This window comes from Micrococcus cohnii (assembly GCF_014205175.1).
Lineage (GTDB): Bacteria > Actinomycetota > Actinomycetes > Actinomycetales > Micrococcaceae > Micrococcus > Micrococcus cohnii.
Window position 1 is genome coordinate 513,011 of sequence record NZ_JACHNA010000001.1, and the last position, 461,373, is coordinate 974,383.

Here is a 461,373-nt window from a genome sequence, read left to right on the forward strand (position 1 = left end):
ATCGCGGCGGCGATCTCGGCGCCGTCGTCGGTGGCGAGGGAGCCGCCGGCGCAGAAGTCGTTCTGCACGTCGACGATCACGAGGGCGCGCTTCGGCTCGGTCATGGTCATCTCAGGCCTCCTGGAAGATGGTCGGGATAGCGGGTTCGCCGGCCTGCAGCCGGCCCACGGTCTGCGGCAGCTCGGCGAGGGAGTCACGGTGGCGTCGGGCGGCGCGGGTCACGGCCTCGGGGCCGGTCCAGCCGTCCAGCAGCTGCCCGTCGACGACGAAGTCGTGCAGCAGCGGTCGGTCGTCGGCGTCGGCGTCGGGCACCCGGTTCACGCCGATGATCTCGGCGACCGCGCGGCCTCGGGCGTCCTTGCGGCGGGCGACGTCCTTGAGCCCGCCGTGCGAGATCTTGCCCGTGGCGGCTTTGGCGACGTCCACCCACTGGCCGTCGTCGTCCTGGCGGGCGACGAGTTTGTAGACCATCGACGCGGTCGGAGCGCCGGAGCCGGTGACGAGGCGGGTGCCCACGCCGTACGCGTCGACGGGGGCGGAGCGCAGATGCGCGATCGCGTACTCGTCGAGGTCGGAGGTGACCATGATCCCCGTCTCGGTGTTGCCGAGCGTGTCCAGCAGCTCGCGCACCGCATGGGCCTGGCCGATCAGGTCGCCGGAGTCCAGGCGGACGTTCTTCAGGGCGGGGCCGGCCACGTCGACGGCGGTGCGCACGCCCTGTTCGACGTCGTAGGTGTCCACGAGCAGGGTGGTGTCCGCGCCGAGTGCGGCGACCTGCGCCTCGAACGCGGCGCGTTCGGAGTCGTGCAGCAGCGTGAACGAGTGCGCGGCGGTGCCTCCCGTGGCCAGACCGTAGCGGCGGGTCGCCTCGAGGTTCGAGGTGGAGGCGAAACCGGCGACGACCGCGGCCCGTGCGGCGGCCACGGCGGACTCCTCGTGGGTGCGGCGCGAGCCCATCTCGATGCACGGGCGGTCGCCGGCGACGGCCGTCATGCGCGAGGCGGCCGAGGCCACGGCGGAGTCGTAGTTGAGCACGGAGAGCAGGTAGGTCTCCAGGACGCACGCCTCGGCGAAGCTGGATTCGACCTGCAGGACCGGCGAGTGCGGGAAGAACACCTCGCCCTCGGCGTAGCCGGTGATCGTGCCGGAGAACCGGAAGTCGGCGAGCCAGTCCAGGGTCGCGTCGTCGACGACGCGCGTGTCTGCCAGGTGATCGAGCTCGGCCGTGTCGAAGCGGAAGCGGGACAGGCCCTCGAGCACGCGGCCGGTGCCGGCGAGCACGCCGTAGCGGCGGCCGTCGCCGAGCCGGCGCGTGAACAGCTCGAAGCGGCTGCGCCGGTGTGCGGTGCCGGCCTGCAGGGCGGCCTGGAGCATCGTCAGCTCGTAGTGGTCGGTCATCAGCGCGGTCGGCGTGCGCCAGTCGTAGCTCGTGTGCGCCGCGCCGCGGGGCTCGGTGGTGTCAGTCACGCGCCCCACCCTATCTGCCCGCCCGCGCGTAGACTGGCCGCCATGGCTATGACGGACTCGCGGAGCGACGGCACGGGGACCGCCCTGCTCGAGCGTCCCGCGGATGCGGCCCAGGGGCTGGGCCGGCACCGCGTCGTGGTGTGGGACGACCCCGTGAACCTCATGAGCTACGTCGCTTACGTGTTCCGCAGCCACTTCGGCTACTCGGCGGCGAAGGCGCATTCGCTGATGCTCCAGGTGCACGAGAACGGCCGGGCCGTGGTGGCCGAGGCCGGCCGGGAGGAGGCCGAGCGGCATGTGAGCGCCCTGCACGGCTACGGGCTGTGGGCGACCCTGGAACAGGACGGTGACTGAGCACTCATGGCCCAGGCCTTCACCCTGACCCGACGCGGTTACGTCGCCGAGCTCGAGAAGCCGGAGGCGCGACTGCTGCGCGGGCTGTTCCGCGACGTCATCACCCTGCTGCAGGGGCGCGCCGATGACGTCGCCCCGCAGCACGACGACGCCGGTGACACCGACCGGTCCGTGGACACCGACCCGTTCTGGGACCTGGTGGACGGGCTGAGCCTGGCCGAGTCCGACGCGGGCCGTGCCGCTCCGAGCGACGCGGCGCTGGCCCGGCTGCTTCCGGCGGCGCACACCGACGAGGCTGAGGCGGCGCAGCACCGCGTGCTTGCCGAGGACGCCGTGATCCGGGCGAAGACCGAGGACGCCCAGCGCGCCCTGGCCGCCCTGCAGTCCACGACCGTCACCCTCGACGAGGACCAGGCGGTGCACTTCAGCCGGGCCCTGAACGACGTGCGGCTCGTGTTGGCGGCACGCCTGGGCGTCGACGACCCGCAGAGCGCGGCGCAGGTGCACGCGGTCGACGACTGGCGGATGGCCACGGACCCCGAGTCCACGATGGCGCTGCTGTACAACTTCACGACGTGGTTCCTGGAGACCCTGACCTCGCAGATGCTGCTGGGTCTGCCCGAAGACGGCCGGGACGAGACCGTCGGGAGCGAGGCCGCCGACGACGGCGGGGACGAGGACGCATGAGCACGACGGACCAGCAGAGAACGACCGGCGCGTCGGGCCAGAGCCCCACGATGGACCCGGCCGCGCCGATCGGCATCTTCGACTCGGGTGTGGGCGGGCTGACGGTGGCGCGGGCGATCATGGACCAGCTGCCCGATGAATCCCTGCACTACGTCGGGGACACCGCGCACTCGCCCTACGGGCCGCGCCCGATCGCACAGGTGCGCGCCCTGGCCCTGCAGATCATGGACGAGCTCGTCGCAGCCGGGGTGAAGGCGCTGGTCATCGCCTGCAACTCGGCGTCGGCCGCCGTGCTGCGCGACGCCCGAGAGCGCTACACCGGTCGGCTCGGCATCCCGGTGGTCGAGGTGATCCAGCCGGCCGTGCGCCGGGCGGTCTCGGCCACGCGGAACGGCCGGATCGGTGTGATCGGCACCGAGGCGACCGTGGGCTCGCGCGCCTATGAGGACTCGTTCTCGGCCGCACCCCACCTGCAGATCACCTCGGCGGCGTGCCCGGCGTTCGTGCCGTTCGTCGAGTCGGGAGTGACCACGGGCGAGGAGCTGCTCACCGCCGCCGAGCGGTACGTCGCTCCGCTCAAGGACGCCGGTGTCGACACGCTCGTGCTCGGCTGCACGCACTACCCGTTGCTGACCGGCGCGCTCTCGCTCGTGATGGGCGAGGACGTCACGCTGGTCTCCTCGGCCGAGGAGACGGCGAAGGACCTCTACCGGGCCCTCGTGCGGCACCGGCTGCAGCACCCCCGGGCCACCGCGTCGACCGCGTCGACGGCGCCGGTCGAGCACCGGTTCATGGCGACGGGCGACCCGGAGCAGTTCCAGGCGCTGGCCCGCCGGTTCCTCGGCCCCGAGGTCGGTGCGGTCGCCCACCTGCCCGCCCGGTCGGTCGACCACGACGACCCAGACGGGGGCGCCGCATGAAGCTGACGATCATCGGGTCCAGCGGTTCCTTCCCGGGGCCGGGATCGCCGGCCTCCTGCTACCTGCTGACGGCCGAGTCGGTCGCCGCGGATGGCGTGACGCCCAAGACGTGGCGCATCCTGCTGGACATGGGCAACGGCTCGCTGGGCACCCTGCAGCGGTACATCCTGCTCGAGGACCTCGACGCCATCGCCCTGTCGCACCTGCACCCGGACCACTTCATGGACCTGTGCGGCATGCACGTGGCGATCCGCTGGAACCCTGCGGGCTGGCACGCCGGCCGTGTGCCGGTGCTCGGCCCGTCGGGCACCGCCGAGCGGATCGCGGTCGCCTACGGCATGGACCCCGAGCCGGGCATGCGCGAGGACTTCGAGTTCCAGACGTGGTCCCCGCACGAGCCGATGACGGTCGGCCCGTTCCGGATCACCCCGGTGCCGGTGCGCCACCCGATCGACGAGGCCTACGCTCTGCGCATCGAGGTCGAGGAGACCGACGAGGACGGCCACGAGAGGACCCGCGTGCTCACGTACTCCGGGGACACGGATTCTTGCGACGGGCTCGTCGAGGCCGCCCGCGACGCCGACCTGTTCCTGTGCGAGGCCGCGTTCCATGAGGGCCGCGACGATCACATCGAGGGTGTGCACCTGACCGGGTTCCGCGCCGGACAGATGGCCGCGCAGGCCGGCGCGAAGAAGCTGCTGCTGACCCACCTGCCGGTGTGGAACGACGCGCAGACGGCTGTCGCCGAGGCCCGCCGCGCCTACGAGGGGCCGCTGACCGTCGCGGTCTCCGGCATGAGCTATCGCGTCTGAGCCCGGCCTAGACTGGGCGGCATGACTGAGCAGACCCCCGCCACCGCACAGACCCCCGCCGCCCGCCCGGACGGCCGCGCCGCCGACGAGCTGCGGCCGGTGCACATCACCCCGGGCTTCTCGAAGCAGGCGGAGGGCTCGGCCCTGATCGAGTTCGGCAACACGCGCGTGCTGTGCACCGCGTCGTTCACCGAGGGCGTGCCGCGCTGGCTCAAGGGCCAGGGCACCGGCTGGGTGACCGCCGAGTACGCGATGCTGCCGCGCGCCACGAACGAGCGCAGCCAGCGCGAGTCCGTCAAGGGCAAGATCGGCGGCCGCACCCATGAGATCTCCCGGCTGATCGGCCGCAGCCTGCGCGCCGTGATCGACATGGACGCGCTCGGCGAGAACACGATCGTGCTGGACTGCGATGTGCTCGACGCCGACGGCGGCACCCGCACCGCCGCGATCACGGGCGCCTACATCGCGCTGGCCCGCGCCCTGGACTGGGCCGTCGAGCAGGGGCACGTGCGCCGCGACGCCGCCGTGCTCAAGGACTCGGTGTCGGCGATCTCGGTCGGCATCGTCGACGGCGCCCCGGTGCTGGACCTGCCCTACGTCGAGGACGTGAAGGCCGAGACGGACATGAACGTGGTGGTCACCGGCTCGGGCGACTTCGTGGAGGTGCAGGGCACCGCCGAGGGTGCCCCGTTCCGCCGTGCTGAGCTGGACGCGCTGCTGGATCTGGCCGTCGGTGGCACCGCGCGGCTGGCACAGCGGCAGGCCGAGGCGCTGCGGCAGGCTCGCGCATGAGCGGCGTGCAGAGCGCCCCGCAGATGGCCCCGGCCGGCGCCCGAATCGTCCTGGCCACGCACAACCGGGGCAAGGTCGCCGAGCTGCGCGCCATGCTCGCCGAGGCCCTGCCGGAACTGGACGTGGAGACGGCCGTGGTCGACGCGGGCGCGGTCGGCGCCCCGGACGTCGTCGAGGACGGTGTGAGCTTCGAGGCGAACGCCGCGAAGAAGGCCCGCGCCGTGGCCGAGCACACCGGCCTGATCGCCGTCGCAGACGATTCGGGCCTGGCCGTCGACGTGCTCGGTGGCGCGCCCGGGATCTTCTCGGCCCGCTGGTCGGGCCGGCACGGTGACGACGCGGCGAACCTGCGCCTGCTGCTGGACCAGCTGGCCGACGTGCCCGACAAGCACCGCGGCGCCGCGTTCGTGTGCGTTGCCGCGCTCGCGGTGCCGGGTCAGGCCGACGCGGACGGCCGCCGGACGATTGCGCAGGAGCACGCCGAGCGGGGTGAGCTGCGCGGCACCCTGTTGCGCGAGCCGGTGGGCGACGGCGGCTTCGGCTATGACCCGATCCTGCGGCCGGCGGGCATGGACGTCTCCACCGCGCAGCTGAGCGCCGAGCAGAAGAACGCGATCAGCCACCGCGGCCAGGCGTTCCGGGCGCTGCTGCCCCACCTGGTGGCCGCGCTCCGGGACGCGTGAGCGCCGACGCCCGGCCGGTGCCGGGCCTGGACTTCACGGCGATCGACTTCGAGACGGCCAACGGCTTCCGCGGCTCACCGTGTGCCGTCGGGGCGGTGCGGGTGCGAGACGGCCGGATGGTCCAGGGTCGGCTGTGGCTGATGCGCCCGCCGGCCGGCTTCGACCGGTTCGACCCACGGAACCAGCGCATCCACGGCATCGCCGCCGAGGACGTGGCCGAGGCACCGCGTTTCGGGCCGGTGTTCGACGAACTGGCCGCGTTCCTGGGCGACGACGTGCTGGCCGCGCACAACGCGGGCTTCGACGTCGGGGTGATCGAGTCGGCGCTCGAGGTCTCCGACCGGGACGTGCCCGCGCTGGACTATGCGTGCACCCTGACCCTGGCCCGCCGCGCCTACAACCTGGCCAGCTACGCGCTGCCCTCGGCCGCGGCCGAGGCCGGGCACACGCTGGTGGACCACCACGATGCGCTCGCCGACGCGCGGGCGTGCGCCGCGATCCTGATCGACGTCGCGCGCCGGGCGCTGCACGAGGGCGCCGGTGAATCAGCTGGCGGCGCCGCGCCGGGTGCGGTGGGCCTCGACGTGGCCGCGGTGCTGGCTCGGCACGGCATCGGGCTCGGGCACCTGAGCGCCCGGGAGCGGGCGGGCGGCGAGGAGTCCCGGCCCACGCGCCAGGCCCGCGGCATGGCCGGGCTGTTCGATTCGCGCGTGCCGCTGCGCACGACGGACGCGATGCGGGACTTCATGCGCTGGCCCCACGAGGGCACGAACCCGCCGGCCAATCGGGCCGCGGACGTGCATCATCCGCTGTTCGGGCACACGGTGGTGTTCACCGGCGGCATCGGCATGTCCCGCCAGGACGCGAAGAACCGGGCGGCGGAGTTCGGTGCGCAGCCGGCCAGCCGGGTGACGGGGCAGACCAGCATGGTCGTCGTCGGCGACGGCTTCCGCGCCGAGGACCTCGAAGCGGCGGCCGGGCCGACGGGTGCCGCGGCCGGGTCGACGGCGGCGGAGGCGTCGCCCGCGCTGGGGCACCGGAAGGTGCGCGAGGCGATCGCCCGGCGGGATCGGGGCCAGCGCATCGCGTTCGTCGCTGAGCCGGAGTTCCTGCAGATGCTCGGGGCCAACTGGCCGGCGCAGGGCCTGTAAGGGGGCGGCCGCGTCGGTGGGCTCAGCTGGTGGCGGCGACCCAGCGCCGGGCGGCCTCGATCACGACGTCCCGCTCGGCCAGCCATCCCGGTACGTGGCCGGACAGCTCGTCGACGCCGCCGCTCGTGCCGGGCTCCGCGCCGAGCACGGCCATGCCGTGCACCGCGCCGAGCAGCTGCGCGGCGAGGGCGGCGGTGGGGGCCGTGGAGCCGGGGGCCGGGGAGTCGGCGGATGCGGAGTCCTCGGCGTTCTCCGACAGGGTGCGCACTGCCCGTGTCAGCGCGGCCGCCGGGTCCGAGGGGTGGGCGCGTTCGGCGGCGAGGGCGGCGTCGACGGCGGCCGCGAGAGACGCCGTCGCGGGGGCCTCGACGGCGTCGGCCGGGGCCTCGGCCTGGTCCCGGAGCCATGACTGTCCGTGTGCGACGGCGTCGGCGAGGGATGCGCCGGTCATGGCCGAGGCGATCATGAGCGCGAATGCGGCCGAGGCGGTCCACGGGGCGGGGTGCCCGTGGGTGAGGACGGCGCCCTGGCGGGCGAACGAGGCGACGTGGGTGTCCGGCAGCGACGGGATCAGCCCGTAGGGGGCCGACCGCACGAGCGCGCCGCAACCGGCGGCGTCGGGGTTCTTGGGGTCGGTGGGCACGCCCATGCCGGGGTCCGCGAGGCCGGTCAGGCATGCGGGGTCGGGGGAGCGGCGGTGGTGCAGCTCGGGGCGTTCGTCGATCCAGCGTGAGGGCGCGGGCGGGGCGGACTCGGGCAGGTGCCCGGTCTGGGTGCGGTGCCAGCGCAGGCAGGCGAGCCACACGCACGCGGCGGCGTCGGCCATTTGCCCCTCGTTCTGCCATTCGATCCACTCGAGCAGGCCGTCGGCCACGTACAGGGCGAGCTGGGTGTTGGCGGCGACGCCCAGAGCGTCCTGCCCGGCGGCGGCGCGCCCGCTGGCCGCGTCGCCGACGGCGCCGGCGGCGAGCACGGCGAGGACGCGCGAGGCGTAGTCGGGCAGGACGGCGGCGGGCTGAGGCTGGGTGGTCATGCGGACATAGTAGAAGGAGCGTCGGGCCCGCGTGGCACGTGAGAGGAGCCATGCAGGGCCGCCGGTGAGTTGGATCACCGGCCACGTCATCGGTGCCGTGAGCGGAGGCGATGCCCCGTGATCGAACGCCGTGCTGACTCTGCAGCGCGGGTTCGTGAACAGCGGCATGCTGACGTGTTGTGGAGGAGGGCAGCGGATGCTTGAGGGCGGCTGCGCATGGTCCGTGGTGCTGACTGGCGAGCAACTCAACTCTGCTTCGGGCGCTGGCGAGACGCCGTGGGCGACCCCGGTCGTCGGCCTGATCGCCGGCGAGGAGCGGCGCCGGGAGTCTCGCGAGCGCTTGGTGGAGGTCGGAAAGGCCGCCCTGAACGTCGAGATGTGGCAGGAGAACCCGGCGAAGTTCAAGGCCCAAGATTTCGGCCGCGGACTGAGCGACCGAAAATTCGAGTTCACCTCCACTCTTCGGGCCAAGACCGAGGCCTTCACATACCACCGGATGGGTGTGGGTCGACCAGGGTCGACGTGGGAGAACGTTACTCAGTTCAACTATAGGGCGGCCGGAGCACAGTTCCTGCGCGACTTCTCCGACTGGACGCCCGGTGCCCCTGCGTTTGCTGTCGCCACCCCCGGGGGAGGCATGTACGGCGCTGTCCGTGGCCCTTCGATGGGAGAGATCATGTTCAACGCTGTCCACGAGGGGCGCGCGTCATCCCGGGGTGGGGGAGCGCAGCGCCATGGGCTGCCTCCAGAAGGGCGGGGTCACATGGTGTTCCGGCCGAGCAAGAGATGGCGAAATACCAACCGTGCTTGGAAGAACAAGGACGCTAAGCGGAAGCAGGAGACTCTGGACCATTTCGCCCTCAAGGTCGACCAGCTGCGGACCATGGCCCTCGGGGGCGACAAGGTGACCAGCACGGGCGGCGCGGAGATCAAGCAGTCCAAGAAGGGCCTCGGGTTCACGGAGACCGCGGCTCGGCGGCAGAAGCGTTCCAAATTCATGAATCCACACAGCATCCTCTCCAAGGATGCCTCCGAAGGTCCTGTGCTAAGCGATGCGATGCGCGAAAAGGTCCACAAGGAGCTCGAAGCGGAAGTCCGGAAGGACAAGGGAAGTACGCACCGCGCGCGCCACAACCTGGGGGGGGATTGCCACCGTATAAGCAGGAGAATGCCGTGCGTGCGGCTATGCGTGGGTACGACCTGGACCATGTTCGAGATTTGCAGTTCGGAGGCGAGGACGCCTCGGACAACCTCCAATGGGTCGAGCGTTCGGAAAATAGGCCTGTCGGTGCGCAGGCTAAAGTGCATCGCATGAAGTTCGACTACGACCGGGCGCAGAACCTAGAATTTATGGATGAACAATCCCGAGTCGACATGGTTTCGCGAATCAATTGTTGAAGGTAAAAGTGTATCCCATCTATAAGCATAGTTCGCCTGTATGTGATGAGCTGCTGCTCGCGGCGAAGCGTGAGTGGGCGGGTTTCCCGCGGCGGATGTCCAAGGATCTGCCGAAGGGGGCGAAGAAGTTCCTGGGGCGTCGGCCGGGCCCGGAGCTGGGCGACAACAAGTTCTCGAATACGCATTTTCAGTTCGTTCTGTTGATGGCATTGATGGGGGAGCGGGAGGCGTTGGTGCCGTTGTTCCGTGGCGATCTGCTGGTGGAGGAGGCTGTGAAGCCGGCGCGGTCGACGAAGATGGAGTCTCGTCGTGCGGTGAATCGGTGGTGTGCTGAGCGGGTCGGGCTCACGGGGTGGGCCGAGGTGTTCGACGTGCCGGCGGGGTCGGAGCCGGCGGAGGAGTACGACATTCCTCGCGTGGACTTCTATATCTCCTCGCCGGTTTCATGGCGGGAGCCGGAGGAGATCGAGTGGTGGGGTTCCCCAGAAGAGCTGGGGGGCACTTTTGGCTCAAATCTTCGGAGTTCGTGTCGTCGTTGCGCATGGTGTTGGACCGTCTGGGGTGGTTGATTGTGGCGGCGCGGACTTCGTGGATGAATGCGCATGGCTGGTCGGATCAGTTCCTGGCGGCGGAGATCGAGTGGGCGGCGCGGATGGTGCGGGCCCGGCTGGGGTTGCCCGTGGAGCAGCCGGTGCCCGTGCCGGATGAGCGGGTGGACCTGCCAGTGGAGTTCACGGGCTTCGTCACCGGCTGATCCCCAGCACCCCTACCCGACCGGAAGGACGCACATGACCTCGACCGACTCCACCAGCACCCCCGGCAACAGCCTCGCCTCCGCCCACGCCGCCTGGTTCGATGCCGTCGTCCGGGCCGACTGGGAGGACGTCCAGGACCGCTGAGGGGCCCTCGCCCACGGTTTCGCCGCCGACGCGTCGTCGGCCGACGCCTGGGCCCGTCTGCCCGCTGCCCAGTAGGCCGCTGAGCAGGCCGGGCTCACCGGGTACGCGAGCCTGTACAACGCCGCACTCCCGGCAGAGCTCGCGAGCGTCGTCACCGACGCCCGCCCCGACGGCATGCCGGATGCGGTGCCCGGCGCCTGGGCGGCACGTCTGGACCCGGACGTCACCGCCGAGCAGCGCGCCGCCATCGACCGGTCGCTCGACCAAGCCCTCGTCGACCGCCGGGCAGATCTCGGCCTGACGGCGCCGCAGGCCGATCCCGCGCCGCAGAACGCCACCGTCTTCCCGCCCGGCTTCATGGCCGCGCTCACCCGGCTTCGCAGGGCCGCCCTGTCCGTGCCGCCCCGCACACCCGGTACCGCCCACGCTGACGCGGAGCCGGGGACCGAGCCGGACGGCGACGCGGCGCCTCGCTCGGCCCGCGCGCTGGAGGACCTGCTCGACGCCCTCGTCGAGCACGAGGACCTCGAGTGGCGCCGCCCCGTCACGCAGAAGCAGGCCGACCGGCTCGAAGCGTTCCTGGGCGCCGCCCTGCCCGCCGACTACCGAGCCTTCCTCGACCGCGCCAACGGCAGCACGGACCGGGAGTTCGCCGGCGCGCACGAAGCGGCGGCCGACGCCCGCGAGCTGCTCGGCTACTTCGAGGAGCAGATCGAGGACGCCGACGACCCCGAGTCCGAGCGGGCCCGCTTCGTCAACGACGACGGGTCCGGCCGCGTCGCCCCCGGTGGGTTCGTTCGCGGCTGGCTGCCGATCTACGACCACGGCACCGGCGCGTTCGTGATCCTCGACTGCGCCCCAGGGCCCGCAGGCCGCGTCGGGCAGATCCTCGAGTACGACGACGGGCAGGCGCGCCTGACCCACCCCGACTTCCGGGCCTGGCTGCAGGACCACGTCGACGACCTCGAGCCCTGACCGGTGCCGTCCCCAGGCCGGCTCTATCGTCTCGGCGCGGGCCGCTAGCGTGAGCGGCATGATCCTGCTCCACACTTCGGACTGGCACCTCGGACGCTCCTTCCACGGCACCGGCCTGCTCGAATCGCAGCGCGCCGTGCTGGACCAACTGGTGTCCACCGTGCGCGAGCGCGGTGTGGACGCCGTGCTGCTGGCCGGCGACGTCTACGACCGGGCCCTGCCCCCGGCCGATGCCGTCCGCCTGCTGGACCAGACTCTCGCGGCGATCCACGCGGCCGGCGCCCAGGTGGTCATGACCAGCGGCAACCACGACTCGGCCGTCCGGCTCGGCTTCGGCGGACCCCTCATGGCCGCCTCCGGCGTGCACGTGCGCACCGACCCCGAGCGTCTCGCCGAACCGATCCTGCTCGAAGGGCGGGACGGGGAACGCGCCGCCGTCTACGGCATCCCCTACCTCGAACCGCGTCACCTGGGGCAGGCCTGGGGCGTGGAGCCGCACCACACGCCGGTGATGCGCGAGGCCGTGCGCCGCATCCGCGAGGATCTCACCGCCCGAGGCGACGACTCCGACGGGCGGCCGCTCGCCGCCGTCGTCCTCGCCCACCTCTTCGCCGCCGGCGGGCACGGGAGCGAGGGGGAGCGGGACATCGGCGAAGGCCGGCACCTCGACTGCGAGGCCGAGGACCCCGAGGCCCTGGTCGGCACGCTCGGGCAGGTGCCCGTGAGCGTATTCGACGGGCTCGACTACGTCGCGCTCGGCCACCTGCACGGCCGCCAGCGGATGGCCGAACACGTCCGCTACTCCGGCTCCCCGCTGCCGTACTCCTTCGGCGAATGGCGTCAGGACAAGGGCGGCTGGCTCGTCCACGTCGACGGCGGCGCCGTCACGCGGGTCGAGGAGGTCGACTGGCCCGGGGGACGTCAGCTGGCCGTGCTCGCCGGCCCGATCGCCGAACTGCTCGAGTCCGCCGAGCACGCCTGGGCGGAGGACCGCTGGGTCCAGGTGACCGTCACGGACGACGAGCGCCCTGAGAAGGCCCTCGAACGCCTGCGCACCCGTTTCCCGCACGTGCTCGTGTTCCGCCACGAGCCGGCCGGGGGCCGGCAAGAACGGCAGAAGACCTACGCCCAGGCCCTCCGCGACGCCCCGTCGGACCTGGACCTGACCACCGGCTTCGTGCACCACGTGCGCGAGCGCGCCGCCACCGAGCAGGAGACCGCCCTGCTGGAGACCGCCCTCACCGCCGCCCGAGACAAGGAGGCCCAGGCATGAGGATCCACCGCATCCGCCTGACCGGCATCGGCCCCTACGCCGACACCCAGGACGTGGACTTCGACGCGCTCAACGCCGCCGGCCTGTTCCTGCTCGACGGCCCCACCGGCGCCGGCAAGTCCACCATCCTCACCGCGCTCTGCTACGCCCTGTACGGCACCGTTCCCGGCGGACGCTCACCCGAGTCGCTCGTGACCACGCTGCGCGATCCCGGCGCGGTGGTCCCCGAGGTGCTCGTGGAGTTCACGGTGCAGGGCCGCCGCTTCGAGGCCGTGCGCTCGCCCAAGCACCAGCGGCGCAAGAAGCGTGGGGACGGGCTGACGACCACGCAGTCGGCGGTCTCGCTGCGCGAGCACGTGCACGGGCAGTGGGGCGCCCCGCTCACCCGGGCGGACGAGGTCGGCCAGCAGATCGCCTCCGTCATGCACCTGGACGCCGAACAGTTCATGCAGGTCGTCATGCTGCCCCAGGGCCAGTTCGCCCGGTTCCTGACGGCCAAGTCCGATGAGCGGCGCGACCTGCTGCGTCGCCTCTTCGGCACCCAGCGGTTCGACGGCGTCGAGGCGCATGTGAAGGCCGAACACGACCGCCTCGGCAAGCAGGTCGCCGCGGACTCCACGATCGCGGCCAACGCCCGCGACCAGCTGCGCGACGTGACCCGCGAGCACTTGGGTGAGGACTGGCACGAACCCGACCCCCACCCCGAGACGGAGCAGGAGCTGCTCACGCTCACCGCCGCCCGCGCCGACGCGGCCCTCGCCGCCGCCAAGGTTGCCCGCGACGAGGCGACCGCCGCCTCGACGGTGGCCCGAACCGAGCTCGATCAGCTGCGCCGCACCGGGCAGGCCCTGCAGGCCGCCGCGGACTGGGCCGCGCGGCACAGCGACCACGCCCAGCGCGCCGAATCGGCCGCCGCCGACCGTGCCGCCGTGGAGGCCCACCGCCGGGCCGAGGCCGTCGTCGCCGCCGCCGACCGCGCCGCATCAGCGCAGAGCGTCGCGCAGACAGCGGCCGAGCAGGCGACCGCCGCCGACGAGCAGGCCGAGGCGGACGCCACCGCCTCCGACTGGCTCACCGAGGCCCGCACCGCCCAACAGGACGAGCGGAAGGCGGTGCGCAGCGCCCTCGACGCTGCGGCCTCGGCCGCCGAGGCCGTCGCCGCCGCCCTGCAGGACCGTGCCCGCATCCACCGACTGCAGGAGCAGCAGGACGCTGCCGCCCGGCGCGGCGAGCAGATCGCGACCGATCGGAAGGCCGCCGAAGCCGAGCTGGCCGCCCATGCCGAGACCCTCACCGCCCTGCAGGAGCAGATCGAGGCCGACACCGCCCGGCTCGGCGCCCGGGACGCCGTGGACGCCCGGCTCGCCGAGGCCACCGCCCGGCGTGGGTCCGCCGACCTCGCCGCGGCCCGCGCCGACGAGGTGCAGACGGCCGAGCAGGCGCACCGGAAGGCCGCCACCGCCCGGGACACCGCCGAGCAAAAGCGCCTGGACCTGCTGCGCTCGCGCTACGAACAGGCCGCCTCCGAACTTGCCGCACGGCTCGAGGAAGGCCAGCCCTGCCCCGTCTGCGGCGCAGCCGAGCACCCCCGCCCCGCCGACCCCGTTGACCAGCAGGTCACCGAGGCCGCCGTCCAGCGTGCCGAGAAGGCGCTGAACAAGGCATCGGCGGACCTCGAGGCGGCCTCCGCCGAGCTCACCGCCGCGCAGTCCCGGTTGCAGGAGGCCAGAACAGCGGCCGGGGGTCTGGGCCCCGAGGAGGCCGCCGCGGCCGTCGTCTCCGCCGAGCAGGCCGTGCAGGAGCTGACGGCCCTCGAACAGGAGCTGTCCGCCGCCCGGCGCCGACTCACCGAGACGCGCACCGCTCACGAGCAGGCCGGTGCGCGGCTGGCCGAACTGGCGACCGAGGACGGCCGACTGGATGAGCAGGCCGCCCAGCGCGCCGAGCGGATCGCCGAGCTCGAGCAGGCCGTCGCGGACGCCGCCGGCCCGACCGGCGACCTGCAGGCCCGCCGTGACGGCATCGCCGCCGCCCGGGCCCTGCTGGAAGCGCTCGACGAGGCACTCGAACGGCGGGAGGCGACCGCCGCCGCGGCCGTCCAGGCCGAGCAGGCGCTGCCGGCCGCTCTGACGGAGAAGAGCTTCACGAGCCTCGACGCGGCCCGCGCCGCCCGCCTCGACCCCGAGGACGCCGCCGCGAAGGAGAAGGCCGCCGCCGACTGGGCCCGAGAAGAGGCCGCCCTGACCGAACTGGCCGCCACCGCGCTCATCGCCGACGGCCGCCGGCTCCGCGAGGACGGCGCCGCCGCCCCGGACGACGACCAGCTGGCCGAGGCCGCCCGCCGGGTCGAGGCCACCGAGGCCGACGTCCGCGAACGCAGCGCCACCGTCGGCGCCCGAGCCGAACTCGTCGCCGAGGTGGCCCGGCACTCGGCCCGGCTGCGTGAGGTCCTCGACCGCTCCGCTGACCTCATCGCCGAGCACAACCGGGTCGGCGGCCTGCTGGAGCTCGTCCGCGGGGCGGGGGAGAACCGGCTGAAAATGCCGCTGACCAGCTATGTGCTCGCCGGCCGGCTCGAGGAGGTCACCGCCGCGGCCACCGAGCGCCTGCAACGCATGACCGACCAGCGCTACTCGCTTGAATACTCAGACCAGGTCCCCGGACGCGGCAACAAGGGCCTCGACATCGTCGTGCGCGACCACTACGTCGACGAGGTGCGCCACCCCTCCACGCTCTCCGGCGGGGAGACCTTCATGGCGTCCCTGGCCCTGGCCCTCGGCCTCGCGGACACCGTGCAGGCCGAGTCCGGGGGCATCGAGCTGGACACCCTGTTCGTCGACGAGGGCTTCGGCTCCCTCGACTCCGAGACCCTCGACGTCGTCATGGGCGTCGTCGACTCCCTGCGCACCGGAGGCCGCACCGTCGGGCTCGTCAGCCACGTCGAGCGCATGAAGAACGACATCCCCACCCGCCTGGCCGTCACCAAGGACCGCCGCGGCTCCACGATGGCCGTCCACGACGGCGACTGACCCGCAACGATCGCGGGCCCCGACCACAGACGTGGTCGGGGCCCGCGATCATCGTCGGGGACTGCAACGCGACCGGCGCCCCAGGCCCGTCGTCGCCGGCTCAGCGCAGCTGCAGCGCCGAGTCCGTGGAGGCGCGCACCTGCTCGAGCAGGGCAGGGTCCTCGTTGAGCTTGCGGCCATATGAGGGGACAAGCTCCTCGAGACGGCCCCGCCACGAGTCCATCTTCGCGGGGAAGCACTGCGCCAGCAGGGTGAACATGATCGGCGCGGCCGTGGAGGCGCCCGGGGAAGCACCCAGCAGGGCGCCGAGCGAACCGTCGCCGTGCGTGACCAGCTCGGTGCCGAACTGCAGCACGCCGCCCTTCTTCTTGTCCTTCTTCATCACCTGGACGCGCTGGCCGGCGGTGATCAGCTCCCAGTCGCCGCCCTCGGCCTCCGGGTAGAAGTCGGTGAGCGAGGCGACCTTCTTCTCCTGGGACTTCAGCACCTCGGTGATCAGGTACTTCGTCAGGTCCATGTTGTCCTTCGCCACCGCGAGCATCGGCACGATGTTGTGCGGACGGATCGACAGCGGCAGATCCAGGTAGGAGCCGGTCTTCAGGAAGTTCGTGGAGAACCCGGCATACGGGCCGAACAGCAGCGAGCGCTTGCCGTCGACGAAGCGGGTGTCCAGGTGCGGCACGGACATCGGCGGCGCGCCCACCGCCGCCTGACCGTACACCTTGGCCATGTGCCGGTTCACGACCGACTCATCGGTGCACCGCAGGAACTGGCCCGAGACGGGGAATCCGCCGAAGCCCTTGGCCTCGGGGATGCCCGCGCCCTGCAGCAGGTGCAGCGCACCGCCGCCGGCGCCGATGAACACGAAGCGGGCGCGGTCGGTGAAGGACTCGCCGGCGGCACGGTTCTTCACCGAGACCTCCCAGCGGCCGTCCGCGCCACGTTCGAGGCCGGTCACCTTGTGGCCGAAGCGCACGTCCACGCCCGCGCCGGCCATGTGGGTCACCAGCTGGCGGGTCAGCGAGCCGAAGTCCACGTCGGTGCCCGAGGTGAACCGGGACGCGGCGAGGCGCTGGCCGTCGTGGCGTCCGTCGATCAGCAGCGGGGCCCACTCACGGATCGTCTCCGGGTCCTCGGTGTGCTCCATGTCCGCGAACAGGGGATGCGGCTTCATCGCCTCGTGGCGGGCGGCCAAGTAGTCCGCATGGTCGTCGCCCCACACGAACGACATGTGCGGCAACGGGTTGATGAACGACTTCGGGTCCTTGAGCGTGCCGTCCTTGACCAGCGAGGACCAGAACTGCCGCGAGACCCAGAACTGCTCGTTGATGCCCAGCGCCTTCGTCGGGTCGACCGTGCCGTCCGCGCCCCGCGGCGCATAGTTCAGCTCGCACAAGGCCGCGTGGCCGGTGCCGGCGTTGTTCCACGGGTCCGAGGACTCCAGGCCGGCCTGGTCCAGGTTCTCGTAGAGTGCGATCGACCAGCTCGGCTCCAGCTTCTGCAGCAGGGTGCCGAGGGTGGCGGACATGATGCCGCCGCCGATCAGGACGACGTCGTGCGTGGCGGTGGACTGCGTGGTCACGTTGAACCCTCCGTGCAAGAAGTGTGTGTGCCCGGCGGGTCCCCGACGGGCGGCAGTGGCGGTCGAGTCCGCCCGGTCCCACACTGTACTACCGCACCGGATCAGCTCAGGCGGATGTCCGCCCAGTGCTCGTCCAGCTGGGGCGAGGACGGGTAGCGGCCGACCCGCTCTCCGATGGCGACCGCCGAGATCGGGTAGACCAGGGGCAGCACCGGCAGGTCCAGCGAGAGGGAGCGGACGATCCGGGCGTACGCGGCGCGTCGGTCCTCGTCATCGGCGCCGGCGGCCTCGCGCAGCAGACGCCGCGTCTGCGGGTTGTCGTAGTGGGTCTCCGCCGTCGACGAGCGACACAGCGGTTCGAGGAAGGCGTGCGCGTCGCGGTAGAGGCCGTCGCGGCTCATCAGGTGCATGGCCCGGCTGCCGCGCTCCAGCACGGCCCGCAGGTAGTCCTGCGACGGCGGGACCGGGACCGGGACGACGTGCAGACCGATCTTCCCGAGGTCCTCGGCCACCTGCGCGTAGATCTGCTCCGGCTGCGGCATCGAGGGCCGCCCGGTGCCCGTCGGATACATCAGTTCGAGCGGCTCCTGCTCATAGCCGGCGCGGGAGAGCAGGCGCTTGGCCTCGCCGGGGTGCACGTCATAGCGCTCGGCGGCCTCCGGGTCCACGCCGAGCGTGGGCGGCACGACGTCATGGGCCAACGCGGTGCCGTCCAGGAAGATCGGGTTGCGGGCGAGCGCGGGACGATCCACCCCGCGAGCGACGGCCTGACGCACATACAGCGAGCGCATGACCGGATGCGAGAGGTTCATGCCCAGGTACAGCACGGACAGCGGGTCCCGCTGCAGCACCTGCGCGCCGGTCTCCACGAGCGGACGCAGCTGATCCGGCGTCACGACGTCGATCACGTCCACCTTCCCGCGGCGCAGCTGCCGCAGTCGTGTGGGGGCGCGACCGAGCGCGTCCACCAGCACGGTCCGCGCGGCCGGCGACTGACCGGTCTGGTCGTTGTGGTGCTCATTGAGCAGGAAGACGTCGGTGTCGTCAGCCTCGGTCGGCTCACGACCGGCCTGCTTGAGCGTCTTCTCCGCCTCGGAACGGGTGGCCCACCGGTGGGGGCCGGTGCCGATCGGCGTGCTCGCCGCGCCGTCGTCCTCCCAGCAGCCGGGGGCCAGAATCGCGAACTGCGGAGAGGTCAGCGCCGCCGGCAGGTGCCGCAGCCGGTGGGTGAGGTGCAACCGCACGGTGTGCCGACCGTGCGCCTCGACCGAGTCGAAGCGGCACTGTCGGTGGTCCGCGGGGGCGCCGAAGACCGTGACGAACGGAGAGCCGATCTGCTCCGGGCCGCCACTGGAGGTCGAGGCTTCCGCCCAGCGCCGCACGTTCGCGACGACGGCGTCAGCGTCGCAGGCCGTGCCGTCCGAGAAGCGCAGCCCGTCGTGCAGGACGAACGTATGCTGCCGACCGTCAGCGGAGACCTCGTGGGTGCGCGCCAGCCACGGCCGCGCCGCGCCGGTCTGCGGGTCGATGCCCAGCAGCGTCTGGCACACCTGGCGCGAGCGCCGGAACACCTCCGTGTCCCAGCTGCGGTACGGGTCGCGTACGGCGGGAGAGTCGGCGGCGCCGATGACCAGCGCGTTCGACGTACTCGGCGCAGCGGGGCTCGTCGAGGGGGCGGCCGTCTCAGCGGCCGGTCGGCGCAGCTCGTCGGTGCAGCCGGTGAGCGCCGCGGTCAGCCCGCCGAGGCCGACGCCGAGCGCAGTGCGTCGGTTCAACTCCACGTGGTGTGCCCTCCTCCGGGACGCCGCCCCCGGACGTCGGGCGGCACAGATGTGCGGGCGGAGGGACTCGAACCCTCACGTCTTCCGACACTGGAACCTAAATCCAGCGCGTCTGCCAATTCCGCCACGCCCGCGTGGCGTGCGCACGCGTCCCAGCCGCGGCCGGTGAGTCGCACGGCGCCACAGTCTATCCGCCCGCGCAGCCTCCGGGCGCAGGGCGCGGCATCACCCCGGCTGGCTCAGACGCCCAACGCGCGGCGCAGTCGCTCGACGTGGCCGGTCGCCTTCACGTTGTACTGGGCCAGCTCGACCGTGCCGTCGGGGGCCACGACGATCGTCGAGCGGATCAGGCCCTCGTAGACCCTGCCGTAGTTCTTCTTCTCGCCCCAGGCGCCGTAGGCGGCCGCGACTGCGTGGTCTTCGTCCGAGAGCAGCGGGAACGTGAGCGACTCCTTCTCCGCGAACCGGATGATCTTGCCGATCGGGTCGGGGGAGATGCCGAGCACGACGTAGCCGGCGGCCGAGAGCGACGCCAGAGAGTCGCGGAAGTCGCAGGCCTGCGTGGTGCAGCCCGGCGTCGAGGCGGCGGGATAGAAATACACGATCACGTGCTTGCCGGCGTAGTCGCGCAGCGAGACCGGACGGCCGTCCTGGTCCTGCAGGGTGAAGGCGGGGGCGGTATCGCCGACGGCGAGGCGAGTGGCGGGGTTCTCAGTCATGGGCACCACTGTAGAGGCGGGAGGAGCGAGCGCCCCGACCCCGGTGTGATGTTCCCCTCAGGGCGAAGGGTGCACGCCCGACGGTGCGCATACAGGAAGCCCCGTCGCCGAGCGGCGACGGGGCTTCCGAATCGTGCACCCCCCGGGACTCGAACCCGGAACCTGCTGATTAAGAGTCAGATGCTCTGCCAGTTGAGCTAGAGGTGCAGGCGTTGACCAGAGCGGATCGCCAAGGAGCGAATCGCTCTGTGCAACGAGTGAAAACCTTAGCAGGACTTCTCGGCCATGTCCAAATCGGGGTAGAGGTCGTCGAGCTCGTCCATGAACTCGGACATGAACCGATGGAAGTCCTCGGCGTCCTCGCCCTGGTCCAGTTGGGCCATCCCGGAGTCGCTGAGGGGGCCGACATGCACGGTCGTGGCGGGGGAGACCTCGAACCACGTGCGGAATCCGGTCACGGACTCCACCTGGTACCCGCTGCCGGTGTCCGTCACGGTCGCCACGTTGTGGAAGTCCACCACGACGATGTCGTCGGCGCCGGTCGCCTGCGCGAGATCGCGCCGCTGCACGTCGACGGGGCACAGGACCAGCTCGCGCGGGGCGCGTCGATATCCGATCACGTACGGGGTGGCGCTGCCGGAGGGCTGGGCGAAGACCAGGTTGTAGTCGCCGTGGTTCATCACCTTGCGATCGAAGGCGCCGCGCAGCCGCCGCTGCAGAGAGTCGGAGTCCATACCGTCAATCTACGTGTCGAAGGTCTCATGGGGCGACTCGGTCGGTCTCGAGCGGATCACGATTTGCGGAGCTGATCCGACGGGGTGGACCGAGCAGCGGCTCGCGTTCCGACCAGGGTGTCCGCGATGTGAAACGGTTCGCCCGTGGCTGTGACCGGCGCCCTACCATGCGGACATGGACGCAGAGGCACAGCAGACCCCCGACACCACGCGCGAGAGCCGGCATGCGGCGGCCGACATGAAGCCCCGCTCCCGCGAGGTCACCGACGGGATCGCCCGGGCCCCGGCACGCGGCATGCTGCGCGCCGTCGGCATGGGCGACGAGGACTTCAACAAGGCCCAGATCGGCATCGCCTCGTCTTGGAACGAGGTCACCCCCTGCAACCTCTCCCTCGACCGCCTCGCGCAGGCCTCGAAGGAGGGCGTTCACGCCGCCGGGGCCTTCCCCCTGCAGTTCGGCACGGTCTCGGTGTCCGACGGCATCTCGATGGGACACGAGGGCATGCACTTCTCGCTCGTGTCCCGTGAGGTGATCGCCGACTCGGTCGAGACCGTCATGATGGCCGAGCGCCTCGACGGCTCGGTGCTGCTGGCCGGGTGCGACAAGTCCCTGCCCGGCATGCTCATGGCCGCCGCCCGCCTCGATCTGGCGAGTGTGTTCGTCTACGCCGGATCGATCATGCCCGGGGTCGCCCGCCTCGGCGACGGCACCGAGAGGCAGGTGACGATCATCGACGCCTTCGAAGCCGTCGGCGCGTGCGCCCGGGGTCTGATGAGCGAGGACGACCTCACCCGGATCGAGAAGTCCATCGCTCCGGGAGAGGGCGCGTGCGGCGGCATGTACACCGCCAACACGATGGCCTCGATCGGCGAGGCCCTGGGCATGTCCCTGCCCGGCTCGGCGGCGGCGCCGTCGGCCGACCGCCGCCGCGACGCGATCGCGCGCCGCTCGGGTGAGGCCGTCGTCGAGCTGATCCGGCAGGGCATCACCAGCCGCGACATCCTGACCCCACCGGCCTTCGAGAACGCGATCGCCGTGACCATGGCCTTCGGCGGCTCGACCAACGCCGTGCTGCACCTGCTCGCGATCGCCCGCGAGGCCGGCGTCGACCTGCGCCTGGCCGACTTCAACCGGATCGCCGACCGCGTGCCGCACATCGCGGACCTGAAGCCGTACGGCCAGCACGTCATGACCGACGTCGACCGCGTCGGCGGCGTGCCCGTGCTCATGAAGGCCCTGCTCGAGGAGGGGTTGCTGCACGGTGACGCGCTGACGGTCACCGGGCACACCCTCGCCGAGAACCTGGCCGAGCTGGACCCGGACCCGGTGGACGGGACGGTCATCCGGCGCATGGACGAGCCGATGCACCCCAACGGCGGCATCGCCGTGCTGCACGGTTCCCTGGCGCCCGAGGGTGCCGTGGTGAAGTCCGCCGGCTTCGACGCCGACGTGTTCGAGGGAACCGCCCGCGTGTTCGACCGCGAACAGGCCGCCATGGACGCGTTGCAGGCCGGCGCCATCACCGCCGGTGACGTCGTCGTGATCCGCTACGAAGGCCCGCGCGGCGGGCCCGGCATGCGCGAGATGCTGGCGATCACCGGCGCCATCAAGGGCGCGGGACTGGGCCGCGACGTGCTGCTGCTCACCGACGGACGCTTCTCCGGCGGCACGACGGGCCTGTGCATCGGCCACGTCGCGCCCGAGGCGGTCGACGGCGGACCGATCGGGCTCGTCGAGAACGGCGACCGCGTCCGCGTGGACATCGGCCGCCGTTCGATCGACCTGCTCGTGGAGGAGGCCGAACTGACCCGCCGCCGCGAGCGGTTCGAGCCGCTGCCGCCGCTGTTCACCACCGGCGTGCTCGGCAAATACGCCAAGCTCGTGCACTCCGCGGCCGAGGGGGCCCACCTCGGCTGAACCGCCGGGGCCCGCGGGCCCACCGGCACCCACCGCACGGAACCACCGACGTACCCGTCCTCGCCGGCGCGTCCTGCCGGCCCGCGGACACCGACCGAAGAGGTGCACCATGACCACGCCCATGACCGAGACCGCAGAGGCGGCTGAGCCGCGCACGAGCATCACCGGTTCCGAGGCCATCGTCCGCTCGCTCGAGAGCCTGGGCGTCACGGAGGTCTTCGGGCTGCCCGGCGGTGCGATCCTGCCGACCTACGACCCGCTCATGGACTCGCAGACCATCCGGCACGTGCTGGTGCGCCATGAGCAGGCCGCCGGCCACGCGGCGCAGGGCTATCACCTGGCCACGGGGCGCCCCGGTGTCGCACTGGCCACCTCCGGCCCCGGGGCGACGAACCTCGTCACCGCGATCGCCGACGCGCACATGGACTCGCAGGCCGTCGTGTTCGTCACGGGCCAGGTCGCCTCGAGCGCGATCGGCAGCGACGCCTTCCAGGAGGCGGACATCGTCGGCATCACCATGCCGATCACGAAGCACTCCCGCCTGGTCACCGACGCCACGCAGATCCCCGGGGCGCTCGCCGAGGCGTTCCACATCGCCTCCACCGGCCGTCCCGGACCGGTGCTCGTGGACGTCACCAAGGACGCGCAGAACGGTTCCCTCGACTTCGCGTGGCCGCCCGTCGTGGAGCTGCCCGGCTACCGCCCGGTGACGCAGGGGCACCCCAAGCAGATCGCGGCCGCCGTGGATCTGATGCGCGCGAGCCGACGCCCGGTGCTGTACGTCGGCGGCGGCGTCGCGCGGGCCGACGCGTCCGAGCAGCTGCGCGCGCTCGCCGAGCGCACCGGCTTCCCCGTCGTGACCACCCTGACCGCCCGCGGGGTGTTCCCGGACTCGCACCCGCAGCACCTGGGCATGCCCGGCATGCACGGCTCGGTGGCGGCGGTGTCGGCGCTGCAGCAGGCGGACCTGCTGGTGGCGCTCGGGGCGCGCTTCGACGACCGGGTCACCGGCCAGATCGACTCCTTCGCCCCCGGGGCGCAGGTGATCCACGTGGACATCGACCCGGCGGAGATCTCGAAGAACCGCCTGGCGGATGTGCCGATCGTCGGTGACGTCGGGCGGGTCATGCAGGCACTCGTGGCTCGGCTGGACTCCGAGGGCGACGGGGCGGAGCTCACCGACTGGTGGGCCGTGCTGGATCGAATGCGCTCGACCTATCCGCTGGGTTACACGCCCACCGAGGACGGGCTGCTCGCGCCGCAGCACGTCATCGAGCGCCTCAGTGCGCTGACCGGCCCCGAGGCCGTGTACGCGGCCGGTGTCGGACAGCACCAGATGTGGTCGGCGCAGTTCGTCCGGTACGAGCGGCCTCGCCAGTGGCTGAACTCGGCCGGCTTGGGGACGATGGGCTATGCCGTGCCCGCCGCGATGGGCGCCAAGGTCGGCCAGCCCGAACGCGTCGTCTGGGCGATCGACGGGGACGGCTGCTTCCAGATGACCAACCAGGAGCTGGCCACATGCGTCATCAACGACATCCCCATCAAGGTCGCCGTGATCAACAACTCCTCGCTCGGCATGGTGCGCCAGTGGCAGACCCTGTTCTACGACGGCCGCTACTCGAACACGGATCTGGACACCGGCCACGGCACCCGGCGCGTCCCGGACTTCGTCACGCTCGCGGACGCCTACGGGGCCCTCGGGCTGCGCTGCGAGCGGGAGGAGGACCTTGACGCGACGATCCGACGGGCGCTCGAGGTGAACGATCGTCCCGTCGTGGTCGACTTCGTGGTCTCGCGCGATGCCATGGTGTGGCCCATGGTGCCCGCCGGCGTGAGCAACGACGCGATCCAGGTGGCCCGCGGCCTGACCCCGGACTTCACCGATGAACAGGAGTGAGCCGATGAGCCAGCACCAGAGTCAGAACCGGCCGTCCGCCCCGGGCCACCGTTCGACGCAGGGCCCGCGTCCGACGCAGGGTCCTGGGCACGGCCGCATCGTCGAGCAGCGCGCGGCCGCCGGGCCCGTGCGACGTCACACCCTGTCCGTGCTGGTGCAGGACGTCCCCGGCGTGCTGACCCGCGTGGCCGGCCTGTTCGCCCGCCGCGCGTTCAACATCCACTCGCTCGCGGTGGGCGTCACCGAGGTGCCGGGCCTGTCCCGCATCACGGTCGTCGTCGAGGCCGACGAGCGCCTGCTCGAACAGGTCACGAAGCAGCTGCACAAGCTGATCAACGTGCTTAAGGTCGTCGAGCTGCCCGACGCCTCCTCCGTCCAGCGCGACCACCTGCTGGTCAAGGTCCGCACCGACTCGACCACACGCCCGCTCGTGGTTCAGGCCGCCGAGCTGTTCCGCGCCGGCGTCGTCGACGTGGCGCCCGGCTCGCTGACCCTCGAGGCCACCGGTTCGGCCGACAAGCTCAACGCCCTGCTGGCCATGCTCGAGCCCTACGGCGTGACGGAACTCGTGCGCTCCGGCACGCTGGGCCTGGCACGAGGCTCGAAGTCGCTGACCGACCGGGCCGGGCAACGTGGGTCCGCATGAGGCGGACCTGGCCGGCACCCGAACAGATCCCAGCCCAGAATCGACCAGTCCAGAACTGACCAGTCCAGACCGTCACTACCGAAGGAGCATCACCATGACCGCCACGACGTTCTACGATTCCGACGCGGACCTGTCCCTGATCCAGGGCCGCACCGTCGCCGTCATCGGCTACGGCTCGCAGGGCCACGCGCACGCGCTGTCCCTGCGCGACTGCGGCGTCGACGTCCGCGTGGGCCTGGCCGAGGGCTCGTCCTCGCGGACCAAGGCCGAGGCCGAGGGGCTGCGCGTGGTGGACGTCGCGACCGCCGCCGCCGAGGCCGACCTCATCATGATCCTGGTGCCCGACCAGGTGCAGGCCGAGGTCTACGACCGCGCCATCGCCGCCAACCTGCAGGACGGCGACGCGCTGTTCTTCGCCCACGGATTCAACGTGCGCTACGGCTACATCACCGCCCCCGACGGCGTGGACGTGGCGCTGGTCGCGCCGAAGGGCCCGGGCCACGTGGTGCGCCGCGAGTTCGAGGCCGGTCGCGGTGTCCCGGCGCTCGTCGCCGTCGAACAGGACGCCTCGGGTCAGGCCCGTGACCTCGCCCTCGCCTACGCCAAGGGTATCGGCGGCACCCGTGCCGGCGTCATCGAGACGACCTTCACGGAGGAGACCGAGTCGGATCTGTTCGGTGAGCAGGCCGTGCTCTGCGGCGGCGCCTCGCAGCTGGTCCAGTACGGCTTCGAGACTCTCGTCGAGGCCGGTTACCAGCCGGAGATCGCCTATTTCGAGGTGCTGCACGAGCTCAAGCTGATCGTGGACCTGATGGTGGAAGGCGGCCTGGCCAAGCAGCGCTGGTCGATCTCGGACACGGCCGAGTTCGGCGACTACGTCTCCGGTCCCCGCGTGATCGACCCGCGCGTGAAGGAGAACATGAAGGCCGTGCTGGGCGACATCCAGAGCGGCGCCTTCGCGCGGCGCTTCATGGACGACCAGAAGGCCGGGGCACCGGAGTTCGCGCGGCTGCGCCGGCAGGCCGAACAGCACCCGATCGAACAGACCGGCCGCCACCTGCGTCAGATGTTCGCGTGGCTCAAGGACTCCGACGACGACTACACCGAAGGCACCGCCGCGCGCTGAGACCGCCACCGGTAGCGTCCTCGAACGGCGCCGCCCCGCCGCCGCGTCGGCACGGGGCGGTGCCGAGCGGGGGTCGCTCACGCCCGTTCGGGCGCGCCCCACGCACGGCCGGGGCGCGGGCGCGACGGTAGACTCGCGCGGGTGATGCAGACGCGCGAACCCTTCTACGTGACCACGGCCATCCACTACCCGAACGGCGAGCCGCATATCGGCCACGCCTACGAGATGGTGGGCGCCGATGCGCTCGCGCGCTTCATGCGTCTGGACGACCGCGACGTGTTCTTCCTGACCGGGACCGATGAGCACGGCCAGAAGATGGCGCAGACCGCCGAGCGGGAGGGCGTCACCGCCCTGGAGCTGGCGACGCGCAACTCCGCGGCCTTCCGGCACATGGACGAGCAGGTCCTGCAGGTCAGCCATGACCGGTTCATCCGCACCACTGACGCGGACCACGCCGAGGCGGCCCGCGAAATCTGGCGGCGCATGGAGGCGAACGGCGACATCTACCTCGACCGCTACGCTGGGTGGTACTCTGTGCGCGACGAGCGCTTCTTCGCCGACGAGGAGACCGAGGTCGGCGAGGACGGGGTCCGTCGGGCCGTCGAAACCGGCACCGAGGTGTCCTGGACGGAGGAGGAGTCCTACTTCTTCCGCCTGTCGAAGTACCAGGGGCCGCTGCTGCGTTTCTATGAGCAGCACCCGGAGTTCGCGGCGCCGCGCACCCGCTTCAACGAGGTCATCCGTTTCGTGGAGTCCGGTCTGCAGGACCTGTCGATCTCCCGCACCAGCTTCGACTGGGGCATCGACGTGCCCGCGCCGCAGCACGCCGAGACGGGGCGCAGCGCCGCCGAGCACGTGATGTACGTGTGGGTGGACGCGCTGACGAACTACCTGACCGGCGTCGGCTTCCCGGACGAGGCCTCAGCGTCGTTCCGCCGCTACTGGCCGGCCGATGTGCACGTGATCGGCAAGGACATCTCCCGCTTCCACTGCGTGTTCTGGCCCGCGTTCCTCATGTCGGCTGGCATCGCCGCGCCGAAGCGCGTCATGATCCACGGCTTCCTGAACAACAACGGCGAGAAGATGTCCAAGTCGCTGGGCAATGTCGTCGCGCCGGCCGAGTGGGTCGAGCGCTACGGGCTCGATGCCGTGCGGTTCTTCCTCTTGCGCGAGTTCCCGTTCGGCCAGGACGGCTCCTACAGCCACGACGCGGTCGTCGGGCGCAAGAACGCGGACCTGGCGAACAACCTGGGCAACCTCGCCCAGCGCTCGCTGTCGATGGCGTTCAAGAACTGCGACGCCGCCGTGCCCGAGCCCGGTCAGCTGCAGGAGGCGGACCGGCAGATCCTCGCGCAGGTCGACGCGCTGCTCGGGCACGCCCGCGCCCACTACGCCGTGCAGGACTTCCACGGCAGTCTCGAGGAGACCTGGCGCGTGCTCGGTGAGGTCAACGCGTACTTCGCCGACCAGGCGCCGTGGGTGCTGCGCAAGACCGACGAGCCGCGCATGCGCACCGTGCTGTACGTGACTCTGCAGGCCGTGCGTCGAGTGGCGTTGCTGGTCCAGCCCGTGATGCCCGGCTCCGCCTCGCGTCTGCTCGATCTGCTGGGCGTGCCCGCCGCGGGCGACGCGGGCCGCACCGCCGCCTCGGGGCAGGGGCCCCGGTCCTTCGCCGCGTTCCATGACGACCTGCAGCCCGGCGCGGCGCTGCCCAAGCCCACGGGCGTGTTCCCGCGCCATGAGGAGCCGGCCGAGGGCTGATCTGCCGGCGGTGGCGCCGCCGCGCCGTCGTCCACCATGTGGATGGCGTTGTCCAGATGATGGCCGGCCCTCGCGAGTTCCGCCTAGCCTGCGAGGCATGAGCGAGAACATCGACACCCCTGCGTCGACCGTCACAGACCCGGCGGCCTCTCGTCACGAGGGCGCCGCGGCGGCCCGCACCGCCGCCGGCGGCCTCGATCTGGCCGTCATCGGCGGTGACGGCATCGGGCCCGAGGTCACCGCTCAGGCGCTGCGCATCCTGCAGGCCGCGCTCGTTGCCGAGGGCCGACCCGTCGCCGAGGTCACCGACTACGCTCTGGGCGCCGACCACTACACGGCGACGGGGCAGACGCTGACCGACGAGCAGCTCGCCGCTCTGCGCCGCCACGACGCGATCCTGTTCGGCGCGGTCGGGGCGGCCCCGCACGACCGTGCAGTGCCATCGGGGCTGATCGAGCGGGAGATCCTGTTGCGGTTGCGCTTCGCCCTCGACCACGCCGTCAACCTGCGGCCCACGCGGCTGTACCCGGGCGCCGTCAGCCCGCTGGCCGAGCCGGGAGAGATCGACTTCACCGTCGTGCGCGAAGGCACGGAGGGACCATACGTCGGCAACGGCGGATCGCTGCGCAGCGGCGGCGAGCACGAGATCGCGACCGAGGTCTCGGTGAACACCGCCCACGGCGTGCGCCGCGTGGTGGCCGACGCCTTCGCCCGAGCGGCCGCCTCACCACGCCGGCGCCTGACGCTGGTGCACAAGCACAACGTCCTCGTGCACGCCGGCCGGCTCTGGCGGCGCGTCGTCGACGAGGTCGCCGCCGAGCATCCCGAGGTCGACGTGGACTATCTGCATGTCGACGCCGCCACGATCCTCATGACGACCGACCCGGCGCGCTTCGACGTGATCGTCACCGACAACCTGTTCGGTGACATTCTCACGGACCTCGCCGCTGCGGTGGGCGGCGGCATCGGACTGGCCGCCTCCGGCAACATCAACGTGGCGGGCACGGCGCCGTCGATGTTCGAACCGGTGCACGGCTCCGCGCCGGACATCGCGGGCACGGGCACGGCCGATCCGATCGCGGCCATCCTCTCCGCCGCGATGCTGCTCGAGCATGTGGGGGAGTCGGCCGCGGCTCGGCGGGTCCGCGCAGCCGTGTGGTCTCACCTGGAGCATCGCGCGGCGACGGGGGCGGAGGTGCGCACCGAGGTCGTCGCCGACGACGTGCTCGCGCGGCTGGCCGGAGAAGCCACACCGACCCGGCGGGCGTGACGATCGACACGTCGAGAAGGCGGGCGGGCCTATGATCGAGACCGACAGCGCCGCCGGCGTCACCCGATCCACGTCAGGAGAGCATCATGACCGAGACCGTCTTCGCCCGTCACGAGCATCCCAACCCGACAAGCGCCGCCGAGCGCGCGGCGATCCTCGCGGAGCCCGGCTTCGGCAAGGACTTCACGGACCACATGGTCTCCATCGACTTCACTGCCGACCCCGACCACCCGGACGGCGGCTTGTGGCATGACGCGCGTGTCGAACCCTACGGCCCGATCAGTCTCTCGCCCGCGGCGTCCGTGCTCCACTACGGCCAGGAGATCTTCGAGGGCCTGAAGGCCTACCGGCACGCCGACGGGTCGATCTGGGCCTTCCGCCCGGAGGCGAACGCGGCCCGCCTGAACCGCTCCGCCGACCGGCTGGCCCTGCCCGTGCTGCCCGAGCGCCTGTTCCTCGACGCGATCGGTCAGCTCGTCCGGGCCGACCGGGACTGGGTGCCCGGCGGCGAGGGAGAAGCGCTGTACCTGCGTCCGTTCATGTACGCCTCGGAGGCCTTCCTGGGCGTGCGCGCGGCCAACGAGGTCGCGTTCAAGGTGATCGCCTCGCCCGCCGGGAACTACTTCGGCGGTGAGCTCAAGCCGGTGACGATCTGGGTCTCGCGCGACTACGCCCGCGCCGGCGTCGGCGGCACGGGCGCGGCCAAGTGCGGCGGCAACTACGCCGCTTCGCTCAAGGCGCAGCAGCAGGCCGCGGCGCACGGGGCCAACCAGGTGCTCTTCCTCGACCCCGCCCACGAGAACGCGGTCGAGGAGCTCGGTGGGATGAACGTGTTCTTCGTCTTCGCCGACGGCCGACTCGTCACCCCGCAGCTGACCGGCACGATCCTCGAGGGCGTCACCCGCTCATCGATCCTGCAGCTGGGCCGCGACATGGGGCTGACCGTCGAGCAGCGGCGCATCACCCTCGACGAGTGGGCCTCCGGCGTGCGCTCGGGCGAGATCACAGAGGTCTTCGCCTGCGGCACCGCAGCCGTGGTCACCCCCATCGGCCGGCTGCTGGACGGCGACGAGGTGATCGAGTCTGCCGGCGGCACCGAGACGACACTCGCCCTGCGGGAGCGCCTGCTCGGCATCCAGACCGGCGCCGTGGAGGACGAGCACGGCTGGATGCACCGACTCGTCTGATCCGGGCGAACGTCCGTCCGGCCGCTCGTCTCCCTGACCGACCGCCCGGCGCTGCGCGTGTTAGACAGATGACATCTGTGTTGCATGCGACAGTCTCGTCGTGTGAGATGGTCCATACTCTCACGTGTTGGAAATCTCAGGAAGGCGGTGCCCCATGGCCTCGCACACCTCTGCCTCCGCGGTCGGCGCGCACGAGGAGTCCTCGTCGCGCGCGTCGGGCGCGGACGCGCAGCTGCCGCCGGTCTCCGTCGAAGACCGGAAGCGCTTCACGCCCGTGTCGATCCTCGTCTGGGCGGTGGTCGCCCTGCTCGGCGGCGTCGCGTGGACGATGCTCGCGCTGCATCGAGGCGAAACGGTCAATGCGATCTGGTTCGTCTTCGCCGCGGTCTCGACCTTCGCGATCGGTTATCGGTTCTACTCGCGGTACGTGGAGCGGGCGATCGTCCGGCCCGATGACACCCGCGCGACTCCGGCCGAGTACAAGGCCGACGGCCGCGACTACGTCGCCACCGACCGCCGGGTGCTCTACGGTCACCACTTCGCCGCGATCGCCGGCGCCGGCCCGCTCGTCGGCCCGGTGCTCGCGGCGCAGATGGGCTACCTGCCCGGCACCATCTGGATCATCGTCGGCGTGATCCTCGCCGGCGCCGTCCAGGACTACCTCGTGCTGTTCTTCTCGATGCGTCGCGGCGGTCGCTCGCTGGGCCAGATGGCACGCGAGGAGCTCGGCGTCGTCGGCGGAACGGCCGCGATCATCGCGACCCTGCTGATCATGGTGATCATCACCGCGATCCTCGCGCTCGTGGTCGTCAACGCGCTGGGGGAGTCGCCGTGGGGCGTGTTCTCGGTGGGCATGACGATTCCGATCGCGTTGTTCATGGGCGTCTACCTTCGCTGGATCCGTCCGGGTCGCATCACCGAGATCTCCGTCATCGGCTTCGCGCTGCTGCTGGCCGCGATCGTCGCCGGCGGCTGGATCGCCGAGACGGAGTGGGGCGTCCAGCTGTTCACCCTCGAGCGCACCACGATCGCGTGGGCCGTCATCATCTACGGGTTCGTGGCCGCGGTGCTGCCGGTGTGGCTGCTGCTGGCGCCACGGGACTATCTCTCCACGTTCATGAAGATCGGCGTGATCGCCGGCCTGGCGGTCGCCATCGTGATCACCCAGCCGCAGATCGCCGCGCCCGCCATCAGCGAGTTCGCCGGCCGTGCCGACGGCCCGGTGTGGCCCGGGTCGCTGTTCCCGTTCCTGTTCGTCACCATCGCGTGCGGTGCCCTCTCCGGCTTCCACGCCCTGATCGCCTCGGGCACCACGCCGAAGATGGTCGAGAAGGAGCGGCAGACCCGTTTCATCGGTTACGGCGGCATGCTCATGGAGGCGTTCGTGGCGATCATGGCGCTCGTCGCCGCTGTCTCGATCGACCGTGGCATCTACTTCGCCATGAACTCTCCGACGGCGATGACCGGCGGCACCCCCGAGGGCGCGGTCGACTTCGTGATGTCCCTCGGCCTGGCCGGCGTCGATGTGACGCCCGAGCAGCTGACCGCCCTGGCCGGGCTGGTCGGCGAGGACACCGTGGTCTCCCGGACCGGCGGCGCCCCGACGCTCGCCGTCGGGCTCTCCATGATCATGGGGCAGCTCGTCGGTGGCGAAGCCATGATGGGCTTCTGGTACCACTTCGCCATCATGTTCGAGGCGCTGTTCATCCTTACCGCCGTCGATGCCGGCACCCGTGTCGCCCGCTTCATGCTGCAGGACACCCTCGGCAACGTGGCGCCGCGGTTCCGGGACGTGAACTGGCGGCCCGGGGCATGGCTGTGCACCGCGATCATGGTGGCCGCGTGGGGCGCCGTGCTCATCATGGGCGTCACCGATCCGCTCGGGGGCATCAACACCCTGTTCCCGCTGTTCGGCATCGCCAATCAGCTGCTCGCCTCGATCGCACTGGCCGTCGTGCTGACGATCGTCGCCCGGCGCGGCCACGCCCGAGGCTTGTGGATCGTGGCGCTGCCGCTGGCGTTCATCACGGTCGTCACGACTGTGGCGAGCATGCAGAAGATCTTCTCGCCCGTCCCCGCGGTGGGCTATTGGGCTCAGCACGCCGCCTTCAAGGACGCGCTGGCCCGGGGCGAGACCAGCTTCGGTGCGGCCTCCTCGACTGAGGCCATGGAAGCGGTCGTCCGCAACACCTTCGTCCAGGGAACGCTCTCGATCCTGTTCCTGGTCCTTGCCCTGACCGTCATCATCACCTCGGTGCTCGCGGCCGTGAAGGCCCTGCGCTCCGGTGAGGTCGTGGACCGTCAGGACCCCTACGCGCCCTCGCAGCGCTTCGCGCCGGCCGGGCTATTCGCCACGGCCGAAGAGAAGGAGCTCCAGCGGCAGTGGGACGCGCTGCCGGCCGAGCGGCAGCCGGTCCGGGGTCACTGACGTGCACCACCCACACACGAGGCCGGTCGGGCCCCGCGCCGCGCGGGGCCCGACCGGCCCGTCCGGGCCCGGCCTCTGGCCCCGGATCCGCTGGTGGCTGCGCCAGCTCTCGGGGGAGGGGAAGTACGACGCGTACCTCGCCCATCATCGGGCGCAGCACCCGGATGAGGCCCCGATGACCGAGCGCGAATTCTGGCGTTCCGAGTACGCCCGGCAGGACGCGAACCCCGGCAGCCGCTGTTGCTGAGGCAGCGACCGGCGCCATGCCGGCCACGCCGACCGATGCGTAGAGTTGGGCCCATGCGCATCGCACGTTTCGTAGACCAGGACGACCCCCAGTACGGCATCGTCGAGGGCGAGCCCGGCGCCGAGCGGATCACCGCGCTCGTCGGCGACCCGTTCTTCCACGGCGTCCAACCCGCCGGCGCCTCGCACGCCCTGGAGGAGGTGCGCCTGGTCGCCCCGATCATCCCGCGCTCCAAGGTGATCGGCGTCGGGCGCAACTGGGCCGATCACGCCGCCGAACTGGGCAACGAGACTCCGACGAGCCCCCAGTTCTTCTTCAAGCCCAACACCGCCGTGGTGGGGCCGGGGGAGCCGGTGACCCTGCCGAGCTTCTCCGAGGAGGTCTCCTACGAGGCGGAGCTGGCTGTGGTGATCGGCACCATTTGCAAGGAGGTGCCGCTCGAACGCGTCAAGGACGTCGTGTTCGGATACACCGTGGCCAACGACCTCACCGCGCGTGATGCGCAGCGCACCGACCTGCAGTGGGCGCGCGCCAAGGGCTTCGACGGCGCCTGTCCGCTGGGCCCGTGGATCGAGACGGACCTGGATGTCGAGGCCGGCGTGCGGATCACCACCACCGTCAACGGTCAGACGGTGCAGGACGGCACCACGGACGACATGATCTTCTCGGTCGCCGAGATCGTCGCCGCCGCGTCCGAGGCATTCACGCTGCTGCCCGGGGACGTGATCCTCACCGGGACCCCAGCTGGGGTGGGCCTGGTCGGTGAGGGCCAGTCCGTGAGCGTCGCCGTCGAGGGGATCGGAGAGTTCTCGACGCCGTTCCGGCGCTGAGGCCCTGGCGGCTCTCGGGCTAACGGCGCCGCGAGCGGGCATAGACTTGAGGGCATCATGACTGATTCCTCCGCCACCCCCGTGTCCGCCGCCGATCTTCCCGCCGGGCCGCCGCAGGCCGCCAGCGCCGACGTCCCTCAGGTGGACGAGAGCACCCCGGTGCGTGTGCGCTTCTGCCCGTCACCGACCGGTACCCCGCACGTCGGTCTGATCCGCACGGCCCTGTTCAACTGGGGCTGGGCGCGCCACACGGGCGGGAAGCTGGTCTTCCGCATCGAGGACACCGACGCCAAACGCGACTCGGAAGAGTCGTATCAGCAGCTGCTCGAGGCCATGCGCTGGCTCGGCATCGACTGGGACGAGGGCGTCGAGACCGGTGGCCCCCACGAGCCCTACCGTCAGTCTCAGCGCGGTGAGATCTACCGCGAGGTCATCGAGAAGCTCAAGGCCGGCGGCCACATCTACCCGTCGTACACCACCGCCCAGGAGACGGAAGAGCGTCACAAGGCCGCGGGGCGGGACCCGAAGCTCGGCTATGACGGTTTCGACCGCGAGCTGACCGCCGAGCAGATCGCCGCCTACGAGGCTCAGGGGCGCACGCCGGTCTGGCGTCTGCGCATGCCGGACGAGGACATCACCTTCACGGACCTGGTCCGCGGTGAGATCACCTTCGCCGCCGGCTCGGTGCCGGACTATGTGGTCGTGCGTGCCGACGGCTCCCCGCTGTACCCGCTGGTGAACCCCGTCGACGATGCGCTCATGGGCGTCACCCACGTGTTGCGCGGCGAGGACCTGCTCTCGTCCACGCCCCGGCAGATCGCTCTGTACCGCGCCCTCTACGCGATCGGCGTCGCCGAGTACATGCCGGTGTTCGGCCACCTGCCGTACGTCATGGGCCAGGGGAACAAGAAGCTCTCCAAGCGAGACCCGCAGGCCAATCTGTTCCATCACCGGGACAACGGCTTCATCCGGGAGGGCCTGCTCAACTACCTCGCGCTGCTGGGCTGGTCGCTCTCGGCGGACGAGGACATCTTCACCCCCGAGCAGTTCGTCGAGCACTTCGACGTCCACACGGTCCTGGCGAACCCGGCCCGCTTCGACGAGAAGAAGGCTGTGGCCATCAACGGCACGCACATCCGCATGCTCGACGGCGAGGACTTCCGCTCCCGGCTGGTGCCTCATCTGCGGGCGGCCGGCCTCGTGGACCAAGAGCTCACGACGAGGCAGGAACGGGTGCTCGAGGCCGCCGCACCGCTCGTGCAGGAGCGGGTCCAGCTGCTCGGCGAGGCCGTGGACATGCTGGCCTTCCTCTTCCACGACGATGAACAGATCACGACCGCGGAGGGAGCGCTGAAGGGGATGCCGCAGGAGTTGGCCGGTGCCGTGCGCGCCGCGCGCTCTGCCCTGGCCGATCTGCCCGCCGACGGCTTCACCACGGAGGCGGTCGAGGCAGCCCTGCGCACGGCGTTGGTCGAGGGGCTCGGGCTCAAGCCGCGCCAGGCCTTCGGTCCCGTGCGCGTCGCGGTGACCGGTAAGAAGGTGTCACCGCCGCTGTTCGAGTCCCTCGAGATCCTGGGTCGCGCTTCCGCACTCGCGCGGCTGGACCGTTTCGCGACGGAGCAGGGCCTGACGGTCTGAGCCGGGCGGAGGGGGCGCGGACCGGCCGCGATGAGGCTGATTTTGCATCGTCGCGGTCGGTCGTGTAGAGTTCTTACTCGTTGCCGGGAGCGATCCGCCGGTGACCGATTGTTGAATAATGAGCTGACGGAAAAGCATAGTGCTTGTCAGCAATGGGGTATGGTGTAATTGGCAACACGACGGTTTCTGGTACCGTTATTCTAGGTTCGAGTCCTGGTACCCCAGCGAGAATGGTGCGGTGACACATCGCCCAGCCTCATGCGGCCCCATCGTATAGCGGCCTAGTACGCCGCCCTCTCACGGCGGTAACGCGGGTTCGAATCCCGCTGGGGTCACGCTCGTGATACAGCCCCGTTCCTTCTGGAACGGGGCTGCTCTCGTGTCTGACGCAATGTCTGTCTGACGCCGAGTCCTTGATGCCCCGTCCGCGAGGGGAGGGCGTACACGGTCTGGTGACACTGCTGGGCTGCTGATTTTGCTTTCCGGTCTGGTCCGTGCTAGAGTTCTCAAGTCCGGTTCGAGGCGGCGCGGAAAGTCCCGCGTCATCGACGCGACCGGCAGTGACATGGCCCCATCGTATAGCGGCCTAGTACGCCGCCCTCTCACGGCGGTAACGCGGGTTCGAATCCCGCTGGGGTCACCACAGGTGACGACACGCCCCGGTTCTGCACAGGATCGGGGCGTGTCTCGTTTTCACCATGAGCTCGCTGTCTCGACGGGTCGCTCGGACCGCGACCGCTCGCGAGCCCGGAACCGGCCCGCAACCGCCCCCTCGTCCTGGCGGGCCCTTCTGCCATGATGGGGCCGTGCATACCGACACCTCCGCCTCCACCGGCCGCCCGGACCAGGTCCTCACGCGAGTCGAGGACGTCAAGGACCACCTCAACTCCGTCGACCTGCGACTGCAGACGCCGACCGCCGATGAGGACCGCGCCCTGCTCGAGCGCACTCGGCACCAGATCGACGACTACGTCCTACCGCGGCTGGCCTCCCTCGACGCTCCGTTGCTCGCCGTCGTCGGAGGCTCAACCGGAGCGGGCAAGTCCACGCTCGTCAACGCCCTGGTCGGCCATGAGGTCTCGCGTTCTTCGGCGCTGCGCCCCACGACTCGCCAGCCGCTGCTGCTGCACCACCCGGACGACGCCGCGTGGTTCGAAGGGCCCCGGATCCTGCCCGACCTCGCCCGGGTGCACGTGCACCGCGACGCCTCCGCCGGCCCCGTCGACCCCGATGGCGGGTCGATGGACTCGGTCGCTCTGGTCTCCGAGCCAGCGCTGCGTCCGGGGGTGGCGATCGTCGACGCCCCGGACATCGACTCGGTCGCCGACGCCAACCGTGCTCTCTCTCGTCAGCTGCTCGAGGCCGCGGATCTGTGGATCTTCACCACCACCGCGCACCGTTATGCCGACGCCGTGCCGTGGGAGCTGCTGGGCGAGGCGGCCCGGCGAGACATCACGGTCGCCGTCGTGCTGGGGCGGGTGCCCGAGGGCACGGGCGAGCAGATCACCGGTCACCTGCATCAGATGCTCGCCCAGCGCGGGCTCGCCGGCTCCGACGTTTACGTCATCCCGGAGACACGCTTCGACGAGCGTGGGCTGCTCCCGGACCGGCATGTGGCTGCGCTGCGCGACTGGCTCGCCGGGCTGGCCGATGACGCCCAGGCCCGCTCTGAGGTGGCTCGGCGGACCGTGGACGGCGTCCTGGCTCAGCTCGCCGACCGGCTCGGTGCCGTGGCACGGGCAGAACACGGGCAGATCGAGACCGTCGAGGCGCTGCGGGCCGTCGTCCGCGAGCGGGCCGATCACGCTGCCGAGGTCGTCGCGGCGGCGACCTCCGACGGGACTCTGCTGCGCGGGGAGGTGCTCGCGCGCTGGCAGGACTTCGTCGGCACCGGTGAGTTCTTCCGGGGCCTCGAGTCGGCCATCGGCCGGGTCCGTGACCGGCTGACCTCGATCGTGAAGGGACGTCCGGCGCCGCCCGAACAGGTGGAGACTGCGCTCGAGACCGGACTGCAGGCCGTCATCGTGGAGGCCGTCGCGGACGCGGCCGAACAGATCGAGCGCCGGTGGCGCAGCGACCCGGCCGGACGCGCCCTGCTCGAGGGTCGCGACTACGGAGCGCTGCCCGAGGGCTTTAGCGAGTCGGCGGCGCAGACGATCCGAGCGTGGCAGTCCGATGTGCTCGCGCTGATCGAGCAGGAGGGCGCCGGCCGTCGCACCCGAGCACGCCTGGCCGCGTTCGGCGTCAACGGTGCAGCCGTGGCCCTGATGATCCTGTCGTTCGCCTCCACCGGCGGTCTCGCGGGCCTGGAGGTCGGCATCGCCGGCGGCGCGGGCGTGGTCGGGCAGAAGCTGCTCGAATCGATCTTCGGGGAGGACGCCGTGCGACGCATGGCTCGCATCGCCAATGAGCGCCTGCAGGAGCGCGTGACGACGCTCGTCGAGGGCGCCCTCGACGATCGGTTCCTCCCGCTGCTGGCCCGTGAGCGGGGCGCCGAGGACGTGGCTGCGCTGGCCGCGCACGAGTCCGCTCTGCGCGCGGGGTTGGGCGGGGAGCCCCTCGCCGCCGGGGGCGCGATCGATGCGGCAGACATCACCGAAGGCGGTGAGCGCGCATGATCCGCGGCGGCGTCACATCCCGGCCCGAGCCCACGCTGACCGCCCGGCTCGAGGCGCTCACGGAGGCGGCCGAGCTAGCGGAGGACCGGCTGCCGGAGGCGAGCCTGCGCGCCGCCCGCGACGCGGCCGTCGCGGCGGGAGAGCGCACGTCCCTGTCGGCCGAGCACACGGTCGTGGGCTTCTTCGGCGCCACCGGTTCCGGCAAGTCGTCGCTGTTCAACGCACTGACCGGCCGGGAGCTGGCGCGGGTCGCCGCGACGAGGCCCACCACCTCCGAGCCGCTGGCCGCCGTCTGGGGCGTGGGACGCAGGAAGGACGACTCGGCCGCGGCCACCGACGGCACGGGCGAGGGCGGCGGCGTCGCCGCGCTGCTCGACTGGCTCGGCGTGCAGGACCGTCATCTGCTCGACGACGCCCCGGTGCTCGACCAGGGCCGGCGCGGGTTCCTCGGGCTCGGTCGTCGCGAGGGTGCCGATCCCAGCGGCCTCGTCCTGCTTGACCTGCCGGACATCGACTCGATCGCCCGGGCTCACCGTGAGGTCACGCAGCGCCTCGCCGGCCACGTCGACGTGCTCGTGTGGGTCGTCGATCCGGAGAAGTACGCCGACGCGGTCCTCCACCAGCAGTTCCTCGCCGGGATGGGCACCCACGAGGCGGTCACGCTCGTCGTGCTCAACCAGGTCGACCGTCTCTCCGTGCGTGATCGCGACGACGTCATGGCGTCGCTGCGTCAGATGCTCACGGGCCACGGCCTCGGCCAGGTCCGCGTGCTCGGCGCCTCGGCCCGCACCGGGGAGGGCCTCGACGAGCTCGGGGCCGCTCTGGCCGCGGCCGCGGCCGAGCGCACTGCCGCGGCGCAGCGCCTGGGCGCCGATGTCGCCGCCCACGCCGCCGCGCTTGAGGCCGCCTCAGGCGAGGGCGAACCGGCCGGTGTGGCCGAGACGGCCGCGGCCCGGCTGGGGGAGGACCTAGGTCACGCCGGCGGCGTCCCGGCCGTCGTGCGAGCCGTCGAGGCGTCGTACACCTTGCGCTCCACCCGGCAGACCGGCTGGCCGCCGCTGCGCTGGCTGCATCGCTTCCGCGCCGATCCGCTGCGACGCCTGCACCTGATGCCGGAGCGTCCCGCCGCGGGGCGCCGCCGCGGGGACGGGGACGAGCACGACCCGCGGGTTCACCGCACGTCCTTGCCCGAGCGCACCGGCACCCAGACGGCCGTGGTCGACGCCGGCGTGCGTCGCCTCGTGGACGAGGCGAGCGCGGGAGCGCCGGAGCCCTGGGTCGCCGCCGTGCGGCGCGCCGGGCGTTCACGACGCGATGAGCTGCCCGATGCCGTTGACCAGGCCATCGCCGGCGCGGATCTGAAGGCCGGGCGCGGCTCGTGGTGGTGGCCGGTGTGGAACCTGATGCAGTGGCTCGTGCTGCTCACGGCCGTCGTCGGAGCCGGATGGCTGGGCCTGTTGGCTCTGGCGGCATACTTGCAGTTCCGCCTGCCACCCGCTCCTGCCGTCGAAGGGTTCCCGATCCCGACGCTGCTGCTGTTCGGCGGGCTCGCGCTCGGACTGCTGCTGTGGCTTCTGGCCGTGCCCCTGACCCGGCTCGCGGCCCGCTCGCGCGGCCGGCGCGCACGTCGGCAGCTGCTGACCCGCACCGAAGACGTCGGGCGCCGCCTCGTGATCGAACCGGTCGAGGACGAGCTGTCCCGCTTGGCGGCCTTCCGCGCCGCGATCGCCCGAGCCCAGGGGAGGACGGACCGCGTCGCCGGCAGCGCCCGAGCTCCACGCCGTGGCGGCCGACGCAGCTGAGCCGATGAGTGCGCGTTCCGAGGCCACGGCGGAGCCCTGGGTCACCGTCGGTGAGGTCGACGAGGCTGCCGTGGTCGCTGCCATCGACCGGCGTTTCCGCGTGCTTGTGCGCGAGCGGCCGTGGCCGTCGCACGCCGTCGGTCCGGGGGACGACGCCGCCCTCGTGCCCGCGGGCCAGGCCGGGGTGCTCGTCTCGACCGACGCCATGGGCGAGGGCACGGACTTCCTGCACCGTTGGCCCGCCGGGGTGCGCACCCGGGGCCACGACGTCGGGTTCAAGGCGGCCGCACAGAACCTCTCTGACATCAACGCCATGGGCGGCCGGGCCACCGCGCTGGTCAGCGCCGTGAGCGTCCCGGCAGACACCACGGTGCGCTGGCTCGCCGACGTGGCCGGGGGGATGACCGCTGCCGTGCGCGCCCTTGGCGCTGAGCGCTGCCGGCTCGCCGGCGGAGATCTGGGCACGGCGCAGCGTGCGCAGATCGTCGTCACCGCGCTGGGCGATCCCGCCGCCGCGGGGGTGCTGCGTCGGGCGGCCCGCCCTGCCCCCCACGGGCAGGACGGCGCCGCCCCGGATGAGCTGCTGCTCGTGCACGCCGGCACGAATGTGGGGTGGGCGGCGGCCGGACTGGCCCTGTTGCTGACTCCGCGCGCCGACCTGCAGCGACGCCATGCCCGGCTGCCGGCCGACGCCCGTCCCGGGGCGCGCGAGATCGCCCGTGCGGTGCGCGGACAGCTGCGTCCGCATCCGCCGCTGTGGGCGGGACCGGCCGCGGCGGGCCGACTGGTCTGCGCCCTCGACGTCTCCGACGGGCTGGGCCGCGACGCCACGCGCTTGGCCGAGGCCAACGGCATGACGGCCTGGCTGGATCGTCGGTGGGTGGCGGCCCGGGCCGAAGAGCTGGCCCGGCTGGGCCGGCTGTGCGACGCCGACCCGCGTTCGTGGGTGGTCAGCGGCGGCGAGGACTACGGGCTGCTGGGTGCCGCGGCATCACTGCAGGAGGTACCGGAGGGCTTCAGTGTGATTGGTCGGCTCCGCCGTGGCGGGGACTCCGGTCCGGACGGACACGAGCGCGTGCGGGCCGAGGGGTGGGACCACTTCGGCTGAGTCCGCGGCCTGCTCTGCGCTCAGTCCTCTCCCGAGCGCAGCAGCTCGGTGAGGCGGGCCCCGGCCGAGACCACCGCGTCCGCGTGCCGCCGGCCGGGCTGACGCGTCAGCCGCTCGAGGGGGCCGGAGATGGACACCGCCGCGATCACGCGACCGCTGGGCCCGCGCACCGGCGCGGACACCGACGCCACGCCCCGCTCCCGCTCGGCGAGCGACTGCGCCCAGCCGCGGCGCCGCACGGCCGCGAGGACCGTGGGTGTGAACACCGCTTCGTCGAGACCCTCCACCAGTCGGTCGTGGTCCTCCCAAGCGACCAGCACCTGGGCGGCCGAGCCGGCCTTCATCGACATCCGCGTTCCCACCGGGATCGTGTCGCGCAGTCCGACGGGCCGCTCGGCGCTGGCCACGCACACGCGCGAGTCCGCCTGGCGACGGAACACCTGGGCGCTCTCACCCGTCGCGTCGCGCAGCCAGAGCAGCACGGGTCCGGCGACGGAGGTCAGTCGATCCTCGCCCGCGGCCGAGGCGAGCTCGGTCAGCCGGGAGCCGAGAACGTACCGGCCGTGCAGGTCCTTGCCCACGAGGCGGTGGTGCGCCAGGGCGCCCGCGAGCCGATGCAGCGTCGGCCGTGCGATGCCCGTGGCCTCGACGAGGCCGGCGAGGGTCGCCGGCCCTGACTCGAGGGCGTCGAGGATCGCGGCGGACTTGTCGACCACGCCGACGCCGCTGGGCGTGCGGCGCACGGCGGACGGGTCCGCAGGCTGCGGAGCGTGTGGCGAGGGACTCATGGGATGAGAATAGCCACGTGGTCTCGATGCCCCGGCACTCATGACGCCGTGACCGTCATTCGAGACGGGTATCCATGATGTGAGACATTCCGCCGCCGGTCTCGACCCGTGCACGCCGACCGCCAAGCATGGCCGTCAGGTCAGCACGCGTCGCCGCCCCCGCGATGCCACCACCGGAGCGGTGACGCCCGTCCGAGAGAAGGAGCACCGACATGGACGCCCGAGACACCAGGCAGCCGCATGCCGCGGCCGCCCCGAGGGCCGAGGCCCGACCGGCGGGTCGCGAGCGCGCGGCGGTCGAGGACCGGCCCATGACCCTGGCGGAGAAGGTGTGGGCACGCCACGTCGTGGTGCCCGGCGACGGGGGCGCCGCCGGGCGGGGCACGGACCTGCTCTACATCGACCTGCACCTGCTGCACGAGGTCACCAGCCCGCAGGCGTTCGAGGGGCTGCGGCAGGCGGGCCGATCCGTCCGTCGGCCCGAGCTGACGATCGCCACCGAGGACCACAACACCCCGACCCAGCGCATCGATCGGCCGATCGAGGACCCGACCTCCCGAGCACAGATCGAGGCGCTGCGGCGCAACGCCGATGAGTTCGGCGTCCGGCTGCATCCGTTGGGCGACGCCGAGCAGGGCATCGTGCACGTCGTCGGTCCCCAGCTCGGTCTCACGCAGCCGGGCATGACGATCGTCTGCGGCGACTCGCACACCGCCACCCACGGCGCTTTCGGGGCGTTGGCGTTCGGCATCGGCACCTCCGAGGTCGAACACGTCCTGGCGACTCAGACGCTGGCGATCACGCCGTTCAAGACCATGTCCGTCACCATCGACGGGACCCTCGCCCCGGGCGTGAGCGCGAAGGACCTGATCCTGGCCGTCATCGCGAAGATCGGCACGGGCGGCGGCCAGGGACACGTGATCGAGTACCGCGGCGAGGCGATCGAGGCGCTCTCCATGGAGGGGCGCATGACCGTGTGCAACATGTCGATCGAGGCCGGAGCCCGCGCCGGGATGATCGCACCGGATGCGACCACGATCGAGTATCTGCGCGGGCGTGATCACACGCCGAGTGATCACGCGTGGGACGAGGCCGTCGCCGACTGGTCGACACTCGCCACGGACGAGGGCGCGCAGTTCGACACCGAGGTCGTCCTGCACGCCGACGAGATCCACCCGTTCGTCACCTGGGGCACCAACCCGGGCCAGGGAGTGCCGCTGAGCGGACGGGTCCCCGATCCGGAGCGCATGGGCGACGACGCTGAGCGGGCAGCGGCCAGCGCGGCCCTGGACTACATGGGCCTGGCCCCCGGCACGCGGATGAAGGACGTCGAGGTGGACACCGTCTTCATGGGTTCCTGCACGAACGCCCGGATCGAGGACCTGCGTGTGTTCGCCGACGTCGTGCGGGGCCAACGCAAGGCCGATGGCGTGGAGGTGCTCGTCGTCCCCGGATCCGCCCGCGTCCGGCTGCAGGCCGAGGACGAGGGGCTGGCGGAGGTGATCCGGGACTTCGGTGCGCAGTGGCGGTTCGCCGGCTGCTCGATGTGCCTGGGGATGAACCCCGATCAACTGCGACCCGGCCAACGCTGCGCCTCCACCTCCAACCGCAACTTCGAGGGGCGGCAGGGTGCGGGAGGCCGCACCCATCTGGTGTCGCCGGCCGTCGCCGCGGCGACCGCGGTGCTCGGTCGGCTGGCCGAGCCGAGGGACCTCGACGCCGCCGGGAGGCCGGCGCACCACGACCGCACCGCCGTGCAGACGGGAGCCTGAACCATGGAGAAGTTCACGACGCATACCGGGATCGGCGTGCCCCTGCCCGCATCGAACGTCGACACCGACCAGATCATCCCCGCCCAGTTCCTGAAGCGGATCACCCGCACGGGCTTCGACGACGCGCTGTTCGCCCGCTGGCGTGAGGACGAGGACTTCGTGCTCAACATCGAGCCCTACTCCTGCGGTTCGGTGCTGGTCGCCGGCCCTGACTTCGGCACCGGCTCCTCCCGCGAGCACGCCGTCTGGGCGCTCAGGGACTACGGGTTCCGCGCCGTGCTGTCCGCCCGGTTCGCGGACATCTTCCGCTCCAACGCCGGCAAGCAGGGGCTGGTCGCCGCGCAGCTGAGCCCGGAGGACATCACTCGGATCATGACCATGCTCACCGAGTCTCCCGGCACCGAGGTGACCGTTGACCTCGAGGCTCAGACCGTGGCGTGCGAGGGCGTTGAGGCGCCCTTCCAGATCGACCCCGACACCCGAGCGAGGATCCTGCAGGGCCAGGACGAGATCGCCGTGACCCTCGCGCAGCAGGAGGCGATCGTTCGGTTCGAACGCGGACGTCCGGCGTGGCTGCCGCACACTCTGCCGCGTTGACCCGGTGGCCTCGGCCCCGTCTCGGCACCTCGCCGGACGGGCCGAGGAGGCCTCGGCCATCGCTCTGACGTGGGCGAGTGCACATCACGGGGAGATTGCGATCCATGCGACGCGGCTGGGGGCACGGCTGAGGACGTCCTATGCTTGTTCGCGATGTTCGGCCCGTGCCCCACGCACGGCCGATCCCCACTTCAGCCCCGTCGTGACGACGGGCGACACCGAGGCCGCAGAACAACGCGGTGAGGGAGGACCCAATCACCATGGCCAAACTGCTGACGATCCAGGGCGGCAAGCCGCTGACCGGTGAGGTCACCGTCCGCGGTGCGAAGAACCTCGTGCCGAAGGCGATGGTCGCCGCTCTGCTGGGTGATTCGCCCTCGACGCTGCGGAACATCCCGGAGATCAAGGACGTGGATGTGGTGAGCTCGCTGCTCGAGATCCACGGCGTGACCGTGTCCTGGGACAAGCAGAACGGCTCGATCACCATGGACCCCGCCGGCGTGAAGCAGGCCAAGTCCGCCGAGATCGACGCGCACGCCGGCGACTCGCGCATTCCGATCCTGTTCTGCGGACCCCTGATGCACGCGATCGGCGAGGCGTTCATCCCGGACCTGGGCGGTTGCAAGATCGGAGATCGTCCGATCGACTATCACCTGTCCGTGCTGCGCAATTTCGGCGCTGTTGTGGACAAGCGCCCCGGCGGCATCTCGATCTCCGCGCCGAAGGGTCTGCGCGGCGCCAAGCTCGAGTTGCCTTATCCGTCGGTCGGAGCGACTGAGCAGGTGCTGCTCACGGCGGTGAAGGCCGAGGGCATCACCGAGCTCAAGGGCGCGGCCGTCGAACCGGAGATTCATGACCTGATCCATGTGCTGCAGAAGATGGGCGCCATCATCACGGTGCAGACCGACCGCACCATCCGGATCGAAGGCGTGTCGACACTGCGCGGGTACAACCACGTGGCCCTGACCGACCGCAATGAGTCGGCCTCCTGGGCCTCGGCGGCGCTGGCCACCGGCGGCGACATCATGGTCCGGGGCGCCGCGCAGCGGGACCTCACCGCCTTCCTGAACACGTACCGCAAAATCGGCGGCGAGTTCGAAGTCACCGACGACGGCATCCGCTTCTGGCACGCCGGCGGTGAACTGAAGCCGCTGGTGCTGGAGACCGATGTGCACCCGGGCTTCATGACCGACTGGCAGCAGCCGCTCGTCGTCGCGCTGACCCGGGCCGCCGGCGTCTCGATCGTCCACGAGACCGTGTACGAAAACCGTTTCGGGTTCACGGACGCCCTGGTGCGCATGGGCGCTTCGATCCAGTTGCATCGCGAGTGCCTGGGGTCCGTGCCGTGCCGCTTCGGGCAGCGCAACTTCCTGCACTCGGCCGTCATCTCCGGTCCGACGACGCTGTCCGGGGCCGACTTCGATATCCCGGATCTGCGCGGCGGCTTCTCCCACCTCATCGCGGCGCTCGCCGCGCGGGGCACGTCGCACGCGACCGGGCTGGAGATCATCAACCGTGGTTACGAGCACTTCATGGACAAGCTCCAGGGTCTCGGCGCCGATGTCGAACTGACCGACGACGCCTGATGCGAGCCGCGCCCGCCACCGCCGAGGACGGCGTCCTCCCCGCCGCCGGGGCGGACACCCCGACGACGCCGTCGGCACCCGCCAGCGCGCGCCCCGCCCTGTCGACCCGGCTGGGCTTCATGGCGGCGGCCGTGATCGTGCGTCCGGCCATGCGCCTGCTGGTGCGCCAGCGCTGGGAGCACGTCGAACGCATCCCACGTTCCGGCGCCATCCTTGCGGTGAACCACATCTCGGAGATCGACCCGGTCTCGATCGCCCACATGGTCTACAACCGGGGCATGCTGCCGACGTTCCTCGCGAAATCCGAGCTGTGGGACGTGCCCGTGCTGGGCACGGTCCTCGATGTGCTGGGCATGGTGCCGGTGCAGCGAGTGGGCGACGGCGGCCGTTCGCTCGAGGCTGCCCGAGGCGTCCTCGACCGCGGCGGCGCCGTCATCGTCTACCCCGAGGGCACCGTGACCCGCGATCCCGACGGGTGGCCGATGGCGGGCCGCTCGGGGGCGGTGCGACTGGCCTTGCAGACCGGCGCTCCGCTCGTGCCGGTGGGGCAGTGGGGCATTCACCAGCTGCTTCCCTACCGGGCCCGTCGGCTCGCGGTGTGGCCGCGTAAGACCGCGCGCGTGCTCGTCGGGCATCCGGTCGATTTGTCGGACCTGCGGCAGTCTGCCGGCACGGCCTCAGCGCTGCGCGAGGGCACCGACCGCATGATGGAGGCCATCACCGACCTGGTCGGCCACCTGCGCGGCCAGAGGCCTCCCGAGCGGCGGTTCGACCCCCGCGGTCGCGGCGCGGCGGAGGTGCGCGCATGAGCCGGGCGGAGCGCGTCGCGGTGCTCGGCGCTGGCAGCTGGGGCACCGCGTTCGCCACTGTGCTGGGGCAGAGCACGGCGCCTGTCGGCGCGCGCGCCGAGCAGATTGTGCTGTGGTCCCGTCGTCCCGAGGTGGCCGAGTCCGTCACCACGCGGCACGAGAACCCCGAGTATCTGCCTGACGTCGAGCTGCCGTCTCACGTTAGCGCCACGACCTCTCTCGAGGAGGCGGTACGCGAGAGCGGTGTGGTCGTGGTCGCGGTCCCCGCGCAGACGGTGCGCGCCACGCTCGCACGGGTGCGTGATCACCTGGCCCCCGACGCGGTCGTGGTCTCGCTCGTCAAGGGCCTCGAGAGAGAGACGGACGCACGCATGTCCGAGGTCTGCGCCGGCGAGCTGGACCTGGCCGAGGACCGGTTCGCCGTCGTCTCCGGACCCAATCTCGCCCTCGAGATCGCGCGGGGCGAACCCACCGCCACGGTTGTCGCCTCCCGATCGAACGCGACGGCCGAGCGGGTCGCCGCGCTCATGGCCGGACGCACGTTCCGCCCGTACACGAACCACGACGTCGTCGGCGTGGAGGTCGGCGGCGTGGTCAAGAACGTCATCGCCCTGGCGGTGGGGATCTGTGACGGCCAGGGGCTCGGGGACAACTCGAAGGCCTCCGTGATCACCCGCGGACTGGCCGAGACCACCCGTCTGGCCATCGCCCTGGGCGGCGAAGCCGAGACGATGGCGGGCCTGGCGGGACTGGGGGACCTGGTGGCGACGTGCGCGTCACCGCTGTCCCGCAACCGCAGCGCCGGCCGTCTGATCGGCACCGGGCTCACCGTCGACGAGGCCGTGGCCGCCATGAAACAGACGGCGGAGGGCATCAAGTCCGTCTCCGCCGTCGTCCACCTCGCACGGCAGCACGGAGTCGAGATGCCCATCTGCGAGGCCATCAACGCCGTGGTCAACGGCGAGCTCGAGGTGTCGACGCTCGCCGAGCTGCTGCTCTCACGCAATCTGAAATCGGAAGGACGCCGCGCATGAGCGAGACCGGCCCCCACCCCACCGCCGCGACCGGCGCCGCCGAGCGTCCGCGCGTCCTGCTGCTCTTCGGCGGCCGCTCGAGCGAGCACTCCGTCAGCTGCGTGACCGCCGCCGGCGTGCTCAACGCCGTCGACGACTCCCGCTGGGACGTCGTTCCGGTCGGAGTCGCTCCGTCGGGGCTCTGGTCCGCCGAGCCGATGGACATCGCCTCATGGGACCTGCGTTCGTCGCCGGCGCCGGAGGTCCCCGAGCCGGAGCGGCCCGTGAACCTGCGGGCCACGGCGGAGGGGCGGACCGAGCTGGTCGACGTCGATGGCTGCTCCCTCGGGCACATCGACGTCGTCTTCCCCCTGTTGCACGGGCCCTTCGGTGAGGACGGCACGATGCAGGGGCACTTCGAGACCCTGGACCTGCCCGCGGTCGGCTGCGGCGTGCTGGCCTCGGCCGTCGGCATGGACAAGCACTTCATGAAGGTGGCGTTTCAGGCAGCCGGGCTCGAGGTGGGCCCGTGGGAGCTGATCACGGACCGGCAGTGGCGGCGCGACCCCGACCACGCCCTGCGCCGGGCGGCGCGGCTCGAGTTCCCCGTGTTCGTCAAGCCCGCGCGGGCCGGTTCGTCCTTCGGGATCAGCCGCGTCCAGGACCCGGCCGATCTGCGCGCCGCCATCGAGCATGCCCGTCGTTTCGACCCGCGGGTCGTGGTCGAGGCGGGGATCCTGGGACGAGAGATCGAGTGCGCCGTGCTCGACGGTCACGGCACGGATGAGCCTCGGGCGTCGTTGCCCGGCGAGATCGTCGTCGTGGAGCAGGCCGGTGGACACCAGTTCTACGACTTCGAGGCGAAGTACCAGCAGCAGGGGGCCGCGGAGCTCTCCTGCCCGGCCGAGCTCGAGGAACCGGCCCAGCAGCAGCTGCGCGAACTCGCCGTGCGGGCCTTCGAGGCCGTCGACGGCGCCGGACTGGGGCGCTGCGACTTCTTCTACACGCCTGACGGGCGCTGGATCGTCAACGAGATCAACACGATGCCCGGTTTCACCCCGATCAGCATGTATCCGGCGCTCTGGGAGCGCAGCGGCATCGGCTACGCCCAGCTGGTCGACGAGCTGATCACCCTGGCGATCGAACGGGGACCGGGCCTGCACTGACCGACCCGGCCGGGGCCGCGGGCCAGCGGTCCGGGCGCCCGAAGGCACGGGCTAGCGGCCCGGGCATCCGAAGGCACGAGCCGCCAAGGTCGTGCCGGCGCGCAGCTCAGCGGACCGGCTCGGCGTCCTCGAGGTTCACGCAGCCGCGTTCGGCCGGGATCTGGGAGACGGCCCCGCCGAGGCCGACCATGACCGCGTCCGAGGTGGCCCGTGACTTGTCGAAGAGCACCTCGACGGCCGGGTCCCGCCCGTAGGTGGTGATCCGCCAGTTCGCGTCCTCGTCCTTGACCACCCAATCCACGCCCTCCGCGGTGACGCACCGATCGGTCGTCGGCGCGGGCGGCTCGACGCCGCAGCGCAGCACGACGGCGGCCGGATCGCCCCAGACCGCGGTGGCTTGGCTGTCGGTCGGCCGCAACGGCTCGCCGCCGAGCTCCTCGGGCATCGCCACCATGGCGGAGGCGCAGACCGGGTCGTTCGCGTGCGGCGCGGCCTCGACGGTCGCGACGCGCCCCGAGCAGCCGGACGCGGCCAGCGCGGTCGCGGACAAGATCAGGGTGAGGGCGGTGCGGCGGCGGTCAGGAGGAAACACCGCGCCAGCCTATCGAGGCCTGCCTGTCCGCGCAGTCCAGACCGGATGGGCGCCCAGTCGTGACCTACCATGGAGCCGATCAGCCCGGGGCGTCCTGCCGTGCTCCCCGGCCCGAGCCGACCTGGAGGCCTCCGTGAGCCGTTCCTCGAATTCTGCCCGCCCGCGACGCCGGCGCCCGGTGCTCCTGACGGTCGTCGGTCTGCTGTGTGCGGCCCTCATCGCGGCCGGCATCGGCATCGTCTGGTATTTCGGCGGCATCGCGCAGACCCTCGACGGCATCAAGCGCTTCGAGGGCACCGTGTTCCCCGAGGAGTCGTTGCGGCCGGGGCAGGGGCGCGAACCCTATGCACCGACGACGACGGGCCCCGGCGAGGTGCAGGGTCCCAAGGCCGCGGGCTCCGAGGAGGACGCCGACGACAAGGCCGTCGACATCGTGCTGATCGGTGCGGATTCGGGGGACCCGAACGGTGAGAAGAAAGACGTGGAGAGCCTGAATGAGGTGGGCCGCTCCGACACCATCATGTGGGTCCACATCGACGGTGGCCGCGAGAATGTGCAGGTCATGTCGATCATGCGTGACACCTGGCTGCCCGTGCCCGGTCACGGCGATCGCAAGATCAACGCGGCCTTCGCGCTCGGCGGCGTGCCCACCGCCGTGGCCACCCTCGAGAACATGTTCCAGGCCAGGGTCGATCACGTCGTGGCCATCGACATGGCGGGGTTCAAAGATCTCGTCGACGCCCTGGGCGGGGTCACCGTGAACAACCCGCGCGAGTTCACCTCGGCGTTCACCACCGGGGAGAAGATCACCTTCGAGAAGGGGCCGATCGAACTCAACGGCGAGGAGGCCCTCGCGTTCGCGCGCGAACGCAAGACCTTCGGCGACGGCGACTTCACCCGCGTCGAGAACCAGCAGCTGCTCGTCAAGGCGATCGTCGCGAAATCGCTGTCGCGCACGAATCTGTCGAACCCGGAGTCGGTCCGCGGCTCGATCGAGGCCTTCGCCCCATACCTGACTTTCGACCAGTCACTCGACAACGGCCGACTGTTCGACCTGGCCTGGTCGATGCGTCACCTGCGGGGTGAGGACATCCAGATGTCGACCGTGCCGACGAACGGCACCGGCATGGCCGGGGACCAGGCCGTGGTGTGGCCGGACTGGAAGAGCATCCGGCAGATCGGCAAGGGCATCCGGACGGGCACCCTGGACGAGGTGCTGGCCCCATGACCCGGAGCTCGCAGCCCGGCTGGCCGCTGCTGCGCACGTGGCTGACGGTCGCGGAACGGAGCGCACACGCCACGGCCGCGCGACTGGACACGCTCAACGTCTTTCCGGTCCCGGACGCGGACACCGGGACGAACCTGCACGCCACGCTCTCCGCCGCCGCGGACCGTGCGCGGGCCCTCCCGGATGACTCGGCCCCCGACGCGGCGATGCGGGAGTGCGGCGTGGCCGCGCTGCGGGCAGCCCGCGGCAACTCCGGCACGCTGCTGGCGGTGACCCTGGCCGGGATGGCCGAGCCGCTCGGCCCGAACAGTACCGTCGACGCGGCGACGCTGACCGCGTGTCTGGCCTCGGCCGAACGCGACGCGCGCGAGGCCTTGGCCGCCCCGTGCGAGGGAACCCTGCTCTCGGTGCTCTCCGCCGTGGCCTCCCACGCCGGGCAGGCCGTCGTGGAGGACGCGGAGACCGGCCTCGTACCGCTGGTTGAATCCTGCGTTGACGTGGCCCATGAGGCGGTCCGTCGCACCGAGCAGCAGCTGGAGCCGTTGCGCGTCGCCGGGGTGGTCGACGCGGGTGCCGTCGGTCTGCTGTGGGTGCTGGAGTCGCTGCGCGCCGCTGTCGTCGCCGATGCGGTCCGGACCGACCTTGCCGACGACCTGCACGGCTTCGGGCCGCGAGAACGGGGAGCGGACGAGGCGACCGTCGTGTCCGAGGACGCTGACCCCGGCGGTGCGGGCGTCGAGGTGATGTGTCTGCTCGAGCTGTCTCCGCTCGGCGCCGCGTCGCTGCGTCAACGTCTCACCGAAGGCGCCGAGGCCGTGATCCTGGCACCCGTCACGCGCTCGGCGGGGCCCGAGTCCTCCGGGACATGGCGGGTGCACTTCCACGTGCCCGACGCCCAGACCGGGCACGCCCTGCTCTCGGACGCCGGTCCGCCGCAGCAGCTGACCGTCACGGACCTGAGCCGGAGCGGCCCCGGAACGGCTGACGCGCATGTCGGCTGCCGCTGAACCGCATCCCTTCGACGTCCCGCTGCGCGGGCTGCTGGGTGCACGCACCGCCGGGCGGCTCGAGAAGGAACTCGGGCTGCGCACGTGCGGAGAGCTGCTCGACCACGTGCCCCGGCGCTGGATCGAACGCGGGGAACTGACGTCGATCGCGAGCCTGCCCATCGACGAGCAGGTCACCATCGTCGCCGAGGTCACCGATGTCTCCACGCGCCGCATGCACAGCAGACCCGGATTCATCGTCGACGTCACCGTCGCGGACCCCGACCTCGATGGGTCATCCGGCGCGAGCCTGTCCATGGCCTACTTCAACGGACACGAGGCACGCCGCCGCCTGAGCCCCGGCGTCCGTGCCATGTTCCAGGGGAAGACGACCCTGTATCGCGGCAGGGTCACGCTCAACAACCCCGACTTCACGGTGCTCGACGCCGAGGCGGAGGGGGACCCGGATGTCCGGCCGCTGCCCGTCTATCCGGCGACCGCGAAGCTGCCCAGCTGGGTCCTGCGCGAGGCCGTGGAGACCGTGCTCGACGGCGTGGACTGGGGCAGGGTCGAGGACGTCCCCGCACCGGCCGTCCGCGCGGCCATCGGCACGCAGACAGGCACGGTTGCGCTGCCCGACGTCGAGGGCGCCTACCGAGGCATGCACGCACCGGATGAGGTGTCCTGTGTGGAGCCGGCGCGCCAGAGCCTGGCCCTGCGGGAGGCGCTCGTGACCCAGGCGGGCCTGGCACGACGCCGGGCCGCGACTCGACGGCAGCAGGGCCGCGCCTGGCCGAGGGTCGAGGCGGGCCTGGTGGACGCGCTGCTGCAACGGCTGCCCTTCGAACGCACGCAGGGGCAGATCACGGTGGGGGAGCGGATCGGCGCGGACCTGGCCGACTCGGCTCCGATGAGCCGGCTGCTGCAGGGCGATGTCGGTGCGGGCAAGACGCTCGTGGCCCTGCTGGCGATGCTGCAGGTCGTCGACGCCGGCGGGCAGGCCGCGCTGGTGGCGCCCACCGAAGTGCTGGCCCAGCAGCACCACCGCAGCCTGCTGGAGCTGCTCGGACCGCTGGCCCGCAGGGGTGACAGCGCCGCGGGGCACGGCCCCTTCTTGTTCGACGAGGCCGCGCAGTCGGGACCGACGACGCGGGTCGAACTGCTCACCGGGTCGATGCGCACGGCCGCGCGGCGCGAGGCGATGCTCGCGATGGCCTCGGGCCAGGCGGGCATCACCGTCGGCACCCACGCCCTGCTCTCGGAGAAGGTCGGCTTTGCGCAGCTGGGCCTCGTCGTCGTGGACGAACAGCACCGTTTCGGCGTCGACCAGCGCGAGGCCCTGCGGCGCGCCAACCCGGGAACGCATCTGCTGGTCATGTCCGCGACGCCGATCCCGCGCTCGGTCGCGATGACCGTCTTCGGCGACCTCGACCTCACGGTGCTCGAGGGGCTGCCGTCCGGGCGGCGCCCCGTGCGCACGCACGTGGCGCGCGTGGCGCACGGCCCGCGCATCGTCGACCGCGTGTGGGAGGTCATCTCCGAGCATGTGCGCGACGGGCGTCAGGCATTCGTGGTGTGCCCGCGGATCGACCCGGACCCGGAGGATCCCGCGCACGCCAACGTCGAGGACATGCTCGAGCGGATGCGGCGGCTGCCCGCGCTGGCCGGGGTGCGTGTGGCGGCCGTCCACGGTCGCATGGAGCAGGCCGAGCAGGACGAGGTCATGCGTGCCGTCGCCGCCGGCGAGGTGGACGTGCTCGTGGCCACCACGGTGATCGAGGTCGGGGTGGACGTGCCCAACGCCAGCGTCATGGCCGTGCTCGACGCCGAGGACTTCGGCCTGTCGACCCTGCACCAGCTGCGCGGTCGGGTCGGACGCGGCGGGCACCCGGCGCTGTGTCTGTTGGTCACGCGGCTGCCGGACGGGCACCGCAGCCTCGAGCGGCTCGAGGTGCTCGAGGCCACCGATGACGGGATGCGCATCGCTCGCGAGGACCTGCGTCAGCGCGGCGTGGGCGACGTGCTCGGCGCGGCACAGTCCGGGCTGCGGACCGGGCTGCGCCATCTGGACGTCGTGGGCGACGCCGCGCTCGTGGCGTTCGCGGCGGACGTCGTGATCGAGCCGGCATCCGCTTCCGGTGCGGCGTCGAACGAGGAGACATCGGCCGACGGGCCTCGCCGCGATGCGCTGCTGACGGACCGGGACCGGGCGCAGCTGGCGGCCGCCGTCGACCGGTTCGAGCGGCTGCGTACCGACGCGGTCGACTATGCCCGGAAGGGCTGAGCAGCAGGACCGAGGCCATGGAAAGGAGCAGCTGATGAGCCGAATCATCGCCGGGGCCGCCGCGGGCGCGCGCCTGGGTTCCGTGCCGGGCACGGGCACACGGCCGACGACCGACAGGACCAAGGAGGCCCTGTTCTCGTGGCTGGAGGCACGCGGGTGGTGCGAGGGCACAGACGTGCTCGACCTGTTCGCCGGTTCGGGGGCCCTCGGCCTCGAGGCGCTCAGCCGCGGTGCCGCCTCGGTGGTGCTGGTGGAGCGGGACCGACGCGCCGCCCAGGTGTGTCGGGCCAATGCGGCGCTGGTGGCCCGGGCCGCCGGCGGCCGCCCCGCGCGCGTGCTGGTCCAGGCTGTGGAGCGTTTCCTCGCCTCTGCGGAGGCCGAGTCGGCGGACCTCGTGCTTGCGGATCCGCCGTACCCGCTCGACGGGGACGAGCTGACCGCGGTTCTCGAGGCGGCCGCAGCGGCGCTCGCGCCCGGAGGTCTGCTGGTGTTGGAGCGCTCTGTCCGCAGCGCCCCGCCGGCTGCACCCGGGCGCCTCGAACCGGTCGAGAGTCGCACCTACGGCGAGAGCGCGCTGTACTTCTGGCAGGACCCGCGCTAAGGGAGGTGGCTCAGCGTCGCAGCGTGTCGGCATGCCGAGCCAGGCGCTGCATGCCCTCGGCGAGCACGTCCGGCTCCTTGCAGAAGGCCAGGCGCAGCCACGAGGACAACGTCTCGGAGCTGGAGGCGCACAGCGCGCTGACCGGCACCGGCGTCACGCCCGCGCTCCTGGTCCACTCGAGGGCGGCGGCCATCGCATCCGTCGTGCCCCACGGTGTGAGGTCGACGGTCACGAAGTAGCCAGCCTGCGGCACGGTCGGCTCCAGCCCGACGGCCCGCAGTCCGTCGACGAGTAGGTCGCGCTGCCGGCGCAGGCGTGCGCGCTGCTCGGCGAGAAAAGGGCCGGACTGCGGCAGGTACGCGGCCACGGCCTGCTGATACGCCGGACCGGAAGAGAACGTCAGGTACTGCTTCACGGCCCGCACCGCCGCGACGTGCCGGGCCGCGCCGGTCAGCCAGCCCACCTTCCAGCCGGTCACCGCGAACGACTTGCCCGCGGAGGAGGCCGTGAGCACCGTCTCGCCGGTGGGATCCAGGGCGCGCAGCGTGACGTGTTCGCCGTCGTAGACGAGGTGATCGTAGACCTCGTCCGAGAGCACGAGCACCCCGCGTTCGGCGCAACCCTCGATCAGGCGTCGCAGCAGCGCCGGCGGGTACACCGCTCCCGTCGGGTTGTGCGGGGTGTTGAGCACGAGCAGGCGGGTGCGATCCGTGACCGCGGCGAGCAGGCGCTCCGGGTCCGGCTGGAAGTCGGGGGCGGACACCGGCACCCGCACGTGTTGAGCGCCGGCCAGCGCGATCGCCGCGGCGTGGGCGTCGTAGAACGGCTCGACGGTGATCACCTCCTCGCCCGGCTCGACGAACGCCAGGACCGTGGCCGTGATCGCCTCGGTCGTCCCCGTCGTCACGAGCACCTCGGACTCGGGATCCTCGGTGACGCCCCAGTGCTCCGTCCGGTGCATCGCAACGGCCTGGCGCAGCGCTGGCAGTCCGGCGCCGGGGGCGTACTGGTTGGGCCCGCGCAGCACGGCATCGGCGGCCAGGCGCAACAGCTGTTCGGGGCCGTCACGGTCCGGAAAGCCCTGGCCGAGGTTCACCGCCTCGTGCTCGGCCGCCGCGGCGGACATCCGCTCGAAGATCGTCGGGGTGGGCGCGCCGTCGTGCCACAGGCCGGCGGCTTCGGCCGTCCGGCGCCAGCGCTGGTCGGGTGAACGGACCGGGCGGGGGTCGTGGTGCGGTGCGGTCGCAGACGTCTCGGGCATGGCCCGAGCGTAGCCCAGGCCACATCCGATCGTGCGGGCAGGGGGCACGGGCACGGCTGGGCTAGCGTGGAGACCATGCGCAGAGCGGTGTGTCCCGGATCCTTCGACCCTCTTCATCTCGGCCACGTGGAGGTCATCGCCCGAGCCGCCAGGCTCGCGGACGAGGTGCTCGTGGCCGTCTCGGTGAACCCGGCGAAGAACTATCGCTTCTCGATGCATGAGCGCATCGAGATGATCGAGACGACCTTCGCGTCCGAGCCCGGGGTGCGTGTGCTGCCTCTCGGCGCGGGGCTGATCGCCGAGTTCTGCCGAGAGGTGGAGGCCGATGCGCTCATCAAGGGACTGCGCAGCGGCGCCGATCTGGAGTACGAGGCCCCCATGGCCACCATGAACAGGCACCTCACCGGGGTGGAGACGCTGTTCGTCCCGGCGGATCCGCGCTACGGCCATCTCTCCTCCTCGCTCGTCAAGGAGGTGCACTCCCACGGCGGGGACGTCACCGCCTTCGTGCCGCTGGCGGTGGCCGAACGGCTCGCTGAGCCCGGGCGCTGACCACACCGCGCCGGGTCTGAATAGACTGACCGGGCATCCGCTGCCCGCAGGGGAGCCGAGGACCGGCACGCCGCGTCGGGAACCCGCCCCGGCCCGCGAGCGTTCGGCCCACGGATCGATAGGAGAGGACAGGACCACAGATGACTCGAACACCACGCGCGCGCAAGGCCGTCATCCCGGCCGCAGGACTGGGGACGCGTTTCCTCCCGGCGACGAAGGCCATGCCGAAGGAGATGCTCCCGGTCGTCGACCGGCCCGCCATCGAGTACGTCGTGCAGGAGGCCTTGGATTCGCAGCTGCCGGACGTGCTGGTCATCACCGGGCGGAACAAGCGGGCCCTCGAGGATCATTTCGATCGGCATCCGGCTCTTGAGTCGGTCCTCGAGCGCAAGGGTGACGACGCCCGCCTGGCCGCGATCCGCCAGTCCGACCTGGTGGGCGACATGCACTATGTGCGCCAGGGCGAGGCCCTCGGACTCGGACACGCCGTGGGCTGCGCACGTCGGCACGTCGGCGACGAGCCCTTCGCGGTGCTGCTCGGCGACGACATCATCCACCATGAGGACGATCTGCTCCAGCGCATGATCGACGTCCAGGCCGAGAAGGGCGGTTCCGTCATCGCGCTGATGGAGGTGCCCGAGGAGTCGGTGTCCTCGTACGGTGTGGCCGCCGTCGACGCCGTGCCGGGGGCCGACGACGTCGTCCGCGTGACGGATCTGGTCGAGAAGCCGGCGCGGCAGGACGCGCCGTCGAACCTGGCGATCATCGGACGGTACGTGCTGCACCCCGGTGTCTTCGACGTGCTCGATCACACGCCGCCCGGGCGCGGCGGTGAGATCCAGCTGACCGACGCGTTGCAGAGCCTGGCCCACGACGACTCCGAGCGCGGGGGCGTGCACGCCGTCGTCTTCCGCGGGCGCCGTTTCGACACCGGCGACAAGCTCGGCTACCTGCAGGCCGTCGTCGAGTTCGCCGCCGAGCACCCGCAGCTGGGGGAGGACATGCGCGCCTGGCTCAAGGAGTACGCGAACCGCGGCTGAGCGGCATCCTTGGTCGCCGATCGCCCCATCGGCTATCATGGACAGTCGGCTCCGTGGCATTCGCGTGCCATGAGGTCGAAGCAGATCCCTGAGACGACGGTTCCCGAAGGAGGCCGCACCGATGAGCGTTGACCGCAACGCGCGCCGTCCTGCCTCCGAGTCGCCGTGGCGTGTTCCCGTGAAGGACCTGGTGCACAGCGCCGGGATCCAGCGGACCCTCCGGCATACGTGGCCTGCGCCCGAGCAGGTGGGCACCCCCGTGCTCGGCGTCGTCGCGGGTGAACCCGTCGACGTGGACATTCGTCTGGAGGCCGTCCACGAGGGCGTTCTCGTGACGGGGACGGCCGACCTCACCCTCACGGGCGAGTGCAGCCGCTGCCTCGATCCGATCGAGGCCGGCCACACGGCCGATCTGCAGGAGCTGTTCCTGGCCGAGCCGTCCCCCGAGGACGACGAGGACCAGCACCTGATCGTCTACGAGACGATCGACCTGGAGCCCGTGCTCCGAGACGCCGTGGTCACGGCGCTGCCGTTCCAGCCGGTCTGCCGACCGGACTGCGAGGGGCTGTGCGCCGACTGCGGCGTGCGACTCGAGGATGTGCCCGCCGGGCACGCCCATGAGCGCCTGGATCCGCGGTGGGCGGCTCTCGCCGACCTCGTGGACCGTGAGAAGACCTCCACCCCCGAGACAGAAGAGAGATAGTCGTGGCAGTCCCCAAGCGGAAGATGTCCCGCGCCAACACCCGCGCCCGCCGTTCCCAGTGGAAGGCCCAGGCCCCCACCCTGATCAAGACCGTCGAGAACGGTCGCGTCTCCTACCGTCTGCCGCACCAGGCCGAGGTGAAGACCGACGCCGCCGGCACGCCCCTGCACCTCGAGTACAAGGGCCGCAAGGTCGCCGACGCCTGATATGGGCGTGGCCACCACGCGCCGCGGGGCAGCACCCGCACCGGAACCTGCTGAGCTGTTCGAGCGTCTCGGCGTGCACATCACGTCCGAGACGCTCGAACGTGCTTTGACGCACCGTTCCTACGCATATGAGCACGGTGGGCTGCCCACCAACGAGCGCCTCGAGTTCCTCGGTGACGCCGTGCTCGGTTTCGTCGTGACCGACCATCTGTTCAAGGTCTTCCCGCACCTGGCCGAGGGAGACCTCGCGCGTCGACGCGCCTCGATCGTGTCCACGCACGCTCTGGCGAAGGTCTCGCGCGGCCTCGGCGTCGGCGCGCATCTGCGACTCGGCGAGGGGGAGACGCGCACCGGCGGTGCGGACAAGGACTCGATCCTCGCCGACGCCTTCGAAGCGCTGCTCGGCGCCGTGTACGTGGACCACGGCGCGGTCGCCGCCTCGGCCCTGGTGCATCGCCACATCGTGCCGTTGCTCGAGGACCCCGAGATCGCACGCCAGGGCACCGACTGGAAGACCGTCGTGTCCGAGGCCGCGTCGAAGCACGCGCTCGGCGAGGTCCGTTACGAGATCACGGGCCAGGGGCCGGCCCACGCGCCGCGCTTCGAAGCGGTGTGCCACGTCGGAGCTCGCCGGTATGCCAGTGCCGTCGCGAGCTCGAAGAAGCAGGCCGAGCGGGACGCCGCCGCCGAGTCCTGGCCCCTGATCGAAGCCGAGCTTCCGAACGCCTCGGCCTGAACCCGTCACGATGCCCGAGCTGCCCGAGGCCGAGGTCGTACGACGAGGCATGGAGCCCTACGTCGCCGGAGCCGTGGCCGGACGCCTTCACGTGTGCGACGTCCGCGCGCTGCGTCGGTGCTCGGACGGTCCGGCGGCCCTCGCGGAGCTGCTGGACGGGGCCGTGCTCGCTCGGCCGCAGCGCCGCGGCAAGTTTCTCTGGGTGCCGTTGCAGTCGCCGCGGGGGCGTGCCGTGGTGGTGCACCTGGGCATGTCCGGACAGATTCGGGTGGATGACCCCGGTCGCGAGCACCAGCGGCACCTGCGGCTGCGTCTGCCGGTGCGGGGCGCCGACGGGGTGCTCCGGGAGCTGCGGTTTGTGGACCAGCGGCTCTTCGGGGGCTGGTGGGACGACGAGCTGACCCCGTGCCCCGTCACGGGAGAGCCAATCCCTGCCACCGCCGCGCACATCGCCCTGGACCCGCTGCACCCGGGGTTCGACTCGCGCGCCGTGGCCGCCGGCTGGCGATCCCGTCGCACGGCGGTGAAGCGAGCGCTGCTGGACCAGAGCGTGGTCTCCGGGATCGGCAACATCTACGCCGACGAAGCGCTCTGGGCCGCCCGTGTCCATCCGGAGCAGTCGCTTCAGCGGCTCTCTGTGGCCCGAGGCACCGCGGTCCTGGACGCCGCGGCGGACGTGATGCGCCGTGCCCTGGCCGTTGGCGGAACCAGCTTCGACGCCTTGTACGTCAATGTCGAGGGCCGCTCAGGGTATTTCGCCCGTTCCCTGAACGCGTACGGACGCACTGGCGAACCATGCCCGCGCTGCCTTCGCTCCGGCAGGGACGGCAGAATTCTCCGCGTCGCGTTCATGAACCGGGCCTCACATCTGTGCCCGGTCTGCCAGCGTCGACGGTGACCGGGTCGGCGCCCTGCGCTGGGCGAGGCGGTCCGTCGGGCGCGTCCGGGGTGCTCTAGGCTTCGGTGGAGCAGTGTCGTCTGGGAGGAGTGGATCGGTGGACGATCGTGCGGGATCGGGCCGTCTCGGTGCCGACCGAGGCGCGGACCAGCCCGAGGTCGCGGGAGCGTCGCATGAGCAGGACCGTGGCTCGGTGTCCTCAGGCACACCGCCCCGTCGCTCCCGGCGGCGACGCTGGCCGTGGGTGGTCGGGGCGATCGCCGTCGTGCTCGTTCTCGCTCTGGTCGCGGGCGTGCTCTACCTCAGCTCCGTGGCCCGCAGCTTCGACGACAACCGGACCACCGTCGACGCGCAGACTCAGCAGCGTGAGGCGGGCGACCCCGTGAACATCCTGCTGTTGGGCTCCGACTCCCGCGCCGACGACGACCGCGAGGAGGGAAGCGAGCGCAAGGACACCATGATGCTCGTCCACATCCCGGCCGACGGCAGCGGCGTCTACGTCATCTCCCTGCTGCGCGATCTGTACGTGGACATTCCCGGTCACGGCCGGGACAAGCTCAACGCGGCCAGTGCCGAGGGCGGGTATCCGCTGCTGATCGACACCGTCGAGCAGATGTTCGACATCCCCGTGCATCACCTCGTCGAGATGGATTTCCAGGGCTTCCGCTCGGTGACCAGCGCGCTGGGCGGCGTGAGCGTGTGCAACCCGACGGCGTTCTCATCCGGGCAGAAGAACCCCAGCTACTTCCCGCGCGGCCAGATCCTGCTGCAGGACACCGCCGCCCTGCGCTACGTCCGCGAACGCCATGCCTTCGGCGACGGTGATCTCAGTCGCGTCGAGAACCAGCAGCGCGTCGTCGAGAGCGCTCTGGGACGGTTCCTCAGCGTGGACGTGCTCGCGAACCCGGGGCGCACCAACGACGTCGTCTCGACCTTCTCTCGGCACCTGACGGTCGACGAAGGCCTGGACTCCCAGATCGTCGGACAGGTGGGCTGGCGCCTGCGGGATCTGGACAAAGGCGACTTGGAGATGCTCACCGTCCCCTCGGGCGACGCGTTCAAGGACGCCCGCGGCCAGTCGGTCGTGGGCCAGGACGAGCAGCTCATGCGGCAGCTGCGCGCGGCACTGGCCGACGATGACCTCGGCCGCTATGTCGAGGCCCGGGAGAAGGAAGAAGCCCAGGCCAAGAAGGAACGGCAGCAACGGCGGGCAGCTCAGGCCGAATCCGAGCCGACGAGCCAGGCCGAGGCGTCCGGCGCTGCGAAGCCCGAGCCGGCGGTGGACGAGCCGTGCGGCTGACCGGCTCGGGTCCGCGCACGCTGAACGCCGGCGGCACCGCGGGTCGTAGCGCAGCCGAACGCGCTGCGGGCCGCGCACCCCGGCTGTGCCTGCTCATCCACTCCTATGCCCCGGAGACCACGCCGCCGCAGCGGCGCTGGGACGCGTTCGTGCGCGCCTTCGTCGAGGCCGGGTGGAACGTCGACGTCATCGCGCCGACCGTGCCCGGCCGCGAGGACGGCCGCACCGGCACGGGCGCCCACGGCGAACGCATCGTGCGGACCCCGGCGCCGCGGTCCGGCGCCGGCGGCCGCAACTCCCGCTTCCTCGCCTCGGCCGTGCACGCCGTGCTGTGTCTGCCGGCGGCGCTGACGGTGCCGCGTCCGGACGTCGTGGTGGCGACGTTGCCGGCGTTGCCGATGGTCGTGCCCGCTCGAGTGCTGCGTCTGCTGTGGCGGCGTCCGCTGGTGCTGGAGATGCGAGACGCCTGGCCCGATCTCGCGCGCGAGGCCGAGGTCGGCGCCGGACCGCTCGGCGCGGTGATGGACCGGCTCGTCACCGGCGCGCAGCGCAGCGCCGAGACGGTCGTGACTGTCACCGCCGGATTCGGAAAGCGCCTGGCGGCCCGAGGTGTCGACGTGCCGGTGCACGTGCCGAACGGCATCGCCGTCACGGCGGCGGCCCCGGTGACGCGACGGCAGCGCGAGGCCGGCGACGGCCTGCACGTGCTGTACCTGGGCAACCACGGCGAGAGCCAAGGACTCGAGGTGCTCGTGGAGGCCGCCGCGCTGCTTCGAGACCAGGCGCAGCCCTCGGATCCGCCGGTGACCGTCCGGCTCGTGGGAGACGGGACCCGCCGTGAGGCGCTCGTCGCGCTCAACCGTCGATTGGGTGAGCCCGCGCAGCTGCTGCCCGCGGTCACGGGAGCCCAGGTGCGCGGCCAGTACGCGTGGGCCGACACCTGCCTGGTCATCCTGCGCGACGACTGGCCCAGCTTCGACTGGACGGTGCCCTCAAAGACCTACGAGCTGCTGGCGATGGACCAGCACATCACACCCGTGGTGCGCGGCGAGGCGGCCGAGGTCGTGCAGCAGGCGACCGGCGCGCAGCCGATCCCGGCGCGGGCCCAGGCCCTCGCCGACCATCTGCGCGCACTCGCGGCGGACCCGGAGTCCACCCGAACCTGCGGCCGTGGCCGGAAGTGGGTGAACCGGCACGCCGACCTGCACGTGCTCGGCACGCGCATGGTGGAGACGGTCAGCGCCGCCGTCGAGCGCGGACGCCGCCCACGACGGAGGCGAGTCGGTCGGCGACGGTGACCGGCTCGGGGCGCGCGAAACCGGCCGCGGCGATGGCCCGGGCCGGACGCAGCGACAGGTCCGCGAGCGCGCTGAGGATCTCCCGGACGGTGTCAGAGGGGATCGCGACGTGTCCCGGACCGTTGTCGTCCGTGCGGACATACAGGCGGCGTTCACCACGCGCCAGCTGCAGGAACGGCGTGAACTGGTGGTTGAAGAAGCGCTGATCCGCGCGGTTCTGGTAGATCAGCACGTCGTTGGTGAACGCTCCGGTTCCCGGCTCCACCGGTCGGCGCCGCACGAATCGCTCGATCACCGCGGTCCGCTGCGCCTCGGTCTGCGCCGACGGGTGCGCCACGTCCAGATACCGGTCCAGGCCGGCGGCGGGGGAGGCCTGCATGTCCAGGCGCGGGTTCACGGCGAGCACCAGCGCGTCCGGCAGGTGAGGGGCGTAGCGGATCGCGGAGTATCCACCGCCGGAGCTGCCGAACAGCACGGTGCGCACACCGCCCAGGCAGCGGGCCGCGTGGTGCAGCACGGGGCCGAGCTGCTCGGGCAGCGGGCCGGTGAGGTCATCGCCCAGGTACCAGCCGAGGTCGAGGTCACCCCGAGCGGTCGCGGGGTCGCTGACGGCGATCAGGTTGACGCCGCAGTCTTCCGCGAGTCGGTTCCCCTGGAAGGCGGGCAGCAGCCGCACCCGCGAGGACAGTGAGGCGTTGAACACGATCAGGGTGACCGGGGCGCCCCGGTCCTCGATCAGCAGGTCGACGACGGACTCGCCGACCGGGACACTGTGCAGTCCGCGCTGCGGGCGGACCGAGACGAATTCCTGCGCGGAGGCGTAGCGCGTCTCGGCGGACCAGCGGGAGAGTCGGCGGGGGCGTTGCATGCGACAAGGTTACCGAGTGGGCGCTGCGGTGCGGAGCAGGACTCCACGAGGCGGCACCGGCCTGCCGCAGCGGATGCGCAGACGCGCGCTGTTAGTCTGGGCCGCAGCCCGCGCCGGGGTGTGTCTCGGTGGCGACCTCCGCGTCGTCGGGCGCAGAGTCATCACGCACAGACTGAGGGGCAGGAATTCCGGCATGGCGCGCACGTCGATTCAGAAGGTGCTCAGGCGCTCCGCACAAACGATCCCGCCGGACACGCGCCGGGTGCTGCGTCGCAAGGGCGGAGCGGTCCTGCGCCGCATGCCCACGCCCGTCGCACAGGAGATCCGGGACCTGTTCGGAGTGAAGTGGGGCCAGCAGAAGAACACGCGGGCCGCCGGGCGGGCGACCGACGCCCTCGGCCTGGCGACCGCCGAGAAGCAACGCCCCCGTCCCGCCGCCTCCCCGACCGTGACCGGACGCGGCGCGGCGGCCGTCGGCCCTGACCCCAAGGCGAGCGAGCGCCTGGAACGCGCCCTGGGTCTGGCCGATGTCTCCCGCGGCGCCACAGGGCAGCGGTCGATCGGCGGGATCCTCGCGCCGGACGTGCGCGGGCGTCTCGAGGAGGCCGGGCATCGGGTCGTCCCGTTCGTGCCGGGGACCTCGACGGCCCTCGCCCAGCGCGTCGAGTCGGTCGTGGTCGACCTGGAGGGATTCCGCGGAGTCTGGGCCGGTGCCCTCGACGCCACCGGCGTCTCCCTGTACCGCGAACTCGACGCCGCTCTGAAGGCGGCCTCCGAGCGCGGCGTCACCTGCTGGCTGCTCGTCCGAGGCCCGCGAGCCCACCGCATCGGCGCGCTCGCGCTCATGCAGGCCCCGCACGTGCTCCCGCTGCGCGCGGGCGAAGACCGCGAACCCATGCACTTCACCGAGGACCCCGGGGACGCCCCGTACGGCCTCGCCGACGTCCTTTCCGCCAGCGAGGAGGCCTACCGTGGCTGAGCACCCGACCCCTGAGACCGCCGAGATCCCGGCAGCCGCCCGCGTGCGCGTGCTGTTGTACGGCGACGTCGACCTGAACGTCATGGACGGTTCGGCGATCTGGCTGCCCTCGATGGCCGAGACCCTCACGCGCGCCGGTGCCGAGGTGCACGTGCAGCTCAAGGCGGAGGAGCGCCGTGATCTGCTGACCGCGCCGCTGCGCGCGCTTGACGGCGTCACCGTGCTCGAGGCCCGCCCTCGCGCCGGACAGAACTCGATGGAACCGGCGCGGGCCGCCACCGTCCTGGCCGAGGCGGATGAGCGGGAGCGCTACGACGTCGTGCTCGTGCGCGGCATCCACATGTGCAGTGAGCTGGCCGAGCGTCATGCCTTTCCGGGGCGCCTGTGGTCCTACGTCACCGAGTTCGGCTATGTCGCCGGTGAGTTCAGCTCCTCACGGCAGGAGACGATCGGCGCGATCGCCGCGGCCAGCCGTCTGATGCTGGCGCAGACCCCGCAGGCCCGCGCCGTGCTCGAGGCCATGGTCCCGGCCGCGGCGGGCCGTACTGAGATCCTCTCGCCGATGGTCCCGGACGAGGTCCGACCCGTCGAGCGGTCGGCCGAACACGCCGCCGGACCGCTGCGGATGATCTACACGGGCAAGTTCGCCCACGACTGGCACACCGACAAGATGCCCGCGATCCTCGAGCATCTCACCGAGGCCGGTGTCGAGGCGAGGCTGACGATGGTCGGCGACAAGGTCCACCGCGAGCCGAAGCGCAGCGGCTGGGCCTCGCGCATGCGTACGCTGCTCAACGCGGACATGCCCGGGTTCGAGTGGACGGGTGCGCTCAGCCGCGTCGAGTCCATGGACCGGATGGCTCACTCGGACGTGTCCCTGGGCTGGCGCGCGCCACGCCTGGATCTGTCCCTGGAGATCTCGACGAAGGTGCTCGAGAGCTGCGCGCTGGGTGTGCCGCCGCTGGTGAATCGCACCACGATCCACGAAGAGCTGCTGGGCACGGACTACCCGCTGTTCATCGACGCGCTCCGGGACGACGCCGAGGCCATCGCCCGGCGGCTGCAGGGCGTGCAAGAACGTCTTCCCGAGCTCTCGGCCCACGTGCTCGCGGCCGCCGAACCGTATCGCATGACCGCACGCGCTGAAGCCCTGCGCGGGTACTTCGCCCGACTCGGGCTGCTCGATCAGGCTCCCGCCGCCGGAACGCTCAGCGCGGACGCGGGGCAGCATGCCTCGCCGCAGGCGGGCGAGAGCGGCGCCGCGCAGAGCGCCGACGCGCAGAACGCGGAGGCCGTGAGCGTGTCGCCGCGTCGGACCCGCGTCGTCGTGGCCGGACACGACCTGAAGTTCGCCGGCGAGCTCGTCGACATGCTGCGAGACGACCCGTCCGTCGAGCTGCGCCTGGACCACTGGTCGACCCTGCACAAGCACGACGAGTCCGCCTCGACGAAGCTGATCGACTGGGCCGACGTCGTGGTGTGCGAGTGGGCCGGTCCCAACGCGGTCTGGTACTCGAAGCACAAGCGTCCCGGCCAGCGGCTGGTGGTGCGCCTGCACATGTTCGAGCTGCGAGGCGGCTGGCTCGAGAACATCGACACCGACGCCGTGGACGCCCTCGTCACCGTCTCAGGTCTCTACCGAGACCTGACGCGTGAGCACATGGCGATCGACCCGGCGAAGGTCACGGTGATCCCCAACGCCGTCTCGGTGGCCGACCTCGATCGTCCCGGCCTGCCGGACCGCCGGTACCGGCTCGGCCTGGTCGGCATCGTTCCGCTGCGTAAGCGGCTGGACCGGGCCGTCGATCTGCTCGAGGCCCTGCGTCGGCACGATGACCGCTTCACCCTGCACATCCGCGGCCGCATGCCGTGGGAGTACGCACATGAGTGGCGCAAACCGCTGCAGCGCGAGGGATACCTCGATCTGTTCGCTCGCATCGGCGGATCCGATCTGCGCGAGGTCGTGGCCTTCGAGCCCTTCGGGGCGGACATGGGCACGTGGCTGACGAAGATCGGCTGGGTGCTCTCCCCGTCCACCACCGAGAGCTTCCACCTGGCCCCCGCCGAGGGCATGGTCTCCGGTGCCGTGCCGCTGGTCTGGCAGCGGCCGGGCGCGGTCGGCGTGTTCGGCGAGGACTTCGTCGTGCCGGACACGGAGGCCGCAGCCGAGCGCGTGCTGGCGGCCGTGGCCGATGACGAGCAGTATGGCCGTCTCAGCGATCTGAGCCGTCAGCGCGTGCAGGGCTACGACGAACGCGCGGTCGCCGCGCTGTGGCACGCCGCACTGTTCCCTGCCGCCGCGTCCTGAAGCCGTCGCGGCCGCAGACCTATACTGGGCCAGACGCCCGGCGTCGAGGCGGGACGAGTCGCTCCCGCACCGACGCGCACTCCCGAACACCCCGAAAGGGTCCCCCGTGACTGAGATCTCCACCGTGGCCGTCATCGGCCTCGGCTACATCGGCCTCCCGACCGCCGCGATCCTCGCGGAGAACGGCGTGCGCGTGCACGGCGTCGACGTCTCCGACCGCACCGTCGAGGCCGTGAACGCCGGGCGCGTGCCGTTCGTCGAGCCGGACCTGGCCGACTTCGTCTCCCGCGCCGTGGACAAGGGCCTGCTCAGCGCCTCCACGCAGACGCCGCCGGCGGACGCGTACATCGTGGCGGTGCCGACCCCGTTTAAGGACGGGCATCAGCCCGATCTGAGCTACATCGAGGCCGCCGCACGCGGACTCGCCCCGCAGCTGCGCGGAGACGAGCTCGTCATCCTTGAGTCCACCTCGCCGCCGGGGGCGACCGAGCACATGGCCGAGGTCATCTACGCCGAGCGTCCCGAGCTGCGGGAGCCCGGCGTCGACGTCGCGCACTGTCCTGAGCGCGTGCTGCCCGGCCGGGTCATGGTGGAGCTGGTCACCAACGACCGCATCGTTGGCGGCTCCACCCCGGAGGCTGCTCAGCGCGCCGAGAGCCTGTACCGCACCTTCTGCAAGGGCGAGATTCTGCTGACCGACTGCCGCACCGCGGAGATGGCCAAGCTCGTGGAGAACTCGTTCCGTGACGTGAACATCGCCTTCGCCAACGAGCTGTCGGTCATCTGCTCTGAGCTCGGCATCGATGTGTGGGAGCTCATCGAGCTGGCGAACCACCATCCGCGTGTGAACATCCTCCAGCCCGGCCCCGGCGTGGGCGGCCACTGCATCGCGGTGGACCCGTGGTTCATCGTGGACGCGGCTCCGAGCACGGCGCGACTGATCCGTTCGGCGCGCGAGATCAACGACGCGAAGCCGCAGTGGGTCATCGACCAGGTCAAGGCCGCCGCCTTCGACGTGCAGCAGCAGACCGGCCGCGCACCGCGCGTCGCCGCCCTGGGCCTGGCGTTCAAGCCGAACATCGACGATCTGCGCGAGTCCCCGGCCCTGAACATCGTGGACAGCATGGCCGAGCAGTTCACCGGCTCGCAGATCCTGGTGGCCGAGCCGCATGTGGACGAGCTCCCGCCGCGCCTGCAGGGTCGCGAGAACATCACGTTCCTCGACGCGTCCGAGGCCGTGGAGCAGGCCGATATCGTCCTGCTGCTCGTGGACCACGATGCCTTCGGCCAGCTCGGCGCTGCCGCCGCGGGCAAGCGCGTGATCGACACGCGCGGCCAGTGGCGCGCCCAGCAGGGCTGAGCCCCGCCTGATCCGACGTCGGCGCGTCCTTCTGGTCCACGGGAGGGCGCGCCGTCGGCGTCCGGGACGAGGCGTGCCCGGGCGGTCGCGTCAGCGACGCCGCCAGGACGGGTCGAGCACGTGCGCCGGCCCGGAGCACAGGACGGCCAGGGCCGCGTCGAGGGCCGCTCGCGCCCCGGTCCGGGCGTGCTCGATCGCTCGGCGTGTCGGCGCGGGCAGGCCCGGCCCGCCGTGGACCGGGCTCTCGCGCAGCGCGGCACGCAGGGTCTCGCCCACGTCCGAAGCGGCCCGGTCCAGGGGCAGACAAAACTCAGCGCGTCCGAGCTGGGCGTAGTGCGCGCTCACCTTGGGGTCGTAGGACAGGCCCACGGCGGGCCCGCCGAGGCAGTGTCGCAGCAGACTCGCGTGCAGGCGCATCGCCACGAGCGCCGCGGCCCCGCCGAGCACGTGCAGCAGATGGCCGTGCGGTGCATCGGCCGGCAGCAGGGCCACCGGCACTCGTCCGGCGGCGGTTTCGACGAGGGCCTCGTACTCGTCCTCATCGGTGGGTTGCATCGCGACGAACCACAGGCCCAGACCGCACTGCCGGGCCACGTCGACCACCGGGCCGAGGCAGGCACGCGGCCCGCGCGGGTCCAGACCCGCCGACGGCGCGTCCCAGGGACGCAGGTTCACCGCGATCCACCCCGGGGCGTCCGGGCCGGTCGGCACCGCGCCGTCCTGCCCGTCGGGCGCGCCGGGGTGGGAACCGGATGCGTGGAGATCGGGCAGCTGCAGCGCGTGGACGACGTCGGGGGCGACCGTCACCGTGGCCGGCCACGCCTGGCTCATCGGCTCCAGCAGGCGGCGGGATGCGTCATCGCGCACGCTCACGAGGTCGGCCTGCATCCCGGTCAGGTGCACCGCTGCCCGGGCGGCGGGGTCGGTCAGCGGTCCCACGCCCATGCCGTGCACCACGACCCGGCCTCCATGGGCGCGGACCATCAGCGGCAGCTGGGCCAGATGGGCGGGGGAGTAGCGGGTGCCGGTGAAGGTCCCGGCCAGGCCTCCGGCCCGAGCGATCGAGTAGTCGTGCCAGTGCCCGCCCGGGCCCAGCAGCACTCCACTGGACCGGGCGGCCCAGGCCTCGGCCTCGCGCAGGTCCGCGCGGGCGAACGCCTGGACGCCGTGTTCGCGCTCGACCGCGGCCGGATCCACGGCGGCGACGACGGGCACCACGTCTTCGCGAGTGCGCTCCAGCCGCTCGAGGAGCGTGCGCAGCAGCAGCTCGTCGCCGATGTTGCCGGCGCCGTAGTACCCGGAGATCAGCACGGTGCGTCCAGGACTGTCCGCCTCGGGGGACTGCGCCCCGGGCCCGGCCTGCTCCGGTGCGCCGGGCCGGGTCTCGGCAGGCTCGGCGACGCTGAGGTTGGGGACCGGTCGGGCAGCCGTGGACAGCGCCGTGGCCAGGAATGCGGTCAGCCGGTCCCGCAGGTCGGCGGGGCCGGCTGCGTCCGTCAGGCACACCGCCGCGTCGACGCCGAGCGAGGCATTGGGCACGGCGGCCGAGGGGTCGCGGACCAGAGCCGCTCGCACGAGGCCGTCGCGTTCCAGTCCTCGGGCGCACTCGGGTGTGGGACGCAGCCGCCGCCCCGCGAACAGCACCACCTGCGGCCGGGCACGCTGGACAAGGCGTTCCAGCGGTGCCAGATCCACCTTCAGAGCGATGCCCCGGGCACCGGGCACCTCGTGCACGACGTCGTCGTGGCGCGCGACGTTCACCTCGAGCACTCGGTGGCCGAGCGCGTGCAGCGCGTCCACGACGGCTCGGTCCTCGTCCGCGTGCGGGTGCCTGCCGCCGTGCACCACCGCGATGCGCACCGGAGCCTGACCGAGCGGGGCTCGATCGTGCCGGGCCCGGGCCCGGCACCGCGCGGTCTCGAACCAGGCCGGCAGCAAGGCTCCGGCGTCGCTGGCCGAGCAGAAGAGTTCGCGATCGGACCGCGCCCGACCCGGACCCGCGTCGGTGTCCTGGCCGCCGCCGTTGAGGCGTGCGCGTGCCTCGGCGGCCGTGCCCGCGCGCAGCAAGCGCGGGGCGAACACGTCGGGCCGGTCGACGTCCTGCCAGCGGGGGGTCAGCACACGATCGGCCGCGCACAGCGCGTGACCGGTCAGGGCCGAGTGCACGCGGTGCCCGCGGATCGTGACCGGCTCGAGCAGCACTCGCCGCCGGCGCAGAGCGGCGCACAGCTGGGCAAGGTCCGCCTCGCGCAGCGTGGCCGGGTCGAGGCGCTCGGCCGGTGCTTCGGACTCGGCGCCGCCCTCGCCGTCCACGCGGGGGCTCGGAGCCCAGGCTCGCAGATCCGGTGCCTGGTCGTCGGTGGGGGCCACGCCCACGACGGCCGGCCGAGAGAGGGGAGACGTTCGCCGCACCAGGTCGAGGAACTCGCGTTCGACCAGGGCCGGCACGTGCACGGCGTCGCCCAGGCTGTGCAGCAGACCGGACCGTCGGACGATGCCCGGGCCGACGCACACGACCAGGTCGACTGCCTGCGCCTGCGCGCGGGTGAGCGGCTCGTCGCGCAGCAGCAGGAGCGTGGCGATGCCGGCCTGTCGCAGTGCGCGCGCCGCGGCGACGTCCACGCCGACGCCTTCAGCGAGGACCAGCACGTCGGCCCCGGCCTGCCTGAGGGCGGGCACGGCCCGCCGCGGATCGATCAGCCACGACCAGGCGCCGGTGGCCGGATCTGCGATCTCGTCGACCGCCTCAGGACCCCAGAGCGCCGGCTCGGCTCCGTCGGCGTGCAGCTGCCGCAGCATCACGTCGAGGCCCGAGAACCGGGAGGGCTGACGCGCGTGCACGACCGCCACCCCGTGCATCGTGCCCGGCTCCGCCGTGACTGGCCTGTCGGCGGGCTCGGCCGCGCAGACCGTCGCGGTGAGCGCCGCGGACGCGGCAACCGCACCGCAGGTGGGCGCGTCGCCGTGGTCGGGGCCCGTCGTCGGCGTCGCGTCGAACCGCGTGAACCACAGGGCGCGTTCGCTGGCGTCCATTCGCCGCCAGTCCTCCTCGCCGGCGGCGAGCGCCTCGAATGCCATCACCCGGGCGGCCGCGCTGAAATGCGCATCGAACCGGCGTGACACGCCGGCGCTGAGCTCGTCGAGCGTCCCCTCGGCCAGGGCACGGGCGATCCAATCGTCCGCGTCGGCCACGGAATCGCAGACCGGCAGCTCGGGGAACGAGGCGATCGGCTCGGCGCCGGGACTGATGGAGACGATCGGCAGTCCCATCGCCGCGTACTGGACGACGCGACTGGGCAGCTCGAAACGCCCGAGCGCGTCCAGGCCGTCGAACCAGGTCGGTGAGCCACGGTGGTCGGCGAAGAACTGCGGGATGTTCAGCGCGAGTCGAGCGCGGGCGCCGGCGGCCACGACCTCGGCGTCCGTGTCGAGGAACCCCGCGCTGAGTCCGGCCGGGTCCTCCTCCACGCTCCCGTACACCCGCACGTCGTGTCGCATTGCCGCCAGCTGCGCATAGCGCCGCCGGCGCACCGGCCCGGCGAGGTTGCCCAGGAACATCACCGTGGCCTCCGCGGGCTGGCGGCCATAGACGTGGGGGAAGGCGATGTGATCGGTCCAGAACGGCAGGTTGACGCCCGTCGGCCGGCCGACCTGCTCTTCGTAGAACGCGAGCACGCGGGCGTCGCCGCAGTGCAGCACCAGGTCGTAGTCCTCGGGGGCCGACCGGTAGGACAGCCCGTAGAGCACCGGGTCGTCCGAGAGCCACGTCGCCAGCTGTCCGCCCGTGGCCCGCAGCGCCGCGAGCACCGGAGGGGGAGCGGAGGCAGGACGGAACACCAGGATCCAGTCCGGGCGGAACGCGCGGATGCGTTCCAGATGCGGTCCCGCGACGCGGAAGACTCGTTGCGGGTCGGCGACGTCGACGCCGCGGCCGAAGCGCCCGGTCGCGTAGACCTCGTGCCCGGCCGCGATGAACGCGCGCTCGAGGGAGGCGGTGACGTGAGCCTCCTGGATGGCGTCGAAGAACACGATTCTCATGGCACGGCTCACTCTATCCGGGCGCCCTAGAGTGGAGTGGTCGAGGAGCCCGGATCGGCCCCCGATCCACCGGGGTCCCCGTCGCATGAGGGGCGCCCGCGACCGCACAGCACCGCCGAGCCGCAGGAGACGACTGATGCCCCGCCGTCCGCTGACCTCCGTCCCGTGGGGGCGTCACGCGAGCCTGACCGCCCAGACCGTGGCCGAGCACGCGGTGGACGACCCCCTGCTGCTGGTGCTCCAGGGATCCCGTCGACTCCCCGCCGCCGTGCGCACGCCGGCCGCGCGCCTGATCGGTGCGCTGGGCCGCGGGATGGCCACGCTTGCCCCGGCCCGAGGAGTGGGGTCGGTCGTCAGCGCGGTGAGCGAGCACATGCTCGGCCGCACCCCGCGGGCGCTCGAGCGGCTCGACGGCCCGGCCGCGGGCGGTCTGGTGGGTCGCGCCGACGCCTCCGTGCTGCTCGGCGATGACGCGCAGGCGCAGCGGCTGCTCGAGCGGGTCCCCGAGGATCGACGCGGGGCGCCGTGGCACGCCGTGGCCGCGCGCCTGGCGCTGCACCGCGGTGACCTCGACGGCGCCGTCGCGTACGCGGGCCGGCATCGGGTCAACCGGGCCTTGCGCCGGCGCATGGCCGGCGAACGGGAGGCCTTCACGGGGCACCGTCCGAGCCTGCCGGCCACGCCCGACTATGCGCCGCTGCCGGGACGTGTGTTGCACGTGCTGACCAACTCCCTGCCGCACACCTCCAGCGGCTACGCCCAACGCAGCCATTCGACCCTCACCGCCCTCGACGCGGTGGGCGTCCAGGTGCGGGCCGTGACGCGGCCGGGCTACCCGACGGTGGTCGGGGTGCCGTGGGCCAGCGCCGAGGACCGGATCGGCCAAATCGTCTACCGGCGTCTGCTCCCGCACCGACTGGGCCAGGGCACAGCCGCGAGGATCGACCAGCACGCTCGCCTGCTGGCCGCCGAGGTCGAGCGTTTCCGGCCCGAGGCGCTGCACACCACCACCCACTTCGTGAACGCCGTCGCGGTGCGCGCCGTGGCCAAGGCCTACGGCATCCCCTGGGTGTACGAGGTGCGCGGCCAGCTCGCGGACACCTGGGCGTCCAAGCGCACGGCCTCCGCCCTGTCCTCCCAACGGTACGCCGCGTTCGTGGCCGCCGAGGCCGAGGCCGCCTGCAGCGCCGACGCCGTCGTGACCCTCGGGGCGACCATGGCGCGCCGCCTGGTCGAGGCGGGAGTGTCCGAGGACCGGATCACCGTGTGCCCCAACGCGGTGGGCGAAGCCTTCCTCGACGAGCCCCCGGCCCGGGTTCACGCGCGAGCCCGTCTCGGTCTGGACCCCGAGCACGTCTACGTGGGCACCGTGTCCTCGATCGTCGGATACGAGGGGCTTGATGACCTGCTGCGCGCCGTCGCGCTGATCGCCCCCCGGTTCCCCCGGCTGCGCGTGTCGATCGCCGGTGACGGCGTCAGCCTGCCCGGGCTGCGCGCGCTCGCCGAGGAGCTGGGCATCGCGCACCTGTGCCGTTTCCCCGGCCGGATCGCCCGGCCCGAGGCCGTGTGGGAGCAGGCCAGCCTCGACGTGTTCGTCGTGCCGCGCAAGGACCTGCCCGTCACCCGGGCCGTGACCCCGATGAAGTCGATCGAGGCCTCGGCCTTCGCACGCCCCGTCGTCGCCTCCGATCTGCCGGCCCTGGCGGAGCTGGTCGAGGACGGCGTGACGGGCCGGCTCGCGCCCGCGCAGGACCCCCGGGCGCTGGCCGAGGTGCTCGCCGAGCTGGTGGCCGACCCGGAGCTGCGGGCCCGTCTGGGCGAGGGGGGGCGGGCCTGGGCCCTGTCCACCCGGACGTGGGCCGCCAACGCGCGGCGGTATGCGCAGGTCTACCGAGAGCTGGGGGTCCGCCTGCCCCGGACCTGAGCCGGGCGCCGTTCAGCGTGTGCCGAGCACCGCGTCGGCCAGGCGTGGCAGCACGACGCGGTCGGCCAGGTGCTCGCGCACGAATGCGGCGGCGTCGGCGGCTCGCTCGCGGCGGACGTCCTCGGTGGCGGTGGCCTCCCGGATGAGCGCGGTCAGCTGATCGACGTCGGCGGCGAGCCAGTGCCGCGGATAGATGAGGTCCGCCCCGGGCCAGGCCAGCGCGAGGGGCACGGCGCCGGCGAGGGCCGCGTCCGGCAGGGTGAAGTGGAACGACTCGAAGTCCGAGACGGACAGAGCCACGCCCACCCGCTCGTACCACGCGGTCATGTCGGGGCCGTGCGGGTCGAAGGCGACCGCCTCGGAGAGCGGAGCGTGCTCGCAGCGGGAGAACTGCCGCGCGTAGTAGGCGCGTTCTGCTTCCCGCCCGGACATCCAGCCGGACTCGTCCGGGCGGTGCCCGCGCACCCGCAGCCGCCAGGGCGTCTCGGGATCGGCCTGGCTCAGGGCTGCCGCGACGTCCAGGGCTCGGTGCAGGCCCTTGCGCGCCGGCAGCATGCCGACCAGGCCGAGCGTGTGTCGCCGGGTCGTCGAGAGCTCCTGACGGCGCGGGGAAGGCCCGGGGAGCTGGACGGCGTTGGGAACCACCAGGGTCCGCGCCGCGGGCACACCATGGTCGCGCACGAGCGCGGCTCGCACGTGCCCGGCCACCGCGACGACCGCGTCGAGGCGTGCATGCCGCACCCGCGCGGGGAAATCCGTGGTGACCTCTTGCAGATGGGCGCGTGCGGTGACCCGGACGCGGCGCGGGGCGTGGCGGGAGTACCAGACGGCGTTGCCGAGCATCCACTCGCAGAGCACGACGTCGGCCCAACCGGCCAGAGCTCGGGAGGCGTCCACGTCGTGGCGGGCATGGCCGTGCCACCGGTCGATCCGCACCTCGTGGCCGGCCCCGCGCAGGTGGTCGACGAGTCCTGCAGCGAACTTCAGGTCGTGCCCGGCGACCACGACGCGGCGCGGTTCCGCGATCACGCGGGCCGAGGGCCGTTCGGGGGTCGGGAGCGGCGCCGTGGCCGAGCCGCTGGTCAGGGCGTCGTCGAGCTGCGCCAGTCGCCCGGATCGGCCGGCATCGCGCAGCGAGTCAGCCGTCGGCCAATGCTGGTCGCCGCGGTGCAGCGGCCAGGCAGAAGGATCGAGTTCGCCGAGCGCAGCCACGTCGAGGACGGGCCGGTGCGCCGCCTGCGCCACACGGTGCCAGGCACCGTGCTGCCCGGTCTCGCGCGGGCCCACAAGCACGACTCGCTCGGCGAGCCCGGCCAGGGCGGCACGATGTCCCGGCGCGGGCTCGTGGACCCATCGCACACCGCGGCGGCGCAGGTCTGCCGGCGGCGTCGGGACGGCGCCCTGCGTGACCACGACCGTGCGCGACGCCGACCTGGAGCGCCGGCCGGAGGAGTCCGTCCCGGAGGCGTTCGGCCCCCAGGAGGCGGCACCGTGGCGCGCGTCGAGCAGCTCGCTGAGCCGCACGGACCCTGCCTGGCCCGGGCCGCCGGGCGGCAGCACGAGCAGCAGCACGTCCTGGGCGCCGATCGACGCATCGGCGCTCAGCCGGTCCGGCAGACCGAGCCAGCGCAGCAGGGACGGAGCCGGAGGCAGCGGCGTCGGCAGAAGGCCGCGGTCGATCGGCGCGTCGGGCTCGGCGGGCCAGAGCCGGGCCGGCGGATCAGGCAGGCCGCGTGCGTGGCGGGTGAGGGACTCGCCGAGGTCGAGACGGCGGCGCAGGGCGCGGCGCGCATCACCGGTGATGCGTGTGCCACGGGTCCTTGCCGCGCGGGCCAGGCGTCGGACCGAGGAGCTCGGCTCACTCACGGCGCCGTGTGGCCGGTCGGCTCGTGGCCGTCGGCCCAGTCGATTCGCGTCAGGGCGGTGGCCTCGAGGCATTTCTGCCGGTGGATGCGCGCCTGCTTGAGCCGGTCGCGGCCCAGCATGATCGTGTACTTGCGGTACGCGTCCACGACCTCGTCCGGATCCCCGTCCATCGTCAGCTCGCCACGCTCGATCCACACCACGCGTGTGCACATTTCCCGGATCGTGCCGAGGGAGTGACTGACCAGGAACACGCAGCCGGCCTGCTCGCGCAGGTGGTCGATGCGGCGGCGGGTGCGTTCGCGGAACTGGGCGTCGCCGGTGTTCAGCGCCTCGTCGATCACGAGGATGTCCGGGTCCACCGAGGTGGCGATCGCGAACTGCAGGCGGGCGGCCATGCCGGAGGAGTACGCCTTCAGCGGCAAGGAGAGCGCGGTGTCGTCGAGGCCGGAGAGCTCCACGATCTGGTCGCGTTTCTTCGCGGCCGTCGCGGCGGACATGCCCATCGCCAGGCAGCCGAGCAGGATGTTGTCCTCGCCGGAGACCTGCCGGACCAGGGCGGCGTTGACCCCGAGCATGATGGGCGTGCTCGTGGCGTACACCGACCCCGCCGTCGGCTGCATCTGCCCGGTGATCAGCTTCATGAGCGTCGACTTGCCCGAGCCGTTCGTGCCGATCACGCCGACGGACTCGCCGCGCCGGACGAGCAGGGACAGCGGCCTGAGTGCCTCGACCGTGCTGGTCGTCATGCCCGAGGCCCGGCGCCGGCGCGCCCCGGCGCCCTGGCCGCGCACGAGGGACTCCGCGGCGCGCACGGTGTAGGTCATCCCGACCTCGTCCAGCACCACCGCGCTCTGCCCGTCGGGCACGCTGATGTGCTCGGTCGGGCGGGCGGGAGCCGTCCGCCGTCGTGTGCCGCGGGCCGCGGTCGCAGGCGCGTCCTTCTGCTGGGGCATGTCAGTCACCGCTCCTCTCCGTAGCTCTGCTCGGCCCGCCAGAACACGACGGTGCCCACCACGAGCAGCACGGTCGTCCAGGCGAGAATCACGAGCCAACGCTCGAGCGGCGCGACGGTGCCGTAGAGCATCGACTGGCGCGCGATGTCCAGCACGCAGTACATCGGGTTCAGGTGCATCATCGTCACCAGAGCCGGGTGGTTCTCGAAGCGTTCGATGCTGAAGAACACCGCCGAGAGGTACAGCCAGATGCGCGTGCCGAAGTTCACGAGGTTCGACACATCCGCCCAGCGGGCCACGAGCCGGGCCAGCAGCAGCGAGAGCCCGACGTTGAAGAGCGTCTGGAGCAGCAGCAGTGGGATCAGCAGCAGCCACAGGAACGTGATGTGCTCCAGCGGCGGGATCACCAGCACGAGGACGACCATCGTCGCCAGCGTGGGCAGGAAGACCAGCAGCTCGCGCATGTTCGTCGCGAGCACCAGCGTCGCTCGAGGGAAGCGGAAGGCCCGCACGATCGCCATGTTCGAGGAGATCGCCCGGGAGCCGGCGCCGATCGCCTGCGAGGTGTAACGGAACATGAACACGCCGACGATCAGATACGCGACGAAGTTCTCGATGCCACGGCCGGTGCCCAGCAGCAGGCCGAACACGAAGTAGTAGGTGGCCCCGTTCAGGATCGGGTTCAGCACCATCCACAGTCGGCCCAGCGAGTTGACGGAGTTGCCGCTGGCGATGCGGGAGCGGGAGTCGAAGAGGATGAACGAGCGGTAGTCCCACAGCGACCTCAGATACGCGCCGAGCGGAGGACGGCCTCCGACGCGGGCGAGGCCGTCGGCCGACACCCGGTGGTGGCGGACGGGCGCTCGCGTGGCGGTGCGGGCTTCGGAGCCAGTCATCGAACTCTCACCTTCCGGCCGGACGTGCGGGTCTGGCCCCGCGGGAGCTGTAGTGGCCGATTCTACCCGCGCGGGGCCCTGTCGTAGACTCGCACACGTCGACGTCCCGCCCGCCGGCGGGGCCGACAGCCGGGCGAGCGCGGACCGTCTCTGCACCATGTGGGCCCGGGAGCACGCCGACCCTCAGGAGAGCATCGTGAAGAAGATCATGCCGATCTACGGCACCCGCCCCGAGGCGATCAAGGTCGCACCGATCGTCAAGGCGCTGCAGGCCGATGAACGCTTCGACTGCGTCGTCGCCGTGACCGGGCAGCACCGCGAGATGCTCGACCAGGTCAACCAGCTGTTCGGCATTGAGCCGGACCACGACCTGGACATCATCCAGCCCCGCCAGACCCTGAACTCGATCTTCGCGAAGATCCTCGACGGCATGGACCGCATCCTGTCCGAGGAGAAGCCGGACGCCGTCGTCGTCCAGGGCGACACGACCACGTCGACGGCGGGCGCGATCGCCGCGTTCAACCTTCAGATCCCCGTCGTCCACGCCGAGGCTGGACTGCGCAGCTTCGACATCATGTCGCCGTTCCCCGAGGAGGCCAACCGCAAGATCACCTCCCAGATCGCGGCCCTGCATTTGGCGCCGACGCGCGTGTCCAAGGCGAACCTGCTGCGCGAGGCCGTCGTGGAGTCCGACGTGTACGTCACCGGCAACACCGTGATCGACGCCTTGCTCGAGGTCGTCGACAAGAAGATCCCGTTCACGGACCCGCAGCTGGCCGAGGTGGCCGCCACGGTCGAGGACGGCACGAAGGTCGTGCTGGTCACCACCCACCGCCGGGAGAACCAGGGTGAGGCCATGCGCGGGGTCGGCCGCGCCCTCGCCCGGCTGGCCGCGGGCAACGAGGACGTGCTCTTCGTGCTGCCGGCGCACAAGAACCCGGTCGTCCGAGAAGCCGTTCTGCCGTACCTGGAGGGCCTGCAGAACGTGGTGGTCACCGAGCCGCTGGCCTACGGCGAGTTCACGCACATGCTCTCGCTGGCGAACGTCGTGCTGACCGACTCCGGGGGCGTTCAGGAGGAGGCGCCGGGCCTGGGCAAGCCGGTGCTCGTGATGCGCGAGAACACCGAGCGCCCCGAGGCCGTTGAGGCCGGCACCGTGCGCCTGATCGGCACGGCCGAGGATGTCGTGGTCGAGCAGGTCCAGACCCTGCTGCACGACGAGGCGGCTTACACGGCGATGGCCAATGCTGTGAACCCCTACGGCGACGGCAAGGCGGCCGAGCGCACCGTCTCGGGCATCGCGCAGCTGCTCGGGGTCGGCGAGCGCATGCCGGCCTTCGACGACGGTCTCGGTCGGGACTGAGGGCCCGCCGGCTTCAGGAGCGCTCCGGACCGGTCAAGAGCGCTCCTGGCTGGTCAAGAGCGTTCCGGGCCGGTCGATGTCGGCGGGGGCGGCACCACGGTCGGCAGCGCGCCGGTGCGCGGCCCGCCGGGCGTGACCGGACGGTTCGTCTCCGGCGCCCGCAGCCACGCCAGGGCGCCGATCGCCAGCACCGCGCCGGTGGCCAGGAACGCCCACTGCCAGCCGAAGGCGTCGGCCAGGGCTCCGGCGATCAGAGGCCCGGTGATCGCCCCGAGATCGGCTGACATCTGCGCGGTGGACATGACCGGTCCGGCCTTGCGGTCCTGGCCCACCATGTCCGAGATGGCCGCCTGCTGGGGCGAGTTCAGGGTGCCCGTGCCCGCGCCCGCGAGCAGACACGCCAGTAGGAACAGCAGCGGCGAGCCGACCAGGCCGATCACCGAGGTGAACACCGCCGTGGTGGTCAGGCCCAGCAGGATCAGCGGCTTGCGCCCGTGGACGTCGGACAGCCGGGAACTGAACGTCACGGCGGTGACGTTGCCGGCGGCGAAGAGGGAGAGCGACAGCCCGGCCATCATCGCGCCGTCGACGTGCCAGCCGCCGATCGCCGCCGTCGTGAACGCCCCGGCGGCGTACAGGGGAGTGATCGCATTGCGCACGCCGAACGTCGCCCAGCCGTTCGAGAAGAAGGACGTGAGCACGGCTCGATACGCAGGCAGGCGCACGGCCTCGCCCAGGGGCATCGACGGGCGGGCGTCGCCGTCCGCGCGGTCGGCCAGGCGCACGTCTTTCAGCTGGACGAAGACCAGCCCGGCGGCGGCCACCAGCGCGGTGCCGTAGATCAGGAACGGGATGCGGAAGCCGAACACCGACAGGACCGAACCGACGATCGGACCGACGATGTTGCCGATCAGGAACGCGGAGGCGTACGCACCGGAGACGCGGCCACGCATGGCCGGAGGGGACTTGCGTGCCAGGAAGGCCATGGCCGAGACGGTGAACAGCGTCGAACCGATCCCGCCGAGGGCGCGGAAGGCGATCAGCTGCTCGAAGGTCTGCGCGAACGCGGTCAGGAACATCGATGCGGCGACGATGAGCACGCCCGCCATGTAGACCGAGGTCTCGCCGAGCCGATTCGTGAGGCGCCCGGAGACGGGTGCGAACAGCAGTCGAGTCAGGCCGAACGCAGAGACGACGGCGGCGGCCGCGGTCGCGGAGGCGTCGAAGGAGTGGGCGTATTGCGGCAGCAAAGGAGCGATCAGCCCGAACCCGATGGCGATGATGAACGCCGCCCCCACGAGGACACGGATCTCACGGGGCAGGGGTGGCCGGTGTGTCCGGGAGGTGCGGGCAGGCATGGCCGGATTGTCGCACATGTCACGTCTGGCGGGCGCCAGGCTGGACGTCCCGGCTCTGCGTCAGTCGGGACCGCGGTCGGGGACTGTGAAACACTGGCCCGGTGGAAATCGTGCTCATCATCGCAGTAGTCATCGCCCTCGCCGTCGGGCTCGCCCTCGTGGGCCTGCTCGACCGCCGTCCGGCGCCGCCGAAGCACGCCTATCCGGAGGTCCGCGACGCGGACGACCCGGAGCCCGGCGGCTCCCACGCGGCCGTCCTCGAGCAGGACCCCGACACCGCGGCGGCAGTCGATCAGGACGTCGACGGGACCCCGGTCGAGGAGGAAGCCGCCGAACCGCAGGTCCAGCTCGAGCGGCCGGAGGCGGCCGGCACCCGCCTGCAGCGTCTGCGCGCGCGCCTGCTGAAGTCGAACAACGTCTTCGGCAAGGGCCTGCTGGCTCTGCTCAGCCGGGACACGATCGACGAGGAGGTGTGGGACGAGGTCGAGGAGACCCTGCTCATGGCGGACCTCGGCACCGAGCCGACGCTCGAGCTCGTCGAGCGGCTGCGTGACCGTGTGCGCGTGGAGGGCACCCAGGACGCCGATCAGGTGCGTGCCATGCTCCGTGAGGAGCTGCTGACCATGGTCGACCCGTCGATGGACCGCCGCCTCGAGGCCTCGCGCAAGGGCGACCGCCCGGCCATCACGATGGTCGTGGGGGTCAATGGCGTCGGCAAGACCACGACCGTCGGCAAGCTGGCCCGCGTGCTCGTTGCCGAGGACCGCAGGGTCGTGCTCGGCGCGGCGGACACCTTCCGCGCCGCCGCGGCCGAGCAGCTGGCCACGTGGGGCGCTCGCGTCGGCGTGGACACCGTCCGTTCGGAGAAGGAGGGCGCCGACCCGGCGTCGGTCGCCTTCGAGGCCGTCGACGAGGGCATCCGCCAGGAGGCCGATGTCGTGCTGGTCGACACCGCCGGCCGACTGCAGAACAAGGCCAACCTCATGGACGAGCTGGGCAAGATCAAGCGCGTCATCGAGAAGCGCGGCGAGGTCGACGAGGTGCTGCTCGTCCTCGACGCGACGACCGGCCAGAACGGCCTGAACCAGGCCAAGGTGTTCGCCGAGGTCGTGGACGTGACCGGCATCGTGCTGACCAAGCTGGACGGCACCGCCAAGGGTGGCATCGTCGTCGCGATTCAGCGCGAGCTGGGCGTGCCGGTGAAGCTTGTCGGCCTCGGCGAGGGCCCGGACGACCTCGCCCCGTTCACCGCCGAGGGCTTCGTGGACGCGCTGCTGGCTGAGTGAACCGCGCCCGGGTCTCAGGCCCGGTCGACGCCGACGGCGTCCCTCCAGGTTGCTACCCTGGTGGGGCGCCGTCGGCGTCTGCGCCCTCGTCACGTATGTGCGGGCGAGGCCGTGCGTGGCGCTGTACGAGCCCAGCACGGGCGTCTCGCCGCAGGGCGGGGCGGCCCTGTCCGTATCCGCTTCCTAAGGACCTCATCCGCCGTGTTCAACTCCCTGTCTGATCGTCTGTCCAGCACCTTCAAGAACCTGAAGGGCAAGGGTCGGCTGACCGAGGCGGACATCGACGCCACCGCGCGCGAGATCCGCCGGGCCCTGCTCGATGCGGACGTGGCGGTCCCGGTCGTGCGCTCGTTCATCGCGGGCGTCAAGGAGCGGGCGCTGGGCGAGGAGGTCTCCCAGGCGCTGAACCCCGGCCAGCAGGTCGTGAAGATCGTCAACGACGAGCTCGTGACGATCCTCGGCGGCGAGACCCGGCACATCCAACACGCCAAGACAGGCACGACGATCATCATGCTCGTGGGCCTGCAGGGCGCCGGCAAGACGACCCTGGCGGGCAAGCTCGCCCACCAGCTCAAGTCCCAGGGCCACACTCCGCTGCTCGTGGCCTGCGACCTGCAGCGGCCCAACGCCGTCAAGCAGCTGCAGGTCGGCGGCGAACGGGCCGGGGTGCCCGTCTTCGCTCCGCACCCCGGCGTGTCGAGCGAGTTCGAGGCCGCCACCGGCGACCCCGTTCAGGTGGCCCGGGACGGTGTGGCGGAGGCCAACAGTCGCTATCACGACGTCGTCATCATCGACACCGCCGGTCGACTCGGCGTGGACCAGGAGCTCATGCAGCAGGCCTCGGACATCCGCGCCGCGGTGAACCCCAACGAGGTGCTGTTCGTCATCGACTCGATGATCGGCCAGGACGCGGTGGCGACGGCCCAGGCCTTCAACGAGGGCGTCGGATTCACCGGCGTGGTGCTGACGAAGCTCGACGGCGACGCGCGCGGCGGCGCCGCCCTGTCCGTGCGGCATGTCACCGGCAAGCCGATCATGTTCGCCTCGACCGGCGAATCCCTCAAGGACTTCGAGGTCTTCCACCCGGACCGCATGGCCTCGCGCATCCTCGACATGGGCGATGTGCTTTCGCTGATCGAGCAGGCCGAGCAGAACTGGGACCGCGGCGAGGCCGAGAAGATGGCCAAGAAGTTCGCCGATCAGGAGGACTTCACCCTCGATGACTTCCTGAGCCAGATGCAGCAGCTCAAGAAGATGGGCTCGATGAAGAAGATGCTCATGATGATGCCGGGGGCCCAGGGCATGCGGCAGCAGCTTGAGCAGTTCGACGAGAGGTCCATCGATCGCGTCGAGGCGGTCATCCGTTCCATGACCCCTCATGAGCGCGTCGCCCCGAAGATCATCAACGGCTCCCGCCGTGCTCGCATCGCGAAGGGCTCGGGTGTGCAGGTCTCCGAGGTGAACGCGCTGCTCGAGCGATTCGGTCAGGCCCAGAAGATGATGAAGAAGATGGCCTCCGGCGGTGGCATGCCCGGCATGCCCGGCATGCCGGGCATGGGTCCGGGCCCCGGCAAGGGCGGCGGCAACCGCAAGAAGGGCAAGGGCGGGAACAAGAACAAGGTGAAGTCCGGCAATCCGGCCAAGGCCGAGGCCGAGCGCAAGGCCCTGGCGGAGCGGCAGGCGAAGCAGGCCCAGAGCCCCGGCTCGATGTTCGGGCAGAACGGGTTCGACCCGGAGAGCTTCAGCCCGCAGGATCTGAACCTGCCCTCCGGCTTCGAGAAGTACCTGCGCGATCGCTGACCTGCTGGGCGGCGCCGGCGCGCGGTGCGGGTCGACGTGTGCGCGGAACCGATCTCTGGCATAATGGCAGGGCACTGGACCGCGTCGGACGACCCTCTATCCTCCCCGCGGTCCCGTCCCGCAGCCAGGTTGTGCCGGATGCCCCCACGTCCCGAGCCTGATCGTTGCACCCCAGACCAGAAACAGGAGTAACCACCAACGTGGCTGTCAAGATTCGACTGAAGCGCATGGGCAAGATCCGTGCACCGCACTACCGCGTCGTCGTCATGGACTCGCGCACTCGCCGCGATGGCCGTGCCATCGAGGAGATCGGCAAGTACCACCCGACCGAGGAGCCCTCGTTCATCGAGATCAACTCGGAGCGCGCCCAGTACTGGCTCTCCGTCGGCGCCCAGCCGACCGAGCAGGTCGCCGCACTGCTGAAGGTCACCGGCGACTGGCAGAAGTTCAAGGGCGAGGCCGGCACCGAGGGCACGCTCAAGACGAAGGCCGAGAAGGAGGCCTTCGTGGCCCCCGAGAAGGGCTCGGTGCTGCTCCCGGAGAAGCCGAAGGAGGAGCCCGCTGAGGCCGAGTCGTCCGAGGCTGAGTCGGCGGAGACCGCTGAGGCCCCCGCCGAGGAGTCCGAGGCCGAGAAGGCCGAGTGAGCATGCTCGCCGAGGCCCTCGAGCACCTGGTGCGCGGCATCGTCGACACGCCGGAGGCGGTGCGCGTGGACACGCGGCGTCAGCCCCGGGGCGAGAAGCTCGAGGTGCGTGTCGATCCGGCCGACCTCGGCCGCGTGATCGGCCGCCAGGGACGCACCGCGTCCGCTCTGCGGGCGGTGCTCGACGGCCTGGCCGGCCACCCCGTCCGCATGGATGTGGTGGACACCGACCGCCGTTGAGCCTCGGCATGCGAGCACGCCGCGTGAGCGTCTCGACATCGGCCCGCCGCCGTTCCTCTCGACCCGGTCGAGGACGGGACGACGGCGGGCCTTCGTCATCTCGGGACGACCGAGCACCGTTCCGACCAGCCCGCACCGTCCCTCTGTCCCGTCATCTCGAGAGGTCTGCCATGCACTCCACCGACAATCCTGAGGATCAGGTCCGCCTCGCCCGTATCGGCAAGCCGCACGGGATACGCGGGGAGGTGACGGTGCAGGTCTTCACCGACGAGCCGGACGCCCGTTTCGCCCCCGGCAATGTGGTCGCGGTGCGATCGCAGTCCCCGGGCGCACCGGCGCATCTGACCGTCAGCCGCGCCCGCTGGAACAAGCAGATCCTCGTGCTCGGATTCCAGGAGATCTCCGATCGCAACGGGGCCGAGGCCCTGCGTGGAAGCCAGCTCTTCGGTTCGGTGCAGGACCGTGACGACGATGACTCCTGGTACGAGGAGGACCTGCTCGACCTCGAAGTGCACGTGGACGGGCGTCGGGTGGGTGTGGTCACCGGGCTGCTTACGGGAACGGTCCAGGACCTGCTGCAGGTCGCCGTCGACGGACAGGATGAGCCGGCGCTCGTGCCGTTCGTCGAGCAGATCGTGCCCGAGGTCGACGTTGAGGCCGGGGTCGTCGTGGTCACCCCGCCGCCGGGACTGTTGGCCGTCAACGCGCCGGATCCGGGCGAGGAGCCCGGGCGTCCCGACGGCGAACGGGAGGGCTGAGCGGTGCGCATCGACGTCGTCTCGATCTTCCCGGAGTACCTGGCGGCACTGGAGCTGTCCCTGATCGGGCGGGCCCGCCAGGACGGCCTGCTGGACGTGCGGGTGCATGATCTGCGCGAGTTCACCTTCGACCGGCACCGCACCGTCGACGACACCCCGTACGGCGGGGGCGCCGGCATGGTGATGAAGCCCGAGCCGTGGGCGCTGGCGCTCGAGTCCATCGCCGATGACGCGGCCGCGAGCGGTGTGGCCGACCGGCCGACGCTGCTGGTGCCCACGCCCTCCGGTGAGGTGTTCCGACAGGCGACGGCGGCGCAGCTGGCCGAGCAGCAGCACCTGGTGATCGCGTGCGGACGGTACGAGGGCATCGACGAGCGGGTGTTCGACTGGGCCTCGGAGCGGTTCGACGTGCGTCTGGTGAGCCTCGGCGACTATGTGCTCAACGGCGGGGAGGTCGCCGCCCTCGCCATGGTCGAAGCGGTCGGGCGCCTGCTGCCGGGAGTGGTCGGCAATCCCCACTCGCTCGTCGAGGAGTCCCACTCCGACGGGCTGCTCGAGTACCCGGTGTACACCAAACCCGCCCAGTGGCGCGGCCACGAAGTGCCGCCGATCCTGCTCTCGGGCGACCACGGGCGTATCGCGTCCTGGCGGCGCGAGCAGCAACTCGAGCGGACGCGGGCACGTCGTCCTGATCTGCTCTCGGACTGACCTGTCTGAGCTGTGGGTGAGGGTCGAGCCGATCGTCGCCGCTGATCCTCGCCTCGCGGGCCGGCATGGTGTGGCACAATGGGTCCCTGCGTCTGCTGGGCGTCGGTCCTGCCACAGGGGGACGGCGTCGACAGTGAGACCGCCGGGGACGACACTCCGTCGACCCGGTCACACCGCGTGACGGGCACCGCGCCGCACCTGCCTCGGGACTGCGTGCGCTCCGCCCGCCTCTGACAACGTGGGGGACCTGTGGCGCCCGCGTAGGAGAATGCGATCATGCACATTCTTGATTCCTTCGACTCTGCCTCGCTGCGCTCTGACGTCCCGGAGTTCGCTCCGGGCGACACCGTGAAGGTCCACGTGAACATCGTCGAGGGCAAGACCTCGCGTATCCAGGTGTTCCAGGGCTTCGTCATGGGCCGCCAGGGCCATGGCGTGCGCGAGACCTTCCGCGTGCGCAAGGTGTCCTTCGGCGTGGGCGTGGAGCGCGTGTTCCCGGTCCACTCCCCGGTCATCGACAAGATCGAGGTCGTGACCAAGGGCGACGTGCGCCGCGCGAAGCTCTACTACATGCGCGACCGCCACGGCAAGGCCGCCCGCATCCGCGAGAAGCGCGCCGACGCGAAGTGATCCCGTGCGGGACGGGCCGTCAGGTTCGTTCCGTGTGTCGGGACGCGATGTCGTGATGACGAGAACAGAGCCCCGTGACCCGCAGCGGTCACGGGGCTCTGTCGCGTTGGGGGCGGCGGGCACGCACACGCCGACGATCGACACCACGGACGGTCGGGAGCCTCGGGACCCGGCATGGTGGCTGTGGGCGCTCGGGCTGACGGTCGTGATCGCCGTCGTGGCCGCTGCGGTGCTCCGGGCCCTGCTCGGGCCGGTGTTCCTGGTGCCCTCGGCCTCGATGGAGCCGACTCTGCGGCCCGGCGACCGGGTGCGTGTGGACAGCTCGGTCGAGGGTGGGCAGGGCCTGCGCCGCGGCGACGTCGTGGTCTTCGACGGGGCCGGCAGCCTGGCGCCGTACACCGGCCGCACGTCCCTCGAACGAGGCCTGGAGGACGTCGCCGCGTTCTGGGGCTTCCGCGCGCGGCAGGACGTGTACGTCAAACGCGTCGTGGGGCTGGCGGGGGACCGGGTCGAGTGCTGCGACGATCAGGGTCGGATCACGGTCGACGGGCAGCCGCTCGAGGAGCCGTACCTGGGGCGCACGATCACCGCTGACGATCCCGCCAGCCGCACGCCGTTCTCCTTCGAGGTCCCCGCGGGCCGCATGGTGGTGCTGGGGGACAACCGGGAGGCCTCAGTGGACTCGCGCTCGTTGCTCGGCGCGCCCGGCGGCGGTCTCATCCCCGTCGAGAAAGTCACCGGTCGCGTGGAGTCGATCGCGTGGCCGTGGACCCGGCGGCAGTCGGTCCCGGCCAGCGAGGACATGCCGTGAGCGCCGCAGCGGCACGACCGCGGCTGCGTGCGGTCGGACTCGTCATGCTGGCCGTGCTCGTGGCCGCGCTGGTGCTCAAGGCCTGCGTGGTGCGCACCTTCGTGATCCCGTCGGCGTCCATGGAGCCGACCCTGCGCGCCGGCGATCGCGTGGCCGTCAGTCTGATCACCGATGAGGTGCGCCGCGGCGACGTCATCGTCTTCGAGGACACGAAGGGGTGGCTTCCCGCGCCGCCGCCGCGTTCGGCCATGATGAACGCCGTGCGGTTCCTGGGACTGGCGCCCGCCACGGGCGACGAGCATCTCGCCAAACGGGTCGTCGGCCTGCCGGGAGACACTGTGAGCCACCGGCCGGGCGAGCCGTGGCTGCGCGTCAACGGCGTTCCGCTGTCCGAGCCCTATCTGCATGCGGACGCTCCTGCAGCGGACCGCGCGTTCGAGGTGCAGGTGCCGCCGGGGCGGCTGTGGGTGCTCGGCGACCACCGCACCCGTTCGGTGGACTCCCGTCATCATCGCGGCGGGCCCGGCGACGGTTTCATCAGTCTCGACGACGTCGTGGGACCGGTCGAGGCGCGGGTGTGGCCCATTGACCGGTGGGCGCTCGTGGACGGCGACGGGACGGGCACCGAGACGGAGCGGGCGCAATGAGCGCGGACCTGCACCTGGAGAACGACCTGGCCGTCCGCCTGGACGGGCCCGGGCCGCACCTGGTGGCGGGCATGGACGAGGTCGGCCGTGGTGCGCTGGCCGGGCCGGTCGTCGTGGGCGCGGCCGCCGTGTGGATCGGCGACGACACCGATGCCGGGGCGGGCGCCGTCAGGCAGCCGGTGCTGCGGGACTCCAAGGCGCTGACGGACCGGCGCCGCCGTGCGCTCGTGCCTGAGATCCGGGCGTGGGCCGCCGGCGTCGGGATCGGTGAGGCACGGGCGGGAGAAGTCGATGAGCTCGGCATCACCGGGGCCCTGGCGCTGGCAGGGAAGCGGGCGTGGGAGCAGCTGAGGCAGGCGGCCGGCACGGTGCCCCACGCGCTGATCCTCGACGGCCGGGACGACTGGCTGACCCGTCACGGGGCGGGGGTGCCGCGCCCGAGCATGCAGGTCAAGGCCGAGGACCTCTCAGCGACCGTCGCCGCCGCTGCGATCTGCGCGAAGGTGCACCGCGACGACCTGATGATCGCCCTCGACGCCGAGCACCCGCAGTACGGCTGGGCCCAGAACAAGGGGTATGGCGCGGCGGTGCACCGGGCCGCGCTGCTGGAGCACGGGACGAGCCCGTACCATCGGCTGAGCTGGAACCTGGGCGTGCCCGGCACGGGACCGGCCGCCCTGTTCGCCATGGACGTGACACGCGGAGCAGGAGAAGCATGAGCCAGGACGACATCGAGGACTACGAGGCCGAGTCCGAGCTGCAGCTCTACCGCGAGTACCGGGACGTCGTCTCACTGTTCCGCTACGTCGTGGAGACCGAGCGGCGGTTCTATCTGGCCAACGACGTGACGCTCACGCCGCGGCAGTCCGGCGCGGACGTGTACTTCGAGCTGACCCTCGAGGACGCGTGGGTGTGGGACGTCTATCGGCACGCCCGCTTCATCAAGCGCGTGCGCGTGCTGACGTTCAAGGACGTCAACATCGAAGAGCTGCCAGTCGCCCCCGAGCTGTCCGTGCCGACCGAGGAGCCCGGGACCACGGAGCAGGGCCCCGGCCGCACCTGAGCGATTCGGCCACCTGGGCCAGGACGGCAGGGGACCTGCCACAGGCGGACGACCGTCGCCACGACGGCGCCCGCTCCTGCACAGGCATCCCCGTCACCGCGCAGGTCCACCGGCTCGCCCCGGACGCTGTGCCCGTGCCGGTCGTCGTCGCCGCCGCTGATCCACCGTGGGGGCAGGAGGTGCAGCGATGACGAGGACGAGCACACAGGACACGATGGAGCCGGCCACGCTCGGTGCGAGTGCGCGTACGACGGCGGGAAGGACGCAAGCCGGTGCCAGGCGCACGGCGCTGGGCAGATTCGGCGAAGAGACCGCCGCCCGGTGGCTCGCGGGGCAGGGGTACCGCGTCGTGGCCCGCAACTGGCGCGGTGTCGACGGCGAGCTGGACCTGGTCGCCGAGCACGGTGGCTGGTGGGTGGGCGTCGAGGTGAAGACCCGCTCTGGACTCGGCTATGGGGACCCCTTGGAGGCGATCACACCGCGCAAGCTGCGTCGGCTGCATCGGCTCACCCGGCAGTGGTGGAACGAGAGCCCGCTGACCGAGCGTACCGATCGGTGGCGGGTGGATGCGGTGGCGGTGTTGGTCCCGCCCGGCGGTGGCGTGCGTGTCGATCTCGTGCAGGACGTGCGCCCATGAGCGGGATCGGACGCACCCGCTCCATCACCCTGGCCGGGCTGCGGGGGAGCGTTGTCGAAGTGGAGGCGGACATCGCCCAGTCACTGCCCGGATTCACTCTGCTGGGACTGCCCGATCAGTCCCTGCAGGAGAGCCGCGATCGAATCAGGTCGGCCGCACGGAACGCGGGCCTGCCGCTGACGCGCAGACACCTGACGGTGAACCTGCTTCCCGCCGGCGTGCACAAGCGGGGCTCCTGCCATGACCTTGCCATCGTCATGGCCGCCTATGCCGCCGACGGCGCGGTGCGCGGGGCGCACGGTCCGGTGTTCCTGGCGGAGCTGGGCCTGGACGGTTCGCTGCACGGTGCTGCGGACACCGTCGCGCTGGCCATGGCCGCCGTCGAGGCCGGACACCGCGACCTGGTCGTTGCCGCCGATGCGGTGGGCCAGGCGGCGCTGGTCCCGGGCGCACGAGTGCGCGGCTACGGGCACCTTCACCACGTGGTGCGCGCTTTTGGAGGTCGGCCCGATCCGGTGCCGGGAGTGGCCTCGCACGGCCAGGCCGTCGAGCCGGCGACACGGGACGGGCGTGAGGAGGGTGCGTCGAACGTCGGAGACCTGGCCGAGGTGTGCGGACAGCTCGAGGCCCGCTATGCCCTCGAAGTGGCCGCGGCGGGTGGTCACCACGTGCTGCTGCGTGGACGCCCCGGGGCGGGCAAGACCATGCTGGCCGAACGGATGCCCGGCATCCTGCCGCCGCTCGATGATCGGACGGCGCTGCAAGTCACCGCGCTGCGCTCGCTGCGCGGCGACGCACCCAGTCCGAGCGGCCTGGACACGCGGCCACCGTTCGAGGCGCCCCACCACTCGGCCTCGACCGCCGCACTGGTCGGCGGCGGAGCGGGCCTGGCCCGTCCGGGGGCGGCCTCCCTCGCCCACGGCGGGGTCCTGTTCTTGGACGAGGCGCCGGAGTTCTCCCGCTCCGCGCTGGAAGCGCTGCGCCAGCCCCTCGAGTCCGGACGTGTGCAGCTGCACCGCGCCCTGGCCACCGTCGAGTACCCGGCGCGCTTCCAGCTCGTGCTGGCGGCCAACCCCTGCCCGTGCGGACACGGAGACGGGGCCGCCACCTCGTGCGAGTGCTCGGTGGCCCAGCGCCGGCGGTACCGGGAACGGCTGTCCGGGCCGCTGCTCGACCGGGTGGACATGCAGGTCAGCGTCCAGCCTCTGACCGGTGCCGAGCTCTCGGCGGGGCGTACCGGCGAGCCGAGCGCGCGGATCGCCCGGCGCGTGGCGAACGCGGCGCGAGCACAGCGGCACCGCTGGAGGCAGGCCGGTGACACAGCGGGTGCGGCGCTGAGCAATGCCCGTGTTCCCGCCTCCGTGCTGCGTCATGGCCGGTTCGCCCTCGCACCGAGCACCCGGGCGCCCCTGGATGCGGCCGTGGACACCGGCCTGCTCAGCGGACGCGGCCACACGCGGGTGCTGCGCGTGGCCTGGAGCGTCGCCGATCTTCGCGGCGCGGACTGTCCCTCGCGTGACGACGTCGACGTCGCCCTGCATCTGCGGCAGAACGCGGAGGAGAACGCATGAGCGGGGCATCGCCTGCGAACCTCGGGCGCCCCGGTGGCCCGGCTCAGCGACCCCGGGACGAGGTCCGCCTGGCGCGTGCGGCGCTGTCGCGGCTCGTCGAGCCCGGGGACCACACAGCGGCTGTGCTCGTCGGTGCTGTGGGTCCATGCCGGGCCCTCGCGGTGATGACGGGGCAAGACTGCCTCACCGGCGACGAGCACCAGCGCGCGGCCGCCGAGGCGGGATCGGATGAGACCTGGACGCGTCGCTTCGCCGCCGGACGCCGACGGTGGCAGACCCGGGCGGCCCAGCTTGACCCGGCCGCAGACCTGATCGCGATGCATCGGATGGGCGGGGGCCTGCTGATCCCCGAGGACGACGCATGGCCCCGCCAGCTCGACGACCTAGGCATCGAAAGACCGTTCGGACTCTGGTACCGGGGCGAGGTCCCGCCGCCCGAGGTCGGCGACACGCTCGCCGCGGTGGGCAGCCGCGAGGCGACCTCTTACGGACGCCTGGTTACGGAGCGCCTCATCGGGCAAGCCGCCCAGGCGGGCCTGAGCATCGTCTCCGGCGGGGCATACGGGATTGACGGGATCGCACACCGCACCGCCCTCGAACGCGGCGTCGGGCGTCCCACGACGCTCGCGGTGTTGGCCGGCGGCCTGGACCGGTTCTACCCGTCCGGTCATCGGCAGATGCTCGGCCAGATCGCCGCCACGGGCCTGCTGCTCTCGGAGATGCCCCCGGGGGCCAGCCCCACCCGTCACCGGTTCCTGCACCGCAATCGCCTCATCGCGGCCCTAGCGGGGGCGGTGGTGGTCCTGGAAGCTCGGTGGCGCTCGGGAGCCCAGAACACCGCGCATCATGCCCTGCGGATCGGCCGCGAGGTCGGGGTCGTGCCGGGGCCGATCACCTCGCCCTCCTCGGCCGGTTGCCACCGCCTTCTGCTGGAGACACCGGCACGCCTGGTCATGGACACCGAATCGGTCCTCGACCTCGTGCCGGGAGGCCGACCAGTGCAGGGCGAGCCCGGGCTCGCTCTGATGGTCCCGGACGGCCGGCGGGCTCGGGACCGGGCCGCGGTGGATGTGCTCGATGAGCTCGACGAACTCGAGTCACGCGTCTACGAAGCCCTGGCCCCGCGCACCCACCGGTGCGTGGACGAGCTCTCGACGGCTGCGGGCCTGCCCGTGCCGCAGCTGCTGACGGGACTGCAGCGCCTGGCCCGCCGCGGCCTGGCCGAGCAGAGCGACCAGCGGTGGCGCGCAGTGCGGCCCTCATGAGGGTGCGGACTCGATTCAGTGCGTCCCGGTGCCCGTCGTGTGCTCGGAGCGTCGAGCGAGCGTGGCACAGTGGGAGCATGCCCGAGCCGTCCCACCCCGCCGATGCCGCCCGGATCGAGGCATTCGTCGAGCACCTGCGCCACGAACGACACAGCAGCGAGCACACGTGGCGCAGCTACGCGGCGGACCTGCGGCATCTGGCGGACCACTTGGCCGGCCCAGCCTCCGGGACGAACTGCGACGCCGCCGCCCTGGACATGGCCGACCTCGAGGACCTGCGCGGCTGGCTGGCCGCCATGGCCGCATCCGGCCTGGCCCGCGGCACACTGACCCGGCGTTTGAGCGCGGCCCGCGGGTACTTCGGCTGGGCCCGGCGGCAGGGCCTGCGCGAGGACGACCCGTCCCTGCGCCTGTCCGCGCCCGCGCCGAAGCCCGCACTGCCCGCCGTGCTTCAACCAGGGCAGATGGAGCGTCTGTTCCAGACCGCCCGGCACCGGGTCGAGGACACCGTCGACGACCCGCGCCAGCACGCGCTCGCGCTCCGTGACGCCGCGCTGTTCGAGCTGCTCTACGCGACCGGCATCCGCGTCTCCGAGGCCAGCGGGCTCGACGTGGACGACCTCGACGCCGAGCGCCGCGTGGTCCGTGTGCTGGGCAAAGGCGACCGGGAACGCACCGTCCCGCTCGGCGTCCCCGCCGCGCACGCCCTGCAGGTATGGCTGCGCCTGGGCCGCCCCGTCCTCGCCCGCGCCCATGAGGGCAGCGCCCACACAGACGGTGCCCGCGGCCCGACTCAGGCCGCGATGTTCCTGGGGGCCCGCGGCGGCCGCATGGGAGTCCGGCAGATGCGTGAGCGCGTCGACCGGGCGCTCGCCGGGCTTGGCGACACCTCCGCCCGCGGACCGCACGCCCTGCGCCACACCGCCGCCACCCACCTGCTTGACGGCGGCGCCGACCTGCGCAGCGTGCAGGAGGTCCTGGGCCACTCCTCGTTGCGCACCACGCAGGTGTACACCCACGTCTCGATCGATCGGCTGCGCGAGGGCTACCGTCAGGCGCATCCGCGCGCGTGAGCCCGACTGCACGCCGTCCGCGTTGCCGGGCCGACGGCCCTCGGGCACAATGAGGGGGGCGTCTGCGCGGCCTCGCGCGCCGTCCCGGCATCTGATCTGGAGGAACCGTGTCCCACGTCGTCACCGGCGGTACGGTGCAGATCCACTCGGCCCCCGCCGCCCTGTGCCCCCACGTGGAATGGGCCCTGGCCCCACTGCTGGGTGAGGGCGCGACGGCCGACCTCGACTGGACGCCCCAGCCTGCCGCACGCGGCAGCTATCGCGCCGAACTGCCCTGGCACGGCCGCCCCGGCACGGGTGCCATGCTGGCCTCCGCCCTGCGCGACTGCGGACCCCTGCGCTTCGAGGTCACCGAACGTCCGGCCCCCGGCATTGACGGCTCCCGCTGGTCCGGCACTCCCGAGCTGGGCATCTTCCACGCCATGACCGACGTCGCCGGCAACATCGTCGTGGGGGAAGAGCGCATCCGCTATGCCTATGAGCAGGGCCGCGGCGACCTCAGCGCCGTGCTCCACGAGCTCTCCCTCGCCCTCGGCGAGGCCTGGGACGACGAGCTCGAGCCCTTCCGTCAGGCAGCCGACGGGGCTGCCGTCCGCTGGCTCGGCACGGCCGGCTGAAAGAGCAGCGCCGATGTCCCGCGCCACCGAGAACACCGACTTCGACTGCGCCGCCTGCGGTCGCCACGTCCCGGCCCTGACCAACGGCTCGTACCGCAACCACTGCCCCCACTGCCTCAGCTCCGTCCATGTCGACGTGCGCCCCGGCGACAGGGCCTCGCACTGCCACGGGATCATGCGCGCGGTGGCCGTGGACTACCACCCCAAGAAGGGATTCCAGCTGGTGCACGAGTGCCAGGGGTGCGGGCACCGCCAGAAGAACAAGGTCGCCGAGCACTGCCGCGTGCCCGACGACCGGGACCTGATCCTCGCCCTGCAGGCGCGCAACACCCCCTGGGGCTGACCCGTCAGGGGCCGCTGCCAGGGGGGTGTCCTCGCCCGCCGGAGCGGGGCCGCCTCAGCGCCCGGTGAACACGGCCACGGCGTTGTGGCCGCCGAAGCCGAACGAGTTCTTCATGACGACCCGCTGGCCTTCGGGCAGGACCCCGGGCTCGCCGGTGACGACGTTCAGGTCGATCTCCGGGTCCTGCTCGTCCAGGTTGATCGTGACCGGCGCCGTGCCGTGGTGAGCGGCGAGCACCGAGAGCACGGACTCGATCGCGCCCGAGGCGCCCAGCAGGTGGCCGGTCTGCGACTTCGTCGCCGAGACCTGCACGTCCGCCAGGTGGTCGCCGAACACGCTGCGCATCGCGTGGTACTCCGGCTTGTCGCCCACCGGGGTCGACGTGGCGTGCGCGTTCACATGGCACACCGCCGAGGGCTCGAGGCCAGCGTCGTCGAGGGCGGCGCGCATTGCACGGGAGGCACCCAGGCCCTCCGGCTCGGGGGCGGTGATGTGGTGCGAGTCGGAGGTGACCCCGGTGCCCGAGAGCTCGGCGTAGACGCGGGCTCCCCGGGCAGCGGCGTGCTCCTCGGACTCGACGATGAGCACGCCGGCCCCCTCGCCGAGGACGAAGCCGTCGCGGTCCACGTCGTACGGGCGCGAGGCGGCCTGCGGGTCGTCGTTGCGGCGAGACATCGCCTGCATCGCGGAGAACGCGGCGATCGGCAGCGGGTGGATCGCGGCCTCGGTCGAGCCGCACATGACGACGTCAGCCGTGCCCGAGCGGATCAGCGCCAGGGCGGTGCTGAGGGACTCCGTGCCGGAAGCGCACGCGGAGACGACCGTGTGCGCGCCGGCGCGGGCGCCGAACTCCAGGCTCAGGGCGCCGGCCGCGCCATTGGGCATCAGCATCGGGACGGTCATGGGCATCACCCGGCGGGGCCCACGCTCGCGCAGAGTGTCCCAGCCGTCCAACAGCGTCCACACACCGCCGATGCCGGTGCCGAAGGCGATCGCGAAACGGTCGTGGTCGATGTCCGCGTCCTCGCCGAAGCCCGCGTCCGCCCACGCCTCGCGCGCGGCGACGGTCGCCATCTGCATCGCCGGGTCCTGGCGCTTGAGCTCGACCTTCTTCAGGACCTCAGAGGTCGGCACGCTCAGCTGCGCGGCGAAGGTGACGGGCAGGTCGTTCTCCTGGACCCAGTCCTGCTCGAGGGGCGCGGCGCCCGAGACGCCGGCCAGGGCGTTGGTCCAGAACGTGGGGACGTCGCCACCGATCGGCGTCGTGGCACCGAGGCCGGTGATCACTGCGGTACGGGTCATGTCAGGGGAATCCTTGTCAGCTTGTCGCGGTCAGCGGAAGGCGGGGAACGCGGCCACGTCGCGGGGGAGGGGCAGCACGCGGCCGTCTCGGGCGAGCGCACCGGGACGAATCCGGCCCGGTGCAGAACCGGGCCGGGGCGACCGCTGCTCAGCGGCGCCCCGGCCCGGTCATGCGCCTGGAGGAGACGATCAGGCCTGGGCCTTCTCGATGTAGTCCACGGCATCCTGGACGGTCTTGAGGTTCTTGACCTCCTCGTCCGGGATCTTCACGTCGAACTTCTCCTCGGCGTTGACCACGATGGTCATCATCGAGATCGAGTCGATGTCCAGGTCGTCGGTGAACGACTTGTCGAGCTGGACCTCGTCGGTCTCCAGACCGGTCTCCTCGTTCACGATCTCGGCGAGGCCGGCGAGGATCTCTTCCTTGGAAGCCATGGGGCGTCTCCTTCTGGTTGGTGGGTACTACGGAAAACTTGGTGGGTACTGCGGAAAACAGTGAATCAGATGGCGGCCCGTCAGGGCAGGCGCACGACCTGCGCGCCGTAGACGAGGCCGGCACCGAAGCCGATCTGTAGGGCCAGGCCGCCGCTGAGCTCAGGGCGCTCCTCGAGCAGACGGTGCATCGCCAGCGGGATCGAGGCCGCGGACGTGTTGCCGGCCTCAGCGATGTCCCGGGCGATGGCGACCGACTCGGGAAGGCCCAGCTGCTTGGCGAACTCGTCCACGATGCGCATGTTCGCCTGGTGGGGGATGAACGCGGCCAGGTCCTCCGGGCGCACGCCGGCCTCCTCGAGCGTCTGGCGGGCGACCTTCGCCATGGACCACACGGCCCAGCGGAACACCGACGGTCCGTCCTGGCGCAGGGTCGGCCACAGCGGGTCCTCGGTGGCCGTCAGGCACGAGACATCACCGGTCTCGATCGCCTTCTCGACGGCCTCGCGCATCGTGAGCTGCGAGTGGGTCATGGCGATCGCGTCCCAACGCTCTCCCTCCGAGCCCCACTGGCTCTTGGAGATCCCGGGCTCCTCGCTTGCGGACACGATCACCGCACCCGCGCCGTCGCCGAGCAGGAAGGAGATGGAGCGGTCCGTCGGGTCGATCACGTCGGAGAGCTTCTCGACGCCGACGACGAGCACGTTGTCCACGGCGCCGGAACGCACGAGCGCGTCGGCCTGGGCGACGCCGTAGCAGTAGCCCGCGCAGGCCGCGGAGATGTCGAAGGCCGGCGCCGGGGTCGCGCCCAGCGCGGCCGTCAGGGCGGCGGCGGCCGAGGGCGTCGCGTGCGGGAAGGTGACCGTGGCGACGATCACGGCGCCCAGCTCCGAACCCTGAAGCCCGGCCCGTTCCAGCGCCTGTCGGGAGGCTGCCTCCGCCATGGACAGCACGGTCTCGTCTTTCGTCGCGCGCTGTCGGGTGACGATGCCGGTGCGTTGGCGGATCCACTCGTCGGAGGAGTTGATCGGTTCGACGATGTCCTCGTTCGGCACGAGGGTGGCGGGGCGGTAGGCGCCGATCGCCGTGATGCGGCTGGCGGCGACCGGGGCCGACTGGTTCAGGGAGACGGTCATGCTGGCACTTCTTCCTTGGCGAACGGACGGGGGTCCGAGGCGGAGCGGCGGCGAGCTCGGCTCAGCGACGCTCCGTCTCGGTCAGGCGGTGTGCTCCGCGATGAACGCGGCCGCGGCGTCGAGGTCCTCAGGGGTCTTGACTGCCAGGGTAGCGGTCCCCCTCATGCCGCGCTTGGCCAGGCCGGTGAGCGTGCCACCGGGCAGCAGCTCGAGGACGCCGGTCACCCCACGTTCGACGAGGGTTCTCATGCAGGCGTCCCAGCGCACGGGCCGGGTCACCTGCTCGACGATCCGGTTCAGCGCGTCCGCGCCCGAGTCGACCACGGCACCCTCACGGTTGGACAGCAGCGGGAGGCGCGGGTCGGCGGGGGAGAGGCCGGCCACGTGCTCGGCGACGGCGGGCACGGCGGGAGCCATGTGCTCGGTGTGGAACGCGCCGGCGACCTTGAGCGGGACGACGCGGGCCTTGGCTGGCGGGTCTGACGTGAGCGCCTGCAGCGCGGACGCCGTGCCGGCGGCGACGATCTGGCCGGCCCCATTGACGTTGGCCGGGGTCAGTCCATACGTGGTGAGGGCATCCACTACCTCGTCCTGGTCGCCGCCGAGCACGGCGGCCATCCCGGTCGGCTCGGCCGCCGCGGCGGTCGCCATCTCGGTGGCGCGCACCCGCACGAGGGACCCGGCGTCCTCGGCCGAGAGCACGCCCGCGATGTGCGCGGCGGTGATCTCGCCGACCGAGTGTCCCGCCACGATGACGCGGTCCGGGTTCACATCCGGCAGGGACAGGGCGCTGGCGCTGAGCACACCGGCCGCCACGATCAGCGGCTGGGCATGGGCTGTGTCCTTGATCGTCTCCTCATCGGCCTCGGTGCCGAGGGTGGCGAGGTCGAGCCCGGTGGTCTCGGAGAGCGAGGCGAGCAGCTCGGCCGCGCCGGGGCTCTCCGTCCACGGAGTGAGGAAGCCGGGAGTCTGGGATCCCTGTCCGGGGCACACGATGGCAAGCATGGGCTCCATGGTGTCAGCAACCAGGGGTCGCGGGGGCGTAGGGGGTTCGAGAACCCTGGGGGCGTTGTTTGGAGGGTTCCTACAAGTCCGTGTGGGCTGGGTCCGACCACGGATGCCGGTCCGGGATCAGATCCGGGCCCACGTCATGGGAGCCGGAATCGGCCAGGCGGCCCACGGTGATCGCGGTGCGCAGCACGTAGGCATCGCGCGGGACGAGCGGGTCCCAGCCGGTCAGCTCACTGACCCGGCGCAGCCGATAACGCACGGTATTGGTGTGAATGAACAAAGCGCGGGCGGTGGCCTCGAGGGAATGGCCGAGCGCACCGTAGGTGTCGACGGTCTCCAACAGCGCCGGGCCGGCGTCGACGAGGGGCTCGTACACGCCGTGCACCAGGCTCTGGCGGGCGGTCGGATCGCCCATCAGGGCGCGCTCGGGTAACACCTCGTGCGTCGGCGTGGGGCGCGGGGCCCGCGGGTGGGCCGGAGCCGCGGCCAGGGCCGCGAACGCATGTCGCGCGGACACGTGTGCCTCGTGCAGGGAATCGACCACCGGACCGACGGTCACCGGCCCGTCGCCGAACCACGGCGTCAGGGCCGCAGCGGTCGTCCCCGCCTCCTCGACCGAGCCGATCACCAGCACGAGGCGTTCGGCCTGCACGCCCACCAGGACGTCGCAGCGCTGTCGGGCGGCGGCTCGACGCAGACCGGGGACGAAGGCCGGCTTGTCCGTTCCGGGGGCCGCGCCGGCCATCACCATGACGCCGGTGCCGCTGTTCCAGCCGATCGCGGTGGCGCGGTGCCGGATTTCGTCCGGGTCCTGCCCGCGCAGGACGGCACCGAGCAAGACCGCCTCCAGGCGAGAGTCCCAGGCACCGCGGGTCTCGGCTGCCCGTGCGTAGACGTCGGCGAGGGCGAAGGCGATCTCACGCGAGTAGCGCAGCACGGACTCGCGCACGGCCGCCTGGTCGCGTTCCTGGACGATCTCCGGCACCGAGGACTCCACGACATCGACGACGGTCCGGATCAACTGGAGGGCCCGCTGCAGGTTGATCGAGCGGGTGAGCTCGGTGGGCGCCTGCCCGAACACCTCCGTGAGGAAGTGACCGGTGCTGAGGCTGTGCTGTTCGAACCAGTCGACGAATCCGGCCAGGCCGCGCTGCGCGACCAGGCCCAGCGCGCTGCGTTCGTCCGGGGTGAGCTGTCGGTACCAGGGCAGGGTCGCGTCCAGCCGCTGCAGTGTGGCGGTGTTGAGTTGGCCCAGGTGGGCGCGCAGCCGCGCGAGAGACTCGGCCGAGATCGATCGCGGCGCGGTGACCGTGCGTGAATCGGGCATGTGGTGGATCTTAACGACGGGGCCTCGGATCGTGAGCCGGGCTGGGCCCACAACGAGGCCGGGCCGACCACGCGTCCGCGACTGCGGAAGCGTGGCCGGCCCGGGGACGTCGAGGCGGCGTCAGGCGTCGCCGCCGGCGGTGCCGGTCGTGCCGGCGTTGACGTCGTCCAGCGTGTACTTCTGGTGAGCCGTGGCGGCGGTGCCCTTCTCGACCGCTGCCTGCTTCTCGAGCAGCTGCAGGGTGCGCACCACCATCGAGTGCGCGTCGATCAGGAAGTAGCGGCGCGCGGCCTGACGGGTGTCCGCGAAGCCGAACTCGTCGGCGCCCAGCGCCGAGAAGTCGTTCGGGATGTACGGACGAATCTGGTTGGCCAGCGACGTCGTGTAGTCCGTGCTCGCCACGATCGGGCCCTCGGCGTCGGCGAGCTTCTGCGTCACGTAGGGCACGCGCGCCTCGGCCGACGGATCGCGCAGCGCGTCCTTCTCCGCGGCAGCCGCGTCCCGGTAGAGCTCGTTCCAGCTGGTCACGGACCACACGTCGGCGTTCACGTCCCAGTCCTCGGCGAGGATCCGCTGCGCCTCGATGGCCCACGGCAAGGACACGCCCGAGCCCATCAGCTGCGCCTTCGGGCCGGAGCCGGTGCCCTCGGAGTAGCGGTACAGCCCCTTGAGCAGACCCTCCACGTCGAGGTTCTCGGGCTCGTCCGGGTGGACGATCGGCTCGTTGTACACCGTCAGGTAGTACATGACGTTGCGGGCGTCCTCGCCCAGATCGTGTTCGCCGTACATCTCGTGCAGGCCCTGGCGGACGATGTGCGCGATCTCGTAGGAGAACGCCGGGTCGTAGTGCTTGACCGCCGGGTTGGTGCCCGCCAGGACGGGGGAGTGGCCGTCCATGTGCTGGGTGCCCTCGCCGGCCAGCGTCGTGCGGCCGGCGGTGGCTCCGATGATGAAACCGCGTGCCAGCTGGTCGCCGGCGGCCCAGAGGTTGTCGCCGGTGCGCTGGAAGCCGAACATCGAGTAGAAGATGTAGACGGGCACCATCGGCTCGCCGTGCGTCGAGTAGGACGTGCCGATCGCGTTGAACGCGGCGGTCGCGCCGTCCTCGTTGATGCCGACGTGGTACAGCTTGCCCTTGGTCGACTCGTTGTAGGACAGGAACAGCTCGCGGTCCACGGCGAGGTAGTTCTGGCCGGACGGGTTGTAGATCTTCGCCGTCGGGAAGAACGCGTCCATGCCGAACGTGCGTGCCTCGTCCGGGATGATCGGCACGATGCGCGAACCGAGGTTCTTATCGCGCATCAGGTCCTTGAGCAGGCGCACGAACGCCATGGTGGTGGCGGCCTGCTGCTTGCCCGAGCCCTTGCGGGCCTGCTTGTACGCGGACTCCGGGGGCACCGGGATCTGGTGGTGCTTCGAGCGACGCGCCGGCACAGGGCCGCCGAGCTCGGAGCGGCGCTGCATCATGTACCTGATTTCGGGCGCGTCCATGCCCGGGTGGTAGTACGGGATGTCGTACGGGTCCTTGTCGATGACCTCGTCGGAGACCGGGATCCGGTGACGGTCGCGGAACATCTTGAGGTCGTCCGCGGTCAGCTTCTTCATCTGGTGGGTCGCGTTGCGGCCCTCGAACGCCTTGCCGAGTCCGTAGCCCTTGATGGTGTGGGCCAGGATGACGGTGGGCTGGCCCTTGTGTTCCATCGCGGCCTTGTAGGCGGCGTAGACCTTGCGGTAGTCGTGGCCGCCGCGCTTGAGGCCCCAGATCTCGTCGTCGGACATGTCCGCCACCATCTCCTTGGTGGTCGAGGACTGACCGAAGAAGTGCTCGCGCACGAACCCGCCGGACTCCGCCTTGTAGGTCTGGAAGTCGCCGTCGGGGGTCTCGTTCATGATGCGCACGAGCTCGCCGGACTCGTCCTGCTCGAGCAGCGGGTCCCACTCGCGGCCCCACAGGACCTTGATGACGTTCCAGCCGGCGCCGCGGAAGTAGGACTCCAGCTCCTGCACGATCTTGCCGTTGCCGCGCACCGGGCCGTCGAGGCGCTGCAGGTTGCAGTTGACCACGAAGGTCAGGTTGTCGAGCTTGTCGTTGGCCGCGATGTGCAGCTGCCCGCGCGACTCGGGCTCGTCCATCTCGCCGTCGCCGAGGAAGGCCCACACGTGCTGGTCCGAGGTGTCCGCGATGCCGTGGTTGTGCAGGTAGCGGTTGAACTGCGCCTGGAAGATCGCGTTCATCGGGCCCAGGCCCATGGAGACGGTGGGGAACTGCCAGAAGTCCGGCAGCATGCGCGGGTGGGGGTACGACGGGAGGGCGTGCCCCTCCTTGGACTTCTCCTGGCGGAAGCCGTCGAGATCTTCCTCGGTCAGGCGGCCCTCGAGGTAGGCGCGCGCGTAGTTTCCGGGGGAGGAATGGCCCTGGAAGAAGACCTGGTCGCCGCCGCCGGGGTGGTCCTGTCCGCGGAAGAAGTGGTTGTAGCCCACCTCGTAGAGCGTTGCCTGGCCCGCGTAGGAGGAGATGTGGCCGCCGACGCCGATGCCGTCGCGCTGCGCGCGCTGCACCATGACGGCCGCGTTCCAGCGCAGGTAGTTGCGGTAGCGGCGCTCGAGCTCCTCGTCGCCCGGGAACTCGGGCTCCTGATCCGCGGGGATGGTGTTGACGTAGTCGGTCGTGGTCACCATCGGCACGCCGACGGACTTCATGCCGGCCCGCTGCAGCAGCGAGCGCATGATGTACTGCGCGCGCTCGGTGCCGCGCTCGTCGACGAGTCCGTCGAAGGACTCGATCCATTCGGCGGTCTCCTCCGGGTCCTTATCCGGCAGGTTCGCCGTCAGGCCGGTCAGAATTCGGGAGCTCTCTTCGGCTGCGCTCATGCTGCCTCCTCGTCTCAGGCGGAGGCGGTGGCCCCCGCGTCGTTCTCAGCCGGGGGACGCGCACGCGCACGCCAAACGTGGCGGCATGACGCGACGCCCCCTGATGCAAAGAGGTGGTCGTGCGATCACACTACCCGCGGCGGGCCCCGCCTGGCTCGTCGACGGGGTCTCGGGTGTGCGTACAGTGGTAACTGTCACCCGAAAGGGCGGGCCGACGGGGACCGCGCCCCGACCCGCCAACTGACCGAGGAGGTCTCTTCTACATGGACGCTGAGTCCACCGCGACTGGCGCACAGGGCGCCGTGCTCTCTGAGCTCGGCCTCACCGAGGGCGAATACGTCCAGGAGTTCGGCTTCGACGAGGACGTCGACCATGCGATGCGGGAACGCCTCGAGGCGGGGCTCGGCACGCAGTTGCAGGCGGAGGAGGAGCACGAGCCCGTCGAGGCCGTGATCCTGTGGTGGCGTCATGACGACGGAGACGTGACCGACCTGACGGACGCCCTCGTGGACGCGCAGCGCAGCCTGGACGAGGGGCCGGTGTGGGTACTGACCCCGCGCAAGGGGCGCGAGGGTCACGTGTCCCCGGCGGATCTGCAGGAGGCCGCCCCCGTGGCGGGCCTGCACGTGACCACCGGTGCCGGGGTGAGCGAACACTGGGCCGCCACGCGGCTCGTGCAGAAGCGTGGCGGCTGAGCGGAGATGACGGACGCGCCGTCACCGGACGTCGAGGGCGTCGCACCCCCGGCCCTGCGCGACACCTTCGGGCAGCCGTGGCCGTGTCCGCCGATCGTCGGTCCGGACGCGTCGGCCGGACGCGGTGAGGTCGAGGCCGCGTGGCTGGTGTTCCTCCCCGGGGCCTTCACGCCGGTGTGCACCTCCGAGCTGACGTGGCTGGCAGAGATGGCCGTGGGCTTCGCACATACCGCCGACGAGGGCGGGCCGCGGGTGGGTGTGCGTGTGATCTCGTGCGATGCCGCACCTGTGCTGCGGCGTGTGGCGGAGGAGACCGGGGCTCCCGATGAGCTCGTGCTGCTCTCCGACTTCTGGCCCCACGGCGCCGCTGCCGATCACTACGGGCTGCTCGACCGTCAAACGGGACGGCCGCGACGGGTCTCCGTCCTCGTCGACGCCGATGGCGTCGAGCACGGCCGCGTGACCGCCGAGCCGGGCCGGGCTCGCACGCGCACCGAGCACGAGACCGTGACCGAGCAGTGGTCGGCGAACCGGTAGGCTGTCCGTCGTTCACGGACCTATAGCTCAGTTGGCTAGAGCATCTCGTTTACACCGAGAGGGTCGGGGGTTCGAGTCCCTCTGGGTCCACTGTTGTCTCTGGGCCTCGTCTCAGGGGCGCTCGCGACCGTCGTGCACGAACCGCGCGGGACCGGCTTCCAAGCCCCAGCGCAGCCCGCGGGCGTGCAGTTCCGGCATCTGCGGAACCTCGTCCACGGCGAACCAGGCGACCTCGAGGTTCTCCTCGTCACCCACGGCGGCCTCACCCGCCACGGCGTCCATGACCATCACCACGTCGAGATACTGCACGCGGTCTCCGTTGGGGTAGGCGACCTCATGCGTGGTCCCCACCCCGGCCAGGCGTCGCGGCACGCACTGCACACAGGTCTCCTCTGCCACTTCGCGCACCGCCGTCTCCGCCGGCTCCTCACCGGGGTCGATGATGCCCGCCGGCAGCGTCCAGGCGCCGTTGTCGGCTCGGCGCACCAGCAGCACCTCACCGTCGTCGTCGCGCAGCACAACCGCCTTGCAGCCGGAGAGCCACAGCGGGGCATGGCCGACTTTCTCGCGCAGGTCCAGAATGAACTCGGGAGTCGCCATGGCGGCAGGCTACGGCAGTGAGGGCGGCAGCCCCAGACGCTGCGCTCGTCGGAGTCCATGCGGGCACTAGCCTGGGAGGTCGTCACCGACGTCCGTGTCGTCCCCGTCATGTGGAAGGAGCCGCCCGTGCCCGCCGACCCGCCCTCCGCCCAGCCCCACGGGTTCTGGCGCCTGCCCTCCGATGACGGGCGGCGCCGTCACCTCGCGGTCATCACCGGCGGCGAGGCCGGGCAGACCATGCTCTTCCTCGACGACGGCGGCTGGCGCGTGCTCGCCCTGTTCGAGGATGCCCTCGCCGGTCGCGCGGCAGCGCGGACGCTGGATGCCCTGCTGCAGAGCGTGGGCTACCTCCGCATGGGCGGCGAGGACGTGCTCGACGGCGCCGATACGGCGCGGCCCGGCGTGGAGTGGGTCGGCTACGACCAGGTGCCGGAGGAACAGGACGTCGTCGATCAGCACCAGCCCGAGCCGCGGGCCCGCCTGTGGGTGCTGCCGTCCACCGACGGGCGCACCGTCGGCCTCAAGCTGCCGGGGCACCCACGCTGGGACGACGCCGTCGCCCAGTTCGTCGACGTGGCGGCGGCTCGCGCCGCCGTGCGGGCCGTGGACGAGCTCGTGGGCGCCGCCGGCCGTCGCTGACGCAATCCGCGCACGCCGCGGCCGCAGGGTTCATCCGTTGTTCATCGGAGGCAGCCGTGCGGGCGAGCAAACATCACCGCGCGCTATCCATAATGGGGTCAAGACCGACTGCGAACGCACGTGGCCTCGCATCAGCGGGCCTCGTGGCCGGGAAATGAGGACGAGAACATGGTGGAACTGCTCACCCCCGACACGCCGCGCGAGAACCTGCGCGAGTTCATCGACAAGCTCCGCGACGGTGGCTACACCGTCTCCGACGGCCACACGAACGACCCGGACCTGATCGACCCGCACGGTCGCGCGGTCGAGACCTGGCGGGAGGACTACCCGTACGAGACGCGCATGTCCCGCGAGGAGTACGAGCTGGAGAAGTACCGGCTGCAGATCGAGCTGCTCAAGCTCCAGTACTGGGGTGAGGACACCGGCCAGCGTCACATCATCGTGTTCGAGGGCCGCGACGCCGCCGGCAAGGGCGGCACCATCAAACGCTTCACCGAGCACCTGAACCCCCGCACGGCGCGCGTCGTGGCGCTGAACAAACCCTCGGACCGTGAGCAGGGCCAGTGGTACTTCCAGCGGTACATCAACCATTTTCCGACCGCCGGTGAGATCGTGCTGTTCGACCGTTCCTGGTACAACCGGGCCGGAGTCGAGCGCGTCATGGGGTTCTCGACCGAGGACCAGTACACCCGGTTCATGAACCAGGTCCCCCTGTTCGAGAAGATGCTGGTGGACGACGGCATCCACCTGACCAAGTTCTGGTTCTCGGTGACGCAGACCGAGCAGCGCACCCGCTTTGCGATCCGTCAGATCGACCCGGTGCGGCAATGGAAGCTCTCGCCGATGGATCTGGAGTCTCTGGACCGCTGGGAGGCCTACACCGAGGCCAAGGAGGCGATGTTCCGGCACACGGACACCGACCACGCCCCCTGGATTTCGATTCGCTCCAACGACAAGAAGCGTGCCCGTCTGAACGCCATGCGCTACTTCCTCTCCCAGTTCGAGTACGAGGGCAAGGACCACGAGGTGGTCGGCGAGCCGGACCCGAACATCATCCGACGCGGCCGCGACGCCGTCGGCGACTGACCCCGCCGCCGCGTCCGGCGTGCCAGTCGGGCGCCCTCGCGTCAGAACCCCGGTGGGGCGGCCGGCCGCTCAGCAGGCGGGTCGCTGCGTGGTGTCCGGCGTAGTCTGGGGCACCGACACCCCGACAGTCAGTGGCGCCGTGGGCGGCGCCGGGAAGGCGACACCGACAATGACGACGAATCAGCAACGAGGCACCGCCGACATCGGCGTCACCGGTCTGGCCGTGATGGGCGCCAACCTGGCCCGCAACTTCGCCCGCAACGGCTACACGGTGGCCCTGCACAACCGCAGCCGCGCCCGGACCGACCAGCTGGTGGCCGAGCACGGGCATGAGGGCACCTTCGTGGCAACTGAGTCCCTCGAGGAGCTCGTGGCCTCGCTCGCCGTCCCGCGGCGCGTGCTGATCATGGTCAAAGCCGGTCAGCCGGTCGACGACGTCATCGACCAGCTCATCCCGCTGCTCGAGGCCGGGGACATCGTGATCGACGCGGGCAACTCGCACTACGAGGACACTCGCCGCCGCGAGGCCGCTCTCGCGCAGCAGGGTCTGCACTTCGTCGGCGTCGGCGTCTCGGGCGGGGAGGAAGGCGCGCTCAACGGTCCGGCGATCATGCCCGGCGGCCCCGAGAAGTCCTACGAGGCGCTCGGCCCGATGCTCGAGAAGATCTCCGCCCACCACGACGGCGAGCCGTGCTGCGCGTGGGTCGGCACCGACGGCGCCGGCCACTACGTGAAGATGGTCCACAACGGCATCGAGTACGCCGACATGCAGGTGATCGGTGAGGCATACGACCTGCTGCGCCGTGTCGGCGGGATCGAACCGGCTGAACAGGCCGAGATCTTCACCGCATGGAACCAGACTGACCTGGCGTCCTATCTGATCGAGATCACCGCCGAGGTGCTCGCCCAGAAGGACGAGGCCACCGGCGGTCCGCTCGTCGACGTGATCGTGGACGAGGCCGGCCAGAAGGGCACCGGCCGGTGGACGGCCATCTCGGGCCTCGACGTCGGAGCTCCCGTCGCGGCGATCGCCGAGTCCGTGTTCGCCAGGTCGCTGTCCTCGCAGCCGCACGTGCGCGAGGTCGCCCGCCGCACGCTCGCCGCGGGCATCGAGTCCGTCGAGGCCCCGCAGCCGGCCGACCGGGAGGAATTCGTCGAGGACGTGCGCCAGGCGCTCTTCGCCTCCAAGCTCGTGGCTTATGCCCAGGGCATGGACATGCTGGCCGCCGCCGCGCAGGAGTACGGCTGGAGCCTGGACCTGGGCACCATCGCCTCGCTGTGGCGCGACGGGTGCATCATCCGCGCGGACCTGTTGGACGTGATCATGAAGGCCTTCGGTGGCCGCGACACCGACCGCCATCCCGAGCCCGGCACCCGCGCCGAGGGTCAGCCGGTGAATCTGCTGTTCGCCCCGGAGTTCTCTCAGGCGATCGCCGAAGCTCTGCCGGCATGGCGTCGGGTGGTGGCGACCGCGGTGACCGCGGGCGTGCCGGTGCCGGTGTTCTCCTCGGCGCTGGCCTACTACGACGGTCTGCGCGCCGATCGCCTGCCCGCCGCGCTCGTCCAGGGCCAACGCGACTACTTCGGCGCCCACACCTACCGCCGCACCGACCGCGACGGATCGTTCCACACGCTGTGGTCCGCAGACCGCAGCGAGGTCGAGGCGTGATGCGCCCCGCGTGAGACGACGAACTCCCGCGACGGAGGGCCCCGCATGAGCACTCATGCGGGGCCCGCCGTCTGTCCGGGGCGCGAGCTCAGGCCGGGATGACCCCGCCCCAGTCCGTGACGTAGGCCTCGACCGGTGCGTGCGGGATCTCATCCCATACGGCAGGATCGACCTCGGTGACTGTGCTGTCGGCCCAGCCGGTGAGCAGCGCCATGGTCGCGACCACGTTCTGCTTCAGCAACTTTCCCCGTGCCTTCTGTCCGAGGCCTCCCTCCCGCGTGTTGCCCGAGGTCTCGAAGAAGACCGCCGGGTTCGCGTGACCGTCAGCGTTCAGGCCGTTCCAGTTCAGGCCGAGCATCATCGCCGAGACGACGCCGCCGCGGATGTCGATCACCTGCCCGTCGCCAACGTCGTAGCGGTCGGCCGAGATGTGGCCGCGGTGGCGCACCGACTGCCACACGTGGCCGATCATCTGGCGGGTGAGCACGTCGTACTCCCCGCCGCGGACCTCGGGCAGGGTGGGGCCACCGGGGGCGAGCGAGACGCCGAGGGAGAACGAGATGTCCTCACCGGTCTGTGCAGACTGTTTGACGGACTGGTGGTGCAGGTCGAGCACGAACGAGGGACGCACACGCGTCCAGTACTCGTACCAGGCGCGGGACTCACGGGCACGGAACCCGTCCAGCCGCCAGTCCCGGTTCAGGTCCACGGTGACCGGCGCGCCCTCGGCGTCGCGCACCGGAGCGTCCTGGGCGCGGTCCCACAGCGTGGTGGTGCGCGTGTTCATCTCCGAGCCGTCGGGGTTGTACATCGGGATCACGTGGACGGTGAACTCGTCCCGGACCCGGGCGACATCGGCCGAACCGCCCGCGGCGAGCCGGTCGAGCACCGTCACACAGGCGTCCAGCCCATAGGGCTCGTCCCCGTGGACACGGCCCTGGATCCACACTGGCTCGGGGCCGTGGCCCACGGTGGCGACGTACAGCTCGCGGCCCTGCTCGGAGAACTGCTCGGCGGTGCCCTGCTCGCTCAGCGTCGTCACACGCACCGCACCGCCGCTGGCGCGGGCGATCCGCTCCAGTTCACGCTGCATGTCCGCGTACGAGCGGATCGCGCCGGTGGGGGTGCGGTTCTCGGGCGGCAGGGAGCCGGTGGCGGCCGCGCCCGGAGCGAGGGAGGGAGCGGCCAGCGCGGCGGTGAGCGTCGCCAGGGCGCTGCGACGGGTCAGGGAGCGGGAGGCAGAACGGGTGAGCTCGGTCATGCCGACAGCGTATCCCTGAATGTGCTGACCGTCACATTCGCTGTGGCTGTGGCTCAGATGTACATCGCCGGGTCGACGTACTCGGCCGGGTCCACCAGCGGGGCCTTCTCCTTCTCGCATGAGCGCAGCCGGTAGGTCGCCGGGATGCCGGTGGCGATCGCATCCGCCGGCGTGTCCTTGACGACGACCGCATTGGCCCCGACGGCGCTGCCGGCGCCCACCTCGACGGGGCCCAGGATCTTGGCGCCGGCCCCGACCACGACGCCGTCGTGCAGGGTCGGGTGACGTTTCACCTTCGCCAGGGAACGGCCCCCCAGGGTGACCCCGTGGTAGAGCATGACGTCGTTGCCTACCTCCGCTGTCTCGCCGATCACGACGCCCATGCCGTGGTCGATGAAGAACCGCCGACCGATGCGCGCCCCCGGGTGGATCTCGATGCCCGTGAGCGAGCGTGAGACCTGGGAGAGCAGGCGCGCCGGTGTCCTGAGACGATCGTGCTGCCACATCCGGTGGGCGATGCGGTGGGCCCACACCGCGTGCAGACCGGAGTAGACAAGGGCGACTTCAAGGTCACCGCGGGCAGCGGGATCGTGACTGCGTACGGCGGCGATGTCCTCGCGAACCCGGGCCAGCAGGGCCGGGGGATCGAAGGAGCCGGTGCCGAGACGGGAGCGTGCGGCCGAGCCGACGCGGGAGAGAAGACCCATCAGGTCGCCTTTCTGGTGCCGAGCAGTGCAGTGCGATGCGGTGGTGCGGGAGGGGTGCGGAAGAGCTGCGGCGACCCGGCCGCCGTCGGCGGACATCCGGGCCGCGCTCAGCCGCGGATGTCCTCGAACAGGGCGGTGGAGATGTAGCGCTCGCCGTAGTCGCAGACGATCGCCACGATGAGCTTGCCCTCGTTCTCCGGCTTCGCGGCCTGTGTGAGCGCGGCGGAGACGATCGCGCCGGACGAGATGCCTCCGAGGATGCCCTCCTTGGTGCCCAGGTCGCGAGCCGTGGCGATCGATTCCTCGAGGGTGGCGCCGTGGACCTCGTCGTAGAGGTCCTGATCGAGGATTTCGGGAATGAAGTTCGCGCCCAGCCCCTGGATCTTGTGCGGGCCGGGCTGGCCGCCGGAGAGGATGGGGGAGTTCGCCGGTTCCACCGCGACGAGACGCACCTGCGGGTTCTGCTCACGCAGGTAGCGGCCCGCGCCGGTGATCGTGCCGCCGGTGCCCACACCGGAGACGAGCATGTCGATCTTCCCGTCGGTGGCCTCCCACAGCTCGGGACCGGTGGTCTCATAGTGGGCCGCGACATTGGCCCGATTGGCGAACTGCTGCGCCCAGATCGAGTTCTCGGTCTCGGCGACGATCTGCTGGGCGCGTTCGACGGCGCCGCGCATGCCCTCGGCGCCCGGCGTCAGCACGATCTCGGCCCCGTAGGCGCGCAGCATGACGCGGCGCTCGGTGGACATCGTCTCGGGCATGGTGAGGATGACCCTGTAGCCGCGGGCCGCACCGACCATCGCCAGGGCGATCCCGGTGTTGCCCGAGGTCCCCTCGACGATGGTGCCGCCGGGGGTCAGCTCGCCCTCGGCCTCGGCGGCATCGACGATGGCCCGGCCGATCCGGTCCTTCACGGAGTTGGCGGGGCTGTAGAACTCGAGCTTGACGGCGACCTGCCCCGGCAGGCCCTCGGTGAGTCGGTTCAGGCGCACCAGCGGCGTGCCGCCGATGGCCTCGGTGATGTTGTTCATGATGGTGCTCATGTGCTTCTCCCTCGGAAGTCGGGGCGGACGATGCGGGCGGGCGTGCCGGGTGCGGCCACGGTCGGTTCTCAGGCTACCCAGACCGAGGCCGGCCTCGGCTCAGCGAAGCCATGCGGCGTAGTGCTGACGAAGCGCCGTGATCTTCGGGTCGATGACCACGCGGCAGTAGCCGGACTCGGGACGAGCGTCGTAGAACCCCTGGTGCACCTGCTCGGCGTCGTGCCAGCGGCCCATCGGCTCGAGCGTCGTGACGATCTCACGGTCGAAGTGAGGACGGACGCGGTCGATCTGCGCGGCGAGGACGGCGCGCTCGGCCTCGTCACGGTAGAACAGGGCGGAACGGTATTGGGTGCCCACGTCGTGGCCCTGTCGGTTCAGCGACGTCGGGTCGTGCGAGGTGAAGAAGACATCCAGGATCACCTCGGCCGGGATCACCTGCTCGTCGAAGCGCACGCGCACCGCTTCGGCGTGCCCGGTGGTCCCGGAACACACGGACTCGTAGTCCGGCTGCGGGTCATGGCCGCCCGTGTAACCGGAGACGACCTCGTGCACGCCGCGCAGACGCCGGTAGACGGCGTCCAGGCACCAGAAGCAGCCGCCGGCGAGAGTCAGCTCACGCAGGCGGGATCCGTCGGTGGTGTCTGTTTCGATGCTCACGTGAGGCAACAGCACCGTGACGGGTGAATTCATTCCACGTGCGTGTCCGGCCGCGAGGCAGATCACGTGCGACGCGGCCTCGGCCAGCGGCTGAATCGTCCCGATCGAGGGGCGGAGACGGGCACAATGGCGGGCATGAGCGTCACCGTCGACCCGTCACCGTCCGGGCCCTTCTCCGAGTCCTCCGAGCCACGCCGCCCCCTGCTGCGTGACGTGCTGGAGTGCATGGAGCAGCTGTGGCCGGGTTCGCTGGCCGAGTCCTGGGACGCCAGTGGACTGGTGGCGGGACGACCCGATCAGCCCGTCTCTCGGATCCACTGGGCCGTCGATCCGGTGTCCGCGGTCGTGGCCGAGGCGGTCGACCAGGGCGCGGACCTGCTCATCACCCACCACCCTTTGCTGCTGCGCGCCGTGCACTCCGTGGCGGGCACGCACGCCAAGGGAGAGGTCGTGCACACCCTGATCGAGCACGGGTGCGCGCTCGTGACCGCACACACCAACGCGGACTCGGCCGTCGGCGGGGTCTCGGACGTCATCGCGGAGATTCTGGGGCTGCAGGGGCTGCGGCCTCTCTCCCCGTCCCGATCCTCGACGGACGCCACCCACGAGGAGGGAATCGGACGGGTCGGGGAGTTGGAAACGCCCCTACGCCTGGCGGAGTTCGCCGAACGCGTGCATGTGAACCTGCCGGCGGTGGCCTCCGGAGTGCGCGTGGCCGGCGACCCGGACGCGCTGGTGCGCACCGTGGCCGTCTGCGGCGGTGCCGGCGACAGCCTGTTCGACCAGGTCCGGGCGGCCGATGCCGACGTGTACGTCACGGCGGACCTGCGCCACCATCCGGCCTCCGAGGCACGCGAAACCGCGCTGCACGCAGACGGGCGGCCGTACCTTGTGGACGTCTCGCACTTCGCCAGCGAGTGGCTGTGGCTGCCCGCGGGAGCGCACGCCCTGGAACGACTGCTCGAAGACAACGGATTCAGCGTCGAGATGGCCGTCTCCGGGGTCGTGACCGATCCGTGGGACTTCATCCTCGTGGGAAGGAATGACGGATGAGCACCCTGATCGCCACGCCCCAGGAACAGAGAGCACTGCTCGAGGTGCAGGAGCTCGACGCGCAGATCGCGCGCGCGAAGACTCGCCTGGCGTCGCTGCGCGCCGACGAGGAGTACGCCGCGGCTCGGGCCGAGGCCAAGCACCTCGCGGCCCAGCTGGCCGAGGCGGAACAGGCCCGCGAGGACGCAGACCGCGACGCGCTGGCCGCAGCGGACACCGCCTCGGCCACACGCGCGCGCCGGGACCGGACCCGGTCCCGGCTGCAGGAGGGGCAGGTCTCGCCCAAGGACCTCGAAGGGCTCGTGCACGAGGAAGCGACGCTCGAGGCGCTGCTCGAGCAGCACGATGCGGCCGCGCTCGCCGCCATGCAGGAGGCCGACGCCGCGACCGCCGCCGTCGCCGAGACGACCCAGCGGCTCGAGACCGCGCGCCGCACCGTCTCCGACCGGGCCGAGCACCTGCGCGCCGAGGGCGCAGAGGTCACGAAGGTGGGGCGTCGCCTGGCCGCTGAGCGTGCGCAGACCGCCACCGGCGTGCCGCAGCCCGTCCTTGCCCGCTATGAGAAGATCCGTGACCGCAACGCCGGCCTGGGTGTGGGCACCCTGATGGGGAGCCACTCGGGGCCGGCCGGAACCGACCTGAGCCCCGTCGAGCTCGAACGCCTGCGGGCCTTGCCCGAGAATGTGCTGGCGGAGTGCCCCGTCACAGGCGTTCTGCTCGTCCGGCTGTGAAGGAGGAGGACCTGTCCGTGACTGACCGTGTGCTGCAGGTGGAGGCCGACGGGGGCTCCCGGGGGAACCCGGGCGTCGCCGGTTACGGGGCGCTCGTGCGTGACCCGGCCACCGGAGACGTGCTGATGACCGACGCCGCCCCGCTGGGCAAGGCGAGTAACAACGTCGCCGAGTACTCCGGCCTGATCGCGGGCCTGCGCCTGGCGCTCACGGTGGATCCCTCGGCCCGCGTGCACGTGAAGATGGATTCCAAGCTCGTCGTCGAGCAGATGTCCGGGCGCTGGAAAATCAAGCACGAGGACATGCGCCGCCTGGCCCACGAGGCACGCGGCCTCTACCCGGCCGGGCGCGTCACCTACGAGTGGATTCCCCGCGCCCAGAACACGGACGCCGATCAGCTCTCGAATGAGGCGATGGATGCCGGGGCCGCAGGCCGCGCCTGGGATGCCGGGGCCTCGAGCATCGCGGTGACAGCACCTGCCGAACACACCGGTGAGGACGCCGACGGCGCCGAACGCGACGCACGTGCCGATCCGGTGGCCGCGACGCCGGGAGCCGACGACGTCGAGGGCGGTCGCGGCCTTCCCGGACGGCTCCACCACGTCGAGATCTGGGTGGCCGACCTCGTCCGCGCCGAGCAGAGCCTGGGCTGGCTTCTCGAGCAGGTCGGCTACGAGATGAACGGCCGCTGGGAGCACGGCCGCTCATACCAGGGCGCCGGTGACTACATCGTGCTCGAGTCCGGTGCCGACGTTACCGAGTGTGCACACGAGCGCCGACGGCCCGGCCTCAACCACCTGGCCTTCGCGGCCGGACGACGCGCCCAGGTGGACGAGCTCGTCGAGCTGGCACAGGAGCATGGGTTCACGCTCATGTTCGACGACATGCACCCCTTCGCCGGGGGGCGGAACCACTATGCCGCCTACCTCGAGAACGAGGACGGGTTCGAGGTGGAGCTCGTCGCGACAGAGGACTGAGCCGCAGCTCACGTCTCGGGCAGCGTGATCCGCAGCGATCCGGGCTTCGCTCCGGTCGGCTCGACCAGCTCGACGTGCCAGCGCGCCGCCCCGTCAGCCGGAGCGGTGCCGTCCTCGGCGACGGGCGCGGCCGGGTGCGCCCGTACCACCTCCGCCACCGCCTCCAGCGATCGTGTCGACCGGGCCGGCGCCTGCAGCAGGGCACGTGCGACGAGGCCGCGGGTGTGTTTGGCGAAGTGCGAGACGACCTTTGGGGTTCCGTTGCGCAGCTGGAAGACGTCCACCGTGACGGTCCGATGCGCCGGGGCCTTCCACTGCGCCGCGTATCCGCCGGAGCGGCAGTCCACGACGGGGCCGCCGTCCTGCTCGGCCGCGGCGTCCAGGGCGGGGGTCAGGCGCGGACGCCACCAGGCGGCCAGGCCGGGTGTCTCGGGCAGCCGGGCACCGATCGGCAGACGGTAGGCGGGGATGCGGTCGCCCAGACCGGTGACCCCGAATAGGGCCGAGAAGACCAGCGTCTGCCGCCGAGCCCGGTGGCGCGCCCGCTCCGGCAGCGACGCGTAGTCGAGCGCGTCGAAGAGCACGCCCGAGTACACGCGGTGCCCCGCTGCAGCGGGGGCGCTGGCTAGGTGCCGGTTTGCGGCCACCTCGTGGGTCAGGGACGCACCCACGCCGAGCAGCTCGAGCGCGTCCTTCCGGGCGGAGACCTCGGCCAGGCGCGCGAGCATCTCGTCGCGTCCGGCCCGCACTGCGGCGTCGTCGGCGAAGCGCAGCGCCGACGGGTCGAAGCCGGAGCCGGAAGCGGGGGAGGTCTTGCCCTCGGAGGGCGGCAGCAGGATCAGCACGCGTGCCAGGGTACCGACCCGCCTGAGGCGTCCTCGTCGCGCGGGTCGGTCCTGGCCAGCGGGACCGACGGCGAACGGGCGCTCGGACGGGGGCTACGGTGGAGTCGACACGCCGCCGTCGGAGAGGAACCGGACCATGGACGCCAAGCAGGTCTTCGGGATCGTGTTCCCGTTCGTGCTGGCCATCATCATCGCCGCGCTCATCGTGGGAGCCCGTTCTTCGGGGCGGGAGCGCACCCGGGCCTCGGTGTTCGAGCTGCGGCTGCGCGAGACCGTCTTCACGGGGGCCGAGCACACCGAGCTGGTCTGGCCGCGCGAACGCCGTCGCCCGTCGATGGCCTCGGCGCTGCGGATCGGGGACATGTACGGCTACGAGCTGACGGACCGCATTGATCGCGACCACGATGTGCTGCTGCGCTTCACCCGCCGAGATGAGGACTGATCCCGTCCGCCGTCGTCGTCTCGTCGGCGTGCTCGCCTCCGGGGCACTGGTCACCGGGTGCTCGCAGGTGAGTTCGGGCTGAGCCCTAGGACCGGCTGCGCGGCGAGGACGGTCGCTGGGACCGGGAGCTGACCTTCGACGGGCTCCACCCGAACGAGGCGGGAGCGCGCCGTGTAGCCCAGGGGATCGCCGAGGCGGTCCCCACGCTGGACTGATCCGATGGGGCACGGCCACGAGGCATGTCGTCCGCGGACGGCGGCGCCCCGCCGCGGGAGAGCGAGGGGACGGACCGGCTGTGAGCCGGGTTCTGTTCTCCGACGCCGTCGCCGGCCTCGGAGTGACGACCATCTATCTAGGCCCGTCGTTGCCGACGGGCTCGAGCGGCCAACCCGGATGCTCAGGCGAGCAGCCCTCGAGCACATCCTGTTCGGCCTTGCACCGGATGGGGTTTACCGAGCCGGCCCCGTCACCGGGGCCGCTGGTGGTCTCTTACTCCACCGTTTCACCCTTACCGCCCGCGTCGCGCGGGAGGCGGTCTGTTTTCTGTGGCACTGGCCTGCGGGTCTCCCCGAGTGGGCGTTACCCACCATCTCGCTCTGCGGTGCCCGGACTTTCCTCGTCCCCGGCCTGCGCCGGGGCCGCGGCCGTCCGCCGATCCGTCCCGATCGTCCAGTCTACGCGCGCCGGCGTCGAGGCGGCGCCGTGAGGACTGTCCTGCGTAGAATGGTCGCCGTCCGCCGTCAGCGTCGACGCGGCCGGGTCATCGCGCGCCGATGCGCCCGCAGTGGAATCAAGGAAGGACTCCCGTGGCAGACAACGCCCCGATCCAGACCCCCGAATGGACCGCTCAGGAGCAGCTGGCCGAGAAGATGGTGCCCCTGCTGGGCACGCTGTACCGCGAGAACAACGTGGTGACCAGCATCTACGGCCGTTCGCTCGTCCACCAGGGCGTCATCGACATCATCAAGGCCCACCGCTATGCCCGCCGCGTCGAGAACCAGCCGCTGTCGGTCGAGACGACCTACCCGCTGGTCGAGGCCATGGTCGGCATGGACCTCGGCGCGGCCACCGTCGACCTGGCCAAGCTGGCCCGCAAGCACAAGGACTCGGGCCAGGACGTCCAGGCGTTCCTCGACGCCGAGTTCGCCGATGTGAAGGGCAAGTCCGGCGAGGGCCTGGGCGAGACCCAGGACGTCGTGCTCTACGGCTTCGGCCGCATCGGCCGCCTGCTGGCCCGCATTCTGCTCTCCCACGCCGGCGGCGGCTCGAAGCTGCGTCTGCGTGCCGTCGTCGTGCGCAAGAACACCGAGGACGACCTGATCAAGCGCGCCTCGCTGCTGCGCCGCGACTCGATCCACGGGCCGTTCGACGGCACGATCGTGGTCGACGAGGAGCGCAACGTCATCACCGCCAACGGCACCGAGATCCAGGTGATCTACTCCTCGGACCCGACGACCGTCGACTACACCCGGTACGGCATCCAGGACGCGCTGGTGATCGACAACACTGGTCGCTGGCGCGACGTGGAGGGCCTGAACCAGCATCTGCAGGCCACGGGCACCAAGAAGGTCCTGCTCACCGCCCCGGGCAAGGGCGAGATGAAGAACATCGTGTTCGGCGTGAACTCGGACGAGATCACCGACCAGGACACCATCGTCTCCGCCGCCTCCTGCACCACCAACGGCATCACCCCGGTGCTGAAGGTCGTCAACGACGAGTACGGCGTGCAGTACGGCCACGTGGAGACCGTGCACGCCTTCACCAACGACCAGAACCTCACGGACAACTTCCACAAGGGTGCCCGCCGAGGCCGTGCCGCCGGCCTGAACATGGTGCTCACCGAGACCGGTGCGGCGAAGGCCGTGGCCAAGGCCCTGCCGGAGCTCAAGGGCAAGCTCTCGGGCAACGCCATCCGCGTCCCCACCCCGGACGTGTCCATGGCCATCATCAACCTGTCCCTGGAGAAGGCCACCTCGGTCGAGGAGCTCAACGCCCGTCTGCAGCGTGAGTCCCTCACCGGCGAGCTGCGCGGCCAGATCGGATACGTGGATTCCCCGGAGGTCGTCTCGACCGACTTCGTCGGCTCGGACCGCGCCGGCGTCGTCGACGGTCTGGCCACCCTCGTGAACAACGAGGGCAAGAACGCCATCCTCTATGTCTGGTACGACAACGAGTACGGCTACTCACACCAGGTCGTCCGCGTCGTCGAGAAGATGGCCGGCCAGGACGTCCCGGCCTTCCCGACGGCCTGACGCCTGCGGGTTGCATGACGACGGCCCCGCTCCTGCTCGGCAGGAGCGGGGCCGTCGTGCGTCGAGAGCTCAGGCGTCGGCGCCGTGCTCGTGGTCCTCGTCGTGGCCGAACGGGTCGACGTCCTCCCCGGGCATCCAGGTGACGCCGGGGACGTTCAGCTTCTCGGCCCGCTGCGCCCGCTTCCACTTGCGCTGCCATTTGCCCTCGAGGCGGTTCACGTAGAGCGTGCCGTTGAGGTGGTCGTACTCGTGCTGCAGGATCCGAGCGAACCAGCTGCGCGCCTCGACGTCGATCCGCTCGCCGGTGACGTCCTGTCCGGTCAGTCGGACGTGGCTGGAGCGCACCAGGGGAAAGCCCAGGCCCGGCACCGAGAGGCAGCCCTCGACGTCGTCGTCCTTGTGCGGGTCGGTCTGCGGGGCCTTGTCCAGGTAGGTGAGCACCGGATTGATCACGTGCCCGATGTTCGGTGCCGCACCGGTGTCCGGGAAGGTCCACGTGAACACGCGCAGCCCGACGCCGACCTGTGGCGCGGCCAGCCCGACGCCGTGCGCGGCCTCCTGCGTCTCGTACATGTCCTCGACCAGGGTGCGGATCGAGTCGTCGATCACCTCCACCTCCGCGGCGCGGGTGTGCAGCACGGGCTCGCCGTACACGGTGATGGGGCGGATCGACATGGGGCTTTCCTCCTGAGAGCCCGACGGGCGGGCGGGACATGGGTGTCAACGGTCGGCGCCCAAGCCTACCGCCGGGTCTGGAGCGCAGACCTCGCGGCCGGGCCGCGGGCGGGCGGTGCGTCAGTCGAGCTCGACGACCTCGAACTCGAGCAGATCCGCACCGGTGGCCACAGGGGCGGGCCGGCCCTCCTTCTCGGCGGCGTGGGCCGCGGGCATGCGCTTCGACTTCCAGTTCTGGAAGTCCTTTTCGGTGGCCCACGTCGTCACGACGAAGTAGCGGGACTCGCCGGCCGTCGGGCGCAGCAGCTGGAAACCCTCGAACCCCGGCTCGGAGTCCACGGCGTGCTTGCGTGCCGCGAAGCGCTTCTCGAGCTCCTCGCCGGCGCCGTCGGGGACGGTGATGGCGTTGATCTTCACGACGGACATGGCGGTCTCCTTCGACGGGGGCGGATTCGCTGCCGGCTCGTCGTGCACGCGGGCCGACAAGGCCACGCTACTCCTGCCGGTCGTGGGGTGCCGGTCAGGGAGGGACGGCGGTTCGCGGTGGCGGCCGGGGGACCGCGCGCCGAGGCCGTTCGACGCGACGAGGCCCGGAACCACTCGCGTGATTCCGGGCCTCTTCGTGGGGTGAATGACGGGGATTGAACCCGCGACCTTCTGGACCACAACCAGACGCTCTGCCGACTGAGCTACATCCACCATGTGCGTCGCCGGTCGTGCCGACGGGCAACAGAGAACACCATACACGACCCGGCCCGTCGAACGCACATCAGCCGGAGGATTCGGGTTCTCATGGTCGGCCTCAGGCGTCGGGGGAGGTGACCTCCCGGGCGATCTGACGTGCCTGCTCCGTCGTGGGTCCCTCGGCGGACATCACGGCGCGCCGGTAGTAGCGCAGCTCGGTGATCGAGTCGCGGATGTCCCCCAGGGCGCGATGCCCGCCGGTCTTCGCCGGGGCCTGGAAGTACGCGCGCGGGTACCAGCGCCGGGAGAGCTCCTTGACGGTGGAGACGTCGACGATGCGGTAGTGCAGATGGTCGATCACCTCGGGCATGTACCGGCTGAGGAACGCCTTGTCCTGGCCGACCGAGTTGCCGGCCAGCAGCGCCTTGCCGGGCTCAGGCACGCGCGAACGCAGGTACTCCATGACGCGACGCTGGGCCTGCTCGAGTTCGAGGCCGTCATCGAGTTCGTCAAGCAGGCCGGAGGTGGTGTGCATGGTCCGGACGACGTCGTCCATCTGCGCGAGGGCTTCGCGGGAGGGGCGGATCACCAGGTCGATGCCCTCGTCCAGGATGGTCAGATCGGAGTCCGTGATGAGAACGGCGACCTCCACGAGGTCGTCCGCGACGGAGTCGAGCCCCGTCATCTCGCAGTCGATCCACACCAGGGGCGCGTGGTCGTCCGCCGTGGTCTTGTCGGTGTTCGTCGTCTCACTCACGCCGCTCAGCCTACCGGCGTCCTCCGGTCGCTCGGACCTGCCCGATGGTAGATTCAGCGCTCAGTGCGACGCCGCGCGCCAGGCCGCCGCGTCTCGACATCCGCCGTGGAACCGGCGTCCGGCCGACGCCCACAGCCGTTCTGAGAGGGGAGAGCCCTGTGACCGCAGCTGAGAGCTCCGGCACCCGCGTGCCCCCCGAATACGTCGGCGTGGGCGGTCTGCGGGTCGACCCCAAAGTCGCCGGGTCGGTCCTCTGGCCGCTGGTCGTCGGCGCCCTCGGATCCGTGCTGCTGGTCATGGGCTCGCTCTCGGTCGGATGGCTCGCCTCGGCCTCACCGGTGAACCGCTGGCAATGGCTGATCCCGTTCCGCACCCAGGAGTGGGGCGTGATCCTCGGGACCGTGCTGCTCACCGCCGGGTGCTGGGTGATGTTCTGGGCATGGTTGCGACTGGGGCAGGTGATTCGCCCGTTCGGCGCCGGGGCCCTGCGCACCGTCAACCTGGCCACCGTCCTGTGGTGTGTGCCGCAGCTGTTCGCCCTGCCCATCTTCAGCCGCGACATCTTCGCTTACGTGGGTCAGGGGCGTCTGATGCTCGCCGGACGGGACCCCTACGAGGACGGCATCTCGACGCTGTCCAACTGGTTCCAGCTTGGCACGGACGCGACGTGGGCCGAGTCCGAGACCCCCTACGGGCCCATTTTCCTGTGGATCGAGCAGGCCGTCGTCGCCTTCTCCGGCGCGGACAATCCAGACCTGGCGATCCTGCTGTTCCGTCTCGTGGCGGTGCTCGGCGTCGTGCTCATCATGTGGTTCGTGCCGCTGATGGCACGAGAGCTGGGAGTGAACCCCGCCTGGGCGCAGTGGATCACCGCCGCGAACCCGTTGTTCACGATCAGCTTCGTCGCCTCCGGGCACAACGATGCGCTCATGACCGGGCTTGCGCTGGCCGGCGCCTACTGTGCCTGGCGCGCGGGTCGACCCCGTCCCGGCGAGAACCCGGCGGCCTCGACGCGGTGGGGTCTGGCCGGCGTCCTGCTCGTGACACTGTCGCTGGGAATCAAGCCGATCACTCTCGTGCTGCTGCCGTTCATTGGACTGCTGTGGGCCGGCCCGCGAGCGCGCTGGCCCCGGCGTTTCCTGATATGGGCCGTCACCGCAACGATGTCCTTCGCGATCATGGTGCTCGTCGGCTGGCTCAACGGGTTCTGGTTCGGCTGGCTCGAAGTCATGCTCGGCACCGGCACCGGCAGCGTGAAGTGGTCGCCCGTGGGGATCCTGACGAACATCACGCAGGATGTGCTCGAGCTGCGTGGGGAATCCACCGATCATGTCGAGGACATGTACAAGCGCATCGGACGCCTGATCTCCGTCATCGTGGTGCTCATACTGATGTTCGTTGGTCGTCAGGACCGGGTGATGCGGCGGATGACGTGGGCTTTCACGGCGCTCGTGGTGCTCTCGCCGATCATTCAGCCCTGGTACCTGCTGTGGCTGCTGCCGTTCTTCGCCGTCATCGGGCTGCGGGACAACTGGCAGATCAAATGGGTCGTGTTTACCGTCGCCTACTTCCTCGTGTTCGGGGCTTCCGACCAGATCTTCACCTGGCAGTACCTGGACCTGGCCGATGACGTCGTGCAGCTCTCGGTCCTGGTTTCGATGATCTGCCTGGTGTGGATTTTGGTGATCGACCGCAAGACCTCACGCTTCGTGAAGGATGACTGGCATGTGCGCCCGGCCCTGATGGAGCTGTTCACACGGGGCAGGCGTGTGACCCGGCGGATCCAGGCGGTCCCCGGTCGCTCTCGTCGCGTCGAGCGGCGGTGACCATGGGCCTTGCCGCGCCCCGCCGCCTCGCCGCACGTTTGTTTCCGAACGATCCAGGCCCGTACGACACCGTTCGGCAGGGCACGCTGGGGTCGGTGCTCATCATGGTCGGCTCCTGGGGGGTCGGCTGGTTGCCGCACGTTCCCGAATCCGTGCTCGCGCGCAGCCGTCTCCTGCTGGCCGTGCGCGTGGACCTGGTCGGTGTGGTGGTCTGCACCGTGTTCCTGGCCCTCGGCTCGATGCTGCTGGTCCGCTCGTGGTTGCGGCTGGGCCAGCAGCTCGACGGCCGGTGGACCACCCACGGCGTCGCCGCTCGACGCGCCGCGCTGCGCTGGGCCGTGCCACTGCTGGCCGCCTTGCCGATCTTTTCGCGTGACGTCTTCTCTTATGTGCAGCAGGGCAGGATGGTCGCCGTCGGCCTGGATCCGTACACGACCGGCGTCTCGGCCGTGCCGGGTTGGTTCATGCACGGGGCGGACTCCCTGTGGGCGGAGTCGCCGAGCCCCTACGGGCCGCTGTTCCTCTGGGCGGCAGAAGGTATCTGGCTGGTCAGTGACGGACGCCCGGAGGTGTCGACCCTGCTGTTCCGAGGCATCGCGGTCGTGGGCATGGCCCTGTGCCTGTGGGCGGTGCCGCGCCTGGCGCGCGCAGCGGGACGAGACCCCGACCGCGCGGTGTGGCTGAGCATCACCAATCCGCTGTTCCTGCTCTACATGATCGGCGCGGCCCACAACGACGCGCTCATGATGGGCCTGATGCTCGCCGGCTTCGTGCTGCTCGTGCGCCCCGGACGCCGCCGACCTCAGGCACTGGCCGGGCTCGTCCTCATCTGCCTGTCCGTGGCTATCAAACCGCTGACCATCCTGATGCTGCCGTTCGCGGCCCTGCTGCTGCCGGCAGGCTGGGCCCCGTGGACGACTGGCCGCGGCATGCCCGTGCGCGCGCGGTTCGGCCCGTGGATCACCACGGCCGTGCTCGCGGTGGCCGTGCTGGCCGTCCTCGGTCAGTTGTCTGGGCTCGGATTCGGCTGGATCGCCGCGATGCTGACCAGTGGCGACGCAGCCTTCCCCTATGCGCCCTTCGGCCTGATCGGTCTGGGTGTGGGCGCGCTGGTCGACCTCGCGACTGCCCTGGACGCTCGGACGGTGGCGGGCTGGTGCTACACCGCCGGCACCGTCTGCGCGCTGGCCTACACGGCCTACAGCGGTCTGCGTCGTCACGTATCGGACCCGGTCTGGACGAGCGCGGCGGTGCTGTTCGTCGCCGTCGTCGTCGCCCCGATCATCCAGCCCTGGTACTTGGTGTGGCTGCTGCCGCTGGTCGCGGCCTGCCTGCCCGGCCGGCTCGAGCATCCACGGTGGTTCGGGCCCGTGCTCGCCGGCTCCGTCCTGCTGCTGACGGGCGTGGGCGTCGTCGACCAGATCGCCGTGTTCCAGTGGATCCCGCACGTGCCGGTGCGCCTGCTCGCGGCCGCGATCGTCCTGGCCTGTCTGGCCTATATCGTCTGGTGGGACCCGCACACCTCGCGCGTGTTCCGTTCATCCGCCCGTCCCGCCCCACAGGAGGTTCTGTGACCCCGACCCGCTCCCGTCCCGCCGGCGCCGGACCGACGCCGAAGTGGATCGGCCTGCTGCTGGGCCTGACCGTGCTCGCGGCCGTCGTGGCCTTCCTGACCAAGCAGTGGTGCCGCGTGCACGGCTGGGCCGCCCCGGACGTGCACGTGCACATGTGCTACTCGGATTTCGGGCAGCTGTTCGGCACGCGTGGACTCGCGGAGGGGTACTTCCCCTTCTACACCCCGCTGCCCGAGGAACAGTGGATGGAGTATCCCGCTCTCTTGGCGGTGGTCGCGGGCGTGACGGCGTGGCTCGTGCCCGAGAGCGGCACCCTGCACGAGCGCACCGTCGCCTACTTCGACGTGAACGCGCTGGGCGTGGTGCTGTGCTGGCTCGTGGTCGTCGTGGCGACCGCCTACACGGCCCGCGGACGCAGCCGCGACGCCCTCATGGTGGCCGTGGCGCCGGGCATCATCCTGACCTCGATGCTCAACTGGGACCTGTGGGCCGTCATGCTCGCCGCGCTCGCCCTCTGGGCCTGGTCCGGGGGGCGTAGCGGACTGGCCGGGGTGCTCATCGGTCTGGGTGCGGCCATGAAGCTCTACCCGCTGTTCTTCCTCGGGGCGATTCTCGTGCTCGCGCTGCGCACCGGCCGGCTGGCCGTGTTCCTGAAGACCCTCGTCGCCGCCGTGCTGACCTGGCTGGCCGTGAACGTCCCGTTCATGCTGACGGCTTTCGACCAGTGGTCACGGTTCTACGCGTTCTCGGGGGATCGGCCCGTCTCCTTCTCCTCGACGTGGCTCGCCCTGTCCTGGACCGGCTGGTCCGGGGAGACGTTCTCGACGCTGCAGAACGGGGTGTTCGCCCTGTGCTGCGCCGGGGTCGCGTATCTGGGCCTGGCCGCGCGCCACCGGCCGCGGATCGCGCAGCTGTGCCTGCTGATCGTCGCCTCGTTCATCCTCGTCGGGAAGGTGTACTCGCCGCAGTTCGTGATGTGGCTGATCCCGCTGGTGGTCTTGGCCCGGCCCGCTGCCCCGCAGTTCTGGATCTGGCAGGCGATCGAGGTCTACCACTGGGCCGGTGTGTGGATGGAGTCGGCGCGGATCACCTCGGGCGATGAGTTCGCCGGGGGCGCGTGGTGGATCACTGCGTGGTACGTCTCGGGCATCGTCCTGCACGTGCTCGCTCTGCTGTGGATCATGGTCTGCGTGGTGCGCGATGTGCTGGACCCGAGTCGGGACCCCGTCCGTCGCGGCGGCAGCGACGACCCCGGTGACGGCGTGTTCGCCTCCTCACCGGATCGTTTCCTGCTGCCGCCAGCAGGGCATGGCCCGGTGCGTGCCGATGCGACGGCGGTGCGGTCCTCGTCCCGGGTCAGCGGCTGAGATAGTCGCCGCAGCGGGGGGCGACCGGCCGGTCCGGGTGGTGCAGCACGACCACGTCCCGCGCTCGCCATACGGTCTCGAACCCGAGCCGGTCGGCCCGGCGCAGGGCCTGCTCAGGGGTGAGCGGATCCCAGCCGCCCAGCTCCGAGACCTTCGTGTCGATGATCATCCACGTGGACAGCTCGTCGCCGATGTCCCCGTGCAGCCCGACGTAGGTGCGCTCGGTCAGGTGCGGCACCGCGTTGTCGGCGGCCTCGACGCACACGCCGTCGGGGATGAGCGACACCGCGTGGTTCAGATCGTCGCCGTGCTGCGTGCGAACCAGGTCGCCGGTCGCGCTGCGATGGAACGGGAACACCTGCGGGAACAGGGCCGTGCCGATCAGCCCGGTCGCCAGCAAGGCTCCGCTGACCGCGGTGAGGAGTGCGGGGCGGTGGCGTGTCCCGAGCCAGCCGCCGAGCCTGACGGCGCCCTCGAGGGCAGCCATTAGCAGGATCGGCGCGAGGATCGCGTCGTACTGGTAGACCGGAGCCCAAACGTTCAGTCGGTCGTTGAACAGGCGGGAGACCAGGATCGGCATCGCCATCAGCGTCAGGGGGCTCAACAGCGGCAGCAGCAGCAGCGGCACGAAGTGCAGCAGCCACAGCCCGATCTTGAGCGGGTGGTCGACGAGCACCGCCACGGCGGCCCAGGGCTGCGTCAGGATGAACACCAGCGAGCTGGGCAGATCAGGGCCCAGCGCGGTGAACTGCCAGTAGCCGAAGTCGCCCGTGGGTGAGAAGTGAGGGATCGCGACGGAGGTGGCGAACCAGTAGCCGAGCAGGCCCGCGGCGAACGTCACGAGGGCCGGCCACAGGTGCCGACGGATCGCCAGGACGAGGGCGACGGCCACGAGCGTGACGCCCATGTCCTCGCGCACGGACAGCAGGCTGACGGCCAGTGCCGTCGCGGTCCAGGGACGGCAGCCGTCGATCGCCCACACCAGCCATGCCATGATCGGCACGCCCAGGGTGATCTCATGGAAGTCCCAGTTGACCATGGCCTGATATGGCCAGGACAGCAGCAGTCCCGCCACCGCGAGCAGCGAGACGAGGTGGCCGCAGCGGCGTCGGGCGAAGAGGTAGACGGGCACGGCGGAGCAGCCGAGGGCGAGGGCCATGATGATCCCGAGCATGCGCGGGTCGTCCCAGAGCCAATAGAACGGGGCCAACAGCGCCAGGATCGGATGGAAGTGGTCGCCCAGCAGATGGAAGTCGACGCCCTTGACCGGGACCATCGGCGGCTTGAGCATCGCGTACTGACGCACGGCCTGGTCGAAGATGCCCAGGTCGTACCCCTTCGCCTCGTAGGCGTGGAAGCGCAGGAACGAGTGCGTGATGTATGCGGCGACGAACGCACCGATCAGTCCGGCGAGCACGGCCCACTGACCGCGCTCGACGCGCACCGCGGCGGGCGCCGAACGCCGTTCTGGCAGGACGGAGCGAAGACGGGTGAGCATGCTTCTTCCTCCAGCGGTGGGGCTCGGTGTGGCCGTCGTCGTTCCGAGGGCCGGGCCACGGACGCCGCGCCGCCGCCCGGGCCGGGCGGGGATCGGTTGTGCCCCAGGAGGGATTCGAACCCCCGACCGGCGGATTAGAAGGCCGCTGCTCTGTCCAGCTGAGCTACTGGGGCTGGGCGCCGGTCAGTCTATCGTCCGCGCGCGGCCGCGCCGCACGGCTCCCCGGCCGCGCGTCGGGGGTGGCAGCCGCGCCGTGACCCCAGTCGGAGGCGGTGTCCGCGGTGCTCCTGCACAGGGGACCGGCTGCCGGTGGGAGTCCACTGCGCTCATGTGCGCGCGGTAGGACGTCAGGTGAAAGCGATGCACTGGTCTCGGTGGCCGCGTCCGAGGCCTCGGCGTCGGGCGTGGCGGCCGCGACAGACACAGCGACCCGCGGGGCGCGACCCGCGGCGAACCGGAAGGACGAGGAGCAACCATGCAGGACACGATCACGCTGCGGGGCCGCGTGGCCACCGATCTGAGCAGCCGCAAGACGGCCAACGGCACCACGGTGGTGGGCTTTCGCCTGGCCTGCACCGAGCGGCGCTATGACAGGGCGACGGGCCAGTGGTCTGACGCGCACACCAACTGGTACTCGGTGTCGGCGTTCGGTCGGCTGGGTTCGCATGCGTCGCAGTCGTTGGCGAAGGGCAACCCGGTGCTGGTGACCGGTCGCCTGCGGATTCGGGACTGGGCGACCGACGAACGTTCCGGCACGAGCGTCGACGTCGTGGCGGACTCCCTGGGCCACGACCTGAACCACGGCGTCGCCTCGTACATCAAGGCCCCGCGCGGCGGGCATCAGGAGTGGGGTGAGCGTGTGGAGACGGGGCAGCTGCGGCGCCTGGTGGACGGTGAGGAACCGTGCTCCGAGGCTGAGGCTGAGGCTGAGGCCGAGGCCGGGGCGGACGCCGACGTGCACCACGAGGTGACGGAGACGGCGGAGGCGGACGCCGAATCCGAGGTCCGCGTCGAGGACCGGGAGGCCGAGCCGGTGCCCGCGTGAGCGTGTGAGAAGCCGGACACGTCCACCGTGGCCGTCGGAGGCATCGAATCCGGCGGCCACGGGTTAGCCTGGCTCACATGGCGGAATTCATCTACACGATGGTCAAGGCCCGCAAGAAGGTGGGCGACAAACTGATCCTGGACGATGTCACGATGTCGTTCTTCCCCGGGGCCAAGATCGGCATGGTCGGCCCCAACGGCGCGGGAAAGTCCACGATCCTCAAGATCATGGCCGGTCTGGACGAGCCCTCCAACGGTGACGCGCGGCTCTCGCCGGGCTATTCGGTGGGCATCCTGATGCAGGAACCCAAGCTGGACGAGGACAAGACCGTGCTCGAGAACGTCCAGGAGGGAGTCGGCGAGATCTACGGCAAGATCCAGCGTTATAACCAGATCTCGGAGGAGATGGCCAGTCCCGACGCGGACTTCGACTCCCTGATGGAGGAGATGGGATCGCTTCAGACGGACATCGACGCCGCCGACGCATGGGACTTGGACTCCCAGCTCGAGCAGGCGATGGACGCGCTGCGCTGCCCGCCGGCCGACTCGCCGGTCGTGAACCTCTCCGGCGGTGAGAAGCGTCGTGTCGCGCTGTGCAAACTGCTGTTGGAGAAGCCCGACCTGCTGCTGCTCGACGAGCCCACCAACCACCTGGACGCCGAATCGGTGCTGTGGCTCGAGCAGCACCTGGCTTCCTACCCGGGCGCAGTTGTGGCGGTGACTCACGATCGTTACTTCCTCGACCACGTCGCCGGCTGGATCTGCGAGGTCGACCGTGGCCGCCTGTACCCCTACGAGGGCAACTACTCCACGTACTTGGAGACCAAGAAGGCCCGTATGGAGATCCAGGGCAAGAAGGACGCCAAGCTGGCCAAGCGCCTGGCCGAGGAGCTTGAGTGGGTGCGTTCGAACGCGAAGGGCCGTCAGGCCAAGTCGAAGTCGCGTCTGGCCCGCTACGAGGAGATGGCCGCCGAGGCGGAGAAGACCCGGAAGCTGGATTTCGAGGAGATCCAGATCCCGCCGGGTCCGCGCCTGGGCAACATCGTCCTGGAGGCCACGGATCTGAAGAAGGGCTTCGGGGACCGCACGCTCATCGACGGGCTGAGCTTCTCGCTGCCCCGCAACGGCATCGTCGGCGTCATCGGCCCGAACGGCGTCGGAAAGACCACCCTGTTCAAGACGATGGTCGGTCTCGAGCCTCTGGACGGTGGAGACCTGAAGATCGGCGAGTCGGTGAAGATCTCCTATGTGGACCAGTCCCGCTCGAATATCGACCCGGAGAAGTCCCTGTGGGAGGTCGTCTCCGACGGGCTCGACTACATCAAGGTCGGCAACGTTGAGATGCCCTCGCGGGCGTACGTTTCCGCGTTCGGATTCAAGGGCCCGGACCAGCAGAAGAAGGCCGGCGTGCTCTCCGGCGGTGAGCGCAACCGTCTGAACCTGGCCTTGACGCTCAAGGAGGGCGGCAACCTACTGCTGCTTGACGAGCCCACCAACGACCTCGACGTGGAGACCCTCACCTCGCTCGAGAACGCACTGCTCGAGTTCCCGGGCTGTGCCGTGGTCGTCTCCCACGACCGCTGGTTCCTCGACCGCGTGGCCACGCACATGCTGGCCTACGAGGGCACCGAGGAGAACCCGGCCAACTGGTACTGGTTCGAGGGCAACTTCGAGTCCTATGAGGCCAACAAGGTCGAGCGGCTCGGCCCTGAGGCCGCTCGACCGCACCGCGTGACGCACCGCAAGCTCACGCGCGACTGAGTCGGCTCCGTCTCAGGGATCCCGCGGCGCAGCGGCGTCGCGGGATCCCAGCCAGGCCCGGCCTCTGACCGGGGGCCGAGTCATCGCCGACGCGACCGCCGCCACGTGCGGCGCCGCATGATCTTCAGAGCCGTGTTGAGCGCGGCTCCCTGCACGCGAGAGGTGGCCCCCTGCATGCCGGTGGGCAGGCGCAGCATGCCCTCCTGGGCGACGGTCGCCACGAGGCGGCCATCGCGTGTGAACACGTGTCCCTGGCCCAGCCCGCGCGCGTTCTGGGCCGACGGTGAGGTCTGCATGTACAGCAGCCAGTCGTCGACGCGGGTGTCCCGGTGGAACCACATGGCGTGGTCGAGCGAGGCCACGGACATGCCCGGCTGCGACCACGCGACGCCGTGCTGGCGCAGCACTGGCTCAAGCAGCGTGTAGTCGGACGCATAGGTCAAGGCCGCTCGGTGCATGTGCACGTCGTCGCTCAACCGGGAGAAGGTCTTCATCCACACCATGTTCGTCGGCCGCTGGTCGGCGGCGGCGTCGACGTAGAGGGCCGGGTCCACGTGCCGCACGTCGAAGGGACGCGACCACGCCACTTCCTGGAGGACCGGATGCCGGTATCCGCCGACGAGGTCCGCCGTCGTGGGGAGGGACTCGGGGTCCGGCAGGCCCTCGGGCATCGTGATCTGGTGGTCCAGGCCCTCCGCGGGCTGCTGGAATGAGCAGGTCAACGCCATGATGGCCTTCTCGTTCTGCGAGGCCAGCACGCGCCGTGCTGAGAACGAGCGGCCGTCGCGCAGTGTCTCCACGGTGAACGTGATCGGCACCAGGGCGTCGCCTGGCCGAATGAAGTATCCGTGCAACGAGTGGACGGGGCGACCCTCGGGGGTGGTGCGTCCGGCGGCCGCAAGGCACTGGGCGAGCACCTGTCCGCCGAACACGCGGCCCCCGGTCTGCGGGGGCGTCGTGCCCACGAATCGCGGTTCGCCGGTCTGCGGATGTGGGGCGTCGGCCTCAAGGGAGAGGATTCCGCGCAGCAGGTCCGTCGGGTCCTCGGGCGCTGAGGCAGGACGCCCGCCGGTCGCTGCGGGGGAGTGACGTTCGATCAGGGGGTCCTCGCTGGAGCCGACGGGATCGATGCGAGAAGAGGGGGAAGACATGGGACCTCGGGTGTCATCGACGATGGGAGCGGCCGCCGGGCGACGGCCGGCGTGCTGTCGGTCCGGCCCTGCGACAATGGTGTTATGACTACCTTGCCGCACAACGCCACCCGGGACCAGCCTGCCGCGAAGCTGCGGTTGACGACGCCGCAGGCGGTGGGGGACCTGGAGCAGTTCGCGACGCGCGCGCGCCGCGCCAATGACGCGGGCATGCGCCTGCAGGTGACGCCGTCCATGGGCTCGGACCGTTCGCCGGTGCTGGCCCAGTGGGTGTGTGTGCTGCGCCCACGAGGACTGGGTGACGATGTGCCGACGGTGCTGGGACTGCGGACGGTGCCGTTGCGTTCGGCCGACGGTGTGTCCGGTCTCGACGCGGTCGTGCCCCTGGGGTCGGTCCTCGAGCGTACGGCTCGGATGCGGACCATGACGGGAGAGGACGCCCTGGATCTGGCCGTGCCGCCGAGCCGGCTGAACGAGCCGTGGACGGCCCTGACACCGCCGCGTGCGCAGTGGACTCCCGTCGCGGAGGTCTCGCACGAAGAGCTCATCACCGTCGCCAAGGATGGCCTCCAGGCGATGCGCGACACGCTTCCCTCAGACCCCGGTGAAGCGGTCGTGCAGCGCGTCCGTGCCGCGGTGTGGGGTCAGATGCTGGGCGAGCCGGCGGTGCTGCCCGCGGGTGCGGCCTTCGCGGCCTTTGCGCTGGGGTTCCTGCCTCCCTCCGGCCGGGCGCGCGTGCTGCAGAACGGGCCGTGGACGCGCCTGGACACGACCGGCGGGTTCGTCCTGCACCGGCCTGCCGTGAGCCTGTGAACCGTTCCGCTCAGGCGGAGTTCACAAGCGAATGCGCGGCCCGCTCGAGGTAGTCCCAGAGTTCGGCCTCGTGCATCGGGGAGAGTTCCACCGCGTCCAGCGCGGCGCGCATGTGCCGCAGCCAGGCGTCGCGGGCGGCGGCGTCGATCGTGAAGGGCATGTGGCGCATGCGCAGGCGGGGGTGGCCGCGTTCGGCCGAATAGGTTTTCGGCCCACCCCAGTACTGTTCGAGGAACATGCGCAGACGTCGTTCTGCTCCGGCGAAGTCCTCTTGGGGGTACATCGGAGCCAGCAGCGGGTCCTCGCGCACGCCGCGGTAGAACTCATGCACGAGCTTCTCGAACGTCTCCCGGCCTCCGACAGCCTCGTAGAAGCTGCCGGGGACGCCCTCGGTCTGTTCATCAGGCGCTGTCGAGGCGGTGGTCGGCTGGGGGGAGTGCGCCGTGGTGACCGGCTCGACCTCGCTCGGGCGCTCGGTCAGACCTGTCACCTGTGTGGGGCGATTCGCCACGCGTGGCGGCAACAGGGTGAGCGGTGCACCCAGGCGCGATGTGACGGTCGGCGGTGTGGCGGGTGCGGTGGGCTGCGGCTCGATCTCGACGTCGAAGGCGAGCGAGTTCGCGATGAAACAGCGGGAGTGCGCGAGAGCGTGCAGTTCGTCCGCCTCTGCGCGTCGGTCATCGTCGTCGAGGGCGACAGTGGGACGCAGCGTCGCGCCGGTGAGGCGGCCCGCGCCCTCGGCGTCGACGGTGAGGTGTCCCTCGACGCCGCACGTCATGGCGGTGACGATGAGCCCTGCCTGGGTCGCCGCGTGCAGATAGGCCAGGACGTGGCACTGGGCGAGCGAGGCCAGCAGTAGCTGCTCGGGGTTCCACTTGGAGTCGTCGCCGTGGAAGGCACGAGCGGCGGAGCCGCGGAGCTGTCCGGCGTCTTCGCTCTGGACGACCACGTCCCGGGAGTAGTCCCGGTATCCGCTGGTGCCGGAACCGGTGTTGCCGGTCCATTCCGTCTGGAGCGTGAACGTGTGATGCATGGATGTCAGCCTATCGGGGCAGGTCGGTCGTCGGCCCGGAGCATGTCCCAGAAGACGAGCCGAGTCGGCCGGCACCGGCCATGCGATGTGGATGTGCTCCACAAGTGGCACCCATCACGTTTATAGTGGTCGCGGCTCACTCGGGCTGCGGATGACGCGGCGGAGGCGGCATCGGGGTCGCCACGAAACGAGTGCGCCGTACACAACCGTGTCATCAGGCAGATGGAGGAGGGGGCGTGATGCCTCAGTCAGGTGTGCAGGTTCGGATGGTCGCGCGGTGTGACCGCGGTGTCGTTGGCAGAGTGAAGGGCGGTGTCGCCGCCGCCGGACTGCTGGGAATGACAGTCGTGCTCGCCGGATGTGGGGCTGGGGGCGATGAGCAGCCGGCTCGTGCCGACTCGTCGGGGGCGTCGGCGACACAGACTGCCGAGGCGAAGTCAGTCGGGGGCAGCTCGGAAGATGAATCGTCCACGCCGCCCTCGAGCGAGACGTCGAGTGACGATGGCGGCGACTATCAGCCCGCGACGAAGGATGGGCCGGCAAAGAATGTCCCCAAGCCCACGATGCCGGACGAGATGAAGAAGAACACGCCAGAAGGCGCTGAGGCCGCCGTCCAGTATTGGTGGGACACAGTGTATTACCTGGATGAAACGGGAAATTCGGACTTGATGCTAGATGCATCGCACGAAGATTGCTCCTACTGTAATAGATACGCAACGGTGATGGAGGAATGGTACTCCTCCGAAAAAGGGTGGCGAGAAGGATCGCGTGTAACTGTCGGTGATTCGTTTACATCGGAGTTTGAAGGTGGAACTCAGGTGGGTTCGAAGATTTACATTTCGGAAGCAAATGCGTGGGATGCTGAAGGTAAGCCACGTAATGATATGAGTGACGTAGCCTATAGCGATGAAAGCTGGTCATTCGGACTCGTTTTTGACTCCGAGGATCACCACTGGAAGATGTGGGTTGTCAATCGGGAGCAGCCCTGATGGCACGGAGCCGATGGCGGCGCTTCGTCGGTTTTATGGCCCTCGTATCCACATTCGCTTGTGCGTATCCAGTGGGAGCGGCTGCTGTTTCGCGGGCCATGAATGAATGCGTGGATTCTGGTGAGTCTAAAGATAAGGGATTTAAGGTAATTTATGAGTGTGATGATTCTCCAGGCATGATGCCGACGCCACGCGTTCCCGAGGGCGGTGGGCGAGATGAGCGGGAGGCACATCGAGCACCAAGCCCCCTGCCTGATACGGAGACCATACTTGTTCATGCGTGTGACGAGCGTGGACTGAAGGAGGGGGTCACGGTCGCGCAATGCATGGAGCAAGCTGAGGGATTTTGCTCGACAGGTTTGACTTGGATGAAGTACCTGACGATTAACCGGCGGGGGTCGAAGGTTACATATCGATCGTCTATGGCTGAATGCGTTGACGCAGACCGTGAAAGAGTCGGATCTGACGACAGCGACCGCGAGCCGAACGTCACGATCGACGAGATCCGGAGTCTCCTTGTCGATGCGCCGGAGATCAAGCACAACGAGGACGGCCTTAGTCTGCGCAACGCACACATCAATTTCTACACTGACGCTGAGACGGTCACGATCGATCATGAGATCGACGGCGTCGATTTGACCATTCGGGCCGAACCGCAGTCCTACACCTGGGACTACGGTGACGGTTCTGCCCCGCGGACCACGACGATGCCCGGGGAACAGGCCACCGAATTCGACGTCGAGACCGCGACCTCACACGTGTACGAGCAGACCGGCACCTACGACGTTCAGCTGACCACCACGTATGCGGGGTCGTACTCGCTCGACGGCGGACGTACCTGGACATCCGTGCCCGGCGATATCGACCTCGAATCCGACCCGGTCGAGGCCGACATCTGGCGCGTCGAGACTCGTAACGTCTCCGACGACTGCGCGACGAATCCCCGTAGTTGGGGCTGTGGAAGCGTCTACCAGAACGAGGAGAGCGCGTCGGGGCGATGACCGAGGCCCGGCCACGCGCCGACGTCGGCGCCGCCTGGGGCGCTGACACAAGCCGCCGGCATCACCATCGCCCCATGGCGCTGGGACCTCGCGCGTAGCGAGAGCCCCGGCGCCGTGCGGCTCCGTCAGCTCGCCTGCCGTGCGTTCAGCGCCCGCACCATGTCGTCGCGGCACTCGGCCACCGTGCGCGCGAGGCCGGCGTTCGTCTCGCGCACTCGCTCCACCAAAGCTGTCGCCCGGTTCACTGTCTCCTCAGACACCTGCGACGACGGGAAGCCCAGGATCGCGGCCGGCTCCGCCATCTCGTGCGACCGTGAGTTCCAGATCCGCTCGATCCGCGCAAAGTATTCGTCCGCGTACGGGGCGAGCAACGAGGCGTCGTGCGTGCGCTGGAAACCCGTCAGCACCTGGCGCTGCATCGCGTTCGACACAGTGCCGGCCACCGTCTGCTCCCACGCCTGCCGCTTCGCCTCCGCTGTGGGCACCGCCGCGCGCGCCTGCGCGGCCGCCAGGGCACCCGTCGCGGTCGCGTCCTCGGCCTCCGCCTGCGCGATCTCGGCCTCGCCGGCCTTGCCCGCGGCCACCAGCCCGGTCAGCAGCTCCCACCGCAGGTCTGCACTCAGCTCAAGGCCCGGCAGTTCCACCGAGCCGTCCCACAGGCTCTCCAGCACATGCGTCTGCGCATCGGTGCGCGCGTGCACGGCAAGGGCCTTGACGAACTGCAGCTGGCTGTCGAATCCAGCCTCCGCCTCCCGCGCGAGCTCCCACAGTCGGTCAGCGACATCGATGCGCAGCGCATCGCTCTGTGCGTCCGGAAGGTACTGGTTGAGTGCCGTCGAGACCTGCCGCAGCAGCGTCTGCACCACGGTGGAATCCGACTCCTCACCGATGTTCGCCAGCACCAGTCGAACGAACCACTCCGCAGACGCCTCGCCGTCACGCGTCGTGTCCCATGCCGCGTTCCACAGCAGCGTGCGCGGCAGCGACTCCGCGACATCCTTGAGGCGCTCACCGGCCACCGCCCACGACGACTCGTCGAGACGGATCTTCGCGTACGCGAGGTCATCGTCGTTCGGCAGGATCAATGCCGGGCGCGCCGTGCCGGCCGCCTCCGACACCACCGTCGTCTCCCCGTCGACGTCCAGCTCGAACCGCCGCGTGCGCACCAAGGCGCCGGAGGCCGCATCCACGTCGTAGAACCCGACGGCCATCCGATGCGGACGCAGCACCGCTTCGCCGGGACGCGTCGCGGAGCCGTCCGGGTGGGACTGCACCAGGCGTAGCTCACTCACCGTGCCGTCGGAGGCCTCATCCACCTCGACACGCAGTGTGTTCACCCCCGAAGTCTCCAGCCACAGCCGCGTCCACTCAGACAAGTCGCGGCCGGAGGCCTTCTCCAACTCGACCATCAGGTCCGGCAGCTGCGTATTCGTCCACGCATGCTTCGCGATGTACTCCCGCACGCCGGCCATGAAGTTCTCCTGGCCCACCCACGCGACCAGCTGGCGCAGCACCGAGGCGCCCTTGGCATAGGTGATGCCGTCGAAATTCACCAGCACGTCGTCCAGGTCGCGGATCTCTGCCTTGATGGGGTGGGTGGAGGAGAGCTGGTCCTGGCGGTACGCCCACGACTTCTCCATCGACGAGAACGTCGTCCACGCGCCCGTGTACCTCGTGTTCTCGGCTGCCGCGAGGGTGGACATGAACTCGGCGAACGACTCGTTCAGCCACAGGTCGTTCCACCAGCGCATCGTCACCAGATCGCCGAACCACATGTGCGCCAGCTCGTGCAGGATCGTGATCGCCCGACGCTCCACAACCGCGTCCGGCACCCGCGAGCGGAACACGTAGTTCTCCACGAACGTCACACAGCCGGCATTCTCCATCGCGCCCGCATTGAACTCCGGCACGAACAGCTGGTCGTACTTCTCGAAGGGGTAGGGGTGCCCGTACTGGGACTCGAAGAACTCGAAGCCCTGCCGGGTCAGCTCGAAGATGTTCTCCGCGTCGAGATGCTCGAACAGCGACGCCCGGCAGAACACGCCCAGTGGAATCGTGCGGCCGTCCGAGCTCGTCAGCTCCGAGTGCGTCGACCGGTACGGGCCGGCCACCAGCGCCGTGATGTACGACGAGATCCGCGGCGTCGCAGAGAACGACCACGTCGCGGTCGCCCTGCCCTGCTCGTCAACGCCGGCGGGCACCGGCTCCGGGGTCGGCTGGTTCGAGACGACGGCCCAGTCGGCGCGAGCGGTCACCGTGAACCGGAACGCGGCCTTCAGGTCCGGCTGTTCGAAGACGGCGAACATGCGGCGAGAGTCCGGCACCTCGAACTGGGTGTACAGGTAGACCTCGTCATCCACCGGGTCGACGAACCGGTGCAGGCCCTCGCCCGTCGTCGTGTAGTCCGCCTCGCCCTCCACGACGAGCGTGTTCTCCGCGGCTAGAGGCCCGACCGCGATGCGCGCTCCGTCGTAGTTCGAGGTGTCCAGGCGCTGACCGTTGAGCGAGACCGTCGGCGCCTGCGACGCCACGAAGTCGATCCACGTGGTCGTGCCGACGGCCGCGTCGGCGGCACGGAAGCTGACCGTGGTCGCGCTGCCGAACTGCCCTCCGGGGCGCGTCAGATCCAAGACGACGTCGTAGACGTCCACGTCGAGGGCCGCAGCCCGGTCGGCGGCGTCCTCACGGGTGATGTTCAGTCGTGCGGCGGTGCTCACGGATGGCCTCCAGAGTCGATCGATGACGTGTGGCGTGTGGGCCCCGTCACGGTGGCAAGGTCCCGGCGGTCCAGGATAGGCCACATAGGTCGCATGCACCTGACGCGGTGCGCGCCGCTGCCAACAGAGCACGACGGTCCCGAACGACACGCCGGCGGGGAAGTGGGCTGCACGTCGGCAGATCTGTCCGATCGTCTCTTGTGTGCAGATACTTGCGGTCCGTAGCGTCTCGAATGTCCCGGTCGCCCGCGCGACGCCCCGGAGCGTGTATCGGCAAGGCCGGAACCGCAACTCAGATCCGTCAGACGAAGGGAAAGACATCTCATGTGCCCCACTCACCATGACTCCGCCTTGCCCGCTCACGGCTCCCGCCTCTCCGGCGGTCACGTCCACCTCGGTCGTCGGACGCTGACGCTCGGTGGTCTCGCCGTGTTGGCCGGCCTCGGCGCCGCCCCCGCGGCCGCGGCGGAGCCGACCACGGTGCCGGTCGACACCGTCGGACCGCATCCGGTGCAGGACCGTCCGCTGGCGGCCGCCGATGTGCGCGGCTTCGCCGGCGGTCACCTGTTCTGGCCCGCGGACGCCACGGCCGGCGCCGACCTGGGGATCGTCGTGACCTTCCCGGGCTTCGCCGAGCCCGGGGCGGTCATGCATGGCATCGCCCGGCGCTTCGCCTCGCACGGGTTCGCGGTGCTCTGCGCCAATTCGTTCGCGGGCGTGGAGAACCCGACGGTCCGGGCCACGATGATCCGCGCGGCCGTCGACGCGGCCCCGGGCCTGTCGGCCTGGTCGGACGTGGTCGACGGCGATCGGGTGGCCCTGGTCGGCCATTCGATGGGAGGCGGCGGCGCGCTGATCGCCGCCGAATCCCTGGATGTGCGGGCCGTGATCGGCGTGCACCCCTGGACGCAGACGCCGATCACCGGTGTGACGGCGCCGACGCTGATCGTCGCAGGAGGAATCGACCAGATCGCGCCGGCCACCGAGCATGCCGTGCCGATCTACCGCGGCTTGACCTCGGCGGACGACCGCGGGCTGTTCACCCATCACCTGGGCACGCACTGGGCGGGCGTCACCCCGGACCGCGCGATCCTGCCCCGCATGACGGCGTTCCTTCGGCTGTTCCTGGACGGCGATGAGGCATACCGATCGGCGTACCTCGCCCCGGCGCCGGCCCTGACGTCGTTTGAGACGACGACGCGAGGCTGAGTCGACGCATCCGAGCGTCCTCAGTGCGCGATCGGGGTGGGGGAGGGCCGCCGGTCACTACGATGTCAGTGACCCACGACCGTCCCTCGCCCCGTGCGGCCCGCTGAACAGGAGCACCCCATGCGCGTCCACATCGCCACCGACCACGCCGGGATGGAGCTCTCCGCCCACCTCGTGCGCCACCTCACCGCCGCCGGCTACGAGATGGTCGATCACGGCCCCGCCGAGTACGACGCCCTCGACGACTATCCGGGCTTGTGCATCAACGCCGCCCGCGCAGTGGCCGCCGAGCGCGCCGAGGGCAAGGACTCGCTGGGCATCGTCCTGGGCGGCTCCGGCAACGGAGAGCAGATCGCCGCGAACAAGGTCGAGGGCATTCGCGCTGCGCTGGCCTGGAACCTGGACACCGCGAAGCTCGCCCGCCAGCACAACGACGCGAACGTCGTCGCCGTGGGTGGCCGGCAGCACTCGCTCGAGGAGGCCACCGCGATCATCGAGGCGTTCCTCGCCGAGCCGTTCTCCGAGGACGAGCGCCATGTGCGCCGCATCGGCAAGATCTCCACGTACGAGCAGACCAGCGAGGTGGTGATGTGAGTGCCTGAGGGGCACTCCATCCACCGCCTGGCACGCCAGTTCCAGGACGTCTTCGTCGGCGCACCGGTGCGTGCCTCGAGCCCGCAGGGCCGCTTCGCCGACGGTGCGGCGCTGCTCGACGGGCACATGCCCACCCGTGCATGGGCCCACGGCAAGCACTTCTTCCTGGACTTCGACCACGGTCTCACCCTCAATGTGCACCTGGGCATGTACGGTGCCTGGACCTTTGGCGGGGACGAGACCTTCTCCGCTGCCTCGTCGATCGGGGCGCCCCGTCGGATCGGTGAGACCGAGGACCACACCGGCCCTGCCTCCCCGGAGGCGCCCGCCCCGCGGCCCACCGTGCGTCTGCGCCTTGAGGCCGAGCATGGCTGGGCGGATCTGATCGGCGCCACCACGTGCCGGGTGCTCACCCCGGACGAGGTCGGACAGGTCACCGCGAAGCTCGGCCCGGACCCGCTCAACGACGACGACCCCGCCCCGTTCCTGGCGCGCGCCGTCCGCACCCGGCGGCCGATCGGCGTCGTGCTGATGGACCAGTCGATGGTGGGCGGCATCGGCAACATTTACCGAGCCGAGGCCCTGTTCCGCGCCGGACTGGACCCGTGGGCGCCCGCGAACTCCGTTCCGCAGGACCGCCTGCAACAGCTCTGGGAGGACAACGCCGCTTTGATGCGCGCGGGGGTGAGGCTGGGGCGCATCGTGACCACCGAGCCCCGTCACCGCGTCGGAGTGGCGGCCGAGGACGCCTGGCCCGAGCACGCGAACTACGTGTACCAGCGGCAGGGGCGAACGTGCCTGGTCTGCGGGCAGGAGGTGATCGTCATGGAGGAGATGGCCGCGCGGAAGCTCTACCGCTGCACCGGGTGCCAGACCATGCCCTGAATCGGTGTGATGGACGGCAGTCACGCCGACGGCGCCGCGCTGCTTACTGTGAAGCGGACCGCGGCGCCGTCGTGTCTGTTTATACCGCCATGGAGGCGGCTCTCATGCCTGTCGGAGAGGGGTGGGCCTCAATGACGGCCGTGCTTCTGCTCGACGGTGGTGCGGGCGCCCGGGGTGGTCGGGGCGTCGGCGCCCACACCCGGGCGGATCACGGAGGTCTGCGCGTCCGAGGGGTGCGGCTGCGCGCGGCCGGCGGGAGCGTCGTGCTGAGCGGGCTTGGCCCCCCGCGAGCGCAGGGCGAACGCCGCGGCCCCGGCGGACACGGCGCCGAGGGCGACCCCGCCGAGACCCACGCCCCAGGGGAAGCCGCGGCGGCTCGGAGCGGAGACGAGGGACGCGAGCTGGCGTGAGCGATGCTTGGTGCTCGCCTTGGCGTGGCCGTTCATGGCGCGCCAGTCGCCGTAGGCCTTCAGGGCCGGCGGGCCCACGGTCAGAGCCAGCCGCGCGGGCAGGGGAAGGGCGGAGGACAGGAGTCCCTTGAGCATGTTGTTCTTCTTCATGGAATGAACGCTATGGGGCCGTGTGCGGTGCTGGTCAACGTCCCGCCCGCTGAACGTTGGCTGAGCGCTGGCACTGCGGTTCGTCGGCGCGTGTGCTGTGCTGCGCCGTCACGCCGGATCTGTGCGGTACGCCGAGGACCACCGGCGCGCACCTGCATGAACCCACAAAAAATCATGAGTCGGGCCATCGTGTGTCAACGATGACCCGACTCATGACATCGGAGGGGATGACGGGAATCGAACCCGCGTAGCCAGTTTGGAAGACTGGGGCTCTACCATTGAGCTACATCCCCGCACCGCGACGAACCTGCGCCGCGGAACGGCGTCAACAGTAGCACGGCGACGGCCCGAGGTGCGTGCGCCGTATTTCCCCCGGACTCGCGCCGCGCTGTAGGCTGAGTCGAGTCTGCCCGCAGGGTGGACGTGTCGTGGACCATGACGCCGTCGGCCCCAGGGAGCCGCGGTCGACCCGGCGGACCGGGGTGTAGCTCAGCTTGGCAGAGCGCGCGCTTTGGGAGCGTGAGGCCGCAGGTTCAAATCCTGTCACCCCGACTCTTCCCTGATCCACCAGAACCGATCCCAACCCATACAGGAGCGATCCGTGGTCAAGACCACCGCAGAGAACCTCAGCCCCACTCGCGTGAAGCTGGCCGTCGAGGTCCCGTTCGAGGAGGTCAAGCCCTCCCTCGAGAAGGCCTATAAGGACATCTCCTCGCAGGTGACCATCCCCGGCTTCCGCCAGGGCAAGGTTCCCGCGCGCCTGATCGACCAGCGCTTCGGTCGCGAGGTCGTCATGGACACCGCCGTCAACGAGGGCCTGAACGGCTGGTTCACCCAGGCGATCTCCGAGGCCGAGGTCACGCTGATCTCGCAGCCCGAGGTCGACGTCACTGAGACCCCGGAGGGCACCGCCGAGACCCCGGTGAAGTTCACCGCGGAGTTCGACGTGCGTCCTGAGATCGAGCTGCCTGACTACAAGGGCCTCAAGGTCACCGTCGAGCCGTCCCAGGCCACCGATGAGGACGAGAAGACCGCGCTCGACGAGCTGCGGGGCCGCTTCGGCACCCTGAAGGACGTGGACCGTCCGGCCGCGAAGGACGACTTCGTGACCATGAACCTGACCGCCACCGTGGACGGGCAGCAGGTCGACGCCGCCCAGGATCTGTCCTACCAGGTCGGCGCCGGCACCATGCTCGACGGGATCGACGAGGCCCTCGACGGCCTGTCCGCCGGTGAGGACGCCACCTTCGAGTCGACGCTGAACGGCGGCGAGCACGACGGCGAGAAGGCCACCGTGAAGCTCGAGCTGACCGCCGTGAAGGAGCGCGAGCTGCCGGAGGCCGACGACGAGTTCGCTCAGCTGGCCTCCGAGTTCGACACGATGGACGAGCTGCGCGAGGACCTGAAGAAGAAGGCCGCCGAGCAGGCGCAGAACCGTCAGGGAGTCGAGGCCCGGGACAAGGTCCTCGAGGAGTTGGGCAAGCTCGTCGAGGTGCCGGTCCCCGAGGGTGTCGTCGCCGAACAGGTCGAGCAGCACTTCATGTCCCAGGGCCACACCTCCGGCGACGAGCACGACACCGCCGAGCATCGTGCGGAGCTTGAGCAGAGCACTCGTGAGGCGTTCAAGAACGAGGTCATCCTGGACAAGGTGGCCGACGTCGAGGATGTCTCCGTCGACCAGGGCGAGCTGATCGAGTACATCATCGCCACCTCGTCCGAGTACGGCATGGACCCGAACCAGTTCGCCATGATGCTCGACCAGGCCGGTCAGGTCCCGATGATCATGGGCGAGGTCCGCCGCCGCAAGGCCCTGGCGAAGGTCCTTGAGCACGCCGTGGTCACCGACACCGAGGGCAACGACGTCGACCTCACCGCCTTTGTCACCCCGGGCGGCCAGGAGGCGGTTGACGCCGAGGCCACGGAGGAGTCCGAGGATACGGCCGAGAAGAAGGCCCCCGCCAAGAAGAAGGCGACCGCCAAGAAGAAGTCCGAGAAGAAGGACGACGCCGACCAGGCGTGAGTCCCCTCGGCTGAGCGCCGACGGCGCCCCGCTCCTGCGTCGTGCAGGGTGGGGCGCCGTCGTCGTTCCGGGGTCGGGGGAGGAACGATCACCGACCATGCGCCCACAGCGAAACGCGGGGCGCGACGCGGACATCGGCAGAGGCGACCAGTAGTGTCGTCACCGATGCAGAGGGGCCCGTCCGCCTCGGTCCGCCGTGCGCTCCGTGACGGCGAACGGCGCCCCACAGGAGTACAGCAACCAGGAAGGCGGCAGTGATGAGCGACATCACCCCCCGGATGCAGTCGGTGGACCCGGCTCAGCGCGAGGACTACATCTACAACCGGCTGCTCAAGGAGCGCATCATCTGGCTCGGCTCGGATGTGCGCGATGACAACGCCAACGCGATCTGCTCGCAGATGCTCCTGCTCTCCGCGGAGGACCCGGAGAAGGACATCTACCTGTACATCAATTCGCCCGGCGGATCCGTCACCGCCGGCATGGCCATCTACGACACGATGCAGTTCATCCCGAACGACGTCGTCACTGTCGCAACTGGCCTGGCCGCCTCGATGGGTCAGTTCCTGCTGTCCTCGGGCGCGAAGGGCAAGCGCTACGCCACCCCGCATGCCCGCGTGCTGATGCACCAGCCCTCGGGCGGAATCGGCGGCACGGAGTCGGATATCCGCATCCAGGCCCAGCTGATCCTGCACATGAAGAAGGTCATGTCCGAACTCACCGCCGAGCAGACCGGCCAGAGTGTGGAGACCATCCTCGAGGACAACGCCCGCGACAAGTGGTTCACGGCGCAGGAGGCCCTCGAGTACGGCTTCATCGATCACATCGCCGAGCGCGCTTCCGCCGTCTCCGGCGGCGGAGGCATGGGCGCCTGAACGGCCCGCGCGGACACCCACTGACGTTCTTCGAGGAGAAGAGAGACAAGCATGACTGACTTCACCGCCGGGCTGCCCAGCGCCAAGCCCACCCAGCCCGCCGTCGATGCGCGCTACATCCTGCCTCAGTTCGAGGAGCGGACCCCCTACGGCTTCAAGCGCCAGGATCCGTACGCGAAGCTGTTCGAGGATCGCATCGTCTTCCTCGGTTCCCAGGTCGACGACGCGTCCGCCGATGACGTGATGGCGCAGCTGCTCGTGCTCGAGGCGATGGACTCCGAGCGCGACATCACTCTGTACATCAACTCGCCGGGCGGCTCGTTCACCGCGATGACCGCGATCTACGACACGATGCAGTTCATCCGTCCCGAGGTGCAGACCGTCTGCCTGGGGCAGGCGGCCTCCGCCGCGGCGGTCCTGCTGGCCGCGGGTGCGCCCGGCAAGCGCCTGGCCCTGCCGAACGCGCGCGTGCTGATCCACCAGCCCGCGATGCAGGGGGACCGCGGCACCGCGACGGACCTTGAGATCCACGCGCAGGAGATCAACCGCATGCGCGTCTGGATGGAGGAGACCCTCGGCTCCCTGACCGACAAGACCCCCGAGGAGGTCTCGCAGGACATCGACCGCGACAAGTTCCTCTCCGCACAGGCCTCGCTCGAGTACGGACTCGTGGACGAGGTGCTCGCCTCGCGCAAGATCACGCGCCCGGCGTCCTGAGTCCCGGCCCACGCCGGGTACGGCTCCCGTCCGGACAGGGCGGGAGCCGTCGCATGCCCGTACCGGCGCGGTCCGGGGACGTATCCTTGAGGATGCGTCGACCGGGCCCGTCCCGACCTCCGTGCCCACGACGACAGGACGGCGTGTGCCGTTCTGACCTGCACAGACACGACGACCTCGAGGAGTTCTGCCATGGCCCGCATCGGTGAGAGCGCCGACCTGCTCAAGTGCTCGTTCTGCGGCAAGAGCCAGAAGCAGGTCCGCAAGCTCATCGCCGGCCCCGGTGTGTACATCTGCGACGAGTGCATCGAGCTGTGCAACGAGATCATCGAAGAAGAGCTCGGGGAGGCCGTCGAGTCCGAGGAGATGGTCCTGCCGACGCCGCAGGAGATCTTCGAGCACCTCGGCCGCTTCGTGATCGGACAGGACGCCGCCAAGCGCGCGCTCGCGGTCGCCGTGTACAACCACTACAAGCGGGTCCGCTCGCCCCAGCCGAAGCCGGCCGAATCCGCCGACCGATTCGCGGAGCGGGACGACCTCGCGGAGGTCGAGGTCGGCAAGTCGAACATCTTGATGGTCGGCCCGACCGGCTCCGGCAAGACCTACCTGGCGCAGACGCTCGCCCGTCAGCTCAACGTCCCCTTCGCCGTCGCGGACGCCACGTCCCTGACGGAGGCCGGCTATGTGGGCGAGGACGTCGAGAACATCCTGCTCAAGCTCATCCAGGCCGCAGACTTCGACGTGAAGAAGGCCGAGCAGGGGATCATCTACATCGACGAGATCGACAAGATCTCTCGGAAGTCCGAGAACCCGTCGATCACGCGCGATGTCTCGGGCGAGGGCGTGCAGCAGGCCCTGCTGAAGATCCTCGAGGGCACGGTGGCCTCCGTGCCGCCGCAGGGCGGACGCAAGCATCCGCGGCAGGAGTTCTTGCAGATCGACACCTCGAACGTGCTGTTCATCGTCGCGGGGGCGTTCGCGGGCCTGGAGGAGATCATCGGTTCACGTGCCGGACGCACGGGCATCGGTTTCGGCGCCGCGCTGAACCACCGGCGCGAGGGTGACGTCTCCTACGCCGACGTCCAGCCCGAGGACCTGCTCAAGTTCGGGCTCATCCCGGAGTTCATCGGCCGCCTGCCCGTCATCACGGCGGTCGAGGACCTCACGAACGAACAGCTCGTCCAGGTCCTCACCGAGCCCAAGAACGCGCTGGTGAAGCAGTACCAGAAGATGTTCCTCTACGACGGCGTCGAGCTCGAGTTCGAGCCGGAGGCGCTCGATGAGATCGTCGCGAAGGCCGTCGCCCGCGGCACCGGTGCTCGCGGACTGCGCTCCATCCTCGAAGACGTGCTCAAGCCGGTCATGTTCGAGCTGCCCTCGCGCGAGGACGTCACCGGCGTCGTGATCACCGGCGAGTGCGTGCGTGAGGGGAGCGAGCCACACCTCGTGCACGCCTCCGACGAGCAGCAGCGCCGCAGCGCCTAAGCACTGCGCCGGAGCAACCCTGCCTCCCGGATGGATCGCGCCGATCCCGCGGGTGCGTCCGTGTGTGTCGCCACCGATGACGGCCGCCCTCGGCTGAGGCAGGATGGGCCCGACACCGTCACCGAGTGAAAGGGGCCGCCATGACCGAGCAGTCCGCCTCCGCTACCCAGCAGACCCCCGTCGTCGAGTTCGGCTTCGACGCGACCTGCCCGTTCGCCTGGGTGAGCTCCCGCTGGATCCTCGAGGTCGAGAAAGTCCGCGACATCGACCTTCGCTTCACCGTCATGAGCCTGTCCGTGCTCAATGAGGGCCGTGACCTCGACCCGGACTACATGGAGCATCTGAAGACCGCGTGGATCCCGGCACGGGCCGCGATCATGGTGCGCGATGCGCACGGCGTCGACGCGCTGCGTGACTGGTACACCGTCATCGGCACAAAGCTCCACAACGAGGGCGTGAGCGACCGCGAGGAGGCGGTGCGCCTCGCCCTGGCGGAACTGGACTACGACCCGACGATCCTGGACCGTGCGCGCACTGACGAGGTCGACGACGCCCTGCGTACCTCCCACAAGCGCGTGGAGCAGTGGGTCGGCAACGACGTGGGCACCCCGGCCATCTCCGTCGACGGCACCGCGTTCTTCGGGCCGGTGATCACGCGCATTCCTCGCGGTGAACAGGCCGGTGAGCTCTTCGACGCGACTGTCGCGCTGGCCCGGTACCCGTACTTCTACGAGCTCAAGCGCTCCCGCACGACGGACCCGCAGTTCGACTGAGAACCCGTCCGCGCCGCTCGTCGTCCGCCCCGAACGCCGCCGGACCCGACCTCTCACCGCAGGGCCCGCGATCACGATGACGGCCCGCCCGCCCCGACGACGGGGCAGGCGGGCCGTCGCACCGCGATGCCGGAGAGCTCAGTCCTCCGCGGGGGCCAGCTGCACGTCGGACACGGCGAGCTGCTGATCGTCGCTCGGCACACCCTCGACGAGGTCGAGTTCGGCGATGTTGCCGGCGGCCTTGAGGTCGGCCAGACCGCCGCGCAGACGTTCCAGCGCCTCGGCCGGGGCGGTCACGGTTGCCGAGCGCACCTCGGTGCGCTGCTTGACCTTGGCCTCCGACTTGGCCTTGCGCACTCCCGAGAGCGCCTCCGCGACGACGGCCAGCACCTCGGCGTCGGCGGTCCCGGCCATGCCCGCCAGCGTGTCGGCGCTCGGCCATGCCGCCAGGTGCACCGAACCGGCGCGCCACCAGCTCCAGACCTCCTCGGTCGCGAACGGCTGGAACGGGGCCAGCAGGCGCAGCAGGGCATCGAGCGTCGTGGCCAGGGTCGTCACCACCGACGCCTGCTCCGCCTCGCCGTGACCGCCGTAGGCCCGGTCCTTGACCAGCTCGACGTAGTCGTCGGTGAACTGCCAGAAGAACTGCTCGGTCACGTTCAGGGCTCGCGCGTAGTCGTAGGCCTCGAACGCGGCGGTCGCCTGCTCGATCGTCGTGGCCAGGCGGGCCAGCAGCGCGGCGTCCAGGGAGTTCGTCACCGCGGCGGCCTCCTGGCCGGCGCCGATCACCGAGTCCGCCGTCGCGCCGAGGTTCAGCACGAACTTCGAGGCGTTGAGCAGCTTGATGGCCAGGCGACGGCCGATCTTCATCTGCGCCACCTCGTAGGCGGTGTCCGCGCCGAGGCGCGCCGACGCCGCCCAGTAGCGCACGGCGTCCGAGCCGAACTGGTCCAGGATGTCCGTGGGGACCACAACATTGCCCTTGGACTTCGACATCTTCTTGCGGTCCGGGTCCAGGATCCAGCCGGACAGGGCGGTGTTCTTCCACGGTGCCGCATCGTTGAGCGAGTGCGCGCGCACGGCCGTCGAGAACAGCCACGTACGGATGATGTCGTGGCCCTGCGGGCGCAGGTCGAACGGGAACACCGACTCGAAGAACGCGTCGTCGCGGCTCCAGCGGCCCACGATCTGCGGGGTCAGCGACGAGGTCGCCCACGTGTCCAGCACGTCCGGGTCGCCCGTGAAACCGCCGGGCACGTCACGCTGCGCCTCGTCGTAGCCGGGGGCCGGCTCGGCCGCCGGGTCGACCGGCAGCGCGTCGTCGGCGGGCAGGATCGGGTTCTCGTAGTCCGGCTCGCCCTCACCGTCGAGCGGGTACCACACCGGGATCGGCACGCCGAAGAAGCGCTGCCGGGAGACCAGCCAGTCGCCGTTGAGACCGTCCACCCAGTTCTCGTAGCGGTGGCGCATGTGCTCGGGGTGCCAGTTCAGCTCGCGGCCGCGCCCGATCAGCTCGGCTCGGCGGTCGGCGTCCCGGCCGCCGTTGCGGATGTACCACTGGCGGGAGGTGACCACCTCGAGGGGCTTGTCACCCTTCTCGAAGAAGTTCACGGCGTGCGTGATCTTCTTCGGCTCGCCGTCGAGCAGATCGGCGTCGGTGAGCGCCGCGACGACGTTCTCCTTGGCCGAGAACACCGTCTTGCCAGCGATCTTCTCGAGGTAGAGCTCGCGAGCGGCCGTGGCGGTGATCCACTCGGGGGCCTGCGCTGCGAAGCGGCCGTCGCGGCCGATCAGGGTGCGGGTGGGCAGCTGCAGTTCGCGCCACCAGGTGACGTCGGTCAGGTCGCCGAAGGTGCAGACCATGGCGATGCCCGAGCCCTTGTCCGGCTTGGCCAGTTCGTGGGCCTTCACCTCGACCTCGATGTCGAACAGCGGGGAGCGGACCGTCGTGCCGAACAGCATCTGGTAGCGCTCGTCGTCCGGGTGGGCCACAAGGGCCGCGCACGAGGGCAGCAGCTCGGGGCGCGTGGTCTCGATGAAGACCTTCTCGCCGTCGGCGGTGAAGAACGGGAACCGGTGGTAGGCGCCCGGGACCTCGCGGTCCTCGAGTTCGGCCTGGGCCACGGCGGTGCGGAAGGTGACGTCCCACATGGTCGGCGCCTCGGCCATGTAGGCGTCTTCCGAGGCGATGTCCCGTAGGAACGCGCGCTGGGAGACGGCGCGGGAGACGTCGTCGATGGTCCGGTAGGTCATGTCCCAGTCGACGGACAGGCCCAGGCGGGTGAACAGGTCCTCGAAGACCTTCTCGTCCTGCACCGCGAGCTGTTCGCAGAGCTCGATGAAGTTGCGCCGCGAGATCACGTCCCAGTCGCGCTGGTTCTTCGCGGGCTTCTCCGGCGGACGGTATCCCTCCACATAGGGCTTCGTCGGATCGCACCGCACACCGTAGTAGTTCTGGACGCGGCGCTCGGTGGGCAGCCCGTTGTCGTCCCAGCCCATCGGGTAGAACACGTTCTTGCCGCGCATGCGCTGGTAGCGGGCCAGCACGTCGGTCTGGGTGTAGGAGAAGACGTGGCCGACGTGCAGCGAACCGGAGGCGGTGGGCGGGGGAGTGTCGATCGAGTAGACCTGCTCGCGCGTGGTCTCGGCGTCGAACGCGTAGGTGCGCTCGGCGGACCAGCGGGCCGTGAGCTTCTCCTCCAGGCCCTCGAGAGCCGGCTTGTCGGGGACGACGACGGCGTGGACGCCGGTCGAAGCGGGTGCGGACTCGGGTGCGGGCGTGTCTGTGCCCGGGTTCTTCTCAGCCATGCCGCCGATTCTCCCATGCCAGCCACGCGGCGGCGGCCCTACCCTGTACGGCATGAGTGAGACGAGTGCACGGTCCACCCGAACGCAGGAGGCCGCCCACACCGGCCGGATCCGCGTGCGTCGCGCCTACGAGTCCCCGGACGGCGGGTACCGCGTGCTGGTGGACCGGATGTGGCCGCGCGGCGTGGCGAAGGCTGACGCTGAGCTCGACGAGCGGTGCCAGGACGTCGCGCCCTCGGCCGACCTGCGCCGCTGGTTCGACCACGACCCCGCAAAATGGGCCGAGTTCCGCCGCCGATACCGACACGAGCTCTCCCTGGACGCGGCCGACGCCGAGGACGGGGCGCCCAGCCGGGACGCGGCCGAGGACCTGCTCGAACGGTGGCGTCGCAGTGGCGAGCAGGAGCTGGTGCTGGTCTACGGGACCAAAGACGAAGACCACAACCACGCGCTCGTGCTCGCAGAGGCACTCGAGGCGCTGCGCTGAGCGCCTTCGGGTGAACGCAGCGCGAGGGTGGGTTAACGTCTGGGGTGTGACCGAGACCATGAACTCTGCTCCGCATCCGTCCGCTGCCCCACGCCGTGCCGTCGTCACGGGTGCCAGCGCCGGCATCGGGCGGGCGACCGCGCTCGAGCTGGCTCGGCGCGGTTGGCACGTCTACGCCGTGGGGCGGCGGAGCGAGCGCCTCGACGAGCTCGCCGCCCAGACCGCCGACGAACAGGCGCCCGGCGCCGTCGTGCCCGCACCGCTCGACGTCACGGACGCCGCGGCGGTCGAAGCGCTCGCCGGCCGCGTGGCCGCCGAAGGCGGCGTCGACGCGCTCGTGAACATCGCCGGCGGAGCCCGAGGCACCGAGCACGTCGCGGCCGGGGACACCGAGAACTGGGAGTGGATGTACCGCGCGAACGTCCTGGGCACCCTGACGATGTGCCGGGCGTTCCTGCCCATGCTGCGCGCGCACGGCCGGGGCAGCGTACTCAACCTGACCTCGACCGCGGCCATCGTCGCCTACGAGGGAGGCGCCGGGTACAACGCGGCCAAGATGGGCCAGCACGGACTCACCGCCGCGCTGTGCCTGGAGGAGGCCGAGCACGATGTCCGGGTGATCGAGGTGCTGCCCGGCATGGTCCACACCGAGGAGTTCTCGCTGCGCCGGCTCGGCGGGGACGCGGCCGCCGCCGACAAGGTCTACGCGGGCGTTGAGAAGCCGCTCACGGCCGAGGACGTCGCCGAGGTGTGCGTCCATGCGCTCGAGCTGCCGCACCACGTGAACCTGGACCAGATCGTGATGCGGCCGCTCGCCCAGGCAGCCCAGCACAAGGTGATCCGGCGCTGAGCCGACGATCGACGAGACGACACAGAGGAGCGCTTTGACGACCACCCCGGACAGGACGGCGCACACACGCGAGGCTGCGGACACCGCCGACGTCCCCGCGCAGCTGCGACGGGCCACCGCACGGACGCGTCAGCAGAGGCGGCGACGCGAGCACGAACGGCGCATCACCGACCCGCGTGGCCGGCTGGGCGTCGCCGTGCTCACCGGCCTCGGATACGGCGCCCTCTCCGTGCTCCCGATCGGCCGGCTTTCCCATGGCCGCACCGCGATGAGCGTGGGCGGGTCTGTGGCGGGGCTCTTCGGTGTGGGCGTGGTCAGGTCCCTCAGTCGGGCCCCCGAGCTCTCCTGCAGCGAGCGGTGGCGGCGCGGCGGCACGGGCCTGAGCGTCGGCGGCGCGCTGGGCGCCTTTGTCGGTGCGTCGACCTGGTGCTCGCTGAGGACCGACGCCTGGCTCGAGCGCACCGCGCTTCGTCTCGGCGCCCGACGCCCCCGGCTCTGGGTCGGTGCCCTCGGCGGGGTGCTGGCCGCCGCGACGGACTTCGTCGAGCGCACACCCCGTCCCGTCGATGACGATCAGGACGCGGCCTCGGCAGATGAACCCGCTCGGAGCCGAGCGAGGGCATCCACTACACTGTGGGACACAGGCGTGGACCCGGCCATCACCGGTGAGCCTCCGGAAGAACAGGCAGCGCCTCAGTAGACCCGGACGGGGGAGCCCGTCACAGCTCTCATGAAGCGGTCGTCCGGCGCTTCCCCGACGTGCACGGCGGCAAGCAAGGTGGTACCGCGCCGCGGCAGGCCCCCGGGTCTGTCCAGCAGCGTCCTTGCAGGAATCGATGGAGCCCTCGACCGCTAGGAACCGCCGTGTACCCCCTCGCCTCGTCCGACCCCGCCGGCCGCACGCCCGCCTCCCCGCGCTTCCCCGAGATCGAGGAGCGCATCCTGAAGTACTGGGACGAGGACGGCACCTTCCAAGCGTCGGTCGACGCCCGCCCCACCCACCACGAGGATGGCACCCCCAACGAGTTCGTCTTCTACGACGGACCGCCCTTCGCCAACGGTCTGCCGCACTACGGCCACTTGCTGACCGGCTACGTCAAGGACCTCGTCGCCCGGTACCAGACCCAGCAGGGTCGTCGCGTGGAGCGCCGCTTCGGCTGGGACACCCACGGTCTGCCGGCCGAGCTCGAGGCGATGAAACAGCTGGGCATGACCGACAAGGCCCAGATCGAGCAGATGGGCATCGACCGGTTCAACGAGGCGTGCCGCACCTCCGTGCTCAAGTACACGCACGAGTGGCAGGACTACGTCACCCGCCAGGCCCGCTGGGTGGACTTCGACAACGACTACAAGACCCTCACCTCGGACTACATGGAGTCCGTCCTGTGGGCCTTCTCGGCCCTGCACGAGAAGGGCCTGACCTACCGGGGCTTCCGTGTCCTTCCGTACTGCTGGAAGGACGAGACCCCGCTGTCCAATCACGAACTGCGCATGGACGACGACGTCTACCAGCAGCGCCAGGACCCCTCGGTCACCGTCGCCTTCCCGTTCACCGGGCGGGTGCACGAATCCGGCGGCGCGACCGCCGAGACCGCCCAGGCCCTCGCCGGCGTGCACGCGCTGGCCTGGACGACCACCCCGTGGACCCTGCCGACGAACCTCGCGCTCGCCGTCGGCCCCGAGATCCGTTATGTCGTGGTGCCCGCCGGCCCCGACGGGGCGTCCATGGGCGAGGACGGCGCGCGCTTCCTGCTCGCCGAGGACCTGCTCGCCGCGCACGTGAAGGATCTGGGGCACCCCGATGTGGAGTCCGCGCGTGCCGCCGTCGTCGCCACCTACACCGGGGCCGAACTGGCCGGACTGCGCTACGAGCCGCTGTTCACCTACTTCGCCGACGCCGAAGAGTACGGCACCCAGCACGCCTGGCAGATCCTCGTCGACGATTACGTCTCCACCGAGGACGGCACCGGCGTCGTCCACCAGGCTCCCGCCTACGGCGAGGACGACCAGCGCGTCTGCGAGGCCGCCGGCATCCCCGTCGTGCTCTCCGTGGACGACGGTGCGAGGTTCCTGCCCCTGTTCGGTCGGCCCGAGAACGGCGAGGGCAAGCTCGTCGAGATCGCCGGGGTGCAGGCGTTCGAGGCGAACATGACGATCGTGCGGGCCCTGCGGGCCGATGACCGCGTCTTCCGGGAGGCCTCCTACGAGCACTCCTACCCGCACTGCTGGCGGTGCCGCACGCCGCTGATCTACCGGGCCATCACGTCCTGGTACGTCTCGGTCACCGAGTTCAAGAACCGGATGCTCGAGTTGAACGAGGACATCACCTGGATCCCGGGCAACGTGAAGCACGGCCAGTTCGGCAAGTGGCTCGAGAACGCGCGCGACTGGTCGATCTCCCGCAACCGTTACTGGGGCACGCCGATTCCGGTCTGGGAGTCCGACCACCCGGACTTCCCCCGTCGGGAGGTCTATGGCTCGCTCGCCGAACTCGAGGAGGCCTTCGGGCGCCTGCCGGTCAACGCCGAGGGTGAGGTGGATCTGCACCGCCCGTGGATCGACGAGCTCACCCGTGCGCATCCGGATCCGGAGGCCGCCGCGGCCGGGGCCGTCATGCGCCGCGTCGAGGACGTGCTCGACGTGTGGTTCGACTCCGGCTCGATGCCGTACTCCCAGGTGCACTATCCGTTCGCGAATAAGGAGTGGTTCGACACCCACGCCCCGGCGGACTTCATCGTCGAGTACATCGGCCAGACGCGCGGCTGGTTCTACACGCTGCACATCCTCTCCACCGCCCTGTTCGACCGACCGGCCTTCTCGAACGTCATCAGCCACGGGATCGTCCTGGGCTCGGACGGACAGAAGATGTCCAAGTCGCTGCGCAACTACCCGGACGTCTCCGAGGTGCTCGACCGCGACGGCTCGGACGCGATGCGCTGGTTCCTGATGTCCAGCCCCATCCTGCGCGGCGGCAACCTGATCGTCACCGAGGAGGGCATCCGTGAGGGCGTCCGCCAGGTGCTGCTGCCGGCCTGGAACGCGTACCACTTCTTCACCCTGTACGCGAACACCGCGACGGCCGGCGGCGCCCGCCCCGAGGGGTACACGGCACGGACCCGGCACAGCGCCGAGGACCCGCTCGATCAGTACCTGCTGGCCACCACCGGCCGCATGCTGCGCGAGGTCAAGAGCTCCCTGGACGCCTACGAGGTCTCCGACGCCGCCGAGGCGTTGCGCCGCTACATGGACACGCTGACGAACTGGTACATCCGGCGCTCCCGCCAGCGGTTCTATGCCGAAGACGAAGCGGCCATGGACGTGCTGTACACGGCTCTCGAGGCGTTTGCCCGGGCCGGGGCACCGCTGATGCCGCTGATCGCCGAGGAGATCTGGCGCGGGCTCACCGGCGGCCGCTCGGTGCACCTGACTGACTACCCCGACGCGGACCTGTTCCCGCACGGGCCGCAGGCCGATGCGCTGCTCGAGCGCATGGACACGGTGCGCACGATCGCCTCCGTCGGCTCCTCGCTGCGCAAGGCCGCTCACCGCCGCGTGCGGCTGCCTCTGGCCGGCATGTCGGTCGTGGTGCCCGACGCGCAGGCGCTCGCCGGCACCTATGAGCGGATCATCGCCGACGAGCTGAACCTGAAGTCGGTGCAGCTGACCGAGCTGACGCCGGAGGCGGTGGCCGAGTACGGCATCGGCACGCAGGTGAAGCTGAACTTCCGGGCCCTGGGCAAGGCGTTCGGCAAACAGGTGCCGCTGATCAAGAAGGCTATCGACGCCGGCGAGCACAGCGAGACCGAGGCCGGCCTGCAGGTGCGCCTGGCCGACGGCGACACCGTCGTGCTCGACCCGGAGCTGTACGACGTGCACACCATTTCCAGCGGTGCGCCCGAGGGGACCGCCGTGGGCGTGCTGCCCGGCTCCGGGTTCCTCGTGCTGGACACCGAGGTGTCCGAGGAGCTCGCGGCCGAGGGCGTTGCCCGCGACGTGATCCGGGCGGTGCAGTCCGCACGCAAGGACGCCGGCCTGGATGTGTCCGACCGCATCCGAGCACACATCGCGACCTCGGGCCCCGTCGCTGAGGCCCTCGCCGCGCACACCGGGCTCATCGCTGCGGAGACCCTCGCCGACGCCGTCGAGGTCGTCGACGACGGCCGACCGGACGCCCGAGGCGACCTCGCCGACGACGCGAGCCGCGCGGTCACCGTGCGCGTCGAGGCCTCCGGCGCGGTCCAGGCCGAGGACGCGGAGGTGGACGCATGAGCGGGCCGGAGATGATCGACCCGTCGCAGGGCCACGTGGGCGCGCCGACCGACGTCGCGGGCGTCTACCGCGACCTGCTCGCCCGTGCCCCGGAGAACCGCATGGAGCCGCGCATGGAGCCGATGTGCCGGGTCCTGTCGCTGCTGGGGGAGCCGCAGCACGCGGCCCCGGTGATCCACCTGACCGGCACGAACGGCAAGACGTCGACGGCTCGCATGATCGAGGCGGTGCTGCGCAGTTACGGCCTGCGGACGGGCCGCTACACCTCGCCGCACCTGGAGCAGGTGACCGAGCGCATCAGCATCGACGGCGAACCGGTCTCGGAGGAGACGTTCGTGCGCATCTGGGCGGAGATCCTGCCGATGATCGAGGTCGTCGACGCCCAGCTCGAGGCCGACGGGCAGCCGCGTCTGACCTACTTCGAGGCCCTGACGACCCTCGCGTTCGCGGTCTTCGCGGACGAGCCGGTCGAAGTGCTCGTGCTCGAGGTCGGCCTCGGCGGCGTCACCGACGCGACGAACGTCGCCGACGCTGCGGTCAGCGTCGTCACCCCGATCTCCCTGGACCACACGGAGCTGCTGGGCGACACCGAGGCGCAGATCGCCGAGGAGAAAGCCGGGATCATCAAGCCCGGTGGCTTCCTCGTCTCGGCGGCACAGCAGACGGACGCCGCGCAGGTGCTGCTCGACGCGGCCCGCGCGGCGGACGTGCCGTTCCGGTTCCAGGGCGTCGAGTTCGGCGTCACCGGCCGCTCGCTGGCGGTCGGCGGACAGCAGATCTCGGTGCAGGGCTTGGCCGCGCACTACGACGAGCTAACGCTGCCGCTCTACGGTGAGCACCAGGCCCAGAACGCGGCGGTGGCGATCGCCGCGCTCGAGGCGTTCCTGGGCGGAGGCGAGCGTGAGCTCGAGATTGAGCTGCTGCGGGAGGGGCTGGCCCAGGTCGCCTCGCCGGGCCGGCTCGAGGTGCTGCGCACCGCGCCGACGGTGATCGTCGACGCCGCGCACAACCCCGACGGCGTGCGCGTGGCGGCGGAAGCCGTGAAGGAGTCGTTCGGGTTCACGCGACTGAGCCTTGTGGTCGGCGTTCTGGCCGAGAAGGACGCCCGGGGCATGCTCGCCGCGCTCTACCGCGAGTTCGGCGACCTTGTCGACGACGTCGCGCTCACCCAGTCCACGTCGCCGCGGGCGATCCCGGCGGGGGAGTTGGCCGCGCTCACCATCGACGCGGGCTGGCCGGAGGACGACGTCCACGCCACCGAGTCCGTCCCCGATGCGATCGAATGGGCGGTCAGCCGTGCCGAGTCCGTCGAGAACTCGGCTGATGCGCTGGCCTCCGGCACCGGCGGTGGCGTGCTCGTCATCGGCTCGATCACCCTGGCCGCCGACGTGCGTCAGCTGCTCGGTGCGCCGGCCGCGCCCGGCCCCGTGACGGTTGCCGCGCGCGGCGTCGACCCGGCGGATCTGCTCGGGGCGATCGGCGACGACGAGGACGATGACATCGACCAGGACGTGCTGGACACCCTGGATGACGATCCGGAGGTCGGACGATGAGCGAGCAGCAGAGCCGCCGGGACGCGCCGACGGGACCGACGAGCTTCGGAGCGGAGCCGTGGCGTCCGGCCCGCGAGACGAAGGCGCAGCGGCAGTGGCGGCCCGGCAGGCGCAGACTGCGCCGCTCGATCCAGGCCACCTTCTGCTCCTCGGTGCTGTGCCTGCAGGCGATCGTGCTGTTCTTCGTCGGCATGACGCTGTTCGGTCTGCACCGCGGCGAGCCCTCGGCCCCGTGGTTCCTGGCCGGATACACGGCCCTGGCCGTGATCGCCGTTCTGGCGTGCGCCGTGATTCGTCGTCCGCTCGGCATGGCGATCGGCTGGGGTGTGCAGGTGGTGATGATCTGCTCCGCGTGGTTCGAGTACTCGCTGTTCGTGATCGGCCCGCTGTTCGCTCTCACCTGGTGGTACGCCGTGGCGAAGGGTCGCGCGATGGATCAGGAGAACAAGCGCCGCGAGCGGCTCGAAGCCGAGTGGGATGCGGCTCACGGTTACACGGGCCCGGACGGCTACACCGGGCCGCAGGACGGCCAGTAGTCTGGCCGAGACAGGCGAGGCCCGGCCGCCGACCGTGGTGCCCTGGGCCCGACACACATCCGGCGGACGCGCGCCCGACAGCGGGCCGTTCCGGCCGAGAAGGAGGAACCGGACCATGACCCAGAACCGTGAGCAGACCCTCGTCCTCGTGAAGCCCGACGGCGTGCAGCGTGGCCTGACCGGACAGATCCTGGCGCGCATCGAGGCCAAGGGCTATGTCGTCGAGGACCTGAAGATGATCGTGCCCACCCGGGAAATGCTCACGCAGCATTACGCGGAGCACGAGGGCAAGCCGTTCTTCGAGCCGCTCGTCGAGTTCATGTCCTCCGGCCCGGTCGTCGCGGCCCGCGTCAGCGGCGACCGAGTTATCGAGGGCTTCCGCTCGCTGGCCGGGTCGACCGAGCCGACGACCGCCGCCCCGGGCACCATTCGCGGCGACCTCGGCCGCGACTGGGGCGAGAAGGTGCAGAAGAACCTCGTGCATGGTTCGGACTCGACGGAGTCGGCCGAGCGCGAGCTCGGCATCTGGTTCGGCTGATCGGGGCACGCCCCAGAGCCTGAGAGGGCCCGTCACCTCAGATGGTGACGGGCCCTCTCACTGTCGGTCTGAGCCGAGTGAATGCTGCGGGGTCACAGGCCCAGCATGCCGGGGCCGAACCGCAGCAGCAGCGAGACGAACACGATCGCCCAGGCCAGCACGATCGCTGGCCACGTCAGGTCTCGAACGAGCGTCCGCACCCGCGGCGACGCGGGCAGAACACCGTGTTGGAGATTGCGCGAGGTGGTGAGGAACAGCTGCAGGATCACCATCGCCCAGACGATCATGCAGTACAGGCAGAGCGTGGTGATCTGGTACACGGCCGCGTAGTAGAGCCAGGCGCAGAAGGCCAGCCCGAGCACCATCACGGCGTTCATCGTCAGCCAGTACCACCGGGCGAACCGGGCGCCGGCGAACAGGGACATGGCCACGCAGATCAGGATCGAGAACGCCACGACCCCGATGTACGTGTTCGGGAAGCCGAAGGTCTGCGCCTGCCACGACTGCATGACCCGGCCGCAGGACATCCACGGATTGAAGTCGCAGCTGGTGCGGTGGCTCGGATCCTCCGAGAGGATCGCGCGCTCGACGATGATCGCGAACGTCGCGGCGATCGAGATGAGTGAGCTGACCAGCAGCAGGGCCGCGTAGGGGACGCGTCGGACGCTCGCGCCGGGCGAGGCGGCGGGGGCAGAAGATGTCATGGGCCGCAGTCTAAGCGGGTGTGAGAGGATGAACGCGGTCTCGGCCCAGCCACACTGGGTGCGCGACCCGCCGATGCGCCCGCCTGGCCGACACTCCCGGCCGCGCGCACGGCGGTTCCGGGCCTCGCCGTCGCAACGTCGGCGGCCCCAACGCCCGGTTCAGCACAGGACTTGATTTGTGTCCGCCGCGTGGGCGGCGCACCCCGCCCGGTCTCCGGCAGGAGCCCGGGCGGGGGCAACGCGCGTCCCACGTTCGGACGGACCCGGACGTCGGCCGGCGACGAGTGTGGCGTCGCCCGTCGGCAGGAGGTGCTGCAATGGCAGCGGAGAACAGCAACGACCCGGCCGTGGCGGTCGATCCGACGGATCCGTTCGCGGTCCCCGAGAGCATCATGGAGACGCTGGCGGTCCCCGCTGAGCGGTCCTCTGCATCGGGGCAGGAGGCCGACGAGCACACCGACACTGCCGACGGCGACGGCGACGAGGACAACGGCGACTCTGCCGGGCGCGGACGCCGCCGTCGGCGCGGACGTGGGCGGGGCCGCTCCTCCCGAGGGGCTCGGCGCGGCGAGGACCAGGGCGAGGACGACGGCGACGAGGACGTCGCCCCGTCGGAACGGGACGACGCCGAGGAGGACACCGCTGAGCAGGGCGAGGACGCATCGGGTGACACCGTGCGGCGCCGTCGCCGCCGTCGCCGTCGCGGCTCGGAGGACATGGACCTGGTCGGCGGTGACGAGGGCGACCCGGAGGACACCGTCACCCGCGTGCGCTCACGTCGTCAGAAGCAGTCCGGGCCGGCGACCGTGCAGGGCGTCAAGGGCTCGACCCGGCTCGAGGCCAAACGCCAGCGCCGTCGCGAGTCGCGGGCGGGCGGTCGTCGTCGGCACGTGATCACGGAGGCCGAGTTCCTGGCCCGCCGCGAGTCCGTCGATCGCAAGATGCTCGTGCGTCAGCGCGACAAGCGCATCCAGATCGCCGTGCTCGAAGACGGCGTACTCGCCGAGCACTTCGTCTCGCACACCACGCAGGACTCGCTGATCGGCAACGTCTACCTGGGCAAGGTGCAGAACGTGCTGCCGTCGATGGAGGCCGCGTTCGTGGACATCGGGCGTGGCCGCAATGCCGTGCTGTACGCCGGTGAGGTCGACTGGGACGCCGCGAAGCTCGAGGGCAAGCCGAAGAAGATCGAGAACGCCCTGAAGTCCGGGGACAGCGTCCTCGTGCAGGTCACCAAGGACCCCGTCGGTCACAAGGGGGCCCGCCTGACCAGCCAGATCTCGCTGCCCGGCCGGTACCTCGTGTACGTGCCCGGCGGCTCCATGACGGGCATCTCCCGCAAGCTGCCCGACGTCGAGCGTTCACGTCTGAAGAAGGTCCTCAAGGACCACCTGCCGCAGGACGCCGGGGTCATCGTGCGCACGGCCGCGGAGGGCACCTCCGAGCAGGAGCTGATGAACGACATCAACCGTCTGCGCGTGCAGTGGGAGGGAATCCAGGAGAAGGCCCACTCCACCACGGTGCTCGCGCCGGAGCTGCTGTACGCCGAGCCGGACCTGACGATCAAAACGGTCCGTGACGTGTTCAACGAGGACTTCTCCGCGATGCTCGTGCAGGGCGATCAGACCTGGGACAACATCGAGGCGTACGTGATGTACGTGGCGCCGCATCTGCTCGAGCGTCTGCACCACTGGCAGCCGGAGGACCACGACGGCGAAGACCTGTACGCGACCCACCGGATCGACGAACAGCTGCACAAGGCCCTCGACCGCAAGGTGTACCTGCCCTCGGGCGGTTCGCTCGTGATCGATCGCACGGAGGCCATGACGGTCGTCGATGTGAACACGGGCAAGTTCACCGGCTCGGGCGGCAACCTCGAGGAGACCGTCACCAAGAACAACCTCGAAGCCGCGGAGGAGATCGTCCGTCAGCTGCGGCTGCGGGACATCGGCGGCATCATCGTCATCGACTTCATCGACATGGTGCTCGAGTCCAACCGCGACCTCGTGCTGCGCCGCATGCTGGAGTGCCTCGGTCGTGACCGGACCAAGCACCAGGTCGCCGAAGTGACCAGCTTGGGCCTGGTGCAGATGACCCGAAAGCGCATGGGCACCGGTCTCGTCGAGGTGTTCTCGGAGCCGTGCGAGCACTGCGGCGGACGCGGGCTGCTGATCCATGATGAGCCGATCGACCGGCATCGCGGCCATGGCCACCACGACGGAAAGCACGAGTCCGACGGGCGTCGCCGTCGTCGTCGCAAGGGTGCGGCAGGCGAGAGTTCCGATGCGGAGAAGACGGTGGACCGGCCGGACAGCGAGGAGGAGAAGCTGCGCCGTCAGCGGGCCGAGGCCGCGCGCGCCGCGTTGAAGTCCATCGCGAAGGCCTCCGGCAAGGTCGCCGACGACGCCGAGGCGTCCACGACGAATGACAGCCGTGCCGATCGCGGGGACGGTTCGCAGGGCGACGCTCAGCACGCCGAGGCATCGGGGGAGCCGGGCGCGGAAGAGCGCGGCGGCCCAGACGCGAGGCAGGAGGGCACGGACGACGAGAGCCCGCGGGCTGGTCGTCGCAAGCGCCGCGGACGCCGGCGCGGTCGTCGGCGCGAGCGCGTCGACGGCGCCGTCGAGGCTCGGGGTGCTGCGGACGCCGTGCATGCGGCGACTCAGGACCACGAGGATCACGAGGATCCGGCCCCCGCGGTCATCACCTTCGACGGCGAGCCGGTCGCCGTGCCGCGTCGCCGATCGCGGCGACGCGCCGAGTCCTCGGGTGCCGTCGCCGCGGCGCAGGACGCCGCGGTGCAGGAGGGCACGGTTCAGGGCGTTGCGTCGGTGCGTGCCGATCTGCAGGGGCAGGACGAGCGGGGACGCTCCGGCAGCGGCGAGGATGGGTCGTCCGGTGAACGGACCTCTCGCGGCGATCGTTCGCCCGCGACGCAGGAGCCGGTCGAGGCTGAGGCGCAGGCCCAGATGCGGGCACGCTTGAACGAGCTCGAGCAGGCCATCGAGAAGCAGAGCTCGCGTCGTCGCGGCCGCCGCGCCGCCTCGTCTGCGGGCGCCGGGGGTGAGATCCGTCGGGAGGAGGCGGCCGCGGCCTCCGGCACCAGCTTCACCGCCACGGCGTCTGCGGGGGCAGACCGACGTCCCGAGCCGGACGCCTCGGCGGCGCCGGTGATGCTGGGCGTCGGTGTTAAGGCCGAGGACATCGTCCGTCACGACTGAGGGGCGCCCGCGTCCTCGAGTCCGGGCCGGTTGGTCGTCGCCACGCCGTGGTGAAGACCATTTGGCCCGGTACACGCGATGGGCGTATGATGGTTACTCGGTGTTCACCGCCAGCAGGCTCCCGCATGTCCGCTCGCAGTCGCCCGTCCGGCGCAGTCGTGGGGCGGACCGTCGGATCCCGACGCGTCACGCGGTCGAGGTGCAGGCGAGAACACATTCCAATCCATGAAACGTCGAGAGAAGTGAGTCCCAAGTGGTGTACGCGATTGTCCGCGCTGGCGGCCGCCAGGAGAAGGTTTCCGTCGGGGACCTCGTTACCCTTGACCGCGTTCCCGCTGAGACCGGTGGCTCTGTCGAGCTGCCCGCTCTGATGCTGGTGGACGGGGACAAGGTCAAGGCTGGCGCCGATGCCGCCGGTGTGAAGGTGACCGCCGAGGTCGTCTCGCACTCGCGTGGCAAGAAGATCGTCATCCAGAAGTACAAGAACAAGACCGGCTACATCCGGCGCCAGGGCCACCGCTCTGAGCTGTCCACGGTCAAGATCACGGAGATCGCCTGATCGCTGTCCTCGGGACAGCCCGGCATCCACGCATCCGAGAGGTATAGGTAACAGCTAATGGCACATAAGAAGGCCGGCAGTTCCTCCAAGAACGGCCGCGACTCGAACCCGCAGTACCTGGGCGTCAAGCGTTACGGCGGCCAGACCGTCTCGGCCGGCGAGATTCTCGTCCGCCAGCGCGGCACCAAGTTCCACCCGGGTCACCACGTGGGCCGCGGCAAGGACGACACCCTGTTCGCCCTCTCCGCAGGCTCCGTGGCTTTCGGCGAGCGCCGTGGCCGCAAGGTCGTGGACATCGTCCCGGCCGCTGAGTGACCGTATTCTTCCTTCGGTGACAGCTCGCTCGTGGCCGACGCCGCATTGGAGCTGAACCGGCGCCCCGGCGGGGGCGGACGACGGGCAGCCTGCCTAGCAGGGGTCCGAGGCGTCCGCCCCCGCCGTCGGCGTATCCGGGGCCATGGCGCTCCCTCCGCCACCTCACCGCTGCGCACGACATCCACCTGACCCGATTCCTGGAGGTCTCTGACCATGGCCGCATTCGTGGACCGCGTTGTCCTGCACCTCACCGCCGGCAACGGCGGGCACGGCTGTGTCTCCGTCCGGCGTGAGAAGTTCAAGCCCCTCGGGGGCCCCGACGGCGGCAACGGCGGCAACGGCGGAGACATCACGCTGCGCGTCGACGCTCAGACGACGACGCTGCTCAGCTACCACCACGCGCCCCACCGCTCCGGCGGCAACGGCGAGCCCGGCAAGGGCGACAACCGCGATGGCAAACACGGGGAGGGGCTCGTCCTGCCCGTTCCGGACGGGACCGTCGTCAAGGACGCCGACGGCAACATCCTGGCCGACCTCGTGGGCGAGGGCGCCGAGTTCGTCGCAGCCGCCGGCGGCGACGGCGGCCTGGGCAATGCCGCTCTGGCCTCCGTCAAGCGCAAGGCCCCCGGCTTCGCGCTGCTCGGCCTGCCGGGCGAGGAGCGGGATCTTGTGCTCGAGATCAAGACGGTGGCCGACATCGCGTTGGTGGGGTATCCCTCGGCGGGCAAGTCGTCGCTGATCGCCGCGATCTCGGCGGCTAGGCCCAAGATCGCCGACTACCCCTTCACCACGCTCGTGCCGAACCTCGGGGTCGTGCAGGCAGGGCAGACCCGCTACACCGTGGCCGATGTGCCGGGGCTGATCCCCGGCGCGTCCCAGGGCAAGGGTCTGGGACTCGAGTTCTTGCGCCACGTCGAACGGTGCGCCGCTCTCGTCCACGTGCTCGACTGCGGCACGCTCGAGTCAGACCGGGACCCGATCGCCGACTTCGAGGCCATCGAGGCCGAACTCGAGTCCTACGCAGTTGAACCGGATTTCTCGCGTCCCGGTGACGGCGCCGTCCCGCTGAACGACCGTCCGCGCCTGGTCGCGCTGAACAAGACGGACCTGCCCGACGGCGAGGCCATGGCCGAGATGGTGCGCACCGAACTGGAGTCCCGTGGACTGCGGGTCTTCGAGATCTCCGCGCTGGCGCATCAGCACCTCGACCCGCTCAAGTACGCGATGGCGGAGCTGGTCCTGCAGGCCCGGGAACGTGCTCCTGAACCGGAGCCGGCCGTCTCCGTGGAGGTGCCGCGTCGGCGTCGCCGCAAGGGCGAGTCGGACGAGTTCGAGATCCGCCGCGAGGAGCGGAATCTGGAGCCGCTGTTCCGGGTGCGCGGGTTCAAGCCGGAGCGGTGGGTGGCGCAGACGGACTTCCAGAACGACGAGGCCGTCGGGTACCTTGCGGACCGACTGCAGCGCGTCGGCGTCGAGGATGGCCTCTTCAAGGCCGGGGCCACCCCCGGGGACGCGGTCGTTATCGGCGACGACGCGACCGGCGTGCTCTTCGACTGGGAGCCGACCGTCTCCACGGGCGCGGAGCTGCTGGCCGGCCCGCGCGGCACGGACCTGCGTCTGCAGGAGCGCACCCGCGCCACTCGTGCCGAGAAGCGTGCGGAGCAGGAGCAGCGCAAGGCCGCCCGTGCGGCCACGCGTGCCGAGATGGAAGCCGAGCGCCGCGCTGGCATCTGGACCGAAGACTATGATCGGGAGGATCATGACTGACCGCCGTACCGTCGTCTACCGCTACGCCACCCCCGCGACGGGGGAGGCGGGGAGCAACCCGCGGGCGAACCCGGTGACCAGCCGCGACACGATGGACGATGCCCGGCGTGTCGTCATCAAGATCGGCTCGTCGTCGCTGACCACGTCCGAAGGTCTGAACACCGAGGCCATCGACGCCCTCGTCGATGTCATCGCCTCGCTGCGGCAGAAGGGCACGCAGGTCGTGCTCGTGTCCTCGGGCGCTGTCGCCGCGGGCTTCCCCCAGCTCGGCCTCACGCGCCGCCCCAAGGACACCGCCACGCAGCAGGCGGCCGCGTCCGTGGGGCAGGGCAGCCTCATGGCCTACTACTCGCAGTCCTTCCAGCGCTACGACACCACGGTGGCTCAGGTGCTGCTGACGGCGGAGGAGCTCATGCGCCGGCGTCAGTACATCAACGCGCACCGTTCGCTGGCTCGCCTGCTGACGATGGATGTGATGCCGATTGTCAACGAGAACGACGCCGTCGCCACGCGTGAGATCCGCTTCGGCGACAATGACCGGCTCGCGGCGCTGACGGCGAACCTGGTGAAGGCGGACCTGCTCGTGCTCCTGTCGGACGTGGACTCGCTCTACACAGGTCACCCGGCGCTGCCGGACTCTAAGCGCATCGCCACGGTCGCCTCCGACGACGACCTCGAGGGGGTGGACGTGCGGCGTCCGGGCGCGGCGGGCGTCGGCACCGGCGGCATGGTGACGAAGGTGGACGCGGCCGGCATCGCGGCGACCACCGGCATCCCGACGCTGCTCACCTCGGCGCCGAACGCCGCGGCGGCCTTCAGCGGGCAGGACGTGGGCACGTGGTTCGAGGTCGCCGGGCGTCGCCGGTCGGCCCGCGCCGCCTGGCTGGGCCTGACGGCCGAGGTCCGCGGTCGGCTGACCATTGACGACGGCGCTGTGGCCGCCGTCATCGGACGCGGACGCTCGCTGCTGGCGGCGGGCATCACCGACTGCTCGGGATCGTTCACCTCCGGCGACGTCGTGGAGATCGCCGATGAGCGAGGCACCGTGCACGCGCGTGGCCTCGTGCAGTACTCCGCATCTCAGGTGCCCCGCATGATGGGCCGCTCGACGAGCCAGCTGCGCGAGGACCTTGGCGAGGGTTACGACGGCGTCGTCGTGCATGCGGACGACTGGGTGCGCCTGGCGCCCAATCACGCCGCCTACAGCTGATCAGTCGAGGCCGGGCCGTGCCCGGGGCCAGGCAGCTCGTTACAGTGGGGATCATGACTGAGAACGAGACCATCGACCAGAACGTCGTCGACGCGGTGCAGGAGGTCTCCCGCCGCGCGCGGACCGCGACCGTCGAGCTTGCCACCGCTGGCCGAGCCCGCAAGGACGAGACGCTGCACGCGATCGCCGCCGCCCTGCGCGGCTCGTCGGCGGCGATTCTGGAGGCCAACGCCCAGGATCTGCAGCGCGGCCGGGAGAACGGGACTTCGGAGTCGCTGCTGGACCGTCTCGCCCTGGACGCGGACCGCCTCGAGGGGCTCGCCGCCGCCGCCGAGGAGCTCGCGGCGCTGCCCGACCCCATCGGCGACATCGTGCGCGGCCGCTCCCTGCCCAACGGCATCCGCATGCAGCAGACCCGGGTGCCGCTGGGCGTGGTCGGCGCCGTGTACGAGGCCCGCCCGAACGTGACCGTGGACATCGCCGGGATCGCCCTGAAGTCCGGCAACGCGGTGATCCTGCGCGGCGGGTCCGCGGCGAAGGACACCAACACCGCCCTGATCGCGGTGCTGCGTCAGGCGGTCGAACAGCAGGGCTTCGACCCGAACCTGATCCAGGGCATCGACGACCTCGGTCGTCCAGGCGTCGCCGCGCTGATGGCCAGCCACGGGGCCGTCGACGTGCTCGTGCCCCGCGGCGGCCGCGAGCTGATCCAGCGCGTCGTGCGTGAAGCGCGCGTGCCGGTGATCGAGACCGGCGAGGGCAATGTGCACGTCTTCGTCGACGCCTCGGCCGACCCGCAGATGGCCGTCGACATCGTCGTGAACGCCAAGACCCACCGCACCTCCGTGTGCAACTCGGCCGAGACGCTGCTGCTCAGCCGGGCGGGGGAGAAGGTCAACCGGGAGGTCCTGCGGGCGCTGACCCGCGCCGGGGTGAGGCTGCACATCGACGACGAGGCCCGCGCCTGGCTGCCGGAGGGGTCCGAGCGCAGCGAGCACGCCGTGGACCCGGCGGCCGCGACCGACGAGGACTGGTCGACCGAGTACCTGGACATGGACATGGCCGTGAAGACGGTCGCCTCGATCGACGAGGCCATCGAGCACGTGCGCCAGTACTCGACCGGTCACACGGAGGCGATCGTCACCAACGACCTGTCCCAGGCCGATCGCTGGACGCGCGAGGTGGACGCGGCCGCCGTGATCGTGAACGCCTCGACGCGCTTCACCGACGGCGGGCAGCTGGGCCTGGGTGCTGAGGTGGGCATCTCCACCCAGCGCATGCACGCACGCGGCCCGATGGGCCTGGAAGAGCTGACCACGACCAAGTGGATCCTGCGCGGCGACGGTCAGGTCCGACCCTGAGCCGCAGCGGGGCGGTGCGGTACTAGGATGGTGCCCACGTCCTGCCGCGCCACGTCGCGGCCGCACCGACCCCCGCCTCGGGCCGACCGCCGGGCCGACGCGCACCGACACCGACACCGCACTGAGGAGCGAGAATGCTGAACTCCCTCGTCCTGGCCTCCGCCGAAGGACACCACATCGTCAACGAGCTCCCGGTTCCGACCTGGGTGTTCGGTGCCGTCACCTTCGTGATCCTGATGGCGCTGCTGTTCGTGACCATGAGCTTCCGCTCCGTCGGTCTGCGTCACTCCGAGCCGACCGGCGAGGTCGCCCACCACGGCCAGGGCCGGCGCGATGACGCCGGTCACGGCCCCTCCACCCGCGCTCACTGACCCGTATGCAGACCCCGAGGCACCCGGCGGACGGCACCCGACGCCATCGCCTGGGGATCATGGGCGGCACGTTCGACCCGATCCACCACGGCCACCTCGTCGCCGCGAGTGAGGTGGCCTCGCGTCTGGACCTGGACGAGGTCGTCTTCGTGCCGACCGGCCAGCCCTGGCAGAAGGCCGGCACGAAGGTCTCGCCCGCCGAGCACCGCTATCTGATGACGGTGGTCGCGACCGCCTCGAACCCGCGCTTCACGGTCTCGCGCGTCGACATCGATCGGCCGGGACCGACCTACACGGTCGACACCCTGCGGGACATTCGCGCCGCACGCCCGGACTCGGAGCTGTTCTTCATCACGGGCGCCGACGCGCTGAGTCACATCCTGACGTGGAAGGACGTCGAGCAGGTGTGGGACATGGCGCACTTCGTCGGCGTGACCCGACCTGGCCACAGCCTGTCCGATCTCGGGCTGGGCGATGAGATCTCCCTGATGGAGATCCCCGCGATGGCCATCTCCTCCACCGACTGCCGCAGGCGCGTGTCTGAGGCCCAGCCGGTCTGGTACCTGGTGCCCGACGGCGTCGTCCAGTACATCAACAAGCACGGCCTGTACCTGGCCGAAGAAGAGGTGTCATGACCGTCCCCGAGACGACCCTGTCCTCCCTGAAGGTCGCGGCGGCCGCGGCCGTCGACAAGCTCGGCGAGAACGTCGTGGCCGTCGACGTCGCCGAGCGGCTCGGCCTGACGGACGCCTTCCTGATCGTCTCGGGGGCCTCCGAGCGTCAGGTGAACGCGATCGTCGACGGCGTCGAGGAGGAGCTGCTCCGGCAGGAGCAGCTCAAGCCGGTGCGCCGCGAGGGACGCTCCGACGGGCGCTGGGTGCTGCTGGACTACGGCCACTTCGTGGTCCACGTGCAGCATCAGGAGGACCGCGAGTTCTACGCGCTGGATCGCCTGTGGAAGGAGAGCTCGCTCATCGACCTCGGCCTGATCGGCGGGCAGGCGCCCGCGGAGTCGACAGCGCAGAACCGGTCGGGTTCGGACGACGCAGTGGCTGACGCCGACGGGGCCGCGGTCGAGGCGGACGGCGCCGCGACCCAGACAGACTCCACGACGGGGGAGCGCCCCGCCGACGCGCAGGGCTGACGTATGGTCGCCCGGCTCGTGCTGCTGCGGCACGGCGAGACCGACTGGAACCGGCAGGACCGGTACCAGGGCCGCACCGACGTGCATCTGAACGACGAGGGGCGGCGCCAGGCCCGGTCCGCCGCCGCCGGGCCCGTGGGACAGCTGCTCGAGGACGCTGAGGCTGTGGTCGCGGTGAGCTCGCCGCTGGCCCGGGCGCGGGAGACCGCGCAGATCGTCCTCGAGGCGAGCGTCGGCGCCGTCGAGGTGGACCTGGACCCGCACCTGGCCGAGCTGCACGGCGGCGACTGGGAGGGGCTCGAGCTCGCGGAGATCGCGACGCGCTGGCCCGACGCCCACGCCGCCTGGCGCGCGAGCCCGAGCCTGGACGCCGGCCCCACCGGCGGCGAGACGATGCGCGCGGGCGGTGAGCGCCTGCTGCACGCCCTCGAGCTGCGCGTCGCCGGGCTACGCGAGGAGGATCACGGCTTCGGGGCGACGATGCTGGCCGTAGCCCACGGCGGTGTGCTGCGGGCGGCAGTCGGGCTCATGCTGGGCCTGGATGAGGCGGGTTTCGCACGGTTGGAGAGGATCGGCAACGCGAAGGCCGTCGTGTTCGAGGCGGACCCGGCGGGAGAGGCCGCACTGCCCGGCCGGACTGACGAGACCTCCCGGTGGCGTCTGGCCGGGTACAACGTCTGAGCCTCGGGCGAGGTGAAGCCGGACGGTGGGGCTCTGGGGGGCCGCTCTGCGGTGGTGCGAGTCATGACGGGCGGCCCCGCGACCGGACTGCGGCTCGGCCCAGCGCCCAATTTGCATCGGGCCCCTGGACTGTCCTAGTATTGACGAGTTGCCAGCGAGCAGGCCACCGGCCAACACGTGATGGTGACACCTCTTCTGGGGGTATGGCGCAGTTGGTAGCGCGTCTGCATGGCATGCAGAAGGTCAGGGGTTCGAATCCCCTTACCTCCACCAGAACGAAGGCCCCGGCTTGTCAGTCGGGGCCTTTCTCGTGTGTCCAGAATCTGCGGCACGAATGCGAGTGGGCAGCCGGTGCAAGCTCGGCCAAGGGCACGACACCGCACGCCTCTGCCCCCAGCCCAGCCCCGCCCCGCCCCGAGAGACCGAGCCATCCCGTTTCCGTCGGTATGAGCAGTCATACCGACGGAAACGGGATGGTTTGACGAAGCTGGCCAGGAGGCGGGCCATGTTGCCTTCGAGCGGTGGTCTCCGCCAGGCTGTGCCCTGCCGAGCCTCACGTTGGCCGTGATCGCGGCCGTGCGGTCTCGGCGCAGGCCCTACCGGCAGGGCTGACCTCGTCGTGATGCCCGTCGGCTCGGCGCGGCAGTCCGGGGCCGCGCCGGTGCACCGAATCTGTCGCCATGAGCCGTCATGCCGACGGAATCGGGACGGTTTGACGACGCCGGGGCCAGAGAACCCGGAGACGCCGAAGGCCCCGGTTCAGATGAATGAACCGGGGCCTTTGTTCTGGTGGAGGTAAGGGGATTCGAACCCCTGACCTTCTGCATGCCATGCAGACGCGCTACCAACTGCGCCATACCCCCAGAAGAGGTGTCGAGCGTCGCGAACCGAACCGGTCCTCGTCGCTGACGACCCGGACAACTATACCGGCATCGTCGGGCCGGTGCAAAATCAGGCCTCTCTCCCCGGCGGCACGCCCAAGCGTCTCGTCCGATTCGACGGCCTGACGAGAACGCGGCCCCCACTCTCACATGAGTCGGGGCCGCGTTCTCTCAGGCCGTCGGTGATGCGGGCCGCCTCGGGGTCAGGCGCCTCGGCGAACCGTGTCCGCCGGCGAGGGGGCGGCGTTCTCACCGATCTCCTCAAGGACGTGGTCGGAGACGTCGGGGAAGAGCGCCTTGTACGTCAGGCCGGCGATCGCGGCGCCCACGAGGGGAGCGACGAGGAAGGCCCACACCTGCGCGAGCGCCTCAGGGCCGGCGAACCACGCGACGCCCAGGGAACGCGCCGGGTTCACTGACGTGTTCGAGACCGGAATGGAGACGAGGTGGATCAGGGTCAGGGCGAGGCCGATGGCGATCGGTGCGAAGCCCTGTGGTGCGCGGGCGTCGGTGGCACCGAGGATCACGAACAGGAAGATCGCGGTCAGGACGACCTCGGTCACCAGCACCGCTGCCAGCGAGTAGCCGTCCGGGGACAGGGCCCCGTAGCCGTTTGAGGCGAAGCCCGAGCCTACGGCGTCGAAGCCCTCCTTGCCGGAGGCGATGACGAACAGCACCAGGCCGGCGAGCGAGGCGCCGGCGATCTGCGCGACCATGTAGGGAAGCACGGCCTTGGCCTCGACGCGGCGGGCGAGGAAGGCGCCGAGGGTGACGGCGGGGTTGAAGTGGCCGCCGGAGATGTGCCCGACGGCATAGGCCATCGTCAGCACGGTCAGGCCGAAGGCGAGGGCGACGCCAACGAAGCCGACGCCCATGTTGACGTTCTCATTGTCGGGTGAGAGGACGGAGGCGGCGAAGATCGCCGTGCCGCAGCCGCCGAAGACGAGGACGAAGGTGCCGAGAAGCTCGGCGGCGAGTCGGGATGACATGCGCGGGTGCATGGGGAATTCCCTTCCATTGAAGAGGTGTCGCGCCGCCGTGGACTCCGCGGCGGCTCCTCGGGACGGAGGCGGGGCTCTCCCTGGTTCGACAGGGGGCACCGCGTCCCGGGGATCGACAAGTCTACGCCACGGCTGTGCGCCAGTCCGGCGTGCTCCCGTGCGTCGGTGCCTCCGGAGTCAGGCCGACAGCGGCGGACGCACGGCCCCGGCGTACTCGTCGTTCACGTCGTATCCCGCCAGCGACGTGATCTCGATGGTCTTCCCGGTGGCGGGCGAGTGCATGATCTTCCCGTCGCCGATGTAGACGGCGACGTGACGGATGCGTGCGGCACCGCGGCCCAGGGAGAAGAACACCAGGTCGCCGGACTGCAGGTCCGCGCGGTCCACCTTCGGCAAGCCGGAGCTGTGCAACTGCGGGCCCGAGTCGCGCGGCAACAGGATGCCGTGGTGGCGGTAGATCGAGTATGTGAATCCCGAGCAGTCGAAGCCGTAGGAGCTCATGCCGGCCCACAGGTACTTCAGGCCGAGGAAGCGCTGGCCCGTGGCGATCACGTCGGCGGCAGTGCGGTCCGAGGGGAGCTCGTCGGGCCCGAGCACGCGCACGGCGTCGGCGGGCAGCCACGCGGGATCGGCACCCGGCACCGCCACCATGACGGCGGCGTCGGTCTTCTTGAGCACGGGCAGCCGGGTCTCGAAGGAGACGGGCGTGCGCGGGCGGGTGCCGTCGCGGTCCTCGGCGAGGTGGGTCTTCGTGGCGGTGACGACGGCGGTATCGCCCTGGCCGGCGTTCCTGTCGAACCCGGGGTCGGTGACCAGTTGGCGGGCCGGCACCCAACCGCTGATGCCATCGGCCTGACCCGGGGCGGCCTGGTCGTTGAAACCGACCTTCGCCCAGGAGCCGGAGACGGTCTGCACCGTGACCGGCGCGCCGAGCAGCCCCTGAGTCTGGGTTCGGCCCAGCAGCCACTTGCGCGAGCTGAACGTGCTCAGGGCCGAGGTCCACGCCTCCATGTCCACGGGGACAGAAGCCGAGGGCTCGTCAAGGCCCGTGCGCAGCTGCCCTGGCTCGAGCCAGGCGTTGGCGACGGCCACCTTGACGAAGGCCTGATCGCCCTCGCGCACGGCGCGCGCCGGCCCCGCATCGCCCTGCGAGCCGGGTGTGCCGTGCTGTCGGCGGGGGCCATCGGCGGCGTCGGCGGCCGAGGCCGACAGGCGTTCGAGCGCGTCGTGGACCTGCCGCACGGCCGGCAGGGTGGACGAGGCGGCGAGCGCGGCGACGGCACCACGGCGGGACAGGGAAGCACGGGTGGTGATCCGGGGCGACATTGGGGGAGCGACTCCTGCAGGGGTGAGGACGGCGTCGAGAGCGTGCACAGCGGACGCCCGAGCGTTCAATTGTTTCATAGCCGCCGGGGCTGCGACAGGTGCCGCCCTGCTCACGGTGCGGCGAGCAGGGCGGGCTGTCCGTGTTCAACGGGGGCGACGGACGGCGCCTGGCGACCGCCCGTCGATGACTCAGTCGATCGTCAGCAGCGACTTGATCGCGGTGCGCTCGTCCATGGCGCGGTAGCCCTCTGCTGCCTGCTCGAGCGGCACGACGTGGTCGAACACGAGGCCCGGATCGATCGCCCCGGACTGGATGCGCTCGATCAGGTCCGGGAGCATCCGCCGCACCGGGGCCGGTCCGCCGTGCAGGTGCACCGCAGAACCGAAGAGCTGTTTTCCGTCGAGCGCGACACCGTGGTTCAGCCCGACGAACCCGACGTGCCCGCCGGGGCGGCACGCGGCGATCGCCTGCTCCATCGAGACCTGGTTGCCGACCGCCTCGATGACGCTGTGCGCGCCGAGGCCGCCCAGCAGGTCGGTCAGCTCGGCCACGCCTTCGTCACCGCGCGTGGCGATCACGTCGGTCGCGCCGAACACGCGGGCGAGCTCCTGGCGCCGCTCGTGTCGGGAGAACACGACGATCCGCTCGGCGCCCAGCTCGGATGTGGCGAGCACGCCCAGCAGCCCGACGGCTCCGTCGCCCACCACGGCGACGGTCTTGCCGGGGCCGACCTGAGCGGCCTCCGCGGCGAACCAGCCGGTGCCCAGCACGTCGGAGGCCGTCAGCAGGGAGGGGACAAGGTCGGCTTCGGGGGCGCCATCGGTGATCGGCACGAGAGTGCCGGCCGCCAGAGGGATGCGCGCATACTCGGCCTGCGTGCCGATGCCGCCCATCCCGACGGCTCGGACACACCGCGACTGGTAGCCGGCCAGGCAGATCTCGCAGTGATTGCAGGAGGCGATGAACGAGCCGACGACGTGGTCGCCGACGTTCAGCGTGGTCACCTCGGAGCCGAGCTCGACGACTTCGCCGATGTACTCGTGGCCCATGGGAGCGTGGTCGACCTCCCAGCCGCCGCGGTAGGGCCATAGGTCCGAGCCGCACACACAAGCGGCGGTGACGCGGATGATCGCGTCGGTCGGCTCTTCGATCACCGGGTCCGGACGGTCGGTCACGACGACGCGACCGGGGGCTTCCATGACGACTCCGCGCATGCGGGTGCTCCTTCGGCTGTGGGGTGTGGGGGACGTGGCCGACACTACGCGCCGACCCGTGGCGGTGTGATCGGTCCGTGATCGCGTGTTCACCGGCGGGTCACGCAACCGTGCCCGAATCGTGCTCGCGGGCCTCTGCCCTTCTGCCCAGGGTCTGCCTAGCGTGGGAGACGGACCACGGACCCCTGTGGATCCGGAACAGCCGCCCGTCGGACAAGCACCCGCCGAGCCCCGGGCGTCGCACCGCACGAGGAGTCGAGGAGGACTCTCATCATGACTGCCACCCCGCACCGATCGACCACCCGCACCACCGCCGCCCGCGTCGCACTCGGCCTGGGCTGCGCCGGCCTGATCGCTGGCGGCCTGGCCGCCCCCGCTCACGCGACGCCCGGCGTCGGAGCCGAGAACGTCTACGGCTGCCTGATCGGCTCCACGGCCAAGACGGGGGTCGAGAACCCGGACGGCTCGTTCGTCTCGGGCCACAAGGTCCTCTTCGTGCTGCACGACTCCGCCTCGACGCCCGACGCGCACACGTCTGACGACGTGACGGTCGAGGTCCGCGCCGACGGGGGTGACTGGACGCCCGTCGAGCACACCGGCGGCGATCCCGTCGGTTCGGTGACCACCTGGGACATCGAGAAGGCCCTCAGCGGGTCTCACGCCACCGTCGAGATCCGCGTGAGCGCCGCCGGCCAGGAGGAGCTCTCCGGCTCGCTGGACATGAAGAACGCCGCCATGCCGCTCGGCGGCGCCGACTGCGCCTCCGACGTCGTGGACGGCGAGGAGATGGCCCCGGTCGTCACGTGGGCGCCGATCGTCATGGCCCAGCCCCGTGATCCGGGCCGACCGATGGACGGCAGCGTCGACTTCCTCACCAGCCCGCGCGAGGACGCCGTGCCGGTGCCGGACAAGGCCGACGGCAAGCCCCGCTGGATGGCTGCCGACGACGTGCAGGTGGAGTCCAACGATCCGATGAAGGACGGCCAGGGGGTCGAGCTGACGTCGGACGACCAGGGCGGCTTCCGTGACGCGGCATGGTACGGCGCACACACGCTCCCCGAAGAGACGTTCGCCTGGGTCTCGTACACGGGCGCCGACGAGGAGGGCACGCAGCGGACGCGGATCGTGATCGCGGAACCGACGACTGAGGAGACCCTCGCGGAGACGAAGGACGGCACCCTCGCGGCGCCGGGCATCCCGACCGAGTACGGCCGGAAGACCGACGCGCTGTTGTGGGGCCCGGACGGTCTGGACTCGGGCGCGCCGTCCGAGGACGAGGCGCCGGCCGATGGCGAGCAGCCGTCTGAGGAGGCCCCGTCACAGGACGCTCCCGCCGATGACGCTCCGGAGGCCCCCGCCGAGGGCGGCGGCCACGAGGTTCCCGAGAAGGTCGAGACCGGCACCGGCGTCGAGGACCGCGGTCTCTGGGCCGGCGGCGCCCTGGCCATGGCCGCCCTGGGTGGGGCGGCCCTGATGGTGCGTCGCCGGTTCACCGCCTGAGGTCTGCGGCGCACCCGCCGTCGAGGGGTCGTGGGCCCTTGCCGCGTCCTCGGCCCCTCGACACCATGAGGGGAAGCCCCGCAGACGGTCTCGGCGAGCGCCGCCCGCCGCCGAGTCGATCACAGTCGACTACAGGAAGGGCCAGCCCATGCTGCCTCCGGAGATGACCGCCGACCTCACTCGCGCCGGACGCGCCCTCGCGCAGGTCAGCCCGACCGCCCTCGCCGAGGCGGCCGGACTGAGCAAGGTACGCCTGCGTCGGTTCGAGAAGGGTCTGGCCGACCTCGAGCCGGACGAGCTGACGAACATCGAGAAGGCGCTCGCCGAATTCGGGGTGGTCATCGTGTGGCCCGATGAGTTCGGAGGCATCGGGGTGCGTCGCTCCTTCGGCGGTGTGCGGCCCGGGCAGCTAGAGGTCGGAGCCGACAGCGACGACGATCGGGGCGGCGCGAGCGCCTGAGCCTGGTATGCCACGACGAATGCGGCCCCGGTGGCGCCTGGACTTCCAGACGACACCGGGGCCGTCGCCGTGCCTGGGCTCAGCGGCCGCATCGGCTCACCGGGCGTCAGTTCGCGCTCAACGCCGTCGTCACCTCGGCCAGGCCCTCGCGCAGCAGCTGCTCTGAGATCGTGAGCGGGGGCAGGAAGCGGATGACGTTGCCGTCGGTGCCGCAGGTCAGCAGCACCACCCCGGCCGCGTGCACGGCCTTCGCCACGGCGGCGGTGAGGGCGGCGTCCGGCTCGCCGGTCGCCGGGTCCACCAGCTCGAGCGCCATCATGGCGCCGCGGCCGCGCACCTCGCCGATCCGCTCGTCGGCGTTCTGGGCGAAGTGCTCGCGGATGACCGCCTCGATCGTCTGGGCCGCCTCGATCAGGCCGTCCTGCTCGATCGTCTCGATCGCCGCGAGCGACGCCGCGCACGCCACCGGGTTGCCGCCGTAGGTGCCGCCCAGCCCGCCCGGGTGCACAGCGTCCATGACCTCGGCCCGGCCCGTCACAGCCGAGAGCGGCATGCCGCCGGCAATGCCCTTCGCGGTCGTCATGATGTCCGGCTCGATGCCCTCCAGCTCGGAGGCGAACCAGGCGCCCGTCCGGGCGAAGCCGGTCTGCACCTCGTCGGCGATGAACAGCACGCCGTTGTCCTGGCACCACTGCACAATGGACGGCAGGAACCCCTCGGCCGGGACGATGAACCCGCCCTCGCCCTGCACCGGTTCCATGATGACGGCGGCCAGACGGTCCGCACCGATCTGCTTCTCCAGGGTCGAGATCGCCTTCTTCGCCGCCGTGACGCCGTCCAGGCCGTCGCGCAGCGGGTACGAGCCGCAGGTGCGGTACACCTCGGGGGCGAACGGACCGAAGCCGTGCTTGTACGGCATGGCCTTCGCGGTGAGCGACATCGTCATGGTCGTGCGCCCGTGGTAGGCGTGGTCGAATGCGGCGACCGCCTGGCGGCCGGTATACGCGCGGGCCACCTTTACCGCGTTCTCCACGGCCTCGGCGCCCGAGTTGAACAGCGCCGTGCGGGTCTCGCCGGAGATCGGGGCCAGCCGGCCCAGCTGCTCGGCGACCTCCACGTAGCCCTCATAGGGGGTGACCATGAAGCACGTGTGGGTGAACTGCGCGGCCTGCCGCTGCACCGCCTCCACGACGCGCGGGGCCGACGCGCCCACCGAGGTCACCGCGATGCCCGCGCCCAGGTCGATCAGCCGGTTGCCGTCGACGTCCTCGATGATCCCGCCCTCGGCACGCACCGCGTAGCTGGGCATCATGGCGTTCACCCCGGTGGGGACGACGGCACAGGTGCGGGCGGCCAGCTCTCGCGAGCGCGGCCCGGGCAGCTCGGTGGCCAGGTAGCGGGACTGTTCGAGCGGAGCGAGGGCCCCGGACGGCGGCAGCGAGGTGGTCATGGGTGGCTCCTTCAGATGCAGGACAGAGGCAGAGACCGGACAGATGCGGCCGGGGAATGCGGCCTGCTGCGGTCGCACCCGGCACGGACGCCCGGTGGTCTGAGCTGATTCTCAAACCGCCCTCGTCATGCTGTCCAATGATGATCCGGCATAGTCACTATGCTTGGCCGGCATGAGCGGCGCGATAACCTCCGACGGACTCCTCGACCCCGGCCTGCTGCGCTCCTTCGCTGCCGTGGCCGAGGTCGGCTCGGTCTCCGAGGCCGCCCGCGTGCTGGGCGTCGTGCAGCCGGCGCTGAGCCGGCAGCTGCAGCGGCTGGAACGCCAGAGCGGTCTCGAACTGTTCGACCGTTCCGCGGGCCGTCTGGTCCTGACCCCCACCGGCGCGGCCTTTCGAGAGATCGCCGAGCAGCTGCTGCAGCAGCACCGGGCCGCCGCCTCGGCGGTGCGGATCCTCGCCGCCGGCCGGCTCACCGAGTTCAGCCTGGCCTCGCCCGGCACCACCCTCATCGACGTGGTCATCCCGTTCGTCGCGACCCTCGGCCGCGACGATCCGAGGGCGCGCGTGGCCGAAACCCAGCTCGACGACTCGCTCATCGACGCGGTGCGTCACCACGACCTCGTCGTGATGCCCTCCGCCCCGCACGACGACGTCGCCTCACTGCCGCTGGCCATGCTGCCTGTGTGGGCCTACGTGGCCCCGGGGCACCGGTGGGCGCCGCGGGCCGACGCCGATGGGGCGGTCGCGCTCACCGAGCTGGCCGAAGAGCCCCTCACCCTGCCGGCACGCAGTTTCAAAGCCCGCCGTGTGCTCGACGGCGCCTTCGAGGTTGCCGGTTTGGGCCCGTGCGCCGTCACCGAGGCGAACTCCGGCCGCGTCGCCCAAGCTCTTGTGGCGACCGGCGCCGGCGCGGCGGTCGTCACGGAGGACCCGGCCTTCGACCTGGTGCCGCTGCGCATCACCACTGGCGACGGCCCGCTCTCCGTCACCCTGCACGCGGCCTGGCGGCCCGACCACTACGCCGCCGAGCAGATCGCCGCGATGGCCGCCCGGCTGCAGGGGTTCGTGCGTCGCCGCTATCTCGACTGAGGCGCGCGCACGGCGCTCGCGGCGATGAGCACCACCAGACCCGCTGCGGGCAGCACCCACAGGCCCGCGGCCAGGCCGGCCGCATCAGCGAGGGCGCCCACGAGCGGGGGAGCGGCCAGGAACCCGAACCGCATCAGCCAGGCCACCGCCGTCAGCCCGACGCCCGGTGCCAGGCCGGGCAGCTCGTCCGCCTGGTGCATGGCCACCGGGACGAGGGTGGCCACGCCGTAGCCGACGGCCGTGAAGCCCAGCAGCGTCGTCGGGATCGAGGGCACCAGCAGCGCGAGGCTCATGCCCAGCGTCAGCACCGCGCCGCCGCAGCGCAGCACCGCCCGCGGCCCGAGCCGGTCGATCTGTCGGTCGCCCAGCAGGCGCCCGAGGAACTGCGCCGCCACGACGAGCGTGAACCCGAGGGCCGCCAGAGAGGCGTCCGCGCCCAGGTCCCGGTGCAGGTAGAGGGCGGACCACGAGTTCGCCAGGTCCTCTCCCACGGCGCCGCACACCGTCAGCAGGCCGAAGGCGGCCAGCAGCAGGAGGGTTCTCGCCGAAGGTCTGGTGCGTGTGGACGTCGCTGTCTCGTCGGCGGAGTCCGATTCGGCGTCGCGCTCGCCAGAGTTCGGCAGCGCGCCGGCGCAGGCCCACGCGGCCAGGGCCGTCAACAGCGTTCCGCTCAGCGTCAGCTGCCAGCCCAGCGGAAGTCCGACGGCGATCGACGCGGCCGCCACCAGGCCGCCCGCCACGGCTCCGAGGGACCACACGGCGTGCATCGTCGAGATGATCGACCGGCCGAATGCCCGCTGCACGCGCAATGCGTGCGCGTTCTGCGCGACGTCCACGAGAGAGTCGGCCACACCCACGACGAACAGGGCCGCAGCGAAGCTGACCACGCCCGTCGGACGTGGCCACGGGGCCGCGACGAGGGGACAGAGGCCAGCGGCCAGCACCGCAAGGGCCATGACGGCGGTCCCAACGGCCGCCAGTCGCGCCTCGCCCATGCGGCGGATCAGCGCGGGGGCCGCTGATCCGGCGGTCAGCGCGCCGACGGGCACGGCGGCCAGGGCGAGGCCGAAGGCGCCGTCGCTGACGCCGAGTGCGGCCTTCACTTCGGGCAGGCGCGGCAACAGGCACGCCATCAGGGCGCCGTTGGTCAGGAAGAATACGGAGCCGGCGATGCGGGCACGGCGCAGTCGGGCCTCCGGGCCGACCGTGTGGTCGCAGCGGTGTCTCACGTGTTTACCGTAGGGCACCGGGCCGGCACCGGCGGACGCCCGGACTCGCCCGGGGCGGGCGATGGTTTGGCGCCTGGCGCGCCGGAGCGCGTACCGTTTCCCTGTACCGGGGCGTTTCGTCGCGCCCCGTTCGCCGGTCCCGTGCGTGCGCGCGGGCCGTCCCACCCTGAGAGGAACGAACCGCCATGTCGTGCACCCGCCCGTTGTCTGCGTCGCGTCGTCGCTGGGGCACCGTGACGGGATCGGCCGCGCTGATCCTCTCGCTCGGACTCACCGGGTGCACCGCGAACAAGGGCGGCACCATCGACGAGGCCGATCCGAGCACCTACGCCGACGGCGTGATTCTCAAGCCCTCCGAGTCCTCGTCCGCTGACCGCGGCAAGGACATCGCGTTCGCCAGCGGGATGATCCGCAATCACCAGCAGGCCGTCGAGTACTCGCGGATTCTGCTGGACAAGGAGGACGTGGACGAGGACGCTCGCCGCGTCGCCCAGGACATCGTGGACCATCACCCGGGCGTCGTTGATGAGCTCACGGGCATGCTCGAGGACTGGGGTGTGGAGTCGACTGAGGAGGCCGAGCAGTCGGCTGAGGCGACCCCCAGTGCGAGCGCCGGCCCGGGGGCTGCGGCCGCGGGGCCGTCCGCGGATGAGGAGGCCATGGCCGCGGCGCAGGACGCCGCTGAGGACCGCCGCAGCGGCCTGCTGACCTCGGAGGAGCGTCAGGCGCTCGAGACCGCCGAGGGGGAGGACGCCGGGCGCATCTACCTGCTGCAGATGCAGCGCCTGCACTACGGCGCCGTGATGATCGCCGGCACCGAGGTCGACGAAGGCGAAGACGACGAAGCGAAGACCCGGGCCAAGCAGTTGCGGGACAAGTACAAGCAGGACATCGAGGACATGCAGTCCCAGCTCGGCGATGACAAGGTCGTCAGCGGAGGCAGCTTCGACAAGGACGTGCCGGAGAACGCGCCGAAGTCCATCGACAACACCGACGAGAACTGGCAGAGGAAGCTCAACCAGCGCCTCGACGGGAACGACCAGGTCGGGCAGACCGACGGCGATGACAGCCCCGACGACGGTGACAAGCCCGAGGACGCGGACTCGGCCGAGACCCGGGGAGAGAACGGCGACGACGGCGGTCAGTCCGACAGCTCGTCCTCGCCCGACTCGGAGCAGTCGCCCGCCACCCCGTCGCCCTCGGGAGACTCGGCCGCGCCGTCCCCGTCGCGCTGACCGAGAGCGGTCACAGCAGGACGTCCACGGTCGACGTCGCGGCCTGTGCGCTGGGCGCCGCGGTGTCCTCGGGTCGAACGCACACGGGCGGCCCCTCTCCGCAGAGGGGCCGCCCGTGTGCGTGTGCGAGGGGATCTGGCGGCCGTGTGTTCGTGTGGTGTTCACCCGAGCGTGGCGGTTCTGAGACCGGATCGTGAGCGCACCGATATCGAATTCTTCTTCTGTCGAATGATGGCTGAACGTAGCCTGGGGCACAGATGGTGAAAGAGGGGATCTTCGGATCTGAAACATCTTCGCGGAGCGTCGTGACACGCGGCGCGCGCACCTTCGAATGATTTCGACACGAGATTGAGGAAGCCGCATCATGACCATGAAGACCTCGACCTTCTCCCGTTTCTCCCTCGCCCTGACGGGCTCCGCTCTGCTGGCCGTCGGCACCGCCGCCGGCGCCTCGGCCGTCGAACCTGCGCCGCAGTACACTGGCAGCTCGGACGTGTGGGGCTGCTTCGCGGGCACTAACGCCACGACGGACGGGCCCTTCTCGGATGGGGCGGAGAACTTCTTCGTTCTCAGTGCCCTTCAGAAGGACGGCGGCATCGCCGAGGATCGCATCGAGGTGCGCGGCAGCTATGACGACGGCACGATCGTCGACGTCCCGATCGACTTCACCGTGAGCGGTGGCGCTGTGTCGCTCAAGGGCGCGGACGTCTACGACGCCGTCATCGGTGCCGGGGCACAGGATCAGCCGGCGAAGCTGACCGTCGAGGTGCTCGTGGACGGCAAGATCGAGGCCTCCCATGTGCTGGTCGCGCAGTCGGCGGAGCAGGGCGAGGACCAGGGGCCGGATTCCTTCCGCGGCTGCGGTGACGATGCCGCTCGTGGCATGGTGCCCTCGGGCTGGCGTGTCAGCGAGGACGGCGCGCCGGTGGGGGTCGCTGTGGCTGATGAGGGCGTCGAGGTCGTCGCGGGCCCTGCCCACGGCAGCGTCGAGAAGGAGGAAGGCACGAACGCGCAGTACGTCTATACCCCGGAGCCGGGTTTCACGGGTGTCGATACGCTCACCTTCGAGTACGTCAACGAGGACGGTGACCTGGTGCGCAAGGTCGTGCTCGTCGACGCGATCTCCTCCGCTGAGGGCCTGGAGCTGGGCGGCCTTTCCGACAACTACGTGATCACGGGCAAGGATCTGGACGGCAACCCCCTGCCGGCGGACTGGCAGTGGATCACCGTGCCCGCCGAGGAGCTGGGTGCGGATGAGGTGCCCGTGGAGGACGAGGTCCCGGCGGAGGACGAGAAGCCGTCCGAGGACACCCCGGCCGAGGACGGCGACGAGCACGAGGTGCCGGAGAAGGTCGAGACCGGCGCCGCGCCGACCTCGCCGTGGCTGCTGGGCGTCGGCGCCTTGGGTGCGGCCGGTGTCGCCGGCGTGGCCGCGCGTCGCGCAGCGCGGACCCGCTGATCACCGCGATCATCGACGATGCGTCGCTGCGCCGACGCATCGCGCGGGCGGCTCGTCCTGCGGGGCGGGCCGCCCGTTCTCTGTCTTCTGTCCTGCGGCCGGGGTCTGACGTGGTGGGACGGGCCGCGCAGCGTGGCACACTCCAGAGAACGTGAGTATCGCGCATCGGCGCGACGGACACGAAGGAACCGAACCGAGATGAGCATCGAGGCAGTCAGGGCCAGCGCACGACGAACGACGACGACGGCAGCCCTGTGCCTCGCACTGGGTCTGGGCGGGCTCACGGCCTGTGCCGAGGAGGAACCGGCTCCCATTCAGGCCCCGCCCTCGGCCGGCCCGTCCTCGCCGGAGCCGAGGTCCGCGGGCTCGAGTGCGAGCGAGTCGACCTCCGGCGCATCGGACTCGGCCGAGCAGAACCCCACCGAGGCGGGCAAAAGCGCGGACGGGGCGGGCGCTGCCGGGGATTCCGGCGGCGCTGCGGCGTCGACGTCGGAGGACGCATCGGCCACGGCAGCTGCCTCCTCGTCCTCCACTCCCGCGTCCTCTTCGTCCGCTGCCGCGTCGGAGATGCCCGAGCAGATCGAGGCGGCCCCGACCTTCATCGCCGCCTATCGCGGTCAGGAGCAGGTGATCGGCGGGAAGATCGTGCCCACGCAGACCAACGAGGACGGCGTGATCTTCCCCGAGGAGATGACCGTCGGCTGGTACGGGCCGCCGCAGTGGGGCACCACGCCCGGCGAGCTGTCGTCCCACCCTGGTGTGCTCGCCGCGCACGTCACCAACCGTGACGGCGGCAAGGACCTCTTCTACAACCTCGAGCGCCTCAAGGCGGGTGACCGAGTCGAGATCTCCTACGACGACGGCACGACGGCCGTGTTCGAGGTGGACAAGGACGCCGTCTCGGTCGACAAGGGCGCCCTGACGGGCGAGCCCGAGCACCGCTGGGCGTGGGAGCTCGACGAGCCGGGGCGGAAGGTCACGCTCATTACGTGCGATCTGGGCTCGCAGACCGGCTTCGGCCCCGATGTGGCCAACAACTGGGTGGTGCAGGCCACCCGGGTGAGCTGAAGTCCGACGTCCCGCCCACATGTAGTGGTCGGCCGCGCCGGACACGCCGAGACGCGCCGGGCTCCAGATGACCCCGAGGCCCTGTGCACATGTGCGCGGGGCCTCTGCCGCGCCTGTGGACAGAGCGCGTTGGCGGGGCGGTGATCGGCATGGTCGCGCCAGAGCTGCGGTGCGGGGCGTGTGGACGGGGTGTGGAGACAGTGTGAACACCGAATGACATGTGTGTAAGCACTACATCTAGGGATGCTCGCCCCAATCGGTCACCAGATGTAGTATCGACGCCGAACGAAGAGAACACCCCTTGCGACGCTGCCGCGAGGGGCGGTCTGCGCCCGAGAGGGCGGGCCGAACGAGTGTTTAGGGGAACTCCAGATGACCGTCACCGTGTACACCAAGCCGGCCTGCGTCCAGTGCAACGCCACCTACCGCGCCCTGGACAAGCGGGGCATCGCCTACAAGTCCGTGGACATGTCCCAGGACCCGGAGGCCCTTGAGCGCGTGCGTGCCCTCGGCTACATGCAGGCTCCCGTCGTGATGACCGAGTCCGACTCCTGGTCGGGATTCCGCCCGGACAAGATCGCCCAGCTCGCTGACGCCGCCGCGAGCTCCGTCGCCTGAGCGTCCGGGGGAGTCGTTGACGGCGGTCACCGCTGACCCGCAGCACATCCGCTCGGCCGAGGCCCAGGGCCTGAGACCGACGGCCGCGCGGCTGATCTACTTCTCCTCCGCCTCCGGGTACACCGACCGCTTCGTCGGCAAGCTCGGCCTCCCCGACGGCGAGGCCGCGCGTCTTCCCCTGCTGACGAAGGATCGGACCCTGCAGGCCACCGAGCCCTACGTGCTGCTCACCCCCACCTACGGCGGGGGAGACGGGAACGGGGCCGTGCCGAAGCAGGTCATCAAGTTCCTCAACGTCGCGGGCAACCGCGAGTTGATCCGAGGCGTGATCGCCTCCGGCAACACCAACTTCAACGAGGGCTATTGCCTGGCCGGGTACATCATCGCCCGCAAATGCCAGGTGCCCCTGATGTACAAGTTCGAACTGATGGGCACGCCCGACGACGTGCTCCGGGTCCGTGAAGGACTGGAAGGATTGTGGAGATGACCGTCACCGAACACGAGCTGAACCAGCAGGCCAAGCACCTGCCGCCCGAATGGCAGGGCCTGGGCTACCACGAGCTCAACGCCATGCTGAACCTGTACTCGGCGGACGGGAAGATCCAGTTCGAGGCCGATCGCGCCGCCGCCCGGCAGTATTTCCTGCAGCACGTCAACAACAACACCGTCTTCTTCCACGACCTCGAAGAGAAGCTGACGTACCTGTGGGAGAACGACTACTACGAGCGCGAGACGTTCGACCAGTACCCGTTCGAGTTCATCCGCTCGCTCTTCGACCGCGCGTACAAGGCCAAGTTCCGCTTCCCGACCTTCCTGGGCGCGTTCAAGTTCTACACCTCCTACGCGCTGAAGACGTTCGACGGCAAGCGCTACCTCGAGCGCTACGAGGACCGCGTCGCCGTCGTGGCCCTGCACCTGGCCGAGGGCGACACCACGCTGGCCGAACACCTGGTCGACGAGATCGTCGGCGGCCGTTTTCAGCCGGCCACCCCGACGTTCCTGAACGCCGGCAAGAAACAGCGCGGCGAGCTGGTCTCCTGCTTCCTGCTGCGCATCGAGGACAACATGGAGTCGATCGCCCGCGGCATCAACTCCGCCCTGCAGCTGTCCAAGCGTGGCGGCGGCGTCGCCCTGTCGCTGACGAACATCCGCGAGCACGGCGCCCCGATCAAGCAGATCGAGAACCAGTCCTCCGGCGTCATCCCCGTGATGAAGCTGCTCGAGGACTCCTTCTCCTACGCGAACCAGCTGGGCGCGCGCCAGGGGGCCGGCGCCGTGTACCTGCACGCGCACCACCCGGACATCCACCGTTTCCTCGACACCAAGCGCGAGAACGCGGACGAGAAGATCCGCATCAAGACCCTCTCGCTGGGCGTCGTCATCCCGGACATCACCTTCCAGCTGGCCAAGCGCAACGAGGACATGTACCTGTTCTCGCCCTACGACGTGGAACGGGTCTACGGCAAGGCCTTCACCGAGATCTCGGTGACGGAGAAGTACTACGAGATGGTCGACGACGCGCGGATCAAGAAGACCAAGATCAACGCGCGCGAGTTCTTCCAGACCCTCGCCGAGATCCAGTTCGAGTCCGGCTACCCGTACGTGGTGTTCGAGGACACCGTGAACGCCGCCAACCCGATCGACGGCCGGATCACGATGTCCAACCTGTGCTCCGAGATCCTCCAGGTCTCCGAAGCCTCGGAGTTCCACGAGGACCTCACCTACGAGCACGTGGGTGAGGACATCTCCTGCAACCTCGGCTCGATGAACATCGCCAAGACGATGGACTCGCCGGACTTCGGCCTGTCGATCGAGACCGCGATCCGCGGCCTGACCGCCGTGTCGACCATGTCGAACATCGAGTCCGTGCCGTCCATCGCGAAGGGCAACGATGCGTCCCACGCGATCGGCCTGGGCCAGATGAACCTGCACGGCTACCTCGCCCGCGAGCACATCCACTACGGGTCCGAGGAAGGCATCGACTTCACGAACATGTACTTCTACGCGGTGCTGTACCACGCGCTGCGGGCCTCGAACCGCCTGGCGATCGAGCGGAACCAGCGCTTCGGCGGGTTCGAGCGTTCGGACTACGCCTCCGGCGTGTTCTTCGACAAGTACACCGAACAGGAGTGGAAGCCGGCCACCGAGCGCGTCGCCGCGCTCTTCGCGGACGCCGGGATCACCCTGCCCACCCAGGACGACTGGCGTGAGCTCAAGGCCTCGGTGATGGAGCACGGCATCTTCAACCGGAACCTGCAGGCGGTGCCGCCGACGGGCTCGATCTCCTACATCAACAACTCGACCTCCTCGATCCACCCGGTGGCCTCGAAGATCGAGATCCGCAAGGAGGGCAAGCTCGGTCGCGTCTACTACCCGGCGCCGTACCTGACGAACGAGAACCTCGAGTACTACGAGGACGCGTACGAGATCGGCTACGAGAAGATCATCGACACCTACGCGGCCGCGACCCAGCACGTGGACCAGGGCCTGTCCCTGACGCTGTTCTTCAAGGACACCGCCACCACGCGTGACCTGAACAAGGCGCAGATCTACGCGTGGAAGAAGGGGATCAAGACGATCTACTACATCCGCCTGCGTCAGCTCGCCCTCGAGGGCACCGAGGTCGAGGGCTGCGTGAGCTGCATGCTCTGAGCCGGGCCCGCCCCTTTCGCGTCGAGTCGGAGGCCCCTCGCTCAGCCCACACGGGCTGAGCGAGGGGCCTCCGGTTCTGTGCCGGCGCGACCGCGCTGAGGGCGACGGCCGAGCGCCGGGGCAAGATCCTCGAATAGGACATGGGCGCGAGGCGGTTCGCGCGCATGTCGACGAGTGGAGCTGGCCCCGCTGACGCAACCGCCTGTCCGGGGCCAGACTGCACGGCGTATGTTCACCGCTCGCCCCCGGGGCGGGTCCATCAGCGGAAACGGACGGCATCGGGCTGAGCCGGGCCGATCCGGCCAGCCCCGTCGCTTGAGTCCACTGCGGTGCACATGCTGATCACGGGGTCGAGGTCGCGGGGGAGTCTTGTCCAGATGTTCTCGGCGCCGACGCGCAGCGCCACCGCCATCACCGTGGACGCGGAGCGCCCGCTCTTATTCCCGGTGGCGGGGGAGACAAGCCCCACTGGCCGGCCGCCCGCAGGGGTTCTCGATTCCGTCGATGCCCCGATCTAGACTGGCCGTCATCCGCGCGGAGGCCGCCCCTCGCCTCAGCCAGGGGACCCGGCACGCTCCCGGCCGGCACCGCGCATCCGCAATGCCCCGCTTCTCGTGATTGGACTGCCGTGTCTGAGACTTCCCAGAACCACCTCGTCGAGGCCATCAACTGGAACCGCATCCAGGACGAGAAGGACGTCGAGGTGTGGAACCGCCTCACGAACAACTTCTGGCTGCCGGAAAAGGTGCCGCTGTCCAACGACATTCAGTCGTGGAACAACCTCACCGACGAGGAACGCCTGCTCTCGATGCGCGTGTTCACCGGCCTGACCCTGCTGGACACCATCCAGGGCACCGTCGGCGCCGTCTCGCTGATCCCGGACTCCATGACCCCGCACGAGGAGGCCGTCTACACGAACATCGCGTTCATGGAGTCGGTGCACGCGAAGTCCTACTCCTCGATCTTCTCCACCCTGGCCTCCACCAAGGAGATCGACGAGGCGTTCCGCTGGTCGCGCGAAAACGTGAACCTGCAGCGCAAGGCCCAGCTCATCGTCGAGCGGTACGACGGCGAGGACCCGCTGAAGAAGAAGATCGCCTCGACGCTGCTCGAGTCCTTCCTGTTCTACTCCGGCTTCTACTGGCCGATGTACCTGTCCAGCCACGCCCGCCTGACGAACACGGCCGACCTGATCCGCCTGATCATCCGCGACGAGGCCGTGCACGGCTACTACATCGGTTACAAGTACCAGCGGAACCTCGAGAACCTGCCGGAGGAGCGCCGTGAGGAGCTGAAGGCCTTCACCTTCGAGTTGCTCTTCGAGCTCTACGAGAACGAAGCCGAGTACACCCACGCCCTCTACGACCCGGTGGGTCTGGCCGAGGACGTCAAGAAGTTCCTGCACTACAACGCCAACAAGGCCCTGATGAACCTGGGCTATGAGGCGATGTTCCCGTCGGAGACGGCCAACGTGAACCCCGCCATCCTCTCGGCGCTGTCCCCGAACTCGGACGAGAACCACGACTTCTTCTCCGGTTCCGGCTCCTCGTACGTCATCGGCACGGCCGAGAACACCGAGGACGAGGACTGGGACTTCTGATCCCGCTCACATGAGCGTCGGATCACCGGCCGGCTCACTCCCGCGGGGGAGGGGCCGGCCGTGTGCGTGCGTGTGTCCTTCGCCTCCTCGCGCTCCTAACGCCTCCGACGACGTCCGGGCGCCAGCCCGGGCCCGCCGTCGACCGGGCGGCGCTGAATGTCGCAGTGTGACACGCCGCTGCCACTGCCCGGCTATGCTGGGCACCAGCTTCCAGAGAAGCGGCTTCGGTCCCGGAACCCGGGACCACGTGGTCCGACAACGAGCCGCTCGCCAACCCCATGCTTCACGGGTGGTAGAGGACCGAGAAGCGGCCTGACTCCGTCGGCCCCGTCTGCAGGGCGCAGCCGACGATTGGAGCTCGGGCAAGAGCAACGGCGAAAGGACTCTCGGGCCTGTTCCCAGGCCCACCTGCTCCGGCACCGGCACGCCCTGCCTCGCCGCCGTGCCCGGACCCCGCCCCGCACATGCCCCCGACGCCCCGCCCACCCGTGGCGTGCCCGGCGTCGCCCGCAGCCGAAGGAGACCGTCGTGTCCCACATTCCCTCTTCCGCCTCCGCCCTGACCCGTCGCTCGTTCGGCGGCCTGTCCCTGGCCGCCGTCGGCGCGTTCGCCCTGACCGCCTGCAACTCGCAGGCGGACGACGGTAAGGGTGGCGGCAACACCGTGCGCGTTGGCGTCGTCAACGAGAACGAAGTGCACCGCAAGCTCGTCGAGGTCGCCAAGCAGAAGCACGGCATCGAGGTGAAGCTCGTCGCCTTCACCGACTACACGCAGCCGAACCCGGCGTTGACCAACAACGACGTGGACCTGAACTGGTTCCAGCACATCGCTTACCTTGCCGACTACAACGAGGCCTCCGGTGAGGACCTGACGATGATCGGCACCACCGAGATCATCCCGCTTCCGCTCTACTCCAAGAAGCGTCAGTCCGTCGAGGAGTTCGAGAAGGGCGACACGGTCGCCGTGCCGAACGACACCGTGAACCAGGGCCGTGCCCTGAACGTGCTCGCGAACGCCGGCCTGATCACGCTGAAGTCCGAGTCGCTGCGCCCGGAGATCCGCGACGTCGACGAAGCCGCCTCGACGGTGAAGGTCCAGGCCGTCTCCGCGGAGCAGACCGTCAACGCCCTGGAGTCGGTGGCCGGCGCCGTCATCAACAACACGTACTCGGCCGACGCGGGCCTGGACCCGAAGACCGCCCTCACCGAGGACGACCCGAAGGACGAGGCCGCTCGCCCCTTCGTCAACGGTTTCGCCGTGCGCACGAAGGACAAGGACAACGAGACCTACAAGAAGGTCGCGGCGCTGTACCACGACGAGGCCGTGCTGGCCGAGTCGGCAAAGCTCAGCAAGGACACGTCGGTGGCTGTCGAGCTCTCCGAGAAGGAGATCAAGGACGTGCTGACGAAGTACCAGGACGCGATCGCCGCGGAAGGGAACTGATCCATGGCAGCAGCCCACACAGCCGCCGGCGAGCCCGTCATCGTCTTCGACTCCGTCAGCCGTGAGTTCGGCGGCAAGGGTCGGGTCGTCAGGGCCGTCGACGACGTCAGCCTCACCGTGCATCGCGGCGAGGTGTTCGGCGTCATCGGGTTCTCCGGGGCCGGCAAGTCCACGCTGATCCGCATGATCAACGGCCTGGAGAAGCCCACCTCCGGCACCGTGACGGTGCTGGGCCAGCAGGTCTCCCACCTGTCCGAGGCGAAGCTGCGACCGTTGCGCACTCGCATCGGCATGGTGTTCCAGCAGTTCAATCTGATGACCAGCCGCACTGTGGCCGGGAACGTGAACTACGCCCTCGCCACGGCGGGGTGGCCGCGGGCCACACGCAAGGCTCGGGTGGCTGAGCTGCTGGACTTCGTCGGGCTCGCCGACAAGGCCCGCCACTACCCGGAGCAGCTCTCCGGCGGGCAGAAGCAGCGTGTGGGCATCGCCCGCGCACTGGCGGCGGAACCGGAGGTGCTGCTCGCCGACGAGGCGACCTCCGCCCTCGACCCCTCCACCACCGGCGAGGTTCTCTCCGTGCTGCGCCGCGTGAACGAGGAGCTGGGGGTCACGATCGTGGCCATCACGCATGAGATGGAGGTCATCCGGTCGATCGCCGACCGCGTCGCTGTGATGGATTCCGGCCGCATCGTCGAGTCCGGGCCCGTCTATGACCTGTTCTCCAACCCCGAGCACGCCGAGGGGGCCGCCTCGTTCGTCGCGACGGCCCTGAAAGACCGGCCGAACCGGGAGGAGGCGGCCCGCATCCGAGCCCGGACCGGGGGGCGGCTGGTCACGGTCTCGCTCAAGGACTCCGCGGCCGTCGGCCGGGTCCTGGGCCACGCCGCCGGCTACGGCGTCGAGTTCGAGATCGTTCACGGCGGGATGTCCGCGACGAAGGACTCGTCGTACGGAGTGCTCACCGTTGCGCTGAACGGCGATGAGCAGTCCGTGCAGCGATTCATCGAGAACCTGGGCGCGGCGGGCGCTCTCAAGGAGGTGGCCGCATGATCGAGGGCCTGAAGAACCTGGACTGGGGCTACTACGGCCCCGAGCTCATCACGGCCATGGGCGACACCCTCTACATGGTGTTCTGGTCGTTCCTCATCGGTGGGGCCATCGGCCTGCTCATCGCGTTGGTGCTCTACACGACGCGAGCCGGCGGCATCTTCGAGAACAAGCTGATCTACCACGCCATGAACTTCGTGGTGAACCTGATCCGCCCGATCCCGTTCGTCATCCTCATCGCGGCGCTGCAGCCGCTGACCATCAAGGTCGTGGGCTCTGGCATCGGCAACACCGCCGTCGTGTTCTGCATGATCTGGGCCTCGACGTTCGCGATCGCCCGCATCGTCGAGCAGAACCTCGTCTCGGTGGACCGGGGCGTCATCGAGGCCGCCCGGGCCATGGGCGCCTCCCGCATGCGGATCATCGGGACGGTCGTGCTGCCCGAGGCCCTGGGCCCGTTGATCCTCGGGTACACGTTCGTCATCATCGCGCTGGTGGACATGTCGGCTCTGGCCGGCATCATCGGCGGCGGCGGCATCGGCAACTTCGCGATCACCGAGGGGTACAACCGTTTCCGCCCCGAGGTGACGTGGCTCGCCGTGATCGTCGTGATCGTGTTCGTCCAGGCCCTGCAGATCCTGGGCAACTTCACCGCGCGCAAGGTCATGCGGCGCTGAGCGCACACGTGCCGCGCGCGGCCTGAGGCGAGCAGGCGAGAAAGGGGATCGGGGCAGACCCGGTCCCCTTTCGTCGTTCGCCGTCGTGACCGGTCGCTCGATGGCGACGCCGTCCCGACCGCGGCGCCGGTGTGATGTGTGCCATAGTCCGCGCGGGTGGCACACTGGTGTGCCATGACGACACCCCAGATCAGCCCCCGAGAGGAGGCCGTCGCAGCCGAGCCGTCGGCGTACTTCGTGCGTCTCGGCGAGCCGGTGGTCGACGACGGCGTCCGCCACACCCGGGTGCGCTCCACGGTGCACGCCCAGGGCGCGTGGCGGGCCGAGGAGATGCACATGGCCGCGGTCTCCGGCCTGCTGGTGCACGAGATCGTCCAGCATGAGCCGACGCCGCAGCTGCGCATCGCGCGGCTCTCGTACGACATCCTCGGCACCCTCTGGGCCGGGGAGCTCGAGGTGCGCACCCGGACCGTGCGCCCGGGCCGCACGATCGAGCTGGTCGAGTCTGAACTGACGGCCCGGGGACGCGCCGTGGTGGTCGCTCGTGCCTGGCGGTTGGCCACCACCGACACCGCCGGCCACGCACAGCACACGGACGCGCCCCTTACCCCGCGCGCGGACTGTGCCGGCCAGAACCCCCTGGACTCCTGGGACGGCGGGTTCCTGCGCAGCCTGCGCGGCGTCGCGGCCGACGACCATGCCCCCGGTCGGGGACGGGTGTGGCTGAGCACCGACGTGGAGATGGTGGAGGGCGAGCCCACTGAGGATCTGACCCGCCTGATCGGACTGGCCGACACGGCGAACGGCATCGCTCCGGTGCTCGACCCTGCACCCGGCGGCTGGTTCTTCCCGAACGTGGACCTGCAGATCCACCTCTTCCGAGCCCCGTCCGGCTCCTGGCTCGGCGTGTCCAGCCAGGTGAGCGTCGGCGCCGACGGGGTGGGGCTGACCTCGAGCGTGCTCCATGACGAGGCCGGGCCCTTCGCACATGCCGAGCAGACCCTCACGGTGCGGCCATGGCCCCGGGGCTGATCCTGCCCGAGGACGGGGCCGTCGGCTTTGAGGCCAGCCCCGCTGAGATGCTGCGCTGGTGCCGCCAGCGGACGAGCCGGGGCGCCGCACAGGACCTGGACTGGGCCATGGACCGTCTGCACGAATTCCGTGTGCACGCCGCCGCAGGGGAGCACCACGCCGATGTACTGCGTGTCTACGTCCCCGAGCCGACCGTCGCTTTCGGCCAGCGTGACACCCGTCTGCCCGGGTACGAACGGGCCGTGGACGCCGTCCGCGCGCAGGGATTCACCCCCGTCACCCGTCGGGCCGGGGGACGCGCCGCGGCCTATCACCACGGCTGCGTCGTCGTGGACCACCTGGCTCTTGAACCGGACGCGGCCATCGCCCAGCAGCAGCGGTTCGCACAGTTCGCGGATCTGTTCGTCGACGCCTTCGCCCGGATGGACGTGCCCGCATCCGTCGGGCAAATTCCTGGCGAGTACTGCCCCGGTGAGTTCTCCGTTCAGGGCGCCGCCCCCCAGTTCCCGGTGAAGCTGGCCGGCTCCGCGCAGCGCGTCGTCAAGGGCGCGTGGCTGTTCTCCACCCATGTCGTCGTGCAGGACGCCCTGCCGCTGCAGGCCGTGCTGACCGACGTATACCAGGCCCTGGAGATGCCGATGGATCCGCGCACCGTCGGCGCCGCGGATCAGGTGCAGGCCGGGGCGGAGGTCGAGACGTTCATCGAGGCGCTGCACGGCGCCTACACGGCGTGGGCGATGGAACGCGGGCGGGTGCTCGTCGAGGAACACGTCTGACGATCCCACGCAGACGCGAGCCCGCCCCGAGGTCATCCCCCGGGGCGGGCTCATCGCCGGTGGTGCTCAGTGGCCGCGGGCGATCCACTCCTGCAGGTGGGGTGACTCGTCCCCGATCCGAGTCGACGGACCGTGGCCGGTGTGCACGACCGTGTCTTCAGGCAGGCCGAGCAGACGCTCGCGGATGGACTCGATGATCGTGTCGAAGCTCGAGTAGGAACGCCCGGTCGCGCCCGGCCCACCCTGGAACAGGGTGTCGCCGGAGAACACGACGCCCGTGGGCCGGCCGTCCTCATCCTGCTCGCCCAGGGCCGGCGCGTAGAAGCACACCGAGCCGGGCGAGTGACCGGGAGTGTGGCGGATCTCCAGCTGGATGCCGGCGACCCGGAACGTGTCCCCGTCCTGGACGGCCCCGTCCGGCGCCGTGTCGGGGAACACCGCGTCCCACAGCATGCGGTCCTCGGGGTGCAGGAGCACGGGGGCGTCCACCAGCTGCCGGAACTGCTGCGCCTGGCGGATGTGGTCGTCGTGGCCGTGGGTCAGCAGGATCGCCAGCACCTGACGACCGCCCACCGCCTTCCAGACGGCCTGCGCGTCGTGCGCCGGATCGATCACGACGCACTCCTCGGCGTCGCCGACGATCCAGACGTTGTTCTCGACCTGGTGGGTCTCACCGTCGAGGGAGAAGGTCCCGGAGGTCTCGAGGTGATCGATGCGCGCCGCCATCACAGGGTCACCACTGAACGCAGCACGGTGCCGGCCTTCATGGTCTCGAAGGCCTCGTTCAGCTGGTCCAGCGAGACCGTCTCGGTCACGAACTCATCCAACGGCAGTCGACCCAGCCGGTACTGGTCGACGAGCATCGGGAAGTCTCGCTCCGGCAGGCAGTCGCCGTACCAGGAGGACTTCAGCGCTCCGCCGCGGCCGAAGACGTCCAGCAGCGGCAGCTCGAGCTTCATCTCCGGGGTGGGCACACCCACCAGCACGACGCGGCCGGCCAGGTCGCGGGCGTAGAACGCCTGCTCGTAGGTCTCCGGGCGGCCGACGGCGTCGATCACCACGTCCGCGCCGAAACCGTCGGTGGCCTCACGGATGGCCTCCACCGCGTCCTGCTCCTTCGAGTTCACGGTGACGGTGGCGCCGAGCTGTTCGGCCTTGGCGAGCTTCTGACCATCGATGTCCACCGCGATGATGGTCGTCGCCCCGGCTAGCTTGGCGCCGGCGACAGCGGCCACGCCGACGCCGCCGCAGCCGATCACGGCCACGGACTCGCCGCGCTTGACCTCACCGGTATTGATGGCGGCACCGATGCCGGCCATGATCCCGCAGCCCAGCAGGCCGACGGCGGCCTTCTTCTCGGTCGACTCGGCGCCCTCGACCTTGGTGCACTGCCCGGCGTGCACGAGCGTCTTCTCCGCGAACGCGCCGATGCCCAGGGCCGGCTCCAGCTCCGTGCCGTCCTCCAGGGTCATCTTCTGGGCGGCGTTGTGGGTGTCGAAGCAGTACTTCGGCTCGCCCTTCTTGCATGCACGGCACTCGCCGCACACGGCCCGCCAGTTCAGGATCACCGTGTCGCCGACGGCGACGTGCTCGACGCCCTCGCCGACGGCCGTGACGGTGCCCGTGGCCTCATGGCCCAGCAGGTACGGGTAGTCGTCGCCGATCCCGCCCTGCACATAGTGCAGGTCCGTGTGGCATACACCGCACGTGTCGACGTCCACGACGGCCTCGCCCGGACCGGGGTCGGGCACGACGATCGTCACCAGCTCCACCGGGGCGTTCTTCTCGCGGGCGATAACGCCCGTCACCTTCTGGGACACGGGGTCTCCTTTCGCTGTGGTGGGGACCGACCCGGCGCCGAGGCCGCGTGAACGCGGCCGTGGGGAGGCGTGGGACGGCCTGCTCACAACCCATCCCATCACAGGCTCCCGGAAAGGTGCGAGAGACTGGGTGCATGTGCGGACGGTATGTGATGGCGCGTGCGAGCGCCGACTTGGTGGCCGGCGGCGGCGCCGAGCCCACCCGACTCGAGCTGACCCCGAACTGGAACATCGCGCCGACTGCCCGCGTGCCGATCCTCGTCGAGCTGTTCGACGGCCAGGACGCCGGCGGCGGCACGCACCGTGAGCTGCATCTGGCCCGGTGGGGGCTGGTGCCGCCGTGGGCGACGGATCTGTCGGTCGGCTCCCGCGCGTTCAACGCCCGCTCGGAGACGGTCGTCTCCAAACCGACCTTCCGCTCGGCCGTGCGTTCGCGTCGCTGCGCCGTCCCTGCCGACGGCTACTACGAATGGCGCTCGCCCGAGCCCGGTGCGATAGGTCCGGACGGCCGTGCGGCCCGCAAGCAGCCCTGGTACGTGCACCCCGCGGCCGAGGAGGCCGGGCCGATCTGGTTCGCCGGACTGTACGAGTGGTGGAAGGACGCCGAGGCCGACGCCAGCGGCCATGACGCCTGGGTGCTCTCCACGACCATCCTGACGACCGCCGCGCCGGACCCGGCGGCAGATGAGCCTGACGGGCACGATGAGGGCGACACTGCGCTCGCCGAGCTCGGTCGATTGCACGACCGGCTGCCGATCGGCCTGGACACGGCGACGATGGAAGCGTGGCTGGCGCCGGGCAGGCTCAGCGGTGCCGACGAGGCCGCGGCGCTGGTCGAGCGGGTTCGGGCCCAGGCCCACGAGACCGCCCGGGGTTGGCGGATGCGCCCGGCCGACCCGGCCGTCGGCAACGTCCGGAACAACGGCCCGCAGCTGATCCGCGGCCCCCGGGAACGCCAGGAACCCCTGCTGTGAGCGCGACCCCCGGCCCGGCTGCGAGCGCACCGCGGACGCCCGAGGCGGAGGATGACGCGCCGTCCACGCTGGAGCGCCGTCAGGTGCTGCTCTACGCGGCGGCCTCGGCGCTGGGCGTGTGCCTGGGCCTGGCCGCCCCCGCCGTCCGCCCCGCGGCCGAGGTGCTGCTGTGGCCCGCTCTGGTCGGGCTGATGTTCGCCACGTTCGCCCAGACGCCGCTGGCCCGCGTGCGACGGGCCGGGCGCGATCGCGGCTGGCTCATCAGCGCGCTGGTGGCGAACTTCGTGCTCGTCCCGGTGCTCGTCGCCTGCCTGGTCTGCCTCGTGGGCCTGGCCGGCACCCTGCTCCACGGCTCAGAGCAGGACGCCCGGGCGCTCTCGCTCGGGCTGCTGCTGGTCTTGCTCGTGCCCTGCACCGACTGGTTCCTCACATTCGTGCACCTGGCCCGCGGGGACCGGGCCGCCGCAGCCGTCATCACGCCGGTGAACCTCGTCGTCCAGGTGATTGCCCTGCCGGCGTGGCTCGCGCTGCTGGGCGCGCCGTGGCTGCTGGGCGTCGAGACGCCGCTGGTGGATCCCGCCGTCGTGCTCGCCGGGGCGGGCGTCGTGCTGCTGCCGCTGGTCGCGGTCACGATGCTCGGGTCGCGGCTGGACACTCCGATGCGAGGCGGTGTGCCGCTCGTCAGCGCGGGGGAGAGCGGCCGCGCCTGGCTGGCCCGCTGGCCCATCCCGGCGCTCGCCGTCGTCGTGCTGCTGGTCGGCGCGGCGCGGGGACCGGACGTGCTCAAGGCCTCGGGAGTGTTGTGGCTGGGAGCACTCGCGTGCGTGCTCTACCTGGCTGCGGCCGTGCTGATCGGGACGGTCGTCGCGGACATCGCCGATCTGTCCGAAGAACAGCGCCGGAGCCTGGTCTGCACGGTGGGCACCCGCAACTCCTTCGTCGTGTTGCCGATGGCCGTCGCGCTGCCGGCCGGCTGGGAGGTCGCGGCGGCGGTCATCGTCGTGCAGTCCCTCGTCGAGCTGGTGGGCATGGGCGTCGTGGTGCGGTGGCTGCGCGGCGGCGGTCAACCCGCGTGAAATTGATGTTCACATCGCGGTTCGCTGCCGGGCACGGGGCGGACACCGTCGGTGCCTAGCATCGGGCGCGTTCCGGGCGGCGTCGGCCGAGATGAGGCCGGGGGATGAGCCGCCCGGTGTGGAACCGCCGGCGTGAGCAGAGGCGTCGGCCCGTCACGAGGGAGCTGACACATGCACCAGGATGAGACCGCCGCGCACCGGAGCCCCGAGACCCCGGTGCGCGCACCCGCTGAGCCGACGCAGCCGGGCGCTCTGGGCCGCCGCGGTGTGCTGACCACCGGGGCCGTGGGCGCCGCCGCCGGAGTGCTCGGGGCGTTCCCCGCCCCGGCCACGGCGGGCACTAAGGAGGGACGCGGCGCCCCGGGCCGCGGTGGGCGTGGTGGGCGCATGCCGCTGCGTTTCGGCCGGGACGGTCGCTTCCGCATCGTCCAGTTCAACGACACGCAGGGCGGTCACGCCGCCGACCGTCGCACCCTCGAGTTCATGGGGAAGGTCCTGGACCAGGAGCGGCCGGACTTCGTGCTGGTGAACGGCGACCTTCTCGACGGGTCCCCGGCGACGGACCTGCAGGTCAAGCAGGGCGTGAACAACTTCGTCTCCCCGATGGAGAACCGCGGCGTCCCGTGGGCCGTGACCTTCGGCAACCATGACGAGGACTCCGTCGAGGAGCACGGCACGTCGATGACCGAGGAGCTCATCGTCGAGTTCCTGCGCCAGTACCGTCACAACCTGAATCCCGTCGTGGATCCCGCCGTCCCGGGTGAGTCCAACATGCAGCTGCTCGTGCGCGGCTCCCGGGGCCCGGCCCCCGCGTTCGCGATCTGGCTGCTGGACTCGGGACGCTACGCCTCCGACGCGGACAAGGCGGGCCAGTCCACCGAGGGGCTCAAGGACTACGACTGGATTCGGCCGCAGCAGATCCGCTGGTACGAACAGACCTCCGACGCCACGGCGCAGCGCTATGGCCGTCCCGTGCCCGGGCTGATGTTCTTCCACATCCCCACCTTCGAGCACGCTCACATGTGGTACGGCTCCCAGGGGGCGACGGACGAGGCCGGCCACGCCGAGGCCGTGCGCCGTCACCGCATCGAGGGCGTCAAGCACGAGGACGTCTACCACGGGCTGTTCAACTCGGGGATCTACGCCTCCGTGAAGGAGCGCGGCGAGGTCAAGGGCATCTACTGCGGTCACGACCACATCAACACCTACAAGGGTGACTACTACGGCGTGGAGCTCGGCTATGCCCCGGGTACCGGGTTCGACACCTACGGCCTCAACGACGGCACACCGGACATGCACACTCTGCGCGGCGCCCGCGTGTTCGATCTCGACGAGAACGCCGAGGGTGTTTACACCGGACAGACCCGCCTCGTCTGGGCGAAGGACCTCGGGATCGACATGGACCCGCAGCCCCAGCCGATCGACGAGCCCGTCGCCTTCCCGCCCTACGTGAAGGCCTGACCGGGCCGCCCTCGCAGACCCGTTCTCGACACACGCCACCCATCATCCCCGTCACACTCACCACGAGGAGGAGCACCATGACCCAGCACCGCTCGCCCCGCACCCGTCTGGCCCGCGCCGTCGTCGCGCTGGCCGCCACCGGCATCGCGCTCACCGGCGCGGCGCCCGCCCAGGCCGGCGTGCCCGGCCACACCCCGCCGCAGGCCGGCCGACCCGGTCCGGCCCCGGAGTTCTCCGTTGAGGACTGGGACCGCGACGCCTACCGCGGCCAGGTCGAGGTCGTGAAGGAGGCGAAGAACCGCAAGCCCCGCGATCCGGACACCCTGAGCGGCCAGGTCTTCGACGACCGCAACCGGGACTCCGTGCGCCAGCCCCACGAGAAGGGCGTCGCCGGGGCCCGTGTGTCGAACGGCGAGGAGGTCGTCGTCACCGACAAGCACGGCCGCTACGAGCTGCCCGTGCGCGAGAACATGACCGTGTTCGTCACCCAGCCCACCGGCTACCGGGTGCCCGTCGACGCGGACAACGTCCCGCAGTTCCACTACCACCATCTGCCCGAGGGCTCGCCCGAGCTCGAGGGCGGCGGCATCGCCCCGACCGGCGAGCTGCCGGCCGCCGTGAACTTCCCCGTCGTCGAGGACGACGCGATGGCCGAGGACGAGCAGCGCTGCCTGATCGGCGGCGACATCCAGACCTACGAGCAGGAGGAGGTCGAGTACGCCCGCGCCGGCGCGTTCGCCGACCTGGCCGAGCGCGAGGACTACACCGACTGCGGCATCCTGTTCATCGGCGACATCGTCGGAGACAACCACGCGCTGTACCCGCAGACCCGCGAGCTGACCGGCATGCTCAACGGCCCGGCCTGGTTCCTGCCCGGCAACCACGACCTGGACTTCGACGCCCCGGACTCCGAGCACGCGTTCGACACCTACCGCGCCGAGTTCGGGCCGGAGTACTACTCCTACGACGTCGGCGACACCCACGTGATCGCGCTGTCCTCGGTCGAGTACCCGCTCGAGGGCGAGAAGGGCTACAACGGCTCGCTCGACGCCCGCCAGCTCGAGTGGCTGCGCAACGACATCGAGGCGACCGACCCGGACAAGAAGATCGTGCTTGGCACCCACGTGCCGCTGCTGTCCTTCGCGGACGAGAGCTCCGAGAAGCACCAGATCGACCAGCTCACCGAGATCTACGAGATGCTCGAGGGCCGCGAGGTCGTCACCGTCGGCGGCCACACCCACTCGACCGAGATCATGCGCGAGGGCGACCTCGTCGCCGGGTGGAAGGAGATCTACGGCATCGACGGTCTGCCGTTTGATCACATCGTGGCCGGCGCGATCTCGGGCGACTGGTACAGCGGCCGGATGCTGGAGGAGGGCTACCCGACCGCGATCCAGCGCGACGGCGCCCTGCCCGGCGTGCTCACCCTCGACATGCTGGACGAGGGCATCGTCGACTCGTTCGCCGTCCGCGGCGACGACGGCTCCGACCTGATGACCCTGGGGCTGAACACCCCGCAGTACCGGCAGTGGTTCGAGGAGAACGAGGACCTGAAGAAGAAGGGCGGCGCACAGCCGCTGGCCGAGCCGCTCGTCGTCTCCGCCGAGGACGCGGAGCAGAGCTGGCTGACCGCGAACTTCTACACGGGCGACACCGGCTCCGAGGTCGAGGTCTCGATCGACGGCTCCGCCCCGGTGGCCGCCGAGCGCACGCAGCCGATGCAGGGCGAGGAGCAGCGCTCCGGCGCCGAGTACTCGGACCCGACCGCGGCGCAGGAGCAGCTCGTGCACGGCGGCTCGCTCGCCGACCGTTCGATGCACCTGTGGCGTCTGCCGCTGCCGGAGGGACTGGCCGCCGGCGAGCACACCGCGACGGTGACCGCGACCGACTCTCACGGCCGCCAGTTCACTGAGGAGATCGTCTTCACGGTGCGCTGACCCTGAGCCGCCGCTCCTGTGCCCCGCGCGCTGGGGCACGAACACACGGCGCCGCCGAGACCGTCCTCCGCGAGGGGTCCGGCGGCGCCGCCGTCGTCTGCCGCCCCTTAACGTCTCGGCGCCCGTCGCTACCGTCTCGACCGTGATTCGAACACATGTTCGAATCCTTCTGACGGTGGCGGTCCCGCGGCGGGCCGCGATGACGAGGAGGACGGCATGGGAGTGCTCACGCAGTCGCTCGCGGTGGACTGTGCCCCGGACGGCACGCCGGCCCGGCTGGAGTGGAACGGACGGCAGTACACGATCGTCGCCAGGCCCCTGCGCTGGTTCCAGCGCCGACGCTGGTGGGCGGAGGAGATGCGCGCGGCCAAGGGGGCCGGCGTCGGGCTCGTGGACCACGAGGTGTGGCGGCTGCAGGTGCGCCTGGCCCGGGCCGGCCACGGCGCGCCCGTCCAGACGATCGATCTGGTCCACCACCGGGACTCCGGCCGGTGGCGTCTCGACCAGGTGCACGGCCACGTCCGGGAAGCTGCGCCGACGCGGCAGAGTGTGGGAGCCGCCGCATGAGCGCGCCGGGCTTCGTCCACCTGCAGGTCGCCAGCGCTTTCAGCGCCCACTACGGGGTCTCCTGGCCGGCGGAGCTCGCGGCCGCGGCCGCCGCGGACGGTCAGCCGATGCTCGCCTGCACCGACCGGGACGGCCTCTACGGCATGGCCAAGCACGTCTCCGCGTGCCTCGAGCACGGCATCGCCCCGATCGTGGGCGTAGACCTGGCCGTGCGAGAAGCCGACGGCGTCGGCGCGGGCCGGGTGGTCGTCCTCGCCCGGGGACACAGCCACGGCTCCGGGTACGCCGCCTTGTGCCGCCTGGTCTCCGATGCGCACACGGCGGGCGCTGGCGGGGCAGCGCCCGCGGTCACCCTCGCCGGGCTGGCACGGGCCGCCGCACCGCCCGTCCCGCACGCCGCGGATCCGTCCTGCCCGCCCAGTCCCGAGCTGTTCGTGCTGCTCGGCCCGGACTCCGACGTCGGAGAGCTGCTGGCTCGGCGTCGCTACGGGCCCGCCCTGGCACAGCTGCGCCGCTGGAAAGCCGCCCTGCCCGCCGGGAGCCTGCGCGTCAACATCGTCAGCCACCTCTCCGCTCCCGGTGAGCGGTTGAACACCGGTCACGCAGTGAAAGCACTGCGCGCGTCCCGCGACGCCCGTGTGCCCGCCGTGCTCACCAACGCCGTGCGCTACGCCAGCGAGGACGGTGCCGCGACCGCCGACGTCCTCGACGCGGCCCGCGCCCTGAGCCGCCTCGACGACCTCGTCCATCCCCAGCCCACCGGGCAGGGCTGGCTCAAGACCGGCGCCCAGATGCACCACCTCGCCCGGGAGATCGCCGACGCCGCCGACGACGTGGCCGCCGGGCTGCTGGAGAGCACACACGCGCTCGCCGAGGCCTGCGCCCTCGACCCGGCCGCCGATCTCGGCTGGGGCAGGCCCACGGTGCCCGAGGCCTGCGTCCTCGGGATCTCAGCGCACCCGGGCCGCGAGCTGCGCGAACGCGTCCTGGCCGGTCTCGCCGAGCGCTATCCGCGCCTGTGCACGAGCACCGGCTTCGTCACCGCCCGGCCCGGCCGCGAGCTCGAGGAGCGCATGGAACACGAGCTGCGGATCATCGAGCGGCTCGGCTTTGCCGGCTATTTCCTCACCGTGGCCGAGGCCGTGTCCCTCATCGAGTCACTCGGGGTCCGGGTCGCCGCCCGCGGCTCCGGCGCCTCGTCTCTGGTCAACCACGCCCTGCGCATCTCCGCCGTCGACCCGATGGCCCACGGCCTGATCATGGAGCGCTTCCTCTCCGAACGACGCTCCACACTCCCGGACATCGACATCGACGTGGAGTCAGCCCGTCGTCACGAGGTCTACCGCGCCTTGTTCGACCGATTCGGTGGCGAACGCACCGCCCTGATGAGCATGCAGAACGCCTATCGGGCCCGCGGCGCCGTCCGAGACGCCGGTCTCGCCCTCGGCCTGCCCGAGGCCGAGATCGACGACATCGCCACGCAGCTGTGGCGCTTCTCCGCCTCCCGCTTCCGCGACGCTCTGGACACCATGCCCGAGCTGCGGGGCCTCGCCCGCCGCCTCGAGGAGGACCGTCGGGCCGGCTCTCACCGACTCGACCTGCTCGTCGACCTCACCGAACGTCTCGACCGTCTGCCCCGGCATATCTCCATGCACCCGTGCGGTGTCATCCTCTCCGACGCCGCCCTGCTGCGTCGCACCCCCGTCCAACCCTCCGGCATGGGCCTGCCCATGAGCCAGTTCGACAAGCACGACATGGACCCCATGGGCTTGCTCAAACTCGATGTGCTCGGCGTGCGCATGCAGTCTGCCATCGCCTACACGCTGCAGGAGGTGGAACGCACCACGGGGGAGCACATCGACCTCGAACAGGTTCCCCTCGACGACCCGGACACCTACGCGATGATCCGCACCACCCACACCCTCGGCTGCTTCCAGATCGAGTCCCCGGGCCAGCGCGAGCTCATCGGCAAGCTCGCCCCCGAACGCTTCGAGGACCTCATCGTCGACATCTCCCTGTTCCGCCCCGGGCCCATGCAGTCCGACATGGTCCGCCCCTTCCTCGAACAGCGGCACGGCTGGGCCGCCGCCCACTACCCGCACCCGCGTCTGCGTCCCGTGCTCGCAGAGACCCACGGCGTCACCGTCTTCCACGAACAGGTGCTGCGCACTCTCGACACCATGACCGGCTGCGGCCTGGCCCGGGCCGACGAGATGCGCCGTCGCATCGGTTCCGACGCCGAGCCCGAGGTGGAGGCATTCTTCCGCTCCGCCGCACAGGAGAACGGGTACGCCCCCGAGACCGTCGACGAGGTGTGGACGACCCTCCACGCCTTCGGCTCCTTCGGCTTCTGCAAGGCCCACGGTGCCGCCTTCGCCGTGCCCACCTACCACTCCGCCTGGCTCAAAACCCATCATCCCGCCGCCTTCATGGCCGCGATCCTCGAACACGACCCCGGCATGTACCCCGCCCGTCTCATGGTCGCCGAAGCCCGGCGCATGGGCATCCCCGTCCTGCCCGTCGACGTCAATCGCTCGGGGCTGGCCACCCGCATCGAATGGGTCCCCGAACACCCCGAGGCCGGCCCAGGTCGCTGGGGCATCCGCCTGCCCCTGCGCATTGTCACCGGACTCAGCGAGGCCGAGGCAGAGCGCCTCGCCGCCGGGGCGCCCTACGCCGCGCTCGCCGACGTGCGAGACCGGGCCCGTCTCACTGCGCGGAACCTGGAACGGCTCGCCCGGCTCGGCGCCCTCGACTGCCTCCTGCCCGCCGGCGGGGCTTCCCGCACCGACCTCGTCCATCATCTCGAGCTGCAGCACTCCGCCACCCGCGCCGACGGCGCCGGGGGAGTGCGCCGACACCGTGGGGGCCGGCCCCGGCAGGTCGACGGACAGCTGGCCCTCGCGCTCCCCGACGTCGAGCTCACCCGGATCGCCCCGCTGTTCCCGAGCCCGAGTCCGCGCGAATCGGTGCGGACCGAACTCGAGCTCACCGCCCTCGACGTCACCGCGCACCTCATGGACTCCCGTGCCCCGTATCTCGACGCGCTCGGCGTGACCCGTGCGAAAGACCTGCTGAGCCGCCGCAGCCGCTCCCGCGTTCTGGTCGCCGGGGTCCGTGTGGCCACGCAGACCCCGCCCATGCGCAGCGGACGGCGCGTCGTGTTCCTCTCCGTGGACGACGGGACCGGATGCGTCGATGTGGCCTTCTTCACCGAGGCTCAGCACGACAGCGGGGAGCTGCTCTTCTCGAGTCGGCTGCTGCTGATCGAGGGCACGGTGCGCCGCACCGGCGACCGTGCGGTGTCGGTGCAGGCGGTGCGGGCGTGGGATCTGCAACGTCCCGAGACCCTGCCGGACCCCGACTATCTGGAGGGCACCCGTGAGGCCTGGCGCACGTGGCTCGAGGCCGACCGGGCAGCAGCAGGCGCCCGGCGCAGGGGAGAAACACGCCCGTCCCAGCCCGAGATCCCGCACCATTCCACGCAGTCATGGCCCGTCAAGGTCGGCCCCGGCCCCGGTCCTGGCGAACGCCTGTCCTAGACTTGACCCCGGCTGGCCGTGGCCTCCGTACGTCCTCGGCCCTGCAGCCTCACCCGAACCCCAAGGAGCCCGAATTGTCCGAGCCGAAGCAGATCCTGGTCACCGTCGACGGCGAGATGCGGGAGGTGACCGAGGGCACCACCGGGCTGGACCTGTACCGGGATCAGAAGACCACGGTGGTGATGCGAGTCGACGGGCACGTGTGGGATCTGTCCCGCCCGATCCCCGTGGGCGCCTCGGTTGAGGCCATCGACATCACCGAGCCCGAGGGCCTCGACGTGCTTCGCCACTCGACCGCCCACGTCATGGCCCAGGCGGTCCAGCAGCTGCGTCCAGGCGCCAAGCTCGGCATCGGCCCCTACATCACCGACGGCTTCTACTTCGACTTCGACGTCGACGAGCCCTTCACCCCGGAAGACCTGAAGCAGCTCGAGAAGATGATGCTCAAGATCGTCAACTCCTCGCAGCTCTTCCGCCGTCGCGTTGTGACCGATGACGAGGCACGCGCGGCCATGGCCCAGGAGCCTTACAAGCTCGAGCTGCTCGGCAAGAAGGACTCCGCGGACACCGCCGGGGAGGGCGCGACGGTCGAGGTCGGCGCCGGCGAGATCACGATCTACGAGAACGTGGACCGCAAATCCGGCGAGGCCGTCTGGGCCGACCTGTGCCGCGGCCCGCACCTGCCGAACACCAAACTCATCTCCAATGCGTTCGCGCTGACCCGCTCCGCCGCCGCCTACTGGCTCGGCGACGAGAACAACCAGCAGCTGCAGCGCATCTACGGCACCGCATGGCCCACCAAGGCAGACCTGAAGGCCTACCAGGAGCGGCTCGCCGAGGCCGAGCGCCGCGACCACCGCCGGCTCGGCGCCGAGCTCGACCTGTTCTCCTTCCCCGATGAGCTCGGCTCGGGCCTGCCCGTCTTCCACCCGCGCGGCGGCGTCATCCGCAAGGCCATGGAGGACTACTCGCGTCAGCGCCACACCGAGGCCGGCTACGAGTTCGTCTACACCCCGCACATCACCAAACAGCACCTCTACGAGGTCTCCGGGCACCTCGACTGGTACGCCGAAGGCATGTTCCCGCCGATGACCATCGACGAGCAGCGCGACCCCGAGACCGGGCAGCTCACCAAGCAGGGGCAGAACTACTACCTCAAGCCCATGAACTGCCCGATGCACAACCTCATCTTCCGCTCACGCGGGCGCTCCTACCGCGAACTGCCGTTGCGGCTGTTCGAGTTCGGTCAGGTGTACCGGTACGAGAAGTCCGGCGTCGTGCACGGACTGACCCGTGTGCGGGGCATGACCCAGGACGACGCCCACATCTACTGCACCCGCGAGCAGATGAAGGACGAGCTCACCACGACGCTCACCTTCGTCCTGGACCTGCTCCGGGACTACGGCCTCGACGACTTCTACCTCGAGCTCTCCACGAAGGACCCGGAGAAATTCGTCGGATCCGACGAGATCTGGGACGAGGCCACCGCGACCCTCGCCGAGGTCGCCGCCGAGTCCGGCCTGCAGCTCGTCCCGGACCCGGGCGGCGCGGCGTTCTACGGGCCGAAGATCTCGGTGCAGGCCCGCGACGCCATCGGACGCACGTGGCAGATGTCCACCATTCAGCTGGACTTCAACCTGCCCGAGCGCTTCGACCTCGAGTACCAGGCCGCCGACGGCACGCGACAGCGGCCCGTCATGATCCACCGCGCGCTGTTCGGCTCGATCGAGCGGTTCCTCGGCGTGCTCACCGAGCATTACGCCGGCGCGTTCCCGGCATGGCTGGCCCCCGAACAGGTGGTCGCGATCCCGGTCGCCGAGGCGTTCAACGACTACCTGGGCGACGTCGTCGCCCGACTGCGTGTCGAGGGCATCCGCGCCCGCCTCGACGACTCCTCGGACCGGTTCCCGAAGAAAATCCGCACCGCGTCGAAGGAGAAGGCGCCGTTCGTGCTGATCGCCGGCGGGGAAGACGCCGAGGCCGGCGCCGTGTCCTTCCGCTTCCGCGACGGCTCCCAGGACAACGGGGTGCCCGTGGACGAGGCGATCGAACGGATCGTGCGCGCCGTGCGCGAGCGTGAGGTGACCGTGTGACCACCCCCGAGGAGCACCCTCAAGCGGCCGCACCGGCCGACGACGCGCAGGCCACGGACGGGCACGTCCTGGCCGGCGCGCCCGACGCCTTCGGCCGGCTGTGGAATCCGCACCGCATGGCCTACGTCTCTCGGGGCCAGGAACAGGTCACGGACGAGCACACGTGCCCGTTCTGCGCCGCGCCCGAGCGTGAGGACGAATCGAGCCTGCTGCTGCATCGCGGACGCACGTGCTTCGTCATCCTCAACCTGTATCCCTACAACGCGGGGCATCTGCTGATCTGCCCTTACCGTCACGTGCCGATGTACACGGACATCACCGCCGAGGAGACCGCCGAGATGGCGACGCTCACGCAGACCGCCATGATCGCTTTGGAGCGCACCGCCGCACCCGCCGGATTCAATCTCGGCATGAACCAGGGCATGGTCGGCGGTGCCGGCATCGCCGCTCACCTGCACCAGCACGTCGTGCCGCGCTGGGGCGGGGACGGCAACTTCCTGCCGATCATCGCCCAGACCAAGAACATGACCCAGACCCTCGGCCAGACCTGGCGTCAGCTTCATGATGTCTGGGACGAGGCGGCTACCGAGTTCGCCGACCGTCAGACCCGCAACGCCACCGGCGTCGCGACCACCGCCGAGGACGGGCCGAGGCACGACGACCGACGCCGGCAGGCCCCGGGGGACCGTCGCTGATGCTGGACCGCCACGCCCGGGGGCTGTTCACCCGACTGTTCACGCCTGCGGCCCGGGCCCTGCTACGCCGGGGCGTCTCCCCGGACGCCGTCACCGTCGTCGGAACCCTCGGGGTCAGCCTGGGCGCCCTCGGGCTCTTCCCCGGCGGTCACCTGTTCTGGGGCGTCATGGTCATCACCGCGTTCGTGTTCTCCGACGTGCTCGACGGCGTCATGGCCCGCTTCGCCGGCACCAGTGGCCGGTGGGGTGCATTCCTCGACTCGACCCTCGACCGGGTCCAGGACGCCGCGATCTTCCTGGGCCTGGCCTGGTGGGCGTTCGGAGCCGGCGGCCACCCCGAGATCGGCGTGCTGGCCACCGTGTGCCTGTCCCTGGGCATGCTCGTCTCCTATGCCCGAGCCAAGGCCGAGGCCCTCGGCTTCACCGCGAACACCGGCATCGCCGAACGTGCCGAGCGGCTCGTGGCGACGCTCGTCGCCGCCGGCCTCGTCGGGCTGGGGCTTCCGGTCCTCGTGCTCACCGCCGTGCTCGCCCTGTTGGCCGTCGCCTCGCTCGTCACCGTCGTGCAGCGCGTGGTCACGGTCCTGCGGCAGAGCCGTCGCCTCGGCTGAGTGCCCACGACCGGGCCGGGCCGCGGCGCATCACGCGGCGCCGGCCAGGCTCAGGCCAGTCCGGCCTGCTCGCGCACGTTCCGCTTGATGCGGCCGAGCATGGCGGTCATGCCGCGCAGCCGCAGGGGAGTGAGAGCCTTCGCCAGGCCCAGTCGGTTCGGCACATCATCCGGCACGGCCAGCACGTCGGCCACGCTCACCCCGTTCAGGCCCTGGGCGAGCACCGACGCGAAGCCGCGCGTGGTGGGCGCCTCGGGCGGAGCGGAGACGAACAGGTGCACTGCGGCGTCGGGGCCGGGCTCACCCTCGAGCTCGACGGCGAGGAACAACGGCGACTGGCACTCGACGACCTGTTCCATCTCGTCTTCGTGCCCGTCATAGCGCTCCGGCAGGGCGGGCAGCTCGTCGGAGAACTCCAGCAGCAGCTCGAGGCGCTCCGGGTCGGGCACCTGGGCGAAGTCGTCGACGATCTCTGCCAAAGCGGGGGGAACGGCGGTGTTCTCGGTCATGCGGTCCAGTCTAGTGATGTCCCTGCGGCTGCCGCTCCACGCCGTGCACCCCTGACGGTGTGTCCGTCACGACACGGAGCGCCCCGACACGTCGTGAGTTGTCCAACAATGTGTGACTCGCCCTAGACTGTCCGTCATGCAGATCACAGACGCGCATAGTTCCGGTCATACTCCGGTGAGCGGCCCGCACGAGCGCCGGGACACCGCGCCGACCGCCGACGGTCCCGCTCGGCCCGACCGCGGGTTCGAACGCAGCTGGGTCATCTCCCTGTTCGGCACGGCCGTGGGCGCGGGTGTGTTGTTCCTGCCGATCAACGCGGGACTGGGCGGCGTCTGGCCGTTGCTGATCGCCACGGTGCTGATCGGTCCCATGACGTACTTCTCCCACCGCGCCCTCTCGCGCTTCGTCTGCGCCGATCCGAAGCCCGGTGAAGACATCACCGCGGTGGCCCGGCGCGCGTTCGGGCCCGGTGCCGGCGCGGCGATCACCATCCTGTACTTCTTCGCGGTCTACCCGATCGTCCTCATCTACGGCGTCTCCATCACGAACACCGTCGAGTCGCTGCTCGTGAACCAGCTAGAGATCCCCGCGCCGCCGCGCGCCCTGCTTTCCTTCGTGCTGATCGGCCTGATGATGGCCGTCATGCTCACGGGGCAGAAACTGATGCTTCGCATCACGAGCCTGCTGGTCTATCCGCTCATCGCGATCCTGTTCGCCATGAGCGTCTACCTGATCCCGTCGTGGGACGTCGGCGCGCTCTTCGGCTCGCAGACGCCCGAGCTCGGCCAGATCCTGATGTCGGTGTGGCTCGTCATCCCCGTGCTCGTCTTCGCGTTCAACCACTCGCCGGCCATCTCGCAGTTCTCGCTGGCCATGAAGCGCCACTACGCCGGACAGGCCGCGACCCGCGCCTCGCACGTGCTGGTGCGCACCACCGCTCTGCTCGTCGTGTTCACGATGTTCTTCGTGTGGTCCTGCGTGCTGGCGCTCGGCGCCGACGGGATGGCCGAGGCCAAGGCGGCCAATCTGCCGGTGCTGTCCTATCTGGCCAACGTCCACGACGCTCCGGTGATCGCTCTGCTGGGTCCGATCGTCGCGATCCTGGCGATCATCTCCTCGTTCTTCGGCCACTACCTCGGCGCGGCCGAGGGTGCGGCCGGCATCGTGCGCTCCCTGGTCGACCGGGACGGCTCGAAGATCAGCGACAAGGCCCTGAACGCGGCGATCGCCGCCTTCATCTTCCTCACGACGTGGGTCGTGGCGATCGTGAACCCCCAGGTGCTCACGCTCATCGAGACCATCGCCGGGCCGATCATCGCGGTGATCCTGTACCTGATGCCGATGTACGCCATGCACCGCCTCGAAGCGCTCGCGCCGTATCGTCGGCAGGCCTCGAACGTCTTCGTCGTGATCGCGGGCCTGGTGGCCGTCAGCGGCATCGTCTACGGCGTGGTGCAGACCCTGACGGGAGCCTGAGCGGCCACGCCCCGGTCGCAGGACGGGGCGCACGCCCGGCCGCCGCAGAGGAACGGTCGGGAACACACGCAGGGCCGGCACCCTCCACGGGGTGCCGGCCCTGCGGGTCCAGCTGCTGCGGCAGCGGGCGGGTGCTGCGCGCGTCAGCGCTGCGGCGCCTGGCCCGGCTGCTCGCCGACCGCGATGGGCAGTCGCACGCCGTTGCCCCACTCGGTCCACGAGCCGTCGTAGTTGCGGACGTTCTCGTAACCGAGCAGGTACTTGAGCACGAACCACGTGTGCGAGGACCGCTCGCCGATGCGGCAGTACGCGATCACCTGGTCGGTCGAGCCCAGGCCGGCCTGGTCGCGGTAGATGGCCTCAAGCTCGGCGCGGGACTTGAAGGTGTTGTCCTCGTTAGCCGCCTTCGCCCACGGCACGGAGGCGGCGGTCGGGATGTGCCCGCCGCGCAGGGTGCCCTCCTGCGGGTAGCCGTCCATGTGGGTGGTCTCGCCGGTGTACTCCTTGGGGGAGCGCACGTCGACCAGGGGAGTGGTGCCGATCGCCGCCAGCACGTCCTCGCGCGCGGCGCGGTCGGTCGAATCGTCGCGCTGCACCACGGGGTACTCGGCGGCGGAGACCTCGGGCACATCGCGGGTGGTCTCTCGGCCCTCAGCGATCCACTTGTCCCGGCCACCGTCCATCAGGCGCACATCCTGGTGGCCGTACAGCGTGAACACCCACAGCGCGTAGGCGGCCCACCAGTTCGACTTGTCGCCGTAGATGACCACGGTGGTGTCGCGGCCGATGCCCTTGGAGCCGGCCAGCGCGGCGAAGTCCTCCGCGTCAACGAAGTCACGGGTGACCGGGTCGTTCAGCTCGGTGTGCCAGTCGATCTTCACGGCCCCGGGGATGTGGCCGGTCGAGTAGAGCAGGGTGTCCTCGTTCGACTCCAGGACGACGACGCCGTCATCGCCGATGTGGTCGGCGACCCACTGCGTCGACACGAGCTTCTCGGGATGGGCGTACTGCGAGAAGTCGGGCTGGGTGAACTCGGCGTTGGTCTCGGTCATGATGTTCCACCTCTCGGTCGGGGCGCGGGGCGCCGGCGATGCGGACGACCGTCCGGCCGTACTCCGTTGCTCAGATTACGCCACACGTATGCGACGTAATGGGGTAGGGGGGCCTAAGACCGGGGCCACTGTGTCCTTGTATGACGGGCGGTACAGTGAACCGGTATCCACACCCCGCACAAGGACGGAGTCAGTACGTGACCCAGACTGTTCGCCTCTCGGAGCGTTCCCCGCAGGTGTCGGCAGACGAGCTGCTGGCCGGGTTCCATCCCTCCTACCGTTTCGGTGAGGTGTCCTTCGACACCTATATCCCGGATCCGGCGCATCCCTCGCAGCGCGAGGCCGTCGAGCGGTTGCGGGCGTTCAGCGGGGCGCTGGCCGGTCGCGGCGGCTCCGGGGGCCTGTTCGGCGGTCTGTTCGGTGGGAAGAAGCGGTCGACGCAGCCGGCCGGGATCTATCTGGACGGCGGCTTCGGCGTCGGCAAGACCCACCTGCTGGCCTCCACCTGGCATGCCGCGCCGGGGCCCAAGGCGTTCGGCACGTTCGTCGAGTACACGAACCTCGTCGGTGCGCTCTCGTTCCGCAAGACCGTCGACGTGCTCAAGGAGTACACGCTGGTGTGCATCGACGAGTTCGAGCTCGACGATCCGGGCGACACCGTGCTCATGTCGCGCCTGATGCGCGAGCTGGCGGACGCCGGCGTGCGCCTGGTGGCCACCTCGAACACCCTGCCCGGGTCGCTGGGCGAGGGGCGATTCGCCGCGCAGGACTTCAAACGCGAGATCCAGGTCCTCTCCGACCAGTTCGAGGTCATCCGGGTGGACGGTGAGGACTACCGGCACCGCGATCTCGATGCCCCGCCGGCCCCGTTGCCCGACGAGGAGGTCGTGGCCACCGCCCGGCGCAGCGTCCCGGACGCGGGTGTGCTGGCGGTCGACGACTTCGCGGATCTGACCGCCATGCTCTCCCGTGTACACCCCTCGCGCTACCGCGAGCTGGTCAAGGACGTGGACGTCATCGCCCTGCACGATGTGCATACGATCACCGAACAGGCCACTGCGCTGCGTTTCGTCGTGTTCGCCGACCGCCTCTACGACAAGGACGTCCCCGTGGTGGCCTCCGGCGTTCCCTTCGACCAGCTGTTCACGAGCGAGATGATGCACGGCGGGTACATGAAGAAGTACTTCCGCACCGTGTCCCGAATGACCGCGCTGGTGCGTGAGGGACAGCTCGGCGTCGCCGAGGAGAAGTGAACGACGAAGGGGCCGGGCCTCGTCATGGCGACGAGACCCGGCCCCTTGCTCGGAGCGGATGACGAGATTCGAACTCGCGACCTCCACCATGGCAAGGTGGCGCTCTAGCCAGCTGAGCTACATCCGCGTATTCACTTGTGGGCGTCTCCACCGAGGGGAGACGGTCCGTGCGCGATACTGGGTTCGAACCAGTGACCTCTTCCGTGTCAGGGAAGCGCGCTACCGCTGCGCCAATCGCGCTCATCAACACCGAGGTGCCGACAAACTGTGCAACACCGCTCATCTCTGGCGGGCCGTGCGAGGTCGGGACGGGATTCGAACCCGCGTATACGGCTTTGCAGGCCGCTGCCTCGCCTCTCGGCCACCCGACCAGGGGTGAAAAGGTATTGCGAGCGGATGACGAGATTCGAACTCGCGACCTCCACCATGGCAAGGTGGCGCTCTAGCCAGCTGAGCTACATCCGCGTGTCAGATGCGTTCTGCGTATCTCGCCTCTCGGCGTGATCTCGACCTCCCGGCCGAACCGCTTCCCGCGATTTCCAACGAGAAAGAACTCTAGACCATGTCCAGAGCGAGTGCCAAATCGAGCGTCGCCAGTCCGCGTCTTTGCCAGAATGACGTGCCATGACCCAGCCACGACTCGCCCACGCCACGGACCGCGGCCGCATGTACGCCCGACGGGTCGGAGGCGAACCGCAGGTCCCCTCGATCACCACGGTGATCGGCGTCGAGCGCCCCGACCTCGACGGCTGGGTGGGGTGGATGGCGGCCAGTGCCGCTGTCAATGACCCGCGCCTGCCCGAGGCCGTGGGCTCCTCCGGTCGGCTGCGGCAGATCGCACGCTCCGCGGCGGACGCGGCCGCGGCCTACCGCGATCAGGCCGCCGAGCGAGGTGACCGCGTACACGACTACGCCGAGCAGGTCTCGCTGCGCCATCTCGGGCGACCGCACCGCATGGCCGAGGCGCGTCAGGCGCTGCTGCACCACGGGGAGGGGGCTTATGCGGACCGTTTCGACGAGTGGTGGGACCTCTATGGCGTCGAACCCCTCGCGGCCGAAGTGACGGTGTGGAACCACTCCGTGGGCTACGCCGGCACCTTGGACCTGGTGGCGCGCATCGGCGGACGACTGTGCCTGATCGACTTCAAGACCAAGACGACCGGCCGCGACGGACGCGTGAAGCCGCTCGATGCGAAGGTCGTCATGCAGCTGGTGGCCGGCCTCAAAGCGGAGGAGTCACTCGTCGACGCGGAGGCCGGCACGTGGGAGCCGTGGGCGCACGGCGGCGCGCAGATGCTGCTCGGCGTCGCCCTGGGCGAGACCGAGGTCGCGGTCCACCAGGCCAATCCCGCCGTCCTGAAGCAGCACTGGCACAAGTTCTGGGCGCTGCGGCAGGTGTGGAAGCATCAGGAGCAGACCGTTCAGGCGGGCCCGGCGCTCGGCATCATCGGTCCGCCGCCGACGACCGTCGCCGCGTCGGAGAGCTCGACGTCTGCGTCCGGTTCACCGGCGCCGACGAGTCCGGCCGATCCGGGCGCCGCGACCGTCGCCTCCGGCTCACCCGAGTCCGCACCGCAGGAAGGATGACCACACCCATGCCCGAGACTGATTCGGCACCGCTGCGCGTGCTCGTGGCCGGCACCCCCGAGGTGGCCGTGCCGGTGCTCGAGGCCGTCGCCGACTCCCGGCACGAGCTCGTCGGCGTTCTCACCCGCCCCGACGCCCCGCGGGGCAGACGCCGGGTGCTCACCCCCTCACCCGTCGCGGCACGCGCCGAGCAGCTCGGTGTGGAGACGGTCAAAGCCGCCCGCCTTCGCGGCGACGGCTCGGCCTCGGCCGTCGAACGGCTCCGAGAGATCACCCCCGACGTCGTGCTGGTCGTGGCCTATGGCGCCCTGGTGCCCGCTGACCTGCTGAGGCTGCCGCGTCTGGGCTGGCTGAACCTGCACTTCTCGGCGTTGCCGGCCTATCGCGGCGCTTCCCCCGTGCAGCACGCCGTGATGTCCGGGGAGGAGAGCATCGACGCGGTCGTGTTCCAGATCGAGCAGGGTCTGGACACCGGCCCGGTCTTTGGCCGGGTCAGCCGGCCGATCGCGCCCGGGGAGACCGCCGGAGAGATTCTCACGGACCTGGCCGTCGCGGGGGCCCCGCTGTGCACGCGTGTGCTCGACGAGCTGGCCGACGGCACAGCCCAGGCCGCGCCGCAGGTCGGAGAGCCGAGCCATGCACCGAAGTTGACCCACCTCGACGGTCTGATCGACCCGTCGGGGGAGGCGCACCGCGTGGCCGCGCACGCCAACGGGGTGACACCCGAGCCCGGCGCCTGGGGCTGGCTCGCCACCGACGCGCCGGACGCGGAGCCGACCCGCTTCACGCTCGTCGGCGCCCACCCCGTGAGCGAGGACGAGCTGCCGGACTCGGTGCGCAGCGCCGCGACGGGTGCGCTCGAGGTGGCGGCCGCACGGACCTGGCTGCGGACGGGGACCGGGGCCCTGCGCTTGGACCGGGTCAAGCCCGCCGGCAAGAAGCTGATGCCGGCCCGCGATTGGGCCAACGGCCGTCCTGCGGGAGCCCGGCTGCTCTGCGGCGACGAGCTCGCCGATCGCCGGGGAGCCACCGACGGCGCCGCCACCGACGGACCCAGCGAGGAGACCAGACGCGCATGAGCAAGCACACGAACAGACGAGCCGGTCGCTCCGGCGACGCGAACCGAGACCGCCCCGCCGGCGGCAGTGGCTCGACGGGTCGGCCGAGCGGCCCGCGGCGCCAGGACAACCGCGATGCCTCTGGCCGCACCCGCAACCGTGGCCGCTCGGGTCAGGGCCGGAGGTACTCGGCCTCCGCGCCCTCCCAGCGCAGTCGTCGAGCCGACCCGGCACGACTCGTGGCCTACGAGGTGGTTCGCGCCGTCCACGCCGAGGACGCCTATGCGAACCTCGTGCTGCCCCCGCGCCTGCAGCGTCGTCGGCTGGACCGTCGCGACGCCGGGTTCGCGACCGAGCTCACCTACGGGACCCTGCGCGGGATCGGGCTGTACGACGCGGTGCTCGCCGAGTGCGTCGACCGCCCGCTGGCCGAGCTCGATCCGCCCGTGCTGGACGCGTTGCGCCTGGGAGCCCACCAGCTGCTCGGCATGCGCGTGCCGGCACACGCCGCCCTGGACGCCACCGTGGCCCTCGTGCGTGAGCAGATCGGCGCCGGTCCCTCCGGGTTCGTCAACGCCGTGCTGCGCCGGGTGAGCGAGCGGGACCGCGAGGAGTGGACCGAGACGGTCGCCCCCGCGTCCGGAACAGACGACGCGCTCGCGGTGCGCTACTCGCATCCGGCCTGGATCGTTCGGGCCCTGCGTCAGGCCCTGGTCGCGCACGGTGCGGACGCCGCGAGCCTGCCCGCGCTGCTCGAGGCCGACAACGCGGCGCCGGTCCTCAATCTGGTGGCCCTGCCCGGGCTGGGGGAGCTGTCCCCGGTGCTCGAGGCCGGGGCCGAGCCGAGCCCGATCGGCCCGGACGCGGCGCTGTACTCCGGCGGCGACGCGGCCCGCCTGCCCGGCGTCGAGGCCGGGACCGTCCGGGTGCAGGACGTCGGCTCGCAGCTGACGGCCCGCGCGCTCGCGGCCGTCCCCCTCAGCGCGCCGGGGGACACCGCTGCGGGGCAGGACGCCGCACCGGCCGGGCACGCAGGCCGGCCCGGCCCGGATGGTCCGAGCGAGCACTGGCTGGACCTGTGCGCCGGCCCCGGCGGCAAGGCCGCGCTGCTCGGCGCGTTGGCGGCCCAGCGGGGAGCGCGGTTGACGGCGAACGAGGTCTCTGAGCACCGCGCTCGTCTGGTCGAGCACGCCCTGACGCCGGTGCCGTCCGGCGTCTGGAGCGTCCGGCACGGCGACGGGCGGCAGGTCGGCGCGGATCAGCCCGGTGCCTTCGACCGGATCCTCGTCGACGCGCCCTGTACGGGTCTGGGTGCGCTGCGGCGGCGGCCCGAGTCGCGCTGGCGGCGCACCGCCGCAGACCTGGTCGAGCTCACGGACCTGCAGGCCCAGCTGCTCGACTCGGCCGTCGCAGCGCTCGCCCCCGGGGGCGTGCTGGCCTATGTGACGTGCTCGCCGCACCCGGCCGAGACGATCATCCAGGTGCAGGACCTGCTGCACCGGCACGACGGGCTCGAGCAGCTCGACGCGAAGGCGGCGTTGCAGGCGGTCGCGGCCGGTCCGCTGTACCTGCCCGCCATAACCTCGGACGCGGCGCCGGGGCGCGGCGGCCCTGAGCGCGTGGCGGACGCCGGTCGGCTCACCGCGCAGCTCTGGCCCCACGAGCACGCCACCGACGCCATGTTCCTGGCCCTGTTCCGCGCGAGGCGGACATGAGCGTCCGCGCACAGCGTGCCGCGCGGGCCCGCATCCACCCCTCGATTCTGTCGGCGGACTTCGCGCGGCTGGGCGCCGAGCTCGACCGTGTGCGGTCAGCCGACGCCGTCCACGTCGACGTGATGGACGGGCACTTTGTGCCGAACCTGACTCTCGGCAGGCCGGTGGTCGAAGCGCTGGCACGCGCCACGACCGCACCCCTGGACGTGCACCTGATGATCGAGGACCCCGACCGGTGGGCCCCCGGGTACGCCGACGCCGGCGCCGCTTCCGTCACGTTCCACGCGGAGGCGGCGGCTGCACCGGTGCGACTGGCCCGCGAGCTGCGCGCTCGCGGGGCCCAGGCGGGTCTGGCCGTGAACCCCGCCACCGCGATCGACCCCTGGCTGCCACTGCTGGAGGAGATCGACACGCTTGTGGTGATGAGCGTCGAGCCGGGCTTCGGTGGCCAGGCGTTCCTGGACCTGGTGCTGCCGAAGATCCGCGCCGCCCGCCGGGCCATCGACGACACCGGTGCCCGGGTTGCCGTGCAGGTCGACGGAGGAGTCAACGCCGAGACGATCCGCCGCGCGGCCGAGGCCGGAGCCGACGTGTTCGTGGCCGGCTCCGCCGTCTACGGGGCCGCCGACCCCGAGGCCGCCGTGCTCGCCCTGCGCGAACTCGCCGACGGGCGTGCCGCACCGTGCAGCTGAGGTGGCATACTGACGCCCAAGCAATTTCGTGCTCCGGGGTCGGTGGAAGTCCGAACCGGCGGTGACAGCCCGCGAACCTCGCGCGGCGTCTCGGCACGCACGGCGCGGTCTCGGCGACGGGACGGGTCGGCGAACCGAGAGGCGGCGAGGCCGAATCGGTGGAATTCCGATGCCGACAGTCAGAGTCTGGATGGGAGAAGCACGAGGCGGACGATGCCGCGTACCCGTGCGAGGTCTCGTCCGCGGCAGGCGAGGGTCCTGTGGCTCGGTCCGGTGGATCGAGCGCATGCCGGGACCGTCGGGTCCACGCCAGAGGGCAGGGCGTCGGCACCGCCGACCGTCACTGCGGCGGCGACCTGCCTGCCCGGCTTCTCCCCTCCGCATCGCTCCCCGCAGCCGGACGACGCATTCGCTGCGAGGAGGAGAGACCATGGACCCGGTCCAGGCGTTCGTCGACGTCTTCCACTGGACGATTCCGGTGGCCGGAGGCGGTCTGCTGGTGCGTGAGGTCGTCGGCAACCTGTTCGGTCTGGCCTCCGCCCTCGGCGGGATGGCCCGCCGCGTCTGGGCCTGGCCCGTCGGCATCGCCGGCAATCTGATCCTGCTGACCGTCTTCCTGTCGTCGCTGTTCGGCGCTGAGGACACCGCGACGCTGCTCGGACAGGCCGGCCGGCAGGTGATGTTCATCGCGGTCTCGGTGTACGGGTGGCTCCGCTGGCGGCAGGCCCGCCGCGGCAGGGCTGCCGATGCGAAGGCCATCACCCCCGCATGGGCCGGGTGGGGCGGTCGCGCGTTCCTGGTGCTCGGCATGCTCGTCGGGACCGTGGCGCTGACCCCCGTGTTCCGTGCCCTGGGCTCGTGGGAGCCGGTGTGGGCGGACGCGTGGACCTTCGTCGGATCGCTGCTGGCGACCTGGGGCATGGCCCGCGGCTGGGTCGAGTTCTGGCTGGTGTGGGTCGCCGTCGACGTCGTGGGCGTGCCGCTGCTGTGGAGCAGCGGCTACTACGCCAGCGCGGTGATGTACCTGGTCTACGGGCTGTTCACCTTCACCGGCTTCTTCGTGTGGCTGCGGGCGAAGGACCGTGAGAAGCCCGCCGCCGAGACGTTGCTGCCGGACGGTCCGCGATGACCGGCGCGCACACGGACCCTCGCGCCGCGGCACTCGCCGCGACGGCGGCCGAACCGGACGCACGGGCCATGGACCTGGCCGTGCGTGCGGCCCTGCGCGGCGTGCGCGGGGCCACCCCGCTCGTCGGCGCGGTCGTCACCGCCCCGGACGGCACCGTCCTGGCCGTCGGCCATCATGCCGGCGCGGGCACCCCGCACGCCGAGATCGCGGCGCTGCAGGCCCTGCGTCGCGCACGTGCCGAGGACGCTGCCCTGGCATCGATCGCCCTGGCCGGCTGCACCCTCCACGTCACCCTCGAGCCGTGCGATCATCACGGCCGCACCGGCCCCTGCTCCCAGGCCGTCATCGACGCGGGCATCGGCCGCTGCGTCTATGCCGTGCCGGACGCCACCGGCGACCAGGGCGGGGGAGCGGCCCGCCTGCGCGCGGCCGGTGTGCGGGTCGAGGGGCCGACGGGGCATGCCGGCGCCGAGGAGCTCACCCGCCGCTGGCGCGAGGTGCGGGACCAGGCCCGCCCCTGGGTCACGGCGCATCTGGCCCAGTCCCTCGACGGATGTGCGGCGGCGGCCGACGGCACCAGCCGGTGGATCACCTCGGCTCCGGCGCGCGAGCACTCCCACCGGGTGCGTGCTCGGGCCGATGCGATCGTCGTCGGCACCGGCACCCTGCTGGCCGACGATCCGCGCCTGACAGCTCGACGCCCGGACGGAACCACGGCCGAGCACCAGCCGCTGCCGGTCATCGTCGGTCGGCGCGCGATCCCCGCGGCGGCGGCCGTGCGCACCCATCCGCGGGGGCACCTGCACGTGCCTGTGCACGAGCCCGAGGCGGTGCTCGCCGCCCTGTCCGCGCACGAGGGACCCTGGCGGACCGGGCGCTGCGAACACGTGATGCTCGAAGGCGGGCCCCGTGTGCTGGCCGCGTGGATCGAAGCGGGTCTCATCGACGAGATGCACGTGTACACCGCGCCGCTGCTGCTCGGCGCCGGTCTGCGGGCCCTCGAGGGGCTGGACGTGCCCACCCTGACCGCCGGGCACCGGTTCCTCCCCGACGAATCCGAGTCCGGCCCGGTGCGCGCGCTCGGCCCGGACGTCTGGACGCACCTGCGTCCCGCCGACACCACACCGGGCGATGAGCCCGCCACATCCGCCGCGTCCGACACCGACGCCTCCGCCCCCGACCCCACGCCGTCCGCACGCTGAAGGAGCACCATGTTCACCGGGATCATCACCCACATCGGCACCGTCGTCGCGCTCCAGCAGGACGAGCAGTCCGACACCGCCGTCCTCGTGCTGGACACGGCGGGGGCGGCCGCGGGACTGCCCGAGGGCGGCTCGCTGGCCGTGAACGGGGTGTGCTTGACCTCCGTGCCACAGGACGCCGACCCGTCGGCGCCCGACAGCGCGCCCGACGACGGCCTGTTCCGCGCCGATCTGATGGGCCAGACTCTGCGGATGACGGCCCTGGGCGAGCTGAGCCCCGGTGACCGGGTGAACCTCGAACGGTGTCTGCGCCCGACCGACCACATCGACGGGCACATCGTCCAGGGCCACGTCGACGGGGTGGGCACGGTGGCACAGGTCGCCGACGAGGGTGCCTGGCGGCGCGTGCGCGTCGCCGTTCCGGACGAGCTGGCCCGCGTGATCCCCGCTCAGGGTGCGATCACGGTGCAGGGCGTCTCCCTGACCGTCACGGCGGTCTCCGCGCCGTCGCAGCGGCGGCACTGGTTCGAGGTGGGATTGATCCCCGCGACCCTCGAGGCCACGGTCCTCGGCGCCCTGGCCCCCGGCGATCGCGTCAATCTCGAGACCGACGTCATGGCCCGCTACGCCGAGCGCATGACGCAGATCCCGTCCTCCGAGCCGGTGCGGCTCGACGGCGTGGACCGGGCCGTCGAACAGCTCGCCGCGGGCCGGCCCGTGATCGTGGTGGACGATGAGGACCGGGAGAATGAGGGCGACATCGTCTTCGCCGCGGCCCTGGCCACCGACGAGGTCACCGCGTTCACGATCCGGCACACCTCCGGCGTGCTGTGCGCGCCGATGCCCGGTGCGGTCGCCGACCGTCTTGAGCTGCCGCCCATGACCGCGACGAACCAGGACCCCAAGGGCACCGCGTACACCGTCTCTGTCGACGCGGCGGCGGGGGTCACCACCGGCATCAGCGCCGCCGACCGCGCCCGCACCCTGCGAGTGCTGGCCGGAGCGCAGAGCGCACCGGCCGATCTCACCCGTCCAGGACACGTGTTCCCGCTGCGGGCGGTCGACGGCGGAGTCGCGCAGCGGTCAGGACACACGGAGGCCGGTGTCGAGCTCTGCCGTCTGGCGGGGCTGCCGCCGGTGGCGGCCATCGCCGAGCTCACCCACGACGACGGGACCATGATGCGCCTGCCGGCGCTGCGTCGCTTCGCCGACGACCACGCTCTGGCCCTGATCTCGATCGAGGATCTGCAGGCCCATCTGAGCGGTGTCGACTCGACCGAGGACGCTCTGCTGCCCACGAAGCACGGCCAGCTGCGCGTCAGCGCGCACCGCGACGCGGCCACCGGCGTCGAGCATGTGCTGCTGCGCCCGGTCGAACCCGTCGGCGACTCCGGCGCGCCCGACGTGGTTCGTGTGCACTCCGAGTGCCTGACCGGCGACGCGTTCGGCTCGCTGCGCTGCGACTGCGGCCCCCAGCTGCAGCACGCGCTCGAGCAGACCGCGCGCACCGGCGGAGCCGTGCTCTACGTGCGTGGACACGAGGGCCGCGGCATCGGTCTGGCCGCCAAGCTGCGGGCCTACGCGCTGCAGGACGCCGGGCGCGACACGGTCGATGCGAACCTCGACCTCGGCCTGCCCGCGGACGCCCGGGACTGGGCCGGGGCCGCCGCCGTGCTGCGCGCCGCGGGGCTCGAGCGGATCCGACTGGTCACCAACAATCCCGCCAAGGCCGACGGGCTGCGTGAGCATGGCATCGACATCGTCGAGCTGCTGCCCGCCCCCGCCCCTGTCACCGAGCACAACCTCGCCTATCTGCGGACCAAACGCGACCGCATGGGCCACACCGTGCCCGGGCTCGACTGAGCCGCACACCAGGCAGCCACACAACCCACCAGAAGGAGCACGCATGAGCACCGCAGGTCAGCCCGCCCCCACCCTGCAGAAGGACGCCGCCGCCGGGCTGCGCGTGGCCGTCGTGGCCGCGCAGTGGCACGAACGGATCATGTCCGGCCTGATCGACGGCGCCCTGAACGCCGCTGCACACGCCGGCGCCGACACCGAGCTGGTGCGCGTGCCCGGCACCGTCGAGCTCAGCGTCGCCGCGGCTCGGCTCGCCCCGGCCTTCGACGCCGTCGTCGTGCTGGGCGTCGTGGTCCGTGGCGACACCCCGCACTTCGACTACGTCTGCCAGTCCGTCACCCAGGGCGTCACGCAGGTGGCGGTGCGCACGGGGGTGCCCGTCGGATTCGGTGTGCTCACGGTGGATGACGAACAGCAGGCGATCGACCGCGCCGGCCTCCCCGGCTCGAGCGAGGACAAGGGCCGCGAAGCTCTCGATGCGGCCCTGCTCACGGAACTGACCCTGCGACGTCACACGAAGCCCGAGCTGTCCTGACCGCGACGCGGCTGGGTAGTCTCGGCCCGGTGAAGACCTTTGACGAGCTGTTCGCCGAGTTGACCCGCACCGCCGTCGAGCGCCCCGAGGGATCGGGCACCGTGGCGCGGCTGGACGCCGGTGTGCACGCGATCGGCAAGAAGATCGTCGAGGAGGCCGCCGAGGTGTGGATGGCCGCTGAACACGAGTCCGACGACGCCCTCGCCGAGGAAGCCTCGCAGCTGCTGTATCACCTGCAGGTGATGCTGCTGGCTCGCGGGCTCGATCTCGACGATGTGTACCGCCACCTCTGAGACCGCCCGCAAAGGAGCCGAAGACATGCTGCGCATCGCCGTCCCCAACAAGGGGGCCCTGTCCGAGCTCGCCATCCAGATGCTGCGCGAGGCCGGCTACCGTCAGCGCCGGGACGCGAGAGAACTGGTGCTCGTCGACCCGGAGAACCACGTCGAGTTCTTCTACCTGCGTCCTCGCGACATCGCGGTCTACGTCGGCCAGGGCTCGCTGGATGTGGGACTGACCGGCCGCGACCTGTTCGCTGATGCCCGGGTCGACGACTCCGCCGAGGAGATCATGGCCCTGGGGTTCGCGAAGTCGACCTTCCGCCTGGCCGCACCGGTCGGGGCGTTCACCGATGCCGAACAGCTGCGGGGCCGGCGCATCGCGACCACGTACGACGGACTGCTCGCCGACTACCTCGCGCGCACGGGCCTGGACGCGAAGATCGTCCACCTGGACGGCGCCGTCGAGTCCGCTGTCAGCCTCGGGGTCGCCGACGCGATCGCCGACGTCGTCGAGACCGGCAACACCCTGCGCGCGGCCGGCATGGAGACCTTCGGCGCGCCGATCATGGAGTCCGAGGCCGTCATGATCGGCCGCCGCCGTCCCGACCGGGACCGTCCTGCCGGGCTCGATGTGCTGCTGCGTCGGCTGCAGGGCGTCCTGGTGGCCCGGCGCTGGGCGATGATCGACTACGACGTGCGTCGTGATCTGCTCGAACGCGCCACGGCCGCCACACCGGGCCTCGAGTCGCCGACCGTCTCGCCGCTGCGGGACGAGTCCATGGTGGCCGTGCGCTCGATGGTGCCGATCGAGGATGTGCACCGCGTCATGGACGAGCTGTATGAGATCGGCGCGCGGGCCATCCTCGTCTCCGAGATCCACGCGATCCGCCTCTGACCCCGCCCGGTCCTCGACCGGTCAGCCCCCGTTGCCTCCCCGAAGGAGCTCGAAGCGCATGAGCGTGTCCGTCCGCGTGATCCCGTGCCTCGACGTCGATGCCGGTCGCGTCGTCAAGGGTGTGAACTTCGCGAATCTGAAGGATGCGGGGGACCCTGTCGAACTGGCCCACCGCTACGACGCCGCCGGCGCCGACGAACTGGTGTTCCTCGACGTCACCGCTTCGACCGGAGGGCGGGGCACGATGCTCGAGACGGTGACATCCGCCGCCGAGCAGGTCTTCATCCCGCTGGCGGTCGGCGGCGGGGTGCGCAGAGTCGAGGACGTCACCGCGCTGCTGCGCGCCGGCGCGGACAAGGCCTCGGTCAACACGGCGGCGGTCGTCCGTCCTGACCTGATCGGCGAGATCGCCGACCGCTTCGGTTCGCAGGTGCTCGTCCTCTCTCTCGACGCGCGCCGCACCGAGGACCCCGGCTGCCCCTCGGGGTTCGAGGTCACGACGCACGGCGGCGGCGTCGGGACGGGGCGTGACGCCGTGGCGTGGTGCGTCGAGGCTGCCCAGCGCGGTGCGGGGGAGATCCTGCTGAACTCCATCGACGCCGACGGCACGGGGGAGGGCTTCGACCTCGAGATGATCCGCGCGGTCCGCGCGGCGGTGCGTGTGCCGCTGATCGCCTCGGGAGGGGCCGGGCGCGTCGAGCACTTCCCGTCGGCCGTCGACGCCGGAGCGGACGGCGTGCTCGCCGCCAGCGTGTTCCACTTCGGCCCCGACGGCATGCTCACCGAGGTCAAACGCGCTCTGCGTGAAGCCGGGCACCCGGTGCGCTGACGCCGCGGTTCCGGCGCGTCTGCGTCTGCACGCTCCGCGTCAGGCTCCGAGCATGTCCTCGAGGACGAGCGCGGCTGTGCGACGACCGAAGGCGTGCATGACCAGCTCCCCGGCCGGGCCGGTCACGCGCAGGGTGCGTCCGTCGTCCTTGGGTGGCAGGACGGTGACCGGAGTGTTGTCCGTGCGGGAGGCGGCGCGGGCGCGGCGCTCGAGCACGACGCCGGTGCCCTCACCCCGGTAGAGCAGGCGGGCGCGCGAGACCAGGTGCCGGTACAGCGTGTCCGCGTAGTCATCGGCGAGGATCCGCGGGGCCCAGTCACCCTGGGCGCGGCGCACGTCTTCGGCGTGGACGTAGAACTCGAGCAGCTGCACCTGATCGGCCACCGTCGAGGCCACCGCCGTGCGCCGCAGCACCGCGGCGGCGCGTCGCACCCGGTCGCCGGTGCGAGTGTTGCGGCGACCCGGGGCGGGGCCGAGGGGGCCCTGCTCGACCTGGTCGACGAGCCGGGCGTAGTCCGCAGCCGAGGCGTGGGCGTCGCCGAGCGCCATGGTCTTCTGCTCGAGTCGACGCGAGGCGGCGGGGACCACCAGGCCCAGGGCCAGCGGGGAGCGCTCGCGCAGCACGATGTGCGCGGCGAGATGTTCGGTGCGCCAGTCGGGGCAGAGCGTGGGCGATCCCGGACCGGCGGCCAGCAGCGCTTCGACCAGCGCCGCGCGTGAGGCGGCAGCGTAGTCGGAGCGGGCGGCGTCAGGACTGTCGGGACTCTGGCTCACCGGGGCAACGTAGCATGCGGGTCGCCCGGTCAGGCAGGTCGGACGGGCTGGCACAATGGGCGACCATGAACACCGCGCAGGACTCCGTCGCACCGACCCTCTCGGACGAGCTCCGGCGGCAGGTCGTCTTCAATGACAGCGGGCTCGTGCCCGCGATCGCACAGCAGCACGACACCGGCGAGGTGCTCATGATGGCCTGGATGGACGAGGCCGCTCTCGCCGAGACGCTGACCACGGGCTGGGCCACCTACTTCTCGCGGTCCCGGCAGCAGCGGTGGCGCAAGGGGGAGAGCTCAGGACATCGCCAGCGGGTCCTGGAGGTGTCGACCGACTGTGACGGCGACACGCTGCTGCTGCGCGTCGACCAGACGGGGCCGGCGTGTCACACCCTCACCCGGTCGTGCTTCACTGGCCGACCCCTGACCGGCGCCGATGGGGCCGCCCTGACGCCGGAGACCGTCGCGGAGGGAGCGACACGTGCCTGAGGACCGTCCCACCGCGGCCGTGCGGCCCACGCGCGCGGGGTTCGCGGCCCTCGCCGCCCGGGCACGTGTGGTGCCCGTGGTGCGCACGGTGCTCGCCGACGGCCTCACCCCTCTCGGCATGTACCGCCGTCTGGGCGGCGGCGCTGCCGGGACCTTCCTGATGGAGTCCGCCGCTAGCGACGGAGCGTGGTCCCGCTACAGCTTCGTCGGTGTGCGCTCCGCCGCCACGCTGACCGCGGTGGGCGACCGCGCCCACTGGCAGGGCGAGGTTCCGGCGGGTCTGCCCGTCGAGGGCGACGTCATGGACGTGCTCGCCCAGACCCTGGCCACGTTGGGCACCGGGGTGCGGGAGAGCGTCGGCCACGGTCTGCCCCACCTCGTCTCGGGCTTGGCCGGCTTCCTCGGTTGGGACGTGGTCCGTCACTTCGAACGCCTCGAGCACCCGCCGCAGGACGAGCTCGAGCTGCCCCGGCTCGCGATGAACCTGCTCACCGACCTGGCCGTCCATGACGCGGCCGACGGCACCGTCACGCTGATCGCCAACGCCGTGGACCTCGACGGGCGCTCAAGCGGAGTGGACCGCGCCTACGAGGAGGCCGTGGCCCGGCTCGACCGGATGGCCGCGGACCTCGCCCAGCCGCAGCCGGAGCCCGTCGGTGTCGTGCCGGAGCGCTGGCTGCGGGCCGGCACCGACGAGGTCGCCGCCGAGGCGACGGATGCGTGGGGCGAGGAGGGCTTCCGGGCGGCCGTCGGCCTGGCACAGCGAGCCATCCGGGACGGCGAGGTCTTCCAGGCTGTGGTCTCGCGGCGCTTCAGCGTCCAGACGGGCGCCGACGGGGAACAGGTGTACCGCGTGTTGCGCATGCTCAACCCCAGTCCGTACATGTACCTGTTCACCTTCGCGACCCCGGCGGGGGAGCCCTACCAGATCGTCGGTTCCTCTCCCGAGGCCCTCGTGACGGTGAAGGACCGGCACGTGGTCACCCATCCGATCGCCGGGACCCGGCGCCGTGGCGCCACGCCTGACGAGGACGCGCGGCTGGGCGAGGGCCTGCGGGCCGACGAGAAGGAGCGTGCCGAGCACCTGATGCTCGTGGACCTGGCGCGCAACGACCTGGCGCGTGTGTGCGAGCCCGGCTCGGTGCAGGTCTCACGGTTCATGGAGCTGGAGGCTTTCAGCCACGTGCTGCACCTGGTGTCCCACGTCGAGGGTGACCTCGCCGCCGGAGCCACCGCGCTCGACGCGTTGGGTGCGACGTTCCCGGCCGGCACCCTCTCCGGCGCGCCCAAGCCGCGGGCGCTGCGGCTGCTGGACGAATGGGAGCCCACCTCGCGTGGGCCGTACGGCGGCGTCGTCGGCTACTTCGACCTCGCCGGGTCCATGGACATGGCCATCAACATCCGCTCGACGACGCTGCACCGCGGCCGGGCCCACGTGCAGGCCGGGGCCGGCGTCGTGGCGGACTCCGTGCCGCAGGCCGAGGCCGACGAGACCGTGAGCAAGGCCAGTGCGCCCCTGCGTGCCGTGCTCACGGCGGAGCAGATGACGACGTCGGCGGACGAGTCCGCGGGCCCCGCCGGCCGGGGCGACGCTCACGACCGGAAGGAGACGGCATGACGCGACGCAGCGCGGTGATCGCGGCCCTGATCTGCGGCGGACTGGCCTTGCTGGCGCTCGGCCAGACATGGGTCACGGCCGGCGGCCTCCAGTCCGGTCCCGTCGCCGGGGCCGTCGCCGACGTCGAGGTGACCGGCAACGATGCCGCCCCGGTGGCCGCCGCCATGGCCGTCGTGATCGTCGTGGCGGCCCTGGCCCTGACGATCGCGCGTCGGCTCGGCCGCTGGATCGTTGGCGGCCTGCTCGCCGTGGCCGGCGCCACGGTGACGGCCTCGTCGCTCACGGTGGTCGCCTCCCCGGGGCAGGCCGCCTCACGGATGGTCTCGGAGGCCACCGGCACGACGGCGGCCGCCCCCGACCACGCCGTGACCGCGTGGCCGTGGCTCGCCGCGGCCGCCGGTGCGCTCAGCGTGGTGGTGGCGCTGCTCGTGCTCACTGTCGGCCGGCGCTGGCCGAACTCGCGCCGCTACCAGGCGCCGTCCGGTGACCGCTCCGCCGAGGCCGCACCAGGACGATCGCGGGCCGGGCAGGCCGCCGACGCGCGCGGCAGGCCCGGTGCGGCCGAACACGGCGCCGACGACGAGAGCGATCTCGACGAGATGGATGCGTGGGACAGCCTGTCCCGCGGCGAGGACCCCACCGCGTGAGGCGGCGTCATGCCGACCTCAGGCCGCGGCGGCGTGGCACAATGAGGGCCAGTCATGTCAGATCGCAGCCAGACGGAGATTGAGTCGATGAGCCACACCACCGATCACGGCGCCCACGCCACCACGACCGAGCACGGCCACCGCCACAGCGCCGATGGCGGGGTCACCATCACCGAGGATGGCCGCGTCCTCAACGACCCGACGCACGCCGTCGCGCCGGATCACGGCAACACGCCCGGCGCGTGGGCCATGGCGGGCCTGGTCGTGCTCGGCGTCGTGGTCGGCGCGCTGGCCCTGTTCCTCGATCTGGGCATGTTCGTGGTGTGGATCGGTGTCGCTCTGATCGGCCTGGGCGCCCTGGTCGGCATCGTGACGGCCGGCAAGGGCAAGACGACGCACGACGCACACGCCCGGTCCCGTACACACTGAGCCGTGCCGTGAGCGTGCTGGAGGAGATCATCGCCGGGGTCCGTGAGGACCTCGACGCCCGGCGCGCCCGTGTGCCTGACGCGCAGATCGTCCGCCGCGCCGAGCAGGCCCCTGCGGCCCGCGATGCGCTGGCCGCCCTGCAGGGCGGACGCGACGATGTCGCGGGTGTGCGCGTGATCGCCGAGATCAAACGCTCGAGCCCGTCCCAGGGCGAGCTGGCCGGGATCTCGGACCCTGCCGCCCTCGCTCGCGAGTACGAGCGGGCCGGGGCGAGCGTGGTCTCCGTTCTGACCGAGTCGCGCCGTTTCAACGGGAGCCTCGAGGACCTCGACGCGGTGCGCGCTGCGGTCGACACGCCGCTGCTGCGCAAGGACTTCATCGTCGAGGAGTACCAGGTGCATGAGGCGCGTGCCCACGGTGCCGACCTCATCTTGCTTATCGTCGCCGCCATGGACGACGCTCGGCTGCGGGGACTGCTGCACCTGACCGAGTCGCTGGGCATGCACGCGCTCGTGGAGGCGCACACGCCCGATCAGATCGACCGGGCCGTCGCCGCCGGTGCGCAGATCATCGGTGTGAACGTGCGCAATCTGAAGACCCTCGACGTCGATCCGGATCGGTATGAGGCGCTCGCGGCGCATCTGCCCGACGACGTCGTGCGCGTCGCCGAGTCCGGGGTGCAGTCGGCCGCCCAGGTGCGGCAGTACGCCCGGGCCGGCGCCGACGCGGTCCTGATCGGAGAGGCGCTGGTCCGCCACGCGGATCCCGCTGAGACACTGCGCGGGTTCCGCATCGCCTCTCGCCGCAGCGGCTGACACCGAGCCCCGGGCACGGCGAGATCGAGACCCGGCCGACGCCGACGGGCCGCTTCATCCCAGACCACGGAAGGGTGCACGACGCATGACGCACAGACGCCACGATCAGGGCGGGGACACCCCGGCCCCGCACGGGCCGTACTTCGGCCGCTTCGGGGGACGATGGATGCCCGAGTCGCTCATGCCGGCCCTCACCGAGGTGGCCGAGTCCTATGAGCAGGCCCGTCAGGACCCCGAGTTCGTCGCGCAGCTGCGCGGCCTGCTCGCGGACTACGTGCACCGGCCGTCGCTGCTCACCGAGGCGTCACGGTTCGCCGCGGACCTGCCCGGGGTGCGGATTTTCCTCAAGCGCGAGGACCTCAACCACACCGGTTCCCACAAGATCAACAACGTCATCGGGCAGGCACTGCTCGCCCGTCGCATGGGCAAGCGGCGACTGATCGCCGAGACCGGTGCCGGACAGCACGGGGTCGCCACCGCGACGGCCGCCGCCCTGTTCGGCATGGACTGCACTGTGTACATGGGGCAGAAGGACACCGAGCGTCAGGCGCTCAACGTGGCACGCATGCAGATGCTCGGCGCCGAAGTCGTGCCCGTGACCGCCGGTTCCCGGACGCTGAAGGACGCCGTCAACGAGGCCCTGCGCGACTGGGTCGCCACGGTCGACCATACGCACTACTTGTTGGGCACGGTGACCGGCCCGCACCCGTTCCCGCTGATGGTCCGGGACTTCCACGCCGTGATCGGCGAGGAGACGCGCGCGCAGATCCTCGAGCAGACCGGCCGGCTGCCCGACGCGCTGGCCGCCTGCGTGGGCGGCGGCTCGAACGCCATCGGCCTGTTCCACGCCTTCGTCGAGGACGCGGAGGTCGGCCTGTATGGATTCGAGGCCGGCGGCGAGGGGCTCGAGACGGGCCGCCACGCGGCCGCCATCACCCTGGGCCGCACGGGTGTGCTCCACGGTGCCCGCACGTTCCTGATGCAGGACGAGGACGGCCAGACGATCGACTCGCATTCGATCTCCGCGGGACTTGACTACCCGGCCGTCGGTCCCGAGCACGCGCACCTGAAGGACATCGGTCGTGCCGAGTACGAGCCGGTCACTGACCGCGAGTGCATGGACGCCTTCCTGCACCTGGCGCGCACGGAGGGCATTCTGCCGGCCATCGAGTCCGCTCACGCGCTGGCCGGCGCCCGACGGCTGGCCCGCCGCTGGATCGACGCGGGCGAGGTCGGCGCACACACCGCCGCCGGTCACGAGCGCATCGTCGTCGTGAGCCTGTCGGGCCGCGGGGACAAGGACGTGGCGACCGCCGCCGAGTGGTTCGGCTTCGGTGACACCAAGGGGAACGAACATCCGTCCGCTGATCGCTCGGAGGAGGACGCATGACCGGCACGCTGCCGAAGGGACCCGTGCGCAGTCGCACGGCCGAGGCGATCGAGGCGGCGCGTGCCGCCGGGCGCACTGCGCTGGTGGGCTACCTTCCCGCCGGCTACCCGGACACGCAGACCTCGATTGAGGCGGCCGTCGCGCTCGGACGTCACGGTGCCGACGTCATCGAGCTCGGCCTGCCCTACTCCGACCCCGTCATGGACGGGCCGGTCATCCAGCGGGCCACCACCGCCGCCCTGGCGAACGGCTTCCGCACGCGGGAGATCTTCCGCGTCGTGTCCGAGGTGAGCGCACGCACCGACGCCCCGGTGCTCGTGATGACCTACTGGAATCTCGTGGACCGCATGGGCGTCGACGAGTTCTGCGCGCGCCTGGCAGAGGCCGGGGGAGCCGGGCTGATCACGCCGGACCTGGTGCCCGAGGAAGCCGGGGAGTGGATCGCGGCTGCCGATCGGCATGGCCTGGACCGGGTGTTTCTCTCCGCGCCGTCCTCGCCGCCCGAGCGTGTGGCCCGCACGGCCTCGCTGTGCCGCGGGTTCCTGTACGCGGTGTCCGTCATGGGTGTCACCGGCGAACGTGAGGACGTGTCCGCGGCCGCCCAGGCCGTCGTCGAGCAGGCCCGTCGCGCAGGCGCCGAGAATGTCTGCGTGGGTCTGGGCGTCTCGCGTGCGGAGCATGTGGCCGAGATCGGCCGCTATGCCGACGGGGCGATCGTCGGCACCGCCCTGGTGCGCGCCGTGAGCGAGGGCGGCGTCGAGGCCGTCGCCTCGCTGGCTGCCGAACTCGCCCGCGGCACGCGACGCAAGGCCTGATCGGCACCGGCCCGCGCAGAGAACCCGCACTGATCGAGGAATGAGGACCCGATGACTTCCGCCGCACCTCTGTTGGCCATCCCGTCGCCGGACTGGAGCGGGTTCGAGATCGGACCGCTGACGATCCACGCCTACGCGCTGTGCATCATCGCGGGCATCGTCGCGGCCCTGTGGCTGGGCGAACGCCGATGGGCGGATCGAGGCGGGCCCGAGGGGCGGGTCCTCGACATCGCGATCTGGGCCATCCCCTTCGGCTTCGTCGGCGGGCGGCTCTACCACGTGTTCTCGTCGCCGGAGCGCTACTTCGGTCCGAATTACGACGGCACGGGCGATCCGGTGCAGATTCTCTACGTGTGGAACGGTGGACTCGGGATCTGGGGCGCGATCGCGCTGGGCGCCGTCGGGGCGTGGTTCGGCGCGCGGCGCTACGGACTGCGACTGTCGGCGTTCGGCGACGCCGTCGCGCCCGGCATCCTGCTGGCCCAGGCCGTCGGCCGCTGGGGGAACTACTTCAACCAGGAGCTCTTCGGCTCTCCGACCGACCTGCCGTGGGGGCTCGAGGTCGACGCGACGCACCCGAACTTCCCGGTCGACGCGGCAGCGGGCACCCTCTTCCACCCCACCTTCCTGTATGAGTGCCTGTGGAATCTGTTCGGCGTGGTGGTGCTGCTGGCGCTGGACCGCGTCCTGCGTCTGCGCCGCGGCGCCATGGTGTGGGCCTATGTCGCGTGGTACACCCTCGGACGCACGTGGATCGAGATGATGCGCATCGACGATGCCTCGATGATCACGCTGTTCGGAGTCACCCAGCGCCTGAACGTGTGGACGTCACTGCTGCTTCTGGTCGTCTCGATCATCGCGTTCACCGTCGTGCGGCGCCGCTGCCGGGGCCTGGACCGCGCGGAGCAGGACACCGTGTGGCGGGCGGGCCACGTGCCCGAGCAGGACGTGACCGAGCGCGCCTGAAGGATCCGACGGCACGGTTGTCCGCGTCTCGGCCGGCAAGCCGGCACTCGCTAGTGTGGGAGCCATGCGACACGCGAAGATCATCGCCACCTTCGGTCCGGCCACCGACTCCGACGACGTCACTCGCTCGCTCATCGAGTCCGGCATCGACGTCGCCCGGCTCAACATGAGCCACGGGGAACACGCCCAGCACGAGGTCACCTATGAGCGGGTCCGCCGGCTGAGCGTCGAGGTGGCCCGGCCCGTGGCGATCTTCGCGGATCTGCAGGGCCCGAAGATTCGCCTGGGCCGGTTCGAGGACGGCCCCCACGAGCTCGCGACGGGGGACCGATTCACCGTCACCGTGCGCGAGGTGCCTGGCACGCGGGAGATCTGCTCGACGACGTACGCCGGTCTGGTCGGTGACGTCCGGCCCGGTGACGAACTGCTCGTCGACGACGGCAAGGTGCGGCTGCGTGCCGTGGAGGTGACGGACACCGACGTCGTCACCGAGGTGGAGGTCGCCGGAACGGTGTCCGACAACAAGGGCATCAACCTGCCCGGAGTCGCGGTGAACGTCCCCGCCCTGTCGGAGAAGGACGAGAACGACCTGCGCTGGGCTCTGCGCACCGGCGTCGACATGATCGCGTTGTCCTTCGTCCGCGACGCCGACGACATCACCCGTGTCCACGAGATCATGGATGAGGAGGGTCGCCGGGTCCCGGTGATCGCGAAGATCGAGAAGCCGCAGGCCGTCAGGAACCTCGAGGCGATCGTCGACGCATTCGACGCGGTCATGGTGGCCCGCGGAGACCTGGGCGTCGAGCTGCCGCTCGAAGAGGTGCCCGTCGTGCAGAAGCGCGCGATCGAGCTCGCCCGGCGCTGGGCGAAGCCGATCATCGTCGCCACCCAGGTGCTCGAATCCATGATCGAGAACCCGCGGCCGACCCGGGCCGAGGCCTCCGACTGCGCGAACGCGGTGCTCGACGGCGCTGACGCCGTGATGCTCTCCGGTGAGACCTCCGTGGGGGCCCACCCGGTCGAGACCGTGCGCACCATGGCGCGCATCATCGAGTCGACGGAGACGCACGGGCTCGAGCGGATCGACCCGCTCACCGCCAGGCCGCGCACGCGTGGGGGAGCGATCACCCGCGCGGCGGTGAACATCGCCGATCAGCTCGAGATCCCCTTCTTGGCGACGTTCACGCAGTCCGGCGACTCGGCACGCCGTCTGTCCCGGCTGCGCCCGAGCCAGCCGATCTACGCCTTCACGCACGTCGAACACACGCACAACATTCTGTGCCTGTCATGGGGCATCTACCCGAAGATGGTCCCGTTCCAGGACTCGACCGACAAGATGACGGCCCAGGTCGATCTCTCGCTGCTGCGCGAGAAGATCGCCGTCGAGGGGGACCTGGTCGTGATCGCCGCGGGCTCGCCTCCCGGCAAGGCCGGCTCAACGAACACGCTGCGTGTCCACAAGGTGGGCGATCCGCTCGACTCCGGCGGCCGCGTCGAGGACGTGCAGCGTGAACAGGTCGGCTTCTGGGAGCCCGAGGCGGAGAACTGAGCCGCGGGGCCGGCGGCGCGCCGCGGCCGGTGACTCAGCTGAGCTGGTCGACGACGGTCTGAGCGACCTCACGCATCGTCAGCCGCCGGTCCATGGAGGTCTTCTGGATCCACCGGAACGCCTCGGGCTCGGTGAGCTGCATGTTCTCCTGCAGCAACGACTTCGCCCGTTCCACCAGCTTGCGGGTGGCGAACTGTTCGCTGAGGTCCTGCACCTCGGCCTCGAGGCCGCGCAGCTGCTCATAGCGCGCCACCGCCACCTCGATCGCCGGCACGAGGTCCGCCTCGGTGAACGGCTTGACGACGTACGCCATCGCCCCCGCTTCGCGCGCCCGCTCGACGAGCTCACGCTGCGAGAACGCCGTGAGCATCACGACGGGAGTGAGGCGGTCCGCAGCGATCTGCTCGGCTGCGGACAGCCCGTCCATCACGGGCATCTTGACGTCCATGACCACCACGTCCGGTTCGTGCTCCCGCACGGCGGCGACGGCTGCCTGGCCGTCGCCCACCTCGGCCACGACCTCGTAGCCGGCGTGCGAGAGGGACTCGACGATGTCCAGGCGGATCAGGGCCTCGTCCTCCGCGACGACGGCGCGCAGTCGGGCCTGCGAGGCCAGTGTCCCGGTCTGATCCGGGGCCTCGTCGGCGGTCGGGGTGCTGGGGGAGGTCGTCATCGTCCTCGCTCTCGTCGCAGATGGTGGGCGCCGCGCCGAACAGCCGGTTTCGGCGCACGTACCCCAGACTACTGAACCCCTGCACTGCTGATAGGGTCGTCCCCGATCATCGTTACTGTGGTCACGCCCGAATGGTGGAATCGGTAGACACGCCGCACTCAAAATGCGGTACCGCGAGGTGTGTGGGTTCGAGTCCCACTTCGGGCACTGCGAGTCGGGTCTGATGGTCCGACGATGGCCGGTGCGGCTCTCGTGCCGCGCAGTCGTCTCGGCCACAGGCTCGACGCACCCGCCCGATCCGCCCGGAGAGGAGACGCGCATGCACACTCTCGCCGCCCGCGAGACGAGCCTCTGCGCGCTCAGCTGCGACATCACCGCGGTGGGCACGAACGGGCAGATTTCCCAGTGGGGTCGTATGCAGGCCGGCGCACCGCCCTGGGGCTGCTGAGCCACCCCGCGCGGACAGGCCTGTGGCGACTGCCCCCCCCTCGATGAGCCCGGTGCGCAGTGCTTCGTTCCGCGATCGCGGGACCGCCGGGTCGCCCCGGCCCCCGTGACACACTGATCGTGTCCGGCCTCGGCGCGAGAGCGCTCTCACCGTGTCCGACCTCGTCCCTTTGGAATGTGCATGCTCCTGATCAGCCTTCTGCTGGCTCTGGTGGCCGTCGTCGCCGCCGTGCCGGTGTCCCGTCTGCTCGGCCGCGACGCCGGATGGGTGCTCGCCGCGCCGTTGGCCGCCGCCGCCGCCGTCCTCAGCGTCGCCTATGCGGGCACCGACGGCGGTGCCGCGCCCGTCACCCAGTCGCTGCCGTGGCTGCCGAGCCTCGGCGTGAGTTTGGACCTGCGCCTGGCCGGGCTGTCCTACGTGTTCTCGATGATCGTCCTGGTGATCGGTGCAATCATCCTGGCCTACTCGTCGAGGTACCTCGGCACGGACCGGGCGACGTATCGGCACGGGACGTTCTACCTGCTTATGACGACGTTCGCCGCGGCGATGCTGCTGCTGGTGCTCACCGATGATCTCGTCGTGTTCTTTGTCGCGTGGGAGTTCACGACGTTCGCGTCGTTCTTCCTGATCTCCCGCTCCGGCGAGCACGCCCGGGACGCCGCGATCCGCACCCTCCTGGTGACCGTCGGCGGCGGGCTCGCCCTGTTGGTCGCCGTGTGCGTCATGATCGTCGCCGCCGGTACCACGCGGATCTCCGAGGTGCTGGCGGCCCCGTTCTGGCAGGACTCCGGCACGGCGACTCTCGTGGCCGTGCTGCTGGCCGTCGCCGCGTTCACGAAGTCCGCGCAGTTCCCGTTCCAGTCCTGGCTGCCCGACTCGATGGTCGCCATCTCCCCGGTGTCGGCGTATCTGCACGCCGCGGCCATGGTCAAGGCCGGCATCTTCATGCTGCTGCTGTTCTCACCGGCCCTGGCCGGGACCGCCGTGTGGTCCACGCTGCTGATCGTCTCCGGGCTGGTGACCGCGATCTTCGGTGCCATGACGGCGATGCGTCAGCACGATCTCAAGGGCCTGCTCGCCTACTCCACGATGAGCCAGCTGGGTCTGCTCGTGACGATCATCGGTGTCGGGACCGAAGCGGCCTTGACCGCCGCCATCGTGCACACCATCGCGCATGCGCTGTTCAAGTGCGCCCTGTTCATGCTCATCGGCATCGTCGACCACGAGGCGGGAACCCGTGACCTGCGGGAGCTGGCCGGACGCACCGTGCGGATGCCGGTGGTGGGCGCCGCCCTGGTGATCGCGGCGGTCTCGATGGCGGGTGTGCCGCCGCTGTTCGGTTTCGTGTCCAAGGAGAGCCTGCTCGAGGCGGCCCTGCACGCGCAGGGGCCGGCATGGCTGCCGAGCCTGGTGACGGTCGGCATCGCGTGGGCCTCCGTGTTCACCTTCGCCTACTCGGGCCGGCTCATCCTCGGCGCCCTGAATCTGTGGGGGGACGCGCCCCTGGGGCATCCGCAGCCGTGGATCCGCGGCCGCGGCGAGCCGGTGAGCGACCCGTCGCCCGCGTTCTGGCTTCCGCCGGCCTTGGCCGTGATCGCTACCGTCGGACTGGGCCTGGTCCCCGGCGTGCTCGACGGCTGGGTCTCCGCCGCCGCGGCCGATGCGACCGGTGGCCATCCGCATGCGCATCTGGCGCTGTGGCACGGCCTGAACCTCGCGCTGTTCGTCTCCCTGGCCGTCATTGTGAGCGGTCTGGCCCTGGTGCTGCTGCGCCGACCGGTCGAGTCCGTAGCCATGCGGATCAGCTCGCCGATCAACGGCTTGGCCGTCAACGACGCCGTCCGACACGGTCTGGTCGAGGTGGGCGCGGGCGTCGGCCGCACCACCGGCACGATCGCCCCGCGGGCCCACCTGCTGATGCCCGCGCTCGTGTTGGGTGTGTTCGCGGTGGTCGGCCTCATCGGCCTCGATGATCTGCCGCCCGTGGTCGGCCAGACCTCCCGCTGGCACGACTGGGTGCTGGTCGTGATGATCGGCGTCGGCGTCGTGGCGACGATCCGGGCGCGCACTCGCATCTCGGCGATGGTCGTCGTCGGTGTCATCGGCTTCGGCGCGACCCTGTGGTTCTTCACCCTCGGCGCCGTCGACGTGGCGCTGACCCAGCTGCTGGTCGAGGTGCTGACCGTCTGCGTGATGGTGCTGCTGCTGCGCCGTCTTCCCGCGCGCTTCGCGGCCGATCCGGCGCCGCATCGGGCCCGCGCGCTGTTCGCCGCCACCGTCGCGGGAATCGCCTCGACTCTCGGCGTGCTGGCCTTCACCGGACGCCGCGAGATGTCCGCGCTCTCCGAGTACTACCTCGAACAGACCTACGACACGACCTACGCCGTGAACATCGTCAACTCGATCCTCGTGGACTTCCGCGCGCTCGACACGATGGGCGAGCTCACGGTACTCGGCATGACCGGGTTGGCGATCGCCGCCCTGCTGGCCAATCGCCAGCCCGTGCCTGCGCGCCGCTCCGTCGTCGACGAGAACTCGCCGCTGGCTCACGCCCGCGAGAACCTCGTCTACGTGCGGGTGTTCGGCAAGGCGCTGGGCCCGGCCATCATCGCCCTGTCCGCGCTGCTGTATCTGCGCGGGCACTACGAGCCCGGCGGCGGCTTCATCGCGGCCCTGGTCGGAGGCGCCGGCTACGCCCTGCTGTACCTGGCCGCGGACGACGACCAGGACCGGCGTCTGAAATGGCCCTTCCTCACCCTGATCGGCGCGGGCGTGTCGATCGGCGTGGGCACCGGGTTGCTGGGCTACTTGGGCGATGACGGCTTCCTGGCCGGCTTCGGAGTGAAGATCCTCGGGTACAACCTGGGCACCGCCCTGCTGTTCGACCTGGGCGTGTACCTCGGGGTCCTCGGGCTCATCGTCGGCGCGTTCACGCTGCTCGGCCCCGACCGGCTCGTGCAGGGCGAGGACCGTGCGGTCGAGGAGCACGGCGCCGCGCTCGATGCGGACAAGGCCCGACACCACACCGCCGCAGCGACGGAAGGAACACGCTGATGACCCTCGCCCTCACGGTGGGCCTGCTCATGTTCGGTGCGGTCTACCTCTTCTCCAAGCGCGAGCTGCTGCGCGTGATCCTCGGCCTGGTGCTGCTGGGGCATGCGGGCAACCTGATCCTGCTCGCCGCCGGCGGCACGGACCGCCGGGCTCTGCCGTTCTCGCACAAGCACGAGCTCGCGACGCAGGCTGATCCGCTGCCCCAGGCGTTCGTGCTGACCGCGATCGTGATCTCCTTCGCCATCACCGTCCTGCTGCTGGTGCTGTCCGTGACCGGCCGTCAGGACGACGCCGTGGCCGGTCGCGATGAGCCGACCGATCCGCTCGAGCAGTCCGCTGCGGACGCGCGCTATCCGCGGCAGGAGCTGGACGCGGCCCGCGCCGGACTGACCGACCGAGCCCCCGCACTGCGGACCGCCGAGCAGGAGACGACCGTCCCCACGAGCCAGGAGGACCGCGCATGAGCCAGACCACCGTCGGAATGCTGCTGCCGCTCTTCGTGGCCGTGCCGCTGCTGGCCGGTGGTGTGCTCGCCGCGCTGGGACGGCTGCGGCGCGTCCAGGCCTGGGTCGTCGCCCTCGTGGTGGGCGCGAGCACCCTGGGCGGCGCCGCGCTGATCGCCGCGACCGCCGACGGCTCCGCCTACGGTGCCGGGGTCGGCCCCTGGCCCGACGGGGTCGCGATCCCGTTCGTCGCGGACATGGCCACCGCGCTGATGCTGACGCTCACCTCCGGACTCACGGCGGTGACGGCGATCTTCGCCTACGGCTCGCGCGTCGCGAACTCACAGTTCTTCGCCCCGTTCCTCCTCGTGCTCGTCGGCGGCGTCAACGGCGCGCTGCTCACGGCCGACCTGTTCAACCTGTTCGTTTTCATCGAGGTCATGCTGCTGCCCTCGTACGGACTGTTCGTGCTTTCGGCGAACCGGCGCGAGCCGCTGCGGCGCGTCGACGGAGCGCGGCTCTACGTGACGCTGAACCTACTGACCTCGACGATCCTCGTCGCCGGCATCGGCTTCGTGTACGGCGTGACCGGCACCGTGAACCTGGCGGTGCTCGCCGGGGCCGCCGCCGAGGACGACCGCGCGGCCCTGGCGGCGGCGCTGATCCTCTTCGCCCTGAGCATCAAGGCGTCCGTCGTGCCGATGCACGGGTGGCTCGCCAAGGCCTACCCGGCGACCTCGCCCGCGGTCACGGCGCTGTTCGCGGCCCTGCACACCAAGGTGGCCCTGTACGCGATTTTCCGCGTGTACTCCGTGGTGTACGACGGGGACCCGCGTTTCCTGTGGGTCCTGGCCACGCTGGCCTGTCTGACCCTGGTAATCGGGGCGCTGGCATCGATCGGTGCGCGGGGCGCGCGGGAGGTGCTGGCCTGGCAGATGGTCAGCGGCATCGGCGGCATTCTGCTGGGACTGGCCCTGTTCGGCCATCTCGGCCTGTCCGCCGGCCTGTTCTACATGATTCACCACATGGTCGCGATGGCCTGCCTGCTCGCCGCCGTCGGGGCGATCGAGGTGCGCTACGGCGTCGGGGGACTCAAGGATGTGCGCGGGCTGGCCCGGCGTGAGCCACTGATCGCCGTGACGTTCTTCATCGGTCTGCTCTCACTGGCCGGCATTCCTCCGTTCTCCGGCTTCGTCGGGAAACTCGCGATGGTGCTCGCCGGCGTCGCCCAGGGCAGCCCCGTCGCGGTGACGGTGTTCGTCACGGTCTCCCTGCTGAGCCTGTGGGCGCTGCTGCGCCTGTGGCACGCCTGGTTCTGGGGCGAGCCCCGGCCGCCGGCGAACTACCACGAGCGGCTCAAGACCAACGCGATGCCGGTGATGTTCGAGGAGCACCCGACTGGGACGGGCAGCTCGACCCCGACCGAGAACTGGGCGCCGACCGGAGTCATGCCCGTTGTGACTGCCGCGGATGAGCCGGTGACGCGGTCGCGGATCCCGTTCTCGCTCGCCCTGCCGGCGGTGATCACCGCCGTGGCGACGACGGCGCTCGGCCTCGGCGGCGAAGCCCTGCTCGCGGCCACCGGCGTCGCCGCCGACGGCCTGCTCGACGTGACGACCTATGTGGAGGCGGTGATGGGCGGATGACGCCGAACCCGAATGATGCCCGGCAGCTCCGGGGCGGCGGCCCCAGGGTCCTTGACGACGGCACCGAGATCTTCTCCCCGGGAGACTGCAGCGCGGTGAGCCGGCCGTGGCGGATGCTCGTGTTCGTGCTCTGGTTCGCCTGGGCACTCGCCACCTCCTCAGGGGCTGTGCTCCACGACCTGGTCACGCCGGGCAATCAGGCCCGCTCCGGCATCGCCCGGATCCGGCTGAACTGCCGCACCGACGCCGAGGTCACGATGCTCTCCTCGCTGATCACGCTGACCCCCGGCACCCTCACGCTGGGCACCAACCGTGAGACGGCGGACGGGGCGCAGATGGACCCAGACGGCCATCGCCTCCTGTACGTCCACGCTCTCTACGCCGACGACGCCGATGCGCTGCGCACCGAGATCCACGACATGGAGCGCCGTATGCTCCACGCTCTGCGGAAGGAGGGGATCGCCTGATGTTCGCGAACTACGACCTCACGCTGCTGGGCATCGACATCGCGATCGCCCTGCTGCTCGTCTCGGCCCTCGTCTCGGCCTTCCGGATTCTGAAGGGGCCGCTCGAGGCGGACCGGGCCGTCTCCGCGGATCTGCTGACGTTCTCCGCGATCGGCATGGTCGTGCTCTTCGGCGTGCGGACGCAGAACCCGTTCACCTTCGACATCGTCCTGGTCGCCGCCATCGTCGGTTTCCTCTCGGGCATGTCGCTGGCCCGTGCCCTGACCCGCGGCAAACGCTGAGGAAGGACCCATGGAACTCGTCTTCATCATCATCGGATCGGTCCTCGTCGTGCTGGGCGCCCTCGTGTTCCTGGGTGCGGCGCTGGGCCTGATCCAGTTCTTCGACCCCTACTCGCGGATCTCTGCGACCGGTACCGCCGGCGGCGTCGGCATGATCCTCGTGGTCGTCGGCGCCGTGATGTTCATGCCCAGCGTCGCGAACCTCGTGAAGGTCGCGCTGATCGTGGCCTTGCAGCTGGGCACCGCGTCGGTGGCGACCATGGCCCTGGGACGTTCGGCCTACCTGACCGGGGTGCAGATGAACCCCGGCTACTTCGACGAGCTCGCCGAGGACACCCCCGGCCGCGATCGTGACGGCGACGGCGTGCCGGATGAGCCCTGCGTCCAGCCCGGACGGGACTGACCGGACGGGAGGCAACCGAGCCGGCCCCGGCGGCGTCCCGCGCCCGCGCGCTCAGCCGCGCGGCTGCAGGACCAGATTGGTGATGCGCGCGGTGGACAGACGCCGGCCGTCCTCGTCGGTCATGACGACCTCGTGGCTGACGAGCGTGCCGCCGAGCTTGAGCGCCGTCGCGGTGCCCGTCACCAGTCCCGAGCGCACGGCCGCGTGGTGGGTCGCGCCGATCTCGATCCCGACCACCTCACGACCGGGGCCGGCGTGCAGCTTCGCGGCGACCGAGCCGAGCGTCTCGGCCAGGACGAGGTGGGCGCCGCCGTGCAGCAGCCCGGCCGGCTGCTCGTTGCCAGCCACGGGCATCGTGGCCACGCAGCGCTGGGCGGTCAGCTCGGTGAAGCGGATGCCCATCTTGGCCGCGAGCGGGGAGACGCCGGCCCAGCCCAGCACGTCGTGCAGTTCGTCGGGGATGCCGCTGCGGCGCGCGAGCTCGAGGTGCTGCTCGGGCGTGAACTCGGGGGTGACGCCCGCGAGGTAGGGCAGGTTCTCCGGGCCGGTCTGCTGGCACATGGCCATTAGGCTGGCAGGCGACGTCGAGAGGAGCAACACCGCGATGAGCGAGACGACCGAGCACGACGGCGCCGACGCGCCGAAGCGACTGCTGGTGCTGGACGGACACTCGATGGCCTTCCGCGCCTTCTATGCCCTGCCGGCGGAGAACTTCACGACGGACACCGGGCAGCACACCAACGCGGTCTATGGCTTCACCTCCATGCTACTGAGCATGATTCGCACTCAGCGACCCACGCACGTGGCGGTCGCGTTCGACCTGTCCGGGCCGACGTTCCGCTCGCAGCGGTACCAGGAGTACAAGGCCGGACGCGCTGAGACGCCCGCGGAGTTCGCCGGACAGATCGAGCTGATCGGCACCGTGATGCAGGCCCTGAACATCCCCACGATCACCATGGAGGGGTACGAGGCGGATGACATCGTGGCGACCCTGGCCGCGCGAGCCGAAGAGGCGGGGTGGCAGGCCCGGATCGTCTCCGGCGACCGAGACGCGTTCCAGCTGATCAGCGACTCGACGCTCGTGCTGTATCCGAAGAAGGGCGTCTCGGACATTCCGCCGATGGACGCTGCCGCGGTCGAGGCGAAGTACGGCGTGCCCCCGCGGCTGTACCCGCACCTGGCGGCGCTCGTGGGCGAGCAGGCAGACAACCTTCCCGGCGTGCCCGGCGTCGGCCCCGGCTTCGCCGCCAAGTGGCTGCAGAAGTACGGGGATCTCGACGGAGTGATCGCCCACGCCGAGGAGATCACCGGCAAGAAGGGCGAAGCCCTGCGCGCCCACCTCGACGACGTGCGGCGCAACCGCGAACTCAACGCGTTGGTGCGGGACCTCGACCTGCCCGTCGACCTCGACGCCATGGCGCTGTCCATGCCGGACGCGGACACGGTGGCCGAGCTGTTCGACTCGTTGCAGTTCAACCGCATCCGCGAGCGGCTGTTCGAGACGTTCTCCGAGCGGCTCGGGGCCGAGGCTCCGCAGTCCGAGGTCGAGGCCGCGCCACAGGCCGCGGTGGCCGTCGAGCCGGCCGACGTCGAGGACTTCCTCGGGCGCCATGCCGGCCGCGTGCTGGGTGTGCACACGGTGCTCGAGGGGCCGGCGATGCTGCCCAAGCGGAAGGTGCCGGTTCCCGGCGACCACGGCACGCCGCTGGGCGTGGCGCTGGCCGTCGACGACGAGGCCCTCTATGTGCCTCTGGACGGCGAGCGGGCCGAGGCGCTGCAGGAGGCGGTCGCGGCGCTGCTGGCCGACGAGTCGCTCGAGAAGGTCGTGCACGATGTGAAGGCCCAGCTCAAGGCGTTGGTCTCGGCCGGCGTCCTCGCGCGTGCCGAGCAGGTGGCCGGGGTGATCGACGATGTCGCGCTCACGGCATATCTGATCCAGCCGGACCGCAACGATATCGAGCTGGCCAAGCTCACCGAGTCTGAGCTGCGCGCCCCGCTCGCGACGCCCGAAGACGCTCCGACCCCGAGCCAGGGCGAGTTCGACCTCGACGGGGCGGCCGAGGCCGAGCGACGTCAGGCCCGTGCCGCTCAGGTGGTCCGGGCCGCGTGGCTCGTCCAGCGCTTGCACACGCACCTGGCCCCCCGGCTGATCGACCACGGGGCGGCGCAGCTGCTCGGGCGCATCGAGATCCCCCTGGCCACGCTGCTGGCCACCATGGAGCTCACGGGCGTTGCGGTGGACCGCGAGCACCTGACCGGCCTGCGTGTGGACTTCGCCGAGGCGGCCGAGGCCGCGCAGGAGTCCGCGTGGGCCTCGGTGGCTGAGGCCACCGGCGGGATGAAGGTGAACCTGGGCTCGCCCAAGCAGCTGCAGACGGTGCTGTTCGAGTATCTGGACATGCCGCGCACCCGCAAGACCAAGACGGGGTACTCGACCGACGTGGAGTCGCTGCAGTCGCTGCTCGAGCAGACCCAGCATCCGTTCCTCGAGAACCTGATGGCGCATCGCGACGCGACGAAGCTGCGTCAGACCGTCGACGGGCTGCTTGAGACCGTCGCCGACGACGGCCGCATCCACACGACCTATTCGCAGACCGTGGCCGCCACGGGCCGGCTGTCCTCTCTGCACCCGAACCTGCAGAACATCCCCGTGCGCACCGCGGCGGGACGCAGGATCCGCGAGTCGTTCGTCGCCTCGCCGGGAACCGTGCTGCTCTCGGCGGACTACTCGCAGATCGAGATGCGGCTGATGGCGCATCTGTCCGAGGACGCGGGCCTCATCCAGGCGTTTCGCGACGGCGAGGACCTGCACGACGTCGTCGGCTCCCAGGTCTTCGGCGTCGCTCCTGAGGCGGTGAGCGCCGAGCAGCGCGCCAAAGTGAAGGCGATGAGCTACGGGTTGGCTTACGGGCTGAGCTCGTTCGGTCTGTCCAAGCAGCTCGGCATCGGGGTCGACGAGGCGCGGGAGCTGATGAAGGGCTACTTCGACCGCTTCGGCGGGGTGCGGGACTATCTGCGCGAGGTGGTCGCCCAGGCCCGCCGGGACGGTTACACCTCGACCATCGAGGGCCGTCGGCGCTACCTGCCGGACCTGAGCTCGGACAACCGCCAGCTGCGCGACATGGCCGAGCGTGCGGCGCTCAATGCGCCGATCCAGGGTTCGGCGGCCGACATCATCAAGCGGGCCATGCTCGACGTCGCCGCGGGCCTGGCCGAGACTGGGATGCGCTCGCGGCTGCTGCTGCAGGTCCACGACGAGCTGATCCTCGAGGTGCCCGAGGCGGAGCTCGAGGACGTGACGGCACTGCTGCGCGAGCGCATGGGGAGCGCGGCGGAGCTGACGGTGCCCCTGGACGTCCACGTCGGGATGGGAGGAACCTGGCATGACGCAGCACACTGATCGACACGACAGCGCCCACGCCGCGGTCCCGGTCGGGCCCGATGCGCGCCTGGCCGAGCACGGGCTCAGGCTGCAGGTCATCGAACCGATCGCGCGGCCGGAGTCCGGCGGTGACCCGGACTGGCGGGATCACCCGGCTCTGTCGCATCACGTGCGAGCGGCGGAGAAGGGCTTCTATGAGAAGGTGCCGACCGGTGCGGTCCTGGACCAGGTGCTCGGGTGCCACGCCGACGACGGTCGGCGCAGTCTCGGGGTCTACGAGGACGGGGACAATCCGGCCGACACCGAACCGGTGGGCACCTTCGTGGACTTCTCCTCGACCATGACCGCCTCGCCGGGACGGCAGGTGCCCGTCTGGCAGGTGACGAACGTGACCGTGTCCCCGGGGCACCGGCGGCGAGGCGTGCTGCGGGCCATGATGACGCGTTCCCTCGCCGACGCCGCCGCCTCGGGTCATCCCGTCGCCGCACTGACCGCGACGGAGGCCACGATCTATGGGCGCTTCGGCTTCGGCGTGGCCGCTCGGCGCAGCTGGATTCGCGTGGACACGCGGGGGAGGGTTGACCTGGCCGGACCCGCACCGAGCGGACGGGTGCGCCGCCAGGACCCCCGCGAGCTGGGGGAGACCTACCGCGAGCTGCAGGAGAGCGTGCGACGGCAGACTCCCGGCAGCACCTACCGCACGGCGGAGTGCCTCGTGCGCTGGCAGGACCGGGAGCGCTCGGAGAACGAGGGCAAGGGCACCGGTCTGCTCGCGGCCGTGCATCGCGACGAGCGAGGACAGGTGCGCGGGGCCGCGCTCTATCGGTTCGAGGGCTGGCAGACCGAGCCGACGACCATCACGGTCGAGGGGCTGGTCGCTCAGACCTCGGACGCGTGGCGCGGGCTCGTGGAGTACCTGATGAACCTGGACCTGATCGAGCGCGTCCAGCATCAGCGCCACCCCGACGACGGGCTGCTGGCCGCCACGCTCGCCGATCCGCGGCGGGTGCAGACCGTGCAGCACAGAGACGACCTCTACGTGCGCGTGCTCGACGTGGCTGCCGCGTTCGAGGGCCGTGACTATGCGCCGCGGGTGAACGACGCGCTCGTGCTCCACGTGCGTGACGGACTGGGTCATGCCGCGGGCATGTGGCGGCTGTCCGTCGACGGGGGTCGCGGGCGCGTCGATCGTCTTGATGCCGCGCAGGCCGATGTGAGTCTGGACGTGCGGGAGCTGGGTGCGCTGTGGCTCGGCGGCACGTCGGCGCGCACGCTGGCCCGAGCAGGCCTGCTGGATGACGCATCTGAGCAGACGACGGATCGACTCGACGCGATGCTCGCGCCCGCCCGGCCGGTTCACCTGCTCACCGGCTTCTGATACGCTGACCGAGCACTTTCGTGCGCTTTGACATCTGACCATCACAACCCATGCCGGGTCGACGGGCACCGATGTGCCCGCCAGAACGGCATGATCCCAATCTCAATCGGAGTCCCTCCTACATGACCACCACCTCCAACGCCCCGCAGGTCGCCATCAACGACATCGGCACCTCCGAGGAACTGCTCGCCGCGATCGACGAGACCATCAAGTACTTCAACGACGGTGACCTCGTCGAAGGCACCGTCGTCAAGGTCGACCGCGATGAGGTCCTTCTCGACATCGGCTACAAGACCGAGGGCGTCATCCCGTCCCGCGAGCTGTCCATCAAGCACGATGTGGACCCCGACGACGTGGTGGCCGCCGGCGACACCGTCGAGGCGCTCGTCCTCACCAAGGAGGACAAGGAGGGTCGTCTGATCCTCTCCAAGAAGCGCGCGCAGTACGAGCGCGCCTGGGGCGACATCGAGAAGATCAAGGACGAGGACGGCGTCGTCGAGGGCACCGTCATCGAGGTCGTCAAGGGCGGCCTCATCCTGGACATCGGGCTGCGCGGCTTCCTGCCCGCCTCGCTCGTGGAGATGCGTCGCGTCCGCGACCTGGCCCCGTACATCGGCCAGAAGCTCGAGGCCAAGATCATCGAGCTGGACAAGAACCGCAACAACGTTGTGCTGTCCCGCCGCGCGTGGCTCGAGCAGACCCAGTCCGAGGTCCGCTCGAACTTCCTGCACAAGCTCGAGAAGGGTCAGGTCCGTCAGGGCACCGTCTCCTCGATCGTCAACTTCGGCGCGTTCGTCGACCTGGGCGGCGTGGACGGTCTCGTGCACGTCTCGGAGCTGTCCTGGAAGCACATCGACCACCCCTCGGAGGTCGTCGAGGTCGGCAAGGAGGTCACCGTCGAGGTCCTCGAGGTGGACATGGACCGCGAGCGTGTGTCCCTGTCGCTGAAGGCGACCCAGGAGGACCCGTGGCAGCTGTTCGCGCGCACCCACGCGCTCGGCCAGGTCGTGCCCGGCAAGGTCACCAAGCTCGTTCCGTTCGGCGCGTTCGTCCGGGTCGAGGACGGTATCGAGGGCCTCGTGCACATCTCGGAGCTGGCCTCGCGCCACATCGACACCGCTGAGCAGGTCGTGTCCGTCAACGACGAGCTGTTCGTGAAGGTCATCGACATCGACCTGGAGCGCCGCCGCATCTCGCTGTCGCTCAAGCAGGCCAATGACGGCGTCGACCCGGACGGCACTGAGTTCGACCCGGCCCTGTACGGCATGGCCGCCGAATACGACGACGAGGGCAACTACAAGTACCCCGAGGGCTTCGACGTCGAGACCAACGAGTGGATGGAGGGCTACGAGGCCGAGCGTGCCGCCTGGGAGCAGCAGTACGCCGATGCCCAGGCCCGCTGGGAGGCGCACAAGGAGCAGGTGCGCCGCGCCATCGAGGAGGACGCCCAGTCGGCGGCCGCCTCGGAGGTGGGCACCGCTGCCGCGGCGTCGTCCTACGTCTCGGAGGCTCCGGCGTCCGATGGCGGCACCCTGGCCTCGGACGAGGCCCTGGCCGCCCTGCGCGAGAAGCTCACCGGCAACTGATCGTCTCGGTGAGCGGCGCTTGCGCGCCGACTCCACGCCGCCCCCGCCCGCCCCGGTCGCTCCGGGTGCCGGGCGGGGGCGTCGTCGTCCCACGTGTTCTGCGGGGCCGTCAGCGTCGCACGGACTCCGTGACGGTGAACGTGGCGTTGCGGGCAAGCTGGGTCGTGGGACCCACGACCCGCTCGAGCAACGCGCGGTGGCGCAGGTGGGAATTGACGACGCACCACAGCCGACCCGAGGGCACGAGCACCCGCGCGGCGTCTGCGATGAGACGGTCAGCGACGGCCGGATCCACCGCCGCCCCGTCGTGGAACGGGGGATTCAGCACGACCGCGAGCACACTGGCCTCGGGCAGTCCGGTGAGCGCGTCCGCCTGACGCACGCGGACGCGCTCCTCGAGGTTGTTGGCCGTCACGCTTGCCGCGCTCGAGGCGGCGGCGTCCGCCGACTGGTCGGTGGCGAGCACATGCGCCCGGGGCCACAGTCGCGCCGCCACGATGGCCAGCGTTCCGTTCCCGCTGCCCAGGTCCACGACGTCGGGGGCGCCCTCGGGCCGCTCATGCGGCACGTGCACCTGCAGGCCCGACTCGGTGCGCACCGGACGAGCACCGCTCTGCGGCAGCTCAGGGCGGCGCTGCGCCAGCGTCTCGGCGAGCAGTCGGCTCCCCGGGTCCAGCGCGGCGCCGCCGAAGGTCGCCCGCCCGCCGACCAGGGTGAGCTCACCGATGCCGGCGACCCGGTGGACGCGGCGCTGCGGCTCGGGCTCGTGCACCTCGGTTCGGGGCCGGAGGGCGGTGAGCACGCGCGACTTGGACCGGCCGCGCCCGGGCACGACGGTCTCGAAGCAGCGCAGCAGCACCTCGTTCATGGACGGGCTCATGTGCTTGTCCCGCCCCGCGCCGAGCACGAGGACGTCGTCGTCGGCGTGTCGGGCGATGCGGGCCGCGGTCAACCACAGTTCGTCCAGGGAGCGCGGCAGGGCCAGCACCACCTCGGTGGCCCCGGCGAGCATGTCTGCGTCCACGCCGCCGATGCGCAGCCGCCCCCAGCCGGCCGGCAGTGCGCCGTCGCTGTCTCGGAAGTGTTCGAGGTTGGCGCTGAGTGAGCGCACCGCCGAAGCGTCGTCCAGACCGACACGGACGTCGAGGCCGGCGGCGAGCAACGGCAGGCTCATTCCGCCGTGCCGATCGTGCAGGACGCTCACACGTCGCACGGGGCGTCCGGTGGCCGCCCAGCCGCACAGGGTGTCGACGGCGAGCACGTCCGCCGCGTCGTGGGCGCGACGCTCACGCGAGCCGGTGAGCGGCCAGCGGGAGAGCAGCTCGTGATCGAAACCGGTCGTCCAGTCCCGGGGCAGTCGCCCGAGCGCGACGTCCGGCGTGGTCAGGGGCGCGGGCCGGGTGTGGGATCCGCCCGTGGGGCGGGTCGAGGAGGAAGCGGTGTGGGGACGCATCCAACCATGCTACGAGGCCGCCAGGACCCCGAGCACGGCGGCGGCGTGGCGCCGGAGACGGTTCAGGGCTCGTCGCGCCAGAGGGCGTCGACGGGCTCGGGGACGGCCGCTCCGCCGGAGAGCGCGGCGACGTCGGCCGCCAGGGATGCGCGGCCGCCCTCCGTGTCGGGGGCGAGAACCTCGAGCACGGCGGCGGTGGGCTCGTACGCGGTGACGCCCAGGATGTGTCCGTGTGCGCGCAATGCGCTCTCCCAGCGGCCGGCCTGCGCATGCGGGGCCGGCAGCCGGTGCCGCCGCCACCGCACGCGCGGCACCGGCGTGAGCGTGTCCAACAGCGCGGTGACCGCGCCCGAGTAGGCCCGGGTCAGTCCGCCGGCACCGAGCTTGATCCCGCCGAAGTACCGCACCACCACCACACATGTGTCCGTCAGGTCTCGCCGTCCTGCGCACGCCTGATGCTGGGTCAGCGCCTCGAGCATGGGTGCCCCGGCCGTGCCGGCCGGCTCGCCATCGTCGTGTGACCGGGCGATCCGACGCTCCGGGCCGAGGGCGAAGGCGCTGCACACATGCCGCGCGTCGTGGAACCGGCGCCGCAGCGTCGCCACCATCGCGCGGGCCTGGCTCTCGTCGTCCACGCGGGCAGCCACAGCGATGAACCGGCTGCGGCGGATCTCGGTCTCGCGGACGGCCCAGGCGTGTTCGTGGCGGGCGGAGGCGGGCAGGACGCTGCAACGGTCGACGGAGGCGGCGGACATGACCCACACCCTAGGTCCCGTGGGCCACGGACCGCAGAGCACAGCGTGCACCGCTGCGCGCGGGGCGTGTGCGGACACGCCCCCGAGACGGTTTAGGCTTGTGTTCTGTGCCACGACGGTACGGACACGGCGTCGACCCTTTGGACCGGACGCGCCGAGTCTTCCCCGACCACTGAACGTCTTGAGCCATGACCTCATTGCTTACTCGCACCCATGACCGGCTCGGCCTGAGGACCTCGCCGAGCATCTTCTTCGTCTCGGCCGCCGCGATCGTGCTGTTCACCGTCGCCATGGGCCTCTTCCCGGGCCCCGTCCAGTCCTTCTTCGGGGCCATCTCCACGTGGCTGCGCTACGACGTCGGCTGGTTCTTCACCTTCGGATTGACCCTGCTCGTGGTGGTGTCGGTCGGTCTCGCCCTCAGCCGCTATGGCCGGGTGAAGCTCGGCGACGACGACGCTGAGCCGGAGTACTCCGGCCTGGCCTGGTTCGGCATGCTGTTCGCCGCCGGCGTCGGCGCCGTGCTGATGTTCTGGGGTATCGCCGAGCCGATCAACCACTACGCGGCCCCGCCGCTGGCCGGGACCCAGCCCTTCTCCGACCAGGCTGCAATGCAGGCGATCGACATCGCCAACTTCCACTTCGGCATCCACATGTGGGCGATCCTGGTCGTCCCCGGACTCTGCTTCGGCTACTTCACGTACAAGCGGAAGCTGCCGCCGCGCATGTCATCGGCCTTCCAGCCGCTGCTGGGCGACTGGATCCACGGGCCGATCGGCAAGACCATCGACGTGCTGGCGATCGTGGCCACTGTGTTCGGACTCGGCGTCTCGACCGGCCTGGGCGCCATGCAGATCAACTCCGGCATGAACTACGTCTTCGGCGTGCCCGTGGCCGGCTGGGTGCAGGCGGCCATCCTCGCGGTCATCACGGCCACCGCGCTCGTCTCCGTGCTCGCGGGCATGGACAGGGGCGTCAAGCGCCTGTCCTACGCGAACATCGTGTTCGCGATCGCCCTGCTGCTGTTCGTGCTGATGTTCTCGGCCGCATCGATGGACATCGTGCGCGGGATCGTGGAGTCCGCCGGCCGCTACGTGTCCGCACTGCCGATGCTCTCGACGTTCAACGACACCATGAAGGGCGGCCAGTGGTCGGGCGACTGGACGGTGTTCTACTGGGCCTGGACCGTGACCTGGTCGCCGTTCGTGGGCATGTTCATCGCGAAGATCTCCCGCGGACGCACCATCCGTGAGTTCGTGTTCGCCTCGCTCGGACTGCCCACGGCGTTCGTGATCATCTGGATGGGGATCTACGGCTTCGCGGCCTTCGACATGGACCGTGCCTCCGCGCCCGGGCCGGGCCAGGGCGGAGAGCTGACCCGAACCATCGTGGAGGAGAGCAACCCGCAGGCCGCCCTGTTCCAGTTCCTGCAGCACTTCCCGGCCTACCTGCCGGTGGCGATCCTCGCGACCGTCGTGATCGTCATTTTCTTCATCACGTCCATCGACTCGGGCGCGCTCGTGCTCGATGCGATGGCGAACGGTCATGAGGAGCTGTCCAAACGCCGTCAGCGCGTGTTCTGGGCCCTGGCCGTCGGCGCGGTCTGCGCCGCGATCATCCTGACCTCCGGCGACAACGGGCTGGCCGCGCTGCAGGAGGTCATCATCGTGATCGGAGCCCCGATGCTGCTGATGAGCGTGCTGCAGGCGCTGCTGCTCGTGCGAGCGCTGCGCGAGGACGCGGGCTCGGTCAAGCCGATCCGCACGCGCCAGTGGAAGAAGGTGCTGCCGGCCGAGGAGTATCACCGCCGCGCGCACGAGGACGGCCAGGACATGGACGAGTACGTCATCCGCCCCGAGTTCGAGGTCGGCACCGAGCCGGAGTACGACACCCACACGCCGAACACGTGGCACGCCCAGCGGGTGGCCGCGAGCCGGGCGGCGGTGACCGTGGGTCTGACCGGCGGCGTCGCCGCGGGCAAGTCGACCGTGGCGGACGTGTTCGAGCGCCACGGCGCGGTCGTCGTCGAGTTCGACGAGCTCATGCGTGAGGTTCTCGTGCCCGGGCACCCGGCCCTCGACGAGCTGCGGGAGGTCTTCTCTGACGAGATGGTCCACGCCGACGGCACCATCGACTGGCGTGCCCTCGACCGCCTGACGGCCGACTCGCCCGCGGCGCGCACCCGCCTGTACGAGGTTGTGACTCCGGCCGTGCGCGCGGCGGCCGACGCCGAGGCCAAGGCCGTCGGGGAGGACGCGGTCCTGGTCGTGGACCTCGCTCTGCTGACCGAGGCGGCCGCCGCACATGAGTTCGACCAGGTCGTGCGCGTCACCGCCCCCGACGAGGCCCGCGTGGCGCGGCTCATGCAGGAGCGCGGCCTCAGCCGCGAGCAGGCCTGGGCCGAGATCGACGCCGACGCGGCGGACCTCACCGACGCCAGCGCCGACTACGACCTGGTCAACGACGGCGAACCCGAGGACCTGGTGGCACGTGTGGACGAGTACTGGGCCCAGCATGTGGCCCCGGCGCTCGAGGCGGCCTCCGGCTCGAAGGAGAACGTGTGAGCGCGCCGGGCGCACAGAGCGGACAGAGCGCGGCGAGGACCGACGCGGCGCCGACTGCGCCGCGGCTGCACATCGGGCTCACCGGCGGCATCGCGGCGGGCAAGTCGACCGTCGCGAGGGTGTTCGAGGCTCGCGGGGCGATCATCGTCGACGCCGACCGGATCGCCCGGCAGGTCACCGCCGCCGGCACCGAGGGACTCGCCGCGATTCGCGAAGCCTTCGGGGACCGCGTGATCACCGCCGAGGGCGAGCTGGACCGCCCGGCGATGGCGGAGATCGTCTTCGGCGATCCGCGTCAGCGTGAACGGCTCGACGCGATCGTGCACCCGCGGGTGCGCGCGGCGGGCCTACGGGTCGTCGAGCAGGCCGGTCCCGAGGCCGTTGTGGTGCAGGACGTGCCGCTGCTGGTAGAGACCGGACAGGCCGATGCCTTCGATCTCGTGGTCGTCGTCGAGGCCCCGCACGCCGAGCGCGTGCGGCGCATGGTCGAGGAGCGGGACATGAGCGCCGAGGAGGCCCAGAGCCGCATCTCGGCGCAGGCCACCGACGCGCAGCGTCGGGCCGCCGCGGATGTGGTGATCGTCAACGACGCCAGCCGAGAGCGCTTGGTGCGCGCCGCGCATCGGGTGTGGGACCGCTTCGTGGCTGGGCGCGAGGACGGCCACGACGGTCGGGCCGACGCGTAGGCTGGAGCATATGAGCCTGGCCCGAGACATCCAACGCACCGTCGCGCCTTTCGAGGTGGTCTCGCCGTACCAGCCCTCCGGCGACCAGCCGACGGCCATCGCGCAGCTGGCCGAACGGGTCGAGGCGGGGGAGAAGGACGTCGTGCTCCTGGGCGCGACGGGCACCGGCAAGTCGGCGACGACGGCGTGGCTCGTCGAGCGGTTGCAGCGGCCCACGCTGATTCTGGTGCAGAACAAGACGCTCGCGGCGCAGCTGGCCAATGAGTTCCGGGAGCTGCTGCCCCACAACGCGGTCGAGTACTTCGTCTCCTACTACGACTACTACCAGCCCGAGGCCTATGTGCCGCAGACGGACACCTTCATCGAGAAGGACTCCTCGATCAACGAGGAGGTCGAGCGCCTGCGCCACTCGGCCACGAACGCCCTGCTGACCCGACGCGACGTCGTGGTCGTGGCGACGGTCTCCTGCATCTATGGCCTGGGCACGCCGGAGGAGTACATCGAGCAGATGGTGACGCTGCGCCGCGGGCAGGAGCTGGACCGCGACGAGCTGCTGCGCCAGTTCGTGCGGATGCAGTATGTGCGCAACGATCAGGACTTCCACCGCGGCACGTTCCGGGTGCGCGGGGACACCGTCGAGATCATCCCGATGTACGAAGAGCTCGCGGTGCGCGTCGAGTTCTTCGGCGACGAGATCGAGTCGATCCAGACGCTGCACCCGCTCACGGGCCATGTGGTGCGCGAGGAGGAGGAGATGTACATCTTCCCGGCCTCGCATTATGTCGCCGGCGACGAGCGCATGCGCCGGGCGATCACGACGATCGAGGACGAACTGCGCGAGCGGCTGCAGGAGCTGGAGTCGCAGGACAAGCTGTTGGAAGCACAGCGGCTGCGCATGCGCACCACCTACGACCTCGAGATGATGCAGCAGATGGGCTACTGCAACGGCATCGAGAACTACTCGCGGCACATCGACGGCCGGGCGGCCGGCTCGGCCCCGCACTGTCTGCTCGACTACTTCCCGGATGACTTCCTGCTCGTCGTCGACGAGTCCCACGTGACCATCCCGCAGATCGGCGCGATGTACGAGGGGGACATGTCCCGCAAGCGCACGCTCGTCGAGCACGGCTTCCGTCTGCCCAGCGCGACGGACAACCGGCCGCTGAAATGGGACGAGTTCCTCGAACGGATCGGCCAGACCGTCTACCTGTCGGCGACGCCCGGCGACTATGAGCTCTCGCAGGCCGACGGCTACGTCGAGCAGATCATCCGCCCCACGGGCCTGGTGGATCCGAAGGTCGTCGTCAAGCCGATCGAGGGGCAGATCGACGACCTGCTCGAACAGATCCGTGTCCGCACCGAGAAGGACGAACGCGTCCTGGTGACCACGCTGACCAAGCGCATGGCCGAGGACCTGACGGAGTACCTGCTCGAGCACGGTGTGAAGGTCGAGTACCTGCACTCCGATGTGGACACGCTGCGCCGTGTCGAGCTGCTGCGTGAGCTGCGCAAGGGCACCTTCGACGTCCTCGTGGGCATCAATCTGCTCCGTGAGGGTCTCGACCTGCCGGAGGTCTCGCTCGTCTCGATCCTTGACGCGGACAAGGAGGGATTCCTGCGCTCCACGACGTCGCTGATCCAGACGATCGGCCGCGCCGCACGAAACGTCTCCGGCGAGGTGCACATGTACGCGGACAATGTCACCGACTCGATGCGCCGGGCCATCGACGAGACCGAGCGTCGCCGGGCCGTGCAGATCCGGTACAACCAGGAGCACGGCATCGACCCGACGCCGCTGCGCAAGAAGATCGCTGACATCACCGACCAGCTGGCGCGCGAGGACGCGGACACCGCGGACTTCCTCTCGGGCATGGGCGGGGTGAAGTCCGGCTTCGATTTCGGCATGGGCCGACGCGGCATCACCTCCGCGCGTGCTGACGCCCCACAGTCGGGGCAGGACGCCGCCGGGGACGCCGCACCCGCCGTTGACGCCGCGAACATCCCCGCGAAGGATCTCGAGGACCTCATCGCGCAGATGTCCGCGCAGATGCACCAGGCGGCGACCGAGCTGCAGTTCGAGTTGGCGGCAAGGCTGCGTGACGAGGTCGCCGAGCTCAAGAAGGAGCTGCGTCAGATGAAGCGGGAGGCCTGAGCGGGGTCTGCATCGCCGTGGCACCGCAAAACACGTGATAACGCCGGAATATAAGTGATATTCTGATGACTATGACGACGTCGAACCAGGTCGTGGCCGTGATTGCGGACATTGTCGGCTCGCGCACGCTCGGTGACCGCGACGCGGCCCAGCGTGCCGTCCCCGAGGCGTTCGCGAGGGCGGACCGACTGGCGGGGGTGAGTCCCGTGCGGGCCGGATGGCCGACCGTCGGGGACGAGTTCCAGGCCGTGTACCGCACCTGGCAGGACGCGGTGCGGGTCACCCTCCGTCTGCCCGCGGTGCTGCCCGAGCAGGTGCGCCTGCGCCTGGGCCTGGGCCTGGGTGAGCACCGGGTCATGGAGGACGACGCCGCCGGGCATCGCATCGAGGACGGCACCGCCTGGTATCGCGCACGGGAGGCGATCGAGACGGCCGAGGCGCGCGGGGCCCACGGCGCGACGGCGTTTCTGGCCGAGGACGCGGACCTCACCGCCGCCGTCGACGGTCTGGTGCTGCTGCAAGACCATGTGCTGGGCCGGCTCAAGGCACGGGAGCTGCGTCTGCTGCGCGCTCTGCTGGATGGCGCGACCCAGGCGGAGGCGGCGCGCGCGGAGAAGATCAGCCAGTCCGCCGTCTCACAGGCCATGTCCCGGTCCGGCGCGACTCGACTGATCGACCTGGATGCCGCCCTGGCCTCCTCGTCGGGAGCGGACGGCACGGCATGACCGCCGTCGTCCTGCTGGCACTCGGCGCCCATGACCTGTGCGCCGCGCTGCTGCCCGAGCCCCTCGAGGACGGGCGGCGACGCACCCTCGGCTGCCTCACCGGCCTGACGGCCGCCGGGTTGCTCGCCCTCGCCGTGTTCCTGGCCTCCGGTGCCGCGGCGACGACGCTGGCGGCGGGTCTGCTCGCGCTCGGCCTGCTGCTGATCTGGGTCTATGGCGGAGCCGACCGGCCTTTGGTGAGCGTCGGCGTGATCGCGGCGGTCGGGCTGCTCGCCGTGGGGGAGGCCACCGGCTTCCTGCCTGGCCGCGAGGTCTGGCCGGCGCCCGTCGTGATGCTCGCGGCGGGACTGGCCCTGATCGAGACCTCCAATCGCATCACGCGGGACGTCCTCGCCCTGGCCGGCCGTCCCGAGGCAAGCTTCGAGGTGCACCGAGACGGGTGCCAGGAGGCGGACCGTCGCGCTCCGGGCCCGCGGAGGACGAGGAGCAGCGCCGCCTCGAGCGGCGGGGGATCGCCCACCGCGGCGGCGCAGCCGGAGCTGGCCCAGGCCGAGGCCGAGGTGTGGCGGGATGCGCGGCGGCATGCGACGGCCGACCCGGGCGCTGCCGCGCGCACCCGGCTTCGCGGCGGACGGTACATTGGACCGATGGAGCGGGTGCTCATGGCCGCCCTCGGGCTGGCCGGCGCCTTCCATGTCATCGGCGCGGTCATGGCGGCCAAGGGCATCGTGCGTTTCCCGGAGATCTCCCGGGGAGGTGGTGACGGGCATCAGGCCGAGGAATTCCTCGTCGGTTCCCTCACCAGCTGGCTGCTCGCGGCCGCCGCGGCCTTCCTCGCGCACGCCGCCCTGCACCCGACGTGAGCTGCCGCACGCCGAGCGTCGCGCATCGGCGCCATGCAGACACCCAGAGCCAGCCAGGAAGGACCGAGATGGACGCGACGACCCAGCTCACCGACCGCAGCACCGCCACGCAGGTGCGGGCCGCCTTCCGCGCCGGCCACGTGCGCCCGTCCTCCGGCCTGGTCCCGGGGCGCACGCAGGCCAACCTGGTCGTGCTGCCGAAGGACTGGGCCTTCGACATGCTCCTGCTCGCCCAGCGCAATCCGGCTCCGATGCCGCTGCTCGACGTCACCGATCCCGGGGTGGTCACCACCGAGTGGGCGCCCGGGGCAGATCTGCGCACGGACCTGCCGATGTATCGGATCTGGCGTGAGGGCCGACTCGTCGAGGAGGTCTGCGATGCCAGCGGGCACTGGAGCGACGACGCCGTCGCGTTTCTGATCGGCTGCAGCTTCGGCTTCGAGGCGGCCCTGCAGGCGGCCGGTGTGCCCGTGCGCAACCTCGACCAGGGGCGCAACGTCGCGATGTACCGGACCGACCGTCCGCTGCGCGCCGCCGGCCGGATGCACGGCGACCTCGTCGTGTCCATGCGTCCGGTGCCGCCCGAGCTCGTCGCTCGCGCCACCACCGTCTCGGCCGCGGTGCCCTTCGCCCACGGCGCACCCGTGCACGTGGGCGATCCCGCGCGGCTGGGCATCGCCGACCTGGCCCGGCCCGACTACGGGGACCCGACCGTGCTCGAGGACGGCGACGTGCCCGTGTTCTGGCCGTGCGGCGTCACACCGCAGCGGGCCCTCGAGGAGTCGCGACCCCCGTGGGCGATCACGCACGCGCCCGGACACATGTTCGTCACGGACATGCCCGATGGGCGGTCGCCGCAGGACTGAGCATGACCTCGCCGCGCCGTGCTCGAGGCCGCAGCGTATAAACTACTCCGCGACGTAGGGGAGTATCCCGAACACTGTGGACGTCAGCACGCCGGAGCCGGCGCGGAGCATTCCCGCCCGCGCGAACCGGCCGGACACAGCGGCCTGAGCCCGAGCGCATGCGCGGGCAGGCGGAGAGACTTGCGCTCACGTATCCCGACCCCTGCCGAAAGGATCCCCCGTGGAGATCAACGGTCTCACGTGGACTATCACCATCGCGGTGATCGTGGGCTTGCTCGCCTTCGACTACTTCGCTCACGTGCGCAAGGCGCACACCCCCACCATCAAGGAAGCCGCCATCTGGTCGACCGTGTACGTCGGCCTCGCCCTGGCCTTCGGCCTGGTGTTCTTCGCGTTCGGCGACACCCAGCACGCCGTCGAGTACTACACCGGCTACATCCTCGAGAAGGCGCTCAGCGTCGACAACCTGTTCGTCTTCTTGATCATCATGGCCAGCTTCAGGGTGCCGCGCGAGTACCAGCAGAAGGTTCTGCTGTTCGGCATCACCTTCGCCCTGATCTCGCGCACCGCGTTCATCCTGCTGGGTTCCGCGATCATCGAGATGTGGTCCGACGTGTTCTACCTCTTCGGCATCTTCCTGCTGCTGGTGGCGGGCAATCAGCTCAAGGGAGAACTCGCCGGCGATGACGCCGAGGACGAGGCCGACAACGTCATGGTCCGTCTGGCGAAGAAGCTGCTGCCTGCCTCGGATCAGTACCACGGCGACAAGCTGTTCAGCATCGAGAACGGCAAGAAGGTGATGACTCCGATGCTGCTGGTCATGGTGGCCATCGGCGCGACGGACATCCTCTTCGCCTTCGACTCGATCCCGGCGATTTTCGGTGTGACGCAGGAGGCGTACATCGTCTTCACGGCCACGGCGTTCTCGCTGATGGGTCTGCGCCAGCTGTACTTCCTGATCGACGGCCTGCTGGATCGCCTGGTCTACCTCTCCTACGGTCTGTCCGCGATCCTCGGTTTCATCGGCGTGAAACTGATCCTGCACGCCCTGCACGAGAACAACCTGCCGTTCGTCAACGGCGGTGAGAACGTGCCGGTGCAGGAGATCCCGACGCTCGTGTCCCTGATGGTCGTCGTGGGCATTCTGATCATCACGGTCGTGGTGTCGCTGAAGTCCTCGAAGGGGCAGGCCCTGATCGCTCTGCAGAACGCCGAGAAGTTCGCCTACCGATACCAGCAGCTTCCGGAGGACTGCCCGGCCGACGAGCGCGCCGCGGCCGCCCGCCGGATGGACGAGTGGACCGAGAAGGCCGACGGCCTGAGCCAGAAGTGGCGCGACCAGCTGCTCGACCACAAGGACCGCTACTCGTCGATTATCCGCACGGCGCATGAGACGCGTCTGTCCGACTCGGACGTCGACGACTCCGAGACGAGCCGTCGGATCGTCGAGCAGGCCGGTCCGCGGACCTGACCCGGACGATGATGCATGCGGCCCCGCCCCTCGAGCAGTCGAGGGGCGGGGCCGCGTCGTGTTCGCCGGCGTCGGTCAGCCAGCGGTGCAACCCGGCTCGGGCGGACCCACGGAGACCACCCGGAGCACCGGGTGGCCGGCCTCATCGGAGGCGTCGAGGTCGACGACGGCGTTGATGCCGTGGTCCAGGTCCCCGTCACGGTCGACGAGAACTTGGCGCACGGCCCACCAGCGGTCGCCGACCAGGTCGACGGGGGCGTCGCCGGCGGGTGTGCGGGACAGCAGGAAGTACTGAGGTCCGCGTGCCTCAGGTCCGTCGTCGATGTCGTCGTGATCGTCGAAGAAGGCGTCGAGGGCGTCGGCCCAGTCATCGGCGTTCAGCTCTCCCGAGAGCTCGGCCAGCTCGGCGTCCTGCTCGTCACCGAACAGGCGCACTCGCTGGAACATCGCATTGCGCACCATGACCGTGAACACGCGCTCGTTGTCGGTCAGGCACGGCGGAGCGGGCGGGGCGATCGCCTCGTGATCGCGGCGCATCTCGTCGATGTCGCCGGCGACGAGGTCCTCCCACTCCTCGAGCAGCGACGAGTCGGTCTGCTTCACCATCTCGTCGAGCCAGTCGAGGATCACCTGAAGCTCGTCGGTGCGCTGCTCCTGCGGCACGGTGCTGCGCAGGGCCTTGACGGCATCGGTCAGGTAGCGCAGCAGCACCCCTTCGGACCGGGAGAGACCGTAGAACTGCACGTAGTCCCCGAAGCCCATGGCTCGTTCGAACATGTCCCGCACCACGGACTTGGGAGTCAGTTCGAACTCGTTGAGCCACGGCGCCTCGGAGCGGTAGACCTCGAACTGCTGCTCGAGCAGTTCGGCCAGCGGCATCGGGTGCGTGACCTCATCGAGGGCGCGCATCCGTTCGGTGTAGTCCAGGCCCTCGGCCTTCATGGCGGCGACCGCCTCGGTCTTGGCGCGTTTGATCTGCCCGGCAAGCACCTGGCGCGGCGGGTCGAGCGTCGCCTCGATGACCGAGACGACGTTGAGGCCGTGGTCCGGGTCCGCCGGGTCCAGCAGCTCGAGGGCGGCGAGCGCGAACGGGGACAGCGGCTGGTTCAGCGCGAAGTCGGGCTGCAGGTCGACGGTCAGGTCGACGGTGCGGCCTTGCTCGTCCGGCTCGGGCAGCACCTCGACGACGCCCGTGGCCAGCAGCTCTCGGAAGATTCCCAGGGCGCGGCGCATCAGGATGGCCTGTCGGGCCGGGGTCTCGTGAGCGGCACGCAGCAGGCGTCGCACCGCGACGACGGGATCGCCGGGACGCTCGAGGATGTTCAGCAGCATCGAATGGGTGATGTTCATGCGGCTGACCATCGGTTCGGGCTCGGCGGCGATCAGCTTCTCGAACGTCGCAGGCCCCCAGGACACGAACCCCTGCGGCGGGGTCTTCTTCTTCGCGCCCTTGGCGGACTGCTTGATCCGCTTCGCTCGTTCGGCTTCGTCCTTGACGTTCGCGAACTTCGCGGCGGCCTTGCGCTCGGCGGCCTTGTTCTCGATGACGTGCTCGGGGGCCTGCACGACGACGTACCCCTGTGTGTCGTAGCCGGCGCGGCCGGCGCGGCCGGCGATCTGGTGGAACTCCCGTGCCTGCAGGATGCGGGTCTTCTCCCCGTCGAACTTGGACAGCGCGGTGATCAGCACGGTGCGGATCGGCACGTTGATGCCGACGCCGAGGGTGTCCGTGCCGCAGATGACCTTGAGCAGGCCCTCCTGCGCCAGCTTCTCCACCAGACGCCGATACTTGGGCAGCATGCCCGCGTGGTGGACGCCGATGCCGGCGCGCACGAGCCGGTTGAGCGTCGTGCCGAAGCCCGCTGAGAAGGAGAAGCCGGCGATCCGCTCGGCGATCGCCTCCTTCTCCGACTTCGTCGCGACGTTCACCGACACCAGTGACTGGGCCCGCTCGACGGCGTCGAGCTGTGAGAAGTGCACGACATACACGGGCGCCTGGTGCGTCGTGACCAGCTCCTCCACTTTCTCTTGGACCGACACCTCGGAGTACTCGAAACTCAGGGGGATGGGCCGTTCGGCGTGAGCGACGACGGCCGTGTTCCGACCGGTGCGACGGCTCAGGTCCTCCTCGAAGCGGGTCGTGTCTCCCAGCGTGGCGGACATCAGGAGGAACTGGGCCTGCGGCAGCTCGAGCAGCGGCAGCTGCCACGCCCAGCCACGTGAGGGGTCCGCGTAGTAGTGGAACTCGTCCATCACGACCGGGCCGATGTCCATGCCAGAGCCCTCGCGCAGCGCACGGTTGGCGAGGATCTCGGCGGTGCAGCAGATGATCGGCGCGTCCGGGTTCACGGAGGAGTCGCCCGTGACCATGCCGACGTTCTCGGCACCGAACACATCGACGAGCGAGAAGAACTTCTCCGAGACCAGCGCCTTGATCGGCGCCGTGTAGTAGGACACCTCGCCGCGGGCCAGAGCGTGAGCGTGCGCGCCGAGGGCGACCAGTGACTTGCCTGAGCCCGTGGGGGTCGCCAAGATCACGTTCGACCCCTGGACGACCTCCATCACGGCTTCTTCTTGTGCCGGATAGAGCGTGATGCCGCGCGAGGCGGTCCAGCTCTCGAAGGCGTCGTAGACGGTGTCCGGGCTCGGATCCTCGGGCAGCCGGGACAGACTCTCGGCCAGAGGCGTCACGGGCTGAGCGGCGGGGGAGATGTCGGGAGAAGTCATCGAGGCAGAGCCTATCGGCCCGACGCGGCCTACCGTGGGGGTCATGGCACCGACAGCCGAGTCCGCGTCCGCCGCCTCCTTCCGCTGGGACCCCGACCGTTACGAAGCGTTCGCCGAGCATCGAGCCCGACCCTTCCACGATCTGCTGGCCCGCGTCGGCGCCGTCTCTGCCCGCCGCGTCGTCGACCTCGGCTGCGGCCCCGGCACGCGCACCGTCTCGCTCGCCCGGCGCTGGCCCCACGCGCGCGTGGTGGGGATCGACTCCTCCGCCGAGATGGTGGACCGGGCCCGCGATGAGCTTGACCGGACACCCGAGCTGGCCGGTCGGCTGAGCTACGAGAAGGCCGACGTCGTCGACTGGACGCCGGACCCGGAGGTCGACGTCGTGGTGTCCAACGCCATGCTGCAGTGGATCCCCGAGCACCCCGATCTCATCTCCGCCTGGCTCGAGGCGCTGCGGCCCGGGTCCTGGCTCGGGGTGCAGGTGCCGCACAACGCCGACGAGCCCTCGCACCGCACGATCCGCGAGCTCGGCGCATGTGAACCCTTCGCGTCGGCCATGGGCACGATCCCGCACACGGACACGGTGCTCGCGCCGGAGGACTACGCGGGGATGCTGCTGCGCGCCGGGTGGACCGCGGACGTGTGGCAGACCCGCTATGAACATGTGCTGACGGGACCGGACCCGGTCGCCTCGTGGACGGCCGGCGCGGCCCTGAGACCCAGCCTCGACGCCCTCGCCCGGCACGACGCGGCACAGGGGACCGATCTGCGCGAGCGGTTCCACCAGGAGTACCGGCGCCGTCTGCGCGAGGCGTATCCGCCCGTGGTCTCAGGCGGTGAACAGACGCTCTACGGTTTCAGCCGACTGTTCGTCGTGGGGCATCGCCCCGACTGAGCCAGGGCGGAACCGACCGCGTGGCTGCGGGTGAGAACCCTCGTGGACCGTAGGGTGTGGGAATGCCCGCCTCCGCCCCGCCCGACCCGCGCCCCACCGCGCCGCGTCCCCGTCTGCTCTGGATGGACGCGCTCCGCGGTCTCGCCGTCCTGCTCGTCGTGCTCATGCACGCGCAGACGGCACTGGTGAACACCGGGCTGCGGCCCTCGCCGATCGTCGGCGTCGTCAACGACGCCGTCGGCGCGTTCCGCATGCCCGGGCTGCTCGTGCTCTCGGGCATGCTGCTGGTCGTCTCGCTGCGCCGACCCCCGCGGGCCTACCTGGCCGGCAAGCTGCGCAAGATCGCCTGGCCCTGGCTCGTGTGGACCGCCGCGATGATCCCCGCGTTCGGGATCGAGTACGCCACGCAGCCGACGTGGTGGCTCAACGGCACCCACACCTGGTTCCTCACCGTCATTTTCGTCGGCTACGTCCTCGGGCTGGTGCTGAGGCCCGTCCCACCGGCGGTGACCGCTCTCGGCCTGTTCGCGGCCGGCATGCTGATCGAGCCGCAGGGGAACGAGTGGCTGCTCGTCGTCGACCGCATCACCTGGTACGGCGGGTTCTTCTTCGTCGGTGCCGGGCTCGCCCGCTGGCGCGAGTCGTGGAACCGCATTCCGTGGCCCGTCATGGTCCTGCCCGTGGCCTTCACGCTGCTCTGGGCCGGGATCGCGGTGCGGGCCGGTGGCCATCCCGAGGACCACACCGTGCTCACAGCCACGGCCGCCGTCATCGGAGTGCTCAGCGTGCTGTGGCTGTTCGGCCGTCTGCCCGAGACGCCGCCGATGCGCTGGCTCGGCGCGGCAGGACGGCACTCGCTCGTGCTCTTCGTGGCGCACTATTCGGTGATCCGGCTGCTGCGGCGGGTCGAGTGGATGCCCGAGGGGATCGCGGGCGTCGCGGTGCTCTTCGCCGCCGGCCTGGGCACGGGCGTCGTGTTCGTGTTGCTGTACCCGCGGGTGCGTTGGCTGTTCGAGTTCCCCCGCCGACGCGTCTGAGGCTCAGGGCCGCCCGGAGGTCACCAGCCGCGTTCGCGCCAGGCCGGCAGCTGCGGCCGCTGCGCGCCCAGAGTCGTGGACGCCCCGTGGCCGGGATGCACGTGGGTGTCGTCGGCGTACACGTCGAACAGGCGTGCTTCGACGTCGTCGATCAGGCTCGTGAAGCGCTCGGGGTCCTGGTCCGTGTTGCCGACGCCGCCGGGGAAGAGGGAGTCGCCCGTGAACACCACGGGAGCCTCGTCCGGCCCCGGTTCGTAGACCACGGCGATCGACCCGGGGGTGTGGCCGCGTAGCCCGACCACGTCGAGCAGAATCCCGGCCACACCGACGGTGTCGGCGTGCTCCAGGCGAGCGTCGATCTCGACGCCGGTCTGCTCGGCGATCGCGTCCGCGTCCTCGGCCCCGGCGTAGAGCACCGCGTCGTGCTCGGCGGCCAGCTCCGCGAGCGCTCGGACGTGGTCCCAGTGCCGGTGCGTGGTCACGATTGCGTCGAGCCGGGTGTGGCAGGGGGTGTCCGCCGCGGCGGAGGAGAGCAGGCCGCGCACCGCCTCGAGGTCGTCGGCCGCGTCGATCAGCACCTGTGCCCCCGTCGTCGTGGAGGTGAGCAGGTACACGTTGTTGTCCATCTCGGACACGGAGCAGGCCCGCACGGTGACGGCGGGCAGGTCGTGGAGCAGACGGACGTCGGTGGATCGGGACATGCGGGGAAGTCTACGCACGAGCGTCCGGGAGGGCACAGCGGACGTCGGACGCCTACACTGGCCGGGTGTCGAACACGTCTGCGAACCCCACCGCCCCCGCCGCGCACGGCCTCGCATCCGGACCGGCCGGCACCGCGTCCGCCGCGTCCGTGGAGCCCGACCGGATCGTCGTGCAGGGCGCGCGCGAGCACAATCTGAAGAACGTCGACGTCTCGCTGCCTCGTGACTCGATGGTCGTCTTCACGGGCCTGTCCGGCTCGGGCAAGTCCTCCCTGGCCTTCGACACGATCTTCGCCGAGGGTCAGCGCCGCTACGTCGAGTCCCTGTCCTCCTACGCGCGCATGTTCCTGGGACGCGTGGACAAGCCCGCCGTCGACTTCATCGAGGGCCTGTCTCCGGCGGTGTCGATCGACCAGAAGTCCACGAACCGCAACCCGCGTTCCACGGTCGGCACCATCACGGAGATCTACGACTACATGCGTCTGCTGTGGGCGCGGGTCGGCGTGCCCCACTGTGCGGACTGCGGCGAGCCCGTCGACCGGCAGACCCCGCAGCAGATCGTCGACCAGCTGTTGCGGCTGCCCGAGCGCACCCGGTTCCAGGTGCTGGCCCCCGTGGTGCGCGGTCGCAAGGGCGAGTTCGTGGATCTGTTCTCCTCGTTGGCCGCCCAGGGCTTCTCCCGCGCGGTCGTCGACGGTGAACTCGTCCAGCTCTCCGACCCGCCGTCGCTGAAGAAGCAGGTCAAGCACACGATCGCCGTCGTGGTCGACCGCCTGGCCATGAAGGAGGGCATCCGCCAGCGTCTGACCGACTCGGTGGAGACGGCCCTGCGTCTGGCCGAGGGGCTGGTCGTCGTCGATTTCGTGGACATCGAGGTCGTCGAGGAGAAGGGCAAGAAGAACACCGCCGAGCTCTCCGGGCGCGATGCCGAGGGGCGGCCACGCTACCGGCAGTTCTCCGAGAAGCTCTCCTGCCCCAACGGTCACGAGCAGACGGTCGACGAGATCGAGCCGCGCTCGTTCTCCTTCAACAACCCGTTCGGTGCGTGCCCCGAGTGCACGGGAATCGGCTCGCGTCTGCAGGTCGATGAGGATCTCGTGGTGCCCAATGACGAGGCCTCCCTGGCCGACGGCGCGATCGCCCCGTGGTCGCTGGGCAAGTCCACCTCTCAGTACTGGGAGCGGGTGCTCGAGGGCCTCGCCGCCGACCTGGGCTTTCGCATGGACACGCCGTGGAAGGAGCTGCCGGACACGGTCCGGCACGCCGTGCTGCACGGCAAGGACTTCAAGGTCGAGGTCTCGTTCCGCAACCGGTTCGGCCGCGAGCGCCGCTACACGACCGGCTTCGAGGGCGTCGTGCCCTACGTGGCGCGCAAACACCTGGAGACCGAGTCGGACTCGGCCCGTGAGCGCTACGAGTCGTTCATGCGTCAGATCCCGTGCCCGGCCTGCCACGGGGCCCGGCTGAACCCGACGGTGCTCAACGTGCTCGTCGAAGGGCGTTCGATCGCCGAGGCGACCGCCCTGCCGCTGCGCGAGGCTCGTGACTTCTTCGCGGGCCTGGACCTGGACGACCGGCAGCGGCAGATCGCCGACCAGGTCCTCAAGGAGCTGCTGGCCCGCCTGACGTTCCTGCTCGACGTGGGCCTGGAATACCTGAACCTGGAACGCTCGGCGGGCACGCTCTCCGGCGGCGAGGCGCAGCGGATCCGACTGGCCACGCAGATCGGCTCGGGCCTGGTCGGCGTGCTGTACGTGCTGGACGAGCCCTCGATCGGCCTGCATCAGCGCGACAACCGTCGACTCATCGAGACCCTGCTGCGGCTGCGAGACCTGGGCAACACGCTCATCGTCGTCGAGCACGACGAGGACACGATCGCCGAAGCCGACTGGATCGTCGACATCGGCCCGAACGCCGGCGAGCGCGGGGGAGAGGTCGTTCATTCCGGCTCCCTCGAGGACCTGCGCGCCAACACCCGGTCGATCACGGGCGACTACCTCGCCGGCCGGCGGCGCATCGAGGTTCCCGCAGCCCGCCGACCGGTCGACCCGCAGCGTGTGCTGCGCGTGCGCGGCGCCCGGGAGAACAACCTCAAGGACGTGACCGCGACGATCCCCCTGGGCGTGTTCACCGCGGTCACGGGCGTCTCCGGCTCGGGCAAGTCCACGCTGATCAACGAGATCCTGTACAAGGTGCTCGCCAATCGTCTCAACGGGGCCAAGCACGTGCCGGGACGGCACCGCACCGTCGAGGGCGTGGACCAGCTCGACAAGGTGGTGCACGTGGACCAGAGCCCGATCGGGCGCACCCCGCGTTCGAACCCGGCGACCTACACCGGCGTGTTCGATGCGATCCGCAAGCTCTTCGCGGAGACGCCCGAGGCCAAGGTGCGCGGCTACCAGCCCGGCCGGTTCTCCTTCAACATCAAGGGCGGGCGATGCGAGGCCTGCGCTGGCGACGGCACCCTGAAGATCGAGATGAACTTCCTGCCGGACGTCTACGTCCCTTGCGAGGTGTGCCACGGCGCCCGCTATAACCGCGAGACCCTCGAGGTGCTGTACAAGGGCAAGAACATCGCCGAGGTGCTCGACATGCCGATCGAGGAGGCTGCGGAGTTCTTCTCCTCGTACACGAAGATCTCCCGCTACCTGGACACCCTCGTGGAGGTGGGCCTGGGCTATGTGCGCCTCGGCCAGCCCGCCACGACCCTCTCCGGGGGTGAAGCGCAGCGGGTCAAGCTCGCCGCCGAGCTGCAGCGTCGGCACAACGGGCGAAGCGTCTATGTGCTCGACGAGCCCACCACAGGCCTGCACTTCGAGGACATCCGGCGCCTGTTGCACGTGCTGCAGTCCCTCGTGGACAAGGGCAACACGGTGCTGACGATTGAGCACAATCTCGACGTGATCAAGTGTGCGGACCACATTGTGGACCTCGGCCCCGAGGGAGGCTCGGGCGGCGGCGAGGTGGTCGCGACCGGCACCCCCGAGCAGGTGGCGCGCGCCGAGCGCTCACACACCGGTCGTTTCCTGGCGGAGCTGGTGCAGGCTCGGGGAGCGCAGGCATGAGTACGAGCCAGAGTGTGCGGTCCTTCGTCGCCGGCACCCTGTGCGTGAGCTGTCGGCCCCAGGTCGTGGGACTGGAGAACGTGCCGGAGCAGGGACCGTTCATCCTCGCCTCCAACCACCTCTCGTTTCTGGACTCGGTCATCCTGCAGGCGCTGAGCCCACGCATGGTGCACTTCTTCGCCAAGGCCGAGTACTTCACGCAGCCCGGGCTGAAAGGCCGTGCCATGAAGCGGTTCTTCGACGCCGTCGGCTCCATCCCCGTCCAGCGCGGCGAACAGGCCGCCTCGGTGCAGGCCCTCGAGGATCTGGTGGCGCTGCTGGAGGCGGGCTCGGGCGTGGGCATCTACCCGGAGGGCACCCGTTCTCGCGACGGCCGCCTCTACCGTGGCCGCACCGGTGTGGGCTGGCTGGCTCTCACGACGGGCGCGCCGGTGGTGCCGGTGGGGCTGGCGGGCACGCAGCGGCTCCAGGGGCCCGATGACGCGTGGCCCCGGCCGCACCGTTTCTCGGTCACCTTCGGCGAGCCCCTGGACTTCGGGCATCCGGGCCGTCGGCACACCCTGCCGCGACGACGCGAGGCCACCGTCGCCGTCATGGACGCCATCGCCGCGCTCACCGGGCAGGAGCGCGTCGACTCGTACAACGCGCCCCCGGTCGGCCGTGGCTGATCCGGCCAGCTACCGCCCCGCCCCGGGAGAGATCCCTACCTCGCCGGGCGTCTACCGTTTCCGCGACGGCGACGGGCGCGTCGTGTACGTCGGCAAGGCGAAGAATCTGCGCGCCCGGCTGTCCTCCTACTTCCAGAATCCCGCCCGGCTGGCGACCAAGACGCGCACCATGGTGCACACCGCCGAGGCGGTCGAGTGGACGGTCGTCGGCTCCGAGGTCGAGGCCCTGCAGCTGGAGTACACCTGGATCAAGGAGTACACGCCGCGGTTCAACATCATGTACCGCGACGACAAGTCATACCCGTACCTGGCCGTGACCATGAAGGATGAGTTCCCGCGGGTGCAGGTCATGCGAGGCCAGAAGCGGCCCGGCGTGAAGTACTTCGGCCCGTTCCACCCGGCCAAGGCGATCCGCGAGACGGTCGACCTGATGCTGCGGGTCTTCCCGGTCCGCACGTGCTCGGCGGGCGTCTTCCGGCGCGCGCAGGCTCAGGATCGTCCGTGCTTGCTCGGCTACATCGGCAAGTGCTCCGCCCCCTGCGTCGGCCGGATCTCCGTCGAGGCGCATCGCGATCTGGCGCAGGACTTCTGCGACTTCATGGCCGGTGACGCCGCCCGGTTCATCAACGGACTCGAGGCGAAGATGCAGGAGGCGGTGGCGGAGCTGCGCTACGAGGACGCCGCCCGCCTGCGCGACGACATCGCGGCTCTGCGTCGCGTGTTCGAGCGCAACGCCGTCGTGCTGCCCCAGCACACGCAGGCCGATGTCTTCGCGCTGCACGGTGACGAGCTCGAGGTGGCGGTGCAGGTCTTCCACGTCCGCAGCGGGCGCGTGCGCGGGCAGCGCGGATGGGTCATGGAGCGCGTCGAGGAGATCGACGAGGCGGCCATGGTCGCGCAGCTGCTCACGCAGGTGTACGGCGAGGAGAAGGACCCGAAGGCCATCCCCGCCGAGGTGCTCGTGCCGACCGAGCCCGACGACGTCGAGGAGATCAGCGCGTGGCTGTCGGCGATCCGCGGCTCGCGCGTGACGATCCGCGTGCCCAAGCGCGGTGACAAGGCAGATCTGATGGAGACGGTGGCCGAGAACGCGACGATGGCGCTGGGGCTGCACAAGTCTCGCCGTTCCGGCGACCTCACGACCCGCTCGGCCGCCCTGCGTGAGCTGCAGGAGGCGCTCGAGCTCGACCAGCCGCTGCTGCGCATCGAGTGTTACGACATCTCCCACTCACAGGGCACGAATGTCGTGGGCTCGATGGTGGTCGTCGAGGACGGACTGCCGAAGAAGTCCGACTACCGGCGGTTCAACGTGACCGGGGAGGCCGCCCGCGACGACACCGCTTCGATGCGCGACGTGCTGCGCCGACGTTTCGCGCGCATGGCCGCCGAACGCGAATCGACGCTCACTCTCGGAGGCGAGGTCGCCGCCGACGACCACGCCGGCGAGCGCGGGCGCTTCGCCTACCCTCCCTCACTCGTGGTCGTCGACGGTGGCCCGCCGCAGGTCGCCGCCGCGGCCCAGGTGCTCGCCGAGCTGGGTCTGGATGAGCTGCCGGTGATCGGTCTCGCCAAGCGGCTCGAGGAAGTGTGGCTGCCCGGGGACGATTTCCCCCTCGTGCTGCCCCGCTCCTCGCAGGGCCTCTACCTGCTGCAGAGACTGCGCGATGAATCGCATCGCTTCGCGATCTCGGCCCACCGCGCGCGTCGCAGCCGGTCGATGACGGCCTCCGCACTGGACGGGGTGCCCGGGCTGGGACCGGCCCGACGGCAGGCTCTGGTCACACACTTCGGTTCGGTCGCGAAGATCCGCGAGGCCGGGTCCGAGCGCCTGCAGGAGGTCTCCGGCATCGGTCCGGCCTTGGCCGAGGCCATCGACGCCGCGCTGAACCCGCGACGCGACGGCGACGCGGACACAGACGCCGATACAGTGGAGTCATGAGCCAGTCGCAGCCCTCACCCGCGTCATCGCCGCAGACCGAGGACGGCACCGAGCCGAGGCTGACCCCGCAGAAGCCGCATCTGTCCGAGGTGCTCGTCATCACCGGCATGTCGGGGGCGGGGCGCACGACGACGGCCCACGCGCTCGAGGACGACGGCTGGTACGTGGTCGAGAACATGCCGCCGCAGCTGCTGCCGACGCTCGCGGAGTTCGTCGCTCGCTCACCCGAGGCCTTCGAACGCCTGGCCATGGTCGTCGACGTGCGTTCGCGCGCCTACTACGCCGACCTGCGCACGGCGCTGAACACGTTGAGCATGAACGGCCTGGAGTGCCGCATCCTGTTCCTCGACGCGGACGACGACGTGCTCGTGCGCCGCTTCGAGGCGCGACGACGGCCGCATCCGCGGCAGGGCAACGCGCGGCTGCTCGACGGGATCCAGGCCGAACGGGAGACCCTCGCGGAGCTGAAGGAGCGGGCGCACCTGGTCCTGGACACGTCCGATATCAACGTGCACGGGCTCGTGCGCGAGGTCACCGGCCTGTTCTCGGACGAGGGCCGACCGCCGCTGCGCCTGACGGTGATGAGCTTCGGATTCAAGTACGGGCTGCCGACGGACGCGAACTTCCTGGCGGACATGCGTTTCATCCCGAACCCCCACTGGGTGCCGGGGCTGCGCCCGCACACCGGGATGGACGAACCTGTCTCGCAGTACGTGCTCGGCCAGCCCGGGGTCATGGAGTTCATCGACACCTACGTGCAGATGCTTACGCCCGTGTTCGAGGGATATCAGCGGGAGAACAAGCACTACGCGACCGTGGCGGTGGGCTGCACGGGCGGCAAGCACCGCTCGGTGGCCGTCGTGCGCGAGCTCGCGGCACGTCTCGCCGAGAACCCGGCGGTGGCGGTCCACGAGGTGCACCGGGACATGGGGCGGGAATGAGCGTCCACGTCACCGCCCAGCTGCCCCTGCCTCCCGGGGCCGACAGCAGTCCGCGCACGACGGCGCCGACACGGCCCGACGGCGGGCCCGGTGGTCCGCGGGTCACGGCCCTGGGCGGCGGCCACGGCCTCTCTGCGTCGCTCGCGGCGCTGCGGCATGTGGCCGGCTCGCTGACCGCCGTGGTCACGGTGGCCGACGACGGCGGCTCGTCCGGCACCATCCGCCGCGAGATGGACGTGCTGCCACCGGGCGATCTGCGCATGGCGCTGGCCGCCCTCTGCGATGACACCGACTGGGGGCAGACCTGGGCTCAGGCGATGCAGCACCGGTTCCGCGCCACCAAGCTCGACCCGCAGGACGCGACCCTGGACGGGCACGCGCTGGGCAACCTGCTGATCGTCGCCCTGTGGGAGCTGCTCGGCGACCCGGTCGACGGGCTGCGCTGGGCGGGGGCGCTGCTGCGTGCGGACGGCCAGGTGCTGCCGGTGTCGCGCACGCCGCTGACGATCTCCGGCACCGTGCTCAGCGATGCGGACGGGACGCTGCGGCGGCGCACCGTCCGCGGCCAGGTGGCCCTGGCGACGGCCGCCCACCACGGGCACGTCAGTGATGTGCGGCTTTCCCCCGAGGACGCTCCGGCGACCGCTGAAGCCCTCGAGGCGATCGAGACGGCCGACCACGTCGTGCTCGGTCCGGGGTCGCTGTTCACCTCGGTTCTGCCGCACCTGCTGATGCCCGAGGTGCGGCGCAGCCTCGAGCGCACCGACGCGAAGAAGATCTTCGTCACGAATCTGCTGCCCGGCGAACAGGAGACCTCCGGAATGAGTCACGCGGACCACCTGCGGGTGTTGGCGGACCACGCCCCGGAGCTGCGCTTGGACACGATCATCGCGGATCCGCGGACCGTGGCGCATCGTGAGCGGTTCCAGCAGGCCGCTGCCCGCATGGGCGCGCGTGTGGTCTTTAGTAGAGTGGCCAGCGGCCGCGACCGCGCTGTCCACGATCCGCTGCGACTGGCCGTCGCCTTTCAGGAGGCGATGGACGAGCCCGACGTCGGCTGAGGCATGGCCGCGCGGCGGCCGAACCGAGACGGACGACGTTGGCGTGAGCACCCCCGCGACGGGAGGCGCGCAGGAAGGGTGGAGGCGATGGCGCTCACGGTGGAACTCAAAGAGGAGCTCTCCCGGGTCCCGGTCGTCACGACCTCGCAGCGGCGGGCAGAAACGGCGGCGCTGCTGCGTTTCGCCGGAGGGCTGCACATCATCTCCGGGCGCATCGTCGTGGAGGCCGAAGTCGATCACGCGCCGACCGCGCGCCGGCTGCGCACCGCCCTGACTGAGGTGTTCGGCTATCCGAGTGAGATTATGGTCGTCTCCGGGGGGAACCTGCGCCGCGGTCGCCGTTACGTCATCCGCGTCGTGAAGGACGGCGAGGCCCTGGCCCGGCAGACCGGCCTGTTGGACGCACGTGGCCGCCCGGTGCGCGGACTGCCCGCGCCGCTGGTCAACGGCTCCGTCGACGACGCCGCGGCGCTGTGGCGCGGCGTTCTGCTCGCGCACGGCTCGCTGACCGAGCCCGGGCGCTCGGCGTGCCTCGAGGTGACGTGCCCCGGATCGGAGGCCGCCCTCGCTCTGGTCGGGGCCGCCCGGCGGCTCGGCGTGAGCGCGAAGGCGCGGGAGGCCCGGCAGACCGACCGGGTCATGGTGCGCGACGGCGACGCGATCGTCCGGTTGTTGCAGCGCACCGGTGCGGCCACGACCGCCGAGGCCTGGCAGAGCCGACGCAGCCGTCGAGAAGTGCGCGCGACGGCCAACCGACTGGCCAACTTCGACGACGCGAACTTGCGCCGTTCGGCCCAGGCCGCGGTCGCGGCCGGGGCGCGCGTCGAGCGGGCCCTGGAGATCCTCGGCGACGATGCGCCGGAGCACTTGCGGTACGCGGGCGCGCTGCGCCTGCAGCACAAGCAGGCCTCGCTCGACGAGCTCGGGCGACTGGCCGATCCGCCCATGACCAAGGACGCGATCGCCGGCAGGATCCGTCGGCTGCTCTCCACTGCGGATAAGCGCGCGGTCGAGCTCGGTGTGCCCGGCACCGCGGAGGCCGCCGCTATGGCTCGCCCCGGGGCTGAGCCCGAGGCCGGCACCGACTCCGTCTGAGTCCACCGCGGCGGGGCCGAGACGCCTCCGCGGCCCCGTTCGCCCAGCGCTGATCGTCGTCCTGGCCGACGCGGGTCTGCAACGGTGGCGTTCACGCGCCACAAGGACCAGGATGGGCGGCGATGGGGACGGTCGACACGATCGCCGCCGCCGCAGGAACGCCGCACGGCCTCCTCGCACGCGGACGGCGCCACGACCGCTCCCACGGGCGTCGCAGAGCGTGGCGCCCTGCAGAACCCAAGGAGGTCAATTATGGCTGAGTTCACTCTGCCGGAGCTGGACTACGACTACGCCGCGCTGGAGCCGCACATCTCCGCGCGCATCATGGAGCTGCACCACTCCAAGCACCACGCCACGTACGTCAAGGGCGCGAACACCGCTCTGGAGAAGCTGGCCGCGGCCCGTGAGAAGGAGGACTTCGCGGCGGTGAACCAGCTCTCGAAGGACCTCGCGTTCAACCTGGGCGGCCACACCAACCACTCGATCTTCTGGAAGAACCTCTCGCCCGAGGGCGGCGACAAGCCGACCGGCGAGCTGGCCGCAGCGATCGACGAGTTCTTCGGCTCCTTCGAGAAGTTCCAGGCGCACTTCACCGCCGCCGCCCTGGGCATCCAGGGCTCCGGTTGGGCCGTGCTGGCCTACGAGCCGATCGGCGGCAACCTGGTGATCGAGCAGTTCTACGACCAGCAGAACGGCGTGCCCGTGGCCACCATCCCGCTGTTCCAGCTGGACATGTGGGAGCACGCCTTCTACCTCGACTACCAGAACGTCAAGGCCGACTACGTCAAGGCGATCTGGAACATCGTGAACTGGGCCGACGTGCAGGCCCGCTTCGAGGCCGCTCGCAACGGTGCCTCGGGCCTGGTCCTCCCGGCCTGAGCCCGGAGCGCGCCGTCCGGGCCCGGCCCCGCCCGCCGTGGGCGGGGCCGGGCCCGATCCTCCTGACCCATTCCGTCCTCCCGACACTCGAGGAAACGAGGCAGTGATCATGACCAAGATCGCCATCAACGGCTTCGGCCGCATCGGCCGCAACGCTCTGCGGGCGCTGCGCGAGCGCACCACGGACCTGGAACTGGTGGCCGTGAACGACCTGGCCGACCCCGAGGACCTCTTCTGGCTCACCAAGTACGACACGATCCTCGGCGCCTATCCGGGCACCCTCGAGCGGACCGACGATGGGTTTGTCGTCGACGGCCGCCCCGTCAAGCTCCTCGCCGAGTCCGACCCGGCGAAGCTGCCTTGGAACGAACTCGGCGTCGACGTCGTCATCGACTGCACCGGCATCTTCACCTCGGGGCCGGCGGCGCGGGCGCACCTGGACGCCGGCGCCAAGAAGGTCGTCATCTCGGCACCCGGCAAGCAGGTCGACGGAACCTTCGTGATGGGCGTCAACGAGCACACGTACGATCCGGCGTCGATGCACATCGTCTCGAACGCGTCCTGCACCACGAACTGCCTGGCGCCGATGGCGAAGGTGCTCAACGACGAGTTCGGCGTGGTCGACGGGATCATGACCACCATCCACGCCTACACCGGAGATCAGAACCTGCACGACAACGTCCACAAGAAGGACCGCCGCCGCGCTCGAGCCGCGGCACAGAACATGGTGCCCACCTCGACCGGGGCGGCCAAGGCCATTGGCGAGGTCATCCCGGAGCTCGAGGGCAAGCTCGACGGCTTCGCGATGCGCGTGCCGACCATCACCGGATCGGCCACCGACCTGACGGTCGAGCTGACCCGGCACGTCGAGGTTGAGGAGGTCAACGAGGCGTTCCGTCGGGCGGCCGAGTCCGATGCGCTGCGTGGCCGTCTGGTCTATTCGGAGGATCCGATCGTCTCCTCCGACATCGTGACCTCGCCCGCGGCCTGCACGTTCGACGCACCGCTGACCAAGTCGATCGGGCAGACGGTGAAGATCATCGGCTGGTACGACAACGAGTACGGCTATACCTGCCAGCTGCTCGACTTCACCTCGTACGTCGGCGCGCGGCTCTGACGCCTCGGCCACGCGGCCCGGCCCGGCCCCGTCGGCCGGGCCGGCCGCGTGTCGATAGACTTCCCGGCGGGCCTGCACGGCGTGCCGGCCGCCGATCGACGTGAGTTTCATTCCGCGCCAAGGAGGACGCAGATGACCGCCCAGACCCTGAAGGACCTTCTCGCCACGGACGTCGCAGGACGCACCGTGCTGATCCGCTCCGACCTCAATGTGCCGCTCGAGGGCACGACGGTCACCGACGACGGCCGCATCCGCGCCTCGTTGCCGGCGATCCGGGACCTGGCCGAGGCCGGGGCGAAGGTCATCGTCATGGCTCATCTGGGTCGCCCGAAGGGCACCGTCGACCCGGCGTTCTCGCTCGCCCCCGTCGCCGCCCGGATGAGCGAGCTGCTCGGCCGCGAGGTGCGCCTGGCCGCCGACGTCACGGGACAGGACGCTCGCGCCCAGGCCACCGCGCTCAGCTCAGGTGAGGTCCTGCTGCTCGAGAACGTGCGCTTCGACCCCCGCGAGACCTCCAAGGACGACGCCCAGCGCGCGGAGCTGGCCGCCGAGATGGCAGCACTGGCGGGCGAGGATGGCGCCTACGTGGGCGATGCCTTCGGCGCGGTGCACCGTAAGCACGCCTCGGTGTTCGACGTCGCGGCCCAGCTGCCGGCCCATCAGGGCCCGCTCGTGGCGACCGAACTGCAGGTGCTCACCCGTCTCACCGAGACTCCCGAGCGCGAGTACGTCGTGGTGCTCGGCGGTTCCAAGGTCTCGGACAAGCTCGCCGTGATCGACAACCTGCTCGACACGGCCGACACCCTGCTGATCGGCGGTGGCATGGTCTTCACGTTCCTCGCCGCCCAGGGCCATCGGGTCGGCTCCTCGCTGCTGGAGGAGGACCAGCTCGAGACGGTCAAGGAGTACCTGCGCCGTTCGGAACAGGGTGCCGCTCGGATCCTGCTGCCGACGGACATCGTCATGGCCTCCGGGTTCGCCAAGGACGCCGAGCATGAGGTGCTCCCGGTCGACGCGCTCACCACCGGCGCGCACGGCGACGCGGCCATGGGCCTGGACATCGGCCCGGACTCGGCCCGTGCGTTCGCCGCGCAGATCCGCGAGGCCAAGACCGTGTTCTGGAACGGCCCGATGGGCGTGTTCGAGTTCGAGGCGTTCGCGGCGGGCACCCGGACGGTCGCAGAGTCCCTGACCGAGGCCACCGCGAACGGCGGGCTGTCCGTCGTCGGCGGTGGCGACTCCGCGGCGGCCGTGCGCACACTGGGCTTCCAGGACGATGCCTTCGGCCATATCTCCACCGGCGGCGGCGCTTCGCTCGAGTACCTCGAGGGCAAGCAGCTGCCCGGCGTGGCCGCCCTGACCGGTTCGGAGGCCTGAGCCATGGCGGCGCAGCAGCGTGTCCCGCTCATCGCGGGCAACTGGAAGATGAACAAGGACCACCTCGAGGCCGTCACGCTCGTGCAGCAGGTGGCCTGGCAGCTCGGCGACGCCGACCACGACCCCGAGCGCGTCGAGGTGGCGGTGTTCCCGCCGTTCACCGACCTGCGCAGCGTCCAGACGCTGGTGAGCGGGGATCGTCTGGACCTGGCCTACGGTGCGCAGGACCTCTCGCCCGAGAGCTCCGGCGCGTTCACGGGCGACGTCTCGGGGCAGTTCCTGGCACGGCTGGGCTGCCGCTACGTGATCGTCGGCCACTCGGAGCGCCGCACCATCCATGGGGAGGACGACGCCCTGGTCGCCCGCAAGGTGGCGGCCGCCGTGGAGCACGGGGTAATTCCCGTGCTGTGCGTCGGCGAAGGACTGGACGTGCGTCAGGCCGGACGCCACGTCGAGCACACACTCGCCCAGCTCGACGCCGCACTCGCGGACCTCACTGTCGAGCACATCAGCCAGATCGTCGTCGCCTATGAGCCGGTGTGGGCCATCGGCACCGGCGAGGTCGCGTCCGCGGCCGACGCACAGCAGATGTGCGCGGCCCTGCGGCAGCGGATTGAGGAGCTCACGAACGCCGAGACGGCGGACACCGTCCGTCTGCTGTACGGCGGGTCGGTGAAGTCCTCGAGTGCGCCCGAGCTGCTCGCGCAACAGGACGTGGATGGCGCACTCGTGGGCGGCGCCAGTCTGGACGCGGACGAGTTTGTTAGGATCGTGCAGTTCGACACGGCAGTTTGAGCCTCGCTCAGCTCCCGGTCGGCCTCGTCGCCCCGACGTCCCGGACACCGAGACGACGTTCGGGCGGACGCGGTCCGACACCGACAGAGACAGTCAGACATCGAGGAGTGATGTGACGTGGACGGCCTCCTGCTGGTCCTGAAGATCCTGGTCGCCGTCTCGAGCGTGTTCCTGATTCTGCTCATCCTGCTCCACAAGGGGCGTGGCGGCGGCGTCTCGGACATGTTCGGCGGTGGGGTGTCCTCGTCGATGAGCGCCTCTGGCAGCTCGCAGAAGCTGCTGACGCGCACGACCGTCACCATCGCGGTGCTCTGGGCGGCGATGATCGTACTGATCGGCGTGTTCAGCCGCCTCAACGTCGACTCCTGAGCGGAGGGCGCACAGGGCCGCTCGGCGGTTTCCGACCTCAGCGCCCCACAGGAACAGGCCCCCGAACGCCATGCGGCGCACGGGGGCCTGTTCGGTGTCCGCGGCGCCGAGCCACGGCCCGGACCGAGCGCATCTGCGGGCTCAGCCGGCGGCGGCCTCATCGAGCCACCACACGGTGCGGCGGCGCCCATCCACGAGGGAGGCCGGCAGAGCGGGGTCACGACGGCCGGCCTCACGTGCGGCCACCACGGACGCGACCGCGTCGGCCTTGTCTGCACCCGCCACCGTGAACCACACCTGGTCCGCGGCACCGATCGCCTCGAGCGTCAGGGACAGGCGCTCAGACGGGGGCTTCGGCGACTGGCGGACGGCGACGACGGGCATGCCCGCGGCGTCCAGGCCCGGGTGGCCGGGAAACAGGCTCGCCACGTGTGCGTCCGGACCCATGCCCAGCAGCACCACGTCGAATGCGGGTGTCGGCGTCAGGGCGGTGGCCGCCTGGCGCGCGGCGGTGTCCAGGTCCGCGGAATCGGAGCGCGCGGGGAACCGATGCACGTTCGGGGCCCGCAGCGCGCGCGGCGTGCGGGCGGTGAGCCGCATCAGCTCGGCCAGACCGGCGTCCATCGCCTGCTGGTCGTTGCGGTCCTCGTGCGCGGTCGGCACCCATCTTTCGTCACCGAACCAGAAGTGCACCCGCGAGAAGTCGATGTCACCGACCGCGGGGCACTCGGGCAGGGCCGCGACGACCGCGATGCCCGTGCTGCCACCGGTGAGCACCAGGTCGGCGCGGCCACGTTCGGCGACAGCACGGCCGGCCACGGCGAGCAGCTCCTGCGCGCACGCGGTCGCCAGCGCGCCACGATCGGGATGGACATGTCGGATCTCAGCGTTCACTGGCCTGCACCGCCTTCAGATCTGTGCCGGGCAACCCCCGGCTGAGCACGTCGCCGAGGATCTCGTCGGGGTCCAGGCGCCGCATCTCCTCGGCGAGACAGTCCTGGTCGGTGCGTCGGGGCAGGGAGATTCGCTGCACGGGCCGCCCCTGCTGGTAGAGCTTGGCCACCTCCGACTGGCTGCGGGAGAGCACGACGTCGCCCGCGCGCCGCCGCAGCCGCACCGCACGGATTCCGTGGCCTCGCTTCGAATGGGCGATCGTGACGGGCACCGACAGGCACAGCGCCAGCCAGGAGGCCAGCAGCAGAGTCGAGGGAGAGTCCGGGGCGCCGTCGACGGTGACCGACTCGACGGACGCGGGGTCCAGATCGTCGAGAATGGCCGCGACCTGGATGCGCCAGAGCGTTAAACGGGTCCAGGCCATGTCCGTGTCCCCGGCCCGGTGCCCGTCACGTCGACGCCACAGGCCGCGTTCGGCGTGGGGCGCGGCCGCGGTGTCCGTGATGCGTCGGTGGGCCAGACGGCCGAGCGGGGTCTCGGACGGGACCGCGGGCGCCTCGCCGGGCCACCACACGACGATCGGCGCGTCCGGCAGCAGCAGAGCGGCCACCAGTGACTCGTCGGGGCGGGCGTTGGCGCCGGAGCCGCGCAGGATCACCACGTCGGAGGCGCCGGCGTCCCCGCCGACACGCAGCTCGGCGTCGAGACGGTCCGGGCCGTCGGGGTCGCCGAGAGCGAGCAGGATGATCCGGCACGGATGCTCCAGGGAGGCCGCGTTGGCCGCGGTCAGCGCGGATTCGAGCCCGGGCTCGTCGGTGCTGATCACCAGGGTGAGCACGCGGCCGAGCGTGACGACCCCGCTGGCCTCGCGCAGCGCGGTGATCCGCTTGGCCACCTTCGAGGTGGTGGTGTCCTCCATCAGGATCTTCACGGGCGCCTCCAGGATCGTCCGTCGCGGGCCAGCAGCTCATGGGCGGATTCGGGGCCCCAGGAACCGGGCTGATACGGCTCTGGCTGTGTCTGCAGCGATTCCCAGTGCCGTTCGAACGGATCCACGATCCGCCAGGACAGCTCGACCTCCTGCTGCCGGGGGAACAGCGGCGGCTCGCCGAGCAGCACGTCGAGGATGAGCCGCTCGTACGCCTCGGGGGAGTCCTCGGTGAACGCGTGCCCGTAGCCGAAGTCCATCGTCACGTCGCGGACCTCGGACTGTGTGCCGGGGACCTTCGAGGCGAACCGCATCGTCACGCCCTCGTCGGGCTGGACGCGGATCACGATGGTGTTCTGCCCGAAGGCGTCGCCGGGATGCGGCGGGAACAGCAGATGCGGCGGCTGCTTGAAGACCACCGCGATCTCCGTGACCCGGCGGCCCAGACGCTTGCCCGCCCGCAGGTAGAAGGGCACACCCTGCCAGCGGCGGGTGCGGATGCCGACCTTCAGCGCGGCGAATGTCTCGGTCGTGGAGGCGGGGTTGAACCCCTCCTCGTCGAGGAACCCGGTGACCTGCTCCCCGCCCTGCCAACCGGAGGTGTACTGTCCGCGGGCGCTGGACGCGTGCAGTCCCTCGGGGGTGTCCGGCACCTCGACGGCCGCCAGGACCTTCTCCTTCTCCGCGCGCAGGTGGTCAGCGTGGAAGGAGATGGGCTCCTCCATGGCCGTCAGCGCCAGCAGCTGCAGCAGATGGTTCTGGATGACGTCGCGGGCCGCCCCCACGCCGTCGTAATACGACGCGCGCCCGCCGATGCCGATGTCCTCGGCCATCGTGATCTGCACGTGGTCCACGTGCTCGGCGCTCCACAGCGGCTCGAACATCCGGTTGGCGAACCGGAAGGCCAGGATGTTCTGGACGGTCTCCTTGCCCAGATAGTGGTCGATGCGAAACACCGACTCGGGTGGGAACACGCGTTCGATGACGGCATTGAGCTCCTGGGCGCTGGCCAGATCGTGGCCGAAGGGCTTCTCGATGACCACCCGCCGCCACGGGGCCTGCGGGTCCTGCGAATGCACCGCCAGGCCCGCCTCGGCCAGCTGACGGCACACCTCCTCGAACCAGCTCGGCGGGATGGAGAGGTAGAAGGCGGTGTTGGCGCGCGTGCCCCGGGAGGACTCGAGTTCACCGAGCACGTCCACGAGCCGTGCGTAGGCCGCGTCGTCATCGAAAGCGCCGGAGATGAAGCGCAGCCCGCCGGAGAACTGGTGCCACACAGTCTCGTTGAAGGGGGTCCGGGCACCGGCCTCGACGGCGGCTCGGACGTACTCGGCGAACTGCTCGTCGCTCCAGTCACGCCGGCCGAAGCCGACGAGCGAGAAACCCGGTGGCAGCAGGCCGCGGCCGGCGAGGTCGTACATGGCCGGCAGCAGCTTCTTGCGGGCCAGGTCGCCGGTCACCCCGAACAGGACCAGAGATGAGGGACCCGCGATGCGGGTGAGGCGGCGGTCGCGCGGGTCACGGAGAGGATTGGCGTGCATGATCGGCTCAGAGGGTGTCGACGGCGCGGCGCACCGCCGCCAGCCCGGCGGCGCGATCGGTCAGGTGCAGGCTCAGGACGGGGCGGCCCTGCTCTCGCAGCACCGCGGCGTCGCCGCGGGCCTGCGCAGCGATGAGCCGATTGAGGCCGAACGGTTGGCCGGGGACCATCAGGTCCGGTTCGGCGTCCGCGGTGATCTGCAGGAACACGCCCGTGGCCGGCCCGCCCTTGTGCAGCTGTCCGGTGGAGTGCAGGAACCGCGGACCCCAGCCGAAGGTCACGGGCCGACCGGCCGCCCGGGCCAGCGCGGGGCGCAGGTCAGCGGCCGCCGAGTCGGCCTGTCGGTCCAGATAGGCGTGAATCGCGAGGTAGCCGTGCTCGCCAAGCCGGTCGAGCAGCCGGCGCAGCGCCTCGGTCAGGTCGGCGGGCCGGGACCCGTCGGGCAGGCCCGTGACGCGGACGCCGTCGACCTCGATGCCCGGATCCTGCTGCTCCGCGGGCGCGTCGAGCAGGCCGCGGGCCGCAGACTTGGCCGCCTCGACGTCGGGCTGGTCGAACGGGTTGATGCCCAGCAGACGGCCAGCGACGGCGGTCGCGGCCTCCCACACGAGCAGCTGCGCACCGAGGCGCCCCCAGACGCGCACGCCGTGCTCGGGCATGACCGCACCGTCGGCGTCCTCGCCCAGCACGATGCGCAGCACGTCCGCCGCCCCCGTGGTGGCCTCCGGTGCCTCGACTTCGGCGACGACGGGAAGCAGCCCGGTTCCGGACTTGCCGGTGGACTCGGCCAGCAGCTGCTCGGCCCAGTCCCCGAAGCCGACGATCGAGGTGCCGTCCTCGGTGATCAGGAGTTTGTCGCGCAGAGGTTCGGTTCCCCCGAGCGCGGCGCCCAACTGCAGGGCCGGGTTCTCGGGCGCGTCCTCGAGCACGAGATCGAGCACGGCTTCTGCGTCATCGAGCAGGCTCTCCACATCGGCCCCGGCCAACCCCGCCGGCACGAGACCGAACGCGGTCAGGGCGGAGAACCGACCGCCGACGTGAGGATCGGCCTCGAACACGGCGCGACAGCCTTCGTCGGCCGCCGTCCGCGCCAGGGGGGATCCCGGGTCGGTGACCACGACGGTGCGGGAGGCGGCATCGAGACCGGCGCGCGTCATCGCCTCCGTGACGATCCGCCGCTGCGAATCGGTTTCGACCGTCGAGCCGGACTTCGAGGAGACCACGAGCACCGTGCGCTCCAGGTCGGTGAGGGCGGCGGCCACCTGCTGCGGGTCGGTCGAGTCGAGCACCGTCAGCGCGACGCCCTCGGTCGCGGCGATGACCTCAGGAGCCAGCGATGAGCCGCCCATCCCGGCCAGCAGGACGCGGTCGACGCCCTCGGCGGCGAGCTCCTTGCGCAGCTGGCTGATTCGCTGCGGCAGCGGGCGGGACACGTCGACGGCGTCGAGCCAGCCGAGGCGGATCGAGGCCTCCTGCTCGGCCTCAGGGCCCCACAGGGTCGCGTCGTGGTCGCCCAGGCGTGAGGCGAACCGCTCGGCGACGAGCGCGTCGACGTGACGGTCGATGGCGGCGAGGGCGTCTCCGGTGGCGCTGAGGCCGAAGGTGCTCATCAGGGGGGTGTCCTTTCGCGGAAGAGGTGCGGCTCGTCGGTCGGGCTAGGACGCGGCGGGGGAGTCGGAGGGGCCAGAGGCCTCGTCGCGGGCACGGGCCAGACCCTGTTCGGCGGTGTCCAGCATGGCCTCCCACGCGGCGACGAATGCGGCAATCCCCGCGCCCTCGAGCGTGTCGACGACGTCGGAGTAGTCGACGCCGGCACGACCGACCGCGTCCAGGTGCGCGTCGGCGGCCGCGTAGCCGACGGCGCGAGCGTCCTCATCAGCGGCGGACAGGCGAACTCCGTGCTCGGCCACGGCGTGCAGCGTCGCCTCGGGCAGCGTGATCACGGTGTTCGGCGCCGCCAGACCACTGACGTAGGCGTCGGCGGGCAGGGCGGGGTCCTTGACGCTGGTCGAGGCCCACAGAGGACGCAGGGCCGGGGCGCCGGCGGCGGCCAGCAGGCGCCACCGTTCGGTCTGCGCAGACTCGACGATGATGCGGTGGGCGAGTCGGGCGTTGGCCAGGCCGGCGCCGCGGAACAGGGACTCGTCGGCGCCGAGTCGCCGCAGACGAGTGTCCACCTCCGTGTCCACGCGCGAGACGAACAGGGACGCGACGGCGTGGATCCGGCGCAGGTCCCGCCCCGCGGTGCGGGCCCTCTCCAGCCCGGCCAGCCAGGCGTTGACGACCTCGCGGACACGCGGCAGAGAGAAGATCAGGGTCACGTTGACGCTGATCCCGGCGGCCAGGACCTCGGTGATCGCCGGCAGGCACGCCTGCGTGGCCGGGATCTTCACCATGAGGTTCTCCCGGTCGATCGCGGCGGCCAGCCGCTGGGCCTGGGTGACGGTGGCGCTCGGGTCCTGGGCCAGACGGGGGTCGACCTCGATCGAGACGAACCCGTCTCGGCCGCCGGTGCGCTCGTGCACCGGCGCCAGCACATCGGCTGCCTGCGCGACGTCACGGCAGGTCAGCTCGTGCACCGCGGTGGCCGCGTCCGTGCCGCGCGCGGCGAGTTCTTGCAGCTGCGGCAGATAGGCCTCGGCGTCGGTCAGGGCCTTCTGGAAGATCGTCGGGTTCGTCGTCACCCCGCTGATCTGGCGCGTCGTCACGAGGTTCGCCAGGTCGCCGTTCTGCAGACGGGTCCGCGACAGATCATCCAGCCAGAGGGACACCCCGGCCTGGCTCAGAGCGCGCGTGTGCGGGTCAGGTGAGCGTGGTGCGGTCTTCTCGGTGTTCATGTGTGGTCCTTCTCGGTGCGGACGGGGTGCTCGGCGCCGTGCCGGGCCTGCTCGTCGAGCAGGCGCCGCGCCGTGTCCACGACGTGGGCCTGCGTGAAACCGTACTTCTCCATGAGCCGCGTGCCAGGGGCCGACTCGCCGTAATGTTCCAGGCTGATGCGCGCGCCCCGGCTGGTGCTGGTCACGGTGTACTCATGCCAGCCCTGAGCGATGCCCGCCTCGATCGAGATCCGCACCGGCGCGTCGGGACCCTCCGGCAGGACGTGGTGCCGATAGGCCTCGTCCTGGTCGACGAACCACTCGAGGCAGGGCGCCGAGACGACGCGGGTCGGCACCCCCTCCTGCTGCAGGCGGTTGCGGGCCTGCACGGCGACCTGCACCTCGGACCCGGTGGCGATCAGCAGCACCCGGGGCGCGCTCGTGTGGCCCTCGACATCACGGGCCTCCTGAAGCACGTAGGCCCCGCGCGCCGTGCCCGCGGCGCTCGCGCAGGCCTCGGCCCCGCCGTCGAGGTCGGCGCGGGGCAGGACGGGCAGCGCCTGCCGGGACAGCACGATCCCGGCCGGACGCCCGCGGCGGCCGAGCACGGTGTGCCACGCCCACGCGGTCTCGTTGGCGTCGGCCGGTCGCACGACGTCCAAACCCGGGATCGCCCGCAGCGCGGCCAGGTGCTCGACCGGCTGGTGGGTCGGTCCGTCCTCGCCCAGGCCGATGGAGTCGTGCGTCCACACGTGCACGCTCGGGGTGCCCATCAGTGCCGCCAGCCGCAGGGCAGGCCTCTGGTAGTCGGAGAAAGTCAGGAACGTGCCGGCGTAGGCACGGGTCAGCCCGCCCAGGGCGATCCCGTTGACGATGCAGGCGGCGGCGAACTCGCGGATCCCGAAGTGCAGGGTGCGTCCGTGCGGACCGCCGCGGAACGCTGCCGTCTGCCGATCGGCTGGAAGGAACGAGGGCTCGCCGGCCATCGTGGTGTTGTTCGATCCGGCCAGATCCGCCGAGCCGCCCCACAGCTCGGGCATCACCTCGGCCAGCGCGGAGAGCACCTGCCCGGAGGCGGCACGGGTCGCCACGCTCTTCTCATCGGCGTTCCAGGTCGGGAAAGCGGCGTCGAAGCCTTCGGGCAGGCGCTGCTCTCGCAGCCGGTCATACAGCCGCGCGGCCTCGGGTCGCTCGGCGCGCCAGCGCTGCAGCGCCTGCTCCCAGTCGGCGCGCCGCACCGCCGCCCGCTCACGCAGCCGCCGGGAACGCTCGAGCAGGGCGGGATCGACCGCGAAGCTCTCCTGCGGGTCGAAGCCGAGAGCGCGCTTGGTCGCGGCCAGCTCCTCGGCGCCGAGCGCGGCGCCGTGAACGCCACCGGTGTTCTGCTTGGTGGGAGCGGGCCAGCCGATCACAGTGCGCAGCCGAATCAGCGTCGGGGCATCGGTCGTCCGCTTCGCCCGTGCCAGAGCGTCGTAGAGGGAGCGTGGGTCCTCTCGGTAGTGAGGCACCTCGTGGCCCTCGGTGCCGCCGGTGAAGTCCACATCGAGCACCTGCCAGCCCAGCGCACGGTAGCGCTGCGCCACATCCTCGGTGAACGCCACGTCCGTGTCGTCCTCGATCGAGATCCGGTTGGCGTCGTAGACGACGACGAGATTGCCCAGACGCTGGTGACCGGCGAGCGAGGCGGCCTCGTTCGTGACGCCTTCCTGAATGTCGCCGTCGGAGGCGATGACGAAGACATGGTGGTCGAAGGGCGAGGCGCCCGCCGCGGTGTCGGGGTCCAGCAGGCCCCGCAGGCGGCGCTGGTCATAGGCGAAGCCGACGGCGGTGGCCAGTCCCTGGCCGAGTGGCCCGGTGGTCATCTCGACGTGGTCGGTGTGGTGGACCTCGGGATGCCCCGGCGTCTTGGAGCCCTCGGTCCGCAGCGCCCGGATGTCGTCGAGCTCGAGCCCGGCGCCGGCGGCGAACAGCTGCAGGTACAGCGTCAGGGACGCATGCCCGGCCGAGAGGATGAAGCGGTCGCGACCGGGCCAGTGCGGGTCGCGGGGGTCGAGGTGCATGACGTTCTGGAACAGCTGCCAGGCCACGGGGGCGAGCGACATCGCGGTGCCCGGATGCCCGTGCCCGGCATGTTCGACGGCGTCGGCCGCGAGCACCCGCAGGGTGTCCACCATGGCCTTGTCCTGGCTCTCGTACACGTACTCGCGCGCCGGGCGGAGGCGGTCCAGGGGGACAGGAAGCTCAGCCATGGTGATCTCCTCACAGCGTGTGTCGCCGTCGGTGCGGCAGGACTGTTCGCCAGCCTAACGCCGACGGTGGCGGCGTGCGTGCCGTCACCGGGCCCATCAGTGTGCTGGCGGGTATGATCGTCGGTGATCTTCGCGCGTCCGCACCTGTGTTGCCGGTGCGGGTCGTGCCTGTCCTGTCCCCGCACCGTGAGAAGTCGATGTCATCCACCGTGGAGCCGTCCGTCACCGCCGCCGAAGGCGTCGTGAGCCGCGAGCCGGAGCCTGCGGGCCCCCCGCGGCCGTTGAGCCTGCGCCGCAAGGCGAAGGCTTACCTCGAGCTGACGAAACCGCGCGTCATCGAGCTGTTGCTGGTGACGACACTGCCCACGATGATCTTCGCCCAGCGCGGTTTCCCGGACCTGGTCACGATGGCCGCCACGCTGATCGGTGGCGCGATGGCCGCGGGGGCTTCGGGTGCGTTCAACTGCTACATCGACCGCGACATCGACCGTGTGATGAAGCGGACGGAACGACGCCCGCTCGTCACCGGTGAGGTCACCCCCCGTGAGGCCTTGGTCTTCTCCTGGGTGCTCACCGCGCTCTCGCTGGTGATCCTGTACGTCGGCGCGAATCTGTTGGCGGCCGCGCTCGGGGCCGCCGCCATTTTCTTCTACGTGGTCGTGTATTCGCTGGTGCTCAAGCGACGCACCGAGCAGAACATCGTGTGGGGCGGCATCGCCGGCTGCTTCCCGGTGCTGATCGCGTGGGCCGCCGTGCGTGAGAGCGTCGAGTGGCCGGCGGTCATCCTGTTCGTCGTCATCTTCCTGTGGACGCCGCCGCACTATTGGCCGCTGTCCATGAAGTACAAGCGTGACTACCAGGAGGCCGATGTGCCCATGCTCGGCGCCGTCGCCTCCGCGCGCCTGGTGTCGAACCAGGTCGTGCTGTACGCATGGGCCACCGTGGTGTGCTCGCTGCTGCTCGTCCCGCTGGGCTGGGCCGGCATCGTCTACACCGCCGTCGCGGTGGGCGTGGGCGGCTGGTTCGTGTGGGAGTCACACGTGCTGCAGCGCCAGGCCCAGAGCCCGGACTTCGAGGACCGCAAGGCCATGCGTGTCTTCCACCTGTCGATCAGCTACCTCACGCTGCTGTTCATCGCCCTGGCGGTCGATCCGTTCGTCGGCGCGCCGCTCATGCAGTTCGGCGCCTGAGGCACCGCCCGCGGCGCCGACACCACGACGGCCCCGCCTCCCATCCGGGAGGCGGGGCCGTTCTCTCGTGTGGCGGAGCCCGCGCCGGCGAGCATCCCGGGCGTGGGGTCTCAGGCCCGTGCCGTGTCCGCGGCGGGGACGCGGTGGTCGCTGGTCTGACGCTGCCAGGCGACGGTGGCGGCGACGGTCGTGATCGTGGCGCCGGCCAGGTGCAGGGCCACGACGCCGATCGGCAGACCCGTCAGATGCTGCCAGTAGCCGATGGCGCCCTGCAGGACGATGGCTGCCAACGCGAACAGGGTCGTGCGGCGCTGCGCGGGCGAGGTGCCCGGGGTGCGGTGGACGGCCACGAGCAGCACGAGGGTCGCGATCACCATGACGTACACGGGCACGACGTGCGCGCGGGTGATCAGCAGAGCATCGAACCCGTGGCGGGCGGCCTGAGGGTCGCCGGAATGCGGTCCGGTGCCGGTCACGAGCGTGCCCAGCACGAGCGTGAACCACAGAGCGATGAAGTTCACGGTGGCCGCGGCGCGGCTGATGCGCGTCGTCGCCCCGTCCACGACCGGCGTGCCCGCAGGATGCCGACGGGCGTGCCGGACCCGCAGCAGCAGCTGCGTCGCCCAGACGATCAGCAGCGCGGAGATGACGAAATGCACGCCCACGATCCGCGGGTCCAGAGCGAGCCGCACCGTCGCACCGCCGATGAGCGCCTGGACGGCGATGCCCGCCAGCAGCAGCATGGAGAGACGGAACGCCTCGCGGTGGACGTGCCGGACTTTCCAGAGCCAGAGGATCATCAGTAGCGAGATCACGGAGAGCACGCCCGTCAGTGTCCGGTTGCCGAACTCGATGTACCCGTGGATGCCCATCTCGGGAGTGTTCGTCAGGGAACCGGGGCGGCACATCGGCCACGTCGGACAACCCAGGCCCGAGGCGGTCAGCCGCACGGCACCGCCGGTGACGACGATGCCCATCTGTGAGATGAGTGATGCGACGGCCAGCACGACGGTCCCGCGGGTGATGCGAGCGGGCAGCACGGCGCCGCGCCGAGAAGCCGTAGCGGGGGTGACGGGTGAGTCGGTCACGCGAACCGCTCCTTCCAGTGAACGGGGGACGGGGAGATCAGGGGCGCCAGCGGAACCAGCGCAGCGCGCCGGCCACGGCCCCGGCGCACCACAGGGCGAGCAGGAGCACGGCGCCGGGGTGCCAGACCCCGTCGGCCAGGGCGGTGCGCAGGCCATTGCCCAGCGCCGCGGAAGGCAGCCACGACAGCTGCGGCGCCGGTGCGGGAAAGACGGTCCCGCCGACCGCGCCGAAGAGCACCCAGAGCAGGTTCGCCACGGCGAGGGTCGCCTCGGGGCGGGCGGTGCCGGCCAACAGCAGCCCGAGAGCAGTGAAGCTCACGCCACCCAGCAGCAGCGTCAGGATGGCCGCGGGCAGCCCTGCGGGGTCGGGGCTCCAGCCCAGGGCGAGCCCGAGCCCGGCGATCACACCCGTTTGGATGGTGAGCAGCACGAGCACCGAGGCGGCCTTGCCGAGCACGAGCCCGGCGACGCCCAGGGGAGTGGTGGCCAGCGCCGCGAGCACGTCGTATCGGCGTTCGAACCCGGTGGCGATGGCCGTGGCGGTGAACGCGGAGCTCACGACGGCCAGGGCGAGGCAGCCGGGCACGGCCACGTCGAGCCCGGAGCGGCCCGGTGCCTCAAGCAGGCCCGTGACATGAACGCCGAGCAGGGCGAGCACGGGCAGTACAAGCGTGACGACGAGCTGTTCGCCGTTGCGCAGGGCGGTGCCGGTTTCATAGCGGGCCTGGGCGATGATCCGGGCGGGCAGCGTGGCGGCCGCGGCGACGGGGGCGGTCATCGGCTCACCTCCTCGAGAACGGTTTCGAGCCGCTGCGAGACCCGGTCGAAGCGGACGGGCAAGAGGCGGTGGCGGCTCCACGATTCGGCCAGGCGTCGCATGTCGGACGGCGACGAGACGCCGGTGAGCCGCACGAGCCCGCCCGCTGCCGGGCTCTCGGCACGCATGCCTTCAGGACAGTCGTCGGCCCATCGGCGCAGCGCCTCGGACGGGGCGTCGCCGAAGTCGATCTCGACGACATCTCCGCCGTCGATGCGCGTGAGCTCCTCGAGCCGACCGTGCCGAACCACGCGCCCGCCCGAGAGGATGGCGACGTCGTCCGCCAGGCGCTCGGCGTCGTCGAGCAGATGCGTGGTCAGCAGCACGGCGGCTCCGCGTTGGGTCTGCTCGCGGATCACCTCGTGCACGAGGGGACGGGTCTGCGGGTCCAGGCCCGCGGTGGGCTCGTCGAGGAAGAGCATGTCCGGGCGGCCGACCAGGGCGGCGGCGAGGGCGACGCGCTGACGCTGACCGCCCGAGAGGCGCCGGATGGCGCGGTCCGCACAGTCGCTGATGCCCAGCCGCTCGAACACGTCCGCGGCCGGAACGGGGTCGCGATGAAGTCGGCAGACGTGCTCGACGAAACGGCGTGCGGACACCGAGGGCGGCAGACCGGATTCCTGCCACATCACCGCGATGCGCGCGCGCAGGTCCGCAGACGCGGCGGCGGGATCATGGCCGAAGACGCGCACGGTGCCGGCGTCGGGTCGCGTGATGCCGTGGCAGAGGGACAGCGTCGTGGACTTGCCCGCGCCGTTGGGGCCGAGCAACACCGTGACGGCGCCGCGGCGGGCGGTGAGGTCCACGCCGTGGAGCACCTGGGCTCTCCGGCGGCCCCGGCCGACGGTGCGGTGCACGTCGGTCAGGTTCAGAGCGATGTCGGGCGCGGAGAGCACCGGTCAAGTCTACGTCCCGGTCGGCGCACGTGCGTGGACCTCTGGCATCGGCGACGGTGCGACCGGCGTTCGGCGAGGCAAGGCGCACCTGAGTTGGCCGACCGGCGCGCAATAGGTCAGAATCGCCTTGTGTATTCGGATGAGTCTGCTGCCGGGACGACCTCCCCGGCCATCGAGGGCACGCGTGAGCGTGTTCTGCAGCTTGTGCTCGCCCGGGGACCGGTGAGCGCGGCGCAGCTGGGCCGCGCCGTCGGTCTGACCGCCGCCGCTGTGCGACGACACCTCGACGCCCTCGAGGTCGAAGACCTCGTCGAGGTCAAACTGGTCAGCCCCTCGCGGGGCGCCGGACGACCGTCCCGCCGCTATGTCGTGACGCACCAGGCGCAGAAGCACTTCGAGGACTCCCACCTGGACGTCGCCGTCGAGGCGGTCCGGCGGCTGCACGCCCTGGGCGGTCCGGACGAGGTCCGGGCTCTGGCCCGCGAGCGCTTCGCGCCCGTGGAGGAGCGTTTCTCCGCGCGCCTGTCCTCGCCGGAAGCCGACCTCGAGGAGCGCACCCGCGTGCTCACCGAGGTGCTGGAGCAGCTGGGCTATGCCAGCACCCTGCGCCACGTCGGCGCCGGGCTCGCCCCGACCCTGCGCGCCGCCCAGGTGTGTCAGGGCCACTGCCCGCTGCGGGGAATTCCCGAGCACTTCCCGCAGTTCTGCCAAGAGGAGACCGCCCTGTTCGCCCGCCTGCTCGGCGTCGACGTCCGCCGACTGTCGACCCTGGCCACGGGCGGGCATGTCTGCACCACCCACGTGCCGCTGGGCCGGGCGGAGCCGGTGGCGTCGACCTGACCCGACTCGGCCTGCACGGGCCGACACACCCCAGACCTGACCGACGAGACACCACGAGAAGACGAGGAGAGGCTGAGATGACCGATCAGATCGTCCAGCAGGACTCCACCGCGAACGCCGACCCCGGCGTCATCGCGGAGGTCCTGGAGAAGAACCCGGAGCTCAACGCCATCGGCGCCTACCAGTACGGCTGGCACGACGCGGACAGCGCCGGTGAGACCGCACGCCGCGGCCTGAACGAGGAGGTCGTTCGCGACATCTCCGCCAAGAAGGACGAGCCGGAGTGGATGCTCAAGACTCGTCTGAAGGGTCTGAAGTACTTCGACCGCAAGCCCATGCCCGCGTGGGGGCCGGACCTGTCCGGCATCGACTTCGAGCAGATCAAGTACTTCGTGCGCTCGACCGAGGGCCAGGCGAAGACCTGGGATGACCTTCCCGAGGACATCCGCAACACCTACGAGAAGCTGGGCATCCCGGAGGCCGAGCGCGACCGCCTGGTCGCCGGCGTCGCCGCCCAGTACGAGTCGGAGGTCGTCTACCACCAGATCCGCGAGGACCTGGAGGAGCAGGGCGTGATCTTCCTCGACACCGACACGGGGCTGAAGGAGCATCCCGAGATCTTCGAGGAGTTCTTCGGCTCGGTGATCCCCGTGGGCGACAACAAGTTCGCCTCGCTCAACACGGCCGTGTGGTCGGGCGGCTCCTTCGTGTATGTGCCCAAGGGCGTGCACGTCGAGATCCCGCTGCAGGCCTACTTCCGCATCAACACGGAGAACATGGGCCAGTTCGAGCGGACGCTGATCATCGCGGACGAGGACTCCTACGTCCACTACATCGAGGGTTGCACGGCCCCGATCTACAACTCGGACTCGCTGCACTCGGCGGTCGTGGAGATCGTGGTGAAGAAGAACGCCCGCGTGCGCTACACGACCATCCAGAACTGGTCGACCAACGTGTACAACCTGGTGACCAAGCGCGCCGTCGTCGAGTCCGGCGGCACCATGGAGTGGATCGACGGCAACATCGGCTCCAAGGTGACCATGAAGTACCCGGCCGTGTACCTGACCGGCGAGAACGCCACCGGCGAGACCCTCTCGGTCGCCTTTGCCGGCAAGGACCAGCACCAGGACACCGGTTCGAAGATGGTGCACATGGCGCCGAACACCTCGAGCTCGATCGTCTCTAAGTCGGTGGCCCGCAACGGTGGCCGCGCGGCCTACCGCGGCCTGGTCCAGGTGGCCGAGGGCGCGAAGAACTCGGCGAACTCGGTGGTGTGCGACGCGCTGCTGGTGGACACGATCTCCCGATCGGACACGTACCCGTACATCGACATCCGCGAGGATGACGTGACCCTCGGCCACGAGGCGACCGTCTCCAAGGTCTCAGAGGAGCAGCTGTTCTACCTGATGAGCCGCGGACTGTCCGAGGACGAGGCCATGGCGATGATCGTGCGCGGCTTCATCGAGCCGATCGCGCGCGAGCTGCCCATGGAGTACGCCCTCGAGCTGAACAAGCTGATCGAGCTGCAGATGGAAGGATCGGTGGGCTGAGGCCATGACGACCGACAACACGACCCAGACCCTCGGCGCCGAGGCGCCCCTGATTCCCGGCATGGGCGAGGAGGGCGAGAAGCTCGCCGTCACGCAGGCCAAGGCCGCCCCGGCCCGCCGGGCGACGCAGGGCGTGGACTCGCGTGGCGCCCGAACCGTCTCGAAGGACCTCGCGGACTTCCCGCAGCTGTCCGGCCGCGAGGAAGACTGGCGCTTCACCCCGCTCAAGCGTCTGGGCGGGCTCCACCTGCCCGACGGGGACGAGCAGCGCCTGACCGGCGCCGCGCCGACGGTTTCCGTCTCGGAGCACGAGGGCGTCGCCGTCGAGTTCGTGGGCCGCGACGACGATCGGCTCGGCGCAGTCCTGCAGCCGGACGACCGCGTCTCGGCCGCGGCGTGGAACTCCTTCGAGGAGGCCGTCGTCGTCACCGTGTCGGCGGACGCCCACGTCGAGGGGCCGGTGCGCGTGGACGTGACCGGCGCCGGCGAGGATCCGGCCGCGGCGCACCTGCTGATCGCCGTCGAGTCCGGTGCTCGCGCCGATGTGGTGCTGACCCACTCCGGTCGGGCCACTCTCGCCCAGAACGTCGAGTACCGCGTCGACCGCGACGCGACGCTTAACGTGACCTCGATCCAGAAGTGGGACGCCGGCTCGGTGCACGTCTCGGCCCAGCAGGCCGAGGTCGCCACGGGCGGTCACTTCAAGCACGTCACCGTTTCCTACGGCGGCGACCTGGTGCGCCTGACCCCGACCGCGCGCTTCTCCGACGAGCGCGGCGAGGCCGAGCTCTACGGTCTCTACTACGCTGACGCCGGTCAGCACCTGGAGAACCGCCTGTTCGTCGACCACAACAAGCCGAACTGCGTCTCGAACGTGCTCTACAAGGGCACGCTGCAGGGCCAGGACGCGCGCACGGTGTGGGTCGGCGACGTGCTGATCCGTGCCGAGGCCGAGGGCACCGACACCTACGAGAAGAACCAGAACCTGCTGCTGACCGACGGCGCCCGCGCCGACTCGGTGCCGAACCTGGAGATCGAGACCGGTGTGATCGAGGGCGCGGGCCACGCGTCGGCGACCGGCCGCTTCGACGAGGAGCAGCTGTTCTACCTCATGGCCCGCGGCATCTCGGAGCCGGAGGCCCGCAAGCTGATCGTGCGCGGCTTCCTGAACGAGATCATCCAGAAGATCGGCGTGTCCGATGTCGAGGACCAGCTCGTCTCCGTCATGGAGGACGAGCTGCGCATCGCCTCGCTCTGATCCGCCTCCGCTTTCGAGATCACCCGACTTCCCATACCGAGGAGCTGACACGACCATGGCAACCCTTCAGATCACGGACCTGCACGTCCAGATCGAGACCGAGAACGGCCCCAAGGAGATCCTCAAGGGCCTGAGCCTGACCATCAACACGAACGAGACGCACGCGATCATGGGCCCGAACGGTTCGGGCAAGTCCACACTCGCCTCGACGATCGCCGGCCACCCGCGCTACGAGGTGACCTCCGGGTCCATCACCCTCGACGGCGAGGACGTCCTGGCCATGGACGTGGACGAGCGCGCCAAGGCGGGCCTGTTCCTGGCGATGCAGTACCCCGTGGAGATCCCGGGCGTCACGATGACGAACTTCCTGCGCACCGCCAAGACCGCGATCGACGGCGAGTCTCCCTCGCTGCGGCACTGGACCAAGGACGTCAAGGGCGCCTTCGAGAACCTGCAGATCGATCCGGCGTTCATGAACCGCAATGTGAACGAGGGCTTCTCCGGCGGCGAGAAGAAGCGCGCCGAAATCCTGCAGCTCGAGCTGTTCAAGCCCACCTTCGCGATCCTCGACGAGACCGACTCCGGTCTCGACGTCGACGCGCTGCGCATTGTCTCCGAGGGCGTGAACCGTGCCCAGGAGGCCAACGAGATGGGCACCCTGCTGATCACGCACTACACGCGGATCCTGAAGTACATCACGCCGCAGCACGTGCACGTGCTCGTGGACGGACGCGTCGCCGAGTCCGGCGGCCCGGAGCTGGCCGACCAGCTCGAGGCTGAGGGCTACGCGCGCTTCGAGAACGCCGCGGCGAAGGCCTGATCCGATGGCACAGGACCAGACTCCCGTCGAGGATGTGCGCGAGGCGCTCAAGGACGTCATCGACCCCGAGCTCGGCGTGAACGTCGTCGACCTGGGGCTGCTCTACGGCGTGCACTACGCCGAGGACGGCGCTCTGCTGGTCGACATGACGCTCACGACCGCGGCGTGCCCGCTCACCGATGAGATCGAGGATCAGGTGTCCCGGGCCATCGGCACGATGGTGGACGAGTGGCGCCTGAACTGGGTGTGGATGCCGCCGTGGGGTCCCGAGCGGATCACCGAGGACGGCAAGGACCAGATGCGCGCCCTGGGCTTCAACATCTGAGCCTCGGGCATCACCGCCTCGTGACGACGGCCCCCGCCTCCGGGCGGGGGCCGTCGTCGTGTCCGGCGCCGGGCTCGGGCCTGATACGGGCACCGGGGAGGGGATTCAGATGTCGAGCGTCGGGGCGTTGAACGTGTCGCACTGGCCGATGTCGGAGTCGGCCCGCCCGGCCTCATAGCCCCGCTGGAACCAGGCGGCGCGCTGGGCCGAGGTGCCGTGGGTGAAGGAGTCCGGGTTCACCTGACCGGTGTGCGTCTGCTGGATGCGGTCGTCGCCGACGGCCTGGGCCGCGTCGAGCGCCTGGTGCAGCTGCTCGTCGGTGATCGGCTCCAGGAACGGCTCGCCGGACTCCGGGTCGATGGTCTCGGAGGCGGCTCCGGCCCACATGCCCGCGAGACAGTCCGCCTGCAGCTCCACTCTGACGATGCCCGACTCCGGCCCGGTCTGGCCGTCCTGGGAGTACTGCAGCCATCCGACGATCTGCTGGATGTGATGCCCGTACTCGTGAGCGACGATGTACTGCTCGGCCAGCGGTCCGCCCCCGGCGCCGAAGTCACGCTCGAGCGTGTCGAAGAACGACACGTCGTAGTACATCGATTCATCCCCCGGGCAGTAGAACGGGCCGGTGTCCGACGAGGCAGCGCCGCATCCGCTCTGCGTGGACCCGGTGAACAGCGTCAGCCCGGGCGGGCGGAACTCCACGTCGCGGTACCGGGAGAGCTGCTCCTCCCAGTAGGCGTCCGCGGCCTCCGTGGTGGCCAGCACACGGCAGTCCGAGCGCTCGTTCGCGTCCGCGCCGGTCCGGCACGAGGCCAGCTCGCCCTCGGTGCCGCCGGGCTGCTGGTGTTCGCGGGACTGGGACACCGCCCCACCGCCGATCGTGCCGTCCGGGTTGATGCCGATCTGCGCCGCCAGATCAGGGGCGAACACGGCGATCAGCAGGGCGATGAGTCCGCCGGTGCCACCGAGAGCGATGCCGCGCCCGCCCAGTCCGCCGCCGCCTCCCGCGCGCGCCCGGGACGGGTCCAGCTGGACGTTGTCGTTGAAGCTCATGGCGCGATTCTAGGCGCTGGCGCGGACGAGGCGTCCGGCACGAGCAGCCCGGTCGACGTCGACCGGGGCCGCGACGGCCGTGTGGCGCCCGGGACGATCCTGACCGGGCCCTGCGCGGCAGGGGTATATCGTGGGCGGGCGCGTCCGTACGGGGCGGGGCTCGACGCGGTCATGTCCGCGCGTCCGCCCACCACCGCACCTGACCACTGCCTCACGAAACCGGAGCCGTATCCCGATGCTGACCGTCACCGACCTCGAACTGCGCGTGGGCGCACGCCTGCTGATGGACGAGGTGACCTTCCGGGTGGCGCAGGGGGACAAGGTCGGGCTTGTGGGACGCAACGGCGCCGGCAAGACCACCCTGACCAAGGTGCTCGCCGGCCAGGGGCAGCCCACCGCCGGGAGCGTGAGCGCCTCGGGCCGCATCGGTTACTTGCCGCAGGACCCGAAGGTCGAGGACATGGACCAGACCGGGCGTGACCGCATCCTCTCGGCACGCGACCTCGACGAGACCATCCGGCGCATGCGCGCGGCCGAACAGGAGATGGCCTCGGCCTCCGAGACGCAGCGCGAGAAGGCCATGAACCGCTACTCCCGTCTGGAAGACGAGTTCTCCGCCCGCGGTGGTTACGCGGCCGAGTCCGAGGCGGCCCGGATCACCTCAAACCTGGGTTTGCCCGATCGCGTGCTCGATCAGCCGCTGCACACCCTCTCCGGCGGTCAGCGACGCCGCGTCGAGCTGGCCCGGATCCTGTTCTCGGACGCGGACACCATGCTCTTGGACGAGCCGACCAACCACCTCGACCACGACTCGATCGTGTGGCTGCGTGACTATCTGAAGACCTACTCCGGCGGCCTGCTGATGATCAGCCACGACGTCGAACTGATGGAGATGACCGTCAACAAAGTCCTCTACCTCGACGCGAACCGCCAGACGATGGACGTGTACAACATGTCCTGGAAGAACTACCAGGCACAGCGCCAGCAGGACGAGGCGCGGCGCCGGCGGGAGTACGCCAACGCCGAGAAGAAGGCCTCCCAGCTGATGGCCCAGGCCGAGAAAATGCGCGCGAAGGCCACCAAGGCTGTCGCGGCGCAGAACATGATCAAGCGCGCCGAGCGCATGATGCGCGGCGTCGAAGGGGAGCGGGCCACGGACAAGGTGGCCGCCATTCGCTTCCCGACGCCCGAACCGTCCGGGAAGACGCCCCTGACCGCCGAGAACCTCTCGAAGTCCTACGGCTCCCTGGAGATCTTCACGGGCGTGGACCTGGCGATCGACCGTGGCTCGCGCGTCGTGATCCTGGGCTTCAACGGAGCCGGCAAGACGACGCTGCTGCGCATGCTCGCCGGCGAGGAACAGCCGGACACCGGTCGCGTCGTCGCCGGCCACGGACTCAAGCTGGGTTATTTCGCGCAGGAGCACGACACGCTGGACCAGTCCGCCTCCGTGCTGGACAACCTGCGCCATGCGGCTCCGAACCTGGGCGACACCGCGGCCCGCACCCTGCTGGGCTCGTTCCTGTTCCAGGGCGACGACGTGGACAAGCCCGCCGGGGTGCTCTCCGGCGGCGAGAAGACGCGCCTGGCGCTGGCGACCCTCGTGGCCTCCGGTGCGAACGTCCTGCTGCTCGACGAGCCGACCAACAACCTCGACCCGGCCAGCCGCGAGGAGATCCTCAACGCGCTGCGCCAGTACGAGGGCGCCGTCGTGCTCGTCACCCACGACGAGGGGGCGGTCGAGGCGCTCGATCCCGAGCGGGTCGTGCTGCTGCCTGACGGCGTCGAGGATCTCTGGAATGACGAGTACCGGGACCTGATCACCCTAGCCTGAGCGCCGTGCGCTCAGCGCCGGCGCACCTGCTCGGCGGCGTCCACGGCCGCGTCCTCGGCGGCCTCGTCACTCATGCGCGCGCGGGCCTTCGCCGCCGCACGGGCCTGGCGGCGGCGCTGCGCGGCCATGGGCGCATCGTCGTCGCCGAAGCCCTCGAGCCGGTCGAGCCGGTCGTTGCGGGCCTTCTGCCAGGCCGAGTAGCCCCACACGGCGAAGCCCATCAGCGCGAACAGATACCACTGCAGCGCATAGGACAGGTGCGGGCCCTCGTCGAGGGTCGGCTCCACCTGTTTCTGGGGGTTCCGGTCCGCGGCGGGAGACTCCTGCATCATCTGAACATAGGCGCCCCGCACGATCGGCTCGCCCAACTTCTCCTCGATGGCGGGCAGGTCGATTGAGGCGACCTGGCCCTCGGGCGCATCACGGTCGAGGGCAGGCTCGCCCGGGCGGAGACGACCGGTGACGGTGTGGGCGTCGGGGTCCGGTTGGGGCACCACGTCGGGACGGCCCGGGGTGTTGCCGATCTGCAGCCAGCCTCGGTTGACCATGACGATCGTGCCCTCGTCGGTGCGGAAGGGCACGAGCACCTCGTAGCCGGGGGAGCCGGCCCGGGGCCGGTTGCGCACGATCAGCGTCTCGTCCACCAGGTACTCGCCCTCGAAGGTGACGGGCGTCCACTCGTCCTCGGCGGTGAATCCGGTGACCGGGCGCGGGTTCTCGGCGAAGGAGATCGGCTCGTCGTCGTAGTTCTCCAGCACCCGGTTGACCTGGTGCATCACCTCGACGCGTCGGTCCCACTGCCACTGGGCCAGGTGATGGCACGCGATGGCGAACAGGACGCACACGGCCAAGCCGAACAGCCATGGCGCGGTGCGTAGGAAGGAGAAGTCGAGCCGCTGGTCAGTGTCACGGCGCGCGTGGTGGGCGCTCATGTGCCCTCCTTGTCGATCTCCGCCAGCTCGGCCACGGTGAGCGTCTCCTTCAGGAAACCACGGTCGCCGAGGAATGAGCTCAGGTGCACGCGGTGCTCCTCGCATGCGAGCCAAGTCTTGCGCCGCTGCGGATCGTGGATGCGTGGATTGTTCCACCGCAGCGCCCAGTCGGCGGCGGCGCGGCAGCCGCGTCGCGAGCACGGCAGGGACCCGTCCGCCGCGGAACCGGTGGCGCCGGAGGCGTCGGTGCGCGTTGACCGGTCCGCAGGCGCGCTGTCGCCGAGCGAGCCCAGCAGGTCGAATCCGCTCACACGGTCCTCCCCTCGTCGGCATGATGAGCGTGTCGCCGGTCGTCGCCGGCGGTCAGCGCCCCCGCCGCACCTCGGCCCGTGGGCGCTGCCGGAGTCTCGTCGACAACCTCACCGTCGATCACGACGTCGTCGGAACGGGGGCTGGCCGGGTCCGGGGCGACGGTCAGTGCGGGGGCATCGACCGGTTCGCGGTCCATCTGACCAGCGGTGGGCGGCGGAGCGTTGTTCACGGCGACCACGGCCACATAAGGCAGCACGATGGCCCCGATGATCAGCACGATCTGCAGCCAGCCGTGGGCGAACACCGCCCCGATGAAGCAGGCGGTGCGCACAGACATCTGCACGACGTAGCGGCGCATCCGCGCGTCGCGGTCCGCGCTGCGCGCCGCCGGCGCGGTCGTCACGGAGTGGACGGCGGCGGGACCGCCGCGGACGGCGTGGATCGCCGACATCGACGCACCTCCTGAGAAGTCGGTCTCGACCGGTCACAGACGGCCCGGTCGACCACGGAGGACTGACCGGCGAGCCGGTCCGTCCGGCCCACCAGTATCCCACGTCGAGCCTGCGGAGTCGGTCATCGTTCTCGCGCACGGCGGCCTCGACGGCCTGGTCTGCGCCCGGGTGTGCCCCGCGGAACGTATTGTGGGCGAGGAACGCGCGGGACGAGTCGCCGGACCGTGCGTCGATCCGCCCGATTCCGTTCCCCGAGAGTGCAGGAGCAGTCCCGTATGAGCACCGACGCCACCACCACCCCGACGCCCCGCGCCGACGGAGCCGGGACCGAGCCCACCGGACGCAGCGTCCTGGTCACCGGAGGCAACCGCGGCATCGGCCTGGCGATCGCGCGGGCGTTCCTCGCCGCCGGCGACAAGGTGGCGATTACCTCGCGCTCGGGCGAGGGCCCCGAGGGCGTGCTCGCTGTGAAGGCCGACGTCACCGACTCGGACTCGATCGACGCGGCGTTCGCCGAGGTGGAGGCCGCCCACGGCCCGGTCGAGGTGCTCGTGGCCAACGCCGGCATCACCCACGACCAGCTGCTGCTGCGCATGTCCGAGCAGGACTTCACCTCCGTTGTCGACACCAACCTGACCGGAGCCTTTCGCGTGGTGCAGCGGGCCACCAAGGGCATGATGCGCTTGAAGAAGGGCCGGATCGTGCTGGTCTCCTCCGTCGTCGGGCTGCTCGGCTCACCCGGTCAGGTGAACTACGCCGCCTCGAAGTCCGGCCTGGTCGGCATGGCCCGGTCGATCACCCGGGAGCTGGGTTCGCGCGGAGTGACCGCCAACGTCGTGGCGCCGGGCTATATCGACACGGAGATGACCCAGAACCTCGATGAGGACTTGAAGAAGCAGTACAAGACGTCGATCCCCGCCGGACGCTTCGCCCAGCCCGAGGAGGTCGCCGACGTCGTGACCTGGCTGTCCTCGGATCAGGCCGCTTACATCTCGGGTGCGGTGGTGCCCGTCGACGGCGGCCTCGGCATGGGCCACTGACCGCCGGGACACCAGCGATCGTCGGATCCGCGTCCGCCCTGGACTCGCAGGAATCCCTCCCGCGCAGCCACGGCGTCGCAGCACACACTCCGCAGAAGGAAGAAGGAACACAGCATGAGCAACCAGAAGGACCTGCAGGGCAAGGGCGTCGTCGTCACCGGATCCTCGCGCGGCATCGGCGCGGCGACGGCCGGTCTGCTCGCCGAGCGCGGCGCCGGTGTCGTCGTGAACTACCGGCAGAAGGCACCCCGGGCGAACAAGGTCGTGCAGCGGATCGAAGAGGCCGGCGGCCGGGCGGTCGCGGTGGGCGGGGACGTGACCGTCGCCGAGGACCGCGCCGCGCTGCTCGACGCCGCGATCGAGAACTTCGGCTCGCTCGACGTGCTCGTCCTCAACGCCTCGGGCGGCATGGAGTCCCAGTTCGGCGAGGACTACGCCATGAAGCTCAACCGTGACGCGCAGGCCGCGCTGGCCGACGCCGCCATCGAGCGGATGGACGAGGGCGGACAAATCGTGTTCGTCACCAGCCACCAGGCGCACTTCATCGACGAGGTCGAGACGATGGACTCCTATGAGCCTGTCGCCCGGTCCAAGCGGGCCGGCGAGGACGCGCTGCGCGAGCGCATCGAGACGATGAAGGCCAAGGGCATCGGCTTCGTCGTCGTCTCCGGCGACATGATTGAGGGGACCATCACCGCCACGCTGCTCAACCGGGCCGAGCCCGGTGCGATCGAGGCCCGGCGCGAGGCCGCCGGCAAGCTCTACTCCGTGGAGGAGTTCGCCGAGCAGATCGCGGCACTGGTGGGCCGGACCGACCTCGAGGTCGGCCACACCGAGCTGGTCGGCGGAGCTCGGGACTTCCTGAGCCGCTGATCTGCTGAACCCCGACAGGACGGATGAGAGGTCGCTCGGCCGGCACGAGCTCCGGGTCGGCCCCGTCCGGCTGGGCGGGCCTCGGCGCGTCGGCGCGGGAGTCGGCGATAGTCTGGGCCGCATGACTTCGCCGCAGTTCGATGACCACGACCTGTTCACCCCCGAGCCCGATGCCGTCGTGCAGCTGCGCTCGGTCACCGTGCGCCGCGGCGCCAAGGATCTGATCCGGGACATCGACTGGACCGTGCGCGACGGCGAACGCTGGATCGTGATGGGCCCCAACGGTGCCGGCAAGTCCACCCTGATGCAGGTCGCCGCCGCCCGCATGCACCCGAGTGTCGGCGACGTGGGGCTGCTCGATGAGGTTCTCGGTGAGGTCGACGTGTTCGAGCTGCGCCCGCGCATTGGCCTGTCCTCGGCACAGCTGGCCGGTCAGGTGCCCGGCTCCGAGACGGTGCAGAACGCCGTCGTCACCGCCGCCTACGGCGTCACCGGGCGATGGCGCGAGGAGTATGAGCTCGACGACGAGGGGCGGGCGCTCGCGCTGATCCACCAGTGGGGTCTGGCCCGTCTGGCCCGGCGGCGGTTCGATTCGCTCTCGGAGGGCGAGCGCAAGCGCGTGCTGATCGCCCGCGCCCTGATGACCGATCCCGAGCTGCTGCTGCTCGACGAGCCGGCCGCCGGCCTGGACGTGGGCGGACGGGAGGACCTGGTGCGGACTCTGTCCACGGTCGCCGCTGACGAGGACGCGCCGGCGCTCGTGCTCGTGACCCATCACCTCGAGGAGGTGCCCCCGGGCTTCACCCACGCCCTGCTGTTGCGTGAGGGCGAGGTGGTCCACGCCGGGCCGATCCGCGAGACCCTCACCGACGAGCACCTCTCGGCCGCGTTCGGCCTACCCCTGCGGGTCAGCGAGTCTGACGGACGCTACTCGGCGGTCGCCGCGCGCCGCTGAGGCGCCCGGCCGCCCCCGTCTGAGGGACGCCTGAGATCGTGACGGAGCTACTCACCACTGACGTGCTGGGCCTGGAGGCCTGGCAGGTCCTGCTCGTGCTGCTCGCCGGGTTCTGGGCCGGCACGATCAACTCGGTCATCGGCTCCGGCACGCTCGTGACGTTCCCCGTGCTGGTCGGGGTGGGGTTCCCGCCGGTGACCGCGCAGATCTCCAACGCGATGGGCTTGGTGGCCGCCGGGTTCTCCGGGGTGTTCGGCTACCGTCGCGAGCTGAGCCAGGCGCGCGCGGTCGTGCCGGCGCTGACCAGCGCCTCGCTGCTGGGCGGTCTGGCCGGGGCGGGCCTGCTGATCGTCCTGCCGCCCGAGGTGTTCGGCGTCGTCGCGCCCGTGCTGATCGTCGTCGCTCTGGCCTTCGTGGTGCTCCAGCCCCGGCTGCAGGCCTGGGTGCGCTCCCGCAGTGCCCGTGCCGACGCCGGCGAGGCAGCGGCACGAGAAACCGTCGGCGCTGACGTGCCGCGGGGGCCGGTCACGGGCACGTTGTGGGTGCTGGTGTTTCTGGCCGGCGTGTATGGCGGCTACTTCGTGGCCGCGCAGGGGGTGTTGCTGATGGGCATCCTCGGCGTGTTCCTGCTCGGCGGCACGCTCGTGCACGCCAACGCGGTGAAGACGTGGCTGTCGCTGAGCGTGAACCTCGTGGCGGCCGCCTCATATCTGCTGTTCGCCTCCGACCGGATCGACTGGACCGCGGTGGCCTTGATCGCGGCCTCGTCCCTGGTCGGCGGCTCGGTGGGGGCGCGCATCGGCCGGCGCATCTCGCCGACCGTGCTGCGTGTCGTGATCGTCGTGGTCGGGCTGGCCGGGCTGGTCTCGATGGTGCTACGCCAGGTGAACGGGTCATGAGCGGCTCCCGCGTCGAGCTGCGCTCGGGCGAGGACCTGCGGGACCCGCGCCTGGCCCCGTACACGAGCATGACGGACGCGGCGCTGCGCCGCGCCGTGGACGCCGAGCATGGGATCTACCTGGCCGAGTCGTCACAGGTGGTGCGCCGGGCGTTGGCGGCCGGGCACACGCCCCGCTCGTTCCTGCTCGCGCACCGGTACCTGGATTCCTTCGCGGACGTGCTCGAGGCGCACCCGCACGTGCCGGTGTTCACCGGCCCCGACGACGTGCTGGCCGCCCTCACCGGGTTCCACCTGCACCGCGGGGCGCTGGCGGCGATGGACCGGCCGGTCCAGCCCGATGCCCGTGATGTGCTGGCCGGGGCCTCCCGCGCACAGAGCCCCTCGCCGGTGCGGTCGAGAATCGCGGTGTTCGACGGCCTCGTGGAGCCCACGAATCTCGGTGCGGGGTTCAGGTCGGCGGCGGCTCTCGGGGTCGATGCGGTGCTGATCACGCCGACCTGTGCCGACCCGCTCTACCGCCGGGCGATCCGGGTGTCGATGGGAACGGTGTTCCAGGTGCCGTGGACGCGCGTGGACCCCTGGCCAGGAGGAATCGAGGTCCTGCGTGAGGCCGGTTATGTCGTGGCCGGCCTGACGTTGGAGCCAGACTCGATCTCCTTGGAGGCGCTGGTGCAGGAGGACCACGATCGCCTCGCCCTGGTATTCGGCACGGAGGGCCACGGTCTGCTCGGTGACGTGGTGGACCGCCTGGACAGAAAGGTGATGATCCCGATGATGCACGGGGTCGACTCGCTCAACGTCGCAGCGGCCTCGGCGGTGGCGTTCTACGCGACGCGGTAGGGCTGCTGTGACCAGGCGCGGCAGGCCGCCGGGTATCGTGACGTCAAACCAATCGACACGGTGACGGCCCCGTGGCGCGGAGGAGACGAGTCTATGGCACCGACCACCAAAGAGGCGCAGCGCGTACAGCTGCACAAGACGATCTGGCGCATCGCCAACGACCTCAGAGGCAGCGTCGACGGATGGGACTTCAAGTCCTATGTGCTGGGGATGCTGTTCTACCGCTTCATCTCTGAGAACCTCACGGTCTATATCAACCGGGGCGAGCACGAGGCCGGTGACGCGGCGTTCGACTACGCGAAGATCGCCGATGACCAGGCCGAGGCCGCTCGCCAGGCGGTCGTGGAGGAGAAGGGTTTCTTCATCCTGCCGTCGGATCTCTTCGTCAACGTCCGAGATGGCGCTGCGGGCGATGAGAATCTCAACGAGACGCTGGAGCGGGCGTTCAAGAACATCGAGGGGTCTGCGCTCGGCACGGACAGCGAGGACGATATCAAGGGGCTGTTCGACGATGTGGACGTCAACAGCAACAAGTTGGGGTCCACGGTTGCCAAGCGGAATCAGAAGCTGGTGAAGCTGCTCGACGCGATCGGCGACCTGCCGCTGGGGCGGTGGGAGGACAACACGATCGACTTGTTCGGTGACGCCTATGAGTATTTGATGCAGATGTACGCGGCGAACGCCGGCAAGTCCGGTGGGGAGTACTACACGCCGCAGGAGGTCTCCGAGCTGCTGGCGCGTATCACGGTGGTTGGAAAGACGCAGGTCAACAAGGTCTATGACCCGACCGTCGGGTCGGGTTCGTTGCTGCTGAAGTTCGACAAGGTACTCGGCAAGAACAATGTCCGGCAGGGGTTCTACGGTCAGGAAATCAACCTGACGACGTACAACCTGGCGCGGATCAACATGTTCCTGCACGGCGTGAACTACTCGCACTTCAACCTGGCGCACGGCGACACCCTGATCGATCCGCAGCACTGGGACGACGAGCCCTTCGAAGCGATCGTGTCCAACCCTCCGTACTCGATCAAGTGGGAGGGCGATGCCAATCCGCTCCTGATCAACGACGAGCGGTTCGCGCCGGCTGGGGTGCTGGCGCCGAAGTCGAAGGCTGATCTCGCCTTCACGATGCACATGCTCAGCTGGCTGGCCGTCAACGGCACGGCGGCGATCGTCGAGTTCCCCGGTGTGCTGTACCGCGGCGGGGCGGAGAGGAAGATCCGCCAGTACCTCATCGACAACAACTATGTCGACGCGGTCATCCAGCTGCCACCGGACCTCTTTTTCGGTACGACGATCGCAACGTGCATCCTCGTACTGAAGAAGTCGAAGAAGACTAGCGACGTGCTTCTCGTTGACGCGTCAGCGGAGTTCACGCGCGTCGGCAACAAGAACAAGCTGCTCGAGGAGCATCGGACGAGGATCCTCGAGGCGTTCACGACGCGCGAGCCGCAGGACCATTTCACCACGGTCGTCAGCAACGAGGACATCGCGGCCAACGAGTACAACATCGCGGTGTCGTCCTACGTCGAGGCCGAGGACACCCGCGAGGTCGTCGACATCACGGAGCTGAACGCCGAGATCGCGCGCATCGTGGCGCGCCAGGCTGAGCTGAGAACAGCGATCGACGAGATTGTGGCGACTCTGGAGGACACCCATGCGGCTCGCTGAACTGTTAAACAAGGCTCCAGACACGACGCCGCGGCAAGTTGAGAGCTTTTGGGGATCGGCCGTCGAATGGGATACTGACCCTGACGAGGACATCGAAGAATTGCCTTGGGGGTACCACGAGGAGATCTCAGTCGGTCGAGTGGTGCGAAATCACGTATGTCTTAACTGTCGAGACATTCGTAGTTTTGTTTCGGGCGATAAACTTTCATGCCTCGTTGTAGGTCAGCGTGCTCTGAGCATTGACGTGCCACTACGTTGCTCAGGGTGTGAGGCAACCTCCGAAGCCTGGTTCATAGTGAGAAGTAACCATGACCTCTTGGCTCCATCGCCTGAAATGTATCTCGAACGCTTTAGCGAGAATCGAAGGGATGATGCGGGACATTCATCATCAAGTATTGATGATCTGTTAGAGCGTGCACAGATTGCATATGACGGCCGACTCGGCGCTGGCTCGATGGTCTACCTCCGTAAAATATTTTAGATCTCTATAGCTCAGGTGGCTAACACGGTCGGAGTCGACACGAAAAACAGCAAGGGCGGGCGCCGCACATTTAAGGAAATTCTAAAGGAAGTCGATCAGAAGAGTGGGATCGTTCCGCATGAGTTCTCGAGTAATGGGTATCAGCTATTTAGTGAACTCAGTAATGTCATGCATGGCTCTGCGGATGAAGGCGAGGCACTGAGTAAGTATCGCCCATGTCGACGTCTGGTTATCGGGATCGTCGAGAACATCAGAAATAAGAGCGAGCTGGCCCGGGCCGTGGCGGCGCTTGGGTGGGGTGCGGAGGAGAGCGTATGAACCGAATCGGCAAACCCATTCGGGACCTGTGCCCGGACGGGGTCGAGCACCAGACTCTGGGCCAGGTGGGGGAGTTTGTTCGGGGGACTGGCCTTCAGAAGGCCGATTTGCGTGACGAAGGTTTCCCTGCTGTTCATTATGGGCAGATCCACACCTTCTACGGCGTTCACGCGACCGAGACGAAGTCCTTCACTGATCCAGAAATCGCTGCGAAGCTTCGTCATGCGCAGCCTGGCGACCTGCTGATTGCCACAACGAGTGAGGATGACGATGCAGTTGCAAAGGCGACAGCGTGGCTTGGCGACACCAGCGTCGCCCTCAGCGGCGACGCCTACATCTATCGCCACAACCTCGATCCGAAGTACATGGCGTATTTTTTCCAGTCGACGTCGTTTCAGGATCAGAAGCGGCGCTTCATCTCGGGAACAAAGGTGCGTCGCGTGTCAGGTGCTTCGCTGGAGAAGATCCGGATCCCGGTGCCGCCCCTCGAGGTGCAGCGCGAGATCGTGCGAGTGTTGGATAAGTTCACCCAGCTGGAAGCGGAGCTGGAAGCGGAGCTGGAAGCGGAGCTGGGAGCCCGGCGCGCCCAGCACGAGCACTATCGCCACGCCGCGCTGACGTTTGGCTCCGACGTGGCGATCAGTAAACTTGGCGATCTCGCGAAAAACCTTGACAGTAGTCGCAAGCCAGTAACCCGCGACGCACGTGTGCCCGGTGAAATTCCCTATTACGGTGCGTCCGGAATTGTTGACTACGTGAGTGAGCACATCTTCGACGGGGACTACCTGCTGGTGTCGGAGGACGGGGCGAATCTTCTTGCGCGCTCGACTCCGATCGCGTTCTCGGTCTCAGGAAAAACTTGGGTGAATAACCATGCCCACGTTTTGGAGTTCACCACGTACGCCGAGCGGCGCTTTGTCGAGTTTTATTTGAATTCGATCGATCTTTCCCCGTACATATCTGGCGCGGCCCAGCCGAAACTGAACAAGGCGAATCTCAATAAGATTCCGATTCCGAATCCACCGATGGCTGTGAAGGAGCAGATCGTCGAAGTGCTCGATAAGTTCGACGCCCTTGTCAACGACATCAGCATCGGTCTCCCGGCTGAGCTCGCTGCCCGGCGCAAGCAGTATGAGCACTATCGTGACCGGCTCCTGACGTTCAAGGAGCTGACGGCATGAGCGATGCGCTGGCGCGCACGTACGATCCGATCGCTGTCTCGTTGGAGAGTACGGTCGTCGCGGAGTACGTTCACGACCCGTCGCAGGCTGATGCGTATCAGTCCGAGGCGGCTCTCGAGCGCGAGATGATCCGCCTGCTGGAGTCGCAAGCCTACGAGTACCTGCCCATCACGAGCGAGGCGCAGCTGGTCGCGAATCTGCGGGCCCAGCTCGAAGCCCTCAACGGGATCACGTTCTCGGACGCCGAATGGGAGACGTTCTTCGCCACGAAGATCGCCAGCCAGAACGACGGCATCGTCGAGAAGACCGTGCGTGTGCAGGAAGACCACGTCCAGGTTCTCAAGCGCGAGGACGGTTCGACGAAGAACATCTCCCTGATCGACAAGACGAACATCCACAACAACCGTCTGCAGGTCATCAACCAATATGAGATCGGTCAGGGCGAAGGCGGAGCGAAGCACTCCAACCGCTACGACGTCACCGTGCTCGTCAACGGGCTGCCGATGGTGCACATCGAGCTGAAACGCCGGGGCGCCGAGATCCGTGAGGCGTTCAATCAGATTCAGCGGTACCAGCGGGAGAGCTTCTGGTCCGGGTCCGGGCTGTTCGAGTACGTGCAGGTCTTCGTGATCAGCAACGGCACGCTCACCAAGTACTACTCCAACAGCACCCGCGCGAAGCACCTCAAAGAGCAGCAGAAGTCGTCCGGCGCGAACAACGCCAACAAAGAGAGAAAATCCAGCCACGCCTTCGAGTTCACCTCCTGGTGGGCGGACGCGAACAACAAGAGAATCGCCGAGCTGACCGCGTTCACCAAGACGTTCTTCGCCAAGCACTCGCTGCTGAACATCCTGACGAAGTACTGCGTGCTGACCGCTGACCGCGACCTGCTCGTGATGCGCCCGTACCAGATAGCGGCCACCGAGCGGATCCTGCAGAAGATCCAGATCTCGATGAACTACCGGACCCTCGGCACCGTCGACGCCGGCGGATACGTCTGGCACACGACCGGCTCCGGCAAGACGCTGACGTCGTTCAAAGCCGCCCAGCTGGCCTCCAAGCTGCCGAGCGTCGACAAAGTGCTGTTCGTCGTCGACCGCAAGGACCTCGACTACCAGACGATGCGCGAGTACGACCGGTTCGAGAAGGGCGCGGCCAACTCGAACGCGTCGACGGCGATTCTGAAGAAGCAGCTCGAGGACCCCGGCGCACGAATCATCATCACCACCATCCAGAAGCTGTCGACCTTCATCAAGGCGAACAAGGGGCACGAGGTGTTCTCGGGTCACGCCGTGATCATCTTCGACGAATGCCACCGCTCGCAGTTCGGTGAGATGCACACCGACATCACGCGCGCGTTCAAGCGGTACAACCTGTTCGGCTTCACCGGCACACCGATCTTCTCCGCGAACGCCGGCAGCGGTCGCAACCCTCAGCTGCGCACGACCGAGCAGGCGTTCGGCGACAAGCTGCACACCTACACCATCGTCGACGCCATCCAAGACAAGAACGTCTTGCCGTTCCGCATCGACTACGTCAACACCCTCAAAGTCGGGAACCCCGACGACGCGCAGGTCGCGGCGATCGACCGCGAGGAAGCGCTCCTGGACGTGCGTCGAATCCAGAACATCGTGGCGTACACCCTGGAGCACTTCGACCAGAAGACAAAGCGGTCGTCGAGCTACGAGCACGGCGTCGTGACGAACGTCGCCGCATCAGTGCGACACCGAGGTCAGGCGGAGGCCCTCACACAGCGGAAGCGTGTGCGCGGATTCAACGCCCTGTTCGCCACCGACTCGATCGCCGCCGCACGCCGGTACTACAACCAGTTCCAGCTGCAGATGGAGCAGCTCCCACCGGACAAGCGCCTGAAGATCGGCCTGATCTACAGCTACGGCGCGAACGAGGACGAGGCCGACGGCCTTCTCGACGACGAGGCATTCGACACCTACGGACTCGCAAGCGATAGTCGCTCGTTCCTGGAAGACGCGATCCAGGACTACAACGACATGTTCGGCACCAGCTACGACACGAGCGCGGACAAGTTCCAGAACTACTACAAGGACCTGTCCCAGCGGATGAAGAACCGCGAGATCGACCTGGTCATCGTCGTGAACATGTTCCTCACCGGTTTCGACGCCACGACGCTGAACACGCTGTTCGTCGACAAGAACCTCCGCTCCCACGGCCTGATCCAGGCGTACTCCCGCACCAACCGAATCCTCAATTCGGTAAAGACCTACGGCAACATCGTCTCCTTCCGCGACCTCGAAGAGGAGACGAACGCGGCGCTCGAGCTGTTCGGCAACAAAGAGGCCCGCGGCGTCGTGCTGCTCAAGCCCTACGGCGACTACTACGGCGAGTACGTCGACAAGACGACCGAGCTGCTCACGCGCTTTCCGGTCGAACAGCAGATCGTGGGGGAGCAGGCCCAGAAGGAGTTCATCCAGCTGTTCGGCGCGATCCTGCGGCTGCGGAACATCCTCACGTCCTTCGACGATTTCGACGGCAACGACCCGCTCACCGACCGGAAGCGGCAGGACTACACGAGCATCTACCTCCACCTGCGCGAGGAGTTCACCCGTGAACGCCACAGCGACAAAGAGCGCATCAACGACGACGTCGTGTTCGAGATCGAACTCGTCAAACAGGTCGAGATCAACGTCGACTACATCCTCATGCTCGTCGCCAAGCTCCAGGCCGACCACGGCGACGGGCAGGACAAGGAGATCCGCGCCGAGATCTCACGTGCCGTGGACGCGAGCCCCAGTCTGCGCAGCAAGCGCGACCTCGTCGAGGACTTCGTCAAATCCGTCTCACTCGTCGGCAACGTTGACGAGGAATGGGAGGTGTTCGTCGCGGCCCGACGCGACGCGGAGCTCACAGAGATCATCAAGGCCGAGAATCTCAAGCCGGGCCCGACCCGAGAGTTCATCGATGCGGCGTTCCGCGACGGACAGCTGCGCACGACGGGCACCGAGATCACACGCATCCTGCCGCCCATATCCCGGTTCAACCGCGACGCCGGCCACGGCGACACGAAGCGACGGGTCGTCGACGCCCTGACCCGGTACTTCGAGCGATTCCGCGGACTCGCCGGAGTGAGTGACGAGTCCGAGAGCTGACGTCCGTGAGGCGACGGCGCGTCGACTCCCTCAACGTGGCGGCCGCGACTGCCGTGGCGCTGTGGGAGATGCGCTCCCGTCCGCTATAGTGGGACGTCGGCCCAGACCCGCGACCCGCGTGCGTCCCGGGCCGACGACCTCACCTCTCGCGCACCCTGGCCAAAACCAGGGGCACAAACGAAGGACTTTCCATGAAGGCTGATCTGCACCCCGAGTACCGCTACGTGATCTTCAACGACCTCGCCTCCGGCGAGAAGATCCTCACCCGCACCACCGCGAACTCCGACAAGACGATGGAGTGGGAGGACGGCAACACCTACCCGGTGATCGACGTCGAGATCTCGGCCGCCTCGCACCCGTTCTACACGGGCAAGCAGCGCATCATGGACACCGCAGGCCGCGTCGAGCGCTTCAACGCCCGCTTCAAGGGCTTCGGCGGCAAGAAGTGATCGCAGCGGCCTGAGCCGCTCTCACCGCATGCGGGCCCCATTCCTCCACGCGAGGGATGGGGCCCGCAGTCGTGCGGCCGGGCACTGGCCTGCGTAGCCTGAGTCGATGAGCACTCATCACGGCGAATACAAGGTGATCGGCGGCAAACTCGTGGCCGTCGACCTGACCCTCACCGACGGGCGCATTGCGACCGCCTCCGTCAACGGGGACTTCTTCCTCGAGCCCGACGACGCACTGCAGGACCTGAACCGCGCGCTGCAGGGGCTGCCCGAGGACGCCTCGCACGCGAGCATCCGACAGGCTGTGGAGCACGGGCTGCGCCCCGAAGCCCAGATGTTCGGCTTCGACGCCGCGGCTCTCGCGACGGCCACGCGCCGCGCGCTCGGCCGGGCCACCACCTGGCACGACCACCAGTGGCAGATCGTCCCGCCCACGCCCCTGCCGATCCACATGAACGTCGCCCTCGACCAGATCCTCACCGAGGACGTCGCCGCCGGTCGCCGGGCCCCGACGATGCGCCTGTGGCAGTGGACCGAGCCGGCCGTCGTGATCGGTGCGTTCCAGTCCCTGGCCAACGAGGTCGACGCGCAGGCCGCCAAGGCCCACGACGTGACGGTCTCCCGACGGATTTCCGGTGGCGGGGCCATGTTCATGGAGGCGGACAACTGCGTCACCTACTCGCTCTGCGTGCCCCGCTCGCTCGTCGACGGGCTCGAGACCGCGGACACCTACCCGTTCCTCGACGAATGGACCATGCAGGGCCTCGAGCGGCTCGGCGTGCAGGCCTTCTACCAGCCCCTCAACGACATCGCGACCGATCAGGGCAAGATCGGCGGCGCCGCACAGAAGCGTGTGGGGGAGTCCGGGCTGCTGCACCACGTGACGATGAGCTACGACATCGACGCGGAGAAGATGACCCAGGTGCTGCGCATCGGCCGGGAGAAGCTGCGCGGCAAGGGCGTGGCGTCCGCAAAGAAGCGCGTCGACCCGCTGCGTCGCCAGACCGGCGTCTCCCGGGCCGAGATCTGGGAGACCCTCATGGGCGTCTTCGAACAGCGCTACGGCGCCCGTCGCGTCGAGCTCGATGCGGACACGCTGCGCCGGGCCGAGCGGCTCGTCGCCGAGAAGTTCTCGACCGACGCATGGACCGCCCGCGTGCCCTGACGCTGCCGCGCCCTGACGACGCCGGCCCGGAGGCTACCGGCGCCGGGCGCGCCCGGGGCGTCAGTGCTCCAGACTGCGCTGACGTGACTGCACGCGCAGCGCGCGCCGCAGGGCGTCGGTCTGCTCAATCATCACCCGACGCAGCGCGCCGGGTGCGTCCGGATGCTCGTCGAGCCACCCCTGGGCCGCGGCCAGCGCGGGATGCGCCTGCTGAGCGTCCTCGCCGCCGTCGAGCGCGTCCTGGTGTACCGGGAACAGGCCGAGGATCGTGCGGCTGGCCAGACCGTTGGAGCGCGAGGCCCACACGTGCTCGAGCTGCGGCCAGAACTCGGGGAGCAGAGCGTCCTTCACGGCTCGATCGGCGGTGCCGAAGCCCTCCGCAGTCGCCGAGAGCAGATCGTTGGACAGGGCGGTCCCGGAGGCGTCCGCACCGGACAGGACCGCCTGCCATGCGGCGCGGGCCACGCTCTCAGCGGGCAGGGAGTTCACCGCCACGGTGTGCCAGAGCACGGTCTGCGCGGTGCGGTCACGCTCGAGTTCGGCATCGAGCTCGTCGGCGTCCGCCAGCCCGGTCGAGGCACGCGCCTGCAGCACGAGCCACCGGATCTCCCGGTCGACTTGCAGCTGCGGGGCCCGGTTCTCCGCGTCGGTCACGAGCACCCGGGCGGCGAGCCGGGCGACGTCCGCGTCGTCCCTGCCGAGCTGGGCGAGGACCCGGGCAGCGGCGCGCTGCCGATCCCCGCCGGGCTCGAGCTGCTCCAGGTGCCCGGCCAGCATGGCAGCGAGCTCGGTGCGAAGCTGTACGCGGTCCTCGACGTGGGCGTAGAGCCCGATCGCCGACACCGCCTGCGTCATGACCATCTGGTACACGCCGGGCTCGCGCAGGGAGGCCCCGAGCCGGCCGACGGCCTGGATGAACGCCCGCACGGAGAGCTCTCCGTCCCGGACCATCGACCACAGTGCGGCCCACACCGTTGCCTGGGCCAGCGGATCGGCCACCGGATGGGTCAGCACCGCGTCCAGGGACGCGTCGTCGAGGGCGAGCTTGGCGTAGGTCAGGTCCTCATCGTTGGGCAGGACCAGGCGCACCCCGGCGGCAGGCACCTCGAGCTCGGTCAGGGGTGTGCGCGCCTGACCGGCGGGCACCTCGACCGCCGTCTGCCCGGTGCGCACGAGGGCGCCGGTGGCCGAGGGCTCGAACACGCCCACCTTGAGCACGTGCGGGCGCAGCACTTGCTCGCCCGTGACCGGGTCCGTGCCTTCGTGCACGAGCTCGGGCGTCGCGGGCTGGCCGTCCTGCGACGGTGCGCCGACCTCCACGCTGAGCCGCGGCACTCCCGCCGTGTGCAGCCAGGCCTGCGCCCATGCGTCCATGTCCCGGCCGGAGGCCTCTGCCAGCGCCGCCATGAAGTCCGCGAGCGCGGCATTGCCCCAGGCATGACGCTGGAAGTACCGGCGGGCCGCATCGAGGAACGCCTCGCGCCCCACGAAGGCGGCCAGCTGCTTGAGCACCGAGGCGCCTTTGGCGTAGGTGATGCCGTCGAAGTTCTGCCGGGCCGCCTCGAGGTCGACGATGTCCGCCACGATCGGGTGGGTGGTCGGCAGCTGGTCCTGCACATAGGCCCAGGCCTTGCGGCGGGAGGCGAAGGTAACCCATGACGAGGAGAACTCGGTCGCTTCGTCCACCCCGAGGCTGCCCATGTAGTCGGCGAAGGACTCCTTGAGCCAGAGGTCATCCCACCAGGACATGGTCACCAGATCGCCGAACCACATGTGGGCCATCTCGTGCAGGATCACGTTCGCCCGACCCTCGTACTGCACGGCCGTGGCCCGCGAGGTGAAGACGAAGTCCTCCGTGAACGTGACCAGGCCCGGGTTCTCCATTGCACCCAGGTTGTATTCGGGCACGAATGCCTGGTCGTACTTGCCCCACTCATAGGGGACGCCGAACAGGTCGTGGAAGTGGTCCAGGCCGGCCTTGGTGACGGCGAAGACCCGTTCGGGGTCGAAGTGCTCGGCCATGGTCGCTCGGGTGAACAGGCGCAGGTCGACGGCGTCGGCGCCGGAGGCCGCGTGGCCTCCCCAGCGGTCCTCCCACTGCGTATAGGGGCCGGCCAGCAGCGTGGTGATGTACGTGGACTGCGGCAGCGTGGGCTCGAAGCGCACGCGCACGTGGCCCTCACCCAGGTCCTCACGGGCGCTCTCGGGCCGGTTCGAGGCGAGCACCCAGTCGGCCGGACCACTCAGCGCGAAGACGAAGTGTCCCTTCAGATCTGGCTGCTCGAAGGTGGGGAAGACGCGCCGAGCGTCCGCGGGCTCGTACTGCGTGTACAGGTAGGTCTGTCCGTCGGCGGGGTCCACGAACCGATGCATGCCCTCGCCGGAACGTGAGTAGGCGCTGGTGCCGCGCACCACGACCGTGTTGGACGCCTCGAGGTCGTCCAGGCGGATGCGCGCGTCGCCCGCGACGGCGGCCACATCGAGCGCTCGACCGTTGAGTTCGACGGCGTCGACGGACTCGGCGATGTAGTCCAGATGGGTGCTGGCGCCGGGCTGGGCGCAGTCGAAGCGCACCGTCGTCGTGACCGGGTAGCCTGTTCGGGCGGGGTCCGTGGCGCCGCGCACGTCGACGTCGACCTCATAGGAGTGGACCGTCAGCAGCGCAGAGCGCGCCGCGGCCTCCGCCCGGGTCACATTGGTCCGGTCCAGTTCGGCGGGGCAGGGCACGGGGTTCTGGCTCACATCAGCTCCTGATCGACGACGGGCTCGGCGCCGCGGCGCCGAGGGGACAGTCTACGACCGAGCGTGCGATCCGTCACACCCGCACACCCGCGCGGGAACCGCTCGGCCGACGCGGGCAGCCGGGCTCAGGCGAGCTCGGGGACGTTCTGGTTCTTCATCAACACCGTCAGACCCGAGTCCGTCACGGTGAAACCGCGCGCCTCGTCCTCAGCACGGTCGACCCCGATCCGGGCTCCGGGCGGCACCACCACGTTCTTGTCGAGAATCGCGTTGCGCACCGTCGCGCCCTCGGAGACGACGACCGAATCGAGCAGGACGGAACGTTCCACGACGGCTCCGTCATGGACGCGCGAGTCGGTCGAGACCACCGATTCCGACACGCTCCCGCCCGAGATCACGACGCCCTGAGCCAGGATCGAGTCCGTGGCCGCACCGTCGCGGCCGCGCGAGGAGCGTACGAGCTTGGCCGGCGGGGAGACGGACTGACGCGTGTAGAGCGGCCACGCGTTGTTGTACATGTTGAACTCGGGCACCGGACGCACCAGATCCATGTGGGCGTCGTAGTAGGAGTCCAGGGTGCCCACGTCCCGCCAGTAGTGCGAGTTGCCGCCGGCACCGGGGACCTCGTTCTCGGTGAAGTCGTAGACGGCGCAGTCGCCGGCGTCGACGAATGCGGGGATGATGTCCCCGCCCATGTCCCGTGCCGAGTCGGCGCGCTCCGCGTCCGCGTTCAGCGCGGAGACCAGGGCGTCAGCATTGAACACGTAGTTGCCCATGGAGGCCAGGAACTGGTCCGGGGCGTCCGGCAGTCCCGGCGTCGACTCGGGCTTCTCGACGAATCGCGCGATCCGACGCGGATCGTCCTGCCGGGTCTCGATGACGCCGAACGAGCTGGACATCGACAGCGGCTGCCGGACGGCGGCGACCGAGGCGGACGCTCCTGATTCGATGTGCTGGTCGATCATCTGCTGGAAGTCCATGTGGTAGACGTGATCAGCGCCGATCACCACGACGATGTCCGGGCGGGCGTCATGGATCAGGTTCATCGACTGATAGATCGCGTCCGCGCTACCCGTGAACCACTCCTTGCCGCGGCGCTGCTGTGCGGGCACCGAGGCGACGTAGTTGTTGAGCAGGGTGGACATCCGCCAGGTCTCGGAGATGTGCCGGTCGAGGGAGTGCGACTTGTACTGCGTCAGCACGACGATCTCCCGCAGCCGGGAGTTCACCAGATTGGACAGGGCGAAGTCGATCAACCGATACGTGCCGCCGAAGGGCACCGCGGGCTTGGCGCGGTCAGCGGTCAGCGGCATGAGGCGTTTGCCCTCGCCGCCGGCGAGCACGACTGACAGGACCTTCTTCTGGACCATCCGGTCCTCCATTTCCATCACCGGTTGTCAGAGTCCGGTTCTGTCGGCACCGGCACGCCGACCCACCGGTGCTCCCACACTATCGACGGCCCCGACGCTCGACTAGGTTGTGGGCGTGCGCATCGACATCGTGAGCAAAGAGTTCCCCCCGGCCGTCTACGGCGGTGCTGGCGTCCACGTCGCGGAGCTGACGCGCGTGCTCGCCTCCCGCGCCGACGTGCGCGTCCACGCCTTCGGCGAGCCCCGCGAGCCCGACTTCCACGGGGCGCAGGTGACCAGCCATGCCACCCCGGCCGACTTCGGCGAGGCCAACCCGGCGGTCCAGACCCTGGCGACCGATTTGACGATGCTCGAGGCCCTCGCCGGGGCGGACGTGATCCATTCCCACACGTGGTACGCCAACATGGCCGGTCACCTCGGCGCACTGCTGCACAATGTGCCGCATGTCGTCTCCGCCCACTCCCTCGAGCCGCTGCGCCCGTGGAAGGCCGAGCAGCTCGGCGGGGGCTACCGGGTCTCGTCCTGGGCCGAGTCCACCGCCTACCACGGCGCCGACGGCGTCATCGCGGTCTCCGAGGGCATGCGGCGCGACATCCTCAAGGTCTACCCGGACCTCGACCCGGACGCGGTCCACACGGTGCACAACGGCATCGACACGCACCTGTGGGCGCCGCAGGAGCAGACCGACGCGCTGGCCAAGCACGGCGTCGACCCCGACAAGCCCTCGGTGGCGTTCGTCGGTCGCATCACCCGGCAGAAGGGTGTGCCGCTGCTGCTGAAGGCCGCGCTGCAGCTGCCGCCCGAGGTGCAGCTGGTGATGTGCGTCGGTGCCCCGGACACCCCCGAGCTCGCGGCCGAGGTCGGTGCGCTGATCGACCGGCTGCGCCGTGAGCGTGAGGGGGTCGTCGTCATCGAGGGCATGCTGCCGCGTGCCGATATCATGCAGATTCTGAGCCAGGCCAGCGTCTTCGCCTGCCCTTCGATCTACGAACCGCTGGGCATCGTCAACCTTGAGGCGATGGCCTGCGGCACCGCCGTCGTCGCCTCGGCCGTCGGGGGCATCCCGGAGGTCGTGCTGCACGAAGACACCGGCCTGCTGGTGCCGATGGAGCAGCACGATGACGCGACCGGCACCCCCGTGGACGAGGCGGCGTTCGTCGCTGACTTTGCTGCCGCGCTCACGCGCGTGCTGGAGGATCCGGAGCTGGCCACGCGCATGGGGCGAGCCGGCCGCGAGCGGGCCGTGGAGCACTTCTCCTGGGAGACCATCGCCGACCGCACCCTCGAGGTCTACGAGTCCGTGCTGCGCGTCTGACGCGGTTCCAGGCCCGCGGCGGCCCGGGCGCCGAGGAATCAGGGCGCCGTCACCGGGCGGTCGCAGCCGGTGTCCCCACCCAGCAGGCGCCGGACGTACTCACTCCAGTCATGGGCCGCCGCGTGGGCGATCGCTCCAGCGGACAGGTCCCGCCACGCGCCGCGATCGGCCAGAACCCCCTCCAGCGCATCCGCCCACGCCTCGGCGGAGTTCTCGTCCACGAGGCGGCCGCTGACGCCGTCGTCGACCGCGTGGATCAGGCCGCCGACGCGGTGGGCGAGCACGGCGGTGCCGCATGCCTGCGCCTCGAGCGCCACGAGCCCGTAGGTCTCGGAGAAACTCGGCATGGCCACGACGTCGGCGGCGCGGAACTGGGCGGCCAGGCTCGACGCCGGCACCGGGGTGCTCGTGCTCACCAGGTCCGCGACGCCCTCGGCGTCGGCGAGAGCGAGGATATCCAGCTCCTCGGGACCGGACCGCTCGCCATTGATGTGCAGCACGAGGCCGGGATCGTCCTGTCCCCGCTGCCGGGCGCGGCGTCGCAGCAGCCCCAGCGCCGCGACCAGCACGTGCGGACCTTTGTGCCGCTGCAGCCGGCCGGCGAAGAGCACTCGCAGCGGCTGGGTCGGGTCCTCGGTCCCGGGCCAGTGCTGGTGACCGTCGGGAGTGAAGGTGCCGGTGTCCACCCCCGGTGCGATCGCCTCGACGCGGTCGGGGTCCGCGCCGAGAGTGTCGACGATCACCTGCGCCTCACCGGGGGAGTTGGCGATCAGGCGAGCGGCGTCGCGGGCGATCGCGCGCTCGGTGCTCAGGCGCAGCTCCGGCTCATGGGCCTGCGCGTCCTGGGCGATCTTCACGGCGGCGATCGTGTGCATCGTGTGCCACCAGGGCGCGGACAGTGCCGCGGCGATCTGTCGTGCGGCGGGGGCAGACATCCAGTAGTGGCCGTGCACGAAGCACACCTCGCCCGGGCCCAGCGGACGCCCGGAGACGGGCGTGGCGCGCAGCCAGTCGAGGCAGGCTCGGGCGAACTGCTCGGCCCCCGCGGCCAGCTGGTCCTTGTCGGCGGGGCCTGTCGGTCCCACGGGCAGGGCGACGACGCTCACCCCCGGCATCTGCTCCGGCTCGCGCACGTGCGCCCGTCCCGTGGACGAGCGGGTGAACACGAGCATGCGCAGACCCGCCTCTGCGGCCGCACGGGCGGCGTGCCGCACGTAGGTGTTCATGCCGCCGGCGTCGCCGCGGCCGGGCTGGTCGAGCGGGTCAGTGTGATAGCTCACCGCGATCCCGACGCGGGGCGCCCTCAGCGCCGTGTCGACGGTGTCGAACAGGCGTGCGGCCCGGTCGGCGACCTTCGTGCCGCCCCGGCGTCCGCTCAGCCGTTCGAGGGTGACGACCTGACCGTCGGGATCGGCGAGGGCGGCCGTCCAGTTCGGGTGCTGCTCCTGCGTCGTGCCCGGCTGATTCTGGATGCGGATGTCCCCGACCGCGTCCACCAGCGCCACCTGGTGCAGGGCGGAGGGCGCCCGGCAGAGCAGCCGATGCAGTCCGTCGACCTGCTCGATGGTGCCGTCCTGGGCCGAGGTTCCCGCCGCCTCGAGGAACGCGGCCACCGTCTGCGCGTGCGACCGACGTTCGGCTGCGGCGTCCGCGGTGACCAGCCCCAGCCGTTCGCGCAGTCGAAGATGCGCTCCGGTGAGGAAGCCAGCCGTGGGAGGAAGATCATGCGTCGTGACGGCGGCCAGGCACAGTCGTCGATACCGGGCGGGGGAGCGGGGCCCGGCCTCGTCCTGTTCGAACCAGAGGATCGAGGTGCCGAGCACCCCGGCCTCGCTCAGGCGGCGCTGCACCCAGGGCTCGAAGGTGCCCAGGTCCTCGCCGATGACGACGACCCCGGCCCGGTCGGCTTCGATCAGCAGGCACGCCAGCATCGCCTCGTGGTCGTAGCGGACGTAGGCGCCCTCGTGCGCCGGGGAGCCCTCGGGCACCCACCAGAGCCGGAACAGGCCAAGCACATGGTCGATCCGAAGCGCTCCGCAGTGGCGCATGACGGCGGCGAACATCTGCCGCAGGCCGGCATAGCCGTGCTCGGCCAGCACGCGAGGGTGCCACGGATGCTGTGACCAGTCCTGACCGAGCTGGTTGTACATATCCGGCGGTGCGCCCACCGACATGCTCCTGACCAGCTGGTCCCCGAGCAGCGCGAGGTCCGCCGCATGGCGGTCTGCCCCGACGGCCAGGTCCAGCATGAGCCCCAGACGCATCCCGGCCGCTCGCGCGCGTTCCTGGACCGAGGCCAGCTGCTCGTCGGCGATCCACTGACACCAGCGGTGGAACTCCGGATCCGGATGCGCGCCCGGACGGTGCGCGCACCACCGGGCGAACTCGTCGAGGTCCGGGCCCTGGTCTCGGCAGAACCGTCGGAACGTCGTCTCTCGATCAGCTGACCGCCCCTGGGCCCACACCAGGGCCAGCGCGGCCGCCTGGGCGGGTTCGGTAGCCGCGCGATCGATGCGCCCGGTCTGCTCGAGCCTGGCCTGCAGGTCCGCACCGACGCGGTGCAGCCGCGCCTGCTCGTGGTGCGGCAGCCTCTGGAACTCCGGGATGTCGCGGACCCGCACGTAGCCGGTGTTGAGGAATCGGCGGCTCACGGGGGAGTAGGGAGAGTCCACGGGAGCCTGGCCGGGCGCCTGGCCCGGGTCCGTCGCGTGCAGGGGGTTCACCAGCAGGAAGTCCGCTCCGTGCTGTGCCGCGTGTTCCGCGAGGGAGCCGGCGTCGGCCAGATCTCCGTGACCCCACGAGCCGTGCCCGTGCGCATCGCTCGAGGTGACCGAGTACAGCTGCGCGGCCACACCCCAGCCGCGGCGGTCGAGGAAAGCGTCGGCAGTGGTCAGGCGCGGTGGCGAGCACAGCAGCGTGCTGTGCGCCTGGTCCTCGGGGCGGCCCGGCGGGCACACCCGGACCACGAGCGTGTGGACACCGCTGGGCACATCGTCGGGCACCGTGACCGACAGGCGCACGCGCTCCACGCCGTCCACCGTGCGGGTCGTCGCCGACTCGTGCCGGTCGACGGGGTCGGCCGGGGACGGCGAGCCTGTCGGTGCCGCGACTGTGGCGGCGCCGACGGGGAGCGGGCGTGCGGCGCTGTGTCCCTCGAGGCTCAGGTGCGCCCGGACATAAGCCGCCTCCGACGCGGCCACGTGGATCTGCACACACGATTGCTGGCCCTGCACGCAGACCACGGTGGGCGCGATGCGTCGAGTCCACAGCGCATCCTCGGCCGCCGTGATCGCCGCCTCGACTCGGGCGGGGTCGACAACGGGCCGACGCGGATCCGCCGCGGGCGCGGACACGTCCACGTCGAGGGCAGCCAGCACCCGCAGCAGGGCCGCGTCGGCGACCGTGGTGGGCACCCCGTGCTGGTCGTCGTAGACGGGCTGGACGCCGTGGAGCCGGGCGAGCCGATGCAAGGCGGGTTCCGAGGCATGCTGCGGGATGCTCACCGTGATCCTCCTGGGACGATGCGGTCGCGGCACCGGATCGGACCGGCGCGTCGAGACACACTCTAGGCGGGGCCGTCGTACCGATGCGGACTCAGCCGAAACGGACGAAGGCCCCGGCGGTTCCTGAGGGGAAACGACCGGGGCCTTCGTCGATGAGCGGTGCGCGAGGGGGGACTTGAACCCCCACGCCCTTAACGGGCACAGCGACCTCAACGCTGCGCGTCTACCAATTCCGCCACTCGCGCTCATCACGCTGCTCCGAGCTGACGTGCGGTCCAGACCGCTCGCCTCTCGAAAGGCAACTCGAGAAGACTAGCACACGCGTTCGGGGATAGCCTAATCAGCATGGATGAGAACCGCGTCACCGACCAGGGCGCCCCGCGGGGCGTCACCGACACGGATCCGGCGAGCGCGTCCGGCGGTCCCGCAGCCGACGTCGTCCGCCTCTGCCGCGAGCTGATCCGCATCGACACCACCAACCGCGGCGGCAACGTCTCGGTCGGCGAGCCCGAGGCGGCCGACTACTGCGCGCGCTGGATGCGTCAGGCGGGCATGCGCCCCCGATTCTTCGAGTCCTCCCCGGGCCGGGTGTCCGTGATCGGGCATCTGCCCGGCTGGGACCCCGACGCCCCCGGCCTGGTATTGCACGGACACACCGACGTCGTGCCGGCCGAGGCCGAGGAGTGGAGTGTCGACCCCTTCAGCGCCGAGATGAAGGACGGCATGATCTGGGGCCGCGGCGCCGTCGACATGAAGGGCATGGACGCCATGATCCTCTCGACGCTGCTGCACCTGGCGCGCACCGGACAGCGCCCGCGGCGTCCCCTGACCGTCGCGTTCTTCGCTGACGAGGAGGCCGGCGGCGTCTACGGCGCTCAGTGGATCGTGGACAACCACCCCGAGGTGTTCGACGGCTGCACCGAAGCGATCAGTGAGGTCGGTGGCTTCTCCACCCAGGTGGGCGACGCTCGCGCCTACCTGGTGCAGACCGCGGAGAAGGGCCTGGCGTGGCTGAATCTCACCGCCGTGGACCGGCCCGGCCACGGTTCGGCTCAGCACCCGGACAACGCGGTGACCCATCTGGCGGCGGCGATGCATCGCATCGGCACCCATCAGTGGCCGCTGGAATACACCAAGACGACCCGCATGCTCCTGGAGCAGGTGGCCGAACTGACCGGAACCGTGTTCGACGAGGCGGACCCCACGCCGCAGCTCGAACAGCTCGGACATGCCATGAGCTGGGTCGCCGGGACGCTGCGGACCTCCACGAACCCGACGGGCCTGACCGCCGGGTACAAGCACAACGTCATCCCGTCCACCGCGACGGGGACCGTCGACATGCGCCTGCTGCCCGGATCGGAGCAGGAGGCGCTGGCGACCGTCGCCGAGCTGGCGGGGGAGCACGTGACGGTCGAGCCGGAGCATCGCGATGTGGGGCTCGAGACGCCGTTCTCCGGCGATCTGGTCGAGCTCATGGTGACCGCCCTGCGTGCCGAGGACCCGGAGGCCGAGGTGCTGCCGTTCATGCTCGGCGGAGGCACGGACAACAAGTCGCTCTCGCGGCTCGGGATCACCGGCTACGGGTTCTCCCCGTTGCGCCTGCCGCCGGAGCTCGAGTTCACCTCGCTGTTCCACGGCATCGATGAGCGTGTGCCGGTCGACGCCCTCGAGTTCGGATGCCGGGTGCTCGAGCGCATGCTCGAACCGCGTGCGGAAGCCTGACCGACCGTCCTCGCCTGCGCGCCTGGAGCCACGGGGCGCCGCCCGAACGGCCCCCGGGCGACCGGCGCGGTCGGGCGGGGTCTGGTGGGGCCGGGCGGTGCGGAGTACGGTGAACCCATGAGCACAGATCCGCGTGTCGCCCTCGAGGCCCTGCAGGCCGCCCTGACCGAACACCTCGTCGCGGCGCAGAACAGCCGCGGGGAGGACGATCCCACCGTCGAAGCCGCGTTCTTCTCGATCGCCGACGCCTTCGAGGCCTATGAGGACGCCCTCTATGATGCGACCGGTGAGGTCACGCCGCTCGACGTGTTCGAGGACGACGAGGACGAGGACCTCGACGACGACTGAGCCGGCGTCGAACCGATCCGCGCCCGGGGCGGGTCGGCACGTCCAGGCGGAACCCCGACCCGTGCCGTACAGTGACCCGTCGTGAGTTGGATCGAAGCAATCATCCTCGGCCTGGTCCAGGGCCTGACAGAGTTCCTGCCCATTTCCTCGTCCGCGCATCTGCGCATCGTCGGCGAGTTCTTGCCCTCGGGAGACGATCCCGGGGCCGCATTCACGGCCATCACGCAGCTGGGCACCGAACTGGCGGTGCTCATCTACTTCTGGCAGGACATCTCACGGATCATCGCGCGCTGGTTCCAGGCATGCCTCGGCAAGCTGCCGCACTCGGACCCAGACGTGCGCATGGGCTGGCTGATCATCATCGGCTCGTTGCCCATCGCGATTCTCGGCCTGCTGCTCGAGGACTGGATCGACTCCGAGTTCCGCTCCCTGTGGATCACAGCGACGATGCTCATCGTCTTCGCGATCCTGCTCGCCGTGGCGGACAAGAAGGGTCGCCAGCACCGTCCGCTCAAGGAGCTGACCGTCAAGCACGGCATTCTGTACGGCTTCGCGCAGGCTCTGGCCCTGATCCCCGGCGTCTCTCGTTCCGGCGGCACGATCACCGCCGGTCTGGCCATGGGATACACCCGTGAGGCCGCCACCCGCTACGCGTTCCTGCTCGCCGTGCCGGCCGTGTTCGCCTCCGGCCTGTACAAGCTGGCCAAGGCGCTCACGGACAGCGGCGCGGCCGAGGCCGCCCCGTATGGAATGGGCGAAACGCTGCTGGCGACCGTCATCGCCTTCGGCGTCGGCTACGCGGTCATCGCATGGCTGATGAAGTTCATCTCCTCCAACTCGTACATGCCGTTCGTCTGGTACCGCATCGTCCTGGGCCTGGCGCTCTACGTGATGCTCGGCACCGGCATGATCACCGCCTGAGCGTGCCGTGTGACCGCCGACTCCCGGCCCGCCGCGCCGGGCACGGCGCGGCCGCGTCCGGCACACTGACCTGACCCCATCGACCCGCCCCGCGTCCCCGCCGTCTCGAGAGGATCCGAACACCGTCATGCACTCGTGGACCGACCCCGCCCCGCCGCGTATCCGCCCTCACGACGATCGCCTGGAGCTGTTCGACACCTCGACGGGGACCACGCGCCACCCGGGCAATGACGCCGACTCGGCCTCGTTGTACGTCTGCGGCATCACCCCGTACGACGCGACGCACCTGGGACACGCGAACACCTACGTGGCCTTCGATCTGCTGCACCGCTATTGGCTCGCCGCGGGCCTCGAGGTGGCCTACACACAGAACGTCACCGACGTCGACGACCCGCTGCTGGAACGGGCTGACGCGTCCGGGGTCGCCTGGGACGATCTGGCCCGCGAGCAGACGGACCTGTTCCGCACGGACATGCAGGCGCTCAACGTCCTCGCCCCGCACCACTACCTGAGCGTGTCGGAGACGGTGCCCGCGATCGTGGCCGCCGTCGAGGCGCTCGTCGAGCGCGGCCTGGGCTATCGGGTGCCGGGCGGCGACGGCGAGCCGGACGGGGACGTGTACTTCGACACCCGCGCCGCCGAACGCCAGACCCCCTGGCGCCTCGGCGCGATCGGGGCGCACGACGAGGACGAGATGCGTCGGTTCTTCGCCGAACGCGGCGGGGACCCTGATCGTGCGGGCAAGCGGGATCCGTTCGACCCGCTGCTGTGGCGTGCCGCCCGTGACGGCGAGCCGTCGTGGGACGGCGGCACGCTCGGTGCGGGACGTCCGGGCTGGCATGTCGAGTGCTCCGTGATCGCCCGGTCGACGCTGCCGGCACCGTTCACGGTGCAGGCAGGCGGCTCGGACCTGCGGTTCCCGCATCACGAGTTCTCTGCGGCGCATGCCACGGGGCTGGACGACGCCCCGCTTGCGCTGACCTACACGCATTCGGGGATGGTGGGCCTTGACGGGCAGAAGATGTCCAAGTCGCTGGGCAATCTGGAACTCGTCTCCCGGCTGCGAGCGGCGGGTGTGGACCCGGTGGCGATTCGCGCCGGTCTGCTCGACCACCACTACCGCTCCGACTGGGACTGGTCCGCTCAGGTGCTCGAGCGTGCGCAGGCCCGCGTCGCGGCCTGGCGGCAGGCCCTGGCAGCCGAGCGTCCGGAGGACGCCGAGTCGTTGCGGCGGCAGATCGTCGAGGCGCTGAGCCGCGACCTCGACGCGCCCGCTGCGCTGGCCGCGCTCGACCGGTGGGCCGACCAGGCCCAGGCCCGGACGGCCCAGCAGGGCCACGCCGAGGGCAGCGGACCGGGCACCGATGCTCTCCCTGCGGGGGCGGACGCCGCCGGAGTCACCGAGGTCGTCGACGCGCTGCTCGGGCTGCGCTTGCGCTGAGCCGACAGGCGTCTGCCGGGCTCACGTGCTGCGGCGCCCGCGCAGATAGCGTTCGAACTCCCGGGCGATCGCGTCGCCGGAGGCCTCGGGCATCTCCTGCGCGTCGAAGGCCTCCTCGAGCTGCCGCACGTACGCCGCGATGTCCGCGTCGCTCTCGGCCGCCTCATCCACGCCTCGCTGCCAGCTGTCGACCTCCGCTTCGAGCTCACGGGTGTTGACCTGCACGTTCAGCAGGTCCTGATGGGCCTGCACGAGCGCGAGCAGCGCCTTGGGCGAGGGCGACTGCGCCACGTAGTGCGGCACCGCGGTCCACAGCGCCAGGGTCGGGAAGCCCGCCCGCGCCGCCGTCTCCGCGACGACGCCGATGATGCCGGTGGGCCCTTCATAGGTGGGCTGCTCCGCGTCCACCGCGACGCGCAGGTCGACCTGCGCCGATGACAACTGCGCCGGCAACGGCCGTGTGTGCGGGACATCGGCGAGCAGGGAGCCGACCGTCACGATGGCGTCCACCCCCCACGACCGTGCGGCGCCGAGCAGTTCGTCAGTGAATGAGCGCCACCCGACGTTCGGCTCCACCCCGGTGCACAGGCGCACGTGCAACCCTGCCGGGTCCGCCGCGTCCGGGCTCACGGGCCGTCCCCGGGCATCGAGGTGCGCCTCGTGCACGTTCACGCACGGCCAGTCGATCGTCCCCAGTCCGTCCGCATCGCGGTGCACGACCGGGCGAGTCACCTGGAAGTCGTAGTACTCGCCCGTGCACAGCGTCTGGGTCCGGGGCGCCTCCCACTGCTCGCGCAGGGTCTCGAGAGCCCCGCTGGCGGCGTGGCCGGCGTCGTTCCACCCCTCGAAGGCCAGCAGCATCACGCGTGGTGCACGGACGCCCGCGTCCACCTCGTCGACGGTCGCGGTGAGATACGCCCGGAGGGGACCGAGCACGTCGTCAGGCCGCTGCCTGGGCTCCAGATCACTCATGCTCGCCACCCTAGACCCGGACCTCGCCGATAGGATGGCCTCATGCCCGCTTCGCCGCAGCCTCGCCTTCCCGACGCCGTCCTGTGGGACATGGACGGCACGCTTGTGGACACCGAGCCGCTGTGGAACGAGGCGCAGCGTGAGCTGGTGGCCGACCATGGCGGCACCTGGACGCAGCAGCTGGCCGAGTCCCTGGTGGGGCAGGCGCTCGACGTGGGCGCCCGCCGCCTCCAGGCAGCCGGCGTGGACCTGCCGGTGGAACGCATCATCGACGTGACGATCTCCCACGTGATCCAGGCGGTGCGCCGTGCCGTGCCGTGGCGTCCCGGGGCACTCGAACTGCTGCAGGACCAAGCGGCTGCGGGGGTCCCAGGAGCGCTCGTGACGATGTCGCACGCACCCCTGGCGCGCGTGCTGGCTGAGCACGCGCCCGCCGGTTCCCTGCGGATCGTCGTCAGCGGCGACGAGGTCTCTCGTGGCAAGCCCGATCCCGAGGCCTACCGGCTGGGGCTCTCGCGACTGCGCCAGCTGCGTCCCGACCTGTCGCTGCAGCGCTGTGCGGCCGTCGAGGACTCTCCGGTCGGCGTCGCCGCGGCGACCGCGGCCGGGCTGCCCACCGCCGCCGTGCCCTCAGTGCTCGCGCTGGACCCTGACGCCGGCACCGTGCAGTGGGACACCCTCGCTGGCCGTGGGCTGGCGGATCTGGCCGACGTGGTGGCGGCCCACGGGTCCATGGCGACCCCACCCCGCCGCGACCCCCGCACCGGCGACGGGGCCCGGTGAACGGCCGCGGGCTGATCGATGGGATCCCGCTCGGCGTCCTCCGTTTCGGCGGGGCAGGCGCGGCGCCCGGTGGGACCGGCACGCCCGTGCGCCTGTCCTGGTCCTGGTTCCTGATCGCCGGGGTCATCATGCTCCTGTTCGGCCCTCGGCTCGCCGCCGGCGGGCTGGGCCCGGCAGGCCACGCGGTCGCCGCCGGCTACGCGGTGTGCCTCGCGGCGTCCGTGCTCGTGCACGAGGCCGCCCACGCCTGGGCCGGCGCCCGGCACGGCCAGCACGCCGAGGAGATCGTCCTGACCCTGTGGGGCGGGCACACTCAGTTCCGCCGATCGCTCGCCTCGCCGCGGGCGACGGTTCTCGTCGCCGTGGCCGGTCCCGCTGCCAACCTCGTGGTGGGGGTTCTCGCATGGACGGTGCTGACCGTGTTCGACCCGAGCCCCGTCCCGCGACTGCTGCTGGAGATGACCGCGTGGGCGAACCTGCTGCTGGGCGGGTTCAACCTGCTGCCGGGCACGCCACTGGACGGGGGACGGGTCGTCGAGGCCGCCGTCTGGACGCGCACCGGGTCTCGGGCGCGCGGACTGGTCGTGGCGGGCCAGGCCGGTCGCGTGGTGGCGGTCTGCCTCGTCGTCGCCGTGCTGGTGCCGCCCCTGCTGCCCGGCGTCACGGCCCCGTCGTGGTGGATTCTCGCGGTCCTGGCCACGGTGTGCGCGACGCTGTGGCAGGGGGCAGGACACGCGGTACGCCACGGCAAGGACGCACTGAGCGCCGAGGCCCTGGACGTGGCCGCCCACATCCGACCGGCCCGGGCTGTCTCCGCGCACCTGAGCGTGGCTCAGGCCCGCACGCTGGCCGGCGCGCAGACGCTCGTGGTGTTGGCCGACGATGACCGCCCCGTCGGGCTCGTCGACGCGGCGGCCCTGGCCCGCGTGCCCGAGGCCCAGGCGGCGCACACCCCCCTCGGGGCCGCCGCCGTGGCTCTGGGCCCCGGAGCGCTCGTGGTCGCCGAGAGCCTCTCGGCGGCCGGACCCGACTTGATCGACCGGCTGCGCGGCACGGAGACTGCGCAGTGGGTCGTCCTGGACCACGAGGGCCGCGTGCTCGGGGTGCTCCCGCGCGCAGCCCTGCCGACCCTGTCGCGGCCCGCCGGCCGCGGCCCCCGAAGGAGAGAGACGTCATGACCCACCCCACCGGAGTCAGCGCCCGCCGCGGACCGCTGCGCGCGGGCCAGCGCGTGCAGATCAAGGACGCGAAGGGCCGACTGAACACGATCACGCTGATCCCCGGCGGAGAGTTCCACAGCTACCAGGGTGTGCTGCGCCATGACGATCTGATCGGCGGGCCCGAGGGCGTCGTCGTGACGAACTCCTCGGGGCGCGATTACCAGGTGCTGCGTCCGCTGCTCAACGACTTCGTGCTGTCCATGCCGCGCGGGGCGACGGTCGTCTATCCGAAGGACGCCGGGGCGATCGTCCAGCAGGCGGACGTCTTTCCCGGTGCGACCGTCGTCGAGGCCGGCGTCGGCTCAGGCGCCTTGTCGATGTCGCTGCTGCGCGCCGTCGGCGACCAGGGGCGGCTGTACTCGTATGAACGGCGGGAGGAGTTCGCGGAGATCGCCCGCGCCAACGTCGAGTCGTTCTTCGGGGCCGATCATCCGGCATGGTCGATCCACGTCGGGGACGCCCAAGAGAAGATGCTTGAGGTCCACGAGCCGCACACGGTGGACCGCGTGGTGCTGGACATGTTGGCGCCGTGGGAGTGCGTGGACGCCGTGGCCACGGTGCTCGCTCCCGGCGGCGTGTGGCTGAACTACGTGGCGACCGCGACGCAGCTCTCCCGCGTCGCCGAGGCCATCCGCGCCTCGGGGAAGTTCACGCAGATCGAGGCGAACGAGACGCTGCAACGCGGCTGGCACCTCGACGGACTGGCGGTGCGCCCCGATCACCGCATGGTGGCCCACACCGGGTTCCTGCTCACGGCACGCCGTCTGGCCTCCGGCGAGGAGGCCCTGACCATGAAGAAGCGGCTCAAGGTTTCCGGGTTCTCCCGCGAGGACGTCGAAGCCTGGACCCCCTCCGACGAGTCCCGATGGACGCCGCAGGCCCTCGGCGAGCGCCCCCGCTCAGACAAGAAGGCCCGGAAGAACCTCAAGGAGGCCCGCCTGACGGCCCGCCGGGCTCGTGCGGCCGAGCAGGGCGTCGATGCGTTCGGGCGGGCGCTGCCGGGGGAGGAGGCATGAGCGTGCCCGGGACGCAGGACCAGCCGCGCCGGGACTCGGCCCGGATCGAAGCCGATCGGCTGCGTCGACAGCTCGAGGCCGCCGCACGCAACAACCGTCGGATGGTGGAGCTGCTCGAGGCGACGCGGCAGGAGATCACCGAGCTGAAGCAGGCGCTGGAGACGGCGACCACCCCGCCGTTCACCGTCGCGACGCTGCTGGCCGTGCACGCACCCCGCGCCGCCCGCACCGGGGTCGAGGCCGAGGCGGTGGCCCGCGGGGGAGCGGACGTGGTGCAGAACGGCCGTCGCCTGTGGGTCGGGATTTCTCCGCTGGTCGACCCCGCGTCCCTGCGACCGGGCGACGAGGTGCTCATGGACGAGTCGAGCCTCGTCGTGGGGACGGCCGGTCCCATGACGGCCGGGCCCCTGGCCCGCGTGCGCGAACGCCGCGAGGACGGTCGCCTCGTGGTGGACCTGGGCGGGGACACGGAGCGCGTGGTGGCCTGCGGCCCGGACCTGGAGGCCGTCACGCTCGGCCGGGCCGATGCGGTGCGGCTGGACTCCCGGCAGGAGTGGGCCGTGGAACGCGTCGAGCTCTCCGATGTCGACGACGTCCTGCTCGAGCAGGTCCCGGACGTCACCTACGCGGACATCGGCGGGCTGGGCGCGCAGATCGCCCAGATCCGAGAGGCCGTAGAGATCCCGTTCCTGCACCCCGAGCTGTACCGGCAGCACGGGCTGCGCGCCCCCAAGGGGATCCTGCTCTACGGTCCGCCGGGCACGGGCAAGACGATGCTGGCCAAGGCCGTCGCGCAGTCTCTCTCACAGCACCGCCAGGGCGGGCGCCCGCCGCTGTTCTTGAACATCAAGGGTCCCGAGCTGCTGAACAAGTACGTCGGCGAGACCGAGCGCCAGATCCGGCTGATCTTCGAACGCGCCCGAGCCCAGGCGGACTCGGGCACGCCCGTCGTGGTGTTCTTCGACGAGATGGAGGCCCTGTTCCGTACACGTGGCTCGGGGGTGTCCTCGGACGTGGAGACGACGATCGTGCCGCAGCTGCTGGCGGAGATCGACGGCGTGGAGTCCCTCGAGAACGTGATCGTCATCGGCGCCTCCAACCGTGAGGACATGATCGACCCTGCCGTGCTGCGGCCCGGACGCCTCGACGTGAAGATCCGCGTGGCGCGGCCGGACCGCGACGGCGCCGCGCAGATCATGGGCACGCACCTGAGCGATCAGGTCCCGGTGCACCCGGACGAGGTCGCCCACGCCGGATCGCGGCAGGCGGCTCGGACGCGGATGATCGAACGGACCGTGGACGCGCTCTACGCGCGCGACCGTGCCGCGGCGCTGGGTCAGCTCACCGACGTGACCGGCGCCGAACACATCGTGCACCTGTCGGACCTGGTCTCCGGCGCCGTCGTCGCCGACGTCGTGGACCGGGCCAAGCGGCACGCGGTGCGCGACCTGATCGACGCGGACGGCGCCGAGGCGGCGCGCGGGGTGCGCACCGAGCATCTGCTGGCGGCCGTGGCTGCGGTCCAGGACGACCAGCGCGACATGCTCGCCGCCGTCTCGGTGGACCAGTGGGCCCAGACCGCCGGCTGGCGCGGTCCTCGACTGACGAGCCTGCGGGTGCTCGGCGAGCAGGAGGCGGGGCGATGAGCTGGTCGGTGCGCGGCACCACGCCCCAGTCCCTGTCCGGGCCTGCCTCCGCGTCCCACCGGCCGGGGTCCTTCCCCGCGTGGGAGAGCCAGGCGCCGGGCCTGGCCGCGGGCATGCCGGACGTGCCGCCGGGCGGCCGCGACGCGGCCGGCTGGGGTGTGCACCGGGTGATGGGCACCGAGACGGAGTTCGGCATCCACGCCCCGACGAACCCGCACGCCCGGCACACCGTGCTCTCGGTCGAGTTGGTCAACGCCTACGCCGACCTGTCCACGCGGTCGGGGCTGCCCGTCGCCGGCACCGAGTGGGACTACACCGGGGAGTCCCCGCTGATCGACGCACGGGGCTGGCGCATGCCCCGCTCGGCGGCCCACCCGAGCCAGCTGACCGACGAGGCGCTCGTGGGCCCCGACGGCGAGCCCGTGCACCTGCTCAACTCCACGGTGCTCGCCAATGGAGCCCGCTGGTACGTCGACCACGCCCACCCCGAATACTCGGCTCCGGAGACCACGAACCCGTGGGAGGCGATGGTCTGGGACGCCGCGGGGGACCGGATCGCCCAGGCGGCGGCCGAGCACATCGCCGCGACGCAGCACGGCGCCCAGGTGCGGGTGTACAAGAACAATGTCGACGGCAAGGGCGCCTGTTACGGGGCCCACGAGAACTACCTCGTCGCCCGGGCGCTCGACTTCGACGAGCTCGCCGCCGTGCTGCTGCCGTTCTTCGCCGCCCGACAGGTGCTCGTCGGCGCTGGCCGGGTCGGCATGGGCGCCGAGGGCGAGGAGCCTGGATTCCAGTTGAGCCAGCGCGCGGACTACATCGAGGAGCAGATCGGCCTCGAGACGACGATCCACCGACCGATCGTCAACACCCGCGACGAACCGCACGCGAACGCCGATGCGTACCGACGGCTGCACGTGATCATCGGCGATGCGACGCTGAGTCAGCACGCGACGTGGCTGCGCATGGGCATGACGGCCCTCGTCCTGGCGATGGCCGAGGCCGGCACCGCTCCGCGGCTCGAGCTGCTCGACCCGGTCGCCGCGCTGCGGACCATCAGCCGGGACCCGAGCCTGCGCGCGAGCGTCCCCGCCCGTCGGTGGTCCGCCGACGGCACATCCGCTGAGCGGGTCGAGTTGAGCGGGGTGCAGATCTTGGCCGAGTACCGTGCGGCGGCGCGGGCGCACTGTGCTCGCTTCGGCGCCGACGCGGCCACGGACCGTCTGCTGCGGGCCTGGGAGCAGGACCTGGAGGACGCACGAACCGATCCGCTGCGCTTGGCAGACCGCGTCGACTGGGCCGCCAAACTGCGTCTGATGCGCGGCATGATCGACCGCGCCGGAACCGGGTGGGCCGACCCGCGCCTGGCGATGGCCGACCTGCAATACGCGGACCTGAGTACGAGCCGGGGGCTGCACGCCCGTCTGGCGTCCTCGGGGACGGTGCGCGAGCTGGCGGAGCCCGAGCGCATCGCGGCGGCCGTGCAGCGCCCGCCGCGCACCACGCGCGCCTGGCTGCGGGGCAACCTCGTTGCCGCGCACTCGAGCCAGGTCGTGGGCGCCGCGTGGGACTCGCTGCTGCTGCGGCTCGAGCCGCAGGCACCCCTGTGGCGGCTGAGCCTGGCCGAACCGCTGCGCGGTCGAGCAGCCGAGCTGCCCGCGTGGTGGCACGACGACGACCGTGGGCCGCGCCCGAACCCCCGACGACTTCGCGAGGAACTCGAGCGTCTGCTCGCGACGAGGAGGGACTAGGCCCGCGCCGCCGGGGCCATCAGAGACGTTCCCAGGCGGCGACGGGACCGGGGCACAGCCGGAACATCGGGTGCAGCTCGGGCACGTGCTCAGCCTCCCACCGACGGAGCACCTCGGGGCTGCGATCGGCGAGCTTGGCGCGCAGGTGACGCCACTCGTGGTCGCGCTGGCCCGTGGTGGCGTCGATCCGCAGGTGCTCCGCCAGGCCGCCGCCAGGGCCGAGGCCCGCGGGCTGGTCGATCCGGGTGCGGTCGAAGCGGTAACCGCGCGCGGCCGCTTCCTCGGCCAGCCCCGTCAGGAAAGCGCCGACGGACTCGAGCGGGCGCGACTGAGCGCGGAAGCGCTCCAGTTGCGGGTGGGAGCGGTACCCCCGGGTCCGGCCCGCGAGGACGGCCTGGGCGAGCAGGGCCTCACGCCAGGCACCGGTGAGGCCGGGGCGGTCGAGATAGCGGGGGTGCAGGGTCCACAAGCGCATTCGTCCATCCTGGCACCGGCGCCGCGGCGACGCGTAGGCTCGAGGTCGCGGCAGGTTCCGGGCGCAGAGCGCGTCCGCGCCGCCGCGTCCCGTCCCCGAGCGCCAGGAGGCGACCATGGCCCAGCAGAACCTCAGCCCGCAGGAGCCGCAGCGCAGCGCGAGCACCCAGGACGCTGCCGGGCAGCCCACCGCCGTCCCGGAGGCCGTCGGCCAGAGTCAGGAGCGGGCCCAGCAGCAGAGCGCGGGCCTCGACGGCCTGCTCGATGAGATCGACTCGGTCCTGGAGACGAACGCGGAGGACTTCGTGAAGGGCTTCGTGCAGAAGGGCGGCCAGTGAGCTCCGAGACCCGACGCGTCCTCGGGCTGGAGACCGAGTACGGACTCCATCACTGGAACCCCGAGGGCCGGCCGCTGCCGGCTGAGGAGGTCGCCCGGTACCTGTTCCGCTCGATCGTGGAGTGGGGGCGTTCGTCCAATGTGTTCATGCCGAACGCGGCTCGGCTCTACCTCGACGTCGGTTCGCACCCCGAGTACGCGACCGCGGAGTGCTCGAGCCTGACCGAGCTGATCGCGCAGGACGCGGCCGGCGACGCCATGTTCCGCGAGCTCGCTGCCCAGGCCGAGGACGCTATGTCCCGGGACGGCATCGGCGGCAGCGTCCACCTGTACCGCAACAACGTCGACTCCGCGGGCAATTCTTACGGATCCCACGAGAACTACCTGTTGCGCCGGGGCACCGAGTACCGACGCCTCGCCGAATCACTGGTGCCCTTCCTGGTGACGCGCCAGCTGCTGGTCGGGGCCGGCCGTGTCGTGCCCGGCACGCACCCGTCCGACGCGGAGTCGAGCACGGGACGGGCGGCCCACTTCGCGTTCAGCCAGCGCGCGGACTTCATGGAGGAGGGCGTCTCCTCGGCGACGACGCGAGCGCGACCGATCATCAACACGCGGGACGAGCCGCACGCGGACCCGTCCAAGTACCGGCGTCTGCACGTGATCGTCGGCGACTCGAACCTCGCCGAGCCCACGCACCTGCTGCGCTTCGGCGCGACCGACCTGCTGCTGCGCATGCTCGAGGCCGGCCGGGGACCGCGTGAGACCGAGCTGCGCCATCCACGGCAGGCCATTCGGCAGATCAGCCGCGACCTGACCGGACGCACCGCGATCGAGCTGCGCTCTTCGGCCGTCACCACGGCCCTGGACCTGCAGCGCCGCTACCTCGAGCACGCCCAGCGCTTCGTCGACGCCGAGGGCGCCCACCACGACGCGGTGCCCCGCGTGCTCGATTTGTGGTCCCGCACGCTGCAGGCCGTCGACTCGGGGGACTTCACCGGCATCGACCGGGAGATCGACTGGGCGATCAAGCACCGCGTGCTCGAGGGCTACCGCCGTCGACACGGTCTGGACTGGGACGCGCCCCGCCTGGCCCAGATGGACCTGGCGTTCCACGACATCACCCGAGGCCGGGGGCTCTTCTCGATGCTGCGCCAGGCCGGGCAGGTCGAGCGCGTTGTGACGGACGCGCAGATCGAGCACGCCGTCGCTCACGCTCCCTCCACGACGCGCGCGGCCGTGCGGGCCGCCTTCATCGCACGGGCCCGGGAGCGGGGATTGCCGTACACGGTGGACTGGACACACCTGAAACTCGAGGAGCACCCGCGGCACGCGCTGAGCCTGAAGGACCCCTTCGACACGGACCAGACGTGCCTGGACTGGCTGTTCGATCTGATCGACGCGCCGGTCTCGGGCAGGTCATGATCGCGGCAGCGTCGCTATGGTGGGGCCCATGAGCACACAGATCCGCCGACCCCACCGCGACGGGACCCGCGCCCGGCGCCGCCTGAGCGCCCTGTCACTGGGCCTGAGCGCGCTGCTGTTCGCCACCGCCTGCGGCGCCGGTGAAGACCCGAACGCGTCCGAGCAGAGCGAGGGCACCTCCTCCGCCGTGGAGAACTCCGAGGCCGGCGCGTCCGGGCAGAAGGAGGATGGTCAGGGCCAGGATGCGTCGGCGTCCGAGGGCGGAGACGAGCAGAAGGACGAGGCCAGCAAGAAAGACTCCTACGAGCCGGCCGCACAGGGTGAGGGCTCCGGCGACACCGAGGCGCTGTCCTCGCTGTCTTTCTCCATGGACGGCAAGAAGCCGAAGATCGAGGCGAAGACCCCGCTGAAGGCCGAGGAGCCGAGCACGCGCGTGCTCGCCGAGGGCACGGGCGAGCAGGTGAGCGAGGGCGACATCGTCGCCCTGTCCAGCGTCGCGGTGGACCCGAAAACGGGGGAGCAGCAGGCCGACAACTTCGCCGGCCCATCCGAGGTCTTCACCGTCGACAGCCAGCTCAAGGAACAGAACGCGGTCCTCTACCGGGCGCTGCGCACGGCCAAGCCCGGCTCGGTCGTCGCGTATTTTGTGCCCGGTAGCGGTGACGGGCAAGCCCAGGGCGCCGCGCAGGACCAGCTCGTGGTCTTCCGCGTCGAGAAGACCCTGTGGTCGCCGCCGAAGGACGACTCCGCGAAGCCCGAGAAGCTCGAGGTGGAGCAGCTGCGTGAAGGCGACGGCGACGAGGTCTCCGCGCAGGACCAGGTCACGGTCCACTACACGGGTGTCACGTGGAAGGACGGTCAGGTCTTCGACTCCTCGTACGGGCGCGGGCAGCCGGCCACGTTCCCGCTCGACGGGGTCATCGAAGGGTGGTCCGAGGGCCTCGAGGGGCAGAAGGTCGGCTCTCGCGTGCTGCTGACCATCCCCGCCGAGCAGGCCTACGGTGAGCAGGGCAGCCCGCCGAAGATCGGTCCGAACGAGCCGCTGGTCTTCGTCGTGGACATCCTCGAGTCCGGTCAGGCGCAGAGCCCATCGTCCTCGCCGGAGAAGCAGGACGAGGGCGCCGAGTCGTCCGAGGAACCGGAGACCTCAGAGAAGTCCCCGACGTCGCAGAAGCCCCAGGACTGAACCGACGCGGTGACCCCGCCGCACGGCTGCGAGGCACACCGCCTCGAGCACCCCACCATCACCAGGAGAGAGACCATGTCCTTCGGACAGCGCGATTACGACCGCACCCGCCCCGAGATCGACTTCCCGGGGGAGAACCCGCCCACCGAGCTCGTGATCGAGGACCTGATCCCCGGCACCGGCGCCGAGGTCGTGCCCGGCTCCACCGTCCAGGTGCACTACGTCGGCGTGTCGTGGTCCACGGGCGAAGAGTTCGACGCCTCGTGGAACCGCGGCACCCCGCTGCCGCTGACCGTCGGCGTGGGCCAGGTCATCGCCGGCTGGGACCAGGGCCTGATCGGGATGAAGGAAGGCGGCCGCCGCCGCCTCGAGATCCCGCCGCACCTGGGCTACGGCGCCCGCGGTGCCGGATCGGCCATCGGTCCGAACGAGACGCTGGTCTTCGTCTGCGACCTCGTCTCCGTCTCCTGAGCTGACGTGGCCGCCGCCGTCCCCTCTCGGTCTCTGCTCGACCCCGTCGAGCGGGTCATCTCGGTGCTGTGCCTGCTGCTGTACCACGAGCGCGGTCGCAGCCGCTCTCAGCTGCGCCGCGAGGTGGAGGGCTATCAGGGCGACGACGAGTCCTTCGAGAAGCTCTTCGCCTGGGACCGCCGGGTGCTCTCCGAGCTGGGCGTGCGGCTGATCGAGCAGCAGAGCGATGACGAGGAGCCGGTGCTGCGGGTGGACCACGATGCGCTGACCCTGCCGCGGATCGACTTCGACGAACCCGAGCGGCGCGCCCTCGAACTGGCGGCCACGGTGTGGGACGACGACGCGTTGCGACGCGACGTCTCCCGCGCCGTGGGGCTGCTCGTCGCTCCGTCGTCGGCACCGACGCAGCAGGCCGTCATGCCGCGGGTGGTGCCCCGTTCCACGCCACGGCTGGACACGCTCATGGCGGCGGCCGTCGAGCGCCGCTGGGTGGGCTTCGACTACCGCGACGCCCGTGGCGCCCTGTCTCGGAGGCGGGTGCGCGCCTGGGCCACGGTGCGCGTGTCCGGTCAGTGGTACCTGGTCGGCTGGGACGCGGATCGGCACGATTCGCGCACCTTCCGGCTCTCGCGGATCGAGACCGATCCGCGGCCCGAGCAGGGCGACCCGGCGGAGCAGATGAGCCTGCCCGGACCAGACTTCTCCCTGCGCGAGGTGCACGACCGGCTGCGGGGCGAGGAGGAGGCCGACACCCTGCGCGTGTGGGTCCAACCCGGACGCGCCCAGTCGGTACGGGTCGCCGGCGTGCCCGCGCCCGGCGCCGAGGACGAGGCGCCGGCACCGGGCTGGGAGGCCTACGAGATCCCCGTGCCCGCCCACGACGGGCTGGAGGAGATGCTCGGCGAGCTGCTCGGTCGGGCCCTGCCCGATGCTCAGGCCTCGTCGGCACGTCAGCGTCTGGGCCGCTGGTGGGAGCAGGCCCGCCGCGTCCATGCCGGGTCCCCGGACGAAGCGGTGCTGCGCGCGGTCGAGCAGATGCGTCCGCCCAAGCGGGGACGCCGACGCTCCTCCGCACTGGACTGGGCCGCGCGGTTCCTGGACATTGTGGGGATCGCCAACCGCGAGGGCGGGGTCACGCGCGCCGAGCTGCGTGAACGATTCGGTCTGAGCGAGGCCGAGCTCACCACGCACCTGCAGCTGCTGCGTTTCTGCGGTCTGCCGGAACGCTACTACGCCGGATGGCTCTTCGAGGTCGTTGAGGACGGCGACGTGGTGCGGATCGAGCAAGCCGAGGACATCGATGCTCCGCTGCGGCTGACCCGTCCTGAGGCCCACCGGCTCATCGCGGGCCTGGCCACGGTCGAGCAGATGCCGCATCACGATCCCCGGCTGGGGCCGGCGGCACGGCGCGCGGCGGACCGGATCCGCGTCGAGCTGCTGGGCGAGGACGCACCGGTCGGCACCAGCGCCCACCAGGGAGGCAACGACAGCGGCACCGGTCACGACGAGACAGCGGCGAGCCCGGCACCGGCGCCCGTGAGAGCCGGGTCCGATGCCGCGGAGCCCAGCACCGAATCGGTGGCCGCCGTGGCGACGTTCTGGGATGTGCGAGCAGACCCGGACGTGGTCCGCGTGCTCGACCAGGCAGTCCGGGACCGGCGCGTGCTGAGCGTGTCCTATCACTCGGTCCACGGCGACCGGCACAGCACCCGCGTGCTCGAGCCGGTCGAGCTGTTTCAGGAGGGACCGCGGCTGTACCTGTCCGCCTGGTGCCGCGTCACCGAGCAGGCGCGGACCTTCCGGGTCGACCGGATCACCCGGCCTGAGGCCACCGACGAGACCTTCTCGCCGGGACGTCGGCACGCTGCGGTGGCGACGACGGCGCGACCGGATCACAAGCGAACCGAACTGACCGCGGTGCTGCGCTTCGCGCACCGGATCGCCGACCTGGCCGACGAGTACGGGCCGGTGACGCAGGCCCGGCTCGAGGACGGTTCCCGACTCGTGGAGGTCGGGCTCGTCGACGCCGCCGTGGCGCACGGCCTCGTCGGCGCGCACGGAGGCGACGTCGAGGTCATCCTGCCCGCCGCGCTGCGGGTCCAGACACGCGAGCGGATCGACGCCGCTCTGACGGCGCTGGCGGACGCGTCCGCCGGGTAGGCTAAGCCCCGAGACCACCGACGAAAGGAACTCACCATGCTCGCAGGGATCAACGGGTGGCAGCTCGTCATCATCCTGGTGCTGGTCGTGCTGCTGTTCGCAGCGCCGAAGCTGCCCGCCATGGCCCGCAACCTGGGCCAGTCCATGCGCATCTTCTCCTCCGAGGTGAAGGAGATGCGCAACGAGGGCAAGGAGAAGAAGGCGAATTCCGAGGCCACCGGCGAGACCGTTCCGGGCGAGACCGTGGAGAACCACGCCGAGAAGCGTCCGCAGGCCGGCGACACCGGTTCGCACAGCGCCGACGGCGACGTCCGCTGATCCGTCGGATCAGGGAGTGTCGCTGAATCCATGACCTCACAGTCCACACCGCACGAGGCCCCCGTCGCCCAGGGCGGGATCTCCGCCGAGGCGGAGCCCGACCGCGCCGAGCAGGTGCGCGCCGACGCCCCCGGACGCACGCGCGGGCGACGCAGGAAGCCGAAGAAGCCCAAGAACCCGAACGGGGAGATGCCGCTCAAGGAGCATCTCAAGGAGCTGCGCGACCGGCTGATCAAGGCCGCGATCGCGGTCGTCCTGGGCGCCGTCGTCGGCTTCATCGTCTACAAGCCGGTCTTCGAGACGGTCACCAAGCCGATCGCGGAGGCCTCGGGCGAGGGACAGCTCTCCGCTGTCACGTTCGACACGGTGGGTGCGCCCTTCGACGTCATGCTCCAGGTCGCGTTCTTCATCGGTGTCGTCGTGTCCTCGCCGGTGTGGCTCTACCAGATCTGGGCGTTCATCGTCCCCGGACTGAAGCGCAACGAGAAGAAGTACGCGATCGGCTTCCTCTCCGCGGCCATCCCGCTGTTCCTGCTCGGCATCTTCCTGGGCTGGCTCGTGCTGCCTCAGGCCGTCATCTTCTTCTTCGGGTTCACCCCGGAGGCCGGCGCGAACATGATCCCGGCGCAGACGTACATCCCGTTCGTGCTGCGTCTGCTGCTCGCCTTCGGCGCGGCTCTGGTGCTCCCGGTGCTGCTCGTGGGCCTCAACATGCTCGGCATGCTGCCCGGCCGCACGATCGTCAAGCACTGGCGGATCACGGTGTTCGGCATCGCCGTCATTGCGGCCCTGGCCGCTCCCGGCGGTGACGCGATCTCGATGTTCTACCTCGCCGCGCCGCTCGTCGTGCTCTTCGGCGTGGCGATCGCTCTGTGCCTGGTCAACGACAAGCGCCGATCTCGTCGCCGCAAGGTCGATGAGGCCCGGCTCGAGCAGGAGATCGCCAGCGGTCCGAAGCCGCTGCACGAGCTCTGAGCCGCACCTCGCTGCGCGCCCGGCGCCGCACCGTATCGACCACGTCGACACGGTGCGGCGCCGTCGTCGTCTCAGGCCCGGATCGGCACGTAGGGTGAGCCCATGTCCGACGTCCCGCAGCCTCATGACGACTCCGCGCCCAGCCCGGCGGAACGCTATGCCGCGGCCCGACGACGCCGCGCCCACCCCGCCAGCCGGACGGCCGCGTTCGAGGCCTCGCTGGGCTTCGAACTGGATGACTTCCAGCGCCGAGCCTGCCATGAGGTCGAGGACGGCCACGGCGTCCTCGTCGCCGCGCCCACGGGCAGCGGGAAGACCGTGGTGGGGGAGTTCGCGATCCACCAGGCCCTCGACCAGGGACGACGGGCCTTCTACACCACCCCGATCAAGGCCCTGAGCAACCAGAAGTACGCCGATCTGGCCGCCGTGCACGGGGCCGAGCGCGTCGGGCTGCTCACCGGCGACACCTCCGTCAACGCGGACGCGGACGTCGTGGTGATGACCACCGAGGTGCTGCGGAACATGCTCTACGCGGACGCCCAGGCCCTGACGGACCTGGGCTGCGTCGTGATGGACGAGGTGCACTACCTCGCGGACCGGTTCCGCGGACCGGTGTGGGAGGAGGTCATCATCCACCTGCCCGAGCACGTGCAGATGGTGTCTCTGTCAGCGACCGTCTCGAATGCGGAGGAGTTCGGCGCCTGGCTGGACACGGTCCGCGGCGCCACCACCGTGATCGTCTCGGAGCACCGGCCGGTCCCGCTGTGGCAGCACGTGCTGGCCGGCGGCCGTCTCTACGACCTCTTCGCCGAGGACGTCGCCTTCGAGGAGACCGCCGAACGCGACGTCGCGACCCTGCTCAACCCGGAACTGGCGAAGCTGGCCGCGCAAGCCTCGCGCCAGGGCGAGCGCGCCGACTGGGGACGCGGCGGCCCGCGCGGAGGGCGTGGTCAGGGCCGAAGCGGCAGGAAGAAGAGCCGTCACACCGGTGGTCGATCGGGCGGGCGTCCGAACGGATCCCGGGGCTCGGCCGGCGGCCGCGGCCGGCACCGTGAGGCCGCGCTGCACAGCGATCGGCCCGTGAGCTCCCGCACGGGCCCGCGCGAGCACCGCACGGCTGGTCTGCGGACCTCACGAGCCGAGACCGTCCGGGTGCTCGACCGCGAGGCCCTGCTGCCCTGTATTACCTTCATCTTCTCCCGGGCTGGCTGCGACGCCGCGGTGGAGCAGTGTCTGGGGTCGGGCCTGGACCTGACCACGGCCGCCGAGAAGGCCCTCGTCTACGAGCGCACCGACGCGGTCGCACGTCGCCTTCCGCCGGAGGACCTCGAGGTGCTGGGGTTCTGGGCGTGGCGCGACGGCCTGGCCCGTGGCTTCGCAGCGCACCACGCCGGCCTGCTGCCGCCGCTGAAGGAGGCCGTGGAGGACCTGTTCGTCGCGGGCGCGGTGAAGGCGGTGTTCGCCACCGAGACCCTCGCCCTCGGGGTGAACATGCCCGCCCGCTCGGTGGTGCTGGAGAAGCTCGAGAAGTTCAACGGTCAGAGCCACGTGGACGTGACGCCGGGGGAGTACACCCAGCTCACCGGCCGCGCCGGCCGCCGAGGGATCGACGTCGAGGGCCACGCGATCGTCGCATGGCGGCCAGGACTGAACCCGTCGGCCGTGGCCGGCCTGGCCTCCCGACGCACCTATCCGCTGGACTCGTCCTTCCGGCCGACCTACAACATGTCCGTGAACCTGTTGGCCCGGGTGGGACAGCAACGGGCCCGCGGCATCCTCGAGTCCTCCTTCGCACAGTTCCAGGCCGATCGATCCGTCGTGGGGCTGGCCCGTCAGGTGCGGTCGAAGGAGACCTCCCTGGCCGAGTACGCCCAGGCCATGGAGTGTCATCTGGGGGATTTCGGCGACTACATGCGTCTGCGCAAGGAGCTGGCCTCGGCCCAGAAGGCCGGCAGCCAGGGACGTCGACGCGCGCACATCGCCGCGCTGAAGCAGTCACTCTCCGAGCTGGCCGTCGGCGATGTGATCGACTTGCAGCAGGGCCGGGCCCTCGGGTCGTGCGTCGTGGTCTTCCCCGCCCAGAACCCGCAGAATCCTCGCGTCGGTCTCATCACGGACGCGGCGCAGCTGCGGCGCATCACGATCGATGACCTGGCCGACCCGGTCGAGCCGATCGCCGCGGCGGCGTTGCCGCAACTGGTGCAGGTGAAGTCACCGGCGCAGCGGCGCGACGTCGCCTCGGCCATGCGCGAGGCCTTGCGTCAGGGCCGGCCGCCAACCTCCGGCGGCGCCGGATTCCGTCCCCGACCGGCCGAGCCTGAGAACCCGCGCGTCGAGCAGCTGCAGCGGGAGCTGACCCTGCACCCGTGCCACGTGTGCGAGGACCGGGAGGAGCACGCCCGCTGGGCCGAACGCTGGTGGTCTCTGCGCCGCGAGGTGACCACGCTGCGCGAGCGCATCGCCGGTCGCACGAACACGATCTCGCGCACCTTCGACCGTCTGGTCGGGCTGCTGCGCACCTACGGATACGTGAACGAGGACGCCTCGAGCCCGCGCACGGCCCTGGCCGATCCGGGACAGGCGCTGCGCCGCATCTACGGGGAACGGGATCTGTTGATCTCGCTGGTGCTGCAGGACGAGTCGACGTCACGACTCACGCCCGAGGACTGGGCGTGCGTCGCCGCACTGCTGGTCTACCAGGGCAAGTCGGACCGCGATCGCGGCCCGGCGGTCATGCCGACCGCACGGCTGCAACGCGTCCACGACGCCGCCGAACGCCTCGAAGCGCGGCTGCACGACGATGAGGCAGCCGCCCGGCTCGAGGGCACACCGCCGCTGGACTCCGGCCTCGTCGCGCCGATGCATCGGTGGGTCCGCGGCAAGAACCTCAGCGACACCCTGCACGGCTCGGACCTGGCCGCCGGCGACTTCGTGCGCTGGGCTCGGCAGGTGGTGGATGTGCTGGGCCAGCTGGCGCAGGTGCCCGGCGATGACCGTCGATCCCGCTCCTGCCGCAGCGCGGCCGATCTGGTGGCCCGCGGCGTCGTGGCGACGTCCCTGCCGGCCTCGGTGACCGAACGCGTCGGCGCTCACGACGCCGAGCGGCCGATCGACCAGGACGAGCCCGAGCGGCCGGGGCAGGACTAGGTGTTGTGGGTCATGAGGTTCTTGGCACGAGGGCCGGGCTGAGATGAGACGAGTGGGCCTCTCCCGCAGGATGGAAGTTCCTACACCACCCATCCGCGCAAAGAGACCCACTCATGACTCACGCTAATGCACCCCTGACTCCCACCGGCCGTCTCAGGATGGTCCAACGCCACCTGAACGACGGCATCCCCCAAGCGCACGTGGCAGCCGAGTTCCGCGTCAGCCGCCCCACGGTGGCCACCTGGGTGGCCCGCTACCGCGCCGAGGGCGAGGCAGGACTGCAGGACCGCTCGAGCCGGCCCCACCACTGCCCCGCCCAGCTCGACACCGCGATCCTGGTCGAAATCGAGGCCCTGCGCCGGGACCAGAAGTGGTCCGCCCGACGCATCCATCACCACCTCGTCTCCGAAGGCCACCAGCTGTGCCTGCGCACCGTGGGGAGGTGGATGCACCGGCTGGGCATCTCCCGGTTGCGAGACCTCGCGCCCACGGGTGAGGGCCTGCGCCAACGACCACGGAAGATCACCGCCCGCGGCCCGGGGCACATGGTGCACATGGACGTGAAGAAGATCGGGCGCATCCCCGAAGGGGGAGGCTGGCGTGCTCACGGCCGGGACTCCGAGAACGCGCGAGCGGCCAAACGCGGGCCTGGCCGACGGGTCGGGTACACGTACCTGCACTCGGCGATCGACGGGTACACCCGCCTGGCGTACACCGAGGCGTTGGAGGACGAGAAGGCGGTGACCACGATCGGGTTCTTCTGCCGGGCGAGGGCGTTCTTCGCCGCCCACGGCATCACCGTGGACCGGGTGGTCACGGACAACGGGAACAACTACCGGGCCGTGGACTTCACCCGGAAGGTGGTCTCGCTCGGGGGCCGGCACCACCGGATCCGCCCCTACACCCCGCGTCACAACGGGAAGGTCGAGCGGTACAACCGGCTGATGGTGGACGAGGTCCTCTACGCCCGCCCGTACTCCTCAGAGACGGCCCGGCGTGAGGCCCTGCAGGTGTGGGTGAACCACTACAACTACCATCGGCCTCATACCTCCTGCGGGAACATCCCGCCGGCCTCACTGGCCCCGGCGCGAGTCAACAACGTCAGGCCCTCCTACAACTAGGCTGGCCCAGGTGAACCCCCTGATCCTGCACAACGGCATTATCCACTCGCCCACGGACCCGTACGCCACCGCCCTGCTGGTCGAGGACGGGATGATCGCCTGGCTCGGTTCCGAAGAAACGCACACCCAGATCGCCCCCGAGGCCGAACGCGTCGACCTGGAGGGGGCCGTCGTCGCCCCGCTGTTCGTCGACCCGCTTGTCCTGGCCGCCTCGGACCTCGACGACTCGGCCACGAAGCACGGCGGCAACGGCGCCCTGGCCCGTGGCGTGGGCACGATCACGGTCCTGGCCGCCGGCGGCACATCGGGGCAGCGCTCCTGCTCACCGGCCCCGATGACCCTGCTGTACCGCGACCTCGACGCCGTCGCGACCGGCGCGCTCGGCGTCTGGGTGCCCACCGACGAGCTGTCACAGACGGACGTGAACGAGGCGCTGATCCAGGCCATCCAGGCGGGGGAGCAGCCCTACCTGGCCTCCTCCGCCGGCCACGACCCGCAGGCCCGCGCGCAGGCTCAATGCCGAAGCCTCACGGCCCTGCGCGCAGCCGAGCAGCGGCTCGGCGTACCGGCTCTGGGACGAGTGCGGCCGCGACTCGTGCTCGACGGGCGGCTCGACGACGAGGACACCGCCCTGCTCGGCGCGACGGCCAGCTCCGTGACCGTCATGCCCTCCCAAGGCCGGCTCGACGCCCCGATCGGATCGCTCCTGGCGGCAGGCGTGCCGGTGTGCCTGGGCCCCGAACCCGGCACGAGCCCGTGGGAGGCGATGCAGGCGGCCCTGCATCACCCCGAGCCGGCCGAGCGGGTTTCGGCGCGCTCTGCCTTCGCCGCATGCACGCGTGCCGGCCTGCGCGCCGCCGCCGCGGGCCCCTCCGTACACGCGGCTCCGCCGACTCGTCTGGCCGTGTCCGCTGCGGCGGACCTGGCCGTGTGGCGGGCGGACGCCGTCGGGGTGCAGGCCCCGGACTCGCGCGTGGCCGCCTGGAGCACGGACACCCGAGCAGGAACGCCGCTGCTGCCCGACCTCGAGGACGGGGCCGCCCCGCCCCGCCTCATCGCGACCCTCGCCGCGGGGCGCACGGTCTGTGGGTCGCTGACCTCCGCGTGAGGGTTCCGTCCCTATACTGGCTCGAATGACCGGTGCGGGCGGCCTCATGCTTGCCGCGCGCCAGACACCGACTGGAGGGCGGAGACCACCATGCGAGTTCTGACCATCATCCCCACGTACAACGAGATCGAGTCCCTGCCCCTGACGCTGGGTCGGCTGCGCACCGCGGTGCCGTCCTCGGACGTGCTCGTCGTCGATGACGGCTCCCCGGACGGCACGGGGGACTGGGCCGACGCCACGGCTGCCGAGGACCCGCAGGTCCACGTGCTGCACCGCGCCGAGAAGAACGGGCTCGGCGGCGCTTACATCGCCGGCTTCCGCTGGGCGCTCGAGCGCGGCTACGAGGTGCTCGTCGAGATGGACGCCGACGGCTCGCACCAGCCCGAGCAGTTGCCGCGCCTGCTCGAGAAGGTGCCTGAGGCCGATCTCGTCATCGGCTCGCGCCGCGTGCCCGGGGGCAAAATGGTGAACTGGCCCGCGCACCGCAAGCTCATCTCGATGTGCGGTTCGCTGTACCCGCGTCTTCTGCTCGGCCTGAACCTGACCGACATCACCGCCGGCTACCGCGCCTACCGGGCGAGCGTGCTCCAGGAGATCGACCTGGACGCCGTCCAGTCCAAGGGATACGGCTTCCAGGTGGACATGACCTTCCGCACCGCGCGCCTGGGTCGACGCATCGTCGAGGTGCCGATCACCTTCGTCGAGCGGAAGCTTGGCGAGTCCAAGATGTCCGGGGGCATCATCGGTGAGGCCGTCGTCAACGTCACCCGCTGGGGCCTGCAGGCACGCGCCGCGAAGCTGCGTTCGCTGCTGGGCCGCTGACCGGGACGCGACGGCCCGGAGCGCGGGGCTGTCCGCACACACGTCCGCAGACACACAGGGCCCCGCATCCTCGCAAGGATGCGGGGCCCTGCCGTGTGTGGCCGGGTACCGGTTCAGGCCTCGGCGGACTCGCCGCGCTGGGCACGCAGCTTCGCCAGCTGGGTCTGGAAGGTCTCCTCGAGCTCCTCGAGCGAACGCCGCTCCAGCAGCATGTCCCAGTGGGTGCGCACGGGCTTCTCATTGCCCTCCTCCGGCTTGGCGCCGTCGACGAGGAAGGCCTCCTTGCCGGTCTTGGTGGTCCAGGTCGCCGGGATCTCCGCCTCGACGGAGAACACCACGACCACGGATTCTCCGTCCTCGCTGCGGTACTCGACGCGCTGGCGGGCCGCCGGCTCGACGCCGGCCTCCGACTCGAGGGACTGGGCGCCCAGCCGCATGCCGCGAAGGCTTCGATCGCTCACGTACTCACTCCTTGGTCAGTCGCACTGTGCGTCGTCGCAGACGCCCCGTCTTCGGGGCGTGACACGACGACCACCTCGTTCAACGCATCATTGTCCCACGGAATTTCCCTCGTCCTCGTCACGACCGGCCGGACGAGTGCCCGGGGCGGGTGCGCCGTCGGCCGCCTCACCGACGGGCAGATCGAGGTTCTCAGGCACGGCCAGCGCTTCGTCGAGCGAGGTCATGCGCATCTCGTCCGCGGTCATCGCGCGGGCGGTCATCGACTCCATGACCCCCGTCGAGCGCAGGCCTTCGGCCGTCGTCGGTCGGGAACGGCGCTCGGCTCGCGAGGTGTCGGCGGCGGGAGCCTCGGAGGCCCCGGCCGAGCTCGTCGCGGGCGCGGCGTCGGGTCGTCCGGGGCGCTCACCCGGTGCCTCGGGCGAGTGCGTTCGCGCCGAGGCGTCATCGTGGGCCGAGCGAGCGGCGGTGCCGGCAGCGGGGGACCGGTTGGACTCGAAGAGGCTGCCCACGCCCTTGAGTGCGTCCGAGAGTTCCGAGGGAATGACGAAGACCGTGTTGGACTGTCCGTCGGCGAGCTTGGGCAGCTGCTGCAGGTACTGGTAGGCGAGCACCTCGTTGTCGGCGCCGCCGGCGTGGATGGCGTGGAAGAGCACGTCGATGGCCTCGGCCTCCGCGTTGGCCCGCAGGATGCGCGACTGCGCTTCGCCCTCGGCGGCGAGGATCTGGGCCTGTCGCTCGCCCTCGGCGGTGAGGATCTGCGACTGTTTGGTGCCCTCCGCCGTCAGGATCGCGGCACGGCGGTCCCGTTCGGCGCGCATCTGCTTCTCCATCGAGTCCTGAATCGAGTGCGGCGGATCGATCGCCTTGAGCTCGACGCGGGAGACGCGCAGACCCCATTTCCCGGTCGCCTCGTCGAGAACGCCGCGCAGCCGGTTGTTGATCGTGTCGCGGGAGGTCAGGGCCTCCTCCAGGTTCATCCCGCCGACGACGTTGCGCAGCGTCGTGGTGGTCAGCTGCTCGACCGCGTGGATGTAGTTGGCGATCTCGTAGGTCGCCGCCTTCGCATCGGTCACCTGGAAGTAGACGACCGTGTCGATCGAGACGACGAGATTGTCCTCCGTGATGACCGGCTGCGGCGGGAAGGAGACCACCTGCTCGCGCATGTCCATATGCGGGAGCATGCGGTCGATGAACGGGATGACGAGGGTCAGGCCGGCGCCGGCGGTGCGCTGGTACCGGCCGAGCCGCTCGATGTTCGCGGTGCGGGCCTGCGGGACGATCTTGACCGTGTTGATCAGGATCACCACCACGAGCACGACCAGCACCACGAGCACGATCAGGGAGTCCATGGAGCGTTGCCTCTCTTGATAGCGGGGGAGCGCCGACGGTGTCGACGGTCGGTGTCACGTGTCAGTGTCAGTGTGCAGCAGAGTCCGGAGAATCCCAGTCGATGCTCGGCACGGGGCGCACGATCAGGCTGGCGCCGTCGACGGCGACGATGTCCACCTGCGTGCCCGGGGCCACGTCGGGATGGCCAGGCTCGACCCGGGCCGACCACACCTCGCCGTCCAGGCGGATCCGACCGTCGCGTCCGTCGACGGGGGAGTCGGCCTGCAGCCGCCGTCCGGGCAAGGACTCGAGGTAGGAGACGGACTCCGGGGTGCTCTGCCGCAGGTGCCGCAGCGCCACCGGCCGGACCGCGGCGAGCATCCCGAGCGAGACGACGGCGAAGACGATCGCCTGGATCGCGAGGGGAGCTCCGAGCAGGGACGCGACCATGCCGCCGAGCGCGCCCGCGGCGAGCATCAGGAACAGCAGGTCCAACAGGAGAATCTCGATGCCGGCCAGCACGAGGGCGGCCACCAGCCACATCCACCACGACCCGGCCTCGATCCACTCCATGGCGCCGATTCTTCCACAGCCCTGACCCGAACACACCGACGCTGCACGAGTCGGTCCTCAGCCCACGCGGGGGTGCCGCCTAGGGCGTGTTGCTAAAGGAGGGTAGTCAGCCAGTGCAGTGTCGCTGCGAGGCTGAGCCCGGCGTGATAGTTCCGGGCGTACTTGTCCGAGCGCATCGCGATCCCTCGCCACTGCTTGAGCCGGTTGAAGCACCGCTCCACGACATTGCGTCCCCGGTAGCGCTGGCGCTGGTCTTCACAGAAGTCGATCGGCCGGCCCGGGCGTCTGCGCCGGTGCGTGATCTGATCGGCCCGCTCGGGGATCGTGGCCGCGATGCCATGCCGGCGCAGCCAGGCCCGGTTCACCTTCGAGGGGTAGCCCTTGTCTGCAATCAGGCGGTCAGGCCGTATCCGGGGCCGCCCACGGGCCCCGGCAACGCTGATCTGCTCCAGCGTGGTGGCCAGCTTCGAGGTGTCCGCCACCTGCCCGCCGGTCACCACGAACGCCAGCACCCTGCCCTTGCCATCACAGACCAGATGATTCTTCGTCGTCAGACCGCCGCGGGAGCGTCCGATGGCATGGTCAGCCGGCTCGTCCGCTGATTTCTTGTAGTTCATCCAGGCCCCCTGTGGGGCGGGGCAGGGTCGCCCCGTGCTGGTGGGCGCGCACGATCGTGGAATCGATCGAGGCCACCCAATCCAGCTCGCCAGCCTGCTGTGCCATTGGCTGGGTCTTCTCCAGCACCCGCTCCCACACGCCCTGGGCGGCTCACCGGTTGAAGTTCTTGTAGATCGTGTTCCAGTTCCCGAACCGCTCGGGCAGATCCCGCCACGGCGCCCCCGTGCGGAAGCGCCACGCGGTGGCCTCGACCACCGCGCGCCGATCCACCGGCGGCCGACCGGTGGACTTCGGCGCGGGGAACCGCGGGCCGATCACGGCCCAGACCTCGTCCGAGATGACATCACGCGATATGACCCCAGACTCGCGCATCTACGTCCCCGAACCCTTTAGCAACACGCCCTAAGGGATGGCCCTCCTGCCGTCGAAGCAGGGGCCGGCCTCACCCAGGGCGGCCCATCATCCGCTGACGGCACCACACCTCCAAGGACGGCCCGTCCACCGAACCGGCCCTCCTCGGGATTGTGGTGCGGCGATGCCGGTCAGGTCGCGGGCAGCTCCTGAAGCATCTGTTCCATCTCGGTGATCTCGGCCTCCTGGTCGGCGATGACCTGCTCGGCGAGCTGCACGGCCTGCGGGTTCTGGCCGTCCTTGGCCTCGTCCTTGGCCATGTCCACGGCGCCCTTGTGGTGGGTGGTCATCTGCTCCAGGTACAACCGGGCGGCTTCGGTGCCCTGGGCCTGCTCCAGGTCGGCCATGTCCTCCTCGGACATCATCCCGGACATCCCGCCGTGGTCCATGCCCTCCATATCGCCCATGTCTCCCATGTCCACGGGGTCTTCACCCCAGACGGTGAGCATGGAGTTCATGCGCTCGATCTCCGGGCCCTGGGCGTCGATGACCTTCTGGGCGAACGCGGTCACCTCGGCCGGGATCTCATCCTTGGCCAGCAGCATCTCGCTCATCTCCACCGCCTGCTGGTGATGCGGGATCATCATCTGAGCGAACATCACGTCCGCGTCATTGTGCTCGGCGGAGACCTCCTCGGCCGTGCCGGTGGCCGAGCTAGTAGCCGATTCCGTGGCGGACGGTGTCGCGGTGTCCGTGGCCGCAGGGGTGGCGGCGGGGGCGGAGCCGGTCGCGGTGGCCGAGGCCTCAGCGCCGGCGTTCTCGTCCTGGGCCCCGGTGCCGCAGGCGGTCAAGGTCAGGGCGGAGGCCAGGGTCAGGGCGGTCAGCGTCATGGTGCGTTTCATGGTGGGTCCTTTCATGGTGGGTTGAGGGTTCACATCAGGGTTCACGCCAAGGGGCGAGATCAGGAAACCGCAGCCGGCTGAAGGGCAGCCTGCGACCGGGGGCGCTCGAGAGGAGCCAGGTGCTCCGGGTCCAGGTCGGCGCGGCGCAGCAGCTGGGCGTTGAGGGCCACCACGATGGTGGAGACGGACATCAGGATCGCGCCCACCGCGGGGGAGAGCACGAAGCCGATCGGGGCCAGCACGCCGGCGGCCAGCGGGACGGCGAGCACGTTGTATCCGGTGGCCCAGACCAGGTTCTGGATCATCTTGGTGTAACTGGCCTTGGACAGGTGGATCATGGATAGCACGGCACGGGGGTCATTGCCGGCCAGCACCACGCCGGCCGATTCCATGGCCACGTCGGTGCCGGCGCCGATGGCGATGCCGACCTCGGCCCGGGCCAGGGCCGGGGCGTCGTTCACGCCGTCCCCGACCATGGCCACGGACAGGCCCCGGGCCTGCAGTTCGGTGACCTTGGTGTCCTTGTCCTGGGGAAGGACCTCGGCGAAGACCTCGTCGATGCCCAGATCCCGCGCCACGGCCTCGGCGACCTGGCGGGCGTCGCCGGTGATCATCGCGACCTTGACCCCCCGGGCGTGCAGGGCGGCCACGGCGGCCCGGGACTCGGGGCGGATCTTGTCCTCCACGGCGACCGCGCCGATAGCGGACCCGTCGCGGACCACATGCAGCACCCCGGCCCCCCGATCCGTCCAGGCCCGGACATCGGCGGCCAGTGCCTCGGGGGTGTCCAGGGTGAGCTCGCGCAGCATGTTCGGCCCGCCGACGAGGACCTCGGCCCCGGCCACGGTGGCCGTGACCCCGCGGCCGGTGGCGGCCTGGAATCCGGTGCCGCGCAGGCCCAACCGGGCGGCCTCGGCATGACTGGTGGCGGCGGTGACGATGGCCCGGGCCACCGGGTGCTCGCTGTCGGCCTCGGCCGCGGCGGCGTAGGCCAACAGCTCGGCCTCGGAAATGCCGGGCGCCGCGGCGACACCGGTGACGGCGTGGGCGCCCTCGGTCAGGGTGCCGGTCTTGTCAAAGAGCACCACGTCGATGGTCCGCATCTTCTCCAGGGCCATCCGGTCCTTGATCAGCAGCCCGGCCTTGGCGGCGCGTTCGGTGGAGATCGCGATCACCAGCGGGATGGCCAGGCCCAGGGCGTGCGGGCAGGCGATCACCAGCACGGTCACGGTGCGGGTGACCGCATCGGTGGGCTGACCGGTCACGGTCCACACGATCGCGGTGATGATCGCCGCCCCCAGGGCGAACCAGAACAGCAACGCGGCGGCCCGGTCCGCCAACGCCTGGGCCCGGGAGGAGGACTCCTGGGCGTCGGCGACCATCCGCTGGACCCCGGCCAGAGCGGTGTCGGCGCCGACGGCCTCGATGCGCACCCGCACGGTGTTGTCGGTGGCCACGGTCCCGGCCACCACCCGCTCCCCGACGGTGCGGGCCACGGCCCGGGATTCGCCGGTGATCATCGACTCGTCGAACTCCGCGGCACCTTCCAGGATGGTCCCGTCGGCCGGCACGCGGGCCCCGGAGCGCACCAACACGGTGTCCCCGACCGCCAGCTCGCCGACGCGCACGGTCACGGTGTCTCCGTCCACGATCTTCTCGGCCTTCTCCGGCAGCAGCGCGGCCAGGGCGTCCAGGGCGGAGGATGCCGTGCCGAGGGCGCGCATCTCCATCCAGTGCCCGAGCAGCATGATGGTCACCAGCAGGGCCAGTTCCCACCAGAAGTCCAGCATCAGGTCCCCGATGCCCAGGGAGGTGATCCAGGAGGCGACGAAGGCCACGGTGATGGCCATCGCGATCAGCAGCATCATCCCCGGCTGGCGGGCGCGCACCTCGGTGAGTCCGCCCTTGAGGAAGGGGGCGCCGCCGTAGAGGTAGATCACCGTGCCCAGCACCGGGGCGATCCACGCCGAACCGGGGAACTCAGGGACGTGGTAGCCCAGCAGTTGTCCGACCATGTGGCTGAAGAACACCACCGGGAGTGACAGCACCAGCGAGACCCAGAACCGGTTCTTGAACATCGCGGTGGAATGCCCGGCGTGCTTGCCGTGGTCATGGACCTGGTGCTCCTCGTCCAGGGCCGAGTGGGCGTGGCCCTGGGGCACGGCCTGCCCGTGGGTGGCCGCGTCCGCGGGGTGGTGGGCGGCATGGTCGGTGTGGTTGGCGTGGCCGGCGTGGGGGTTCGGGTCTGGGTGTTCGGCGGGGTGATCGTGGTGGTGCGGGGTGCTCATGGTGTTCCTTCTGCTCGGCGGTCTGTTCGGCGACCGGCTCGGCGGTGGGGCGCCGACCTCGAGGGGATGGGTCGGTTAGATCCGGACGCGGTAGCCGGCCGCTTCGATGGCCGTCCGCACGGAGTCCGCGGAGGCGGGCCCGGTCACGGTGACGGGGGAGGCCCCGCCGGCGACCAGTTCGACCCGGACATCGTCCACCCCGTCCAGGGCGCTCACGGCCTCGGCTACGGAGCCCACGCAGTGTCCGCAGGTCATGCCCTCCACCTGGTAGGTCGCGGTGCCGGCGCTCGTCCCGGTTGGGTCGGCATTCTGGCGCCCGGCGGGGGCGGTGGCGTCGGCGACTGGGGCGCAGCACGAGCAGCCGTTGGTGGCCCCCGGCAGCGGGGTGCGGGCGGATTCGGTCATGACGGTCTCCTTCAGGTCTGAGAGCGGCGCCGGACGGCGCCTCTCCTCTTGGTATATACCCCCCGGGGGTATCATTCAAGGGGTGGAGCGTCGGTGTTCACGGTGGATAAACGGGTGCGCCGGTAGGTGGGCTGGTTGGGGGGTTGCTTGGTGGGCAGGTCGATGGTGAACGTCGCCCCGGCCGTGGTGGAGGTGGCGCTCAGGGTGCCGCCGTGGGTCTGGATGAGAGCTCGGGAGATGGCCAGGCCGACCCCGGAGCCGCCGTGGTCACGGTCGCGGGCGGTGTCCCCGCGGTAGAAGCGTTCGAAGACGTGCGGCAGGTGCTCGGGAGAGATCCCCTCCCCGGTGTCGGTGACGCTGAGCGTGACCCCGGACGGGCTTTGTCGGGCCTCGAGGGTGACCCGGCCCCCGGCCGGGGTGTGGCGCAGGGCGTTGGTGAGCAGGTTGCCCAGGACCTGGCCCATGCGCTGGCGGTCCACGTCCACGGCCAGGCCCGGATCGGCGTCCATGGTCAGGGCCACACCCTTGGTGGCGTAGGCCTCCTTGTGGGCCTCGGTCGCGGCATGCAGCAGCCCGCTGACCCCTTGGGGGCTGCGGTCCAGTTCGATCCGGCCCTCCTCGGCGCGGGAGACGTCGTTGATGTCCTCCACCAGCCGGGTCAACCGGGCCAGCTGCTCGCCCATCAGCTCACCGGTGGGCTCGTCCCAGTGGGACACCCCGTCTTGCAGGGCCTCGTGGTAGACGGTCAGCACGGAGACGGGGGTGCGCAGCTCGTGGGCCAGGTCCGAGAGCATCCGTCGACGGGTGTCCTCGGTGCGCTGAAGCCGTGCGGCCATGGTGTTGAAAGACCCTGCCAGCTCCTCCACCTCGGTGCCGGCGCCCATGGCCGGCACGCGGGTGTCGTACCGTCCACCGGCCATGGCCTTGGCCGCCTGGGTCAGGGCGTTGATCGGACTCTGGATCCGGCGGGCGACATGCCAGGTCAATGCCAGACAACAGATCAAGGCCGTGGCCAGGGCCACGCCCAGGGTCCAGAAATTGGCGTCCCGGTAGGCCTGCTCCACGTGCAGCACCTGGGCTGCATCGTGTCCGGCCTCGGCCTGTTCCAGGTGCTCGTGGAACAGTGGTGGGCCGGCCAGGGAGGCCACCACCACCGCGGCCAGCACGCTGGCCCCCACCACCAGCAGCTGGGCGAGGAAGAACCGGGCCGCTAATCCTTGGTAGCGCCGCCGGCCGGTCATTGCTCCGCCATCCGGTAGCCGACCCCGCGGACGGTGTCGATATAGCGGGCCGGGTCCGTGTCGAGCTTGCGGCGCAGGTTCTTGATGTGCACGTCCACGAGCCGTTCATCGCCCACCCAGGCCGGGTCCCAGACGATATCGATCAGCTGGCGCCGGGAGAAGGCCTGGTGCGGGCGCCCCGACAAGGCGGCCAGCAGGTCGAACTCCGTGCGCGTTAGTTGCACCACCTGGCCCGACACGCGGGCCTCGTGGGCGGCCAGGTCGATGACCAGGTCACCGCAGACCCGTTCCGGTTCGGGGGCTGACACCGTTGTGCGCGGCCGGCGCATGACCGCCCCCACCCGGGCGACCAGCTCCCGGACGCTGAAGGGTTTGGTGATGTAGTCATCGGCCCCCACCGCCAATCCCTCCAACCGGTGGTGCTCATGGCCGCGGGCGGTGAGCATCAGCACATAGCACTCGGAGAAGGCCCGCACCCGCCGGCACACCTCGATCCCGTCCAGCCCGGGCAGGCCCAGGTCCAGGACCATCACGTCGGGCTCGTGAACCCGGGCGGCCTGCACTGCGGCCAGGCCGGTGTGGGTGAGGGCCACCTCGTAGCCGGCCCGCTCCAGGTAGGTGGCCACCATGCGCGCCAGCGGCTTCTCGTCATCGACCACCAACACCCGGCCGGCCGCCGGACCAATCCCAGTGTCAGTCCCAGTGCCAGAGTTCATGGGTCCAGTCTCGCTCTGTCTCGCGCCCCGGCGGCTCAGAACGGTGCCGGGGCGGGGAACCTTCATGGAATCTTCAAGGCAAACCGCCCCATCCCAGCGCGTCACCGGCCGACAATAGTAGCGCGTCACCGGCCGACAATAGTAGATAGCCCCGCCTTTTGGCCCGGGGCGGAAAGGCTCCATGACCCCCCTGACCCGCAGAACCCTGATCGCCGGCGGGCTGACCCTGCTCGGCGCTGGCACCCTCACCGCCTGCGCCGCGCCGAACCCCGCGACATCCCCGGCGGCCGGCACCGGCACGCAGGGCACCGGCACGGCCATCACCCACGTCCATGCCCTCACCCGGGACCCCGAGTCCGGTGAGGTGCTGCTGGCCACCCACGAGGGCCTGTTCCGGCTCCAGGACGGGGAGCTGACCCAGGTCGGTCCGGTCGTGGACTTCATGGGTTTCACCCTGACTCCCGAGGGCCGCTACCTGGCCTCGGGTCACCCCGCGCCGGGCACCGACCTGCCCGAGCCGCTGGGCCTGGCCGAGTCCACCGACCGGGGCCAGAGCTGGACGGTGCTCTCCCGCGGCGGCGCATCCGATTTCCACGCCCTGGCCGCCGGCCCGAACGGGGTCCTCGGCTTCGATGGGCAACTGCGCGCCAGCACCGACGGCCTCACCTGGCAGAGCCTTGAGATCCCCGTCGCCCCGGCATCGCTGGCGATCTCCCCCCAAACCGGGACCGTGCTGGCCACCACCGAAACCGGCATGTTGCGCTCGACCGACCACGGCGCGACCTGGACCACCCTGGACACCCCCCAGCTGATGCACCTGGTCGCCTGGGCCGATGACACCACCGCCGTGGGCGCCGGCACCGAGGGACACCTGCTGACCAGCACCGACGCCGGCGACACCTGGACCGTCAGCGACCGCCCGGTCGGCACGGCCACCGCCCTGGGAGCGGGCATCACCGACGACGGGCAGACCGAAGCACTGCTGGTCGTCGGCTCGACCGTGCTGTCCACCACGGACGGCGGGAACACCACCGAATCGCTGCTGTGACCTCCTCCCGCCGTCCCCTGTCCGGCTGGCCCGCCCTTCGAACCGTTCTGGGCACCCTCGTGTTGATCCTGGGCCTGCTCGGGATGCCCGCTGGTACGGGCACCAGCGCGGCTTGGGCCGCCACCGGTACGGCCGCCGCCACAACTGTTCATCACCTCGGGCCAGGGGCCATCGGTCCGGCCGGCATGGTGCCCGAGGTCGTGCTCCCGGCCGAGCCTGCCGGGGATGAGGCACCCGACCCCGGGCTGCCGGTCTGTGCCCTGGAGGCCGTGGACGATACCTGCGCCTCGGCCCTGACCAAGGCACTTGTCGTGTCCCACTTGGCCTCCCGGGCCCTCCTGCCTAGCCCCGGTGGGGGACTGACCGCACCACCCCTGCCCTGGGTTGCCCATTTCCGGCCCCCGTGGACCCTTCACTGGCTCAACTGGCCATCAGCCGCACCTACCCCCCCGGCCGCGCCCCACCGGTGAGCGCAGGGTCCGCCAATACCTCCGGGTGACAGCGGCACGCAGCCCCGGTACGCCACCGGCCTCACCCAGCAACTGATCAGCCATGCCCGGCCCCGTCGCACCCGCCTGCGACACGGGGCCGGATGACGGAAAGAAGAACCGATGACCTCCTCACTGACCACCCGCCGCACCTTCCTGGGCGCCTCCGTCGGGTCCCTGGCGCTGGCCGGGCTGGCCGCCTGCGCCGATCCCGCCACCAGCCCCCAACCGTCAGGGCGCATCCTGCCCACCGACCCGCTGGTCGCCGAGTACGAGAAACGACGCGCCGCCTCGGGCACCACCGTCACCCACCGGCTCTCCGCCGCACCCCTCGAGACCTCCCTCCAGGGTCGGGGCCTGACCACCTGGGGATACAACGACGGCCTCAACGGGCCGCTGCTGCGCGCCCAGATCGGGGACCTGCTCAAGGTCAGCGTCGCCAACGACCTGCCCGAGGACACGAGCGTGCACTGGCACGGGCTGGCCCTGCGCAACGACGCCGACGGAGTCCAGGGGGTGACCCAGGACCCCATCGCCGCCGGACGACGCTATACGTACGGCTTCCGGCTGTCCCATCCGGGCACGTACTGGTACCACTCCCACTTCGACACCCAGCGCGAACGCGCCCTGTACGGGGCCCTGATCGTCGAGGACCCCAACGAGCCCCTCAGCTACGACCAGGAGTGGGTCGTGATCCTGGACGACTGGCTCGACGGGATCACCGGAACACCGCAGGACGTCGTCGAGGAACTCTCCGCCGGGATGGACATGTCCGGCGACATGGAGGGCATGGCCGGCATGGACCACGGGTCCATGAGCCAGGACAGCTCCTCGGGCATGCCCATGAAGCACATGCTCATGGGCGCTGAGAGCGACTATCTGGGCGGGGACGCCGGCGACGTGAAGATCCCCGTGCACCTGTTCAACGGCCGCCCCCCATCCGACCCGGACACCTTCTCCAGCACCCCGGGCAACCGGATCCGCCTGCGCTTGATCAACGCGGCCGGAGACACCGCCTACCGGGTCGGGATCCCCGGCCAGGAACTGACCATCACCCACACCGACGGGTTCCCGGTCCAGCCCCGCCAGGCCGATGCCGTCGTCCTGGGGATGGGCGAACGCCTGGACGTGCTGATCACCCTCGGCGACCACGCGGTGCCCGTACTGGCCCTGCCCGACGGCAAGACCGGCCACACCTACGGCATCATCACAGCCGGTCCAAAGACCACGCTCTCCGGTCGGCTCCCGCAGACCCTGGGCGGAACCGTGCTCGATGGCAGCCGACTGAAGGCACACGAATCCGTCCTGCTCCCACCCAAGGACCCGACCAGGACCCACGAGGTACGCCTCACCGGATCGATGATGGAGTACGACTGGGGCATCAACGGGCGACGCTTCGACCCGGCCAACCCCTTCAATGGCGCCTTCGAACTCCGGTTGGACGAACGCGTGCGGGTCACGATGACCAACGACACCGACATGTGGCACCCCATGCACCTGCACGGCCACACCTTCCAGCTGGCCGACCATGGCGCCCGCAAGGACACGGTCATCATCAAACCCCGGCAAACCATCACCTTCGACTTCGAGGCGGACAACCCGGGCCAGTGGCTAACCCACTGCCACAACGCCTACCACGCCGAGGCCGGGATGATGGGCGTCTTCTCCTACATCCACTGAACCTCCCGCCCGGCCCACACCCCTCCATCCACGGGGGGATCGCACGGTGGCCGCCCAGGAAAGAACATGCCTTTATCGCTCACCCCCACCCACCGTGCCCAGCCCGCCCGAGACCTCTGGCCCGGCACCCCCGTCCTGACCCATAGGAGGAAATAAATGGGCGAGTACTTCGCTCAGACGGTCCAATCCGGCGCCCTGCTGCTGGCCATCCCCCTGGCCGCCATCGCCGGAATCGTCTCCTTCCTCTCGCCGTGCATCCTGCCGCTCGTGCCCGGATACCTGGGCTACGTCTCCGGACTGTCCGACCCCACCCGCCCGGACAACCGCCGCCGGGTGATGACCGGAGTGGGCCTGTTCATCCTCGGCTTCGCCGCCGTCTTCACCCTCTACGGGGCCGCCTTCGGTCTGATCGGCGGCTGGTTGCTGCGCTGGCAGGACCTGCTGATCCGCACCCTCGGCGTCCTCGTCATCCTCATGGGACTGGCGTTGATGGGCATGCTCACCTTCCTGCAACGGACCACGACTCCCTCCTTCACCCCCCGGACCGGCCTGGCCGGAGCCCCACTGCTGGGCCTGGGCTTCGGCCTGGGCTGGACACCCTGCATGGGACCGACCCTCAGCGCCGTGCTGGCCCTGAGCGCCACCACCGGAGGGGCATGGCGCGGGGCCCTGCTCGGCTTCGTCTACTGCCTGGGACTGGGCATACCCTTCGTACTCGTCGCCAGAGGCCTGGACTGGGTCAGCACCGCACTGGGCTTCGTGCGCCGCCACATGCGCGCCTTCAATATCGCCGGCGGCACCCTGCTCGTGGTGGTCGGCGTCCTGATGGCCACCGGAATCTGGACGGCGTGGATCTACCAACTCCAGAACCTCGCCGGAACCTTCACCACCCCCGTCTAAGAGACTCTCCCCGCCCCCCAACCTGGCCCAGACCCATCCCCACGAACAGGCGAGTGATCCTCTGAACCGCCCCCGGTCAACCGGCCCACCGCCCGAGGCCTACACACCCACCTAGGGCGTGTTGCTAAAGGGTTCGGGGACGTAGATGCGCGAGTCTGGGGTCATATCGCGTGATGTCATCTCGGACGAGGTCTGGGCCGTGATCGGCCCGCGGTTCCCCGCGCCGAAGTCCACCGGTCGGCCGCCGGTGGATCGGCGCGCGGTGGTCGAGGCCACCGCGTGGCGCTTCCGCACGGGGGCGCCGTGGCGGGATCTGCCCGAGCGGTTCGGGAAGTGGAACACGATCTACAAGAACTTCAACCGGTGAGCCGCCCAGGGCGTGTGGGAGCGGGTGCTGGAGAAGACCCAGCCAATGGCACAGCAGGCTGGCGAGCTGGATTGGGTGGCCTCGATCGATTCCACGATCGTGCGCGTCCACCAGCACGGGGCGACCCTGCCCCGCCCCACAGGGGGGCTGGATGAACTACGAGAAATCAGCGGACGAGCCGGCTGACCATGCCATCGGACGCTCCCGCGGCGGTCTGACGACGAAGAATCATCTGGTCTGTGATGGCAAGGGCAGGGTGCTGGCGTTCGTGGTGACCGGCGGGCAGGTGGCGGACACCTCGAAGCTGGCCACCACGCTGGAGCAGATCAGCGTTGCCGGGCCCGTGGGCGGCCCCGGATACGGCCTGACCGCCTGATTGCAGACAAGGGCTACCCCTCGAAGGTGAACCGGGCCTGGCTGCGCCGGCATGGCATCGCGGCCACGATCCCCGAGCGGGCCGATCAGATCACGCACCGGCGCAGACGCTCGGGCCGGCCGATCGACTTCTGTGAAGACCAGCGCCAGCGCTACCGGGGACGCAATGTCGTGGAGCGGTGCTTCAACCGGCTCAAGCAGTGGCGAGGGATCGCGATGCGTTCGGACAAGTACGCCCGGAAGTATCACGCCGGGCTCAGCCTCGCAGCGACACTGCACTGGCTGACTACCCTCCTTTAGCAACACGCCTAGGATCGGGGCGTGCCCCACGACGACTCCACCGCCCCCGCCAACGACCCTCACGACGTCATCCGCGTCGTCGGGGCTCGGCAGAACACCCTGGACGACGTCACCGTCGAGGTGCCCAAACGACGGCTGACCGTGTTCACCGGAGTCTCCGGCTCCGGAAAGTCCTCCCTGGTGTTCGGCACTATCGCCGCGGAGTCCCAGCGGTTGATCAACGAGACCTATCCGTCCTTCGTGCAGGGCTTCATGAGCACGCCCGCTCGTCCCGCGGTGGAGTCCCTCTCTGGGCTCACCCCGGTCATCAGGGTCGGCCAGGAGCGCCTGGCCTCGACCGTGCGCTCCACCGTCGGCACGGTCACGGACGTGAACGCGCTGCTGCGGATCCTGTTCACGCGCGTGTCCGAGCCGGCGCTGGACTCGCCGAAGGCCTACTCGTTCAACGTCGCCTCCGCCTCGGGCTCAGGGACTCTGACCGTCTCAGCCGGCAAGGGCACGGGGCGCCCCCAGCGTCGCAGTTTCGAGGTGCTCGGCGGCATGTGCCCGGCGTGCGAGGGCAACGGCACCGCTCAGGACTGGGACCTCGCCGAACTCTTCGACGACTCAAAGTCCCTGCGCGAAGGACCGTTCACCATTCCCGGCTACACCGCTGACGGCTGGATGGTGCAGAAGTTCGTGGAGTCCGGGTTCTTCGACCCGGACAAGCCCCTGCGGGACTACGACGAGGACGAGCGCCACGACCTGCTGCACAAGGAGCCGGTCAAGATCCGCATGAGCGGGGCCAACATGACGTACACCGGCTTGCTCCCGGCCCTCGAGCAGAGCTTCTTGCAGAAAGACCGGGAGGCCATGCAGCCGCACGTGCGGGCCTTCGTTGACCGGGCCGTGACCACGCTCGACTGCCCGGACTGCCAGGGCACCCGACTGAATGAGCGGGCACGGCAGTCCCGGATCCGCGGGCGCGGGATCGCCGAACTGTGCGCCCTGCAGATCTGCGACCTCGCCGCCTGGTTCGACGAGCTCTCGGACCCGCGCGCCGACGGTCTGATCCGGCAGATCCGACAGCTGCTGACCGGTTTCGTGGAGATCGGACTGGGGTATCTGAGCCTGGACCGTGCAGCCGGCTCGCTCTCCGGCGGTGAGGCGCAGCGCATCCGCATGATCCGTCACCTCGGCTCGCCGCTGACCGATGTCACTTACGTGTTCGACGAGCCGACCGCGGGCCTGCACCCGCACGACATCGACCGCATGAACCGCCTGCTGCTGCGCCTGCGAGACAAGGGCAACACGGTTCTTGTCGTCGAACACAAGCCTGAGACGATCGCGATCGCCGACCACGTCATCGACCTGGGCCCGGGCCCGGGCACCGACGGAGGCCGGGTCGTCTTCGCCGGCACCGTCGCCGAGCTGGAGCAGGCGGACACGCCCACGGGCCGCCATCTGCACGACCGTGTTCGGCTCAAGCCGGACACCGCAGTGCGCTCCGGCGGCGGTTCGATCGCTGTTCGGAACGCGAACGCCAACAACCTTCGCGACGTTGACGTCGACGTGCCCCTCGGCTGTCTCGTCGCCGTCACCGGAGTCGCCGGCTCCGGCAAGTCCTCGCTGATGACGCAGCTGCTCGTCCAGTCCGGCCGCGCGGACGAGCAGGAACGTCTCGACGTCGTGCACGTCGACCAGGCGCCCATCAAGGGTTCACGCCGTTCGAACCCGGCAACCTACACCGGAGTCTTCGAGCCGGTGCGCAAGGCGTTCGCCAAGGCGAACGGGGTGAAGCCCGGCCTGTTCAGCAGCAACTCCTACGGGGCGTGCCCGGAGTGCTCGGGAGCCGGCGTGCTGTACTCCGAGCACGCGGCCGCCGGCGATGCCGCGGCGGTCTGCGAGGCGTGCGACGGTCGACGATTTCAAACGGAGGTGTTGGAGCACCGGTTCGGCTCCGCCTCGATCGACGAGGTGCTCGACATGCCGGTCGACGACGCGCTGCGGTTCTTCTCACAGCAGCAGACGTCGGTGCCGGCCGCCGCGCGTGCGCTGCGACTGCTGGTGGACGTCGGGCTGGGATACCTACGGCTCGGCCAGCCGCTGACGACACTCTCCGGCGGGGAGCGTCAGCGGCTCAAGCTGGCGGCGCGGCTGGGGGAGCGCCGGGCGAAGAAGGAGGCCGCACGCACCGTCGTGGTCCTGGATGAGCCGACCACGGGTCTGCATCTGCAGGACGTGGAGCGGCTGCTCGAGATGCTGGACACGCTGGTGCACTCGGGCGTCTCGGTGCTCGCGGTCGAGCACCACCAGGCCGTCATGGCTCACGCCGACTGGATCATCGACATGGGGCCGGGTGCTGGGCACGACGGCGGTCGTCTCGTGTTCCAGGGCACACCCCGGGCGCTGGTCGAGGCCGTTGGGACCGACGATGCGACCATCACCGGTGAACACCTGGCGCGCTACGTGAGGAGCTGACGCGGGACTGCGTCAGAACATCCGGCGCCGCAGGGCCCGATGGCTGGTCAGGGACATGTACAGCGCAATGGCCCAGCCGATGACCGTCCAGCCGGTGAGCAGGTTGACCCAGAAGACAGCCCAGTGGTTCGAGCGGCCGCGTGCCGCGGCGATGGCCCACGGCGCCATGTAGCCGGCGGTCACGATGGCCACGACGATCGCGATGGTGGCGGTCAGCGGACGATCTCGTTGATCGGTGATCATGCTCATGCACGCGAGTGTACGGACCGCGCGCAGACGTCTCGAGAGCCGCCGCACCCGCCCGGCTCATAGAGCACCGATAATGTACATTATGTTAACTACAGATGGCGGCCGGACGTCGGGTGCCTGGCCTGCATGCGACCATGGCGGACATGGACAGTTCACGCACGCCCGAGTCGGTCGTCGACCACACCCCGCCCCCGGCCGAACTCCCGGACCGCGATTCCAGCACCCACCGTCGACCGACGCCACGGTGGCTTGCACCGCTGGCGCTGTTCATCGACGTCGCGCTGGTGATCGGATTCGTTGCGGTCGGTCAACGTGAGCACGACTCCGCCGCCGGCCTGCTCGGCTTACTGGCCACGGCCGCGCCGTTCGTGATCGCCCTACTGCTCACCACCGCTGCCACCGGCGGCCTGTCGCTCCGCCATCGCTCGTGGACGCGAATCTGGCCCCACGGAGTGATCGTCTGGGCAGGGACGCTGGCACTCGGGATGAGCCTGCGCGTCATCTTGGGCCTGGGCGGCGCACCCCTGGCGTTCATCATCGTCGCGGCCGCGTCTCTGGCCCTGGTGCTGCTGGGCCGCCGCCTGATCACAGCATGGATGACTCGTTGACTGGTCACGCCGCGGTTAACGTGAAGGTTTACGTGAACCCTGGCGCCGCTGGAGGCCGGCGTTGTCGACCGTTCACGCGGCGGATGAGCAGCGACGCCCTGTGCATGCTGCCGTGACCCCCTAAAGTGGGAGCGTCCCTCGCCCGAATTGAGACACTCCCGCCCCGAGCGAGCCACGTTCAAACTGAAAGGACGCACAGCCATGGTGACCGCCATCGTCATGATCAAGACCGCCAAGGCTGGCATTCCGGAGACGGCCCAGCGCATCGCGGACATCGAGGGCGTGAGCAGCGTCTACTCCGTCACCGGCTCTTGGGATCTGGTGGCCATGGTCCAGCTGCGCCGCTATGAGGACCTCGACTCCGTCATCGCCGACCAGCTGTCGAAGGTGGATGGGATCCAGGACACCGAGACGATGCTCGCCTTCCGGGCCTACTCCCCCCAGGACCTGGACGAGGGCTGGGCCCTGGGGTTCGAGGACTGATCTCAGCCGCACCCCGGCGCTCCCCCGCCGCGCCGCCACGACGCCGTGACGGCCCGGCCTCCGGGTCCCGACCGCCACGTGCGCTCAACTGCGCGAGAAACGCACCCACCGTTCGAGGGCCTGCGCGGCGGCGCCCGAGTCGATGGACTCTCGAGCGATCTCCATCTTCTCCGCGACCCGACGGTCGAACGGTGCGTCGGCCGTCTCGTCGAAACAGACGAGTCCGACCGCCGCATTCAGCAGCACGGCGTCCCTGACGGGCCCGCGCTCCCCCGCCAGGAGTCTGCGTGCGATGTCCGCGTTGTGCGCGCCGTCTTTGCCGGCCAGCGCCTCGACACTCGTCAGGTCGATCCCGTGTTCGCGCGGGTCCAACCGATGCTCTCGGACCTCATCGCGGACCTCCCACACGGTGGAGAGCCCGGAGGTCGTGATCTTGTCGCGGCCGTCGTCGCCACGGAACACCGCGCCGCGCACGCCTCGCTGCGCCAACACCCCGGCCAGAAGAGGGGCCATGTCCGCAGAGGAACAGCCCAGGGCCTGCGCGTCCACGCGGGCCGGGTTGCTCAGGGGGCCGAGGAAGTTGAACACCGTCGGCACGCCCAGTTGCTTGCGGGCCGGGGCCACCGAACGCATCGACGGGTGGTACTTCTGGGCGAACAGAAAGGTCAGACCGACCTCATGCGCGCACCGACGCGCCCGATCCGCGTCCATGTCCAGGTCCACGCCCAGCGCTTCGATCACGTCGGCCGCTCCCGCCGTGGACGACGCTCCGCGGTTGCCGTGCTTGACCACCCGCACTCCGGCGCCGGCAGCCACGAGCGAGGACATCGTCGAGATGTTGACTGTGCCGAGGCGGTCTCCCCCGGTGCCGACAATGTCCAGAATCGGGCCGACGACCTCCACGGGACGGGCTCGGGCCTGCATGACCTGGACCAGCGCGGACAGCTCCGTGACGGTGACGCCCTTCGCCGCGAGCCCGAGCAGAAAGGCGCCGATTTGAGCGTCGGCGGCATTGCCGCTCATCATCTCCTCCATCGCCCAGCCCGCCTGAGCCTCGGACAGGTCCGCAGAGCTCAGCAGCGCACTCAGGACGGTGGTCCAGCTGTGGTCGTCGACAGCATCGTCTCGCATGGTATGCACGGGCTCGACCCTACCGAGGCGTCGCGCAGACCACCATGATTCTGAACGTTGACTGAACGCTGACCCCACGGTTGCCCACAATTCGTTGCGCGCGACGGTCAGGGAGGGTGCGACACGGTAGTTTCGGTTTATGCGCGCGGGGGCCTTAGGGGCCATAATGGCCAGGTGACCACTGCAACTCCCACACTCCATCAGGCCGCGCCCACCGGGCTCCCGAGCCGTCCCAACATGGTGCAAGTCGGCACCATGGTGTGGCTGGCGAGCGAGCTCATGTTCTTCGGCGGCCTCTTCGCCATGTATTTCACCCTGCGCTCCACGTCCCCGGAGCTCTGGGCGAACCACACTGAGCTGCTCAACGTGCCGCTGGCCGCCGCGAACACAACGATCCTCGTGCTCTCCTCGTTCACGGCTCAGTTCGGCGTGCTCGCCGCCGAGCGCCTACAGCCCCGCCGCACCGGCGGCCTGTTCGCCATCAAGAGCTGGGGCATGGTCGAGTGGTTCATCCTCACCTTCATCATGGGCTCGATCTTCGTGTCCGTGCAGGCCTACGAGTACGCCGTGCTCGTCTCCGAAGGTGTGACGATCGCTGCCAACGCTTACGGCTCGGCGTTCTACATCACCACCGGCTTCCACGCGATCCACGTGACCGGCGGCCTGATCGCCTTCCTGATGATCATCGGTCGCGCGTACCTCGCCAAGCGCTTCGGGCACCATGAGGCCACGAGCGCCATCGTCGTGTCCTACTACTGGCACTTCGTTGACGTCGTGTGGATTGCCCTGTTCTTCATCGTCTACTTCCTGCGGTAAGACGAGACACGCTCACCACCTCCGCACCTGAGGCGAATCTGTCGGGTGCATCCCGACGATTCGGACGACAACGTAAGGAACCACTGTGAAGGCACTATCGCAGCATCGACGCCACCCGCTCATGGGTCTGGCTCTGCTCCTGCTGGGGCTCCTGGTGACCGGCGGCCTGTACTCGGTCGCCAGCACGGTCAACCAGGCCCAGGCGGCCGACAAGGTCACGACGGCCGCCTCGAGCGATGAGATCGCCGAGGGCGAGAAGCTCTTCAACGCCAACTGCGCCTCCTGCCACGGCATGGGCGCCGACGGCGGCCCCTCCGGCCCGTCGCTGATCGGCGTGGGCGCGGCGTCGGTCGACTTCCAGGTCGGCACCGGCCGCATGCCGATGCAGATGAACGGCCCTCAGGCCCGCCAGAAGGAGCCGCAGTTCAATGAGGAGCAGACGGCCCAGCTGGCTGCCTACGTTGCCTCGCTCGGCGCCGGCCCGGCCGTCCCCGAGGAGGAGCACCTGGACACGAACCACGAGGACGTGAACGTGGCCAGGGGCGGCGACCTGTTCCGCATCAACTGCGCCATGTGCCACAACGCGGCCGCTGCCGGCGGCGCGCTCACCCGCGGCAAGTTCGCCCCGACCCTGCAGGGCGTGGATGAGAAGCACATCTACGAGGCCATGCAGACCGGCCCGCAGAACATGCCCGTGTTCGGCGACGGCAACCTGAAGCCCGAGGACAAGCGCGACATCATCGCCTACCTCAAGACGATCGAGAACAACGGCTCGCCCGGCGGCCTGTCACTCGGCTCGCTCGGCCCGGTGTCCGAGGGCCTGTTCATCTGGACCGCGGGCCTGGCCATCATCATCGGCTTCATGGTCTGGCTGACCTCTCGGTCCTCCTGAACTCGGTGCCGGGTCGTCCTCACGCGGCCCGGCCCCACCCAGTCACTGCAGAACATCACTCAAGCAAAGGAAATGGATCATATGGGCGAGCAAGGCTACGGAGGGACCCAGCGGCCCTCGGACGCCCTCGAGCATGCCGGTGACCGCACCTCCCGGTACGCGATCGACAACCCGGGCCTGCCTCCGCACCGCCCGCGGCTGGCGGACGAGGATCCGAAGGCGGCCAAGCGTGCCGAGCGTCAGGTCTCGGTGCTGTTCCTGATCTCCATCGTCGGCACCCTGCTGTTCTTCATCGGCTACTTCGGCGTCGGTCAGATCGGCAACAACGAGGGCTTCGACGTCATCCACCTGCAGAACGTGCTGCTCGGCGTGGGCACCGCCCTCGCCATGTTCGGCATCGGCATCGGCATCGTGCACTGGGCGAAGACGCTCATGCCCGACCACGAGATGGCCGAGGATCGCCACGAGATCCGCACCGAGGCCGACCGTCAGGTCGCCGCCGGGATGGTCCAGGACATCATCGACGAGTCCCAGATCAAGCGCCGTCCGCTGCTGCGCAACACCATGATCGGCGCGATGCTGCTGGCTCCCCTGCCGTTCATCGCCGTGTTCCGCGACCTCGACGACACCGACAACTTCTCCGACAAGGAGACCGAGAACTTCGGCGTCGAGCGCTTCCGCCACACCATGTGGGCCGAGGGCGTCCGCCTCGTCCGTGACCCCACCGGCGCGCCGATCAAGGCCTCCGACGTCACCCTCGGCTCCGCCGTGCACGTGATCCCCGAGGGCCTGAACGAGCTCCACGAGGGCAAGCTGAACGAGAAGGCCAAGGCCGTCGTTCTGCTGATGCGCCTCGACCCGGCCAAGGTGAACATCTCCCCCGGCCGGGAGAACTGGAATGTGGACGGCATCTTCGCCTACTCCAAGGTGTGCACGCACGTGGGTTGCCCGATCGCGCTGTACGAGCAGCACACCCACCACCTGCTGTGCCCCTGCCACCAGTCGACCTTCGACCTGACGCAGGAGTGCAAGGTCATCTTCGGCCCTGCCAGCCACGCGCTGCCGCAGCTGCCGATCGCCGTGAACGATGAGGGCTTCCTGGTCGCCCAGAGCGACTTCCATGAGCCCGTTGGTCCTGTCTACTGGGAGCGTGGCTGATCACAATGAGCACAACCGCCAACGATTACCGCCCGGCCACCCAGACGGGCCGCCTGGCGAACTACCTGGACACCCGCGTCGGGCTCTCCCCGATCGTCAAGGAGTTCGGTCGCAAGATCTTCCCGGACCACTGGACGTTCATGTTCGGCGAGGTGGCGATGTACAGCTTCGTCATCCTGCTGGTCTCGGGTGCGTTCCTGACGTTCTTCTTCGACCCGTCCATGGCCCATGTGACGTACGAAGGCGCCTACGCCCCGCTGTACGGCGTGGAGATGTCGGCGGCCATGGCCTCCACCCTGGACATCTCCTTCGACGTCCGCGGCGGCCTGTTCATGCGTCAGCTGCACCACTGGTCCGCGCTGCTGTTCGTGGCCGCGATGTCCGTGCACATGCTGCGCGTGTTCTTCACCGGCGCGTTCCGTCGCCCGCGTGAGCTGAACTGGCTCGTAGGCTGCGGTCTGCTCATGATGGGCTGGGCCGCCGGATTCACCGGCTACTCCCTCCCGGATGACGTGCTCTCCGGCAACGGTCTGCGCATCATCGACGGCATCCTGAAGGCGCTGCCCCTGGTGGGCTCGCACCTGTCGATGTTCCTGTTCGGCGGCGAGTTCCCCGGATACAACGTGATCGGCCGCCTGTACGCGCTGCACATCATGATCGTCCCGGCGATCATCATCCTGCTGATCGTCGTGCACCTGTTCATGGTCGTCACCCACAAGCACACCCAGTACCCGGGGCCGGGCCGCACGGAGAACAACGTGGTCGGCTACCCGGTCGGCCCGGTCTACGCGGCCAAGGCCGGTGGCTTCTTCTTCATCGTCTTCGGCGTGCTGGCGCTGATCGCCGGTCTCGTGCAGATCAACGGCATCTGGGTCTACGGCCCCTACGATCCCTCCCCGGTCTCCGCCGGCACTCAGCCCGACTGGTACATCGGCATGTTCGACGGCGCTCTGCGCCTGATGCCGGGCATGATCGGCGACTTCAGCTTCCTGTGGAACATCCCGATGCCGTGGGGCTCCTCGGTGTCCCTGCCCATGGGCGTTCTGCTGCCGCTGGTTCCGGCCGGTGCGCTCATCGTCGGCATGATGGCCTGGCCGTGGATCGAGCGGTGGATCACCAAGGACGACCGCGAGCACCACATCCTGGATCGTCCGCGCAACGCCCCGACCCGCACGGGCATCGGTGTCGCCGGCGTGATCTTCTACTGCACCATGTGGGCTGCCGCGTCCTCGGACCTGATCGCGACGCATTTCCAGCTGTCGCTGAACGACGTGCTCTACTTCCTGCGCGCGCTGTTCTTCCTCGGGCCGATCATCGGCTTCCTGATCACCCGTCGGATCTGCCTGGCGCTGCAGCGCAAGGACCGCGAGCTGGTGCTCCACGGCCATGAGGCCGGCGTCATCGAGATGTCCCCTGAGGGCGGCTTCCACGAGCGTCATCGCCAGCTCACCGACTATGAGCTGTACCGCCTGGTCTCCTTCGACAGCCCGCGTCCGCTGCCGGCAACGCCGAACCGCAAGGGCAAGGTGACCGGTCTCGAGAAGGCCCGCGCCGGCTTCTCCCGCCTCTTCTACGAGGAGCGCGTGGAGCCGGTGTCCCGGGACGAGCTGGTCGAGGCTCGTTCCCACGACCACGTCTCCCACGGCGAGGACCTCGAGTTCTACGAGATCCAGAACAACCGTCAGGTGGGCGGCCACCACTGAGGTGAGCTGACCTGACGTCAAGGGCCCCGCATCCTTTCGGATGCGGGGCCCTTCTCTGTGTGCTCCGCTTGCGGCGCTGTTTCCGAGTTGCGTCCCCTGCGGGCTGGATTGGGCACGAGCATCGAACCAGCCTGAAACCGTCGGTATGCGGGTCCATACCGACGCAACCACGATGCGTTCGACAACCAATCAGGCTCCGCTCGTCACGCCGCGCGGAGCGTGCCGAGCCTTGCCCGGGCGAGATCGGAGTGCTGGCCCCCGGCATGCGCCGCAGCCGCTCTGCGCCAGTCACGGTGCTCACGGCGCCGTACGACGGCGTCTGTGACCGGCTGGCGGGCGCACAGTGCCGGAAACCACGCCTCTGCGACACCTGCTGGCGCTGCATGAAAACTCACCGTCGGGTCAGCTCATACGCCCACCAGATTCACCGGGAGTGCCTCGCAGCGACGATGCCCGCGCTTGCGCCCCTTCCAGCTCCCCATTTGATCACAGCGCTCTGAGCCCCCGGTGGACAGGCACCGATATGGATCCTGTCGGCAGACGTGTGCCACGAGAGAGGGGGGGCACCGCACCGCAGGCATCAAGCGCTGCGCAGGGCTAGCAGCTCCGGGGCCCCGTCTGTCCTGCCACTTCCCCGTCTGACGTCACCGGGCGCCACTGCGCCCAGGACACTCTCCCCTTGCCTGGCCCTGTTTACCTTGCCTGGCCCTGTTCGTCTGGCCCAGTGCCACGCACGTCTCTGCCTGCCGGGGATCCCTTGCTCTGCAGCATGGACACAAAAACGCCTCGGGCCCGGCCCTCCGAGGAGGAACCGGGCCCGAGGCGTTCAGACGGGGCAGGTCAGTGCGCGTACTTGCCGCGCGAGAACTCGTAGACCCAGCCGATGCAGAAGAACATGGACAGAGCGGCGCCAATGATGAACACCCACCAGCCGACCGCCAGCCCGGCGAAGGACACGGCGCAGCCGAGGCCGAGGCCCAGCGGCCACCAGCTCCACGGCGCGAAGGTGCCGTAAGTGCCCGCGTAGGCGATGATCTCGCCGTCCTCGTCGTCCGACACGCCCTGTCCGTACCGCTTCTCCGTGGCTTGCAGGTACCAGGCGATCATGAGGCCCATGCCGCCCAGTGCCAGGAGCGCGGGAATCCCGGCCCACTCGGTCCACTCGGTCCAGAAACCGTAGACGAACCCGACGATCACGAAGAAGACGCCGATGATCCCGAAGATCTTGGCTGCGACGTTCACTTGGCCACCTTCTCTCCGAAGGCCTCAGCGGTGTGCTGCGGCGAATGGGGCGAGAGCTCCGGGTGATGCAGGTCCAGGGCCGGACGCTCCGAGCGGATGCGCGGGATCGAGTGGAAGTTGTGCCGCGGCGGCGGGCAGGAGGTCGCCCACTCGAGGGAGGCGCCGAAGCCCCACGGATCGTCCACGGTGACCTTCTTGCCGAAACGTGCCGTGATGTACACGTTCCAGAAGAACGGGATCATCGACGCGCCGAGGATCAGCGAGAAGACCGTGGAGAACGCGTTCATCCCGGCGAAGTTGTCCTCGATCATGTAGTCGGCGTAGCGACGCGGCATGCCGATGACGCCCAGCCAGTGCTGGATCAGGAACGTGCCGTGGAAGCCGATGAACAGCATCCAGAACTGGATCTTGCCGAGCTTCTCGTTGAGCATCTTGCCGGTGAACTTCGGCCACCAGAAGAAGAAGCCGGCGAACATCGCGAACACCACGGTGCCGAAGATGACGTAGTGGAAGTGCGCCACGACGAAGTAGGTGTCCGACACGTGGAAGTCCATCGGCGGGGCGGCCAGGATCACGCCGGTCAGACCACCGAAGAGGAAGGTCACCATGAAGCCGAGCGTCCAGAGCATCGGGTTCTCGAAGGTGATCGAGCCGCGCCACATGGTGCCGATCCAGTTCACGAACTTCACGCCGGTCGGAACCGCGATGAGCATCGTCATCAGCGAGAAGAACGGCAGGAGCACGGAACCGGTCACGTACATGTGGTGGGCCCACACTGTCACCGACAGCGCGGCGATCGCGGTGGTCGCGAACACCAGCGACTTGTAGCCGAAGATCGGCTTGCGCGAGAACACCGGAACGATCTCCGAGACGATGCCGAAGAACGGCAGCGCGATAATGTAGACCTCGGGGTGGCCGAAGAACCAGAACAGGTGCTGCCACAGGACGGCGCCGCCGTTCTCCGGGTTGAAGATGTGGCCGCCGAAGCGGCGGTCCAGGCCGAGCGCGAAGAGCGCCGAGGCCAGCGTCGGGAACGCCATCAGGATCAGGATGCCGGTGATCAGCGTGTTCCAGGTGAAGATCGGCATACGCCACATCGTCATGCCCGGGGCGCGCATCGTCAGGATCGTGGTGATGAAGTTGACGCCACCGAGGATCGTGCCGAAGCCCTGCAGGGCCAGACCGAACACCCAGAGGTCACCGCCGATGCCCGGCGAGTACGTCGTGTCCGACAGCGGCGCGTAGGCGAACCAGCCGAAGGAGGCCGCACCCTGCGGGGTGAGGAAGCCGGCGGTAGCGATCAGCGAGCCGAACAGGAAGAACCAGAACGCCAGGGCGTTCAGACGCGGGAACGACACATCGGGGGCGCCGATCTGCAGCGGGACCAGCACGTTGGCGAAGCCGACGAACAGCGGCGTCGCGAACATCAGCAGCATGAGCGTGCCGTGCATGGTGAACAGCTGGTTGTACTGCTCCTTCGTCTGCAGGATCTGCATGCCCGGCTCGAAGAGCTCGGCACGGATCAGCAGCGCCATGACGCCGCCGACGCAGAAGAAGACGAAGGACGTGATCAGGTACATGTACCCGAGCGTCTTATGGTCCGTGGTCGTCAGCCAGCTGACGACGATCTTGCCGAGGGAGCGAGGCACCACACGCGGCTGGGCCGCGCGGGTCGTCTCCTCCGTCGCGTACTCGTAGGTGGTCATCAGTGGCTACCTCCACCGCGCGGGGTCTGGAGGTCGACCTCCATCTCCTGGGCGCCGTCAGAATTCTCGTTGGGGTTGCGGTTGAACTCGTCGCCCGGCAGCTGGCCCTGCTCCATCTGCTCCATCTTCTCAACGAACTCGTCCTCGGGGACGACCTCGACGTTGAAGAGCATCTCGGAGTGGAACTCGCCGCACAGCTCGGCGCACTTACCGTCGAAGCTGCCGGTCTCCTGCGGAGTCACATAGAAGTGATTGGTCTTGCCGGGAAGCGTGTCGCGCTTCTGGAGGAACTGCGGGATCCAGAACGAGTGGGCGACGTCACGGGACTTCAGCTCGAAATGCACCGGCACGTCCTCGGGCAGGTACAGGGTCGGCAGGGTGTCCTGGACGCCGTCCTGACCGTTCAGCTGCGCCTGGATGCCCTGCTCGTAAGCCTCGAGCTTCTCGCCACCCTCACGCTCGTACTCGTAGCCGAAGTCCCAGGACCACTGCTTGCCGTACACGGTGACGGTCAGCGGCGAATCGTCAACCGGCTCGTCGACCTCGGTCTGCACCCGGTCGGTGAAGCCCCAGAACACGAGCACCAGCACCACCGGGATGACGGTGAACATCGTCTCCATGGGCATGTTGTAGCCGACCTGCTTCGGGAAGCCCTGGTCGGTGCGACGCCGACGATAGGCGACCATGCACCACAGCATCGCCGCCCAGGCGATCAGACCGACGCTCATCGCGGCGATCCAGGAGTTCACCCAGAAATCCGTGAGCACGTCGTTGTGGTTGGTGGTCTCCCGGGTCCCCGGGAGCCATCCGCGCTGGACCTCTGCCGAACAGCCGGACAGCACGAGCATCGCCGCGCCCGACAGGGCGGCGACCTTCAACGTGCGTCGAGTCCGACGTCCGGCGTCATTCTGTGCTCTCACAGACGGCCTTCCTCTTCATCTCGTGTGCGATCGGGTCGCCGAGACGCCGTCTGGCCCGTCCTGGAAGGACGTTCCTCTGACAGCGGACACAGCAGACCCGGATGAGTCCCCTCTACTCTATGCCCTCTCGACGAATTCAGCGCCATCATGTCCGCGTGTCATGCCTCGACGCCGCTGGCCGACTCCGGGTACACGCACGCGAGCCGCCGTCCCGGGCAGGGACGGCGGCTCGCGGTGGTGAGCGCCGGACGATCATCGACCCTCTGCCGCAGAAGACAGCAGGTCAGCGCGGCACAGACGGGTGCGCTCGACACTCAGGGGGATGCAGGATCAGTGGAAGGAGTCGCCGCAGGCGCAGGAGCCGGCGGCGTTCGGGTTGTCGATCGTGAAGCCCTGCTTCGAGATGGTGTCCTCGAAGTCGATGCTCGCGCCCATCAGGTACGGCACGGACATCTTGTCGACGATGACCTCGACGCCGTCGTAGTCGCGGACGGTGTCGCCCTCGAGGACGCGCTCGTCGAAGTACAGCTGGTAGATCAGGCCGGAGCAGCCACCGGGCTGCACCGCCACGCGCAGCCGAAGGTCCGTGCGACCCTCCTGCTCGAGCAGCGAACGCACCTTGGTCGCCGCCACGTCAGAGAGCTCGACCTCGTGGGGCGGCAGGCCGTCGGCGGGCTGGGTGGCGCCGATCTCGACGCCGGTCTCGTCTGCGGAAAGAGCCATCGGGAGGCCTCCTGGAAGTGGGGTGGGTGGTGGTTCGTATGCCGCGTCGCCCACGCGGTGCGCACGGGCGACGGTACCGACATTCGCGTCAACGCTCGGCAGCGCCGCGGCATTCCTGCCAGTTCTCGCCTGCGGGCGGCACCGGGCGTGACCGGTCCCAGTGTGTCACCGACTCAGGCGAGCCAGCCACAGGGCCTCGGCGAGGATCGCGTTGCGGAAGTCTCCGACGTGCAGCGATTCGTTGGCCGAGTGCGCGCGCGAGTCCGGGTCCTCCACACCGGTGATCAGGATGGTCGCCTCGGGGAACACCTCCGCCAGATCCGCGGTGAACGGGATCGAGCCGCCCAGGCCCGTGGCCTTCGGCGCCACGCCCCAGGCCTGCTCGAAGGAGCCCATCATCGCCGCGGCCATCGGATCAGAGGTGTCGGTCGAGAACGGCTGTCCGAAATGTCCCCGCTCGAAACTGATCTGCGCCCCCAGCACCGCTTCGCTCTGCTCGGAGAGATAGGTGGTGACCGCCTCGTATGCCTGCTCGGGGTCGACGCCCGGGCCCACGCGCAGCGACCACTTCGCCCGAGCGACGGACTGAATCGTGTTCGAGGACTCGTCGACGCTCGGGGCGTCGATGCCGATGATCGACAGGGCCGGGCCGTTCCACAGTCGATCGGCCAGCGAACCGTCCCCGGCCAGGCGGACCCCGTCCAAAACCCCGGCGTCAGCGCGGTAGGTCTGCTCGGAGTAGTCGACGTCGGCATGCGTGCGGGCGCCCACGCCCGGTACCGCCACGACGCCGTTCTCGTCGTGCAGCGTGGCGATCAGGCGCGAGAGCAGGGTGAGTGCGTCCAGCACGGGTCCGCCGAACATTCCCGAGTGCACCGAGTGGTCCAGCACGCGCACGGTCACGGTGCCGTCGGCGACGCCGCGCAGGCTCGTGGTCAGCGCCGGCTCCCCCACGGCCCAGTTCGCCGAGTCCGCGACCACGATCGCGTCCGCGGCCAGATCGTCCTTCTGGTTCTCGAGGAAGGCGCGGAACGTGGGCGAGCCCGCCTCCTCCTCCCCCTCGATGAACACGCGCACGCCGACGCCGGCCTCCGGCATCACGGACTGCAGCGCCTTCACGGCCGCCAGGTGCACCATGATTCCGGCCTTGTCGTCGGCGGCCCCGCGCCCGTAGAGCCGGTCACCACGGCGGGTGGCCTCAAAGGGCGGGGTGTCCCACAGCGCCTCGTCTCCCACCGGCTGCACATCGTGGTGCGCATAGAGCAGCACCGTCGGCTTCCCCGCGGCTGCCGGACGCTGGCCCAGGATGGCGGGCCCGCCGGGCTGGCCGTCCTCCCGGGTCTCGGTCACGACGCGCACATCCTGCAGACCTGCCTCCTTCACAAGGCGTTCCACGGCCTGCGCCGAGCGTTCGAGCGGCTGCCGGTCGAAGGAATCCCATGCGATGCCCCCGTGCGCGACGAGATCCGTCAGCGTCGCCAGGGTCGTCTCGAACTCGGCGTCCACGGCCTCGGTGAGGGCCTGGACCAGCTCGGCGTCCAGGGGTGCGGTCGGGTCGGCATTCTGCGGTGTGCTCTGAGTCATGGGCCTCACCCTAACGCGGCACCCCCTAAAGTGGACGGGTGCCTGGACGTAAGAAGAACACAGCAACCACTCCGCCCTCACCCCACGGTTCCACCGCCGTCGGTGCCGCGCAGGGGAAGGGTCGCCCCACCCCTCGTCGTAAGGACCAGCAGGCGGCTCGGCGTCGCCCCGTCGTCCCCGAAGACCGCAAGGCAGCGAAGAAGGCGCAGCGCGAGGCGGCCGCAGCCGAGCGCATGAAGGTGCGCATGGCGCTTGAGACCGGCGATGAGCAGCACCTGCCGGCACGTGATCGCGGTCGTCAGCGCCGCTTCGTGCGCGACCTGGTGGACGCCCGCACCGGCGTCGGCGAATGGCTCATGCCGCTGGTCTTCCTTTATGTGCTGCTGATGTTCATCCCCGGACGCGAGGTGCAGCTGGTGCTCATGTACAGCCTGTGGGCCATCGTTGCCGTCGTGATCGTCGAATCCGTCCTGCTGGGCCGCACGATCCGCCGCCGGCTGACCGAACGTTTCGGCGAGCCCGAATCCGGAACCCGGATGTACGGCGTGATGCGCGCCCTGCAGTTCCGGCGGCTGCGCCTGCCGAAGCCACAGGTGCGTCGCGGCGAGCACCCGGCCTGACCCGCCGGCACCGGCTGCGCCGACCGTCAGCGTCGGCGCAGCGCGCGGTTCAGCCCGGCGTTGATCCGCCCGGCCCAGAACGGCCCCTCGTACAGGAACGCGGTGTAGCCCTGCACCAGATCGGCCCCCGCGCCGAGGCGGGCCAGCACGTCATCGGCGTCGGTGACCCCGCCCACCGAGATCACGGCCGTCTGCGCGGGCAGGTGCTCGCGCAGCAGCCCCAGCACCTGCATCGAACGTTCGCGCAGGGGGGCCCCGGAGAGGCCTCCTGCTCCGATCCGCTCCACCTCGTCCGCGTCGGTCACCAGACCCTCACGCGAGATCGTCGTGTTCGTGGCGATCACCCCGTCCAGACCCGTGGCCTGAGCCAGCCGGGCCACCGCGACGATGTCGTCGTCGGTCAGATCCGGGGCGATCTTCACGGCCAGCGGCACCCGCCGGTCGCCGGTGGCCCGGTCCGACTCCTCGCGAACGGTGCGCAGCAACGGCTCAAGCGAGGCGATCTGTTGCAGCTGGCGCAGTCCCGGGGTGTTCGGTGAGGACACATTCACCACGAGGTAGTCGGCATGCGGAGCCAGCAGCGCGCTCGAGCGTCTGTAGTCATCCGCCGCCTGCTCCAGGGGCACCGACTTGGTCTTGCCGATGTTCACGCCCAGCACGGGGCGGGCGGGGCCGAACCGCTCGCTGAGCACACGGCGCGTCCGCTCCAGACGAGGGGCGACGGCCGCGGCCCCCTCGTTGTTGAATCCCATGCGGTTGATCAGGGCACGGTCCTCGACGAGGCGGAACAGGCGTGGGGCGGGGTTGCCGGGCTGTCCCTGCCCGGTGACGGTGCCGACCTCGATGTGGCCGAAGCCCAGGTCGGCCAGCGCGGTGGTGCACGTGCCGTGCTTGTCGAAGCCGGCGGCCAGCCCGAACGGCGAGGGGAACCGCAGGCCCATGACCGTGCGCGCCAGCCACGGATCCGGGCTCAGCGCGGCGCGGGTCAGCGTCGAGGCGCCGGTGCGTTCGGCGACGCGGATGCCCTGCACGCCGCGTTCATGCGCCGTCTCGGCGTCCATGTCCGAGAAGACGGCACGGAAGAACGGCGGATACAGACGCGGAAGCCGCGAGGTCAACAGGGTCTGAGCACCGGAGGACAGGGTGAACGAAGCCATGGCGGCATTCTCCCACGCCCGTGGCCGTCGGCGGTCCTATCGTGGGGTCATGCCCGGCTCCCCCGCCCCGCCTGAGGATGCGCTGCTGACTGACCCACCGGACGGCCGGTGGCGCCCGGACGTGCTGCCCGGGTTCGAACGCTCCACGTTCGAGCCGGACGAGACCGACCGGGGCGGGAATCTCATCACGCTCGTCCGGCCCGTCGGTACTGACCAGCACCCCGCTGCCCGGCCGGTGCTGCTGATCCACGGCTGGGCGGACTACTTCTACAACGCACCCCTGGCCCACGCCCTGAGCGACGCCGGGTACGCCGTCTACGCGGTGGATCTGCACCGCTATGGCCGCTCCCTGCGGCCGGGACAGATCCCCGGGTGGACGGACGACCTCTGTCGGTACGACCCAGACCTCGAGACGGCCCTGGCCGAGATCGCCCGGCACCACCGACCGAGGCCGGCCGTGATCGCGCACTCGACCGGTGGACTGGTGGCCAGCCTGTGGGCGCATCGCAACCCGGGCCGGCTGGAGGCGCTGGTCTTGAACAGCCCGTGGCTCGAGATGCAGGGCAGCTCCTGGGTGCGCCGGCTGGCCCGCACGATCGTCGATCCCGTGGCCGTGCGCCGACCCGAGGCGATGCTGCGCCTGCCGAAGGTGGACTTCTACTGGCGGACCCTCTCCCGCGACGCCGAGGGTGAATGGGACCTGCACCGGCTGTGGCGGCCGCCGCACTCCTTCGATGTTCCCGCGGCCTGGCTGGCGGCCGTGATCGAGGGGCATGCCCGCGTGGCTCGAGGGCTCGAGATCGACGCGCCGGTCCTGACGCTGGTCTCCGGCCGCGGGATGCGCGCCGCCCGCTACGACGCGGCGATGCACACCGCTGACGTCATTCTGGACCCGGAGGCCATGGCGCTGCGGGCCCTGCGCCTGGGCCGACGCGTCACCGTGCACCGCTGTGACGAGGCACTGCACGACGTCTTCGCCTCGCGCGCCGACGTGCGCGAGCGGGCCCTGTCCGAGATGATCGAGTGGCTTGCGACTTACGCCCCGGCGTCCGAGCGGTCGACGGCGCCGCCGTACCGACGGTCCCGGCGGGCGTAGAGCTCGACGGCCTCATAGAGAGTGCGCCGGTCCACGTCCGGCCACAGCACATCGAGAAACAGCAGTTCGGCGTAGGCGGACTGCCACAGCAGGTAGTTCGAGAGGCGCTGCTCCCCCGAGGTGCGCAGGAACAGATCGACGTCCGGCACCGGGTCCACGGCGGGCAGGCCCGCCCGCACACGCTTGTCCAGGTGACGGGTGATCGTGTCCTCGCGGATGCCCTCGGGTGTGAGCGTGCCCGCGGCCACCTGTGCGGCGATCGAGCGGACCGCGTCGGTGATCTCGGCCCGGGAGCCGTAGTTGACGCACATGTGCAGGGTGGTGCCGGTGTTGTGGCGGGTGAGCTCCTCGGCCTCGCGCAGCTCCCGGATGACGGACTTCCACAGTCGCGGCGCGCGGCCGTTCCAGCGGATGCGCACGTTCCAGGAGTGCAGCGTGTCGCGCTGCCGACGCAGTACGTCGCGAGAGAAGCCCATGAGGAAGCGGACCTCCTCCGGAGAGCGCTTCCAGTTCTCCGTGGAGAACGCGTAGGCGGAGACGTGGCCAATGCCCATCTCCACCGCCCCGGCTACGACATCGAGCAGAGCGGCCTCTCCCGCGCGGTGGCCCTCGGTGCGCGGCAGGCCGCGTTCGTTCGCCCATCGGCCGTTGCCGTCCATGACGATCGCCACGTGTTCGGGCACGAATCGGCGGTCAAGCGCCGGCGGGGTGGCCCCCTCAGGGTGCGCCGGCGGGCGGGTCGTGTCGCGGTCCTGGGTCATCGGGCGTCCTTCCGGGGCGACGGGGCTGGCGCGGGCTGCCGTCCCCGCCGCGGGCGACGGCGTCCAGCTCAGCCATCGAGTCCAGCACCGAGAGGGAGACGAGCCTGCGCTCGACGTGGAACTGCAGGTACGCGGACACGATACCGGCCGCCTCGCTCGCGGCGGTCTCGCCGGCAGCGTCGACGACGGTCCAATCCCCCTCGGAGAGCGCCCGCAGCAGACAGACGGCCTCGGCTGAGGGATGAGCGGAGCCGGGCGGTCGGCAGGCATCGCACACGGTCCCGCCCAGTGCCACGTTCACCCACGGGTGCGGGCCCGGCCGACCGCAGCGGGCACATGCGGCGAACGTCGCCTGCCAGCCGGCTTCGGCGAGGGTGCGCAGCAGAAAGCTCGACAACACCATGCGGGGCGCATGACGGCGACGGGCCAGCGCGGCGATCGCTCCGTGCAGGAGGCGGAACTGCCCCCGGTGCCCGGCCTCGTCGACGGCCTGCACCCGCCCCACCGTCTCGGCCATGGCCGCGGCCACCGTGTAGAGCTCGTAGTCGGCCGCCAACCACGTGGCATACGGAGTGATCAGCTGCGCCTGGCGCAGGGTGTGCAGATCCGCGCGGCCCGCAGCGATCTGCAGCCGTGCGTGCATGAACGGCTCGACGACCGAGCCCAGCCGCGACGAGGTGCGCCGCACACCCTTGGCGACGACGCGCAGGATGCCGCGCTGCGGGGTGAGGACCTCCAGAATGCGGTCGGCCTCACCGAGGCGATGCGTGCGCAGCACGATCGCCTCGGTGAGGAACGTCGGCGCGGCGTAGCCGCCGCGGGATCGGCCGCCGCTCATCGTCGCCGGATCACCCGTCCCGCAGCGCTCGGTTGACGGCCGAGACGACGGCCTTCAAGGACGCGCTGGTGGTGTTGTGATCCAGTCCGACTCCCCACAGCACCCGGTCGCCGACGGCCGCCTCGACATACGCGGCCGCCATTGCCGAGCCGCCCTCCGACAGCGCGTGTTCCGAGTAGTCGAGCACTCTGACGTCCACCCCGTCCTCCTCCAGCACCGCGAGGAAGGCATCGATCGGACCATTGCCTCGGGCATGGCGTGTGGCGGTGACCCCGTCCGAGCTCAGCTCGACGCTCATCGCGTATGCGCCGTCCGCGGTGGTCTCGGACTGCACCGTCCCCACGTGGTAGCGGCCCCACGTGCCATCCGCGTCCTCGGCGGGCAGGTACTCGTCGGCGAACACCTGCCAGAGCTGGTCGCCGGAGACCTCGCCGCCCTGGCCGTCGGCGAGGCTCTGGATGACCTTCGAGAACTCGATCTGAGCGCGGCGCGGCAGCTCGAGGTGGTGTTCGGTGCGCAGCAGATACGCCACACCGCCCTTGCCCGACTGCGAGTTGACCCGGATGACCGCCTCGTAGTTGCGACCGATGTCCTTCGGGTCGATCGGCAGGTACGGCACCTGCCACACGCCGTCCTCCACGCGGCGCCCGGCCGCCGCGGCGTCCGCCTCGAGGGCCTCCAGGCCCTTCTTGATCGCGTCCTGATGCGAGCCGGAGAACGCGGTGAACACCAGGTCACCGCCCCACGGGGAGCGCTCGGGCACCGCGAGCTGATTGCAGTGCTCAACCGTGCGCTTGATCCGGTCCATGTCCGAGAAGTCGATCTCGGGGTCGACCCCCTGCGAGAACAGATTCATGCCCAGGGTCACCAGGTCGACGTTCCCGGTGCGCTCGCCATTGCCGAACAGACAGCCCTCGATCCGGTCGGCGCCGGCCAGGTACCCCAGCTCGGCGGCCGCCACCGCGGTCCCGCGGTCATTGTGCGGATGCAGCGACAGCACAACGCTGTCCCGGTGGGCCAGGCTGCGGTGCATCCATTCGACCGAGTCGGCGTAGACGTTCGGCGAGGCCATCTCCACGGTCGCCGGAAGGTTCAGGATCATGCGTCGCTGCGGGCTCGCGTCGAACTCCTCGACGACGGCATCGCAGATGCGCCGGGCGAACTCGAGCTCGGTGCCCGTGTAGGACTCGGGCGAGTACTCGTAGACCAGGTCGGTGTCCGTCAGCTGCTCGCCGTACTTCTTGACCAGCCGGGCGCCGGAGACCGCGATGTCGACGATCCCGTCCTCGTCCTGGTCGAAGACCACGCGTCGCTGCAGCGCCGAGGTGGAGTTGTAGAGGTGCACGATGGCGCGCGGGGCGCCGACGATGGCCTCGAACGTGCGCTCGATCAGGTGCTCGCGGGCCTGCGTGAGCACCTGGATGCTCACATCCGAGGGGATGAGGTCCTCGTCGATCAGCAGGCGGACGAAGTCGAAGTCCGTCTGCGAGGCGGCCGGGAAGCCCACCTCGATCTCCTTGTATCCCATCTCCACCAGCAGTCGGAACATGCGCAGCTTGCGTTCGGCACCCATCGGGTCGATGAGCGCCTGATTCCCGTCGCGCAGGTCGACGGCGCACCACTGCGGGGCCGACTCGGCGACGCGGTCGGGCCACGTGCGGTCCGGCAGGCTCACTTCCAGCTGCTCGTGGAAGGGGAGGTAGCGATGCACGTTCATGCCCGAGGGCCGCTGTGTGTGTGCTGCCATGGCGTAGTCCTCACTTCCTGACGTCCTCATGACCGGTCCCGAGGGCCGGGGTGCGGCGCCGGGTGCGTCGCGGTGTGGTCGAACGTAGCAACCGGGGGTCCAGGCTGAGCGTCACCGCACCGAAAGTCTGCAGAGTGAGACCGACGTCCACAGTGTGATACAGGACGACCGGGTCGTCGCGGCGTCAGAACCCCAGCCTGCCCAGCTGCTTGGGGTCCCGCTGCCATTCCTTGGCCACTTTCACTCGCAGATCGAGGTGAACCGGGGTCGCGAGCATCGCCGAGATGCCTTCGCGCGCCTGGCTGCCGATCTGCCGCAGCCGAGAACCGCCGCGGCCGATGATGATGCCCTTCTGGCTCTCACGCTCGACGAACAGATTGGCGTAGATGTCCAGCAGGGGGCGCTCCTGCGGCCGACCCTGCCGGGGGACCATCTCCTCGACCACCACCGCCACCGAGTGCGGCAGCTCGTCCCGCACTCCCTCCAGAGCGGCCTCACGGATCAGCTCCGCGACCATGACAGCTTCGGGCTCGTCCGTGAGCTCTCCCTCGGGGTACAGCGGCGGCCCGACCGGCAGCCGCTGGGCCAGCACCTGCAGGACGTCGTCCACTTGGCGACCCGCGACGGCCGAGACCGGGACGACGGCCGCGAAGCCCTCACCCCCGTTCTCGGGACCGAGCACCTCGTCCCCCAAGGCCGTCACGGCCAGCAGCTGCTCCATGAGCCGTTCGGAAGAGACCTTGTCGGTCTTCGTCACGACCGCGATCACCGGCGTGCGACGCAGGTAGCTCAGCTGCTGGGCGATGAACCGGTCCCCCGGACCGATGGACTCGTCGGCGGGGATGCACATGCCCACCGCGTCGACCTCCCCGAGGGTCTCGGCCACCAGGTCGTTCAGCCGCTGGCCCAGCAGTGTCCGAGGGCGGTGCAGGCCGGGCGTGTCCACCAGCACGAGCTGGACGTCCTCGCGGTGCACGATGCCGCGGATGGTGTGACGCGTGGTCTGCGGCTTCGAGGAGGTGATCGCCACCTTCTCCCCGACCAGGGCGTTGGTCAGCGTCGACTTGCCGGCGTTGGGTCGTCCCACCAGCGACACGAAGCCGGAACGGTACCCCTCCGGCGTGCCCTGCGGGTCCACGAGTGTGCTCATGAGCGCTCCTGTTCTGCGCGGTCCGGGGTCGTGTCCTGTGCGTCGTCGCTGTCATCGTCCCACGGCCGGAAGCGCGCGGGCCGCTCCGCCGTTTCGGTGACCCGCAGCCGGCTGACCCGGTTCCGCCGCGGTTCGAGGGTGTCCGCTTCCAGCACCAACCCGTGCACCGTCACCTGGGATCCGCGAATCGGCACCCGACCCAGGTGCTTGGCGAGCAGCCCGCCCACCGTGTCCACCTCGAGCTCATCGTCGAGGTCCACATCGAAGTCTTCGGCGAAGTCTGAGACGGACATGCGCGCGTCCACGCTGTACACACCCTCCTCGAGCCGTTCGACCTCCGGCAGCTCGGGCCGATCGTCCTCGTCGTAGATCTCGCCGACGATCTCCTCGATCAGATCCTCGAGCGTGACGAGACCGGCCGTGCCGCCGTACTCATCGACCACCACGGCGATGTGCGTGGACTCGCGCTGCAGCTCCTGCAGCAGCGCAGCCACGGACTTCGACTCCGGGACGAAACGCGTGTCTCGCATGACCGTGACCACCCCGTCCGTGTCCTGAGCGCCGTCCTGATGCAACGCCCGGGTGACGTCCTTGAGGTAGAGCATGCCGCGCACATCGTCCGCGTCCTCGCCGATCACCGGCACGCGCGAGCAGCCCGAGCGCAGGAACAGCTCCATCGCCTGAGCGAGCGTGTGCTCGGCGTCGATGGTGACCACGTCGGTGCGCGGAACCATCACGGCGCGCACGAGCGTGTCCCCCATTGAGAACACCGACTGGATCAGCTCGGCCTCCGAATCGGCGAGCACGTCGGCGTCGTGGGCACGGGCGACCACTTCACGCAGGTGGCGCTCCTCGAAGTCGTCCTCCTCGTCCTGGACGTGGTCATCACGGCGGCGGTCCCGGCCGAGCAGGTGGCCGAACGGGCCCAGCAGCCTGGTGAGCAGGCGCACCAGGCCCACGGTCCGCTTCGCGACGGCGGCATCGTTGCGCGAACCGACCGGGCGCGGAGACCAGAAACCGAGCGCACCGGCCACGAGCACGAGCAGCGCGGCCGAACCGAACAGGGCGACCCAGAGCGATTCAGCCAGCTCGGCGATCGCGATGGTGGCGCACACCGCCGCGAAGGCCTCCGCGAGGAAGCGCCAGAAGCGCAGGGCGGCCAGATGCCGCTCAAGGTCACCCGTGACGGTCAGCACGCTGGCGTCATCGCGTTCGCGGGCGATCTCCTCGGCATCGCGCCGGTTCAGGTAGGTGAAGGCGGCCTCGGCCAGCGCGAGCAGCCAGGTCAGGGCGAACAGGGCCAGGAACACCAGGCCCAGCATGAGGACGGAATACACGGCGGGCGATCAGTCCTCGATCGTCGGGGCCGGGGCCGGCCGACCGAGCACCTCGGTGACCAGCGAGCCCTGCAGCGTGAACATCTCGTCGCGTTCGGCTTCGTCGACGTGGTCGTAGCCGAGCAGATGCAGCAGTCCGTGTGTGAGCAGCAGCATCAGCTCGTCGTCCCGGGTGTGGCCGCCGCGCTCGGCCTGGCGCGCCGCCACCTCGGGGCACAGGACGATGTCGCCCAGCACCCCCTCGGACGGGTTCTCGTCCGTGCCCGGAGCGAGCTCGTCCATGGGCAGGCTCATTACATCGGTGGGCCCGTCCAAGCCCATCCACTCGACGTGCAGCCGGGCCATGCGCTGCTCATCGACGACGGTCACCGCCGTCTCGGCGGCCGGGTGCACGTGCAGCCGCTCATAGACGTGGCGTGCCATCGTCAGCAGATCCTGCTCGGGCACATCGACGCCCGACTCGTTGACGATCTCGACGGCCATGCGCTTCTCCTCTCGTGCCCGTCAGCGGGCGTTCTCGTCGTGGCGGGGTCGGCCGGCTCGGGCACGCGAGGCCTGCGGGCGGGCACGGTCGTAGGCGTCGACGATGGCGGTCACCAGAGAGTGACGGACGACGTCGGAGGAGTCGAAGCGGATCATCTCGATGCCCTCGGTGCCCTCGAGCACATCGACGGCCTGAGCCAGTCCCGAGACGGTCCCGCGCGGCAGGTCCACCTGGGAGGTGTCGCCGGTGACCACCATGTGGGCGCCGAATCCCAGACGCGTCAAGAACATCTTCATCTGCTCACCGGTGGTGTTCTGGGCCTCGTCGAGGATCACGAAGGCGTCGTTGAGCGTGCGCCCTCGCATGTACGCCAGCGGCGCCACCTCGATCGTCCCGGCCTCCATCAGGCGTGGGATCGACTCGGGCTCGACCATGTCGTGCAGGGCATCGTAGAGCGGGCGCAGGTACGGGTCGATCTTCTCGCTCAGGCTCCCGGGCAGGTACCCCAGGTTCTCCCCGGCCTCGACCGCCGGACGGGTGAGGATGATCCGGTTGACCTCCTTCGACTGCAGCGCCTGCACCGCCTTGGCCATGGCCAGATACGTCTTGCCGGTACCGGCAGGGCCAAGACCGAACACCACCGTCGCCCGGTCGATCGCCTCGACGTAGTCCTGCTGGTGCCTGGTCTTGGCGCGGATCTTGCGGCCTCGGCCAGAGAGCACGGAACCGGAGACCGTCGAGGGATCGGGCGCACGTCCGCCGCGCACCAGTGCGACCACCTGTTCCATCACATCGGCGGTGACGGGCATGTCCCGATGCGCGATGCCGCGCAGGTCCTCGACGATCCGCCGCGCGGCGGCGACGGAGGCGGCCGGTCCGGACAGGGCCAACTGCTGATCGCGGACGGTCACGTCGACATCCGGGTACACGCCCGCCAGGATGCGCAGCAGCGCGTCCTGCGGTCCGAGCGTGCGCACCATCAGGTCGGCGGAGCCGAAGTGGACGGCGCTCAGACGCGCGTCGTCGCGGTGCCGCGGGCCGGCGGTCCCGGCGTTCTGGTCGGAGCTGGGGGTGCTCACGATGGGGGTCATCACCTCGTGTGTGCGAGACGTGTGCGGTCGACCGGGCACATTCTACGCACCCCGGTCACCACCGACCGAGCCGGTGCTGCATCACAGCCAGACCGGTCGGCCCGGCCGTCGAGGCGCGCAGCACGTGCGGCCCCAGACGCACGGGCAGGGCCCCGGACGCCGTGAGCGCCATCAGCTCCGCCGCGGAGACACCGCCCTCCGGGCCGACGACCAGGGCGATGCGCCGCGCCTGCGCCCAGCTCTGCTCGGGCAGCGTGGACAGACTCTGTTCGGCCTGCTCATGCAGCACCAGCACGCAGACGTCCTCGGCGGCCAGAGCGGCCACGCCCGTGCCGGAGACGGTCGGGTCCAGCCGCGGCACGATCCCGCGGCGTGCCTGCTTCGCCGCCGTCGCGAGCGCGTCGGCCCACTTCTGCCGAGCACGCTCGGCTTTGGCTCCCTTCCAGCGCACGATCGACCGCTCGGCCTCCCACGGGACGACGCCGCCGACGCCGAGCTCGACGGCCGTCTGAGCGGCCAGCAGGTCTCGGTCACCCTTGGACAGCGCCTGCACGAGCACCACGTCGGGCCCCTCGACCGGTTCGTCATCGCGTGCGCGAACCACCACGAGCACGCGCTCGCTCTGGGCCTGCAGAACCTCACCGTGCACACGAGCGCCGCGGCCGTCGGCCACGAGGATCGGCTCCGACGGACCCAGCCGCATGACCGTCGCCGCGTGCCGGGCCTCGGGGCCGGTGAGCTCGACGTGCCCTCCGGGCTCGAGCCCATCGAGTCCGCCCGCCGGCACCAGGAACAGCGGCGCCGTCACAGGTTCTTCAGGTTCTCGCGGATCCGGGCGAACATGCCTTTGTGCTGGGCCGCGCCGTGCACGACCTCCTCGCCGCGCAGCTCGGCCAGCCGTTCGAGCAGCTCCTTCTGCTCACCGGTCAGGTCCGTCGGCGTGGCGACGAGGACGTTCACGCGCAGGTCGCCTCGTCCTCCAGAGCGCAGGCGTGTGACGCCGAGCCCCGAGAGGACCTCGACGTGTCCGGGCTGGGTTCCCGGCTCGAGCGTGACGCTGTGCTTGCCGTCCAGCGTGTCGAGAGTCAGGGTCGTGCCGAGCGCGGCCGCGGCCATCGGCACCGTGATGGTGGTGCTCAGGTCGTCGCCGTCGCGCTTGAAGGTCTCGTCCTCCTCGACCTCGACGTGCACGAACAAGTCGCCGTTCGGGCCGCCGCCGGGCCCCGCCTCCCCGCGTCCGGCCAGGTGGATGCGCGTGCCGGTGTCCACCCCGGCGGGGATCTTCAGCGTCAGCTGCTGCTCGTCGCGCACGCGCCCCTGGCCCGAGCACTCGTGACACGGGTTGGGCAGGGTGGTGCCGAAGCCCTGGCACGCCGGGCATGCCTCCTGAGCCATGATCGTGCCGAGCACGGAGCGGACCTGACGCTGCACCACACCCTGGCCCTGGCACGTCGAACAGGTCTCGGGACCGGTACCGGGCTCGCAGCACGAGCCCTCGCACCGCGTGCACCGCACCGCGGTCTGCAGGCGCAGCTGCTGTTCGGAGCCGAAGACGGCGTCGCGCAGCGAGATGCGCACCGCCACGCGCGCGTCCTGGCCTCGACGGGCACGCGAGGCCGGGCCGCGGCCGCCCCCGGCGGCGCCGCCCATGAAGGTCTCGAACAGATCGGAGAAGGTGCCGCCGAAGCCTCCCGGGAACCCTCCGCCGAAGCCGCCGCCGAACCCGGCGCCGCCGTTCTCGTCGCCGGTGGCGTCGTAATTGCGCCGTTTCTCCTCGTCGGAGAGCACCTCATAGGCGTGGGAGATCCGCTTGAACTGGTCGGCGGCCTCCTCGGACGGGTTGACGTCCGGGTGGTGCTTGCGCGCGAGTTTGCGATAGGCGCGCCGGATCTCCTCCTGGCTGGCGTCGCGGCTCAGGCCGAGCGTCTCGTAATGGTCTGACACGGGGGCACTTCCTTGTTCGACGTGGGGACGGTTGTTCGACGGGACGGCGGGCAGGGCGTCTCACGCGCCCGGGGCGTCCGCTCAGGTGGTGAGAATGCGCGAGAGGTAGCGGGCGATGGCCCGGACGGCGGCCATGGTGCCCGGATAGTCCATGCGCGTGGGGCCAACGACCCCGAGCTTGGCGACCGCACCGGGACCGTAGGAGGCCGCCACGACCGAGGCATCGGCGAGCGACCCGGAATTCTCCGAGCCGATCCGCACGCTGAGTCCGCGCACGTCCTGCTCCATCTCTGTGAGCAGCCGCAAGAGCACGACCTGCTCCTCGAGGGCCTCGAGGATGGGACCGATCGAGTCCGGAAAGTCCCCGGGCGAGCGGGCCAGGTTGGCGGTGCCCGCCATGACGATCCGGTCCTGTCGTCCCGCCTGAAGCAGCGACCGCACGGCCTCGACGAGGGTGCCGAGCACTGGCCGCTCCTGGGGCGGGACCCGCTCGGGCGCCGAGTCCAGCGCTGCGGCGGCCTGCGCCGGAGTGAGGTCGTCGACGCACTGCCGCAGCACCGTGCGCAGCGCCGCGAGCCCGGCCTCGTCCGGGGCGCCGTCGACGGACACGACCCGCTGATCCACGCGTCCCGAGGAGAGGATCAGCACCACCAGCACACGGCCGGGCGCCAGCCCGACCAGCTCCAGATGCCGCACCGTCGAGCCGTCGTCATGAGGGAACTGGGCGACGGCGACCTGGTGTGTGAGCTGCGCGAGCAGCCGCACCGTCGTCTCCATCATCTCCTCCATGTCCGCCTCGGGCTCCAGCAGGGAGTTGACGGCCCGGCGCTCGGCGGCCGAGAGAGGCTTCACCTCACACAATCGGTCGACGAACACGCGGTAGCCCATGTCCGTCGGGATCCGCCCGGCCGAGGTGTGCGGGGCGATGATGAGCCCCTCCTCCTCGAGGGCCGCCATGTCATTGCGCACGGTGGCCGAGGACACCTCGAGGCCGTGACGCTCGACGAGGGCCTTCGACCCGACGGGCTCACGCAGCGCGACGTAGTCCTCGACGATCGCCTGCAGCACCTGGAGGCGACGTGGCTGTTCGCTCATCCTCGGATGTCTCCCTCCTGCGCTCTGGACTGCTCTGGCTCGGGGCCCGACCCGACGCGGACGCTCTGCCGCGCTGCCGGCCGGATGCTGGCACTCGACAGGGTGAAGTGCCAGCGCTCGAGGCTCCATGCTACGTGCTGTCCGCCCGTCCACCGAGCCGCGGCAGAGGCGGTTCGCTCACAGCCGCGCCCGCCGGCGGACGCTAGCGTGGTCGCCCATGGACTGGAACACGTGGGGCCCGGCGGGCCACGACAAGCTCACCCGACCGCCCGCGGCCGACGTACCGGACGTGCCCGCGCGCCGCGGCACCGTCGTGGAGGACGTCTCCACCGGCTTTGTCGGCGCGGTGGTCCGAGTGCAGCGCAGCGGCGGCGTCCACGTGGTTGTCCTCGAGGATCGCCGCGGCACCACGCGCAGCTTCCCGCTCGGTCCGGGGTTCTGGATCGACGGCCGACCCGTGCGCCTGACCCCGCCCCGGCCCGATCCCGCGGCGGCACCGCGCGGCCCCGCCCGGACGGCCTCCGGATCGGTGAAGGTGACCGGGGCGCGGGCCAGGACCGCGCGTGCCTCCCGCATCTGGGTCGAGGGCGTGCACGACGCCGAGCTGATCGAGAAGGTCTGGGGCGAGGACCTGCGCCTGGAGGGGATCGTCGTCGAGCCCCTCCACGGCGTCGACGACCTCGGCGGTCTCATCAGCGAGTTCGGCCCCTCGCCCACTCGCCGGCTCGGCATCCTCGTCGACCACCTGGTTCCCGGTTCCAAGGAGGAGCGGATCGCGGCGCAGGCGATGCGCGTGCCCGGTGCCGCCGGCAACGTGCTGATCCTCGGCCATCCTTATGTGGACGTCTGGCAGGTGATCAAGCCTCAGGTGCTGGGCATCGAGGCATGGCCGGTCGTCCCGAAGGGTCAGGACTGGAAGACCGGAGTCCTCAAGGGCCTCGGCCTGCCGCACGCCACCCCGGCGGACATCGGACTGGGGTGGAAGCGCCTGCTCTCGCACGTGCGCACCTACGCGGACCTGGAGCCGGCACTGCTGGGCCGCGTCGAGGAGCTCATCGACTTCCTCACCGAGCCGGAGGCCCGCTGAGCGTAGACTGGCGCCCAACTCGTGGGCTGTCGGCCGTCTCGGCCGCCAGCATCCCACCCGGGCGCACGGCCCGACGACCCAGCCGCCACCGACCGCGAAGGACTCCTCCGTGTCGCAGACCCCTCGCCGGGCCACGCCGAAGCGGGCCGCCTCGGCCGCCCCCGCCCAGCCCGTCGCCGCCGCGCCTGACGCCCCCGGCTCCACCGGCACGGCGTCATGGTCCGCCCCCGAGCACGGTCCGGGCGCCCCACTGACGGCGAAGCAGGACCGTGAACGGGCCACACTCGCGCACTTTGGCGTCGCACTGGGATTCGCCGCTCCCCTGGCCGTGTGGCTGCTGTATCGGGATCGAGGACCGTTCACAGCGCAGGAGGCCAAGGAAGCGCTGAACTTCGCCGTGCCGCCGACACTGCTGATGGTGCTCTTCTTCTTCCTGAGCCTGCTGCCGGTCATGGGCCCGGTGTTCGCGGTCCTGGCCGCGCTGACCTGGATCGCCATGGCGGTCTACGGGCTCATGGGCGGATCACAAGTGAACCGGGGACGACCGTACCGCTACCCGTTCAATCTGCGGATCCTGCGCTGAGTCGAACGGTCGGGCGACGGTCGGCGGCGAGCCGTCCACCGCCCGACCGTCGTGACGGGCCTGCCTCACGACGCCCCCGTCAGAAGCCGAGCAGCTCGCGCACGATCTGGTCGTTGCGCAACCGCCCCTGCAGAGTCGGGACGATCCGACCTCGCAGCGCCTCAGCGCCCTCAACGAGCCCCTCGGCGATCAGCCCGGCGACGGACTCACGCGCGTGCCGCCGCTGCGCCGGGGACGCCTCGTCGAACACGGACATGTCCAGGCCCGTGTCCAGCCGCACCGCGAGCATGACGCGTTCGAGCAGCCGCGCCTCGGCGTCGGGCGTCTCCCGACCGACCGCCGGCGTGGTTCCCTGAGCGAGGCGCTGAGCATAAGCGGCCGGGTGCTTGGCGTTCCAGAACCGGACGCCGGCCAGGTGCGAGTGGGCGCCAGGGCCCACACCCCACCAGTCCTGGTCCAGCCAGTAGACCATGTTGTGGCGGGCACGCCGGGCTCCCGTGCCGTCGGGGTCCCGGGCCCAGTTCGAGACCTCGTACCACCGGTACCCGGCTGCGCCGAGCAGCTCGTCGGCGAGCAGGTACTTGTCCGCCTGGTCGTCGGGGTCGACGTCGGGGATCTGCCCGCGCGCGACCTGCGAGCCGAACTTCGTCCCCTCCTCGACGATCAGCGAGTAGGCGCTCACGTGATCCGGTTCGAGACCGATCACCGCCTCCAGGCTCCGGCGCCAGTCCTGCATCGACTCCCCCGGGGTGCCGTAGATCAGGTCCAGGGACACCTCGAGCCCGGCCTGCTTCGCCGCGGCGACCGCCCGCGGAATGTTCTCGGGGGTGTGTGTGCGCTCCAGCGTGGCGAGCACATGCGGCACGGCGGACTGCATGCCGACGGACACGCGCGTGACGCCCGCTCGAGCGAGCTCGTCGAGATACGCGGCGTCGACGGTGTCCGGATTGGCCTCGACGCTGATCTCGGCGCCGGGGGCCATGCCGAACCTGTCCCGGGCGGCGTGCACGACGCGGGCCAGGTCAGAGGCGGGCAGCAGCGTGGGGGTGCCGCCTCCCACGAAGACGGTGTGCAGCTCACGGGCGGGTACCTCGGAGGCGGCCAGCACGTCCACGGCATGGTCCAGCTCGGCGATGGCCGTGTCGACATAGTCGGCACGCCCGGCACCGGGACCGAGGTCGGCCGAGGTGTACGTGTTGAAGTCACAGTAGCCGCATCGGACCGTGCAGAACGGCACATGCACATAGAGACTGAACGTGCGCGGGCGGCCCGACGCGGCTGCCTCACGCACACGCCGGCCCACTGGCTCGGGCAGCCGGCCGTCCTCGGGCACCGGGTCCCCGAGCGGCAGCGTCGCGGGCACGGGGCTACTTCTTCGCCGCCGCGGCCTTGTCCGCGGACGACTCGGAGGACAGCGCCGCGATGAACGCCTCCTGGGGCACCTCGACACGGCCGACCATCTTCATGCGCTTCTTGCCCTCCTTCTGCTTCTCGAGCAGCTTGCGTTTGCGCGAGATGTCACCGCCGTAGCACTTGGAGAGCACGTCCTTGCGGATCGCGCGGATGTTCTCGCGGGCGATGATGCGCGAGCCGATGGCCGCCTGGATGGGCACCTCGTACTGCTGACGCGGGATCAGCTCCTTGAGCTTGCCCGTCATCATCACGCCGTAGGAGTAGGCGTTGTCCTTGTGGGTGATGGCGCTGAACGCGTCGACCTGTTCGCCCTGCAGCAGGATGTCCACCTTGACCAGGTCGGAGGTCTGCACACCGTCGGCCTTCCAGTCCAGGGAGGCGTACCCCCGCGTGCGGGACTTCAGCTGATCGAAGAAGTCGAACACGATCTCGGCCAGCGGGATCCAGTAGCGGATCTCGACGCGTTCCTCAGACAGGTAGTCCATGCCCGTGAGGCTGCCGCGCTTGGACTGGCACAGCTCCATGACGGCGCCGATGAACTCCGCCGGCACGATAACGGTGGCCGAGGCCATCGGCTCGGTCACGCCGAGGATCTTGCCCTCGGGGAACTCAGAGGGGTTGGTCACGGTGACCACCTCCTTGTCCTCCTTGGTCACGTCGTAGACGACGTTCGGGGCCGTCGAGATCAAGTCGAGGTCGAACTCGCGCTCGAGGCGTTCGCGCACGATCTCCAGATGCAGCAGGCCGAGGAAGCCGACGCGGAAGCCGAAGCCCAGCGCCACGGAGGTCTCGGGCTCGTAGACGAGCGCGGCGTCGTTGAGCTTGAGCTTGTCCAGGGCGTCGCGCAGCGTCGGGTAGTCCGAGCCGTCGATCGGGTACAGGCCGGAGAACACCATGGGCTTGGGGTCCTCGTAGCCGCCGATCCGGTCTTCTGCCGGGCGGGCGCTGTTCGTCACGGTGTCGCCGACCTTGGATTGGCGCACGTCCTTCACACCGGTGATCAGGTAGCCCACCTCGCCGACCGACAAGCCCTTCGTCGGCTTCGGCTCGGGCGAGGACACGCCGATCTCAAGCAGCTCGTGGGTGGCGCCCGTGGACATCATCGTGATCTTCTCGCGCGGCGAGAGCGTGCCGTCGACGACGCGAACATAGGTGACGACGCCCCGGTAGGTGTCGTAGACCGAGTCGAAGATCATCGCGCGGGCCGGGGCGTCCGCCACACCCACGGGGGCCGGTGTAGCCGTGACGACCTCGTCGAGCAGCGCTTCGACGCCCACGCCGGTCTTGCCGGAGACGCGCAGCACGTCGTCGGCGTCACAGCCGATGAGCGTGGCGATCTCCGCCGCATAGCGGTCCGGGTCCGCGGCGGGCAGGTCGATCTTGTTGAGCACGGGGATGATCTCGAGCTCGTGCTCCATCGCCATGTACAGGTTCGCCAGGGTCTGCGCCTCGATGCCCTGAGCGGCGTCCACGAGCAGAATCGCCGCCTCGCACGCGGCGAGGGACCGCGAGACCTCGTAGGTGAAGTCGACGTGCCCGGGCGTGTCGATCATGTTCAGCGCGTAGTTGACGCCGTCGACCTCCCACGGCATGCGCACCGCCTGGGACTTGATGGTGATGCCACGCTCGCGCTCGATGTCCATGCGGTCCAGGTACTGGGCCTTCATGTCACGCGGCTGCACGACCCCGGTCGCCTGCAGCATGCGGTCGGCCAGCGTGGACTTGCCGTGGTCGATGTGCGCGATGATGCAGAAATTGCGGATCACGGCCGGATCGGTGCGGGCCGGGACCGGAGGATTGGACGCCAGGGGCGACACGGGCACTTCCTTTGCTCGTCTCGTGTGCGGGACAGATGCTGCTTCCAGCCTGAGGCGCCATTCTTCCACGTCCACGCGCCGAAGGCCCACGTGCTCGGGCGAACGGCCGCCGCATAGGCTGAGCGCATGGCTTTCAATCTCATGCGCGCGATCAGCCTGGGCCGTCGCGCCTACTCCATCGTCAAGCGGCTTCAGGCCCAGTCCGGCCGCGACACGGCGCCCGCCGCCCGACGGAACGGTCGACAGGCCGGGGTCCCGAGCCACGACGGCCCGCGCCGCCGGAGGGGACAGGACGACGGGCAGGTGGACGGTCGAGCCCGCACGGACGCCTATGCCGGTGACTTCACCGGCCGCACCAAGGTCGAGTACTCCCCCGTCCCGGGCGAGCAGGCCGGGCCCGGGGAGATCGTCTGGACCTGGGTTCCGTTCGAGGAGCTGGACGGACGCGGCAAGGACCGCCCGGTGTTGATCGTCGGCACCGCGGGGCGCCATCTGCTGGGCCTGCAGCTGACCTCGAAGGACCGCAACAACGCGCAGCGCAGCGACGCCGAGTACGTGGACATCGGTTCCGGCGCCTGGGATCGCCAGGCCCGAGCCTCCGAGGTGAACCTCGGGCGGATCGTGCGGGTCGACCCGGACCAGGTGCGGCGCGAGGGCGGCGTGCTCCCCGAGCGCGAGTTCGAGCGCGTGGCCGAAGCCCTGCGCGAGCACCGCGGCTGGAGCCGCTGAGAGCGCCGACCCCGCCGGTCCGCCGGTCACGGTCGACTCCCCTGGGACACGCTCATGGATTCGCGGGCGTGTCAGGTGGCGTCACTGGTAGGGTGGTGGGCATTGTGTCCGGTCGGTCGACGGGCACCCTCGGGCCGGAGAACCAAGGCACTCCCCACGCCGCTCAGTCACCGGACCCGAGATTCCCTCTACGACCCCAGTTCATTCGGCACGGCCCAGCGCGGCCGCCGTTCAATCATGAAGGACCTGTTTTGGCTAACATCAAGTCGCAGAAGAAGCGCATTCTCACCAACGAGAAGGCCCGCCAGCGCAACGTCGCCGTGAAGTCGAACCTGCGGACCTCCGTCCGCGCCGTCGACGCCGCGGTGGCCGCCGGTGACGCCGAGGCCGCCGCAGAGGCGCTGCGCGTCGCCTCCCGCAAGCTGGACAAGGCCGCCTCGAAGGGTGTCATCCACAAGAACCAGGCCGCCAATCGCAAGGCCGGCATCGCCGCCCGTGTGAACGGTCTTTCCGCCTGAGTCGAGTCAGACGCGAACCGAGGGCCCCCGATCCGCACGGATCGGGGGCCCTCGTGTCTGCGCGGACGCGATGCACCCGCCGCGCGGCGGCTGCGAATCGGGCAGAGCCTCGGCACTGCGCCACCGCCCGCTGCGTGCCGGTCAGCGACGCGGGACGGTCAGCGCCGCGTGCCGGTCGACACGCGGATCACGGCCCGTTCGATCGCAAAGTCCGCGTTGCGCGAGCCGCCCTTGACCTCGGCGTCGGCCTGCGCAATCCATTCCAGGGCCGCGGCGATGCCGGAGGCCGACCAGTGCCGGGCCGCCTGCTGGATGTATTTCACCTGGAACGGAGCGACGCCGAGGTTCGAGGCCAGCTCATGGGCCGGAACCCGCGCGTCGATGATCCGTGCGACCTGACGGGCCTTCATCGCCAGCGCCGAACTGAGCATCACGGGATGGACCCCCGTCGCCAGGGCGTGGCGGGTCAGGGCGACCGCGCGGGCCGCCTGGCCCTCGAGGGCAGCATCGGCGACGGCGAAGCTCGTGGCCTCGACGCGACCGCCGTAGTAGCGGTCGACGGTCTCCCGTGTGACGGCGGACTCCGTGTCGTCGATGAGCTGCCGGCAGGCCGAGGCCAGGTCGGTCAGCGACGACCCGGTCGCGGCCACCACGGCACGGACCGCCTCGTCGTCGATGCGGCGCCGGGCCTGGCGGAACTCCGCCTGAACGAAGGCCATCTTGTCTTCGTCCTTCTTCAGGGCCGGGCACTCGATGACCACCCCCGCCGCAGCCACGGCGTCGAGGAGCTTCTTGCCTCGGTTCCCCCCGGTGTGGCGCAGCACGAGCGTCACATCGTCGGCGGCGGGCCCGGAGGAGACCAGCTCGAGTGCGTCGTGGAGGAAGGCGTCGTTCATGGACTCGAGCCCCTCGACCATGATGAGCGTCGGCTCGGCGAACAGCGACGGTGACGCCGCCATGGCCAGCTGGCCGCTTTGATACTCGGCGGCGCGCATCCGGTGGATCTCGAGATCAGCGTGCTGGGAGAGCAGGCGTGCCCGGAGCCGGTCGGTCACCCAGCGGGCTGCGTAATCCTCGGGTCCCTTGAGCAGCGTGAGCGGACCGGGCTCCGCCGTGCGCCAGGCCAGCGGGTTCGCCGCGGCGCGGCCTCGGGCGGAACGGGAAGAGCGTGCGGCGGCCATGAGCCCCATCCTACGACCGGGGTCGAGCCGGTATCGGTGCGCGGCGGCGCGGGCCCAGCGCCCGCACGGTCAGGCACGCCCCGGACTCGTCCCGATCAAGCACCACCCGATGCGGGCCGACGGGGCCGTGATCCGGGGGCGTCCACCCCACCAGGAGGGTGCCGCTGACGTCCGTGCGGGCGACCGGGCCCAGCCGTGCGAGCCCGGCGGCGGTGCCCGGGTGCGGGTGGCCGTAGGTGTTGTCGGCGCCGACCGAGACGACCTGCAGATCCGCGCGCACCCGGTGGGGCAGGTCCAGACCGCCGTTGCGCGCACCGTGATGGGCGACCTTGAGCACGTCGACCTCTCCGGCGGATGGGGGCGGTTGCTGCGTCGGCGCGCTGATCCACCGGGCAGTGGCCTGGTCCTGCATGTCACCGGTGACCAGCACGGTGGTGGCGCGGCTGTGCTCATCGACGGTGCGCAGCAGCACCTGGGCGGAGGCGTCGTTCTCCCGCGGTGCCGCGGAATCGGCGTGCAGCACGTGCCAGACGGCGCTGCCGGCCTCGCCCCGGTCTCCGGCGCTCAGACGCGTGGCGCCGGTGGGAGGCGCGTCGGTGTCTGCCTCGGGCGCATCGGAGGTGGCGTAGCCGATGTCCGACGGGGATGTCAGCCGGTCCCGTATCCCTTCAGCACCGCCGGTGTGGTCGGCATGCAGATGCGTGAACAGCAGCGCGTCCACACGCCGCACGCCGAGGGCGTCCAGACACGCGCGGGCGTCGCGGGGATCGGGGCCGGCATCGACGACCACGGCGGCGTGCTCGCCCGAACGCACGAGCGTCATGTCACCCTGGCCGACATCACAGAACGCCGCCGCCCAGTCCTGCCCCGCACGCGCCGCAGGCGATGGGAGCAGCACCGCCGTGTAACCACCGGCCGCCGCGGCGCTCAGGGCGGCGGCCAGCACGATCAGCACCGGCGGTCGCACCGGGATCCGAGCATGCGCCGCCGGCCCACCGACGCGCCGCACCGGCGGCCTGGGGCGTCGCTCGTGCGCGAGCAGCCACGTGAATCCCACCAGTGTGCCGGCCAGAGTGAGGACGAACAGGCCGACGCCCAGGTCCGCCTCCGGCCATGGACGCACAGCATGGGGCAGACCCGCCACCGTGCGGGCGATCGCCCCGATCAGTCCCGCCGGCGCCTGAACAATCCAGAGCAGCGCGGCGGTGAGCCCGGGGGCGATCAGCACACAGGCCGCCGCGGCCGTGCCGAGAACGGTCACGGCCGGGACCAACGGCGCAGCCGCCAGGTTGGCCGGGACGGCGTAGGCGCTGACGGTGCCGGTCATCAGGATCAGGATCGGCTGGCATGCCAGATGCGCCGTGCCCGTGACCGCCAGGCTCACCGAGAGCCATCCGGCCGCCCACCCCGGCAGCAGCGGATCCAGCGCCCGGCGCAGCAGCACCTCGGTCGGCCGTGCGCCGACGACGATGCCCGCCGTCGCGGCCAGCGACAGATGCAGGGCCGGTTCCACTGCGAGGGCCGGCTCGATGATCACGAGCATCGTCCCGGCCAGGCACAGCAGGCAGAACGCCTGGCGGCCTCGTCCGGCGAACACGGCCAGGGCGCCGAGCCCGCCCATGGTTGCCGCCCGGAGCACGGACGGCTCCGGGCCGATCAGCACGACGAAGACCGCAAGTGTGCCCAGCACAGCGGTCACAACCACGCGGCGATGCGTCCGCAGACTCCGCAGACCGACCGTCACGGCCCCGCAGAGCAGCGCGCAGTTGGCCCCGGACACCGCCGACAGGTGGCTCAGACCGGCGTCCTTCATGGCCTGGTCCAGCTGCGCGCTCTGCGTGCCGCGGTCCCCCAGCACGAGGGCGGGGATCAACTCGTCGGCGTCTGCCCAGGCGCCAGCCGAGGCGTCGCGGAACGCCTGACGCATCCGGTCCCGCCCGGCGACGCCCTCCGTCGGACGGGTCGCTGGGGCGCCGGGGTCGGCGGCCGCGGACGCACCGGGGCACCCTCCGGCACGCGGGGCGGCCCGGGCTCGCAGCACTGTCGTGCGCTCTTGCGACGCCAGACGCGCCACCAGACACACACGGTCCCCGGCCTGACCCACCTGTTCGGCCGATGCCGGCACGCTGAGCAGCGCACGAACAGGTTCGGGCAACACAGTGCCCTGCGCCCCGAACCGCTCGATGCGTGCCGAGGCCTCCGCTCGGCGCACCCCGAACCGGTCCACCCGTTCGCTCGGGCTCGACTGCAGCAGCACCTCCACACGCACCGTGCGTTGATTGCGCACCAGCTCGTGCCAGGCGACCTCGTCGAGGCGGCGCTCGGTCTGCGCGATGGACTGGGCCGTGAGCGCGACGCAGAGCAGAGCGAGGGCGCCGGCTCCCGCAGCACCGAGAAGACCGCCGCGATCGCTGCGGGAACGCCCGCGTCGGAGGACAGCGGCACCGGCGAGGAGGACGGCCGCGCCTGAGCCGGACGCGAGCGACACGCGTGCGGCGGCTGCGGCGTCACCGGGCGGCAGCGACAGCGCGCACGCCAGGACGGAGCACAGGGCCAAGGCCCACCGCGCATCCAGCGCAGCGGGCTCACCACGTGACCCGGTCACGCAGCTTCTCCAATGTCGCCGGTCCGATGCCGCTGACCGCGTCAAGGTCCTCCAGGGAGGCGAAGGGCCCGACCTGTTCCCGATGGGCGATGATGCTCTCCGCCGTCGCCGGACCCACCCCGGGCAGGGTCTGCAACTGCGTCGCGGTCGCCCGGTTCAGGTCGATCCGTTCCTCGCCGGCGTCGGTGCCGGACGGTGCGGCGTCGACGACGGGCGCCGGGTCACCGCTCGCCGCGCCGGCGTCCGCCAGCTGCTCGTCACTGACCGCGGCGTCCGGCACGAGGATCTGTTGGCCGTCCTGCACCGGCGCAGCGAGGTTGATCCGGTCCGGCTGCGCTCCGCGCGCCGCTCCCCCGGCCCGCTCGACGGCGTCCCGCACTCGCGCGTCAGCCGGAAGGCGCACCACGCCCGGCCTTTCGACGGCGCCCACCACGTGCACCTGGACGGTGGCGGAACCCGTCGCCGACGCGGTGGACAGGTCCGCGGATCCGGCGTCCCCACCGGAGCGCGTGGCCGTGTCCGGCGCCGTCGGCTCGGTTCCGGCCGCCGGTCCCGTGATCGCGGCACCACGGCTCTCGACCGTGCCCGTCTCGGCGGCCCCGTCCACTGGAGCCGTCGGGTTCTGCACCGGAACCGGGGTGTTCAGCCAGCTGACCGCCCACCACGTCAGGGCGGCAACCGCCAGGACGAGGACGGCAGACGCCGCGGCGCGCCATCGCAGCAGGGGCGCACGGGGCGGACAGTGCTCCCAGGACGAGCCCGCATGGCGCTCATTGTCCTCGGCCGGCTCCGCGGCGGCCGAATCAACCGGCGTCGCCGCACGCCACAGGGCCGCTGGACGCTGTGCCGCCGTATCTGAGGCCGGCCTCGGTGCAGGGTCGTGCGGGGCCGAGGACGGCGCCGCGTGCTGAGCCGCCCTCGGCCGCGCTGTGGCACTCAGTGGCGCTGTGGCCTTCGGTGCTGTGGCCGGTGGCGACTCGGCGGCCGCCGGAGTCTCGGAACTGTCAGGAACGCGGACCCGATGCATGGTCTCGAGTTTCGCCTCACGGCCCCGCGCCCGTGCGTGCCGAGGAGGTAGCGGTGCACGGGGACGGCCCTCGGGCAGCCTGTGCAGGAACGGGCACAGTACGCGCTCGGGACACGCACGGCTGGACCGCCCCGGTCAGTGCACCTCGTCGTCGTCCGGGTCGAGCGGCACCACGATCACGCCGAGCGCACCCAGGCCCAGATGCGCCGCCAGCACGGCGGGCAGGTCGATCACCGGGATCGGAGCCGCCGCATGCTCCTGCAGACGGCCGGCCAGGGCCTCGGCCTCGGCCCGGTTGCCGTAGCCGTGCACGGCCACCTGGCAGGAGCCGGCCGCCGCACGCTCGGCCGCGTGGGCCACGAGCCGGTCAACGGCGCGTTCGGTGCTGCGCGGCTTCTCCACCAGCACGATGCCCCCGTCGCGGAGCCCGAGCACCGGTTTGACCTGGAAGACCGAACCCAGCAGCCCGGACAGTGCCGAGATGCGCCCCCCGCGCCGCAGCTGCTCGAGGTTAGGCACGGTGAACAGCACGGACGAGGCCGCGACGGCCCGATCGAGCCGGGCGACGATCGCGTCCACAGCGGAGCCGAAGCCGGCCTGGACGGCCGCGTCAACCACGAGCAGCCCCTGTGCGAACCCGGCCGACCGCGAGTCGACGACCCGCACCGGCACCGGGGACTCACGCGCGGCGAGCCGCGCCGCCTCGGCCGTGCCGGAGAGCTCACCGGACAGGTGCACGGAGACGATCCGCGAGTAACCGTCCGCGGCGAGCGATCGGTACTCCTGCAGCAGGCGGCCCGGCGACGGACGGGAGGTCCGCACGGATGTGCCGGAGGCCAACGCGAACGGCAGCTCGCGCTGCAACTCGTCCGAGCCCTCCGTGTAGATCTGCTCGCCCACCATCACGGGCATGGGAACCTGACGTACGCCCGCGGCCAGCGGATGTCGGCGCACGATTCCCGGAAGCGCCGCCGAGGAGTCCGTGACGACCGCGGTGCGATCTCGTCGCGGAGGGCGCAGGCCCAGACGAGCACGACCGACCAGACGCCCGCGCTGGCGCCGCATCCGCTCAAGGTAGTCGGCCTGCCACGCGCGCACGCTCTCGACGACGGCGGGCGCCGATCCGGTCTCGCTCATCCCGCTGCCCTCCTGTGCTCAGCTGCTTCGTTGCGGCGCCGATGCGCGTCAGCGGACGACGAGGTTGACCAGCCTCGGCGCCTTGACGATCACCTTCACGATCTCGGCATCGCCGATGAACCGCTGCACCTTCTCGGAGTCCCGGGCCGCGGCTTCGAGCTGTTCCTCGGTGATGTCGGCGGCGACCTGAAGTTGATCGCGAACCTTGCCCTTGACCTGAACGACGGCGGTGACGGTGTCCTCCACCAACAGGGACTGGTCGACGGTCGGCCAGCCGGCCCGGACCACCGAGGGCTCGTGGCCGAGCATCGCCCACATGTCCTCGGCCGTGTAGGGCGCATAGAGCGAGAGCAGCACGGCGACCGCCTCGGTCGCCTCACGCACCGCAGCATCCGCCGCGCCGACACCACCGTCGATCTGCTTGCGCGTGAGGTTCACCAACTCCATGGTCTTGGCGACGACGACGTTGAACTTGCCGTCCTCGACCAGCTGTCGGGCCTCGTGGACGGTCTTGTGGGTGGCCTGACGCAGCACCGTCGCCGACGACGCGGCGGGGTCGCCGCCGGGCTCACCGTACTCACGCACGTCCCGCGCCAGGCGCCAGGCGCGAGCGAGGAATCGACCAGCCGCGGCCGGGGAGACATCCGCCCAGTCCACGTCGTCTTCGGGCGGGGAGGCGAAGATCATGGTGGTGCGCACGGCGTCGACGCCGAACTGCTCGAGCTGCTCACCCAGGTCGACGCCGTTGCCCAGGGACTTGGACATCGCCTTGCCGCCGTTGAGCACCTGCCCCTGATTCAGCAGCGCACGGAAGGGCTCGGTGAACGGCACCAGGCCCAGATCGTGCAACGCCTTGGTGAAGAACCGCGCGTAGAGCAAGTGCAAGATCGCATGCTCCACACCTCCGACGTACTGGTCCACGGGAAGCCACTGGCCCACGGCCTGCGCGTCGAACACCGCCGACTCCTCCGCCGGGGAGGCATAGCGCAAGAAGTACCAGGACGAATCGACGAACGTGTCCATCGTGTCCGTGTCCCGGCGGGCCGGCTTGCCGCAGTCCGGGCAGTCCACGCGCACCCAGTCCTCGGCCGCGGCCAGCGGCGACTGGCCCTTGGGCGCGAGCTGTTCGCCCTTCAGGTCGGTCGGCAGGGTCACGGGAAGCTGTTCCTCGGGTACGAGCACCTCGCCACAGTCCTGGCAGTGCACCACGGGGATCGGCGTGCCCCAGAAGCGCTGGCGGCTCAGCAGCCAGTCACGCAGCCGGTAGGTCGTGGTGCCCTCACCCGTCCCGCGTTCGGCCAGCAGCTCGATCGCGCGTGCGATCGCCTCCTGCTTGCCGAGCCCGTCGAGCTCGCCCGAGTTGACGAGCGTGCCCTCGCCGGCTGTGGCGACGCCGCTGACAGCCGGGTCCTCCTCGCCGGTGTCGACGACGACGCGCACCGGCAGCTCCATGGCCCGGGCGAAGTCCAGGTCACGCTGGTCGTGCGCGGGGACGGCCATGATGGCGCCCGTGCCGTAGTCCGAGAGCACGTAGTCCGAGGCCCAGATGGGCAGGCGTTCGCCCGTCAGCGGGTTCCGCGCATGACGTCCCAGGAAGAGCCCGGACTTCTCGCGGTCGGTGGCCTGCCGCTCGATGTCGGAGACCTTCTTGAGCTGCTCGCGGTACTGCTCGAGCTCCTCGCGGTGCTCCTCGGCCACCAGCTCGAGCGCCAGCGCACTGTCGGCCGCCACGACCATGAACGTGGCCCCGTGCAGGGTGTCCGGCCGCGTGGTGAACACGGGCAGTTCGGGGCCGTTCTCGACCTGGAAGCGCACGGTCGCGCCGGTCGAGCGGCCGATCCAGTTCCGCTGCATCGCCAGCACGCGGTCGGGCCAGTGCCCGGTGAGCTGGTCCATGTCGTCCAGCAAAGCGTCGGCGTACTCGGTGATGCGGAAGTACCACTGGTTCAGCGTCCGTTTGGTCACCTCGGCCCCGCAGCGCTCGCACGCTCCGTCGACGACCTGCTCGTTGGCGAGCACGGTCTGGTCCTGCGGGCACCAGTTGACCGGAGAGTCCTTCCGGTAGGCCAGCCCGCGCCGGTACAGCTGCTGGAACAGCCACTGCGTCCAGCGGTAGTACTCCGGGTCCGAGGTGTGCAGCTCCCGGCTCCAATCGACGGCGATGCCGTAGCGCTGGAACGACCGCTTCTGCGTCTCGATGTTCCGGTAGGTCCAGTCCGCCGGGTGGGCGTCACGCTTGATGGCCGCGTTCTCGGCGGGAAGGCCGAAGGAGTCCCAGCCGATCGGGTGCAGCACGTCATAGCCGCACTGCAGCCAGTGCCGGGCCATCACGTCGCCCATCGCGAACGCCTCTGCATGGCCCATGTGCAGATCCCCCGACGGGTAGGGGAACATGTCGACGACGGTGCGCCGCGGCGAACCGTCCTCGCGGGGGGTGAAGACGCCGGCCCGCTCCCACCAGCCGGCCCAGCGGGCCTCGACCTCGGCGAACGAGTACTCGGCGTCGGCCGGGATGCTCGGAGTCTGGGCACGACGCTCCGGAGACGGGGCGGCAGGGGTCTGGCTCACGGCGGTTCAGCGTCCTTCGTCGCGGGGGCGGGGGCGGCCTCGTGCCGTGGACCGCGAGCGCGCGGACGGCCGGGGCGAATCTGCACCATCGTACGCGGACCGCCACCCCGGCGGCGGTATCCGCCCGGGTTAGTCGGGCCGGTCCGCCGATCGACGCTGCTGAGTGCCGACGGCCGGCATCTCGGAGGTCAGGGCGTCCTCGAGCTGATCGGCAGGTGCCTCGGAATCGCTCTGGGCCTCGTCCAGGGCCTGCTCGTGACCGCCGGTGAACCGCCGTTCGGGGTCCTCACGCTGTTGCAGCAGCGCCCCGATGCGAAGACGTCGCAGCACTTCGGCACCGATCTGCTGACGATGCACCACCCACCACACGAGCAGGAACGCGGTCATCACCATGCCGAGCCAGCCCAGAATCGGGAACACGGTCGTCAGCAGCGTGTCGAAGCCGAGGAAGCTGATGGCGTAGCCCACGGCCACCGTGGCGAGGAACACCGGCGCATACTTCTGCGGGCGCGAGGCGGTCAACCGGCGGCCGAGGGCGTAGAACATGCCGATCGCCGTGTTGTAGATCATCGCGTAGATCACGAACACCATGAGCCACCCGGCCCACGGCGCGATGTCCGAGTAGACCTCAAGCATCGGCACGTCGGCCCCGGCATGCACGGGTGAGGTCAACCACATCACAGCCGTGAGCATCGCCAGCAGCACCGTGTAGACGGCCCCGCCCAGGGCACCGCCCAGGAACGCCTCCCGCGGGTGCGCCAGGCTGCCACCGATCACCAGGCACATCGATACCGCCATCAGCAGCGCGAGCCCGGCGTAGTTCAGCGCGGACAGCCACCACGGCCCCAGGGGCGGCTGCGCGGTGACGACGGCCTCGTGCACCGGCGCCATGTCCGTCGGCAGGTTCAGCATCGTGACGGCGAACACGACGATCACGGCGAGAATCACCAGAGGCGTGACCGCCGAGATGATCGCGGAGACCTTGTCGACGTCGAGCAGGCCCGTCACGCCGACGATCACGGCCATCAGCGCACCGCCGAGCCAGACCGGCCAGTCCAGCTGCTGGTTCAGAGTCGCACCCGCGCCGGCGAGCATGACGAACCCGAGACAGAACAGGGTGACCGTCACGCAGACGTCCAGGAACCTCGCCATCCACGGATGCGAGACCGATCGGAACACGGTCTTGTGCTCGTCGGCGAGGAACACGCTGCCCAACTGCAGCATCACCGCGCCGGCGGCGGTCATCACCAGCCCGGCCAGCCCCGCGCCGGCGATTCCCGGCACGCCGAAACCGGAGAAGTACTGGACAACCTCGGCGCCGGTGGCGAACCCGGCGCCCACGAGCAAGCCGATGAAGGACAGGCTGATGCGGATCGGTTTCAGCAGCGGGGAAGTGGTCATCATGTCCCTTCGTCAGGATCGGCGGCCGGTCAGGACCGCCACGTCGGTGGCCGAGTCGTCATTCGGCCCAGTCGAAGCTGCGTTCCAGGGCCCGTCGCCACCGACGAACGAGCGCGTCACGGTCGTGCGCGGCCATGCCAGGGTGCCATCGCCGACCGGGCCGAACCAGGGCTGAGAGCTCGGACTCGTCGGCCCACACGCCGACGGCGAGCCCGGCGGCATGGGCCGCCCCGAGCACGGTCGTCTCCGTCTGGGCCGGTCGCACGACCTCGATGTCCAGCAGATCGGCCTGGAACTGCATGAGACGGTCGTTCACGCTCATTCCACCGTCGACATGCAACCGCTCGGGCGCACGCCCGGTGTCCGCCACGAGGGCCTCGAACAGGTCCCGACTCTGATAGGCGGTCGCGTCCACGGCGGCTCGTGCCAGGTGGGCGCGCGTCGCGTAGCCGGTGAGTCCGGCGACGATCCCGCGGGCGTCGGGACGCCAGTGCGGCGCGTAGAGGCCGGAGAACGCCGGGACGATCACGACTCCCCCGTCGTCGGCGACCGAATCAGCGAGGGTCTCCACGTCCGCGGAACGCTCGATCAGTCCGAGATTGTCTCTGAGCCACTGCACGAGGGACCCGGCCACGGCCACGGATCCCTCGAGGGCGTACTGCATCGGGGCGCCCTCGCGCTGGGAGGCGACCGTCACGACCAGGCCGTGCCCGGAGCGGGGCCGCTGGCTCCCGGTGTGCTGCAGCAAGAAGCAGCCGGTGCCATAGGTGTTCTTCACGCCGCCGGCGCTCAGGATGCCCTGGCCGAACGTCGCGGCCTGCTGGTCGCCGAGGATGCCGGCGACCGGCACGCCATCGAGCGCGACCGGGCCCGCGACCTCGCCGAAGACGCCGATCGAGGGCCGGATGGTCGGCGCCATCGACTCCCACCGGCGCTCGTCGATGCCGAACAGCGCGAGCATCTCGGGATCCCACCGCCCGGTCTCCACGTCCATCAGACTGGTGCGGGACGCATTGGTGACGTCGGTGGCGTGCACGCCGCCGTCGGGGCCGCCGGTGAGGTTCCACAGCAGCCACGAGTCCATGGTCCCGACGCGCAGCCGACCCGCATCCGACAACGTGGCTGCCTCGGGGACGTGCTCGAGCAGCCACGCGATGCGCGAGGCCGAGAAGTACGACGCCAGCGGCAGCCCGGTGCGCTCACGGACGAGGCCGTCGAGCCCGTCCGCCCGCAGGCGCGCGAGCGCCGGCTCGGTGCGAGTGTCCTGCCACACGATCGCGCGGTGCACCGGCACCCCGGTAGCGGCGTCCCACGCCACGACGGTCTCGCGCTGATTGGTGATGCCCACCGCGGCCACATCCCGGGTGCGCAGGCGGGCCCGCGTCAGGGCCAGTCCCATCAGCTCACGCGTGGACTCCCAGATCTCGGCCGCGTCGTGTTCGACCCAGCCCGGGCGTGGGAAGTGCTGGGCGTGCTCGGCCTGCGCGGTCGCACGAACCGTGCCTTCAGCATCGACGACGCTGACCCGCGTGGACGTGGTGCCCTGGTCGATCGCGACGACGCCGCTCTCACGGTGCAGACTGCTGCTCTCCATGGGCAGAGAGCCTAGCGAGCACGGGCACCGGGTGTCGGCATGCCTGATCTAAGCTGACGGCCATGTCTGGATCGACGCGTCTGTCCTCGGAACCCGTGCGGCTGCGCGCCTGGCATCTGCTGCGGGTGCCGGCCCCACCGGCGAAGACGGAGGTGCTCACCAGCCACCGTCCTCGCACCACCCGGCGACGCACCGTGGCCGCCGCCGACCCGCTCTCGGGTGCTGGGCACGAGGTCGCCGTCTGGGAGTACGCGCCGCCGCTCCGGGACGAGCCCTCCCCCGAGGACGACATCGCTGTGGGGCCGGCGACGCTCGTGTTCGTCCACGGATTCCGTGGCGACCACCACGGGCTCGCCCTGCTCGCCGACTGCCTGCCAGAGCATCGCATCCTCAGCGTCGATCTGCCCGGCTTCGGCGCCTCCCCGGCGTACCCGCACGCCGAGCACACGGTCGACCATCATGCTCAGACGCTCGGCCAGGTCCGCCAAGCACTCGAGCTCGACGAGAGAACCGGCCTGGTCGCCCACTCCTACGGCACGATCGTCGCGGCGGCCCTGTGCGCGAGCCGGCCTCAGGCGTGGTCGTTCCTGGCGTTGCTGAACCCGATCGCCGAGCCGGCCCTGTCCGCCTCGTCCACGTGGCTCGACCGCGCCTCGGCGTTGCTGGCGCAGGGCTACTACGAGGCGGCCGCCCGCCTGCCCGCCCGGCTCAGCGACGCGCTGCTGCGCTCGTCGCTGATCACCTGGGCCACCACGGTGTTCATGAGCCGCACCGATGACGCCCGCGTTTTGGCCTACACGCACGATCAGCACCGGCGGCATTTCTCGGGTTTCGCCTCGCCCGCCCAGGTGGCCCAGTCCTATCGGGCCTCGACCACCGGCTCCGTGCCGGACTCGGCCGCCGGCCTGAGCCTGCCGGTACTGCTCGTGGCCGGGGACGAGGATCCGCTCGGCTCCCCCGCCGCCCAGCGGGCGCTCGCCGCTGACGTGGCCGCCGCGAGTCCCCGCTGCCGGCTGGTCCTGTTGCCCGGGGTGGGCCACCTGCTGCACTACGAGCGGCCCCGCGAGTGCGCGAGCCTGATCCGGGACTTCCTGTCCAGGGCGCGACCCCGGCCGGGCGCGAACGCTAGAGCACCCCGATCGGGTCGAGCCTGATCCGCACGCCCTCGGCCTCGCCGCGGGCGCTGGCCGCCGAGCGGCCCGAGCGCAGCAGCGCCGCGGTCGCCTCGGAGGCCGTATAGGGGAACAGCAGCAGCGCCCGGTGCCGCTGTTCGTCCTCGGGCAGCGGCACCGGACCGATCCACGGCAGTGGCCCGGCGCTCAGGACGGACCCGGCGGCGCCCTCTCGACGGGCCTCCTCCACGAGCGCGAGGTACTGAGCCACGGCCCGGTCCGGGCCGGTCACCTCCGCGATCCGTCCGGCCGGGGGCAGGTGCAGTTCGCGGCGTTCGGCGAGCTGCCGCGAGGCGAAGCCGGCCGGGTCCCACCGGGTGAGCGCGCCGACGGTCTCGGCGTGTTCGGCCGTCACCACGGCGACGCCGCCGCGATCGGCCGGTCGCACCAGCGCCGCGGCGGCGAACCAGCGCGCGAGCACGCGAGCCGGCACGTCGAGGCCTTCCCGAGTCAGCTGCGCGTCTCCGTCCAGCAGGAGCGCGGCCGCGTACCCGTTCTGCGCGACCGGTTCCGCCCCGACCGTCGCGACCACGAGCGCGGGACGGTCCTCGACGGTGCCGACGCGGTGCGCGGCCGAGCTGGAGACCACCGGCACCTGGGGGAAGGCGCGGCCCAACTCGTCAGCCGTGCGGTCGACGCCGCGGGCGCCGGCGCGCAGGCGCCGCCATCCGCACTCGGGACACTCGATGTCCCGCTCACGTGTTCCGCACCAGCGGCACGCCAGCTCACCGCGCTCCGCGGCGGCTCGGTCGCGGAAGGCCAGAGGACCGGCGCAGTGCCGACAGCGAGCGGGTGTGCGGCATCGCTCGCACACCAGGGCCGGGATGAATCCGGCACGGGCCACCTGCACGAGCACCGGGCCCGGGCACGGCCCGGACAGCGCGTGCCGCGCCACCTGCCAGGCCGCATGCGGCAGGCGCGCACGCCTGGCGAACGGGTCACGCGCGGACTCCCAGGAATCGGCCGTCGCGATGATGCGCGGGGTGGACTCACGCACCCGGTGACGGGGCGCCTCGAGGGACTGCAGCCATCCCAGCTCGACGAGACGCTGCACCGCGGTGGTCCGCGAGGTGGAGGCGAACAGCAGCGCGCTGTGAGCATGATGGCAGCGCTGCACCGCGACGTCCCGGACATGGGGGTACGGGGCACGCGGGTCGGCGTAGGAGTCATCGCCGTCGTCCCAGACAACGATCAACCCCAGGTCCGGCACGGGCGCCCAGATGGCCGACCGGGTCCCCACCGCGATCCGGCACCGCCCGGTGAGCAGCCGCAGATGCGCGCGGTACCGGGGCGTGTGACCGTCTTCACCGGTCAGACGGGCATAGGCGTGCTCGCCGAGGAGATCGTCGAGCACGGCGCACAGCCGGTCCAGGTCCCGCTGGTCCGGCACGACGAGCACGACGCCGCGACCGGCGTCCGCGGCCCGACGGGCGACGCCGGCGAGCACCCACGCCTCGTCCCAGAGGCCCGTGCGGCTGGGCAGGCTCGCCGCCGCCCGCGGAGCGTCGCCGGCGCAGACCGCCGAGAGGAACGCCTGTCCGCCCTCGAGCGCGTCGAGCACATCGTCCTCGGTGACCGCGTGAGCCTCCGCGCCGTCAGCCACGGGATCGGCGTTCTGCTCATCATGGCGCTGCGAGGCCGGATGGTCGGCCCCGGTCTCGGCCAGGATCTCCTTCTCGACGGCGACCACGCGAGGGGGGACGGCGCTGCGCAGCACGTCCGTGACCACGCCGGCCTGACGGGCTGCCACCGCACGCGCCAGCTCGAGCACCTCGGCGGTCAGCGGCGGCACACGCGTCAGCACGCCCTGCAGGTCGCTGAGCGCAGCCGCCGTGGTCGGCTCAGCTCCGCGCTGGGTGATCCACCCGGTCATCTCCCGGCCGGAAAAGCGCACGGTGACGCGGGAGCCGACCCGGGCGCTCTCGTCGAGGGCCACCGGCACGAGGTAGTCGAACTCGCGGTCCAGGTGAGGAACGGGCGAGTCCAGCAGCACCCGCGCCACCGGGTCCTGGGGCAGTCCCTCGGGCCGGTCCGGAAGTCGGCCAGATTCGGGCGGGTCACCCAGGTTGAACAGGGCCTCGCCGATGGCCGGTCACATCCCCGCGGCCGCCCGCAGGGCGTCCACCCGGTCCGTGCGCTCCCACGTGAAGTCAGCGTCCTCCCGGCCGAAATGTCCGTTGGCGGCGGTCTTGCGGTAGATCGGCCGCAGCAGGTTCAGCTCGTTCACGATCGCCAGCGGTCGCAGGTCGAAGACCTCGTTCACGGCGTCGATGATGGTCTGCTCGGGCACCGCGTGCGTGCCGAAGGTGTCCACGTAGAGGCCGACGGGACGGGCGGACCCGATCGCGTAGGCCACCTGCAACTCGGCGCGTTCGGCCAGCCCCGCGGCCACCACGTTCTTGGCGACCCAGCGCATCGCATAGGCCGCCGAGCGGTCGACCTTCGAGGGATCCTTGCCGGAGAACGCCCCACCGCCGTGGCGAGCCATGCCGCCATAGGTGTCCACGATGATCTTTCGACCGGTCAGTCCGGCATCTCCCACGGGCCCGCCGATCACGAACTTCCCACCCGGGTTGATGATGATGCGGGCGTGCGACACGTCGAGTCCGCTGGCCTCGATCACCGGGCGGATCACATGGCGTTCCACGTCCTCACGCAGCTGCGCCTGCTCGACCACGTCGTGATGTTGGGTCGAGACGACGACGGTCTCGATGGTCTTGGCCCGGTGGTGCTCGTCGTAGCCGATGGTCACCTGCGTCTTGCCGTCGGGAAGCAGATAGGGCATAGGCGAGGGGCTCTGCTGCCGGACGGCGGTCAGGCGGGCTGAAAGCCGATGGGCCAAGTAGATCGGCATCGGCATGAGGGTCGGCGTCTCGTTCGTCGCGTAACCGAACATGATCCCCTGGTCGCCGGCGCCCTGCAGGTCGACGGCGTCGGCCGATCCGTACTCGCGGGACTCGAGTGAACGCATGACGCCCGAGTGGATGTCCGAGGACTGCTGGCCAAGCGAGATGTTCACGCCGCACTGCGCGCCGTCGAAGCCGTTGGCCGAGGAGTCATAGCCGATGTCGAGGATCGTCTTGCGCACGATCTGCGGAATCTCAACGTAGGCGCTCGTGTTGACCTCGCCGGCGACCTGGACCAGACCGGTTGTCGTCAGCGTCTCGACCGCCACCTTGGCGGCGGGGTCGGCCGCGAGCAGCGCGTCGAGGATCGCGTCGGAGATCTGATCGCAGATCTTGTCCGGGTGACCGGCGGTCACGGACTCCGAGGTGAATAGCCGCAGACCGTCCCCACCGACCCCGCGGTAGGGGGCGGAGTGATCTGCGGTCTCGGTGCGGTGGGCTGCGCTCATGGGGACATTCTACGGTTCCCGGCGCCAACGCCGGGGACACGGGCGTCACGCGGCAGAAGCCGGAGGCTTCCCGCCGCACCGGCGTGCGCCAGCGGCCGGGGCTCAGCCCAGGTGCGTGACGACCCGCTCCAGCACCGTCCTCGCCGCATCGTCCTTGGTTCCGACCGCGGTCACCGGCTCGGAACCGTCGGCGAAGAGCACGGTCACGGCGGTCTCGTCACGGCCGAACACCTGCCCTGCCGAGACGTCGTTCACCACGAGCATCTCGCAGCCCTTGCGCTTGAGCTTGGCCTGGGCGTGCTCGAGGACGTCGTGGTCCTCATCTCCGGTCTCGGCGGCGAATCCGACGATTAGCGGAGCGATCGGGGCCCCCTCCGCGCGCGCCGCCACGGCGGAGGCGAGCACATCCGGGGTGCGTTCGAGCTCGATCGTCGGAGACGAGCCGTCGTCGTCCTTCTTGATCTTCGCCGTGGCGACGGTCCGTGGCCGGAAGTCCGCCACGGCGGCCGCCATCACGAGCACGTCGGCGCCGCGGGCGTGCTCGAGCACCGTCTCCAGCAGCTGCTGCGTGGTCTCGACGTCCACGCGCCTGATGCCCGTCGGGACCGGGGTGCTCATGGGGCCGGCGATCAGTGTCACCTCCGCGCCCCGCTCCACGGCGGCACGGGCGAGCGCGACCGCTTGCTTGCCCGAGGAACGGTTGCCCAGATATCGCACCGGGTCGAGGGGCTCACGTGTGCCGCCACCGGTGACGACGACACGCCGTCCGGTCAGCGGTCCCACCGCCGCTCCGTCGATGAGCGCTCGGGCCGCGTCCCAGATCTGCTCCGGCTCGGGCAGCCGCCCAGCGCCGGAGTCGGCGCCGGTGAGTCGACCCACTGCCGGGTCGAGCACGTAGACCCCGCGCTCGCGCAGCGTGGCCACATTCGCCTGCGTGGCGGCGTGCTGCCACATCTCGGTGTGCATGGCCGGCGCCAGCACCACCGGGCACGTCGCGGTGAGCAGCACGTTGCCGAGCAGGTCAGGGGCCATGCCGGCCGCGGTGCGCGCCAGCAGGTCCGCGGTCGCGGGCGCGACCACGACCAGCTCGGCAGAACGACCGAGCGCCACGTGGTTGACCCGGTCGACGGCGTCGAAGGTGTCGGTATGCACCGGGCGACCCGAGAGGGCCTCCCACGTCGCGCGTCCGACGAAGTGCTCGGCGTTGCGCGTGGGTACGACCGTCACCTCGTGACCGGCCTCGGTCATCAGGCGCAGCAGCAGCGCCGCTTTGTACGCGGCGATGCCACCGCCGACGCCGAGCACGATCCGCATGGGATCAGTTGTCCTCGACGTCCGCCGGGCTCTGCTCGTCGGCGGCGGCCTCGGCCTGCTCGACGAGCCCGGCGTCCTCGGCCGCCTGCTCCGCGTTCGTGGTGGCGTTCGCCGACTCCGCGCCCGCCTCGGCCTCGGTCGCGAACGGATCCTCATCGCCCGGCAACGTGAAGTCGCCGAACTCCTCATCGCCGAAGTCGATCTCGACCGGCTGGTCAGACACCTCGCGGGAGACCAGCAGATCCGACTCGATCTCGCGCAGCGAGATGGACAGGGGCTTCTCGTTCAGCTGGGTCTCGACGAGGGGACCGACATACTCGAACAGGCCCTCGTGCAGCTGGGAGTAGTACGCGTTGATCTGACGGGCGCGCTTTGCGGCGAAGAGCACGAGCGCGTACTTCGAGTCGACCCTCTCCAGCAGGGTGTCGATGGGCGGGTTGACGATGCCGTCGTACTGATCGGTCACGGATTGCTCCAGTCGTTCGGTCGTGCCCCGCGGGCGGGTGCCGCGCGGGCGAGGTCTTCGGCCGCCGGGCTCGGTCCCGGCGCTCACGCGCAACGAGCGTCAGTCGCGCGGGGTCAGGCCCATGATCTGGACCAGTTCCGAGGCGGCGCGCTCCACGCGGTCATTGACCACGACGGCGTCGAACTCCGGCTCGGCAGCGAGTTCCATCCTAGCGGTTTCAAGCCTGCGACGCTGCTCAGCCTCGGTCTCGGTGCCACGGCCGATCAGGCGTTCAACAAGTTCCGGCCAGCTCGGCGGGGCCAGGAACACGAAAGTCGCCTCCGGCAGGGACTCGCGCACCTGCCGGGCCCCCTGCAGGTCGATCTCGAGCAGCACGTGGCGGCCGGCGGCCACCGCCTCGTCGACTTTGTCCCGCCGCGTGCCGTAGCGGTTGACGCCGTGGACCACGGCCCACTCGAGCATCTGATCCCGATCGACCAGATCGTCGAACTCCTCGCTCGTGACGAAAAAGTAGTGCACCCCCTCCTGCTCACCGGGACGGGCCGGGCGCGTCGTCGCCGACACGGACAGCCACGCCTCGGGATAGTGCTCACGGATGTACGCGGACACCGTGCCCTTGCCCACGGCAGTCGGGCCGGCCAGCACGGTCACGCCGGGGCCCGGCGGGACCGGTTTGCCGCTCGCCCGCGGCCCCGGGACCGCGGGCGCCTCCTCGGCGAGCAGTGCACTGTGCCGGGCGGACGCATCGACGGGCAGGCGGTCGGCGGGCTCGGAGGGCGTGACGTTCACGGGTGGGAAGTCCTTCGGTCGGGGGCCAAGCGCGGCCGGGACGATGCCGCGCGGACGTCAGCGGCCAATATAGGCGATCAGCGCCTCGCGCTGACGCCGTCCGAGGCCCTTGAGCCGGCGCACCGGAGAGATCTCGCACGCCTCCATGATGCGGTGGGCGCGCACCTCACCGACCCCGGGCATCGCCTGCAGCAGGTCGACGGTGCGCAGCCGACCGATGGCCGGGTCCTCGTCCGCTCGGTCGAAGAGCTCGGCCAGGCCGATCTCGCCGCGCGCGAAGGCCTCCTTGAGGTTCGCGCGCTCCTGCCGGGCGCGCAGCGCCTTCTCACGTGCGGCCGCACGCTCTTCAAGGCTCAGTTCACGCAGCGCCATCCAGCTCCTCTTGATCGCAGGCCGGTGTTGAGGACGTACCTCAGGCGCGCCGTCCGGCAACATTTGTCGAGCCTGAGATTACGGAACTGCGCACCCGAACGAAAGCGATTCCAGATCACAGAAATGGCACGGCGGGATCATCCCAGGTCAGCCAGATTCCGCTTCAGCTGTTCGGCGAGTCGCGACACGGACGGACCGGCCGCCAGAATGCCGCGCGAGCTGGTGGCGAGCACCGCCGGCCATGCCGGGCCGAAGCCCTCGCGCATGCCCGCCGCCGTGCCTCCCTGTGCGCCGAAGCCGGGCGCCAACAGCGCCCCCCGGACGCCGGCGAGGTCGAGGCCGAGGGCGTGGGCCCGTTCGGCGACGGTCGCGCCGACCACCAGCCCCACCGGTCCCAGCTCACGCTCGTCCTCACCCACATGAGCCGCATTCTCCGCGGCGGCCGCCGCGACGATCCTCGAGGCCACGGAGCCCTGCTCCTGTTCGGCGCCGACGTGTTGGACGGACGCGCCCTCCGGATTGGAGGTCAGCGCGAGGACGAACACCCCACGCCCGGTCCTCGCGGCGGCCTCGAAGGCCGGTCGCAGCGACTCGAAGCCCAGATAGGGGCTCAGGGTCACCGCATCGGCCGCCAGTGGCGACGCATCGTCGAGCCAGGCCGAGGCATAGCCGGCCATGGTCGAACCGATGTCGCCACGCTTGGCGTCGGCGATTGTGAGCACCCCCGCCTCCCGCGCCTGGGCGAGGAACGTCTCGAGGGCCGCCAGCCCCGCGGAGCCGTGCCGTTCATAGAGCGCCACCTGAGGCTTGAGCGCGGCCACCAGCGGCCCGTCGGATCCCCCGGCGGCCGCCTCGAGGGCGGCCGCCGAGAACGCCTCGAGGCCGGCCGGGGTGTCCGGCAGCCCCCAGGACTGCAGCAGTCCCGGGTGCGGGTCGACGCCCAGGCACAGCGGGCCGACCCGGTCCATGGCCGCTCGCAGCCGCGCGCCGAAGGGCTCACGGCCGACGTGCCGGCGCTCGGACGTGCCGCTCATGCTCCGGCTCCCGCCTCAGCCGGTGTGCGGTCGCGCGCCACGAGGCCGCGCAGACGCTCGTCGTGCTCCTGCAGCGAGGTCACCGACCACGCATGCTCGCGCAGCGCCTCGATCGCCTGCAGGCAGGCGGCGAACTCGGCGAGCGTGGTGATCACCGGCACGCCGAGGCTGGTCGCGGCGGCGCGGATCTCGTACCCGTCACCCCGGGCGTCACCGCCCGAGGGCGTGTTCAGCACCAGATCCACACGCCCCTCGTGCAGCTGTTCGAGCACGGTGCCGGCCCCGTCCGGGTCGTTCGAGGACGCGATCTTCGCCACGGTCTCGGCCTGCACGCCGTTGCGGCGCAACACGTCCGCGGTTCCGCCGGTGGAGACGATCTCGAAGCCCAGGTCGACCAGACGCTTGACGTGCCCGACCGCCGAACGCTTGTCTCGATTGGCCACGGACACGAACACCCGGCCAGAGGTGGGCAGCGGCCCGCCGGCGGCGGCCTGGGACTTGGCGAAAGCCGTGTCGAAGTACCGGTCGATGCCCATGACCTCGCCGGTCGAGCGCATCTCCGGGCCCAGCAGCGAGTCCACGACGCGCCCCTGCGCCGTGCGGAAACGCGTGAACGGCATGACGGCCTCCTTCACCGCCACGGCTGCATCCAGCGGCAGGGCAGCGCCGTCGTAGTCCCGGGGCAGTCGGCCCTCGGACTGCAGATCCGCGATCGAGCAGCCCATCCCGATCAACGCTGCGGCCTTCGACAGCTGCACGCCGGTCGCCTTGGAGACGAACGGGACGGTCCGGGACGCGCGCGGGTTCGCCTCGATCACGTACAGCACGTCCGAAGCGAGGGCGAACTGAATGTTGATCAGTCCACGCACGCCGACGCCGTGGGCGATCTGCTCCGTCGCCTCGCGCACCCGAGCCAGCACATCCGGGCCCAGGGTCACCGGGGGCAGCACGCACGCCGAGTCGCCCGAGTGGACCCCCGCCTCCTCGATGTGCTCCATGATGCCGCCCAGGTACAACTGCTCGCCGTCATACAGGGCGTCGACGTCGATCTCGATCGCGTCCTCGAGGAAGCGGTCGACCAGCATCGGCTGGTCCGGGGTGATCTCCGTGGCGTTGCTGACGTACTGCTCGAGCGCCTGCTCGGTGTAGACGATCTCCATGCCGCGGCCGCCCAGCACATACGAGGGACGCACGAGCACGGGATAGCCGATGCGGTCGGCCACGTCCTTGGCGTCCTCGAAGGACACCGCCGTACCGTTCTTCGGGGCGATGAGGCCCGCGCCGTCCAGCACGCGCGCGAACTCGCCGCGATGCTCGGCCAGGTCGATCGCCTCGGGCGAGGTGCCCAGGATGGGCACGCCCGCGTCGGAGAGCTGCTGGGCGAGCTTGAGCGGGGTCTGCCCGCCCAGCTGCACGAACACGCCGGCCACCCCGCCGGAGGACTGCTCGGCGTGGATCACCTCGAGCACGTCCTCGAGCGTGAGCGGCTCGAAATACAAGCGGTCCGAGACGTCGTAGTCGGTCGAGACGGTCTCCGGGTTGCAGTTGACCATCACCGTCTCGTATCCCGCCTCACGCAACGCCAGCGTCGCGTGCACGCACGAGTAGTCGAATTCGATGCCCTGACCGATGCGGTTGGGGCCCGAGCCCAGGATGATGACGCTCGGCGCAGCGTGCGGCTGCACCTCCGTCTCCCGGTCGTAGCTGGAATAGCGGTAGGGGGTGAAGGCCTCGAACTCGGCCGCGCAGGTGTCGACGGTCTTGTAGACCGGGCGCACACCGAGGGCATGGCGGACACCCCGGACGACCGCAGGGTCCATGTGACGCAGGCGGCCGATCTGCACATCGGAGAAGCCGTGACGCTTGGCCCGGGTCAGCACATCGGCGGTGAGCTGCTCGGCCTCGCGCACCTCGTCGGCGATCTCGTTGATCAGCTGGAACTGGTCCAGGAACCACGGGTCGATCGCCGTGGCGTCGAAGGCCTGCTCCAGGCTCGCACCCGCGTACAGCGCACGCTGAGTCTGCGCGAGACGCTGCGTGGTGGCCGTGCGGGCCTGCTCGAGCAAGGCCGCCGGGTCCGCATCACGGTCGAACTCCAGTTCCGAACCGGACTGCTCGAGCGAGCGCAACGCCTTCTGGAGGGCCTCGGTGAAGTTGCGGCCGATGGCCATGGCCTCGCCGACGGACTTCATGGTGGTCGTCAGGGTGCCGTCGGCGGCCGGGAACTTCTCGAACGCGAAGCGCGGCACCTTGACGACCACGTAGTCCAGCACGGGTTCGAAACTCGCGGGGGTCTTGAGCGTGATGTCGTTCGGGATCTCATCCATCGTGTACCCCAGGGCCAGCTTGGTGGCGATCTTGGCGATGGCGAAGCCGGTCGCCTTGGACGCCAGCGCCGACGAGCGCGACACGCGGGGGTTCATCTCGATGACCACGACGCGACCGTCGTCCGGGTTCACGGCGAACTGGATGTTGCAGCCGCCGGTGTCGACGCCGACCTCGCGGATCACGTTGATCGAGATGTCGCGCAGCTTCTGGTACTCGCGGTCGGTCAACGTCATGGCCGGGGCCACGGTGATCGAGTCGCCGGTGTGCACGCCCACGGGGTCGACGTTCTCGATCGAGCAGACGACCACGACGTTGTCGTTCTTGTCGCGCATCATCTCCAGCTCGTACTCCTTCCACCCGAGGATGGACTCCTCCAGGAGCACCTCCGAGGTGGGCGAGTACTGCAGGCCGGCCCCGCAGATGCGGTGCAGATCCGCTTCGTCGTAGGCCATGCCCGAGCCGAGCCCGCCCATCGTGAACGAGGGGCGCACGACGACCGGATAGCCGAGGTCCTTCACCGCCTCGAGCGCCTCATCCATGGTGTGCACGATGGCCGAGCGTGCCGACTCCCCGCCGGAGCGCTCGACGACGCCCTTGAACTTCTCGCGGTTCTCCCCCAGCTCGATCGCGGCGATGTTCGCGCCGATCAGCTCGACGCCGTACTTCTCGAGCACGCCGTCCTTGTCCAGGGCGATGGCGGTGTTCAGGGCGGTCTGACCCCCGAGGGTCGGCAGAACCGCGTCCGGACGCTCCTTCTCGATGATCTTCGCGACCACCTCGGGTGTGATCGGCTCGACATAGGTCGCGTCGGCCAGCTCCGGGTCGGTCATGATCGTCGCCGGGTTCGAGTTCACGAGGATGACGCGGACGCCCTCCTCCTTGAGCACGCGGATCGCCTGCGTGCCGGAGTAGTCGAACTCGGCGGCCTGCCCGATGACGATCGGACCGGAGCCGATGACCAGGACGGATGTCAGATCTGTGCGCTTGGGCATGGCTCAGGCTCCTTCAACGGTGGTGGTGCGAGACGAGTCGCGGTGCGCGGTCAGCAGCGCGACGAAGCGGTCGAACAGGCCGAGCGAGTCGTGGGGGCCCGCTGCGGCTTCGGGGTGGAACTGGACGGAGAAGGCGGGTCGGTCGAGCAGACGCAGGCCCTCGACGACGTCGTCGTTCAGCGAGTAATGCGAGACCTCCACCCGGCCGTACCGGGACTCGGGGGCCTCGACGACCTCTCCGATCGGCGCGTCGACGGCGAAGCCGTGGTTCTGCGAGGTGATCTCGACACGACCGGTCGCCACGTCCATGACCGGCTGGTTGGGGCCGCGGTGGCCGAACGGCAGTTTGTAGGTGCCGAAGCCCAGCGCGCGGCCGAACAGCTGATTGCCGAAGCAGATGCCGAAGAACGGCAGACCCGCGTCGAGCACCTGACGCAGGGTCTCGACCTGGCGGTCGGCCGTGGCCGGATCGCCCGGACCATTGGACAGGAACACGCCGTCGGGCTCGACGGCCCGGATCGCCTCGAAGTCCGAATCAGCGGGCAGCACGTGCACCTCGATGCCGCGAGCGGCCAGGTGACGGGGAGTGGCTGCCTTGATGCCCAGGTCCAGCGCGGCGATGCGTGCGACCGGCTCACCCTGCCAGCCGTGCTCAGTGGGAGTGACGACGTAAGCGGACTCGGCGCTGACGGACTCGGCGAGGGCGCGCCCGGCCATGGGCGGCTGGGCCATGACCTCGGCGACGAGCTCCGCTTCGGGGCGCTCAGCCGCCGCGCCGGAGAACACCCCCGCGCGCATGGCTCCGGCCGTGCGCAGATGTCGGGTGATCGCGCGGGTGTCGACGTCCTGGATGCCGACGACCTCCTGCGCGGCCAGTTCCTCCTCCAGGCTGCGGACGCTGCGCCAGTTCGAGGGGCGGCGGGCAGCGTCACGCACGACGTAGCCGGCCACCCAGATCGCGCGGGACTCCGGGTCCTCATCGTTGACCCCGGTGTTGCCGATGTGCGGTGCGGTCTGCACGACGATCTGCCCGGCATACGACGGGTCGGTCAACGTCTCCTGGTACCCGGTCATTCCGGTCGTGAAGACGGCCTCGCCGAGGCTGACACCGGTCGCGCCGTAGGCACGGCCACGGTGCACCGTGCCGTCCTCGAGGACCAGCAGGGCTGTGGTGGGGGTCGGACTCATCGGGTGTGCTCCTGTCCGGCGGTCTCGGGCGCACGGCCCGAGCCGCCCTCGACGGCGGTGGTCTCTCGGGTGGTTCTCAGGGCGCGCAGGCTCTCCAGCACGCGCGCGCGGTCAACGGGGTCGCGGGGACGGAATCCGGTGGTGACCTCGTCCTCACCGAGCCGCCAGCTCACCAGTAGCAGGCCGTCCGGCTCGACGAATTTGCCGACCATGCCGGAGCCGGCGCCGGCGTCCGTCACGTCCTCGGCCGGGATGAAGAGGTTCTCCACACGCGGGCGCAGGATCGCCACGCCGGGATGCTCACCGGCGCTGTGCACCTCCAGGCGTGCGTGGGAACGCACCCCCAGCCGATGGGCCGCGACCCGGTCCAGACGATCGCGGCCGAACACCGTTGCCACGTACATGCCCTCGCTCGCCGCGCGCGGCTCGAGCTCGTAGAGCGACTCGGGCATCAGCTGTGGCGCCGCCACATGCGATTGGGAACGCCGACGGCGATGCCAACCCCACAGGACCAGGCCGACGGCCAGCAGGATGCACGCCCCCGTGACGCCGAGGATCGGCAGGTACACGTCGGAGTAGTCCTTGGCGGGGCCCGCCGGCGGCACCGGCCGGATCTCACCCAGGGTTCGGGACGACGCGTCGATCAGGACGGCGGTGGCGTTCACGGTGCCACCGGTTCATGCCGGTACGCAGTGGCCAGCGCGCCGTCGGCCACGACGCGCTGACCGCGGTAGAACATGTGCACAGTGCGGCCTGGCAGCTCGCGGCCGGCGTAGGGACTGTTGCGGGAGCGCGTGGCGTGCCTCGCCGGATCCACGACGCCTCGTGCGGAGGGATCCCACACGAGCAGATTTGCCACGGACCCCTCGAGCGGGACGCCGGACGCGTCGACCTGGCCCTGGTCCGACAGGCCCGCAATGCGCGCCGGGGTGGCCGAGAACACGCGGGCAACACCCGCCCAGTCGAGCAGCCCGGTCTCGACCATGGCCTCCTGCACGACGGGCAGCGCGGTCTCCAGCCCGGTCATGCCCATCGCGGCGATCGTCCACTCGCACTGCTTGGTCTCAGCCGTGTGCGGGGCGTGGTCGGTTCCCACGGTGTCGATCGTCCCGTCGGCCAGGGCGGCGCGCAGGGCCTGCACGTCCTCATCGCGGCGCAGCGGCGGATTGACCTTGAAGACCGGGTTGAACGAGCGGACCAGCTCCTCGGTGAGCAGCAGGTGATGCGGAGTGACCTCGGCGGTCACAGCGATGCCGCGCTGCTTGGCCCAGCGGATGATCTCCACCGAGCCCGCCGTCGACACGTGGCAGATGTGCAGGCGCGAGTCGACGTGCTGGGCCAGCAGCACGTCCCGGGCGATGATCGCCTCCTCGGCGACGGCTGGCCATCCGCCCAGACCGAGCAGCCCGGACAGCTCCGATTCGTTCATCTGCGCGCCCGCGGTGAGCTTCGGCTCCTGGGCGTGCTGGGCGACGACGCCGTCGAACGCCTTCACGTATTCCAGGGCGCGGCGCATCAGCACGGCATCGTGCACGCACATCCCGTCGTCGGAGAACATGCGCACGGCCGCCTGCGAGGCGGCCATCGACCCCAGGTCCGCAAGCGACTCCCCGCCCAGTCCGACGGTCACGGCTCCCACCGGGTGCACATCGCACCAACCGGCGGCGCGACCGAGCCGCCACACCTGTTCGACGACCGAGGCATTGTCGGCCGTCGGCGTCGAGTTGGCCATCGCGTGCACCGAGGTGAATCCGCCCATGGCGGCAGCCTGGGTTCCCGTCTCGACGGTCTCGGCGTCCTCTTTGCCGGGCTCGCGCAGGTGCGTGTGCAGGTCGACAAGGCCGGGCAGCAGCAGCAGATCGGTGCAGTCCAGGGTCAGTTCGGCCGGACCGCCGTGACCCGCCTGACGGATCGCGGCGACCGTGCCGTCGGCTACGCGCACATCGGCGCGGCGTCCGTCGGCCAGGGTGATGTTCGTCAGCAGGGTGCCGGTCATGGCTGGGTGCCTTCCGCGTCGTGGTTGAGGATCAGGTGGAGCACGGCCATCCGGACAGACACGCCGTTGGCGACCTGCTCCAGCGCCGTGTTGCGCGGCGAGTCCGCCGCAGCGTCGCAGATCTCCAGACCGCGGTTCATCGGTCCCGGGTGCATCACCAGCGGCGTGCCGAGCACCCGACCGGAGGCCGCGTTCAGACGCGCGAACCGGTCGGCGGTGAGCCCCCACGAGCGGGTGTACTCCCCCGCCGAGGGGAAGAACGCGCCGCCCATGCGCTCAACCTGAACGCGCAGCATCATCACGGCGTCGGGCCCCTCGGCCAGCGCCTCGTCGAGGGCGTAGGTGACGCGGCAGGGCCAGGCCTCGATCCCGACGGGCAACAACGTCGGCGGCGCCGCGACGATCACCTCGGCGCCGAGCGTGTCCAGCAGCCACACGTTCGACCGTGCTACCCGAGAGTGCAGGATGTCGCCGACGATGACCACACGCATGCCCGTCAGGTCCAGGCCGGCCGCGGGCACACCGCGTTCCTTCGCGAGGTGCTCGCGCAGGGTGTAGGCGTCCAGCAGCGCCTGGGTGGGGTGCTCGTGCGTGCCGTCGCCGGCGTTGACGACGCCCGCCTTGATCCAGCCCGACTCCGCCAGCTGCTGAGCGGCTCCGGAGGACCAGTGCCGCATCACGATCGCGTCCGCACCGATCGCCTCGAGCGTCTGCACGGTGTCCTTGAGCGACTCGCCCTTCGACACCGACGAGCCCTTGGCCGAGAAGTTAATGACGTCCGCGGAGAGGCGCTTGGCAGCCGCCTCGAACGAGATGCGCGTTCGGGTCGAGTCCTCGAAGAACAGGTTCACGACCGTACGCCCCCGCAGCGCGGGCAGCTTCTTGACCTCACGCCCGTTGACGGCGGCCATCTGGCCCGCGGTGTCGAGCACGGACAGCGCGTCTATCCGGTCCAGGTCCAGGGTAGAGAGCAGATGACGCACGGGATCAGTCCTTCCCGTCGGCCACACGGGCCGGGACGTCGGAAATCACGACGGACTCCTCGGCGTCGCCGTCCGTCTCGGACAGCAGCACCGAGACGCGCTCGGCCGAGGAGCTGGGCAGGTTCTTGCCCACGAAGTCCGCCCGGATCGGCAGCTCACGGTGTCCTCGATCGACGAGCACGGCGAGCCGGACCGCACGAGGTCGGCCCAGGTCCGCCACCGCGTCCAGGGCGGCCCGCACCGTCCGGCCCGAGTACAGCACGTCGTCGATGAGCACGACCACGGCGTCGTCCACGCCCTGCTCGGGAACCACGGTGGGCTCGGGCGTGCGCGCGGGGCACCGGCGCAGGTCATCCCGGTAAAGCGTGACGTCGAGCTGTCCGACGCTCTGTGCTGCGTCGAACTCTGGGTCGATGCGTTCCAGCTTGTCCCCGAGGCGTCGCGCCAGCGGCACACCGCGGCTCGGGACGCCGAGCAGGATCAGATCGCGCGCGCCGCGATTGGACTCGAGGATCTCGTGAGCCACGCGAGTAAGCGCCCGGTCGATGTCTGCGGCGCTGAGCACGGTGCGGCCGTCGCGGGCACGGGTGGGCCGGTCATGACCGGCGTGCAGGCCGGTCGGGCCGTCGCTCCGGTCGGCCACGGACCGGGCAGCATGAGGTGCGGTGGGATCAGGTCCCATGCCGGTGCCTCCTTCCCCGCCTCACGGGACGGACTTTAAAGGAAACGTTCCGCCCGTCTCGCGGGCGGCGGCGGTGCTGGGGCGACCGCCGAGAGTCAGTCTAGCAACGTCACCGGTCGCATCGACCATCCCGGGCCACCACGCAAGCGGCCCGGGCAGACGTGCGTCCGGCTCAGGCGATCAGGGTCGGTTTGACCTGCTGCAGACGACCGAGCAGGCCGTTGACGAACTCGGGCGATTCGTCCGTGGACAGCTGCTGCGCCAGGGCCACGGCCTCGGAGACGGCCACACCGTCCGGAACCTCGTCATTGAACAGCACCTCCCAGGCGCCCACACGCAGAATCGCGCGGTCGACGGCGGGCATGCGTTCGACGGGCCACCCCCGTGAATACGAGGTCAGAGCCTCATCGAGGCGGTCGATCTGCGCTTCAACACCCTCGACGATCTGCAGCGTGTAGGCGTTGACCTTCAGGTCGGTCTTGGCCAGCCGCGCCGAGATGCCCTCGGACGTCGTGCGCCCACGGGCCTCAGCTTCGAAGAGCAGCTCGACGGCGCGCAGACGGGAGCGGCTGCGCGACGTGGTGCCACGCTTGCCGCCGGAAGCGGAGTCAGTCATTGACGCGACCCAGGTACTCACCCGAGCGGGTGTCGACCTTGACCTTGGTGCCCTGATCGACGAACAGCGGCACCTGGATCTCGGCACCGGTCTCGAGGGTCGCCGGCTTCGTGCCGGCATTGGACCGGTCACCCTGCAGTCCGGGCTCGGTGTAGGTCACCTCGAGCACGACCGAGGCCGGCATCTCCATGTAGAGCGGGGTGCCCTCGTTCAGAGCGATGGTGACCTTCATGTTCTCGAGCAGGAAGCGGGCGTCCTCCCCCACCACGGTGTCAGCCACCATGATCTGGTCATAAGTCTTGACATCCATGAACACGTAGTCCGTGCCGTCCTGGTACAGGTACTCGTAGTCGGAGCGGTCCACGGTGGCGAACTCGACCTTGGCGCCCGCGTTGAAGGTCTTGTCGACCGACTTGCCCGTGGTGATGTTCTTCATCTTGGTGCGGACGAACGCGCCGCCCTTGCCCGGCTTGACGTGCTGGAACTCGAGGACATTCCACAGCTGGCCCTCGAGCTTGAGGACGGAGCCGTTCTTGATGTCGTTGCTGGTTGCCACGGTGGTTCTCCCGATGTCTATCTGCGGTCAGATGGGCGGTGCATGCGCGCCGCCGCATGGTCTGCGTCGGCCAGTGTACGGCAGGGTGCGCACGCAGACGGGGCTACTCGGCGATCTCCTGATAGGCCGCGAAGAGCAGGGAGGCGTCCGGCACATCGAGGGTGACGGGTTCGCCGACGCCGTTGAGCACGACGAAGCGCAGCTGGTCCCCGCGGTTCTTCTTGTCGCGCTGGATCCCCTCGAGCAGCGTCTGCCAGCGGTCGCCCCGGTACGAGACAGGCAGACCCAGCGACTGCAGCACGGACCAGTGCCGGTCCGCGGTCGCGTCGTCGAGTCGGCCCATCGACCGGGCGAGTTCGGCGGCGAACACCATGCCCACGGCGACGGCTGCACCATGGCGCCACTGATACCGCTCCGCCAGTTCGATCGCGTGGGCGAGAGTGTGCCCGTAGTTCAGCGACTCGCGCAGACCCGCCTCATGCGGGTCCTCATCGACGATGCGCGCCTTCACAGCGATCGACCGTTCGATCAGCTCGCGCAGCTGTTCGGAATGCGGGTTCTGCACCTGCTCGGTGTGCGCCTCGATGATGTCGAGGATCACCGGATCAGCGATGAAGCCGCACTTGACGACCTCGGCCAGACCAGAGATCAGCTCATTGGCGGGCAAGGTCAACAGGGTGTCCAGATCGGCCAGCACCCCGGCCGGCGAGTGGAATGCCCCGACCAGGTTCTTACCCTCGGCCGTGTTGATGCCGGTCTTGCCGCCCACGGCGGCGTCGACCATGCCCAGCAGCGTCGTGGGCATGTGCACGATTTTCACGCCGCGCAGCCAGGTCGCGGCGACGAAGCCGGCCACGTCCGAGACGGCACCGCCGCCGACGGAGACGATGGCGTCACTACGCGTGAAGTCGTTCTGACCGAGCACCTGCCAACAGAAACCGGCGACCTGCAGGTGCTTGCCTTCTTCCGCATCGGGGATCTCGGCGGTCAGCGCGGTCAGGCCGGCCGCCTCCAGGTCGCTCTTGACCACGTCGCCCGTGGCTCGTAAAGCCCGCGGGTGGATGACCAGCACGCGGCGGACCTCGTGCCCGAGCATGCCGGGCAACCGCGCGAGTAGGCCGCGGCCGACCACGACGTCATAGCCGCCTCGGGCGCCGGCCTCGGAGCCGCCGGAGACCGGGATGACGGTCGCCTCATCCTGCGCGGCGTGCTGGTCGGCCTCCTCGGCGGCGGGCCGCGCCGCGGCGGCCTCGGCCTCGGTCGGCTCGAAGCTGATCTCGTTACGCTCCGTCATGGGAGTGCGTCACTTCCTTCGGGGATGGCGGATCGTGTCCACGATACGCCAGGCCACGGCCTCCGCCGTCAGGCCGGTGGTGTCGATGCTCACGTCCGCGACCTCGGCGTAGAGGGGACCGCGCTCATCCCGCAGGCGCTTCCAGGTTCCGCGGGGGTCGCCCTGCAGCGCCGGCCGGGACGCGCCTCCGCGCACCCGCCGCAGTGCTTCTGCCTCGGCCACGTCCAGGTGGAACACGGTGGTGTCGGCGCGACGGCGCATGGCGGCCCGGGTGTCCTCGTCGAGCACGACGCCGCCTCCGCACGAGAGCACGTAGGTCTGCGGAAGTGCGGTCAGATACGCCATCACGCGGGCCTCGGCGGCGCGAAACGCCGACTCGCCGTGCTCGGCGAAATAGGCCGGAATGGGTCCGAGCAGGCTGGTGAGCAGCGCATCCGAGTCCAGATGGACGCATCCGCACATCCGGGCCACGGCACGCCCCACGGCCGACTTACCCGCGCCCATCGGTCCGACCAGCACGAGAGTTCGCCGCAGTCTCCACCGCCAGAGCCGGGCGATAGGCACACGACGCTGGGCGAAGGCCGCCTCGACCCGGGAGGTCATGGCCTGCCAGGCCGTGTCGGGTATCACCGGGTCCGCGCTCACGGGAGAGGATCCCCCATGTGCCGGCCCTCCCCCTCCGCCGTCGTCTCGTCCGGCTCCGGCAGCACCGGCAGGGACCGGGTGAACGCCTCGAGGTTCCGTCGCGTCTCAGCCAGACTGTCCCCCCCGAACTTCTCCATCAGCGCGTCCACCAGCACGAGTGCGAGCATCGACTCGGCGACGACGCCGGCCGCCGGGACGGCGGCGACGTCGGAGCGCTGATGATGCGCTCGGGTCTCGGTCCCGGTGGCGACGTCCACGGTGCCCAGGGCACGCGGGACGGTCGCGATCGGCTTCATGGCCGCTCGGACGCGGACCGGCTGTCCCGTCGACATGCCCGCTTCGATGCCCCCCGCCCGGTCGGTCACCCGCGTCGGCATGCCGTCCTCACCCCGGGTGATGGCGTCGTGGGCCGCGGATCCGCGCCGCGCCGCCGTGGCGAAGCCGTCGCCGATCTCCACGCCCTTGATCGCTTGGATGCCCATCATGGCGCCGGCGATGCGAGCGTCGAGCCGCCGATCCGCGTGCACATGAGAGCCCAGTCCGATCGGGACGCCGTAGGCGAGGACCTCGACGATCCCACCGAGCGTCTCGCCCTGTTTCCGCGCGGCGTCGACCTCCGCGACCATCAGGGCCGACGTCTCCGGGTCGGCGCAGCGCACCGGGTCCGCATCAAGCCGTTCGGCGTCGTCGGGTGTCGGGCGCGGCGCATCGTCCGGGACGGTCACGCCCCCGAAGGCGACGGTGTGGGACACGATCTCGACACCCAGCTCGGACAGCAGGCTCCGAGCGGCCGTCGCGGCCGCCACCCGTGCCGCCGTTTCGCGAGCCGAGGCGCGTTCCAGCAACGGCCGCGCCTCGGCGAAGCCATACTTCTGCATACCGGTCAGGTCTGCGTGTCCTGGCCGCGGCCGGGTCAGCGCCGTGGCGCGCGCCAGCCCCTCAAGTTCCGCGGGGTCTACCGGGTCGGCCGCCATGACCCGGTCCCATTTGGGCCACTCGGTGTTCTCGACCTGCACGGCGATCGGCGAGCCCAGGGTGAGGCCGTGCCGCACCCCGCCCACCAGGCTGACGCGGTCCTGTTCGAAGGTCATCCTGGCACCGCGACCGTGGCCAAGTCGGCGACGGGCCAGGGCGTCCTGAATCTGCGAGGTGGTCAGGGGCACACCCGCAGGCATGCCCTCGAGGATCGAAACGAGTGCGGGTCCGTGCGATTCACCCGCGGTCAGCCAACGCACCATCCCAGCAGTGTCTCATGACGGACACCGACAGGGCGGCGATCGGTCACGGGGCCTCACCGACGGCGTGCTCCATGGCCGCCAGCGCCGCCGCTCGCCGCCGACCTGCCGTGGACTCGGAGCCGGAGGGGCCGAGCTCGAGACCGGTGAACAGACGCACCTGTTCGATGCCCTGGCCCACGAGCATGGCTCGGCCGGAGACGACCTCGCCGCCTCGGTCGGCCCAGGCCTGCGCCAGGGCCGAGGGCCAGGGGTCGTAGGCGACGTCGAGCAGCACGGGCGGCACCGCGCACATGGCCGCTGTCACCGACCCTGCGAGCCCGTCCGCTGCGTGCGGGGGCAGCGTGCTGACCACCGCGCCGAGGCCTGGCGCCTCGGCGGCCACGGCCTCGACCGGACGGTGTTCCGCCGCTAGACCACAGCGCCCGGCCAGCTCCAGCACCGCGGCGGCCCGGCGGGCCGAGCGCGCATAGATCGACACCGCCGCCGCACCCAGCAGTGAGCTGGCGAGCACAGCCGCGGTGGCAGTGCCCCCGTTGCCGATCACGCCCACCGTCGCGCCCTTGAGGCTCGAGGGTCGTCCCGCCGACCCGCAGCGCTGCTTCGAGGCACCGAGGCCGCCGTTCAGGGCATGCACGATCCCGTCGACATCGGTGTTGTGCGCCCACAGGCCCGGTCCGAATCGACCATGCTCGGGCGCCTCGGGGTGGCCGACCACCAGCGTGTTCGCCGCGTTCAGCAAGGCGACCCGGTCCGAGCAGGCGTCGGCCAGACGCGCTGCATCGGCCTTGTGCGGCATCGTGACCGACAGCCCGCGCCATCGCGGGTCCTCGGCAAGATCGTGCAGCAGCGGCTCGAGCGCCCCCGCGGGCGCACGATGCGCGTCGTAGCGCAACGGAACGCAGAGCACCCGGCACGCGGCCCGGTGCATCACGGGAGACAGTGAGTGCGCGACGGGATCCCCCACGACGCCGGCGCGCACCAGGTCGGGCACGTCGACCGCCTCAGCGCTCTGGGAGGCCTCCGAGCGCATCAGCACACGTCCGGATGGTCCTCGCACCAGCGCCGGTACTCGTTCTGGTACTTCTGGTGCTCCTCGTAGGTCGTGGCGAACTTCGTCTCACCGGTGTCGATGTTCACGGTGACCCAGTAGTAGTAGTCGTTCTCCCCCGGCTCGGCGGCCGCGGCGATCGCGGCCTCGGACGGCGCCCCGATCGGGGTCGGGGGCAGACCCTTGTGCTGGTACGTGTTGTACTCGTTCGACTCATCCTGACGTTCCTCATCGGAGAACTGCAGTCGTTGCTCGCCCAGACCGTAGATCACGGTCGCGTCGACCTGCAGGTACCCGTGGGTCTCGGTGTTGTCCTTGTCGAGGCGGTTCTCGATGATCCCGGCGACGGTGGCGAAGTCCTCTTCACGGGCCTCGGCCTGCAGGATCGAGGCGATCGTCACGACACGGTCCTGCTTCTTCGCGTCCTTGATCCCGTGCGCGGCGAGCCGGTCCTTGGTGGGTTTGGTGACTTCGGTGAGCACCTCGTCGACGTCGGCGGTCTGCGGCAGCCGGTACTCCCCCGAGGCGATGTATCCCTCGAGGCCCTTCGCCTGCTCGGGCAGGCCGAACCGCTCGGGATGCTGCGCCGCCTCCTCGAACTCTGAGACGTCGTGCGAGGTCGCCTCGGCCATGTTCTCGAACACCTCGTCGCGCCGCTGGCCCGGGTTCACCACCACGTACGACACGCCGACACGGGCTTCACCCTGCAGTCCGCGGACGGCGTCCTGCGCGGTCATCCGCTCGCGCAGCGTGTAGTCACCCGGCTGAATGTGACCACCGGAGGTCGCCTCCGTGATCTCCTTGAACCGTCCCGAGGAGGCGATGATGCCCTCCTCCTCGAGCCGTCGACCGATGATGATCGGACCCTCGCCGGAGTTCACCGTGAACGTGACCTCGTCTCCGCTGGTCGACTCGTAGTCGTCCTTGCCCCCGCCGGGCAGGAGAGCCCCGATCAGCTTCGTCGCCAGCAGACCGAGCACCAGCAGGACCGCGCCGATGATCACCGCGCCGCGGATCTGACGACGGCGCCGGTCCCGTCGTCGGGCTTCGGCACGGGCGCGCTGCTCGTCGTCGAGTTCGGAGTCCGCATCAGCCTGCTCGGGGTCCTCGAGCAGGGTGGACCCCGCACCACTCGACAGCAGCGACCAGTCGGATTCCTCGTCGTCCTCGTGCTCCACGGCATCGTCCGCGCCGACGTCGTGACGGGCGCCGTCAGCGCGTTCGTCGGCCGAGCGGTCGGCACGCGGAGCCGGCCCGGCGAGATGCTGGTCAGCGGAGTGCTGATCAGTGGGATTCTGATCAGTGGAGTTCTGGTCAGCGCGCCCCGGTTCGGCGACGGCCTCACGGCCCTCCTCGTCCGTGTGCGAGGCGCCCGAGTCCTCGCCGGGAAGACGGAAGTCGTCGAAGAGATCGTCGTCCAGTCTGCTCGGCAGCGCCTCACGCAGGGAATCCTCACCCGAGCTCTCGTGGTCTCCGGGGGCGCCCGGCGACGTCGGCGGTTGGCTCACGGTCGTCTCACTCCTGCTCGTTCACGCCAAACTCGGCGTCTCGTCCTGCCCACAGCCCGGTGCGACGCTGAACGTCCACGGCGGACTGCAGGATCTCCACGGCGGCGGCCTGGTCGATGACCGCCCTGCTGTTCTTCACGGTGCGCCCGCTGGCGTGCAGGCCACGCTGCGCGCTCACGGTGCTCATGCGCTCGTCGATCAGTCGCACCACGGCCGTCGACCCCGCAGCGGACAGTTCCGCGGCGAGCCGGCCGGCGTAGGCAACGGCGTCGTCGGTCGAGGCCGTCGCCTCGCCAGCCAGATTCAACGGCAGACCGACGTAGACGGCCACCGCCTCGGTCTCGAGGGTGTGCGCCACGATCCGTCGTCGACACGCTCCGCTGGCCCGGTCCCGCGGGAGAGTGTCCACGGGCGTGGCGAGCATCCCGTCAGGATCCGTGACGGCCAGGCCCACCCGGGCCCGTCCGACGTCGACGCCCAGCGTCCGGCCACGCCGCGCCTGCCCCGGCCCGGGCATGTCCCCCTCCTGCGAACCATTCTCCACGGGCCTCAGGCCTCCCGCGCGGCGGCGACCACGGCGTCAAGCGCCTCCTGGACCTTCGTGACGTCCTGTCCGCCGCCCTGAGCGACATCGTCCTTACCGCCGCCACCGCCGCCAAGGACGGAGGTGGCGACTTTGACCATCGCGCCGGCCGCGAGCCCGACCTCGCGGGCCGCCTGGTTCGTGGCGGTCACGACGAGCGGGCGCCCCTTGGCCTCGGCGGTCATCGCCACGAGCACGGGGGTGCCTGCCGCGTTGCCGGCGGCCGACTCCAGACGGGCGCGCAGGTCGAGCACCAGCGAACGCAGCTGGTCTCCGGCGACCTCGCCGGCGTGGTGGGCGAGCACCTGCACGGTGTCCCCCGAGGCGAGGCTCACGTCCTGAGCGCGCTCGACGAGCTGACCTGCCTCCGCCTGCAGCTGGGCGGCCTTGAGCTGGGCGATCTGCTTTTCGGCGGCCTTGAGCTTGTCCAGGGTGGCCCCGATGCGGTCCTTGAGCTGATCGGCCGGGGCCTTGAACATCTCCGAGAGCTCGGAGACGAGCGTGCGCTCGGCGGCCAGGTGGCGGAACGCGTCCAGGCCGACCAGGGCCTCGACGCGGCGGTTGCCCGAGCCGACCGACTGCTCCCCGAGCAGCGTCAGAGAGCCGATCTGCGCCGTACGACCCACGTGGGTGCCGCCGCACAGCTCACGGGAGAAGTCGCCGTTGATCTCGACCACGCGCACCCGGTCGCCGTACTTCTCGCCGAACAGGCTCATGGCGCCCATCGCCTTGGCCTCATCGAGGCCCATCTCTCGGGTCAGCACGGTGTGGTTGTCGCGGATCGCGATGTTGGCCAGCTCCTCGATCTCTGAGCGTGCACCGGCCGAGACGGCCTCCGCCCACCGGAAGTCGAAGCGCAGGTAGCCCTCCTTGTTGAAGGAGCCGGACTGGGTCGCGTCCTTGCCGAGGATCTGGTGCAGGGCGGCGTGCACGATGTGCGTGCCGGTGTGCGCCTTCTCGCCGTCGAGGCGCCGCTGCACATCGATCTGCCCGAGTGCAGAGGCACCCGTCGCGACCTCACCGGCACGCACCTTCACCCGGTGCACCGACAGGCCCGAGACCGGGGCCTGCACATCGAGCACCTCCAGTTCGAACCCGTCGCCGGTGATGAGTCCGGTGTCGGCCGCCTGACCGCCGGCCTCCGCGTAAAACGGTGTCGCGTCGAGCACGAGATCGAGCTCCTGGCCCTCGGAGGCGGAGGCGACAGACTCGCCGCCGGACACCAGAGAGCGGATGACGGACTCGGTGGCGAACTCGGTGTAGCCGGTGAAGTGGCTCGGCCCCTGCTCACGCAGGCGCTGAAACACCTCGGTGTCCACGTGCCCGGACTTCTTGGCCTTGGCATCGGCGCGAGCGCGCTCGCGCTGCTGCGTCATCAGCGACCGGAAACCGGCCTCGTCGACATCCACGCCCGCCTCGGCGGCCATCTCGAGGGTCAGTTCGATCGGGAAGCCGTAGGTGTCGTGCAGTTCGAACGCATCGGCCCCGTCCAGACCCCCGCCCGCGGACTTCGCCGCACTCACAGCGGCGTCCAGGCGGGCAGTGCCGGCGGAAATGGTGCGCAAGAACGCCTTCTCCTCGGCGTACGCCACGCGGGAAATGCGGTCGAAGTCGTCGACGACGACGGGATACGTGCCGCCCATGACGTCGCGTGAGACCGGAAGCAGCTCCGGCATGACCGGCTCCGTGACGCCCATCAGGCGCATCGCCCGCACGACCCGCCGGATCAGCCGGCGCAGCACGTAGCCGCGACCTTCGTTGCCCGGGGTCACGCCGTCGGAGATGAGCATCAGCGAGCTGCGCACGTGGTCGGCGATCATGCGCAGGCGCACGTCATCCTGGTAATGCGGGTCCTCGGGGTCCTCCGTGGAGGCGTAGCGGACGTCGGCCAGTGCGGCGGCCTTGTCGAGCACCGGGCGGACTTGGTCGGTCTCGTACATGTTGTCCACGCCCTGCAGCAGCATCGCGAGACGCTCCAGTCCCAGGCCGGTGTCGATGTTCTTGCTCTGCAGCTCGCCGGCGACGTCGAAGTCCTCCTTCGAGCGCACCTCGGAGAGGCGGTACTGCATGAACACGAGGTTCCAGATCTCGAGGTATCGCACGTCGTCGGCCGCGGGGCCGCCGTCGGGGCCGTACTCCGGGCCGCGGTCGTAGTAGATCTCCGAGCACGGGCCGCCCGGGCCCGGCTGGCCGGTGTTCCAGTAGTTGTCCTCCTTGCCCATGCGCTGAATGCGCTCGGCGGGCAGGCCGACCTTCTGCTCCCAGATCTGCGCGGCCTCGTCGTCATCGTCGTAGACGGTCACCCACAGTCGCTGCGGATCGAGACCATAGCCGCCCTGGTCCTGCGGCGTGGTCAGCAGCTCCCAGGCGAAGGGGATGGCATCGGCCTTGAAGTAGTCGCCGAAGGAGAAGTTGCCGCACATCTGGAAGAACGTGCCGTGACGAACGGTCTTGCCGACCTCCTCGATATCCGCGGTGCGGATGCACTTCTGGACCGATGCGGCGCGGGAGTAGGGCGGGGTCTGCTCCCCGAGGAAGTAGGGAATGAACGGCACCATGCCCGCGACCGTGAACAGCAGCGACGGATCCGGCGAGACCAGCGACGATGAGGGCACCTGCGCGTGGCCTTTCTCGCCGAAGAAGTCGAGCCAGCGCTGGGCGATGTCCTGGGTCTTCATGCGGTGTGCTCCTGAGAGGTTGAGGCGGTGGTCTCGGCACGGCGGCCGGGGGCGGTCGGGGTCGGTTCGTCGATGACCTCACCGGTGAGGGGCTGGTCCGTGGCGGGACGGCTCGAGGCGGTCACGACGTTGTCCTCGGGTCGCGATCCGAGGTGGTCAGTGGGCGGCTGCGTGCGCCAGGCGGGAACCTCCTGGCGCAGCTGGCCGGCGAACCCGCGGGCTCCCTCGACGAGCGCGGTCGCTGCGGCGCTGCCGGCGTGGCGCCCCAGGTTCGCCGGGTGCAGCGTCGTCCGCAGCGTCTGCTCCGCGCGCAGCGCCGCGGCATCACGGCCCCGACCGACGGCTCGGTGGCCGAACCACCCTGCCGCGGCGCCGGCGGAGATCATCAGCGCCTGCTTGATCATCGAGGACTACACCCTTCTGCGTGCAGACCGGGGTGGCCCGCACGCTCGGCTCCGAGAGTTTCGCTCAACTCTAACCGGCCGCCGTGGCGGTGGAGGCCAGCGCCGCGCGCCCATCTGGGCCGAGGTCAGAGCCGGCCTCGGGCAGGCCGAAGGCCCGGCCCCATGCAGGGACCGGGCCTTCGGCACGCGCGGGCCCGCCTGCCGCATCGCGGCGGGCAGTCGAGCGATCAGCGCGCGTAGTACTCGACGACGAGCTGCTCTTCACAGGTCACCGGAATCTCGGAGCGCTTCGGGCGACGCGAGAGGGTGGCCTGGAGCTTCTCGATCTCCACCGTCAGGTAGCCCGGGGTGGTCGGCAGCACCTGCTGGTGCGCCCCGGCGGCGGCGAGCTGGAAGGGCTCGAACTTCTCGGAGCGCTCGTGCACATGGATCATCTGGCCCTCCTTCACACGGAACGAGGGGATGTCAACGCGCTTGCCGTCCACCATGATGTGGCGGTGCACGACCATCTGGCGGGCCTGCTGAATGGTGCGAGCGAACCCGGCGCGCAGCACGAGGGCGTCCAGGCGCATCTCGAGCAGCTCGACCAGGTTCTCACCGGCCAGGCCGTCGGTGCGCTTGGCCTCTTCGAAGTAGCGGCGCATCTGGGCCTCGCGGATGTTGTACTGCGCGCGCAGACGCTGCTTCTCCTTCAGGCGCACCGCGTAGTCAGAGTCCTGCTTGCGGCGGGCGCGGCCGTGCTGACCGGGGCCGTACGGACGGCGCTCCATGTACTTCTCGGCCTTCGGGGTCAGGGCGATGCCCAGAGCGCGGGAATGCCGCACGGTGCGGCGGGTGCGCAGGTTGCCACTCATGAGTGGTCCTCACTTTCCTTTAGACGTGTGCGGCATCGTTCGGGTTTGTCTCCGCGCCCCCGTCAAGGCCCGGTCCGGACGAGCCGGACGCCGCACCTGTTCAGGACGTGGAACCTGGCCTCCGGTGATCCTTCGGAGAGCTGAGGGGCATGCCGCTGCCCGTCATACACTGCGGCGCTGTGCGGAACCGGACACGAGCACGCCGTGTGGCGGAGTCGGGGCCAGAGGGGATCGTCGTGCGGCACAGCGCCTGCCAGACCGGTTCACTCTACCAGAGTCCGCCGTCGGACTCCCTCGCCCCGCGGTCAGCGCGCACGACTCAACCGCCGCGGACGATGCGCCGCAGTGCCGCGAGCTGATCGACCAGTCGCCCCTCGGCGCCGATGGGCTTGGGCCGGTAGTAGTCGCGACCCACGAGCGGATCCGGCGGGTACTGCTGTCGGGCGACCGCATGAGGCTCGTCGTGGCTGTACACATACCCCGAGCCGTGGCCGAGCGACGCGGCACCCGGATAGTGCGCATCGCGCAGGTGCGGCGGCACCTGGCCGGTCCCGCCGGCCTGCACGTCAGCGATCGCCTCGTTCACGGCTGCGTAGGAGGCGTTGGACTTCGGCGCCGTGGCCAGGTGGGTGACGGCCTGGCCGAGCACGATGCGCCCCTCCGGCATGCCGATCAGCTGCACCGCCTGGGCTGCGGCGACGGCGGTCTGCAGGGCGCTCGGGTCCGCCATGCCGACGTCCTCCGAGGCGGAGATGATCAGACGGCGGGCGATGAACCGCGGGTCCTCCCCCGCCTCGAGCATGCGGGCCAGGTAGTGCAAGGCGGCGTCGACGTCGGATCCGCGGATCGACTTGATGAACGCGCTGATGACGTCGTAGTGCTGATCGCCGTCCTTGTCGTAGCGCTGCACGGCGCGGTCCATCGCCTGGGCCGCATCGGCCTCGCTGATCACGACGGGCTCCTCGGGCGTGTGCCCCTCGGGCGCCTCGTGGGCAGCCCGGTCCAGCGCGACGCCGGCGGAGGCCTCGAGGGTGGTCAGGGCCCGACGCGCGTCCCCGGCCGCCATCCGGACCAGGTAGTCCCGGGCCGCATCGTCCATCACGCAGCGCCCGTCGAGTCCGCGCTCGTCGCGCACCGCCCGGTCCAGCAGCCCGGCGACGTCGTCGTCGGTGAGGGGGCGCAGCGTCAGCAGCAGTGACCGGGAGAGCAGCGGAGCGATCACCGAGAAACTGGGGTTCTCCGTCGTCGCGGCCACGAGCACGACCCAGCGGTTCTCAACGCCGGGAAGCAGGGAGTCCTGCTGCGCCTTGGAGAAACGGTGGATCTCATCGAGGAACAGGACGGTCGTGCGGCCGTACAGGTCACGCTGGTCCCGTGCGGTGTGCATCACCTCGCGCACGTCCTTGACCCCGGAGGTCAGGGCGGAGAGCTCGACGAACCGACGACCCTCACCCCGCGCGATCACATGGGCGATCGTCGTCTTGCCGATCCCCGGCGGGCCGTAGAGCATGATCGAGCTGGGGCCGGCCGCCCCGGAATACCCCTCACCGGACGAGGCGGCCAGCCGCCGCAGCGGCGATCCGGGCTGCAGCAAGTGCTCCTGGCCGAGGATCTCGTCGACCGTGCGTGGCCGCATGCGCACCGCCAACGGCGGTCGCGAGTCGCTCTGGCCCGCGTGAGCACCGCCGTCCGCGTGCTGCGGCTCGGTGCCGGCCGTCTGCGCCGTGCTGAAGAGATCGTCCATCCGAGCCAGCCTATCGAGGCGAGCCGGTTCCCCTCATGTGCACGAGCGCGTCACCGCTCGTTCATGTGCCCGCGCTGTGCTGGGCCGGTCCACCCGCACCTGCTCACACAAGGAGTCCCATGCCCCGTTCGTCGCGTTTCGCAGCCGCTCGCGCCCTGGCTCTCTCTGCGGCCGTGCTGGTCCCTCTGTGCCAGCCGCCGGCAGCTGTGGCCGAGTTGCCCGGTTCGTCGCCGTCCGCCGGCCTCGAGCTGACCCCGCTGGGCACTCACGAAACCGGCGTGTTCGACGAGTCCGCAGCGGAGATCCCCGCCTACGACCCGGACTCCGGGCGGCTGTTCGTCGTGAACGCCCACGCCGGCCGGCTCGACGTGCTGCGCATCGCAGACAACGGCGCGCCACGGGCGGAGACGACGCTCGCGGCGACCGACCTGCCCGCCGAGGACGGATCGACGACCGACGCCGGCGCCACCGTGAACTCAGCGGTCGTCTCCGGTGGCGTTCTGGCCGTGGCCGTGGAGCCGGCGGACAAGACCGAGCGGGGATGGGTCATGTTCTTCGACGCCGCCACGCTGCGCCACCTCGGTGGCGTGCGGGTCGGCACGCTGCCGGATTCACTGGCCTTCACGCCGAATGGCTCCCACGTGATCGTGGCCAACGAGGGCGAACCGGCCGAGGACTACACGGTCGATCCGGAGGGCACCGTCTCGGTGATCGACGTGCCCCGCTCGATCCAGCAGTTCGACCGGCTGGACCAGAGCGCCGTGCGCACCGTCGACTTCCGCGCCTATGACGAGGGGACGCCCCTGCCCGAGGGTGTGCGTGTGTTCGGCCCGGACGTTCCGGTGCCGGACGGCCACGAGGAGGCTGGCCGCGTCGCGCGCAACCTCGAGCCGGAGTTCGTGTCCGTCGACCCGACCGGCCGCACCGCGTACGTCTCGCTCCAGGAGGCCGACGCGATCGCCGCGGTCGACGTGCGCGCGGCTGAGCTGACGGACCTGTGGCCCCTCGAGGACACGGACTGGTCCGTCGACGGCCGGCTGGACCCCTCGAACAAGGACGGCAGCATCCACCGGGCGCACCACCCGGTCTCCGGCGTCCCGATGCCCGACGGCATCGACGTGTACCGGCACCGCGGCCAGGACGTGATCGTCACCGCCAACGAGGGCGACGGGCGTGAGTGGGGCGAATTCACCGACGCCGAGCGGGTGAAGGAGCTGCAGCTGTGCCAGGACGCGTTCGACGATGTCGAGGCACTGCAGCAGAACGCGGCGCTGGGCCGGCTGCACGTGCTCACGGACCTCGGCGTCCGCGCGGGAGAGAACTGCCACGAGTCCCTGTACGCCCTGGGCGGTCGCTCCTTCTCGATCTACACCGCCGAGGGCGAACGCCTGTTCGACTCGGCCGGCATGATCGAAGCGCAGATCGAGCGGCTCATCGAGGCCGGCGAGCTGCCCGAGCACGCGTTCAACGCCAACAACGACGAGACCCCCTCCGGCGACAGCCGCTCCGATGACAAGGGCCCCGAGCCGGAGGACGTCGTGATCGGTGAGGTCACCGGCCGCACCTACGCGTTCGTCGGGCTCGAGCGGGTCGGCGGCGTCATGGTTTTCGACATCACCGATCCGCGCAACGCCTCCTACGTGGACTACGTCAACGGTCGCGACTGGGACGCCGCGGGCGAGGACGGTGACGCCGGCCTGGGCGATATGGGGACCGAGGGCCTGCAGTTCGTCTCCGGCTCCGACTCCCCCACGGGTCAGCCGCTGCTGATCGTCGCCAACGAGGTCTCCGGCTCCACCACGGTGTACGGCGTGGGCACACCCGACCGGCGGTGACCGGCTGCCGACGTCACCCGGACCAGCGGGCCGTCGGGCTCGGTGCACAATGGCCCCATGAGAGCCGTTGTGCAGCGCGTGCGTTCCGCCTCCGTGATCGTGATTGACGGCCAGACCCGTCAGCGGGTCGGCCAGATCGACGAGCCCGGGCTGATGATCCTGCTCGGCGTCGGCGTCGAGGATGCTGAGCCGCAGGCCGACTCCCTCGCCGCGAAGATCGCCCATCTGCGCATACTCGACGGTGAGCGGTCCCTGGTGCAGGCCGCCGCGCCCGCCCTGGTCGTCAGCCAGTTCACCCTCTACGGGGACGTGCGCAAGGGGCGCCGCCCGTCCTGGACCAGCTCGGCCAGGCCCGAGCAGGCCGAGCCGCTGTACGAGCGCTTCGTGCACGGGCTCCAGGCAGAGGGCGTGCCCGTGGAGCGGGGCTGTTTCGGCGCGCAGATGGACGTGCAGCTGGTCAACGACGGACCGTTCACGCTGATCGTCGACACTGACGACCTGGCCGGCCCGCGCCGGGCCTGAACCGAGCGGCCGTCACGGACACAACGAGGCCCGCCCTCCCGAGCGTTCGGGAGGGCGGGCCGAGTCATCACAAGGCCGCTCGACCCGCCTGGCGGACCGGGTCAGGCCTGCGGTGCGTCGGCCGAAACGCTGGCCTCGCCCTTCTTGGGCTCGGGTGCGGCGTCCACACCGGCCTCCTTGCGCTGCTGGGCGGTGATCGGGGCGGGCGCCGCCGTGAGCGGGTCGTAGCCGCCGCCGGTCTTCGGGAAGGCGATGACCTCGCGGATCGACTCGGTGCCGGCCAGAAGCGCCACGACGCGGTCCCAGCCGAACGCGATGCCGCCGTGCGGCGGGGCGCCGTACTTGAAGCCCTCGAGCAGGAAGCCGAACTTCTCCTGGGCGTCCTGCTCGGGCAGGCCCATCACCTCGAACACACGCTTCTGCACGTCCTGATCGTGGATGCGGATCGAGCCGCCGCCGATCTCGTTGCCGTTGCAGACGATGTCGTACGCGTAGGCCAGCGCCTCGCCGGGGTTCTGGTCGAAGGTGTCCATGAACTCGGGCTTGGGCGAGGTGAACGCATGGTGCACCGCCGTCCAGGCCCCGGAGCCCACGGCGACGTCACCCGAGGCCTCCGCATCGGCCGCCGGCTCGAACATGGGGGCGTCCACGATCCACACGAACGCCCAGTCCGCGTCCTTCGCGGCGACGCCCTCGCCGGCGTCGGTGAACAGCTCGCAGCGGCGGCCGATCTCGACGCGCGCGGCGCCCAGCAGCGCACGGGACAGGCCGGGCTCGCCGGCGGCGAAAAAGATGCAGTCACCCGGCTTCGCGCCGGTGGCCTCGGCCAGGCCGGCCTTCTCCGCCTCGGTGATGTTCTTGGCCACCGGCCCGGTGAGCTCGCCGTCCTCCTGGACCAGCACATAGGCCAGGCCCTTCGCGCCGCGCTGCTTAGCCCACTCCTGCCACGCGTCGAGGGCGCGGCGGGCCTGCGAGGCGCCGCCGGGCATGACGACGGCGCCCACATAGGGGGCCTGGAACACGCGGAACGGGGTGTCCGTGAAGTACTCGGTCAGCTCCGTCAGCTCGAGGCCGAAGCGCAGATCCGGCTTGTCCGAGCCGTACTTGGTCATGGCCTCGTGGTAGGTCATGCGGCGGATCGGGGTGGGCACCTCGACGCCCACGAGCGCCCACAGGTCCTTCACGATCTGCTCGCCGAGGGCGATCACGTCGTCCTGTTCGACGAACGAGGCCTCAATGTCCAGCTGCGTGAACTCCGGCTGGCGGTCCGCGCGGAAGTCCTCGTCGCGGTAGCAGCGGGCGATCTGGTAGTACTTCTCGACCCCGCCGACCTGCAGCAGCTGCTTGAACAGCTGCGGTGACTGCGGCAGCGCGTACCAGGAGCCCGGCGCCAGGCGGGCGGGCACGAGGAAGTCGCGGGCTCCCTCCGGGGTCGAGCGGGTCAGGGTCGGGGTCTCGACCTCGGTGAATCCCTGGGCGTGCAGCAGCTCGCGGGCCGTGCGGTTGGCTTCGGAGCGCAGGCGCATGATGCGCGCCGGGTCCGGTCGGCGCAGATCCAGGTAGCGGTGGCGCAGGCGCGCCTCCTCGCCGACCTCGACGTGCTCGTCGATCTGGAACGGCAGCGGCGCTGCCTGGTTCAGGACGGTGACCGTGTCGGCGATCAGCTCGATCTCGCCCGAGGGCAGATTCGGGTTCTCATTGCCCTCCGGGCGGCGCTCGACCGTGCCGGTGACCTGCAGGACCCACTCGTTGCGCAGCGGGTCGAAGTCGGCCTCGTCCCGGACGACGACCTGGGCGAAGCCCGAGGCGTCGCGCAGGTCGACGAACGCCACGCCGCCGTGGTCGCGTCGACGGGCCACCCATCCGGTCACGGTGACGGTCTGGCCGGTGAGCGAGGCGTTCAGCTCGCTGAGGGTGTGGGTGCGCAGCACGGGGGACTTCCTCCATCGTCGGGCAACTCTCCGGGCACGCCGGAGCTCGCGTACGTGTTCATTCTGCCGTCGCCGCGGTGTGGTACCCAGGAACGGGCATCAGCCCGTCCGGCCCACGCGAGACCGGCCTGTCCCCGAGTCTATCGGCCCGGTGGGCCGACAGCCCGGTCGTCGTCGCGATCGGCCTCGGCGCCGTCCTGCGCTCGCCGGTGGCGAGCCCGAGGACCGGACGTGCCGCCCTACCCCGCGACCGAAGGACACCCGCCAGCGATGACCTCCTCCCCCGCAGCCGCGCCCCGCCACCCCGCTCGCCTTCGTCTGCCCGGCGCCGTGGCCATCGGCCTCGGCTCGATGATCGGCGCGGGCGCGTTCACAGCCCTGGGGATCGCCGCGTCCGTCACCGGAGGCAGCGCACCGCTGCTGTTCACGGCGCTGGCCCTGGCGGTGCTCACGGCCGCCTGCAACGCCCTGTCTACGGCCCAGCTGGCCACCGTGCACCCGGACTCTGGCGGCACCTACGTCTACGGCCGACGCCAGCTGAGCGCCTGGGCGGGCTTCCTGGCCGGCTGGGGGTTCGTGACGGGCAAGACCGCCTCGGTCGCCGCGATGGCGATGACCGTCGGGCTCTATGTGTTCCCGGACAACCCGGGCCCAGCACGCGCGGCGGCCGTCGGCGCGGTGCTCGTGCTCACCGCGGTGGCACTGGCCGGGGCGACCCGGACGGCACAGGTCACGGTCGCGCTGCTCGTGCCGGTGGTCGCGGTGCTCGGCCTGACCATCGCCTCCGGCCTCATCGGCTCGCCGGTGACCGGCAGCGCGGACGAGGCGACCGGCTTGGCAGAGGCGTCGCCGGCCTCGGTGCTGACCGCTGCGGGGCTGCTGTTCTTCGCGTTCGCCGGCTACGCGCGGGTGGCGACGATGGGCGAGGAGGTCGAGCGGCCTCGGCGCACCGTGCCGCGCGCCGTGCTGATCGCGTTGACCGTCGTCGTGCTGCTGTACGTGCTTCTGGCGGCCGCCCTGCTGCGCATCCTCGGCCCCGCGGGCCTGGCCGTCTCCCCCGCCCCGGTGCGCGCCGCGCTCGAGGCCTCCCTCGGCGCCGGCTGGGGGCTGGCCGCGCTCGTCGCCGCTGCGCTGGCCTGCGCGGGCGCGATGCTGAACCTGCTCGCGGGCATCTCGCGCACCGCGATGGCCATGGCCCGCCAGGCGGACCTGCCCCGTCCGTTAACCCGCACCTCGGACCGGACCGGTGTGCCGTGGGTCGGTCAGGTCGCCGTCGCCGTCGCGGTGTGTCTGCTGGTGCTGACCACGGACGTGCTCACCGTCGTCGGCTTCAGCTCGTTCGGCGTGCTCGTGTACTACGCCGTCGCGAACCTCGCGGCCCTCACGCTCGGCCCTGTCCCCGGTTCCGGCCGCGAGCACGCACGACGGCCGCTGCGGGTGCTCCGAGCAGTGAACGTGCTGGGCGTCGTCCTGTGCGCCGCGCTCGCATTCATGCTCCCGCCGCTGTCCGTGCTGGCGATGCTCGGCCTGTTCCTCGTCGGCGTCGGCGGGCGCGCCTACGTGCTCGCGGGGCGAAGCCACTGACGCGGCCCCTCAGTCTGCCGTCCTCACTCCCGGTCGGCGGGCGCCACCTGCGGCAGCAGATCGGCCGCGTCCGGGGTCCACGTGCGCGGGTCCGCATCCACCTGCTCGCCCGAGCGGATGTCCTTGACCTGGTGCGCACGCCCGGCCTCGGCACCTCCCGTGCCCATGAACCACACGTACGGGATGCCGCGACGGTCCGCGTACTTGATCTGCTTGCCGAACTTCTCGGCGCTCACCGCGACCTCGGCGGGGATGCCGCGCTCGCGCAGGGCCGCGGCGACGTCCTGCGCGTCGGCCCAGTCCTCGTCGGCCGTCAGCGCGACGTACACGGCGGTGGGCACCGCGCGGGAGGCGACGGCCATCTGTTGGGACAGCATGCGCATCACCAGACGGGTGACGCCGATCGACAAGCCCACGCCCGGGAACACGCGGTTGCCCTTCGAGGCGAGCGCATCGTACCGCCCGCCCGAACAGATCGAGCCGAGCTGCTCGTGGCCGACGAGCACGGTCTCATAGACGGTGCCGGTGTAGTAGTCCAGGCCGCGCGCGATCGACAGGTCCGCCACCGCGCGTCCGGGCGCACGCCGGTGCAGGGTCGACACGACGTCCTCCAGCTCGGACAGCCCCTGCTCCAGCAGCTCGTGTTCGACTCCGAGCGCACGCACCTGATCGACGAACGAGGCGTCCTCGGTGCGGATCTCCGCCAGGGCCAAGGCCAGCCGTGCCTGTTCTTCGGTGGCTCCAAGCTCCTCGCGCAGCAGTCGGGCCACCTCCTCAGGGCCGATCTTCTCGAGCTTGTCGATGCTGCGCAGCACGCCGGCGGTGTCCTCGAGCCCGATGCCCCGATAGAAGCCCTCAGCAAGCTTGCGGTTGTTCACGCGAATCAGGAACTGACCGATCGGCAGGGCTGCGAGCGCCTCGGCCATCACGAGGGCGACGTCCGCGTCGTAGCGCGGTGAGAGCGTGCCGTCGCCGACGACGTCGATGTCCGCCTGCGTGAACTCGCGGGCGCGGCCCTCCTGAGGCCGCTCGCCGCGCCAGACTTTCTGAATCTGGTGGCGGCGGAACGGGAACGCGAGGTGACCGGCGTTCTCGACGACGTACCGGGCAAACGGCACGGTCAGGTCGAAGTGCAGGGCCAGGCGCTTCGGGTCGTCCGGCTGCGACGGCGCGCCCTGCTGGTCCTCCGCCAGACGGGAGACCGCGTAGACCTCCTTGTCGATCTCCCCCTTACGCAGCAGCTGACCCAGGGTCTCAACGGCGCGCGTCTCGATGCCGGCAAAGCCGTGCAGTTCGAAGGTCCGTCGCAGGGTGTCCAGCACGTGCTGCTCCACCACGCGTTCAGCGGGCAGCCACTCGGGGAAGCCGGACAGGGAGGCCTTGCGGGGCATGGTGTTCCTTTGCGTAGCGGCGGACGGGGGCGCGATCGCCACCATTCTAGGCGCGCCACGGTGCACACGCGCGTGTGCCCAGGGCTGAAACGCGTCCCCGCCACCCGGGTAGGCCGGTGCAGGCGGCTAGGGTGGTGCGCGTTCGTGTCCATCCCGAACCGCGGCGCACGGCTCGCGCCGCGGAGACGCTCAGGGAGAGTTCCAGCGGTGAGTACTGACCAGCACCAGACCGACGACCAGCAGACGGCCGGCGCGGAGGCCGCCGGCTCTTCGGTGCCGACCCCCGGCCAGGTGGCTCCCGGCCCGGCCGTCCCGACACGGTCGGTGCCGAGCGCGCTCGCGTCCACAGCGCCCTCCGCCCCGGTGCCCCCGTCGAGCGTCGAGCCCACGGACGTGGCCGAGGCCGCCCGATTCGCCCGCGTGAGCGAGGACGGTCACGTCACGCTGCTGGACGGCGACGAGGAGCACCTCGTCGGTCAGGTCCCCGACGCCCCGAGTGAGGAGGCGCTGGCCTACTTCGTGCGCAAGTACGACGACGTGCGGGCCCAGATGGCCCTGTTCGAGCAGCGCATCGCCGCCGGCGCCCCGAGCCAGGAGCTCACCAAGACCCTGGCCCAGCTGACCGAGACGGTCGCGGCCCGGCAGATGGTCGGCGACATGGCCGCTCTGCGCGCCCGCCTGGCCGCCGCGGAGACGCTGCTCGGCGATTATCGGACCGCCGAGGCCGAGGCCCGTCAGGCCGCGCAGGCCGAGCAGCTCGCCGCGCGCGAGGCGATCGTCGCCGAAGCCGAGACGTACGCGTCGACCCCGGCCGAACGCATGCCGTGGAAGGAAGCCTCCCGTCGCATGACGGAACTGTTCGAGCACTGGAAGGCCGCGCAGAAGTCCGGCCCACGTCTGGCGAAATCGACCGAGGACGCCCTGTGGAAGCGTTTCCGCACCGCGCGCACCACGTTCGACAAGACCCGTCGTGCACACTTCTCCAAGCTCGACGCCCGCAGCGCCGAGGCCAAGCAGGTCAAGGAGCGGTTGATCGCCCGTGCCGAAGAGCTGCAGAACTCGACGGACTGGGGTGTGACCGCCGGCAAGTACCGCGACCTGATGGCCGAGTGGAAGGCCGCTCCGCGGGCCTCCCGCAAGGAGGACGACGCGCTGTGGGCCCGGTTCCGTGCCGCACAGGACGTGTTCTTCTCCGCCCGCAAGCAGGCCAACGCGCAGATCGACCGGGAGTTCGCCGCCAATCTCAAGGTCAAGGAGCAGATCCTGGCCGACGGGCAGAAGCTGTTGCCGTTCACCGATGTGACGGCCGGTCGTCGCGCCCTCAACGAGCTGCGTGGCCGCTGGGCGGAGGCCGGCAAGGTGCCCCGCGGTGACATCCGCCGCATGGAAGACAGGTTCCGGCGTCTCGAGGACGCGCTCAAGGAGGCGGAGCAGGAGCACTGGCGCCGCACCGACCCGGAGACGAAGGCACGCACGAACTCGGCCCTGACGCAGCTCGAAGAGACGATCGCCGGTCTGGAGGCCGATCTGGAGGCGGCGCGCGCGAAGGGGGACGAGAAGAAGATCGCCGCCGCGCAGGAGGCCCTGGAGGCCCGGCTGCAGTGGAAGAAGACCCTCGAGGCCTCCGCCTCCGAGTTGCGCTGAGGCGCTCTGCGGGTTCTCCACAGCCCGGCCCCGTCCGTCGACGGGGTCGGGCACACTTTTCTGTCATGGAGGGAGAACCGCTGTGGTGCGCCGGCGCCGAGCACACGCGCGCGGAGCTCGACTGCCTCGTGCGAGTCGGGGCGCTCGAGCACCTGCTGTTGGATCTGTACTGCCCGCGCGGCACGGCCGACGCTCGGGTGCGTGCGGCGGCCCTGCGCGCGATCGTGCTGCCGCGCGTGGCAGACGGCTCCACCGTCATCGGTCCGACCGCCGCGTGGGTGCATCTGGGCGGATCGGCACCCGAGCGGCTGCACGTCGCGGTCGCGTTCTTCCACCGCTGCCCTCCCACCGACGGCCGGGTGCGGTGGCGCTTCACCCAGACGGACGTGGCGGCCGGCCCGAGTTCGGCCGCGCCGGCTGAAACCGACGTGCAGATCGTGGACGGCTTGCGCGTGACCTCGTGGGAACGCACCGTCGTGGATCTGCTGCTCTCCGGAGAGCCGACCGACGTGCGTGCCGCGGCCCGCCTGTTGCGCTGGGTCGAGCCCGATGCGGTGCGGGAACGCCTCGGCGCCGTCGCTGGCAGGCGACGCACCGGCAGCGTGGCGGCGCGGGCGCGGCTCGAGCGCCTGGCCCACACCCTGTCGACGGCCTGAGACCCCGCGCCACGCCGGATCAGGTGCGGTGCACGTCGAACACGCCGTCGATCCGGCGCACCGCGTTGATGACGTGGCTCAGGTACATCGGGTCCCCCATCTCGAACACGAAGCGGCTCATCGCCACCCGGTCCCGCGTCGTGTTCACCGACGCCGAGAGGATGTTGACGTGGTTCTCGGCCAGCACGCGCGTGACGTCGGAGAGCAACGACTTGCGATCGAGCGCCTCCACCTGGATCTCCACCAGGTACACGGCGTTGCGCGAGGGCGCCCAGGAGACGTCGACACGGCGCTCCGGCTCGTTCTGCAGCATCGTGGCCACGTTCTGGCAGTCCGCCCGGTGGACGGAGACGCCGGATCCGCGGGTGACGAACCCGCAGATCTCATCCGGCGGCACCGGGTTGCAGCAGCGGGCGAGTTTGGACACCGTGTCCCCGTCCCCGCCGACGAGCACGCCGGTCGTATTGCCCGCCGGGGCCGCAGCCCGCTTGATCGGCCGGGGTGAGAGCTCTGTCAGGTCGATCGCCCCGACGGTCAGTTCTTCGTCGGGGTCCTCGTCCGGCTCCGGCTCAGCGGGCGCGCGCAGCGCCAGCACCGCGTCCGCGACCGCCTGCCCGGCCACCTGGTTCTCCGCGACGGCCGTGAGCAGGGCGTCGGCGTCGCTCACGTTGAACTCGTGCGCCACGTGCTCCAGGTCGTCGCCGGCGAGGATCTGCTGCGCGGGCAACTGGGCTCGGCGGAACTGCTTGGTCAGCAGCTCCCGCCCGCGCTCGAGTTGTTCGTCGCGCCGCTGGCTGGCGAAGTGGTGGCGGATCTTCGACCGCGCCCGCGGACTGACGACGAAGCCGAGCCAGTCGCGGCTCGGGCCGGCGTCCTCCGCCTTGGATGTGAACACCTCGACGGTGTCGCCGTGGCTCAGCGGCGAGGACAACGGGACGAGCTTGCCGTTCACACGCGCGCCGATCGTGTGATGCCCCACGTCGGTGTGGATCGCGTAGGCGAAGTCCACGGGCGTGGCTCCGGAAGGCAGCGCCCGGATCTCACCGCGCGGGGTGAACACGTACACCTCGTCCGCGTCGATCTCCGTGCGCAGCGAGGACAGGAACTCCTCCGGGTCCCGGGTGTCCTTCTGCCAGTCGACGACCGAGCGCAGCCACGCCGGTGTCGGCTGGGCGGCCGACCTGCCCGCGCGGGCGGCCTGCCGACCCGCCTCCTTGTATTTCCAGTGAGCGGCGACCCCGTACTCGGCCTGCCGGTGCATCTGGTGGGTTCGGATCTGGATCTCGACGGCTTTGCCGCTCGGGCCGATGACGGTCGTGTGCAGCGAGCGGTACAGGTTCAGCTTCGGCATCGCGATGTAGTCCTTGAACCGGCCCGGCACCGGACTGAACCGCGCGTGCAGCACCCCGAGGACTCCGTAGCAGTCGCGCACCGAGTCCACGAGCACACGCACGCCGGTCAGGTCGTGGATCTCGTCGAAGTCCTTCCCGCGCACGATCATCTTCTGGTAGATCGAGTAGTAGTGCTTGGGGCGGCCGGTCACGGTCGCGCGGATCCGTGCCTCCCGCAGCTGTTCGGCGATCACGCCGCGCAGCTGTTCCAGGTGCCGTTCACGCTCCGGATTGCGCTCGCCCACGAGGCGGACGATCTCGGCGTAGACCTTCGGCTTGAGCGCGGCGAACGCCAGGTCCTCGAGTTCCCACTTGACGGTGTTCATGCCGAGGCGGTGGGCCAGCGGCGCGTAGATGTCGAGGGTCTCCTGGGCCTTCTTGGCGCTCTTCTCCGGCGGCACATAGCGCCATGTGCGGGCGTTGTGCAGCCTGTCGGCGAGCTTGATCAGCAGCACGTTCACGTCCTGCGCCATCGCCAGCACCATCTTCCGGACGGTCTCGGCCTGAGCCGCGGCGCCGTAGGTGACCTTGTCCAGCTTCGTGACCCCGTCGACGAGGACCGCCACCTCGTCCCCGAAGTCCTCGCGCAGCTTCTCCAGGGCGTAGTCGGTGTCCTCGACGGTGTCGTGCAGCAGCGCGGCGACGATCACAGCACCGGTCAGCCCCAGCTCGGCGAGGATGGTCGCCACCGCCACCGGATGAGTGATGTACGGGTCACCCGAGCGGCGCATCTGCCCGCGGTGGGCCCGCTCGGCCACCTCGAACGCCCGCAGGATCTCACCGGTCTCGGCGCGCGGAGACCGGCTGCGCAGCGTGCGCATCAGCGGCTCGAGGATGGGCGTGTAGGGCCCGTTTCCTCTACCGCTCAGACGCGAGACTCCGCGACCGCGCGGGCGCGGCACGCCCGCGGACCGCGGCTGCCGCGGGACATCGGCCCGGGGATGGTCGCTCACTGAGAGGACCGCCCCGGCTGAGCGGCGTCGGCGGGTGCCGCAGCGTCGCCGTCGACGGCGGTCGGGGCGTCGGCACCACGACCGGTTGCCGACGCTCGACCCGCGCCCTGTAGCACCGCGTACAGCGGCGCCTGGATGAACAGGGTGGCGAGCGTGCCCACGATGATGCCCACGAAGATCGCCAGCGCGATGTCCCGCAGCGTGCCCGCGCCCAGCAGGCCGGCGCCGATGAACAGGATCGATCCGACCGGGAGGATGCCGACCACCGAAGTGGTGATGGACCGCACCAGCGTCTGGTTGACCGCGAGGTTCACGTTCTGCCCGAAGTCTCGGCGTTCGTCGCCGTGCTCGGTCTTGGTGTTCTCACGGACCTTGTCGAACACCACGACCGTGTCGTACAGGGCGTACGAGAGGATCGTCAGGAAGCCGATCACCGCGGAGGGGGTGATCTCGAAACCGGTCGCCCCGTAGATCCCGGCCGTGAGGGCGACGACGTACAACATGCCGACGACGGCCGCCAGCGACATCTTCCACGTGCGGAAGTACAGCGCCATGAACAGGGTCACCAGCGCCACGAAGACCACCAGACCGATCAGCGCCTGCGTCGACACCGCCTCGCCCCAGGTCGGCCCGACGAAGGTCGAGGTCACCTTGTCCTGGCCCACGTGGTAGGCCCGCTGCAGGTTGTCGGCGACCTGCAGGGTCTGCTCATCGTCCATGCGCTCGGTCTGCACGCGCATGGTGCCCGGTGCGATGTTCGTGACGGTGGCCTGCGCCTCGGGCATCACATCGGCGACGGCCTGTTCGCCCGCGGCCACGTCGGTGTTCTGCGTGTCCGAGACGGTGAACTCGGAGCCGCCGCGGAACTCGATGCCGAGGTTGAACCCGCCGCGCAGGGCGGTCAGCCCGCCGGCGAGCAGCAGCAGCGCGGCGGCGACGGCGAACCACGTGCGCCACTTCGGGACGAAGGGGTAGGACTTCGCGCCGGTGTACAGGGCATTGCCCCACTGTGCGAAGCGTCTCACTGTTCCTCCTGCTGGTCGTCCGCCGCCCGCTGCGCCGCGCGGCGCCGCTCAGCGATGGTCATGGTCTGCTCCCGGCGGCGCCCTCGACGACGCCGAGACGCCGTGGTCGACGTCCCGGAGCCGGTGGCAGCGAGTCCGGCGGGGCCGACCCGGACCGGGGAGTCCTCGTCTGCCTCGGCGGACGCGGCAGCGGCGCCGGCCGCCTCGTGGTCGGAGAGCGTGCTGAAGTCCCGGAACCGTCCGGCGCCCTTGTACAGCGGCTCGCGGCCCAGCAGCGTCGGGTCGAGCCCGGACCAGCGGTGTCCGCCGCCGATCGTGCGCGTCTGCGCCAGCAGGATCATCATCGGGTGGGTGAACCAGAACACGACGATCAGGTCCGCGATCGCGGTGAGGCCGAGGGTGAAGGCGAAGCCGCGCACATTGCCGACCGCCACGAAGTAGAGGACCAGCGCGGCCAGCAGATTCACGGCCTTCGAGGCCCAGATGGTGCGACGGGCCCGCTTCCACCCCTCGTGGACGGCGGACTCGATGCCGTGGCCGGCGCGCAGCTCGTCCTTGATGCGCTCGAAGTAGACGATGAACGAGTCCGCGGTCAGGCCGATCGCGACGATCAGGCCCGCAATGCCGGCCAGCGAGAGTCGATAGTTGTCGGTCCAGCCGAGCAAGGCGATGGCCAAGTAGGTCAACACGCCCATCACGAGGATGGACCCGAAGGTGAGCAGGCCCAGCAGGCGGTACTGGAAGAACTGGAACACCGCGACGAGAGCGAGGCCGATCAGGCCGGCGATCAGCCCCCAGAACAGCTGGTCCTGGCCGAGCGTCGCGGAGATCTGCTGCTCGGACTCCATCGTGAAGCTGATGGGCAGGGCGCCGTAGCCCAGCTGCTCGGCCAGCTCGGCGGTGCCCTTCTCATCGAGGGTGGGCCCGGAGATCTGCGCCTGGCCGTTCGTGATGACCGCGTTGGACTGCGGCGCGGAGACGACCTCGTCGTCGAGCACGATCGCGAACTGTTTGCGCGGATCTGCGTCGGGCATCGGGGTCAGGCGACGGGTCACCTCGGCGAAAGCCTTTGATCCGGCCTCGTTGAAGGAGATGTTCACGACCCACTGGCTCGTGCTCACGCCCGAGGAGGTCTGGGACATGCCATTGGAGGCGTCCTTGATGTCCGTGCCCGGGATCAGCACCGGCCCGACGATGTACTTCTTGCCCGGCACCTGCTGGCCGTCGGCGGACTCGGCCGGGGGCTGGCAGACCACGGCGGCCTTGTCCTCGGGCAACGGATCGGCGCCCGGGTCGCGGGGCTGACGGCAGTCGGTCTTCTGGAACCGGTCCATCAGCTCGGGCGTCAACCAGTTCGGATCGTAGGCGTCGGCGGGCTTGCCGTCCGGCGTCGGGAAATCCTTCTTCGGCACCCGCTGGTCTTTGGGCACCGGCGCCGCGTCGCCGGCCTGCAGCACGGGTCGAAACTGCATGTCCGCTGAGGCGAGGATCAGTCGGCGGGTCTGCGCGTCGGGCGTTCCGGGCAGGGAGACGACCACATTGTCAGCGCCCTGCGTGGCGACCTCCGCCTCCGAGACGCCCGAGCCGTCGACCCGCGCACGGATGATCTCGACGGCCTGCTGGAGCTGCTCGGGCGTGACCTGCTCTCCGGAGGAGGTCTGCGGGGCGAGCACCATCTGCGTGCCGCCTTCCAGGTCGAGGGCGAGGCGTGGGGCCCACGAGGCCTGGTTTGTGCTCACCCCCACTCCGAGGGCGATCGTGAGGGCGGCGACGAGAGCGCCGAGCCACGCGAGCGTGGCTCGCGCGGCGGAGGTGGGGGTCTTGGCTGCCATGGGCGTCTTCCGGCTCGTCAGGCTTCTGGGGCTGGTCAGGCTTCTGGGGCTGGTCAGGCTTCTGGGGCTGGTCGGGGCCGATGTGCGCGCCGGCCCGGCACGGGAGGGTCAGCGGCGGGGCCGCTCGTCGCGATGCTCGGACCCCTCGGTGTCGCCGACGTCGGGGCGCGGCGTCGCGTCGGCGTCGCGTTCGAGAGCAGGCCCGGCCTGGCCTGACTCATCCTCGACGATGCGGGAGATCGTCTGCAGATGCACATCGGCGAAGGTGGCCGGGGACAGCTCGAGGGTGACGCGCTGGCTCTGCTCGTCGATGGAGCGCACGTGACCGAAGATGCCGGCACCGGTCATGACTTCGTCGCCCGGGGCCAGACGCGCGCGCATCGCCGCCTGTTCCTGCTGCGCCTTGCGTCCACGGGTGACGGTGAACAGGAACATCAGGGCCATGGCGGCCAGCAGGACGATCAGGAACCAGTCCACTCCACCCCCCTGGGCCTGAGCGGCGAACGGGGACGCGGCGGGAAGGTGATGCACGGGGCACTCCAATGCTGTGGCGAGACGGCGGCCGGACAGAACAATGGCCACCAGTCTAGGCGGTATGCCGCTCAGACGTCGGGCGGCGTCAGCCCCAGGTGCTCCCAGGCCGCGGCCGTCGCGACGCGGCCGCGCGGCGTGCGGCCGATCATGCCCTCGCGCAACAGGAACGGCTCGGCGACCGTCTCGATGGTCTCGGTCTCCTCCCCGACGGCGGCCGCGAGCGTCGACAGGCCCACCGGCCCGCCCCCGAAGGTGCGGCACAGCGCCTCCAGCACGGCGCGATCGAGCCGGTCGAAGCCGCGCTCGTCCACGTCGTACATGCTTAGCGCGTCATCGGCGGCCCGGGCGTCGACCCGGTCGATCCCCTTGACCAGCGCCCAGTCGCGCACGCGGCGCAGCAGCCGGTTGGCGATGCGCGGCGTACCGCGCGAACGGGACGCGATCTGGGCGTAGCCGGCCCCGGAGAGCTCCACGTCGAGCAGCGCCGAGGAACGGCGCAGCACGAGCTCGAGCTCCTGCGGAGCGTAGAAGTCGAGGTGGCCGGTGAAGCCGAACCGGTCCCGCAGCGGCCCGGGCAGCAGTCCCGCCCGGGTCGTCGCGCCCACGAGCGTGAACGGCGGCAGCTCGAGCGGGATGGACGTCGCCCCGGCACCCTTTCCGACCACCACGTCGACCCGGAAGTCCTCCATGGCCATGTAGAGCATCTCCTCGGCGGGTCGGGACATCCGATGGATCTCGTCGAGGAAGAGCACTTCGCCCTCGGTGAGCGAGGAGAGGATCGCGGCGAGGTCACCGGCATGCTGGATCGCCGGGCCGGAGGAGACCCGCAGCGGGGCGCCCATCTCAGCGGCCACGATCATGGCCAAGGTCGTCTTGCCGAGCCCGGGCGGGCCCGAGAGCAGGACATGGTCGGCCGCGCGCTCACGCAGGCGGGCCGAGGAGAGCATCAGCTCGAGCTGGCCGCGGACGCGCTGCTGCCCGACGAATTCGTCGAGGTGCCGTGGCCGCAGTGCGGCTTCGAGCCGACGCTCGTGCTCGTCGGCGTCGGGGGCGACGGGGCGATCGAGGCCGCCGGTCGGGTCGCGAGGCTCGTGTGCCATCGAGGTCGTCTCCTCACCGTCCGGAGCGGGCGGTGGCGGCCGTGCCGACGTCGCGCAGGGTCGCGCGCAGCAGGGCAGGCACGTCGCGGGCCTCGTCCAGCTCCGGAGACGCGGCCAGGGTGGCGCTGACGGCACGCTCGGCGTCCTTGGCCGACCAGCCCAGCGACGTCATGGCCTCGACCACGTCCGCCTCCCAGCCGGCGGCGTCAACGGTCGGTGCCGCGGCGGGCGGCTGCGGCGTCGGCTCCGCCTCGGCCGCCCCCGTGGGCGCGAGTCGGCCGGCCAGCTCGACGATCATCTTCTTGGCGAGTTTGGGGCCGACGCCTGGAACCCGGGTGAGGGCCTTCTCGTCCTCGTTCGAGACGGCCACACGTACGGCCTCGGGCCGATGCACGGCCAGCACGGCCAGGGCCAGCCGCGGGCCCACGCCGTTGGCGCCCAGCAGGATCTCGAACACCTCCTGCTCGGCGGCGTCGGCGAAGCCGTACAGGGTGAGCGCGTCCTCCTTCACCACCAGATGGGTGTGCAGGCGGCCCCGCTCCCCCTCGCGCAGCGTGCCGAGAGTGGCGGGGGTGGCGAACACGAGCATCCCGACGCCGGAGGCGCTGATCACGGCCCGGTCCAGCCGCACCGACTCGACGATGCCGTCCACGAGGGCGATCACTCGGTCCACTCCCCTTCCTGAGTCTGTCTGCACTCCGCCCCGGTCCGACCGTCCCGGGCGCGGCGGCCCGGCCCCGGGGACGTCCCAGGGCGGGACCAGGATTCGAACATACTATCGAACGCCACCCCGTCGGGGGCGACGCGCGGCGGCCTCCGCCTCGAGCCACCGGCGCTGGGCCTGCGTCGCGGCGCCCGAGGCCCGGGCAGGACCCGGCTGCGCGGGGAAGCGCGAACCCGTCGCGCGCGAGGTCATCGACTCCGTGCGCAGGCCGGTCTGCCCCGCGGCGGACCCCAGGCTGCCAGCGCGCCATGCATGCGTCAGGGCCAGGGCGATGGCATCGGCTGCATCCGCCGGCCGAGGCGCGGCGTCGAGCCCAAGGATCCTGGTCACCATGGCGGTGACCTGCGCCTTGCTCGCCGTGCCGCTGCCCGTGACGGCAGCCTTCGCCTCGGACGGGGTGTGCAGCCCGACCTCGAGTCCGGCCCGCGCGGCCGCGGTGATCGCCACCCCTGCGGCCTGCGCCGTGCCGAGCACCGTCGGCGTGTTGGCGTTGGCGAACATGCGCTCGACGGCGGCCGCGTCCGGGACGAAGCGTTCCAGCACGCGCTCGATCACGCGGTCCAGGTGCAGCAACCGCTCGTGCAGGGCCGTGTCGGCCGCGGTGCCGGCGACCTCGACGTGCACCAGACGCGCCCGACGCCGCGCGTCGACCTCCACCACGGCGATCCCGCAGCGGGTCAGCCCCGGGTCGACACCGAGCACGCGGGCCACGGGGCCGCTCAGTCCTCGTCGAGCTGCTCGAGCACGGCGTCCGGGATGTCCACGTTCGAGTAGACGCTCTGGACGTCATCGAGCTCCTCGATCGCGTCGACGAGCTTGAGGAAGGTCCGCGCAGACCCGGCGTCCTCGAGCTCGACCTTCATCGACGGCACGAACTCCGGCTCGTCGGACTCATAGTCGATGCCGGCCGCGTCGAGGGCCTCCGCGACCGAACGCAGGTCCGAGACCTCGCAGCGGATCTCAAGGCTCTCGCCATCGGCCACGACCTCCTCCGCGTCGGCACCGCCCTCGAGAATCGCTTCGAGCAGTCCGTCCTCGGTGTTGCCCTCGGCGGGCAGGCGCACCACGCCCTTACGCTCGAACAGGAAGGCCACCGAACCGGGGTCGGCGATCGTGCCGCCGTTGCGGGTCACGGCCACCCGGACGTCCGAGGCGGCCCGGTTCTTGTTGTCCGTGAGGCACTCGACCATCAGGGCTGAGCCGGACGGGCCGCGCACCTCGTACATGGTCTCGGTGTAGTCGACGACCTCGCCGGTCAGGCCGGCACCGCGCTTGATGGCGCGCTCGATGTTGTCGTTCGGCACCGAATTCTTCTTGGCCTTGGCCACCGCGAGCTCGAGCGCGGGGTTTCCGGCGGTGTCCGCGCCGCCGGTGCGCGCCGCGACCTCGATGCCCTTGATGTACTTGGCGAAGGCCTTCGCACGCTTCGCGTCGATCGCGGCCTTCTTGTGCTTGGTCGTGGCCCATTTGGAATGTCCGGCCATCTCGGCCCTCCTGTGCATCGACGATTCGGGTTCGGCGATTCAGTCTATAGGCCCCCCGCGCGAGCAGCCCCGGACGCACGCGCCTGCCGACGCGCCCGGACTACACTGCCGAGCATGACCGATATCACACCCACCCCTGCCCTGCCTGAGGACAACCCTCTCGCCGCACCGTCCGAGCTGCCCTACGGGCTGCCCGACTTCGCCGCACTCTCGGACGCCCAGCTGGCCGACGCCCTACGGGCGGGCATGGCCGAGCAGCGTGCCGAGCTGGAGGCGATCGTCGGCACCGATGCGTCGGCGGACTTCGAGAACACCGTGCGTGCGCTCGAGCTGAGCGGACGCCTGCTGCACCGGGCCCGGGCCGTGCTCATGACGCTCACCGCCGCCGACGGCACCCCCGGCCGGCAGCGTCTGACCGAACAGATCTCCGCCGAGCTCGCTGCCCACGACGACGCGATCTGGCTCGACGAACGCCTGGCCGAGCGGGTGGCCTGCGTCGAGACGACGGGACTGGGCGAGCAGGACGCGCGGCTGCTCGAGCGCACTCGGGAGCGCCTCGAGCTCTCCGGCGCCGCTCTGCCCGCCGCGCAGCGCGACGAGCTGCGCCGCATCAACACGGAACTGGCCACGCTCGAGGCCGTCTACACCCGTCTGCTGGTGGAGGATGCCGCAGCCCGGGCGGTGGTGGTCACGGACGCCGAGCGGCTGCGCGGACTCGGGGATGAGGACCGGGCGGCGGCCGCCGCGGCCGCGGTCGAGGCCGGGCACGCCGCTCAGGCGGATCCGGATGAGGGCCCGTGGCTGCTGACCCTGTCCCTGTTCGCCTCGCAGCCGTGGCTGGTGGACCTCGAGGACGAAGGGCTGCGCCGTGAGGTGCATGAGGCCTCCCTCGGCCGTGGCCGCAGCGGCGAGCGCGAGACGTTGTCCACGGCCATGCGCATGGTCCGGCTGCGATTGGCCAAGGCGCGTCTGCTCGGCTCGTCCTGCTGGGCGGAGCACGCACTGAAGGACCGGGCCGCCGACTCGGTCGAGGCGGTGACGCACCTGCTGACGAGTCTGGTGCCGGCGGCCATGGCCAACGCTCGTGCCGACGCCGCCGTGGTGGGCGGTGAGCCGGACGTGCCCGCATGGGACTGGCCCCGTCTGTCGGCCGAGTACGCGCGAGACCGGTTCCAGGTGGACACGGCGGCGCTGCGCCCGCACTTCGAGCTGGACCGCGTGCTGCACCGGGGCGTGTTCGCCGCCGCCACTGCGCTGTACGGGCTGCGCTTCGCCGAACGGCCCGAGCTGAGCGCTCACCTGTATCGGCCCGGCATTCGCGTGTTCGAGGTGACGGACGAGGACGGGGCCGAGGTGGGGCTGTTCGTGGCGGATCTGTACGCACGCCCGACGAAGTCCGGCGGCGCCTGGATGCACACGGTCTCGGACGCCTCGGCGGCGCTGGGCACCCGCCCGGTGGTGTTCGCGACCATGAACGTTCCGGCCCCGCCGCAGGGACGTCCCACACTGCTGACCCTGGACGAGACGACGACGCTGTTCCACGAGTTCGGGCACGTGCTGCACGCGCTGCTGGCCCGAGGTGAGTACGCCTCGCTCTCCGGGGCGAACGTGCCACGGGACGTGGTCGAGTTCCCCTCGCAGGTCAACGAGATGTGGCTGCGCGAGCCCTCGCTCGTGCACGCCTACGCCCGCCACGTCGACACGGACGAGCCGCTGCCGGCGGGAACGCTCGAGCGTCTGCAGGCGGCGGACCTGTGGGGCGAGGGCTACCGGACGGCCGAGTATCTGGGGGCGGCGCTGATCGACTGGCGGTGGCACACGCTCACCCAGCAGGCCGTCGAGGAGGCGACGGCGGACCCGCTCGGCTTCGAGCGGCGCGTGCTGCACGAGGCGGGGCTGGACCCGTCGTTGGTGCCCCCGCGCTACCACACGGGCTGTTTCAAGCACGTGTTCGGCAACGACTACGCGGCCGGCTACTACTCGTATCTGTGGGCGGAGGTGCTCGACGCGGACGCCGTCGAATGGTTCCGCGAGAACGGCGGTCTGTCGCGGGCGGCCGGCGACCGCTTCGCCGCCGAGCTGCTCAGCCGCGGTGATCAGCGCCCGATGGACGTGTCCTACCGGGCGGTCACCGGTCGCGATCCGCGGCTGGAGCCGCTGCTGCGTCGGCGCGGCCTGCGGGGCTGATCGCCCCGTGGCGGGCACGCCCCGGACGGTCCGCGGTGAGCACGGCGCGCAGCCAGCCGCGGGCCGTCCGGTCCCACTTCTCGGGGTCGACGTTCCACTCCTTCGTATGCCGCGCCCGGGTGAAGCGCACGAACCGGACCAGGGCCGGGTTGCGCTCGGCCAGGTCCATCGAGGGGCCGACGGGGACGTACTCGTCGTCCTCGGAGTGCATGATCAACGTGGGAACCCGCAGCTGCTCGGCGCGGGCGACCCAGTTCAGGGCTTTGAAGTCCACCGGCGCGGCGAGCCCCGTGACGAACCGACCGGCCCGGTTGGAGATCAGCCAGGTGCCGACGACGCCGATCGCCTCGGGAATGCGGGTGAGCCGGGCCTGGTGTTCGAGCACGTCGATCCAGTCGACGACGGGGCCGGTGAGCACCAGCCCGCGCACGTGGGAGGCGAGATCGGAGCGGTCGACGCACTGCAGGGCGATCGCTCCGCCCATCGACCATCCGAACAGCACGACGTCCTGCGCACCGTGCCGCAGTGCGTAGCGCACGGCCGCCTCAACGTCTCGCCACTCGGTGGTGCCCAGGCCATAGCGTCCGTCCTGGGCGTCGGGGGCGTCGCCGTCGTTGCGGTAGGAGATCAGCAAGGAGGTCATCCCCAGGCGCGAGGCGCTCGGCACCGCGCGCAGTCCCTCGTTCCTGCGCGCCCCTCGCCCATGGACCATGATCGCCCAGACGCCGTCGCCCGCCCGGGCCCGGCCATCGCTGGCGGGCGGCGGATCCACCCGCCACGCCGGCGCCGTCCCGCCGGTGACCGGAACCTGCACCTCTCTGGCGTCCAGGCCCGCGTCCCGGGGCCGGGGGTAGACGAATCCCGTGAAGCGGCCCTGCACCGCCGAGCGCAAGTCACCGGAGTACACGTGCTCGACCGCGCGCGTGATGGTGCCGTCCCGGGGGTCGAAAGTGGTGATGCGGCCGATGCGAGCGCAGGAGGCCCCGCCGTCGAAGGTGAGCGAATAGGTGCCGGGGACCGTCGTCTGCTCGTTGGCGGGCAGCACCACCTCGAGCCCGGACGGCCCGTCGACGACCGCGAGGATCCGCAGGTTCTCGGCCGGCCGACGCACCGGCGTCACCACCACCCGGGCGAAGAGACCGGCCAGCGCCGATGAGGCGCCGGCGAGGACGAAGCCGGCGGAGAGGGCGAGACTGCCGGCGACCGGTGACCAGCGGGCGACCGGGGCGGCCACGCCCACGCCGGTGCGCACCGACCGGCTCACCCCGCGTCGCACGGTGTTCCCCACCGCGCGCCGGGTGCCGCCGACCGCTCGCTGCCTCTGTTGCGCACGCCGATGCTCTGGACTCATGGGCCCATTGTGCTCCACCGGGCTCGGTGCGCCCGGGAATGGTCAACGAGCGGGAACACTGTGGCCCGCACCGTCGTTGCACCGGGCATGGCCCAGACACCCCACACCGACCACGCCCACACCGCCGACGTCCGACCCATGACGGCGCGGCAGGCGCGGGAGACCACCGACGAGCAGTGGCGTCGGCTGCTGACACCGCTCGAGTTCGACGTGCTGCGCCGTGCCGGCACGGAGCGGCCGTTCACCGGCGAATACTGGGACACGCAGACTCCCGGTGTGTACGACTGCCGTGCCTGCGGCGCCGAGCTGTTCCGCTCGGAGACCAAGTTCGGCTCCCACTGTGGCTGGCCGTCCTTCTTCGCGCCGCAGCAGCAGAGCGTGCGGCTGGTGCAGGACGATTCACTGGGCATGAGTCGCACCGAGGTCCGCTGCGCCCGCTGCGATTCGCACCTGGGCCATGTCTTCGCCGGCGAGGGATATGACACCCCGACTGACCTGCGCTACTGCATCAACTCCGCCTCGCTGCGTCTGCGCGCAACGGCGGAGGAGGACGCTCAGCGCGACTGAGGCACGGGCCCGTCCGGCTCCGGCGCGTCCCCGGAGTCAGGCCCGCACCCCGGCTCTACTCTGGTGAGCATGACCTCGGTGACACAGCGGCCTGACGGAGCCACGCCCGGCTCGGCGACGCGTTCCGGCCACGCCCGTGCTCCCGAGAGCTTCCGCCTCGCCCTGCGCCAGCTGCGGCAGGCCCGACCGCGGCCCGAGGTGCGTCTGCACGAGATCGCCGCGCCAGCCCGGCAGGCGCCGTGGGCGGTCGCCCTGGCCGCCGACGTGCACGACGCAGACGAACGGCACCACCAGGACCACGTGCCCCCGCGCGCGGACTCGGCGCTGCCGGTGGCCACGGGCCGCTTCGTGCTGCTGCATGACCCGGCCGGCAAAGATCACTGGCAGGGCGCCTTCCGCGTGGTGACCTACATCAAGGCCGCCCTCGAACTGGACGTCGCCCAGGACCCGATGGTCAGCGAGGTTGCCTGGACGTGGCTCGTCGAGGCTCTTGAGCTGCGGCACGCCCAGTACACGCACGCGGGGGGCACGGCCACGCGGGTGCTCGCCGAGTCCTTCGGCACGCTCGCCGAACGCGCCGACGCCACCGAGATCGAGATGCGCGCCTCGTGGACGCCCCGCGGCGCCGACGAGTGCGAGGGCGGCTTGGGCGCTCATCTGGAAGCGTGGGCAGAGATGGTGTGCGCGTTCGCCGGACTGCCGCCACAGCCCGACGGTGTCCGAGCCCTGCCCCTGAGAAGAGAGACCGAGCATGACTGATTCCCGCCCGCGCGCCCGTGACTCGTCCCCCCACCGCGGCGCTCTGCCCGCCGAGCCGCGGCCCGACGAGCACGACCGGCCCGACTCCGGCCCACGCCTGGTGACTGTGCCGGCCGGCGGCGTGCCGTTCGTGACCGACACCCCCGGCGGGCTGCGCGCGTGTGCCGAGGCACTGGCGTCCGGCACGGGACCGGTGGCGGTCGACGCGGAGCGGGCCTCGGGCATCCGCTACGGACAGCGCGCCTTCCTCGTGCAGCTCAAGCGGACCGGCTCCGGAATCTGGCTCATCGATCCGGAGGCGTTCGAGGACCTCACCCCCCTGGTGCCCTCCCTCGCCGGCGTCGAGTGGATCCTGCACGCCGCGAGCCAAGACCTGCCGTGCCTCTGGGAGCTCGGCCTATGGCCGGACCGACTGTTCGACACCGAGCTCGCCGCGCGCCTGGCGGGTCTGCCCCGTGTGGGCCTGGCCGCCGTCCTCGAGCGGATGCTCGGGGTCACCCTGGCCAAGGAGCACTCCGCCGCCGACTGGTCGACCCGACCGCTGCCCGAATCCTGGCTGACCTATGCCGCCCTCGACGTCGAGCTGCTGGTCGAGCTGCGCGAGGGCCTGCGCGGACTGCTGGACTCCCAGGGCAAGCTCGAGTGGGCCGAGCAGGAGTTCGAACACGTGCGAACCTCCCCGCTGCCCGGCCCACGCGAAGACCCGTGGCGGCGCACCTCCGGGGCACACAGGGTGAAGGACCGCACCGCCCTGGCCGTGCTGCGTCAGCTCTGGCACGCCCGCGAGGACCTCGCCCGGCATCGAGACGTGGCGCCCTCCCGCCTGCTGCCTGACTCGGCGCTCGTCGCGGCCGCCACGGCGCAGCCTCGCACCGTGCCCGCCCTGCGGCAGACCACCGGCTTCCACGGCCGCGCCGCCGCGCGCGAGGCCCCGCGCTGGGTCGAGGCGATCCGTCTCGGACGGGAGCGCGCCGCCGACGGCGATGCCCCCGCGGTGCACCGCCGCGGCGGCGACGGACCGCCCGCGCCGCGAATGTGGCGGGACCGCAACCCCGAGGCCGACGCCCGGCTGCGCACAGCCAAGCCCTGGGTGGCCCGGCACGCCGAGCACCTGGGCCTGCCGACCGAGAACCTGCTGACCCCGGACACTCTGCGCCGGATCTGCTGGGACCCGCCAAACCCGGTCACCCCGGAGACCGTCGAGGCAGCCCTGGCTGAGCGGGGGGCGCGCCCCTGGCAGATCGACCAGGTCGGGGCGATCGTCACCGTCTCGCTGCTGAACCCGCTTCCGGGCGACTGAGGCCACGGGCCGGGCTCACACGGCCGCGGGCCGCCGCTCCTCAGGACCGTCGCCCAGGCCGGTGGCCCGCGGTCAGCCGCGCGGCAGGTCGGCGAAGGTCGCCAGGTCCTGCGCCAGCCCGGCCAAGGCGTCGCGACGACCCTCGACGGGTACGGTCACGGCACCGGCGCCCCAGTCGGAGGCCAGCATCCGGTCATCGGCCAGCACGTGCGCGCACAGCACCTGGCCCTCGGAGACGGTCTCGACGCGGGTCATCGTAGCCGCCTCGAGGCCCACGCCCGCGGGCGGGGTGTCCGCGACGGGGCGCAGCCGGGCCGGCACGATGCGGCGTGGCCCGTGCAGCGGAGAGCTCTCCTCGAAGCGGAGGAACTCCACGGGCTCGCCGCGGCGCGCGACGGGGGCGGCGAGCAGCGGCTCAGCGTAGGACGGCACGACGTCCTCGTCGATTCCCGCTCGACGACGATCGACGTGCACGCGCTGGCTCGTCTGCGAGTCCTCGTAGTCCAGCCACCGCCACGTGGCCCCGTCGTCGGTGAGACCCACCCGGCACTGCGACAGGAACCTCTCCGGCAGCGAAGGATTCTGCGCGCGCTGCTGACCGGTCGGCTGGAACGCCGTCCGCACCGTCAGCGTCCCGTCCTCCAGGTGCCGGTGCAGGAAGCCGGTGTGCTCACCGGCGAGCATGAACCGCTCCCAGCGGTCGAGGGTCTCGAGCGGGAAGGCGGGCCGGCGGCGGGTCTGTCCAGGCATGGGGCCCATCCTGGCAGAATGACGGGATGACTTCCGATTCCCGCTCCGAGAAGGTCCCCGCCGCCTCCCCCGAGTCCGTGGCCGAGGCCCATGCATGCGCACAGGACTGCTCGCCCCGTCGCAGCGTGCTGCGCGGCTCGGCCGCCGTCGCGGCGGCCGGAGCCGGCACGCTCGCCCTGTCCGGATGCACACAGCAACTCAAGGATGACGCCTCGGCCGCGCACCACTACGACGGGGCCGATCCCACCCCGGTCCTCAAGGCCGCCGAGCTGCCCGTGGGCGAGAGCACCTCCGTCGAGGTCGACGGACGCACCCTGCTGATGCACCGCGTG

At 70.6% G+C, this 461,373-nt stretch carries 395 protein-coding genes, 18 tRNA genes, 1 other RNA gene, 6 pseudogenes and 1 riboswitch (2 of these 421 only partly in view); of the genes and pseudogenes, 261 read left to right on the forward strand and 159 right to left on the reverse strand.

Annotation, left to right across the window (positions count from 1 at the left end; all coding sequences use genetic code 11):
- Positions 1-104 carry the beginning of an isochorismatase family protein gene (locus HDA30_RS02410; protein ID WP_184242285.1) on the reverse strand. The gene continues 574 nt to the left of window position 1, outside the view, so 104 of the gene's 678 nt are visible here — the first part of the coding sequence; its start codon is at positions 102-104; its stop codon lies off the left edge, out of view.
- Positions 105-111: 7 nt separating this feature from the next.
- On the reverse strand, positions 112-1,467 hold the full coding sequence (locus HDA30_RS02415) for a nicotinate phosphoribosyltransferase (protein WP_343059272.1): 1,356 nt from the start codon (positions 1,465-1,467) through the stop codon (positions 112-114).
- Positions 1,468-1,509: 42 nt separating this feature from the next.
- Between HDA30_RS02415 and clpS the strand changes: the two genes are divergently transcribed.
- From clpS to HDA30_RS02450, 7 genes are read left to right on the forward strand one after another with little or no spacing between them, the layout of a single operon-like run.
- The gene (gene clpS, locus HDA30_RS02420) at positions 1,510-1,821 is read left to right on the forward strand and encodes an ATP-dependent Clp protease adapter ClpS (protein WP_221419035.1); all 312 of its coding nucleotides are present in this window, start codon (positions 1,510-1,512) and stop codon (positions 1,819-1,821) included.
- 6 nt (positions 1,822-1,827) lie between these two features.
- Positions 1,828-2,508 (forward strand): DUF2017 family protein, encoded by a 681-nt coding sequence (locus HDA30_RS02425; protein WP_184241004.1) that lies wholly within the window; start codon positions 1,828-1,830, stop codon positions 2,506-2,508.
- Positions 2,505-3,428, forward strand: a complete 924-nt coding sequence (gene murI / locus HDA30_RS02430; protein ID WP_425488381.1) for a glutamate racemase — start codon at positions 2,505-2,507, stop codon at positions 3,426-3,428. Before HDA30_RS02425 ends, murI begins: the two co-directional genes overlap by 4 nt.
- The gene (locus HDA30_RS02435; protein WP_184241005.1) at positions 3,425-4,240 is read left to right on the forward strand and encodes an MBL fold metallo-hydrolase; all 816 of its coding nucleotides are present in this window, start codon (positions 3,425-3,427) and stop codon (positions 4,238-4,240) included. Before murI ends, HDA30_RS02435 begins: the two co-directional genes overlap by 4 nt.
- A 21-nt stretch (positions 4,241-4,261) precedes the next feature.
- Positions 4,262-5,032 carry a ribonuclease PH gene (rph, locus tag HDA30_RS02440; RefSeq protein ID WP_184241006.1) on the forward strand — a complete coding sequence of 257 codons (771 nt, stop codon included), beginning with the start codon at positions 4,262-4,264 and terminating at the stop codon, positions 5,030-5,032.
- Positions 5,029-5,715 carry a non-canonical purine NTP pyrophosphatase gene (locus HDA30_RS02445; RefSeq protein WP_184241007.1) on the forward strand — a complete coding sequence of 229 codons (687 nt, stop codon included), beginning with the start codon at positions 5,029-5,031 and terminating at the stop codon, positions 5,713-5,715. The genes rph and HDA30_RS02445 overlap by 4 nt, the downstream gene beginning before the upstream one ends.
- Positions 5,712-6,866: an exonuclease domain-containing protein gene (locus HDA30_RS02450; protein ID WP_343059274.1), complete on the forward strand. Its 1,155-nt coding sequence runs from the start codon at positions 5,712-5,714 to the stop codon at positions 6,864-6,866. The genes HDA30_RS02445 and HDA30_RS02450 overlap by 4 nt, the downstream gene beginning before the upstream one ends.
- Before the next feature lie 22 nt (positions 6,867-6,888).
- On the opposite strand, the gene HDA30_RS02455 is transcribed toward HDA30_RS02450, so the two are convergent.
- A complete protein-coding gene (locus tag HDA30_RS02455; protein WP_184241008.1) occupies positions 6,889-7,899 on the reverse strand; it encodes an ADP-ribosylglycohydrolase family protein in 1,011 nt (336 codons plus the stop codon).
- 130 nt (positions 7,900-8,029) lie between these two features.
- Here HDA30_RS02455 and HDA30_RS02460 point away from each other — a divergent pair, with 130 nt between their 5' ends.
- From HDA30_RS02460 to HDA30_RS10645, 6 genes are all read left to right on the forward strand, one after another.
- On the forward strand, positions 8,030-9,214 hold the full coding sequence (locus HDA30_RS02460; RefSeq protein ID WP_184241009.1) for a hypothetical protein: 1,185 nt from the start codon (positions 8,030-8,032) through the stop codon (positions 9,212-9,214).
- 79 nt (positions 9,215-9,293) lie between these two features.
- Positions 9,294-9,866 (forward strand): hypothetical protein, encoded by a 573-nt coding sequence (locus HDA30_RS02465; protein WP_184241010.1) that lies wholly within the window; start codon positions 9,294-9,296, stop codon positions 9,864-9,866.
- Between the two features lie 23 nt (positions 9,867-9,889).
- Entirely contained in the window at positions 9,890-10,051 is a 162-nt protein-coding gene (locus HDA30_RS02470) for a hypothetical protein (protein WP_184241011.1), read from the forward strand.
- A gap of 331 nt (positions 10,052-10,382) precedes the next feature.
- Positions 10,383-11,171, forward strand: a complete 789-nt coding sequence (locus tag HDA30_RS02475) for an SMI1/KNR4 family protein (protein ID WP_184241012.1) — start codon at positions 10,383-10,385, stop codon at positions 11,169-11,171.
- 58 nt (positions 11,172-11,229) lie between these two features.
- Positions 11,230-12,444, forward strand: a complete 1,215-nt coding sequence (locus tag HDA30_RS02480; RefSeq protein ID WP_184241013.1) for an exonuclease SbcCD subunit D — start codon at positions 11,230-11,232, stop codon at positions 12,442-12,444.
- Positions 12,441-15,473 carry an AAA family ATPase gene (locus HDA30_RS10645; protein ID WP_184241014.1) on the forward strand — a complete coding sequence of 1,011 codons (3,033 nt, stop codon included), beginning with the start codon at positions 12,441-12,443 and terminating at the stop codon, positions 15,471-15,473. Before HDA30_RS02480 ends, HDA30_RS10645 begins: the two co-directional genes overlap by 4 nt.
- Before the next feature lie 100 nt (positions 15,474-15,573).
- Here HDA30_RS10645 and HDA30_RS02490 read toward each other — a convergent pair whose 3' ends face one another.
- From HDA30_RS02490 to HDA30_RS02515, 6 genes are all read right to left on the reverse strand, one after another.
- Positions 15,574-17,055 (reverse strand): malate:quinone oxidoreductase, encoded by a 1,482-nt coding sequence (locus HDA30_RS02490; protein ID WP_184241015.1) that lies wholly within the window; start codon positions 17,053-17,055, stop codon positions 15,574-15,576.
- A gap of 101 nt (positions 17,056-17,156) precedes the next feature.
- Entirely contained in the window at positions 17,157-18,836 is a 1,680-nt protein-coding gene (locus HDA30_RS02495) for an ABC transporter substrate-binding protein (RefSeq protein ID WP_184241016.1), read from the reverse strand.
- Positions 18,837-18,888: 52 nt separating this feature from the next.
- Positions 18,889-18,970, reverse strand: a tRNA-Leu gene (locus HDA30_RS02500).
- A gap of 105 nt (positions 18,971-19,075) precedes the next feature.
- Positions 19,076-19,555: a thioredoxin-dependent thiol peroxidase gene (bcp, locus tag HDA30_RS02505; RefSeq protein ID WP_158495683.1), complete on the reverse strand. Its 480-nt coding sequence runs from the start codon at positions 19,553-19,555 to the stop codon at positions 19,076-19,078.
- A 134-nt stretch (positions 19,556-19,689) separates the two neighbouring features.
- A tRNA-Lys gene (locus HDA30_RS02510) sits at positions 19,690-19,762 on the reverse strand.
- A gap of 59 nt (positions 19,763-19,821) precedes the next feature.
- On the reverse strand, positions 19,822-20,289 hold the full coding sequence (locus HDA30_RS02515) for a hypothetical protein (RefSeq protein ID WP_184241017.1): 468 nt from the start codon (positions 20,287-20,289) through the stop codon (positions 19,822-19,824).
- A 175-nt stretch (positions 20,290-20,464) separates the two neighbouring features.
- On the opposite strand from HDA30_RS02515, the gene ilvD reads away from it, so the two are divergent.
- The 17 genes from ilvD to HDA30_RS02600 all read left to right on the forward strand — a co-directional run bounded on the left by ilvD (position 20,465) and on the right by HDA30_RS02600 (position 40,765).
- Positions 20,465-22,207, forward strand: a complete 1,743-nt coding sequence (gene ilvD, locus HDA30_RS02520; RefSeq protein ID WP_184241018.1) for a dihydroxy-acid dehydratase — start codon at positions 20,465-20,467, stop codon at positions 22,205-22,207.
- A 73-nt stretch (positions 22,208-22,280) separates the two neighbouring features.
- On the forward strand, positions 22,281-24,104 hold the full coding sequence (locus HDA30_RS02525) for an acetolactate synthase large subunit (RefSeq protein WP_425488398.1): 1,824 nt from the start codon (positions 22,281-22,283) through the stop codon (positions 24,102-24,104).
- 127 nt (positions 24,105-24,231) lie between these two features.
- On the forward strand, positions 24,232-24,750 hold the full coding sequence (ilvN, locus tag HDA30_RS02530) for an acetolactate synthase small subunit (protein WP_158496151.1): 519 nt from the start codon (positions 24,232-24,234) through the stop codon (positions 24,748-24,750).
- A gap of 94 nt (positions 24,751-24,844) precedes the next feature.
- Positions 24,845-25,876, forward strand: coding sequence for a ketol-acid reductoisomerase (ilvC, locus tag HDA30_RS02535; RefSeq protein ID WP_158495687.1), 1,032 nt, complete (start codon positions 24,845-24,847; stop codon positions 25,874-25,876).
- A 144-nt stretch (positions 25,877-26,020) separates the two neighbouring features.
- Positions 26,021-27,637: a methionine--tRNA ligase gene (metG, locus tag HDA30_RS02540; protein WP_184242295.1), complete on the forward strand. Its 1,617-nt coding sequence runs from the start codon at positions 26,021-26,023 to the stop codon at positions 27,635-27,637.
- A gap of 97 nt (positions 27,638-27,734) precedes the next feature.
- Complete coding sequence (locus HDA30_RS02545; RefSeq protein ID WP_184241020.1) at positions 27,735-28,907, forward strand: 3-isopropylmalate dehydrogenase; 1,173 nt, start codon at positions 27,735-27,737, stop codon at positions 28,905-28,907.
- Positions 28,908-28,993: 86 nt separating this feature from the next.
- A complete protein-coding gene (locus tag HDA30_RS02550; protein ID WP_184241021.1) occupies positions 28,994-30,094 on the forward strand; it encodes a branched-chain amino acid aminotransferase in 1,101 nt (366 codons plus the stop codon).
- A gap of 154 nt (positions 30,095-30,248) precedes the next feature.
- Positions 30,249-32,522, forward strand: coding sequence for a carbon starvation CstA family protein (locus HDA30_RS02555; RefSeq protein WP_184241022.1), 2,274 nt, complete (start codon positions 30,249-30,251; stop codon positions 32,520-32,522).
- A gap of 1 nt (position 32,523) precedes the next feature.
- On the forward strand, positions 32,524-32,769 hold the full coding sequence (locus HDA30_RS10360; protein ID WP_158495691.1) for a CstA-like transporter-associated (seleno)protein: 246 nt from the start codon (positions 32,524-32,526) through the stop codon (positions 32,767-32,769).
- 53 nt (positions 32,770-32,822) lie between these two features.
- Positions 32,823-33,599 carry a fumarylacetoacetate hydrolase family protein gene (locus HDA30_RS02565; RefSeq protein WP_184241023.1) on the forward strand — a complete coding sequence of 259 codons (777 nt, stop codon included), beginning with the start codon at positions 32,823-32,825 and terminating at the stop codon, positions 33,597-33,599.
- A 57-nt stretch (positions 33,600-33,656) separates the two neighbouring features.
- Complete coding sequence (gene gltX / locus HDA30_RS02570) at positions 33,657-35,237, forward strand: glutamate--tRNA ligase (protein WP_184241024.1); 1,581 nt, start codon at positions 33,657-33,659, stop codon at positions 35,235-35,237.
- Positions 35,238-35,390: 153 nt separating this feature from the next.
- Positions 35,391-35,462 (forward strand) — tRNA-Gln (locus HDA30_RS02575).
- Between the two features lie 37 nt (positions 35,463-35,499).
- Positions 35,500-35,572, forward strand: a tRNA-Glu gene (locus tag HDA30_RS02580).
- 232 nt (positions 35,573-35,804) lie between these two features.
- Positions 35,805-35,880 (forward strand) — tRNA-Glu (locus tag HDA30_RS02585).
- A gap of 163 nt (positions 35,881-36,043) precedes the next feature.
- Positions 36,044-37,855 carry a dynamin family protein gene (locus HDA30_RS02590; RefSeq protein ID WP_343059275.1) on the forward strand — a complete coding sequence of 604 codons (1,812 nt, stop codon included), beginning with the start codon at positions 36,044-36,046 and terminating at the stop codon, positions 37,853-37,855.
- Positions 37,852-39,657: a GTPase gene (locus HDA30_RS02595; RefSeq protein WP_184241026.1), complete on the forward strand. Its 1,806-nt coding sequence runs from the start codon at positions 37,852-37,854 to the stop codon at positions 39,655-39,657. The genes HDA30_RS02590 and HDA30_RS02595 overlap by 4 nt, the downstream gene beginning before the upstream one ends.
- A gap of 4 nt (positions 39,658-39,661) precedes the next feature.
- Positions 39,662-40,765 carry a thiamine-phosphate kinase gene (locus HDA30_RS02600; RefSeq protein WP_184241027.1) on the forward strand — a complete coding sequence of 368 codons (1,104 nt, stop codon included), beginning with the start codon at positions 39,662-39,664 and terminating at the stop codon, positions 40,763-40,765.
- Positions 40,766-40,785: 20 nt separating this feature from the next.
- Here HDA30_RS02600 and HDA30_RS02605 read toward each other — a convergent pair whose 3' ends face one another.
- On the reverse strand, positions 40,786-41,553 hold the full coding sequence (locus HDA30_RS02605; RefSeq protein ID WP_158495697.1) for an IclR family transcriptional regulator: 768 nt from the start codon (positions 41,551-41,553) through the stop codon (positions 40,786-40,788).
- Between the two features lie 311 nt (positions 41,554-41,864).
- Between HDA30_RS02605 and leuC the strand changes: the two genes are divergently transcribed.
- From leuC to HDA30_RS02635, 6 genes are all read left to right on the forward strand, one after another.
- Positions 41,865-43,325 (forward strand): 3-isopropylmalate dehydratase large subunit, encoded by a 1,461-nt coding sequence (leuC, locus tag HDA30_RS02610; protein WP_246418792.1) that lies wholly within the window; start codon positions 41,865-41,867, stop codon positions 43,323-43,325.
- Between the two features lie 3 nt (positions 43,326-43,328).
- Complete coding sequence (gene leuD / locus HDA30_RS02615) at positions 43,329-43,922, forward strand: 3-isopropylmalate dehydratase small subunit (protein ID WP_158495699.1); 594 nt, start codon at positions 43,329-43,331, stop codon at positions 43,920-43,922.
- A 260-nt stretch (positions 43,923-44,182) separates the two neighbouring features.
- Positions 44,183-45,508 carry a UDP-N-acetylglucosamine 1-carboxyvinyltransferase gene (murA, locus tag HDA30_RS02620; RefSeq protein WP_184241029.1) on the forward strand — a complete coding sequence of 442 codons (1,326 nt, stop codon included), beginning with the start codon at positions 44,183-44,185 and terminating at the stop codon, positions 45,506-45,508.
- The gene (locus HDA30_RS02625) at positions 45,508-46,317 is read left to right on the forward strand and encodes a lysophospholipid acyltransferase family protein (RefSeq protein ID WP_246418681.1); all 810 of its coding nucleotides are present in this window, start codon (positions 45,508-45,510) and stop codon (positions 46,315-46,317) included. Before murA ends, HDA30_RS02625 begins: the two co-directional genes overlap by 1 nt.
- Complete coding sequence (locus HDA30_RS02630) at positions 46,314-47,351, forward strand: NAD(P)H-dependent glycerol-3-phosphate dehydrogenase (protein WP_184241030.1); 1,038 nt, start codon at positions 46,314-46,316, stop codon at positions 47,349-47,351. The genes HDA30_RS02625 and HDA30_RS02630 overlap by 4 nt, the downstream gene beginning before the upstream one ends.
- The gene (locus HDA30_RS02635; RefSeq protein WP_184241031.1) at positions 47,348-48,496 is read left to right on the forward strand and encodes a D-alanine--D-alanine ligase family protein; all 1,149 of its coding nucleotides are present in this window, start codon (positions 47,348-47,350) and stop codon (positions 48,494-48,496) included. The genes HDA30_RS02630 and HDA30_RS02635 overlap by 4 nt, the downstream gene beginning before the upstream one ends.
- Before the next feature lie 106 nt (positions 48,497-48,602).
- On the opposite strand, the gene HDA30_RS02640 is transcribed toward HDA30_RS02635, so the two are convergent.
- A complete protein-coding gene (locus HDA30_RS02640; protein WP_343059276.1) occupies positions 48,603-49,088 on the reverse strand; it encodes a DUF3515 family protein in 486 nt (161 codons plus the stop codon).
- Positions 49,089-49,221: 133 nt separating this feature from the next.
- On the opposite strand from HDA30_RS02640, the gene HDA30_RS02645 reads away from it, so the two are divergent.
- The 4 genes from HDA30_RS02645 to rsmD are packed head-to-tail and all read left to right on the forward strand — an operon-like array spanning position 49,222 to position 54,187.
- Complete coding sequence (locus HDA30_RS02645) at positions 49,222-50,316, forward strand: LCP family protein (protein ID WP_343059277.1); 1,095 nt, start codon at positions 49,222-49,224, stop codon at positions 50,314-50,316.
- The gene (locus tag HDA30_RS02650; protein WP_184241033.1) at positions 50,313-51,323 is read left to right on the forward strand and encodes a DAK2 domain-containing protein; all 1,011 of its coding nucleotides are present in this window, start codon (positions 50,313-50,315) and stop codon (positions 51,321-51,323) included. Before HDA30_RS02645 ends, HDA30_RS02650 begins: the two co-directional genes overlap by 4 nt.
- A complete protein-coding gene (locus HDA30_RS02655; protein ID WP_184241034.1) occupies positions 51,307-53,586 on the forward strand; it encodes an ATP-dependent DNA helicase RecG in 2,280 nt (759 codons plus the stop codon). Before HDA30_RS02650 ends, HDA30_RS02655 begins: the two co-directional genes overlap by 17 nt.
- A 34-nt stretch (positions 53,587-53,620) precedes the next feature.
- On the forward strand, positions 53,621-54,187 hold the full coding sequence (gene rsmD / locus HDA30_RS02660) for a 16S rRNA (guanine(966)-N(2))-methyltransferase RsmD (protein WP_158495706.1): 567 nt from the start codon (positions 53,621-53,623) through the stop codon (positions 54,185-54,187).
- A gap of 10 nt (positions 54,188-54,197) precedes the next feature.
- On the opposite strand, the gene HDA30_RS02665 is transcribed toward rsmD, so the two are convergent.
- The gene (locus HDA30_RS02665; RefSeq protein WP_184241035.1) at positions 54,198-55,448 is read right to left on the reverse strand and encodes an aminotransferase class I/II-fold pyridoxal phosphate-dependent enzyme; all 1,251 of its coding nucleotides are present in this window, start codon (positions 55,446-55,448) and stop codon (positions 54,198-54,200) included.
- A gap of 75 nt (positions 55,449-55,523) precedes the next feature.
- Here HDA30_RS02665 and coaD point away from each other — a divergent pair, with 75 nt between their 5' ends.
- The 8 genes from coaD (at position 55,524) to HDA30_RS02705 (ending at position 62,181) form a co-directional block, all read left to right on the forward strand.
- Complete coding sequence (gene coaD / locus HDA30_RS02670; RefSeq protein WP_158495708.1) at positions 55,524-56,000, forward strand: pantetheine-phosphate adenylyltransferase; 477 nt, start codon at positions 55,524-55,526, stop codon at positions 55,998-56,000.
- Positions 56,001-56,140: 140 nt separating this feature from the next.
- Positions 56,141-57,040 carry a UTP--glucose-1-phosphate uridylyltransferase GalU gene (gene galU / locus HDA30_RS02675; RefSeq protein WP_158495709.1) on the forward strand — a complete coding sequence of 300 codons (900 nt, stop codon included), beginning with the start codon at positions 56,141-56,143 and terminating at the stop codon, positions 57,038-57,040.
- A 121-nt stretch (positions 57,041-57,161) separates the two neighbouring features.
- On the forward strand, positions 57,162-57,743 hold the full coding sequence (locus HDA30_RS02680; RefSeq protein WP_184241036.1) for a YceD family protein: 582 nt from the start codon (positions 57,162-57,164) through the stop codon (positions 57,741-57,743).
- Between the two features lie 2 nt (positions 57,744-57,745).
- Complete coding sequence (rpmF, locus tag HDA30_RS02685; RefSeq protein ID WP_158495711.1) at positions 57,746-57,949, forward strand: 50S ribosomal protein L32; 204 nt, start codon at positions 57,746-57,748, stop codon at positions 57,947-57,949.
- Between the two features lie 7 nt (positions 57,950-57,956).
- On the forward strand, positions 57,957-58,685 hold the full coding sequence (gene rnc / locus HDA30_RS02690) for a ribonuclease III (protein ID WP_343059279.1): 729 nt from the start codon (positions 57,957-57,959) through the stop codon (positions 58,683-58,685).
- 10 nt (positions 58,686-58,695) lie between these two features.
- Positions 58,696-59,583 carry a bifunctional DNA-formamidopyrimidine glycosylase/DNA-(apurinic or apyrimidinic site) lyase gene (gene mutM / locus HDA30_RS02695; RefSeq protein WP_184241038.1) on the forward strand — a complete coding sequence of 296 codons (888 nt, stop codon included), beginning with the start codon at positions 58,696-58,698 and terminating at the stop codon, positions 59,581-59,583.
- 97 nt (positions 59,584-59,680) lie between these two features.
- A complete protein-coding gene (locus tag HDA30_RS02700) occupies positions 59,681-60,883 on the forward strand; it encodes an LCP family protein (RefSeq protein ID WP_221419038.1) in 1,203 nt (400 codons plus the stop codon).
- Complete coding sequence (locus HDA30_RS02705; RefSeq protein ID WP_262337693.1) at positions 60,874-62,181, forward strand: glycosyltransferase family 4 protein; 1,308 nt, start codon at positions 60,874-60,876, stop codon at positions 62,179-62,181. The genes HDA30_RS02700 and HDA30_RS02705 overlap by 10 nt, the downstream gene beginning before the upstream one ends.
- Here the strand turns inward: HDA30_RS02705 and HDA30_RS02710 are convergent.
- A complete protein-coding gene (locus tag HDA30_RS02710; RefSeq protein WP_184241039.1) occupies positions 62,120-63,049 on the reverse strand; it encodes a hypothetical protein in 930 nt (309 codons plus the stop codon). The two genes, HDA30_RS02705 and HDA30_RS02710, sit on opposite strands and share 62 nt — an antisense overlap.
- 193 nt (positions 63,050-63,242) lie before the next feature.
- Between HDA30_RS02710 and HDA30_RS02715 the strand changes: the two genes are divergently transcribed.
- The 3 genes from HDA30_RS02715 to wecC all read left to right on the forward strand — a co-directional run bounded on the left by HDA30_RS02715 (position 63,243) and on the right by wecC (position 67,696).
- Complete coding sequence (locus HDA30_RS02715; protein ID WP_184241040.1) at positions 63,243-64,028, forward strand: hypothetical protein; 786 nt, start codon at positions 63,243-63,245, stop codon at positions 64,026-64,028.
- The gene (locus HDA30_RS02720; protein ID WP_343059281.1) at positions 64,021-66,336 is read left to right on the forward strand and encodes a glycosyltransferase; all 2,316 of its coding nucleotides are present in this window, start codon (positions 64,021-64,023) and stop codon (positions 66,334-66,336) included. The genes HDA30_RS02715 and HDA30_RS02720 overlap by 8 nt, the downstream gene beginning before the upstream one ends.
- Positions 66,337-66,442: 106 nt before the next feature.
- Positions 66,443-67,696, forward strand: a complete 1,254-nt coding sequence (gene wecC, locus HDA30_RS02725) for a UDP-N-acetyl-D-mannosamine dehydrogenase (RefSeq protein WP_184241041.1) — start codon at positions 66,443-66,445, stop codon at positions 67,694-67,696.
- 90 nt (positions 67,697-67,786) lie between these two features.
- Here the strand turns inward: wecC and HDA30_RS02730 are convergent, their stop codons facing one another.
- Entirely contained in the window at positions 67,787-71,734 is a 3,948-nt protein-coding gene (locus HDA30_RS02730) for a polysaccharide pyruvyl transferase family protein (RefSeq protein WP_184241042.1), read from the reverse strand.
- 136 nt (positions 71,735-71,870) lie between these two features.
- Here HDA30_RS02730 and HDA30_RS02735 point away from each other — a divergent pair, with 136 nt between their 5' ends.
- Positions 71,871-73,658, forward strand: coding sequence for a glycosyltransferase family 4 protein (locus tag HDA30_RS02735; RefSeq protein ID WP_184241043.1), 1,788 nt, complete (start codon positions 71,871-71,873; stop codon positions 73,656-73,658).
- A gap of 12 nt (positions 73,659-73,670) precedes the next feature.
- On the opposite strand, the gene HDA30_RS02740 is transcribed toward HDA30_RS02735, so the two are convergent.
- Genes HDA30_RS02740 through HDA30_RS02750 form a run of 3 tightly spaced genes read right to left on the reverse strand, consistent with a single transcriptional unit; the run spans position 73,671 to position 77,373 of the window.
- Positions 73,671-75,524 carry a glycosyltransferase family protein gene (locus HDA30_RS02740; RefSeq protein ID WP_343059282.1) on the reverse strand — a complete coding sequence of 618 codons (1,854 nt, stop codon included), beginning with the start codon at positions 75,522-75,524 and terminating at the stop codon, positions 73,671-73,673.
- Entirely contained in the window at positions 75,521-76,477 is a 957-nt protein-coding gene (locus HDA30_RS02745) for an ABC transporter ATP-binding protein (protein WP_158495719.1), read from the reverse strand. The genes HDA30_RS02740 and HDA30_RS02745 overlap by 4 nt, the downstream gene beginning before the upstream one ends.
- Before the next feature lie 5 nt (positions 76,478-76,482).
- Positions 76,483-77,373: an ABC transporter permease gene (locus tag HDA30_RS02750; protein WP_158495720.1), complete on the reverse strand. Its 891-nt coding sequence runs from the start codon at positions 77,371-77,373 to the stop codon at positions 76,483-76,485.
- Between the two features lie 196 nt (positions 77,374-77,569).
- Here HDA30_RS02750 and wecB point away from each other — a divergent pair, with 196 nt between their 5' ends.
- Positions 77,570-78,736, forward strand: a complete 1,167-nt coding sequence (gene wecB / locus HDA30_RS02755) for a non-hydrolyzing UDP-N-acetylglucosamine 2-epimerase (protein ID WP_184241044.1) — start codon at positions 77,570-77,572, stop codon at positions 78,734-78,736.
- Between the two features lie 53 nt (positions 78,737-78,789).
- On the opposite strand, the gene HDA30_RS02760 is transcribed toward wecB, so the two are convergent.
- Complete coding sequence (locus tag HDA30_RS02760) at positions 78,790-80,094, reverse strand: MFS transporter (RefSeq protein ID WP_184241045.1); 1,305 nt, start codon at positions 80,092-80,094, stop codon at positions 78,790-78,792.
- A 101-nt stretch (positions 80,095-80,195) separates the two neighbouring features.
- Between HDA30_RS02760 and ftsY the strand changes: the two genes are divergently transcribed.
- The 17 genes from ftsY (at position 80,196) to HDA30_RS02845 (ending at position 94,186) form a co-directional block, all read left to right on the forward strand.
- On the forward strand, positions 80,196-81,380 hold the full coding sequence (gene ftsY / locus HDA30_RS02765) for a signal recognition particle-docking protein FtsY (RefSeq protein ID WP_184241046.1): 1,185 nt from the start codon (positions 80,196-80,198) through the stop codon (positions 81,378-81,380).
- A 201-nt stretch (positions 81,381-81,581) separates the two neighbouring features.
- A complete protein-coding gene (ffh, locus tag HDA30_RS02770; RefSeq protein ID WP_184241047.1) occupies positions 81,582-83,180 on the forward strand; it encodes a signal recognition particle protein in 1,599 nt (532 codons plus the stop codon).
- Positions 83,181-83,380: 200 nt separating this feature from the next.
- Positions 83,381-83,824, forward strand: a complete 444-nt coding sequence (gene rpsP, locus HDA30_RS02775) for a 30S ribosomal protein S16 (protein WP_158495725.1) — start codon at positions 83,381-83,383, stop codon at positions 83,822-83,824.
- A 2-nt stretch (positions 83,825-83,826) separates the two neighbouring features.
- A complete protein-coding gene (locus tag HDA30_RS02780) occupies positions 83,827-84,063 on the forward strand; it encodes an RNA-binding protein (RefSeq protein WP_158496158.1) in 237 nt (78 codons plus the stop codon).
- A 170-nt stretch (positions 84,064-84,233) separates the two neighbouring features.
- Complete coding sequence (rimM, locus tag HDA30_RS02785; RefSeq protein WP_158495726.1) at positions 84,234-84,821, forward strand: ribosome maturation factor RimM; 588 nt, start codon at positions 84,234-84,236, stop codon at positions 84,819-84,821.
- Positions 84,822-84,824: 3 nt separating this feature from the next.
- Positions 84,825-85,529, forward strand: a complete 705-nt coding sequence (gene trmD / locus HDA30_RS02790) for a tRNA (guanosine(37)-N1)-methyltransferase TrmD (RefSeq protein ID WP_184241048.1) — start codon at positions 84,825-84,827, stop codon at positions 85,527-85,529.
- A gap of 276 nt (positions 85,530-85,805) precedes the next feature.
- The gene (rplS, locus tag HDA30_RS02795) at positions 85,806-86,159 is read left to right on the forward strand and encodes a 50S ribosomal protein L19 (RefSeq protein ID WP_158495728.1); all 354 of its coding nucleotides are present in this window, start codon (positions 85,806-85,808) and stop codon (positions 86,157-86,159) included.
- Positions 86,160-86,214: 55 nt separating this feature from the next.
- Positions 86,215-86,970 carry a signal peptidase I gene (gene lepB, locus HDA30_RS02800; protein ID WP_184241049.1) on the forward strand — a complete coding sequence of 252 codons (756 nt, stop codon included), beginning with the start codon at positions 86,215-86,217 and terminating at the stop codon, positions 86,968-86,970.
- The gene (gene lepB, locus HDA30_RS02805) at positions 86,967-87,617 is read left to right on the forward strand and encodes a signal peptidase I (RefSeq protein ID WP_343059284.1); all 651 of its coding nucleotides are present in this window, start codon (positions 86,967-86,969) and stop codon (positions 87,615-87,617) included. The genes lepB (HDA30_RS02800) and lepB (HDA30_RS02805) overlap by 4 nt, the downstream gene beginning before the upstream one ends.
- Positions 87,614-88,336, forward strand: coding sequence for a ribonuclease HII (locus HDA30_RS02810; protein WP_184241050.1), 723 nt, complete (start codon positions 87,614-87,616; stop codon positions 88,334-88,336). The genes lepB (HDA30_RS02805) and HDA30_RS02810 overlap by 4 nt, the downstream gene beginning before the upstream one ends.
- Positions 88,333-88,680 carry a DUF2469 domain-containing protein gene (locus HDA30_RS02815; protein ID WP_158495731.1) on the forward strand — a complete coding sequence of 116 codons (348 nt, stop codon included), beginning with the start codon at positions 88,333-88,335 and terminating at the stop codon, positions 88,678-88,680. The genes HDA30_RS02810 and HDA30_RS02815 overlap by 4 nt, the downstream gene beginning before the upstream one ends.
- A gap of 187 nt (positions 88,681-88,867) precedes the next feature.
- Positions 88,868-89,317, forward strand: a complete 450-nt coding sequence (locus tag HDA30_RS02820) for a YraN family protein (protein ID WP_246418683.1) — start codon at positions 88,868-88,870, stop codon at positions 89,315-89,317.
- On the forward strand, positions 89,314-90,888 hold the full coding sequence (locus HDA30_RS02825; RefSeq protein ID WP_158495732.1) for a YifB family Mg chelatase-like AAA ATPase: 1,575 nt from the start codon (positions 89,314-89,316) through the stop codon (positions 90,886-90,888). Before HDA30_RS02820 ends, HDA30_RS02825 begins: the two co-directional genes overlap by 4 nt.
- Positions 90,885-92,153, forward strand: a complete 1,269-nt coding sequence (gene dprA / locus HDA30_RS02830) for a DNA-processing protein DprA (RefSeq protein WP_184241051.1) — start codon at positions 90,885-90,887, stop codon at positions 92,151-92,153. The genes HDA30_RS02825 and dprA overlap by 4 nt, the downstream gene beginning before the upstream one ends.
- Positions 92,154-92,230: 77 nt before the next feature.
- Positions 92,231-93,226 (forward strand): tyrosine-type recombinase/integrase, encoded by a 996-nt coding sequence (locus HDA30_RS02835; RefSeq protein ID WP_184241052.1) that lies wholly within the window; start codon positions 92,231-92,233, stop codon positions 93,224-93,226.
- Between the two features lie 107 nt (positions 93,227-93,333).
- Entirely contained in the window at positions 93,334-93,843 is a 510-nt protein-coding gene (locus HDA30_RS02840; protein WP_184241053.1) for a DUF3145 family protein, read from the forward strand.
- A gap of 13 nt (positions 93,844-93,856) precedes the next feature.
- Positions 93,857-94,186, forward strand: coding sequence for an RNHCP domain-containing protein (locus HDA30_RS02845; RefSeq protein ID WP_184241054.1), 330 nt, complete (start codon positions 93,857-93,859; stop codon positions 94,184-94,186).
- Between the two features lie 54 nt (positions 94,187-94,240).
- Here HDA30_RS02845 and HDA30_RS02850 read toward each other — a convergent pair whose 3' ends face one another.
- The 6 genes from HDA30_RS02850 to aceE form a co-directional block, all read right to left on the reverse strand.
- Positions 94,241-95,488 carry a beta-ketoacyl-[acyl-carrier-protein] synthase family protein gene (locus tag HDA30_RS02850; RefSeq protein WP_158495737.1) on the reverse strand — a complete coding sequence of 416 codons (1,248 nt, stop codon included), beginning with the start codon at positions 95,486-95,488 and terminating at the stop codon, positions 94,241-94,243.
- Positions 95,489-95,677: 189 nt separating this feature from the next.
- Positions 95,678-95,923 carry an acyl carrier protein gene (locus HDA30_RS02855; RefSeq protein WP_158495738.1) on the reverse strand — a complete coding sequence of 82 codons (246 nt, stop codon included), beginning with the start codon at positions 95,921-95,923 and terminating at the stop codon, positions 95,678-95,680.
- Positions 95,924-96,003: 80 nt separating this feature from the next.
- Complete coding sequence (locus tag HDA30_RS02860) at positions 96,004-97,056, reverse strand: beta-ketoacyl-ACP synthase III (protein WP_184241055.1); 1,053 nt, start codon at positions 97,054-97,056, stop codon at positions 96,004-96,006.
- Between the two features lie 81 nt (positions 97,057-97,137).
- Complete coding sequence (locus tag HDA30_RS02865; RefSeq protein WP_184241056.1) at positions 97,138-98,061, reverse strand: ACP S-malonyltransferase; 924 nt, start codon at positions 98,059-98,061, stop codon at positions 97,138-97,140.
- 79 nt (positions 98,062-98,140) lie between these two features.
- Positions 98,141-99,394: a PucR family transcriptional regulator gene (locus tag HDA30_RS02870; protein WP_158495741.1), complete on the reverse strand. Its 1,254-nt coding sequence runs from the start codon at positions 99,392-99,394 to the stop codon at positions 98,141-98,143.
- Positions 99,395-99,514: 120 nt separating this feature from the next.
- Positions 99,515-102,265: a pyruvate dehydrogenase (acetyl-transferring), homodimeric type gene (gene aceE, locus HDA30_RS02875; RefSeq protein ID WP_184241057.1), complete on the reverse strand. Its 2,751-nt coding sequence runs from the start codon at positions 102,263-102,265 to the stop codon at positions 99,515-99,517.
- A 263-nt stretch (positions 102,266-102,528) separates the two neighbouring features.
- Between aceE and HDA30_RS02880 the strand changes: the two genes are divergently transcribed.
- The 3 genes from HDA30_RS02880 (at position 102,529) to HDA30_RS02890 (ending at position 103,587) form a co-directional block, all read left to right on the forward strand.
- Complete coding sequence (locus HDA30_RS02880; RefSeq protein WP_184241058.1) at positions 102,529-102,960, forward strand: DUF3052 domain-containing protein; 432 nt, start codon at positions 102,529-102,531, stop codon at positions 102,958-102,960.
- A gap of 6 nt (positions 102,961-102,966) precedes the next feature.
- On the forward strand, positions 102,967-103,497 hold the full coding sequence (locus tag HDA30_RS02885; RefSeq protein ID WP_158495744.1) for a redoxin domain-containing protein: 531 nt from the start codon (positions 102,967-102,969) through the stop codon (positions 103,495-103,497).
- Between the two features lie 16 nt (positions 103,498-103,513).
- A tRNA-Val gene (locus tag HDA30_RS02890) sits at positions 103,514-103,587 on the forward strand.
- Between the two features lie 21 nt (positions 103,588-103,608).
- Here HDA30_RS02890 and HDA30_RS02895 read toward each other — a convergent pair.
- Positions 103,609-104,097 carry an NUDIX hydrolase gene (locus HDA30_RS02895; protein WP_158495745.1) on the reverse strand — a complete coding sequence of 163 codons (489 nt, stop codon included), beginning with the start codon at positions 104,095-104,097 and terminating at the stop codon, positions 103,609-103,611.
- 126 nt (positions 104,098-104,223) lie between these two features.
- Here HDA30_RS02895 and HDA30_RS02900 point away from each other — a divergent pair, with 126 nt between their 5' ends.
- From HDA30_RS02900 to gndA, 3 genes are all read left to right on the forward strand, one after another.
- A complete protein-coding gene (locus tag HDA30_RS02900) occupies positions 104,224-104,736 on the forward strand; it encodes a hypothetical protein (RefSeq protein ID WP_288819114.1) in 513 nt (170 codons plus the stop codon).
- 168 nt (positions 104,737-104,904) lie between these two features.
- Positions 104,905-105,822 carry a polyphosphate kinase 2 gene (gene ppk2, locus HDA30_RS02905; protein ID WP_158496162.1) on the forward strand — a complete coding sequence of 306 codons (918 nt, stop codon included), beginning with the start codon at positions 104,905-104,907 and terminating at the stop codon, positions 105,820-105,822.
- Between the two features lie 169 nt (positions 105,823-105,991).
- Positions 105,992-107,491 (forward strand): NADP-dependent phosphogluconate dehydrogenase, encoded by a 1,500-nt coding sequence (gndA, locus tag HDA30_RS02910; RefSeq protein WP_184241059.1) that lies wholly within the window; start codon positions 105,992-105,994, stop codon positions 107,489-107,491.
- An 88-nt stretch (positions 107,492-107,579) separates the two neighbouring features.
- Here gndA and HDA30_RS02915 read toward each other — a convergent pair whose 3' ends face one another.
- The 4 genes from HDA30_RS02915 to msrA form a co-directional block, all read right to left on the reverse strand.
- Complete coding sequence (locus HDA30_RS02915; protein ID WP_184241060.1) at positions 107,580-108,752, reverse strand: M14 family zinc carboxypeptidase; 1,173 nt, start codon at positions 108,750-108,752, stop codon at positions 107,580-107,582.
- A 53-nt stretch (positions 108,753-108,805) separates the two neighbouring features.
- Entirely contained in the window at positions 108,806-109,459 is a 654-nt protein-coding gene (gene epsC, locus HDA30_RS02920) for a serine O-acetyltransferase EpsC (protein ID WP_158495748.1), read from the reverse strand.
- 107 nt (positions 109,460-109,566) lie between these two features.
- On the reverse strand, positions 109,567-110,502 hold the full coding sequence (gene cysK / locus HDA30_RS02925; protein ID WP_184241061.1) for a cysteine synthase A: 936 nt from the start codon (positions 110,500-110,502) through the stop codon (positions 109,567-109,569).
- Between the two features lie 99 nt (positions 110,503-110,601).
- Entirely contained in the window at positions 110,602-111,123 is a 522-nt protein-coding gene (gene msrA / locus HDA30_RS02930; RefSeq protein WP_158496163.1) for a peptide-methionine (S)-S-oxide reductase MsrA, read from the reverse strand.
- 171 nt (positions 111,124-111,294) lie between these two features.
- Between msrA and HDA30_RS02935 the strand changes: the two genes are divergently transcribed.
- From HDA30_RS02935 to HDA30_RS02945, 3 genes are read left to right on the forward strand one after another with little or no spacing between them, the layout of a single operon-like run.
- On the forward strand, positions 111,295-112,212 hold the full coding sequence (locus HDA30_RS02935) for a Nif3-like dinuclear metal center hexameric protein (protein WP_246418684.1): 918 nt from the start codon (positions 111,295-111,297) through the stop codon (positions 112,210-112,212).
- Positions 112,209-112,943, forward strand: coding sequence for a CT398-like coiled coil hairpin domain-containing protein (locus HDA30_RS02940; protein WP_184241064.1), 735 nt, complete (start codon positions 112,209-112,211; stop codon positions 112,941-112,943). Before HDA30_RS02935 ends, HDA30_RS02940 begins: the two co-directional genes overlap by 4 nt.
- Before the next feature lie 17 nt (positions 112,944-112,960).
- On the forward strand, positions 112,961-113,920 hold the full coding sequence (locus tag HDA30_RS02945) for a reverse transcriptase-like protein (protein ID WP_158495752.1): 960 nt from the start codon (positions 112,961-112,963) through the stop codon (positions 113,918-113,920).
- Between the two features lie 8 nt (positions 113,921-113,928).
- Here HDA30_RS02945 and HDA30_RS02950 read toward each other — a convergent pair whose 3' ends face one another.
- Complete coding sequence (locus HDA30_RS02950; RefSeq protein ID WP_158495753.1) at positions 113,929-114,765, reverse strand: peroxide stress protein YaaA; 837 nt, start codon at positions 114,763-114,765, stop codon at positions 113,929-113,931.
- A gap of 136 nt (positions 114,766-114,901) precedes the next feature.
- Here HDA30_RS02950 and HDA30_RS02955 point away from each other — a divergent pair, with 136 nt between their 5' ends.
- Positions 114,902-115,207 (forward strand): hypothetical protein, encoded by a 306-nt coding sequence (locus tag HDA30_RS02955; protein ID WP_184241065.1) that lies wholly within the window; start codon positions 114,902-114,904, stop codon positions 115,205-115,207.
- Positions 115,208-115,487: 280 nt separating this feature from the next.
- Here the strand turns inward: HDA30_RS02955 and rnpB are convergent.
- Positions 115,488-115,867, reverse strand: an RNA gene (gene rnpB, locus HDA30_RS02960) — RNase P RNA component class A.
- 146 nt (positions 115,868-116,013) lie between these two features.
- On the opposite strand from rnpB, the gene HDA30_RS02965 reads away from it, so the two are divergent.
- Positions 116,014-117,459 (forward strand): glyceraldehyde-3-phosphate dehydrogenase, encoded by a 1,446-nt coding sequence (locus HDA30_RS02965; protein WP_158495755.1) that lies wholly within the window; start codon positions 116,014-116,016, stop codon positions 117,457-117,459.
- Positions 117,460-117,528: 69 nt separating this feature from the next.
- Here the strand turns inward: HDA30_RS02965 and def are convergent, their stop codons facing one another.
- From def to orn, 4 genes are all read right to left on the reverse strand, one after another.
- A complete protein-coding gene (gene def / locus HDA30_RS02970; protein WP_158495756.1) occupies positions 117,529-118,134 on the reverse strand; it encodes a peptide deformylase in 606 nt (201 codons plus the stop codon).
- Between the two features lie 120 nt (positions 118,135-118,254).
- The gene (locus tag HDA30_RS02975) at positions 118,255-118,560 is read right to left on the reverse strand and encodes an antibiotic biosynthesis monooxygenase family protein (RefSeq protein ID WP_158495757.1); all 306 of its coding nucleotides are present in this window, start codon (positions 118,558-118,560) and stop codon (positions 118,255-118,257) included.
- A 197-nt stretch (positions 118,561-118,757) separates the two neighbouring features.
- A tRNA-His gene (locus tag HDA30_RS02980) sits at positions 118,758-118,833 on the reverse strand.
- 103 nt (positions 118,834-118,936) lie between these two features.
- Complete coding sequence (orn, locus tag HDA30_RS02985; protein WP_158495758.1) at positions 118,937-119,575, reverse strand: oligoribonuclease; 639 nt, start codon at positions 119,573-119,575, stop codon at positions 118,937-118,939.
- 158 nt (positions 119,576-119,733) lie between these two features.
- Here orn and mptB (HDA30_RS02990) point away from each other — a divergent pair, with 158 nt between their 5' ends.
- From mptB (HDA30_RS02990) to HDA30_RS03000, 3 genes are read left to right on the forward strand one after another with little or no spacing between them, the layout of a single operon-like run.
- Positions 119,734-121,401, forward strand: coding sequence for a polyprenol phosphomannose-dependent alpha 1,6 mannosyltransferase MptB (gene mptB / locus HDA30_RS02990; protein WP_262337699.1), 1,668 nt, complete (start codon positions 119,734-119,736; stop codon positions 121,399-121,401).
- A 2-nt stretch (positions 121,402-121,403) separates the two neighbouring features.
- Positions 121,404-122,975, forward strand: a complete 1,572-nt coding sequence (gene mptB, locus HDA30_RS02995) for a polyprenol phosphomannose-dependent alpha 1,6 mannosyltransferase MptB (RefSeq protein ID WP_184241068.1) — start codon at positions 121,404-121,406, stop codon at positions 122,973-122,975.
- Positions 122,972-124,342 carry a glycosyltransferase 87 family protein gene (locus HDA30_RS03000; protein WP_158495759.1) on the forward strand — a complete coding sequence of 457 codons (1,371 nt, stop codon included), beginning with the start codon at positions 122,972-122,974 and terminating at the stop codon, positions 124,340-124,342. The genes mptB (HDA30_RS02995) and HDA30_RS03000 overlap by 4 nt, the downstream gene beginning before the upstream one ends.
- Here the strand turns inward: HDA30_RS03000 and HDA30_RS03005 are convergent.
- Both HDA30_RS03005 and HDA30_RS03010 read right to left on the reverse strand, forming a co-directional pair.
- Positions 124,332-125,840 carry a DUF2079 domain-containing protein gene (locus HDA30_RS03005; protein ID WP_158495760.1) on the reverse strand — a complete coding sequence of 503 codons (1,509 nt, stop codon included), beginning with the start codon at positions 125,838-125,840 and terminating at the stop codon, positions 124,332-124,334. The two genes, HDA30_RS03000 and HDA30_RS03005, sit on opposite strands and share 11 nt — an antisense overlap.
- A gap of 99 nt (positions 125,841-125,939) precedes the next feature.
- Positions 125,940-126,013: transfer RNA gene (locus HDA30_RS03010), tRNA-Arg, on the reverse strand.
- 302 nt (positions 126,014-126,315) lie between these two features.
- On the opposite strand from HDA30_RS03010, the gene HDA30_RS10365 reads away from it, so the two are divergent.
- Complete coding sequence (locus tag HDA30_RS10365) at positions 126,316-126,885, forward strand: single-stranded DNA-binding protein (RefSeq protein WP_221419040.1); 570 nt, start codon at positions 126,316-126,318, stop codon at positions 126,883-126,885.
- 77 nt (positions 126,886-126,962) lie between these two features.
- Entirely contained in the window at positions 126,963-128,645 is a 1,683-nt protein-coding gene (gene ettA / locus HDA30_RS03020) for an energy-dependent translational throttle protein EttA (RefSeq protein WP_158495761.1), read from the forward strand.
- Positions 128,646-128,725: 80 nt separating this feature from the next.
- Here the strand turns inward: ettA and HDA30_RS03025 are convergent, their stop codons facing one another.
- A complete protein-coding gene (locus HDA30_RS03025; RefSeq protein WP_425488399.1) occupies positions 128,726-129,745 on the reverse strand; it encodes an acyl-CoA thioesterase in 1,020 nt (339 codons plus the stop codon).
- 135 nt (positions 129,746-129,880) lie between these two features.
- On the opposite strand from HDA30_RS03025, the gene HDA30_RS03030 reads away from it, so the two are divergent.
- On the forward strand, positions 129,881-130,609 hold the full coding sequence (locus HDA30_RS03030) for a DUF8185 domain-containing protein (protein ID WP_246418685.1): 729 nt from the start codon (positions 129,881-129,883) through the stop codon (positions 130,607-130,609).
- A 10-nt stretch (positions 130,610-130,619) separates the two neighbouring features.
- Here the strand turns inward: HDA30_RS03030 and HDA30_RS10465 are convergent, their stop codons facing one another.
- Both HDA30_RS10465 and HDA30_RS10470 read right to left on the reverse strand, forming a co-directional pair.
- Positions 130,620-130,940 (reverse strand): globin domain-containing protein, encoded by a 321-nt coding sequence (locus HDA30_RS10465; RefSeq protein WP_425488400.1) that lies wholly within the window; start codon positions 130,938-130,940, stop codon positions 130,620-130,622.
- Between the two features lie 270 nt (positions 130,941-131,210).
- Positions 131,211-131,642 (reverse strand): annotated as a pseudogene (locus tag HDA30_RS10470) (OsmC family protein); the annotation flags it as partial.
- A 338-nt stretch (positions 131,643-131,980) separates the two neighbouring features.
- Between HDA30_RS10470 and HDA30_RS10370 the strand changes: the two are divergent.
- Together HDA30_RS10370 and HDA30_RS03045 are read left to right on the forward strand one after the other, a co-directional pair.
- On the forward strand, positions 131,981-132,631 hold the full coding sequence (locus tag HDA30_RS10370) for a DUF6318 family protein (protein WP_221419041.1): 651 nt from the start codon (positions 131,981-131,983) through the stop codon (positions 132,629-132,631).
- Between the two features lie 368 nt (positions 132,632-132,999).
- Complete coding sequence (locus tag HDA30_RS03045) at positions 133,000-133,632, forward strand: PKD domain-containing protein (protein WP_246418686.1); 633 nt, start codon at positions 133,000-133,002, stop codon at positions 133,630-133,632.
- A gap of 125 nt (positions 133,633-133,757) precedes the next feature.
- Here the strand turns inward: HDA30_RS03045 and pepN (HDA30_RS03050) are convergent, their stop codons facing one another.
- A complete protein-coding gene (gene pepN / locus HDA30_RS03050) occupies positions 133,758-136,349 on the reverse strand; it encodes an aminopeptidase N (protein WP_343059286.1) in 2,592 nt (863 codons plus the stop codon).
- A gap of 324 nt (positions 136,350-136,673) precedes the next feature.
- Between pepN (HDA30_RS03050) and HDA30_RS03055 the strand changes: the two genes are divergently transcribed.
- From HDA30_RS03055 to HDA30_RS03065, 3 genes are all read left to right on the forward strand, one after another.
- Entirely contained in the window at positions 136,674-137,558 is an 885-nt protein-coding gene (locus tag HDA30_RS03055; protein WP_184241071.1) for a dienelactone hydrolase family protein, read from the forward strand.
- A gap of 120 nt (positions 137,559-137,678) precedes the next feature.
- Positions 137,679-138,152 carry a ribose-5-phosphate isomerase gene (locus tag HDA30_RS03060; RefSeq protein WP_184241072.1) on the forward strand — a complete coding sequence of 158 codons (474 nt, stop codon included), beginning with the start codon at positions 137,679-137,681 and terminating at the stop codon, positions 138,150-138,152.
- Complete coding sequence (locus HDA30_RS03065) at positions 138,153-139,037, forward strand: DNA-formamidopyrimidine glycosylase family protein (RefSeq protein WP_184241073.1); 885 nt, start codon at positions 138,153-138,155, stop codon at positions 139,035-139,037.
- 128 nt (positions 139,038-139,165) lie between these two features.
- On the opposite strand, the gene HDA30_RS03070 is transcribed toward HDA30_RS03065, so the two are convergent.
- Both HDA30_RS03070 and HDA30_RS03075 read right to left on the reverse strand, forming a co-directional pair.
- Positions 139,166-139,597, reverse strand: a complete 432-nt coding sequence (locus HDA30_RS03070) for a hypothetical protein (RefSeq protein ID WP_158495770.1) — start codon at positions 139,595-139,597, stop codon at positions 139,166-139,168.
- 222 nt (positions 139,598-139,819) lie between these two features.
- Positions 139,820-139,890, reverse strand: a tRNA-Gly gene (locus tag HDA30_RS03075).
- Positions 139,891-140,075: 185 nt separating this feature from the next.
- Here HDA30_RS03075 and HDA30_RS03080 point away from each other — a divergent pair.
- The 6 genes from HDA30_RS03080 to HDA30_RS03105 all read left to right on the forward strand — a co-directional run bounded on the left by HDA30_RS03080 (position 140,076) and on the right by HDA30_RS03105 (position 145,464).
- Positions 140,076-140,149: transfer RNA gene (locus tag HDA30_RS03080), tRNA-Pro, on the forward strand.
- A gap of 49 nt (positions 140,150-140,198) precedes the next feature.
- Positions 140,199-141,617 (forward strand): trigger factor, encoded by a 1,419-nt coding sequence (gene tig, locus HDA30_RS03085; protein ID WP_184241074.1) that lies wholly within the window; start codon positions 140,199-140,201, stop codon positions 141,615-141,617.
- 257 nt (positions 141,618-141,874) lie between these two features.
- Positions 141,875-142,489, forward strand: a complete 615-nt coding sequence (locus HDA30_RS03090; RefSeq protein WP_246418687.1) for an ATP-dependent Clp protease proteolytic subunit — start codon at positions 141,875-141,877, stop codon at positions 142,487-142,489.
- Between the two features lie 51 nt (positions 142,490-142,540).
- Positions 142,541-143,206, forward strand: coding sequence for an ATP-dependent Clp protease proteolytic subunit (locus tag HDA30_RS03095; RefSeq protein ID WP_184241075.1), 666 nt, complete (start codon positions 142,541-142,543; stop codon positions 143,204-143,206).
- A 192-nt stretch (positions 143,207-143,398) separates the two neighbouring features.
- Entirely contained in the window at positions 143,399-144,691 is a 1,293-nt protein-coding gene (clpX, locus tag HDA30_RS03100) for an ATP-dependent Clp protease ATP-binding subunit ClpX (protein WP_158495774.1), read from the forward strand.
- Between the two features lie 140 nt (positions 144,692-144,831).
- Positions 144,832-145,464 (forward strand): mycothiol-dependent nitroreductase Rv2466c family protein, encoded by a 633-nt coding sequence (locus HDA30_RS03105; RefSeq protein ID WP_158495775.1) that lies wholly within the window; start codon positions 144,832-144,834, stop codon positions 145,462-145,464.
- A gap of 138 nt (positions 145,465-145,602) precedes the next feature.
- Here HDA30_RS03105 and valS read toward each other — a convergent pair whose 3' ends face one another.
- Positions 145,603-148,272: a valine--tRNA ligase gene (valS, locus tag HDA30_RS03110; protein WP_184241076.1), complete on the reverse strand. Its 2,670-nt coding sequence runs from the start codon at positions 148,270-148,272 to the stop codon at positions 145,603-145,605.
- Positions 148,273-148,324: 52 nt separating this feature from the next.
- Between valS and HDA30_RS03115 the strand changes: the two genes are divergently transcribed.
- The 7 genes from HDA30_RS03115 to ndk all read left to right on the forward strand — a co-directional run bounded on the left by HDA30_RS03115 (position 148,325) and on the right by ndk (position 156,505).
- Entirely contained in the window at positions 148,325-148,759 is a 435-nt protein-coding gene (locus HDA30_RS03115) for a DUF488 domain-containing protein (protein ID WP_158495777.1), read from the forward strand.
- Between the two features lie 58 nt (positions 148,760-148,817).
- Positions 148,818-149,609 carry an SDR family oxidoreductase gene (locus HDA30_RS03120; RefSeq protein ID WP_184242318.1) on the forward strand — a complete coding sequence of 264 codons (792 nt, stop codon included), beginning with the start codon at positions 148,818-148,820 and terminating at the stop codon, positions 149,607-149,609.
- A 34-nt stretch (positions 149,610-149,643) separates the two neighbouring features.
- The gene (locus HDA30_RS03125) at positions 149,644-150,309 is read left to right on the forward strand and encodes a hypothetical protein (RefSeq protein ID WP_158495778.1); all 666 of its coding nucleotides are present in this window, start codon (positions 149,644-149,646) and stop codon (positions 150,307-150,309) included.
- A 164-nt stretch (positions 150,310-150,473) separates the two neighbouring features.
- The gene (gene ileS, locus HDA30_RS03130) at positions 150,474-153,878 is read left to right on the forward strand and encodes an isoleucine--tRNA ligase (protein ID WP_158495779.1); all 3,405 of its coding nucleotides are present in this window, start codon (positions 150,474-150,476) and stop codon (positions 153,876-153,878) included.
- Positions 153,875-155,431 (forward strand): bifunctional folylpolyglutamate synthase/dihydrofolate synthase, encoded by a 1,557-nt coding sequence (locus HDA30_RS03135; RefSeq protein WP_425488382.1) that lies wholly within the window; start codon positions 153,875-153,877, stop codon positions 155,429-155,431. Before ileS ends, HDA30_RS03135 begins: the two co-directional genes overlap by 4 nt.
- Positions 155,428-155,967 carry a DUF4233 domain-containing protein gene (locus HDA30_RS03140; RefSeq protein ID WP_158495780.1) on the forward strand — a complete coding sequence of 180 codons (540 nt, stop codon included), beginning with the start codon at positions 155,428-155,430 and terminating at the stop codon, positions 155,965-155,967. Before HDA30_RS03135 ends, HDA30_RS03140 begins: the two co-directional genes overlap by 4 nt.
- 115 nt (positions 155,968-156,082) lie before the next feature.
- Positions 156,083-156,505, forward strand: a complete 423-nt coding sequence (gene ndk, locus HDA30_RS03145) for a nucleoside-diphosphate kinase (RefSeq protein WP_158495781.1) — start codon at positions 156,083-156,085, stop codon at positions 156,503-156,505.
- A gap of 92 nt (positions 156,506-156,597) precedes the next feature.
- Here ndk and HDA30_RS03150 read toward each other — a convergent pair whose 3' ends face one another.
- A complete protein-coding gene (locus tag HDA30_RS03150; protein ID WP_158495782.1) occupies positions 156,598-157,209 on the reverse strand; it encodes a vitamin K epoxide reductase family protein in 612 nt (203 codons plus the stop codon).
- Positions 157,210-157,385: 176 nt separating this feature from the next.
- On the opposite strand from HDA30_RS03150, the gene HDA30_RS03155 reads away from it, so the two are divergent.
- From HDA30_RS03155 to HDA30_RS03205, 11 genes and pseudogenes are all read left to right on the forward strand, one after another.
- Positions 157,386-160,430, forward strand: coding sequence for an Rne/Rng family ribonuclease (locus HDA30_RS03155; RefSeq protein WP_425488383.1), 3,045 nt, complete (start codon positions 157,386-157,388; stop codon positions 160,428-160,430).
- Between the two features lie 253 nt (positions 160,431-160,683).
- On the forward strand, positions 160,684-160,989 hold the full coding sequence (rplU, locus tag HDA30_RS03160) for a 50S ribosomal protein L21 (protein ID WP_158495784.1): 306 nt from the start codon (positions 160,684-160,686) through the stop codon (positions 160,987-160,989).
- A gap of 57 nt (positions 160,990-161,046) precedes the next feature.
- On the forward strand, positions 161,047-161,304 hold the full coding sequence (gene rpmA / locus HDA30_RS03165; protein ID WP_158495785.1) for a 50S ribosomal protein L27: 258 nt from the start codon (positions 161,047-161,049) through the stop codon (positions 161,302-161,304).
- A 213-nt stretch (positions 161,305-161,517) separates the two neighbouring features.
- Entirely contained in the window at positions 161,518-163,071 is a 1,554-nt protein-coding gene (gene obgE / locus HDA30_RS03170) for a GTPase ObgE (RefSeq protein WP_184241078.1), read from the forward strand.
- Positions 163,064-164,281: a glutamate 5-kinase gene (gene proB, locus HDA30_RS03175; protein ID WP_184241079.1), complete on the forward strand. Its 1,218-nt coding sequence runs from the start codon at positions 163,064-163,066 to the stop codon at positions 164,279-164,281. The genes obgE and proB overlap by 8 nt, the downstream gene beginning before the upstream one ends.
- A 53-nt stretch (positions 164,282-164,334) precedes the next feature.
- Entirely contained in the window at positions 164,335-165,642 is a 1,308-nt protein-coding gene (locus HDA30_RS03180) for a glutamate-5-semialdehyde dehydrogenase (protein WP_184241080.1), read from the forward strand.
- A gap of 134 nt (positions 165,643-165,776) precedes the next feature.
- Positions 165,777-166,013 carry a hypothetical protein gene (locus HDA30_RS03185; RefSeq protein WP_158495789.1) on the forward strand — a complete coding sequence of 79 codons (237 nt, stop codon included), beginning with the start codon at positions 165,777-165,779 and terminating at the stop codon, positions 166,011-166,013.
- Positions 166,014-166,018: 5 nt separating this feature from the next.
- Positions 166,019-166,648, forward strand: a complete 630-nt coding sequence (nadD, locus tag HDA30_RS03190; RefSeq protein ID WP_158495790.1) for a nicotinate-nucleotide adenylyltransferase — start codon at positions 166,019-166,021, stop codon at positions 166,646-166,648.
- A pseudogene (gene rsfS, locus HDA30_RS03195) lies at positions 166,645-167,067 on the forward strand (ribosome silencing factor); the annotation flags it as partial. The gene nadD and the pseudogene rsfS, both read left to right, overlap by 4 nt.
- 93 nt (positions 167,068-167,160) lie before the next feature.
- Positions 167,161-167,838, forward strand: coding sequence for a histidine phosphatase family protein (locus tag HDA30_RS03200; protein ID WP_184241081.1), 678 nt, complete (start codon positions 167,161-167,163; stop codon positions 167,836-167,838).
- Between the two features lie 197 nt (positions 167,839-168,035).
- A tRNA-Ala gene (locus tag HDA30_RS03205) sits at positions 168,036-168,111 on the forward strand.
- A 514-nt stretch (positions 168,112-168,625) separates the two neighbouring features.
- Here HDA30_RS03205 and HDA30_RS03210 read toward each other — a convergent pair.
- The 4 genes from HDA30_RS03210 to HDA30_RS03225 all read right to left on the reverse strand — a co-directional run bounded on the left by HDA30_RS03210 (position 168,626) and on the right by HDA30_RS03225 (position 172,261).
- A tRNA-Ala gene (locus HDA30_RS03210) sits at positions 168,626-168,701 on the reverse strand.
- A 221-nt stretch (positions 168,702-168,922) separates the two neighbouring features.
- Positions 168,923-169,708, reverse strand: coding sequence for an aquaporin Z (aqpZ, locus tag HDA30_RS03215; protein ID WP_158495793.1), 786 nt, complete (start codon positions 169,706-169,708; stop codon positions 168,923-168,925).
- Between the two features lie 189 nt (positions 169,709-169,897).
- Positions 169,898-171,046, reverse strand: a complete 1,149-nt coding sequence (locus tag HDA30_RS03220) for a C40 family peptidase (RefSeq protein ID WP_184241082.1) — start codon at positions 171,044-171,046, stop codon at positions 169,898-169,900.
- Positions 171,047-171,235: 189 nt separating this feature from the next.
- Positions 171,236-172,261, reverse strand: a complete 1,026-nt coding sequence (locus HDA30_RS03225) for an alcohol dehydrogenase catalytic domain-containing protein (protein ID WP_184241083.1) — start codon at positions 172,259-172,261, stop codon at positions 171,236-171,238.
- Positions 172,262-172,534: 273 nt separating this feature from the next.
- On the opposite strand from HDA30_RS03225, the gene HDA30_RS03230 reads away from it, so the two are divergent.
- Both HDA30_RS03230 and HDA30_RS03235 read left to right on the forward strand, forming a co-directional pair.
- Positions 172,535-173,761: a hypothetical protein gene (locus tag HDA30_RS03230; protein WP_184241084.1), complete on the forward strand. Its 1,227-nt coding sequence runs from the start codon at positions 172,535-172,537 to the stop codon at positions 173,759-173,761.
- A 148-nt stretch (positions 173,762-173,909) separates the two neighbouring features.
- Positions 173,910-174,221: a helix-turn-helix domain-containing protein gene (locus tag HDA30_RS03235; RefSeq protein ID WP_184241085.1), complete on the forward strand. Its 312-nt coding sequence runs from the start codon at positions 173,910-173,912 to the stop codon at positions 174,219-174,221.
- Between the two features lie 106 nt (positions 174,222-174,327).
- Here HDA30_RS03235 and gabT read toward each other — a convergent pair whose 3' ends face one another.
- Positions 174,328-175,671: a 4-aminobutyrate--2-oxoglutarate transaminase gene (gabT, locus tag HDA30_RS03240; protein WP_184241086.1), complete on the reverse strand. Its 1,344-nt coding sequence runs from the start codon at positions 175,669-175,671 to the stop codon at positions 174,328-174,330.
- Positions 175,672-175,843: 172 nt separating this feature from the next.
- Here gabT and HDA30_RS03245 point away from each other — a divergent pair, with 172 nt between their 5' ends.
- Entirely contained in the window at positions 175,844-176,761 is a 918-nt protein-coding gene (locus HDA30_RS03245) for a LysR family transcriptional regulator (protein WP_184241087.1), read from the forward strand.
- On the opposite strand, the gene HDA30_RS03250 is transcribed toward HDA30_RS03245, so the two are convergent.
- Positions 176,749-177,990: an MFS transporter gene (locus tag HDA30_RS03250; RefSeq protein WP_343059288.1), complete on the reverse strand. Its 1,242-nt coding sequence runs from the start codon at positions 177,988-177,990 to the stop codon at positions 176,749-176,751. The genes HDA30_RS03245 and HDA30_RS03250 overlap by 13 nt on opposite strands.
- Before the next feature lie 185 nt (positions 177,991-178,175).
- Here HDA30_RS03250 and HDA30_RS03255 point away from each other — a divergent pair, with 185 nt between their 5' ends.
- Both HDA30_RS03255 and HDA30_RS03260 read left to right on the forward strand, forming a co-directional pair.
- The gene (locus HDA30_RS03255; RefSeq protein ID WP_158495800.1) at positions 178,176-179,225 is read left to right on the forward strand and encodes a DUF305 domain-containing protein; all 1,050 of its coding nucleotides are present in this window, start codon (positions 178,176-178,178) and stop codon (positions 179,223-179,225) included.
- 364 nt (positions 179,226-179,589) lie between these two features.
- Complete coding sequence (locus HDA30_RS03260) at positions 179,590-180,684, forward strand: Ig-like domain-containing protein (RefSeq protein ID WP_184241088.1); 1,095 nt, start codon at positions 179,590-179,592, stop codon at positions 180,682-180,684.
- A 314-nt stretch (positions 180,685-180,998) separates the two neighbouring features.
- Here HDA30_RS03260 and HDA30_RS03265 read toward each other — a convergent pair whose 3' ends face one another.
- Positions 180,999-181,286: a hypothetical protein gene (locus tag HDA30_RS03265; RefSeq protein ID WP_158495803.1), complete on the reverse strand. Its 288-nt coding sequence runs from the start codon at positions 181,284-181,286 to the stop codon at positions 180,999-181,001.
- Between HDA30_RS03265 and HDA30_RS03270 the strand changes: the two genes are divergently transcribed.
- From HDA30_RS03270 to HDA30_RS03315, 10 genes are all read left to right on the forward strand, one after another.
- The gene (locus HDA30_RS03270) at positions 181,252-181,752 is read left to right on the forward strand and encodes a class F sortase (protein ID WP_158495804.1); all 501 of its coding nucleotides are present in this window, start codon (positions 181,252-181,254) and stop codon (positions 181,750-181,752) included. The genes HDA30_RS03265 and HDA30_RS03270 overlap by 35 nt on opposite strands.
- A 372-nt stretch (positions 181,753-182,124) precedes the next feature.
- Positions 182,125-182,370, forward strand: coding sequence for a glutaredoxin-like protein NrdH (gene nrdH, locus HDA30_RS03275; protein ID WP_158495805.1), 246 nt, complete (start codon positions 182,125-182,127; stop codon positions 182,368-182,370).
- A 16-nt stretch (positions 182,371-182,386) separates the two neighbouring features.
- Entirely contained in the window at positions 182,387-182,857 is a 471-nt protein-coding gene (nrdI, locus tag HDA30_RS03280; RefSeq protein ID WP_158495806.1) for a class Ib ribonucleoside-diphosphate reductase assembly flavoprotein NrdI, read from the forward strand.
- Positions 182,854-185,022, forward strand: a complete 2,169-nt coding sequence (gene nrdE / locus HDA30_RS03285) for a class 1b ribonucleoside-diphosphate reductase subunit alpha (protein ID WP_184241089.1) — start codon at positions 182,854-182,856, stop codon at positions 185,020-185,022. Before nrdI ends, nrdE begins: the two co-directional genes overlap by 4 nt.
- Before the next feature lie 628 nt (positions 185,023-185,650).
- The gene (gene nrdF, locus HDA30_RS03290; protein ID WP_184241090.1) at positions 185,651-186,622 is read left to right on the forward strand and encodes a class 1b ribonucleoside-diphosphate reductase subunit beta; all 972 of its coding nucleotides are present in this window, start codon (positions 185,651-185,653) and stop codon (positions 186,620-186,622) included.
- Between the two features lie 528 nt (positions 186,623-187,150).
- Positions 187,151-188,065, forward strand: coding sequence for a MetQ/NlpA family ABC transporter substrate-binding protein (locus tag HDA30_RS03295; RefSeq protein ID WP_288817822.1), 915 nt, complete (start codon positions 187,151-187,153; stop codon positions 188,063-188,065).
- 3 nt (positions 188,066-188,068) lie between these two features.
- The gene (locus HDA30_RS03300; protein ID WP_158495809.1) at positions 188,069-189,118 is read left to right on the forward strand and encodes a methionine ABC transporter ATP-binding protein; all 1,050 of its coding nucleotides are present in this window, start codon (positions 188,069-188,071) and stop codon (positions 189,116-189,118) included.
- Positions 189,115-189,792: a methionine ABC transporter permease gene (locus HDA30_RS03305; protein WP_184241091.1), complete on the forward strand. Its 678-nt coding sequence runs from the start codon at positions 189,115-189,117 to the stop codon at positions 189,790-189,792. Before HDA30_RS03300 ends, HDA30_RS03305 begins: the two co-directional genes overlap by 4 nt.
- Before the next feature lie 174 nt (positions 189,793-189,966).
- On the forward strand, positions 189,967-190,824 hold the full coding sequence (locus tag HDA30_RS03310; RefSeq protein WP_184241092.1) for a thioesterase family protein: 858 nt from the start codon (positions 189,967-189,969) through the stop codon (positions 190,822-190,824).
- Positions 190,809-191,600 carry a lipoate--protein ligase family protein gene (locus HDA30_RS03315; RefSeq protein WP_246418688.1) on the forward strand — a complete coding sequence of 264 codons (792 nt, stop codon included), beginning with the start codon at positions 190,809-190,811 and terminating at the stop codon, positions 191,598-191,600. The genes HDA30_RS03310 and HDA30_RS03315 overlap by 16 nt, the downstream gene beginning before the upstream one ends.
- Positions 191,601-191,666: 66 nt before the next feature.
- Here HDA30_RS03315 and HDA30_RS03320 read toward each other — a convergent pair whose 3' ends face one another.
- Together HDA30_RS03320 and HDA30_RS03325 are read right to left on the reverse strand one after the other, a co-directional pair.
- Positions 191,667-192,326 (reverse strand): MBL fold metallo-hydrolase, encoded by a 660-nt coding sequence (locus HDA30_RS03320; protein WP_158495812.1) that lies wholly within the window; start codon positions 192,324-192,326, stop codon positions 191,667-191,669.
- Positions 192,326-193,420: an S-(hydroxymethyl)mycothiol dehydrogenase gene (locus HDA30_RS03325; RefSeq protein ID WP_158495813.1), complete on the reverse strand. Its 1,095-nt coding sequence runs from the start codon at positions 193,418-193,420 to the stop codon at positions 192,326-192,328. The genes HDA30_RS03320 and HDA30_RS03325 overlap by 1 nt, the downstream gene beginning before the upstream one ends.
- Before the next feature lie 152 nt (positions 193,421-193,572).
- Here HDA30_RS03325 and HDA30_RS03330 point away from each other — a divergent pair, with 152 nt between their 5' ends.
- The 9 genes from HDA30_RS03330 (at position 193,573) to pgsA (ending at position 206,376) form a co-directional block, all read left to right on the forward strand.
- Complete coding sequence (locus HDA30_RS03330; protein WP_343059289.1) at positions 193,573-194,394, forward strand: SOS response-associated peptidase; 822 nt, start codon at positions 193,573-193,575, stop codon at positions 194,392-194,394.
- On the forward strand, positions 194,391-195,470 hold the full coding sequence (locus HDA30_RS03335; RefSeq protein ID WP_158495815.1) for an arsenic resistance protein: 1,080 nt from the start codon (positions 194,391-194,393) through the stop codon (positions 195,468-195,470). The genes HDA30_RS03330 and HDA30_RS03335 overlap by 4 nt, the downstream gene beginning before the upstream one ends.
- Positions 195,471-195,641: 171 nt before the next feature.
- The gene (locus tag HDA30_RS03340; RefSeq protein ID WP_158495816.1) at positions 195,642-196,931 is read left to right on the forward strand and encodes a metallophosphoesterase family protein; all 1,290 of its coding nucleotides are present in this window, start codon (positions 195,642-195,644) and stop codon (positions 196,929-196,931) included.
- Between the two features lie 77 nt (positions 196,932-197,008).
- A complete protein-coding gene (locus HDA30_RS03345) occupies positions 197,009-198,868 on the forward strand; it encodes a calcineurin-like phosphoesterase C-terminal domain-containing protein (RefSeq protein ID WP_158495817.1) in 1,860 nt (619 codons plus the stop codon).
- 216 nt (positions 198,869-199,084) lie between these two features.
- The gene (locus HDA30_RS03350) at positions 199,085-199,435 is read left to right on the forward strand and encodes a hypothetical protein (RefSeq protein ID WP_158495818.1); all 351 of its coding nucleotides are present in this window, start codon (positions 199,085-199,087) and stop codon (positions 199,433-199,435) included.
- Positions 199,432-202,977 (forward strand): DNA polymerase III subunit alpha, encoded by a 3,546-nt coding sequence (locus tag HDA30_RS03355; RefSeq protein WP_184241094.1) that lies wholly within the window; start codon positions 199,432-199,434, stop codon positions 202,975-202,977. The genes HDA30_RS03350 and HDA30_RS03355 overlap by 4 nt, the downstream gene beginning before the upstream one ends.
- A gap of 74 nt (positions 202,978-203,051) precedes the next feature.
- Positions 203,052-205,070 carry a threonine--tRNA ligase gene (thrS, locus tag HDA30_RS03360; RefSeq protein WP_184241095.1) on the forward strand — a complete coding sequence of 673 codons (2,019 nt, stop codon included), beginning with the start codon at positions 203,052-203,054 and terminating at the stop codon, positions 205,068-205,070.
- The gene (locus HDA30_RS03365) at positions 205,067-205,765 is read left to right on the forward strand and encodes an HIT family protein (protein WP_425488384.1); all 699 of its coding nucleotides are present in this window, start codon (positions 205,067-205,069) and stop codon (positions 205,763-205,765) included. The genes thrS and HDA30_RS03365 overlap by 4 nt, the downstream gene beginning before the upstream one ends.
- Positions 205,765-206,376 (forward strand): phosphatidylinositol phosphate synthase, encoded by a 612-nt coding sequence (gene pgsA / locus HDA30_RS03370; RefSeq protein WP_158495821.1) that lies wholly within the window; start codon positions 205,765-205,767, stop codon positions 206,374-206,376. Before HDA30_RS03365 ends, pgsA begins: the two co-directional genes overlap by 1 nt.
- Positions 206,377-206,426: 50 nt before the next feature.
- Here pgsA and HDA30_RS03375 read toward each other — a convergent pair whose 3' ends face one another.
- Positions 206,427-206,885: a SufE family protein gene (locus HDA30_RS03375; protein WP_158495822.1), complete on the reverse strand. Its 459-nt coding sequence runs from the start codon at positions 206,883-206,885 to the stop codon at positions 206,427-206,429.
- 136 nt (positions 206,886-207,021) lie between these two features.
- Between HDA30_RS03375 and HDA30_RS03380 the strand changes: the two genes are divergently transcribed.
- Positions 207,022-208,362, forward strand: a complete 1,341-nt coding sequence (locus tag HDA30_RS03380; protein WP_184241096.1) for an SLC5/6 family protein — start codon at positions 207,022-207,024, stop codon at positions 208,360-208,362.
- A gap of 143 nt (positions 208,363-208,505) precedes the next feature.
- On the opposite strand, the gene HDA30_RS03385 is transcribed toward HDA30_RS03380, so the two are convergent.
- The gene (locus tag HDA30_RS03385) at positions 208,506-209,414 is read right to left on the reverse strand and encodes a sulfurtransferase (protein WP_158495824.1); all 909 of its coding nucleotides are present in this window, start codon (positions 209,412-209,414) and stop codon (positions 208,506-208,508) included.
- 197 nt (positions 209,415-209,611) lie between these two features.
- Between HDA30_RS03385 and zapE the strand changes: the two genes are divergently transcribed.
- Positions 209,612-210,667, forward strand: coding sequence for a cell division protein ZapE (zapE, locus tag HDA30_RS03390; RefSeq protein WP_158495825.1), 1,056 nt, complete (start codon positions 209,612-209,614; stop codon positions 210,665-210,667).
- A gap of 53 nt (positions 210,668-210,720) precedes the next feature.
- Here the strand turns inward: zapE and HDA30_RS03395 are convergent.
- The 4 genes from HDA30_RS03395 to HDA30_RS03410 form a co-directional block, all read right to left on the reverse strand.
- Positions 210,721-210,794: transfer RNA gene (locus HDA30_RS03395), tRNA-Gly, on the reverse strand.
- A gap of 41 nt (positions 210,795-210,835) precedes the next feature.
- Positions 210,836-210,907, reverse strand: a tRNA-Val gene (locus HDA30_RS03400).
- Between the two features lie 60 nt (positions 210,908-210,967).
- Positions 210,968-211,038 (reverse strand) — tRNA-Cys (locus HDA30_RS03405).
- 20 nt (positions 211,039-211,058) lie between these two features.
- Positions 211,059-211,132: transfer RNA gene (locus HDA30_RS03410), tRNA-Gly, on the reverse strand.
- 159 nt (positions 211,133-211,291) lie between these two features.
- On the opposite strand from HDA30_RS03410, the gene HDA30_RS03415 reads away from it, so the two are divergent.
- The 12 genes and pseudogenes from HDA30_RS03415 to hisF all read left to right on the forward strand — a co-directional run bounded on the left by HDA30_RS03415 (position 211,292) and on the right by hisF (position 222,450).
- Positions 211,292-212,254 (forward strand): cytochrome, encoded by a 963-nt coding sequence (locus HDA30_RS03415; RefSeq protein ID WP_246418689.1) that lies wholly within the window; start codon positions 211,292-211,294, stop codon positions 212,252-212,254.
- An 8-nt stretch (positions 212,255-212,262) separates the two neighbouring features.
- Positions 212,263-213,333, forward strand: a complete 1,071-nt coding sequence (locus tag HDA30_RS03420) for a methionyl-tRNA formyltransferase (protein WP_246418690.1) — start codon at positions 212,263-212,265, stop codon at positions 213,331-213,333.
- Positions 213,330-215,027, forward strand: coding sequence for an RsmB/NOP family class I SAM-dependent RNA methyltransferase (locus HDA30_RS03425; protein WP_184241097.1), 1,698 nt, complete (start codon positions 213,330-213,332; stop codon positions 215,025-215,027). The genes HDA30_RS03420 and HDA30_RS03425 overlap by 4 nt, the downstream gene beginning before the upstream one ends.
- Entirely contained in the window at positions 215,024-215,719 is a 696-nt protein-coding gene (gene rpe, locus HDA30_RS03430; RefSeq protein ID WP_184241098.1) for a ribulose-phosphate 3-epimerase, read from the forward strand. Before HDA30_RS03425 ends, rpe begins: the two co-directional genes overlap by 4 nt.
- A gap of 24 nt (positions 215,720-215,743) precedes the next feature.
- A riboswitch (FMN riboswitch) is annotated at positions 215,744-215,926 on the forward strand.
- Positions 215,927-216,149: 223 nt separating this feature from the next.
- The gene (gene pnuC / locus HDA30_RS03435; protein ID WP_184241099.1) at positions 216,150-216,848 is read left to right on the forward strand and encodes a nicotinamide riboside transporter PnuC; all 699 of its coding nucleotides are present in this window, start codon (positions 216,150-216,152) and stop codon (positions 216,846-216,848) included.
- Positions 216,845-218,050, forward strand: a complete 1,206-nt coding sequence (gene ribD / locus HDA30_RS03440; RefSeq protein ID WP_184241100.1) for a bifunctional diaminohydroxyphosphoribosylaminopyrimidine deaminase/5-amino-6-(5-phosphoribosylamino)uracil reductase RibD — start codon at positions 216,845-216,847, stop codon at positions 218,048-218,050. The genes pnuC and ribD overlap by 4 nt, the downstream gene beginning before the upstream one ends.
- Before the next feature lie 9 nt (positions 218,051-218,059).
- Positions 218,060-218,629 (forward strand): annotated as a pseudogene (locus tag HDA30_RS10475) (riboflavin synthase); the annotation flags it as partial.
- Between the two features lie 57 nt (positions 218,630-218,686).
- Positions 218,687-219,913: a 3,4-dihydroxy-2-butanone-4-phosphate synthase gene (gene ribB / locus HDA30_RS03445; protein WP_246418810.1), complete on the forward strand. Its 1,227-nt coding sequence runs from the start codon at positions 218,687-218,689 to the stop codon at positions 219,911-219,913.
- A gap of 43 nt (positions 219,914-219,956) precedes the next feature.
- On the forward strand, positions 219,957-220,445 hold the full coding sequence (gene ribH / locus HDA30_RS03450; RefSeq protein WP_184241102.1) for a 6,7-dimethyl-8-ribityllumazine synthase: 489 nt from the start codon (positions 219,957-219,959) through the stop codon (positions 220,443-220,445).
- Positions 220,446-220,474: 29 nt separating this feature from the next.
- On the forward strand, positions 220,475-220,738 hold the full coding sequence (locus HDA30_RS03455; RefSeq protein ID WP_158495832.1) for a phosphoribosyl-ATP diphosphatase: 264 nt from the start codon (positions 220,475-220,477) through the stop codon (positions 220,736-220,738).
- Positions 220,739-220,763: 25 nt separating this feature from the next.
- The gene (hisG, locus tag HDA30_RS03460; RefSeq protein WP_184241103.1) at positions 220,764-221,621 is read left to right on the forward strand and encodes an ATP phosphoribosyltransferase; all 858 of its coding nucleotides are present in this window, start codon (positions 220,764-220,766) and stop codon (positions 221,619-221,621) included.
- 58 nt (positions 221,622-221,679) lie between these two features.
- A complete protein-coding gene (gene hisF / locus HDA30_RS03465; protein ID WP_184241104.1) occupies positions 221,680-222,450 on the forward strand; it encodes an imidazole glycerol phosphate synthase subunit HisF in 771 nt (256 codons plus the stop codon).
- Between the two features lie 39 nt (positions 222,451-222,489).
- Here the strand turns inward: hisF and HDA30_RS03470 are convergent, their stop codons facing one another.
- Complete coding sequence (locus HDA30_RS03470; protein WP_184241105.1) at positions 222,490-223,224, reverse strand: TIGR03085 family metal-binding protein; 735 nt, start codon at positions 223,222-223,224, stop codon at positions 222,490-222,492.
- A 65-nt stretch (positions 223,225-223,289) separates the two neighbouring features.
- Here HDA30_RS03470 and hisI point away from each other — a divergent pair, with 65 nt between their 5' ends.
- The 9 genes and pseudogenes from hisI (at position 223,290) to pyk (ending at position 231,938) form a co-directional block, all read left to right on the forward strand.
- Positions 223,290-223,709 (forward strand): phosphoribosyl-AMP cyclohydrolase, encoded by a 420-nt coding sequence (gene hisI / locus HDA30_RS03475; RefSeq protein ID WP_184241106.1) that lies wholly within the window; start codon positions 223,290-223,292, stop codon positions 223,707-223,709.
- The gene (locus HDA30_RS03480; RefSeq protein WP_184241107.1) at positions 223,702-225,327 is read left to right on the forward strand and encodes a chorismate-binding protein; all 1,626 of its coding nucleotides are present in this window, start codon (positions 223,702-223,704) and stop codon (positions 225,325-225,327) included. Before hisI ends, HDA30_RS03480 begins: the two co-directional genes overlap by 8 nt.
- Complete coding sequence (locus HDA30_RS03485) at positions 225,324-225,974, forward strand: Trp biosynthesis-associated membrane protein (protein WP_184241108.1); 651 nt, start codon at positions 225,324-225,326, stop codon at positions 225,972-225,974. Before HDA30_RS03480 ends, HDA30_RS03485 begins: the two co-directional genes overlap by 4 nt.
- A gap of 54 nt (positions 225,975-226,028) precedes the next feature.
- A complete protein-coding gene (locus HDA30_RS03490) occupies positions 226,029-226,403 on the forward strand; it encodes an HGxxPAAW family protein (RefSeq protein WP_246418691.1) in 375 nt (124 codons plus the stop codon).
- Positions 226,404-226,411: 8 nt separating this feature from the next.
- Positions 226,412-227,218, forward strand: coding sequence for an indole-3-glycerol phosphate synthase TrpC (trpC, locus tag HDA30_RS03495; RefSeq protein ID WP_184241109.1), 807 nt, complete (start codon positions 226,412-226,414; stop codon positions 227,216-227,218).
- Between the two features lie 85 nt (positions 227,219-227,303).
- Complete coding sequence (trpB, locus tag HDA30_RS03500) at positions 227,304-228,608, forward strand: tryptophan synthase subunit beta (protein WP_184241110.1); 1,305 nt, start codon at positions 227,304-227,306, stop codon at positions 228,606-228,608.
- The gene (trpA, locus tag HDA30_RS03505; protein WP_184241111.1) at positions 228,605-229,423 is read left to right on the forward strand and encodes a tryptophan synthase subunit alpha; all 819 of its coding nucleotides are present in this window, start codon (positions 228,605-228,607) and stop codon (positions 229,421-229,423) included. The genes trpB and trpA overlap by 4 nt, the downstream gene beginning before the upstream one ends.
- A gap of 51 nt (positions 229,424-229,474) precedes the next feature.
- Positions 229,475-230,270: pseudogene (lgt, locus tag HDA30_RS03510) on the forward strand (prolipoprotein diacylglyceryl transferase); the annotation flags it as partial.
- A gap of 183 nt (positions 230,271-230,453) precedes the next feature.
- Positions 230,454-231,938: a pyruvate kinase gene (gene pyk, locus HDA30_RS03515; RefSeq protein WP_184241113.1), complete on the forward strand. Its 1,485-nt coding sequence runs from the start codon at positions 230,454-230,456 to the stop codon at positions 231,936-231,938.
- A gap of 34 nt (positions 231,939-231,972) precedes the next feature.
- Here pyk and HDA30_RS03520 read toward each other — a convergent pair whose 3' ends face one another.
- The gene (locus HDA30_RS03520; RefSeq protein ID WP_184241114.1) at positions 231,973-232,611 is read right to left on the reverse strand and encodes an ANTAR domain-containing response regulator; all 639 of its coding nucleotides are present in this window, start codon (positions 232,609-232,611) and stop codon (positions 231,973-231,975) included.
- Between the two features lie 125 nt (positions 232,612-232,736).
- On the opposite strand from HDA30_RS03520, the gene HDA30_RS03525 reads away from it, so the two are divergent.
- From HDA30_RS03525 to HDA30_RS03555, 8 genes are all read left to right on the forward strand, one after another.
- Positions 232,737-232,818: transfer RNA gene (locus HDA30_RS03525), tRNA-Leu, on the forward strand.
- A gap of 112 nt (positions 232,819-232,930) precedes the next feature.
- Entirely contained in the window at positions 232,931-233,059 is a 129-nt protein-coding gene (locus HDA30_RS10650) for a hypothetical protein (protein ID WP_281383452.1), read from the forward strand.
- Between the two features lie 180 nt (positions 233,060-233,239).
- Complete coding sequence (locus HDA30_RS03530) at positions 233,240-236,113, forward strand: DUF4040 family protein (protein ID WP_184241115.1); 2,874 nt, start codon at positions 233,240-233,242, stop codon at positions 236,111-236,113.
- On the forward strand, positions 236,113-236,577 hold the full coding sequence (locus HDA30_RS03535) for a sodium:proton antiporter (RefSeq protein ID WP_158495847.1): 465 nt from the start codon (positions 236,113-236,115) through the stop codon (positions 236,575-236,577). The genes HDA30_RS03530 and HDA30_RS03535 overlap by 1 nt, the downstream gene beginning before the upstream one ends.
- Entirely contained in the window at positions 236,574-238,202 is a 1,629-nt protein-coding gene (locus HDA30_RS03540) for a monovalent cation/H+ antiporter subunit D family protein (protein WP_158495848.1), read from the forward strand. The genes HDA30_RS03535 and HDA30_RS03540 overlap by 4 nt, the downstream gene beginning before the upstream one ends.
- Positions 238,199-238,669 (forward strand): Na+/H+ antiporter subunit E, encoded by a 471-nt coding sequence (locus HDA30_RS03545; protein ID WP_158495849.1) that lies wholly within the window; start codon positions 238,199-238,201, stop codon positions 238,667-238,669. Before HDA30_RS03540 ends, HDA30_RS03545 begins: the two co-directional genes overlap by 4 nt.
- The gene (locus HDA30_RS03550; RefSeq protein ID WP_184241116.1) at positions 238,669-238,950 is read left to right on the forward strand and encodes an MrpF/PhaF family protein; all 282 of its coding nucleotides are present in this window, start codon (positions 238,669-238,671) and stop codon (positions 238,948-238,950) included. Before HDA30_RS03545 ends, HDA30_RS03550 begins: the two co-directional genes overlap by 1 nt.
- A gap of 10 nt (positions 238,951-238,960) precedes the next feature.
- Entirely contained in the window at positions 238,961-239,353 is a 393-nt protein-coding gene (locus tag HDA30_RS03555; protein ID WP_158495851.1) for a cation:proton antiporter, read from the forward strand.
- Positions 239,354-239,404: 51 nt separating this feature from the next.
- Here the strand turns inward: HDA30_RS03555 and HDA30_RS03560 are convergent, their stop codons facing one another.
- Positions 239,405-239,914 (reverse strand): PaaI family thioesterase, encoded by a 510-nt coding sequence (locus tag HDA30_RS03560; protein ID WP_246418692.1) that lies wholly within the window; start codon positions 239,912-239,914, stop codon positions 239,405-239,407.
- 43 nt (positions 239,915-239,957) lie between these two features.
- On the opposite strand from HDA30_RS03560, the gene polA reads away from it, so the two are divergent.
- The 3 genes from polA to rpsA all read left to right on the forward strand — a co-directional run bounded on the left by polA (position 239,958) and on the right by rpsA (position 245,699).
- Positions 239,958-242,753: a DNA polymerase I gene (gene polA / locus HDA30_RS03565; protein ID WP_246418693.1), complete on the forward strand. Its 2,796-nt coding sequence runs from the start codon at positions 239,958-239,960 to the stop codon at positions 242,751-242,753.
- Complete coding sequence (locus tag HDA30_RS03570) at positions 242,737-244,113, forward strand: GNAT family N-acetyltransferase (RefSeq protein WP_184241118.1); 1,377 nt, start codon at positions 242,737-242,739, stop codon at positions 244,111-244,113. The genes polA and HDA30_RS03570 overlap by 17 nt, the downstream gene beginning before the upstream one ends.
- 122 nt (positions 244,114-244,235) lie before the next feature.
- Positions 244,236-245,699: a 30S ribosomal protein S1 gene (rpsA, locus tag HDA30_RS03575; protein ID WP_158495855.1), complete on the forward strand. Its 1,464-nt coding sequence runs from the start codon at positions 244,236-244,238 to the stop codon at positions 245,697-245,699.
- Between the two features lie 109 nt (positions 245,700-245,808).
- Here rpsA and HDA30_RS03580 read toward each other — a convergent pair whose 3' ends face one another.
- Positions 245,809-247,152, reverse strand: a complete 1,344-nt coding sequence (locus HDA30_RS03580) for a class I SAM-dependent methyltransferase (protein WP_184241119.1) — start codon at positions 247,150-247,152, stop codon at positions 245,809-245,811.
- 62 nt (positions 247,153-247,214) lie between these two features.
- Positions 247,215-247,907, reverse strand: a complete 693-nt coding sequence (locus HDA30_RS03585) for an IMPACT family protein (RefSeq protein WP_158495857.1) — start codon at positions 247,905-247,907, stop codon at positions 247,215-247,217.
- Between the two features lie 188 nt (positions 247,908-248,095).
- Between HDA30_RS03585 and coaE (HDA30_RS03590) the strand changes: the two genes are divergently transcribed.
- From coaE (HDA30_RS03590) to HDA30_RS03620, 7 genes are all read left to right on the forward strand, one after another.
- Positions 248,096-250,468 carry a dephospho-CoA kinase gene (gene coaE / locus HDA30_RS03590; protein WP_184241120.1) on the forward strand — a complete coding sequence of 791 codons (2,373 nt, stop codon included), beginning with the start codon at positions 248,096-248,098 and terminating at the stop codon, positions 250,466-250,468.
- The gene (coaE, locus tag HDA30_RS03595) at positions 250,465-251,154 is read left to right on the forward strand and encodes a dephospho-CoA kinase (protein ID WP_184241121.1); all 690 of its coding nucleotides are present in this window, start codon (positions 250,465-250,467) and stop codon (positions 251,152-251,154) included. The genes coaE (HDA30_RS03590) and coaE (HDA30_RS03595) overlap by 4 nt, the downstream gene beginning before the upstream one ends.
- A 10-nt stretch (positions 251,155-251,164) precedes the next feature.
- Positions 251,165-253,306, forward strand: a complete 2,142-nt coding sequence (uvrB, locus tag HDA30_RS03600; protein WP_184241122.1) for an excinuclease ABC subunit UvrB — start codon at positions 251,165-251,167, stop codon at positions 253,304-253,306.
- 71 nt (positions 253,307-253,377) lie between these two features.
- Complete coding sequence (locus HDA30_RS03605; protein ID WP_184241123.1) at positions 253,378-254,031, forward strand: SatD family protein; 654 nt, start codon at positions 253,378-253,380, stop codon at positions 254,029-254,031.
- Complete coding sequence (locus HDA30_RS03610; protein ID WP_184241124.1) at positions 254,028-254,894, forward strand: hypothetical protein; 867 nt, start codon at positions 254,028-254,030, stop codon at positions 254,892-254,894. Before HDA30_RS03605 ends, HDA30_RS03610 begins: the two co-directional genes overlap by 4 nt.
- Positions 254,895-254,962: 68 nt before the next feature.
- Positions 254,963-255,760 carry a putative hydro-lyase gene (locus HDA30_RS03615; protein ID WP_184241125.1) on the forward strand — a complete coding sequence of 266 codons (798 nt, stop codon included), beginning with the start codon at positions 254,963-254,965 and terminating at the stop codon, positions 255,758-255,760.
- A 220-nt stretch (positions 255,761-255,980) separates the two neighbouring features.
- Positions 255,981-257,231 (forward strand): TerC family protein, encoded by a 1,251-nt coding sequence (locus tag HDA30_RS03620; protein WP_158495864.1) that lies wholly within the window; start codon positions 255,981-255,983, stop codon positions 257,229-257,231.
- Between the two features lie 75 nt (positions 257,232-257,306).
- On the opposite strand, the gene HDA30_RS03625 is transcribed toward HDA30_RS03620, so the two are convergent.
- Entirely contained in the window at positions 257,307-259,958 is a 2,652-nt protein-coding gene (locus tag HDA30_RS03625; RefSeq protein ID WP_184241126.1) for a DEAD/DEAH box helicase, read from the reverse strand.
- 43 nt (positions 259,959-260,001) lie between these two features.
- On the opposite strand from HDA30_RS03625, the gene HDA30_RS03630 reads away from it, so the two are divergent.
- Both HDA30_RS03630 and HDA30_RS03635 read left to right on the forward strand, forming a co-directional pair.
- The gene (locus HDA30_RS03630) at positions 260,002-260,856 is read left to right on the forward strand and encodes a methyltransferase domain-containing protein (protein ID WP_184241127.1); all 855 of its coding nucleotides are present in this window, start codon (positions 260,002-260,004) and stop codon (positions 260,854-260,856) included.
- 62 nt (positions 260,857-260,918) lie between these two features.
- Positions 260,919-261,893 (forward strand): acyltransferase family protein, encoded by a 975-nt coding sequence (locus HDA30_RS03635; protein WP_184241128.1) that lies wholly within the window; start codon positions 260,919-260,921, stop codon positions 261,891-261,893.
- A gap of 20 nt (positions 261,894-261,913) precedes the next feature.
- On the opposite strand, the gene HDA30_RS03640 is transcribed toward HDA30_RS03635, so the two are convergent.
- A complete protein-coding gene (locus tag HDA30_RS03640) occupies positions 261,914-262,594 on the reverse strand; it encodes an MBL fold metallo-hydrolase (RefSeq protein WP_158495868.1) in 681 nt (226 codons plus the stop codon).
- Between the two features lie 149 nt (positions 262,595-262,743).
- On the opposite strand from HDA30_RS03640, the gene uvrA reads away from it, so the two are divergent.
- The 11 genes from uvrA to secG all read left to right on the forward strand — a co-directional run bounded on the left by uvrA (position 262,744) and on the right by secG (position 275,900).
- Complete coding sequence (gene uvrA, locus HDA30_RS03645) at positions 262,744-265,659, forward strand: excinuclease ABC subunit UvrA (RefSeq protein ID WP_262337732.1); 2,916 nt, start codon at positions 262,744-262,746, stop codon at positions 265,657-265,659.
- Positions 265,656-266,327 (forward strand): lysophospholipid acyltransferase family protein, encoded by a 672-nt coding sequence (locus HDA30_RS03650; RefSeq protein ID WP_158495870.1) that lies wholly within the window; start codon positions 265,656-265,658, stop codon positions 266,325-266,327. The genes uvrA and HDA30_RS03650 overlap by 4 nt, the downstream gene beginning before the upstream one ends.
- Positions 266,320-268,266, forward strand: a complete 1,947-nt coding sequence (gene uvrC, locus HDA30_RS03655) for an excinuclease ABC subunit UvrC (protein WP_184241129.1) — start codon at positions 266,320-266,322, stop codon at positions 268,264-268,266. Before HDA30_RS03650 ends, uvrC begins: the two co-directional genes overlap by 8 nt.
- Positions 268,263-269,207, forward strand: coding sequence for an RNase adapter RapZ (gene rapZ, locus HDA30_RS03660; protein ID WP_158495872.1), 945 nt, complete (start codon positions 268,263-268,265; stop codon positions 269,205-269,207). The genes uvrC and rapZ overlap by 4 nt, the downstream gene beginning before the upstream one ends.
- On the forward strand, positions 269,204-270,268 hold the full coding sequence (locus HDA30_RS03665) for a gluconeogenesis factor YvcK family protein (RefSeq protein WP_184241130.1): 1,065 nt from the start codon (positions 269,204-269,206) through the stop codon (positions 270,266-270,268). The genes rapZ and HDA30_RS03665 overlap by 4 nt, the downstream gene beginning before the upstream one ends.
- 87 nt (positions 270,269-270,355) lie before the next feature.
- Entirely contained in the window at positions 270,356-271,363 is a 1,008-nt protein-coding gene (whiA, locus tag HDA30_RS03670) for a DNA-binding protein WhiA (protein ID WP_158495874.1), read from the forward strand.
- 252 nt (positions 271,364-271,615) lie between these two features.
- Positions 271,616-272,242, forward strand: coding sequence for a superoxide dismutase (locus tag HDA30_RS03675; RefSeq protein WP_158495875.1), 627 nt, complete (start codon positions 271,616-271,618; stop codon positions 272,240-272,242).
- Between the two features lie 109 nt (positions 272,243-272,351).
- Entirely contained in the window at positions 272,352-273,359 is a 1,008-nt protein-coding gene (gene gap / locus HDA30_RS03680; RefSeq protein WP_221419045.1) for a type I glyceraldehyde-3-phosphate dehydrogenase, read from the forward strand.
- 132 nt (positions 273,360-273,491) lie between these two features.
- The gene (locus HDA30_RS03685) at positions 273,492-274,736 is read left to right on the forward strand and encodes a phosphoglycerate kinase (protein WP_158495877.1); all 1,245 of its coding nucleotides are present in this window, start codon (positions 273,492-273,494) and stop codon (positions 274,734-274,736) included.
- Between the two features lie 3 nt (positions 274,737-274,739).
- On the forward strand, positions 274,740-275,531 hold the full coding sequence (tpiA, locus tag HDA30_RS03690) for a triose-phosphate isomerase (RefSeq protein ID WP_184241131.1): 792 nt from the start codon (positions 274,740-274,742) through the stop codon (positions 275,529-275,531).
- 117 nt (positions 275,532-275,648) lie between these two features.
- A complete protein-coding gene (gene secG, locus HDA30_RS03695; protein ID WP_158495879.1) occupies positions 275,649-275,900 on the forward strand; it encodes a preprotein translocase subunit SecG in 252 nt (83 codons plus the stop codon).
- Positions 275,901-276,041: 141 nt separating this feature from the next.
- On the opposite strand, the gene pgl is transcribed toward secG, so the two are convergent.
- The 6 genes from pgl to tkt are packed head-to-tail and all read right to left on the reverse strand — an operon-like array spanning position 276,042 to position 284,327.
- Entirely contained in the window at positions 276,042-276,794 is a 753-nt protein-coding gene (gene pgl, locus HDA30_RS03700) for a 6-phosphogluconolactonase (RefSeq protein WP_184241132.1), read from the reverse strand.
- Entirely contained in the window at positions 276,784-277,725 is a 942-nt protein-coding gene (locus HDA30_RS03705; protein ID WP_184241133.1) for a glucose-6-phosphate dehydrogenase assembly protein OpcA, read from the reverse strand. The genes pgl and HDA30_RS03705 overlap by 11 nt, the downstream gene beginning before the upstream one ends.
- A complete protein-coding gene (gene zwf / locus HDA30_RS03710) occupies positions 277,722-279,263 on the reverse strand; it encodes a glucose-6-phosphate dehydrogenase (RefSeq protein WP_184241134.1) in 1,542 nt (513 codons plus the stop codon). The genes HDA30_RS03705 and zwf overlap by 4 nt, the downstream gene beginning before the upstream one ends.
- Before the next feature lie 7 nt (positions 279,264-279,270).
- Complete coding sequence (locus HDA30_RS03715) at positions 279,271-280,872, reverse strand: glucose-6-phosphate isomerase (protein ID WP_184241135.1); 1,602 nt, start codon at positions 280,870-280,872, stop codon at positions 279,271-279,273.
- A 45-nt stretch (positions 280,873-280,917) separates the two neighbouring features.
- Positions 280,918-282,099 (reverse strand): transaldolase, encoded by a 1,182-nt coding sequence (gene tal, locus HDA30_RS03720; RefSeq protein ID WP_184241136.1) that lies wholly within the window; start codon positions 282,097-282,099, stop codon positions 280,918-280,920.
- Positions 282,096-284,327, reverse strand: coding sequence for a transketolase (gene tkt / locus HDA30_RS03725; RefSeq protein WP_184241137.1), 2,232 nt, complete (start codon positions 284,325-284,327; stop codon positions 282,096-282,098). The genes tal and tkt overlap by 4 nt, the downstream gene beginning before the upstream one ends.
- 197 nt (positions 284,328-284,524) lie before the next feature.
- Here tkt and HDA30_RS03730 point away from each other — a divergent pair, with 197 nt between their 5' ends.
- Positions 284,525-285,517: a heme o synthase gene (locus HDA30_RS03730; RefSeq protein ID WP_158495886.1), complete on the forward strand. Its 993-nt coding sequence runs from the start codon at positions 284,525-284,527 to the stop codon at positions 285,515-285,517.
- 110 nt (positions 285,518-285,627) lie between these two features.
- Here the strand turns inward: HDA30_RS03730 and HDA30_RS03735 are convergent, their stop codons facing one another.
- The 3 genes from HDA30_RS03735 to HDA30_RS03745 are packed head-to-tail and all read right to left on the reverse strand — an operon-like array spanning position 285,628 to position 288,318.
- Complete coding sequence (locus HDA30_RS03735) at positions 285,628-286,605, reverse strand: COX15/CtaA family protein (RefSeq protein ID WP_158495887.1); 978 nt, start codon at positions 286,603-286,605, stop codon at positions 285,628-285,630.
- A 37-nt stretch (positions 286,606-286,642) separates the two neighbouring features.
- The gene (locus HDA30_RS03740; protein WP_158495888.1) at positions 286,643-287,383 is read right to left on the reverse strand and encodes an ABC transporter permease; all 741 of its coding nucleotides are present in this window, start codon (positions 287,381-287,383) and stop codon (positions 286,643-286,645) included.
- On the reverse strand, positions 287,380-288,318 hold the full coding sequence (locus HDA30_RS03745) for an ABC transporter ATP-binding protein (RefSeq protein ID WP_262337710.1): 939 nt from the start codon (positions 288,316-288,318) through the stop codon (positions 287,380-287,382). Before HDA30_RS03745 ends, HDA30_RS03740 begins: the two co-directional genes overlap by 4 nt.
- A 129-nt stretch (positions 288,319-288,447) precedes the next feature.
- On the opposite strand from HDA30_RS03745, the gene HDA30_RS03750 reads away from it, so the two are divergent.
- The 5 genes from HDA30_RS03750 to HDA30_RS03770 all read left to right on the forward strand — a co-directional run bounded on the left by HDA30_RS03750 (position 288,448) and on the right by HDA30_RS03770 (position 293,111).
- Positions 288,448-289,158 carry a helix-turn-helix transcriptional regulator gene (locus tag HDA30_RS03750; protein WP_343059290.1) on the forward strand — a complete coding sequence of 237 codons (711 nt, stop codon included), beginning with the start codon at positions 288,448-288,450 and terminating at the stop codon, positions 289,156-289,158.
- Between the two features lie 77 nt (positions 289,159-289,235).
- Positions 289,236-290,708 carry a Fe-S cluster assembly protein SufB gene (sufB, locus tag HDA30_RS03755; protein WP_158495890.1) on the forward strand — a complete coding sequence of 491 codons (1,473 nt, stop codon included), beginning with the start codon at positions 289,236-289,238 and terminating at the stop codon, positions 290,706-290,708.
- 4 nt (positions 290,709-290,712) lie between these two features.
- On the forward strand, positions 290,713-291,966 hold the full coding sequence (gene sufD / locus HDA30_RS03760; protein WP_184241138.1) for a Fe-S cluster assembly protein SufD: 1,254 nt from the start codon (positions 290,713-290,715) through the stop codon (positions 291,964-291,966).
- Positions 291,967-292,021: 55 nt separating this feature from the next.
- Complete coding sequence (gene sufC / locus HDA30_RS03765) at positions 292,022-292,786, forward strand: Fe-S cluster assembly ATPase SufC (RefSeq protein ID WP_158495892.1); 765 nt, start codon at positions 292,022-292,024, stop codon at positions 292,784-292,786.
- 4 nt (positions 292,787-292,790) lie between these two features.
- Positions 292,791-293,111 carry a metal-sulfur cluster assembly factor gene (locus HDA30_RS03770; RefSeq protein ID WP_158495893.1) on the forward strand — a complete coding sequence of 107 codons (321 nt, stop codon included), beginning with the start codon at positions 292,791-292,793 and terminating at the stop codon, positions 293,109-293,111.
- 105 nt (positions 293,112-293,216) lie between these two features.
- Here the strand turns inward: HDA30_RS03770 and ypfJ are convergent, their stop codons facing one another.
- The gene (gene ypfJ, locus HDA30_RS03775) at positions 293,217-294,164 is read right to left on the reverse strand and encodes a KPN_02809 family neutral zinc metallopeptidase (protein ID WP_184241139.1); all 948 of its coding nucleotides are present in this window, start codon (positions 294,162-294,164) and stop codon (positions 293,217-293,219) included.
- Between the two features lie 235 nt (positions 294,165-294,399).
- Here ypfJ and HDA30_RS03780 point away from each other — a divergent pair, with 235 nt between their 5' ends.
- On the forward strand, positions 294,400-295,998 hold the full coding sequence (locus tag HDA30_RS03780; RefSeq protein ID WP_184241140.1) for an ABC-F family ATP-binding cassette domain-containing protein: 1,599 nt from the start codon (positions 294,400-294,402) through the stop codon (positions 295,996-295,998).
- 11 nt (positions 295,999-296,009) lie between these two features.
- On the opposite strand, the gene HDA30_RS03785 is transcribed toward HDA30_RS03780, so the two are convergent.
- Genes HDA30_RS03785 through HDA30_RS03795 form a run of 3 tightly spaced genes read right to left on the reverse strand, consistent with a single transcriptional unit; the run spans position 296,010 to position 297,693 of the window.
- The gene (locus HDA30_RS03785; protein ID WP_184241141.1) at positions 296,010-296,930 is read right to left on the reverse strand and encodes an SURF1 family cytochrome oxidase biogenesis protein; all 921 of its coding nucleotides are present in this window, start codon (positions 296,928-296,930) and stop codon (positions 296,010-296,012) included.
- The gene (locus HDA30_RS03790) at positions 296,927-297,241 is read right to left on the reverse strand and encodes a hypothetical protein (RefSeq protein ID WP_343059291.1); all 315 of its coding nucleotides are present in this window, start codon (positions 297,239-297,241) and stop codon (positions 296,927-296,929) included. Before HDA30_RS03790 ends, HDA30_RS03785 begins: the two co-directional genes overlap by 4 nt.
- A complete protein-coding gene (locus HDA30_RS03795; protein WP_184241142.1) occupies positions 297,238-297,693 on the reverse strand; it encodes a DUF3099 domain-containing protein in 456 nt (151 codons plus the stop codon). Before HDA30_RS03795 ends, HDA30_RS03790 begins: the two co-directional genes overlap by 4 nt.
- A gap of 276 nt (positions 297,694-297,969) precedes the next feature.
- Here HDA30_RS03795 and HDA30_RS03800 point away from each other — a divergent pair, with 276 nt between their 5' ends.
- From HDA30_RS03800 to lplB, 11 genes are all read left to right on the forward strand, one after another.
- Positions 297,970-298,734 (forward strand): beta-ketoacyl-ACP reductase, encoded by a 765-nt coding sequence (locus HDA30_RS03800; protein ID WP_184241143.1) that lies wholly within the window; start codon positions 297,970-297,972, stop codon positions 298,732-298,734.
- A 114-nt stretch (positions 298,735-298,848) separates the two neighbouring features.
- On the forward strand, positions 298,849-299,607 hold the full coding sequence (locus HDA30_RS03805) for an SDR family oxidoreductase (RefSeq protein WP_184241144.1): 759 nt from the start codon (positions 298,849-298,851) through the stop codon (positions 299,605-299,607).
- 121 nt (positions 299,608-299,728) lie between these two features.
- Positions 299,729-300,562: an ABC transporter ATP-binding protein gene (locus HDA30_RS03810; RefSeq protein WP_184241145.1), complete on the forward strand. Its 834-nt coding sequence runs from the start codon at positions 299,729-299,731 to the stop codon at positions 300,560-300,562.
- Positions 300,563-300,600: 38 nt separating this feature from the next.
- The gene (locus tag HDA30_RS03815; protein WP_184241146.1) at positions 300,601-301,461 is read left to right on the forward strand and encodes a TSUP family transporter; all 861 of its coding nucleotides are present in this window, start codon (positions 300,601-300,603) and stop codon (positions 301,459-301,461) included.
- A complete protein-coding gene (locus HDA30_RS03820) occupies positions 301,458-302,303 on the forward strand; it encodes a TrmH family RNA methyltransferase (protein ID WP_184241147.1) in 846 nt (281 codons plus the stop codon). The genes HDA30_RS03815 and HDA30_RS03820 overlap by 4 nt, the downstream gene beginning before the upstream one ends.
- Before the next feature lie 93 nt (positions 302,304-302,396).
- Complete coding sequence (locus tag HDA30_RS03825) at positions 302,397-303,974, forward strand: type I restriction-modification system subunit M (RefSeq protein ID WP_184241148.1); 1,578 nt, start codon at positions 302,397-302,399, stop codon at positions 303,972-303,974.
- A gap of 496 nt (positions 303,975-304,470) precedes the next feature.
- Positions 304,471-304,773: a hypothetical protein gene (locus HDA30_RS03830; protein WP_184241149.1), complete on the forward strand. Its 303-nt coding sequence runs from the start codon at positions 304,471-304,473 to the stop codon at positions 304,771-304,773.
- Positions 304,770-305,954 (forward strand): restriction endonuclease subunit S, encoded by a 1,185-nt coding sequence (locus HDA30_RS03835; protein WP_184241150.1) that lies wholly within the window; start codon positions 304,770-304,772, stop codon positions 305,952-305,954. Before HDA30_RS03830 ends, HDA30_RS03835 begins: the two co-directional genes overlap by 4 nt.
- Positions 305,951-309,079: a type I restriction endonuclease subunit R gene (locus tag HDA30_RS03840; protein ID WP_184241151.1), complete on the forward strand. Its 3,129-nt coding sequence runs from the start codon at positions 305,951-305,953 to the stop codon at positions 309,077-309,079. Before HDA30_RS03835 ends, HDA30_RS03840 begins: the two co-directional genes overlap by 4 nt.
- A 191-nt stretch (positions 309,080-309,270) precedes the next feature.
- Positions 309,271-309,528 (forward strand): type B 50S ribosomal protein L31, encoded by a 258-nt coding sequence (locus tag HDA30_RS03845; protein WP_158495903.1) that lies wholly within the window; start codon positions 309,271-309,273, stop codon positions 309,526-309,528.
- Between the two features lie 106 nt (positions 309,529-309,634).
- The gene (lplB, locus tag HDA30_RS03850) at positions 309,635-310,693 is read left to right on the forward strand and encodes a lipoate-protein ligase small subunit (RefSeq protein WP_184241152.1); all 1,059 of its coding nucleotides are present in this window, start codon (positions 309,635-309,637) and stop codon (positions 310,691-310,693) included.
- 60 nt (positions 310,694-310,753) lie between these two features.
- On the opposite strand, the gene pepN (HDA30_RS03855) is transcribed toward lplB, so the two are convergent.
- Both pepN (HDA30_RS03855) and glgC read right to left on the reverse strand, forming a co-directional pair.
- Positions 310,754-313,435 carry an aminopeptidase N gene (gene pepN, locus HDA30_RS03855; protein WP_343059292.1) on the reverse strand — a complete coding sequence of 894 codons (2,682 nt, stop codon included), beginning with the start codon at positions 313,433-313,435 and terminating at the stop codon, positions 310,754-310,756.
- Between the two features lie 125 nt (positions 313,436-313,560).
- Entirely contained in the window at positions 313,561-314,805 is a 1,245-nt protein-coding gene (gene glgC / locus HDA30_RS03860) for a glucose-1-phosphate adenylyltransferase (RefSeq protein ID WP_184241153.1), read from the reverse strand.
- A 115-nt stretch (positions 314,806-314,920) separates the two neighbouring features.
- Here glgC and glgA point away from each other — a divergent pair, with 115 nt between their 5' ends.
- A complete protein-coding gene (gene glgA / locus HDA30_RS03865) occupies positions 314,921-316,120 on the forward strand; it encodes a glycogen synthase (protein WP_184241154.1) in 1,200 nt (399 codons plus the stop codon).
- A gap of 38 nt (positions 316,121-316,158) precedes the next feature.
- Here glgA and HDA30_RS03870 read toward each other — a convergent pair whose 3' ends face one another.
- Complete coding sequence (locus HDA30_RS03870; RefSeq protein WP_184241155.1) at positions 316,159-319,623, reverse strand: 4-alpha-glucanotransferase; 3,465 nt, start codon at positions 319,621-319,623, stop codon at positions 316,159-316,161.
- A gap of 160 nt (positions 319,624-319,783) precedes the next feature.
- A tRNA-Leu gene (locus tag HDA30_RS03875) sits at positions 319,784-319,868 on the reverse strand.
- A gap of 100 nt (positions 319,869-319,968) precedes the next feature.
- Between HDA30_RS03875 and HDA30_RS03880 the strand changes: the two genes are divergently transcribed.
- From HDA30_RS03880 to mshC, 4 genes are all read left to right on the forward strand, one after another.
- A complete protein-coding gene (locus HDA30_RS03880) occupies positions 319,969-321,345 on the forward strand; it encodes a M20/M25/M40 family metallo-hydrolase (RefSeq protein ID WP_184241156.1) in 1,377 nt (458 codons plus the stop codon).
- A 117-nt stretch (positions 321,346-321,462) separates the two neighbouring features.
- A complete protein-coding gene (locus tag HDA30_RS03885; protein ID WP_158495909.1) occupies positions 321,463-321,693 on the forward strand; it encodes a hypothetical protein in 231 nt (76 codons plus the stop codon).
- A gap of 81 nt (positions 321,694-321,774) precedes the next feature.
- Entirely contained in the window at positions 321,775-322,614 is an 840-nt protein-coding gene (locus tag HDA30_RS03890; RefSeq protein WP_184241157.1) for an undecaprenyl-diphosphate phosphatase, read from the forward strand.
- 127 nt (positions 322,615-322,741) lie between these two features.
- Positions 322,742-324,055 carry a cysteine--1-D-myo-inosityl 2-amino-2-deoxy-alpha-D-glucopyranoside ligase gene (mshC, locus tag HDA30_RS03895; protein WP_184241158.1) on the forward strand — a complete coding sequence of 438 codons (1,314 nt, stop codon included), beginning with the start codon at positions 322,742-322,744 and terminating at the stop codon, positions 324,053-324,055.
- Positions 324,056-324,076: 21 nt separating this feature from the next.
- On the opposite strand, the gene HDA30_RS03900 is transcribed toward mshC, so the two are convergent.
- Entirely contained in the window at positions 324,077-325,027 is a 951-nt protein-coding gene (locus tag HDA30_RS03900; protein ID WP_184241159.1) for a PAC2 family protein, read from the reverse strand.
- 42 nt (positions 325,028-325,069) lie between these two features.
- Here HDA30_RS03900 and HDA30_RS03905 point away from each other — a divergent pair, with 42 nt between their 5' ends.
- The 5 genes from HDA30_RS03905 (at position 325,070) to dop (ending at position 331,443) form a co-directional block, all read left to right on the forward strand.
- Positions 325,070-325,810 carry an HAD family hydrolase gene (locus HDA30_RS03905; RefSeq protein WP_184241160.1) on the forward strand — a complete coding sequence of 247 codons (741 nt, stop codon included), beginning with the start codon at positions 325,070-325,072 and terminating at the stop codon, positions 325,808-325,810.
- 86 nt (positions 325,811-325,896) lie between these two features.
- Positions 325,897-326,988 (forward strand): site-2 protease family protein, encoded by a 1,092-nt coding sequence (locus HDA30_RS03910; RefSeq protein ID WP_343059293.1) that lies wholly within the window; start codon positions 325,897-325,899, stop codon positions 326,986-326,988.
- Entirely contained in the window at positions 326,985-328,046 is a 1,062-nt protein-coding gene (locus tag HDA30_RS03915) for a tRNA (adenine-N1)-methyltransferase (RefSeq protein ID WP_184241161.1), read from the forward strand. The genes HDA30_RS03910 and HDA30_RS03915 overlap by 4 nt, the downstream gene beginning before the upstream one ends.
- Positions 328,043-329,692: a proteasome ATPase gene (arc, locus tag HDA30_RS03920; RefSeq protein WP_184241162.1), complete on the forward strand. Its 1,650-nt coding sequence runs from the start codon at positions 328,043-328,045 to the stop codon at positions 329,690-329,692. Before HDA30_RS03915 ends, arc begins: the two co-directional genes overlap by 4 nt.
- Entirely contained in the window at positions 329,689-331,443 is a 1,755-nt protein-coding gene (gene dop, locus HDA30_RS03925) for a depupylase/deamidase Dop (protein ID WP_246418695.1), read from the forward strand. Before arc ends, dop begins: the two co-directional genes overlap by 4 nt.
- 19 nt (positions 331,444-331,462) lie before the next feature.
- Here the strand turns inward: dop and HDA30_RS03930 are convergent, their stop codons facing one another.
- Positions 331,463-331,918: a pyrimidine dimer DNA glycosylase/endonuclease V gene (locus tag HDA30_RS03930; RefSeq protein WP_184241163.1), complete on the reverse strand. Its 456-nt coding sequence runs from the start codon at positions 331,916-331,918 to the stop codon at positions 331,463-331,465.
- 115 nt (positions 331,919-332,033) lie between these two features.
- Between HDA30_RS03930 and HDA30_RS03935 the strand changes: the two genes are divergently transcribed.
- From HDA30_RS03935 to HDA30_RS03985, 11 genes are all read left to right on the forward strand, one after another.
- The gene (locus tag HDA30_RS03935; protein ID WP_184241164.1) at positions 332,034-332,255 is read left to right on the forward strand and encodes a ubiquitin-like protein Pup; all 222 of its coding nucleotides are present in this window, start codon (positions 332,034-332,036) and stop codon (positions 332,253-332,255) included.
- Positions 332,252-333,676: a Pup--protein ligase gene (gene pafA, locus HDA30_RS03940; protein ID WP_184241165.1), complete on the forward strand. Its 1,425-nt coding sequence runs from the start codon at positions 332,252-332,254 to the stop codon at positions 333,674-333,676. The genes HDA30_RS03935 and pafA overlap by 4 nt, the downstream gene beginning before the upstream one ends.
- 28 nt (positions 333,677-333,704) lie before the next feature.
- On the forward strand, positions 333,705-334,862 hold the full coding sequence (locus HDA30_RS03945; protein WP_184241166.1) for an FKBP-type peptidyl-prolyl cis-trans isomerase: 1,158 nt from the start codon (positions 333,705-333,707) through the stop codon (positions 334,860-334,862).
- Between the two features lie 75 nt (positions 334,863-334,937).
- A complete protein-coding gene (locus tag HDA30_RS03950; protein WP_184241167.1) occupies positions 334,938-335,333 on the forward strand; it encodes an FKBP-type peptidyl-prolyl cis-trans isomerase in 396 nt (131 codons plus the stop codon).
- A 6-nt stretch (positions 335,334-335,339) separates the two neighbouring features.
- Positions 335,340-337,493: a WYL domain-containing protein gene (locus HDA30_RS03955; protein WP_184241168.1), complete on the forward strand. Its 2,154-nt coding sequence runs from the start codon at positions 335,340-335,342 to the stop codon at positions 337,491-337,493.
- Between the two features lie 36 nt (positions 337,494-337,529).
- Entirely contained in the window at positions 337,530-337,811 is a 282-nt protein-coding gene (gene tatA / locus HDA30_RS03960) for a Sec-independent protein translocase subunit TatA (protein WP_158495921.1), read from the forward strand.
- Between the two features lie 189 nt (positions 337,812-338,000).
- A complete protein-coding gene (tatC, locus tag HDA30_RS03965) occupies positions 338,001-338,786 on the forward strand; it encodes a twin-arginine translocase subunit TatC (protein WP_158496178.1) in 786 nt (261 codons plus the stop codon).
- Between the two features lie 102 nt (positions 338,787-338,888).
- Positions 338,889-341,933, forward strand: a complete 3,045-nt coding sequence (locus HDA30_RS03970) for a DEAD/DEAH box helicase (protein WP_184241169.1) — start codon at positions 338,889-338,891, stop codon at positions 341,931-341,933.
- A gap of 113 nt (positions 341,934-342,046) precedes the next feature.
- On the forward strand, positions 342,047-343,054 hold the full coding sequence (locus HDA30_RS03975) for an IS481 family transposase (protein ID WP_184241170.1): 1,008 nt from the start codon (positions 342,047-342,049) through the stop codon (positions 343,052-343,054).
- Between the two features lie 10 nt (positions 343,055-343,064).
- Positions 343,065-344,162: a hypothetical protein gene (locus HDA30_RS03980; RefSeq protein ID WP_184241171.1), complete on the forward strand. Its 1,098-nt coding sequence runs from the start codon at positions 343,065-343,067 to the stop codon at positions 344,160-344,162.
- 90 nt (positions 344,163-344,252) lie between these two features.
- Positions 344,253-344,984: a polyprenol monophosphomannose synthase gene (locus HDA30_RS03985; RefSeq protein WP_184241172.1), complete on the forward strand. Its 732-nt coding sequence runs from the start codon at positions 344,253-344,255 to the stop codon at positions 344,982-344,984.
- A gap of 113 nt (positions 344,985-345,097) precedes the next feature.
- Here the strand turns inward: HDA30_RS03985 and HDA30_RS03990 are convergent, their stop codons facing one another.
- The 9 genes and pseudogenes from HDA30_RS03990 to HDA30_RS04030 all read right to left on the reverse strand — a co-directional run bounded on the left by HDA30_RS03990 (position 345,098) and on the right by HDA30_RS04030 (position 353,869).
- Entirely contained in the window at positions 345,098-345,445 is a 348-nt protein-coding gene (locus tag HDA30_RS03990; RefSeq protein ID WP_158495925.1) for an RNA polymerase-binding protein RbpA, read from the reverse strand.
- Positions 345,446-345,532: 87 nt separating this feature from the next.
- Complete coding sequence (locus HDA30_RS03995) at positions 345,533-346,795, reverse strand: SPFH domain-containing protein (protein ID WP_184241173.1); 1,263 nt, start codon at positions 346,793-346,795, stop codon at positions 345,533-345,535.
- A gap of 67 nt (positions 346,796-346,862) precedes the next feature.
- Positions 346,863-347,348, reverse strand: a complete 486-nt coding sequence (locus tag HDA30_RS04000; protein WP_158495927.1) for an NfeD family protein — start codon at positions 347,346-347,348, stop codon at positions 346,863-346,865.
- A gap of 92 nt (positions 347,349-347,440) precedes the next feature.
- Positions 347,441-348,338: pseudogene (locus HDA30_RS04005) on the reverse strand (IS5 family transposase).
- Positions 348,339-348,508: 170 nt separating this feature from the next.
- Positions 348,509-349,219: a DUF305 domain-containing protein gene (locus HDA30_RS04010; RefSeq protein WP_184241174.1), complete on the reverse strand. Its 711-nt coding sequence runs from the start codon at positions 349,217-349,219 to the stop codon at positions 348,509-348,511.
- Between the two features lie 59 nt (positions 349,220-349,278).
- Entirely contained in the window at positions 349,279-351,507 is a 2,229-nt protein-coding gene (locus HDA30_RS04015; protein WP_184241175.1) for a copper-translocating P-type ATPase, read from the reverse strand.
- A 75-nt stretch (positions 351,508-351,582) separates the two neighbouring features.
- Positions 351,583-351,912, reverse strand: coding sequence for a heavy-metal-associated domain-containing protein (locus HDA30_RS04020; protein ID WP_184241176.1), 330 nt, complete (start codon positions 351,910-351,912; stop codon positions 351,583-351,585).
- Positions 351,913-351,983: 71 nt separating this feature from the next.
- Positions 351,984-353,153: a sensor histidine kinase gene (locus HDA30_RS04025; RefSeq protein ID WP_184241177.1), complete on the reverse strand. Its 1,170-nt coding sequence runs from the start codon at positions 353,151-353,153 to the stop codon at positions 351,984-351,986.
- Positions 353,150-353,869, reverse strand: coding sequence for a response regulator transcription factor (locus HDA30_RS04030; protein WP_184241178.1), 720 nt, complete (start codon positions 353,867-353,869; stop codon positions 353,150-353,152). Before HDA30_RS04030 ends, HDA30_RS04025 begins: the two co-directional genes overlap by 4 nt.
- Before the next feature lie 181 nt (positions 353,870-354,050).
- Between HDA30_RS04030 and HDA30_RS04035 the strand changes: the two genes are divergently transcribed.
- The 5 genes and pseudogenes from HDA30_RS04035 (at position 354,051) to HDA30_RS04055 (ending at position 361,487) form a co-directional block, all read left to right on the forward strand.
- Positions 354,051-354,917: a F510_1955 family glycosylhydrolase gene (locus HDA30_RS04035; protein ID WP_184241179.1), complete on the forward strand. Its 867-nt coding sequence runs from the start codon at positions 354,051-354,053 to the stop codon at positions 354,915-354,917.
- Positions 354,918-355,528: 611 nt separating this feature from the next.
- Complete coding sequence (locus HDA30_RS04040; RefSeq protein WP_184241180.1) at positions 355,529-357,085, forward strand: multicopper oxidase family protein; 1,557 nt, start codon at positions 355,529-355,531, stop codon at positions 357,083-357,085.
- Positions 357,086-357,241: 156 nt separating this feature from the next.
- Positions 357,242-357,985, forward strand: a complete 744-nt coding sequence (locus HDA30_RS04045) for a cytochrome c biogenesis CcdA family protein (RefSeq protein ID WP_184241181.1) — start codon at positions 357,242-357,244, stop codon at positions 357,983-357,985.
- Positions 357,986-358,130: 145 nt separating this feature from the next.
- Positions 358,131-359,027 (forward strand): annotated as a pseudogene (locus HDA30_RS04050) (IS5 family transposase).
- A 21-nt stretch (positions 359,028-359,048) separates the two neighbouring features.
- Positions 359,049-361,487: an ATP-binding cassette domain-containing protein gene (locus tag HDA30_RS04055; protein WP_184241182.1), complete on the forward strand. Its 2,439-nt coding sequence runs from the start codon at positions 359,049-359,051 to the stop codon at positions 361,485-361,487.
- Between the two features lie 12 nt (positions 361,488-361,499).
- Here the strand turns inward: HDA30_RS04055 and HDA30_RS04060 are convergent, their stop codons facing one another.
- On the reverse strand, positions 361,500-361,736 hold the full coding sequence (locus HDA30_RS04060; RefSeq protein ID WP_158495929.1) for a superinfection immunity protein: 237 nt from the start codon (positions 361,734-361,736) through the stop codon (positions 361,500-361,502).
- 143 nt (positions 361,737-361,879) lie between these two features.
- Here HDA30_RS04060 and HDA30_RS04065 point away from each other — a divergent pair, with 143 nt between their 5' ends.
- Together HDA30_RS04065 and HDA30_RS04070 are read left to right on the forward strand one after the other, a co-directional pair.
- Positions 361,880-362,344, forward strand: a complete 465-nt coding sequence (locus HDA30_RS04065; protein ID WP_184241183.1) for a DUF3054 domain-containing protein — start codon at positions 361,880-361,882, stop codon at positions 362,342-362,344.
- A gap of 201 nt (positions 362,345-362,545) precedes the next feature.
- Positions 362,546-362,827, forward strand: coding sequence for an Lrp/AsnC family transcriptional regulator (locus HDA30_RS04070; RefSeq protein ID WP_158495931.1), 282 nt, complete (start codon positions 362,546-362,548; stop codon positions 362,825-362,827).
- Positions 362,828-362,911: 84 nt separating this feature from the next.
- On the opposite strand, the gene trpD is transcribed toward HDA30_RS04070, so the two are convergent.
- The gene (trpD, locus tag HDA30_RS04075; RefSeq protein ID WP_158496179.1) at positions 362,912-363,958 is read right to left on the reverse strand and encodes an anthranilate phosphoribosyltransferase; all 1,047 of its coding nucleotides are present in this window, start codon (positions 363,956-363,958) and stop codon (positions 362,912-362,914) included.
- A gap of 174 nt (positions 363,959-364,132) precedes the next feature.
- On the opposite strand from trpD, the gene ctaE reads away from it, so the two are divergent.
- From ctaE to qcrB, 4 genes are all read left to right on the forward strand, one after another.
- On the forward strand, positions 364,133-364,774 hold the full coding sequence (ctaE, locus tag HDA30_RS04080; protein WP_262337716.1) for an aa3-type cytochrome oxidase subunit III: 642 nt from the start codon (positions 364,133-364,135) through the stop codon (positions 364,772-364,774).
- An 85-nt stretch (positions 364,775-364,859) separates the two neighbouring features.
- Positions 364,860-365,666, forward strand: a complete 807-nt coding sequence (gene qcrC / locus HDA30_RS04085) for a cytochrome bc1 complex diheme cytochrome c subunit (RefSeq protein WP_158495932.1) — start codon at positions 364,860-364,862, stop codon at positions 365,664-365,666.
- 81 nt (positions 365,667-365,747) lie between these two features.
- A complete protein-coding gene (gene qcrA, locus HDA30_RS04090) occupies positions 365,748-366,824 on the forward strand; it encodes a cytochrome bc1 complex Rieske iron-sulfur subunit (RefSeq protein WP_158495933.1) in 1,077 nt (358 codons plus the stop codon).
- Positions 366,825-366,829: 5 nt separating this feature from the next.
- Positions 366,830-368,527, forward strand: a complete 1,698-nt coding sequence (gene qcrB, locus HDA30_RS04095) for a cytochrome bc1 complex cytochrome b subunit (RefSeq protein WP_158495934.1) — start codon at positions 366,830-366,832, stop codon at positions 368,525-368,527.
- 840 nt (positions 368,528-369,367) lie between these two features.
- Here the strand turns inward: qcrB and HDA30_RS04100 are convergent.
- From HDA30_RS04100 to HDA30_RS04120, 5 genes are all read right to left on the reverse strand, one after another.
- Positions 369,368-369,769 (reverse strand): cytochrome c oxidase subunit 4, encoded by a 402-nt coding sequence (locus tag HDA30_RS04100; protein WP_158495935.1) that lies wholly within the window; start codon positions 369,767-369,769, stop codon positions 369,368-369,370.
- Complete coding sequence (ctaD, locus tag HDA30_RS04105; protein WP_158495936.1) at positions 369,766-371,475, reverse strand: aa3-type cytochrome oxidase subunit I; 1,710 nt, start codon at positions 371,473-371,475, stop codon at positions 369,766-369,768. Before ctaD ends, HDA30_RS04100 begins: the two co-directional genes overlap by 4 nt.
- Positions 371,475-372,395 (reverse strand): aa3-type cytochrome oxidase subunit II, encoded by a 921-nt coding sequence (gene ctaC, locus HDA30_RS04110; protein ID WP_425488385.1) that lies wholly within the window; start codon positions 372,393-372,395, stop codon positions 371,475-371,477. Before ctaC ends, ctaD begins: the two co-directional genes overlap by 1 nt.
- Positions 372,396-372,725: 330 nt before the next feature.
- Positions 372,726-373,118: an iron-sulfur cluster insertion protein ErpA gene (erpA, locus tag HDA30_RS04115; protein WP_158495937.1), complete on the reverse strand. Its 393-nt coding sequence runs from the start codon at positions 373,116-373,118 to the stop codon at positions 372,726-372,728.
- A 165-nt stretch (positions 373,119-373,283) separates the two neighbouring features.
- Positions 373,284-374,702 (reverse strand): dipeptidase, encoded by a 1,419-nt coding sequence (locus HDA30_RS04120; RefSeq protein WP_158495938.1) that lies wholly within the window; start codon positions 374,700-374,702, stop codon positions 373,284-373,286.
- A gap of 38 nt (positions 374,703-374,740) precedes the next feature.
- Between HDA30_RS04120 and HDA30_RS04125 the strand changes: the two genes are divergently transcribed.
- Positions 374,741-375,322, forward strand: coding sequence for a DUF3043 domain-containing protein (locus HDA30_RS04125; RefSeq protein ID WP_158495939.1), 582 nt, complete (start codon positions 374,741-374,743; stop codon positions 375,320-375,322).
- A gap of 26 nt (positions 375,323-375,348) precedes the next feature.
- Here HDA30_RS04125 and HDA30_RS04130 read toward each other — a convergent pair whose 3' ends face one another.
- Complete coding sequence (locus tag HDA30_RS04130) at positions 375,349-376,479, reverse strand: quinone-dependent dihydroorotate dehydrogenase (RefSeq protein ID WP_184241184.1); 1,131 nt, start codon at positions 376,477-376,479, stop codon at positions 375,349-375,351.
- A gap of 49 nt (positions 376,480-376,528) precedes the next feature.
- Between HDA30_RS04130 and HDA30_RS04135 the strand changes: the two genes are divergently transcribed.
- The gene (locus HDA30_RS04135) at positions 376,529-377,575 is read left to right on the forward strand and encodes an alpha/beta hydrolase (RefSeq protein ID WP_246418697.1); all 1,047 of its coding nucleotides are present in this window, start codon (positions 376,529-376,531) and stop codon (positions 377,573-377,575) included.
- Here HDA30_RS04135 and HDA30_RS04140 read toward each other — a convergent pair.
- The 10 genes from HDA30_RS04140 to hrcA all read right to left on the reverse strand — a co-directional run bounded on the left by HDA30_RS04140 (position 377,515) and on the right by hrcA (position 388,022).
- Positions 377,515-378,336, reverse strand: coding sequence for an isoprenyl transferase (locus HDA30_RS04140; RefSeq protein WP_158495942.1), 822 nt, complete (start codon positions 378,334-378,336; stop codon positions 377,515-377,517). The two genes, HDA30_RS04135 and HDA30_RS04140, sit on opposite strands and share 61 nt — an antisense overlap.
- Positions 378,293-379,174, reverse strand: coding sequence for a DNA repair protein RecO (recO, locus tag HDA30_RS04145; RefSeq protein ID WP_158495943.1), 882 nt, complete (start codon positions 379,172-379,174; stop codon positions 378,293-378,295). The genes HDA30_RS04140 and recO overlap by 44 nt, the downstream gene beginning before the upstream one ends.
- Positions 379,175-379,184: 10 nt before the next feature.
- Positions 379,185-380,921 carry a 2-isopropylmalate synthase gene (gene leuA / locus HDA30_RS04150; protein WP_184241186.1) on the reverse strand — a complete coding sequence of 579 codons (1,737 nt, stop codon included), beginning with the start codon at positions 380,919-380,921 and terminating at the stop codon, positions 379,185-379,187.
- A gap of 184 nt (positions 380,922-381,105) precedes the next feature.
- Positions 381,106-382,071, reverse strand: a complete 966-nt coding sequence (gene era / locus HDA30_RS04155; protein ID WP_158495945.1) for a GTPase Era — start codon at positions 382,069-382,071, stop codon at positions 381,106-381,108.
- A complete protein-coding gene (locus HDA30_RS04160; RefSeq protein WP_158496182.1) occupies positions 382,068-383,393 on the reverse strand; it encodes a hemolysin family protein in 1,326 nt (441 codons plus the stop codon). Before HDA30_RS04160 ends, era begins: the two co-directional genes overlap by 4 nt.
- Positions 383,394-383,417: 24 nt before the next feature.
- Complete coding sequence (ybeY, locus tag HDA30_RS04165; RefSeq protein WP_158495946.1) at positions 383,418-383,891, reverse strand: rRNA maturation RNase YbeY; 474 nt, start codon at positions 383,889-383,891, stop codon at positions 383,418-383,420.
- A 21-nt stretch (positions 383,892-383,912) separates the two neighbouring features.
- Positions 383,913-384,983: a PhoH family protein gene (locus HDA30_RS04170; RefSeq protein ID WP_158495947.1), complete on the reverse strand. Its 1,071-nt coding sequence runs from the start codon at positions 384,981-384,983 to the stop codon at positions 383,913-383,915.
- 55 nt (positions 384,984-385,038) lie between these two features.
- Complete coding sequence (locus HDA30_RS04175; protein WP_158495948.1) at positions 385,039-385,791, reverse strand: 16S rRNA (uracil(1498)-N(3))-methyltransferase; 753 nt, start codon at positions 385,789-385,791, stop codon at positions 385,039-385,041.
- On the reverse strand, positions 385,788-386,927 hold the full coding sequence (gene dnaJ, locus HDA30_RS04180; protein ID WP_158495949.1) for a molecular chaperone DnaJ: 1,140 nt from the start codon (positions 386,925-386,927) through the stop codon (positions 385,788-385,790). The genes HDA30_RS04175 and dnaJ overlap by 4 nt, the downstream gene beginning before the upstream one ends.
- A gap of 81 nt (positions 386,928-387,008) precedes the next feature.
- Positions 387,009-388,022, reverse strand: coding sequence for a heat-inducible transcriptional repressor HrcA (gene hrcA, locus HDA30_RS04185; RefSeq protein ID WP_158495950.1), 1,014 nt, complete (start codon positions 388,020-388,022; stop codon positions 387,009-387,011).
- Between the two features lie 217 nt (positions 388,023-388,239).
- Between hrcA and HDA30_RS04190 the strand changes: the two genes are divergently transcribed.
- Together HDA30_RS04190 and HDA30_RS04195 are read left to right on the forward strand one after the other, a co-directional pair.
- Entirely contained in the window at positions 388,240-389,109 is an 870-nt protein-coding gene (locus tag HDA30_RS04190; protein WP_158495951.1) for a DUF3097 family protein, read from the forward strand.
- Positions 389,110-389,218: 109 nt separating this feature from the next.
- Positions 389,219-389,692, forward strand: a complete 474-nt coding sequence (locus HDA30_RS04195; protein ID WP_158495952.1) for a DUF4870 domain-containing protein — start codon at positions 389,219-389,221, stop codon at positions 389,690-389,692.
- A 79-nt stretch (positions 389,693-389,771) separates the two neighbouring features.
- Here the strand turns inward: HDA30_RS04195 and hemW are convergent, their stop codons facing one another.
- Both hemW and lepA read right to left on the reverse strand, forming a co-directional pair.
- Positions 389,772-391,055, reverse strand: a complete 1,284-nt coding sequence (gene hemW / locus HDA30_RS04200) for a radical SAM family heme chaperone HemW (protein ID WP_158495953.1) — start codon at positions 391,053-391,055, stop codon at positions 389,772-389,774.
- Between the two features lie 4 nt (positions 391,056-391,059).
- Positions 391,060-392,922: a translation elongation factor 4 gene (lepA, locus tag HDA30_RS04205; protein ID WP_158495954.1), complete on the reverse strand. Its 1,863-nt coding sequence runs from the start codon at positions 392,920-392,922 to the stop codon at positions 391,060-391,062.
- Between the two features lie 126 nt (positions 392,923-393,048).
- Between lepA and HDA30_RS04210 the strand changes: the two genes are divergently transcribed.
- A complete protein-coding gene (locus HDA30_RS04210; RefSeq protein ID WP_158495955.1) occupies positions 393,049-393,651 on the forward strand; it encodes a type II toxin-antitoxin system PemK/MazF family toxin in 603 nt (200 codons plus the stop codon).
- 251 nt (positions 393,652-393,902) lie between these two features.
- Positions 393,903-394,169, forward strand: a complete 267-nt coding sequence (gene rpsT, locus HDA30_RS04215; RefSeq protein ID WP_158495956.1) for a 30S ribosomal protein S20 — start codon at positions 393,903-393,905, stop codon at positions 394,167-394,169.
- Between the two features lie 158 nt (positions 394,170-394,327).
- On the opposite strand, the gene holA is transcribed toward rpsT, so the two are convergent.
- The 7 genes from holA to glpK form a co-directional block, all read right to left on the reverse strand.
- Complete coding sequence (gene holA, locus HDA30_RS04220; RefSeq protein ID WP_184241187.1) at positions 394,328-395,350, reverse strand: DNA polymerase III subunit delta; 1,023 nt, start codon at positions 395,348-395,350, stop codon at positions 394,328-394,330.
- Positions 395,351-395,360: 10 nt separating this feature from the next.
- Positions 395,361-397,955, reverse strand: a complete 2,595-nt coding sequence (locus tag HDA30_RS04225; RefSeq protein ID WP_184241188.1) for a ComEC/Rec2 family competence protein — start codon at positions 397,953-397,955, stop codon at positions 395,361-395,363.
- On the reverse strand, positions 397,936-398,583 hold the full coding sequence (locus tag HDA30_RS10735; RefSeq protein WP_184241189.1) for a ComEA family DNA-binding protein: 648 nt from the start codon (positions 398,581-398,583) through the stop codon (positions 397,936-397,938). Before HDA30_RS10735 ends, HDA30_RS04225 begins: the two co-directional genes overlap by 20 nt.
- A 534-nt stretch (positions 398,584-399,117) precedes the next feature.
- Complete coding sequence (locus HDA30_RS04235) at positions 399,118-400,119, reverse strand: DegV family protein (protein WP_184241190.1); 1,002 nt, start codon at positions 400,117-400,119, stop codon at positions 399,118-399,120.
- A 48-nt stretch (positions 400,120-400,167) separates the two neighbouring features.
- Positions 400,168-402,633 carry a leucine--tRNA ligase gene (gene leuS / locus HDA30_RS04240; RefSeq protein ID WP_343059361.1) on the reverse strand — a complete coding sequence of 822 codons (2,466 nt, stop codon included), beginning with the start codon at positions 402,631-402,633 and terminating at the stop codon, positions 400,168-400,170.
- 183 nt (positions 402,634-402,816) lie between these two features.
- Positions 402,817-404,091, reverse strand: coding sequence for a YkvI family membrane protein (locus HDA30_RS04245; RefSeq protein WP_246418699.1), 1,275 nt, complete (start codon positions 404,089-404,091; stop codon positions 402,817-402,819).
- 55 nt (positions 404,092-404,146) lie between these two features.
- Positions 404,147-405,682 (reverse strand): glycerol kinase GlpK, encoded by a 1,536-nt coding sequence (gene glpK, locus HDA30_RS04250; protein WP_158495962.1) that lies wholly within the window; start codon positions 405,680-405,682, stop codon positions 404,147-404,149.
- 62 nt (positions 405,683-405,744) lie between these two features.
- Between glpK and HDA30_RS04255 the strand changes: the two genes are divergently transcribed.
- Positions 405,745-406,836 carry an alpha/beta fold hydrolase gene (locus HDA30_RS04255; RefSeq protein ID WP_184241192.1) on the forward strand — a complete coding sequence of 364 codons (1,092 nt, stop codon included), beginning with the start codon at positions 405,745-405,747 and terminating at the stop codon, positions 406,834-406,836.
- Here HDA30_RS04255 and HDA30_RS04260 read toward each other — a convergent pair.
- The 25 genes from HDA30_RS04260 to HDA30_RS04380 form a co-directional block, all read right to left on the reverse strand.
- A complete protein-coding gene (locus tag HDA30_RS04260; protein ID WP_184241193.1) occupies positions 406,808-408,856 on the reverse strand; it encodes a primosomal protein N' family DNA-binding protein in 2,049 nt (682 codons plus the stop codon). The genes HDA30_RS04255 and HDA30_RS04260 overlap by 29 nt on opposite strands.
- Before the next feature lie 90 nt (positions 408,857-408,946).
- Positions 408,947-410,209, reverse strand: a complete 1,263-nt coding sequence (metK, locus tag HDA30_RS04265) for a methionine adenosyltransferase (RefSeq protein ID WP_158495965.1) — start codon at positions 410,207-410,209, stop codon at positions 408,947-408,949.
- A gap of 102 nt (positions 410,210-410,311) precedes the next feature.
- Complete coding sequence (gene coaBC, locus HDA30_RS04270) at positions 410,312-411,523, reverse strand: bifunctional phosphopantothenoylcysteine decarboxylase/phosphopantothenate--cysteine ligase CoaBC (RefSeq protein WP_184241194.1); 1,212 nt, start codon at positions 411,521-411,523, stop codon at positions 410,312-410,314.
- A 4-nt stretch (positions 411,524-411,527) separates the two neighbouring features.
- Positions 411,528-411,989, reverse strand: a complete 462-nt coding sequence (rpoZ, locus tag HDA30_RS04275) for a DNA-directed RNA polymerase subunit omega (protein ID WP_158495967.1) — start codon at positions 411,987-411,989, stop codon at positions 411,528-411,530.
- 99 nt (positions 411,990-412,088) lie between these two features.
- Positions 412,089-412,640 (reverse strand): guanylate kinase, encoded by a 552-nt coding sequence (gmk, locus tag HDA30_RS04280; RefSeq protein WP_343059362.1) that lies wholly within the window; start codon positions 412,638-412,640, stop codon positions 412,089-412,091.
- A gap of 195 nt (positions 412,641-412,835) precedes the next feature.
- The gene (gene mihF, locus HDA30_RS04285; RefSeq protein ID WP_158495968.1) at positions 412,836-413,150 is read right to left on the reverse strand and encodes an integration host factor, actinobacterial type; all 315 of its coding nucleotides are present in this window, start codon (positions 413,148-413,150) and stop codon (positions 412,836-412,838) included.
- Between the two features lie 137 nt (positions 413,151-413,287).
- On the reverse strand, positions 413,288-414,184 hold the full coding sequence (pyrF, locus tag HDA30_RS04290; RefSeq protein WP_184241195.1) for an orotidine-5'-phosphate decarboxylase: 897 nt from the start codon (positions 414,182-414,184) through the stop codon (positions 413,288-413,290).
- Entirely contained in the window at positions 414,181-417,504 is a 3,324-nt protein-coding gene (gene carB, locus HDA30_RS04295) for a carbamoyl-phosphate synthase large subunit (protein ID WP_184241196.1), read from the reverse strand. The genes pyrF and carB overlap by 4 nt, the downstream gene beginning before the upstream one ends.
- 3 nt (positions 417,505-417,507) lie before the next feature.
- Positions 417,508-418,692 carry a glutamine-hydrolyzing carbamoyl-phosphate synthase small subunit gene (gene carA, locus HDA30_RS04300; RefSeq protein WP_184241197.1) on the reverse strand — a complete coding sequence of 395 codons (1,185 nt, stop codon included), beginning with the start codon at positions 418,690-418,692 and terminating at the stop codon, positions 417,508-417,510.
- Entirely contained in the window at positions 418,689-419,357 is a 669-nt protein-coding gene (locus HDA30_RS04305) for a PH-like domain-containing protein (protein ID WP_184241198.1), read from the reverse strand. Before HDA30_RS04305 ends, carA begins: the two co-directional genes overlap by 4 nt.
- Positions 419,354-420,688 carry a dihydroorotase gene (locus tag HDA30_RS04310; RefSeq protein ID WP_158495973.1) on the reverse strand — a complete coding sequence of 445 codons (1,335 nt, stop codon included), beginning with the start codon at positions 420,686-420,688 and terminating at the stop codon, positions 419,354-419,356. Before HDA30_RS04310 ends, HDA30_RS04305 begins: the two co-directional genes overlap by 4 nt.
- Entirely contained in the window at positions 420,685-421,671 is a 987-nt protein-coding gene (locus HDA30_RS04315; RefSeq protein WP_158495974.1) for an aspartate carbamoyltransferase catalytic subunit, read from the reverse strand. The genes HDA30_RS04310 and HDA30_RS04315 overlap by 4 nt, the downstream gene beginning before the upstream one ends.
- Before the next feature lie 4 nt (positions 421,672-421,675).
- Entirely contained in the window at positions 421,676-422,353 is a 678-nt protein-coding gene (gene pyrR, locus HDA30_RS04320; protein WP_184241199.1) for a bifunctional pyr operon transcriptional regulator/uracil phosphoribosyltransferase PyrR, read from the reverse strand.
- Between the two features lie 172 nt (positions 422,354-422,525).
- A complete protein-coding gene (gene nusB / locus HDA30_RS04325; RefSeq protein ID WP_158495976.1) occupies positions 422,526-422,969 on the reverse strand; it encodes a transcription antitermination factor NusB in 444 nt (147 codons plus the stop codon).
- Positions 422,962-423,525: an elongation factor P gene (gene efp / locus HDA30_RS04330; RefSeq protein ID WP_158495977.1), complete on the reverse strand. Its 564-nt coding sequence runs from the start codon at positions 423,523-423,525 to the stop codon at positions 422,962-422,964. The genes nusB and efp overlap by 8 nt, the downstream gene beginning before the upstream one ends.
- Positions 423,526-423,628: 103 nt before the next feature.
- On the reverse strand, positions 423,629-424,819 hold the full coding sequence (gene aroB, locus HDA30_RS04335) for a 3-dehydroquinate synthase (RefSeq protein ID WP_184241200.1): 1,191 nt from the start codon (positions 424,817-424,819) through the stop codon (positions 423,629-423,631).
- 9 nt (positions 424,820-424,828) lie between these two features.
- The gene (locus HDA30_RS04340; protein WP_262337720.1) at positions 424,829-425,464 is read right to left on the reverse strand and encodes a shikimate kinase; all 636 of its coding nucleotides are present in this window, start codon (positions 425,462-425,464) and stop codon (positions 424,829-424,831) included.
- Positions 425,461-426,702, reverse strand: coding sequence for a chorismate synthase (gene aroC, locus HDA30_RS04345; RefSeq protein WP_184241201.1), 1,242 nt, complete (start codon positions 426,700-426,702; stop codon positions 425,461-425,463). The genes HDA30_RS04340 and aroC overlap by 4 nt, the downstream gene beginning before the upstream one ends.
- Before the next feature lie 43 nt (positions 426,703-426,745).
- Positions 426,746-427,732, reverse strand: coding sequence for a shikimate dehydrogenase family protein (locus tag HDA30_RS04350; RefSeq protein WP_246418825.1), 987 nt, complete (start codon positions 427,730-427,732; stop codon positions 426,746-426,748).
- The gene (gene mltG, locus HDA30_RS10485; RefSeq protein WP_184241203.1) at positions 427,732-429,258 is read right to left on the reverse strand and encodes an endolytic transglycosylase MltG; all 1,527 of its coding nucleotides are present in this window, start codon (positions 429,256-429,258) and stop codon (positions 427,732-427,734) included. The genes HDA30_RS04350 and mltG overlap by 1 nt, the downstream gene beginning before the upstream one ends.
- Positions 429,259-429,265: 7 nt before the next feature.
- Positions 429,266-429,775, reverse strand: a complete 510-nt coding sequence (ruvX, locus tag HDA30_RS04360) for a Holliday junction resolvase RuvX (RefSeq protein ID WP_158495982.1) — start codon at positions 429,773-429,775, stop codon at positions 429,266-429,268.
- Between the two features lie 32 nt (positions 429,776-429,807).
- Positions 429,808-432,519 carry an alanine--tRNA ligase gene (gene alaS / locus HDA30_RS04365; RefSeq protein WP_184241204.1) on the reverse strand — a complete coding sequence of 904 codons (2,712 nt, stop codon included), beginning with the start codon at positions 432,517-432,519 and terminating at the stop codon, positions 429,808-429,810.
- On the reverse strand, positions 432,516-432,923 hold the full coding sequence (locus HDA30_RS04370; RefSeq protein ID WP_184241205.1) for a hypothetical protein: 408 nt from the start codon (positions 432,921-432,923) through the stop codon (positions 432,516-432,518). The genes alaS and HDA30_RS04370 overlap by 4 nt, the downstream gene beginning before the upstream one ends.
- Before the next feature lie 227 nt (positions 432,924-433,150).
- Positions 433,151-433,777: a 30S ribosomal protein S4 gene (rpsD, locus tag HDA30_RS04375; protein ID WP_158495985.1), complete on the reverse strand. Its 627-nt coding sequence runs from the start codon at positions 433,775-433,777 to the stop codon at positions 433,151-433,153.
- A 319-nt stretch (positions 433,778-434,096) separates the two neighbouring features.
- Complete coding sequence (locus tag HDA30_RS04380; RefSeq protein ID WP_184241206.1) at positions 434,097-435,521, reverse strand: replication-associated recombination protein A; 1,425 nt, start codon at positions 435,519-435,521, stop codon at positions 434,097-434,099.
- 119 nt (positions 435,522-435,640) lie between these two features.
- Between HDA30_RS04380 and HDA30_RS04385 the strand changes: the two genes are divergently transcribed.
- Both HDA30_RS04385 and dtd read left to right on the forward strand, forming a co-directional pair.
- A complete protein-coding gene (locus HDA30_RS04385; RefSeq protein WP_184241207.1) occupies positions 435,641-437,356 on the forward strand; it encodes a choice-of-anchor I family protein in 1,716 nt (571 codons plus the stop codon).
- Positions 437,357-437,413: 57 nt separating this feature from the next.
- Positions 437,414-437,878 (forward strand): D-aminoacyl-tRNA deacylase, encoded by a 465-nt coding sequence (gene dtd / locus HDA30_RS04390; RefSeq protein ID WP_184241208.1) that lies wholly within the window; start codon positions 437,414-437,416, stop codon positions 437,876-437,878.
- A 101-nt stretch (positions 437,879-437,979) separates the two neighbouring features.
- Here the strand turns inward: dtd and aspS are convergent, their stop codons facing one another.
- Positions 437,980-439,809: an aspartate--tRNA ligase gene (gene aspS / locus HDA30_RS04395; protein ID WP_184241209.1), complete on the reverse strand. Its 1,830-nt coding sequence runs from the start codon at positions 439,807-439,809 to the stop codon at positions 437,980-437,982.
- 270 nt (positions 439,810-440,079) lie between these two features.
- Between aspS and HDA30_RS04400 the strand changes: the two genes are divergently transcribed.
- Positions 440,080-441,393: an APC family permease gene (locus tag HDA30_RS04400; protein WP_184241210.1), complete on the forward strand. Its 1,314-nt coding sequence runs from the start codon at positions 440,080-440,082 to the stop codon at positions 441,391-441,393.
- Positions 441,394-441,416: 23 nt separating this feature from the next.
- Here the strand turns inward: HDA30_RS04400 and hisS are convergent, their stop codons facing one another.
- Positions 441,417-442,784, reverse strand: coding sequence for a histidine--tRNA ligase (gene hisS / locus HDA30_RS04405; protein ID WP_158495992.1), 1,368 nt, complete (start codon positions 442,782-442,784; stop codon positions 441,417-441,419).
- A 207-nt stretch (positions 442,785-442,991) separates the two neighbouring features.
- Between hisS and HDA30_RS10490 the strand changes: the two genes are divergently transcribed.
- Both HDA30_RS10490 and HDA30_RS04415 read left to right on the forward strand, forming a co-directional pair.
- Entirely contained in the window at positions 442,992-444,428 is a 1,437-nt protein-coding gene (locus HDA30_RS10490; RefSeq protein WP_184241211.1) for a DUF349 domain-containing protein, read from the forward strand.
- Positions 444,429-444,493: 65 nt separating this feature from the next.
- Entirely contained in the window at positions 444,494-445,084 is a 591-nt protein-coding gene (locus tag HDA30_RS04415; RefSeq protein ID WP_158495994.1) for a hypothetical protein, read from the forward strand.
- 19 nt (positions 445,085-445,103) lie between these two features.
- Here the strand turns inward: HDA30_RS04415 and HDA30_RS04420 are convergent, their stop codons facing one another.
- The 8 genes from HDA30_RS04420 to HDA30_RS04455 all read right to left on the reverse strand — a co-directional run bounded on the left by HDA30_RS04420 (position 445,104) and on the right by HDA30_RS04455 (position 454,127).
- Positions 445,104-447,296: a RelA/SpoT family protein gene (locus tag HDA30_RS04420; RefSeq protein WP_184241212.1), complete on the reverse strand. Its 2,193-nt coding sequence runs from the start codon at positions 447,294-447,296 to the stop codon at positions 445,104-445,106.
- Positions 447,297-447,424: 128 nt separating this feature from the next.
- Positions 447,425-448,453 (reverse strand): protein translocase subunit SecF, encoded by a 1,029-nt coding sequence (secF, locus tag HDA30_RS04425; protein ID WP_184241213.1) that lies wholly within the window; start codon positions 448,451-448,453, stop codon positions 447,425-447,427.
- Positions 448,450-450,285 carry a protein translocase subunit SecD gene (gene secD, locus HDA30_RS04430; protein WP_184241214.1) on the reverse strand — a complete coding sequence of 612 codons (1,836 nt, stop codon included), beginning with the start codon at positions 450,283-450,285 and terminating at the stop codon, positions 448,450-448,452. Before secD ends, secF begins: the two co-directional genes overlap by 4 nt.
- Before the next feature lie 108 nt (positions 450,286-450,393).
- A complete protein-coding gene (yajC, locus tag HDA30_RS04435) occupies positions 450,394-450,816 on the reverse strand; it encodes a preprotein translocase subunit YajC (RefSeq protein ID WP_184241215.1) in 423 nt (140 codons plus the stop codon).
- Between the two features lie 71 nt (positions 450,817-450,887).
- Positions 450,888-451,919 carry a Holliday junction branch migration DNA helicase RuvB gene (gene ruvB / locus HDA30_RS04440; RefSeq protein ID WP_184241216.1) on the reverse strand — a complete coding sequence of 344 codons (1,032 nt, stop codon included), beginning with the start codon at positions 451,917-451,919 and terminating at the stop codon, positions 450,888-450,890.
- 13 nt (positions 451,920-451,932) lie between these two features.
- Positions 451,933-452,583 (reverse strand): Holliday junction branch migration protein RuvA, encoded by a 651-nt coding sequence (gene ruvA, locus HDA30_RS04445; protein ID WP_158496186.1) that lies wholly within the window; start codon positions 452,581-452,583, stop codon positions 451,933-451,935.
- Positions 452,584-452,694: 111 nt separating this feature from the next.
- On the reverse strand, positions 452,695-453,354 hold the full coding sequence (ruvC, locus tag HDA30_RS04450) for a crossover junction endodeoxyribonuclease RuvC (protein WP_158496000.1): 660 nt from the start codon (positions 453,352-453,354) through the stop codon (positions 452,695-452,697).
- An 8-nt stretch (positions 453,355-453,362) separates the two neighbouring features.
- Complete coding sequence (locus tag HDA30_RS04455) at positions 453,363-454,127, reverse strand: YebC/PmpR family DNA-binding transcriptional regulator (RefSeq protein ID WP_158496001.1); 765 nt, start codon at positions 454,125-454,127, stop codon at positions 453,363-453,365.
- 114 nt (positions 454,128-454,241) lie between these two features.
- On the opposite strand from HDA30_RS04455, the gene HDA30_RS04460 reads away from it, so the two are divergent.
- Positions 454,242-456,314: a M3 family metallopeptidase gene (locus tag HDA30_RS04460; RefSeq protein WP_184241217.1), complete on the forward strand. Its 2,073-nt coding sequence runs from the start codon at positions 454,242-454,244 to the stop codon at positions 456,312-456,314.
- Here HDA30_RS04460 and HDA30_RS04465 read toward each other — a convergent pair.
- Positions 456,256-457,665, reverse strand: coding sequence for an alpha/beta hydrolase family protein (locus tag HDA30_RS04465; RefSeq protein ID WP_158496003.1), 1,410 nt, complete (start codon positions 457,663-457,665; stop codon positions 456,256-456,258). The two genes, HDA30_RS04460 and HDA30_RS04465, sit on opposite strands and share 59 nt — an antisense overlap.
- A gap of 87 nt (positions 457,666-457,752) precedes the next feature.
- Here HDA30_RS04465 and msrB point away from each other — a divergent pair, with 87 nt between their 5' ends.
- From msrB to HDA30_RS04480, 3 genes are all read left to right on the forward strand, one after another.
- Entirely contained in the window at positions 457,753-458,232 is a 480-nt protein-coding gene (msrB, locus tag HDA30_RS04470) for a peptide-methionine (R)-S-oxide reductase MsrB (RefSeq protein WP_158496004.1), read from the forward strand.
- Positions 458,233-458,301: 69 nt separating this feature from the next.
- Entirely contained in the window at positions 458,302-458,991 is a 690-nt protein-coding gene (locus HDA30_RS04475) for a DUF3000 domain-containing protein (protein ID WP_158496005.1), read from the forward strand.
- The gene (locus HDA30_RS04480; protein WP_184241218.1) at positions 458,984-460,291 is read left to right on the forward strand and encodes a ribonuclease D; all 1,308 of its coding nucleotides are present in this window, start codon (positions 458,984-458,986) and stop codon (positions 460,289-460,291) included. Before HDA30_RS04475 ends, HDA30_RS04480 begins: the two co-directional genes overlap by 8 nt.
- A gap of 72 nt (positions 460,292-460,363) precedes the next feature.
- Here HDA30_RS04480 and HDA30_RS04485 read toward each other — a convergent pair whose 3' ends face one another.
- Positions 460,364-461,041 (reverse strand): hypothetical protein, encoded by a 678-nt coding sequence (locus tag HDA30_RS04485; protein WP_158496007.1) that lies wholly within the window; start codon positions 461,039-461,041, stop codon positions 460,364-460,366.
- Between the two features lie 26 nt (positions 461,042-461,067).
- Here HDA30_RS04485 and HDA30_RS04490 point away from each other — a divergent pair, with 26 nt between their 5' ends.
- A protein-coding gene (locus HDA30_RS04490; RefSeq protein ID WP_158496008.1) for a Rieske (2Fe-2S) protein crosses the window boundary here: on the forward strand, positions 461,068-461,373 show its 5' portion. The gene runs 216 nt beyond the window's last position; the window shows 306 of its 522 coding nt (coding positions 1-306); it begins with the start codon at positions 461,068-461,070; its stop codon lies off the right edge, out of view.

Coding starts and splice junctions, on each gene's coding strand:
- HDA30_RS03985 (WP_184241172.1), top strand. CDS start 344,253: ATGCGAGTTCTGACCATCATCCCCACGTACAACGAGATCGAGTCCCTG.
- ruvB (WP_184241216.1), bottom strand. CDS start 451,919: ATGGCACACGAGCCTCGCGACCCGACCGGCGGCCTCGATCGCCCCGTC.
- HDA30_RS02815 (WP_158495731.1), top strand. CDS start 88,333: ATGAGCCAGGACGACATCGAGGACTACGAGGCCGAGTCCGAGCTGCAG.
- HDA30_RS02955 (WP_184241065.1), top strand. CDS start 114,902: ATGGACGCCAAGCAGGTCTTCGGGATCGTGTTCCCGTTCGTGCTGGCC.
- HDA30_RS02470 (WP_184241011.1), top strand. CDS start 9,890: ATGAATGCGCATGGCTGGTCGGATCAGTTCCTGGCGGCGGAGATCGAG.
- HDA30_RS02885 (WP_158495744.1), top strand. CDS start 102,967: ATGACGGACGCGCCGTCACCGGACGTCGAGGGCGTCGCACCCCCGGCC.
- rph (WP_184241006.1), top strand. CDS start 4,262: ATGACTGAGCAGACCCCCGCCACCGCACAGACCCCCGCCGCCCGCCCG.
- HDA30_RS02880 (WP_184241058.1), top strand. CDS start 102,529: ATGGACGCTGAGTCCACCGCGACTGGCGCACAGGGCGCCGTGCTCTCT.
- HDA30_RS02555 (WP_184241022.1), top strand. CDS start 30,249: ATGGCCTCGCACACCTCTGCCTCCGCGGTCGGCGCGCACGAGGAGTCC.
- trpB (WP_184241110.1), top strand. CDS start 227,304: ATGACGCACAGACGCCACGATCAGGGCGGGGACACCCCGGCCCCGCAC.
- murI (WP_425488381.1), top strand. CDS start 2,505: ATGAGCACGACGGACCAGCAGAGAACGACCGGCGCGTCGGGCCAGAGC.
- HDA30_RS03945 (WP_184241166.1), top strand. CDS start 333,705: ATGAGCACACAGATCCGCCGACCCCACCGCGACGGGACCCGCGCCCGG.
- HDA30_RS03230 (WP_184241084.1), top strand. CDS start 172,535: ATGACTGCCACCCCGCACCGATCGACCACCCGCACCACCGCCGCCCGC.
- pgsA (WP_158495821.1), top strand. CDS start 205,765: ATGCTGGACCGCCACGCCCGGGGGCTGTTCACCCGACTGTTCACGCCT.
- HDA30_RS02810 (WP_184241050.1), top strand. CDS start 87,614: ATGAGCGCGGACCTGCACCTGGAGAACGACCTGGCCGTCCGCCTGGAC.
- HDA30_RS04235 (WP_184241190.1), bottom strand. CDS start 400,119: ATGAGCGAGACCGGATCGGCGCCCGCCGTCGTCGAGAGCGTGCGCGCG.
- nadD (WP_158495790.1), top strand. CDS start 166,019: ATGCAGACCCCGAGGCACCCGGCGGACGGCACCCGACGCCATCGCCTG.
- HDA30_RS03380 (WP_184241096.1), top strand. CDS start 207,022: ATGCAGATCACAGACGCGCATAGTTCCGGTCATACTCCGGTGAGCGGC.
- dtd (WP_184241208.1), top strand. CDS start 437,414: ATGAGAGCCGTTGTGCAGCGCGTGCGTTCCGCCTCCGTGATCGTGATT.
- HDA30_RS02515 (WP_184241017.1), bottom strand. CDS start 20,289: ATGGACTCCGACTCTCTGCAGCGGCGGCTGCGCGGCGCCTTCGATCGC.
- HDA30_RS04485 (WP_158496007.1), bottom strand. CDS start 461,041: ATGCCTGGACAGACCCGCCGCCGGCCCGCCTTCCCGCTCGAGACCCTC.
- HDA30_RS03420 (WP_246418690.1), top strand. CDS start 212,263: ATGCCCGAGACTGATTCGGCACCGCTGCGCGTGCTCGTGGCCGGCACC.
- HDA30_RS03615 (WP_184241125.1), top strand. CDS start 254,963: ATGGACGCGACGACCCAGCTCACCGACCGCAGCACCGCCACGCAGGTG.
- gabT (WP_184241086.1), bottom strand. CDS start 175,671: ATGACCACCTCGCTGCCGCCGTCCGGGGCCCTCGCTCCGCTCGAACAG.
- HDA30_RS03915 (WP_184241161.1), top strand. CDS start 326,985: ATGACCCACCCCACCGGAGTCAGCGCCCGCCGCGGACCGCTGCGCGCG.
- HDA30_RS02435 (WP_184241005.1), top strand. CDS start 3,425: ATGAAGCTGACGATCATCGGGTCCAGCGGTTCCTTCCCGGGGCCGGGA.
- HDA30_RS03105 (WP_158495775.1), top strand. CDS start 144,832: ATGACCGAGCAGTCCGCCTCCGCTACCCAGCAGACCCCCGTCGTCGAG.
- valS (WP_184241076.1), bottom strand. CDS start 148,272: ATGGCTGAGAAGAACCCGGGCACAGACACGCCCGCACCCGAGTCCGCA.
- HDA30_RS03530 (WP_184241115.1), top strand. CDS start 233,240: ATGCTCCTGATCAGCCTTCTGCTGGCTCTGGTGGCCGTCGTCGCCGCC.
- ettA (WP_158495761.1), top strand. CDS start 126,963: ATGGCGGAATTCATCTACACGATGGTCAAGGCCCGCAAGAAGGTGGGC.
- tkt (WP_184241137.1), bottom strand. CDS start 284,327: ATGGCTGAGCTTCCTGTCCCCCTGGACCGCCTCCGCCCGGCGCGCGAG.
- uvrB (WP_184241122.1), top strand. CDS start 251,165: ATGAGCCTGGCCCGAGACATCCAACGCACCGTCGCGCCTTTCGAGGTG.
- HDA30_RS03810 (WP_184241145.1), top strand. CDS start 299,729: ATGACTTCGCCGCAGTTCGATGACCACGACCTGTTCACCCCCGAGCCC.
- pyrR (WP_184241199.1), bottom strand. CDS start 422,353: ATGGGACCTGATCCCACCGCACCTCATGCTGCCCGGTCCGTGGCCGAC.
- coaD (WP_158495708.1), top strand. CDS start 55,524: ATGCGCAGAGCGGTGTGTCCCGGATCCTTCGACCCTCTTCATCTCGGC.
- HDA30_RS04415 (WP_158495994.1), top strand. CDS start 444,494: ATGGAGGGAGAACCGCTGTGGTGCGCCGGCGCCGAGCACACGCGCGCG.
- HDA30_RS03770 (WP_158495893.1), top strand. CDS start 292,791: ATGGCACAGGACCAGACTCCCGTCGAGGATGTGCGCGAGGCGCTCAAG.
- HDA30_RS04460 (WP_184241217.1), top strand. CDS start 454,242: ATGACCGATATCACACCCACCCCTGCCCTGCCTGAGGACAACCCTCTC.
- HDA30_RS03340 (WP_158495816.1), top strand. CDS start 195,642: ATGCACCAGGATGAGACCGCCGCGCACCGGAGCCCCGAGACCCCGGTG.
- HDA30_RS02550 (WP_184241021.1), top strand. CDS start 28,994: ATGACCGAGACCGTCTTCGCCCGTCACGAGCATCCCAACCCGACAAGC.
- HDA30_RS03350 (WP_158495818.1), top strand. CDS start 199,085: ATGGGAGTGCTCACGCAGTCGCTCGCGGTGGACTGTGCCCCGGACGGC.
- HDA30_RS03630 (WP_184241127.1), top strand. CDS start 260,002: ATGGCACCGACAGCCGAGTCCGCGTCCGCCGCCTCCTTCCGCTGGGAC.
- HDA30_RS03550 (WP_184241116.1), top strand. CDS start 238,669: ATGTTCGCGAACTACGACCTCACGCTGCTGGGCATCGACATCGCGATC.
- HDA30_RS04040 (WP_184241180.1), top strand. CDS start 355,529: ATGACCTCCTCACTGACCACCCGCCGCACCTTCCTGGGCGCCTCCGTC.
- HDA30_RS02855 (WP_158495738.1), bottom strand. CDS start 95,923: ATGGCTTCCAAGGAAGAGATCCTCGCCGGCCTCGCCGAGATCGTGAAC.
- tal (WP_184241136.1), bottom strand. CDS start 282,099: ATGAACACCGAGAAGACCGCACCACGCTCACCTGACCCGCACACGCGC.
- zwf (WP_184241134.1), bottom strand. CDS start 279,263: ATGCACGCCAATCCTCTCCGTGACCCGCGCGACCGCCGCCTCACCCGC.
- ppk2 (WP_158496162.1), top strand. CDS start 104,905: ATGGTGGAACTGCTCACCCCCGACACGCCGCGCGAGAACCTGCGCGAG.
- hisS (WP_158495992.1), bottom strand. CDS start 442,784: ATGCCCCGCAAGGCCTCCCTGTCCGGCTTCCCCGAGTGGCTGCCCGCT.
- HDA30_RS04020 (WP_184241176.1), bottom strand. CDS start 351,912: ATGACCGAATCCGCCCGCACCCCGCTGCCGGGGGCCACCAACGGCTGC.
- HDA30_RS04120 (WP_158495938.1), bottom strand. CDS start 374,702: ATGACTCAGAGCACACCGCAGAATGCCGACCCGACCGCACCCCTGGAC.
- HDA30_RS03305 (WP_184241091.1), top strand. CDS start 189,115: ATGATCGAGGGCCTGAAGAACCTGGACTGGGGCTACTACGGCCCCGAG.
- HDA30_RS02935 (WP_246418684.1), top strand. CDS start 111,295: ATGAGCGTCACCGTCGACCCGTCACCGTCCGGGCCCTTCTCCGAGTCC.
- pyk (WP_184241113.1), top strand. CDS start 230,454: ATGCGACACGCGAAGATCATCGCCACCTTCGGTCCGGCCACCGACTCC.
- HDA30_RS03730 (WP_158495886.1), top strand. CDS start 284,525: ATGTCATCCACCGTGGAGCCGTCCGTCACCGCCGCCGAAGGCGTCGTG.
- HDA30_RS04065 (WP_184241183.1), top strand. CDS start 361,880: ATGGACAGTTCACGCACGCCCGAGTCGGTCGTCGACCACACCCCGCCC.
- HDA30_RS03640 (WP_158495868.1), bottom strand. CDS start 262,594: ATGTCCCGATCCACCGACGTCCGTCTGCTCCACGACCTGCCCGCCGTC.
- HDA30_RS03005 (WP_158495760.1), bottom strand. CDS start 125,840: ATGCTCACCCGTCTTCGCTCCGTCCTGCCAGAACGGCGTTCGGCGCCC.
- ribH (WP_184241102.1), top strand. CDS start 219,957: ATGAGCACCGCAGGTCAGCCCGCCCCCACCCTGCAGAAGGACGCCGCC.
- leuA (WP_184241186.1), bottom strand. CDS start 380,921: ATGGCAGCACACACACAGCGGCCCTCGGGCATGAACGTGCATCGCTAC.
- gndA (WP_184241059.1), top strand. CDS start 105,992: ATGACGACGAATCAGCAACGAGGCACCGCCGACATCGGCGTCACCGGT.
- HDA30_RS03260 (WP_184241088.1), top strand. CDS start 179,590: ATGACCATGAAGACCTCGACCTTCTCCCGTTTCTCCCTCGCCCTGACG.
- holA (WP_184241187.1), bottom strand. CDS start 395,350: ATGGCCGCCGCACGCTCTTCCCGTTCCGCCCGAGGCCGCGCCGCGGCG.
- tpiA (WP_184241131.1), top strand. CDS start 274,740: ATGGCGGCGCAGCAGCGTGTCCCGCTCATCGCGGGCAACTGGAAGATG.
- HDA30_RS02835 (WP_184241052.1), top strand. CDS start 92,231: ATGCCCGAGCCGTCCCACCCCGCCGATGCCGCCCGGATCGAGGCATTC.
- HDA30_RS03255 (WP_158495800.1), top strand. CDS start 178,176: ATGTCGTGCACCCGCCCGTTGTCTGCGTCGCGTCGTCGCTGGGGCACC.
- HDA30_RS04160 (WP_158496182.1), bottom strand. CDS start 383,393: ATGCTGGGCCTGGTGTTCCTGGCCCTGTTCGCCCTGACCTGGCTGCTC.
- HDA30_RS03610 (WP_184241124.1), top strand. CDS start 254,028: ATGACCGCCGTCGTCCTGCTGGCACTCGGCGCCCATGACCTGTGCGCC.
- rpmA (WP_158495785.1), top strand. CDS start 161,047: ATGGCACATAAGAAGGCCGGCAGTTCCTCCAAGAACGGCCGCGACTCG.
- HDA30_RS02715 (WP_184241040.1), top strand. CDS start 63,243: ATGGCGCGCACGTCGATTCAGAAGGTGCTCAGGCGCTCCGCACAAACG.
- HDA30_RS02940 (WP_184241064.1), top strand. CDS start 112,209: ATGAGCACCCTGATCGCCACGCCCCAGGAACAGAGAGCACTGCTCGAG.
- cysK (WP_184241061.1), bottom strand. CDS start 110,502: ATGAGCACCATCATGAACAACATCACCGAGGCCATCGGCGGCACGCCG.
- HDA30_RS04060 (WP_158495929.1), bottom strand. CDS start 361,736: ATGAGCATGATCACCGATCAACGAGATCGTCCGCTGACCGCCACCATC.
- HDA30_RS03825 (WP_184241148.1), top strand. CDS start 302,397: ATGGCACCGACCACCAAAGAGGCGCAGCGCGTACAGCTGCACAAGACG.
- HDA30_RS04000 (WP_158495927.1), bottom strand. CDS start 347,348: ATGGAGTGGATCGAGGCCGGGTCGTGGTGGATGTGGCTGGTGGCCGCC.
- HDA30_RS04480 (WP_184241218.1), top strand. CDS start 458,984: ATGACTGATTCCCGCCCGCGCGCCCGTGACTCGTCCCCCCACCGCGGC.
- HDA30_RS03885 (WP_158495909.1), top strand. CDS start 321,463: ATGAGCACAGATCCGCGTGTCGCCCTCGAGGCCCTGCAGGCCGCCCTG.
- ilvD (WP_184241018.1), top strand. CDS start 20,465: ATGGACGCAGAGGCACAGCAGACCCCCGACACCACGCGCGAGAGCCGG.
- HDA30_RS04370 (WP_184241205.1), bottom strand. CDS start 432,923: ATGATCAAGCAGGCGCTGATGATCTCCGCCGGCGCCGCGGCAGGGTGG.
- HDA30_RS03635 (WP_184241128.1), top strand. CDS start 260,919: ATGCCCGCCTCCGCCCCGCCCGACCCGCGCCCCACCGCGCCGCGTCCC.
- rpsD (WP_158495985.1), bottom strand. CDS start 433,777: ATGAGTGGCAACCTGCGCACCCGCCGCACCGTGCGGCATTCCCGCGCT.
- ribB (WP_246418810.1), top strand. CDS start 218,687: ATGACGCAGATCCCGTCCTCCGAGCCGGTGCGGCTCGACGGCGTGGAC.
- HDA30_RS03375 (WP_158495822.1), bottom strand. CDS start 206,885: ATGACCGAGAACACCGCCGTTCCCCCCGCTTTGGCAGAGATCGTCGAC.
- HDA30_RS03665 (WP_184241130.1), top strand. CDS start 269,204: ATGAGCGTCCACGTCACCGCCCAGCTGCCCCTGCCTCCCGGGGCCGAC.
- hisI (WP_184241106.1), top strand. CDS start 223,290: ATGAACACCGCGCAGGACTCCGTCGCACCGACCCTCTCGGACGAGCTC.
- HDA30_RS04400 (WP_184241210.1), top strand. CDS start 440,080: ATGACCTCCTCCCCCGCAGCCGCGCCCCGCCACCCCGCTCGCCTTCGT.
- carB (WP_184241196.1), bottom strand. CDS start 417,504: ATGCCCAAGCGCACAGATCTGACATCCGTCCTGGTCATCGGCTCCGGT.
- lplB (WP_184241152.1), top strand. CDS start 309,635: ATGAGCACTCATCACGGCGAATACAAGGTGATCGGCGGCAAACTCGTG.
- HDA30_RS10645 (WP_184241014.1), top strand. CDS start 12,441: ATGAGGATCCACCGCATCCGCCTGACCGGCATCGGCCCCTACGCCGAC.
- HDA30_RS03355 (WP_184241094.1), top strand. CDS start 199,432: ATGAGCGCGCCGGGCTTCGTCCACCTGCAGGTCGCCAGCGCTTTCAGC.
- HDA30_RS04140 (WP_158495942.1), bottom strand. CDS start 378,336: ATGACCCAGGACCGCGACACGACCCGCCCGCCGGCGCACCCTGAGGGG.
- nrdE (WP_184241089.1), top strand. CDS start 182,854: ATGACCGTCACCGAACACGAGCTGAACCAGCAGGCCAAGCACCTGCCG.
- HDA30_RS03300 (WP_158495809.1), top strand. CDS start 188,069: ATGGCAGCAGCCCACACAGCCGCCGGCGAGCCCGTCATCGTCTTCGAC.
- ypfJ (WP_184241139.1), bottom strand. CDS start 294,164: ATGAGCTTCAACGACAACGTCCAGCTGGACCCGTCCCGGGCGCGCGCG.
- HDA30_RS03265 (WP_158495803.1), bottom strand. CDS start 181,286: ATGAAGGTCGGGGCCGCCTCGATCTGCTCGGGCATCTCCGACGCGGCA.
- HDA30_RS03970 (WP_184241169.1), top strand. CDS start 338,889: ATGTCCGACGTCCCGCAGCCTCATGACGACTCCGCGCCCAGCCCGGCG.
- HDA30_RS03090 (WP_246418687.1), top strand. CDS start 141,875: ATGAGCGACATCACCCCCCGGATGCAGTCGGTGGACCCGGCTCAGCGC.
- HDA30_RS04025 (WP_184241177.1), bottom strand. CDS start 353,153: ATGACCGGCCGGCGGCGCTACCAAGGATTAGCGGCCCGGTTCTTCCTC.
- HDA30_RS03570 (WP_184241118.1), top strand. CDS start 242,737: ATGACGCAGCACACTGATCGACACGACAGCGCCCACGCCGCGGTCCCG.
- HDA30_RS02895 (WP_158495745.1), bottom strand. CDS start 104,097: ATGGCGACTCCCGAGTTCATTCTGGACCTGCGCGAGAAAGTCGGCCAT.
- hisF (WP_184241104.1), top strand. CDS start 221,680: ATGAGCGTGTCCGTCCGCGTGATCCCGTGCCTCGACGTCGATGCCGGT.
- HDA30_RS03950 (WP_184241167.1), top strand. CDS start 334,938: ATGTCCTTCGGACAGCGCGATTACGACCGCACCCGCCCCGAGATCGAC.
- HDA30_RS03560 (WP_246418692.1), bottom strand. CDS start 239,914: ATGTGCCAGCAGACCGGCCCGGAGAACCTGCCCTACCTCGCGGGCGTC.
- aroB (WP_184241200.1), bottom strand. CDS start 424,819: ATGACGGAGCGTAACGAGATCAGCTTCGAGCCGACCGAGGCCGAGGCC.
- HDA30_RS03545 (WP_158495849.1), top strand. CDS start 238,199: ATGACGCCGAACCCGAATGATGCCCGGCAGCTCCGGGGCGGCGGCCCC.
- secD (WP_184241214.1), bottom strand. CDS start 450,285: ATGGCAGCCAAGACCCCCACCTCCGCCGCGCGAGCCACGCTCGCGTGG.
- HDA30_RS03095 (WP_184241075.1), top strand. CDS start 142,541: ATGACTGACTTCACCGCCGGGCTGCCCAGCGCCAAGCCCACCCAGCCC.
- HDA30_RS04455 (WP_158496001.1), bottom strand. CDS start 454,127: ATGGCCGGACATTCCAAATGGGCCACGACCAAGCACAAGAAGGCCGCG.
- trpD (WP_158496179.1), bottom strand. CDS start 363,958: ATGCGAGACGATGCTGTCGACGACCACAGCTGGACCACCGTCCTGAGT.
- HDA30_RS03330 (WP_343059289.1), top strand. CDS start 193,573: ATGGCGCGTGCGAGCGCCGACTTGGTGGCCGGCGGCGGCGCCGAGCCC.
- obgE (WP_184241078.1), top strand. CDS start 161,518: ATGGCCGCATTCGTGGACCGCGTTGTCCTGCACCTCACCGCCGGCAAC.
- HDA30_RS04245 (WP_246418699.1), bottom strand. CDS start 404,091: ATGATGACCACTTCCCCGCTGCTGAAACCGATCCGCATCAGCCTGTCC.
- HDA30_RS04310 (WP_158495973.1), bottom strand. CDS start 420,688: ATGACCGGCACCCTGCTGACGAACATCACCCTGGCCGACGGACGCCGC.
- HDA30_RS03580 (WP_184241119.1), bottom strand. CDS start 247,152: ATGCGTCCCCACACCGCTTCCTCCTCGACCCGCCCCACGGGCGGATCC.
- HDA30_RS03540 (WP_158495848.1), top strand. CDS start 236,574: ATGAGCCAGACCACCGTCGGAATGCTGCTGCCGCTCTTCGTGGCCGTG.
- polA (WP_246418693.1), top strand. CDS start 239,958: ATGAGCGAGACGACCGAGCACGACGGCGCCGACGCGCCGAAGCGACTG.
- HDA30_RS02850 (WP_158495737.1), bottom strand. CDS start 95,488: ATGACCCGTACCGCAGTGATCACCGGCCTCGGTGCCACGACGCCGATC.
- HDA30_RS04045 (WP_184241181.1), top strand. CDS start 357,242: ATGGGCGAGTACTTCGCTCAGACGGTCCAATCCGGCGCCCTGCTGCTG.
- rsmD (WP_158495706.1), top strand. CDS start 53,621: ATGAGCCGAATCATCGCCGGGGCCGCCGCGGGCGCGCGCCTGGGTTCC.
- HDA30_RS03070 (WP_158495770.1), bottom strand. CDS start 139,597: ATGAAGAAGAACAACATGCTCAAGGGACTCCTGTCCTCCGCCCTTCCC.
- sufC (WP_158495892.1), top strand. CDS start 292,022: ATGGCAACCCTTCAGATCACGGACCTGCACGTCCAGATCGAGACCGAG.
- carA (WP_184241197.1), bottom strand. CDS start 418,692: ATGAGTCCGACCCCCACCACAGCCCTGCTGGTCCTCGAGGACGGCACG.
- HDA30_RS03880 (WP_184241156.1), top strand. CDS start 319,969: ATGGATGAGAACCGCGTCACCGACCAGGGCGCCCCGCGGGGCGTCACC.
- HDA30_RS04420 (WP_184241212.1), bottom strand. CDS start 447,296: ATGCGCACGCTGCGCAGCCGGTCTCCGCGCGCCGAGACCGGTGAGATC.
- tatC (WP_158496178.1), top strand. CDS start 338,001: ATGCCGCTCAAGGAGCATCTCAAGGAGCTGCGCGACCGGCTGATCAAG.
- HDA30_RS03585 (WP_158495857.1), bottom strand. CDS start 247,907: ATGTCCGCCGCCTCCGTCGACCGTTGCAGCGTCCTGCCCGCCTCCGCC.
- HDA30_RS10650 (WP_281383452.1), top strand. CDS start 232,931: ATGCACACTCTCGCCGCCCGCGAGACGAGCCTCTGCGCGCTCAGCTGC.
- HDA30_RS04035 (WP_184241179.1), top strand. CDS start 354,051: ATGACCCCCCTGACCCGCAGAACCCTGATCGCCGGCGGGCTGACCCTG.
- leuC (WP_246418792.1), top strand. CDS start 41,865: ATGACCCTGGCGGAGAAGGTGTGGGCACGCCACGTCGTGGTGCCCGGC.
- HDA30_RS02480 (WP_184241013.1), top strand. CDS start 11,230: ATGATCCTGCTCCACACTTCGGACTGGCACCTCGGACGCTCCTTCCAC.
- rimM (WP_158495726.1), top strand. CDS start 84,234: ATGCACTCCACCGACAATCCTGAGGATCAGGTCCGCCTCGCCCGTATC.
- HDA30_RS03785 (WP_184241141.1), bottom strand. CDS start 296,930: ATGAGCGCCCACCACGCGCGCCGTGACACTGACCAGCGGCTCGACTTC.
- recO (WP_158495943.1), bottom strand. CDS start 379,174: ATGAGCGGCGGCCGATCCCGCGGCGGCTACGCCGCGCCGACGTTCCTC.
- HDA30_RS03840 (WP_184241151.1), top strand. CDS start 305,951: ATGAGCGATGCGCTGGCGCGCACGTACGATCCGATCGCTGTCTCGTTG.
- HDA30_RS02455 (WP_184241008.1), bottom strand. CDS start 7,899: ATGACCACCCAGCCTCAGCCCGCCGCCGTCCTGCCCGACTACGCCTCG.
- HDA30_RS03780 (WP_184241140.1), top strand. CDS start 294,400: ATGCTGACCGTCACCGACCTCGAACTGCGCGTGGGCGCACGCCTGCTG.
- ilvC (WP_158495687.1), top strand. CDS start 24,845: ATGACCGCCACGACGTTCTACGATTCCGACGCGGACCTGTCCCTGATC.
- HDA30_RS02745 (WP_158495719.1), bottom strand. CDS start 76,477: ATGCCCCAGCAGAAGGACGCGCCTGCGACCGCGGCCCGCGGCACACGA.
- HDA30_RS02825 (WP_158495732.1), top strand. CDS start 89,314: ATGAGCGGGATCGGACGCACCCGCTCCATCACCCTGGCCGGGCTGCGG.
- ctaD (WP_158495936.1), bottom strand. CDS start 371,475: ATGACCACCTACGAGTACGCGACGGAGGAGACGACCCGCGCGGCCCAG.
- murA (WP_184241029.1), top strand. CDS start 44,183: ATGGCCAAACTGCTGACGATCCAGGGCGGCAAGCCGCTGACCGGTGAG.
- rplS (WP_158495728.1), top strand. CDS start 85,806: ATGCACATTCTTGATTCCTTCGACTCTGCCTCGCTGCGCTCTGACGTC.
- HDA30_RS04135 (WP_246418697.1), top strand. CDS start 376,529: ATGCCCGGCTCCCCCGCCCCGCCTGAGGATGCGCTGCTGACTGACCCA.
- HDA30_RS02630 (WP_184241030.1), top strand. CDS start 46,314: ATGAGCCGGGCGGAGCGCGTCGCGGTGCTCGGCGCTGGCAGCTGGGGC.
- HDA30_RS04465 (WP_158496003.1), bottom strand. CDS start 457,665: ATGAGTCCAGAGCATCGGCGTGCGCAACAGAGGCAGCGAGCGGTCGGC.
- era (WP_158495945.1), bottom strand. CDS start 382,071: ATGAGCACACTCGTGGACCCGCAGGGCACGCCGGAGGGGTACCGTTCC.
- HDA30_RS03975 (WP_184241170.1), top strand. CDS start 342,047: ATGACTCACGCTAATGCACCCCTGACTCCCACCGGCCGTCTCAGGATG.
- HDA30_RS03685 (WP_158495877.1), top strand. CDS start 273,492: ATGACCGCCCAGACCCTGAAGGACCTTCTCGCCACGGACGTCGCAGGA.
- galU (WP_158495709.1), top strand. CDS start 56,141: ATGACTCGAACACCACGCGCGCGCAAGGCCGTCATCCCGGCCGCAGGA.
- HDA30_RS03030 (WP_246418685.1), top strand. CDS start 129,881: ATGACTACCTTGCCGCACAACGCCACCCGGGACCAGCCTGCCGCGAAG.
- HDA30_RS03140 (WP_158495780.1), top strand. CDS start 155,428: ATGAGCGAGCAGCAGAGCCGCCGGGACGCGCCGACGGGACCGACGAGC.
- tatA (WP_158495921.1), top strand. CDS start 337,530: ATGCTCGCAGGGATCAACGGGTGGCAGCTCGTCATCATCCTGGTGCTG.
- HDA30_RS03795 (WP_184241142.1), bottom strand. CDS start 297,693: ATGTCGGCGATCCACGCCGTCCGCGGCGGTCCCGCCGCCGTCCACTCC.
- sufB (WP_158495890.1), top strand. CDS start 289,236: ATGACCGATCAGATCGTCCAGCAGGACTCCACCGCGAACGCCGACCCC.
- HDA30_RS03555 (WP_158495851.1), top strand. CDS start 238,961: ATGGAACTCGTCTTCATCATCATCGGATCGGTCCTCGTCGTGCTGGGC.
- ruvX (WP_158495982.1), bottom strand. CDS start 429,775: ATGCCCGGGCCGGGGCAGGCGCGGCGTGGCCGGACGCTGGGCGTCGAC.
- coaE (WP_184241120.1), top strand. CDS start 248,096: ATGACCTCATTGCTTACTCGCACCCATGACCGGCTCGGCCTGAGGACC.
- whiA (WP_158495874.1), top strand. CDS start 270,356: ATGGCGCTCACGGTGGAACTCAAAGAGGAGCTCTCCCGGGTCCCGGTC.
- clpX (WP_158495774.1), top strand. CDS start 143,399: ATGGCCCGCATCGGTGAGAGCGCCGACCTGCTCAAGTGCTCGTTCTGC.
- coaBC (WP_184241194.1), bottom strand. CDS start 411,523: ATGCGGATCGTGCTCGGCGTCGGCGGTGGCATCGCCGCGTACAAAGCG.
- HDA30_RS03835 (WP_184241150.1), top strand. CDS start 304,770: ATGAACCGAATCGGCAAACCCATTCGGGACCTGTGCCCGGACGGGGTC.
- pyrF (WP_184241195.1), bottom strand. CDS start 414,184: ATGAGCGGCACGTCCGAGCGCCGGCACGTCGGCCGTGAGCCCTTCGGC.
- HDA30_RS03150 (WP_158495782.1), bottom strand. CDS start 157,209: ATGACATCTTCTGCCCCCGCCGCCTCGCCCGGCGCGAGCGTCCGACGC.
- HDA30_RS10370 (WP_221419041.1), top strand. CDS start 131,981: ATGACAGTCGTGCTCGCCGGATGTGGGGCTGGGGGCGATGAGCAGCCG.
- HDA30_RS03905 (WP_184241160.1), top strand. CDS start 325,070: ATGCCCGCTTCGCCGCAGCCTCGCCTTCCCGACGCCGTCCTGTGGGAC.
- HDA30_RS03200 (WP_184241081.1), top strand. CDS start 167,161: ATGGTCGCCCGGCTCGTGCTGCTGCGGCACGGCGAGACCGACTGGAAC.
- HDA30_RS03650 (WP_158495870.1), top strand. CDS start 265,656: ATGAGTACGAGCCAGAGTGTGCGGTCCTTCGTCGCCGGCACCCTGTGC.
- HDA30_RS03485 (WP_184241108.1), top strand. CDS start 225,324: ATGACGCGACGCAGCGCGGTGATCGCGGCCCTGATCTGCGGCGGACTG.
- HDA30_RS02635 (WP_184241031.1), top strand. CDS start 47,348: ATGAGCGAGACCGGCCCCCACCCCACCGCCGCGACCGGCGCCGCCGAG.
- gltX (WP_184241024.1), top strand. CDS start 33,657: ATGACTGATTCCTCCGCCACCCCCGTGTCCGCCGCCGATCTTCCCGCC.
- ndk (WP_158495781.1), top strand. CDS start 156,083: ATGACCCAGAACCGTGAGCAGACCCTCGTCCTCGTGAAGCCCGACGGC.
- HDA30_RS02665 (WP_184241035.1), bottom strand. CDS start 55,448: ATGCCCGAGACGTCTGCGACCGCACCGCACCACGACCCCCGCCCGGTC.
- HDA30_RS03605 (WP_184241123.1), top strand. CDS start 253,378: ATGACGACGTCGAACCAGGTCGTGGCCGTGATTGCGGACATTGTCGGC.
- HDA30_RS02760 (WP_184241045.1), bottom strand. CDS start 80,094: ATGCCTGCCCGCACCTCCCGGACACACCGGCCACCCCTGCCCCGTGAG.
- lepB (WP_184241049.1), top strand. CDS start 86,215: ATGACGAGAACAGAGCCCCGTGACCCGCAGCGGTCACGGGGCTCTGTC.
- HDA30_RS02600 (WP_184241027.1), top strand. CDS start 39,662: ATGAGTGCGCGTTCCGAGGCCACGGCGGAGCCCTGGGTCACCGTCGGT.
- HDA30_RS04070 (WP_158495931.1), top strand. CDS start 362,546: ATGGTGACCGCCATCGTCATGATCAAGACCGCCAAGGCTGGCATTCCG.
- HDA30_RS03820 (WP_184241147.1), top strand. CDS start 301,458: ATGAGCGGCTCCCGCGTCGAGCTGCGCTCGGGCGAGGACCTGCGGGAC.
- HDA30_RS03060 (WP_184241072.1), top strand. CDS start 137,679: ATGCGCGTCCACATCGCCACCGACCACGCCGGGATGGAGCTCTCCGCC.
- HDA30_RS03520 (WP_184241114.1), bottom strand. CDS start 232,611: ATGACGACCTCCCCCAGCACCCCGACCGCCGACGAGGCCCCGGATCAG.
- leuD (WP_158495699.1), top strand. CDS start 43,329: ATGGAGAAGTTCACGACGCATACCGGGATCGGCGTGCCCCTGCCCGCA.
- HDA30_RS02595 (WP_184241026.1), top strand. CDS start 37,852: ATGATCCGCGGCGGCGTCACATCCCGGCCCGAGCCCACGCTGACCGCC.
- HDA30_RS03345 (WP_158495817.1), top strand. CDS start 197,009: ATGACCCAGCACCGCTCGCCCCGCACCCGTCTGGCCCGCGCCGTCGTC.
- HDA30_RS02735 (WP_184241043.1), top strand. CDS start 71,871: ATGCCCCGCCGTCCGCTGACCTCCGTCCCGTGGGGGCGTCACGCGAGC.
- aqpZ (WP_158495793.1), bottom strand. CDS start 169,708: ATGTCATCCCGACTCGCCGCCGAGCTTCTCGGCACCTTCGTCCTCGTC.
- nusB (WP_158495976.1), bottom strand. CDS start 422,969: ATGACTGACTCCGCTTCCGGCGGCAAGCGTGGCACCACGTCGCGCAGC.
- HDA30_RS03995 (WP_184241173.1), bottom strand. CDS start 346,795: ATGGACTCCCTGATCGTGCTCGTGGTGCTGGTCGTGCTCGTGGTGGTG.
- HDA30_RS03315 (WP_246418688.1), top strand. CDS start 190,809: ATGGCCCCGGGGCTGATCCTGCCCGAGGACGGGGCCGTCGGCTTTGAG.
- HDA30_RS02870 (WP_158495741.1), bottom strand. CDS start 99,394: ATGCCCGATTCACGCACGGTCACCGCGCCGCGATCGATCTCGGCCGAG.
- HDA30_RS03235 (WP_184241085.1), top strand. CDS start 173,910: ATGCTGCCTCCGGAGATGACCGCCGACCTCACTCGCGCCGGACGCGCC.
- HDA30_RS04350 (WP_246418825.1), bottom strand. CDS start 427,732: ATGCGCTCGGAGGCCTCCCAGAGCGCTGAGGCGGTCGACGTGCCCGAC.
- HDA30_RS04255 (WP_184241192.1), top strand. CDS start 405,745: ATGTCTGGATCGACGCGTCTGTCCTCGGAACCCGTGCGGCTGCGCGCC.
- HDA30_RS03425 (WP_184241097.1), top strand. CDS start 213,330: ATGAGCAAGCACACGAACAGACGAGCCGGTCGCTCCGGCGACGCGAAC.
- glgC (WP_184241153.1), bottom strand. CDS start 314,805: ATGGTCCAGAAGAAGGTCCTGTCAGTCGTGCTCGCCGGCGGCGAGGGC.
- gap (WP_221419045.1), top strand. CDS start 272,352: ATGACCAAGATCGCCATCAACGGCTTCGGCCGCATCGGCCGCAACGCT.
- HDA30_RS02860 (WP_184241055.1), bottom strand. CDS start 97,056: ATGACCGTCTCCCTGAACCAGTCGGCCCCGGTCGCCGCCAGCCGCATC.
- mshC (WP_184241158.1), top strand. CDS start 322,742: ATGCACTCGTGGACCGACCCCGCCCCGCCGCGTATCCGCCCTCACGAC.
- HDA30_RS02445 (WP_184241007.1), top strand. CDS start 5,029: ATGAGCGGCGTGCAGAGCGCCCCGCAGATGGCCCCGGCCGGCGCCCGA.
- sufD (WP_184241138.1), top strand. CDS start 290,713: ATGACGACCGACAACACGACCCAGACCCTCGGCGCCGAGGCGCCCCTG.
- HDA30_RS02975 (WP_158495757.1), bottom strand. CDS start 118,560: ATGTCCGTCGTGAAGATCAACGCCATCACCGTCCCCGACGGCGCCGGC.
- HDA30_RS03185 (WP_158495789.1), top strand. CDS start 165,777: ATGCTGAACTCCCTCGTCCTGGCCTCCGCCGAAGGACACCACATCGTC.
- HDA30_RS03935 (WP_184241164.1), top strand. CDS start 332,034: ATGGCCCAGCAGAACCTCAGCCCGCAGGAGCCGCAGCGCAGCGCGAGC.
- msrB (WP_158496004.1), top strand. CDS start 457,753: ATGGCCCAGACACCCCACACCGACCACGCCCACACCGCCGACGTCCGA.
- HDA30_RS02845 (WP_184241054.1), top strand. CDS start 93,857: ATGTCCCGCGCCACCGAGAACACCGACTTCGACTGCGCCGCCTGCGGT.
- rpsA (WP_158495855.1), top strand. CDS start 244,236: ATGACCACCACCTCCAACGCCCCGCAGGTCGCCATCAACGACATCGGC.
- HDA30_RS03415 (WP_246418689.1), top strand. CDS start 211,292: ATGACCCAGCCACGACTCGCCCACGCCACGGACCGCGGCCGCATGTAC.
- HDA30_RS03115 (WP_158495777.1), top strand. CDS start 148,325: ATGAGTGAGACGAGTGCACGGTCCACCCGAACGCAGGAGGCCGCCCAC.
- HDA30_RS02425 (WP_184241004.1), top strand. CDS start 1,828: ATGGCCCAGGCCTTCACCCTGACCCGACGCGGTTACGTCGCCGAGCTC.
- HDA30_RS10365 (WP_221419040.1), top strand. CDS start 126,316: ATGCAGGACACGATCACGCTGCGGGGCCGCGTGGCCACCGATCTGAGC.
- HDA30_RS02710 (WP_184241039.1), bottom strand. CDS start 63,049: ATGCAACGCCCCCGCCGACTCTCCCGCTGGTCCGCCGAGACGCGCTAC.
- HDA30_RS03320 (WP_158495812.1), bottom strand. CDS start 192,326: ATGGCGGCGCGCATCGATCACCTCGAGACCTCCGGGACCTTCTCCCTC.
- HDA30_RS03055 (WP_184241071.1), top strand. CDS start 136,674: ATGTGCCCCACTCACCATGACTCCGCCTTGCCCGCTCACGGCTCCCGC.
- HDA30_RS03900 (WP_184241159.1), bottom strand. CDS start 325,027: ATGAGTGATCTGGAGCCCAGGCAGCGGCCTGACGACGTGCTCGGTCCC.
- ribD (WP_184241100.1), top strand. CDS start 216,845: ATGACCGGCGCGCACACGGACCCTCGCGCCGCGGCACTCGCCGCGACG.
- HDA30_RS03225 (WP_184241083.1), bottom strand. CDS start 172,261: ATGCGCGGAGTCGTCATGGAAGCCCCCGGTCGCGTCGTCGTGACCGAC.
- trpA (WP_184241111.1), top strand. CDS start 228,605: ATGACCGGCACGCTGCCGAAGGGACCCGTGCGCAGTCGCACGGCCGAG.
- bcp (WP_158495683.1), bottom strand. CDS start 19,555: ATGACTGAGAACCCCGCCACTCGCCTCGCCGTCGGCGATACCGCCCCC.
- rapZ (WP_158495872.1), top strand. CDS start 268,263: ATGAGCCAGTCGCAGCCCTCACCCGCGTCATCGCCGCAGACCGAGGAC.
- HDA30_RS03805 (WP_184241144.1), top strand. CDS start 298,849: ATGAGCAACCAGAAGGACCTGCAGGGCAAGGGCGTCGTCGTCACCGGA.
- HDA30_RS04015 (WP_184241175.1), bottom strand. CDS start 351,507: ATGAGCACCCCGCACCACCACGATCACCCCGCCGAACACCCAGACCCG.
- HDA30_RS02915 (WP_184241060.1), bottom strand. CDS start 108,752: ATGACCGAGCTCACCCGTTCTGCCTCCCGCTCCCTGACCCGTCGCAGC.
- HDA30_RS03625 (WP_184241126.1), bottom strand. CDS start 259,958: ATGACTTCTCCCGACATCTCCCCCGCCGCTCAGCCCGTGACGCCTCTG.
- qcrA (WP_158495933.1), top strand. CDS start 365,748: ATGGGCGAGCAAGGCTACGGAGGGACCCAGCGGCCCTCGGACGCCCTC.
- HDA30_RS03740 (WP_158495888.1), bottom strand. CDS start 287,383: ATGACCGCCCCCGTCGCCGCGGCCGCCACGCTGCCCGCCCGGATCATC.
- mptB (WP_184241068.1), top strand. CDS start 121,404: ATGGGCCTTGCCGCGCCCCGCCGCCTCGCCGCACGTTTGTTTCCGAAC.
- HDA30_RS04210 (WP_158495955.1), top strand. CDS start 393,049: ATGGCTTTCAATCTCATGCGCGCGATCAGCCTGGGCCGTCGCGCCTAC.
- HDA30_RS04030 (WP_184241178.1), bottom strand. CDS start 353,869: ATGAACTCTGGCACTGGGACTGACACTGGGATTGGTCCGGCGGCCGGC.
- HDA30_RS02625 (WP_246418681.1), top strand. CDS start 45,508: ATGCGAGCCGCGCCCGCCACCGCCGAGGACGGCGTCCTCCCCGCCGCC.
- HDA30_RS03845 (WP_158495903.1), top strand. CDS start 309,271: ATGAAGGCTGATCTGCACCCCGAGTACCGCTACGTGATCTTCAACGAC.
- HDA30_RS04010 (WP_184241174.1), bottom strand. CDS start 349,219: ATGAAACGCACCATGACGCTGACCGCCCTGACCCTGGCCTCCGCCCTG.
- HDA30_RS03930 (WP_184241163.1), bottom strand. CDS start 331,918: ATGCGCTTGTGGACCCTGCACCCCCGCTATCTCGACCGCCCCGGCCTC.
- mihF (WP_158495968.1), bottom strand. CDS start 413,150: ATGGCGCTGCGTGAACTGAGCCTTGAAGAGCGTGCGGCCGCACGTGAG.
- HDA30_RS02565 (WP_184241023.1), top strand. CDS start 32,823: ATGCGCATCGCACGTTTCGTAGACCAGGACGACCCCCAGTACGGCATC.
- HDA30_RS03490 (WP_246418691.1), top strand. CDS start 226,029: ATGTCAGATCGCAGCCAGACGGAGATTGAGTCGATGAGCCACACCACC.
- epsC (WP_158495748.1), bottom strand. CDS start 109,459: ATGGGTCTTCTCTCCCGCGTCGGCTCGGCCGCACGCTCCCGTCTCGGC.
- HDA30_RS03270 (WP_158495804.1), top strand. CDS start 181,252: ATGCCCGAGCAGATCGAGGCGGCCCCGACCTTCATCGCCGCCTATCGC.
- nrdH (WP_158495805.1), top strand. CDS start 182,125: ATGACCGTCACCGTGTACACCAAGCCGGCCTGCGTCCAGTGCAACGCC.
- HDA30_RS02730 (WP_184241042.1), bottom strand. CDS start 71,734: ATGAGAATCGTGTTCTTCGACGCCATCCAGGAGGCTCACGTCACCGCC.
- def (WP_158495756.1), bottom strand. CDS start 118,134: ATGTCGATCCGCCCCATCACCGTGTACGGCGAGCCCGTGCTGCACACC.
- HDA30_RS03800 (WP_184241143.1), top strand. CDS start 297,970: ATGAGCACCGACGCCACCACCACCCCGACGCCCCGCGCCGACGGAGCC.
- hisG (WP_184241103.1), top strand. CDS start 220,764: ATGCTGCGCATCGCCGTCCCCAACAAGGGGGCCCTGTCCGAGCTCGCC.
- HDA30_RS02545 (WP_184241020.1), top strand. CDS start 27,735: ATGAGCGAGAACATCGACACCCCTGCGTCGACCGTCACAGACCCGGCG.
- rpe (WP_184241098.1), top strand. CDS start 215,024: ATGAGCGTCCGCGCACAGCGTGCCGCGCGGGCCCGCATCCACCCCTCG.
- HDA30_RS03535 (WP_158495847.1), top strand. CDS start 236,113: ATGACCCTCGCCCTCACGGTGGGCCTGCTCATGTTCGGTGCGGTCTAC.
- aroC (WP_184241201.1), bottom strand. CDS start 426,702: ATGGTGCGTTGGCTGACCGCGGGTGAATCGCACGGACCCGCACTCGTT.
- metG (WP_184242295.1), top strand. CDS start 26,021: ATGCAGACGCGCGAACCCTTCTACGTGACCACGGCCATCCACTACCCG.
- alaS (WP_184241204.1), bottom strand. CDS start 432,519: ATGAAGACCCAGGACATCGCCCAGCGCTGGCTCGACTTCTTCGGCGAG.
- HDA30_RS04475 (WP_158496005.1), top strand. CDS start 458,302: ATGACCTCGGTGACACAGCGGCCTGACGGAGCCACGCCCGGCTCGGCG.
- HDA30_RS04380 (WP_184241206.1), bottom strand. CDS start 435,521: ATGGACGATCTCTTCAGCACGGCGCAGACGGCCGGCACCGAGCCGCAG.
- HDA30_RS02780 (WP_158496158.1), top strand. CDS start 83,827: ATGCTCGCCGAGGCCCTCGAGCACCTGGTGCGCGGCATCGTCGACACG.
- qcrB (WP_158495934.1), top strand. CDS start 366,830: ATGAGCACAACCGCCAACGATTACCGCCCGGCCACCCAGACGGGCCGC.
- HDA30_RS03715 (WP_184241135.1), bottom strand. CDS start 280,872: ATGAGCACCTTCGGCCTCAGCGCCACCGGAGACGCCCTCGCCGCCATC.
- glpK (WP_158495962.1), bottom strand. CDS start 405,682: ATGGAGAGCAGCAGTCTGCACCGTGAGAGCGGCGTCGTCGCGATCGAC.
- HDA30_RS02650 (WP_184241033.1), top strand. CDS start 50,313: ATGACCCGGAGCTCGCAGCCCGGCTGGCCGCTGCTGCGCACGTGGCTG.
- ybeY (WP_158495946.1), bottom strand. CDS start 383,891: ATGGCCGTCGAGATCGTCAACGAGTCGGGCGTCGATGTGCCCGAGCAG.
- erpA (WP_158495937.1), bottom strand. CDS start 373,118: ATGGCTCTTTCCGCAGACGAGACCGGCGTCGAGATCGGCGCCACCCAG.
- HDA30_RS03135 (WP_425488382.1), top strand. CDS start 153,875: ATGAGCGGGCCGGAGATGATCGACCCGTCGCAGGGCCACGTGGGCGCG.
- arc (WP_184241162.1), top strand. CDS start 328,043: ATGAGCGTGCCCGGGACGCAGGACCAGCCGCGCCGGGACTCGGCCCGG.
- HDA30_RS04130 (WP_184241184.1), bottom strand. CDS start 376,479: ATGGCTTCGTTCACCCTGTCCTCCGGTGCTCAGACCCTGTTGACCTCG.
- hrcA (WP_158495950.1), bottom strand. CDS start 388,022: ATGAGCGAACAGCCACGTCGCCTCCAGGTGCTGCAGGCGATCGTCGAG.
- HDA30_RS03675 (WP_158495875.1), top strand. CDS start 271,616: ATGGCTGAGTTCACTCTGCCGGAGCTGGACTACGACTACGCCGCGCTG.
- HDA30_RS03385 (WP_158495824.1), bottom strand. CDS start 209,414: ATGACCGAGACCAACGCCGAGTTCACCCAGCCCGACTTCTCGCAGTAC.
- HDA30_RS03220 (WP_184241082.1), bottom strand. CDS start 171,046: ATGTCGCCCCGGATCACCACCCGTGCTTCCCTGTCCCGCCGTGGTGCC.
- HDA30_RS02865 (WP_184241056.1), bottom strand. CDS start 98,061: ATGCTTGCCATCGTGTGCCCCGGACAGGGATCCCAGACTCCCGGCTTC.
- HDA30_RS04170 (WP_158495947.1), bottom strand. CDS start 384,983: ATGACCCCCATCGTGAGCACCCCCAGCTCCGACCAGAACGCCGGGACC.
- HDA30_RS03180 (WP_184241080.1), top strand. CDS start 164,335: ATGACTGAGAACGAGACCATCGACCAGAACGTCGTCGACGCGGTGCAG.
- HDA30_RS02605 (WP_158495697.1), bottom strand. CDS start 41,553: ATGAGTCCCTCGCCACACGCTCCGCAGCCTGCGGACCCGTCCGCCGTG.
- dop (WP_246418695.1), top strand. CDS start 329,689: ATGAGCTGGTCGGTGCGCGGCACCACGCCCCAGTCCCTGTCCGGGCCT.
- proB (WP_184241079.1), top strand. CDS start 163,064: ATGACTGACCGCCGTACCGTCGTCTACCGCTACGCCACCCCCGCGACG.
- HDA30_RS02655 (WP_184241034.1), top strand. CDS start 51,307: ATGTCGGCTGCCGCTGAACCGCATCCCTTCGACGTCCCGCTGCGCGGG.
- HDA30_RS02750 (WP_158495720.1), bottom strand. CDS start 77,373: ATGACTGGCTCCGAAGCCCGCACCGCCACGCGAGCGCCCGTCCGCCAC.
- metK (WP_158495965.1), bottom strand. CDS start 410,209: ATGAGCGCAGCCCACCGCACCGAGACCGCAGATCACTCCGCCCCCTAC.
- aceE (WP_184241057.1), bottom strand. CDS start 102,265: ATGAGCGCAGCCGAAGAGAGCTCCCGAATTCTGACCGGCCTGACGGCG.
- HDA30_RS02820 (WP_246418683.1), top strand. CDS start 88,868: ATGACGAGGACGAGCACACAGGACACGATGGAGCCGGCCACGCTCGGT.
- HDA30_RS03245 (WP_184241087.1), top strand. CDS start 175,844: ATGAGCGGCGCGATAACCTCCGACGGACTCCTCGACCCCGGCCTGCTG.
- HDA30_RS04190 (WP_158495951.1), top strand. CDS start 388,240: ATGGACTGGAACACGTGGGGCCCGGCGGGCCACGACAAGCTCACCCGA.
- HDA30_RS03310 (WP_184241092.1), top strand. CDS start 189,967: ATGACGACACCCCAGATCAGCCCCCGAGAGGAGGCCGTCGCAGCCGAG.
- HDA30_RS03120 (WP_184242318.1), top strand. CDS start 148,818: ATGAACTCTGCTCCGCATCCGTCCGCTGCCCCACGCCGTGCCGTCGTC.
- mutM (WP_184241038.1), top strand. CDS start 58,696: ATGCCCGAGCTGCCCGAGGCCGAGGTCGTACGACGAGGCATGGAGCCC.
- clpS (WP_221419035.1), top strand. CDS start 1,510: ATGGCTATGACGGACTCGCGGAGCGACGGCACGGGGACCGCCCTGCTC.
- pnuC (WP_184241099.1), top strand. CDS start 216,150: ATGGACCCGGTCCAGGCGTTCGTCGACGTCTTCCACTGGACGATTCCG.
- dprA (WP_184241051.1), top strand. CDS start 90,885: ATGAGCGGGGCATCGCCTGCGAACCTCGGGCGCCCCGGTGGCCCGGCT.
- HDA30_RS02680 (WP_184241036.1), top strand. CDS start 57,162: ATGAGCGTTGACCGCAACGCGCGCCGTCCTGCCTCCGAGTCGCCGTGG.
- HDA30_RS04385 (WP_184241207.1), top strand. CDS start 435,641: ATGCCCCGTTCGTCGCGTTTCGCAGCCGCTCGCGCCCTGGCTCTCTCT.
- HDA30_RS03045 (WP_246418686.1), top strand. CDS start 133,000: ATGAAGTACCTGACGATTAACCGGCGGGGGTCGAAGGTTACATATCGA.